Below are 323,557 nucleotides of genomic sequence, written 5' to 3' on the forward strand. Positions count from 1 at the left end.
CCAAATTCTTTCCATTTTACACGCACAACCATTTGATATTAGTAATAAAAACCAGGTTAATAATATTAAAGCACAATTAAAACAAAAATATCCCCAGCTCTATCAGCAGGGAATACTTTTGTTGAAACCGTATGAACATTATTTAGAGTAAGATAATACTTCCCTACAAATGCTTTTAAAGAGTGTTGGACAGGTAGGAAGAAAAACATGTTCAACACTTTTTTTATTTCAGCTGTTTCATATATTAGCGTTGATCGAAGAAACGAAGGCTGTGACTACAGTAGCAAAAAAAATAGCGAAAAACCCCTTAGGAAGACTTTTTCGCAGAGGCTGAAATCGTTTCCCGCAGAAAATAGCCAACAGGCTTTTTAATCCAGGTCATTAGTTCACGAATTAGTTATTACTAACAATTCCTCTTTTAGTGAAGGATTAAAAGTTTGAGCTTTTAACATTTCTATTTCTTTTTGATAAGGAGCTTTTTTATTTTTTTTATCTGTTCCTACATAAGGTGTTTCTAATATCTTAGGAACTTTCTTTAGCGCATCATGGAAGATAACTCGTTCTAGCGTTTCAAATCCAATATGGCCAAAACCAATATTTTCATGACGGTCTTTACTGGCTCCTTTAATATTTTTACTATCATTCACGTGGAGTACCTTTAGTCGATCTAACCCGATGATCCGATCGAATTCTGCTAGTACAGCATCTAGATCATTCACTATATCATAGCCCGCATCATGTACGTGACACGTATCAAAACAAACGGAGAGTTGTTGATTGTGAGTCACTCCGTCTATAATTTTAGCTAATTCTTCAAAAGACCGACCACATTCAGTTCCTTTTCCTGCCATTGTTTCCAAAGCTATTTGCACGTCTTGATCCGGATCTAAAACCTCATTTAATCCTTCAATAATTTTTTTAATCCCCTCATCAGGACCTGCACCAACATGAGCGCCTGGATGAAGTACGATCTGTTTTGCACCTAGTGCTTCTGTACGATCAATCTCACTTTTAAGGAAATCGACTCCTAATCGGAAAGTTTCCGGCTTCGTTGTATTTGCAATATTAATAATGTAAGGTGCATGCACAACGATATTAGAGATATTATTGGCTTTCATATGTGCTTGACCTGCTTCTATATTCAAGTCTTCAATTGCTTTTCTACGTGTATTCTGTGGCGCTCCTGTATACACCATAAATGTCGTTGCACCATATGAAGCAGCCTCTTCACTGGCTCCTAACAGCATTTTTTTACCACTCATTGAAACATGAGATCCTAATAACATCTTATTTTCCCCTTTCAAATCTAACGAAGTAATACTAAAAACGTATTTTTTTATATGTAGTGAAGCTTAAAGTCCCAGTAATAAGAACTTACCACTCTTCCAAAACCGAATTAACAAGTCTGGAATGAGTGGTAAGAAAATCATTATTATTTTTTTCGGTTCAGTCTTCGTTGTCGTGTTGCATCTCTTTCCATTTGTTGTTTTGCTTTCTTCTTATAGCCTGGTTTTACTTTTTTAGGAAGTTTAATTTTTGCGTTGGCACCCTTATCATCAGACTTTACTGATCTGTTTTGTACCTGAAATGATCTCTTTTCGATCGTAGTCCATTCATCTTTTTTCAGTTCTGTATACTTAAAATTAATTTTCTGTTTTTCTAGTCTTTCAATACTATTCTGATCATCTCTTCCATAAAGGGTAATGGCAATACCATCCCACCCGGCACGAGCTGTTCTTCCTACTCGGTGAACGTAATATTCTAATTCTTTAGGAATTTCATAATTTATAATATGACTAATTCCTTTGATGTCAATTCCTCTGGCCACTAAATCAGTTGCGACCAAATATTGAATTTCAGCATCTTGCAATTTTTTCAATACTTTTTTACGATTCCGAGCAGGAACACCGCCGTGAATACAATCAACATTCAAGCCTTCTTTTTGCAAGCGGCTGAATACTTTGTTCGCTGAGTCTTTTGTGTTAGTAAAAATAATCGCCAGAAAAGGATTAACCTTTTTTGCTATTCTCACAAGTAAATCTTCACGGTCCCGATCTCGATCCGGCACGAGCCAATGTTCCATGCGAGTTGGAGAAGCACCTTTTGCTTCCACTTCAATTTGCTTTGGATTCTTCATATATTTTTGCAGGAAAGGCTTTAACTTTTCAGGAATTGTTGCTGAAAAAACTAGAAGCTGAAGATCCTCACCTAATCGAGATGCAATGAGATCCACATCTTCAATGAAGCCCATATCAAGCATTTGATCCGCTTCATCAACGACAAAGGTTTTTATGGCGGATGGTTTTAACGCCTGCTGGTTTAACATATCTAAAATTCTTCCTGGTGTACCTATGATGACATGCGGTTGATTTTTAACTTTTTCAATCATACGTAGACGATCTGTCCCACCAACTACTAATGATGTCGTAATTGGATCTTCACTCGTTTGACTATATGAAGTAAAAACTTCGTATAGCTGTGTGGCTAATTCTCTAGTTGGAGCTGCAATAATATGTTGGGTGGTTTTTGATGCAGGATCTACATTGTGAAGTATTGGCAATAGAAAAGCTAATGTTTTTCCTGTGCCCGTATGTGATCTTCCAATGACATCTTGTCCATTCTTTATTGCTGGTATGAGGCGTTCTTGAATTTCAGTAGGTAAATTTATCCCATTATCCTTCAAGGCTTCAATAAGAAAGCTCTTTAATTCAAATCGTTCAAAATTATGTTTCATCTTACTCCTTCTTTCTCTTTTCGTCTTTATACAAAACGAATCGGCTAAGCTAATTACCTATTTTATCATGAAAACAATCGTGAAGGCTAGTTCTAAAGAAGACTTTACTTGTTATCTCCTCAAGATTAATTCGTTTCTTCTTCCCCTCTATGTCTAAATCCAAAATACATTACATATTTTGCGTACCTTATTCTATTTTATGAGAATAACGCCCAAACAACTTTTGATGGTTTGCATATGACTAATAAGAGAAGAATTTGCACGAAAGGATGATATTCATGTTTGGCCCTCCACCATATCAACAATTTCAACCACCTTCTAATCCGGGCTTTAATCTTTTTCAACCTGGTCCTTTCACCGGTGGCGCGCCTCAAGCCCCACCCGCTGCTGCTGCATCAGGTGGAAAGGGATTTTTATCTAAATTACTCGGTGGGAAAGCTGCTGCTGCTGCTGCTGCTGCACCTGCCGTTACCGGCGCTCCTTCTGCTGCAAGCGGGATGAATATTGGTCAAATGCTAGGTTATGCCCAACATGCTCAACACGTTATTAAAACTGTTCAAACAGTAGGACCAATCGTTCAACAATATGGTCCCCTTCTAAAGTCTTTACCCGCTTTACTTGCGGTATTAAAATCAAATACGGATGATGCCGAAGACTCTTCCACTTCAGTAGAACCTGCTGATCCTTCAGAGGAAGATAAAAAATCAACTTCATCGATACCTAAAGCCTCACCCGCTATTGAAAAAAAGGTGAAGAAACAAGTTCCTGTGCCGAAAAAAATCACTCCTAAGAAAAAAGTATCTACATTCCAATCCGAACCGTCAAAACCAAAACTTTATGTATAGTGTTTTACTGGAAATTTACCTACATCGTCTGACACGATGTAGCATACATAGTAAGGAATATTTTATCACATTTCCTCGAATCTTTTTATTGACTAATCGGAATTAACATAGTAAAATTTTTATTTTAAATTATTTTGTGCTATAATAGAAATATTATTGTATTGGAGGAATGTCTATGTTTAAAGTGGGAGACAGTGTCGTTTACCCTTACCATGGGGCAGGGCAAATTAAAGACATGGAAGAAAAAGATATTCTTGGTGAAAAACTAACGTACTATGTTGTTTATTTCCCTTTGAATCACGTAACATTAATGCTTCCAGAAAAGCGTATTCAAGAATCCGGTTTAAGGAAAATCATTGAAACTACCCAGCTTGAAGAACTGGCAGTAGCTTTAAAAACCTGCGAAGTCCCCGTTAAAAAAGAGGCAGCTCGTCCATATTCAAAGGAAAATGAAACACTTCTGAAAACCGGTAGTATTTTAGATGCTGCAAGCGTCATTGCAAACTTAACTTCAAAAGAGGGCGAACGAAACAACGGCCTTCATATGGAAGATCGTAAAAATTTAGATCGCGCTAAACAATTTATCGCCAGTGAATTAATGCTTGTTAATGATATTAGTGAAGAAGAAGCATTAAGCTTTATAAATGAAAATTCCCAGTCACAAGGTGCTTAATAGTTGTTCTGTCAATTGAATAGCATTTTAAGGGGGCACTGAAAAAGTCGTTTTTAACTTTTTCAGTGCCCTCTTTTTGCAATTAAAGAAACCTTCACGTGTTATTTATTACCTCCCTTCTCCTTTCTAACCCCTATCTCTTTGATTGTTTTCCAAAGACACAAGCTTTATAATGAGATAGTGAAGTTAGTATAATGGTTACTAGCTGAGAAATGAATTTAAAGAGAAAAATGATATTTGTATTATAGAGGAGGATTTCTCATGGAAGTCATTAAAATATCTCCACGAGGTTATTGCTATGGAGTGGTAGATGCTATGGCTCTGGCCAGACAAGCCGCAGATAATCTGGATTTACCTAGACCTATCTACATTCTGGGTATGATCGTTCATAATAAACATGTTACAGATGCTTTTGAGGTTGATGGTGTTATTACACTTGATGGTTCTAACCGTTTAGAAATACTAAAACAGGTAGATAAAGGGACAGTTATTTTTACAGCTCACGGTGTTTCTCCTGAGGTAAGAGAGTTAGCAAAGAAAAAGGGACTTACTACTATTGACGCTACCTGTCCGGATGTAACGGTGACTCACGACCTTATTCGCAGTAAAAAAGATGAAGGATACGAATTCATCTATATAGGAAAGAACGGCCATCCAGAACCAGAAGGGGCTATTGGCGTTGCTCCTGATGTTGTGCATCTTGTAGAATCCGTCAAAGATGTAGAAAATTTAGAACTTAACAATGATAAGATTCTTGTTACAAATCAGACAACAATGAGTCAATGGGACGTCTCCCATGTGATAAATGCGGCAATTAAAAAGTATCCTCATGCAGAAGTTCACAATGAAATATGTTTAGCCACTCAGGTACGTCAAGAGGCTGTTGCCAAGCAAGCTGGTGAAGCTGATCTACTTATCGTGGTCGGTGATCCGAAAAGTAACAACTCGAATCGCCTTGCTCAAGTTTCCAAAGATATTGCAGACACACCATCTCACCGCATTAGCCATGTAAATGAAATTCACTTGGAATGGCTAAAAGGCATTGATAAAGTTGCTGTCACTTCTGGAGCAAGTACACCCACACCTATTACAAAAGAGGTTATTACTTTTCTACAAAACTTTGACGAGGATGACCCACACACTTGGGATACTACTAGTATGGTGAAATTAACTAAAATTCTTCCAAAGATTAAAAAGAAGAAAAAAATTCAAAATGTATAGTATTTTAAGAAGAAGGCCGCCAAAATATTTTTGGTGGCCTTCGCTCTAGTATAGAACCTGCCTAGAGCGGATTCAAGTTTCTAAATTATATCAACTCTTTATAAGTAACACTCTTTCTACAAAAATCGGAAAGGATCGGTATGAACATTAGAACTAATAACCTCTGTATCATATTTCTTATCTCTAAGAAAAAGTTCTACTTTTTTACGTACCCCTTCTTTCATAATTTTTTCTACATTATGTCCAGGGTCTACCATCGCTAACCCTTCTACCATCGCATCGTGAGCCACATGATAGTATAGATCCCCGGTAACATAAACATCCGCACCTTGCCTTATTGCCTGGAAAGTGTATTTGTTTCCATCACCACCAAGAACAGCTACTTTTTTAACTTTCCGATTTCCTTCACCAACCACACGAAGACCCTTTACGTCAAAAGCAAGCTTCACTTTCTCCGCGAATTCATCTAACGTTAACTCATTTTCCAAATAACCAATTCTTCCTAAACCCAAGGGTTTTCCAGGAGAAGCTATTTGATATAGATCATAGGCAACTTCCTCATAGGGATGTGCTTTGGTCATCGCTTGGATTACTTTTTTTTGCTGCGATGCATGGTACACCGTTTCTATTTTTACTTCATCCACAAACTCCATTTTACCTTTTTCACCGATGAATGGATCCGTTCCTTCCTCAGGTTTAAAAGCACCCGTGCCTAGTGAGTTAAAGGTGCAGTGACTATAGTTACCTATATATCCCGCTCCCGCTCCTCCAAGCGCTTGTCTTACGTTATCAGCCTGCTCTTCAGGAACAAACACAACAAGCTTCATTAATGGATCCGTATCTGTCTCGACGAGTACACGAAGGTCAGTTAGTTCTAATGCATCTGCCATCATGTCATTTACACCACCTGGTGCTACATCCAGGTTTGTGTGAGCAGCGTAGACAGTGATATTATGTTTAATAAGTTTTTCAATTGTTCTTCCATACCCAGTATCAGTGCGCAGAGCTTTAATAGGTTTGAATATAACAGGGTGATGAGCAATGATTAAGTCAACATCATTATCAATAGCTTCATCAACCACTGTCTCCAAGACATCTAATGCTATCATTACTTTTTTTATCGGTTTATTTAACGTGCCTACCTGTAAACCGACCTTATCACCTTCAACAGCATAAGATTTTGGTGAAAATTGTTCAAATGACTGAATAATCGTTTGGCCATTCGCTAACTTCACGATAATTCCTCCTTGATCCATTGTAATCTTTTTGAAATTTCATTCATTTTTTCTTCTTTATTTGTTTCTTTTTTTGCTTGTTGAATTTGCGATCTCACGTGTTCTAATTTTAACTCTTCCCTTATCCATTTCTTTTGAAAAGTAGAATTTTTATTTTTCAATAAACAAGGTCCCATCCAGAGTTCCTTTTCTAAGTTGTCGCTATACATTGCAGAAGGTTTACCTGGCTCTGCAACAATTATTTCATAAATATGCTCATCTTCTTCTACCATTTCTTCTGCTATCAAACTCCACTGATGTTGAAAGAGCCACTTTCTAATATGATTAGCAGCTACATTTGGTTGTAAAACCAGTCGTTTTACATTCACTAATTGTTGTTTTCCTTCATCTAAAATGGAAGTTATTAATGGTCCGCCCATGCCCGCTATCACAATAGTATCGACATTTTCACCTTCAAGAACTTCCAGTCCACTACCTAACTTCGCTGTAATTTTCGACGATAATTCATGTTTGTTAATTAGAGATCTTGCTGAGCTCAACGGTCCTTCATTTACTTCTCCGGCAATGGCCGTTTTACACTTTTTGTTTTGCACCAAAAATACAGGTAAATAAGCATGATCTGTGCCTATATCTGCTACAGTGTCTCCAATCACGTATCCACCAACAGTATGTAATCGTATCGAAAGATTTTGTTCATTCATAAAAATCACCTTAGCTCCTATGTTAATACTGGTTCAAAGCATTTAAAAAAATAATAATGTTTTTGAACTTCCTTTTATATGACAAAAAGAAGGATACATGATCCTTCTTTTACTAATTAATTATTCAGATTCAGCCATAATAAATTCAGCTACAGCATCAGCTTCTTCTCCTGCTACTAGTCCATCAGGCATATTACCTGGACCTTCTGCAATTGCAGCCAGAACATCATCGTGCGAAAGATTTCCGCCATTTAATGGTGGACCTGACGCACCACTCAAGTCTCCGCCGTGACAACCTGCACAGGTACCTTCAAAAATATTTTCTCCTAATTCCACAGGACTTGCAAATTCTTCTTCCGCAGCGTTTTCATTGCCTTCACCATTTTCGGATGCAATATCCTCCTGATTAATACCAACAAACGATAAAACAATGATTAAACCGATCCCTAGAAATGCAGTTAATGCGAAAGGGAATAGTGGTTTTCCTCTCATCTGTATGTACCTCCCTTATTATATACTAAGATAATTAATTTTAAACGCTTCACATCGCAAAGCTCTATTATATTGTATATGAAAAACTAACAATAGAAAAGTAAAATATCTATTTCCATCACAATTGATATTTTTATCGATCGGATAACCCAAAATCCTCCGTCATAGCCCGAGGATCGTCTGTAATAATAGCATCAACCCCACATAGTTTACATATTTTAGCTTCTCGTATCGTTTTGATGTTATAAACCCTCACCGGAACATTTTTTTTACTCCATCTCCGATAATATCTTATCGACTGAAAGCTATGTCGTATGTGTATGCCATCCGCTTTTATTTTCTGTGCATAATTTGGTCCTCTGAAAATTGGAGTTTTCGTCAACAAAGCCGTTTCAATTTCAGGAGCTTGTTTTTTTATTTCGGCTATATACGGATGATAGAATGTTGAAATAATGACGGAATGAGTAACGCCATGTTGTAGAATTTCATTTACACAACTTTTCACAAATAAATGGTGATTATCAGATTGCTGCTTCAATTCAACATGTAGCTTTAAGGAATGATCTTTTGACCAATTTAGTACTTCAGCAAAAGAAGGAATCTTCTCTCCTCTAAATGATTCTTTAAAACTACTTCCTGCATCAAATTGTTTTAACTCTTGTAATGTAAAAGAACGAACAGCACCACTTCCATTTGTAGTCCTGTTAATTGTTGAATCATGAATAACGACCGGGATATTATCTTTAGACCATTGAATATCGAACTCTATTCCTTTTATAGGGTATTTTACAGCTGACATAAAGGCAGCCATCGTATTCTCAGGGGTGTAACGATTGTTTCCTCTATGCGCAATAATGTCCATCGCTAAAACTCCTTTCTATATTCCTTGACCAACTACTAGTGCGATAAATAATAGTATCCCAGTTCCTCCTGCGATATATAAATAATGATAACGAAATCTCCACCCAACAATAATCCATACAATACATAACAGGACTATTCCCGTCCCCAAAGCAAATAAATTATCATAGAAAAATTCCTCTACAGTTACAATGAGTAATATAAAAGAAATAAATGTCGAAAGAACAACGAAAAGATGTGAAATTGGTTTACTTTTGTTATTATAGTTCCTTGCCCCTATTATCCCGAGAATTAGAAAACCTCCTAATCCACTTAATTGCACCACTGATGAAAATTGCACGAAAAAAATGATGGCAAGAAGAATAGTAATGATAACTATCATAATTAAAAAACTGACGATAACTTTACGACTATTTTTAAGGATTGCCTTGATTGCAGTTGACCTGTTCTCATTTTCTTCCTGGAGTTCTCCTTCTGTATATAAACTAAGCAAAAAACGGCAATATGTTTCTGGTAACAATTTATTTTCTTGCCACTTTTTTATTTCGTTTATAATAATATCATTTTTACTCTCCTCCATATAAAGCACCTTTCTCCCTAATTAGGCATATTTTAAATCATTACAATAATCATTCTATTATGTATCTTTGACAGATAACCATGTGATGCACCTAACGTAAAGCTTAGTTTATACTCTCTTATAGGTGCTACTGCTACACTATTTTATTATATCGTCTATATTTATTTTATGTATAATGAAGTTCATAATAAAAACGCACAGCGCCTTTTATTAAAAACAACGTGACCTTTCGCTGCCATTTATTTAACAAAGATAGCTGTTTTCTGTACTTTCTTACTATAAAATAAAAGCTTGAAAGAGGAAAACCTCTCCCAAGCTATATGGTCGTTTAAATATTGATGTTTATTCGAGAAAATCCTTCAGACGTTTACTTCTGCTTGGATGGCGCAATTTACGTAATGCTTTTGCCTCAATTTGTCGAATTCGTTCCCGAGTAACCCCAAATACTTTTCCTACTTCTTCTAAAGTACGGGTTCTGCCATCATCTAGGCCAAATCGTAGGCGTAATACATTCTCTTCACGGTCTGTGAGTGTATCAAGAACGTCTTCAAGCTGTTCTTTTAACAATTCATAGGCTGCAGCATCAGCTGGTGCTAGAGCTTCCTGGTCCTCAATAAAGTCGCCTAAATGTGAATCATCCTCTTCCCCGATAGGAGTCTCTAGAGATACCGGTTCTTGAGCTATTTTCAATATTTCTCTAACTTTATCTGGTGTTAACTCCATCTCTTTAGATACTTCCTCAGGTGTTGGCTCTCGACCTAGATCCTGTAGAAGTTGTCGTTGCACACGAATAAGCTTATTTATTGTTTCTACCATGTGTACTGGAATTCTAATGGTTCTTGCCTGGTCAGCAATCGCCCGGGTAATCGCTTGTCTAATCCACCAAGTAGCATACGTACTGAATTTAAAACCTTTGTCATAGTCAAACTTCTCCACAGCTTTAATCAAGCCCATGTTTCCTTCTTGAATTAAATCAAGGAAAAGCATACCTCGACCAACATAACGCTTAGCTATACTTACAACTAGACGAAGGTTTGCTTCGGCTAATCGCCGCTTCGCTTCCTCGTCACCGTCTTCAATCTTTTTAGCTAACTCAATTTCTTCTGCTGCAGATAATAATGGAACACGTCCAATTTCTTTTAAATACATGCGGACGGGATCATTAATTTTAATACCTGGTGGTACACTTAAATCATTTAAATCAAAAGAATCCTCCTTCTCCACTTGCTGGAGACTTGGTACATTCTCGTTATCATTTATAATTTCTACTCCTTGTTCTCCAAGGTATTCGAAAAATTCATCCATTTGATCAGAGTCTTGATCAAATGCACCTAATCTCTCTGTAATTTCGGCGTAGGTTAATGTTCCTCGCTTTTTTCCTTGTTCTACTAATTGTTCCTTAACCTGATCGATGGTAAGATCACCTTCCGCCAATGGACGAATTGGTTTATCAGCCATACGACCCCTCCTTCCTGAAGTTCACAACAAATACTAAAATTATTGGATTCAATGGTTTTTTAATTCTTGTTTCATTTTGATGATTTGCATCGCTATTAACGCTGCTTCTCCAAAATTATTCATTTCTTCTGCTTTTTTTTGCTGTATTTTTAATTGATCAATTTCTCTATATTTAGGAAATTGATGAATCTGTTTCAGATAATCGTTCAATTCCTGCTCAGACAGGTCATGGTTAACCCTCTTCATCGCAAGACTAGTGGCTTTGCTTCTCAAATCACTATCTGATATTCTTTCTATAAAGTGAGATGGATTTGGGTCGTATCCTTCTCCGTAATAGCTATAAATGAGTGCGGCAATTGCTTGGTAGTCATCAATGTAAAAATTACCACCAATTTCTTTTTGCACATGGTCAGCTATTGACCTAGAATGAAGCATAAGGGCAATAAGTTCTCTTTCCGCATTTTCATGGGCGGGAAGCAATTTCTTGGGTTCCTTTGCTACCCTAGTTTGAACAGCTTTATGAATTTGCCGCTTTTGTTTTTTTTCAGCAACCTTCATTAGACCCATTTGTTCTTGCTTTAATGCTTCTAATGATAAAGAGAACTCATCCGCTAATTTTCTTAAATAGTGATCTCGCTCAACAGCACCGGATAATTGACTAATCTCCTGTAAAATGTTTTCTATATACGTTAAGCGATCTCCTTCTTGTTGAAGATTCTTGCCTTTGCGATAAAATTCAAAAATGAACGACATGAATGTCACACTCTGCAGGATGACATCCTGGTTAAATCGTTTTGAACCATGTTTTCTTATATAATCATCGGGATCGTCTCCATCAGGCAGTAATGCTACCTCTACTTCGAGACCAACATTCCGCAGTAATTGCCCGTTTTTATAGGTTGCTTGCATACCAGCATGGTCAGAATCGTAACAAATAATAATCCGATCAATATTTCTGCGCAACATTTTTGCTTGATTTTCAGTTAATGCCGTACCCAATCCGCCTATCCCGTTGTCTATACCCGCCCTCCATGCAGAAATAACATCAACATACCCTTCAAACAAAACAGCTTCACTTTTCTTTTTCATTAAAGGGCGAGCCTGATGAAAATAATAGAGAATATCACTCTTATTAAAAAGCTGGGATTCGGGACTATTTAGGTATTTAGGCTTACCATCATTTAAGACACGACCACCAAAAGCAACCATTTTCCCTTGTCGGTCCCAAATGGGAAACATGATTCGATCTCGAAATTTGTCATACGCTTTGGAGTCAGAGTCTCTTAAACCGACGAGGCCCGCTTGTTCCATCTCTTCCATGGAAAAATCCCTTTTCAGTAAAAAACGGGAAAGAAACTCCCAGGAATTTGGTGCGTATCCAATTTGAAAGTGGTCAATAACCTCTTTCGTGAATCCTCTACCCCTTAAATACTCTCTTGCTTGTTTCCCTTCATCAGAAACGGTCAATACATGATGATAGAGCTTTGCTGCAAGCTGGTGCGCTTCGTGCCAACTCTTTGATTTGTTATCTGAACTCTCTTCCGTTTTGGACAGAGCATCTAATTCTGGAATGGTTACATCTGTTTTATTGGCCAGTTTTTCAACTGCTTCAATAAAACTAACATCTTCTATTTCCATGACAAATGAAAATGCATTCCCACCAGCGCCACAACCAAAACAATGGTACAACTGTTTATCGGGTGAAACAGAAAAAGAGGGCGTTTTTTCTCCATGAAAAGGACATAACCCTTGGAAGTTTCTTCCCTGTTTTTTTAGCTGAACATACTCACTAACTATATCAACGATATCCAGTGATTGACGGACTTGTTCAATTTTTTCATCAGGAATTCGTTGACTCACCAGACTCACCAACCTTTTATTTCAAAACATTCCTTAACCGCAGAAGCACCTAAGCTTCGATTGAGGTATTATCTTGTTTGTTTCGGATTACACCCGATCCTCCTTATAGCGTTTTTAGGTCATAGCAGTACAGCTCTTCATTAGCTTCACTTGGAGGGTGACAAGGCACCGAACAAAATAATCTATTCCTGATCAGATAATTTCACTCTCCTCTTCACTCAATGAAAAACTTACTATGGTTTAATCAACAACTGGATTCATCACCATCGACAAAAATCCTCATATTTTTCTTTTGCATATGTTGGTTATTCTACATCCATTTTCAGAATCCTTCTTTTTTGGCCACTTATTCCATATTCCCTAAAAAAATAAGAGAGAAGAAATAAATTAACATAATGTCTCTTACTATCTTTACCAAAAAAAAAATAAAAAGTCTTGACATTTACAATTTATTTGTTCTCACTGTAATTATTCCTATTTTTATTTATTATTATCAAGTCACAATATTTCATTATATAGGATAAATTGACTTTTGACTAGAATTTTCTCTTATTTCTCATTTTTCTAGAAAATACAGTTCAAATACTAGTAAATCCACGTTCCAAACAACACTTGAAGTACCCATACAAACGATGACACTAGTTAATAATTAGAAAATCATAAGAATTTGAATGACTATTTTAGAAAAGAAATTATATTATAAATTTATTTTAATAATTTTTTATGCAGGCTGCTATTTAAACTTTGTCGCGCTGAAAAAAATCTTGAAAAGCTTAATAATCATCTAATAAACAAAAACAAGAATAAAAAGTAAAATATCGGATAAACATCTTAATACCGTGTTTCTTCACTTAAATATGTTTTTCACAAGCAAAATATGCCCACATAAACGAAGACCCAAAGGAGGAAATCCCAGTGAGCCTTTAACCATTTATTCTTTTTCTTTACGCTGGACAATTTGAAATATTAGATTTGCTGTTTCTTCTACTGCTTTAGTCGACACGTCAATTACTTCACACCCAATGCGCTTCATTACTCCGGCCGAGTAAACAAGTTCATCTTCAATGCGTTGAATTTTAGCATAGTTTGCTTCTTCTTTTAGTCCCAGAGCTTTTAAACGCTCTGTTCGAATACCATTCAACTTAACGGGACTGATCGTTAAGCCAATTACCTTGTCACTATTTATAGAGAATAGTTCCTCCGGTGGTTCTACTTCAGGAACTAAAGGAACATTGGCAACTTTGAGACGCTTATGGGCAAGATATTGTGATAATGGTGTTTTTGACGTTCGAGACACACCTACAAGCACAACATCGGCCCGCAGAATGCCTCTAGGATCTCTTCCATCATCATATTTCACCGCAAATTCAATGGCTTCTACTTTTTTAAAATAATCCTCATCCAGCATATGGATAAGACCAGATTCATTTTTAGGAGGACATTGTAACTTCTTTTCCATCATGGCAACCATTGGTGAAAGAATATCATGCGAAGGTATATTATGGAGCTTTGCCTGCTCAACCAGATGTGTCTTAACTTCCGGAAGAACAACAGTAAATGCAATCATTCCATGATTTTCTTTCGCAAGAGCAATAACCTCATCTACCGTCCCGATATCTCCCACATAAGGAATACGTTGTATCATTGTTTTATCTTCATCAAATTGACTAATCGCTGCTTTTACTACTAGTTCAGCAGTTTCACCAACAGAGTCCGATATAACATAAACGATCGACCGATTAACGGGAATTTGTGAATTAATCATATATACTCCTCTCATTTTGACAGAGAAACCTTAAGAATGAATATCATCATCAGCAATAAATACGAATGCTTTCGTTATATTCGTCTTCGTCAATCGCCCAATTACTTCATGGTGGATTTCGCCATCAGTTTCAACTTCTTTTACGACAGGAAGTCCGTCGATTTGCTTGCCTATTAGTTTGTTTGCTACTTCCAACATACTGTCAGAAGGATGACATGTTGTAACATTTGGCATCCTCGTCATGATTATACTTACTGGAACTGATTCTAAGTCTTGCTTCCCCATACTTGCTCGAAGCAAATCCTTTCTAGAAACAATCCCGATCAGGTGTTTCCTTTTATTAACAACAAAGAGAGTTCCGACATCCTCTAGAAACATCGTGCATATCGCATCGTACACGGATGCCGATTCCTCCACAACTACCGGAATTGATTGAAACTCTTTTACCGTTAGCTTTTTCATTCGTTCATTAAAGAGCTGTGAACCGGTCTTACCGGTATAATAATAGCCCACTCGCGGTCTAGCATCTAAAAATCCAGACATGGTCAAAATAGCGAGATCAGGTCTTAAAGTTGCTCGCGACAATGAAAGTTTTTGAGCAATTTGCTCACCAGTAATAGGACCGCTTTCTTTTACGATAACAATAATCTTTTCTTGTCTTTCATTAAGTTCCATTGCCTTCACCGCCCTCTGTACTCAGGCAAGAGTAATTCTAACTAACCTTATTATATCTTAGTCTTCCCTGCAGGTCTAAAATCTTTCTATTCCTCTGCATGAAACACAATCACTTGGAATTCAGCAAAAGACGTAATGATTGCGGCAACTTTTTTCATTTGTGCTAATCTATTTTGCTTGATATCATTATCTTCGGCCATGACCATAATATTCGCAAAATAATCATGAATAACTGGTTCCAACTCTTTTAATTGCGCATACGCGTCAGAAATATTCCCCTCTTCCAAAAGCTGAGCAATTTTTGATTGTTTTTCTTCCGCTTTGTTTTGCAATGTTATTTCTGCTTGCTCTTTTAGAAGAACAGTGTTTACCTCTGCTTGATCATTCGCTTTTTTAGCAATATTCAGGACGCGACTGAATGCTTCCACATCTTTTTTAAATTCATTCGTATTTAGTAATGTCATTAAAAATTCTGCTCGATAAACTGTTTTAGAAACGAATCCTATATCGGTACTCAGAACAGCATCCGCGACATCATAGCGGACGCCCCGCTCCTGGAGCATATTTTTATAACGGAGCCATATAAAATCCTCCATGTCTTTCATGACATCTACTTTATCACGGTTTAGAAGGCCTTTTTCAGCAATAATTTCAAGCGTTTCCTTGATTACCGAAAATAAATTAACATCCCATTCTTGTGATAAAAAGATTGTTAATACTGCCGCAGTTTGACGGCGCAAGCCATGTGGATCTTGAGAACCGGTTGGTATGTTACCAATTCCGAAACTAGTAACAATTGTATCTAATTTATCAGCTACGCTAACATATGCACCAATAGACGTGCTTGGTGGCTGATCCCCAGATTGCTTTGGTAAATAATGCTCACGGATTGCTTTCGCTACTTCAGCTTCTTCACCAAACTTTAGAGCATACTCTTCCCCCATTCTTCCCTCCAGTTCCGGAAATTCATTGACCATGTGGGTTACTAAATCAGCCTTTGCTAGTTGCGCAGCACGCTTTGTTTGATTAAGTTGAGTGGGACTAGCTCCTGTTTTTACAGCGATCTTTTCTGAAATTTCTTCTATCCTCCGAACTTTGTCACCAACAGAACCAAGTTTTTCGTGATAAACAATTGCTTCTAAACGAGGTAACCTTGAATCTAGTGACTTTTTCAAATCCTCCTGATAGAAAAACTCAGAGTCAGCAAGGCGTGCCCGTAATACTTTTTCATTTCCTTTTTGAACGTTCTCTAAATGACGATGATCACCATTACGAACAGTCACGAAATGAGGCAACAGCTCTCCTGCTTTATTTTTCACCGGGAAATATCGCTGATGTTCACGCATCGATGTAATTAATACCTCATCAGGAACTTTTAAAAATCGTTCGTCAAAGTTTCCAAAAAGAGCTGTAGGATATTCTACCAGATTATTTACTTCTTCCAATAATCCGTCATCAATAGGAATGACCCAGTCTTCACTCTCTGCTATTCGCTCGATTTGAGTGCGTATAGCCTCTTTTCTCTCCACTGGGTTTACCATAACATGCTCACTTAAAAGCGTTTCAACGTAACTATCAGCATCAGCCAGCTGTCTCGTTGTCCCTAAAAAACGATGTCCTATCGTTTCATTGCCGGTATGGACGTTCGTTATTTCAAACGGAATAACCTCGGATCCATATAATGCTACAAGCCACTTCACAGGTCTGACATAACGGAGGTCATTGGCACCCCACTTCATGTTTTTAGGAAAAGGAACACGCAGAATAACATCTTTTAATTGCGGTAGAAGTTCAACTGTCTTTTGACCCGTCACATGCTTTTTAACAAAAACGTATTCCTCGCCTTTTAATTCTTTGAAAAATAAATCATCGACAGAAACCTTTTGTCCCCTTGCAAATCCTTGAGCCGCTTTCGACCAGTTTCCTGACTCATCCATCGCAATTTTCTTAGAAGGTCCTTTTGCTTCTTCTTCAATATCACGTTGTGTTCCTTCCAACCCTTTAATGACTATTGCTAGGCGTCTTGGAGTTGAGTAAGCCTCTATGTTTTTATATCGAAGGCGATTATCCTTCAACCACTTTTCTACTAATCCCGATAGATTGTTCATTGCATCCGTGACAAATCTCGCAGGCATTTCTTCTAATCCAACTTCTAGCAATAACGATTGATTATTCATGAGATGTTTCCTCCTTATCCTTCAACATTGGAAATCCTAAATCTTCCCGTACATTGTAATACTGCTGAGCACAATTCCTTGCTAAGTTTCTGACCCGTCCAATATACCCCGTTCGCTCGGTTACCGATATGGCACCTTGCGCATCTAATAGATTAAATACGTGCGAGCATTTTAAAACATAGTCATAAGCAGGTATAACAAGTTTTTCTTCTAAAATTCTCTGCGCTTCTTTCTCATATTTAGAGAACAGATCAAACAACATCGCTGCGTCAGCAACCTCAAACGCATATTTTGACTGTTCATATTCATTTTGTAAAAAGACATCTCCATACGTGAATCCATTCACCCATTCAAGATCAAATACATTTTCTTTATCTTGAATGTATGAAGCAAGTCTTTCAATACCATAAGTGATTTCAACAGATACAGGCTTAGCGTCTAAACCGCCTACTTGCTGGAAATAAGTAAATTGGGTGATTTCCATTCCATCGAGCCATACTTCCCAACCTAGTCCCCAAGCAGCTAACGTCGGAGCTTCCCAGTTATCCTCCACAAAGCGTATATCATGTTCTGCTGGATTTATTCCTAATTGTTTAAGGCTTTCTAAATACAATTCCTGAATATTGTCTGGAGAAGGTTTCATGACTACCTGGAACTGATGGTGCTGGTATAAACGGTTCGGGTTTTCGCCGTATCTTCCGTCTGCCGGACGTCTAGAAGGTTCTACATACGCAACATTCCACGGCTCTGGTCCTATACTTCTTAAAAATGTCATAGGGTTCATCGTACCAGCACCTTTTTCCACGTCATAAGGTTGCAAAATCAAGCAGTTTTGGTTGCCCCAAAATTTTTGTAACGTTAAAATCATTTCTTGAACGTTCATTTTCATACCCCTCCAATAATAGTGTTTACAAAACTAAAACATTAGACTATTCTTATAAAACCAAAAAACTCTCATCCCTATGCCCAGACTTTGGACATAGGGACGAGAGTTACCCGCGGTTCCACCCTAATTGCATATAAGAATATGCCTCTTTCTAAAGTATGCTCCGGAACGCCTTCTTTACTGTCATTGACGCTTAGCTTTCACCGGCCTAAGCTCGCTTTTGTCAAGATTAAGTAAGTACTATTTTCCTTCTTCGCATTTATAAGTATAATAAAAAAATTTCTTTTGCTTCTAACGTGTGATCGATGCTTATACAGCAAAATCGTTTTGCTTTCACTTTTCTAACATATTACATAAAGAACACTTACGTGTCAATGTGTTGATCTGTAAACTTCTCCATTTGATCTAAAAAGCGCTTTGATTTCAAATACACACCAACATGTTCCTGGTAGTACATTTCCAAGACTTTTTTCAATTGCTGTTTTGTTTCCGTTTTGACCGAGATATGCCCGATCCTAGTTGGATTCAACTGCTGAAATAATTGCAGTAATTTAATCGTTGCTGAGGAAACCTTTAAATGGTAGTCATCTATATGCATACATTGAGAGCATAAAACACCACCTTGGCGTAAAGAAAACACAAATGGCAGATCAAATCTGCCACAATTTGTGCATTCATGAAGTACTGGCATTGAACCCGTGTAAGCCAACATTTTTGTTTCAAATATCCGTAACAGTATCTCGCCATCCTCTCCTTCATTCAAGTGATGAAGGAGCTGATAAATTAGCTCAAACAAATACGGATTCTTTTCGCGATCGTCAATAAGTTTATCTAACAATTCAACCATATAAGCCCCGTATGCCGTTAACATTAAATCACTTCTAATCTCACGGAATGAATCCAAAATATCCGCTTGGTTTAAAGTGCCAATCCCTTTAGATTGATGATATACAAACGAGCCATAAATAAATAATTGTGAACTTGAAGCAAACCGACTTTTAGGTTTTTTCGCTCCTCTGGCCATTAAGGCAACCTTGCCAAATTCCCGGGAATAAACCGTTAGTATTTTATTTGATTCTCCATAGTTAGTTGTTCTAATAACGATTCCCTCTATTTTTTGTAACAAAGCCACCACCTCTAATTCATAAGCATTAACTTAGTGAAGAAGCGACTCTTGATCCTCCGAGGAAAGCCCCTCTTCTTGTAGAGGGTTTTCTTCCATTCCATCCCTTTCTACCTCTTTATAAAGTAAATAGGATTCCGGGTGTCCTGTAACTGCAAAAAGATTCCAAGTTAAATGTTTCATTAAACCTCGCCCCTTTCATGCAAAGAACGTTTTTTCGTTCTCCTCATTTATTAGGATGACCCTCTCCGTAAGGAATAAATCATGAAATAATTACCCACTTAGTAATCTTCTTCCCCGTAACCAAAATCTCTCAAATATTTTGGCTTATTACGCCAATCTTTTTCTACTTTTACCCAAAGTTCCAAGAAAATTTTTGATCCAAGAATCTTTTGAATATCTTCCCTGGCTAATCTTCCTATCTCTTTAAGTAATTTTCCCTGCTTACCAATCACAATGCCTTTTTGAGAGCTTCTTTCTACAACAATCGTTGCTCCAACATACACCGTGTCCGTATTGTCCCGGTGCTTTACTTGTTCAATCTCCACAGCGATAGAGTGTGGAATTTCTTCATGTGTCAGATGTAAAACTTTTTCCCTTATCATTTCTGACATAAGAAATCTTTCAGGGTGGTCTGTAACTTGATCCTCAGGATAGTATTGGGGTCCTTCGCCCATGTAGGAAAAAACCTGATCCACTAAAGTATTGACATTATTTCCATTTAAAGCGGATATTGGAATCACTTCTGTAAACGAAAAAGAGTTTTGATATTGTTGAATAAGCGGTAACAGCTCATCAGGGTGTACTTCATCAATTTTATTAAGAATTAAAAAGACAGGTGTCTGCAAATTTTTAAGACGTTCAATAATAAATCTGTCTCCTGCACCTTTTCCTTCTTTAGCGTCAACTAAAAAGAGGACAACGTCTACCTCTCTTAGCGTGTTTTGGGCAATTTTTGTCATAAAATCACCTAAACGGTGTTTCGGCTTGTGAATCCCTGGTGTATCAATAAACACTAGTTGACCGCGATCTTCTGTGTAGACCCCTTGGATACGATTTCTCGTTGTCTGAGGTTTATCACTCATGATGGCGATTTTTTGACCGAGCAAATTATTCAAAAGTGTCGATTTTCCGACGTTTGGTCGACCAATTAAGGCTGCAAATCCAGATTTCTTAGTTCCTTTATTCTCCATGTAGATCCTCCGGTGTAAAAGCTCCTGGTAATAGTTCAGTAACTTTCCATTCTGATGTAATACCTTTTAAATTTGTTAAATATACCATTGTATCTGGTTGTAGTAGTTCAGACATCACTTGTCTGCACGCTCCACACGGTGATACAGGCCCCTCCGTGTCCGCAATGACCGAGATTGCCTTAAAGTCTCGAGCCCCCTCAGAGACTGCTTTAAAGATCGCTGTGCGCTCGGCACAATTAGTCATGCTGTAAGCAGCGTTTTCAATATTACACCCATGATACACGACACCATCGTTCGTTAACAAAGCTGCACCTACCTGGAATTTAGAATACGGTACATAAGCTTTCTCTCTTGCGAACTTTGCTTCTTTTAATAATGATTCTTTATCCATTTCATCACCTTCACATTGAAAATATTTAATATAGCAGTTTCCGGACAATTCTAATAACTGTGAATTTGACCAATTTTAGCTAGTAGTTTTACGAAAACAGTTCGTTAATTTATTTACTTCTTTTAGAAAAAAAGATTGTATATTCTTGGAAGGAATATCATACATCCCACAACAGCTGCTGTCAAAGCAAACATAAATACAGCACCAGCTGCTACATCCTTAATAATTTTTGCTCTCTCGTCATATGTTTGTACAACAAGATCAACCATGTGCTCTAAAGCAGTATTAATCAATTCCATTCCAAGGACTGCACCAATGACAACAACTAAGATAATTTGCTCGGTGAAAGGAATAGTCAATAATTGCGCCACCACCATAATTACGACCGATATAACACTGTGAATACGAAAGTTCTGTTCGTATTTCCATGTATGCCGAACTCCTTGAGATGCATAAAAGAAACTCTTCTTCAGGCGATTCCACGAGACAAATGTCTGGTTATTTTTTGAGTCCATGTTCCTGCAATATTTCCTCTTGACGTGAAAACATCTTTTGTTCATCCTCTTCAGAATCATGAATATATCCCACTAAGTGAAGGAAGCCATGGACAGCTAAAAAACAAAGCTCCCGATGAAAATCATGACCATACTCTTCTGCCTGTGCATGTGCCTGAGGAAGAGAAATAATAATATCTCCCAATAAATTCGGAACTTCGCCTGTCTCACCAACGTTGTCTCCTTCATCTAATGCAAAAGATAACACATCTGTTGGGTGGTCGATACCACGATATTCTTTGTTTAATTCATGTATTTTTTCTTCATCTACGAATATAATTGAAATTTCAGATTCCTCTGCAATAGATTCATATGTCAATGCAGTTCTTATAACATTACTGACCAATTCTTGGTCAAAACTAGAGAGTGTTTCTGTTTCATCTAGCAAATCAATTGTATAATTACTCATTGTTTTACCCCTCCTTTTTTTCGGCAATTTCATCATCCGGATACTCTATCCTTGAATGAAAAGTTCCTTGCATCGTTTCTAATAAAGATGTTGCTACCGTATTTAATTCCTTTAATGTTAAATCACACATATCAAACTGACCATCTTCCAACCGGTCAGAAATAACTTTTCTGACAAGCGACTCAATTTTTTCGGGTGTCGGGTTTTGCATAGATCTCACTGCTGCTTCCACCGCATCCGCAATGCCTACAATGGCTGATTCTTTTGTCATTGCCTTCGGACCGGGATATCGATAATCACTTTCAGACACATCCTCACCAAGCTCTTGCTTCGCTTTGTAGTAAAAGAATTTTAACAATGTCGTTCCATGGTGTTGTTCCGCAATATCAATTAATTCTTTCGGCAATTTATTGGTACGTAGCATCTCAGCACCATCGTATGGATGAGCTATTATGATCGTTTTGCTTAGTTGAGGGCTCAATTTATCATGAGGGTTACCCATTTTCATCTGGTTTTCTATAAAAAAATGAGGCCTTCTTGTTTTTCCAATATCATGATAATATGCCCCAACTCTAGCCAATAATCCATTTGCACCTACCGCCTCACACGCTGCTTCTGCTAAATTGGCTACCATCACACTATGATGATAAGTTCCTGGTGCTTCTAACAGAATCTTTCTCAATAAAGGATCATTGGGATTTGATAATTCAATGAGCTTGGTATTTGACAGTACCCCAAATCCTGCCTCAATAAAAGGAAGCAGGCCAATTGTTAAAACTGCTGCGATAAAGCCGCTTAAGACAGCAAAACCAAAGTTAGATCCTATATCCATCCACCCATATTGGGCGTTTTTCAGCATAAGAAGCGCCATAACGACAAGAATATTGATAATTGCAACAAACATACCAGCCTGGAGTACCCTCATCACCCGATGAGATTTATTCAAGAAAAATACTCCTGCTATGCCACTAAAGAATATATACACACCATGCGAATAATCTAATATCCCTGTCGCTTGGTTGTTAAACATAATACTTGCGATAATTGCAAATACCATACTCGTAAACAAAGCAATTCTCGCGTTTAATAATATCGTTAAAAGCATAGTTCCCATTGCTACTGGAGCAATGTAAGTAATTCCATCTAATTCAATGCCGTGCATGATACTGACTAACTTCATTATTCCTAGTGAAAGGATATAAATTAATGAGTACATGAGTAAATGCGTATTATTGGTTTTTAAAGAGGTTTTTGCATCACTTAAGTAATATCCAAGCATGGAAATTAATAAAATAACTATAATTGCAAGCCCTATATATGGGTAAAACATCGTAACTTCTTCTGTTAGCCCTACCAGCGATAACTTTTGATAAAGTTCAGAAGTAATAACTTGTCCTTCTTCAACGAGCAGTTGTCCTTCTCTGACCATAACCGGCTCAACTTGTTCTTGTGCCATTTCTCTAGCTTCTAAAGTTGCTTCTTCATCTAACATATAATTAGGAGTTATTCCAAATCGTGCAATTTCAATCATCGCTCTCGATAATTGAAAGTTAGCAGTAGCCGTTAATACTTTTTCTTCTGCTTGATCTTTCGCCTCTGAAACTTGGTCCATCGGAATTTCAATATTCATGACATCATCCACAACACTTGTTGTCGTTTCTTGAGCCATTTGCAAATTTTCAGAAGATGATTCCAGCAAAGTTATCAGCGTCTCATCAGATAAAACATCACTTGTTTGCTGTGTTAACGTAGTCCTGACCTTTTCCAGCATACCATCAGTACTTATAGGTCCAGTCATGTCGAGCGTCTCATCATTCTCAGGTGCTTCTTCTCTAACATCTAGTTGTAAATCAATTTCAAATTCAGACTCAGCAAGATCGGCTTCCGCCCTCACTTGTTTAACGGTATGAAACACATCCTGAATACGTTCTATTTGATTTTGAGCGTACCTTGGTTTTAGAGAATAAACGGGTTCAACAGATTCATAAGCGTCCAGCCTTAGTCTATCGGTTTCTTCTCTATTCTCAATCGTCAAAGGGGAGCGAATATCCTGCTCGGATATTGTCCCAAGTTCTACCTCAAAAGTATCAGGAATGACATTCGAAACCAATAATCCGTATGTAACCATTCCTAAAATAAAAAATAGAGATATTCTGATATATCTGTGTGCTTTTACTTTATTCCACCACGTATGCTGGTCAATTGATGAACGTAAAGACATGCCCACCCTCCCTTTTTAAAGACCCTACTCATAAACTTATCCATTTTTAGTTATTTTATTTTCGCGATCATCCTCTGCTTCATAGGCACGAATAATTTTTTGCACAAGCGTATGCCGAACTACATCAGACGGTTCTAAGTGGATAAATGACATACCTTCCACATTGCTCAAAATATTAGTTGCGACTTTTAATCCAGACACTTTGCCACGGGGAAGGTCTATTTGTGTCAAGTCACCTGTAATAACCATTCTGGAACCGAACCCCAGACGTGTAAGAAACATCTTGATTTGCTCTGATGTTGTGTTCTGTGCTTCGTCTAATATAATAAATGAGTCATCCAATGTGCGCCCTCTCATATATGCAAGAGGTGCAATCTCTATTGTCCCTCGCTCAATCAAACGTTCTGTATGTTCAGCTCCTAATAGATCATGTAGAGCATCATACAAAGGACGCAGGTAAGGGTCTACTTTTTCTTTTAAATCCCCTGGCAGGAACCCTAAACTTTCCCCGGCTTCAACCGCAGGGCGAGTCAATACAATTTTTTTTACATGTCCTTCTTTTAATGCATGAACTGCTAATACCACAGCTAAATAGGTTTTACCTGTTCCAGCGGGCCCAATCCCAAAAACAATATCATTTTTTCGGATTGCTGATACATAGTGACGCTGACCTAAAGTCTTCGCCAAAATTGGTTTCCCTTTAGATGTCGTTGTTATTTTATCTTCGTACAAGTCAGTCATCTCATCCAATAAGCCACGATTAGATAGCTGAGATGCATAAACAACATCTCTTTCTTGAATGGCGACACCATTTCTAATCAATTTTAATAGCATCTCTAAAATATCGACAATATGCTTAATCGTTTCTTCATCACCAGAAATAGTTACTTCTTGACCTCTTGTTAATATCGTTGTTGAAAACGTTTCTTCCAGTCGTTGTAAATGTTTATCATTTGGTCCAAACAAAGCTTGTACTTCATTTGCCCCTTGAATGTTTAATTCTATTGTCTTTTTATTCTCCGTCAAATTTACTCAGTCTCCTTGAATGATAGGCTGTCTCACCGCGATATCATCGATGATTTTAAAGTGTATGGATACCTTTACTTTACCACCCTCAATTGATTGGTGCAAAACTTTTTCATCCATAATTTGCGCGTGATTGGAAAAATTATCAAGTAAACTTTTTTTCCCTTCCTCCATAGCAATTTCCAATGCCTCTTTTTTTAGCAATTCTTTTTCAATATCTTCTATTCCGTATTCATAAGAATACCCATATGAAATGGGAAGAGTTACACCTAGTATCTCCCAATTCTCTCTAAAAATTTCTTTCACTGTTTCCTCTGAATCAGGTTTACCTATCCCCCATATCGGAAATTGGAATCGATCATTACCGATAAAATGTTTTTTTTGAACTTCTCCAGTTAACTCTTCCACAGCGGATAAAAGAGGGACCTCAATGTCAGCTTTGTACCAAAACTCTCCTAGAACTGTTCCTGTAGCTGACACTTGCTTTTCTTCTCCTTCTTTACCTATATTACCCGAGACTAATATATCACCCTTTTCGACAAGTTCATTCTCACGCACGATCAATTTTCCTTTTTCTACAAAAAAGTCATGAACCATCGCTTTTCTAGTTGCTACTAAGTGACCGTTTATCGTAGCTGGTGTTTTTTCAACAATCTCTTTTTCCACTATTTGGAAGTGATAAGATGAGCCTTGTCTTGTAACCCCTACCCAAGTAATATCTTCTCTTTCATTCATGATATGCGTTTGAATTTGTTCAGGAGGCGGCAAAAATAATGCGATACTTCCCTTTTTAACTCCCAGTTCGTCTATCGTTGTCATTACTTCGTGTTCTAACTCCGGAGTAGCTCCATCTATTTCAATTTTCCAAACCATATTAGAAAGCACAATTATACAGAGAAAACAACTTAATATACCCATAACCATTCCCTTGCGATTCCATATGCTTGCCCATAAAAAAGGTGCACCTTTCTTTCTCGTAAATGTAACCTTGCAGGACAAAAGCTTGGCCACTTTTTTGACAGCCCCCAAATCATCTAAATTAACATGGGCTGTGAAAATCTCTTCTGACTCGTATTCAATCCCCCATATCTCTAAACCAATTTCTTTGCTCAGTCTAATAAATTTCTCAGGAGTGGTCTCTTTGATCCGAATTTTCATGAAACCTTTGTAATTCTTCAGCCAATCATTACGCATATTTACTTCTCCTCTCAGTCACGATTTCTATCGAGATAATGGACATCTTTTATTTTTCCTTCAAGTAATATTTCTTCAGCATGGATTTTCTTGATGATGAACTGTTCACCTCTAATTAAAAGTTCCCCATCCGTTAAAGCTAGCTTTAATTCCTTGTCTGTAAATAACAAGACACCTTGATGGTTCTCAATATAAATATGAAGGTTCCCAACCAAAGTGATCCTAGGTAAATCCATCACAACATCGGCAGGTAAATCTAAATAATTTACCATCCACTTTTTTACCCATTTTTGAAATTGCTTCATGTTGAACCACCTCTCCACTAATATGTATGAATTTAATCACTCTACTATCACAAAAAAGAAAAGAGACTAGCTGATTTATCACTAAAAGTGATAAATCAAACTAGTCTCTCAAGTTTAACTATATAATTATGGACGTCTTCGTCCTTTAGGCTTCCCTAAAATTTCTGCCCAAATGACTCCTTTTACTGCATCGTTTCCAGAAACTCTGCTAAAGTCGAGTCTGACTTTAGGTGACCTTACATTTCCTGGACGACCTATTGCAGAATCATCCACTTCTCCAGCTCTTTTCATTGCTTGTTTTTTACGCTCTTGAAGCCTATTATAACGTTCTTGCAGCTCATGACTTGCAGTGCCTATTTCAGCATCTACCTCTGATAGCGATGCACTCCTTGAATCTGAGTCATTTGAGTGATCCTCTGCTTGACGTTCTTGGGGATAATTATCCGCTGACCGTTCTTCCTGGCGAAAAATATCTTTCCAATCAACCTCTTGCTTTCGATTATCAGTTTCTGATTTATGCTGCGACTGTCCTTGTTCCGGAGCATTCTTTTTGGCACTGCCACGAAAAAAGCTAATCAATGCTGCAATGATGAAAAAGAGAATAAGAGGTGATTCTTGTAATAATTGGAATATGCCTTCCATTAATCTACGCTCCCTTCATAATAGGAACAAAAGGAAGTCCCTCTTTCAATCATTACCGATTGGATCCTGGGTTATTTGTATCATCTTCACTTGAGTCAGTAGCTTTACCGATAGATCCTCTCATATCCGTATCTGCCTTGACATTGTTGAAGTTCATGTAATCCATTACCCCTAAATTTCCTGAACGGAAAGCTTCCGCCATAGCCCTAGGTACTTCTGCTTCTGCTTCAACAACCTTCGCTCGCATTTCTTCTACTCTTGCTGTCATTTCTTGCTCAGCTGCAACAGCCATAGCACGACGTTCTTCTGCTTTAGCTTGAGCAATTTTCTTGTCAGCTTCTGCTTGATCCGTTTGCAATCCTGCTCCAATGTTTTTACCGATATCAATATCAGCAATATCAATTGATAGAATTTCAAACGCTGTACCAGCATCTAAGCCTTTTTTCAATACCGTCTGAGAAATCATGTCTGGACTTTCCAGCACTGCCGCATGATTTTTAGCGGAACCAATTGTAGATACAATCCCTTCACCAACTCGGGCGATGATTGTTTCTTCTCCAGCACCCCCGACAAGGCGATCAATGTTAGCACGAACAGTAATTCTAGCTTTGGCTTTCACTTCGATACCATCCATTGCCACACCAGCAATAAAAGGCGTTTCAATTACTTTCGGATTAACACTCATTTGAACAGCTTCTAGTACATCACGTCCTGCCAGATCAATAGCGGCGGCACGTTCAAATGTCAAATCAATATTTGCCCGTTGTGCAGCGATGAGAGCGTTTACGACTCTATCTACGTTACCACCTGCCAAATAATGACCTTCAAGCTTGTTAGTATTGAGTTCTAAACCAGCTTTTACAGCTTTAATCAATGGATTAACAACACGATGTGGTATAACCCGACGAAGCCTCATTCCAACTAGTTCGAAAATACCTACCTTAACACCAGCAGCCCATGCAGAAATCCACAATGCCACTGGAACAAATGTTACAAGTACACCTATTGCAATTATAATAAGACCAATGACAATAAATATACCAATCTCTTCTAAGTTCATTTGTTTTCCTCCTTTTCCTTTTTCAACCGATTAATCATCAGACCCGAGTCTTTCTTCCCGAACAACTATTCGAGAGCCAACTGCAGATATGACCTTGACTTTACTTCCTTGTTCAATATATCCTCCTTCAGAAACCACGTCAAGTCGTTCGTTCTTTATTAACGCAGTTCCTGAAGGTCTAAGGCTTGTTAATACTTCGCCTACCTCTCCTACAATCTCACTGCGAGACGTATTAGAAACGTAACCCTGGTCGGTTTTCGTTTGAGCAGTTAAGATGACCTTTTTAAATGGCCCACGGTATCCAACATATTTAATAAACATAATAGAGGCGATTACTGTAATTATTCCTGCAATTACAACGGATAAAAGGATATACGATGTGGAGTATGAACTTAACACCAGACTCCCCACTATTGCACCAATTCCCATAATCCCGAAAATCCCAAAGCTGGGTAAGAAAATTTCAATCAGGAGTAATATTACCCCTATTCCAAACAAAATTAAAGTTTCCCAACCAGCGAATCCCGCAACTAAATGTCCAAAGAAATACAAAAACAATGAAGTTGCTCCCATAATACCGGGGATTCCAAAGCCGGGAGAAAATAATTCTAATACTAGTCCTAAGCTTCCTACCGATAAAAGTATCGGGATAACAATAGGATTTGTAACAAATCGGGCAATTTTTTCGGCTAAACTAACTTCAGCTACCCGTTCTTCAGCATTTTCCATACCTAGGAAAGCAAGAAGTTCTTCTCTATTCTCTAGAACTGCTTCGGCATAGCCAACTTCCAAAGCCTCTTCGCTAGTTAATGAAAGAAGTTTGCCTTCCGGGGCACCGTAATCAGGTAAATCCACCTGCGGATCGGCCATTGCCAGCGCGTATTTTTCATCTCTATCGTTTAAACCCGCAGCACTTCGCATTCTTGAGAGCCACGCTGAGTGGGCTTTGCTGCTTGCAGCATTCCCGGAGCCATCAATTACTTGAGCAGCTCCCATCTCCGTTCCTGGCATCATAACGATCTGATCAGCATTTAGAGAGATATAAGCACCTGCAGACATTGCTTCACCAACAACAAAAGCCGTGGTTGGTGTCGTTGTATCTCTCACCAGCTTAGCAATATCGCCTGCTGCATCTACCAAACCACCAGGTGTATCTACTTCCAGAACAATATGATCTGCTCCCTCTTCTTCTGCCTTTTTTATAGAACGGTTTAGAAAAGCTTCCAAGCCTCTTTCTACAGCTTGCTCAACTGGAATATAGTATACTAAATCACCTTCACCTTCACTTTCTGCCTGGGGTGGGGAGAATATTAATAAGACAAAAGCCAGGACAATCATAGATGAAAAAATCATTAGCCTTATTTTTTTATTCATTTTTCTGAACCCCCTTTCTATTTCTTACTGTTTTCTCCCATAAATTCATTTACGGATAAGTCAGTATGAAGTTTCACTAATCATACTATTAACAATTACTTCTTTTATTTTACCTTTTATTTCAGAAAACATAAAGAAAGAGGCTGTCTCCAAAGATACAAAATACCTTTTTGAGACAGCCTTTAAAACAGTGAGCGTTCCCTCGCTTCCTCATGTAGCACTTAGAGCAGTAGGTGGAGATGGAGATGCTACAATGTGCAAACGCTTATTTCCTCACCTTACACGTTCATTTGACGTCCCTCACTTTAAATAATCACCTAGGTCATCAACCAAACAAACTCAGACAAAGTAAAAACGCCTTGTAGAATTCTACAAGGCGTTCGTTAATTAATTAAGTTAATGATTGTTCCACTTGTTGTCTAATTTTCGATCCATCTGAACGGCCTTTTACTTTAGGCATAATCGCGCCCATCACTTTACCCATATCTGCTTTAGACTTTGCACCAACTTCTTGAATCGTATCATTCACTACTAGCTGGAGCTCCTCATCAGAGAGCTGTGACGGCATATATTCAGTCAAAATATCAATATCGACTTTTGTCTTTTGAACGAGATCTTCTCTATTTGCTTGCTCAAATTCCTGGAGGGATTCATTGCGTTGTTTCATCTCACGATTTAAAATCGTTAAGATTTCATCTTCAGTAAGCTCCTCACCTTTGTTGATAGATTCGTTCTGAATTGATGCTTTTACAGACCGAATAACCGAAAGGCGTTGCTTATCTTTACTCCGCATGGCATCCTTCATATCTTGATTTAATCGATCAAGAAACTTCAAGGAAATACACCCTCTCCTTAGAACTTACGATTACGAGCCGCTTCGGACTTCTTCTTTTTCTTAATACTAGGTTTTTCATAGTGTTTACGCTTTTTAACCTCTGCCATCGTACCTTCTTTAGAAATAGTTTTCTTGAAGCGACGAAGAGCAGTATCTAAAGTTTCATTCTTACGTACACGAGTTTCTGCCATTCTGTATCCCTCCCTCCGAGCAACCAATCAAAACATGCCAAATTGCATGTCTTTTTTTATTATATATGAATGGGAAGTTATGGTCAACTTTATTTTTAAAATATCCTACTATTTATACTAATAAAAAGCGAATCTATTACTATAGTGCTTGTTCAAAATCGTTTATAAAAACAATCTGAAATACTTGTCATCCTTGTCCCACTATAGCCATATAGTTGGAGGAGGAGGTATGTTTATGAGTGAATGGATTACATTATTTGCAATATTCATTTCTTTATTTTTGTTTGGAATGTTCGTCATGAGGCACGGATTATTGCTTCGTTTCAAAACCAAAATCCCTTACCTGACATATCAATTCATCGATCATCCCATAAAAGGACTATTAACAGGAATAATTGCTTCCGCAGCGCTTCAGAGTAGTTCAGCTGTAATGGTTATCACAATAGGTCTTGTCTCCACTAAGATAATCCGTTTCAAGCAATGCATTGGCTTAATTCTTGGTGCGAACATAGGTACAGTATTCACCCTGGAACTTCTTGCCTTTGAATTATCATATCTTATTATCCCATGCCTTATTATTGGAGCTTTATTACTTTTTTCATCGCAAGAAGCAACATTCTCGATGGGGTGTTTCTTTTTTGGGCTAGGTATCATTTTTGTTTCTATGCACGGTTTTGAAACATTGGCCGCACCTTTGTCGGCTATCCCAACCGTATATGATTGGTTTATGTGGTCTCAGGAATATACAAGTTTAGGTTTGTTTATCGGTATTATTCTTAGTAGTGTCATTCAATCCAGCTCTGCTGTTTCCGCTATGGCAATGAGTTTTTTAGACGAAAATATTCTCTCACTCCCTGCTTCAATTGCAATTGTGTTTGGTGCAAACATCGGCACCTGTGCTACAGCTTGGTTAGCTTGTCTAGGAGGTTCAAAGGACGCAAAACTCGCAGCTTATGCTCATATATGGATAAATATAATTGGTGTTTGCTTATTTTTTCCGTTTATAGAAACCTTTTCAGAGTTGATAATATTAACAAGCGATAGTAAGAGTCAACACCTTGTTAACGCTGCGTTCCTATTCAATATAATTAGTGCATTACTAATTTTACCTGTGATTAGTCCTTTCTCAAGATTTATAGAATGGATTCACTATAGGAAAATCTAGATTAGAATACACTTTTTATCTATTAAAACTAGAGTCATTTCAAATAAAAATCCAATTTCCAGTCCGCGCCTCGTTTCGAATACCCTCTGAGCTTGAGCTACTCAATCAACAATTAGATTAAACAGAACCAAAATCAAAAAAGATGACCCTGGCAGAAAACCAAAGTCATCTTTTTCATTTTTAGAACATCACAATAGAAAACTAAACTAATTCTGGTTGTTCATCTTTTACTACTTTTACGAAAGATCCAATATTGAAAGGATACCCGGGCCGCTCAATTTTCACTTTCACGATCTTGCCAATCATATCTTTTCCTAATGGAACTTTCACTTTCATGTAGTTATCCGTATAACCAATTAAGTACTCCGGGTTTTCTTTATCCTCTTCTTCAGGAATCATTTCAAGCACTTCACCTTCATGAAGGCTGGCATACTCTTTTGCTTGCTGATTGGAAAGCTCTATTAGCTGTTGGACACGCTTATGTTTAATGCTGTCCTCAACCTGATTTTCCATTCTGGCAGCAGGCGTACCTGTTCTCATTGAATAAGGAAAAACATGAAGTTCAGAGTAACCAATTTCACGGATAAAGTCATACGTTTCCTGAAACTCTTCCTCTGTCTCACCTGGGAAACCTACGATAACATCGGAAGTGACAGCAAGACCAGGAAGTGCTTTTTTCAAGAGATCTACCCTCTCCCTGTAAAAGGAGATTTCATATTTACGTCTCATTCTTTTTAATACCGTATCTGAGCCTGACTGCAAAGGCACATGAAGATGTCGTACAATTTTCTTGGACTTATCGATCACGTCAATGACAGCATCAGTAATCTGACTCGCTTCAATAGAGGAAATGCGAATTCTTTTCAATCCGGTAATTTTCTCTAAATCCGCCAACAGGTTCGATAAGCTGTAATTCTTCATGTCCTCTCCATACCCACCTGTATGGATTCCTGTCAAAACAATTTCTTTATAGCCTGCTTCTACTAATTGTTCTGCTTGCTGAAGAACATCCTCTGGTTTTCTAGAGCGCATTAGTCCTCTTGCCCATGGAATAATACAGAACGTACAAAAGTTATTGCAGCCCTCTTGAATTTTCAGCGAGGCACGAGTTCTGTCAGTAAAAGAAGGAACATCCAGTTCTTCATAGACTCGTGCTTTCATGATGTTACCTACACCATTAATTGGCTCGCGTTCATTTTTATACTGTTCGATATAGTCTATTAGCTTATGACGATCCTGTGTCCCTACTACAATATCAACACCAGGAATAGCCATTACCTCTGCGGGAGATGTTTGAGCGTAACATCCTGTTACGCAGACAACTGCATTAGGATTTTTTCTAATCGCACGACGAATAACTTGGCGACTTTTCTTGTCACCAGTATTTGTTACTGTACAAGTATTAATAACATAAACGTCGGAAATATGTGTGTATTCTTCTTTTTCATAACCTGCATTTTGAAACAATTGCCAAATTGACTCTGTTTCATAATGATTTACTTTACACCCTAACGTATGAAATGCGACCGTTGGCATTATTTTCACCCCAGTAATTCAAAATGGTATGATATGGCTGCTAAACCATATAAAGGAGCTGTTTCACTCCGTAAAATTCTTGGACCTAACGCACAGCTAATAGCCCCTGCTTCTTTCATTTTTTCTATTTCTCGATCAGAAAAACCACCTTCTGGACCAACTACAAGTAAAAGTGAATCTCCAGCTTTAGTACGTTGCAGGATTTGACGGAATCGGCTTTTCTCATCGTCCTTAGCATCTTCTTCATAGGCAACAATGACTGATGAAAAGTGATGAAAGGTTTTTAGTAAGTCGTTTAATAAATGGACTTGATGAACTTTTGGGACATAGTTCCGATGCGACTGTTCGGCAGCTTCTTTTGCAATTTTTTCCCAACGTTCAAGTTTTTTTGCTTGTTTTTTTGAATCAACTTTAACAATTGAACGGTCGGCTTGAAAAGGAATAAAAGAATGCGCTCCAAGTTCTGTTCCCTTTTGAATCACCAGCTCTAACTTATCGCTTTTTGGTAACCCATGAGCAATCGATACTTTCACTGGCATTTCTGCGTCTTTATCCAATTCCTTCACGATTTTTGCTTTCACTAAATCTGCTGCTGTCTCTGTTAGCTCACACAGGTAACACGAACCTTCCTCATTACAGCAAATTACCGTGTCCTCAGGATTCATCCTCATTACACGGGAAATATGCTTTGCATCTTCATTCTCTATCATAACATAGTCGTTTTCAAATTGAGATTTGCTCAAAAAATATCGTTGCATGCACTCACCTATTCTGGCTTTTTTGCGACAATTGCAATCCAGTCTTCCATCTCTACGATTTCATCTATTTGAAATCCAGCAGACAGCATAGCCTCTTTTACCATTGCTCTTTTGGTTTGAATAATTCCAGAGGTAATTAACTTTCCGTTTGGTTCAAGCAGTCTAAAAGCATCTTTCGTCATTTTAACAACTACTTCTGCAAGAATATTTGCTACGATAATATCCGATGAATCTTTCACTTGATCTAACAAGTTACTTTGCTGAACGGATACGATATCTTGCGTGTTATTAAGTGTGATATTCAATAATGCTGACTCAACAGCAACCTCATCTAAATCTAAAGCCTCTACTCTCGCAGCTCCTAATTTTGCGGCAGCTATACTTAAAACCCCTGATCCTGTTCCTACATCAACTACCGTTGAACCCTTTTTCATATGTTTTTCGAGAGCTTGAATACAAAGAACTGTCGTGGGGTGTGTCCCTGTTCCAAATGCCATTCCCGGATCTAGCTCAATGATCATCTCGTCGTCTTGAACTGCTTTATAATCTTCCCAAGTCGGTGTTATCGTAATGTGATCGGAAATTTTCACAGGCTTATAATATTTCTTCCAAGCCGTTGCCCAATCTTCTTCATTTACTTCACTTACAGTAACTTTATTGTGTCCAATATCAATATTATAAGCAAGAAGTTGGTTAATGGCCTCTTTTATTTCATCGACGGCATCTCCAAGAAAACTGTTTACGGGAAGATATGCTTTTAGTAAAACTCCTTCTTCAGGATAGTCATCAGGGGAAAGTTCATAAATTTCCCCAAACTTTGTTTCCCAATCACGTTTTAAGTCCTCTGGATCCTCTATTACAACTCCACTGGCTCCAGCTTCGTGCAGAATATTACTAACCGGATCAACTGCTTCTTGAGAGGTTTGTATGCTTATCTCAGACCATTTCATCTAACCAACTCCTCGTTTTAATCTTTATTCTCCGAAGCTCTTAAAAGTTCTTTTTACTTTTGAAAAGAAGTTATCATTTTGTTCATCTGGTGCTTCATTTCCGCTAATTTCAGAGAATTCTCTTAATAACTCTTTTTGACGGTCGGTAAGGGTTTTAGGAGTAATGACTTTCATTTGAATGTGCTGATCACCTTGACCCATACCTCTAACATTCGGCACACCTTTACCACGTAAGCGGAAGTTGGTACCAGTTTGCGTTCCTGCTGGTACTTTTAACTTTATTTTTCCTTCAAGCGTTGGCACTTCAATTTCATCACCTAACGCGGACTGAACAAAGGTAATTGGCATTTCACAGAAAATATCATCTCCGTCACGTTTAAAGAATTCATGTCCTTTTACGTTAAAGACAACGTATAAATCGCCGGCTGGACCTCTGTTCATCCCAGGTTCACCTTGGCCGGATACACGAATTTGTTGTCCTGTATCTACCCCTGCTGGTATTTTAATATGAATTTTTTTACGCTTTTTAACTTTACCTTTACCGCCACAAGTACGACACTTATTTTTAATGAATTGACCCGTTCCGTCACAATGATGACATACTCGACGGTTAACTACTCGACCAAAAGGTGTGTTTTGTTCGACATTTAATTGACCGGCACCACCACAGTGAGAACATGTTTCCGGAGAGCTTCCTGGTTTAGCACCTGAACCATCACATGTGTCACACTCTTCTTCGCGAGGAATTTCAATGTCCATTTCTTTCCCGAACACTGCTTCTTTAAAATCAAGGTTCATCGTATACTGCATATCAGCACCTTGTCTAGGAGCATTTGGATCTCTACGGCCTCCGCCTCCGAAGAACATATCAAAAATGTCACTAAAACCGCCGCCACCGAAATCACCTTGTCCACCGAAACCTTGATTCGGATCTGTGTGACCAAATTGATCATAATGGGCTCGTTTCTGTGGATCACTTAATGTATCATATGCATCTTTTACTTCTTTAAACTTCTCTTCCGCGTCAGCCTCTTTGTTGACATCCGGATGAAATTTTCTTGCTTGCTTGCGATACGCTTTTTTTACTTCCGCTTCCGATGCTCCTTGTTCAACTCCAAGGACATCGTAAAAGTCTTTTTTACTCATCAATCTCACTCCCCACTGCTTTTAATACATAACGAATATCTTAACATTCCCAATGTAATCAGGCAAGATTATCTATTATTTACTAACTTGATCATTCGTGAAAAAAGTCAAAGCCAAGGAAAACCTGACTTTGACTTTTCACTTACTCGGTACTATTGATCCTTTTTGTCGTCATCTTTCACTTCTTCATAATCTGCATCAACGACATCTTCATCGTTTCCGCCTGATTCTCCGCCACCTTCTGCTTCTTGAGCAGCCTGTGCTTGTTGTGCTGCTTGCTCATACATCTTTGTGGAGAGTTCCTGTACAATCTCTTGAAGCTCATCTTTAGCTGTTGTGATAGCTTCAATGTCTTCTCCTTCAAGAGCAGTTTTTACTTTTTCTTTTGCAGCTTCCGCTTTTTCTTTATCGGCAGCATCTACGTTATCTTCTCCAAGATCTTTCAACGTTTTCTCCGTTGTGAATACGAGTTGATCTGCTTCATTACGAAGGTCAATCTCTTCACGACGTTTCTTGTCTTCTTCAGCATTCTCTTCTGCATCCTTGACCATTTTCTCTACTTCTTCATCAGACAAACCTGAAGAGGAAGTAATGGTGATTGATTGTTCTTTATTAGTTCCGATGTCTTTGGCACGAACGTTCACAATTCCATTCGCATCAAGATCAAACGTCACTTCAATTTGCGGAGTGCCACGTGGTGCAGGTGGAATATCCGTTAATTGGAATCGACCAAGCGTTTTGTTATCAGGAGCCATTTCTCGCTCACCTTGTAAAACATGAATATCTACGGATGGCTGATTATCAGCAGCTGTAGAGAATGTTTGTGATTTACTTGTAGGGATAGTCGTATTTCTTTCAATCAACTTTGTCATTACGCCGCCCATTGTTTCAATACCTAGAGAAAGTGGAGTAACATCAAGTAATACAACATCTTTCACGTCTCCTGTTAATACACCCGCTTGAACTGCAGCACCTAATGCTACTACTTCATCCGGATTTACACCTTTATGAGGATCTTTTCCAGCTACTTTTTTAATTGCTTCTTGAACCGCAGGGATACGAGTAGATCCACCAACAAGAACTACTTTATCCACTTCGCCTGCTGAGATACCAGCATCTTTTAGAGCCTGGCGAGTAGGTCCCATTGTTCTTTCAACAAGATTAGAAGTAAGATCATCAAACTTAGCACGAGAAAGGCTTAATTCTAAGTGCTTCGGTCCTGATTGATCAGCTGTGATAAACGGAAGACTGATTTGTGTTTGAGAAACACCTGACAAATCTTTTTTCGCTTTTTCAGCAGCATCTTTCAGACGTTGAAGTGCCATTTTATCTTGAGATAAATCAACACCGTTTTCTTTCTTAAACTCAGCAACTAAATAGTCGATAATTACTTGGTCAAAGTCATCCCCACCAAGTTTGTTATCACCGGATGTTGCTTTAACTTCGAAAAATCCTTCTCCAAGCTCAAGGATAGACACGTCAAATGTTCCACCACCAAGGTCATATACAAGGATCGTTTGATCTTCTTGTTTTTCCAAACCGTAAGCTAAAGCTGCAGCAGTTGGCTCGTTAACGATTCTTTCAACTTCAAGACCAGCGATTTTACCAGCATCTTTAGTAGCTTGACGTTGTGAATCATTAAAATAAGCAGGAACAGTGATAACTGCTTTCGTTACCTTTTCCCCAAGATAAGCTTCTGCGTCAGATTTTAATTTTTGTAATACAATAGCGGAAATTTCTTGTGGCGTGTAATCTTTGCCTTCTGCCTCAATTTTATAATCTGTACCCATGTGACGTTTAATAGATGTAATTGTGTTAGGGTTTGTGATCATTTGTCGTTTTGCTACTTCCCCAACTTGACGCTCCCCATCCTTAAACGCTACAACAGATGGTGTCGTTCTTGAACCTTCAGCATTTGCAATAACTACTGGCTCGCCACCCTCCATTACTGCTACACAAGAGTTAGTCGTACCTAAATCAATTCCAATAACTTTACTCATGAAATATTCCTCCCATTCTTTGCATATGTATTATGCATTAACTTTTACCATTGCTGGTCTAATAATTCTATCTTTCAGTTTGTATCCTGGTTGTAACTCTTCCACGACAATATTTGACTCAAATTCTTCTGATTCTACTTGCATCACTGCCTGATGAAAATGAGGATCAAACGGCTGCCCTACTGTCTCAATAGGTACAATCCCCTCTTTTTCAAGAGCTTCTTTTAACTGTCGGTATACCATTTCCATCCCTTGTAACAAGCCCTTTGTATCCTCTGATTGAGCATCAACCTGTAATGCTCTTTCAAAGTTATCCATGGCCGGTAAGAGACTTTCTGCTAAGCTTTGAGATTTATATTTAGCCGCCGATTCTTTTTCCTTATTCATTCGACGTCGGAAATTATCAAAGTCTGCTTGAGTTCTCAATAGACGATTATTAGTTTCTTCAAGTTTTTCATTCAACTGGTTAAGCTCATCTGAAGTTTCTTCTTCGTCAGTATCCTCTTGACCCTCTTCGTCGTCTACTAGCTCCGCGTGAACAGGCTCAATGACTTCGTCTTCAGTGGAACCTTTTGTATCTTGATCGTCGTAAACTTCTTTTCTTTCTTCATTTTCCATGTTTCTCACCTCCTTAAATCAATAAAATATTTTTATTCAGTATAAAAAAGGAACCCCTCTTTTATACATGAATATTATTCCGATTTTCGATGATTCCATGCCGTCAATAGCTTTGTCATATCTTTAGACAAATAATCCATAATGCTGATGACACGGGGGTACTCCATTCGCGTAGGACCCAAAATACCAACCGTGCCCATATGTTTCCCATCCAGAGAATAAGTGGCAGTAATAATTGTACAATCGCTGAATGGTTCAAAATGATTTTCTTCACCTATTTTAATGGTTAACCCATTTTCTGCTGAACGAAACAACTTCGATACTAATTTATCTTCTTCAAAAATATCAAGTATGTTACGAACCCGCTCCACATCATGAAACTCAGGTTGACTCAAAATATTAGTTTTACCACCGTAAAATACTTTTTCATGTTGGTGCCTTTGGAAAACATCCTGAAGCATGTCGATCATTGACTCGTATTGAGTAATATATTTTTTCAAAACATTCGAGATTTCCAATGATAATTTTTCCTGTAGTTGTACCATTGGAATACCTCGAAGTTTCTCATTTAAAATATTAACCACTTTTTCTAGTTCAGAACCGTCTAATTTCCCAGGAAAATGAACAGTCTGATTTTCTACGTGGCCAGTATCCGTTACGATAATGACAACAGCCTGGGTTTCGGAGATAGGTATAAGCTGCAATTGCCGTAATCTCGATTCGAATACTTCTGGACCAATGACAATGGAAGTATAACTGGTTAAGCTTGATAGCACTTTTGCTGACTCTTGAATAACTTGCTCTATTTCATCAAAGCGATTCGCTAAAATGGACTGAATATCAGATACTTCATTTTTTGTTAATTTGCTGGGTGATATTAAATGATCGACATAATACCGATATCCCTTTTGTGAAGGAATTCTGCCAGCGGAACTATGAGGTTTCTCTAAAAAACCTAATTCCTCTAAATCTGACATCTCATTCCTAATCGTTGCTGGACTAAAAGTTACATCATCTCTTTTTGATATACTTCTTGATCCCACAGGTTCAGCATTCGTAACATAGTTATCTACGATAGCTTTGAGAATTAGTAACTGACGATCTGTCAACATATACATCCCCCCTGTTAGCACTCTGTGTCTGCGAGTGCTAAATCTATAATATAAGTTACCAAAGATGGATTGAAGTTGTCAACGGGAGAGCGTTATTTCTGTAAACTTTTTTCTTTAATCAGCTAGAAGGAACTTTTCAAATACCTCATTACCAAGCAGTAAACCCTTATCTGTCAAGCGTATGAACTGATTTTTTTCTTCTAAAAGAGAGTTTGCTTTTAAACTGTCAATAACATCCGGAAAAACATCGTGAATGCCTAAAGAAAATCTTTCGTAAAAGGTTTCACTCGAAATCCCTTCTAATTTGCGGAGTCCCATAAACATTTGTTCCTCCATCTTTTCTTTTACAGGTACTTCATGTTCTTCTAAATACGGTAACGCATTCTGACGAAGTGCCTTCATATATTTTGGCAACGGACCATTATTTGCTCGTCTTACACCGTTTACATAGCTATGCGCTCCCGCACCTATACCATAATATTCATCATTGTTCCAATAAGTTAAATTGTGCTCACTTTTTAATCCATTTTTAGCAAAATTACTAATTTCATATTGCTGGAAATCATTTATTTCTAAAACTTCACGAAGTTTCTCATACATATCTGCTTCGAGCTCCTGAGGCAGCAATGAAAGTTGACCTTTCCGATGCATTTGATAAAACACCGTTTTCGCTTCAACCTTCAATGAATAAGCACTAATGTGCTCAATCGGCAAGTCACATGCTTCTTTCAGAGTTGATTCCCACTGTGCCATTGTTTGATTCGGCAATCCGAACATTAAATCAAGAGAAAGATTGGTAATCCCTGCCTCACGACTCATGTGGACAGTGCGCTCGATGTCACTTGTTTTATGGTCACGGTTAATCGCCTGCAGTAATTTTGGGTCAAAGGTTTGAGCACCAATACTTAATCGATTAACCCCTACCTCTTTTAGCATTGCAAGTTTCTCTTTGTCTGCACTGCCGGGGTTTACTTCCACGGTCCATTCAACTGGATCAGCCAACGGAAAATGCGATTTAATACTAAGTAACAGCCTCTTTAATTGCTCAGTTGATAGAGATGTTGGTGTCCCTCCACCAACATATATCGTTTCAATTTTATCTTGCGAAGGGAACTTTTCCTGCGTTAACTTCATTTCTTTCTCACAAAGAGCTAAATATTCATCGATTGGTTGATTTTCCAGGAAAAACTTATTGAAATCACAATAATGACAAATCTGCTCACAAAATGGTACATGTACATAAATAGAACGTGGCACAAGGATCCTCCTATAAGAAAAACGCAAAGCGTCTTTTATTAAATACAGCGTGATCTTTAAAGCCACCATCATTTAAGCATCAAGGGCGAACTTCCCTTGATGCTTGTGGCGTAAAGATAGCTGTCAACTTATAAATTCTTATCTTGTAAAAAACGGCATAGCCGTCTTTTATTAAATACAGCGTCAGCTTCCGCCGCCCCGAGTAGAACCTATGTATTGCGTGTAGGTGCTACTCGAAAGGTAGGATGGGTTTCCCTTGATACGTGCGGCGTGAAGGTAGCTGCAATCTCTATACAAACTGTAAACTATTGCTTAAGCTCTTTAAAGGCGAAGAGGGCGTGCCAAAAGGTCAATAATGTCCTCCTGATACTCCCCTCATCACTTGAGTTATTTTTTTTCATCCATACTCAAGACAGACATAAACGCCTCTTGAGGTATTTCAACGTTTCCTACACTTTTCATTCGTTTCTTACCTTCTTTTTGTTTCTCCAGTAATTTTCTTTTCCGCGAAATATCGCCGCCATAACATTTTGCCAAGACATTTTTACGCATTGCTTTGATCGTGGATCTAGCTACTATTTTTTGACCTATACTAGCTTGAATAGGCACTTCAAAATGTTGTCTCGGGATTAAATCCTTTAACTTTTCAACAATTGTTTTACCACGATCGTAAGAGCTGTCTCTATGAACGATAATCGATAAAGCATCTACTGTTTCCCCGTTAAGTAAAATATCCATTTTAACCAAGTTACCTTCTTTGTAGTCGATTAACTCATAGTCAAAAGAGGCGTATCCTTTTGTACTTGATTTTAACGTATCAAAGAAATCATATACAATTTCCGATAACGGTAGTTCATAAATAATATTGACGCGGTTCTCATCAAAATATTTCATATCAATATAATCACCGCGTTTTCGTTGGCAAAGCTCCATGACTGCTCCAACATACTCATTTGGAACCATGACTTCTGCTTTGACATAAGGTTCCTTCACAACCTCAATTTTTGCAGATTCAGGCATGTTAGACGGATTATCAATTCGAATTTCTTCTCCGTCTGTTTGCGTTACTTTATAAATAACACTAGGAGCTGTAGTTATAAGATCCATATTGAACTCTCGCTCAATTCTTTCTTGAATAATCTCCATATGAAGAAGACCTAAAAACCCACAACGAAATCCAAAACCTAACGCTTGGGAGGTTTCCGCTTCAAATTGAAGAGCAGCATCGTTCAATTCTAATTTTTCAAGTGCATCCCTTAACTCATTATAATTGTTCGTATCAACCGGGTACAATCCACAGAACACCATTGGATTTAATTTACGGTATCCCGGCAATGCTTCGGCGGTAGGGTTACTTGCCGAGGTTACTGTATCACCAACTCTACTATCGCTGACATTTTTAATACCGGCAATCATAAAGCCTACGTCCCCAACAGTCAATTCTTCCCGAACAACCGGTTTAGGATTAAATACGCCAATTTCCTGAACTTCAAACTCTTTCTCTGTTTGCATCATTCGGATTCTTTCACCTGGCTTTACTGTTCCTTCCATGATTCTTATATAGACGATAACGCCTCTATAGGGATCATAAAGCGAATCAAATATCATAGCCTTTAACGGTGCCTCAGGATCGCCATCAGGTGCAGGTACGTTTTTGACAACCGATTCCAATATCTCTTCAATACCAATTCCACTTTTAGCCGATGCTAACACACAGTCCTCTTTCTGCAACCCTATAACATCTTCCACTTCCTGCATCACACGCTCTGGTTCAGCACTAGGAAGATCAATTTTATTTATCACAGGAATTATTTCTAATTCATTATCAAGTGCTAAATAAACGTTAGCTAATGTCTGTGCTTCAATTCCTTGTGCTGCATCTACAATAAGCAAAGCTCCTTCACAGGCAGCTAAACTCCGGGAGACCTCATAAGCAAAGTCGACATGTCCCGGTGTATCAATTAAATGGAATATGTATTCTTCCCCGTCATTTGCAGTATAAGTTAACTGAACTGCGTTTAACTTTATGGTAATTCCCCGTTCTCTTTCTAAATCCATCGCATCCAGCATTTGATCCTTCATCTCACGTTGAGTGAGCGCACTAGTTTTTTCTAATATGCGGTCAGCAAGTGTTGATTTCCCATGATCAATGTGGGCAATAATTGAAAAATTCCGGATCTTATCTCTTCTTTTTATACGATCTACAGGTTTCATTGCATCATCACTCCTACAAAACTCCATTCCAAAAGAGGGTTATGTCTCCTCTTTAAATCATACTACTAAGTATTATAGCAATAATAGAAGCAATCCTACAAATACATTTATTCTACTGTTCGAAACAGACCTTGAAATACACTCTCGAACATACCCGATGTTCTCTCCCCCATTTCCGAAAAAAGGAGGCTACTTTCTTCCCCTCCATACGTTGAGGATTCGTGCGTTATTTTTTGATGGAATTCTTCGTCCCCACCTTCACCATCATACACAACTATCCCATTATCATCTTCCATGTCAATAATATTTGACTCTTTTTCTTTTAGAGTAAATAAAGGTTCATCTTCCTTTTCAGCATTCGGATTTTGAACATTCTCCACTTCTTCTTCCTCAATTACCTCAAAGTTTGATTGATAAAGAGCCAGTCCTTCATTCTGATATATAATCCCCAAAATAAAACCAAACATAAGGATAGAAAGCAACATACACATCCTTACGAATAAATGACCCATCACGGATCCCTCCTCTCATTCCTCGGATTCTTGATTCTCCCAATAATATTCGCTGAATACTTTCGCAAATAATTCAATCGAACGGTATACTTCTTCTAATGAGTTTTCTACCCCTCCAAATTCAACAAGCATAGCTTGATTGGACAGGTCCTGATTATAGACACCATTTTTTCCGCCTCCGGTTGTATTTGGTGCAAAAATCCCTCGACTTAATCCATAATGCTGGTCTTGGAGTCGTTTGTGTAATTCATTTGCTAATGCTTCATTCTCCTGATAATTGGGGTTATTTTCTCCAATTACAAACAAAGTTTTAGCATAAGATTCGCCATTCATTTCCACTGTTGTCACTTCTTTTGGCTGGGAATCACGGTGCAAGTCAAAATAAAATTGTAGATCGTCATTTTTTTCCGACGCTTCTTGTACTATTTCCCGGGACATATCGTAGGATTGACTATAATCCCATTGGCGTGCATTTAATTCCTCACCTATATCCGTAGTATCAACTTCTGCTCCGATTCCGTATTTTGCAAGCTCCAGTCCTAACCGCTCACCTACCAGTGTAATATTGACACTTTCGTGCAGTGCTTCCTTCGAGTTTTGTAGCTCGGGAAGGTAAGATTCTCTGTTATGTGTGTGAACAATATGTACAGTGACTGGTAATTCTTCCTTGTTCTCTTCGGAAAATGTTTGTTTCAATTCATCAAGCTCTTCAATTCGCTCGGTCGATGCTTCTCGTTCTGCTAATAAAACTTCCATCGGTGGTGCAGATTCAATCGGCATATTTGTATAATCAGAACCTTCTCCAGCGGTAAGTATTTTGCCGTCAAATAGTGAAAATCCCGGTAACTCTCTTCCAAGCAGACTTCGAGGATCATCTGGATCTAAATTTGTTGCTATCTCAAACAAAACAGGTGCCACAGAAGGTTCTTCATATCCATCCGGCAAGCTTTGCTGTAAATACCTATTTTCTTTTCCCATTACAGACACAAGATCTTCAGCAGAAAAAAGGTGACTCACTTCATGAATTGATGCAGAGGTAAGGCTGTAACCCGGACCCAAAGTCGTTAGTGTTGCTGTTAAGAAAAAGATAGTGATAACTCCGAAAATAAAGGATAGCAACTTTTTATGAGGGCTTGTCCTTTTCGACCCTATAAGCCTTCTGTTATTTTTATTTAAATGTTTAGCTGCCAACATTCTCACCCTCTCCATCCCCGTATAACAAATCTATATGAAGGAAGAGAGGATATAGAACGTTGAATTTATCGTGTGTATGCTCCTACATTTTTTTGGTCTACATCTCCATGTAAAGCAGCATTTAAACTTTGAGCAATTAGGTGGGCCATATCTTTTATGAAATCATCTACTTCTTTAGGAGTTACCATAAGATTTTGCCCTAACGGTGACAGAACCTCTGCTATGAGTTGTCGCTTTTCTTGCTCTTCCAATCCCCCAACTACCCCTAAATAGAGCTCTTTTTCCTTGTCACCTGGTAAGTCCTCATCGGTTAGTTTTCTCTTTTCTCCGAATGTCATTCCAGCAGGAGCTAACCTTCCTTTTGGTCCTTGAGGATCCCGAATTTCTTTTCCAAAATGCTTTAAAATATAATCAATCGTATCACTAGTGATTGAAACAGCATCTACAACAGTAGGTACTCCAATCGCGATAACCGGAATCCCAAGAACTTCTTCGGATAATTCTTTCCGTTTATTACCAACCCCTGAGCCTGGATGTATCCCTGTATTTGAAACTTGTATGGTTGTATTCACTCTTTCAATAGAACGCGATGCCAGGGCGTCAACAGCAATGATAAAATCGGGTTTCACTTTTTCAACAACACCCATAATAATATCACTCGTCTCAATTCCAGTAAGTCCCATGACACCTGGGGTCAGTGCACTTACTTCACGAAAACCTTCCTGGACATTTTCTGGCTGCAACTGGAATAAATGTTTGGTAATTAACAAATTATCAGTAACCATCGGCCCTAAAGCATCTGGTGTTACATTCCAATTTCCTAATCCTACTATTAAACAAGAATCTTCCTTTCCTACCCCTACAGAATCTAAAAAGTGACTAAATTCTCTTGCAAAAACATTTTCCGCTTTGGCTTGAAGTTCAGTATCTTTTTCCCGTATTCCTTCAATGTAAAGTGTTAAATACTGTCCTGCTTTTTTGCCGATAGCGTCCACTGCACTATCCTCAATGGTTACGTAAGTAATATCAATTCCTTCCTCATTTTTCTCAGAAACACTTACTCCCTGTAATGATGATGGAGAGTCTGTGTCCTTTTCTTTTACAATGCCCTCTCTTTGTTTTGCAAGATCATGTGCTTCTACAGCCAGGTCGGTTCTGACCTGAAATTTCGTTAAATCCAATTCTTCCATCTTTCACACTTCCTCTCTTTTCTCCATCTTCACAAACCATTGATGGAAAATGTTATTGCATTTTAAAAAAGCTTTTGGTACAATCCATAGTGTTGCACACAAAACAAAACGTTATTACTGTCTAGGGGGTGAATAAGATGGCAAACATTAAATCTGCTGTCAAACGTGTCCAAACAAATGAGAAGCGTCGCGCTCAAAATGCTGCATTTAAATCAGACCTTCGTACGGCAATTAAAATTTTCAATACAAAAGCTGATCAAAAAGATGTAGATGGTTCTAAACAAGCATTCCTATCTGCTACTAAGAAAATTGATAAAGCTGCAAATAAAGGAATCTTCCATAAAAACGTAGCGAACCGTCAAAAGTCTCGCTTACAACAGCGTTTAAACGAAATTTCTGCTTAATAAAAAAAACCAAGTTACAGGGATTTCCCGAACTTGGTTTTTTTTATGGGTTATTTTCCGATTCTGATTTTAGTTCCCCTTTGTATCAAGAATAACTCTACCCCTAAAGCATCATTCATTTTTCCTGTTTTAATCCGAAAATCAAGTTCAGCAAGCTGGTCTAAGTAAGACAGTAATTCTTCATCCTTAAATCTTTGCACTTGCTTTAATGCTAATTTAACAACATACGGATGAAGTTTAAGCTGGGAGGCGATCATTTTCTCCCCGTAACCCTGCTGTGACAACTGCTTCACCTGATATAATATCCGAAATTGACGAACCATCATTGCAAGTATTCGTAAAGGTGGTTCTTTTTGTTTAATTAAATCCTTGAATATTTTCAGCGATTGATGAGCTTGACCTTTCACTACGCCATCAACTAAAACAAAAATATCTTGCTCTAGTGACCGGACTACTAGCGAAGATACATGTTCCTTAAGTACTTCGTTGTTTTCTCCGACATGTAAAGCCAATTTTTTTATTTCAGAAGCCATTTGCATTAAATTGGCAGCTGTTAATGTTATCAGTTCTTGCTCAGCACCTTCGTTAAACACTACTTTTTCTTCTTTCGCTTTCGATTGAATCCATTGTCGCAATTCTTTTTCAACCAGAGGACGGGCCTCCATAACCGTTGCTTGTTTTTTCATTAATTTTACTATTTTTTTTCTGTCATCTAATTTTTCGTAAGGAGCTAGCACAATTAATACAGTTTCTGGTGCCGGTTTTTCTATGTAGCTTACTAATTTGGTTAAATCATGTTCGACTTTTTTAGGATCTTTTTGGCCAGAAAAAAAGATGGCATCTTTAATTAGTACGACTCTTCTTTCCCCCATAAAAGGGAATGTATATGCTTCTTCCACTGCAATTTCCACAGGATTTTCAGCCATATCGAACTTTGATAAATTAAAATCCTGCTCTTCTGCAGAGAGCCCTTTTGAAATAATACGATGCAACATGTCTTCAAGTAAGTAAGTTTCCGTTCCGTATAATAAATATAAAGGAGCTAACTCCCCTTTATTTAATTCTTGCAATACTTTTACATAGGACAAGACTTCCTCCTCCTCCTTCACCATCTCAAGTTTACCATAGCTTTAGGAGAATAGAAAAAGGGAAACGCCTGTCTCAGGCGTTTCCCATTTATGATAAACGCCACCCTAAAAAAGACCTAGGTTCCTTCCGGGGACGATAATCAATCTTGTAGTCATATGTTATCCTATGTCTCGTTAATATATAGGTGACAGCACTTAGGAAATAGAGCCAATTTATATTAAATGTACCAGTCTGCATGTTCTTTTTAATAAATAATTTAGAGGAAATCAATTCACAAAAATTTTTTCTTCTACATGCTTAAGTATGGATTTTTCCAGCGAAATGACTTATACTAAAATAAGCATATGCACCTTGATTTTGGATCACACATTTCGCTGGTGAAAAGGCGCTCGAGCTAGTCGGTGTAAGAAACAGATTTGTACTTTCTTACCTTTCTAAAAAGCAACAGGAGGGATGCAAAATGAACGAATTTGAAAAGGATGTTCAATCAAATCGCAATGATGCTATTGATAGCGGTATTGGATTTGTTGTAGTATTTGGTTTTTTTATGACCATTTTCGCTATTGCACAAGTAATCGATCTCCTATTTTAAATGATGGTACTACATAAATAACACGCTTCCTTTAGACTTGGAAGCGTGTTTATTTCTTTAATGAAAACGCGTAGCGTCTTTTATTAAATACAGCGTGATCTTTCGCCACCATCACTTAAGTGTCAAGGGTGGGTTTCCCTTTACACTTGTGGCGTAAAGATAGCTGCTAATTTTATAAATTCTTATTTCTTTTTAAAAAACATTAATTTACAGTTAATCACGGTAGAAATGGCGTTACATTTATAATCCCGTTATTTATTTTTATCACAATAGCCCCTTGCTTATCTGTTCGAAATACCTTCGTTTTATGGCTCGCAAATCTTTCCAATACTTCCGCACTAGGGTGACCATGACGATTATTTTCACCAGCAGAAATAAAGCCATATGCTGGTTTTAATTGGCTTAGTAAAGCTTCCCCCGAAGAAGTATTGCTTCCATGATGTGAAACTTTCAAGAGATCTACCGTTATGTCAGGGTAATTCTCAAGTAGCTCTGTTTCTCCATCTTCTTCCAAGTCTCCTTCAAACAACATCGTTCTTCCAGCTAAAACTGCGTATACAACGATAGACCTTTCGTTTTCATTTTCCGTATTCTCTGTTCCTGATGGATGAAAAATATAAAATGAGTTTTTCCCAACACTCCAATTCATCCCTTTTTCGGCCAAAGTAATCTCGACTTTATCATTAAATAAACATTCCAGACTTCCTCTACCTTCTTCTGATATCGGAGTACCTTTAGGATATAACGCCTCCTTAATCAAAAATTTTTCAGATACATAACACGTTTCACCGATGTGGTCTAAATGGCCATGAGACATAATAAGTAAATCAATTTCTTTAATTCCTTTAGCCTTTAAAAAAGGTTCAATAACATAGGCACCAGGTCCTTTAGGGCTTACCGACTCATCTTGTTCTCCCCAGTGTACAACTCCGCCTGTATCGATGAGATAGACCGCTTCTCGATGGGGTAATTCCACGACAATGGCATCACCTTGTCCTACATCTAACATCGTTACGGTTATATCCTCATTCATATAAGGCATGAGAAACTGAATGATAAATGGCAGCAACATGATTGTCCCCCCCAATACCCGTATAAATGTTTGTTTTTTTTCAATAAGAACCATGCCAATAAAAATACTAATATACATACTCCATAGCATCCATTCTGGTGGTTTTCCTAAAGCAATAACACTCCATGAGAGAGTTGATACAAAGTCCAATACAAGTTGAATGAGATGGGTACTGATGGAGAGAAGGTTATAAGTAACTAGAGCTAAAGGAGGAATCACAGCATCTAAGATTACCGTAATAAACGATAGCGGTAAAATCCACATAGAAATAAACGGAATAAACACTAAATTAGCAGGAATAGTTAATACCGAAAAGTCAAAAGAGTGATAAAGAAATAGGGGCATGGAAATAATTTGAGCGGTAACCGTCACTTTAAATAATAACGTTATCGGAGAAGTCTCGTTGAATACTTTGCTAGACAGCAATAAACCAAAACTCGTCAAAAAGGACAACTGGAAACCTAAATGATACAAGTAAAATGGATCGATAATAAGAAGAACGAGACAGACAAACGAAATCACATCGATTCCCTTGAGATTTATTCGATATCTAGTGATGACTAAAAATAGCATACACATGAATGAAGCACGCACGACGGAGGGAGCACCACCAGCAACAAATATGTAAAAAGGAAGAAAAAAGAACACGATTAAGGAAGCTTTTTCTTTCGTTAAACCTATTCGCAAAAGTATATTGAAAATAAAAGCTGTTACAATCCCCACATGTAAACCAGATACAGCTAGCAAATGCAATACTCCTAATTGTCGAAACTGTTCCAATCTTTCTTCATTCATGTACGATCTTTCACCAAAAACAAGGGCTGATATCAATGCAGAAGTTTCCAAATCATCTTTTTGGACTATCTTATGCACTGCTTTGCTCCGACCAGAATCCAACCATTTTAATAAACCTTCCCCTGCGTCACATACAAGGGTATTCTCATTTACTGTCATTCTCCAGTGGATATGTTGTTCGTATAAATATTTTTTATAATTAAAGGTATAGGGGTTTTTAGAGGGAGGAGGAATCTCTAGCTCACCGGTGAAATTGCAGTAGTCATACTTATTGGGGATTGTTTCTAAATCATTTTCTTGCCTGTAAGAAAGTAAGATTTTCTCTCCGTTATCTAACAATACTTGGAATGAGTATCCTCCTGATGTTGATTGTTTTACATTGGAGACTATCTTGCCTTTGAAATTTGCTTCTTCACCTGTCAGTCTCGTTGACATGGTTTCTAGATGGTAAAGTCCATATAAATAAAATATACTCAAAACCAGTACAGATACTACTGCACTTAGAAAGTTTTTTCTTTTCACACCATACACTACAAATGGAAAACAGCCCAACACCAAAAAACCTGCTGACCAAAGATTCCACCCATCAAACGCTAACAGTAATCCTGAGATCGCAAAAAACATAAAACAATAACTACGAGAAAACATGGCTCCCCCCTTGTGCTGAACGCAATAAGAAAAACGCAAAGCGTCTTTTATTAAATACAGCGTCAGCTTCCGCCGCCATCTCTTAAGTATCAAGGGTGGTTTCTCCTTGATACTTGCGGCGAGAAGGTAGCTCCTAATTTTATAAATTCTTATCTCTTAAAGTTAAAACTGCATAGCAGTATCATGCAAAAACTTAGAGTCTTTAATAGCTATTTTGTTGCGTCTGCCTAGAAGAGCGAGTTTGAGCACCTCTGTCTAAAGTAAAAGGACAATCTCTAAAAATAATAGAACTATAAGTAGCTTCGAGTTTTATAATATAGATAAGTAAAAATAGGGATTTTTAAAAACAATGCTGGGGGGATTAGTAAAAGTTGGAAACTGTTGCAGAGGACTTGCGTCATTAGATCATTATAAAGAAGATTGCCTCATGCACAAACTTGGTATAAATTATGAGACAACCTCATTTAAATAAATTAACTTAAGGAGTTGCTGTAAAAAGTTTATTTGCCTGATCTTTCAATTTTTCAACTTCTGTTGATTCTACACCATTTTCTTCTAGTTTATTTAATAGATTTGCCGCGAACGTTAATTTCTCCTTTGAATTAACATCCAGAATCATTTCCTCCAGCTCGACCTGTTCCACTTCCACACCACTCTGTTCAAACATTTCAAGAGCAAATGGATGATTCTTATACTCTTTTGCGTAAATAACTTTTTTAATTCCAGCTTGAATCAAAGACTTACAGCAATTCAAACAAGGGAAATGCGTGACATATATTTCCGCACCCTCGGTGGGAACTCCAAACTTCGCACATTGCAAAATTGCATTAATTTCAGCATGAACTGTGCGGGCACAATGATCATCGATTAGATAGCAACCATCATCAATACAGTGTTTTCCACCCGATATAGACCCATTATATCCGCCAGCGATCATACGCTTATCTCTAACAATTGTAGCTCCTACCATCAATCTCGTACACGTACTTCTAAGGGCTAACAAATGACTTTGCGCCATAAAATACTGATCCCATGAAATTCGATCCATTTTATGTATTCCTCCTAATTACTCTTCATTCTCTATCCAGTTTAGACAAAGCCTGTCCCTCACGTCAATCAAAATAAAAAGGTGCACATTTCCATTAAAGAAAATAATTACCTAACTATGAGAAATTCTTTTATTGACTCCAGTGTTTTCTCGCCTATGCCAGGTACCTCAACTAAATCTTCAACATTTTGAAAGGGTCCATTCTCGTCACGATAGGCAACTATAGCTTCTGCTTTTGAGGGACCAATGCCCGGAAGCTCCGTCAACTCTGTATCTGTTGCCTGATTCAAAAGTATCCCTTCATTCGAAGGACTTTCACTCACGCCAGATATGTCGCTTATTTCCGCTTCTTCCCCTTCTTTTGGAACCACGATCACCATTTCATCATAGCACCTCTCTGCCAGATTTATCGCTTCTTTAAGAGCTTCTCCTGTGAATCCTCCAGCCTGTTCAATAACATCATGAACTCTTTCACCATCTTTAACTGTATACACACCTGGATTTGTGACTTCTCCTTTAACATCAACTACATAAAAGGAAGGTTCGACTTCTGCTTCCTCTTCACTATTATCCTCGGGACTCTCTTCTTCCCATGGAAGTGATGAAACTTCTGTCTCTTCGTCCTCCGTTGAAAAAGAAGAAACACCGAAACCAATCAAACCGCCAACAGCCACTAATATCGTTACACCCAACACAATGAACTTTTGCTGAACGTTATTTTTAGTGAAATTCATTATTTTATGCTCCTTTTCTACTTGCTTTAGTTTTGACACGAACCCCTTTCCTTTATCAACAACTCGTCTAATCATTCACTAACATTAAAAAATCATAGGAAGCTTATTCGTTTCATAAGTATAAGAATTAGTTTATTAGGAGTGAAGTATATGAAAAATATCGGCTTCATCGGTACAGGAAGTATGGGGAGTTTGATCATAGAAGCATTTATTAAGGCAAAGTATATTCCTCAAAAAAATGTACACATGTTAAATCGTACTATGGAGAAGCCATTAAAATTGCAGGAAAAGTATAAGAAAACCACGATACATCAAAATGTTAATGAGTTGCTTAGGGACTGTGAGTGGATTTTTTTATGTGTGAAGCCTCATGAGATGGTTGCTGTCCTAGAATCTATGAAAGAAAATATTACCACCAATCATATTATTATAACGATCACAAGTCCTCTTCAAGTGGAAGAATCAGAAAGGATTTTACAGCCTTCTTCTATCCCTGTTGTGCGTTTCATCCCAAGCATTGTTAATCTTTCCTTAGATGGGCCTTCCTTAGTGACATTTGGCTCTCAGTGCACCAAGAAGCATCGGAAAGAACTTTGGGAAATGTTTTCTTCTATCTCCAGACCTCAGCTGATCACTCCACCTATCACAAGAGTAGCGTCTGACATTGCCAGTTGTGGACCAGCATTTCTAAGCTTTCTCTTAATGAAAATGATAAAAGGAGCTACAGACGAAACTGAAATTGATGAAGAAACGGCTCTAAAAATAATGGAACGGATGATTATCGGTTATGGTGAAACTCTTCGACAACAACATTTTGATTTAGAAACCTTAAAGAAAAGAGTTACAGTGCCGGGTGGTGTGACTGGAGTTGGATTAAAAGTACTTGAGGATGAAGTAGGAATGATGTTTCACCATTTATTTCGAGAAACAGAAAAAAAATATCGCGAAGACCGCCGAAAAATTGTTGAGCAGATAAAAGATAGGGAGGAACCATGAGTTAATCGTTAAAAAGAAGTTTTGACTATGTTATTGAATGAAATGAGGAAGTTTTGAGTAGTTAAAGGCAGTGCCCCTGATTCGGGGCAGCCTATGCTTATCTATTCTTTAGTATATAAGAATAAACAATTTTTGAAAACTATTTTTTTACAGCTTTGAAAAAGATACGGTCTTTCTCTTCTAAATCCGTACTTTCACCAAAATCACTTGAAATTTCAATCTCTTGAAACCCAGCTTCTTCCAACCATTGCTTATATTCTTGCAGTTGAAAAGTTCTTTGATACTGAGTTTCATCAATACGTTCGTATGAACCATCTTGTTTTTTCAGAAAAAAAGTAAGCTCGTGTTCGATACTCAACGTTTCTTCTCCTTGTTCACAAAACCACATATAGGAAATATCTTCCCCATTTTCTCCGTAAAGCTGATTTGAAAAAATGTATTCCATTTTATATTCTGAATGAACATCAAACAAAAATACCCCATCAGACTTCAAAGCTGAATAAGCTTGTTGGAAGGTTTGTTTGACGTCCTTTGAATCAAGAAGGTAATTCAAACCATCGCAAAAAAGCGTAATGCCATCGAGCTGTTCAAATCCGCTAAAAGATCTCATATCTTGAAGTATAAAAGGAATATTTAATCGTTGCTCTCTTTTTTTATCGTCAGCAATTGTCAACATGTCTTGAGACAAATCTACCCCAAACATGGTAAATCCTTGCTTTGCAAGCATACATGTAAACGTTCCAGTTCCGCATGCCAGATCTAAAATACTCCCTTTATCAGGGAAATTAGTTGTTGCAAATGACAGCCATGACTTGTAGGGCGCGTCTTCCATTAAACTATCATACAAGGAAGCGAAGTGATCGTGTTTCATGTAATCGTCCTCCTTGTACTATCTATTCAGAATTTCTTCTACGTCGATTATACGTGCGTCTCCCCATAACTTTTCGAGGTTATAGTAAGAACGCTCTTCCTTATGAAAGACATGAACGATCACATCATTTAAATCAATTAGGATCCATCTAGCCTTATCTGCTCCTTCTAACCTTTTAAGTTCAAAGCCCGCTGCCACTGCAGATTTTTTTATTTCGTTAGCAATCGCGGCTACTTGTGTTTCTGAATTACCATGGCAAATCACAAAATAATCCGCTATTAGGGAAACTCCTTGCATATCTAATGTAGTTATTTCATGCGCTAGTTTATCATCCGCTGCTCTAACAGCTATATCCAGTTTCTCATTCGAATTCATATATTATTGACAACCTCCATTTTTAATAAAAAAAACATATTTTAACATTTTCCTCTTACCAGCTTTAAAATTAATTAAACGAGTTACCTTTACTATAACCTATCTTAAAACAAAATCATTATATGCTGCAAAAGTATCCGGATATATCGGCAACTGTTTATTGCTTAAATATTGAATCGTATTTCCCAGTGCAGTCAGACAAGCCAGATCAAGATTTTCATCGGAAATTTTTCTTACTTCTTCCGCTTGTCGAAATGTTCTGCCTGGTTCTATATAATCCGCCAAAAACACAATTTTTTCTTCCAGTGACATACTTACTTTTCCCGTCGTATGAGATCGAATACATGATAGGATTGTCTCATCCGTGATGAAAAGTTCTTCTTCAATAAATACAGCTCCTACAAATGAGTGAAGTATCTCATCGCCATAGTCTAACATGGCATTGGGGAGTTTATCGCACGTTTGCACTTTACGCCTCATCTCAATAATTGGACGGTGCTTTGCATAATCGTGAAGAATTGCAGCTAATCTAATTTTTTCTAGATTGCCACCATAAATGCCAACTAATCTTGTTGCTTCCTCCGTAACTCGCACAGTATGCTCATAACGTATAGGTTTCAAGGCCTTTTGAACCGTTTCAAATGCAGTAACCTCATTCATATAAACGATTCTCCTTTATAAATTGGTATACCTCATTTAGAAGCAAAAACTTGTTCTCCTTGTTCGATCTTATACTTTTCCGAATATAACTAGACGATAATTCAACTGTCACTTCCTCTAGTAAAAGCACTTCTTTTGGGACACTAACACGAGGAACTTGAAAACCTGGTCTAACTATAACTATAAATGGCAACATCGCTTGTAATTCTTCGCTTTTATGCCAAGAATGGAAATTTTTCAAGCTGTCTCCACCCATTATGAACGAAAATTGCATATTCGGATAGTCCTCTAGAAGATCTTGAACCGTATCGGCTGTATATGAAAGACCTTTTCGTTGCATTTCGATGAGGCAAAGTTTATAAGAATCATGAGTGTTAACCATCAGTGTCACTAAATCAATACGTTGCTTCTCCGTGGTTTTGGAAGAGACTTTTTTATGGGGAGGAACATAATTCGGCATCCACCATATCTCATCCAACTCTCCTTTTATTCTTGCTTCCTCGGCCATAATTAGATGCCCGAGATGCGGAGGATCAAATGTTCCACCAAAAATACCTACTTTTTTCATGTTGCTCCTCCCTATTAATTCGGAAGTTCAATCGATTTTTGTTCTTTAGATTCCTTGTAGAAAATCAATGTATTCCCGATAATTTGAACGACTTCCGCTTTCGCTCCACGCCTGATTTCTTCTGCGACAACTTCTTTATCTTCTTCGCAGTTTTGTAAAATACTTACTTTAATGAGTTCCCTTGCTTCTAATGCATCATCTGCCTGTTTAATAAGGTTTTCATTCACTCCGCCTTTTCCAACTTGTAATATTGGCTTTAAGTGATGAGCCTCTCCTCGTAAAAAGCGTTTTTGTTTTCCAGTTAGCATAATTATCCTCCTAATTCTTTCATAACTACATCTTTCATTATTTCCCGTGGAGCTTCCTGTCCTGTCCAATACTTAAATGATAGTGCACCTTGATTAACAAACATGTCTAAACCGTTAAGAATCTTTGCACCTTTTTTTTCCGCCTCCAGTAAAAATCTTGTCTGGAAAGGAGTATATATAAGATCGCTGACAATTACATTTTTACCTAGCATCTCTAGTGATAAAGGCATGGTATCTATGTCAGGCGTCATTCCAATCGAAGTTGTATTAATTATAATATCAAATTCTGTTAATTTGGCCTGTGCCATTCCAATTGGCATAGCTGCTGAACTTGTGTACTTTCCACAGTCCTGTGCCAGACTTTCCGCTTTAGATAACGTCCGGTTTGTTATAACCAATTCCTTTACACCATAAGAAGCCATCGTTATAGCTACACCTTTTGCTGCACCACCTGCACCTATTATTAATACACGAGAGGAGGCAATCGTTTTTTCTGAAATTGGCTGCAAAGACTGCATATAGCCTTCTCCATCTGTATTATAACCTACAAGCTTACCATCCTCCTGAACAATCGTATTAACAGCTCCTATTTTCTCTGCTAAAGGATCAATCTCATCAAGAAAATTCATAATTTCCACCTTGTGTGGGAGCGTGACATTTAAGCCCTTCACTCCCAAGCCTCTCATTCCCTGAACTGCTTGTTCTAGATACTGTTTAGGAACATGAAACGCATGATATGCTGCATCTAAATGACAATATTTAAAAGCTGCTTCTTGCATGACCGGAGATAAACTATGCGAAATTGGATCGCCTATCACACCATATACTTGTTTCATTCTCCATCACTTCCCCTATTAGCTAATTAAAATTAAAATATTGAAGGTCTTACACTTACCGTGACTCCTTTAGGTGCATAAGATTTTACAATACTACCTGAACCACTAACAGTCACCCAGCCCAATCCAGAAAAAACAAGGTCGTATTTCCCCTCTTTTATTTTCCATTCTTTCTCTGTCATTTCAGGAAAAGCAGCTATATTCTCTTTTTTAGGCGGTGTTAATAGCTCCCCTAAATGATTAGAATACAATTCATCAGCTTTTCCCGTTTTAGTACGATGAATATGAAGATCATTGGATACATAAACAATAAACGATTGAGGTTCTCCATTATTAAAGTCCACTCTTGCCAATCCACCTAAGAATAATGTTTGACCCGAAGTAAGTTGAAATATTTTTGGTTTCACTTCTTTTTTCGGTGTAATTATCTTAAGCTCTTCTTTATCTACAAGGTGAGCCATCTGATGATGATTAATAATTCCAGGTGTATCAAAAAGATTAGAACCGTCGTCTAGAGGAACATCGATCATGTCCAATGTCGTTCCGGGAATGTTTGACGTTGTGATTAACATCTCATCTTCTGCTCCAAACTCCTTTAACAACTTATTAATAAATGTTGATTTTCCAACATTGGTGGAACCAACGATATATACATCTTTTTTACCACGATGTTCATCGATTAAATTTGCAACATCCATCAATGCTTCACCTGTGTGCGCACTCATTAAGTGCACATCTGTAGCCGTCAAACCATATTCTTTTGCTGTCCGTTTCATCCATTGAATGACCTTCTGCCTTTTTACGGATTTAGGAAGCAAGTCCACCTTATTACCAACAAGGAGAACTTTATTTTTTCCTACAAATCGATGTAAACCTGGCAACCAACTTCCATCAAAATCAAATATATCAACAATTTTAACGATAAGGGCTTCTTTTGTTCCAATTTCATTTAGAATTTTTAAGAAGTCGTCATCTTTTAAAGAGACATCTTGAACCTCATTGTAATGTTTTAACCGATAACATCGCTGACATATAATAACATCTCGTTCCATTGCTGAAGATGGTGTGTACCCTAGTCCATCTTTACTCTCCGTTTGAATTTTCACTCCACAACCCGAACAAATTACTTCTTCTCTTCCGATTTCTCCCATTCTATTAACCCCTTCTTTTTCATTGATTGGAAAACTATTCGCTCAATCCGACGATTGAATTTAGTAAAAAAACCATCGTTTTTAGCTACTGGCACGACGAGTATCGTTTGAAACCCACTTCTGTTGCCACCTAAAATATCTGTTAACAGCTGATCACCGATCACAACTGTTTCTTCTCTTTTTACATTCATGAGTTTGCATGCAGTTTTAAACGCACGGCTCAACGGCTTCTTTGCACTGTGTATAAATGAAATTTTATGAGGGTCCGCAAAATACTTTACTCTCTTTTCATTATTATTAGATACAATCACAACTTGAAACCCTAGTTCTCTTAAATTTTCAAACCAAGCAATTAATTCTTCTGTAGCATCTGGACGATCCCATTCAACTAGGGTATTATCAAGGTCTGTTATTATTGCCTTGATACCTTTTTCTTTGAGTTCGGTAATCGATATATCAAACACAGATTGAACATATTGGTCTGGAATAAATTGTTTTAGCACAAACTTCCCCCATTTCGCGTTCAGAAATTGCATTTTCCTCTATTAGAAAATATTTCATCTCTTTATATTACCTGTAATCGATCATTGATTTCAAATATAACTAGAAATTTTAAAAATAAATTGCAACTATTACAAAAATCTTTCGACAAAATTTTACATTTATGCTTATCTGTGGATAAGTTTTTGCACAGGAACAAAAGAGATGTACCTTTTATTTAGAGTCTTTATAAACAACATATCCACAAAGATATCCACCGATTTTGTGGATAATGTCTCGTTTGAGTACCACTGACATTCGTGGTAATATCAACTAAACTCACTAAGAAAGACACTTTCTAAAGAGTGAACGTTTTGAATAAAAGGAGGATAATTTTCATGAGAAGATATGGAGCGATGCAAAATTTGTCCGATGAACTTCTTGTTGAAACATACTATAAAGCTCGAGAATTAAACCTATCTGACGATTTCCTGTACTTAGTACTTAAAGAAATGGAACTGCGTGCTATTTATGATAAGAAAATTGATCTATAGAAAAAAATAGGACAAGTACCAATAACTTAAGCAGCTATTTCTCTTGTCCTATTCCTGACGCCTTGTAATAACCCGGATATATTCCCTGGGTTCAAACTTTATTGGTATTAATCGTTCTTCATCTAATTGAAACCCCTCATACTGATCCTCATTTTCACGATATTTCATCATGTCATTCATTGTATTTATATGGAGAACACCTCCAACAGAAAATATAAAACTAAATATTATCAAAGATATCAATACTTTTCTTTTTAATCTCAACAAGGTCACCTCCTTTTATTATAAGGGTGAGCCTGTTTTTTTTATTTATACAATGAAACAGAAAATTTTTGAGAAGAATACTCTTTAACTAAATTAAAGATGCTATGTAAGAGGATTGGCTTGTTTTCAGGGGAACTTGTTTGGAATAAGTACCGTTTTCTATCCTCCTCAATCTAATCGCTCCGCGGGGGGGCGGGTCAGCCTTCGGATCTTTTTTCACAGGAGTCTTGCCGGATTAGCAATGATTGGGGCCCCCGCAAGGACGAGCGTTACTTCACGAGTATGCATCGAGTTTTATAAACTTTTATAAAAACAAACTGCTTAAAAACAACATTTAGTCATAACAAATCGTAATTTTAAAAAAGATTTTAAAAAAAGATTTCATTTGTTTTAACTGTGTTTCTACATATTTAACATTATTTATAAAGTCCACGCATGTTAAAGTAATAAAGGATGCAAGGACATTCGATTTATATTATACTTTTATTTGCGCGAAAAAGAGTAATTCCCTGCGACCCATTTAATAAAAGTGGTAAAATAACTGGTAAAATGAAAACCCATGAATCAATTGTTCAATAAGGAGGTAAATAACTTGTCAATGCTTCATTTTGTTGCTTTAGCACCTTTTATAGTAGCGATAATCATTCCGTTTCTATACAAAAAATTCCGTCATATACATACAGGCTGGTTTGTTTTGCCAGTCCCTTTACTACTATTTATCTACTTAATTCAATATCTCCCTTTGGGTGGAGAGGCCATGGAAATAGTAGAAAACACTGTTGCTTGGGTGCCCTCTTTAGGCATAAACTATACTGTCTATTTAGATGGTTTAAGCCTTTTATTTGCCTTGCTGATCACTGGAATAGGGGCTTTAGTTGTTCTCTACTCCATTTATTACATCGCAAATAAAAGAGACGAACCACTTAACAACTTTTACGTATTTTTGTTAATGTTTATGGGAGCTATGCTAGGAGTAGTCTTATCCGATAACTTAATGGTTCTTTATGTATTTTGGGAGATCACAAGCCTTTCTTCCTCTTTGTTAATTGCCTATTGGTATCATAAAGAGAAATCACGTTATGGGGCCTTAAAGTCTATGTTAATAACTGTTGCAGGTGGATTCGCTATGCTTGCCGGTTTTGCATTGCTTTATGTAATGACTGGAGCTCTCGGCTCTGCAACTTTTAGTATTCGTGAAATCATTTCATACGCGGATGTTTTAAAAGACAGTCCTTTATTTTTACCCGCAATGCTATTAATTTTACTTGGAGCTTTTACAAAATCAGCTCAATTCCCTTTCCATATATGGTTGCCTGACGCTATGGAAGCACCTACGCCTGTTAGTGCTTATTTACACTCTGCAACCATGGTTAAAGCAGGAATTTATTTGGTAGCTCGCTTTACCCCTTTATTTGGCGGGGAGGCTGAGTGGTTCTGGATCGTAACCGGGGTCGGATTATTTACCATGCTATGGGGATCCGTATCCGCAATTAGACAAAAGGATTTAAAAAGTATTCTTGCCTTTTCAACCATTAGTCAGCTAGGTTTAATCATGAGTTTGCTTGGCCTAGGGTCTGCAGCTTTGTATTTTGATATTCCTAATGCCGGATCGGTCTACTCGGTCGCCATTCTTGCGGCAATATTCCACCTTGTTAACCATGCAACTTTTAAGGGCAGCCTATTTATGGTAGTAGGGATTGTGGACCATGAAACAGGTACACGTGACATTCGTAAACTTGGTGGACTTATGGCTCTAATGCCTATTACATTTACCATTTCACTCATAGGGATCGCTTCAATGGCTGGATTACCTCCTTTTAACGGTTTCTTGAGCAAGGAAATGTTTTTTACCGGCACGCTGCAAAGTATGACGCTTGATATTTTTAACGTTCAAACACTTGGTTTTATTTTCCCGGTTGTTGCTTGGATTGCAAGTGTATTTACGTTTATCTACAGCATGATTTTGTTCTTTAAAACATTTACTGGAAAATACCAGCCTGAAAAACTGGATAAAGAGGCTCACGAGGCTCCAATGGGCTTATTAATCCCGCCAATTATCCTAGCTTCTTTAGTTGTAATCTTTGGTTTCTTTCCGAATTTATTGGCCTACACGATCATTGATCCTGCGATGCAATCCATTCTGCCAGGACTCCTCACAGAAGGAGAACAATTTGACGTAAAAATATACCATTGGCATGGACTTAATCCCGAATTGTTTATGACGATAGCTGTTGTTGCTTTCGGTACACTTATTTATTTGAATTTAGACCGCTGGAAAGAAACTACTTTCTTCATGAGAGAAAGAGATCCACTTAACGCATTTTACGATAACGGATTAGACGGGTTGGTCACGGGATCTCAAAAAGTTACAAAGTTACAAATGACCGGCTTACTAAGAGATTACATTCTTTACATGTTAGTTTTTATTATTGGTATGATCACCTGGACCTTTATAAAATTCAATGCTTTTCAATACGACTTTGCAAATCTGACTTTGGTGCCTCCATATTTATGGATTGTAATACTAGTAATTATTGCAGCATCCATTTCTTTACCATTCATCTCCCATCGGATATCTTCCATCTTAGTCCTTGGTGTGATTGGTTTTCTTGTAGCACTGCTATTTGTGATTTTTAGAGCTCCCGATTTAGCATTGACACAATTACTGATTGAAACAGTGATGGTTGTACTCTTTTTATTGGCTTATATTTATTTACCTGAGCTGAAAAAAATAGATGTGAAACCGAGATTTAATATATTTAATTTAGTCGTTTCTATCGGTATGGGACTGGTTGTTATTGTCACGGGAATAAGCGTCCATGCAATGAGAAATGATCTCGACATCACGTCCATTTCTGAATATTTCATTGAAAACTCAAAAGCTTTAGGTGGCGGCTATAATATGGTCAATGTCATCCTTGTCGATTTCCGTGGTATGGATACATTACTTGAAGTGTTGGTATTATCTATTGCAGCATTAGGTGTTGTAACGATGATTAAATTGAAAATGAAAGGAGGAGAGGATATATGAAGACAAATTACCTCATGCTCCATACCATTACTCGTATCGTTACTTTTATCATCCTTTCCTTCTCGATTTATTTATTTTTTGCAGGACATAATAGTCCAGGTGGAGGATTTATCGGTGGATTAATGATGGCTTCAGGGCTTATTCTTCTCTACTTAAGTTTCGATTTAAAGACTATTAAACGAGTTTTACCATTTGATTATTCAACGCTTATTGCAACGGGATTGTTAATCGCTTTGTTAACTGGCTTCAATGGTCTATTGTTTGGAGATCCTTTTCTTACTCAATATTTCGATTACTTTGAATTACCTATACTAGGTGAGGTTGAATTAACAACCGCTCTTCCTTTTGACCTTGGAGTTTTTATCGTTGTCGTTGCAATCACTCTATTAATAATTTTAACCATTGCAGAGGATGATTCATAATGGAAATATTAATGATCGTCACAGCTGGCATCATCATTTCTGTGAGCACGTATTTATTGCTAACGAGAAGTATATTAAGGGTAGTATTTGGGATTGTCCTTTTGTCACATGGGGTCCATCTATTAATATTAACAATGGCTGGTTTAATGGGAGGGTCTCCGCCGCTTTTAACAGAAGATGCTTCTTCCTATACTGATCCACTTCCTCAAGCATTAATTTTAACTGCTATCGTTATTAGCTTTGGAGTTACTGCATTTGTATTAGTACTTGGATATCGAACGTATAAAGAACACAAAACCGATGATTTAGATCAATTAAGGGGTAATGGCGATGAATAATATTGTTGTATTACTTCCAGTCCTAATACCTTTTGTGGCAGGCGTAATTCTTATATTCTTCAAGAATTTCTCGACGATTCAACGTACAATCAGTGGTCTTGCTGCATTTATACTATTATTCAGTTCTGTTTTCCTCACGTATCACGTTTATCAGGACGGAATATTAACATTGGAGGCTGGAAATTGGTCCGCACCATTCGGTATCATTTTTGTTGCCGATTTGTTTGCTGGATTGATGACTATCCTAAGCGGAATTGTTGGAGTAGCTTGTCTCTTTTTTGCTTATAAAACCATTCATAAGGATAGAGAAAAGTTTTATTTCTATCCGTTTTATTTTTTCTTATTAACCGGGGTTAATGGTGCCTTTTTGACGGGCGATATATTTAACCTGTTTGTCTTTTTTGAAGTTATGCTGATTTCGTCTTACATATTAATTGTAATGGGCGGAACAAAGTACCAGCTTAGAGAATCTTTCAAGTATGTAGTAATTAATATTTTCGCTTCTGCTTTATTTCTAATTGCTCTTGCATTTCTGTATTCGTTAACAGGTACTTTGAATTTTGCACATCTCGCACAACGAATTGCTGAGGCTGAACAAACCGGTGTCTTCAATGTTGTAGCGATTCTATTACTAATCGTATTTGCGATGAAAGCAGCTTTGTTTCCATTGTATTTTTGGTTGCCTAATTCCTATTATGGACCTCCTACAGCAATTGCAGCTATCTTCGGCGGACTTTTAACAAAAGTAGGTGTATATGCGATTTTCCGAGTGTTTACACTCGTATTTATACACAATATTGATTTTACACATTCGGTAATTTTATTTTTGGCTGGAGCTACTATGTTTGTAGGAATATTAGGTGCTGTCGCCAAGTTCGATTTCAGACATATCCTGTCTTACCAAATTATCAGTCATGTTGGGTATATGATTATGGGACTAGCGTTGTTTACGCCATATGCGATAGCGGGTGCCATATTTTATATAGCACATGATATGATTGTCAAAACATCGTTATTTCTTTATGCAGGCGTCACACAGAAAATAACAGGAACAACGGATCTAACAAAAATGGGTGGTTTATTAAGAACATATCCCCTGTTAGGCTGGCTATTTTTCATTTCAGCTATAGCACTTGCAGGTATTCCCCCACTAAGTGGATTTTTCGGAAAGTTTGCGATGATCGTAGCCGGTTTAGATCAAGGTCAGTATATTATCGTTTTTATTAGTTTACTTGTAGGATTATTAACGCTGTACTCTATGATCAGAATATTTATCTATGTTTTCTGGGGAGAACCTAAAATAGAGAATGACAAAGATAATCCTGTGAAAATAATGCCTTTACTACTCCCTATTATTCCTTTAGCAGCTTTGACGATTGCAATGGGAGTATTTGCAGAACCGATCTTCTCATTCTCTATGGAAATAGCAGAACAGTTACTGGACCCATCACAATACATTGAATCTGTGTTTAAGGAGTAGGTATTATGGCGTTTCAAATTTTACTTAATATGTTGATAGCAGTAATTTGGATGCTATTGAAAAACAATTTCAGCCCCGTTGAATTTATGTTGGGTTATATTGTCGGGTTGGTCCTATTGTTTTTCTTGAGAAGGTTTTTAAAGTTTGATTTTTACTTCCGGCGGATTTATGCCCTTTTCAAACTGATTATTCTCTTTTCGTATAAATTGATAATGTCTAATTACGATGTTATTAAAATCATTCTCAGTCCCAAACTGAACATCGAACCAGGAATTATTGCGGTGCCAACAAAACTTAAAACAGATTGGGAAGTAACCTTGTTGGCAAATCTTATATCGTTAACACCTGGAACGCTTTCGATGTATTTTTCAGAGGATGGAAGAACGATTTTTATACACTCCATTCATGTGCCTGATAAAGAGGCGGCAATCAAAGAAATACACGATTCGTTTGAAAAGGCTATTCTGGAGGTGACCAACTAATGCTTTATACCGTCAGCCATATTACATTAGTATTAATGTCGCTTTCAATTGCTATTTGTCTTTACAGAGTTTTTATTGGACCTACAATCGCCGACAGGATAGTAGCCCTAGATACTACAGGTATTAACTTAATAGGGTTTATTGGAATCATCATGATTCTGCAGGATACAGTTGCTTATTCAGAAGCAATCCTAGTTATTGCAATATTAGCCTTTATTGGTACGATTGCATTTTCCAAATTTTTGGAAGGAGGAGTTGTCATTGATCGAAATCATCATTAGCATCCTTCTTCTCATTGGTGGAGGGCTTACCTTCATCGGGTCCATTGGCATTCTTCGTTTTCCAGATGTTTATGGCAGGTTACACGCTGCAACTAAAAGTGCTACTTTAGGTGTTATCAGTATTATGTTCGCAACGTTTTTTTACTTTTGGTTCATACATGATATTTTTGTCGGCAAGCTTCTCTTAACCATTTTATTCGTGTTTCTTACTGCTCCCGTTGCAGCATTTATGGTTTCTAAGGCAGCATATAATACCGGAATTAAAATGTCGGACAAAAATAGTCAAGACGATTTAGCGATAGCAATGAGGGAACATGAGAAGAAAAATAAGCAAGAAAAATCAAATAGTGATGTTTAAAAATACAGAGGGTGCCTCAAAAAGTCATAATTGACCTTGAGACACCCTCTTTTAATATTTTTTCATTGTTTTTACTCTTTCCATCTGCCAATTGATTGCCCGTGTTCGATAACAACATCCACTTGCTTGACTTCCTCGTTTATCACGATCGTATCTGGCTCGAATAACAGAACAATACTTGATCCAAATGAAAAATAAGCTACCTCTTCTCCCCTATCAAGTGTTTTTCCTACATGGGTAGGATGAATACTGTTCACATTCAATGCTCCTACCTTTACCATCGCCATCCGTTTATCCTGATGAGTTAGCTCGGTGATTAATCGATAATTGGAAGCAAGGGGTTCTTTGCCATAAAATTTCCCCATCTCATTCACGGGCTCTGAGTATTTCCCTAGTGCCCATCTTTTGACGACTTTTCCCGAAAAAGGACTATGTATTCGATGATAATCTTTCGGGGATAAATAAAATACAAAGTAATCCCCATGTTCATATCTGTTAATCGCCGACTGAATACCTAACATGGTTTTAAGTGAATATGCCTTTCCTTTAACATGAAAAGACAAATCCTCCCCTATTTTCCCTGACTCCGTTAAAACTCCATCAACCGGGCTAACAATCTCGTTTTCATTTTCAGGTAATGCACGAACCCCAGCTTTCAGTTCACGGGTGAAAAATTCGCCAAGTGTAGGGTAATCAGTGACTTCCCTTGCGAGTTCTCCAAGATTTACACCGTATACTTTTGCAAATGATGAGACAAATGGTTTACTTAATTTTGTACTTACAAAACCCTTTAATAGCCTTGAATAGACTGGGTTGTTTGTTAATTCCAGCATTAATTTATACATTTCTTTTTTCATAATTAAGACTCCTCTATTTGTGTTCAGCATTTTAATGCTATACTTACCTTTCCTTTATGTTAACAATTTTAACATTTTCCATCCTTGTGATAGGTATTTTCCCGTATAAAAATATAATTTAATATAGTTGTCTTCCATCGGGGAGACTTTTTTAAGAAAAACACAAAGCGTATTTTATTAAATACAGTGTGTCTTTTACTAATACAAGATTTGGTAGTAAAATTAAGGTAAGAATTTCTTCCTTAGCTTCTCATATTAATATTTACTCTTTTTTGGAGGACAAAAATATGCAAATTATTCTTTCCCATTCTAATTTAGATTTTGACGGTTTAGCTTCGATGATAGCTGCCCAAAAACTATACCCGCAGGCTGAGATAATTTTGCCCTCGAAAATAGGGCCGGAAGTATCTCACTTCCTAGCTATATATAAAGATACATTCCCGTACAAACAAACTCAACAAATTGAATGGAAGCATGTTAAAACGGTTATTCTCGTAGACACTAATGATCTTGACCGGACGGGGCAATCTGAGTTATTGCCAACACAAACAGAATTGATTATTTATGATCATCATCCTCGTACGAGTGAGACACCTGAACATAAAGAAACGATTATAGAACATGTTGGTGCTACAGTTACACTATTAATAGAACTACTCATTCAAACTGATGTTCTAATTACACCCTTTGAAGCTACTGTTTTTTCAATGGGTCTGTATACGGATACCGGTTCCTTTTCATATGGGCATACAAATGCAAGAGATTTCAAAGCTGCTGCATGGCTGTTGGAAAATGGCGCGAACCTTCAAGTAGTGGAACAGTTTTCCGATGCTCCATTGAAAGAACCACAACAGATACTTTTTAAAAGCTTATTAAAAAATAGTGAATTAATTTCGATAGATGGCTTGGATATTGTACTTGCTTCATTTCAGCAAAAAAATTACACTGGTCATCTTTCGAAAATTACGCGTAAATTAATCGAGGTAACTGGAGCAGATGCAGTATTTTCTGTCGTGCAGATGGGAGAAAAAACGTTTGTTACGTACCGGGCTGCTTCAGAGAGGATAAATGCGCTGCCTCTCATGCAATCTCTTAACGGAGGTGGGCATAAGAAAGCTGCTTCTGCACTAATCAAAAATCAACCGGTTACATTGATAGTAGAGAGGATTCGAAAAAAACTTCCCTCTCTCGTTTCTCCAGCCTTAATGGCAAAACATATGATGTCGTCCCCAGTGAGAGTCGTTGCTCCTGATACAACCATTGAAACGACTTCTAAAATGTTATATAGATATGGTCATACTGGCTTTCCCGTTGTGGATAACGAAAAGATCCAGGGTATTATTTCGCGAAGAGATGTAGATAAAGCTTTACACCATAAATTGGGACACGCTCCTGTGAAAGGATTTATGAGCCATGAGCCTATCACCATAACAATTCATGACACCATTGACCGTATTCAGGAAATCATGATTGATAAACATGTCGGCCGACTACCGGTAATACATGAGAATACTTTAGTAGGTATTGTTTCGAGGTCAAATATCATTCAAGCTATGCACGGTGAAAAAACAGGTAGTACCATGTTGCCATCTAGCTTTCCCCACCCAACAAAACGGCAAGTGACACAAACAATGAGAAAAAAATTCCCGAGTTCGATTTATCAGTTATTAGTAAGTATAGGCGACCAAGCCGCAAAACTTTCCATGGCACCGTATCTAATAGGTGGAATGGTTCGTGATCTTTTGCTTGATAAAGATAATAAAGACATGGATATTGTTGTGGAAGGTAATGGGATCCAACTTGCCCTTCACTTGCAAGCAACTTATGGAGGTTCAGTAAGGCAGCATGAAGAATTTAAAACAGCAACTTGGAAACATCCTTCTGGTTTCCTTATAGATTTAACAAGTGCCAGGACTGAATATTATGATTTTCCGGCGGCACTTCCAAAAGTAGAAATGTCAACCATTAAAGAGGATCTATTTCGACGGGATTTTTCTATTAATGCCATGGCTATATCCCTCAATTACGAAAGTTTTGGTGAGCTGCTGGATTATTTTCACGGATATGAAGATCTTATATCAGGGAAAATTCGTGTGCTTTATAATTTAAGTTTCGTAGAAGATCCTACCAGAATTTTAAGATCGCTTCGTTTTGAAAGCCGTTTTGATTTTCGCATGGACACTCAAACAGAAAAACTAGCTCACCAATCTGCTAATAATATTCTCTCTGTATCAAAACAAAGATTAGCGAATGAACTATGTCGACTTTTTTACGAAGGAAACGCCTCTCACGGCGTGAATCGACTTTATGAACTAGAACTTCACACCTATTTAGTCACGAATCCAATCAAACATGAGATTGCTGCAAATCGAATACGCGAGCTAGAGGATTACCACAGGGATCTACATCAAAAAGGACTTGCCATTTCTAGGTCTGTCTGGATAGGCTACATGGCGGCATTGACATATGGAGACTCTAAAGACATACGGGAATTAGAAGACTATTGTTTATCGAAAGAAGATCAAACTGTGTTAAATAAAATCGAGGAGTTAATACACCATCTAAACCAAGACCTTGTGAACGCCCCTATAGCAACATTTCACGAACACTTTTCTACTTATTCATTGGAATCACTTTTAGGCTTTCTAGCATTCATTCACCAAGACGCTAAAAAATCATTTATTGATTATTTAATCAAAAGAGAGAGATTACAACGAAAAATAACTGGAAATGATCTCAAAGAATTGGGATTAACTCCAAGTCCTTTATTTAAAGAATTACTTTATAAGGCCGAAGTATTTCAGTTACAATCATCCACTATTACGAAAAGAGAAATTCTCGAGAAACTCACTGGACAGTATTAGTAATGACATTTGAAATCGAGTTTTTAAGACACATTTTTACAGTGGTATTCCAAATATTTGTCTTTTTAAAGGGATTATCCTTGCTATCACTTTTAAGCTCTTTTATAATAGCAATTGAGTCCGAAAAGTTAGTGAATCATTTCACTTAAATGACACTATTTCATTTTAAGGAATACAATTGGACTTAAATGACAATCATTATTTATAAAAGGAGAGATTTATAACATGGCTGAAAAACGTATGGTAGGAAAACAAGCACCAAGATTTGAAATGGATGCGGTTATGCCTAATAAAGAATTTGCGAAGGTTTCTTTAGAAGAAAATATGAAAAATGATCAATGGACAGTTTTATTTTTCTATCCAATGGACTTCACATTTGTTTGTCCAACAGAAATCACTTCTCTTAGTGACCGATTTGATGAATTTGAAGATTTAGATGCAGAAGTTATAGGAGTTTCAACCGACACTGTCCACACACATAAGGCTTGGATTAATACTCATCGTGATGATAATGGTCTTGGTGATCTGAAATATCCACTTGCGGCAGATACTAATCACCAAATTTCTCGTGAGTATGGTGTACTTATTGAAGACGAAGGTGTTGCTTTGCGAGGTCTTTTCATCATTAGTCCTGAAGGCGAATTAATGTATGCAGTTGTAAATCACAACAATATCGGTCGTGATGTTGATGAAACATTACGTGTATTACAAGCACTTCAAACAGGTGGATTATGCCCTGCCAACTGGAAGCCAGGACAAGCTACGCTGTAAGTTATCAAACGATTGATGCGTCAGATAATATTATTGATGTACCATCTAAGAAAATGTGTTTTAAGGAGTGTTTTTGATGAAGTTGCGAGCACAAATGCCTGATCTTAATGGGGCAACTGCGTGGCTAAACGGAGAAGTTTCTAAAGAGGATCTTGTGGGTGACAAGCCTACATTAATTCATTTTTGGTCTGTAAGCTGCGGATTATGTAAAGAAGCAATGCCAGATGTAAATGAATTTCGTGATGAATACAGCGATAAACTAAACGTTATTGCGGTTCACATGCCACGATCTGAAAAGGATCTTGATATGGCAGTCATTGAAGAAACTGCTAAAGAACACGATATCAGTCAGTCGGTTTTTGTTGACAATGAACACAAACTTACGGATGCTTTTGAAAATCAATATGTACCTGCCTACTATGTGTTTGATGAAGAAGGTCAACTTCGTCATTTCCAAGCAGGTGGTGGAGGCATGAAAATGCTTCGTAAAAGAGTGAATAGAGTTTTAGGTATTGAAATAAAAAAGTAAAAATACCCGTGATACGGTGTAAGTAAAGGCACTTCAGTTGAAGTGCCTTTTTTTCTGACGCTGAAAGGAATTTTTACACTAAAGAAGGTGCAATAAAAATTTCCTGAATATGAAGGTCCCTCTTTTTGCGTAAATCAATAAATTCTTCCCCTACTTTCAATAGCGGACGCCGTATTTCTTCTTTAAATAATTGAACAATACGTCCTTTAGTACCATTATCCAATAATACATCGTTGCCTATATAGCCATATAAAATGTGTTCGACAAAAGGAATCACAATTTCACTGTTAAAGCGCCCTTTGAAAACTTCAAGAAGCAACTCATCAAGAGCTTCAAGAGGACCGTGTTTTTCTTTATAAATGCGGTCTGATGAGATTGCATCATATACATCAGCAACCGCAATAATTTGCGATAAAAAAGGGATTTGATCACCTTTCAATCCATATGGATAACCACTTCCATCGAGCCTTTCATGATGACACAATGCCCCATATTCAATCTCTTCATTCTCTCCTGGCATCATAGCTATCATTTCTTTCCCATAAATGGTGTGTTGCTTTACCTCATCAAATTCATTTTTAGACAGTTTCGATTCTTTATTTAGAATTTGCGGGGAGACTTTCATTTTTCCAAGATCGTGCAGAAAACCTATTCTGCCAAGTTGAAGAATGTCATCAATAGGAAGCAACAATATTTTTCCGATGGTTGCTGAAAGTAGACCTACATTTAAAGAATGTCTATATGTATATTCATCATGCCCTTTAATATGGCGAAGTTCTAAAAATATATTAGGTCCCTTTAAAACACTTTCTAGCAAAGGAGTAAAAGGTTTCATAAAGTCTTGTAAACTAGGTACCTCTCGAGATATTGCAAGTTGAAATAATCGTTTAACTTCTACGACACTTTCTTTATATATGATCGATATATTCTCTCTATGTTTAAATATGTCCTCTACTTGGTTTGATAGAGGTTCTTGGGGCATATCCATTAAAAAAATATCCTCTATGAGATGATTTTGTAAAATAGAAAGGTGCCAGTTCGTTAACACCATCCCTTGTTTTAACAGGAAATGTCCAGAATCTGATATAACATCATTAGCTAAAGTACGGCCAATAACCGATTGATCCCAATGCTCACTTTTAACTTTTATCATTAAATTACACCTCTATCCTTTTTTTCTTTGGAATTTATTTCTAGAATATCATATACTAGAACAAAAGTCTCACTTTTTAGTGTTTGTTAATATTTTTTGTGAAAAAGGCCTATCGCTAATTAGCTAAAATCTAAAGGACATTTTTTTGCTTTTGCAGTCCTCATTGTGATACGTTTATTTCACATAAATTAGTTAGATGAAAGGATGAATGAAATGAGTGTACATATTGATGCAAAACAAGGAGAAATAGCTGAATCCATTCTTTTACCTGGAGATCCTCTTCGCGCAAAATTCATCGCTGAAAACTTCCTCGAGGACGTAACTTGTTATAACGAGGTTCGCGGCATGTTAGGTTACACTGGAACATATAAAGGTAAACGAGTTTCTGTACAAGGGACTGGAATGGGCGTACCTTCTATTTCTATTTATGTTCACGAGTTAATTAATAGTTATGGTGTAAAAAATCTTATTCGAGTTGGTACTTGTGGTGCCCTTCAGAAGGATGTAAAAGTTCGTGATGTTATTTTAGCGATGAGCGCTACGACAAATTCTGGCGTAAATCGTCATCACTTCAATGGCATAGATTTTGCTCCTACCGCTAATTTTGAGTTGTTGAAGAAAGCTTATGATGGAGCAAAAGAACACAATTTGAACGTAAATGTCGGCAGTGTTTTCACAAGTGATGTATTTTATAATGATGATAAAGACCTAGTCAAAACTCTTGCTGATCACCAAGTACTAGCTGTGGAAATGGAAACTTCCGCCCTATATACAATTGCTGCAAGATTTGGAGTACAAGCTTTATCCGTATTAACAGTTAGTGATCACCTAATAACCGGGGAAGAAACCAGTTCCCAAGAACGCCAGGAAACATTTAATGAGATGGTCGAAGTTGCTCTTGCGGCAGCTGTTAGTGAATAAACCATCATAAAAGAAAAACGGCAGAGCCGACTTTTATTATATACAGCGTTATCTTTCGCCACCCCGAGTAGCACCTACGAAGTGCGTGTAGGTGCTACTTGAAAGGAGGGTGATTTTCCCTTGACACGCGTGGCGTAAAGATAGCTGCTAATTTTATTAATTCTTATCTCTTAAAAAAGCCGCATTCCTTCAATAAAAGGAATGCGGCTTTCTTAGTTTCTGGACCTGTGATTGTAGGTGGAGTCTGTCAAAAACATTTCGTACGCTGAAACGAGTTCCATTCAACACGTCTCGGATTCATTTGAGCACGTGCCACACTCATTTCCAAGCATCTCTCGTACATTTGAGCACACAACACGTTCATTTCCACTCTTCATCTTTATTTGAGAACGTTTCACACTCATTTCCACGCCTCTCGCGCTCATTTGAGCACACAACACGTTCATTTCCACTCCTAATCCAGTCATCTCTATTAATAAATCAACTCGACAAATCCTTCTCGGGAGATTTTACCGAAATAATAGGTCATATCTAAATCAGATAAAGCCTTTTGAATCGCATTTTTTTCGTACTTCACACTTGTTAGTTTTTCTTGTACATCTGTAACATCACCGATTCCAAAAAAATCTCCATATATTTTACAATCTGTAATTTGACCTTTAGAGACATTAATACGAATATCGATTGTACCAGCATCGAATCTTTGGGAACGTTGGAGATCAAACTTCGGAGATTTACCATAGTTCCAATCCCAGTTTTTATACCGACGTTGAGAGATTTCTTCGATGCCTTTCCAATCTTCTTCTGTTAAACGGTAAGTTTCTACATCGCCACTTTCAAAGATATAATCTAATAAGATTTTTTTCAGTTGGTCCACTGTTAATTTATCCTCTAAAAATTCATTGATGTTTGCGACTCTGCTTCGGACTGATTTAATTCCTTTAGATCTCATTTTTTCTTCGTTTACATTTAATGAATCCACGATATTTTCAACATTGACATCCAACATGAGCGTACCGTGACTGAACATCTTTCCTTTTGTCGTATATTGTGCATTCCCGGAAATTTTTCGCTCGCCGACATGGATATCATTACGTCCACTGAGCTTTGCATCGATTCCTAGTTCTTGCAATGCATCTATAACTGGCTGGGTGAATTTTTGATAATTTGAAAAACTGTCCCCATCATCCTTCGTTAAAAAACTAAAGCTTAGGTTTCCCAGGTCCTGATAAACCGCCCCTCCGCCTGAAAGTCTTCGAACGACGTGGATATTATGTTCGTCAATATATTTTTTGTTGATCTCTTCTAATGTATTTTGATTTTTACCAATGATAATACAAGGTTCATTCACGTAAAAAAGTAAATAGGAATCATCAATTGGTAAATTTCGAAGAGCATACTCTTCGATCGCTAAGTTAACTGTAGGATCGTTTACTTGCTCATTATCAATAAATTTCATTCGAATTGCCTCCTAATTCTCGTTTATACGTCATTATCATATCATATATACCCTTGAAATCTTAAGAAAAACGCAAAGCGTGTTTTATTAAATACAGCTTGATCTTTAAAGCCACCCCGAGTAGCACCTACGTAGTGCGTGTAGGTGCTACTCGAAAAGAGGCGAACTTCCCTTGATGCGTGTGGCATAAAGATAGCTGTCAACTTATAATTTCTTCTCTAAAAAAAAGACACGCGGATTATCCTCCTCGTGTCTTCCTATTTGGCATCGTTATTCCTTGACGAACTCTTTGGTACTTCTAATCGTATCAATTGGCCGAACCGATTTTTCAATTTGCTCACGTTTCGGCTCTAACATTGGTGGTAAGGATAATTTTTCACCAAGCGTTTCATAGGATTCATCTCCCATAAATCCTGGTCCGTCTGTTGCAAGTTCAAATAATATTTGCGGTGCTACTCTCGTGTACATTGACTCAAAAAAGTGACGATTGACATAACCGGATGTCTGCAATCCTATGCTGTGAAGTCGCTCAATCCACTCGTCTAAAACGGATCTGTCTTCTACCCGGAATGCTGCATGGTGAACGGTACCAAACCCTTGTCTGGCTTGTGGAAGAATCTTGTTATGTTCTACCACAACCTGTGCACCATTTCCCCCTTCTCCCACTTCAAACAATGAGTAAGAACCTTCTTTACTAACTTCTCTAAATAAGAAAGCTTTTTCTAATATTTCTTTAAAAGAATCAACATCTGCAAGACGAATATGAATAGGCCCTAGCCCAGTAATCGCATATTCTAATGGGATTGGTCCTTTTTGCCATGGAGTTCCCGCAGCTACTCCAGTGTCTTTTTCATCAGAAACCAATTCGTATTGCTGATCATCAAAGTCAATAAAAGCAAGCCTCTTAGTTCCAAACAGTTCTTTAATTCCAGCATGCTTTATTTTTAAGCGGTCAAAACGTTTGACCCAATATTCCAACGCTGCATCATTCGGAACTCGAAAAGCTGATTTTGAAATTTCATTAGTACCATGGACTCCTTTGGGGATGCCCGGGAAATCAAAAAATGTCATATCTGTTCCTGCGTTTCCCTTGTCATCTGCAAAAAATAAATGATACGTCTGAATGTCATCTTGGTTAACTGTTTTTTTGACTAAACGCATCCCTAAAACATACGTAAAAAACTCATAGTTCTTTTCCGCACTACTAGTAATAGCTGTTACATGGTGCATCCCTTTTAATTCATTCATTAATAATTCCTCCATTTATACATTACTAAGAGTTTTACACAAATCTAAATTTCTATGTGTTCCTTCTATGATAACATGCCACGCACTTTTATAAAGCAAGTTACTTAAAGTAATGAGTTATTCTTTTTACCACAAATTAATATATTATTAATTCAAGGTAAATGTCATGAAAATTCACAAGTAAAAAAGTTTTACTTGACATGTTTACTATAATATTTTAATCAAATAGCAAGAGTTTTTTATCTTTAATTCGAGATAATTATATAATAACTGTTTTTCTATGTCAACAATATTGAAATTTGAAATAATTTCATACACTTCTATTCTACTTTTGCTAAAATAAACGTTAGGAAATGAAAAAAGGTCTCTGCCACTAAGCAAAAACCTTGTTTTCTATCTGATTAATCCTCTGCAACGCTCTTTCGTTCCCCTAACAGCTTTTTAAGTTCTTTTTTACTCTTTCTTGAAACAAGGATATATAAAATGTCATTTTCATAGATGACAGTTTCTCCATAAGGGGTTACCAGTTCTCCCTTACGAATAATTGCATTTATCAACACATCATTCGGAAACTCTATTTCAGTTAAGTTTTGACCAACGATTTTTGTTTCTTCGTTCACCACGTACTCGACAATTTCAGCATTGGCCTGACCTATCGAAACTAGTTCTAGAGAATGAAGAGGTGTTACTTTCTTTGGTCCTGTTAATCCTAATTTATTTGCAAACACTGAAATGGTTGAACCTTGAATTAAAGCAGATGTTAATACAACGAAAAAGACAACGTTGAAAAATAGTTGGGCATTCTCTACTCCGGCAATCATAGGAAATGTCGCTAAAACAATCGGGACTGCCCCTCGAAGACCCGCCCAAGACAATAGCGTTTTTTCTTTCCAAGTGTAGCCAAAACCAATAGTTGATAAGAGAACGGCCAAAGGTCTTGCAATTAGAATTAAAATAAAAGATAAAAGTAATCCATTTAGGATGATCGCTCCTGTGAAAAGCTGACCTGGAAACACCAATAACCCTAAGATGATAAACATTAAAATTTGCATCATCCAAGCAAATCCTTCATTAAATCGGAAAATAGTGTGTCGATACGTTAAATCTGAATTTCCAATAAGCATCGCTGCTACATAAACAGCTAATAACCCGCTGCCACCCACGCTTGCAGTAAGGCTATACGTTAATAGGGCAAATCCCATCGCTATTATAGGGTATAAACCGCCAGAATCAAGGTTGATCCGATTAATAATCCACGACGCAATCCACCCCATACCTAATCCTAGTAATAAACCAAATCCCATTTGTAAAAAAAAGGCACCAACTATATGCCATATTCCTTTTTGGTCCATTATTATCAATTCTATGAAGGCCAGTGTTAGAAACATCGCCATCGGATCGTTAGTTCCTGATTCAGCCTCGAGAGTAGCCCCGATGCGAGACTTTATATTTTGTTCCTTTAATGCCGCAAAAACTGCAGCAGCATCTGTTGATCCTACTATAGCTCCAAATAAAAGCCCTTCAAGCCACGTGACATCCAACACAAATGTTGCAGCTATAGCCACTATGAAAGTGGTAATTAAAACCCCCACAGTTGCTAACACTAACGAAGGCGCAGCAATCGGTTTAATTGTGGTCCATTTTGTCGAAAGACCACCTTCAAAAAGAATAATGACAAGTGCAATAATACCAATTAATTGCGCATGTGATGCATTATCAAAATAAATGAGACCTAATCCATCACTTCCAGCAATCATCCCAAGCAAAATAAATAATATTAGCGCTGGGACACCGAAGCGTGATGAAAGCTTGGTTGTGATCACACCCATTATTAGAAAAGAAGCAAGGATTAGGATAAAGTAATCCGCACTTAACATGTTTTGAACCATCCTGTCTCCCTCCGCCTTTTAATAATTTCTGTCTTTACGATACTATCTTCTCTTTTTTATCATATCACGTAACTACCCCATATAATAAATGATACACCCTCTCTGAAATTGCATTTATAGCACCCGAATGCAACTTTGTATATGAGTAGGAGTGCTTTGGACAATCCGTAAATCAGAAAAAAGATGCGCCAAAAGTCTAATGACTTTGACACACCTAGAATCAATATAGATAGGAAATAACGATCACTCTTACTCTTCTCTTTTTAAAGCTGCTCGTTGGTGACGATAAAACTCATGGAATAACTTCATTAACGATCGTTTCTCAATTCGAGATACATAGCTTCTTGAGATTCCTAATTCTTTAGCTATTTCTTTCTGCGTTCTTTCTTTTTGTTTATCTAAACCAAATCTTCCTACGATGACCTCTTTTTCTCTGCCATCAAGAATATGAATATACTCATATATTTGTTTTTTCTCCATTTTTAACTGGATTTGCTCCGCCAAATCATCCGTGTCGGCCTGCAAAACATCAATTAAACTAATCTCATTTCCCTCTTTGTCCTGTCCGATCGGGTCATGAAGAGAAACATCCTTACGTACTTTCTTTAATGCTCTCAGATGCATTAGAATTTCTATTCTAATGTCAGAAGGGGGCCATCAAAAAGCTTGTCTATTTAATCATAATAACTTAGAGATAAATTATCAAATGCTTTTTGTTACCATATCAAAGTGTGGGAAATGAAGAATAACTTACCTGTTATTCTTCTAACTCAAATTAAAGCATCAGTTTGCTAGACCATTCGTTGCTTTTGAGAAGTTATTATTTACGAAGTAATTTCTATTATGTAAGTTAATCCTCAGCCATAAACAAAGAGAAGTAAACTTTTATTAAATTAATACCATGATCATAAGTTAGACAGTTTAAACTTCTTCATCGTCATTTCCTTCGTCGGAACCCTCATCAGATTCTTCTTCAGTTGCTTCTTCTGGCAATACTTTAATTGTGTTGAGCAGTCCTGAACTTCTATTATATTAATAAGTGTCTCGTCAATTGTACTCTCCGTAGCGACTACTTCTTCTGCTCTACCATCTACTTTTTTTGAGAATAGCGTTTAGTTGGTTGGTGGAAGCGTTCATACGGTTATTCAAAGAATTAAGCATTCCTTCATAGTCATCGTGTTTATTCCGAAATTTAGAAGGAAGCTAATACACGGAAAATTGAGAGAGATATAGGAGCAATTTTAAGAAGGTTGTGTGAGATCAAAAATGTAGAAATTATAGAAGCTCATACAATGCCAGATCATATTCACATGTTTAGTAAGAATCCCCCCCAAAAAATGTCGGTTTAAATGGGAAAAGTTCGTTAATAATCCATGATAGACATGTAAATATAAAATACAGTCATGGAAACAGGACTTTTTGGGCAAAAGGATATTACGTGAGTACAGTATGATTGAATCAAAAAACGGTACCGAAATACATTCGAGGGCATTATTTCTCATCATCATTATTAACCTTCCCGTTAGCACCATAGGAACTCCGACAGCTTGTTGTGCTAAGTCTCCCCGTTAGTAAAAAGTTATAAAAAATTGTAACCTATCCCCTTTCTCTTTATACTTCCTTGCCGTTAAGACCCAAGAAAAGAACCTTGATAGATGTCAAAATCATGTAAAGTTCACCAACTTGTCACATCTGCTCAAAGTAAGCACTATATTGCCATTCAAATTAATGATATATTTGAATAGATATGATTCTTATTACCTATAAACTCAGCAGAACAAGTGTTAATAGTGACAAATATCACCGACTTAACCAGTCCTAAAGTATTATAATATGGGTGACAAAATTTAAATTTACGAAGGCGAGGCTTAATTTACAATGACAATATTAAGTAATCAAACATTAATTGACTCCTATGAAAAAGCTCTACAACTGCAATTATCAAAAGAATTTATTGAATTATTACTTGAAGAACTCTACAAAAGAGAAATATTACATACATAAAATTAAATACATTACAGAATCTCTCTCTAACACTTAAAGTTTTCAGTGAAATCCCTTAATTTATTTCCTTAAAGTTCATACAATTAAAGGATTCTCCCCGTTTGTTTAAGTGAGTCATTTCACAATATCACTATATCTCTACTTTCATTTAAATATATATCCAAACCCCTTTAATTATATTTGACACTTCACATACTAAATCGCAGTGGACTCACATAGCTTCTAATAATTATTGAATACCTTGTGAAAAGAGGTTTGAGTTTCTATGTGATTTCTCTTAGAAAAGCTCAAATCATTTGATATAACAATTCAAAACGCATGAGATTTCAATGTGAAATCCCATGCGTTTTGAATTGTGAATGGCTTGTTTGTACCTCTGAAGTAAACCCGTTAATCTATTATGCGTTTTTTTTCTGATTTGTTCCAATCTCCTTCGTTTATTTAAACCTCTCTTCATAATGTCTGTTTAAACATAATTCTGACATTTCCTTCGTACTATGGACGTCAAAAGTTTCTCTTGAAACTTTTGACATAATGATAGAAGTTTCGTCGAATTACTTAACAATTCTTTAGATCTACTATAAGATAATCTTTGTCGGTTTTTTAGATCGTTAATTTCATACCTTTAGGAGGAAGTCATGGCAACTCAAGAGAAACCTATGGATAAGTTAGAATATAAAATCAGTTACTACGTAGCCGCATGATAAATACTGGTCATTTAAGGGGCCTCACTCACCCACATACTTTTAAATGGAGCCAAGAACTTGATATTTACTTGAATAAATACGATTAAATAAAATCACTAAGCTAGCTAATTCTACTTTTTTCAACTCCACATTATGAACCAAATACAACACAAAATTTTAATGGATCTCCATCTCTCTTTTTTTAAATGTAAGAGCAGCAACAGTTTACTTCTTTAAACCTATCCCTTATTGCAAGAGGAAGATAGAAAGGCTATTTGGAGAAACGGATATTAAATGTCGTTCCTTCAGGACTCGATGTATAATCGATTTTGGCATTATTTCTCTTGGCAATGGAAAAACAAATGGGTATTCCTAAACCTGTTCCTTTGTCTTTAGTTGTAACAAAAGGAATTGTAATATCCTCTATAATGTCAGAGGGTATTCCTTTCCCTTCATCCATAATGGATAAAACTATCTTATTCTTCTCTTCATACGTCATAATTTGAACTTTTTTTCCTGCATTCATGGCATCTAAGGAGTTATTAATTAAGTTCAAAAGAAGCTGTCGAATTTCATTTTTGTCAATAAGTAAGTCTGCGATATTACTCAAATGTAAGTCAACTGATTTACCTTCTTTTAGAGCTCTTGTTTCTAGCAAGGGGAGGATGGATTTTATTAATTCATTTAAATTATACTCCTCCAATTTTTCAGGTTTATCCTTCGCTATATCAAGAAATTCAGTAAGGATATCGTTCACACGGTTGACCTCATAAATCATCAAATCAAATATAGGTTTGTGTTTTTTAAGTTCTTCGTTTTCAGCCATCAACTGCAAAAACCCTTTAACAGTCGTCATTGGATTCCTTACTTCATGGGCAACACCTGCTGCCATTACTCCGATAAGATTTAATTTTTCATAGCGTTGCTTTTGCTTTTCGCGTTCTTTCCGATCTGTGATGTCACTAAAAGTGACAAATATCCCGTTTATATTAGGAAACAGTTTTACTTCGAACCAAAATTTTGAATATTCAGATATCATCTCAAATACTTGGGGTTTTTGTTCTTCATATGCTTTATGGTAAATAGTGTCTATTTCTGTATCTATGTATTTAGGGTTAACATCACAAACTTTTGTCCCAATAAGTTCTTCTTTTGTCCTTTCAAAAAATAGTTCTTTTAAATACGGTTCTGCTGCCTTATTAATAAATACAAATTCATAATCGGAATTTAAAAAATAACAAGCTTCAGACATATTTTTTAATACTTCGATCATATCTAATTTATTTTCAAGCGACTTTAACGGCATTTACTTTACTCTCCTTTTAAAATAAATTCTCTTATCTATACATTATCACAAAAAATACGATATCCCTTCATAATCAATCAATTACCTTCACAATCAATCAATTCTTGAAGAATAGCTTCATTTAGATGGTAACATGAAAAAAAAGCGCTCCTTCTTAATGAAGAAACACGCCCTTTTGTTTATGTGTAATTATTTACTTAACTCTTCCTAAGGTACTGATACAAACCCTACCAGTAATAGTAACATATATAAATTCAATACTAGCTGAGTACGGGAATCGATATCGTGACCTGGGTTCCCACCCCGACTTTACTTTGGATGGTTACTTCCCCTTGATGTTGTTCGATAATTTTATATCAGCATTAAACCTAGTCCAAATCCCTTTTCTTTATTTGAGTAGTATGGCTCTCCTAACTTCGGAAGACGATCTTCTTGAATGCCCATTCCTTGATCATTGACATTCACTTCGATCCTATCGTCTTTCGATGTAATGTCAATATACAGATTCCTTCCCATCTTTGTCGCTTCAATCCCATTCTCGATAACATTAAAAAATGCTTGTTTAAGCAAACCCTCTTCACACCAAATGAAAGGCACCTCATCATAATCTAATTCAATATAGACATTATTTGTGATTGTTTGTGTCTTTAGTGATTGAATAACTTCTTGAAGTAAACGAGTTATGTCCGTCATTTTATAAGACTGTAGCTTAGTCCTGCCAAGTAAAGAGAATGCATCTACAAACGTTTCGATATTATTTACCTCATCTGTCATAATATCAAGGAAACGACCGTAATCCCCCAGTCCATCAGAAGTTCTTATTAATTGCGTTAGTCCTTTCAATGATTGCAATGGATTCCTAATTTCATGTGCTACACCAGCTGCAATCTGCCCCACAGCAAGTAGTTTTTCACTTCTTAAAAGCGATTTTTCAGCTTCTTTTTGCACTGTAATATCCCTTAGATGAACGGCCCAATTGCAGATTTCACCATATACATCCTTTATTGGTGTGATGGAGAGCATCATATGATATGCCTTTTCATCATTTGTAACTCGAATCGTTTCTAAAGTGGATAAATTAGAGTCAGAATTTGCATCAGAGTTATATTGAGCAGTAACAACACGACGGTAGTAATCACTCATTTGATTTATCAAATGGGGTGGCATGGAAGGGCAACGAAGAATATGAAACCCCTCAAGATTTTCTTTCCTCCACCCTATCAATCGAGAAAAGGCGGGATTTGCTATTACGATAGTAGCATTCATATCTAATAAAAGAATGGGATCTCGATTCGTTTCAATGAAAGATTCGGACAATTCTTTGTTGATTTGTTCCAACTCCACTTTTCTTTGTTTCGTTATATCCTTTACATACACAGAGATATTAATAATTTGACCTTCTATTTCGTTGGGTACCATCATCACTTGAAGCTCAACTTTGTGCCCTTTTTTATAGTTAACCCCTAATTCAAACTCATGAGTTTCACCTTCAAACAGTACAACGATACTGCGCATTCAAACAACATCTATTTGTACTAACTTTGTGAAAAAATGTACTTAAAGTAACGGGATAGTGTTAGTTCAATTACCTTTAATTTCAAAGAAGCCCAAATATGCATTATTTTATGCATATTTGGGCTTCTTATTTTATTCAGGAGTGCTTTTTATTTCATTGGTAAATGTACTGGCGATGTGTGGTAAATCTCTTGGCGTTCATTGGTAAAAAAGATGGCAAGGGTGGTAAAATCTTGTGTCCGTATTCAATATATGGAAGTTTCATAATCGAGTTATTTGAAATACGTACAATTATGGTTTGTAGAACTAAAATTGTTAGGGGCTAAGTATAATAGTATTGATCATTATCACCGTGAAATTTCAATCGAAAAGGATGGTAAGATATCGATAACCGATATCTTACCATCCTTTTTATTTTCTAATCTGCTTCCCTCTTTAAACCCGCTCGTTGGTGGCGATAAAATTCGTGGAATAGCTTCATTAATGATCTTTTCTCAATCCGTGATACATAGCTTCTAGAAATCCCTAAATCTTTAGCAATTTCCTTTTGGGTTTTTTCTTTTTGTTTGTCTAAGCCAAACCTGCCTACAATAACTTCTTTTTCTCTTCCATCCAGAATATGAATATAATCATAGATTTGCTTTTTTTCCATTTTTAACTGTATTTGATCGACTAAATCAGCAGTATCTGCTTGGAGAACATCGATTAAGCTAATTTCATTGCCCTCTTTATCCTGGCCAATTGGGTCGTGCAAAGAAACGTCTTTACGAACTTTCTTTAACGCACGGAGATGCATAAGAATTTCATTCTCAATACATCTCGCTGCATATGTTGCCAACTTTGTTCCTTTTCCAGAGGAATAACTTTCTATTGCTTTGATGAGACCTATGGTTCCGATTGAAATAAGATCTTCTGTATCTTCTTTCGTGTTCTCAAACTTTTTGACGATGTGCGCCACTAACCGGAGATTATGTTCAATGAGTAAATTTCTTGCTTCTGCGTCGCCTTCCTTCATTAGTTCAATGTATTTCTTTTCATCTTGTTCCTTTAAAGGCTGAGGAAACGCATTGTTCTTAACAAAGGAAACAAAGACAAGCAATTCTTTCACAAACTGAGTAACTGCCATTATAATACTGGACATGCCCCCACATCCCTCCTAAGCGGTCATATCCTATGTATATGCCCAGGAAGGTTTGGCTGTGTCTGTCTTATAAGAAAAACGGCATAGCCGTCTTTTATTAAATACAGCGTCAGCTTCCACCGCACCGAGTAGCACCTACGTAGTGCGTGTAGGTGCTACTCGAAAGGAGGGTGGGTTTTCCTTGATACTTGCGGTGTGAAGGTAGCTGCCAATTTTATAAATGCTAATAAAAATGCTTAAATAACATTTCATTCCTACTATGAAATGAAACTGTTAGCAGCTCTATTACTCTTTAGACGAATTAAAACCGTCTACTATGAGCTCTAACTTACCTGTTCCTGGATCAATAACCAACCCGTGAACTGGAATATCTGAAGAAATTAATGGATGATTTTTAATTCTATCAACACTGTTTTTTACGCTCTCTTCGACACTGTCAAAGCCAGTAAGCCATGATTTTAAATCAATACCTGCATGAGTCAGCATTTCTACCGTTTCATCGGTAATCCCGTGCTTCTTAGACTTTTCCAGAAGCGAAGATGCATGAAGATTGGCCATTCCACAGTCATGGTGGCCAACTACATATACCTCTTCAGCCTCTAATTCATAAACTGCTATAATAATACTTCTCATAATACTTCCAAACGGGTGTGATACCATTGCTCCGGCATTTTTGATAATTTTTACATCACCATTTTTAACATTCATAGCCTTCGGTAATAACTCTTGTAACCGCGTATCCATACAAGACAATATAACCATTTTCTTATCAGGAAATTTTGTAGTTTCATATTGTTCATATTCTTTGTTTTCAACAAACTGTTGGTTATGTTCCAGAATTTTCGATAAATATGTCATAATAGCTAAATTCCTCCTCGAATTTGTAACAATATAGATTTTTCTTACTATTATAGTCTATGCGTACATAAAGGTCACTTTATATGTACTTATTATTTCACTCATTTTACTAAAAAAACCACGCTTAGACAACAGGAACAAGATAGATTCCTTAAATAGAGAGTCTCCCTCCATTAAATGAACTCTGATCGCTCGCTGCCGACTTTTATTGAACACCCCTCCTTTTTTAGAAGCGAACTCTAAAGAAAGTTCAATTGCTACGACGTGAGTTTACCTGTACTAATATGGTATAATCTTTCATGAAACTAAATGAACACAGAGGAGCGATTCCATGAATTTTATAACGCTAAATAATCAATTAAAAATGCCACAACTAGGGTTTGGTGTTTGGCAAGTAGACGATGAAGCTGCAACCCCTGCTGTTGAGAAAGCGATCGAAGTTGGCTATCGTTCCATTGATACTGCGATGATCTATAAAAATGAGCGTGGCGTAGGCGAAGCAATTCGTTTAGCAAATGTACCACGGGAAGAATTGTTTATTACCTCTAAAGTCTGGAATGGAGACCAGGGTTATGAAAATACGCTGAAAGCTTTTGATGAAAGCTTGGAGCGTCTTGGATTAGAATACTTAGACTTGTATCTCATTCACTGGCCTACACCAGAGTATGACGACTATGTAGATACTTACAAAGCAATGGAGAAACTTTATAAAGACGGAAAAGTGAAAGCTATAGGCGTTTGTAATTTTGATATCGAGCATTTACAGAGACTTCTAGATGAGTGTGACGTGACACCAGCAGTAAACCAGGTAGAATGCCACCCATACCTAGCTCAAAATGAATTAAAAACATTCTGTAAAAAACATGATATCTATTTAGAAGCTTGGAGTCCCTTGATGCAAGGCGGCGAAGTGTTAAATCACCCGATTGTTCAAGGAATAGCAAGAGATCACGATAAAACAGGGGCACAGGTAATTATTCGTTGGCATTTGCAAAACGATTCGATCGTCATTCCAAAGTCTGTGACACCATCGCGTATTAAAGAAAACTTTGACGTGTTTGGTTTTGAGCTTTCCGATGACGAGATGGAGATAATCAATAACTTAGATCGTGGTGTACGAAATGGTCCAAATCCTAGTGAGATGAACGTAAGATAACGAGCAGAAGGTGGTGCCCCATAAAATTAACGTTAATATTATGGGGCAACCTTTTCTTTTTCATGAAAACAATTTCACACTTTTTCTATTAGAAAAATAGTTTATTTTTTCTAGTTTTCTATTGACGGTTCCCAGTATTTAATTTACACTCTAAATATTCAAAAAAATATATTTTTTATCAAAAATGAAAAGAACTCTGCATAGTTAATACCTTGGTAAACCAATGATTTGACTGCAATGTCACGGTACCATTAGCTCTCGTTCTGAAGTATAAGAGATCGATGGAACTTAGAAGTCTCTGGAATAGTCGTCCTCTTTTCAGGAAGAGGTATTTTTATTATCATTAAAACCAAGTAAATCGATATGTTTTATAATATTGATGGTGATTGTCATACTTCATTAGGGTATTAGGGGGGTGTTGGACATGATATTATCCTATCTTGCTATCATTGTTGCACTATTTTTCGCAATGAATATCGGTGCAAGTGGAGCAGCAGCCACAATGGGACCAGCATATGGCAGTGGTGCAATTTCAAGAAAAAAAAGCGCATTATTGCTTGCTGGTTTCGGAGCATTTCTTGGTGCTGTTGTTGGTGGTGGCGAAGTTGTAAAAACCGTTGGAGAAGGTATCATTCCGTCTGACATTTTTTCTATCGAAGTAGCTGTTGTCATACTGATTGCTTCGTGTTTAACACTGTTTTTGGCGAATGTTATCGGTATCCCACTCTCTACTAGTGAAGTGACAATTGGCGCGATTATTGGCGTCGGTGTCGCCTTCCAAGCACTCTATGTTTCCAATATTCTATTCATTTTATCGTTTTGGCTCATCATTCCTGTCATCGCTTTTGCTTTATGTTTCATTTTCGGAAAAGTGATAATCAGTGTTGAAAAAAGATGGCCCCAATTGAAAGGAACAGGAAAGTGGAAAAAAATTCTTACCATTGTTTTAATACTAACAGCATTTATAGAAGCATTTTCCGCTGGAATGAACAATGTCGCTAATGCAATTGGACCTTTAGTTGGTGCAGGATTAATGCAGAGCTCTTCCGGAATTTGGCTTGGCGGTCTTTTTATTGCTATTGGAGCCATTCTATTGGGTGGAAAAGTTTTAGAGACCAACGGGAAAAAAATTACTTCCTTCTCTCTTCTTCAGGGTACTGCGGTATCTGGAACTGGTGGAGTATTAGTCATTATTGCATCATTATTTGGAATTCCCGTTCCATTAACACAAGTTACTACTTCAGGAATTATTGGTATTGGCTGTTCGGAGAATGGCTTTCAAATTTGGCAAAAGGATGTCATTAAAAAAATAATTAAAGTTTGGGTTGTTTCTCCTGTTTTATCCCTTGTTGTTTCATTCAGCTTGATACATGTTTTTTTACAACCAAATCCATACATTGTTGTCATCGTATCAGCGATCATTATTGCAACGATTGGAACATTGAGTTTATATCGATCTGTGAAACTGGAAAGACGAACACTTGAAAATGAGCGAAGTATTTCTTAAGAAAAACGCGTAGCGTCTTTTATTAAGAAAAACGGCAGAGCCGTCATTTTTTAAACACAGCATGGGCTTCCCCGCCATATTGTATCAAGGGGTGAATCACCTTACTCTTGATACAATATGGCGTGAAGGTAGCTCTTAAACGTTAACTTTCTTAAAGAAAAAGGAGGCTTTCACATAATGGACAACAAAGTAAATGAAGCCGATTATTTTACATTTACCGAGAAAAATTATGATTTTTTCAATCAAAAATTGCAGGATTTAGGGTCACAGGATGTCATTAAATGGGCGTTTGATTTTTTCGGAGACAAATTAGTTTATGCCTGTAGTTTCGGGGCTGAGGGTATTGTACTTATTGATATGATAAGTAAGGTTAAAAAGGATGCCAGAATCGTCTTCTTAGATACTCATGTGCATTTTCAAGAAACCTACGATGTCATCAATCAAATAAAAGAAAAATATCCTGAACTCCAAATTGACATGGTCCAACCGGAATTGACGCTCGATCAACAAGCGGAAAAATACGGCGAAAAACTATGGGAAACGCAACCTGATTTATGCTGTTACTTGCGTAAAAATAAGCCTTTGGAAAGAGCCTTAGCTGGAAATTCAGCTTGGTTATCTGGTTTGAGGCGCGATCAGTCTCCTACTAGGGCCAATACCGAATTTGTAAATAAAGATGATAAGTTTAAACTTATCAAAGTCTGCCCTCTTATTCACTGGAGCTGGGAGGATATCTGGGATTACATTAAGGAGAATGACTTACCTTATAACGCCCTCCATGATCAAAATTATCCTAGTATCGGCTGTCAACCGTGTACCTTCCCTGTTAAACCGGGAGAAGATCATCGAGCTGGACGGTGGAAAGATATCCAAAAAACAGAATGCGGTCTTCACACAAGACCCACTAAATCCTAAGGAGTGATTCAAAATGACAGAAAGTATTGCACACGGGGGAAAACTCGTAAACCGTATTGATGAAAGCTTTGATTACACATCTATCCAAACTGAAGTTACATTAGACAAAACTGGATTATCCGATTTAGAGCTATTAGCAAATGGTGCCTATAGTCCTTTAACAGGATTTCTCGGAAAAGCAGATTACGAGAGTGTTGTTCACAATTTACGTTTAGCAAACGGAGCTATTTGGAGTATTCCAATCACCCTTCCGGTAACAAAAGAAATTGCAAATTCTTTAAAGGTTGGGGAATCAATCCGTTTAACGTATGAAGGCGTAACGTACGGAGTTTTGGAATTAGAAGAAATATATTCTCCCGATCAAGAAGTGGAAACATTTCAAGTTTATAAAACTAGTGATGACCAACATCCCGGTGTCAAAAACGTCCTTAAAAGAGGTGACACTTATTTAGCTGGTCCAATTACATTAGTGAAAAAACATGAGAAGGAACAGTTTTCTACTTATTATTTAGAACCTAAAGAAACTCGCAAGACATTTCAAGATAAAGGTTGGAAAACAGTTGTCGGTTTTCAAACAAGAAATCCAGTCCATCGTGCTCATGAGTACATTCAAAAAACAGCGTTAGAAACAGTAGATGGTTTGTTTTTAAATCCTCTTGTAGGAGAAACTAAATCAGATGACATTCCAGCTGATGTGAGAATGAAAAGTTATCATGTTCTATTAGATAATTATTATCCGGAAGAGCGTGTTTTCCTAGCTGTGTTCCCTGCGGCAATGAGATATGCAGGACCGAGAGAAGCGATATTTCACGCCTTAGTTCGTAAAAATTATGGTTGTACACATTTCATTGTTGGAAGAGACCACGCTGGTGTAGGCGACTATTATGGCACGTATGAAGCACAAGAAATTTTTCAACAGTTTACAGAAGACGAGTTAGGGATTAGTCCTCTCTTTTTTGAACATAGTTTCTTTTGTAAGAAATGTGAAAATATGGCCTCAACAAAAACATGCCCTCACGGTAAAGAGGACAGAGTCATCCTTTCAGGTACAAAAGTACGCGAGCTTTTACGTGATGGTAAGACACCTCCGCCCGAGTTTAGTCGACCAGAAGTAGTAAAAGTACTCATCGAAGGGATGAAAGTAAGCGTATGAGCCAAAAACCTTTTGCTGACAATATCCACTGGCATGATTCTGTTGTAACAAAACAGGACCGTTCACAGCTTAATGGGCATAAAAGTTGTGTATTGTGGTTTACTGGACTTTCTGGATCTGGAAAGTCCACGCTCGCCAATGCGGTAAATCAACGATTATTCGAGAAAAAACTAAGTAGTTATGTGTTAGATGGGGACAATGTTCGCCACGGATTGAATGGAGACCTCGGTTTCAGCCCTGAAGATCGTCAAGAAAACATTCGCCGCATAGGAGAAGTTTCCAAGTTATTTGTCGATAATGGTACCATCGTATTAACTGCGTTCGTATCGCCGTACCGAGATGATCGAATGATCGCAAGAAAATTAGTTGCCAAGGAAGAATTTATCGAAGTGTATGTGAAATGTAACTTAGAGGAATGTGAAAACCGTGACCCTAAGGGATTGTACAAAAAAGCCAGAAATGGAGAAATTCCAGAATTCACTGGTATCAGCGCTCCCTATGAAGAACCGGAAAGTCCTGAACTTGTCATTTCTTCCGATGAAACTTCTATCGATACCTCAGTAGAACAAATAATAACGTTTCTAGAGAAAAAGCAAATTATTTAATCATGAAATCGAGGAGGAAACAGTGTGTACACAAGCAAAGGTGAAGTTTACTTGGTTGGCGCAGGTCCTGGTGACCCAAAGCTGTTGACTCTTCGAGGTGCAGAACTGTTGCAAGAAGCTGATGTTATTGTCTATGACCGTTTAGTGAATAAAGAAATTTTAAAGCACGGTAAAACCGGTGTCGAATTAATTTTGTGTGGGAAGTCTCCTACAGGTCCTTCTACTAAGCAAGAGGAGATTAATGAGATCCTTGTTTTCCATGGCTTGCAAGGCAAAAAAGTGGTGCGATTAAAAGGTGGAGATCCGGCAATTTTCGGCAGAGTTAGTGAAGAAGCCATTGCGTGCCGAGAAAACGGCATCCACTTTGAAATTGTCCCTGGAATTACTTCCGGGATTGCAGCACCAGCCTATGCGGGTATCCCTCTGACTCATCGTGAATTGAGCACCTCGTTTGCCATTGTCACTGGTCATCAACGGAAAAATGGGAAAACGGACGAAATTAATTGGAAAAGCTTAGCGACAAGCGTAGACACGCTTGTTTTCTATATGGGAGTCAGTCAAATTAAAGTCATTCAAGACAATTTACTGTTCCATGGGCTCTCTCCAACCACACCTGTTGCACTCGTGCGCTGGGGAACTTATCCAACTCAAGAGACTTTAACAGGGGAACTTCTGACGATTGCAGAAAAAGTAAACAAACGGAAATTTAAATCCCCTGCCATCATTATCGTAGGAGAAGTTGTAAGGCTTCGTGAGAAATTAGCGTGGTTTGAAGAAAAATTAGATCACTCTTCTCATTTTAATGAATCCTGAAATATTTGAAGGAGGTGTTTACTAGATGAATTCGAACAATGCTGGCGTTTTAGTTATCGTTCACGGTTCAAGTAATCCTAGCTGGGTTAAAGTGGTCGACGAAGCCATTCAACTAGTGGATACAGCACTGCCAATTACTGTAGGATACTTGGAATTTTCTGAGGAAAGATCGATTGAACAAGGGATACGAACCTTTGAAAAGCAGGGCGTAGATACCATTCTATCTATCCCTTTGTTTGTTTCCTCAGCAAGCACTCATATCGAAGAAATTAAGTATGCGCTTGGTCAAATTAACACACCCGTTATTGAGACGGATTTGAAGCCTATCTCGACTTCAGCTAATATTATTTGGGTTGATCCAATGGACACTCATCCACTCGTTCTAGACATTATTATGGAACGAGTAAACTCGTTGTCTGAGTATCCTGAAAAGGAAGTTTTACTTTTTGTCGCTCATGGTAGTGATGTGCCATCATTCCATCAGCGGTGGGAAAAGATGCTTGAAGACATTAAGCAGACTGTTGCTCATCAGGTACCTTTTCATCAAGTCACCCACGGAACATTGCACCCGGACAATTTAGAAGAACGGGCAAAAGAGGCTGCTTCAAATGGTCACACGTTGATAGTCGTGCCTTTGTTTTTAAGTGAAGGATACTTCACAAAGAAAGTTATACCGACAAGACTTGATGGGTTATCCTATAAATGGGATGCTAAAACGTATCTCCCTCATCCATTAATTTCTAAATGGATAGAGGACAAAGTTACTACAGCATTGTAATCATGTGAGCACAGTACATTCAGCAAAAGGAGAGGTTTTCAATGAGTAGTCCGTTTATCCTTCAGCTCTATCGTAAACCTGTCCTGGTAGTCGGCGGAGGAATTATCGCCGAAAGAAAAGTTGCCTATTTACTAAAAGAAAAGGCGCTTGTAACAGTTATCAGTCCTCTTATTACGGAGGGTTTAGAATCTCTACGAAGTCAAATAAAGATTATTAAAACATCGTTATCCGTAGAGGATATTTCAGAGGAGTATTGCCGCCGTTTGAATATTAATTGGCGGTCGTTTCTGTTAATTGTAATGGCTACCAATTCCCATCCTCTGAATGAGCAACTATCAAATCGGTTGTTCCCCTATGTTTCTTTAATTAATATCGTTGATAACCCCCAATTAAGCAGCTTCTACTTTCCAGCTGTAGTCGATAGGGGAGCACTTAAAATTAGTGTAACAACGTCTGGTAAAAGCCCTATCTTAGCAAGAAAAATTCGTGAATACTTGTCCGATACATTTGGTCTAGAATACAATGCTTATCTAGAAGAATTGCATCACATCAGGACGGAATTGCAGAAAATTGAGCCTGATCCTCAGAAGAGAAAAGAAATGCTTGAGGAAAGAACAGAGTTCCCCTTACCACCCGCCACAAAAAATAGCGGAAAGTGAATTTATCGGGGTCAGACCCCCCATTTATTTCCAATACATAAGAAAGAAGGCGCAAGCCCCTGAACTTACTCTACAGGGACTTGCGTCTTTTTAAGTTTTTCTTTTTCGGTGCTGTTCCTACATAACTTTCCTCTGGTACCCTATAAATTACTTCCTCTTATTTTTGTTTCCTCAAGTTTTAATCCATAGCTTTCAAGTGCTTGAGGTACATTTGGTGCAATATGGACATGTTGAAAATTAATACCTTGCTGTACGACTGTCATGGCAATGTTTGAGCGAACCCCGGTCAGGGTAATATGAACACCAATAAGACTGAGTGATTGAATCACAGAGTTAATGTAAGAAGCCACAATATCATCTATATCGGGTACACCTGACATGTCAAAAATAAGCTTGGATAGTTTACGCTCTTTACAAACGTTTAGCGTTTGTACCATGAGCAACTGCCCTCGTTTCTCATCGATTGTTCCTATAAGAGGACAGACAGCAATTTTGCTAGTCAAGTTAATAATCGGAACGGATAATTCGTTTAATTTTTCGTTAAATTGCGCTTCTCTTTCTTTGGTTGAATCAACATGTTTGTTTAAAATTTCTTTTATTGCTATTTTTATTTCCTTATTAAGTAAATCATGCACATGTAATAACTCATCAGAAGACAATCCAAATTGTTCCCGGGCTTCCGCTTGGAACATTGTCCATATTGATTTTGAAATTTCATAAAGCCCTTCAATTAATGCAATAACAGAAACTCTGTTTTCAAGTGAACTAAATGTTGTGTTATTCGTTAGAAATGTTTGTGGGGAATTATCATCTAGTTGGGCTGTCTTGAGCCTGTCGTGAAACCTATGGAGAAAATGTGTAAAAATGTCTCTTAGTTCTTTTACATCATGATGACCCTGTATTTCTCCTTTACCCATGACCTTATTAATAAGTTCCTGTTCATTTTCCAATACGTGATCAATAATTTTTTGTGTCAGCAGCTCTCTATCCCGTTTCATTTTATTCAAGATCTCCTTCATACATAGCGTTGATAGTTTTTAAGTCTCTATATACTAGTTTTACATAGTAAAACAATAAATGTAAGAAGTATATTTCATTATACTAAGGAGGATTCATCTAATGGAAATCAAACAAATAAAAGCAATAACAACAACCCTTGAAATTGTCTGTGGTAAATGGAAAGCTATTATTCTATTAGTACTGGTCGGGAAAACTTTGCGCTTTAGTGAGATTAAAGCGAGTTTACCCAATGTCAATCACCAAACATTAATAAAACAATTGAAAGAATTGGAGCGCGATGGATTGATTGAGAGAACATCTTATCCTGAAGTTCCACCACGAGTGGAATATACATTAACAGAATACGGTGCAGAATTAGAGTCACTTTTAAATGACATGATGATTTGGGGAGGAAAACATATGGAAGTAAAAGAGGAAGCTGAAAATAAAGAATTATCTACATTGTAAGCAGTGTATCTGATTTTATCCAATCACGTAAAAAAACTAGCCGAGGCATACTCAGGCTAGTTTTTCGAATTTTGACACTGTATCAAGCCATGTTTTTGGCTTGTTGTGCTAACTTATCATACAAAGCTATTTCATCTTCGAAAACATGCTGTTCTACTAATTCCGCTTTTTCAGGCTCTGAAAAATCAAAATCAACCGTTCCTTCAAATTCAAATGTTGCATTTCCTCTGAGCCGAACAGTATAGCCTTTTTCATCATCTTTATTAACGACACATTGTACCATTCCGCCGGGATTTAATACTGTAATAACTTCATGGAATTTATTAATTCCCAGAAGGCACGAGACTAAACTTGAAGCAGACATGGCAGTACCGCAAGCATTCGTTAAACCTACGCCACGTTCAAATGTTTGTACAAAAACTTTGGCGTCTCCCAGATCTTTCAGAAAACTCACATTTACACCATTAGGAAAGATATCTTTTTTCTCATTAGCACGTTGGCCAATTTCACGCACTTGCTTCTGATAAACCTCGTCCACTACTGCAACAATATGAGGGTTAGGTACACTTAAAGCAGTAAATGATAAAGAATCATCTAACCCCTTGATGACAGTATCAACATGTTGAGGTTGATCGACGTTTAGTGGAAGCGTCTTAGGATGAAGGAATACTGGTTCAATAGCAACCTCATATGTAAGCACATCCTCAAAAATGTCATCTACCTTCTCTACTTCCAAGTCAGCCTTCATCGTCTCAATAACGATATGCTCATTATTTAGTAGATCTATGACATATCTTGCAACACAGCGAAGACCATTGCCACACATTTCAGCTTCAGAGCCATCTGTGTTGAACATCCGCATTTTTGCATCGGCACGATCACTATCCTGAATGAATAATATCCCGTCTGATCCTATGCTTCTCCCACGTTTTGTTAAGTATTTAGATAATATTATTCGATCATCTTCTGAAAAATTATAGTTACCATTCATTTCATCGATAATAATAAAGTCATTTCCTGAACCGTGACATTTCAACACATTTATATTCATCATTTACGCTCCTTTGTAATACAAAGTTTATATATCTCTATGATAATCTGTTTGCTTTCCTATGACAAACATTACTTCTTTTCCACTCAGTTTACTTCTGTAATATTGTTATTTTAATCTCTAAAACCAAGAATTTTATAGATTCATTTTAAAAAGTCCAAGGGGAAAAACCCCTTGATCTCGGAAAACTTTTTTCTACTTAGAACATTTTAACCGAATAAACTAGTGAATGTCTGTACTCCCGCAATTCCATCAACAATTATACCTGCATCTCTTTGAAAGCTTCTTACAGCAGCCTCGGTTAAAGGACCGAATATGCCATCAATATACTCTGGGGAGTGTCCCCTGATGTGAAGAATTGCCTGAAGAATCCATGTAATATTCCCTTCAGCCCCTCTCTGCACGTTTACAATGCCACCTCGAGTCTGCGGACCCCAAATACCATCTACAGCTAAACCTGCGTTAAATTGCGTATTTAGTTCTGTTTGCAATCCTAAAATAAGCGCTTGTTTAGTCTCAGGTCCAAAAATATTATCAACGGCAATATTTAACCCATACCGACTATTCAAAGTAGATTGTATAGTTGATATCGTCCCAGTCGGCGTTTGTGGTGTTGGGTCAGAGATCGGTTCTGGTTCTGGTTCTGGTTGTGCGGGGGCTCCCGAATTACCTTGTTCCCATCCAAACACCTCAGCTAGCCCATTCGTATGACCTTGAGCAACACGCTCTAAAAATTGGTTACTTTTTAATTTTGCTGCATCTTCTGCCCGATCAATAAAAAGGTTCTCTGTCAAAATTGCAGGCATCTGTGAGGTCCTTAATACTGCGAAATTTGCTCGTTTTTTCCCACGATCAATTCCACCAATTTGAGTCATAATTGCCGCGTGAATAATATCTTGATAGGATTGAGTCACTGACGATACATTTCCATTCCAAATAAATGATTCAAAACCAGTTTGCCCACTGGCATTTACATGTATCGAAACAAATATATCAGCTCCCCAGGTGTTCGCGATTGTTGTCCGCTCGCTTAGAGAGAGAAAAATATCTGATTCTCTACTTAATTGAACCTCCGCATCACTATAGACCGTCAACTGTCTCTGTATCCGTTTGGCAATATCTAAAACAAGATTTTTTTCTAATAAGCCGTTTCCTGTTGCACCAGTATCATTACCTCCGTGTCCTGGATCAAGAAATATTTTAGCCATTTTTTAGCCTCCTTTATCTAGCAGGTTATTCAAGTTTATTGAGAGGAAGATAAAATTAAGTTAACTGCCTCCTATCTGTATCTCATGCTATTATTCGATATCCGGCACGGCATGTACCTGTATGAATTCAAAAAAGACTTTTCTCTAATTATATTAGGGAAAAGTCTCATTTGTGCTAAATTCCTTATCTTATTTAACAACAGTCACTTTCATTACCTGTAATTGTTAATCCTGCACCTTCATCGGTTTCTTGATACTCTAGCGTCATATTTTCAGTTTGGCTATGAATCGACTTATCAATCGCCACTTTAATGCCATTTATTTCTTCTACTACATCATTTTCTGTTGCCTCATCCAGAGCCAATCCCAATTGGGGACCACCTCAACCTATTCCGGCAACAAATACTTTAATGCTCGATACGTCATGTTCTTTTAAAGTTTTTTCAATAAATACCTTTGCTTCATTTGTAATTTTCATATTTCCACCTCACAATTGATTGTACATTAATCACATAATATCAATCTTCCAGGTAAAAAACAAGAAAACAATCCTGTCTAGTCTCCCAAACCGTTTACGAAAATATTTGCGTTATGGCGCATCATATCTAGGTATGTTTCCGCATTGGAACCTTCTCCGCCCACTGCATCCGTATATACCTCCCCTGCAATTTCTACTCCAGCGTTCTCTGCTACTGTTTCCATATATTTGGTCCACCGTTGTCTCAACAAAAACAGCTGGAACATTTTCGTCTTGAATGATATCTATGACTCGATTGATTTGTCCTGTAGTACCCTCTTCATGAGAATTGATTTCCCAAATGCCTTCCGTTTGTAAACCATAAGCTTCACCAAAATATTTGAAAGCATTCTCACTCATAATAATTGTACGTTTATCTTCTGGAAGATTCTCTACTTCTGCTTCGATCCACCCTATAATTAATACAGTTATATCCACAAAAAAATTCCAGCTACATCTTCTGTAGCTGGAATACATTAAAATTAAAACTTAACTTCAAATAGTAAACTACGTACTTTTTTGATAGTGCATCCATAATTCTTGCTCTTTATTATCTGACAACTCCATATCTTTTAAATACTCCGGAGCTTCTTCAATTTGCTCACGTGTAACACTAATCGACATTTGTGATACCGACCATTCTACATCATCTATCCATTTAGTAGATATTAATACTTTTTTTCCGCCAGGAAGCCACTTTTTCGTATCAACGATAAAATATTTGATTTCAAATGTTTTTTCATCGATAAGAAAATTATCGACCTTTCCAAACACATCATTTTTCACTGATAAATTATACCCCATGACATTCTTGGCCTTATGGACAGAGTAATTCTCATTCTGAGCCAGATCCGCTTCGGCCGAAACGTCTGGACTGCCTAAATCCGTATCCGTCACGGTAGAAAGGCCCCACACTCCATTACCAACCCAGTAAGGACTTAATCGATAATAGTTATTAAATTCTTCTTCATATCTTCTCGAAACAGGCTCATCTCCCGGATCAGGTCATTTCTCGGTTTCTTCTTTAGATATATTCACCCTAATGACTTCCTCTTTATGATCAATTTTAGCGATTGATAGCGGCGATACAAACCTTTTTTCCGATAAAAATGTTACTCCCGTTTTTACAACCAAATAGCGAATTGTCCAATCATCCTCGTCAAAATAACAGTCTGATACCTCACCAATTTCACCATCCGAACCAAAAACGGTGTAAGATGTTAGCCAGTCGTAATGTAAATACATGAAGATACCCCTTTCTAAAAAGTATTTATTAGTAAAATTCCCGTATGTTATTTTTTCAAAACATGGTTGTTTAAAGTGAACTTATTTAGAGTCCAATAATTTTAAGACCATCAATTGCTGTTGGTTTACTTGAATGCGCATCATCATTGATACTTTCTTACTATATAAAAAAAGCTGAACCGGTAATTACCGGTTCAGCTTTTACTACTGTTTATCTCTCAAATAATCCTGCTCCCACTATTTCTGAAACAAAGATTTCGTCAATCTCACCCTCAAAGTCAAGTTCAATTTCCTGACCTGGTTGTAAGGAAAGTGCCAAAATTCCAAGTAAACTTTTAGCATCAATTACCCAATGGTCCTTTTTTATCAAAACTTTTCCTTCGTATTGACTAGCTTTGTTCACAAAAAAGCTTGCTGATTCAGCAAAAATCGGTTTTTTCACTTTTAATAACATGCACAACACCTCCGCCTATTTGGTTGCATTCATTATACCAAATAAAACGCTTTCGCAAAGCTTATTTTATAAATTTTCTGAAACATATTTCAACTTTATGTATTTAAACTGGTAATCTGTTACTATTAGTTTAAGTATCTTTAGCGGGAGGAAATTACGTCATGGAGCAACTGTCATCTTTAATGAAGAACTATTTTCAACACAAAAAAGCAGAGATTATGGGGATAAATAATTTTGCTCGGTTTGCAATTTTCGTTCCAATTATTGAGCAAAATGGAGAATATCATTTTGTTTTTCAAGTACGCTCAAAATTTATTAAACAACCTGGTGAAATATCCTTTCCCGGGGGAAAAGTAGATGAAACAGACCTTTCTACAAAGGATGCTGCCATCCGTGAGTTACAAGAGGAATTAGGCGTTGATATGGATCAGATTGAATTACTTGGTGAACTTGATTATATGATTACACCTTTTCATTTTGCACTATATCCTTTTATTGGAACTCTTGCTTCCCAAACAAAATTTCACCTCAATCCAGACGAAGTTGAGGACATTTTTTTCGCACCAGTTTCTCAAATGATGAAAATGACTCCTAAAGAACACCCCATTCATTTACAGGTTTCACCTTCGGAAGATTTCCCTTATCATCTAATTCCTAACGGGGAAAATTATAACTGGCGGACCACCGTTATGAACGAAAAATTTTATGAATACGAAGGCCACGTCATTTGGGGACTTACAGCTACGATCTTAAGCCATGCATTAGAGGAATTAAGAAAGGCTTCTAAAGGATAAGTCTTATTTATTGTTAACGCGGATATAAAAAAATACTTGGCGTCTATTGTATTTATTTTGCTGCTTGGTTATCATAGAAGGCATTTGAAAAAATTACAGCTCCCTTTCCGTGGATGATCCGCGAGCCTCTTAGAGCGGATTCGATCTCCTCTGTTCAATAGGTACCAACAAAAAAAGAACGCAGTCCACTTTAAAAGTGAATGCGATCTCTTTTTTATATTTATTGGCTCTTTTATTCTTCTTCAGCTAGCAATCTCTGAGCTCTTATAGACGTTCTATGAAAGAAAATCGCCATTACTAGCATGACACCGATCGTAATGAGTAATCCACTTTGATGACTAGTGTGAACTGTCTCATTCGGCAGTACTGTACCAAGCACCAAAAATGCTGTAAGAGCAATTGTAATAAACGCAAATCTTCGATAATCATCTATCTTATCTTTTAACATTTGTAATTTAGTATCACTCACTATAATCACCTCAATGATATATTCATAGATTCTCGCTAAAAATAGTATAACATGAGGGATTACAGCGTGAGCATAGCAATGTTTTCCTTTCTATCCATCTTGTATTGAAACGTGAAAACATCGTTCAAGGCACTAATAAATAATCTTATCAGTGTCCATTAATTAATGATTATGCTTTTTTCTTCTTAATTCTCCGAGCATTAAAAGCACGAGCTTTGCAGAATGAACAGAAGCTTTTTCTAGAAACTCGTCGTATGAATGTTTTGCATCCTTTCCAGCAATATCTGATAAAGATCGAATGATCACAAATGGGCATTGGAATTGATGACATACTTGAGCGATAGCTGCAGCTTCCATTTCAGAACAGTATGGGTCATTAAACTTACTTCGAACTTCTTCTACACGCTTTGGATCACTCATAAACGAATCTCCTGAAATAATCAGCCCTTTCACAGAGTGTATGCCTACTTCTTTCGCACAATCTTCTGCTATGTCTATTAAGCCGTCATCTGGTCGATATAAAGCAGGCATTAAAGGTACTTGGCCAAATTCATACCCAAACACCGTAGCATCAACATCATTATAGCGTACCTCTGTAGAAATAACGATATCCCCTACGGCAAGATCGTGATGGAAGCCACCAGCAGATCCTGTGTTAATAATATAATCTGGATAGTAAAGCTGGTTCATCAATGTAGCGCTTACCGCTGCATTGACCTTACCGATTCCAGACTTGGATAAAATAACTTCCATCCCTTCTAACTTTCCTAAATAAAATTCACAGCCTGCAATCACATTCTCTTCTAACAGACTCATCTTAGACTTTAATAATTCTACCTCTTCTTCCATTGCTCCGATAATTCCTATACGCATGTTCTATCCTATCCTCTCATCTAATGTCACCTTTTCTATCATAGCTAATCTCTTCTTTTGCAACAAGGTTTTTTTATAACGTTAGTCATTCCCTTTTTAATTGTGATTACTCTATGACCACATGGTACAATAAAATACGACAGGGAGGGAAGATTAAATTGATCATACAATCCAACGCATTGCGAGATAAAGTCGAAATATTTGAAACATCCAGTTTGATGGATTTAGAAAGAAAAATCGAAAATAAAATTAATGAAAACCAAGCAATTTTATTGGAAGTCCATCATGTTTCTCATCAATTAGCATTTAATCCTATTAACGGTAAAAAGATTTATACGGCAACCGTTCATTTTAAGCAACTGAAAGAAAACACTGGCAACAAATAGCCAGTGTTTTTGTTTAACCACTTATATATGGATTTGATTGTTGCTCTTCAACAGACACAGGTTTCCAGCCTTCTCCTTCTACCCATGAAAGAGTTACTTTATAAGGTGTGTGCCGACCATCATAAGTGCTTACAAAACCCACAGCTGTCTTTGAGTCTCCACCATTTTCGATTCGCCAAACTTCCATGTTATTATCTTTTAAACCAGTAGCATATTGCAAAGCTTTGTCCATCTCTTCCCTATTTACATGACCTGAATCGAAAACTAATGAGAGTTCATCCTGTTCTGTTCCAATAGGGCTCCACTCTTCATCATCTTCTTCTGAGTTGTTATTACTATCAACATTTATACCATCTAAGTCGTTAGAATTGTCATTACTTTCTTTTTCATTGTTTGATTCGTTTGATTCGTTTGATTCGTTTGCCTCGTTTTCTGAATTGCTATTACTATCATTCTCACTATTACTGTCGTTAACACTGTCATTATTAACAGCAACATTTCCATCGTTAGCCAAGTTATTGCTATCATTTTCGTCTTCATTACCATCCTCTGCCGGAATATTTATATCTGATTGATTAGTCTCCTCGATCGATTCATTAGAAACTACAGCCTCGTCCGAATTTCCACCAAAAAATATAGTAGCGACAATAAATACGATTAACAAAGCAACAACACCTATAGACCCGTTTAATATAAAATTCATACGTTTCTTTTTTCTCATATCTGAACGTTGGGGAGTATTTTTATTTTCTGTCATTAGCTTGAATCCCTCCTTCTTACAATATATATATTATAGATTAAATTCAAAGTAATTTCGAGTAAAGTACAGTAATTTGAATATTTTTTAACAATCTGTAACCATTTACCAATCTAAATGTAAAAGTAACTATTAGATTAGGCCTTAGGGCTCACGTAATTTTGTTACTTCTTTATATAAATAAAATCATTATTCAAAATCATTGTCTCTTAAAAGTTATTTATTGTAAAACTCAAAGCAGACTAAAGCGGATATATCAGAAGGTATATTCTTCTTTTAAAAGCGGCCATCTTTAAGAAAAACTACATTGCAGTCTTTACCATCGAAGGTTGTTTGGAAGAATTACCGCTCGCTTCCGTGGATGTTCCTCAAACCGCCTCGAGCAAACGAACGTTAGGACAACACATAAATTCTGATACTATATAAATAAGAGCACGGAAGAAGCTTAAAACTTCTTCCGTGCTCTTCCAAAAGGCAATGCTTTCTTTAATGAACTTTTGTAATCTCGACTTTTATATCTCCACCCGGAGTAGCCACGGAAACTTGATCACCGATACCCTTACCAAATAAACTTTTAGCCATTGGTGAATCATTAGAAATTTTACCCTCAATTGGATCTGCCTCAGCACGTCCGACAATCGTGTAAATTTCTTCATCACCATCAGGTAGTTCTTTGAAAGTAACAGTTTTACCTAATGAAACAACAGAACTGTTTGTATCTTCCTCAATAATCTCCGCATTTCTAATCATCGTTTCGATTTGTTTTATTCTACCTTCTACAAAGGCTTGTTCTTCTTTCGCAGAATCATATTCAGAGTTTTCCGAAAGGTCGCCAAAGCTTCGGGCAACCTTTATTCGTTCAACGACTTCTTTACGTCGTTCCGATATTAATGATTCTAATTCTTTTTCTAATTTAGCTTTTCCTTCTAAGGTCATATAATGTTTATCATCTGTCATGTCCCATTCACTCCTTAAACTATTTAAAAATCTTTATTACTTCTAGGTCACGCATACAAGAGCTATCTTATTGAAAAGAATCGATATCCAAGAGATTTAGCTTCTCATTTAAATATACATGTAGAACGTTTACATATGCTCTTTTCTTAATAGTTATTAAGGATTACCAACTTAACTAACGAGATTAAATACAATTAACATTTTTCTAATCCAATTACTTTTAATCAGAACCTACCTTGTTTAAAAAATAACTCCCTTTACTATGTACCTTAATAATTACGTCAGCGCCCAACTTACTTACAATGATTTTCCATTGTAACAGTCAGAGCGCTGTCTAGTATACATATTTAATTAAAACTGGTAGTTCATCATCCCTAATATTTAGCTCTTCTGAATAGTATAAACAAAAGTTTGGCTTTCGCCAAGCAAAAAAATTATATCATAGCCTTTTCCGCTAAAATTGTTTTGATTTTAGCGACCATTAAATCAATTGCGACTTTATTATGTCCGCCTTCAGGAACGATAATGTCAGCATATCTTTTCGTAGGTTCAATAAATTGCAAATGCATCGGACGAACCACCGAAGTATATTGGTCTATAACTGAATCGATCGTCCTTCCTCTTTCTTGAATATCCCTCAATAACCGACGAATGATACGCATATCAGAATCTGTATCTACGAAGAGTTTTATGTCCATCATATCCCTCAACCGTTCATCTTCTAATATTAATATTCCTTCTAAGATAATGACATCTCTAGAATACACTGGAATAATATCATTTGACCTTGTATGATTTGCGTAATCGTATACTGGCTTTTCCACCGACTCTCGATTTAATAACTGCTGCAGTTGCTTTAACATTAAATCATTGTCAAACGCAAGCGGATGATCGTAATTGGTTTTCAGCCGTTCTTCCATAGGAAGGTGACTCTGATCCTTGTAGTACGCATCCTGTTCAAGCATCAGGATGGATTGTTCCGGAAATTGACAATAAACTTCATTGGCAACGGTTGTTTTTCCAGAACCCGATCCTCCTGCCACTCCAATTATCACAGGTTTTTTACTCATGATAGGCTTCCTTTCTCATCATGTTCTGAGGATATACTTTGTTGTCTAATTTAAACTTCACAATTTGAAGCGGGTGTCTCGCAACTTTTATTTCGTTACCTTTTTCATCCCAAATTGTATCAATTTTTTGTGTGAAGTTATTTATTTCAGGGCCGAAAAATTCAATAACATCCCCTTGTTTAAAATAATTTCTTTGTTGCAATGTTACCACACTTGTATCCTCATCAAAATCAATCACTAATCCTACAAAGTTGGCATTCGGCTTTTGACTGTGATTACCAAACATTTGCTCCACGTGCCCTGGCGTGTTCTCAAAAAATGCAGGGGCTGTTGGTCGATTCGCGCATTTAGCCAATTCTTTTATCCATTCGGGGTCAATGACAAAATGGTCAGGATCAGCACAATAAGCATCAATCACTTTTCGGTAAACACTCACTACTGTTGCTACATAATGGATTGATTTCATTCTGCCTTCAATTTTAAGACTATTTATCCCAGCATCAACAAGCTTTGGAATTGCTTCAATCAAGTTTAAGTCTTTCGGTGACATTGCAAAAGGTGCATCGTCCTCATTAAACAGTTTAGTTTCCAATGGTTCTTGCCCTTTATCATGCTTCTCCGCGTACAAGAAGTAGTCCCAGCGACAGGATTGACAGCAACCCCCACGATTAGAATCTCGTGCTGTCATGTGGTTACTAAGCACGCATCTGCCTGAGTACGAGACACACATTGCGCCATGGATAAACGTTTCTATTTCAATATCAACATTTTTCTTCATTTCTAACATTTCTTGAAGTCCAACTTCTCTTGCCAGAACTACTCTGTCTAGCCCTTCTTGTTTCCAAAACTTCACCGCTTGCCAGTTCGAAAGAGATTGCTGAGTAGACAAATGCACTTCTAAAGTAGGAGCAACTTTTTTACAAGTCTCAATAATAAGAGGGTCCGCAACTATAATACCATGTATCCCCACTCTTTCTAAGTCAATCAAATATTCTTCCAGACCATCCATATTTTCATTATGGGCAAAAATATTAGTAGTTACATAAATATGTGCTCCATATTTTTTAGCGAACTGAACACCTTCTGCCATCTCTTCCGAAGAAAAATTGTCTGCATTCGAGCGGAGTCCAAAATCTCTTCCACCGATAAACACTGCATCCGCTCCATAATGAACAGCTATTTTAAGTTTTTCCAAACTTCCAGCCGGTGCTAATAGTTCAGGTTTCTTCGTAATCACTCGCTTCACGTCTGTCGAGACCTGGGTTGAGGCTTGCATCATTTGCGTTCTCCCCTTTGTTAACATCTCAGGTTAATATACCGTTTCTTTGAAAAAGAAGCCTGTATCTAAAACTCTATTGGAAGGTTGAATTCTCTTCAATTCGGTAAAGAGGTTCTCTTTTTGACCATTATATTTATCTGGGTGTAAAAAATAAAGATCAATCGCTTCTCGGTAGAGAGACGTTACCTGTCTCATATACGAGTAGTCTTTTTGAATTCCTTCTATTTTAAAGGAATCTACACCCACTTCGAACAATTCTTCTAATTCATCTATCATACACATATCCTTTGGACTCATGATATGAGTACCATTTTTATCTTCCCAAATGGGATACTTTGCTTTTCTTTCAGGGTCATGAAGAATCAAATTCTGATTTTTTCCTCTTCCGGAAATCTGCAAATCTTTTCCTTGAAAAGTCATATAATTACCTAAAAGTAACCGTTTCGATTGAAACATACATGACATACCATGAACTTGAACTTCAATATCAACTTCTGCCTTTTCCTTGATTTCCACAATAGAATCCATATTCAATTCACGTGCAAGTACTGCTCTTGTCGACCCTTTTCTCCCCCAATAATTCGCACTGTACCAATTCGTAGCCGTTGTTTCCGTATTCCAATGCAGTTTTAATTCAGGCGCATGTTCACGCACACTCATGAGAACTGCTGGATCTCCAAACACAATTGCATCCACACCTATTTTTGAAAGAAATTGAATATAATCAGGCAATTTAGGAAGCGATTCATTATGAAATAAGGCATTCATCGCTACATATACCTTGGCACCCTTTTGATGGGCAATCTTTAATGCATTTTCGATATCGTCACGATTAAATTCCCCGGCCAATCTTATGCCATATTCTTCTTCCCCTACCATAACAGCAGTTGCCCCTGCATCCACTAATCCTTCTACTTCTGTCACGTTTGCTGGTGTAACTAACAACTCTGGTTTCTTCAATCTTTCTTCACCTGCCTTGTTTCTGAAGAACTATGTAATTTTTTACTTACCATTAATCCATCGCCAACAGGCAGGATCGTAGACACAAATCTGTCATGATTCATTAAATTTTCATTGTAAGCTTGGATCTTGCCCACAAGCGACCGAACCCTTCTCGTTTCGGCCTGCTTCTCATTTGACACCATGCCTTTAAAAAGGACATTATCTGAAAAAATAACGCCATTCACTTTTACCATCGGTTCATATAATGAGAAAAATCGTTCATATTGTCCTTTTGCAGCATCGATAAATAGAACGTCAAAAGGGGCTAGGTCTTGGACAGCTTCTGTCACCTCCAAGGCATCTCCTTGAATAAGTTCAAACCTCGTCTCCATAGTTGCCCGGTGTATGTTTTCTATTGCTGTCTTTGCTCTCTCTTCGTCTCTCTCAATCGAAACAACATGACAATTCGGAACTGCTTCCATCATTCTGATAGCTGAATATCCTATTGCAGTACCTATTTCCAGTATTCGTTTTGGTTGCTGAATCCTCAAAAATTGTAAAAGTGTATCCATTCCATCCGTTTCCATGATTGGAACGTTATGAAGCGAAGCATATGCCTCGATATCTTTAATAAACGTTGATTTATCCGGAACAATGCTTTTAATGTATGTCTTTGTCTTAGCGCCTATTTCCATAAAAAAAGCGCCTCCTTTAGGTGCTTTTTACAAACATTATCTTTATATTCTTTTTGACCGATATATTTTACCATAAAAAGAAAGAGAATGCGACTAAACATCCTCTTCCATTAACTCACAATACTGGGATCATTCATTCACTAATTTTAATATAAAAAATCCCTTACTGGTATTCATTTACAATCTCTGTATGATCACTATAGTTTTCTGTGAAATATACTTCCCCATCAGGAGAATGATAGAAATAAAGATACTGGTGAATTTCAGGCTCCATTGCTGCAATAATCGAATTCGTGCCTGGATTATTTATAGGACCAATCGGAAGACCATTTCGGTTATACGTATTATAAGGTGATTCAATTTCCAAGTCTTCATTTAAAGTTCGTTCCAAATGCTCTCCATGAGCGTAGGCTACAGTTGGGTCCATCTGTAAAGGCATGTCAACATTCAGACGGTTAGCAATAACCCCGGAAATAGTATAACGTTCCTCATCTGTACTAGCTTCACCTTCGATAATAGATGCTTTTGTAAGAAGTTCATGGAAAGAAACGTTTTCTAAAGCAATAATACCTTGCTCCTCCATAACTCCAGTCATTCGATCTAACATTGATTCTATCACTTGAGTCGCTGTCACCTCTTCATCTACAAAGTCGTACCGAGCTGGAAACAAGTATCCTTCAAGTGGTTCTCGAATATCTTCCGAAAGAATATCTTCTGTAAGAATATCATATCGTTCGATAAGTTCACCTAAGTACTGTTCATCTTGCGCAAGTTCCTCCAACTCTTCTACCTTAACATTTGTTTCTTCGGCAACTTTTGCAAAGATATCTTCTATCCACCATCCTTCTGGAATTGTAAATGAAGTTGCATAATCTTCATAGACTTTACCATCTTTTAGATCTTCAATGATTTCATCCATACCCATTGATCTACTCAAGAGATAGTCCCCGGCTTGAAAGCCAGACTCATTTTGAAATCGAATGTAATACTTAAATACAGTAGAACTTGATATGAGGTCTTTTTCTTCGAGAATTTCACCAATTGAATCCGGTGTCGATCCAATCGGAATCGTTACGCCAATTTCTTCTTCATCATTTTCATCAGTTGGACCTATTGCGCCTATTACATAACGATAAGATCCAAAACCTACAGCACCCACTGCAATAATAGTTATAAGAAAAAGAATAAGTACTATTTTCCTCACCATACTTGCTTCTTTTTTCTTCTCTTCAATTTTCTTTCTATGCTTTTCTTTCAATTCTTGTTTAGCTAGTTTTTTTGAATGATCATCTGCCATCTTTCATCCCCCTTTCACCTTTCTCATTATACTACATCTTAAAATAATTTCGACAATCTGTAAAAAGAAAGTCGTTTTTTTATGAAATAAACTTTGAATATTTTTCCAAACGAGAACTTTTAGAAAGGCTATTTTCGTAATAGTATAGTCCCTAACTCATATTAAATACGAAAAAAAACTACCGGTTTGAGGCCGGCAGTTTTATTAAAACAATTCTTAGTTTTCTTCTTCCTCTCCATCTTCTTCTTCAGAAAAAGTGTTCAAGAGTTCTTCAACCATTTCCCACTCTTCGTCTGTTTCAATTGGAAATAGAGCAAGTTCTTCTCCTTCTGGTTCTTCATACCGGAAAGCATGAACTTCAACTTCATCATCATCATTTTCGTTTTCATCTGAACCTTCTGGCGCTAGAACCATATAAGAATTACCTGAAGCATCCACATCAAATGTAAAAAGGACTTGAAACAAGTGCTCATCACCATTTTCGTCAGGTATGATAATTCGATCCTCATCACTACCATGGTTTATGTTTAAATCTGTCATTGTATGACCTCCTCTTTAAGACTGGCGATCTAAGTATCCTTGAAGGATCATGACTGCAGCCATTTTATCAATTACTTTTTTTCGTTTCTTTCTACTTACATCAGCGCTAACAAGCATTCTTTCTGCTGCTACGGTTGTTAAACGCTCATCCCAAAAATCAACTGGTAAACCAGTACGGGCCTCTATGTCTTTTGCAAAAACCTGACACATTTCGCCGCTGGGACCAATTGTCCCATTCATGTTTTTAGGTAAACCCACAACAATTTTTGTAACCTCATTTTCTTTTATTAACTCTTCTATTCTTTCCATATCCGGCTCAGGATATCCTTCCTTTCGCCTGATTGTTTCAACTCCTTGGGCGGTCCATCCGAATGCATCACTAATAGCGACACCAATCGTTCTAGTTCCCACATCTAATCCTATTACTTTCATTATTTCTCCTTTTGATGCTGAGCTAAATAAGAGCGAACAAGCTCTTCAATTAATTCATCACGTTCTATTTTCCGAATGAGCGTTCTTGCATCATTATGACGAGGGATATAGGCAGGATCCCCTGACAACAGATACCCGACGATTTGATTAATAGGGTTGTAGCCTTTGTCTTCCAGAGAGGAATAGACTTTTAACAAAACTTCTTTTGCGTCTTCATCTATAGAATCGTCGTTGAAATTAAATTTCATTGTATTATCCATTGAACTCATGTGACACACACCTCTCTTCTATATTTGAAAGAAAAGGTTAAACACCGTTTTTGTCGTAAAACGGGATAACATTCTTTTTTAACACTTTCCATATTCAATATATAGCATCAAAATTTCTTTCATACTTGTCTCCTATTGTACACGAAAATAATTCAATTAGACATTCCTATTTACTAAACCAGGAACTAATTTTAGAGCTTCTTCTACTTTGGCAGGGTTTTTACCGCCCGCTTGAGCCATATCCGGTCTTCCACCGCCGCCTCCGCCACATTTCGCTGCAACTTCTTTAACAATATTTCCAGCATGATGTCCCTTTTGTATTAAATCTTTCGAGACACTTGCAACAATATTTACTTTATCATCATTAACTGAAGCAAGTACAATAATACCTGATTCTAATTTATCCTTCAATGAATCAACAAGTTTTCTCAAATTATTCATATCCGATGCATTTACTTGCTTCACTAATACTTTTACATCTTCTACATCAATAACATCATCAAGTAAACTTCCTGCTTGCAGTTGACCTAATTTAGCAGACAAGGATTCATTTTCTTTTTCTTTCTCTTTCAATTGTTTTTGCAGCTGACTGATACGATAAGGTACATCATTGATCGTGGTCTTTAATAATCCAGCCGTTTCTCGCAACGTATCAACTTGACTATCCATGAATTCATAAGCCTTTTTACCGGTCACTGCTTCAATTCGACGCACACCAGCGCCTATTCCTGCCTCGGTAGTTATTTTAAATAACCCAATTTCTGCTGTGTTATTTACGTGACAGCCTCCACATAGTTCCAAGCTGTAATCACCTACCTGAACGACACGTACTTCGTTACCATACTTCTCGCCGAAAAGTGCCATTGCACCCATTTCTTTAGCTTCTGCCAATGATTTGTTCATCGTTTCCACAGAAATGGCATCCCATACCTTTTTATTAACTTCCTCTTCCACTTTCTCTATCTCTTCATCAGATAATGGACCAAAATGAGAAAAATCAAACCGAAGTCGATCGTCATTTACAAGTGATCCCGCTTGATTCACATGCTCCCCCAAAGTATCCTTCAATGCTTGATGAAGTAAATGAGTAGCTGTATGATTTTTTACAATCCCTTTTCTTGTTATGTCATCAACTTGAGATTGCAAACTCATTCCCGTTTTGAGTGTTCCTGAAGAAACAAATACTGTATGAAGATTTTGGCCGTTAGGTGCTTTTTGTACATCCTTCACAAGTAACTGAACATCTTCGTTTTGCAGGGTACCCTGGTCCGAAATTTGCCCACCGCTCTCCGCATAAAAAGGAGTTTGATCAAGGACAATTTGCACCGTTTCCCCTTTGTCAACGATATCAACCATTTGTTTGTCTTTTACAATTGCTAATATCTTCGAGTCTGTTTCAAGTTTATCGTATCCCTTGAACTCACTGGCTTCCGTAATCTTTCCAAGTACTTCATCTTGAAGTTGCATCGAGCCCGAGTCTTGTCTAGCTGCTCTCGCTCTATCACGTTGTTTTGTCATTTCCTCTTCAAAACCAGCGCGATCCAATTCAAGTCCTGCTTCTTCTACATATTCTTCTGTTAAGTCTACAGGAAAACCATACGTGTCATATAACTTAAAACCATCTGTCCCTGAAATTGTTTTCTTGCCTTCATCCTTTGCTTTATCAATAAGTTTGTTCAACATGGAGAGCCCATCATTTAGTGTTTCATGAAATCTTTCCTCTTCCGTTCGAATAACTTTTTGAATAAACGCTTCTTTATCTTTGACTTCCGGATAAAATGCCTCCATAATTTCACCAACTGTAGGAACTAACTTGTACATAAAAGGTTCATGAATGGACAGTTGCTTTGCATAACGAACCGCTCTTCTTAAAAGACGGCGTAAAACGTATCCTCTGCCTTCATTCGAAGGTAGTGCTCCGTCGGAAACAGCGAATGAAACGGTTCTAATATGGTCCGCAATCACTTTAAATGCTGTATCAAACTCCGTTGACTCACCGTAAGGCAGCCCTGCAATTTCCTCTGTTTGACCGATGATTGGTAAAAATAGATCCGTATCAAAGTTTGTTTTTGCATCTTGAATCACAGACACCATACGTTCTAATCCCATACCCGTATCAATGTTTTTCTTAGGAAGAGGTGTATAGCTACCATCTGGATTGTGGTTAAATTGAGAAAATACAAGATTCCATATTTCTAAATGACGCTCATTTTCTCCACCAGGAAACATTTCAGGATCATTAGGGTCATTCCCATACGCTTCTCCACGATCATAGAAAATTTCTGTATTCGGTCCACAAGGTCCCTCTCCTATATCCCAGAAGTTTTCTTCTAAACGAATGATTCTTTCCTCAGGCAAGCCTATTTCCTCGTGCCAAATTTTAAAGGCTTCATCATCATCAGGATAGATCGTTACAGCTAACTTCTCCGGATCAAATCCAATCCATTTATCGCTCGTTAAAAACTCCCAGCCCCAATGAATTGCTTCTTTTTTAAAATACTCGCCAATAGAAAAATTCCCTAACATTTCAAAAAACGTGTGATGACGTGCTGTTTTCCCTACGTTTTCAATATCATTCGTACGAATAGACTTTTGCGCATTTGCAATCCTAGGGTTTTCCGGGATTACTCGACCGTCAAAATATTTTTTCAACGTTGCTACCCCACTGTTAATCCACAATAATGACGGATCTTCATGAGGAACCAAAGGTGCACTTGGCTCGATTGCATGTCCTTTCTCTTTAAAAAAATCTAGAAACATTTGTCTCACTTCAGCTGAACTTAATTTATTCACAGTAATAACCTCCTCTTAAATTATCGACCTCATAATTAGAAGTGCTTAGATAGCACTTTAAATAACACAGAAATTAAAACACAAAAAAATCCCCTCCCAAAAAAGGGACGAGAATATGTTCACGCGGTACCACCCTAGTTACAAAGAAAGTAATTTTCATCACTCACTTGTCACCTCAACGAATAACGATCGTGTACCGGCGAGGTTTCACTCGCTCTCAGGAGTAGCATCCATCAATCTTCATCCAGAATTTCTTTCAGCCAAGGAAATTCCTCTCTTAGTGGTATGATTCCACAATTGGATGGGCTTCGATTTCAATCTCCGTCATCAATTTTTAAAATAAGTATATGTATAAGCATATTATAGGAATCGAATGGTCATTTGTCAATCATAGCTCCCTTTTCTGTTTCTAATAATCCGACGGAAATGTAAGATAAATACTTTAATTACTGCTAACACAGGTACCGCTAAGATAAGACCGATGATTCCAGCAATTTCATTACCTGCAACTAATGCAAAGATAATAAGTAATGGATGCATGTGTAAACTTTTCCCAACAATTACTGGAGAAAAAATATTACTTTCTATATTTTGAATCACTAAAATAAGGATTATCCCATAAAAAACAAGCTGTACCGACTCAGTCAAACCTACTAATACTACCGGAACCATTCCTAAAATTGGTCCGAAGTATGGAATAATATTCGTCAATCCAATAAATATCGCTAGCAACAATCCATACGGCATATCAATGATCCAAAAACCTATCCAAGCTAATAAGCCAACTAATATACCTACAATAATCTGCCCACGTATGTAACCACCAAGAGCTTCATCCAGCGAATTTACTAATTCTATACTTTCAGAACGAGCACGCATCGGCGTAATGTACCAGCTTACTCTCTTTAATAGTGGCAAATCCTTTAATCCGTAAAAAACCACAAATGGAATCACTATAAATAGTAAAATCCAATCAAAGAGACCCATGAGTAACGTTCCTATTTTAATAATAGAATCCGCTATCCACTCTTCTCCACTTTTTATCCATTGATCTAAATGTACAGAAAATGATTCCGGAAGAAAATCGATTTGGTGATGTACGTCAGAAAGTAACTCTCGATAGCCATTTGCCATAGAAGGGATTTGTTCTAGTAATTCTTTTCCTTCTTGAATGACGTATGGGATGGCCTTCATAATAATACCGCTCATTACTACGATAAATAAACAAAATAAAATTAAAATAGATAACGGCCTGGGAACATGGAGAGATTCCAATTTTTCCACAAGAGGATGAAGTAAGTAGATAATAAAACCGGCTATAAGAAATGGAAGAAAAACAACCATTAGCTTTTGAAGAAAAGGCCATATAATACTTAGTAGCAGTATGAATCCACATAGTAAAAATGATGTAATAGTTATTAATATAAGGATCATGAGCCAACGTTTAATTTCTTCATTCGATCTTTTTTTAAACATATTCTCCTCCGTGACGCCGTTTGTGAAAACACTGAAAAGGTAGACGTAGTGAACCGTCTACCTTTAATTACTTGTTACTGATTAACAGGACTCTTCCCCTCGTGCTTACCAAATTGATTTACTACTTGAAACCTAGGGTAAAAAACATGAAACACCCGATCATCTTGGTTATTTCATGCCAATTTACTCTTTAAAGATTCGTTTTATAAATCAATATTTCTTTCTTCCTCTGCGAATAAATCATCAAGGGAGCTCAACGATCCATCAACTTCCACCTGGTGGAGGTGTAACTGACCATCCGTAATCGTGAGTTCAATAAAGCAACCCCAACAGTAGTATTGACTCGTACCTATTTTTCCTATATCTTTGCTTTTACAATTTGGGCATCGCAATTTCCGACCCTCCTAGGGTACTTCTTACTGAACAATGATGGAAAGGCAATCTTTCTCATTATGAACAGTAGAATGATTAGTTCGTATGACCTTTATTCCTTTAAAATCCTCAAAAAGGCCTTCCGTCACTTGATACCCTATAATTTTACCCGTACTTGGTAAAAAATATACGTCTTCGATAATTCCTACCATGTCCCCATCCTCTTTTTTGATCACCTGTCCCATTAAGCGATCATTTCCATGGAAGAACCGTTTATTTTTTTCCGTAACAGGCAAAAGAGAGTCGGTTGTATTAACATAAAACCCTTTTTTTGTTTCTCCATTTACCAGTGATAGTGCTAGTGCATGCTTTTTTGTCCACCATTGACCATTGTCCAGCCAATAACCCGTTATAAGGTTAGCTGTCAGGTCATACATTAGGTCAGTTATATTGCCAAGTTTCCGGTTCGTTTCTCCGCAAAAAACGGATGCTCCCTTGACTTTATTAAATGTTCTCAAGGACATCACTCCTTTGAACATTCTTAGTCTTTGGCAGCACCCGATTATTCATTCCTGTATTCTGTTTCCAATCTTATTTGGGCTAATTTTTCCTTCAAGGTAGTGTTACGTTCCAGATCCCGATTTGTTTCTACTGCCAGCTTCAATGCCTCCCAATCTCCACATAACAACAAAAATTCCTTTGCCCTTGTCACACCTGTATAAATCAGTTTTTTTCGTAACATTCGATAATATCCTTTAACTACAGGCATAATAACGATAGGAAATTCGCTTCCTTGAGATTTATGAATGGAACAACAATAAGCATGAGTAATTTGGGTTAAGTCAGGCTTGGTATAAACCACTTCTTGTCCGTCAAATGTAATGATGATTTGTAATTGTTTCTCCGTATTTTCTTTTTCAGTGAAAATCGAAACAATTTCACCTCTGTCTCCGTTGTAAACATTGTCTTCTGGATTGTTAACAAGCTGTAATACCATGTCGCCTACCCTGTAAACGATATCTCCAAATGGCACTTCTCTGCGTTGATCCGTTTTAGGATTGAATAAGGTTTGCAGCATGTTATTTAAATTTTCTACTCCAGCAACTCCCCGGTACATTGGAGCTAGCACTTGGATATCTCTTGCGGCATACCCTTTTTTCATAGCACTTTTACATATTTGCATCACTGCTTCCGGGACTTTTTGTTGATCACAAGGAAAAAAACGTAAGTCTTTACTTTTTTGATCAATAGCAGCTGGAAGTTCGCCATCTTTTATTTGGTGCGAAAACTCGATTATTTGTGAATCTTCAGATTGACGATAAATATCCGTCAAACGAACAGCCGGAATCACGTTAGATTCTAATAAATCAGCGAGCACTTGTCCTGGACCAACGGAAGGAAGTTGATCTTCATCCCCCATAAAAATGACCTGCATAGAATTTGGAATGGCTTTTAACAGTTGATTTGCTAGCCACGTATCCACCATAGAGACCTCATCTAAAATAAGAATTTCTCCTTCTAGTTGATCGTCTTCTCCTTTTTCGAAATAATCATCATCCGCTCCTTTATAACCAAGCATGCGATGAATCGTCGAGGCAGGGAGGCCGGTTGATTCGGTCATCCTTTTTGCAGCTCTTCCCGTTGGAGCTGCCATTAAAATTGGATATTTTTTGGATCCACTGTATTCTCCAGGATCGATGGATATCCCCTTCAAGCGTCCAAAAACTTCTATCAACCCTTTAATAACCGTTGTTTTTCCGGTCCCCGGTCCGCCGGTAAGTATCATCATTGGTGAGTGAAGCGCCTGTTGTATGCCTTCTTTTTGTGATGGTGCATAACTTAAACCAAGCTCTTCTTCCACTGCTCCCAAGGCTTTTAAAAATTCCGACTCTGGATATTCGTCCATTTCTTTTTTGTTTAAAAGCAATCGTCCCAGATTTTTTGCAATGCCTTGTTCAGCAAAAAATAAAGATGGTAGATACATATTTTCTTGTTCGATAATTATTTTACCTTCTTCACCAAGAGCAATAACTTGATCGGCAACATCCAATGCTTTGATGTCTTCATATGTATCTTTTTCGAGTAATTTTTTTGCTTCTTCCACAATCATTTTCTGTAAAGCAAATACGTGTCCGTCACTTAAGGAGTAATCCTGTAAGACAAATAATATTGCTGCTTTTAATCGATCCGGATGATTTCCAGTGAGACCCTGCTTTCTGCCAATAAGATCGGCTTTAGCAAATCCAATTCCATCAACGTCTTCCACCATTCGATAAGGATTGGATTGAATCACGGTTAAAGCCTCTATTTGATATTCACGGTAAACCTTCATCGCAAGCTGTAATCCAAACCCGTAATCATAGAGTTTTAAGAGAACTTGTTCAATTCCCTGGTCCTCTAACAGAGTTTTATAGACATAATCAGCTTTTTCTTTTTTAAGCTTTGTCACCTTCTCTAAAACAGTACGATCCTCTAGAATACGAGATATCGCATGGACGCCTAACGAGCCGATAATCGATTCGGCTGTTTTTTTACCGATTCCGGGAAATCGGTCACTGGATAAATACAAAATAATCCCTTGTTCCGTTTCCGGAATCACTTTTTGAAATTGCTCGAATTTATATTGTTTTCCGAATTTGGGGTGATCAGAAAAGTGCCCTTTAAATAAATAAGTAAGCTCTTTTTCAGGCTCTGTCATCATCCCTACAACAGTCACTTCTTTATCATTCAACTTTTGTGAAGACTCATTCACTCTTATTTTAGCAACTGTATATAGAGAATCTACGCTATGAAAAACCAAATGAAGAAGCTCCCCTTTTATATAATCTTCTTTTTCTTCATTTGACTGTTCCATGCTTTCCACCACCTTGTTTATTCTCCCTGACGGAGTAGTTCTTCCATTTGGATCTTTGCATTGGCACTTAATTCATGGTCCGGTTGTATTTCAAGCGTCTTATCAAACAGCTCTAATGCTTTTTCAGCATCGTTTTTCATTGCATAGGCGACTCCTAAATTAAAATAGGCATCTGAATACTGATCATCTATCTCAATCGCCCGATTAAACTGAATCATTGCTTGATCGACCTCTTCCGCCTGTGCCAAGCACATACCATAATGGAAACGTGCATCCACGTCTTCTTCGTTAAGTTCCACTGCTCTGCTGAGACTAGGTAACGCTCTCCGGTAGTCTTCCAGTAAATAAAAACTCATTCCGAGCATATAGTAAACGTCTCCTTGTTGAAGACCTTTAACAATTGCCTCTTGATAAACATCAATCGCTTCTGTGAATTTTTTTTGTGTATAAAATACATTCCCTTTTCCATAGTATGCTGTCGCTAAATCTTCATCCATTTCCACTGCCTTATCATAAAAAACAATTGCTTTATCATCTTCACCAACGGCCGATAATAGATTACCGAAATTCGCGTAGGCGATAGCGTCTTTAGGATTTTCCTCAATTGCTTCATTTAATAGTTTCGCTGCTTCTTCAATATTTCCTTCTTGCATTTCTTTTACCGCTAATTCATTTTTATCCATATTAATCGCTCCTTCTCAGAAAAACGCGTAGCGTCTTTTTTCTAAAATAGTTCTTATCCTCGGACAAAGAAAAGGACTGATTTTATAAAATCATCAGTCCTTCAATATTTCGTCAATTGTTCCACCACCGAGACATACTTCCCCCTGATAAAACACAACAGATTGACCAGGTGTGACCGCTCGTTCCGGCTCATCAAATAACACCTTTACACGACCATTATTCAATGGTATTAATTCCACACCATGATCTTCTTGGCGATATCGAAATTTAGCAGTGCATCTAATGTTTTCTTCAGGAACTTCTCCACTGACCCAATTTAAACCATCCGCAATTAATCCGTTTGAATACAGAGCATCATGGTGATAGCCTTGTCCCACCAATAAAGTATTAGTTTCCAAATCTTTACCGACAACAAACCAAGGCTCTCCAGCACCACCAATACCTAGCCCTTGACGTTGCCCAAGTGTATAGTACATCAGTCCATCATGTTGCCCTTTCACATCGCCGTCCACTGTCTTCATATCACCAGGTTGAGCAGGTAAATACTGACTTAAAAACTCCTTGAAATTTCGTTCACCGATGAAGCAAATTCCGGTACTGTCTTTCTTTGAAGCTGTTGCCAATTCTGCTTCATGAGCGATTTCGCGGACTCTTGGTTTCTCGATCTCCCCAATCGGGAACATCACATGTTGGAGTTGATCCTGACTTAACGCGTTAAGAAAATAAGTTTGATCTTTGTTGCGGTCTTGCCCGCGCAAAAGTTCCACTTTTCCTTCATCTGTCCGTTTCACTTGAGCATAATGACCAGTAGCCACATAGTCAGCACCTAACGACATAGCATGATCTAAGAAAGCTTTAAATTTAATTTCTTTATTACACATGACATCCGGATTCGGAGTACGTCCGGCTTTGTATTCTTCTAAAAAGTACGTAAATACTTTGTCCCAATATTCTTTTTCAAAATTAACCGCGTAATACGGAATGTCTAGCTGATTACACACCCGAATGACATCATCATAATCTTCTGTTGCCGTACAAATACCATTTTCATCCGTATCATCCCAGTTTTTCATGAAAATACCGATGACCTGATATCCTTCTTCCTTTAACAAATGCGCGGTAACAGAGGAATCTACCCCACCAGACATTCCTACTACTATACGTGTATCTTTTTTAGCTTTTTCTGATACGTGAGTATTCATAAACACTCACCTCCTTGACTACTTTATCTGACTTTCTAATCGTTTCATAACGTTGACTACTTTTTGAGCTGCTTCCTCAATTTGTGCAAGATCGTTCCCTAGTCCGAAACTAAATCTAACAGCAGAGTGACTTCTATTTTTATCATTAAACATGGAGGTAAGTACATGAGAAGGATCAATCGAGCCGGCTGTGCAAGCCGAACCACTTGATACTGCTACACCATCCAAATCCAAGTTCATTAATATAGATTCGACATTGAGTCCAGGAAAACTGACATTTAATATATGAGAAAGAGCCTGTTCCTGATTTCCATTGACTTTGAAGTTTATCATTTCCTGTTCAAAGCTAGTTAACAAGATTTCTTTGAATTGAGTATAGAGTAATTTTCTCCTCTCACTTTCCTTCAAAGCTAGTTCGAGTGCTTTCTGCATACCTACAATTGCTGGTACATTTTCTGTTCCCGACCGTCTTTTTCTTTCTTGCTCTCCACCATATTGCAATGATGCTAAATGGATGCCTTGCCTAATATATAAAAAACCTGTTCCATTCGGTCCGTTGATCTTATGACCCGAAGCTGCCAATAAATCCACACCTAGCTGGTTCACGTCTATTTGCTCTGATCCAAAAACTTGGACAGCATCTGTATGAAAAACCGTTTGGTGTGCTGCCAATACTCGTCCTATCTCTTCAATTGGCTGTATCGAGCCTACTTCATTATTTCCGAACATAATCGACACAAGAATTGTTTCATCGGTTAAAGCATTTTCCAAGTCTTCCATTGAAATTTCACCATGCTCATTTACATCTAAATACGTCACAGAATACCCTGATTTTTCAAGATGTTGAAACGCATGTAACACAGCATGATGTTCTATTTTAGTGGTTATAAGATGGTTTCCTTTATCATTGTTCGCAAAAGCATAACCAAGTATTGCTAAATTATCGGCCTCAGTACCACCACTGGTAAAAACAATTTCATCAAAGCGGGCATTTATTTTCTGAGCGATGAACTCTCTCGCTTCGTCAAGGCCTCTTCTAGCTTCTCTTCCGAAATGATGAATACTTGAAGGATTACCAAAATAAGTTTCAAAAAATGGCTTCATCGCTTGAAAAACCTCGGGATGCATCGGAGACGTAGCCGCATGATCCAAGTATATTCGTTCCATCGTCTTTCACACCTTCTCTAAGAAAAACGGCAGTGCCGTCTTTTATTAAATACAGCGTCAGCTTCCGCCGCCATCTTTTAAGTAGCAAGGATGGGTTTCCCTTGATACTTGCGGCGTGAAGGTAGCTGTCAACTTATACATTCTTATCTACCTAAGAAAAACGCGTAGCGTCTTTTATTAAATGCAACGTCAGCTTCTGCCGCCATCTTTTAAGTAGCAAGATGGTCTTCCTTGCTACGTGCGGTTTGAAGGTAGTTGCCCTCTTTATACAGAACGCATAGCGTCTTTTATATTATAATGCTTCGCAGGTAACTTGATCAAACGAAGAACCTCTAAATGTAGAACATAAAATTTTCCTGTTCCCCTGTATCTTCGTATGTTGCTAAATCATCAAGTGTGGTGGAATCAAGAACATCTTTCACCGCATCGCGAATTTTTATCCATAAATCACGTTTTGCCGGCTCTTCATCATCAATAATTTCTACTGGCGTAATCGGTCCCTCCAGCACACGAATGATATCTCCAGCTGTAATTTCTTCCGCTAGTTTTCCTAACATATATCCACCGTAAGCACCTCTGACACTTTTAACGAGCATCGCATTTCTTAACGGTGCTATCAATTGCTCTAAATAATGTTCCGAAAGATTATGCTCTTTGGCAATAGATTTTAGTGATATTGGGCCTTCTCCATCTTTTTTTGCTAATGCTATCATAATTGTTAGTCCGTATCTTCCTTTAGTTGATATTTTCAACATGAATCCTCCTTTCCATTTTTCTTTCTATTCGTGTATCCATCCATTTTTGACAATAGTTTAATGAGAAACCAGTTACATGCCCAATTAAAATACTAAATAAGATTGTACCGACGAACACTGGTCCACCAAGTCCCCATCCTGCGATTAAGACTAGTACTTCCATAAATATCCTCACACGGGCAACCGATGCTCCCGTTTTTTGTGAGAACGCCAGCATAACGCTGTCTCTAGGACCTGCCCCACATTTTGGAGATATATAAATTCCAATACCAAAGCCCATAATAAATATTCCAAAGACAAGCATGCAAATTTTTACAACCAGTAATTCAGGAGTTGCTAGTAAAATCAGAAAAATATCCACAAAAACTCCAACAAAAATCATATTTAAATAGGCACCTAATCTCGGCCATTCTTTTGTCATTATTGTAGCTAAAACAAGTAATATGAATCCCATGATTATTGTCCAAGAACCGATCGTAAGCCCAAACTGATTGGTCAGACCAATGTGGAGCACATCCCATGGTGCACTTCCTAAATCAGCGGAAATCATCAAAGCAATGCCAAAACTCATTACGATAATTCCAAAGAGAAAAACGCCCCATCGAAACCAAGGCGTTTCCTGATGTTTGTTCCTGGTGTATGCAAGAGTCATAAAACGTCAACCCTCTCTATTTTTAACGAGCAAATCATACTTTATTGATGTTTAATTGTTGTTCGTTTAGTAAATTCATTATAGCATAGATACAGGAGATCTGTTCCACAGGAAGCAGTGGTATATCTATTAAAGGTACTTCATTTAACCTCTTGCATTCTATCGGTAAATGCTAAATAGTGCAATGAAATCCAGCTTTAATAATAAAAATAGAATTTTAGCTCAAGATTCATCACCTGAACGAGACATCTTACTGATTAATTTTATACATCATAATCCTTAAAAAGGTGGTATACAAATGGATTTATTTCATTATCCTAACAACGATCAACCAAAGGGTCCTTTAGCTTCCCGAATGAGGCCGAGGTCACTTCAAGAAGTCATTGGGCAAGAAGACATCATTGGGCAGGGGACTTTATTGAGAAGAGCGATTGAAGCTGATCGTCTCACACCCATGATTTTTCACGGTCCTCCCGGCACTGGGAAAACAACACTGGCAAGAGTTATTGCTAACACTACTTCGGCCCGATTTGAACAGTTGAATGCTGTACAGTCTGGCATTAAAGATGTCAGGGAAATTGTCCAACAGGCAAAAGACCGACTCAAATTTGAACAAACAAAAACTGTCTTATTTATTGATGAAATCCATCGTTTTAATAAAGGACAACAAGACTCTTTATTGCCCTTTGTTGAGGATGGAACAGTCATTTTAATCGGAGCCACAACAGAAAACCCGATGTTCGAAGTCAATCCTGCTCTTATTTCACGTTCCCGTCTATTTCGACTCCATTCTCTGACAAATGAAGAAGTAGGTCGCGTCATCGATCAAGCTCTGGAAGATAAAGAAAGAGGATTTGGAAATTATACGATCCACATTGATGAAGAGGCTTCTACTCACATTATTGATATCGCAAATGGTGACGCAAGAACTGCTTTAAATGCGATTGAATTAGCTGTTTTGACAACGGACCCAAATGATGAAAATATCATTAAAATTGACCTCAACACTGCAGAAGCATCTATTCAAAAAAGGATGATTCGTTATGATAAAGCTGGAGACAACCATTACGACACTATTTCAGCTTTTATAAAAAGCATCCGCGGTTCAGATCCCGACGCAACTTTGTATTGGTTAGCAAAAATGATCTATGCAGGAGAAGATGCGCGTTTTATTGCTAGAAGATTATATGTACATGCAGCAGAGGATGTTGGACTTGCAGATCCTAACGCACTATTAATTGCTGAAGCTGCCTTTCATGCAGTGGAGTTTATCGGAATGCCTGAAGCGAGGATTCCGTTAGCTGAAGCAGCACTTTACTTAGCAACAGCACCTAAGAGTAATGCCGTAATTAAGGGGATTGACGATGCACTAAATGCTGTAGAAAAAGAAAAAGCTAGCGATATTCCTGTCCATTTACGTGATGCCCATTACAAAGGAGCATCTAAACTTGGGCATGGCGAAGGCTACTTATATCCTCATAATTATGAGAATCATTATGTCGTCCAACAATATCTTCCCGAACACCTTAAAAACCGAACATTTTACTCTCCATCCACGAACGGATATGAAAAAACAGTTCAGAAACGGTTGGATTACTTTTTACAAAGAAAAGAAAAATAGTTTTATAAGAAAAGAGAAATAATTGTAATCAAGATCGCTATTTCTAGGTACTAATCGATTGTCTCTTTATCTTAATAATTTTCCATATTATGTATTACGCAAACTTATTTTATCTCGTTAGTATACTTTCATCCTTCATTGACCATGTTAATAGAAAAGAAAGAAGATTAGTAAGAAAGGAATGAAAATGATGAAAGTTAGACAAGATGCATGGTCACATGAGGACGATTTATTATTAGCAGAAACAGTTTTACGGCACATAAGAGAAGGTAGTACGCAACTAAATGCGTTTGAGGAAGTTGGAGATGCGTTAAATCGAACGTCCGCTGCATGCGGTTTCCGGTGGAATGCAGTTGTTAGAGATAAATATGATGATGCAATTAAACTAGCAAAGAAACACCGCAAACAAAAGAAACGCCAGATGGCGCAGGATTCCAAGCCACAAGTCCAAAAAGGATTCGATCAGGATATGGAGCCCTCCTATTCGTTTGTGGAAGAGTTCAACAAACATCAATCTCAAGAGTTCGAATTGCCTCAGCGTGCGGAACTTCCACTCCCACGAACTAAAAGTGTACAAAGTAAACCAGAACGTGAACTTAGCTTAGACGAAGTTATCGTGTTTTTGCGGTCTATGAAAGGATCTGGATCTAAAGCAACGCTTTTAGAGCAAGAAAATACAGATCTTAAGAATAAAGTGAATACGCTGGAACAAGCATATTCACAATTGAAGCAGCAACATCTAGCGATACAGGAAGATTACCAATCCATTATTCAAATTATGGACCGCGCAAGAAGGATGGCGGTACTTGAGGAAGAATCTGTTGACAGATCGGCGGCTGCTTTCAGAATGGATAAAAACGGAAACCTGGAAAAAGTAGCGAAATAACATATTTTATTAGATAGAAAGTGAGAATCACTGAAGATAATCAGCGATTCTCACAAATAATCTATCGACTAACCAAGGCTAGAAAACGTAAGCGCTAGATTTTAGCGCTTTTTTTGTTTTGATTTTCTGAATATTTTTCTTTCAGATATATTGACTAGTATCTTTGATAGTAATCAATTGCGATTATCATTATTACATATCATCGATAACAATATATGTTACCTCAACGGGTCCGTGTACTCCGACAACGAGCCTTAACTCGATATCTGCCGAGTTACTTGGTCCAGAAATGAAATTAATACAGGAAGGTGTTCTACCTTCATTTTTGGAGATTTCATGAATTTTTTCTGAAGCTTGTGTCATTCTTGGTACTATTGTACTTTTAGGGATAATTGCCAGATGCTTTTGTGGTAATAAGCTAACGGATCTGGCTTTTCCACTATCACTCAGTAAAACAACCGTTCCGGATTCCGCTAATGTAATATCGGAAAATGTAATGCCTATATTTGCTCTTTCAGCAATTTCGATATTTTTTTTACCAAGATCACTTTTCCATTCATGAACAGATATACCCTCCTCTTTTTCCTGAGTGAGTGCAGCCGTCAATCCATATGTTTCAAACCGAGAGTCATTCCAATAAACAATTGATTCTCCTCCCAACTTTTGGATCACTTCATGAAAGATTTCTTCTAGTTCATTCATTTTTGTCACAACTACATTCGCATGAATTTTCTCACATTGGATGACAAATTGGGCTAACAGCTCATCCATACTTAAACCTTTGAACACATCATACTGTGGCGCTTTTTTCCAGGCAGGAAGTTCCACTTCTTTTGTCTGCCTTTTTCTTCCAAGTTGATTTGCAATTTTATCTAGAAACTTGTCCTGATTTTGAATGGTTCCTGTTGCCATTAGTCATTACCACCTTTCTCGCGATTGTTATACCATTTTCTAAATGACTGACCTGTGGACTTTGGTAAATTACGAATATCCGTCCATAATTTAATCGGTCCAGCCCCTTTACCATCGCCATCTTTACCAGCAATAGTATTAATAAATGTGGGTGCGCCTTTTATACCCATTTGATAAAGACTAGGTGTACTTGCACCAAAAGCATATCCTTTCATCGCCAATTTTTCTCCGAATGACGATTTGCCTTCTTGTTCCACAATAATACGACGGTGCTCCACTAATTGCTCGTGCAATGGAATTTTTACTGGACAAGCATCGGTACAAGCAGCACATAGAGACGAAGCAAAAGGAAGCTCTTTATAATCTTCATATCCCTCTAATAATGGAGTTAATACTGCTCCTATTGGACCTGGATAGATCGAGCCGTAAGAGTGGCCACCTACGTGTCTGTAAACAGGACAAACGTTAATACAGGCTGCGCATCGAATACACTGCAACGCTGACTGGAATTTAGTACCTAATATTTTTGATCTGCCATTATCAACAATTACCACGTGAAATTCTTCCGGACCATCTACATCTCCTTGCTCTTTTGTTGCCGTTAATCCCGTAATGTAACTCGTCAATTTTTGTCCGACTGCACTGCGGCAAAGCATCGTAACAAGAATATCAAGCTCCTTCCAAGTAGGAACGATTCTCTCCATACCCATCACCGTAATCTGTGTTTCCGGTAACGTAGTCGCTAATCTTGCATTGCCCTCATTTGTTACAAGGGAGACACTTCCGGATTCGGCTACAGCAAAATTACAGCCAGTAATTCCTACTTCGGCTGCTAAGAAATCTTTTCTAAGTTCCTGACGTGCAAACTTTGCCAATTCATCTGGATCGGAAGTTTTATCATATTGTCTTTTCTTATTAAATGTTTCTCTAATTTGTTCTTTGTTTTTATGAAGAGCAGGTACAACGATATGTGAGGGTGGATCATGATCATCCAATTGTAAAATCCACTCTCCAAGATCAGATTCCACCACATTACAACCGATTTCTTCCAATGCTTCGTTCATACCAATCTCTTCCGTGACCATTGATTTTGATTTGACGATGTTTTTTGCATTCTTTTTTTTGACGACAGATGTAATGTAATCATTCGCTTCTTCAGCATTTCCCGCAAAAAATACATGTCCTCCTTGCTTAGCAACATTCCGAGCAAACTGTTCCAAATAATAATCCAAATTTTCAAGCGTGTGCTGTCTAATCTCTTCCGACAGGTCTCGCCAGTCTTCCCAATTCCCTAATTCTTCCGTCACTTCTATTTTCCGCCCCTCAAGACGGCTTTGTGCCTCCGAAACGGCTTTTCGCATAAATGTATCTTTAATACCTTTATCAACCCTATCAAAAAACTTTTCATTACTAATCTTCACACCCATATAATCACCTCTTATTTTTGACTATTTAAAATTTCCGCAATGTGCATAACTTTCACTGACTTACCTTGTCGGTCAATTCTCCCGCCAATATTCATTAAACAACCTAAATCAGCACCAATTAATATATCTGCATTTGTTTCTTCGATGTGCTGCACCTTCTCATCTACCATTTGTTCTGAAATAGGCAACATTTTTACGCTGAATGTTCCACCAAATCCGCAACATTGCTGTTTATTAGGTAATTCCGTGAAGTTTAACCCCTTTACATTTTTCAACAGTTTCATTGGAGCTTCCCTCTCTCCAAGCAAACGAGTCATATGACAGGAGGTATGGTAAGTCACTTTCCCTTCAAATTCTGCTCCTACGTCTTCTACTTCCAGGACATTCACAATAAATTGGGTAAGTTCATACGATTTATCAGCCAATTTTTTTGCTCTGCCAATCCATTCAGGATCATCTTCAAACAGATGCGGGTATTCTTTGAGCATCGCTACACAGGAACCAGACGGAGAGACAATATAATCTGCATGCTCAAATGTTCGGATCATGTGCTTTGCGACATCTCTCGTCTCTCTGTGAAAGCCACTATTATACGCTGGCTGACCACAGCAAGTTTGATTTTTCGGAAAATCTATTTCACAACCTAAACGTTCTAATACTTCAACAGTACTTCTCCCGACATCGGCCGGATAAGCAGCATCCGCTAGACAGGTTAAAAACAATGAAACTTTCATAATAGTTTTCCCTCCTCGACACCAGTCATAAGGTCATCTGATGACTGGCTATAAATAAGTACTTCTAATTATATATTTTAACGTATCTTCGGGGTAAAATGACAGCGTTTTATAAAAATACTTGAATAATCGTAAATTAATTTAGTTTATTTGAGGTATGATATGTAAATTGAAATTTAGATCTTTTGAGGCAATAAGTCATTAATATCAGCGTCTTATCCACGTTCATTTGAGGCGCTTTTTACTTCATTTCAGCGCATTACCAATTCATTTGATGCACTCTCCCGTTCATTTCAGTGCCTTACACGTTCAATTCACGCTCTCAACTTCATTTCAGCATCTTATCCATTCATTTGACGCGCTCTCCCGCTCATTTCAACGCCTTATACGTTCAATTCATCGTCTTTTCCACTCATTTCAGTCCGCTTATTACAATCTCTGCCGACAACTCTATTCCAAGAGACAACACCTGATTCAACAAAGACGAAAAAAAAACACCTATAAAGGTGTTTTAATTATATTAGAATATTAAGAGTCCCGTGTTTGCCGTAAAAATACCTTATTTTGAACCTGCAATAGCAGGTGGGTGTCGTGTTCGTTAATTCTAACTTCCTCTAAGTTATTACATAAGTATGAGGCATGCTATTATTAGCGAAACAGAAAACTCCCAAGGTCGAAGTGTTGGCTCAAAATGAAAAGTTGTTACACGTACAACATAGGACCCTTAAACTTGTTATCAGCTGTTAATCTAATTATACAAAATCTAAGGTTAACAATCAACTGGTAATAAATGATAACTTTATCTCTTCATTCACTTATTAACCACTTAGTTATTGCAATTCCCTATTCTTAAAAAACATAAACTTATACTTTCAAGTAGCGAGATATTTAATTTGTTAACGCAAGTATAGCACAGGTTTTTATTTCATGTAAAGAGCTATATTTGTAGTTTGTATTCAACATATATTTTAACTATTTACTTATTTCAGAGTGATCTTTCGCAACCATCACTTAAGCATAAGGCCCTGGTTTTCCTAGGTGTCTGAATCCCTGCCAGCGTCAATAGCGTCTGTCTAGAGCATTCGAGTACCTCTGACATCACTTTCTATATTACATAGCAGACTCTAAGAAAAACGGCGTAGCCGTCTTTTATTAAATACAGCGTGATCTTTAAAGCCACCCCGAGTAGCACCTACGAAGTGTGTGTAGGTGCTACTCGATAGGATGTGGGTTTCCCTTGATACTTGTGGCGTATAGATAGCTGCTAATTTTATAAATTCTTATCTTTTAAAAAAAGATGACTCAATGAAGGCTATAAACCTTTTGAGTCATCCTTTTTCAAGCTATTCTTTCTTCTTTTGAATCGACAAGTTTAAATCATTTAATTGTGCTTCTGAAACTCCGCTCGGTGCATTCGTTAAAAGACAACTTGCACTAGCTGTTTTAGGGAAGGCAATTGTTTCCCGCAAGTTCGTTCTTTCAGCTAAAATCATTACTAATCGGTCGAGGCCTAATGCAATTCCTCCGTGTGGCGGTGTACCATATTCAAAAGCATCTAACAGAAAGCCGAATTGACTAATGGCTTCTTCTTCGGAAAAACCAAGTGCTTTAAACATTTTTTCCTGGAGCTCCCTTTCAAAAATACGCTGAGAACCTCCACCTAATTCATACCCGTTTAACACAAGGTCATATGCTTCTGCTCTGACTTCCTCAGGAGCTGTATCAAGCTTTGACTCATCTTCTGCAAGCGGACGAGTAAACGGATGGTGTTCAGCAGTATAACGGCCTGCATCTTCATCATAAGATAATAACGGGAATTCCGTTACCCAAAGGAAATTAAATTCTTTTGAATCCACCAGGTTTAAATCTTTTGCAAACTTGATTCTTAAAGCCCCTAATGCATCCCAAGCTACGCGTTTTTTGTCAGCTACGAAAAACAGGACATCTCCTGCTTCGGCTTCAAATGACTTGATTAGACCAGCAGCACTTTCTTCACCGAAGAACTTAGCGATAGGACCTTTTAGTGTTTGACCTTCTTCGATTTTCAGCCACGCTAAGCCTTTTGCGCCATAAATTTCAGCAACCGCGCTTAGTCCGTCTAAGTCTTTACGTGAATAATCATCAGCGATACCCTTGACACATATTCCTTTGACAACTCCACCATTATTTACAGTACTCGCAAATACTTTGAAGTCACTTTCCAGCATTTGTTCTGATACATCAACAAGTTCCATACCATAACGAGTGTCCGGCTTATCCGATCCGAAACGGTTCATTGCTTCTTGATAGGTTAGTCTAGGGAATGTTTTAACAACATCTACACCCTTAAGTTCCTTTAAGAGGCGAACCATCATCTCTTCCATCATCGTAATTAATTCTTCTTTACTCATAAATGATGCTTCAATGTCGACTTGTGTAAATTCAGGCTGACGATCTGCACGCAAATCTTCGTCGCGGAAACATCTGGCAATTTGATAATAGCGTTCAAAACCTGAGACCATCAATAATTGCTTAAATAATTGTGGAGACTGCGGTAAAGCATAAAACTCTCCATGATGAACGCGTGAAGGAACTAAGTAATCACGAGCACCCTCTGGTGTACTTTTAGTAAGCATCGGTGTTTCGATTTCCATAAATTGTTTTTCATCTAAAATGTCACGAATCAATTTGCTTGTTTTATATCTTAATTGCATCGTATTAAACATTTTCGGGCGTCGTAAATCCAAATAGCGGTATTTTAATCTAACATCTTCCGAAACTTCAACATCGTCATCAATAGTAAAAGGCAATCCCTTTGAAGCATTTAATATTTTAATATCATCTACCATAACTTCAATCGTACCAGTAGGGATTTTAACATTCACAGTGGACTCTTCTCGAGCGACAACCGTACCTTCGACGTGAATAACATACTCACTTCTAATTTTCTCGGCAACTTCCAAAGCTTCCGGGAAATTCTCTCCATTAAACACGATCTGAACAATACCGGAACGATCTCGTAAATCCACGAATATAACCTGTCCTAAATCACGGCGAGTCTTTACCCATCCCTGAAGTTTTACCTTTTCTCCAATTAATCCTTCTAACAATTCTCCACATACGTGTGTACGTTCAGTCACTGTCATACCCCTCTCTAATATCCTATCTTTGACTAATTATCCATTCAGCTATTTCTTTTAAAGGCACTTGTTTTTGTTCACCAGTTGCCATCTCTTTTACCATAATATTATCTTCTGCTAATTCATCGTCACCTAATAAAAGGACAAACTCAGCCTTTTGTCTGTCGGCAGCTTTCATTTGAGCCTTCATTTTTTTCCCTATATAGTCGCCATCAACAGCTAAGCCTTTACTTCTAAGTCCGTGTAATAACTTTGGGCTAACAGCCTTAGCTTGCTCCCCCATCGTAACAAGGTAAGCATCTAATCCTTCCTCAATGGGTAATGAAATCTCTTGTACTTCAAGGGCCATTAATAAACGCTCTATACTTAAAGCAAAGCCTATTCCAGGAGTAGTTGGTCCACCGATATCCTCCACTAAACCGTTGTAACGACCTCCACCACAAAGTGTGGTAATCGCACCAAATCCTTCACCATCTATCATAATTTCAAATGCAGTATTGTTGTAGTAATCCAATCCTCTTACTAACGTAGGATCCACTTCGAATCTAATATCCATATCCGCCAAGTACTGTTGGACTAATTTAAAGTAATCGGTTGAATCTTCATTTAAGTAGTCCAGAATAGATGGCGCTGTTGCCATTAATTCATGATCATTGTCTTGTTTACAGTCAAGAATCCGTAATGGATTTTTTTCTAAACGCTGCTGACAATCCGCGCAGAACTCCGAAATTCTCGGTTCAAAGTGTTCGATAAGTGCATTCCGGTGATTATTACGACTTTCCTTGTCACCAAGACTATTCACAACAAGCTTTAGATTACTCAAGCCTAATTCACGGTAAAAATCCATCGATAAACCAATTACTTCTGCATCAACGGCAGGATCTGCACTTCCCATTGCCTCAACACCAAATTGAACAAATTGACGCATTCTGCCTGATTGTGGACGTTCATAGCGGAACATTGGTCCGACATAATAAAGCTTCACTGGTTGGTCTGCCCAGCCGTGCATTTTATTCTCCACAAATGATCGAACTGTGGATGCTGTCCCTTCTGGCCGTAATGTTAAGCTTCTCCCACCTCGGTCATCAAAAGTATACATCTCTTTTTGAACAATATCGGTTGTATCACCGACACCACGTGCAAACAGTTCTGTCTGTTCAAAAACAGGTGTACGAATTTCTTTGTAATTGTACCTGTTACACAAATCGTGGATTTTCTGTTCAATAAATTGCCATTTACGTGATTGCTCTGGCAAAATATCCTGAGTTCCCCTGGGAATTCTATAATTCATACTCGTTTCTCCTCCTGCCGAATTTAAATTGTATTATGTAAAAACCTGGAAATCTTTTTCACCAAAACAAAAAACCCCCATCCCTGAACTTTGTCAGGGACGAGAGTTTTTCCCGTGGTACCACCCTAGTTGAAGCAACTTTTTGCTCCCGCTTAATCAGATAACGTCCGATAACGATTTTTCCTAATAAGAAGTCAACTTTTCAGAAAAATACCTAAGGAGTGTTCCTTCGTAAAGTTTCAAAGAAATGCTTCCAGCCTTAGGCATTTCATCTCTGTAATTGAAATCTCTTTACTACTTTGCTCCCTCAATGGTGTATATATAATTTCGTCAATTTTAATCTATCATACGAATACTTTCAAAGCATGTCAACCTTTATCGAAAGTTTTCAATATTAATTTCTTTCAAGTCGTTTTTTTAAAGAACGAACACCTCGGTTTGATGGTCCGAATTCAGTTGCCATTTCATACGCCGAATGAATATCATCCGCTTCAACAAAACGATGTAAATCGGTATGTATTAATCGATTTGCAGTTAGCGCCTTGTTTTGGTGAGAGTAACCAGACCTCATCGTGTATACCTCCTCTTTTATCTCAGTTTGTCCAAAAAAAAGAGGATAATACACCACGCAACGATTAAATTGTATAGATTGTTTTCTATGAAATAGTTGCTATTAAAAGGAATGATGCTCTTCGAATTCGCTCTTGGCGTTCTCACTTCTTCCAGTTCCACTTACTAAAAAAGTCCGGTTTTATCCGTAAGTAATCACTCTTACTATTTACTTTCTACAATTAACGTAATAGGCCCGTGATTTAGGAGGCTAACGTTCATCATTTCGCCAAAGATTCCCGTCTCAACTTGCAAATCGTGTTCACTTTGCAGGCGTTCATTAAAGAGATCATACAATTCTTTTGCTTGTACAGGTTTTGCTGCGGCCTTGAAGTTAGGTCTTCTTCCTTTTCGACTGTCACCGTAGAGCGTAAATTGAGAAATAGAAAGAATTTGTCCTTCGACTTCTTGAATGGATAAATTGAGTTTTCCATGCTCATCCTCAAAAAGTCTAAGTTTAGCAATTTTGTCTGCAACATAATAAGCATCTTCTTTTGTGTCCTCATGAGTCACAGCAACGAGTAGAACATATCCATGATTAATCGCCCCTGTAACCTCATCATTAACGGTAACATTTGCTTTTAACGATCGCTGAACGACAACACGCATTTGACAAATCTCCTTCTATCCATGGCTATCCCTAAAATTTAAAACAACCGAACTAGTGCATTATTCGGCGCACCGAGTAAATATCTGAAATACTCTTGATGCGGTCTACAACACGTTGCAAATGAGCGATGTTTTGAATGGAAATTGTCATGTTTATAGTAGCCATTTTATTTTTATCTGATTTTCCAGCCACGGCATTGATATTTGTTTTCGTTTCTGCCACAGCCTGTAAAACATCGTTCAAAAGCGCCCGTCTGTCATAACCGGAAATCTCAATATCGACATTGTAATTTTTTTGCTTGTCTTGCCCTTGTTCCCACTCTACTTCTAGTAGTCGTGTATCACTTTTTTCCATGGTTATATTTGGACAGTCCCTGCGGTGAATGGAGACTCCTCTGCCTTTTGTAATGTACCCAACGATGTCATCACCGGGTACGGGATTACAGCATCGGGACAATCTAATGAGCAGATTGTCGACTCCTTTTACTGAAACACCGGTACTTGTTTTAGCACGCTTTTTTTCAACAGGTTTGATGTCCTCTACAGCTTCGGATATTGATTGAGCATCAAGGCTTTCATCCAGCTTTTTACGAATGTTATCTGTCAATCTCGTTACAATTTGAGCAGCTGTAATACCGTTATAACCAACAGCAGCATACATGTCTTCTTCCGTAGTGAAACTAAATTTATCTGCAACCCGGTCTATATTTTCATTCGTTAGGACTTCTTTTATCTTAAAGCCTTTGCGTTCAATTTCTTTTTCTACTTGATCCTTACCTTTTTCGACGTTTTCTTCTCTACGCTCTTTTTTAAACCATTGTCGAATTTTATTTTTTGCATGTGAGCTTTGTGTGATTTTTATCCAATCCTGACTAGGACCATACGAATGCTTTGATGTCAAAATATCTATGATGTCACCCGTCTTAAGTTGATGATCAAGCGGAACCATTTTCCCGTTTACTTTTGCTCCGATACAACGATTACCTACTTCTGTATGTATACGGAACGCAAAATCCAAGGGAACAGAACCTTTTGGTAATTCAATAACATCACCTTTTGGCGAGAACACAAACACCATATCAGAGAAAAGATCTATTTTTAAGGATTCCATAAATTCTTGAGCGTCATTTGCATCATTTTGCCATTCTAAAATTTGGCGGAACCATGACATTTTTGTCTCTAGAGCATTTGAGTCACTGACTGTTTTGCCTTCTTTATAAGCCCAATGTGCAGCCACACCAAATTCGGCCACTTTATGCATATCCTCTGAACGAATTTGTACTTCAAGTGGGTCACCCTTTGGCCCAATAACCGTTGTATGAAGCGATTGATACATATTCGCTTTTGGCATAGCGATATAATCTTTAAATCTTCCTGGCATTGGTTTCCATAAAGTATGAATGGTTCCGAGTACAGCATAACAGTCTTTAATGCTGCTAACTACGATACGGACTGCTAGCAAGTCATAGATTTCATTGAACTGTTTGTTCTGCAGGACCATCTTACGGTAAATACTATAAATGTGTTTTGCTCGGCCATGTATTTCAGCCTCCACGTTCATATTACCCAACTTTTCAAGAATATCGTCTGTGACCTCTCCTATATAATCTTCACGCTCGGCACGTTTCTTTTTCATGAGGTTAACGATTCGATAGTATTGCTGGGGATTCAGGTAACGTAAAGCAGTATCCTCCAGCTCCCATTTAACCGTTGATATCCCCAATCTATGAGCTAACGGCGCAAAGATTTCCAGCGTTTCATTTGCAATTCTTCGTTGTTTTTCAGGTGGCAAATGCTTAAGTGTTCTCATATTATGCAGTCGATCAGCTAGTTTAATTAAAATCACACGTATATCCCTTGCCATTGCCACGAACATTTTTCGGTGATTTTCCGCTTGCTGTTCTTCCTTGGATTTGTACTTTATCTTACCTAGTTTCGTTACGCCATCGACTAACATAGCAATTTCTTCACCAAATTGTTTTTTCAGGTCATCGAGTGTTACATCAGTATCCTCAACTACATCATGAAGAAAAGCAGCGGCTACTGTGTTAGGATCCATACCAAGTTCTACAAGAATGCCCGCCACCTGAACAGGATGCCAGATATACGGCTCTCCAGATCTACGGTATTGTTCACGGTGGGCATGCTCAGCCACTTCATAGGCCTCTCTTAACAGCGCTACTTCCTTCTCAGGTAAATATTCACTTGCTTTTTCTAATACTTGTTCGCTAGTCATGGAATCACCTTAAATTTCCTCTTAATTTCGGTTTATAAACCTATTTATATTATGTAACAAGTGGATGTATTTCTCTTTATTATTACCATTTATCTAACGCTTGTAAAGAAACAAGAAATTTGTCGAATCCGTTTATAAAAAAAGTCCCTTCCGTGGAAAAGACTTTCAATCAGCATAACATATTATGAAACAAAAAAGCAGTGAATTTGCAAACCAAATTAAGAAAAACAGCCTAACGGTCATTCTTTCTTCTTTATTTTGCAATGAAATGAGGAGTGTCAGCATAGACACTCCCTTTTAATATTAATAACTCATAAGTGTAAATACGTCATATTTCCCTAGCTTATTTCGACCGTCTAAATAGGTCAATTCAATCATAAATGCTATTCCAACGACAATTCCGCCGAGTTCCTCAACAATTTTTATTGTTGCTTCAATTGTTCCACCGGTTGCTAAAAGATCATCAGTAATAAGCACCTTCTGTCCTTTTTTAATGGAATCAACATGTATATTAAGGGAGTCTTTCCCATACTCCAAACCATAATCAACTCTCAGTACTTCGCGTGGAAGTTTGCCGGCTTTTCTCACTGGTACGAAACCGACTTCTAAAGCATAAGAAATTGGACAGCCTACTACAAACCCTCTTGCTTCAGGTCCTACAATCACATCTACCTCTTTATTTTTTGCGAAATCGGCCATTTCATCAATTGCCGCTTTATAGGCTTTTCCATCTTCCATAAGAGTAGTAATATCTTTGAAGCTAATTCCTTCTTTCGGATAATCTTTAACCTCAGTAATATATTTCTTATAATCCATTTGTGTTTCCTCCTAGTTATCCTTAAGTTCCATTCACATGTGTTTATAGCGATCATTCGATATATTAAACAGAGGCTAAGTGTTTATCCGCCAATGTACGATCGATCCATTGTTTCAAAGCTCTGTATGAGGAGTAGTATAGTTCATTTTCTATATCACTTTGTTCTAAATACTTTTGATAAGTAAATGATTCCGTTAAATCCTTTTTCTTAGGCTCCGCTTCGACCTCTACTATACCATTGCTTATTTTAACAAATTCTAACTCAAAAAACACCTGACACATAAACTTCACAGCTTTTTCGTTCCAACCTTTATATTTGGCGAGTTCTTGTCCGTTCTTTTTCAGGTCAAACTGTTTACGTTTCATTAAGAACGCATAAAGCCATTTAAATTGCTCTCTTGAAGGGATGGTCTCAAAAAAGTGATTTCCTTCATGAATAAATAATGTATACAGGTTTTCAAGAGATTCCAACCCGTTTAGACATTGTTTCATTTGGTTTAAAGTAGAAGGAAGGTCTAATAATAGAATATTTTTAGCTCTTGATAATTCCGTTGTTTCCGGATCAGCTGCCGTCAATTGGACCACTTTCCAGTTATCAGGGATATTTTTTTCATATTTCAACGTTTCCTCTTGAAACATCACCACCGTGCATTCTTCCAAACCAAAAAGATTTTTATTTTGCCAAACTCGTTTATCCCCTCGAAAATCAAACATTTGCCATTCAGTAATTTTAACATCCTCAATCATAAATTGAGGCTTAATCGAACCATTCCATTCGTTGATTGATAGTTTACCCACAGTGGAGATTTTGGATAAAGGGGATATTGAATCGTGTAATGCTCCCATCCTGAATCCTATTCCATCTAATAGAGTTTTCTGATCTTCATCTTGAAAAGTCACTTTCAAATGGTCCTCGCTTGCCCCGATTTTCTTAATCATACTCATATGAACATCGCTTAACATTACTTTAGGTGCAGGATTTCCAATCCCAAAAGGTGCCATCTGCTGGAGATCATAAATTGCATTAACAGATACTTCTTTTAGTGAAATCGGAAGATCTACCGAAATACTTTTCTGCCAATCTGAATCAGCTACTGTATCTAAAGCAATTTGGCTTAATTTAGTTTTTAACCTATCGATATCTTCCATTTGCATTGTAAGACCAGCAGCCATAGGATGGCCACCGAAGTGAGGTAACCAATCGCGACATTGAGAAAGAGATTGGAACATATCAAAACCTTCGATACTTCTAGCTGATCCTTTGGCCAATCCTTTTTCTTCATCGTAGCTCAGTACAATAGTCGGCCGATAATACTTTTCTACTAATCTGCTAGCAACAATACCAATAACACCAGCGTTCCAGCCTGCTTGTCCAACAATAATTACCGGTGGAACACCATCTTCATATGCTTCTACTTGCTGTTCCGCTTCCAACGCGATTTCTTTCACTATTTGCTGACGTTCTTTATTTAAGTCATCAATCATTTCTGCTAATTCTTCGGCTTCCATAGGATCCTCGGAAATTAGTAATTGTATAGCGGGATCTGCAGAATCCAATCTTCCAGCTGCATTTAATCGAGGTCCAATTATAAATCCTACTTGTTCTTCACTCATCTCCTGAGGGTTAGCACCAGCTCTTTCTAATAAAGCCTTCAATCCGGGTCTAAGCGAGGATGATAAAGAGTGAATGCCTTTCATAGCTAAATATCTATTTTCTCCCTTTAAAGCGACTAAATCTGCAATAGTGCCTATAGCTACTAAGTCGAAATACTCCTCGGGAATTCTTTCTAAAAGAGCATGAGCCACTTTAAACGCGACACCAACTCCCGCCAAATTTTCATTCGGATAACTACAGTCAGATCGCTTCGGATTCACAACTGCAAACCCATCAGGAATAACAGGTGGCGGTTCATGGTGATCGGTAATAATCAGATCAATATTTAACTCTTTTGCCACTTCCGCTTCATGTACGGCAGAAATCCCAGTATCAACGGTAATGATTAAGGTCACTTCTTCTTCGGCAGCATGTCTAAAAGCCTGTTCGTTTGGTCCGTATCCTTCTGTAAAACGATTAGGTACATAAAAACCAACATTTGCTCCTAGTTGTATTAGTGTCATATACATAAGAGATGTACTCGTCACACCATCCGCATCATAATCACCAAAAACAAGAATTCTTTCTTGAGAATCTATAGCCTGACGAATTCTATCAATCGCTTTTTTCATATCTTTCAGTAAATATGGATCGTGAATTGCCTCGTTATTCATATGTAAAAAAGCATCAACTTCATCTTTTGTAGTCATTCCTCGTTGCACCAAAAATCTTGTTGCAATCATAGATAACCCTATTTGTTCAGAAAACTGAGCTACCTGCTGTTCATCAATATCTTTAATTTTCCAATTAGCCTTTGAATGAAGCATAAAAAAAACCTCCCCTGACCCACTCATTATACATAAGGTCAGAAGAGGGGGCAATATAAGAAAAACTACATTGCGGTCTTTAATAAACTTTTTTTCTTTTTTCTATTTTGTCGCTTTATTAACACTAAAGGTTGTTTGGAAGAATTACCGCTCGCTTTCCGTGGATGATCCGCGAGCCTCCTCGAGCAAACGAACGCTCTGCGGGGTCTCGCTTGGATCATTCTTCCACAGGAGTCTCGCGGATTCTTCCAAACAACAATTTTTCATAAAGGCAGTTTATGTAATAGTTATTGTTTCTGGGCTTGAAAAAGCAGATAAACACCAACTATGTAGAAAGTCTTTCTACGTTGACTTTTCTTTTTCGAAAAAATAACTGAAGTAGCGAAGGCGGCGACTCCTGCGGGAAAAGCAATCGCTGAAGACCCCGCAGGGACGAACTTTCCCGAGGAGACTGAAGAATTGCCCGCGGAAAGCGTCCGCCTAGAGCGGATTCGAGCTCCTTTGTTCAAAAAAACAATCTCTAAAAAACCGATAATTTTATAAATACTTGTAAGAAAAATAGAATCCTGTGAAATAAAATAGCACCTTACTCCAGAAAAATACTCAAGAAATTATCCCGCTACTATTGGAAAAAGGTACTACTTTTGCTCTTATTTTTTTGACTTGCTGCGTGATGGGATTGTTTGGTCATCAGATTCTTCAGAAACCTCGTTATTTTTCGCCTCAAGTGAATCAGATGAAGTCTTTGCTTGATTTTTAAGACGCTTTATTTCTGATTGGAGTCTATACATCTTGAAAATTCCTACAGAACCAACGATTAATCCGCCCATTAAGACAGAGGCAATAATGACAATGACAAGTGGCCACTCAGCCTGACCAAGAAAACCAAAGTTAACTTGAACTGGATCCACATTTAAAACGGCAAAAATTGATATAATTAAAATAAAAATAATACTTGTAATCAATCCCCATTGACCTTTCATGTTTACTCACTCCCCTCTTTAGAATATGGGTTTACATGGACTCTTACGTCTTGAACATATCCATCTTCCATAAGCTCTCCCTTTACTTCTTTACCAATTGAATGGCCTTCTTCTACAGTAATCTCAGGGTCAACAGCTATTTTAATATCGACAATGACGTAATGTCCATGCTCCCTTGCCAGTAATTCATGTACTAAAAAAACACCTTTCACGGCACTAGCTTTTTCGAACATTTCTTGTGTGTCTTCATCATGAAGAACGTGGTCTAATGTATTATGAATGGCCTCGCTGCCAAGTTTCCATCCCATTTTAATAATGAGTAAAGAAACAAATATACCGGCTACAGGATCTGCGTAAACTAGCCATTCAATATCCAAACTTCCCCCCAAAATAGCAGCACCTATTCCAATTAAAGCCGCCACAGAGGAAATAGCGTCAGATCGGTGATGCCAAGCATCTGTAATTAAAGCATCACTCTTATATTTTCTACCCAATTTTATCTTATAACGAAACATTGCCTCTTTAACGACTATGGAAAATACCACAGTATAAACAGCAATTATGCTTGGAACAAGTATTGGTTCAAAAAAAGAACGAATTGCACCAATGGCAATTTCAAGCCCAACTATGAAAAGCAAAACTGCTACAATGATGGCCGTGACCGTTTCTGCTTTTCCATGTCCATAAGGGTGGTCGCGATCAGGAGGGAGTTTTGCCGCACGAATGCCTATTAGGACTGCGACAGATCCAGCTACATCCGAAGCCGAATGCACAGCATCCGCAATTAAAGCCCGACTATCCGCAAAAACACCAATAATTCCCTTTAGTAATGCTAACACGATATTAGCAAAAATTCCTACCAATGCACCAAATCGGACTTTTTTATATCTTTCTTCCTGATAATCTTCATTCATGGCTAACACATCCTATATACTCTGTCATATATATTACATGATTGGTTTTATCATACTTGTTTTATACTTCATTGCCAAATAAGAGGTAAAATATTTCCCGATTTTACTTTAAGAGGATATTCACAAAGGTAAAAACCTACCTTTTTGAACAAACTCTTTAATAGACTTATATTTAGCATGGCTTTTACGAAAACGAATAAATATTTTATTAAGTATAATGGTTTTTTCAGCTATAAAACTGAACGAAAAGGATGTGCCTGAGATCCATTGGACCTCTAAACACATCCTTTTTCTGGCTAAACTCACCCCTCAGGTTCCAACTCCATTTTTTTCTGTTTCTGCTTTTTCAATTGTTTAGATTTCAACACTAACCAAACCTGGGCAGCAATAAAGAGTGATGAGTACGTTCCCGCAACCAAACCTACTACCAGTGCAAAAGAAAAGGTTCTCAATCCTTCTCCACCAAGTACAAATAATGCTGCGGCTGCAAAAACCACTGTAAGTACGGTGTTAATCGAACGAGCTAATGTTTGGATAAGACTCTTATTTACAATCCTCGCCAGATCATCAAAGTCCTTCACTCGTTTTTCAAGACTCATATTTTCACGAATCCGGTCAAATGTAACAATGGTATCGTTAATCGAATACCCCACTATCGTGAGGACAGCAGCAATAAAAGGAATATTGACCTCCATCTGAGTCATACTGAATACCACCAAAATAAATAACGCATCATGGAACAAAGCAATGATGGCAGAAAGACCATACAAAAACTGAAAACGAACGGTGATATATAAAATAATCCCTACCGAAGCTATTAGCACAGAAATAATCGCATTTCTAGCTAATTCCTCTCCAACCATCGGTGTCACAGTACTAACTGACGGCGTATTGCCGTAAATGTCTTCAAAGAAACCTTGCAGCTCCAATGTTTCTTTTTGGGTTAAGCCACCTACAAATTTTGCTCGTGCAGTAGTACTATCTTCACCAGCCAATCGAATGTCCTCTGGTTCGTATCCAGCATCTTCAAAGTGTGATTGAATTTCTTCTGTAGTAATTGTCTCATTCGCTAAAACATCCATGGTTGTCCCAGCTCTAAAATCGATCCCTAAATTCAAACCTAATGTTGCAAGAAGGATGATGCCTCCTAAAAGAAATATACCGGAAATCAGGAAAAACTTTTTACGATGCTTAACAAAATCAAGTTTAGATTCTTCGTGTTCAAAGTTCATTGATATCACGCTCCTTCACACCGAACAGGCGCGGCTTCTTGTTTAATATCCGACTGTTCACCCAAAGGCCTAATAGCAGTCTGGATCCAAAAACTGCTGTTAAGAAGCTCGTAAGAATACTTACGATAAGCATAACCGCAAATCCTTGAACAGCACTTGTCCCATAAACATACATCACACTAGCAGCTATAATTGTTGTAATATTAGCATCTAAAATAGTGGATAACGATCTTCGGCTACCTGCTTTGAATGCGCTGATCGCCGACTTTCCTGAGCGCAGTTCTTCCTTAATACGTTCATACGTAATAATGTTGGCATCAACAGCCATTCCGACTCCTAAAATTAAGGCTGCAATTCCAGGCAGTGTCAGAACTGCATTTAACCAATTAAATATAACTAAAACAACATAAATATATGCGGTTAACGTTAATACTGCGATACCACCCATAAAGCGATAGTAAAACAGCATGTAAGCGAAAATCAAGGCAATACCAACTATTCCTGCATTTATTGCTTGCTCCATCGCGCGTTCACCAAGTGATGCACCAACAGAAGTCGAGTCAATTTCCTCCAATTCAACTGGTAATGCCCCCGCATTTAAAATTCCTGCCAGTTCATTCGCCGATTGAACAGTGAAATTCCCTGAAATTTCTACATCGCGGGATGGAATTGTCTTCCTAACTCTTGGTGCAGATATAATTTTAGATTCTTCTTCAGGTTTCATACTCTCCGTTGCATAGGAATCGCCTTCTTCGTAATCAAGCCAAATGACTAAAAGATTTTCTCCCAAAGGACGATTGCTTATATCTTGAGTAATTTCCCTGAACTTATTTGCATCTTCAACGGTTACTTGCACAACAGGCTCATTCGTATCAGCAGTGAAATTCTGACGGGCTCCACCTTCCACTAAATCCGATCCGTCCATCATTAATTCGTCATTTATATCACGAAATGATAGCCTTGCTTGTGTAGATAAAAGCTCTCTGGCAGATGCTTGATCCTCAATACCTGCTAGTTGTACGCGAACTCTGTCGTCTCCTTCAATCGTTATGCTAGGTTCAGAAACACCTAATACATCAATACGAGCATTTAAGGCACTTACCGTATCGCTTAAGAGCTCTCGGTTAATTTCCGTATCTTCTCCATTTACCGGGGTCACTTCATATAAAACTTCAAATCCACCTTGAAGATCCAGACCTAGGCTAATATCTTCTGCTTGATCCAAGGCATTCCATGCAATAAGAGCGCCAAATCCAATAACAATCGCAAAAAAAACAGCGATCAAACTTTTTTTGACACCTTTTCTTCTTTTCACCATAAAAATGATCCTCCTTCTTAAGCGAACATGACGATGCGACCCTAAAATTCATCAGGGTCGATATATCTATGTAAAAAAATACAACGATCTTAAACTAATATTACTATTATAGCGAGATTAAAAAACACATGTCAATTACGGAGATATTGTTCTCAACATCTCCGTAATCTGAATCCAGCTGAAATCACTTAAATATCTTCAGCATGAAATGACTTCAGGCTGAAATCAATTGGTTCTTCATTTTCAAACCACTCTGGACCTTTATAAGCTTCTATTGTTAACCAAGTCATATAATCATTTGCCTTTAAATGAAACAGTTCAGCTACCATCCAGTGCGAACGAACAGGCTCTGGGCGTTCTTTATTTTTTTCTAACTTTGTTAAAAAACATTCCCAGACCTCTTTTTCTGTGACTCGGTCATAACCTAGTATATGCCATTCCTCGGCCTTACTCTCTATCACCGGCTCAAGTTTAAGTTTCCAATATCCCCATTGCTCTTTTGTCATAATTGTTATCCTCCCAGTATATATCGTCTTTACCTTAGCGTTGTTTGTTTAGAACCTAAGAAAAGTGCAATTGATGACCCTATTAAAAAAGTGATGATACATGGGATGATAACACCTACATCATTTTCCAAACCTGGATAAACTACAGTAACTGAACCCAATACAAGTCCAATAATTGCAGCATACGTCATATATGGATAGTGAAGTAATATGTGTTTTATAAATTTACTGCAAATAATAAATCCAACAACAACACCAGAACCAATGATGATAATAACTGGAATATTAGGCGACGATATAGACAACGCTGACGTAGCTGTGAAATAAACACCAAACAGCAATAATACAAGAGATCCACTAATCCCCGGCATGAGCATGGCCATACTTGCCAACCAACCAGCAAGAAAAAATCTGATGCCATTTTCAAATGTGAGATCTAGAATGACTGCCCCTTCTTCGGGCACGATGAAACCGAACAGTGTTACTAAAACAGTGGCAAATATTAAAACCAAATAGTGCCATATCGTAAAACTCGTTTTTATTTCTGCCATTCTCACTAACATCGGAACAATCCCCAAGACAAGTCCTAAGAAAAAGAATTGCGTAGGCTGAAAATGATTCTCCATCAACCAATTTATAATCTGACTAAAACCTAGTAGTGCAACAACGATACCTATCCCTAATGGAATGAGAAACGGAAGTTGCTTTCGCCAATCTTTACTGAAGAATCCGTTTATCGCAGCAATAAACTCACTATAAATCCCTAATAAAACTGCAATTGTCCCTCCACTAACACCAGGAATCAAATCACTGATCCCCATCATAATACCACGATAGATATTTTTCCAGTCCAACCTTTAACACCCGCCCTTTATATACTTCATCTCATACAAATTATAAATTTATTTAAAATATATACCCAAAGCTTGTCATGCTTGGCCACCTTTTCAGCATATACATCTTTAGCGGAAAAATCTAGGATTTTTCGAAGAAAGTAGGGGTGAATATGAGTAAACAAACTTTCTTAAAAGGTGCTGTGATATTAATCATCGCCGGGTTAATCACTCGTTTCCTTGGTTTCATTAACAAAATAGTTGTTGCCAGAATTATGGGACCAGAAGGTGTAGGTCTTTATATGATGGCTGTTCCCACCTTATTACTAGTCATTACACTAACACAATTAGGGCTTCCCGTAGCAATTTCAAAGTTAGTTGCTGAGGCAGATGCTGAAGGTGATCGTCCACGTATCAAAAGAATCTTGGTAATTTCCCTTACCGTAACAGGGATTCTCAGTTTGATTTTCACTGCATGTATGATCATTTTTGCGCCAATGATATCTACCTATCTTCTTACAGACGAAAGAGCATATTACCCATTAATCGCAATTTCTCCTGTCGTGCCTATCGTTGCACTATCATCTGTTATTAGAGGGTATTTTCAAGGTCTGCAAAATATGAAACCTACTGCTTATTCCCAAGTCATAGAACAGGTTGTCCGTATTGCTTTCGTTGCAACATTTACGTCCATGTTGTTACCTTTTGGAATAGAATTCGCTGCTGCTGGAGCAATGATATCGAGTGTGATAGGTGAACTTGCTTCGATTGTTTTCATGATAACTGTGTTCAAAAAAAGAAAAACGTTTCGCTTTCGTAAACAATTTTTTTCTCATGTAAAAGATGGAAAAGATACCTTTGGTGATTTAATGGCTATTGCGTTACCTACAACCGGCAGCAAACTTGTTGGTTCCATCTCTTTCTTCTTTGAACCAATTGTCGTTGCGCAAAGTCTTGCAATAGCCGGTGTAACTACCATTCTTGCAACTACACAATACGGTGAGCTTGCCGGGTACGCAATTCCGATGCTTCTATTACCTACGTTTATCACTTATTCGCTTTCTGTGTCTCTCGTTCCTGCTATAAGCGAGGCCGCTATTGTAAAAAATTATGCACTTATTCATTACCGCCTTAGTCAAGCTCTCCGTTTCGCAGTGATTTCAGGTGGAGCAGCAGTCGTTGTCCTCTATGTTTATGCGGATCCGCTTATGGAACTGATCTATGAAGCTCCAACGGTTGCAAGCTATTTAAAGATCATGGCTCCATTTAGCCTCTTTTTATATTTTCAAGGTCCTCTTCAAGCGACACTGCAAGCTTTGAACCTTGCAAAAGCAGCAATGATGAACAGTATAATTGGTGCAGGAGTAAAAATAGCAGCTGTTTTCGTCCTCGCTTCCAGACCAGAGCTTGGGATTATGGGTGCTGCGTTAGCTATTGTTATTGGATTTATTTTGGTCACTCTTTTACACTTCGCCACTTTAGTGAAAGAGATTGGATTTACTTTAAACATAAGAGAACTCGCGAAAGTTATTCTAGCGATGATTATTAGTGGAATCATTGGTTATCTTTTATATACATCGATTTTAACTGGATCTGATTTACTTCTTAAAACGGCTATAAGTATTGTGGTAACAGGGTTAAGCTACGCGATTCTTGTATTAGGGATGAACCTTATTTATCGAGAGGAATTAAAAAGGATTCCTTTTTTAAACAGGTGGATTTAATCATAAAAATCGGCTGTTTTCTAAAAATTTCTTTACTCGGAATAAGATGCTCGAATTTGCTGATTTTACCTTTTAATTAATTAGGATTTCGAAAACAAAAAAAGAGCTATCGAAAAGTTAGAATCAACTTTTCGATAGCTCTTTATAAGAGACTTCAGTTCTTTACTTTCAAGTCAACAAAAAACGAACGATCTCTGTTAATTGAACAAAAGGATATTTGCCCAATCTGGTCATGGCCGAGTTTTTTCATCTCTTCCACCAACCACTCCTCTTTTTTACCAATTTCTTTTAGATGTTCCTTCTGAATTTTACCATCCTGGATCAACGGTAGTGGAAGAAACGGAGGCTCAGACCCCTCAGGTCTATTAAGGTCTTTCCGTATCACACTGAGGTCTCCTGATGGCTCTAATAACGCAAATTCTACATCCGATATATATTCAATATCTTTTTGTCTTAACTGAAGCATTAAATCGTCGAAGTTGTATCGTTGACTCCTCATTACTTTTTCATCAATTTTCCCCTGCCGTATAATCACAGATGGTTTCCCATCTATGAGCTTCCTGAGTCCCTGGCTTTTCAATGAAATGTAGGCAAGAGATATTTGGATTGTCATCAGAAGAAACATTGGTACAAGTTGATGACTGATAGGTACACGTGTATTTTCTATTGTCATTACAGCTAGTTCAGCTATCATTAAAGATATGACGAAGTCTACAATTGATAATTGACCGATTTCTCTTTTCCCCATCAGCCGGAAAACAATCAGTATAACTACGTAAATAACTACCGTGCGTAATATTATAATAAGGAGCTCCATTTCCATTCATGATATCCTCCCGCAAGATATAAATAGACTCTTTTTAGTGTGACCAAAAAGAGTCTAAACATGCTTTTCCGAGGATAACATTTTGGTTACGTATATACTTATATCACATGAAGTCTACCAAATACCGATAATACAAATAGATTGTAGAAATTACAAAAGATATAAGAGCCGTTGGAAGTCCTACTTTCAAAAAGTCCATATAAGTGAATGGCTGTTTTGCTTTTATTGCTAATCCTGCAACAATAACATTGGAACTTGCTCCTATGAGCGTTCCATTCCCACCAAGACACGCTCCTAAAGCCAGTGCCCACCATAAAGGATCTAAATTAGTCATGCCATATTCCTCAAATTCTAAAATAACCGGTATCATTGCTGCTACAAACGGAATATTGTCAACAAATCCTGAAAGAATTCCGGAAGTCCATAAAATTAATAAAGAGGTTTGAGGCACATCCCCTTCTGTATAATAGATGATTCCTCGTGCAATCTCATCAATAATGCCTACTTCCTTCAAACCTCCTACAAGCATAAATAAACCGATGAAAAAGAAAATAGTAACCCACTCAATTTTTTGAAAAATTTCTTCTGTTCCTTCATCATCATTCGTTAACAACATTAAAAGAATAGCACCAGCCATGGAAATACTCGTTAGTTCAACATATAAAAACGGCTGTACAATAAACCCAAGTGTGGTTAAGAGTAATACCGTAACCGATTTAAATAATAATGATTTTCTCGTTAAATATTTTTTTGGATTGATGCTCATGAGATTCTTTCTCTCCAACTCTCCTACCACAAGTTGGTTTTTATACAGAAATGACACCCCGGTAATGACAACAATATAAATTACAAGCACAACGGGTCCCAAATGAACCAAGAATGCATTAAAATTTAAATGTGCCACTGCTTGACCAATCATTAAATTTGGCGGATCTCCTATTAATGTGGCAGTCCCTCCTATGTTCGACGCAAGTATCGTTGATAATAAATAAGGAATTGCTGTCACCTTTAACAAACTAGTCAAAGTGAGAACAATTGGGACGATTAGCAAAACAGTAGTCACATTATTTAATAGTGCAGATCCAACAGCCGTCAGAGTTGAGATGACAATTAAAAGCGGGATTGGTCTACCCCCCACCATTTTTGCCAGTGTGATGGCTGTAAATTCAAACAAACCACTTTTACTAGTTATAGAAACAAGTATCATCATAGATAAAAGTAACACGATTGTATGCCAATCAATATGCTGCAAGAAAACACTGTTCAAATCCAGTACTCCCGAAAATAGCATTAATATACCACCAAAACATGCAACGAGAGCACGATTAAGTTTTTCAGAAATGATGAAAACATAGCTTACAACAAAAATAGCAAGTGCTAGAAGCCATTCCATTTTTTACCCAGCCCTCCCCACGCTCCACTCATACATTGCATTCTATGAATAAAGATGGACAAACATGTCACTATAATAACCAAAAACAATGATCTCTCGGATTCTTTAAAAAGCTCGTCTATTTTTAATATTTATGAATAGACTTTTATAAAAGCGGGAGAAGGAGGGAAATACATGTTTTCACATCGTTTTATTAGCAGTATCCTTTATGGGGTATTAACTATTTTCATTCTCGTGATTGTTGCAAGCTTCATGAGCTCTTTAGTTCTCAAATACACAAATGTTACGGAAGAGACATTCTTATGGATACTCATTGGTTTTTCGTTTCTGGCCCTTTTTATCGGTGGGTTTATATCCGGAGGGAAATCTGGTCAAAAAGGATGGTTTGCCGGAGCATTAACTGCTCTATTTTACACTACTTTAGTTTTTCTGACTCAGTACTTAAGTATGAATCAAGGATTTGATAGTCAACAACTACTCATGCATTTAGGATACTTCATCGTCGCTATTTTAGGAGGCATAATGGGTGTAAATGTCAGAGGAAATTCTTTTGCTGATTAGAAAAGCTTAAGTGCTAATTACTAAGAAAAACGCATAGCGTCTATTATTAAATGTAACGATGTCTTCTGCCACCACCTTTTATAAGTGGCAAGGTGATCTCCTTGCTACTTGTGGCTGAAGTCGTTGTCCGCCTAGAGGGGATTCGAGCTCTTCTGTTCGAAGGATAGAACAGGCTCTTAAAATACGTATTAAAAAATCGTCTCCCTTTTTTAGGAAGACGATTTTTTTGTATTAATCTTGATTAATAACTTCTCTGATAGACTGACGATCAAAAGTTAATTTATGCGTTCCATCAACATTAAGGACGATTCTAGCATCATCAATTGCATCAATTGTTCCATGTAAGCCGCCAATTGTAATGATTTTATCCCCTTTTTGAAGAGAACTGTGCATCTCTTTTACTTTCTTTTGTCGCTTTTGTTGCGGACGAATTAATAAGAAGTAAAAAATCGCAAACATTAGAATTAGTGGAATTAAAGCACCAAACATATCCATTCATTTCACCCCTTTCGATAATTAACACGATTACTATTTTACCATTTCAAGAAAAAAGCATGTTATATATGTTCTTTTCATCAAATGTCCTAAATATCGCTCCCGTACTATTGTAGACAAAGATACCACTGAAAATCAATTAAAAGAGTATAATTACCCTAATTTTTTTTATTTAACTATTTAATCTTCCTTTTTAATGGTTTCTTTAAAACAACACTTTTTTAAAAATTCTTTGCGTTCGGTTTATTGAAACCGTAAGCTTCGAAAAATTCTTCTCTGAAATCAAGTAAGCGATCTTCTCTAATTGCTTGTCTAACATTTTCCATCAATTGAGACAGGAAATATAAATTATGATAAGAGGTAAGTCTGAATCCAAAAGACTCCTTGCACTTAACAAGGTGACGAATATAAGCTCTTGTATAATTTTGACATACGTGACAATCACAATTTTCATCTAGTGGTCTGAAATCTCTAGCATATTGAGCGTTACGCACGACTAGTCGACCTTTACTAGTCATTAAAGTTCCGTTTCTCGCTATTCTTGTTGGTAACACGCAATCAAACATATCAATACCTCTTATTGCACCATCAATAAGTGAATCGGCGGACCCCACTCCCATCAAGTACCGCGGCTTATCTTCAGGTAAGAACGGTGTAGTAAACTCTAGAACTTGCTTCATCACATCTTTCGGTTCTCCCACTGATAATCCACCAATCGCATATCCAGGAAAATCAAGTGATACAAGATCCTCGGCACTTTTACGTCTTAAATCCTCGTACTCTCCCCCTTGAACAATCCCGAATAATCCTTGCTCATTCGGTCGGGCATGTGCTTCAAGACAACGCTCTGCCCATCGACTTGTTCGTTCAACAGAGTCGTTCATATACTTATATTCTGCCGGATAAGGTGGACACTCGTCAAAGGCCATCATAATATCCGGGCCTAGAGCATTTTGTATTTCCATTGATTTTTCAGGAGTTAAGAATAACTTTTCTCCACTTAAATGGTTGCGGAATTCCACCCCCTCTTCCTTTATATTTCGGAGCTCACTTAAACTAAATACCTGGAATCCACCTGAGTCTGTTAGAATCGGTCTGTCCCAATTCATAAATTTATGCAAGCCTCCAGCTTCTTTCACAATATCTTCCCCAGGACGCAGCCATAAATGATAGGTGTTACTAAGAATAATATTCGTATTCATGCTTTTTAAATCCTCAGGACTCATTGTTTTTACGGTACCCAAAGTACCTACAGGCATAAATACCGGTGTCTCAAAAGATCCATGAGGAGTGTGTACGATCCCAAGTCTTGCGCCTGATTGTTTACATGTCTTTATATGTTCATATGTTATAGCTGGCATGTCTATCTTCCTTCTTTCAATCTTTTTAATCTCACTATTATCACTAACAGATTAACATCGCATCTCCAAAACTAAAAAAGCGATAGTTATTTTTTATTGCTTCTTCATAAGCATGAAGAATTCGTTCCCGTCCGGCCAATGCACTTACAAGCATCACTAACGTTGATTTAGGTAAATGAAAATTCGTCAACAACCCATCGATTGCTTGAAAATTAAACCCTGGATAAATAAAAATATCCGTCCAACCTGAAGAAGCTTTAAATTCCCCATGATGATCTCGAGTAATTGTTTCTAAAGTACGTGCAGAAGTGGTTCCTATTGCAAAAATTCTTTCTTTGTTCTTTTTAGATTCATTTAAAATATTGGCTGATTCTTCGTTCATTTGATAGAACTCTGAGTGCATTTGATGGTCATCAATATTATCGACAGAAACTGGTCTAAATGTACCTAATCCAACGTGAAGAGTTATATAAGCAATTTTTATCCCAGCCTCTTGCAAATTCTCCAGCATATTTTTAGTGAAATGAAGACCAGCTGTTGGAGCCGCAGCTGAACCTTTATGCTCTGCATAAACTGTTTGGTACCGGTCTTTTTCCTCAAGTTGTTCCTGAATATACGGAGGAAGAGGCATTTCTCCTAACTGGTCCAGTATTTCGTGAAAAATTCCTTTAAACTCAAATTGAATCATTCTTCTGCCTTCAGGAAGTTCTTCCATACATCGACCTGTTAGTAATCCTTCCCCAAAATCAATGACAGTTCCCACTTTAACTCTTTTAGCTGGTTTAACTAACGCTTCCCAAATATGATCCTCTTTTTCTTTTAATAACAAAAGCTCTATTTTTGCACCTGTTTCATCTTTAATTCCAAATAACCGCGCAGGAATAACCTTCGTATTATTTAAAACAAGCGTGTCCCCTTGCTTTAAAAAAGATAGAAGGTCATAAAAATGATGATGTTCACAAATTCCAGTATTTTTATCCAACACTAGAAGTTTAGATGCCTCTCTGTTTTTTAGAGGTGTTTGAGCAATTAATTCTTCCGGTAAGTTATAATCAAATTGTGATAAATCCATTTGTATAGTTCGTTCCTTTCTCTGTTAACGAAGCCTTCCAATAACATATAGAATCAAAGAGGCAACTATGCTGATAACAATAGATGTTACAATAGGAAAATAAAACGTGGAGTTTTTTCCTCGAATAATAATATCTCCAGGTAGTTTTCCCAGAGATAAATATTTTCCTCCCAGCTGCCAAATGATTCCTACGATAATAAGAATGATCCCTAATGAAATAAGCATTTTTGGTAGTTGACTCATGTTTTCGGCACCTCTATATTAAGATGTTCATAAACAAGCGGGGTAACCATTCTCCCCCTTGGAGTTCTTTGTAAAAAACCAATTTGCATTAAATAAGGTTCATAGACATCTTCAATGGTATGAGACTCTTCCCCTATTGTAGCCGCAATCGTATCAATCCCAACCGGACCGCCTCGAAATTTTTCAATAATATTCAGCAATAATTTATGATCAATGTGATCCAATCCTAAATCGTCTACTTGAAGTAATTGTAAGGCAGTAGATGTAATTTCTTGATTTATTGTACCATCACCTCGTACTTGGGCAAAATCACGAATTCTTCTTAATATTCTGTTTGCTATCCTTGGTGTACCTCTTGAACGTCTGGAAACTTCCTCAGCCGCAGATGTTTCCAACGTGACATCCATCACGACCGCTGTTCGCTCAACAATTTCTTGTAACTCATCATGCGTGTAATACTCTAGACGGCTTACTACTCCAAATCTATCTCTTAATGGGGCTGAAAGCATCCCGGCTCTAGTCGTAGCACCAACTAGTGTAAACGGCGGCAGATCAACTCTCACCGATCTTGCAGATGGTCCTTTCCCGATAACAATATCGAGAAAGTAGTCTTCCATAGCTGGATAAAGCACTTCTTCCACGGAACGATTTAATCTGTGAATTTCATCTATAAATAATACATCCCCTGGCTCCAGTGACGTTAAGACCGCCGCGAGATCCCCTGGCCTTTCAATTGCTGGTCCGGAAGTTGTTCGGAGATTCACGCCCATTTCATTCGCAATAATCATGGATAAAGTAGTTTTACCTAAGCCTGGAGGTCCATATAACAGTACGTGGTCCAGACATTCCTGTCTCATTTTAGCCGCTTCAATAAACACGGTCAAATTTTCTTTTACTGTCTTTTGACCAATATATTGAGAAAGAGTCTGAGGTCTTAAACTATGCTCTTCAGAATCCTCATGACCTTGTGACTCTCCACTGACAATACGTTCTTCCATTTTATCTTCCCCCGATATATTATCTTATTTAAAAGATTATTATCGCTTCAACATTTCTTTTAAAGCTAACTTGATATACTGATCAGTGGACATCGTCTCACTGGCTAACTGTGGGTAAACTTTTTTAATTTCCCGGTCTACATAACCAAGTGCTTTCAATGCTTCCATCGCTTCTTCCAGCTCTTGATTACCTGATCGCTGCTTCGGTACCGAATGCTCTGAATGCGGTTGTGTCAAATCAAGCGTCAAGGTTGGCATCAGTTCTTCTAGCTTCCCTTTTAAGTCCAAAATGATTTGACGCGCTGTTTTTTTACCTACGCCGGGGAATTTAATCAGAAACGCTTCCTCTTCATTTTCAATCGCTTCCACAACTAATTGTGGCTGTTCCGCCGCAACTATTGCCAATGCCCCTTTTGGACCTATCCCTGAAACCGAGAGAAGCTTTTCGAATAACCTTCTTTCTTCCCGGTGAAAAAAACCGTAAAGTCGAATCGCGTCTTCACGCACGTGTTGATATGTATACACCGTTACGGTTTCATTTATCGATTCTTCATAACGGTAAGGATTTCCACAATAAACTAAGTATCCAACATCTCTCACATCAATCACAATTGCTTCCCGTTCTATATTTATAATTTTCCCTTTTAAGCATTCTATCAAAGTTCTTCCTCCACTCGCTTACTGTAATTAATCTATACGAACACATATTTCTATTTTAGCACAGAAAAACGATCTATACGTTGGTAAGATGATGGAGTTGAAAGAAAAACTAAACTGCATAACAGTCTCTTGAAAAAACTTAGAGATGAAACATAGAAAAGCCGCCACAATCGTGGCAGCTTTCCATTTTACCGCATTAAAGTTCCATAGAGTACTCTTCATATTTCTTAAGTACTTGAATATAGTCCTCTTTGGAGGATACTGGAATACCTTCCAATAAAGACTCATAAAGCTGACTCTTTAATTTCTCTGTGTTTATTTGAAAGAATGATTGGATCACATCACTTCCATCTGGCTTTCCATGATAAATACTTAATGTTCCGTCTTCAGCAAGGCCAAAATAGCCATGCATCTTTAATAAAGGAGAAATATCATCTACATCTTGTCTGAAAATGATTTCTGACTGATTTTGATCTACAAGTTGCCATTCACTGTATCTGGACCAAAAATCCTCCATTGACCAAATGGTTTCCTCCAATTTTTCTTCGCTCATTTCCCCGTCTAAGTAAACTCTTTGTAACGTAACATCGACGTTATGAGGTTCCCCGGAAGTCAGAGATTCCTTTGCTATAACAGAGAGATTCGCTCCAAAACTAAAGAATAAAGGAAGACTTAACATAAGAAATACCATGATTATTCTTGAAACTTTTAAAGCTCGCATTTAGCCGCCCCCTACTTTAAATCATGTTTTAGAATTACGACATATATGCATAGCATTAACTACTCATATTCAAATAATACATCTAAACTTATAATCAACTAAGAAAAACGCGTAGCCTCTTTTGTTTAAAATGCTTTCTTAACCTTTGATTTTTTGAAAAGATCGAAGAAGCGAAGGACTACCTTTTAAATTTCTTCCAGTACTTATATAAAAACGATCAAAAATACTAGAAAATTAGACAATTCACGACTAGAAAACACCATATATTACCCAATTAAAAAAGCGTAAATTAGTCCTAAGGCTCCAGAGAAAAAGACATAATACAGCATTGGGTAGAAAGTGAGGCGAATAATTTCTCCTTCTTTGCCAAGAAGACCAACTACGGATGCTGCGGCTACTACATTTAAAACACAAATCATATTCCCTGCATTAGAACCTAATATTTGAAGAGCAATAATCAACGTAGGATCGATTGCTATTTGATCTGCGACACTGAATTGAAACAATGTAAACATCATATTGCTAAATGTAGCACTACCAGAAATAAAACTGCCTAGCGAACCGATAAGTGGCGAAAAAAATGGCCAGCTATTTCCCAGTGTTGCTGATGCTGCGTTGGCAAGTTCCATTGGCATACTCAGTAAACCTGCTCCATTCACTCCCGAATTTATGAAGATTCTAACCATAGGAACAGCTGTAAATAATGTTACTGCAGTTCCTACGATCGCTCGACTAGAGACACCCATTGCGTGTCCTAGTTGAGAAGCTTTCATTCCATGAACGAAGAAAGTTATCAATACAACAACAATAAAAACAGCTCCAGGTAAGTATAATGGCTCTAAAGATGCACTTATCTCTGTTCCTAGTATATTACTCCAGCCTAGCGTGAAACTCTGCAGCAAGCTTTTAAAAGGAAGAACCTCCAAACGAGTAAGTACAAGTATTACACCTACAGTAATATACGGTACCCAAGCTAAAATAAGAGGTAACTTTTTTCGGGGGATTACATCTTCCTCCAATAAACTTCCAATCCAATTAGATTCCCAGTTCTTTTTAGCAGGAAAATCCCATTTCTTCTCTGGAAGAAGAGATCCCTTTTTTGCTGCTGGAACTACAATTAAAAGACCGAACAAACCACCAAAAATGGCTGGAAATTCTGGACCTAAGAAAGCAGGAACGGTGAATGCAAGCCCTGAAAATATTGCGAATTTCCATATTTCCAGTCCTTCTTTGAACGAACGATTTTCTCCAAAGACTTTCGTTAAAATCATTACTAACAAAAGAGGCATAAAAGTACCCACAAAGATATCAATTTGCATCACCTGTAGTGATACGTCTTGAAGAAATTGATCCATACCAATTTCGTTAATATAAGGTGCTGTTACCGAAGTATTCCTGTCCCTTGTTGTAACCCTTGATCCACACCAACTATAATAGGTGTCCCTACTGCTCCAAAAGAAACTGGACTACTGTCTGCAATTAAAGCTAGAACTACTGCAGCAAGAGGAGGGAAACCTAGCGCTACCAGTAGCGGTGCTCCAATTGCTGCGGGTGTTCCAAACCCAGCCGCGCCTTCAATAAAAGCTCCAAAAAGCCAAGCAATGATAATTAATTGAACACGTCTGTCAGGACTAATTCTCATAAAACTGGTACGAATCGTATCAATTGCGCCACTCAGCTTTAAGGTATTCAGCAATAATATTGCCCCGAATACGATATATAAAATCGAAATACCAATAATAACACCTTCAAATACCGAAGCTGTTAATTGAACAATTGGAACCTTCCAATAAATGTAGGCTACCAACGCCGTTGCGACAAGACTTATTGACATTGCTTTAACTGCCGGCAAACGCATGATAATCAAAAATACGATGACTGTTAATACAGGAGTAAGCGATATAAGTATATCCATTAAGAAATCCCCTTCGGTAACAAGTTACAAAACATTCATACATTCTTTTCGTTTCGTACACTCTCAAATCAATGACATTATTGATCCCTTTTTTGAAACTCGTCGGAGCAACTTTTTGGTATTACGCAGGCTAATTCCATTTCAAGATGGAATCAAAACTAATATCTATAATATCCATTATTAATGGTTAAAATATTTATCACTGTGATATTATTTCAAGATTATGGTATACCTCTTGAACGTCATCACTGTCTTCAAGTGCTTCTATCATATTTATAACTTCTTCACTATTCTCTTCCTCTAAAGGTATATAAGTATCTGGAAGCATGGTAATTTCCGCAACCTCAACTTTCAAAGAAAGGGCTTGTGTCAACTTGCTTTTTACTGCATCTAACAGCTCGGCGCTAGTAGTTATTTCGACTATTTCATCTTTTACAACGACATCTTCCGCTCCCGCTTCTATAGCCTCAAGCATAATTGACTCCCCATCTATTCCTTCGATATTTTCAAGAATGAGTACGCCTTTTCGCTGAAACATAAATGCGACGCAACCTGTCTCTCCCAGGTTTCCATTATTTTTATTAAATGCCAGCCTGACTTCAGCTGCTGACCTGTTTTTGTTATCAGTCAGTACCTTAACATAAACCGCTACACCATGCGGGGCATAACCTTCATAAATGATTTCCTCATAGGTCACTCCTTCAAGATTACCCGTAGCTTTTTTAATTGTTCTGTCTATATTTTCATTTGGCATATTTGCTTGTCTTGCTTTATCTAATGCCAAACTAAGATTTGCATTTGTTTGAACGTCCTCTCCACCGTCTCGTACAGCTTGAAAAATCTCCTTTGAAATTTTAGTGAAGATTTTCCCTTTTTTGGCGTCTTGACGTCCCTTACGATGCTTAATATTACTCCATTTAGAATGTCCTGCCACATTAATTCCCTCCATTAACTTGATGCTTTTACTATAGCATAATACAATTGCCTTTTTAAGAAAAATGGAATAAATTTGGTCTATGAATCCGTTTAAAAATAACATCTTTTAAAAAAACTTCCTTCATAAGCTACGTTGCTATTTCAGAGCGTTCTGACAGAGGAAATGACACGTTCTGTTGCGGGAGAATAAAGGCGTTACTGCGGCAAAGATTTGTACATAGTGATTTCAAGCCTAATGTTTCTATAAACCCTAATTTAAATCAAAAAGGGTACTGAAAATTAATCTTTTTCAGTACCCTTTACATATATAATTTAACTTTTATCTAGTCTGTTCAAAGGGGCGTTGAATAGCATTGCCTAAATCATCCAACATTGCATTAAAAGTTTCTCCAACTTCTTCAAATGCTTCTCCACCTCTTAACCGACCCTCCATTTGATGAATTTCTTGTGCGCCCGCTTCGTCCGTTACTACGTGAATTTGTTTATCTTCAACCATATCACTTACAGCCGAGCGAACCTGTGATTCCGTATTACCTTTGTTTCCTTTGTTTCCTTTGTTTCCTTTGTTTCCTTTGTTTCCTTTGTTTCCATTATTACCATTGGTATTTGTCCCTCTAATACCAACAACCACTTCGTCGTCACTGATAATAACGTCTGCATCTTGAACTCCATCTATTTGATCTACTCGTTCTTCAATCTGTCTAGCTGTTCTGCCTTCTTCGGTAGCATAATAATTCTGGTTATTAGGTGTACGGTTGGCAATGGCACCTCCGGCTCCAGTACCATTTCGTCCAGCTCGACCAGCATCCATTCCATCTGCTCCAGCCCCGCCAGCTCCATCGACACCACCGGCTCCTACTCCGCCGGTTGATCCCCCAGCAGCTCCTCCGGTCATTCCTCCGGCTCCACCACTGGTTGCAGGTCCGTCCGCTCCATACGGGCTAGCCCCTCCAGCACCTGTTCTGCCAGTTACACCACCGGTTCCACCATAGTTACGTCGGCCTATTCCTTGATTTAAACCACGATAATCATTTGATTGGTCATTTGCTCTCATACGCCCATTCAGTAAACCATTGTCATCTACCATGCCTGGACGGTCATCTCCGACAATTCCTCTGGAAAATCCACCATTACGAGCTGTTTGACCTTCAGTTATATTGTACTGTTCCCCTTGCCTACCTTGACCTTGATGACCTCTTTCACCTAACTGACCTTGCTCCTGCTGACCAGCAGCACCATATCTTTCTCTAGTCCCAGCTAAACCTCTTTGGTCCTGTCCATGACCGGCACCCCCGGAACCTGTTCCAACTCTGTTTCCTTGCAGTCCATAGGCTTCACCACCTTGGGCTCCATCTTCGGTATCTCCACACCCTGTTCCTGCCATTAATATTGAAGCAGCTGTAATACACGTTATTAACTTTTTCATTCATCCTCCTCCTTTCACCAATTAGGGTGAGCCGATTTGGATAAGATCATCCTGTAAGTTCTAGGAAATTAAATTAATAAGTACGACAACTGCTTAGTATATAAAAATGGTACCTTCTGTTAATTACTTCCTTTTGCTAAAGAGGTCCCAGGTCCATAAAAGGGTCCCGGATTATTTAGTTTACGCTCATTATTTTTCCGTGGTGTTTTCCCCTCTTTAAAAGCCGAAAGGTCACCATAACTAATATCTTTAGCTTTATTCTCCGATTCTTTCGTGTCTTTTTCTCTGGTATAGTGTTGATTAGCAAGATCAGGCTCCACTCCATAATCATATGGATGCTGTGGTGCATTCTGCATACTCAATAACCCATTATTTACTTGATTATTCGTTGTTTGGCCACTTGCATGATTGTACTGCTCAGAAAGATTATGGTGTTGTTTCGATTGCTGCGGGAGATACTCCATCCCCATTATTTGATTATTTGACCGCTGGGGTGGCATTTGCTCCATTCCCATTAATTGATTATTCGGTTGCTCGGATGGCAGATGCTGCATCCCCATCATCTGATTATTCTGCTGCTCGGGTGGCATTTGCTGCATCCCCATCATCTGATTATTCGGTTGCTGTGGAAGATGTTGCATCCCCATCACTTGATTATTCGGTTGCTGGGGCAAATATTGCATTCCCATTACTTGGTTATTTGCTTGTTGCGGTACATGCTGCATTCCCATTAATTGATTATTCGGCTGCTGATACATTGCTTCCATTTGATGAGGCGGATGTGCCATATAAGAATTATATTGTTGTTGTGGCATGCTGCTACCGCAATCTTGGCAAAGATATGCAGGTGGTATACATCCTTCCATCACTGGTCCCATTTGGTAACCTTTATGCATAGGTTGCTGCATCATTGGCTTTGCTTGCTTCTTCATTGTCGGTTGAAGTGTTGCCTTTACCGGTTTAACCTGAGGTATCTTTATTTTAGCCTCTAGTGGTTTTGTTTTAGTAATTTCATTAGACGGTACAAATTTATTTTCTTTGGCGATTGGTTTAGGTTTCACCGGCATAGTAGGTGATACTTTAGCCTTTGCTTTTGCTTTTTCTTTTGGCTTCGGTGTTGGCGGAGGTGCAGAAATTGGTTTATAAGCGTGTTTATTATAAACGTTCACATTCATGTTCGTTTTGTTTATTTCATAAGATGGTTGCTTTTGTACTGGTGCTGGCTTCGGTTTTGCTGGTGCAGGTTTAGGTGGCATTGGTTTTTTAACTTCTTTTTTAACTTCTTTTTTAATTTCTTCTTTCTTCGGTTTTGGTTGTTCTTTCACAGGCGGCTTATTTGCAACTGGTGCCTCTTTAGCAATTATTTTATTGTTTGCTGTCGGAGCTTTGTTATTCGGGATGTTTATTTTCATCCCTGGCATAATTAGATCAGGATTTGCTAATTGTTTATTTGCTGACTTAACACTCTCAAAGGGTACACCGTACTTTTTGGATATATTCCAAAGCGTATCCCCTTTTTGAGTAATATGAATTTTCATTTATTATCCCTCCAATACGATATCACTCTATCCTATGCACAATTGGGCGATTGGTCACTGCTTAATCTAAAAAGACAAACTCACTTTCAATATATATGCACTACTTACTTAAAAATGCCACAGCCTACTTTAAAGGAAACCTAATATATATATAATATAAATAAAAAAACTGTGAGGAGGGCTTTAACCCTTCTCACAGTTTTTTTAGAATCTTTTACGTTGATTTAGTTTCAACAACTTTTTCTCCAATATTTTGAAGCTCTTCCCAAGAAAAACAAGGATAACTACCTAACACTTGTACTCCACAGCCTAGTGCTTCTAATTCTTCACAAACTGATGGTATTAGAACGTTATCTCTTTTCATAGCAACATCAATGATAAAAAAATAATTTCCCAATCCCGTTTTGGTAGGGCGGGATTCTATTTTTGTCAAATTCATTTTCCTCCAAGAGAACGCAGAAAGAACTTGATGTAAAGCACCAGAAAAATCAGAAGGAAGTGAGATCATCATAGAGGTTTTATATGTTGTTTCTTCAGAAATCAACTTATTGCTAAATGGCTTATCTCCCTTTGTTAATAGCAAGAAACGTGTGCGATTATTTTCATAATCATTTATTTTTCGTTGGGCAATTTTCAGACCATAGGCATCTGCAGCTATGTTATTAGCAATTGCAGCTGCACTTTCATCTGGATTTTCTTGAATATATTTAGCTGCTGCTGCGGTTGAATTCACATAGGAAATTTCCGCCTCAGGTAAATATTTGCGCAAAAATTGGTGACACTGCGCAATTGCTTGGGGATGGGAATATACTTTTTTAACTTCATCCCAAGAAGTTAAATTTTGATTACTTACCAACAAATGTTGTTCTATTGGTGCAACAATTTCAGCAGCCATATTCATTCGTTGATGATGAATGAAGTAGTCTAGCGTAATATTAACTGATCCCTCAATAGCATTCTCCATTGGAACCATCGCGTGGTCTACTTTCCCCTCACTAACTGCATCCATCGTATCTGGAATAGAACGAAATGGCACTCGCTCGTTGCTAGGTACTAAAGCTTTGGCGGCTGCCTCTGTAAAAGAACCCTTAGGTCCTAAAAATCCGACTTTCTCCATCATACTTTCACTCCCTTATGCACCTGAACCTATGAGTTCTACCCTTACTACTGATTCAAGAGTTTCAATTTTTTTTAAAAGAACCGTGACATCTGCGTGCATTGCAGCAGTTTCAATTGTCATAGTAATCGTTGCTCTCCCTTGTAAAGGAATTGTTTGGTTAATTGTAAGTACGTTTGCACCTGTTGCAGCCACTAAAGACAGAAGCTTACTTAGTGCCCCGGATTGATCTTCTAAATGGATGGAGAGGGTAATAATTTTTTCCTTTATCATTGTATGGAAAGGGAAAATACCATCCTTGTATTTATAAAAGGCACTTCTGCTCAAATCCACTTGTTGTACGACTTCATTAATTTTATATGATTTACCACTTTCTAGCAGCTTTTTAGCTTCTACTGTTTTCAGCATTGCTTCTGGCAGCATGTCTTCCCTCACCAAGTAAAATTGGTCTGTACGCTTGCGCAAATCCCTCACCACCTAAAATATGAAACCTATTTCATCATTATAATGGTCGTCTCCGTAGTTGACAATACTATTTCTATTGATGAAATTAATTAAACGTAATTAATAATTATATGTATAAATACCATTCACTTAAATTTCATCATAAGAAAAACGCGTAGCAATTTTAATTAACGACAGCTTGATCTCTAGACAACATCCATTAAGGGGTTCCCTTGATACTGGCGTTAAGAGAACTGTCAACATACCCTTTCCTATCTATTAAAAAAAGTCGAAGGAGAAAAAGCAAACTCACGCTTGCTTCATAAATCTCTTCGACTCCTCATCGTACATTTATTTACTCAATAAACTCGAATTCATGATCCAAGATTCGAACGATATCTCCGTCCTTGGCTCCTAAATCACGTAATCCTTGGTCAATACCCATATGGCGCATTTTTCTAGCAAATCTCTGGACAGAATCATGACGATTAAAATCAGTCATTTTAAATATGACTTCGATTTCGTGCCCTTCGATCGTAAATCCGCCATCATGATCTTTTGTAAGATTAAATGGAGCATCTTGTTGGGTATATTTATAAACAACACGTTGTTCCAATTCTTCTTCTTCATAAAGAGGAAATTCTGGTGTTGATTCCACTTTGTCTACAATACTCATTAGCAAACCGGACAGCCCTTGTTTGGTAGCTGCAGAAATCGAATGAATCTCAACGTCCTCACCAACCTGCTCTCTAAACAACTCCAAATTGTCCTCAGCACCAGGTAAATCCATCTTATTTGCCACGACAATTTGGGGTCTTTCTGTAAGCCTTAGATTGTACTCACTAAGTTCTAAATTTATCGTTTTATAGTCTTCAAAAGGATCTCGTCCTTCTATTCCACTCATATCAATAACGTGAACAATTACTCTTGTTCTTTCTATATGCCGTAAAAATTGGTGACCAAGACCTACTCCAGAATGAGCACCTTCAATTAGGCCAGGCAAATCCGCCATAACAAAACTACGGTGGTCTTCTGTCTCTACTACGCCTAGATTAGGAACTAAAGTAGTAAAATGGTAATCCCCGATTTTAGGTCGGGCTGCTGAAACGATAGAAAGAAGCGTTGATTTCCCTACACTTGGAAAACCCACTAAACCAGCATCCGCTAATACTTTTAATTCCAGCACCAAATCCTTCTCTTGCCCAGGTGCACCATTTTCAGCAATCTCTGGTGCAGGGTTAGATGGTGTTGCGAACCGAGAATTACCTCTGCCTCCGCGTCCAGCCCGTACAATAATTGCTCGTTGCTCATGTTCCGTTAAATCTGCCACTATCTTACCTGTTTTTTCATCTGTGACTGTTGTACCAGGTGGAACTCGAACTACCATAGGATCCATACTTTTCCCATGCTGGTTTTTAGGTCTGCCGTTTTCTCCACGATTAGCCTTGAAATGACGCTGATAGCGAAAGTCCATTAATGTACGTAATCCCTCATCCACTTCAAAAACAACATCAGCACCTTTACCACCGTCGCCACCGGCTGGACCACCATCAGGTATAAATTTTTCTCGACGATATGCAACTGTACCGTTACCACCGTCACCCGCTTTTACAAATATCTTTACTTTATCTACAAACATATCCTTCACCTCTTATCTGATACTAGAACCATTCTCACTCGTATGGTGAGACCGTTTCCTTACTATGCCTTCTGGAAAAAAATTAACATAGCACTCAGATTCATTCCATTCTATTTGTTCAATATTGTGTTCAAATTCCTTCTCAATCCGTCTAACTCTTTTTTCCATATCCTTAGTAAATGTTAAAGTCCCTTGAAAGTCAACTTCAATTGTTTTAGATTCAATATCACTGATCATAATCATCGCATGATGATCTTCACCATATACTCCCTCAGTTAGATTCTATTTACTCACAAATGCTCGCTTATTCGCAGGATTTCAGACCACTTCTAAGAACAATGACGGATGAATGGAATGAGTTTTGATAATAAAGGCTACATGAAGGCATGCGGGAATAGAGGAGTCAATAGTAGCTCCATTTATTTCCATAATATACTGCACGCATCTCCACGCCGCCCCTGGAGGCTATCCCTCCCATGTCTCAACGGGTCATTTGCCCTTTCATTCCTTCGTCATGCCTATCCAAGGGGTGGAGGCCGGTTTTGCTGCGCAAACGGGTCAGTGCCCTTAGGTACAACGGTATCCAGTACTCCGCGCTTTCTCTGTAATCCTACGAATAAGCCAACATTCAAGAATTATTAAACTACTTTTAATTACTTTAAAGCCTTACTTAGTTTACGATTAGAATTAAGCTGCTATAGGTGCTAATGGTTGTACTTTCTGAGAACAATATGATTCATGATTTTTAGATATTGCCACCAATATTCTTGCTAATTTCCCCACGAGTTTCATGATAGATTTCATTTTTTTCATCTTTTTGACTTTAACATTATTAAAATGAATCTGCTTGAAATCAGAGTTATTGCTCACAAGGCTTAATGTCGTTAAAAATAAAAATCGCCTTAGTCGAGATCTCCCACGTTTTGAAACGACAATTTGTCCTTTCCATTTACCCGAGCTTGCTTCTGCCAGATGTAGTCCCGCATGTCGTAATAGAGAATTACCATGCGCGAAGCCACTTAAATCACCAGCTTCTCCTAAAATACCCGCCAATGAAATTTCACTAATTCCTTCAATGGCAATTATTTTTTTAGCGAAAGTAATTTGATCAAGTACGGAAGTGACTTCTTTTTCTACTCTTTCGAGTTGGACTTTTGCTAAATCGAATTCTTCAAGTAAATGTTCTAAATGAAGCTTATAGGCTTCGTGTGCTTGTTTACTGCCTACAGAATTTTTTGCTAAGTCAATTAACGATTGTGCTTTTTTAAGTCCTGCGTGACGTTTCATCACTGTTTTCCAACCTTTCACTATATCCTGTGCTTTCATGGAACATAGTTCTGAAGGTGTAGGAAATAACCGAAGTGTTGCGATTGCCCCTTTTCCTTTTACATCTTTAAATACTTCTCGAAGTTCAGGGAAGACAATATCTACCCAACGATTTATTTGGTTAATAGAACTGGTGAGGCGTTTAACGATTACATCTCGGTTAGCCATTAGCACTCGAAGCTTTTCAAAAGCTTCAGAAGTGGGCCGGATAAAGGAGTAATACCCATTCTTGATCATATCTGCAATCACAAGGGCATCTTTTTTATCGCTTTTAGATTGGGTATTATCACGATTTTCTTTATTTCTTTTCACATGGTGAGGATTAACGGTTACTACATCAATATCTTGATCATATAACCATTTAGATAGGTTCAACCAGTAATGTCCGGTAGGTTCCATCCCAACTATTTCAGTATTTAATCCTTTTGAAAGTTTTAAATGACAAATCCATTCCATTAATCTAGCGAAACCTTTCTCGTTATTTTCAAAAGTGAGAGGATCACCGACGACAATACCACGGAAATTTACAGCTCGTGCAACATGTACATGCTGTGCTATATCCACACCAACAACAAGATGTTTATCAGAAATTCTTTCAATTAGTTGATTTTGTTTGTCTTGCATTTTAAACTTCATATAAGAGCTCCTCCTTAGATTTGAGTTTTAGTTTGGTATCTATACTCTTATCTTACTGAGGGGCTCTATTTTTTTCAAAGTCGAAATTAACGCACTACAGGAATGCTGCATAGGTATCTAATAATTGAAATAACATCTCCAAAAAGGGATACACGGTATCTTCTACTTGAGACCAATCACTTTCATTGGTTATGACTTCAAAACTAATCCGGAACGAGTGATCTCCCCAATTAAATGTCAGTAGTTTTTCCGCAACTTTATCCATCTTCAAGTGGGATATATGACTTTCATTCTTTGCTTTATTGACTATGTCTTCCACCAGTTTTTCTACTTTATCAACTCGTCCCATTGATAAATATCCATTTATTAGTTGCAGGTGATTTAACCAATCGTGACGTGAATGACGTAAAAGATTTAAGACATTCCATTCTGTCGCCATATAAACACTCCTCAGAACATTTAACCATAACTTTTATCATATCACATTTGAGCCTATAAACGAACATAATTAACACTATTTATAAAATAGTTATTGCTTTGGGAATCTTAATTTAAATGCTGTCCATTTCCCTTCTGAATGGTATTCAATCGTTCCTTGATGCTTCTTCATAAGTTGCTTAGAAACAGTTAGCCCAAGTCCTTTTCCCATTTCCTTTGTCCCTACAAATGGCTCAAATATAGAATGTCTTATCACACTGGGGATCGGGGGACCATTGTTTGAAATCGTAATAATTAACGTATTAGATTTTTCCATAAGGCTTATGGCTAGTTTACGATCTTTTTCTTTTAATATTAGTGCATCATTAGCATTTTGTAATAACTTAAGTAATATCAGTTTTATTTGCTCTTCTATTCCTAAAACCATTAGATTAGAAGTGAAATTAATTTCCATCTTAATTTTGTTTTGCATTAAAATTGGTCGAAAAGAATGAATTGCTTCGTTAAGTAAGTCACTTAATGAAATGTGAGTATTTATAACATCTTGATGATTTTTTTCATTTGACAATAATAATATTTGATTTACTTCCCGTTCTAATTCTTGCATCTCACGATAAATATATTCGAAGTATCTCTTTTCCAGTTCCGGAGTATCCACTCGTTTCTCAAGAAGTTGAATAAACCCTTTAATAGACGTAAGCGGATTACGTATTTCATGAGCAAAACTAGTGGAAATTTGCGAAAGAATCTTCATTCTATCTTTCCTTAATTCCATTAATTCTATATTTTTAGAGTTTAATTCAATATTTTTTTCTTTAATTGTGTGTAAATATGTCTCCTTTTGTATTTCTAAAAAAAATTCATTTAATTTTGCTAATGCAAATGATTTCCCCTCAACATTACTTGGAGCATCTGAAATCCTATGCTCCACGATTAACCGGCAGTCTTCAAAAACATCCAAAATATTCGCAACGCTTAAATTTATTTCGATTCGGAATTCCTCTACTTTTCTGCCGAATCCTGAGTAGTTCAGCATTTTATCTGTTGTAATCTTAAAGATGAATGTTTTTAATAAACTAGAAATTTCATTATGTAAATCTAACTCTTGGGTGCTCGTCATCGGGATGTTATGAAACAACAGCATCATTTCATTAACTATGTCATTTTTATTTTTTCGTAAATGATTCACAATTTCCAGTTCAACTATTGTATTCATTTAATTTGCTCCTTTTTATTTCTGCCCCCATTAATTAGTATAAATCAGTATACTTAGAAAAGTTAAATAACTTTTTGACAAAGTTTTTAAAAATATGTTCATTATCGACGTTTATTATCAAATTTATCTTTTTTCCGCTATATAATTCATACCTGAGGAAGGTTTCGACAAATCAAACTAAATATAATTTTTGAATTTTTTGTCTAGTTCGTTTATCATTTGGGGATTAAGGGAACTTATAAATAGATATTTTACAAAAGGAGGAATTTTTCATGTCTTCATTCATTTATGGAAATACACCTTGTTTTTTAGGAGGGGAGAACTTAGTAGCCTTTCCGGAAAAAGAAAGTGAAGTAGATGTAACTGTATATGGTGTGCCTTGGGAAGGTGCTGTAACTTGGGGGGATTATACTGGCTGTGAACTGGGACCTAAAGTAATTCGGTTATGCTCAGGAAGATACAGTGGTTATTTACCTGAATTGAATCATCTTGATGTATTTGAACATCTCTCTATCGGCGACAAAGGAGACGTCCCTGTTACACCTGCTGAACCAGAGGATACGATGAAAAAAATTCAAGCTTTCTCTAAGGATATTTGGAGTACTGGAAAATTTCCCATTGCATTTGGGGGTGATCACGGAATTACATATCCAATTGTTAAAGGCCTTATAGAAGAATCCAATAAAAAAGTCGGGATTATTCATCTGGATGCACATTATGATAATAATGAACATTCGAATGGAGATCCATATGGCCGCGGTGCCCCTTTTGCAAGATTGTACGAGACAGAAGGTGTTGTGAATGAATCACTCGTACACTTAGGTATTCACGGTCCACGAAATAAGCCTGAAAATGGAAGGCTTGCTCAAAAAATGGGGGCTACTACTCTTACGATCGAAGATATTAGACAATCAGATCATATTAGAGATATCGCTAGAAAAGCCTATGACATAGCATCTAATAATACGGATGTCGTTTACTTGAGTATTTGTAGTGATGTATTGGATCATGCTTTTAATCCAGGCGGCCCAGTCGACGGTAATGGTCTAAATTCTCATGAGTTGTTAAGTATTGTCCACGAAGTTTGCAAATTAGGTGTTGTTGGCATGGATTTTGTAGAAGTATATCCTCAACAAGATGGAAACGACTTTAGTTCTCATTTCGCTTCCTTCATCGCCCTTTATGCATTAGCTGGAGAAATCGAACGTAAAAAAGCATAGCTAAACTAAGAATAATAGTAGAAAGCAGTCTCTTCAAGTATATTTGAAGAGACTGCTTTCTTATGTCTTATGAAGTTACAAGACGTTTAACAGCGGCTTTACCCTGATCCACACAATCAGGCAGGCCAATACCGTTATAACTGGCACCCACCAGGTCAATGCCTGGATAGGCTTCACTTAAACCTTGTCTGACTTTTTGAAGTTGTTCTAAATGACCTACCTCATACTGCGGCATTGCCTCTTTCCATCGTTTAATACGATAGAATAAGGGATCTCCTTCAATTTTCATAATATGGTCTAAGTCCTCTTTGACTTTTCCTAAAATTTCCTCATCTGTCATATTAACAATACTGTCATCTCCAGCCCTACCAACATACGCTCTTAACAATGCGTAACCTTCAGGTGCAGAATGTACCCACTTCTTGTGAGTCCAAGTGCAGGCAGTAATCGTATAACCTGACTTTTTTGAAACTACAAAACCAGTTCCATCAATATCTTTTTTTATTGCTTCTTTAGGGTAGGCCAAAGCTACGGTTGCCACGGAAGTTGAAGGGATGTCTCCAAGGTACTTCATGAACTTTTCCTGCTCAAAAAGCTTAAAAGCTTGTTGATGAGGAGTAGTGAGGATAATTCGATCTACTGTATCCTTCGTACCATCTTGAAACAGCAGTTCGTATTTATCTTCTAATTTATTCACTTCAAGTAATGCTTTATTTTTATGAACACTGCCACTGTCCAATCTTTCCTCAATCCGATCTACAAACGATTGCAAACCTCCTAGAAAGGTTAAAAACATTCCTTTTGGTTTACTACCTTTTTCATTTTTAGGGCGAGCTGTTTTAGTTTGATTTTGCGCTCGCTGTGTTTTCATTCCAATAATTAAACTACGATACTTGTTTTCCATTTGCTGAAATTGAGGAAAAGTTGCTTGCAAACTTAATTGATCAATATTGCCTGCATAGATTCCGGATAATAGAGGTTCAATTAAATGATCCACTACTTCATTACCTAATCTTTTACGAAAAAAATGCCCTAGTGACTCATCACCTTGGCCATTATTTGTTTTAGGCAATACCAAATCACATGCTGCCCTAGCCTTTCCCATAGGAGAAAATAATTTCGTTTTAGCAAATGGCATGATTTTTGTTGGAATTCCCATCACTGCACCTTCTGGCATAGGGTGTAATGTATGATGATGTAAAATAAATGAACCAGAATGGTTATCCACTAAATCCTCATTCATGTTTACATCTTTTGCAAATTCGGACATACTTGTTTTTCTAGCCAAAAAGGAATCCGGACCTTTCTCGATAACAAAACCATCTTGATAATCAGTCTGAATTCTGCCTCCTAGCCTCCCGCTTCCTTCGTAGAGAGCATATTCAGCATCAATGTTACCTTGCTTGATTTCTTTTTCTAAGTAAAATGCAGCGGCAAGACCTGTTATCCCACCGCCAATAATTGCAATTCGTTGCTTAGACATTATTCTTAACCTTGAACGTTTTCTGGATAACGGAAGCTAAAGCATCGATAAATTCAGGTTTTGAATTTGGCATTTCCGGCCGGTAGTATCCTGCACCAACCTCGTCAGTAACAACCTTACATTCATAATCGTTATCAAATAATACTTCCAGGTGGTCAGCAACAAATCCAACAGGGCAATACATATACGCCTCATAATTATGTTTTTCGTGTAATTCTCTCGTTAAGTCCTGCACATCTGGTCCAATCCAAGGATCAGGAGTGTTCCCTTCACTTTGCCAGCCAATTTCATATTCCTTCACTCCTGCTTTTTCAGCAATCAAAGCAGCTGTTTCTTTCAGTTGGTCTGGGTACGGATCTCCGTTCTGCAGTATTTTTTCAGGTAAACTATGCGCTGAAAAGATAACTACATGATTGCTGCGCTCTTTTTCCGTCATTGTTTCTCTTGTCTGTAGAATTTGATCCGCCCAATAATTAATAAAAGCCGACTCATCATACCAGCTTTCAACACTAGTAATAGAAGGACCTCCGATTAATTCAGATTCTTCCTTTGCACGACCGTTATAAGACTTCACACTAAACGTTGAATAGTGAGGTGCCAGCACAATACTAACCGCTTCCTCAATCCCATCTTTCTTCATTTGGTGAACCGCATCTTCAATAAAGGGATCGATGTGCTTTAAACCTTGATAAGCCTTGAATTCAAGGTCATCGTATCTTTTATTGAGCTCTGCTTCCAACTTGTTCATTTGTTCGTCTGTAATTCTAGCTAACGGTGAAATTCCCCCAATTGCTTCATATCTTTCTGTCAAATCATCTAATTGTTCTTGTGATGGTTTTCTCCCTCTGCGAATATGGGTGTAATACGATTCAATTTCGCCCATATTTCTTGGTGTACCATAAGCCATTACTAATAAACCAATTGTTTTTTTCAATTTTTATCATCCTCAACGATTAATTTGTAGTAACTTTTCTGTTGAATATTCGTGAACAAAAGCAGTCAGCCTTTTCAAAGTTGCAGGGTCTACTTCAGGGAATACACCGTGTCCAAGATTAAAAATATACCCTGGCTGCTTCATGCCTTGGTCCAAAATTTCTTTTGTTTTCTCTTCAATAACATTCCAGGGAGCCAATAACACAGAAGGATCCAAATTACCTTGCACTGTTTTTGTAATACCATCAGCTCTTGCTTCGTTAATTGGATATCGCCAGTCAAGGCCCACAACATCTAACGGAAGATCGTGCCAATCTAGAGAAAGATGTCTGGCACCTACACCAAACATAATTAGGGGAACACCTTCTCCTCTTAATTCAGTAAATATTTTCGTCATTATCGGCTTCACATAAGTTCGATAATCTTGCTGGTTTAAGGCTCCAACCCATGAATCAAATATTTGAATCGCTTGTGCACCAGCATTAATTTGCGCTTTTACATACCTAATTACCGCATCTCCAAGTTTGTCCATTAATAGATTCCATGTTTCAGACTGTGAGTACATCATTGCTTTCGTTTTATTGTAATTTTTAGATGGTCCGCCTTCAATCATGTAGCTCGCCAATGTAAAAGGAGCGCCACTAAAGCTAATTAGGGGTACATTCAATTGTGTTCTAAGCAATTTAATTGTTTCAAGTACAAAATCAACATCTTTTTCCGGTTCAAGCTGTCCTAATCTTTGTACATCTTTCAGCGAACTGAAAGGGTTTGAAATGACTGGACCAATGCCTTTTTCTATTTTTACATCTACGCCAATAGCCGGTAAAGGAGTCATAATATCCTTATATAAAATCGCAGCATCGTTATTATATTGGTCAACTGGTAATTTCGTTACGTACGCGCACGTTTCAGGACGATGAGTAATCTCTTCTAAACTATACTTTTTCTTTATTTCTCTATATTCCGGCTGGGATCTTCCCGCCTGTCTCATATACCATACTGGCACATGGCTCGTTTGCTCTTGCCTGCATGCTTTTAAAAACTGATCATTAAATTCCATCGTCAACCTTTACACCCCATGTCTAAAATTATGTTTGATTTTCTATCTTGCCATTACTTTCTCACTATGTAACATTATACTTAAATTATAATGGACAATACAATAATTGAGGATCCATGTCACTATTTTGAAAAAATTACGTTCACAATCTGATCACATTTTATAAGAAAAACGCGTAGCGTTTTTTATTAAAAGCAACGTTAGCTTCTGCCGCCATCTTTTAAGTAGCAAGGTGATCTTCCTTGTTACGTGCGGCTGAAGGTAGTTGCCTTCTGTCTACAAATCGAGTAGCCGTCTTTTATTAAATACAGCGTGATCTTTAAAGCCACCCCGAGTAGCACCTATGTAGTGCGTGTAGGTGCTACTCGAAAGGAGGGCGAACTTCCCTTGATGCGTGTGGCGTAAAGATAGCTGTCAACTTATACTTTTTGGCAAGAAAAACGCGTAGCGTTTTTTATTAAAAGCAACGTTAGCTTCTGCCGCCCCCAATAGCACCTATCAAATTCCTTCCTAGGTGCTATTCGAATTATCTAGTGATAAATGGCTTTCCGCGGGCAACGCTATACGCCCTTTTATTAAGAAGCGCTGTCTCGTGAAAATAATTGGAATTCTGCGTCTGCTTGATTAGATGCTTCACCTTCTCTGTCGATCTGTGGATTAAAAGGTACCACTACATAGGAGGAAGAAGAAAAAACGCCTGCTCCTTTTACGGTATAATCACTTTCTCCAACAACTTCATCTATAAGTTTACGATCATTCCCAACTACTTCATAAATCCGGTAATGCAAGCGATCATCCTGACTGGAAGACCACGACAGCTCTACCCGGCCACCCGTAAATCCAATTTTTAAATTTGCAGATAAATCATCAATATCAACAAATTGGATCGGACCTTCTAAATCCTCTACCCCATCCGGTACCTCAAAAGCTAGATTTGTTTCAGAGGAATCAGGGTACATTTCCTGCAGTACAGTTTTAAATGCGATTGTAGTAACATCGCTGGATGCGGTCATATAGTTTTCTTCATCATCAGTATCGAGCCCCATCCAAATAGCACCTGAGACGTCTGGTGTATACCCTGCAAACCATATATCTCGTGATGCACCTTCTACAGATTCAAGAGAAGTCGTTCCAGTCTTCCCCGCTAGAGCCCCATTAAATTGACCCGAAGTTCCTGTGCCTTCTTGGATTACTGCTTCCAACATACGTGTCATATCCCAGGCTGTTTTAGGAGAGTAAACTTCTGCTTCTTCGATAACCACTTCGGCCACCATTTCATCATTTCTATCATAAATTTTATCAATTAAATAAGGTTCAGAGTATACGCCATTATTTGCTAAAGTCCTATACAAGGAGGCTATTGTCAATGGTGAAACTCCTTGGTCCAAACCTCCCAATGCCATTCCTAATCCATCGTCATCCAACAAAAGATGTTGTTTTTCTAAATATGATTTTGAGATACCAATCCCCAATTGGTCCAACGCCCAAACAGCGGGTAGATTAACTGAATCTTTTATAGCATCGTACAATGTTATTTCTCCTGTGTATTGTCCACTAATATTTTGAGGCTCATACCCATCAAAATTTATTTGCTCATCCTTTAGAAGTGAGTACGGATTAAAAAGTCCTTCTTCCATTGCTGGTGCATAAACCGCTATTGGTTTGAAAACCGATCCAGGAGCACGAAGAGCTTGATCGGCCCGATTAAACCCTTTTCGAACATAATCCCGACCCCCTTGCACAGCAATAACTGCTCCTGTGTCATTATCTAGTAAAACCATACTTCCCTGGACATTCGAACCAGGAAACGTTTCATCCTTTTGGAATTGTTCGTAAAGCACTTCTTGCGCCACTTTATCCATTTCAACGACTATTGTGTACCCACCTTTCAGTATTTCTGCTTCACTAATTTGGTGGTCTTCCTCAGCTTCCTGCAAAACCATATCTATATAAGATAAATAAGCCTGATTTTCCGTGATCTTCGTTTGATCTGTAGGAATCGTTTTTCCTTGCAACCTAACAGTTTCTTCCGCTGATAACTTCCCTCTCAGTTCCATCGTTCGCAACACTAAATCCCTACGCTCCTTGCTTCTTTCAGGATCCAAAAAAGGAGAATAGTGACTTGGTGCTTTGATTAACGATGCTAAAAGGGCACCTTCTTCAATAGAAATGTCTTTTACATCCTTATCAAAATATAGCTTGGAAGCCGCTTGAACTCCATGGGCTCCATGACCAAAATATATTCGGTTTAAATACATTTCCAAAATGTCGTCCTTTGAATATCTTTGTTCCAAATTAACCGCAATCAGAACTTCCTTTGTTTTTCTTAACCAGGATTTCTCATTTGTTAAAAACGCATTTTTTGCCAATTGTTGAGTAATTGTGCTCGCGCCCTCTGCTTTTGATTGCGTAATAACGTCCCGGTATAATGCGCGGGCAATCGCACGAATATCTATACCAGTATGCTCATAAAAGCGGTGATCTTCAATCGAAATAAAAGCATCTTTTACATGATTCGGGATGTCCTCAAGATCTACAATTTCACGGTTCTCAACAAACAGTCTAGTAATCTCATTTCCATCTCGATCAACTATTTTTGTTGACTCATTTAACACTAAATCTTTTTCATCTATGGCATAATTACCGAATAGTATTATTACAAAATATACAGCTAATCCTACTGTGAATAACGAAACTATAAAGAATAAAATAGACATGATTTTCTTTTTCAACGATCTTTCACCTCCACTTCAAAGTATTATACTCCACGAAATAAGAAAAACGCAAAGCGACTTTTGTTAAATACATCGTTATCTTTCGCCACCCCCGAGTAGCACCTACGTAGTGCGTGTAGGTGCTACTCGATAGGAAGATGGGTTTCCTTGACACGCGTGGCGTAAAGATAGTTGTCTACTTATACATTCTTTTTAAACATGACGAATCTTCTTAGTTAAAAAAGATAAGTGTCAAAAAAGGTTTCAAACAGAAAAAAATGACATTTAAGTGAAAAAGATTCTAATCTCGTCCCATTTCATGTATATTGTAATGGGTATTTTTTTTCTTGACACTGTTATCATTCAGTGTTGATTATTCTATATAATTCATAAATAGTGCCTTTTTCTAAAGGAGGTTAAGGTATGGTATTTTCAAGTATTTTCATTATAAACGAAGTGTCATTTTTATCGCTTGTGATTTCTCTTTTTGCTGGCGTCGTGTCATTTCTATCGCCTTGTGTATTTCCACTCGTCCCGGCGTATATTGCTCAGTTAACTGGAAGTGGCATTTCAGAAAACCAAATAGCCGCCGATAAGCGTCTTATTTTCACGAGAAGCATTGGATTTATCGCAGGTTTCACTTCTATATTTTTAGTTTTAGGCGCTTCTTCCTCTTTTATTGGATCATTTTTCCTTAAAAATTCTGCATTATTAGAACAATTAGGTGGAATTATTATTGTTCTATTTGGTCTTCAATTGAACGGAATTTTTAGTTTGAATTTCTTAATGCGTGAAAAAAGATTCAGAGGACCGGCCAAATCGGCCAGCTTTGGAAGATCTGTTCTATTCGGTCTTGTTTTTGCTGCTGGATGGTCGCCTTGCATTGGCCTTGTGCTCGGTTCTATTTTAACACTCGCTGCCGATACTGGAACTTATGGAGCAATGTTGCTACTGTTTGCATATTCTATTGGTATAGGCATCCCGTTTTTACTTGTTGCCATGCTCTATTCAAAATCAATAAATAAAATTAAAAACCTTAATAAGTTCCTGCCTATTATTCAAAAATCGAGTGGAGTAATTATGATTGTGTTAGGAATCATGCTATTTACGGGACTTTTCGCTAGAGTAGCTGCTTATCTCTCGCAATATATTCCGTTTAGTATTTAACTCCTCAGGCAAAAAAATTAATACATGAATTAAAGCGAAGGCATTGGAAAAGTACTCATCTACTTTTTTCAATGCCTTCCTTTGCCAATGGCTTTTCGAAAAACTCGTGAAACATAGGGCGCGAAAGTTCACGCTGTATTTAATAAAAGACGGCTATGCCGTTTTTCTTATCGAAAAATGTTATGATTAACCTCTAGAGAGTTGAATAGGGAGTGAGTACATTGAATAATAAATTGCATGAAAAATTAGCAAGTTATTTTGATGAAATGGTCCAGATTAGACGCTATTTGCATCAGCACCCTGAATTATCATTTGAGGAAGTCGAGACACCTAAATATATTGCAACATATCATAAAGAGCTGGGTCATGAAGTAAGAGAAAATGTAGGAGGTCGCGGAGTAGTTGCGAAGCTTCACGGAGCAAAACCTGGTCCAACTGTTGCATTACGGGCAGATTTTGATGCACTGCCAATTCAAGATGAAAAAGATGTTCCTTACAAATCTCTTGTTCCTGGCGTAATGCACGCATGTGGGCACGATGGTCACACATCATTACTGTTAGTTTTAGCGAAAGTTCTTAATGAAATAAAAGAGGAACTAAGTGGTACCGTGGTTTTTATTCATCAATTTGCGGAAGAACATGCTCCTGGTGGGGCAAAACCAATGATCGAAGACGGTTGCCTAGATGGAGTAGACGTTATCTATGGCACTCATTTATGGGCTACGATTCCTTTAGGACAAATTGAATACACAGAAGGCCCAATAATGGCTGCGGCAGATCATTTTACGGTAACTGTTCAAGGTAAAGGTGGTCACGGTGCACAGCCGCATCACACGAAAGATTCCATTCTAATTGGCTCGCAAATTGTCCAGTCGTTGCAACATATTGTGAGTAGAAGAGTAGATCCAATGGATTCCGCGGTCATTAGCATTGGTGCATTTGATGCAGTGAACGCCTATAATGTTATTGCCGATACTGCAAGGTTAGAGGGGACTGTAAGGACCTTCAGCCAAGACATTCAACAACAGATCCAAAAAGATATGAACGAAGTAATTCAAGGTGTAGTTGCTAGCTATGGTGCCACTGTCAAATTTGATTATTCTTATGGTTATCCAGCCGTTATCAATCATAAAGAACAAGCACAAATTGTTCAGCAAGTGGCGAGCCAAACACCGGAAATTACAGAAGTGGTGCATTCCAGACCTCAAATGGGAGGAGAAGATTTTAGTTATTACCTCCAAAATGTAAAAGGTGCTTTCTTTTTTACCGGAGCTGAAAATCCAAGTTGGGAAACCACGTATCCTCATCACCATCCGCACTTCGATATTGATGAACGTTCAATGCTTCATGGGGCTAACTTATTGGGAAACCTAGTATTAAAAACTTTTGAAAATGCATAGAACATTCGTTAAGGCGAAAGATCCCTCTTGAAAGTTATTCAAGAGGGATCTTTTCTGTTTTGCTTATACTTACTGTAAGACTTTTGTTTGATAAATTTCTCGATGCCTGTAGCTGTTTTTAGCGTGGTAAGCCAGCATGTCTAAATAATGATAGTTAGCTGTCGCCCCAACGATCGCCCCAAATCCCGGAATAAGCTGCAACGTTTTCGGCAAATCAATAAAGTCTCTGTATTCTAATTGAAAGGATTTCCAGTCAATTTCTTCAAGGCTCGGATTTGGATTCACCCATGACTCTTTCGTCTCTTGCCAATGGGTTACTTTCTCGAAAGCCTCGACTCTTCGTTGTTCTTTCGAGAAAGCTAACTGGAATACATGAAGTAAAAATAAACGCTCACTTATATTTTCTACATCATGTCCATAAATCTTTGCCGTATCGAAAAGGAATTTCATTTTTATATTTAAAAGTAACGGAAAGTCGGCTATTCCCAGAAAAATCCCACCAAAACCAGTACCCGCACCTTCTAATGCTGCCGTTCTTTTGTACGTTTTAATTTTTTCATCAAGTACTTTCTCGCGTTCTGTTAAAGATATGTCGGTTAATATAGGCTGACCAGATAAATAATCACTGCTTGCTATCGTCGCTCTAATCATTTGTTTGACACCTTCTGTAACAACACGATGCAGTTTATCCGGCAGTTTGTTATTGATTTTATTTTGCCATCGCTTGCTTACTTTTTCGGGCATCGATAACGTGCGTAAACTCCTGTATTCCCACCGTTCCAGTTCCCGTTCGAGTTTTTTTAACTCTTCCGTCATTAGTACAGCTCCTTCCTCTTACTTATACTTACGATATTACATAGAAGAAGTTTCATACTTTTTAGGAAGTCTTACATGAATATGATATTGATAAGCAACTAATGCAAGTACTAGAACGATCACTGCATCAAGAAATCCATAAGGGAAGAAAACGATCACAGCAAAGACGATTACCTGAAAAACTCCTAATGCGTTCATCCAGTATGAATGAGCTTTAATTTTCATGGATGGGTCAATAGGATAAAGCTCAACCATTTGGCTAGTATCATAATGATTTTTCAGTGTTTCCAGCTGCAAGGTGGTCATATAAGCGAATAGAATCGCTATCAGCCACCTCCCCCAGTCTAACTCAACGATGGAGAGAAATAACGCTCCGAGAAGTGTAAGGCGGATGTAAATCCCAAAGTAATCATTTGACCGGAAAAATGACCGAGCAAAAAGATAATGATACACATGCTTCTTATCGAATGAAATAAGCGAATAGACCGCATTTAACCAGGTTCTGAATCTCACTTTAGATTTTAAACTCGGAACATCCGTAAAGCTATTCGCTATACGATAGAATGTCATCACTGTTTGATTTTCAATCTCTACAAGTCTTTCCCATTTCAAGCTAAACTGTTGAGCTAATCTTCGGTAATAGCCTAAGTAGAATAGAAGGAGTGCTCCTGTAACAACAGCGATGACCCACAAAGGTTGGACAGAAAAAATAGCGTATACTGCCACTAGGTTCAGGCCTGCCCGTAGGAGTGTGTGTATCAAATAATGATACTTATCTAATACGCGTTGCTCTTCAAATCCCGTAAGAAGGTTATATGCTTTCAATGCACTTAGCAGAAATAAACTAAACCAGAGTACACTGCCTGTCCCCTGAATTCGGTCGAAAAAGAGAGGTGCTAATACTAAAAATGACAGTGCGAGCCAGAATGTTTCCATGATCCAGCTGTAGAAAATAGAAGAACGAATATAAGGTGCTAATCTTCCTTCCACCGGGGTAAGAAAAAACAAGTCGCCTTGCTTCATGAACGTTCGAACTCTTCCCCTTGTCTCTAACCAAGTAAAAACAACTGTGAAAAATAATACCGCTGGAAATGCTTCTGGAAGCCATTGCAAAAACTGGCCGTAATAATAACTTCCGAACACAAAAAGTAAGTAAATCGTAAATAAAAAGCCACTATTAGCAATAAGACGGAGGTAGCGTATTGCCATTGTCCAATAGTCACTGCGACGTTTGCCCCAAAGGTCCTGTACATTAATCATATAAATCTTCCTTCGTTACTTCTACATAAATGTCATCCAGATCAGCTCCTGGCATGTTTGCCTGCTCCTGAAGTTGAGTAAGTGTACCCTCTAGAATAATTTTTCCTTGATGAAGCAAAATAAAACGGTCACAGTATTTTTCCGCTGTTGCTAATATATGAGTGGACATGAGAATACCACAACCTTCTTCTCGAAGTTCCACCATACGATCAAGAAAAGACTTTATTCCAATAGGGTCTAGACCAACAAACGGTTCATCCGCAATATAAACGGAAGGCCGTATCAAAAAAGCACTCATGATCATTACTTTTTGGCGCATCCCCTTTGAGAAATGACTTGGAAACCACTTAGCCATTTTCACCATTCTAAATTCTTTTAATAACTTATGGGATCTGGATTCAAATTGGTCCTTTGTTAGTCCATACGCCATCGCGGTCAGTTCTAAATGCTCCCACAGTGTCATTTCTTCATATAATAGAGGGGTCTCCGGGATATAAGCAAAATTTTGACGGTAGTTCAGTTTATCTTCCGCCATTGTTTTTCCTAATAAACGGACTTCTCCTTTATGAGGCTCCATCAATCCTAATATATGTTTGATTGTTGTACTTTTCCCAGCTCCATTTAAACCAATTAGACCTACCATTTCATGAGGTTTAACAGTAAAAGAAACATCGTGGAGAACCGGCTTACTGTTTTGATAACCACCGGTGATATGACTTACTTTCAAAAGATCATTCACATTTCATACCTCCTTGATTAACATCCATAGTATCCAATCTTTACTATATCTAAAAAGGGTAATAAAGTCCAAGTTACTAACGATTGACAAAATATTAAATTAAATGACTCATTTATGGTAAGATATGAAAAAGGAAATTTTCACAATAGTCCAGAAGCAAGATCGGAACGGAATTACTTTTAATAATTACATTCTAAAAAATGTTAAAGAGGTGACATGTCATGCACAAAAGTGACGATTGTATTTTTTGTAAAATTGTTGCTGGAGAAATTCCTTCAGCTAAAGTGTACGAAGACGACGAAGTATATGCCTTTTTAGATTTAAGTCAAGTAACAAAAGGACATACTCTTGTGATTCCAAAGAGCCATGAAAAAAACGTCTACGAATTGAAGGAAGAAACTGCCTCAAATTTATTTAGGGCTGTACCTAAAGTTGCCAATGCCATAAAAGCATCTTTTGATCCAATCGGATTAAACATGCTAAACAATAATGGTGAAGCAGCAGGTCAATCCGTTTTTCATTTCCACATTCACCTTCTTCCCCGCTACGGTAAAGGTGATGGTTTTGGAGCAGTTTGGCATGATCACAGCAGTGAATATTCAGAGCAAGCACTAAAGGACATCTCTCAAGAAATCCAATCCAATTTAATGTAACTCAGACCTCGTGTCAAAGTATTGGCATGTCGTTTTTTGTTAATATATAAAACATATCCAAGCTATGTTTTAACAATGTGATATTTATTACTCTAGGAGGTTTTACAATGACAGAAGTTTATAATTTTAATCCTGGTCCAAGCCCTATTCCAGCACCTGTTCTAAAGAAAGCTAAGGAAGAAATGTTCAACTATGAAAACTCTGGAATGGCAGTCATGGAAATGAGTCACAGAAGCCCTCTTTACGAAAAAATTCATTATCAAGCAATCAATCAATTAAAAGAGCTGCTCTCTGTACCTGATGACTACGAAGTTTTATTTCTACAAGGGGGAGCAAGTCTTCAGTTTGCTATGGTTGCTCTTAATTTCTTGCCTGAAAACAAAGAAGCGGCGTATGTCTTAACCGGCTCTTGGTCTGAAAAAGCTGCCAAAGAGGCGCAAACCTTGGGAAATGTTACAACGCTCGCGACTTCTGAAAGTAATCAATTTAAACATATTCCAGAAGTGGATTTATCCAAAGTAACTGAAAAAACAGCGTATATTCACCTTACTTCTAACAACACAATTTACGGAACGCAATGGTCTTCTTTCCCTAAAGAACCAGCCGTGCCAGTTATTATTGACATGTCAAGTGATATTTTAAGCCGGTCTATTCCCTGGAATGATGTCGATATGATTTACGCTGGTGCCCAAAAAAATGCGGGAATGTCTGGAGTTACGATTGTAATAATGAAAAAGAGTTTATTAGAATCAGCAAATGATAAACTTCCACCATCACTGTCTTATAAGCAACACGCTAGTAAAGATTCGTTATATAATACGCCTCCAACTGCTGCTATCTACATAACCAGCCTTGTGACAGACTGGATCAAAGGTCTTGGTGGAGTTGAGGAAATGCAACGATTGGCGAAACAAAAAGCAGATCTTATTTATAGTGTCATTGATGGGTCCAGTGGGTTCTACACAGGACATGCAGAACCTGAAGCGAGATCCAAGATGAATATTACCTTTAAGTTAACCAATGAGAATTTAGAGAAAGAATTCCTTACACAAGCAAAGAATACTGGATTCATAGGTTTAAATGGCCACCGCTCTGTTGGAGGTTGCCGAGTATCAACTTATAACGCTGTACCGTTAAATCATGTCGAAAAACTAAAATCTTTTATGGAAACTTTCATGAAGAAAAACGCATAGCGTCTTTTATTCAATACAGCGTGATCTTTCGCCACCATAATTTAAGTATCAAGGGTGTTTTTCCCTTGATACGTGTGGCGTAAAGATAGCTGTCAACTTATTCTTTCTAATCTGCTAAAGAAAATAAGTGAATTTCTGCTTTTTACTTTATCAAATTTCTAGTTTTCTATAATATTGATATTCTAAATTAATTGTAATAAATGGAAATTTTATTTTACATTATTGCCATTAATGGTCATTTTCATTTTTCCTCGTGAGATGGTCTTCCATTCAAGCACCCCATTATTCCAGTCATTATAATTTTATGACTGGGGTGTGGCGTGTCTTTTCTATCATAAATGCATTTTTCTGAAAATACAGAAATGATATTGAGAAAGAATCAAATATTATGTTATGATGATAATATCATTTTCCTAAAAAAATAATGAATCTTTTGAAAATAACAAAAATAAAGTATTTATTTGAATGGAGGGAGAACATGGACGAAGAACAATTGTCTATGAAGCAATCAATCATGTTTAGCCATAAGATTGCTCAACTAAGCAAAGCTTTATGGAAATCTATTGAAAAAGATTGGCAAACATGGATTAAACCTTTTGATTTAAATATCAACGAACACCACATTTTATGGCTCGTATTTAATCTAGAGGGCGCCTCTATATCGGATATTGCCAAATTTGGTGTCATGCATGTATCTACGGCCTTTAACTTCTCAAAAAAACTGGAAGAACGAGGATTACTATCTTTTTCCAAGCGCCAAACTGACAAACGAAATACTTATGTTTATTTAACTCCTAAAGGTGAAGAGTTACTACTGGAAACTTTTGAATCATATAACCCGCATACTTACGGTGTATATAGTGGCTCATTGCCTATAAAAGATTTATATGGCAAGTTCCCGGAATTTTCTGAGTTAATGAGTATCGTTAAACATATTTACGGACCTGAATTTATTACTATATTTGAAAAGTCTCTTACTAAATTTGACGAGGATTTCAACGAAGAAAATGGTAAGTTAACGCCCAATTCAAAAAAGGCTACATCACAGTAATTGAATTGACTAGATGATTTTTCTAACTGTTTGGTCCGTCCTTTTATTTACTTTTATAGTTATGTAAAAGAGTGCTCCATCATCGAATGGACGTACTCTTTTTTTGTTTTTTTCAAATTGTTTGGGTATTTAAATCGCTTCTCTCAATTTATGTCGAAAGTAATTTTGAATTTATTTTATAAAAACCCTTGATTTATTTAGCAATTCATCGTAAGTTACTATAGTGCTTGATTGCAAATAGTAATCTAAATTTTTAAGTGAAGATAGTTTTGTTGAATGTTGCAGGAGGTGGACAAATGAACTGCTTAAAAACAGTCTCAGTAGAAAGTGAATTTGGAATAGCACGATTATGGTTCTTGTCTTCCATTGTTATGCTCGGTTATTTTTTAATTTTCTTTATGATTTTTAGAACATTTATAACGACAGCACCCCTAGTAGATCTTGGTGCTATTTCCTTTATTGTTTTATTAATAATTGTACTTCCCATACATTTATTCTTGCATTGTCTGCCTATTTGGTTGATTGGTAGAAAGGCAACATTCGGATTCAGAAAAAATCAATGGCCTTATTTTTTTTATTCAGCGAAAGCACCATTATCTAAGCAGATGAGTCTTCTTTCGATAGGATCTCCAGCTTTTATTCTGACTTTGCTATCAACAGTAAGTGCCATTCTTTTTCCTCAATTCGTGCATTACATTGCAATGATGTCTGCATTAAATATTGGTATTTGTGTATATGACTTCTTAAACTTTAAACATATCAGTACTGCACCAAAACAATCATTAATAGAAGAGCATCGCGATGGTTTCTATATACTCTGTCCTCCTTTAAAGGATAAGGCCTAACTTTAAAGGGATGGCTTACAAAGCCATCTCCTTTTCAAAAATAGTATACTTGCTCTTTTGCTCTAGATGTCAATGGATTGCAATACTTGTGTTATCCCTCTTCTTCTAGAAGTGTTATTTCCAGCTTGATATCATCGCTATCCAAATCAAAAGAGATTACTTTGATATCTACTTCTTCTGATACTCCATTTCGAAGATTTACGTGAAACCTCTGCTCCCCAGGAACCACCTGAATCCAAGAAGGAAGATCAACGTTAGAATCAATTAATTGAAAAACTTGTTCAGACGGTAAATGAAATCCTCCTACTTGGAACGAATCCTCTATAAGCTCTAGATTCCCTTCTTCTGTAACTCTAGGTGCAAGTTCCATCTGAATCGGAACGTACACGCCAAAGGCTTTGAAATTCGTCTCCATCCGAATTTTGTCTTCAATGACTATTTCGTAATCTCCTTCTTCTTCCATCAATTCTTGTTGCAACCAATAATTCGCATCCTCTTTCGTTGTAGAAATGGTAAATTGAGGACCTGAAGAGCTTTTAACCACTGGGGGAATAAATGATTCATTTGTTGCCGAATTAAAAGTTTGATTTATCCAAATAATACCTAGTGTTAAAGCTGAAACTAATATTATTATCAGGCTAATAAATGCTATTTTCCAAGGGTTTGATCTTTGATTCGTTGTCATTAGTTCCTCCTTTATTTTTATTTTGTACACTTATTATTCCAAGCTTTCTACCTGTTCATTTCCCGTCTACCGAAAAGTTTGATACAATATAGACATGAATTCAGGATGAGTTCTTATCTACATTATGTTCCCCTTTTCATCAGACAAATAACTAGGATTTTAGGGAACGGTTTGATAAAGTAGAATAGGAGTCTATCTTTACTGGGGGTTACTAGATGATGTATTTACCTTTCTTTCTTTTTGCAACGCTTTATTTGTTTATGATTAATTCAATGACAAACTCGTTATGTATACAAAAAGAAATACCCGAGGAAAAACAAGGAAAAGTATTTCGAACGATTAATGTACTCATTACCATATTAATTACTTCTTCTTTCTTTAGGATCTTTTTAACTTAACTTTACCAGAGAAAAACCAAGCAAAGCATCTTTGCTTGGTTTTTTTTCGGTTATCTTAAGTGTTAATTCTACAATCGCATCCAGTAGTAAGGAAATAGTTATTTTATACGAACTGTTCCTGTAGAATAAATAGCATAAATAGAGAAGCGTAATCACTATGATTATACAGGTGCATCATACCTTCACCAAATTAATTATACTCTTACGATATCTTAATACGCCCACGATGCTCCAATAATCACTAATAAGATAAACAATACAACTAACAGAGCAAATCCAGATTGATATGAATGTGACATGTTCATTCCTCCTTGTTTTAACTTTCCATACATCTTATTAAAGCGAATCATTTGTGTATGGACGTTTGTCACGGTTTTTCGAAAAATCTTAATTAGTAAATATTTATCCGAGGGAAAATGAGATACCATATCAATACTCGATATGCTATATTTATACTTGATATAACTCAGAATTTTTACATTTTAAATTAGAAATATTCAGGAGTTGAAAAAGTGAAAAAATATATCCTTACATCAATAATTTCTAGCATAACTATGCTCTCTGCTTGTTCCAATGAGTCTAATTCCTTGGAATCTGAAGAAAATACTGAAGAATTAATCGTCGCAACTTCATCTGGTGATATATCGGAAAAAGAATTTAATCGTGCTTTAAGAGATCAACACGGTGAAAATGTCCTTCAATCCATGGTTTTAGATAAAATTATAGAATCTGAAGCAAAACGTCTGGAAATTGGAGACACTGAAATAGAGGAAGAAATTAACTTCTTAAAAGATAACATAGGTGCAACAAACGATGAACAATTTTTCGAGATGATGAAAATGCAAGGAATTTCTGGTGAAGATGATTTAAACAAACGGGTTATTAACCATCTAGTCATGCAACATCACATTGGAGATATCGGTGAGGTAAATGATGTTGAACTTCTGAAGGAGTATGAGCGGGGCGAAGAAGTAGAGGCACGTCATATTTTAGTCGAAGACCTTGAGAAAGCTGAGGAGGTACACCTCAAATTGGCTGATGGGGTGGATTTTGGTGAACTTGCTCAAGAATATTCTATAGACCCTGCATCCCGTGAAGATGGTGGACATATAGGTAGTTTCAGAAGAGGTACAATGTCACCTCCTTTTGAGGGTACAGCTTTTTATTTAGATGTCAACGAAGTTAGTGAACCTGTGCAAAGTCAGTTCGGCTTTCATATAATTGAAGTACTTAACAGGACACCATTTGAGGATGACTTTGAAGAAGTCAAAGAACAACTGCGTTCCGCTTATAATGATCGCAAGCTTCACAGAATGAATGAGAAGCAACAAGAGTTGTTAGAGACTGTGGACATAGAAGTATTTGATGAGCAATTTGAAGATCTTTTTGAGCAATAATTTTATCGTAGCTGTGATCTCATAAAAATTAGGTGTATGTCTTATTTTTTCAGATATACATCTTTTTATATTCACGCTTGTTTTAATGTGAACAAGACTGTACTTGAATTTGCTCTTGGGGAATGCTTTTCGCAGTTAACGCGCTTAAAAGCCTCATAGCTACAGACATATCTTTTAAGTCCTTACAAGAGCACGTAACTAGCTTGATAACGGTCATATACATTTCTTACACCCAAAAAATTCAGATCCGCCTAGAGCATTTTTAGGTTACTGTACATATAGAGTAAGTAAGGGACTCACTCCTTCCCAATTAATAATGAGAAAGGATGAAGTAATCATGAGTAGCGTTGCACCTGTTCCTTCCACAAGCGGGTTTACATTAATTGTTGTATTATTTATTTTATTGATCATCGTAGGTTCTGCTTACGTATGCTAAATTAGTAAGCGCTAGGCTATGTATTCAAAAAGAGAATAATAACTGCTGGCCATTCAAGGAGTAATAACTTTGATAAGGGCACTGGAAAAAGGTCACTTTTTACTTTTCCAGTGCCCTTTTTCAATATTTTCCAGATGGCTCCTAGTTTTCTTCATACATATTATCTAAATGTTTGGGAGTTATCTAGGATGGGAATATGTTAGTTAAATATTAAACACGTAATGGGGGATTTAGCATGCACCAGAAAAAACTTTCTAATATGGAATAGGGTGAATTTCAAGAATATCTTGTTCGAACAGTAATGAATAAAATCGAAGAAATAGAGACAAAATCATCTCTTGTATATTTTCCTATTGTCCATGATCGTGTAGAATCTTTTTTATTAGCTCATTGGGAACAAGTTTGGCAGGATTGCCGTACATTGACGTGGAAAGAATGGTTACACTCAAGCTGTTATGACCTTTTTAGATCAGAAGTGATAGATGATATTCTTGCCAGTAATCACGTACTTGAGTTAAGTCCTGTTAAAGAGATAACTAAGTCATAATTATTAAAAGGTGTCCAATAAATAATTGGACACCTTACTTTTTTATAAATCTATAGGAGGTTCATGAAAGGTTGGTTTGTAGAAGGAGCGGTTTTCCAAGGCAAAAGCACGTTCTGAGAATTCCCCAGGGATGACACGGTCCAATACGCGATCCATCATGTTCATCTTTGCATCTATATTATCAATCATATGCAACATCTCCGCCTCACGGATAAGTGGCGGCTTAGGACTTCCCCATTCCCCTTTAGAGTGATGAGATAAAACCATATGTTGTAAAACTAATACTTCTTCCCCTTCAATCGCTAGTTCCTTTGCGGCTTCATCAATTTCAGTGACCATCATAGAAATATGACCAATAAGTTTTCCCGGAGTCGTATACTGGGTTCCCATAGGACCAGATAGCTCTCTCACCTTCGCCATATCATGAAGGATCACGCCTGCATAAAGTAAATCTGTATCTAAGGTTGGGTAAAGCGATGCAATGTTTTTCGATAGCTGCAACATCGATACTACGTGATACAAGAGACCAGAAACAAATTCATGATGGTTTTTCGTAGCCGCTGGGGACACAGCAAATTCTTTCTGATGTTTTTTAAATAAATGTCTTGTTAAGCGTTGTATTTTTGCATTTTTCATATCAAATATATACTGTGTGACTTCTTCTAGCATTTCGTCTTTGTTTCGTGGTGCCGATGGAAGGAAATCATCAGGTTTTACTTGATCCATGCCCGTTGTTGGTCGGATTGTTTTTATTTTAAGTTGTCTCATTCCTCGAAAATCCTGAACTTCTCCTTGTATATGTACGATTGAACCACTTACAAAAGTAGCTTCATCTTCACTGGAGATTCCCCATAATTTTGCTTCTAACTCGCCTGTTTTATCTGTCAACTGAAGATTTAAAAAAGGTTTTCCGTTACTGGCTATTCCTTTCTTTCCAGTCTTTATTAACAAGTAAGCATCTACCGATTCTCCGACTTTATGGTGGTGTATTCCTTTTCTCATTTCTGCTCCTCGCCTCCAAATAATCTTTATTTCTTCAATTATATCACATCAAAAGGTACTGACATACGTTCGATATTCAGGTATTGTGTCATTGTATATCCAAGGGTAAATTCTAGCCACTGTTAGTGCTATTACGAAAGCATCCGCCTAGAGCGGATTCGAGCCTCTTTGTTCGACGAAAACTAAAAAACCTATCCCTTCAGTCACGAAGGAATAGATTTATGTGGGTTTAGAAGATTGTTCGTGTCGAGGAAACACCGTTGTAAATAATACGCCATCTTCCTTATTTTCAACCTTCGGATATCCATTATGCAGTTCGCATATTCTTTTAACAATTGCTAAACCAAGACCAAATTGACCTTTGTTTCCTTTCCGAAATGGAGTGAAAATATGTTCAAGTTCAGTAACGGGTATATTTTCACCATTATTCCATACTTGAATATGAATGTCCCCGTTTTTCACTTCCTTCGCGGAAATCTTAATAGCATCAACCGCATAGCGAAGAGCATTTTCAACTAAGTTTTCCAATAGTACAGTTAAAAGCTCTTTATCACCTTTTAGCTTTACAGCCCCACCTTCTACGGAAATAGCTACTTCCTCTCTTGCTAAACGAAATCTTTCTTCTACCAGATAAGCGATAGAACCAAATGGAAAGTAATCATTTTCCACTGGAGCTCCATTTAATGAATCTAACTTAGTATAATAGAGCATATCTTTAACCCTTTTTTCCATGCGATTCGACTCTTCGATGATCACATCCATCGTATGTTCAATATCGTCGCGTGGAAGAATTCCATCTTTGACAGACTTTGCATAGCTTTTAATTACCATAATAGGTGTTTTTAGTTCATGAGATGCATGCTGAATAAATGTTTTTTGAACAGCATCATATTTGATAAGATTTTGTCTCATTTTTTCAAATTGATTAGATAATTTTTCGAAATCTTCATCACCTTCCCAATGAAAAGGCTCCTTCCAATTCCGTTCAGCAATTTGTTCGAAATGAGCACCTAAACTTGTTAGCGGTTGTTTCAAATAGTATTTAAGCCAAAATGCAGGTACGAGGCTCATTAAACTAGCAAAAAGCATAATGTAACTTAATCTTCCCCATAGTCGGCTAACCATCTGGTCACGGTATGTATCCCACATGTGAGAAATATAATATGCTTCCCCCTCAGTTGTGTAAACTTTAAATACTACATAGAAAAGAGTTGCGCCATTATAAGTAAGTTCATACCGTCCCCGACGAGTCATTTGATTTTGAGCCCGTTCTCCCATTTCTCTTAAAACTTCACTAGGAACTGGGTCTCCCACATACGTTCCAAATTCATTCATCAGAGACAAATGCCCTACAGACCTTTCCGCATCTCTTCTTTCAATAAAATCAATCTCTGATTGCGGAGGAACTAAATGCTCACCCTGTGGGTTCGCAGAACGAGTTTGTTCTTGCTCAATAATTCTATATGTCTCTTCTGTCAGTGCGCTCTTCAAAGAGATTGGATATATGATTCCTATTAACAGAGCTACTAACAAAAGAATAGAAATGAACGAGAACCAAATTCGTTGAGTTAAATTTAACCGAATCATGAGGATAGAACCCTATACCCATAGCCATATAAAGTTTCTACATGAATTCTTGAAAGTTTTTTTCGTACTCTTCTAACTACATCATCTACTGCACGTTCAGAACCGAAGTAATCTGATCCCCATACGTACTCGATGATAGATTCACGGGACAATGCATTCCCTAAATTGGACGTTAGGAGTATTACAAGGTCCATTTCCTTTGTAGTAAGTTCTATCGGATCTTGTCCATCATGAACTGTTCGAGATTTAGGATCAATCGTATATCCGTTTATTTCAAGAGCATCCTCTTCCCTAACTTCAGGTGGATACACGCGATGAAGTAATTTTTTGGCACGGATAATTAGTTCCTCCGGTAAAAATGGTTTTGCCAAATAGTCATCACTTCCCAATTCTAACCCTAGAACTCTATCTAAATCTTTATCTCGGGCGGATATAAAGATAACCGGAGTATCTGCCTCGCTTTTTATAGCTTTCAATAATTGATAACCATCCATACCAGGCAACATAATATCTAAAACCCATATATGTGGCGGCTCATGTTCTTGTACATAAGTGTGAGCTTCCTTACCATCGGTGAAGTGCTTTACAGACCAACCTTCTTTTTCCATATATGCTTTGATGACTTCCCCTAAATTTTGCTCATCCTCTACTAAATAAACTGAAAACTCATTCATAGCCATCATCCTTCATTTTTTACGTTAGTCTTTCTTCTTATTTTAATACAAAATAGACTAAAAATGAAATACTTCGACATTTTTACATAGAATTAAGAGAAAAATGTAAATGAAAGTTCTTTGTAAGGAGCTATGTGCACATAGGTCTGCATGCAGGAGCATCAATAGTTCCTAGTAAAAAAAGAATGTCTTGTAAGAATGATCCAAACCTTTGGGTCACCCTATTTCTACTTCTTTTTTTTCGGTACTAAATTATAAATTTCACCTGATTCCATGACATCCACAAATCGAAGTAACCAATCGTAATATTCTTCCGCAGCTTCTATTTTAAAAACCGCTTGTTGAATTTCAGTCCTAAGATCATGATTTGTCGTATTGGATAATAATTGTTGTAGTTTTTCGATCGTATCCTCGGCTTCTTCAACATTTGTTTCCGTCGCCTTTTTCCACTTTTGTGTAAAAAGTGTCATAAATGATTTATGCCAATCAGGCTCCGTACTGTATAAATCTTTCCTTACGCCTCTTCTGAAAACAGGTTGTACCATTTGCATATCAGCTAGGGAGCGAACTCCAGTACTCATACTTGTTTTACTCATGCCTACAGCTTCCCTTAAATCGTCCAGCGTCATCGGTTCTTCAGCGAAATATAAACTGCCGTAAACTCTGCCTACTGACGGTGTAATTCCATACAGTGACATGTTTTTTGCAATACTTTGAACAAATTCATCTTTAATATTCTCAAATAATTTGCATTGTTCCGTTTTATCCTTCAATAGGATAACCTCCAACTTCGTCCTATCCGCTTTATAGGGTATTCAGCTAACTTTACCAAAAGATTCCTTTTATTAAAAGGGCTTACATTCAAGTACTGCGCAAACAAGACTCAATATAAACTTAATTGAATGCCTGTAAAAAACCAGGAGCTTTATAATCATTTATTTCGTTTAATATATGTTCATGACAAGAAAAATAAAAAATTTGACGTTCTATTGAAATTTCTTCTAATAAACTCCAGACGTTTATCCTTCGTTGTTTATCCATATTAACAAATGTTTCATCTAAAAACAGCGGGAATTGCTCTCTTGAACTATCTTCAAGAGCAAGTCCTAATCGAATAGATAAATAAAGCATTTCACAGGTCCCTCTGCTAAGTTGTGTCGGTTCAAATCGCTGACCGTCATTTCTTTCAACTACAAATCGTTTTTCACCTATAGGAGCAAATAAATAAGTATATTCTTCTGACGTTAGTCTGCTAAAAAAGTCTTGTGCCTTTTTTAACACTTTAGGTTGTCGCTCTTTTTCATAAATATCTTTTACTTTTTCAATCATCATTGCGCCGGTCTCTAATACGACCCATTCCTTCGCATAGTCATTTAACTTTTGTTTGATCATCGTGTATTTTTGTTTTTGTTCCTCATATGTTCCATCTTCTTCAAGATATTTTAACTCGTTTATCTGGTAAGACAAATCAGCATGCAATTGATTCGTTTCCTGATCAATACGTGTTACGTCTTCACTCAAAACTTTTTGTTCTTCATTATCATCTCTGTCACGGTGAATAATATCCTCTATTAAAAGTACTCTTTTAGACTCATCAGGTACTATGGTAACTATTTGAACCCAGAGTTCTTTCTCTTTTGATTTGTTTATATTGTATAGCTCAGCTTTCATACCTTTTTCCCGAAAAGCTTCTTCAGTATCAACATGAGCTTGATATAGTAAGCTATCTACTTTTGCAACATATAGATGTTTTTCTTTTTCTAATTCACTTATTACATCGTTTAGTGACACTAGTTTTTCTTCTTCACGTAAACTAGTTTCTTTCCATTGTTGTTGATTCTCAAGTATCACTAAAATCTCTCTGTACAAGGACGGCATCGAAGCTTTTTCCGACAAGGAAAATGTCTTTGCTATTTCCATTACTCTCTCTTCGAACTTGCTAATCTGATTTAAAATTCCCTGTTCTTTTTTCCTTATATCTGCAATCTCTCTCGCTTTTTGATTCCATATCTTCAGTGAATTGAGAAACTTACCGTAAAATAAAATGTCATTTCCTTCCGGGAGTTTTGCCGCCTCACTCCATTCCTTTATATCTCTTTCAAGATTCCTCCACTCGTCTTGCAAATCCATCCAATTTTGTGTCCAATCTTCTAATTGCTTCTTAATAAATAACATTTTTGTACCCAAATCATTAACTTTACGAAGATTTTCATGATGTTCATTTAATTGTCGTGAAACATCTATGGTTAAACTATTATTTATTGAGGTCGTTCTTTCTTGCTCTTGTATTATTTCGATCTCATTTTCAAGATGTGCAACTTGTTCCAATAAAGAACGATCTATCAGGGGCTTTCGTAACCCAAAAACAAGCGGTATTGTTGCAACAAAAAAGAAAACAGACAATATGTACTCCCCATTTATGGTTGTAGCTATCGCTGCTAACATTGTTAAAATAGCGCCGGTTGTAAACAGTTTTTTATTTCTTTTCCCTATGGCTTCCTTTCTTTTACATTCTTCCTTTATCCATTTTAATTGTTCACTTTTAAGTTCCTTCTCTTTTTCCTGAAAATTTTGATCTTCGTTATTTTCGAGCTTCTTATATCTTTCAAGCATTTCATCTGATAAAAGACTATCACTTTCCATTTGCCATTGTTGTTCGGTAATATTTAATTCTTGTTTTTTCTTTTTCTCTTCATCAATCAGTCTATCTTCTGTTGTCCTTAAGCGACTCCATTTTTCTTTCATGTCATCGTATTGTTCTAACATATATGGATCGTATTGAGCCTTTTCAAAAGTCTGTTTATCTATGGTCGGCCATTCTTCTTCAATTGCTCTCTGATAACAATACAGCTCCTCTTTTAGCACTGAAAGTGATTTTGCATCCTCAAGCAAATTGGAATAAAACATATGATGTTTTTCCAGGTCTTTCATTTCACGAATACTCTTATCGTTACATAATTCCTTCGATGAGATTTCCTTTTTATCTGTTAATTCAGCTAATCGGTCTTTCTCTACTGACAGCCTCACGTCAGCTTCTTGTATTTTCTCATTTAGTCCTTCAAGACGCCTTACCCCATCTACAGGGAAACCTAGATTTTCCTCGTCTTTCCCTTCCTGTCTGTATGCATGCCATTCACTTATAATCGGGTTTAGTGTTATACGTTTGTCCAACCAACGTAACTGCTCCTGAATTCTCTTTTTTTCTTCTTTTTGTTCAAGTAATGCTGCTTCTTTTACTTGAATGGATTGTTGTAAACATTCATATTGATCCAATCGTTCTTCCCATTTGATTATTTTCTTTTCTAATTCGCTTAACTCTTGTGTGAGAGCATTAATTTCAGGTTTAACCCCTCTTTTTTTAAATAAACGATTTTTTTCAAGCTCAAGTTGTTTTTCCAATTTAGCTAATTCTGAAGCCCCCGTCATACTAGCATCATATAAGTATTGATTTAAATGCTGCGGGTCTAGTTCATTTATCCCTTGAAGACCATCTAACCCAAAATGAAAAATTCCTTTAAATGTATTGGAGTCCAAACCTTTTAACAGTTGATTCAGTTCATGTTCACTTCCCGTGCTGCCATCTGGAAACTGTATATGAACGATTCCTTTTTGATACTTTCCTGAAGTTCTTTCGATGAATATTTCCCTTTGGTCGAGATCTCTTATAAGAATAGATCCCCCATAATTATTTGAATTTCTGGGGATATACTGATTCTCCTTTTTAGAAGGAAACCCAAAGAAAACAGCAAATAGTAAGGCCATCAGTGTTGATTTTCCTGATTCATTTTCACCATAAAACAACGAAAACATTTCATCTTCCAAGTTCCACTCTTGGTCTACCAATTTCCCGTATCCATAAATATATATCTTTAATATTTTCACAGAGCTTCTTCCTCCCCTATTAATGTCGTTAACAGGATATTCTCTGCTTCCTCTGCTAATTTCTGCTGCTCTTTATCGGATAGATGTTCTAAATAATTGCGTATATGCCGATGATCATAAAGAGTTGCTAACCGCTCCTTGACTTCGCTGTTATCTGCTGTTAAAGCCTCATTCGTTCGAATAATATCTCCAATAAGATGTTCCTGATTGCGCCATCTTTCTTTGTCGATAATTGATTTTGTTTGAATGAGTAACTTTTCAATTGACATATCATTAGTAGAATACTCTTCTATCAAAAGCTCGAATAACTCTTTCCTTTTTTCTGAGTTCCCTAATAGCTTATGGAGTTTTCCTTTTCCATCAATTACGAGAGAAAGTATATACGCTCTAGTATCCTCAAGAGCCTGAATTCTCTCACCAACCTCATCAATCAGTTCATCAACCGTAAGCAGTCCATTAATAGACACACGGATTTCCATCCAGGCAATTGGGGCAGTTTCAATAAATGAAAGAGAAGTCTCTTTTTTAGTTATTTCTACGAGATAGGCACCCTTTGGACCTGATTCCTTTCGATGGCAACCTTGGACATTCCCAGGATAAACGACAGGTGGATTATCAGTCAGTACCTCTCGTTTGTGAACATGGCCTAATGCCCAATAATCAAATTCTTTCTCCAGTAAACTACTGACGGTAAATGGGGCATATGGATCGTGTCCAAGCTGTCCACTTTCCTGACCATGAAGCATACCGATGTGATACGCCTCGTTATTACGTTCTTTTTGATATAGGGGAACAGGGTTTTCCATGTAAGCGACCTGAGGATAACTGAAGCCATAAATATACACTTCTTCCTTTGCTTCCGTTTTCAAAAACATACTTGATACCTTTGATGAAAAAATATGAACATTCTCCGGCATGCTTATAAGGTTATCCTTATATACTAGTGGATCATGATTACCATGAATTATATACAATGGAATACTTTCTTTTTGAAGTCGAAGTGCTTGTTTTCGGAAAAACCACTGACCTTTTATTGATCGCTGTTCCTCATCGTAAATATCTCCGCTTACTAGAAAAAAATCCACCTTTTTACTGATAGCAACTGTTACAAGCTTCTCAAATGAATGGTATGTGGCTTGTGAAGCCATATATATAAATGGATCCGTCATATTAGATGAAGCTTTCAACGACCGTCCTAAATGCAAATCCGCACTATGTATAAATCGAACCATGTATATTCCTCCTTTCTATCTAAAATTATATCATAATAAGAATAAATGTTCGTATTAAAATCATTAAGAGGGATCAAAAAAGTAATATACACTTTCTTGATCCCTCTAAAAGGGGTGGTATATAAGCGAAAGAAACTTCGTCCCATACACAGTGTAGAAAAACGCCATCTGAAAAAGCCCCATATAAAGCCTCTGTCCGGGGTGGCTGAAGTGTTGCCTGTGGAAAGCAGCCACCTAGATCAGATTCGAGGCCCTTGTTAATAAAAGCAAAATCTCTAGAAAAAACATTCTAACGATTACCAGTAGTACGGTAATACAGAAAGTGCTGTTAAAGCAGCTAAAGGCAGTATTAGTCGTTGAAACCTTCGTGGTCTGTAGTAAGGATAATATGGTTGTGGATACGGTGTATAATATGGATATCCATAACCTCCATACCCAGGGAAATACTGTCTCTCATCTCCCTGGCCAAAATAACCATAACCGAAGCCTTGACCAGCTGAATCATGAGGTCCTCCCGCTATTTCTCCTCCACCATTTGGAACTGCCAAATATAAATTTTCTTCATCTACGGATTCAACGATACCATCAAATGATCGGTTGTCATTCGTCGTTACCTGCACATAACGATGCATATGTTCTTCACAATGCTGTCTCATATCTTTATGGGTACTCATTCAATCTCCTCCTTCTTTGCCCAGTTTATTCACCCGGAGCCCAAATTGTGACTAAGAAAAACGCGTAGCGTATTTTATTAAATACAACGTGTTCTTTCGCTCCCCCCCGAGTAGCACCTACGTACTGCGTGTAGGTGCTACTCGAAAGGAGGTGGGTCCCTTGACACGCGTGGCGTAAAGATAACTGTCAACTTATACTTTCTTATCTGTTAAAAAAGGGATAAGTATTATATGATTTTATTGAAGGGTGGGAGTTTGATGTCTAAATACTATTTAACTGCATTTGGTAAGGCTGGAGAACACCTAGTAAACGAAACTTTAGAGGCAACAAGCGATAATGAAGCAAAAGAAATAGGAATGAAAAAACTTGAAGAAAAAGAACTTCTGAATCATTCTAGTAGAATCGTAAAATCATCAGGAGGACTAGTTCATTTTCATCCATAAGAAAAACGCGCAGCGTCTTTTATTGAATACAGTTTGAGCTTTCGCCACCCCGAGTAGTTCCTCTGTAATGCGTGTATTTGCTGCTCGGGCTGGGTTTCCCTTGATACGTGTGGCATAAAGAGAGTTGTCAATTTATATATTTTCTTATCTCTCAAGAAAAAAAGACCACCTTGGTGGTTCCCCCCCCCCCAAAAGTTAGAGTTTTTTTATGCAGCTAATTGGCTGGATTGAGTTCGGTATTCGACTGGACTCAATCCGGCCAATTTTATTTTTGCTCGTTCATTGTTATACCAGTCGATATATTCTTCTATCCATCTTTTTAATTCTTCATAGCTTACTAATTCTTCACTATATTTGGCCATAAAAAACACCCCCGAAAGTTAGAGTTTCTACTCTAACTTTCGGGGGTCGGTACTTTTTTGCTTATACTTCTATTGAGTAAAACGTACCAGTTACTTTGCTTAATAGGCGATCTTTATCATCATGAATCGTACATTCTACAAATTGGACATTACTCCCTTTTTTTAGGAAATAGGCTAATGCTGTCAATGAGCCAGATGTTGCAGTTCGAAAAAACTGTGTTTTCAACTCCAAAGAAACACTTGGTCTATCAGTAAACGCAGCACATAGATGTCCCATTGCCGTATCAGCTATATAACTAATGATACCTCCGTGAATAAACTTAACCGGATTATACATCAATTCAGAAATAGGAGTGTGAAGACTAAGCTGTTCTTTTTTTTCATCGTAATCAAACGAGAAATCGAATAAAGAATAGAGAAAAAGATTGCCACTTGCATCATTGTGGTCTTTAATTGCCTGATTAGCTTTTTCCTGTGTTTTCAGTTCATCCATTGTAAGAAGCTCTCCTCCATAAATATGCTTCTATAAGTTTAGCGATCCTCGTTACAATGGTCAACCATTTGGGGCTTTTTATTTTGATCTTGCTAACTATCTCCAACTCCTTGAGTTAGTAAGTTAGTTATATTCCAATTTATGTTGTTTTCGAAATACTTCTTTTACCATGTAAGAAACACCATCTTGATCGTTGGAACGCGTGACCCATTCCGCTGTTTCTTTCAAGTTACTATCAGCATGACCCATCGCTACTCCTAAACCGGCTTGAGATATCATCCCAATATCTCGATGATCTGAGCTCACTGCAACCATTTCATTCGGTCTAATTCCAAGTCGTTTCCCTAAATTCAACAAAGCATTCTCTTTTGATGCTAATTCATTTGTAATGTTAAGTTCACCATCTCCGGTATAAGTAATCTTTACTCCTGTAACCGTATCCTGTAACTCTTCAAATGCGTCAAATTGCTCTTTTTCATTCCAAAATCTCGCCTGAATATTAAGTGCACTAATAGGGTGGTCGATAAGTCTGTTACTCGGAGACTCCATATAATGAATCGGGTAGAATAGAGAGTCTGTCATTTGCATTCCTACTTTAGCCATGAGTGGTTGCTTTACTCTTGTTTTATTCGAGATCGCATACTTTTCATGAAATACCTTTAATTGACAATGATAATTCTCTAAGATGTCCACCATCTGATACACTTGTTCTGCTGAAATTCTTCGTTCAAAAATTGGTTCTGTAACATCGTTAGCCATAAAAGCCCCATGGTGAGTAATTAAAAATGGGTCTTCTAACTTTAATGATTTTGCTACTTTTTTTGCCGAGAAAAAAGACCTACCTGTTGCTAGTGTAATGTAAACACCTTTACTTTTTACATAATCCATCGCTTCTTTTGTATCCTTCGTTAATCGATGATTCGATTTTAAAAGGGTTCCATCGATGTCTAACGCTAATAAGCGAAATGCCATAGTTGTTCCTCCCCTTTGTACCCGTGATTGATACTATATATGAGCGAGGACAAGGATATAGAACAAAAGGATCTTCTATATAATAGTGTCTGTCTAATTTTTTCAAATAACACAAATTAGGTAAACTGCATTGCAATCTTTAAAAAACTTGGTGTCTTTTTCTCTTTTGTTGCTTTTGTTATCATTGAAGGTTGTTTGGAGGAATAATCCGCGAGCCTCCTTGAGCAAGGGAACCAATATCAAATAAGATTTTTCCCTGGAAATCGGATTCCTTGAATTCAATGATCTTAGAGAAAGTATTTGTGAACTGGGCATAGTAGACCGACCTCGAATGTCACTAAAAATCGAGAAAGCTCCACTTGCCGGGTCTATGCGGGTTTGAGTGTAACTAAAGACATTACATAATTACACTCATAGGAGAGGTGGGCTCCTAGTGTCATTAAATCAACCTGACACTAAAAGTACCTGAGTGTCATCATGAACGAACCAAGCCTTGAAGCGTCCCCCCACCTAAAGCGGATTCGGACACACCTATCCGAAACCATACAACAAAGAAATAAGAATTTAAAAAACACCTGTTAAAATAGGACAAAATATTCTAACACTAAAAAAAAGACCTAAAGCATCACCTGCTTTAGGTCTTCCTCATGACTATTACTGTTGTCCTTCTTGCGGATCAACACCATACAGTTCCTCTAAAGGTTCTGTAATAATTTTGTTTAATTCACTGACGAGCTGGCTCATTTTTTGCTCTTCTTGCATCAACTTCGAGATAATCTCATGTTGTTGCACTACCTCAAATTGTTTCTGAGCATTTTGAATTTCATCTTCCGTAATTTGCTCACCTTGCATTTGTTTTTGTTGAAGTTCCATTTGAACTTGACGGAAGTTATCCAACATACGCTTAGCCACTTCGTCTTTGTTAACTTCGTTATGAAGCTCTCGTAGTTGCGTAAACTCACTGCTTTCTTTTAATTCTTTCGCTAGTTCGTTTGCTTTGTCATATGGATTTGCCATGTGTATTTCCTCCTTAGGTTTTTATATGCACGAGCTAATCAAAATCTCATTTTCCTAAGCGCACATATGTAGAATCATATTAGACTATAACATGAATAAATAACGAATTCATCCGTTGGCATCAAATTAAACGAAAAAAACGATAACTATTCCTTGAACCAACCCAACTAAAGCTCCAATTAATGCACCTAAAACTGCAATTAATTTCAATTCCCTCTTTGCTATATCGAGAAGCATTTCCTCTAACTTTTGTAATGGGAAGCCATTTACTTCCGTCGTTACAATTTCCCTGATTCCAATTCTTTTTATAATGGATTTGATATATCTTGATAGTATAGTGGCAGCAGAAGTCATCATATAAGGAACTACCGTCTTTTGAAGTATTTTTTCATATTGATGGCTCCAAACTTCCAATGGCTTATCCCACTCACCAACTAAAGGCAACTGATCAACTACAGCTTTCGAGAGAGACTGCACTCTAGTAGATACATTCTCATCACTTATATAGTTGGAAGGAGAATTAGAAATAACTTGCTCCCACTCCTTTTGCAGCAAGTTGGTAAGAAGCTGTTCCGTATGCTTTTCGTTTAAGAAACGAACCAATTCATTAGTTAAGGCACTCGATAGCGAAAATCGATTTGCCATTTTTCCAAGCATATTTGAAATGCCACCTCGGGAATTAAAAAAACGGGAAACCATTTCTTCCATTTGAACTCTTCCTTCATCGGTGTGTAAATATTCTTCTGTCTTCTTAAGAATACTGGCTGAGATTGAGGGAATCGTTGCATTAATTTTTTCATGCCATAGTTTAGGAACTGATTCTTTTAGTGGGATATTTTTATATTCCTCTATCCATCCCAGTAGCTTAGTTTCAAGTCCTAATTCAATCGATTGACGAATGTTTTTCAGTTGATCCTTTTTATCTAAATGCAACTCCAACCATTCATCAAGAGTTAATTCTTCTTTTAGTAATTCTTTTACAGCCAAAGAGAGTCGGTCCTCTGCTTCCTTTAATAAAAGACCGTCCTTTAATTTTTCCTGGATGCCTTCAGGGGTAACTAAATGGTCCTCGACTGTTTTCCCAAGGCTAATTGCTATTTCTGATCTTCTTTTGGGTATTAACCCAGGTGTGAATGGAAGTTTAAATGATCCAATGTATTTGGCCTCATAAGGACGAAATAACATACGAATCGCAATAATGTTCGTTCCACCACCAATGATTGCTCCTATGATAATAAGAACCCCAATAAGTAATAAATCATTAGTCATGTCTATCCCTCTCTTTACCTATCCTTATATTTCCCATTCCCTAACTCAGTAATTCAAAACTCCACGTTCCATTCATCTTCCAACGAGCCATTCTTCATGGTACTATTATTATCATGATGCAACTCCCTAAGCTTACATAATTAATTGGAGGAATGTCGAGTGATCACCCATTTCCAACTAAAAGAAATTAAAAATAACATGATTAATCAAGAATGGGAATTTACATTCTTCTATAAAAAAAATAAATATAAGGGCAAATACTTTAAAAATGGTGAGATAACATGGATACACCCTTCCAGTATCACTACAGAAGATAAGACATTTTTAGAATCGTGTGTTCATGACTTAATGTTGTATCATGTTTACGAAGATCATTCATAGAAAGGAACATACTATCATGTTTGACCAACTTAAACACCATTATTCCCATGCAATCTCTTCTTTTAACCTTCCTGTCGAAAGGCAATTCATTGTCAGTTTTCCTGAGAAGGAAAATGGCCAGCTTATTTTAGACAAGTCATTATTAAGCGATCAAGAAATATCTTTATTAAGAGCATTGTTCCAGGTTATCGAAGGACATATTCCTTTACATAACTCGCAAGATCAAAAATTTTATGAACTCTTAATTGAAAAAAAAGAAATGAATACAGAAGGTTATCTTTATTTTCCGATTCGATGCATTCATTTTTCTGTACTAGGTGATGTTGGCGATAGAAGTGATTTCTCAGAGGCGATGAAGGGCTTGTTCCCTGCCAGCCTTTCACTAGTTTGGAAAACGGCGACAGATGGTTTCCTGCTTCAACAAGTGGACTCTGAAATGGATGAGTCCATCGCCTTAGAATCAATTGTCGACACAATAGCAAGTGACTTCTATGTCAAAGTATCATTGTATGTTGGTTCTTCTGTGCCAGATACCTCCAGTTTAATCCAGCAATATGATTGGGAAAATAAAGCATATTCTCTTGTAAAAAGAACACACCCCTCAAGATCCTATTTTATCGAGCAGGATGTAACCACTTACCTCTTGTTAGATGATGCGTCTCCTGACACCATTCAATTTATCTTGTCTATGCTAGATCCTGTTAGAGATGACCGCAGTCTATTACAATCCGTAAAAACCTATTTGGAATGTAATATGAATACCAGTCTTGCAGCCAAGAAAATGTTCATGCACCGTAATACTTTGCAATATCGAGTAGATAAATTTATTGAAAAAACATCCATTGACATTAAACAATTCCCAAATGCGGTAGCTGTTTATTTTATGCTTTTGTCTTTTAATTCTCTCAAAAACGAATAGATTTAATTAGCTGAATAACTCTTTGGAAAAAGTTTGCTGCTTTTTTATGAGATCAGGATGCCTCTCCCACGACATAGCTTGAGCGGAGATGCATTCCTTAATTAGTACTAATTTGAAATCGCTTGCAATGTGCACAAAAACTTTGTCCAATTTTTGTGCACGGTTACAATAGCCTTGAAAACCTTTTCACGGTAAACTAAAAACAGTTATAAAGGTGATATTAAATTTTTTGGAGGGTTTTTTCATGGCAGATATTAAATTTGACAGTATTTATAAAATTTATGATGGTGATGTACAGGCGGTTACAGATTTTAAACTTGATGTAGAAGACAAGGAATTTATCGTTTTCGTAGGTCCATCTGGTTGCGGTAAATCAACTACACTCAGAATGGTAGCTGGATTGGAAGATATTTCACGTGGTTCTCTTTACATCGGGGAAGACAAAGTAAACGATGTAGCTCCTAAAGACAGAAATATTGCGATGGTTTTCCAAAACTATGCACTTTATCCTCATATGAACGTTTATGAGAACATGGCTTTCGGCCTTAAACTTCGTAAGTTCAAAAAAGAAGACATTGATAAGCGTGTTCGTGACGCGGCTCAAATTCTTGGATTAACAGAAATGCTTGATCGTAAACCAAAAGCAATGTCTGGTGGTCAACGTCAACGTGTTGCTCTTGGACGTGCAATCGTTCGAAATCCAAAAGTATTCTTGATGGATGAGCCTTTATCCAACTTGGATGCAAAACTTCGAGTGCAAATGCGTGCGGAAATTACCAAGTTGCACAAACGTCTTCAAACAACAACAATCTATGTAACACACGACCAAACAGAAGCCATGACAATGGCAACGAGAATGGTTGTTATGAAAGACGGTTTTATTCAACAAGTTGGTGTGCCTAAACAAATTTATGATTATCCGGACAATGTTTTCGTAGGTGGATTTATTGGTTCTCCTTCCATGAACTTCTTAACTGGTAAATTAAAAGATGGAAATTTCTATCTAGGAGAATTCCCAGTAAAAGTACCAGTTGGAAAGCTGAAATCTCTTGAGAAATATAATAATAAAGAACTAATCCTTGGAATCCGTCCTGAAGATATCCATGATGAGCCGGTATTCCTAGATGCAACTGAGAATTCTCAATTTACGGCTACGATTGATGTTGCCGAATTAATGGGGGCAGAATCATTCCTATACTCTAAAGTAGAGGATCAAGATTTTATTGCTCGAGTTGATTCTCGTACCGATGTTACAAGTGGTAACGAAATGAAGCTTGCTTTTGATATGAATAAGTGTCATTTCTTTGACCCTGAAACAGAACAACGTATTAAACCATAATAATTATAGAGGGTGCCTCAAAAGATAAATAGATCTTTTGAGGCACCCTCTTTGTATGTAAAAGTCGGGGAATAGACGCATCTATTCCCCGTTAGTCATTTTATTAAGTTAATTACTGTTGTTGACCTCCGAATTGCTGTTCAGCCATTTGCACTAAACGTTTCGTGATCTCTCCACCAACTGAACCATTTGATCTAGAAGTTGCATCTGCACCTAAGTTAACCCCAAACTCCTGTGCAATTTCATACTTCATTTGATCCAATGCTTGTTGTACGCCTGGTACTACAAGTTGATTTGAGCTGTTATTGTTACTTGCCATGTTTCTCACCTCCTATCGTAAACATAGTGTGTTTCAATACGAGGATGCTATGTATAAAAAAACCTAACAATATTTAGAAAAAAATTATTGCATAAAAGAAAACCACACTCCTTGTCAGAGCATGGCCAACATAAATTGCATCCTGCTCACTTAGTTTGATTCAATAAAACTGGTTCCGTCACAGATTGAATATCCTCAAATGAGCTTTTATCAAGTATTTCAATTAATTTAAGTCCATTTGCCGTTATATCTATTACTGCTCGTTCAGTGATAATACGGTTAACAACAGCTTTTCCTGTTAAAGGAAGTTTACACGATTTTAAAATTTTAAATCCTCCATCACGATTAACGTGCTCCATAATAATAACAACTCTTTGTGCCCCATGTACTAAATCCATCGCGCCACCCATACCTTTAATCATTTTTCCGGGAATCATCCAATTAGCTAGATCTCCGTTTTCGGCTACTTCCATTGCTCCGAGTATCGCAATATCGATATTACCGCCACGAATCATCGCAAACGATTCTGCGCTGTTAAAATACGCTGATCCATTTATTGCAGTCACCGTTTCTTTTCCTGCATTAATTAAGTCAGCATCTAATTCTTCCTCTGTAGGGTACGGTCCAATACCTAACAGACCATTCTCAGATTGTAACATCACTTGTTTATTTTCTGAGATATAATTAGCCACCATTGTGGGCATGCCAATGCCAAGGTTTACATAATTCCCGTCCTGAATTTCTTTTTCTGCCCGCCTCGCAATCATCTCTCTCATTGCTTTTCGGTCTTTACTCATCAAACGACCTCCATTCTTATACTTCCTTCAAGGTTTTTCTTTCAATTCTTTTTTCTTGTGTGCCTTGAATAATTTTATTTACATAAATACTAGGAGTATGAATGAATGCGGGATTTAGTTGTCCAGGATTTACTAAATGTTCTACCTCGGCAATTGTTACCCTGCCAGCAGCAGCAATAATTGGATTAAAGTTTTGCGCGGTTTTACGGTAAACTAAATTACCGAATGAATCTCCTTGATAAGCTCGAACCAAGCTAAAATCACCATTTATTGCTTTTTCTAATAAATATTCCTTTCCTTCGAAGATTCGAGTCTCTTTACCTTCTGCAATTTTTGTTCCAACTCCAGCTGGTGTATAAAAAGCCGGAATACCTGCTCCTCCAGCACGAAGCCTTTCAGCCAACGTTCCTTGTGGAACTAGTTCAACTTCTAACTCTCCGGCAATCACTTGTCTTTCAAATTCTTTATTTTCGCCAACATATGAAGCTAATATTTTATCAATTTGCTTGTTTTCTAATAAAAGTCCCAGACCCCAATCATCTATTCCACAGTTATTTGACACAACTGTGAGATTTTTAACTCCTTTTTCTCTCAAAGCTTTAATCAAGTTTTCCGGAATTCCACACAAACCGAATCCTCCAACCAAAAGAGTTGCACCATTGTTTATACTTTCTACAGCGTCTGAAAAAGAATGATAAATTTCTTTCATTATTCAATTCCTCCTCTTTCTATTACACCGGGTACACAGGATGTTTTCTCACAGAAAATGAGCTTTCTTTTGATTGGTATAACTCAAAACGGGAAATTAAATTAGTCCTCAATTCATTTGCTAAAACCACATCATCAACAATCAATTCAGATGCTAGCCTATAAATATCAATGTCTTCTTCGTATTCTTTTCTTTTCTTTTGAATAAAAGAGGACCTATCCGCTTCCGGCAAAGATTGAATTGTATTTGCATAGACAGCATTAACAGCTGCTTCAGGACCCATCACCGCTATTTGTGCTGACGGAAGAGCTATGCAACAATCGGGTTCAAATGCCGCTCCTGCCATGGCATATAAACCTGCGCCATAAGCTTTCCGTACAATGACAGAAATTTTCGGAACAGATGCTTCCGCCATTGCTGCAATCATTTTCGCTCCATGCCGAATAATCCCAGCTTTCTCTACCTTCGTCCCTATCATAAAACCAGGTACATCTGCTAAGAATAATAATGGGATTTGAAAAGCATCACACAACTGAATAAAACGAGCGGCTTTATCAGCAGAGTCTTGAAATAATACACCACCTTTTTGTTTTGGCTGATTGGCAATGATTCCTAAAGCTTTACCATCCATTCTTGCAAATCCAGTAATTATTTCCTTTGCAAACAGTTCCTTCATTTCAAAGAAACTTTCTTCGTCAATCAAGCCACTTATAAATTCCTTCATGTCGAATGGAGCATTTTGATTGATTGGTATTAGCTTCTCTAAACTTTTATCCATCTTTCGCGCTGCATGCGAAAGAATCGCTTCTGGAAATTGTCTGAAATTCTGTGGAAAATAAGAAATATACGTTTTAGCTCTCTGGATTGCCTCTTCTTCTGTTTTAACTAAAACATCCCCACAGCCTGAAATGGAACAATGCATCTTTGCTCCACCCATTTCTTCCAGAGAAACCTTTTCTCCAATAACCATTTCTGCCATCCGTGGAGAACCTAAATACATAGAGGCATTGCCTTCTACCATCATGACAACATCACAAAATGCAGGGATATAAGCTCCACCCGCTGCTGAAGGACCAAACAATAAACAAACCTGGGGAATCACTCCAGAGAGTTTTACTTGATTATAAAAAATCCGCCCTGCCCCTCTTCTATTCGGAAACATCTCGATTTGGTCAGTAATTCTCGCTCCTGCCGAATCTACAAGGTAAAAAAGTGGTACCATTAATTTTTCAGCTGTCTCTTGGATACGAATGATTTTTTCTACTGTTTTCTCTCCCCATGAACCAGCTTTCACTGTGGAATCGTTTGCCATCACGCAAACAGTTCTTCCTAGTACCTTTCCGGTCGCTGTTACTACCCCATCCGCCGGTAATGTACCGACAACTTCATTCGCAAATTTTCCGTCTTCTATCCAGTCGCCGTTATCAAATAAAAGGGCTAATCTTTTCCTGACGAATAACTTCCCTTTCGCTTCATTAGCTTCATGATATTTATCCGCTCCACCCGCTTCAATTCTTTTTACTCGTTTAAACCAGTCATGATTGAGTTCCATACAGTCACTCCTATCATTCATTCCCTTCATTTATTCACCGGTAAATTTCGCAGGACGTTTTTCTTGAAATGCTGCTAGCCCTTCTAACCGGTCTTTTGTAGAAATAATTTCTTCATATGCTTCCCTTTCTAAATCCATACCTCTCTCTAAAGATGTCTCTAAAGCTTTACTCATTGCTATTTTTGCTTGGTAGTTTGCTAACGGTGCCCTCTGAGCAATGTCATAGGCTAAATCCATCGCTGCATCGACTAATTCTTTACGGTACGTTACCTTTAGCACTAAACCTTCTTGCAAAGCTTCTTGAGCAGACAAGCGTTTCCCCGTAAATACCATTTCCTTTGCCTTATGAATACCGATAATTTTAGGCAGAAGCTGCGTTCCACCTGCCCCAGGAATGATGCCTAAACTTGTTTCAGTGAGAGCAAAGCTTGCATTTTCCGAGGCAACTCTTAAATCACATGCCAGAGCTAGTTCAAATCCTCCTCCGATTGCGATCCCATTAATTGCGCCTATTACTGGTTTAGGGAATTCGTGAAGGATAAACATCGTATTGCTAATCATTGATACAGCGTCGCGCACTTGTTCCTCATTCATTACTACCCTTTCTTTTAAATCTGCCCCTGCAGAGAAGACCTTTTCTCCAGACCCAGTAATAATTAAAACACGTATTTTCGTTTCTTCACTCCAAATGTTTAGTTGCTGCCTTAATTCAAGTAGTAACTGGTGGGACAAAGCATTGGCCGCCTCTTGCCGATTCAATGTAATTATTCCAATATGGTCCACTACTTCTGTGCGAATAAGTTCCATGAATCCACCCCCTTCTTATATAAATTTAACTGATGACTTGGGAGATTGTGATTTAAAACTTTTTCTATAAAGATTGCAGCATTCATTAATGCTTCCGGTTGAATAAATGTAGCGATACCCATTTGTTCTAACATGAAAGCTAAATCTTCTGTAGCGATATTACCACTTGCCCCCTTGGCATAAGGACACCCACCTAAACCTCCTAATGAACCGTCAAAGGTTTGTATGCCAGCTTGAAGACCAACAAGTGAGTTTGCTATCCCAAGACCTCTCGTGTCATGAAAATGTAATGCAAAGTTGTCAAGGCTGCCAAAATAATTCTTTAATTCCGTTAATAATCTCTCTACTTGTTTTGGATGAGCAATCCCGATCGTATCTCCTAATGATATTTCGTACACTCCCAAATGAAAAAGTTTCTCACAAATTTTTTTCACTTCATCAATCGCAATTTCCCCTTCATATGGGCAGCCAAATACCATTGATATATATCCTCGAACTCGTTTCTTTTCAGCCAATGACCCTTTAATTACTTTATCCAATACAGGATACGTTTCCTGTTTTGATTTATTTATATTTTTTCGATTATGAGTGCCACTTGCAGATATAAATACAGAGAGTTCGTCAACATTGCTGGCTAAAGCACGTTCCATGCCCTTAACATTTGGTACGAGGGCACAATAGATGGCATCAGGGTGTCGCTTAATTTGTTTGAAAACTTCTTCTGCATCGGACAGTGCCGGTATCCAGGATGACGAGACAAAAGAGCTACACTCAATGTAACGTAAACCACTATCGCTCAACATGTTGATCCACGTCACTTTATTAGCAATTGATACACTTCTCTTTTCATGTTGCAAACCATCTCGTGGACCTACTTCTTTAAGAATCACTCTCGATGGAAGATTCATCCCCCCCTCCTAACCTTTCAACCTTACTAGAACGACATCCTCATCTACGAAAGCGCCTTCATTTACAACGATGTCATCTACAACTCCTTTTTCTTCCGAAACAATCGGAATCTCCATTTTCATGGACTCTAATATAATCACTTCTTGTCCTATATTCACTTCATCACCAACCGATACTAAGATTTTCCAAACACTCCCTGCCATATTTGATTTAATTGCTTTCATTAGTACCCCTTCTTCCATGTATAACTATTCGTTCACAAAATGTGTTGTTACTTCGCCAAGCTTGAATCGTTGATCCTCCAGTACGTCTAAAATCATTGGTACATTCGTTTTAATCCCTGAAACAGCAGATTCCTTTAAGCATCTAGTCAGTAATTCTATACACTTATTTCTTGAAGCAGCATAAGCGATTACTTTGCCGATCATAGGATCGTAATAAGGAGTAACGCTCGTACCAGCCTCTACACCAAAGTCATAGCGTATGCCCTCCATTTCTGGAAACGACCACGTTTTAATCGTTCCAGGCGACGGAAAAAACGTTTTAGGGTCTTCCGCACATATTCGAACTTCCATTGCGTGAGTTGCTTTCTTTTTATTATATTTCAAATTCTCTATTCGATTACTTTCTGCTAATCGAATTTGCCATTCAACAAGATCTATTCCTAATGTTTCTTCCGTAACTGGGTGCTCTACTTGTAATCGTGTATTCATTTCTAAGAAATAACTATTTTCATGCTCGTCAACTAAAAATTCAATTGTTCCCACATTTGAGTAGTTTAATGTTGATCCTACTTTGGTTGCTTCCGCTAAGAGTCGTCTATTAGCTTGTTCTGAAAAATTTGGAGGCGGTGCTTCTTCCATGATTTTTTGGTGCCGTCGTTGAATCGAGCAATCACGACTTCCTACCGCAACTATTTCCCCAAATATGTCCCCGGCAATTTGTGCCTCGATATGGCGGGGATTTTCAATATATTTTTCGATATAAATGGTAGAATCTGCAAAGAATCTCTCCGCTCGTTTCACAACCGAAGAAACTGCTTTCATGATGTCATCCTCACGCTCCACTTTTTGCATCCCGATTCCGCCGCCACCTGCTGCTGCTTTTACCATCAAGGGATAGCCGACTTTGTCTGCTGCTACTTTGATTGTTTTTTCTTCTAGATTAATCAAATTCATTCCCGGGATAACAGGTAATCCCGCATTTCCCATCATTTCCCTCGCTTGAATTTTATCACCCATTTTTTCAATTACTTCTTCCGAAGGTCCAATAAAAATGATCCCTGTATCTCGAACCAATTTTGCAAAAGTGGCATTTTCCGCTAGAAGTCCATACCCGGGATGGATCGCGCCAGCTTTGCATTGTTTCGCAATCTCAATAATTTTCAATTGATTTAAATAACTTTCACTTACTCGGGATCCTCCGACTAAAAAGCTTTCATCTGCTTGTGACGCATGAAGACTAGTTCGATCTGCTTCTGAAAATAAAGCTACTGTTTGGATATCCAGCCTCTTACACGTTTTAATAATCCTACATGCAATTTCGCCTCGATTAGCAATCAATATTTTTGTGATCATTTCTAACCTCCCTTATGACCTTGGACATCCTATTTCCCGGGCAATGACTAACCGTTGGATTTCAGAAGTTCCCTCCCCTATTTCCATTAACTTTGCATCTCGTAAATACCGCTCAATCCGATATTCTCTCATGTAGCCATAGCCTCCGTGAATTTGCAAAGATTGGTTGCATGTTCTGGTAGCGGCTTCCGACGCGAAAAGTTTTGCCATCGCTGCTTCTTTTTTAAATGGTTTATTGTTGTCTTTTAACCACGCTGCTTTATAAATTATATTGCTCGCAACTTCTAGTTCCATCGCCATATCCGCTAATTTAAATTGAATCGCTTGAAAGCTGCCTATTGGTTTATTAAACTGTTTTCGTTCCTGACTGTATTTCAAAGCTGCTTCATATGCTGCTCTTCCTATTCCTAATGCCAATGCTGCAATCGAAATTCTGCCACCATCTAATGTAGACAAAAATTGGTGAAACCCTTTTTCGGGGTCACCGAGAATATTTTCTGTCGGAACCTCGACATCCTTAAGCACCAACTCAGTCGTATTTGATCCCTTAACGCCCATTTTTTGATAATTACTTTTTATTGTTAAACCTTTCGTTTCGGTAGGTACAATAAAGGCAGATATTTTCTTTTTACCTTGTTCATCGATCCCATTCACTGCTGTAACAATGACAGTCCTTGCAAAACTCGCATTAGTAATCCAACATTTTTCGCCATTTAATACATACCTATCTCTCATAAATACAGCTTTTGTTTTCGTTCCTCCCGCGTCTGACCCTGCATTTGGTTCCGTTAATCCAAATGCACCCAAACTTTCCCCCTTAGCCAAGGGAATTAAATGCTGTTGTTTCTGTTCCTCTGTACCAAAAGCATAAATAGGCGAAGCACCCAGTGATACCGCAGCTGCAAAACTTAGTCCGGTAGAACCGCAAATTTTCCCTATTTCTTCAACAGCTAAAATATAGGAAGTTGTATCGCCTCCCGCTCCTCCATATTTTTCAGGAAAAGGAATTCCTAAAAGGCCTAGCTTACCGATTTTCTCGAAAACCTCAATTGGAAACCTTCCCGTCCGATCAATTTCATCTGCAATCGGAGCTATTTCCTTTTGCGCAAAATCACGCACCATTTCTCGAACCATTTCCTGCTCTTTAGTAAATGAAAAATCCAATCCATCACTCCTTTAATAAATATAAGGGCTTTCATTACTATACAGAAAAAACCTAATCTGACTTTGTAATCGTTCAGATTAGATCTATACCTACTATAATTATAATCATTAAATTCAGAATTGTAAAACTAATTTAGTAGCACCTATGACTGATAGTCAGGTGCTACCTAAATATTCTTTAATCATTAACTAGCATTCGATCTATCGCCAGTTTAGCCTCTTGTGCGACTTGATGGTCAACACGTATTTGATTTGGTATTCTTCCCTCATATAACTCATCAAGGGCCCACACTAAATGCGGTAAATCAATTCGATTCATCGTTAAACAAGGACACATTTCTGGATTTAAAGAGACAATTGACTGGTCTGGAAATTGTTTTATTAACCGTTTTACAAGGTTCATTTCTGTTCCGATAGCCCATTTTGCCCCTTTAGGTGCTTGCCTTACTTGTTCGATAATGAAACGGGTAGATCCAGCTAGATCAGCCGCTTGCGTGACTTCCCATGAACACTCTGGATGCACAAGAATTTTTCTCTCAGGGTCTTTTTCCCGTAAGGACCACACATGATCGATTCTAAAATTTTCATGAACGGAACAATGGCCTTTCCAAAGAATCATTTTAGGATCTAATACATCTTCTTCCATCTCTTCCTTGTGCGGATTCCATACGACCATTTCATTCAATGAAATACCCATATCATAAGCGGTATTTCTGCCTAAATGTTGATCAGGTAAAAATAAAATTCTTTTTTTCTGTGAAAAAGCCCAATGCAGCATTTTCTCCGCATTTGATGAAGTAACCGTAGCACCACCGTGTCGACCAACAAATGCTTTTATTTCTGCAGAAGAGTTAACGTAGGTTATAGGTATGATAGTGTCCCCATAAATACTTGTCAGCTTTTCCCACGCTTTTTCAGTCTGTGCTCTATTCGCCATATCTGCCATGGAACAGCCAGCACGTAAATCTGGTAATATCACACGTTGATTTTCATTTGCTAGTATATCTGCCGTTTCCGCCATGAAGTGAACACCGCAAAAAATAATGTAAGATGCTTCCGTATTAGCCGCTGAAACTTGGGCTAATTGCAAGGAATCACCTGTGGCATCAGCAAATTGAATAACGTCATCCCGCTGATAATGATGACCCGGTATGAACAAGTCTTTACCGAAGTATTTCTTTAGTTTCCAAACTTTTTCAATCAACTCTTTATCGGTCGCTTCCTTATACTTAACAGGTAGTTGTGGCTGAACTTCTTGAAATATATCATTAAGAAGCATTTGTAACTCCCTCCTTTACGGATACATTAAAGCTAATATCTAATGCTGTTGCAGAATGAGTTAACGCACCCATAGAAATGTAATCTACCCCTGCTTTTGCATAAGCTTCTAATTGATCTTCCGTCATTCCCCCGGAAACTTCTGTTGTGATGTAAGAAGGAATCATTTTGCACCAAGTCGTAGCTTCTTCAATAGAGCAATTATCCAACATAATCACATCAACGCCTGCTTTAATTGCTTCCTCTAGTTGAAGCAAATTTTCTATCTCAACTTCAATCTTTCTCATATGACCAATAGACTGCTTCACTTTTGTCACAGCTCTTGTAACCGATCCTGCTTGGGTAATATGATTATCTTTAATCAAAATAGCATCATCCAGACCGAATCTGTGGTTCCAACCTCCTCCACACCTTACAGCATACTTTTCCAACATTCGCAGACCGGGGGTTGTCTTTCTTGTGTCACATATTTTTGTTTCTGTCCCCTTCACTTTGGAAACCGATACCGCGGTTTTTGTAGCTATACCAGATAATCGTTGTATCAGATTTAAAGCCACCCTTTCTGTACTTAAGAGGTCAACGATCGGACCGGATACCTTCGCAAAAATTTCTCCGGATTCAAGTAGATCACCGTCACTTTTCAAAAGTGTAAGTTCAATCTTTGCCGAAACTAATTCATAGATCGATTGAAGAACTTTCTCTCCACAAAAAATTCCTGGCTCTTTCGCTAAAAATTCCGCCTCTCCCCACTCATCTTCAAATATTGCTTGAGATGTTTGATCGCCATAACCAATATCTTCTTGCAAAAAATTAGATAACTGTTGCTTTAATAAAAGCTGATTCATGTTCTACTCTCTCCTCTTCGCTCTGCATAAAGTGAGCACCTATACTTTTTTTTCTATTAAAAGCAGCTTTGGCAATCAAAAAAGCCGTAAGCATCATATTACTTCGCTCCAACTCTTTTTTACTCCAGCCATTTCTAGTAATAGATTGATACTTTTCTATTTGATAAGATTCAAGCCAACTAAGGAATTCCAGTAATTTTTTCTCCGTTCTCACCACACCTAATGCACTTGTCACCTGTTTTCTTATGTCACTTTTGGGAGGAAGAAGGCACTTCAAAGAGTTTTCAGAGGTTTGAACAGATTTAGAAGGCAATCGATCATAGGTTTGCGGTAACCCGCTAATCCATTCTCCCACCCTTTCCCCGAATACAATTGCTTCTAGCAAAGAGTTGCTAGCCAATCGATTCGCTCCATGAACACCACTTCCAGCTACTTCGCCTACCGCAAAAAGATTTTGTACACTCGTTCTCCCGTACTCATCTGTTTGCACACCTCCCATATGAAAATGTGCCCCTGGACGGACAGGAATCCTTTTCCCTTCCCAATCGACATCGTTGCGCACACACATGTCTTTAATCTGTGGAAAATGTTCATCGACTTTTTGGACATCCGTAATATCGAGATAAACATCATTTCCTTTTTCAATGTGTGAATAAAGAACTCTTGCCACAACATCTCTCGGAGCTAAATCTCCTAAAGGATGCTTGTCATTCATGATTAGTTCCCCTTCGGAGTTTACGAGCTTTGCTCCCTCACCTCGCAGTGCCTCTGAGGCTAAACCGATCACTTTATGATTTGACACAATGAGCGTAGGGTGGAACTGAATATATTCTAAGTCTAGTAATCTTGCACCAGCCCGGTAAGCTAAAGCAATACCGTCTCCTGTAATCGTTTCATCGTTACTGGATTCCTGAAACAATCCTCCTAAGCCTCCAGTTGCCAAAATAGTTTGGTCTGCATAGAGTTCTTGTGTATCTCCCTGTTCATCTTGTATGAGTGCTCCGATACACGCGTCTTCCTCAATAATAAGATCGATGACAATACAGTTTTCTATCATGTGAAGTTTATCACGTAATTGTCCAGAAAAATAATTCATCGTACGATCTCCTGTTCGGTCTCCGCCCGCATGAACGATTCTCCGTTGACTATGGGCCCCTTCTTTTCCAAGAGAAAAACTGCCATCTAATGTTTTGTCAAATAATAATCCGTTGTTTATCCAACATTTCAGTCGCTTAGGTCCTTCATTAACTAATATATCTACTAGTACGCGGTTATTTTGAAAACAGCCCGCATGTAATGTATCCTCCATGTGTAGAGTTGGTGAATCCTCTTCACTAAGGGCAACAGCGATACCTCCTTGTGCTCTCCAGGAGTTCCCCTCTGTTTTTCGCCCTTTTAAAACCATCGTTACTTGTTTATCTGCGACAAGTTTCGAAGCAGCCATCATCGCAGCTAATCCACCACCTATAATTAAAACATCTGTTTTCATCAAATAAATCACCTTAATCTTTACATGTGTCTTGACACCTATATTTACATAAAATTAAACTAATGACAAGACATTTTAAGAAAAGGTGATTTTTATGATATATTTAGACCATGCAGCAACGACTCCTATTTCAGAAAACGCAGTAAATACTTGGATAAAAGCGAATGATTCCTTTTTTGCCAATACGAGCAGTCTTCATGAACCGGGAGAGGTTGCCAACCAGCTACTAACTACTTGTCAACGTCAGTTAGCGACCCTTCTTGACTGTCAATCTGACGAAATTTATTTTACAAGCGGAGGAACAGAGTCGAACCATTTAGCTTTAGAGAGTCTATATCTAGCAAACAAACATAAAGGAAATCACGTGATTACTTCATCCATTGAACACCCTTCTGTTCATTCTTTTTTTCACCAGCTTGAGGAAAAAGGGGTGGAGGTTACCTATTTGCCGGTTGATCACCACGGACTCATAGACATCGAAGAAGTAAAAAAAGCGACTAGAAATGATACTTTTCTGGCATCGATTCAACATGTAAATGCGGAAATTGGTACCATTCAACCGTTAGCACAATTGGGAGATTGGTTTAAAGAACGTGCGATCATCTTTCATAGTGATTGTGTGCAATCGTTTGGAAAAATCCCTATCAATACACCCGCTTTTTCTGTTGACGCCATTTCTATATCAAGTCATAAAATTTATGGACCAAAAGGTGTTGGAGCCGTTTTTCTCTCTAATAAAGTGAATTGGTCTAAAATACGTCCTTTAACCTCTCACCAACAGGGTTTTCGGCCTGGCACACTAAATATCCCGGGAATTGCGAGCTTTACACAAGCTTCCGTTGATATTCATGAACAATTGGAGGACAGACGAATACAAGCCTGGAGTCTTCGTGAGGGGTTCATAAGCGCGATAGCTCCGTTAGGTGACAAGCTTCGGATTGAGGGACATCCTTTAAAGTCTAATCAACTTCCATGGATTATTGGAATTTCTATCAAAGGGATTCAGGGACAATATATGATGTTATCGCTAGACAGACATAATATCTGTATTTCTACTGGAAGTGCTTGTCAATCAGAGGAATTTGACGCATCATCAGCCATGAATAGCATTTATCTTAGTGAACAAGACCGATTGCGTTTTTTCCGTATCTCATTCGGGAAACATACAACAAAACAGGATCTCAGCCTTACAGCAACAAAAATACTGGAAATATCGAAGGAATAATTTATTGGGAGGCATACAATCTATGAAATCAAAGAAAAAGTGGCTTGGGGACGAACGCCGCGAAGAAATTATTTCTTTATTGAGGCAAGACAATATTCCGTTGACCGGAGGACAGTTGGCAGAATACTTAAATGTCAGTCGTCAGGTGATTGTTCAGGATATTTCGCTATTAAAAGCGAAAAATATATCCATTTTAGCAACGAGCCAAGGGTACGTATTAACCGAGGATAACGCCAACGAACATGCAATCACTCGGATCGTCCCTAGTTATCATCGACCGGAAGATACAGAGCAGGAACTTCTTATCCTTGTAGATCAAGGGGTGCTCGTAAGAGATGTGAAAGTGGAACATCCGATTTATGGAGATTTAACGGCCAGTGTCATGGTCAGTAATAGAAAGGAAGTTTATCAATTCATAAAAAATATTCAGAAAACTAATGCCAGTTACTTGTCCGAATTAACCGATGGAATCCACCTTCACACACTTGAGGCTAAATCAGAACAAGATTTGGATGATGCTGAAAGAGCCATGGATCAAGCAGGGTTTTTATTGACAGACAACACAAAACACTGATTATTACCAAAAAGTAAGAATATCAATAATGCCAATAAAGATCATAAATGACCCTGCTAAACGTTGAACGAAAAAACCAATTTCACGCCCTTTTTTCAATATCGCTCCCCCTAAACCGAGGTACCAAATAACAAAGATAACAAATAGAAATGGTATAGAGGTGCCGATTGCAAAAACACTCGGCATGATTACACCATAGCTAGTTGACAAAGTTAATGGCATAAGCAATACAAAAAAGAGAATAAACATGGTTGGACAAAAACCTAGAGAAAAACTAAAACCAAGCATGAAAGCTCCCCACTTCCCACGTTGTCGGGTTGTTCCATGTTTTTGTTTCCATAACTGTAAATTCCATTTCATCGCAAAAAAACCTATCATATATAAACCTATGAGGATAAGAACGGGTCCAAGCACCTTTCTCATTGGTTCAAAAAACAAAGGAAGTTGCCGTTGAAATTCCTGGCCTAAAAGTACTACAACTAACCCCAATGCCGAGAAAGCAACTATCTTTCCCAAGACATAATAAAGCGTATCAGACCAGGAGATTCCCTTTTTCAAAGAGTTCGTTCCATATAATGTAATAGCACTCACATTCCCGGAAAACTGACAAGGGGCTAGAGCTCCTACTAATCCTAATAATAACGCAAACAGCAATGGGAAAGACTCCACACTATTTGCCGCGTTCATAAATGGTTCTCTTAACAATTGACTTATACTATCAATATAATCATACATAGTCCCATCTCCTAGCCTAACCAAATAATATCTTTCAAGAAGCCAGTCTTCGTGAACTTTGTTAAGAAAAATGCAAAGCGTCTTTTGTTAAATACAGCGTTATCCTCGCCACCCCGAGTAGCACCTACGAAGTGTAGGTGCTACTCGGGATAAACACTGAAGCGTTGCCCACGGAAAATGTTCGCCTAAAGCGAATTTAGGTCTACCTCTTCTCTTGCAAAACATTTATTGTAGAATTCTCTTGGCATCATTTTAGCATAAAAAAGAAGAGTGAAGGGATTGTTCAACACAACCCTTCACTCATCTTATGAAAAATCAGGACGAACTATGACTATGCATTTAACTTGCAGAATCTTTCCTCGTCCCTTTCTGCAGTTGATACATATGGTAGTATTTTCCTTCTCGCTGCATCAACGCATCATGATCTCCTTGTTCAACGATTTCCCCTCTGTTTAATACGAATATTTTATCAGCCTTGCGGATAGTGGAAAGTCGGTGAGCAATAACAAAGGTTGTTCTTCCTTCTTTTACGACATCTAAAGCCTGTTGAATTAACTCTTCCGTATCCGTATCTATGTTCGCAGTTGCTTCATCGAGTATTAATATAGGTGGATCGTAAACTAGTGCTCTTGCAAATGAAATCAGCTGTCGTTGCCCTGCCGATAGCGTACTTCCTTTTTCTTTCACCTCTTCATCCAATCCATTCGGTAACCCATCTAACATCTCATGGGCACCAACCTTTTCAAGCGCATCCAGAATTCGCTCGCGGGAAATAGAGGCATCATTCATACTAACGTTCGTTGCTATCGTGCCGGTAAATAAAAATGGGTCTTGGAGAACGATAGCCATATGCTCTCTTAATTCTTGTTTAGTCATGGAATGAATATCAATGCCATCAACTTTTATGGTACCTTTTTGATGATCATAAAAGCGAAATAAAATATTCATAATTGAACTTTTTCCTGAGCCTGTATGTCCTACAAAGGCAAAGGTTTCCCCTCTTTTAGCCGAGAATGAGATATTTTTCAATACATACTCATCTTTTTTGTAAGCAAATGAAACATCTTCAAATTGTACATCTCCATGAAACCTTGGTCGATGACTTTCTAATAATTCTGTGCCTGGTTCATCCATCAGTTTAAATACTCGTTCGCCGGCAATTCTCGCTTCCTCTAGCTGTGCCAATTGGTTGACAATACCATTAACCGGTTCAAACAGACGATTAATGTAATCAACAAAAGCATAAACGACTCCAAGACTGATGACCATACCAACTCCTAATGATCCCCCTCCGAAATACCAAATAAGTGCAACAAAAGCGATATTTCGAACAAGATTCAGCAAATTAAACGAAGTCATTGCGTTCAAAGAAAGCAGTTTATTATTGTACTTGAAATGTTCTTCATTAAGCTTTTCAAATTCAACGGCTACTTCTTTCTCTCTTCCGAAGGCTTGCACAATTGGCATTCCTTGAATGTTTTCATTAATTGACCCATTAATTTCACTAATCTTTTCACGAATGACGCGATTGTATTTTCCAGCAAACTTCCGATAAAATATCATCCAAAGTATCAAAATCGGGACTATTAAAAGCGTTGCCCAAGCTAAACGAGTGTCTAATAAAAATAACGCAATAAAAATTCCTGTCATATAAATGATACTAGTAAAGAAAGTAGCTAAAACACGGACGTAAAGCTCACGAATTGCTTCTGTATCATTTGTCACTCTTGCAACAATTTTACCAGTAGGTTGCTTATCAAAGTATTCGATAGGAAGTTCATGGATTTTTGCAAACACATCTTCCCGCATTCTTTTAATAATACGATTTGCTGATATTTGTAACCATAGACTCTGATAATAATGAAATATAGCGGAGATAATGATTAAAACTAAATATCCCCCCAGAAGCATCATAATGAAAGCTACTTCCTGTTGAAAAAAAAGATATATTTCTTGCTGAGTCATTGGCGTAGCCTCATAACTGTTTTGATCCTCGCCCCTCTCAATGGTAAGTACACCATTTTCATATGTTCTTTCCCCATCAAAGGCAATCGCCTCATCAACAAAATAATACGTTAAACCAATTTGGAGTAGGTTTACTTCCTCGTCCTCTGACCACTTCGTTTCCATTCGGTCACTACGAGTAAATTCTCGGTTGTTATATACTACGTCGCCATCTTCTTGTTCCACCCAAGGTTGTTCAATTCCCATGATATGTTTGTCAATCATCGTTTTTGCAATAAAAGGTCCTGTTAATTCCGCAGCCGCTGCAATAGATAAAAACAGAAGGGCAACTAAAATTGTTCGCTTCGCTTGGAGAGCATAGTTAAAAAGCCTTTTCCCTACGTTCATCTTGCATGCACCTCCGTTGAACTATTTTCCATTTGTTGTTTTGTAAACTGATTTTCATACCAACCTTTTTGAAGCATTAGTTCATCGTGAGTTCCAGCTTCTTTTACTTGGCCGTCTTCCATTACTAAAATCAAATCAGCATGCCGAACCGCTGACATACGATGAGCTGTAATAAACGTTGTTTTGCCAGCACGTTCCTTGCGAATATTTTGAACGATGGTTGCCTCTGTTTTTGCATCTACTGCTGATAAAGCGTCGTCGAGTAAAAGTATTTGCGGATCTTTGATTAGTGCTCTGGCAATGGCTATTCGTTGTTTCTGTCCACCAGATAAAGACACTCCTTTTTCCCCTACCAACGTTTCGATACCATCAGAAAATGTCTCTATATCAGCTGTAATTGAGGCATGTTCCATTACTCGTTCTAAATCGATCTCATTAGCATCGGGAAAACCAAATAATATGTTTTCTCGTATCGTCTTTGAAAACAAAAATTGATCTTGCGGTACATAACCGATCCAGTTTTTCAATGTGCCTAGAGCAATCTGCTCAATTGAGAGTTGTGAAATAAACAATTTATTACTATCGATTGGGTATTCTCTTAGTAATTGCTTGAAAAATGTTGTCTTCCCACTCCCGGTTTTTCCAACTATCCCCACATTATAGCCACGCGGAATATAAATATGAATATTCTTCAAGACATCTGTTTTCGCTAGTGGATAAGAAAAGGACAGATCCTTTAACTCAATAGATGTTGGCATAATACTTGATTGGGCAGCCTCACCATTTTGAACATCCGGTTCATACGTAAATGTCTCGTTTAAACGATCCATCGAGGCATTCCCGCGTTGCATTACATTCATTAACTCTCCAAAAGCGAACATCGGCCATATGAGCATACCTAAGTAAATGTTAAAAGATATCAACTGTCCTAAAGTAATTTCGCTTCGAAACACGAACAATGCACCATAGCCAAGTCCGATCACGTAACTGAAAGCAACTAGTATTTTGATCGTTGGTTCAAAAAGTGCATCAATTTTTGCTACTTGAATGTTTTTCTCAAGGACCTCATTCGTGATCTGTCCAAATTGCTGCCGATCATCCTTTTCTTTAACAAACGCTCGCACTACTCTTACGCCAGAAATGGATTCTAATACTTGATCATTTAAATCCCCGAAAGCATCTTGCGCTTTAATAAAGCGTTCATGGATAACTTTTCCGTACCGCTTCATTAACCATCCCATAATCGGTAGCGGGAGAAACGCGGCTATTGTAAGTTTCCAACTCACGAGAAAACCCATCGTAAACAAGATAATGACTAAAAACACGGTCGCATCAATCAACGTTAAGACTCCAAACCCTGTTGTTAAGGAAATCGCTTTTAAATCGTTCGTGGCCTTGGCCATTAAGTCACCAGTCTTATTTTTCTCGTAGAATGTTGGTGTCATCTTCATTAAATGATTCATATAATTCGTTCGAAGTGTCCTTTCAATAATAATTGCTCCACCAAAAAGTTGACGCATCCATGTGTAGGTGATCAGGTAAATAACTAGCATTAATCCAATAAATAAAATGATGTAATTACGTAACATCCATTCTGTCATTTGTCCTTGATGCACGTCATCAATAACCATCCCGATAAGCCTTGGCGGTATAACCTCTAGTAAACTAGCAAAAATTAATAAACTGATTGCAAGAATATACCTCTTTTTGTGCTGCTTGAAAAACCATGTTAATTTCTTTAATACTGAAAACATATCCGATCACTTCCCGTTTCTATTTTTCTACACTCACTAGCCGCTCCCTGTCGCTTCCTCTGGTGTCACCTTGATACGTTTAAATACTTTCCTATTAACCATCCTTTTCCCTCCAATTTCATTAGTCTGCTGCCCTAGATAACATATAAAAAAACGTATAGAGCAAGGCTCATACGTTTTTTAAAATCCATTATTTTACAGTAATGTCCATTAAAAAACGCACGATACACATATCCATGTATACCGTGCGTATAATCGTTAGATTGAGTATGCGCGTTATAGAGTTAAATTAGGAGTCTCAAACTTAACAGCATGGATGGGATCGATGTATGAAATTGGATGAGATAATGTCTTATTATTAATCATGCTGATAACTCCCCTTTCTGAACTGTTTATTATTTCCAAATTAATCTTAGCACTAGCGCAACCTCATCGTCAACCATTTTTAAATCATTTCCAATTTTTTCCCCCATTGAACCCACTCACTGTTTTTTTTGATATTTAATTTTTTTCGAATATTTCTACGATGATTTTCCACCGTTTTTTCTGATATTTTCAAAACTTCTGCTGCTTCTTTTACGGTAAAACCCCGAATCTTCATGTAAAATACTTCTTCTTCCCGTTTCGTTAACTCATTCGATGGCTTCCAATCCTCCGAAAAAACACGTACTTTTTGATTCCAATTCAGGGATATTCTTTCTCCTTCTAGTACTTGTTGAAAAAATTTCATCAGTTCCCCTAAATCCGCTTTCTCATAACCGATACCATCTATCACCTTACTAAAAAAAAGGTCATTCACAAGTTGTAAAGGTTCCTTTAACAGGAAGACACACTTAGCATCCGGCTGCTTTTCTAATTGCAAAACAATTGCTTGTATCCCTGTTTCTTCATATAATGATGAATCAATCACGATAAAATCAAACGTATATTTTTGTAAAGAATCAATAAAGTCTTCCGTATTAGCAGCACTAACCATGTACTCGATGGAAGTCACATCTTTTAACAATTGAATACATCCATACCGCTTTAATTCATGAGACATACCGACAAGAATTCTCATGCATATACCTCCTAATTAAATTACTTTTTGCCTAAGAAGCAAAGACTAAGACTCTCTCGAGAAAAGCCCAACTTCAACGTAGCCTATTACTAGATAAACACAGCTATGATAAGTCTTGTTTGTCTCTTTATCGTTCACTGAATTGTAACATTAATCTTTGTTCAACAAACGCTCACAATTTCACAGAATATGAGTGAAAACCCCTATAACCGAAGTCTACAATATTTATTACTATAGATACAGTGTTAAGTTTTTATCAAAAAGGGAAAATACGTTATAGTTTCATCGAAAACCGCTATATGTCATGATAATAGATAGTAAAGATTATGAAGAAAGGTTGGAATTGCCTATGTTTATAGATTATGATCCCGTCATATATAGTCGACTTTTAACATCTCTTACTCTTGGATTCCATGTTATATTTGCTACAATCGGTGTTGGTGTACCACTAATGATCGCCATCGCTGAGTGGATGGGCATCAAGAGAAATGATCCTCATTATACCCTTATGGCAAGAAGATGGGCACGAGGATTTGTGATAACCGTTGCAGTTGGTGTTGTTACTGGTACTGCAATTGGTCTGCAACTCAGTCTGCTATGGCCAAACTTCATGCAGGCAGCTGGTCATACCATTGGATTACCTATGTTTATGGAAGTATTTGCTTTCTTTTTTGAAGCTATTTTTCTAGGAATCTATTTATATACGTGGGACCGATTCAAAACTAAAATGAGACACTTTCTTTTAGTCATCCCTATTGTAATTGGTGCAACTGCCAGTGCATTTTTTATCACAACAGTTAACTCTTTTATGAATGCACCACAAGGGTTTAATATCGTTGATGGTATTCTAACGGATGTTAGTCCTTTAGCTGCAATGTTTAATGCCGCTACACCTACAAAAATATCTCATGTTATTATTACTTGTTATTTAACAGCAGCATTTATATTAGGTGCTATTGCAGCGTTCCATATCTTAAAAGGGAACAAGCACGTTTATCATAAAAAGGCTCTTCATTTGACGATGGTGTCAGGTATTATTTTTGCAATAGGTACAGCCCTCATCGGTGACCTTTCCGGAAAGTATCTTCATGAATATCAACCTGAGAAATTAGCCTCGGCGGAATGGCATTTGGAAACTGAAAGTGGCGCACCGCTAATACTTGGTGGTTTTATAAATGATGAAAATGAAATAAGTTATGCCTTGGAAATCCCTTATGCTTTAAGTATATTAGCAGGCGGAACTCCAGATACAGAAGTGATAGGTTTAAATGAATTTCCTGAAGAAGATCTCCCGCCTCTCTGGATTCATTATATGTTTGATTCTATGGTGTTTATTGGGATGTTCTTAGCAGCTGTTTCTGCTTTATTTGTCGCTATGAATTGGAAGAAAAACTGGAATGCTTTTAATCGGCCATTATTATGGGCCGTTGTAGCGGGTGGACCTTTGTCCATGTTAGCTATTGAATCAGGCTGGTTTTTTGCAGAGGTAGGTCGGCAACCATGGATTATTAATGGTGTCATGAGAACTGCAGAAGGTGCAACAACTTCCCAGCATGTTGATCTGATGCTTTACTTGTTTATTATTCTTTATGCCGTCCTTGGTATTACTGTCGTCGTCGTACTTCGCAGAATGTTTAAATCGAATCCAATAGAGCATGAACTCGAAGAACGAGGTTTTGCTCACAAGAAAGAGGATGAGAAGGAGGTTGCGAGACGATGATGAGTTATGAAGTAGTTGGTATTACAGTATTATGGTCCTTCCTTTATGGATATTTAATTGTCGCCTCCGTCGATTTCGGAGCAGGTTTTTTTAGTTACTATTCTAAAGCTACGAAAAAAAATCATGTTATTCATAACATTATACAACGTTATTTATCACCGGTATGGGAGATTACGAATGTATTTCTAGTATTCTTCTTTATCGGTATCGTCGGTTTTTTCCCATCAACTGCTTATTATTACGGGACAGCCTTACTCGTTCCGGGAAGCATAGCTATTATCTTATTAGCACTCAGGGGGTCCTATTACGCTTTCGCAACGTATGGTGCAAAAGAAAGCAAATTCTACTCCTTTCTCTACGGTGCAACGGGATTATTGATTCCCGCTTCTCTAACTACCGTTTTAACTATTTCAGAAGGTGGCTACATTTCCAATGAGAATGGTACTGTTGAATTGCTTTACAGAGATCTTTTTACAAGTCCCTATTCATGGAGTGTGGTAATTTTAGCAATTGTAAGTGTTCTATTTATATCTGCTACGTTTCTAACATTCTATGCTTCCCGTGCACAGGATACAAACGCTTTAAAATTGCTTAGAAAATACGCTCTTACATGGTCACTGCCTTCCATTGTTATGGGCGTTATCGTACTAATGTTATTAAGAGCCCAAAATATCGAGCATTATCAAAACATCCTTGATATATGGTGGGTTTTCGCTATATCCTTTGTACTATTCGCAGTAGCTACGTTTTTAATTTGGAAAGGTAAAAAGTATGGTACGGCGTTTATATTAATCATGGTTCAGTATTTAACTGCTTTCTTTGGCTACGGCGTTTCACATTTTCCATATTTATTGTACCCATACCTGACTATTTATGATGGCTTCACAAGCGAACCGATGGCCATTGCACTAATAATCGCTTTCATAGGCGGATTGTTTTTGCTAATTCCATCCTTACTTTTAATCATGAAACTTTTCTTGTTCGATGCCGATTATGTGCAAGGAAAAAGAAAGTAACTTTCAGCTGAATACAGATGCTGCTCTTACAACACTCTTTTAAGAAAAACGGCATAGCCGTCTTTTATTAAATACAGAGCCAGCTTCCACCGCCATCTTATAAATTCTTAACTTTTAAAAGGAGGAATAAACAGTGGATATACACACATTTTTAATTATGATTGCTCCCCCCCTTGTTTTAATCGCAGCAATCTTCGTCGTATTTTTTTGGGCTTCAAAAGGAAAAACACCTGCTTTTATCAAAGAGGCCGAATATCAAGAAAGCAATCAAAGTAAAATTAATTAATCACATTCAGGGCTGTCCTAAAGGTTTAAAAAACCTTTGGGACAGCCTTTTTAATGTAAGTTTTTTCTTGACCGATAATATATTAAATTATATAATTCAAGTGTACTAAATCAAACAACACACCTAGTACAGACTATCTTTTCATGGAAAGAAGGCAGTCTCGTAAACGTTGTTTATAAAAATGCTTCGATTACCTCCTCGTTCTAAAAAAACAATTGAATTTAAGAGAGCCTTTTGTTTTGTGTCCAATAAATAGTTGAAACTTCGATACAGGTGGTGAAGCGATGTATTTCGAAATAGACCCCAAAAAGAGTATCCCATTATATGAACAAGTCATTCAGCAAGTAAAAGAGTTATGTGCAAGAGGGTTATTAAAACCTAACGAAAAACTTCCCTCTGTGAGAGATTTATCATCTCAAATGCTGATAAATCCTAACACTGTTAGTAAGGCCTATCAGGAATTAGAACGACAGGGTATTATTATCACTATACGAGGACGCGGCACGTTTATATCAGAGGAATTAACCGGATATATAGATCCAAAAAAAACAGAGAGACTTCAGCAAGCGTTAAAGAATGTTATTATTGATAGTCACTTTGCCGGGATTTCTGAAATAGAATTGAAACGTTGGACAGAAGAGATCTATAAAAAGTTAGGAGGAAACGGAGATGAGGGTTAAACATGTTTCCAAGGAAATTCATCATCATAAAATTCTTACTGATATAGATTTTGATATAAAAACAGGAAGTATCGTTGGAATAGTTGGCAGGAACGGAGCCGGGAAAACAACTCTTCTAAGAACCATGGTTGGGATATTAGATCCTTCTTTCGGTGACGTCTTAATAGAAAATGAGAGTATCTTTCGAAATCCTCAATTAAAACAACAAATTATTTTTGTTCCCGATTCATCTGAAGCACTTAAAAGCTATAGTACCAAAGAAATGATCCACTTGTATAAGCAAATATATCCTAGTTTAGATGAAGACTATTATCTTCAGTTAATGGAAAGATTCGCTCTGCCAGAAATAAAGAAAATTGGCAATTACTCCAAAGGGATGAAGGCTTTATTTTTCTTAGTAGTTGCTTTTTCAACCAAGGCTAAATATATACTGCTTGACGAACCAACTGATGGCTTAGATGTCATTGTCAAAAAACAAGTATTAAAAATCCTTGTTGAAGAAGTAGCCACCAATGATGTTTCTGTGATCATTTCATCGCACCGTTTAGATGAACTAGAATTTATTGCAAATGATATTATTATGATTAAAGATGGTATGGTAAACAGTCGATATGGGTTGGATGAAATGAAAGCCAATTATATAAAAGCACAAGTCGCATTCGAAAGTGACCTGCCAGTTGCCTTAAAGGACCAAGTCACTATTTTAAAACAAACAGGGCGCGTCTATATCATTTTAATAGATAAAAATCACGATGAAATAATAAAAAAGATCAAGCTTGCTTCTCCACTATTATTCGAAGATCTACCTTTATCTTTAGAAGACTTATTCGTAGCAAGGTTAGGTGGTGATGATGATGTTTCATAAGGCATTATGGTATCAAAACTATAAACAAACTCGAATGATCATTTGGATGACTCTAGCGTTATTTGTTGTTTTTCTTCCCTTTCAATCAACGTTAGCACTTGAAACCTGGAAAGAACTTCAAGAGCAAGCTCAATTAGTAGATGATTCTATCTATGAAGTGCAGCAATGGGATGTTTTACAAATATTTTCTGAGGGAGGATTAGCAATATTAGTAACATTATCCATTATCGTTTTGGCAGGAATGCTCGTTGGCCTTGAAAGAAATACGCGACGCAATGATTTTACATTTTCTTTACCATTTTATCGCAATGATCTTTTCTTGGCGAAGTGGTTTTACGGGGCAATCCTTATTTCTCTTTTCCATTCAGTAAATTTTTGGATTGCATATTTTATTATCTATCAATCAGAGTTTGCTTCCGCTTTATACCTAGTCTCGTGGACAGAGATATTCTGGGGACCTCTTCTAGGCTTTTTATTTTTCTTTACTTTTTCGTTATTCATCGGAACAATTGCCGGGGAATTAATATCTCAGATAGCCCTAACTATTGTTTTTGCTATTTTCCCGCTCGGCCTCTTTACATTAATTCAAGGGCTGATAGACGTTCATTTTAAATATTATCTAAACCAGCCCGTCTGGTTAGAATACGTAACACCATTTATGTATGTCTTTTCGAACACATCAACTATTGCTACAATTATCACTGCTATCGCTTTTACTGTCTTTTTTCTTTTGCTTGGTACTTTTTTATATAAAAAGAATAAAATTGAACACAATGGAGAATTTCTTATTTTCAAGAGACTAAATCTCCCATTTTTAATCCTGTTTAGCCTTTGCTTTTCATTATTAGGTGGAATGATTATTTCTTCTTTGGCACCGTGGAATGCAGATGCGCTAAGAATTGTCTCTTATTGGATTGGCTTTACGTTATTCTTATTATTCTCATTGTTAATTGCAAGGAGACTGCTAGCGATGAATCTAATGATTAGTAATAAAGCATAAGAAAAACGCGTAGCGTCTTTTCTTAAATACATCGTTATCTTTCGCCACCATCATTTAAGTGGCAAGGGTGGGTTTCCCTTGACACGCGTGGCAAGGGTGGGTTTCCCTTGACACGCGTGGCGTAAAGATAGCTGTAACCTTATAAATTCTTATCTTGTAAAAAAAACGGCATAGCCGTCTTTTATTAAATACAGCGTGATCTTTAAAGCCACCCCCGAGTAGCACCTACTTAGTGCGTGTAGGTGCTACTCGAAAGGAAGCGAACTTCCCTTGATGCGTGTGGCGTAATGATAGCTGTCAACTTATAAATTACCTTGTAAGAAAACTCTAAAAAGTTCGAAGGGGCACTGGAAAAGTAGATAACTTTTTCTGTGCCCCTCACTTCTTTTATTTATTTTTCAATATCATGAAGGGCAACGGCAATTTCCGCCCCTACATGAGCGTTATTCTCTACTAAAGCAATATTCGTCGTTAACGTTGCGCCCTCACTTAATTCTTTTAAACGATCCAGTAAAAAGGGTGTTGTTTCTTTCCCGCTTATTCCTTTATCCTTCGCTTCTTTAAGAGCTTTATCAATAATTTGATCTATCAAAGATTTATCCATTTCTTTATCTTTCGGGACTGGATTTCCAATAACAACTCCGCCATGGAGGTTTAATTCCCATTTTACGTTTAACATAGCTGCAATATCCTGAGGAGTCTCACCCTTAACATCAACACCAAAGCCACTTTTTTGCGTGTAAAAAGCCGGGAACTCGTCTGTTTCAAATCCAACAACGGGAACGCCATGTGTTTCTAAATATTCAAGAGTTAAACCAATATCTAATATTGATTTCGCACCTGCACAAACAACGGCCACATTTGTTTTGGCTAACTCCTGTAAGTCAGCAGATACATCCATTGTTTCTTCAGCGCCTCTATGTACGCCACCGATTCCTCCGGTTACAAAGACTTTTATTCCAGCCAATTCTGCACAAATCATCGTTGCCGCTACCGTCGTAGCACCTGCTTTTTTAGAAGCCAAAACAGAGGCAAGATCTCTTCGGCTGACTTTTTCTACATCGGTCGCTTTTGCAAAATAAATAAGTTCTTCCTCTGAAAGTCCTATTTTAATTTTCCCATCTAAAATAGCAATCGTAGCTGGCACTGCTCCTTTATTGCGAATAATTTTTTCAACTTTCTTAGCTGTGTCTACATTCTGAGGGTATGGCATACCGTGAGAGATAATTGTTGATTCAAGAGCAACGATTGGTAAGTTTGCTTCTTTAGCTTTTAATACCTCTGCTGAATAGTCAATATATTGTGTGTAGCTCATGTTATGTTCCTCCTTGGTTTGATGGTTCTTAGTTTCATTTCGTTTCAATTTATTCTTGGTCGATCGACGTTTTAACGAAAATTTTTTTTTATTGCCTTTGTACCTGTTAGAGTACCTCGTTAAAAATGGATTCATTTAATCCTTCGGCAACGGTTTCTGTAGTGCTTAACGTTCGCTGTGCCAGCTTCGTACCATTTTCACAAGCAACCTTTAACGTCAGTCCTTTATGAATGCTGTAAAAGACGCCAGCAGCAAAAGCATCCCCTGCACCCGTAACATCCTCTACATGTGTTTTTAACGCAACAGTCTGTCCTATTGATCCTTCCACCGATTGAAAATGTGCACCTTTTTCCCCTGCAGTAACAATTATATTCTTCACTCCAAGCTTCACTATCTCATCCATTTTCATTGGAATATCCTTTGATTTCACATGAGGAACATACCTTTCAATGACTGCGTTTAACTCCTCAATATTTAAAATAAAATAATCGATTTTCGATAAATCGTCCGGTAATCGATTAATTTTTTTGGCGGATACTGGCACAACTCCGAGAATTTGCTTGCCTGCATCCTTTTGATGAAATATAGACGATAAAACATCTTTCGGGAAATTCGTGTCAAGAATGATCATATCAGCTGAACGGAAATGACTAAGAGATTTTTTTACATCAGCTACCGAAACTGCGTCATATATATCCATCTCTGCTAGTGCAAACATCATATTATTTTTTTCATTAAGCACCGCAGTATAGTTTCCAGTCCTTTGATCCTGTTTTTGAATCGATGTCGACATATCATAATGTAACGAGTGAGACCATATTTTGTCTCCTTCAGAATCCGATCCTACTGCAGTATAAAGCAATGTTGGAACTTGAAGTCTGGCAAGATTGTCTGCTATATTTCTGGCTACTCCTCCAATTGTTTCACTGACCACTACTGGATTTGAGTCTTCCCATTGGAATTCTGATTGAATTTTTGCCTTACGGTCAATATTCGCTCCACCGACACATAAAACTTGCCGTTCATTATTTAATACATAGGCTCTTCCTTTAATATGGCCATTTTTTGTCAATGACGAAATATAACCAGCTACAGCAGATCGGGATAACTGTAATCTGCTTGCTAAATCTTGTTGTGAAATATAAGGATTATTTTTAATGAGACCTATAATGTACTCTTCTTTTTCGTTCATTACCTTCCTCCTTATCCTCTCACTTAATTAAAACAAACATTTGTTTATAAATCAAATGTTTGTTTATTCTTGTTTTCGCTTACTTTTTATTACTTAAGGGTATAGAATTAATTAACATACATCATCCACTATTATTTTGTATGTTTATCGGGAGGCACAATGTGAAAAATTTCTCTTTATATCGAATCACGGTCATTGTTATTATGTTTCTTAAATTTGTTCTGCAACTTTATATCTTTAATAAAACACATAATAATTGGGATTCAACCTCTCATCAAAAATGGGAGCAGCTATTAAAAAAACAAGCAATAGAGTATCGCGAAAAAGCGCTTAAACTTGAAGGTTTAATGATTAAAGTTGGTCAATTCCTTAGTACTCGGGCCGATATTATGCCTGAAGTTTTCCTGAAAGAATTAGCAGACTTAATTGACCAGGTCCCTCCTGTTCCAGCCGAAGTTTCCAAGAAAATACTGGAAGATGAATGGGGTCAACCTATTTCCAATCGATTATCACAAATTAGTGATAAACCGATTGCCTCCGCTTCGATTGGAGAAGTCTACAAAGGCACATTAAAAAATGGACAAGAAGTCGCCATTAAAATTAAACGGAATCATATCGATAAAATTATTCGCACAGATTTTAAAGCATTACGAATCGTACTATGGATTACCAGGACCTGCACTAAATTCGGTAAAGAAGTCGATACGAAAGCTTTATTCAAAGAAGTCGTTTCAATTATCGGTGATGAGCTTAATTATTATAAAGAACTAAAAAATGCTCAAAATTTTCAAAAGAGATTTAGTCATAGTCAGGATTATTATATCCCTCAGTTTTTTGAAGAATTCTGTACAAAAAAAGTTCTTGTGATGGAGTGGATTGAAGGAAGAAAGGTAACTGAATTATCTTTTTTGAAGAAACATCAAATTGATCACAAAGACACAGCAAGAAGACTTTTTCAATTTTTTATTGATCAATTGCTCGACTATGGAATGTTTCATGCTGATCCACATCAAGGAAACATTCTTATAACAAAGGAAGGTCAAATCGTTATTCTTGATTTTGGAATGGTTGGTGATATCTCACGCGATGACGCCAAAAGAATTCGCAAGATGATTCAAGGATTTGTCTTGGATGATTATCAGCTTGTTATTAGCCAACTTGAAGATTTAGGTTTCCTTCTTCCCAAAGCAAATAAACAAAAGCTCCAAACCTTACTTAAAACTTATGTAGATATGTATTTGGAAGAAGACATTACCCAATTAGATCAGCACAAGGTAGAAGAAATATTTAATGATCTTCAAGAAATAGTACGGGAACAGCCTATCCAATTACCCGCAGAATTCGCGTTTTTAGGTCGCGCCGCATCTATCGGTATTGGCGTTCTAACCATTATTGATCCCAAAATCGATTTTATAGAATTAGGTAAACCTGTAGTAGCGAAATGGTTAGAAGATACCGATGACGACCGCGGAAATATAAAGATGCAAGTATTGAAAGAATCGGTGAAACCTTTATTGTCGCTCCCTCGTAACTTAAATAGTTACCTTGAAGCACCTCATGAACAAAGAAAATCTGAAGAACGAAGACAGTGGAGGCAATTTGACCACCAAAGATATATACTATTAATAATCAGTTCTGTATGTGGTTTTTTCTTCAGTAGTCTATTGTTATTTGTCTCGCTTATTTTCTCTTTTCCATTGTTGCAGAGCTTTATGGCTCTTGTGACACTTGTATTTTTAATCGCTACTGTTTTTAGTTTTATCATTCATAAGCGGTGGGTGAAAAAATTAGACAATAAATTTTAGGAGGAGTTACTTATGAGTAATTTATTAAAAACAGGGTTTTTGTTAGGCTTAGGAGCTGCAGTATCTAGTAAAGAAAAAGTAGAAAAGTATATTGATGATTTAGTATCCAAAGGCCGGGTTACTCCCCAGGAAGCTGACGACATGTATCACTCCCTACTAAAAAAGGGTGAGGAAACAGAAGAAAAATGGAATACACGTTCAAAAGAAAAAGTAGGCAACTTTATAGAAGATCTAAATCTTGTGTCTAAAGATGATTATAAGCTTTTACAAGCGAGAGTTGAATTATTAGAGGAAAAGTTATCCAGACTTGAAAAACAAGACAAAGATTCTGATATAGACGAAGACCACCAGTAAATATTTTATTCGAGTCATCTATATGAAGGCACTGAAAAAGTCGTTTTTTACTTTTTCAGTGCCTTTTTGATGCTATGAACGAAGCCATTGCCATGTATATTTTCAAATTTTATCAATGGTCCTCTTTATCTGCTGTTTTTTTCTAGGTATATCTCTCCCGTATTCTCACATGATAGGAAAGAAAAAAGGAGGCAATACTTTTATGGATAGTAATCAATTACAGTCAGGTGACACCGTATTTGTCATTCAACGAAATCCTCATACACAATCAGTTGCACATATTCAAGAAGCATCCATTGTTACCAATCCTTTTCACCCTGGTCATTTAGCTTTGTTTTTCATGGAAGAGTATTATCCTCTAACGGATGATTTAGCCATATACTCCAGCTACTCAGAAGCCAAAGGGGATTACACGTCTACATTTGGTCCAATGGAATCGGATCTAGACCAATCTCCTATCCAAGAGACTTACGACTGATGATCGCTCCTTTTGTACCTCAACTCGTTTATATGGAGCCACGAGCATTGGAATATCCATTGGGAAAGCAGCTTAACAAAAAATTCACTGATATGGGAATTGAAATACGTCAGACTACTTCACACAATCAAGTTCGGAATATACCAGGGAAAAATCATTTTCAGCAATATCGCGTAGCAAAGTCTACCCTTGTAGTAGGCGTAAGAAAGACATTGAAATTCGATACATCAAAACCTTCTGCAGAATATGCGATTCCACTAGCTACTGGTTGCATGGGCCATTGCCAATATTGCTATTTGCAAACCACAATGGGAAGTAAACCTTACATTCGTACCTATGTAAATACCGATGAAATATTTAACGCAGCTGATGAATACATGCAGGAACGTGCCCCTAAGGAAACTAGGTTCGAGGCAGCGTGTACATCTGATATTGTTGGCATAGATCACTTAACCCACTCTCTAAAAAAAGCTATTGAACATTTTGGAAAGTCGGAACATGGTAAACTTCGTTTTGTCACTAAATACCATCATGTAGATCACCTATTAGATGCTGACCACCGAGGCAAAACCCGGTTTAGATTCAGCATTAATGCCGATTATGTTATTAAGCATTTTGAACATGGTACTTCCCCTCTGAATGAGCGCATAAATGCGGCTGTAAAAGTGGCTAAGGCCGGCTATCCGTTAGGTTTCATCATCGCTCCAATATATTTACACGAAGGTTGGGAAAAGGGTTACTATACGATGTTCGAGAAGCTCAACAAAAAACTTCCTCAATCATTAAGACATAATGTCACGTTCGAATTAATTCAGCACAGGTTTACAAAACCTGCAAAACGAGTGATTCAAAAAAATTATCCGATGACGAAATTAGAGTTAGATGAAGAAAAAAGAAAATACAAATGGGGAAAGTACGGGATAGGTAAATACGTCTATCAAACACAAGAACAAGAGATGATCCAAGAAACATTTCATCGGTATAAAGATGAATTTTTTCCTGAATCAAAAATTGAATACTTCACGTAAGAAAAACGCGTAGCGCTTTTCTTAAATACAGCGTGATCTTTCGCCACCCCGAGTAGCACCTCTTTAGTACGTGTAGGTGCTACTCTTTAGTAGTAGGGCGGGGTTCGCTTGATGCGTGTGTCTTAAAGATAGCTAAAAAATACCATACTCCCCTAAAGGAAACATGGTCCGAATCTCTACTTTCTTATCTCATAAAACGGCATTAGCCGTTTCTTTACTTTGACTCAGTTTTCTTCAAACATAATCAAAACGATACTCTATAGCATCTCCTACAAATTCATATCCAATTTTCATGTAAATAGAATTAGAGGTTGGATTTTCAGCATCTGTGTTTAAGCTGCAGAATTGAAATCCTTCTTGAAGAAGTCGTTCACTCAACGCAGCTACACAAGATGTGGCATACCCTTGTCCTTGATATTCGTCTGGAGTATATACAAAGTTTACTACTACTCCATTTTCCAACTCCCGAGCACGTTTTGCCATTGATACCGGCGTACAATTCTCATTTTTCCAGAGAAACACCCGGTTATGCTCTATTTCATCAAGTACATTTTTTTCTAAGTCTTTATGCTCTGTCATTCCTAAAGTATCTCTTTCAAAATCCTCTGTCCATGACATGATGAGTGCAATATCATCTTCATTTGCATAGCACAGTTTTCCTTTTGTTCGCTTAAAGTCACGGAGCGAGGCTAGCTGATAGATTTTTTGTTGCATGACTTTTACAACATTACAAGAGGTTAGTTCTTTCCATTTTTCAGAGAAATCAGTTACTAGATCAGAACATCCAATCACTCCAGGGATTGCTAATCCTTCTTCCTTATAAGTCCATATTGCGGCATCATGCACCGCAGATTTATGTCCACAGATAATAAGGTTTCGTTGCGGTGTTCGAACAAGGACAATGTTTGGCTTACTATCATCCTCTTTCCCAATAACCATTAAGAAATCCTTTAGTTGGGAAGTTTGACCTGATTTTCTTTCGCTCTTAGCTAACTGTTTTAGGATTCCAAGGGGAAGATTATGCTCTGCCTCATTGTCCACTAAAAAGTTTTCTACTTCCTTTAACATGGTTACAGCTGAGTACTGGCGAAAAAACTTCATAAAGCATCCACCTTCCTAGTAGTTTAAGAAAAACGCAAAGCGTCTTTTATTCTCGAATTAAATCCTCTATCATCATTATACACAACCTTTGCAGAAAAACTTCCCCTGTTGGCCTATTTTATTAATGAATGAATCAGTTTAAATGTTACCTACCGGTTATAATTAATACAAAAATTTATAAGAAAACAGTCATTATGTAAGATCACCCGCTTGCCTATTCGCCAATTGCCAATTCTTAGAGCATAAACTAGCTATCTTTCTACATTAAAAAAATGTCTCAACAGGTAATATATATAACCTGCTGAGACATTTCCTAATAGAAATTATTTTGTAGTAAACATTTGTGTCCAGTAGTGACCGTAAGATCCGCCTTCAACATGTCCTACTCCTATATGTGTAAAACTGCTCTTTAAAATATTTTCACGATGACCTTGAGAGTTCATCCAACCTTGGACAACTTGTTGAGGTGTACTTTGACCTGCAGCAATATTCTCTCCTGCTCCCCGATAAGAAACACCATAGTTTTTCAGCATATCAAATGGACTGCCGTGCGTTGGACTTTGGTGTGAGAAATAATTTTGGTCTCTCATATCCTCTGATTTAATTCTAGCAACTTTTGAAACTTGATTATCTATCTGTAACGGAGATAATCCCTGATTTTCACGCTCAATATTTGTAAGGCGAACGACTTCTTGTTCGAATTGTGAAAGTTGACTTGATTGTTCAACGGTAGTTCCATTTTGACTGGCTGGAATCGTCAACTGTTGCCCTACAGAGATAATATTTGGGTTAGAAATATTTTTATTCGAAGCTAAAAGATCAGAATATTTTACTCCTTGTTCTACAGAGATAAACCATAATGTATCCCCATTTTTCACCTGATACGTCGAGCTGGCCTCCACTTCAGAATTTACTAGTGGAAATACAACACATAATGCAATAACTGATGATAATACTTTTTTAATCATCTTTGAACACCTCCATGAGCAACATTATGTCATAAAAAATTCCCCTTATGTGTATGGGGAAAAGATTACCAGACTTCAAATGTTGGTTATGTTGGAAAATATTTCACACAGTTACTGTGAAACTAAAAAGGATTTGTAATCTGTTTAGTAAAAGAGGATACGTCAGAAGGACTGCATAGAGACCTTCTAACATACGAAAATCAATTATTATCGACATTGAAATGAACGGATCTGATTTGTATCTATCCCCATATAAACCCATCGATACTGTCTAGGTCTCCATCTGTAACCTGCAACAGATCTCCTGCCAATAAACGTTGGCCAAAACCAAAACCTTCGACCATTTTCCAAGCGAACGTACGTATATCGGTACAGACAACCATAAAATGCCCCTGGATCTACGGCAAAAACTCCAATATCTTCCTGTTGTCCAAAAGACTGTAACGGAGGTGTACTAGGAGGTGGCCCGGGTGGTGGTCCTTGTTGTGCGCCTGCCCCGGAGCCCGGTGATCCTCCTGGTGGTGGCCCCGGTGGTCCTTGACCTTGCCCTGGTCCAAATCCAAAGTACTGACCAATACCACCTAATCCTTGGGAAGGTTGACCTGGTTGGTTCGGAAATAGCCAGTTAAAAACTCTTGTGTCATCCACATTATTCTCTCCCTTCTCACATACTCCTTACAGCCTATGATTAGTTAGAAACCAAGGTGCTTGCCTATGTGAGAAAACAGAGTTCCATTTGCTCATTGCTGTATAAGAAAAACGCAAAGCGTCTTTTATTAAATACAGCGTGATCTTTAGCCACCCCGAGTAGCACCTACGTACTGAGTGTAGGTGCTACTCGAAAGGAGGTGGGTTTCCCTTGATACTTGTGGCGTAAAGATAGCTGCCAATTTTATAAATTTTATGAAAAAAGTTAAAGGTCCATTAACCCTTCTTGTTCCTGATCCGTTGTGATAATCGGTTTACCATTTGTTATTACTAGCGTATGTTCATACTGAGTGGACAGCGTTCCGTCTTGTGTTCTTGCAGTCCAGCCGTTATCATCCATTTTTGACTGCCACCCGCCGATATTAATCATCGGTTCTATTGTTATTACCATTCCTTCTTTCAACCGGAGTCCTTTCCCTTTCTGACCATAATGAGGTATATTTGGTTGCTCATGAATCGTTGGTCCGATACCATGTCCTGCAAAATCCCGCACAATTCCATAGCCATAAGGCTCTACATATGCTTGGATTGCAGCACCAATATCACCTACCCTATTCCCAGCTACAGCAGCCTCAATTCCCTTATAAAGTGAATTTCTGGTTACATTATTTAGCTGTTTTATATCATCACTGATATTTCCAACAGGATATGTCCAAGCTGAATCCGCTAATCCACCGTTAAGATCGACTACGAAATCAACTGTAACGATATCTCCTTCTATCAATTTTTCTGATCGGGGAAAACCATGACAAATTTCATCATTTATAGATGCACACGTTGCAAACTCATACCCGCGAAATCCTTTTTGTGCTGGGGTAGCACCATATTTATTCATCGTCTGCTCTACGAAATCATTTATTTCTAATGTTGTAATACCCGGCTTAATCATTGTTGCAAGCTTTCGGTGAATAGATGCTAATAGCTTTCCTGCTTCTATCATAAGTGCAATTTCCCGTTCAGATTTACGTTGAATCATATTCTTCATTTCTCCTTTATTATCAGTCCTGTAATTTATTCTTTTGTGTCTTGACTCTTCGTTCAATAGTTCTTACGACAAAACAACTAATAACAGAACCTCAATATTCATGTCTTATCTTTAATTATTTCTATTGCTAAGGTATTATCATATCAATTAATAAGTTGTCCTTTCAACATATTAAAACATATGCAAAATGAATTGTGGAAAAATCTCTTATATATGACATTAACATTTCAATAGGTGACAATCTCTTTTCAAAACATTAAATAGATAGTAAAAGGGTTGTTAGCCCAAATCCAGGCTGATATGATTGGCATCGTTGTACAAGAAACAACAACAATTTGAAGGAGGGTTTCGATTGAAAAGAAATCTAAAAAACCGTTCTTTCCAACGGGTAGGCGTATCAGCAGTAGTATTAGGGGCTTTGGTGTTCACTACAGACCAAGCTAGTGCTGCAGGTGACACAGAATTCGGCGAAAAGCTACTATATAATGGAAAAACTCATGATCATGTCATCGAACTTAAGGAGCTTTTAGAAGAGACCGAGTTTTATGATGGTGAAGTGAATAACAATTTCGATACAGCAACTGAAGAGGCAGTTATTGATTTCCAAGAAAATTACGATCTTCTAGTAGATGGATTAACTGGTATTCAAACATACAGTGCACTTATTGGTCTAGAACAAGGAGATAACGGAGATCTGGTTCTCGCTCTTCAAGAAGATCTAGCTGAATTAGACTATTTTACTGCTGAACTTGACGGTAAATTTGGTCCCTTAACAGAAGAAGCTCTCATTAACTTCCAAGAAGAAGAGGGGGTGCAAGGCGAAAAGGGTATTGCAGGTCCATATACGTATCAAGCACTTTACCCTTTAACAAGTAGATATAATCCAGAGCTTGCCGCTCCAGCAGAAGAGGCACCAAGCTCTTCTGAAGAGGAATCTTCTGAGGTTTCAACTAAAGAACCTGCGGAAAGTGTTTCCAGTGAACCTTCTGAGGAATCAACAGAAGAATCTACGGAAGAAGTTCCTGAGGAATCAACTCAAGAGTCAGCGGAAGCTTCTAACAGCAATAACGCTTCTTCATCCGAAGAAAGCTCAGATTCTAGTAATGATGCTGAAGGATCAATCACTATGGAAGCAACTGCCTATACGGCTGGTTGTGAAGGATGCAGCGGCATTACAGCAACTGGAATCGACCTAAGAGATCAACCAAACAAAAAAGTTGTAGCAGTTGATCCTAGTGTAATTCCACTCGGTTCTATTGTGGAAGTAGAAGGATATGGAAGAGCAGTAGCTGGTGACACTGGCGGTGCTATTAAAGGTAATAAAATTGACCTTCATGTTGCTTCAAAAGATGATGCATTTGCGTTTGGTCGCAAAGATGTTAATGTAACTATCATTGAAACTCCATAACTATCGATCTAAAGAGTGCTCAAATATTGAGCACTCTTTTTATATATTTATAAAATTTTTATTTTTAGAGAGCATATTCCCCTTTCCTACGATGGTGCTCGAATTCGCTTTAGGCAGACGCTTGTCGGCGACTATCTTTAGCCTAGGATCGCACCCACAGATAAAGCAAGCGGTAATTCTTCCAAACAACCTTCCATGATAACCCCACACGCATAAAGAGAAGCTTGCCTTTGATACATAATAGATAGTGGCAAAAGATTAAGCACTATTTAAGAAAAGAAGCTACGCGATTTTCTGATTTTATTATGATTAATATTTCATAAAGATATCCAATGATTCGATAGCTCTCTTCAAAATCCTCGCTTTATTATTTCACCGCATTAACTTCTATTTTTTGGTAGACGTATTTTCTAAAGTATACTATTCTTATTAGAATGAACAAACTTTGAATGAAGTTTCTCCATGTCAAATTTCCACCAAGAAAAATTAAGTTTCAAGATCCTATTTCTGTTGAGCAATCGTTTAAAGATTTACTTAAAGAAGAGATTGAAACAATCAAAGAAATGGAAACCTGGTTGGAACAGCATTCATAGATCAAAAACTATATTGAAGAGGGTCTCACTGATCACTACATAGACTTTCAGTGTCAAAGTGATTCAGAAACAGCAAAAAAATCTTTTGAATATGACCAGAAAATAATTGAACCCTTAGTTAAAAAATACGAAGCTTTATTGGATGAGAAATTTCTCACTTCTCACTTTATTACCGCGAGTTTTTTTAAAGTGAAATAAATGCAAAAGAGTTATTCCGAGTAAATAATATTGCATTAGAAATTGAGGAAGATCGTCTTATTACTCATTATTTCGAACACACAGGAAGCCTTACAGTTGATTGGAATGGAAAGGAAAAAACTCTTATTCTCAAATTTAGAGAAAGCCGGAAGGTATACGTCCGAAAACTTACAAAAGAGCTATTTGAGCAAATCTCGGAGTCCTACGAGGTGTCAGGGATTGACTCCATCAAGTTTTGTTGCCACAGGAACACTCGGTATTAATGAGTTTAATCAGCGACATTCGTTGAAGATAATTATCAAGGATTTAGAAGAGACGGCAGTACTTCTTAGTTAAACATGAGACAGGAGAAAGGAGGTGAAAGGACCTATGCTTGATAACGATGACGGATCACAGATACCCGCCCCTAAATTAAAAGAAGAACGAAAGATCGGTGAACCAACATCCGCCTTTAAAGGCGCGTCTTGGGGTGCTTTGGTTGTTGGAATGTCCGCGTACTTCATAGGATTGTTTAACGCGACAATGGAACTCAATGAAAAAGGCTATTATCTTGCGGTGTTATTATTAGGGCTTTACTCTGCGGTGTCATTGCAAAAAGCGGTACGAGATAAAGATGAAGGTTTACCTGTGACGGGTATTTATTATGGGATTAGTTGGTTTGCGTTAGTTTCGTCGATTGCCCTTATGGGGATTGGGTTGTTTAATGCCGGAAGTATTATTTTGAGTGAAAAAGGTTTTTACGGGATGGCGTTTGTCCTTAGTTTGTTCGCTGTGGTAACGGTTCAGAAGAACATACGTGATGAGCAAGAGGCGAAAGATGCCTAAGCAGGATGTCTAAAACAAGAAAACAGACCGTTGATTAGGTGGCTACCCCCAAAAGTTAGAGTTTTTTTATGCAGCTGATTGGCTGGATTGAGTTCGGTATTCTACTGGACTCAATCCGGCCAATTTTATTTTTGATCGTTCATTGTTATACCACGATATATTCTTCTATCCGTCTTTTTAATTCTTCATAGCTTACTAATTTTTCCCCATAATACATTTCTTGTTTTAAGATGCCAAAGAAATTTTCCATTGAAGCGTTGTCTGCGCAGGTTGCTTTACGTGACATGCTTTAGAATACTTTATTTTCTTTTAATGTCCTCACCCATTGATTGTGCTGGTAATGCCAACCTTGATCAGAATGAATGGTAGCGCGATAAGTTGCATGATTCTTTATTATCTGTAGCGCCCTTGTTAAAGGTTCTATGACATGATCTAGTGTTGGACGTTTCCTGATTTCAAACGCAATTACTTCTCCGTTATAAAGGTCAAGAATTGGATTTAAATATAACTTCTCTTCGCCTAGACATTTGAATTCTGTAATGTCGGTTACTAACTTTTGAAGAGGGATAGGTGTGCTAAAGCGGCGGGACAATCGGTTTATCGCTACTTTTCCTACGTTTCCCTTATATGAATTGTATTTACGGGATTTCCGCATAAATTTCACACATTTTAACCCTAGTTCCAGCATAATGCGATACACTTTTTTATGGTTGATAGAATGTCCTAATTTGTTTAATTCTCTTGTGACACGTTTATAACCATAGCGTTCATGAAACTGCTTAAATAGGCTTGTAATCAGTTTTTTTAGTTCTGTATCTGAGTCTTCTTGTCCAAAGTTTTTCACATGATAGTGATAGGTTGCTTCAAGAATACCTACAACAATGAATATATTTTTTAATCGGAATCCTCTTTCTTTGAGTTCGAATGCCACTTTTGCCTGTGCTTTTCGTGGAAGGCATTTGGATTCTCCCGAAAAGCTTTCAACTTTTTTAGGTAAGCATTTTCTAGTCTTAGTAGTTCATTCTCACGTTCTAATTCTTCTTCACGTGTTAACTTTGTCTCTTCCTTATTCTTGGATTTAGTTGGTTTCTTAGACATAGAAGGTCGCCCCTTTGATATTGGTTTCAGGCCTTCTATCCCTCGTTCATTAAATGTTTTCATCCAACGATAAATTAAGGAAGGATTGTTCAATCTAAATTGATCAGCAGTTTCCTGATAAGAAGCACCTGTCTCTAGTATAAATTGTATCGTATCTAATTTAAATTGAACAGAGTACCCTTCCTGCATCTTTCTTCGTTTTAATCCATCCATGCCCTGTGTTTTATAGGATCTCACCCAATTTTTTAATGGGGTGGAACTGGGTATATTATATTTTTTTGACAACGATTTGTATCCAAGATTCCCATACAAATACTCGGTGACGAGCTTCATTTTAAATTCTTCACTATATTTGGCCATAAAAACACCCCCGAAAGTTAGATTTTCTACTCTAACTTTCGGGGGTCGGTATCTAGTCTAATTTTGCTTGCTTTTCTGCTTCAGAACGGACACTACTCCCCAAGAAATCACTAATGAGATTACAGGGAAAATAATATTCCAAGATGTGTAACTAATTTCGAGTTCGTCATAATAGTGTTTCATATACCAAGTTTCATATAAAAGATTCAATAACAATGTTATCAAAGGTGCAACAAATACCTTTTTAGCAAGAATAGATACTAATAGCCCTAATCCAATTACTATAAGCGGAACAATGAACAACTGCATGAGAAAAGGATCTATTGACTCAATAAATTCCATAACATTCCTCCTCACTATTTATCAGAATTATATCATTGTAAATATTATCCTTGTTTATTCAAAAATCAACAATCTTTTAGAAAACATCCTTTAAGAAAAGAAGCTACGTGATTTTCTGATTTTATTATGATAAATAATTCTTAAAGGTATCCAATGATTCGATAGCTCTATTCAAAATCTTTGCTTTATTATTTCGCTGCAATAATTTCTATTTTTTGGTAGACGTATTTTCTAAAATCTACTATGCTTATTAGGATGAACATACTTTGAAGGAGGTTTCTCCATGTCAACTTTTTACCAAGAAAAATTAAATTTTCAAGATCCAACTTCTGTTGAGCAATCTTATAAAAATTTACTTAATGAAGATATTGAAACAGTGAAAGAAATGGAGGCCTGGTTGAAACAGCATTCACAGATCCAAAACTATATTGAAGAAGGTCTCACTGGACACTACATAGACTTTCAATGTCAAAGTGATTCAGAAACAGCAAAAAAAGCTTTTGAATATGACCAGCAAGTAATTGAACCCTTAGTCAAAAAATACGAAGCATTATTGGATGAGAAATTTCTATCTTCTCCAATTAAAAACCAACTTGATCCACTGTATTACCGAGAGTTTTTGAAAAGTAAAATGAATGCAAAAGAATTATTTCGAGAAAGTAACATCGCATTAGAAATTGAAGAAGATCGTCTTACTACTCATTATTTCGAACATACAGGAAGTCTCACAGTTGATTGGAATGGAGAGGAGAAAACTCTTAGTGAAATCTCAACTTATTTAGAGGATTCTAACCGGAAAATACGAAAAAAAGCAATGACGTTGACTGTAGAGGCATTTATTTCTAAAGAAACAGAATTGCAAAACATAATGAGCGATCTAATCGAACTTCGACACAGAAAAGCAGAAAATGCCGACCTTCCTAATTATCGCGATTATATGTTCAAAAAGTATGAACGTTTTGATTATACTCCTGAGGATTGCACAAATCTCGCAGTTGCTATCCAAAAGCATGTAACCCCCTTAAATAAAAGACTTCAACGAGAGCATCAAAAAGAATTGGGAGTTGACGTATATAGACCATGGGATCGAAAAGGCGTTTCTAATGAACAGAAACCTCTTCAGCCATTTCATAATCGTAATGAACTTGTAGAGAAAACTACACAGATATTTTCAAATTTAGAACCCCGCTTTGCGGAGTTAATTACTACAATGGATAAACACGGGATGCTTGATTTAACAACTCGGAAGGGAAAATCACCAGGAGGATTCTGTGCACCTCTTCCTGTATCTGAGCTTTCTTTTATTTTTATGAACGCTTCAAAAACACACGATGATATGACTACGTTGTTGCATGAAATGGGCCACTGTATTCATAATGATTTAACAAAAGATCTTCCTCTTAGTAAATACCGTGATACTCCAATGGAATCTGCTGAACTTGCTAGTATGACCATGGAGTTACTAACGATGGATCAATGGCATTTATTTTACGATGATCAGGAAGATCTTAGACGAGCAAAAAAAGACCATTTAACTGGGATCGTTGGATTTTTACCATTTGGAATGGTCGTTGATCAATTTCAACATTGGTTGTATGAGAATCCAAATCATACTCCTGCAGAAAGAAAAATGAAGTTTAAAGAACTTCAGTTCCAAATAGATTCAAGCATTGTTGATTGGACAGGATACGAGGAATGGTCTGAAATAACGTGGCTTCGAATTCTTCATATTTTTGAAGTCCCATTTTATTTTGTAGAATACGTCATTGCGCAATTAGGTGCTTTGCAAATGTATAAACAATATCGAACTAATCCGGAAAAAACGTTAGAAAACTACAAGCAGGCATTATCATTGGGAGCTTCTAAATCTCTGTCGGAAGTTTATAAAGCTGCCGGTATTCGTTTTGACTTTTCAGAAGAAATGATTAAAAACTTAATGGAGTTTGTAGAAGAAGAATTGGAAGCGTTGAATGACTAAGAAAAACGCATAGCATCTTTTGTTAAATAGCGATGTCTCAAAAGGTCAAAATACACCTTTTGAGACATCCTTTTTACTAGTAAGCACCTCGAATATGCGCATGAACATTTTTTTCATAAAATGACTGGATTTCCGTTAATTCTTTCGGCGAATACTTTTTCGTAGAGATTGCTTTCAAGTTATTCTCAACTTGTTTGACGTTCTTGAAGCCTGGTATTACAGAGGATACAGCATGATGCTCCAATACCCATTTCAGCGCAGCCTGAGACATACTTTCTCTTCCTTTTGCAATCCATGATAGCTGTTCACTTAATTCCACACCTTTTTCAAATGGAAGTCCAGCAAAAGTCTCTCCCACATTGAACTGCTGACCATCACGGTTAAAATCTCGATGATCATCCTTTTCAAATTGATGATCACTCGAAAACTTTCCTGTCAAAAGGCCGCTTGCTAGTGGAACCCGCGCTAAAATCCCGACACCCTTTTCGATAGCTTGAGGAAAAAGCTCGGTAACAGGTTTTTGTCGAAACATATTAAAGATGACTTGAAGTGCACGGACATTTTTATATTCCATACTGAGAAGTCCTTCTTCAACCGTCTCTACACTTACACCATAATGACGAATTTTACCTTCAGCCTGTAATTTATCAAGTACTTCAAATACTTTACCATCCTTAAGAATTTCAATTGGCGGGCAGTGAATTTGGTATAAATCTAGCCGCTCCCTTTTTAATCTTCTCAATGTATTTTCTAAATAATTGCGCACAGATTCTTCCGAGTAGGTTTTAGGATCATGGATATCACCAGCACGGCAAAACTTACTCGCTATATGGATACTGTCTTCTTTTCCTTTTGTTGCCTTAGCCAATAACTGCTCACTGTGACCGTCACCGTAGACATCTGCTGTATCTAGGAAATTAACTCCTTGATCGATGGCATACTCCAAGCCCTTTAGTGCTTCTTTATCATCGGTTCCCCCCCATGAACCACCGATAGCCCATGTTCCAAAGCTTAATTCACTAATCTTTAAATCTGTATTTCCAAGTCTGCGATAATTCATTCTTATCCCCCTTTAAAATTTCCTTGTAGATCATTATAACGTGAATGAAGGCGTTAACACTACTTTAATTTATCTTGTCTCTCTTGTTCTTTTTCTTTAAAGATTCGTATAAACTCTGTTGGATCCTCTTTGACACTATAAGAAAATACACCCTGGGAAGTATGAATATACAACATCGCATCTCCCCCGCTCATTTCTCTAAATGATATATCAAATACCCTCTCTATCGGGAATTGATGGTGTTTTGTTGCCAATTTATCTTCGTATAGATACATTCTCCGCTCATACTCCACATTCTTCTGTTGAATACTGTTAATCTCCCTTATTACTTTTATATAAGGGTGGCTTGCTACAAAATTATTTTCCACATTTCCATTCCTTTCTTTTGATACCTATTATTCCAATACGTAAATCAATTATTATATGTTTCAAGCATAACAAAAAGAACCTTAAAGCTATATATAAAGGACTTATAGAGGATGTTCAAAAAGGAAGTTTGTTTTTCCTTTTTGAACATCCTCAAAGCAATGGGCGAAGCTGCTGCATTGCTTAAGCCTGGTCTGAGTGATTTTTCAGAACAGGCGAGTAGCATGTGTAACCATTGCATGGAAAGAAATTTGAAGATGCGATGTCCGCGAAAGCGTCCACCTGTAATGAATTCGATTTTCCCCGTTTGATTTTAACAACAATCTCTATATACCCTTTCCATATATAAGAAACTCTTTAGATTTCCTAAATATTTGATAGAATAGATATCAGACAATGAATAATCTCATCATGAGGAAGGATTCGCCTATGAAAAAATCTGTATCAAAACCTATTAAGCCCGATTTTTATTATGGTTGGTATATAGTCATCATTGGTGCCATGAGTTTATTTTTTCTGGACCAGGCCAAACATATTCTAATGCAGTATTTATAGATTATTATATTCTTGACTTTGGCTGGGAACGTTCGTTAGTATCCGGCATCTACTCCTCGGCAACACTAGCAGCTGGATTTTTATTATTCCTTGTCGGTTCCAGTATTGACAGATTCGGTCAACGAACGGTCTCGTTAACTGTTAGTATCTTGCTTGCAGCAGCTTGCTTTTGGAATAGTATCGTAGTTAATCCGTGGATGTTATTCATCGGTTTTTTCCTAATTCGGTTACTCGGTCAAGGTTCTATGACACTTGTTCCAAACACTCTCATCCCACAATGGTTTATTGAAAAAAGAGGCCGTGCATTCAGTATTATGATGCTCGGTGGATTTTTAAGCTCTACTCTCTTTCCTCCGTTTAATGCTTGGCTGATTACTAGTTTCGGTTGGGAAACTGCTTGGAGAATTTTAGGTGTGCTTATTCTTTTTCTTTTTGTTCCTGTAGCTTATTTTTTCATGAAAAATAAACCTGAAGAAATCGGGTTATTACCTGATAATAAAAAACCATCTACTGATGAAGAAGAAGAAAAATTAAAACGTGATTTAGATGTTTCATGGACACTGAAAGAAGCAATGAGAACAAAACAATTTTGGCTGATTTTGCTCTGTGTAGGTATTCCTTCGATGGTTAACACCGGTCTTACTTTCCATCTCATATCTATATTAGGTGGAAGTGGTCTTAGTACAACTGCCGCTGCATTTATTTTAAGTCTCATGGCAATGGTCGGTTTTCCAGTCACTATGATGGCTGGATTCGTATTAGAAAAAGTAAAAGTTCATTATATGTTTGCTTTTGTTTTCTTTGGCCAATTTATATTTATTATTACCCTGTACTTTACAGAGTCATTCATGATGGCAGTAATTTTTGGATTAATATGGGGGTTTGTTGGCGGAATGGAGAGAATAGTCATTTCGGTTATTTTTCCAGATTATTTCGGCAGAAGATACATAGGCAGCATCAAAGGAGTAGCAACAACAGTTACAGTATGTGCTTCTGCTTTTGGTCCTTTACCATTCGGAATAGCTTATGATTTATTTGGCGGATATCAAGAAATTCTACTTTTAACCTTGATTTTTCCTGCTCTCGGCCTCACGGCAAGCCTGCTTTCACCCAAACCTCATAAAAATATTACTGCCTAACCCTTGGCTAATCATATTTTAGTGAGGTAATAACTTACTTTTTTGAAACACCGTTAAAAGAGGTTTTTTTTCCTATTCACTGCTATAATGTCTTTATAGAGTTTGTTCAAAAGGTATGTGCAATGGCTACACACGCTGCATGCCTGTTCTGAGAAAACCGCTCAGAACAGGCTTAAGACAATGCAGCAGCTTCGCTCATTGCTTAGAGGATGTTCAAAAAGGTAAAAAAACTACCTTTTTGAACATCCTCTATAGTAAATTATAGAGAAAGGCAGGGGTAAACATGGACCTATTTACTGTTCCCGACCCTTCAGATAGTGGAATGGGATACGCGTATATCTTTATGATATTTGTATTAATTGCAGCTTCTTTCACTGTGTATAAACTAAAGAAGTTTAATAAAACAAAGCAAGAAGCCGAATCTCCTAAAGCTTATGATATGTATGAATCTAATAAAAAAGATAAGAACAGCTAGTTCTCTGCGACCATAGTATAGAAGGAATATACATTGAAAGTATCGAGGTGTTCTTCATGACTGAAGTTTTTAAAACGACAGCTGGTCCAATTATGCCATTATCCAATTGGCAGGACAAAAACCCAGCTTTGGTTGCTGGATTCACAACAAAATCCGGCGGCACAAGTAAAGGTTGTTTTGATTCAAATAATTTAGGGCTACATGTAGATGACAAAGCGGACACAGTTGCTCTAAATCGAAAAATCCTAGCTGATAAGCTAGGATTTCCTTTGACTTCTTGGGCTTGCGCTGAGCAAACACACCAGGATCATATTGTTAAAATCACTCCTGAATTAACTGGCTACGGTGCCTTGGAATACAAAGAGAGCATAAAAGGGACAGATGCTTTTTATACAAAAGAAACGAACGTCTTACTTACGCTATGCTACGCTGACTGTGTCCCGCTATATTTCTATTCTGCTGAACAGGCCATGGTTGGCATTGCACATGCTGGATGGAAGGGAACTGTCAAGAACATAGGTGGTAAAATGATCGAACTTTGGCAGATCACTGAAGATGTCATACCTGCTGAGGTGAAAGTTACCATTGGTCCCTCAATAGGTGAATGTTGTTACAGAGTGGACCAACCAGTTATTGAACAAGTGAAAGAGGCTTTACAACCTTGTTCATTTAAAGATAAATTTTATGAAGAAATTAGCGCAGGACAATTCTCATTAGATTTAAAAGGGATTAATAGACAACTCCTCCTTCAAGCTGGAGTATTAGAAGAAAACATTCAAACATCAACATACTGCACAAGTTGTGAAAAGGACTTATTCTACTCACACCGACGTGACCAGGGAAAGACTGGAAGAATGTTAAGTTATATTGGTTTTAAATAAAGCCAGTTTCCTTAAACGTTAATGTTTATATTTGAAAAATAGAAGTCTCAAAAGGTCAATAAGAAAAACGGCATAGCCGTCTTTTATTAAATACAGCGTGATCTTTTTAGCCACCCTCACTTAAGTATCAAGGGAAACCCACCCTTGATACTTAAGTGAGGGTGGCTGTCATTTTACATTTTCTTATCTAATTTTGAGACTTCCTTTTATCACTCTTTTATTTATACATACCTTTTTTGAACCTTATTCCCATCAAAACTAAAAGCAATATTCCGATCGGAAATCACTGTTTCTATATGAACGTTTCTTCCCCAAAGCTGATATAAATACGGAAGAGTTTTCTCTAAATACTTCGTATCCAGTTCCACCCCTTCGTATTCATGAGTTAAATAAAGCTCTCCACCTTTTAAATAATCTCCATCCTTAACACTAATAAATGGAAATCCTCCATTAACACGACTTTCAATGAGAGAATCCCTTACTTCAGTCCAGGATTTATCAGTAATTTTATATTCTCTTCCTTGTTTCTGAAACAGATACATATCTTCTCGCCCAACTAAATCTTTCGTTAAATAATTTCTTACAAAAGAAATATCAGATTCAATCTCCCTTACTTCAAACATTTTCTCTCTTCCACTATTTGGAAGAATCCCTTGAAGTTCTCGCATCTCTTGACTGGGGTTATTATATCTCTCTTCAATATCCTCAAACATTTTAAGACCAAGATAGTAAGGATTTATTTGGGTTTTTGAAGGCTGTACAACACCAGCATTCAGCTTAGCAAATTCTATCGCCTCACCTGATGTTAAATCAAGTTCTCGGATAATTCGTTGATGCCAATAAGAAGCCCAACCTTCATTCATGATTTTCGTTTCAAGTTGTGGCCAAAAATAAAGCATTTCTTCTCTCATCATTGTTAAGATATCTCGCTGCCATTCTTCCAACTCTTTACTATAATGCTCAATAAATAACAAAATATCTTTTTCAGGCTCTGGTGGAAATTGTTTCTTTTTCTTAAAATCAATTTTCTTATCCTGTTCCTCTTCTGTTATTTTCCATAAATCATCGTAGGGACCAGTTGCTTTCTTTACTTCCTCCTGTTCTTCCAACCAAATATCGTCTTTTGACCATCTGAGTTTAGGACGTTGCAAGCTCGGATCAATATGTTCTTGAATAGCCATGACAGCATCTAAAAACTTTTCTACTTCCTCACGGCCATGTAACATTTCATATGCGGAAATTCTTTCCGCAGTAGCAGTCATACTTTCCACCATATCTTTTCTGGTATTCGAGAATCTCACATTATTTTTAAAGAAATCACAGTGTGCTAATACATGGGCAATAATAAGTTTATTTTGAATGAGAGAATTCGTATCAAGTAAAAATGCGTAACATGGATTAGAGTTAATTACTAACTCGTATATTTTACTTAACCCTAAATCATATTGCAGTTTCATCTTATGGAATTGCTTTCCGAAACTCCAATGCCCGAACCTTGTTGGCATTCCATATGCTCCAAACGTGTAGATAATATCAGCAGGGCAAATTTCATACCTCATTGGATAAAAGTCCAAGCCAAAACCTTCCGCAATTTCAGTGATTTCATCAATTGCTTTTAATAATTCCTTATCCTGTTTCATACTGATTCCCCCTCCTCTCTTTCTAATAACATATGAAACAGCCTAAGCTTTGATGAAAAGAAACTCTAAGCTATTGATAATGTAAGCGCTATATAAAAATTTACAATCCAACACTTTTTTAATCCAGTTGTCCCAATAATGAGACTGCTATCGCTTTCTTCGCAATTGATTAATTTGAAATGTTAGAATTTTTAACAAATAGCTGTTGACCTTCTTTCTAAATGGTTGTATGATTGGCTCCAATATCATATTTATTAGCGATAAGTGCATCCTAATTTATATGAACTGAATTTAGAAACATTTTTCAAGGAAAGGAGTGAATCGGTATGAGCAGCCAATGGATTTTTCTTGCAGGCGAATTCGTGAAAAAAGAAGATGCCGTCGTTTCTGTGTATGATCACGGTTTTTTATACGGCGATGGAGTATTCGAAGGTATTCGTGTTTACAGTGGTAATGTTTTTAAATTAGATGAACACTTACAACGACTCTATGAATCCGCACAATCTATCATGTTAAACATCCCATATGATAAGGAGGAGTTAGAGCAAATTATTGTAAATACCATCAGGAAAAATGAATTAGAAACTGCTTATATCCGAGTTGTTGTCTCACGCGGACCGGGAAATTTAGGTTTGGATCCTGCATCCTGTTCGCAACCTAAAGTAATAGTAATAGCTGAGGCACTCACTCTTTTCCCGAAGGAATTATATCAAAGAGGTTTAAGGCTTGGTTCTGTGTCAACTCGACGTAATCGACCAGACGTCTTAAGTCCGCAAGTGAAGTCATTGAATTATTTAAACAATATTCTCGTAAAACTAGAAGCGAATCAAGCTGGCGTTGATGAAGCGTTAATGTTAAATGATCAAGGCTATGTTACAGAAGGTTCAGCTGATAATATATTTATCATCAAAAACAACACGATCTTCACTCCCCCGGTTTACTTAGGGGCTTTAGAGGGAATTACAAGAAATGCCATCATAGACCTCGCAAAAACAAATGGGTATGTGATGAAAGAGTCTCCCTTCACTCGCCATGATGTCTATGTTGCTGATGAAGTCTTTCTAACAGGTACAGCAGTAGAAGTAATCGCGGTAGTCGAAGTTGATGGCCGGAAAATTAATAACGGTGAGCCGGGCAATATTACGAATCACTTATTGTCTGAATTCAGAAAAATTGTTACTATAGATGGTGTAGCTTGCTATAACGCTACTCAAAATAAAGCAATTGTAAGTTAAAACTTCATTATTAAAAAGCGATGAAGGGAAAAAAGGTTTAAGGGTCTGTATTTACAGAGAGCCGGGGTTGCTGGAAGCCCGGAATTACAGCTTAATCCGACATCATCCTTGAGTGTTATGCTGAACGAGAATTCTCCATTAGGCGTAATCAGGTGTCTTAAATACACCTGTTATCAAAAAAAGCACCTCTTTCTCAAGAAGTGCTTTATGAGACAATATCTGTAAAGGTATTGTAAATTCGGGTGGTACCGTGAAAAGTAAAGGTCTTTTCTCCCCGCAACTGTAGTAGTCTACTGATGTAGCTACGACCATTGTGGGAAGAATAGGCTTTTTTCTAATGATATAGACTAAATTGCAACATTTAAATTAGGAGGGATGACAAGGTGAAAGTAGACGCAAAGACAGAAGCTAAGCCAGTTACAACACAACAGACAGGTGCAGATGTTTTAGTACAGTCATTACTTGACCAAGGAGTTGACACAATATTTGGTTATCCAGGCGGAGCAGTTCTTCCAATATACGATGCATTGTATCGTTCAGACGGTGATTTTCAACACATTCTAACTCGCCATGAACAAGGAGCTATCCACGCAGCAGAAGGGTATGCTCGAGTATCCGGTAAACCAGGAGTAGTACTCGTTACTTCTGGACCTGGGGCTACAAACGTTGTAACAGGAATTGCAGATGCTATGATGGATTCTTTGCCGCTAGTTGTCATTACAGGACAGGTTACAACAGCAGTAACAGGAACAGATGCCTTTCAAGAAGCAGATATTATGGGAATTACAACACCTATTACGAAGCATAACTATCAAGTGTTATCTAGTTATGATCTTCCAAGAATAATGAAAGAAGCTTTTCATATTGCTTCTACCGGAAGACCAGGACCTGTTGTTGTAGATATCCCTAAAGACATTTCAGCAAATCCATGTTTTGAAACGGACCAATCTGAATTTTATCTTCCAGGCTATCAACCAACGATAAAACCAAATCCTTTGCAAATCAAAAAGCTTACAGAAGCATTGAAGAAAGCAAAGAAACCTTTAATTTTATCAGGAGCAGGCGTACTTCACGGAAAAGCAACAGAAACACTTGTTGACATCGTCAATGAATTTTCAATACCGGTAACATCAACTCTATTAGGACTAGGCGCATTTCCTGGTGATCATGAATTGTTTCTAGGAATGGCAGGAATGCACGGAACCTATACGTCTAATATTGCAATCTCTGACTGTGATCTGCTTATCAATGTAGGAGCCAGATTTGATGATCGTCTTACAGGGAACTTACAACACTTTGCTCCCAAGGCGACCATTGCTCACATTGATATAGATCCTGCGGAAATCGGTAAAAACGTACCCACTCATATTCCAATCGTTGCAGACTCAAATGCTGCCCTTCTAGAGTTGAAACGTCAACTTAAAGAGGGACCGGATCATAAAGATTGGTTGGATGAATTAGCAAATAATAAAAAAGACTTTCCTCTTTGGTTCAACAATCCGGATAGCAAGATGATCCCACAATGGCTCATCAGAACTATTCATGATACAACGGACGGTAATGCGATTGTTACGACTGACGTAGGCCAGCATCAAATGTGGGCAGCTCAGTACTATCCATTTTCAAAACCAAACCGATGGGTAACTTCAGGTGGACTTGGAACAATGGGCTTCGGTTTCCCTGCTGCTATTGGGGCACAATTAGCTTTTCCTGATGAACCGGTTATCGCAATTGTTGGTGATGGTGGTTTCCAAATGACTCTTCAAGAGCTATCCGTTTTGCAGGAAAGAAACTTACCTGTAAAAATCATTATTGTTAACAATGGTGCTCTCGGAATGGTTAGACAATGGCAAGAATCTTTCTATGATAAGCGATATTCTGAATCGCTAATGAGTGTTCAACCAGATTTCGTGATGCTCGCAAATAGTTACAGCGTTCGTGGAATGAAAATTGAAACACAAGCAGAATTCATGAAGGTATTTCCGGAAGTCATGGCTTATGATGGTCCAGTTCTCATGGACTGTCGTGTTCTTCAGGAAGAAAATGTTTTCCCAATGATTGCTCCAGGAAAAGGGATCCATGAAATGATAGGGGTGAAACCAAGGTGAAAAGAATTATAACTGCAGTCGTTCAAAACAGAAGTGGAGTTTTAAATCGGGTAACTGGCTTGATGCACAAACGTCAGTTCAATATTGAAAGCATTTCTGTCGGCAGAACTGAAACGGAAGGAATGTCAAAAATGACGTTTGTCGTTGACGTACCCGACTATCAAAAACTCGAGCAATTAACAAAGCAATTAAACAAACAAATTGATGTAATTAAAGTAACAGACCTTTCAGATAAGGCGATCGTCGCCAGAGAGCTTGCTCTCGTTAAAGTGGTAAGTAATCCTCAGGTCAGAAGTGAAATTCAAGGTATAATAGAGCCATTCCGGGCTTCTGTTATTGATGTAAGTAAAGATAGTCTTTCTCTTCAAGTTACCGGGAAAACGGAAAAGATCGAAGCATTTATTGATCTTCTTCGCCCCTATGGTATAAAAGAGATCGCCCGGACCGGGATTACAGCATTCCCTCGAGGGCATCAACCACAAGTGACGGACCTGACGTCATTTTCAGTATTAAATTAAACAATGTGCTAAGCAATACTTTTTCAACCAAATATAAAACTCGAAATCGGAAGGATGTATTCAAATGACAAAAGTACTTTACAACAACAATATTCAAGATGAGGTATTAAAAAATAAGAAGATCGGTATCATCGGTTATGGTTCACAAGGCCACGCTCACGCACTAAATTTAAAAGAAAGTGGCTTTGATGTAGTAGTTGGTCTTCGAAAAGGTAAGTCTTGGGATAAGGCTGTGGAAGATGGTGTTCAAGTAGAGACAGTTGCTGAAGCAACAAAGCAGGCGGATCTTGTTATGGTTCTTCTACCTGATGAGCTTCAACCTAAAATTTATGAGGAGAGCATTAAGCCAAATCTTGAAGCTGGAAACATTCTAGCTTTTGCTCATGGATTTAACATTCACTTCAGTCAAATTGTTCCTCCTGCTAATGTAGATGTATTTCTAGTTGCTCCAAAAGGACCAGGACATCTCGTTCGCAGAACATTTGAAGAAGGTGCTGGCGTACCTGCTCTTTACGGTATTTACCAAGATTATTCAGGTCAAGCAACTGAGCTTGCTCTTGCATACGCTAAAGGTGTCGGCGCTGGTCGTGCTGGAATTCTTGAAACTACATTCCAAGAAGAAACAGAAACAGATCTTTTTGGAGAGCAAGCTGTATTGTGTGGAGGGATCACTAGTCTTATCAAAGCTGGATTTGAGACATTAACGGAAGCTGGCTACCAACCTGAAGTTGCCTATTTTGAGTGTTTACACGAGACGAAGTTAATTGTAGACCTTCTTTATGAAGGAGGATTAGAGACAATGAGAGACTCTATCTCTGACACGGCTAAATGGGGAGATTTCGTTTCAGGTCCACGTGTAGTAAATGCTGATACGAAAGCAAGAATGAAAGATGTATTAACTGATATTCAAGATGGTACTTTTGCTAAAGGCTGGATTTTAGAAAACCAAGCAAATCGTCCACAATTTAATGCAATCAATGCACGAGAAAATAATCATCAAATTGAAACAGTTGGTCGTGAGCTTCGTGAGTTAATGCCATTTGTTAAAAAGGCTGCAAATAAGAAAAAAGACGGAGTACCAAATAGCTAATTTGTCATTTTTAAAAGTACTAAACAAAATTTAGAATCGTGGAGGCAGGGAGATCCTGCCTCCATGATTCTAAATACTATTAATTATCTTAGAGAAATTGCAAGAAAAAGTGAGAGGTTTATCCGTTTTGGGATTGGCTCGAGCCAATCCCCTATTTGATATCGCTTGGAAACACTTGCAACGAAGCCATTCCAAGACTCCACATTTTTCTTGCCACTTCTCAAAAAAATTCATCCCAATACAGTACAACAACTTCAAACCTCCTCTCTGCTACGATTGTTCTAGTTGATGTAGAATCCACCAACATTGAAACAGCCTACACAGAGCAAGGAAGTCTAAAAGCTATTTAATAATACACTAGATGATATAATTCTATTATAGAAACATAGCTTAACTACTAATTAAGGAGGGATCTATTGTGAACAAAAAAATTGTTCTTCTTCCTGGAGACGGAATTGGTCCAGAAGTCATTCAGTCAGCCCAAGCAGTTTTAGAAGCCATCTCAGAAGAATTTAAACATACATTTACATTCGAAACACATTCTATTGGTGGTAATGCCATAGATGAGTATGATACTCCCCTCCCGGATGAAACAACAAAAGCCTGTCATCAAGCAGATGCTGTTCTTTTGGGAGCTGTCGGAGGCCCAAAATGGGATCAAAATCCTTCCCACCTGCGTCCGGAAAAAGGATTGCTTGGTATTCGTAAAGCCTTAGACCTTTTTGCAAACCTTAGACCTATTCAAGGATTTGACAACTTGCTTCATGCTTCTCCTTTGAAGGAAGAAGTTGTGAAGGGCAGTGACCTGCTGATCGTTCGTGAACTGACTGGAGGTCTCTATTTTGGAACTCCTAGTGAACGTCGAAATAATGGACAGTCTGTTGTAGATACACTGGCTTATGACCGTTCTGAAATTGAAAGAATCGTCGAAAAAGCTTTTGAATCAGCACAAATTCGCCGAAAACATCTTACATCGGTTGATAAAGCAAACGTCTTGGAATCTAGCAAATTATGGCGTGAAGTAGTGGAAGAGAAAAAAGCAAACTATCCTGAAGTCACGGTTGAACACATGCTAGTCGATAATGCAGCCATGAAATTAATTACAGATCCTAAGCATTTTGATGTCATTGTCACTGAAAATATGTTCGGAGATATTTTAAGTGATGAAGCATCTGTTTTAACTGGCTCTCTAGGGATGTTACCTTCTGCCAGTATGCGAAGTGATGATTTTGGCCTGTATGAACCTGTACATGGCTCTGCACCGGATATAGCGGGTCTTGGAATCGCTAATCCGTTAGCAATGATATTATCCACTGCCCTAATGCTAAGACACTCCTTCCATTTGGAAAATGAAGCTGTTTTAGTAGAAAAAGCTGTCGAAGATGTCCTTGACAGAAAGTTCCACACAGCTGACTTGTCTGTCATAAACGGACAAAAAGTTGGAACCGAAAAAATGACGAACCTTGTTGTTGACTATATTAAGAAAAATGCATAGCGATAAGTGCAGCGAATAGTATCAAGAATTAATACTAGTAATTTACTTGCGAGGAGTGAAAAAAGTGGAGAATCCAAAAACAATTATCGATAAAATTTGGGATAAACATCTCGTTCATCAAGAAGATAATAAACCAGACCTAATTTATATTGATTTGCAGCTTGTACATGAGGTAACTTCGCCTCAGGCTTTCGAAGGTCTCCGTATGAAGGGGAGAAAAGTACGCCGCCCCGATCGTACTTTTGCTACAATGGACCATAATGTACCAACAATCGCGAGGCACATAATCAACGATCCTGTATCAAAAATTCAAATGGAAACTCTGGAAAAAAACTGTAAGGAATTTAGTGTTCCGTTAGCAGATATTAATCATCCTGATCAAGGAATAGTCCATGTTATTGGACCTGAATTAGGTCTTACACAGCCTGGAAAAACAATTGTTTGTGGAGACAGTCATACCTCTACTCATGGAGCGTTTGGAGCACTTGCCTTCGGTATAGGTACCAGTGAAGTTGAACATGTTCTAGCTACACAAACTTTATGGCAAGCCCCACCAAAGTCCATGAAAGTAAAAGTAAATGGTAGATTAAGTCCTGCAGTTACAGCAAAAGACTTAATTCTAGCAATCATAGCTAAATTTGGTGTTCGCTTCGGTACTGGGTACGTTTTAGAATACACTGGCGAAGCGATTCGAAATCTTTCTATGGAAGAACGAATGACGATTTGTAATATGTCTATTGAAGCCGGTGCAAGAGCAGGTCTGATTAGTCCAGATGAAACAACCTTTAATTATTTAAAGGGCCGTCGACATGTTCCTAAGAATGAGGAATTCGATGCTGCTGTGCAGTCTTGGAAGGCACTAGCTACCGATGAGGGTGCTAGCTATGATGCACAAGTAGAAATTGATGCAGACGAAGTGGAACCTCAAGTTACATGGGGCACAAATCCTGCTATGTGTATTCCCGTTAGTGGACTAATTCCTAATCCTAATTCAGCAAAAACAGATGCGTCTAAAGAGGAAATTGAACGTGCTTTAGACTATATGGGTCTTGAGGCAGATCAGCCAATTGCTTCTGTCCATATTGATCATGTTTTTATTGGCTCCTGTACAAATTCCAGAATCAGCGATCTTCGTAAAGCTGCCAAAATAATCGAGGGAAAGAAAGTACATCCTAAGGTTCACGCGATGGTTGTTCCTGGTTCTCAAACAGTAAAAATTAAAGCGGAAGAAGAAGGCTTAGATAAAATCTTTTTGGAAGCAGGATTCGAATGGAGAGAAGCAGGTTGCAGTATGTGTTTAGCTATGAATGATGACATCGTACCTCCAGGTGAACGTTGTGCTTCTACTTCTAATCGTAATTTTGAAGGGCGTCAAGGAAATGGTGCGAGAACACATTTAGTAGGCCCTGAAATGGCTGCTGCTGCTGCAATAGAAGGTCATTTTGTAGATGTTCGAAATTTATTAGCTACATCTGTTTAAAATAAGTACTAACCTTAGAATATAATAGAGCCAACCTAAGGAAAAGGAGTTAGTGAGTATGGAACCCTTTAAAGAACATAAAGGATTAGTTTATCCTTTGAATCGATCAAATATTGACACGGATCAAATTATCCCAAAACAATTTTTAAAACGTATTGAGCGCCAAGGATTCGGTCAATTTCTATTTTATAATTGGAGATTTGACGATGATGGAAACCCTCGCGAGGATTTCTCACTAAACGATCCCAAGTATGATGGAGCTTCCATCCTTGTCTCAGGTGAGAATTTTGGCTGTGGATCTTCTCGTGAGCATGCTCCCTGGGCTATCCAAGATTATGGATTCAAGGTGGTCATTGCTTCTAGTTTTGCAGACATTTTTTACAGTAACTGTTCTAAAAATGGCATTCTTCCTATCCAATTATCCGAACAAGAAATCTCTAACATAGTCTCTAATGCGGAGTCTACAAATTATTATCTTACCGTAGATTTGGAAAATCAAGTCGTCAGTGATAGTGAAGGATTTAAAGCCACTTTTGAACTTGTAAATTATTTACGGGAAATGTTATTAAAAGGTTGGGATGAGATTGCTGTAACTCTTAGTCATTCCGATAAAATTACGTCCTTTGAAGAACAATCACATTCTTAATTTTATAGTGGCGTGTTGAAAAGTCTTTTGGACTTTCAACACGCTATTTATATGTGGAAATATAATGGCTATAGAAGTATACACTTCTCCCCCACCTTCAGTATGTCAAAAATGCTGTTTTCGCATAACATTAATTAAGCTGTTCTGCTTCTCCTCTTGGCTTTAGACACAATTTTAGTTATAATTAAATATTGGAGAGTTAATAAATTATACATTTTTGCTAGAAACATTCGCATTCAAACTCAATAGTGGTGTTTCGTATAAGACTACTTGAGCAGCGACATAATCGCTAAAAGTTTCTACGGTGAATATTCATAGCAGTTTAATTATTGTTTTCGCGTGAACCATACACTTATATCACCTATTTGCTAATACAAAATGAGTTTTAAATAGAGAGGATTATGTATATATGTCTACTGAAACACCAAGACGAACATTTGCCATTATCTCCCACCCGGATGCTGGGAAAACAACTCTAACTGAAAAGGTACTTCTACTAGGTGGCGGAATTAGAAGCGCCGGTACTGTAAAAGGAAAAAAATCAGGAAAGTTTGCGACATCCGACTGGATGGATATTGAAAAACAACGAGGTATTTCCGTTACCTCCAGCGTTATGCAGCTTTTGTATGACAATAAGCAAATTAACATTCTGGATACACCTGGTCACCAAGACTTCAGTGAGGATACTTATCGAACGCTAACAGCTGTAGATACTGCAGTGATGGTTATCGACAGCGTTAAAGGGATAGAAGCCCAGACACTCAAATTATTCAAGGTGTGCCGTATGAGAGGCATTCCAATCCTTACATTTATTAATAAGTTAGACCGAGAAGGAAAAGAGCCATTAGACTTACTAGCGGAGATTGAGGAAGTATTAGAGATGGAGACTTTCCCTATGAACTGGCCAATTGGCACTGGGAAACGATTGAAAGGAATATACAGTATTCCGGATGAAACAGTGGAAATGTACAATGAAGACCATGACCGTATTATTAAACCTTATAAGGACGTAACTACATTAGAAGATTATGAGAGAGAAAACCTTGAAGGTGAGATTTCATTACTTGAGGAAGCTGGAAATGAATTTACGATAGAAAAAGTCCGAAATGGTTCATTAACACCCGTTTTTTTCGGAAGTGCATTATCTAATTTTGGTGTTCAATCTTTTCTAGATCAATTTGTAAAGCTAGCGGCAGAACCTCAGGCTAGAAAAGCATCTGGTGATTTTATACCACCATCCAGCCCTCATTTCTCGGGTTTTGTTTTTAAAATCCAAGCAAATATGAACCCTAATCACAGGGATCGCATTGCATTTTTAAGAGTGTGTTCTGGCTCCTTTGAACGAGGGATGGAAGTAACCCTATCACGTTCAGGCAAAAAAATGAAATTAAATCAATCTCATTCTTTTTTCGCTTCAGATCGTGAAACGGTAGAAAAGGCCTTACCTGGAGATATTGTTGGTTTATATGATTCAGGTAATTTTGAAGTGGGAGATACAATCGTTGGTGGAGGTCCGAAAATCCAATACGAAGAAATGCCTCAATTCCCTCCAGAAAAATTCGCAAAAGTTACTGCGAAAAATGCTATGAAGCATAAGCAATACCATAAAGGAATGGAACAACTGGTTCAAGAAGGAACGATTCAGCTTTATAAAACACCTTATTTCGAAGATTACATTATCGGGGCTGTTGGTGAACTTCAATTCCAAGTTTTTGAGTACCGTATGAAACACGAGTACAAAGTAGACATTGATTTCATTCATATGACTCACGAACTGGCCAGATGGGTCACCAAAGGGAAGATCACAGATCAAATGACCGATAGCAGAAAAATGCTTGTGCATGATCAACAAGGAAGATCCGTCTTACTATTCGAAAATGAATTTGCTCTTCGCTGGTTCCAGGATAAAAATCCTGATATCTCCCTCTCAACTGGTTGGGAAATCCTCGAATAATTATGAGCCATTAACCCGATTTACGTTTGTTTTTAGCGCAACAAGGAGACTCCTCTCCTTGTTGTTACGGTTAAATGGCTTTATTTTTTTTTACATACTTTCTTTTACCCAGTCCATTACAATCACGGCATGAAATAACTTTCATTCTAAACAAAAGCTTTTTCTCAACACGTCCAGTACCTCTACATTTTTTACAAATATAAACTATGGCCATGCGAATTCACCGCTTTCTCTTGTTTATTTTATTATATACCCCCTGCCACAGTATTGATACATTAATAATCTATATTAACAGAATTTTCAGTATATGTTACAGTACTGGTAATTAAATTAGTTATAGCAAATAAAAAAACACCTATTAAGGTGTTTTCTCTCTCTTGAAAGTAAAGTCTTTTTAGAGGGAGGATTTATAGTCATTAATTTCATTTATTTCTATCGCTCATAGACTACAAAAGAAAGCCCGCTAGCAAATCTTAGTTTACAGAAGAAACCTTTGGACAGGAACACTTTTTACCAGACTGAATGACTCTTCGATATACATTCATTAAGTGGTCTAATTCCTGACTATAACGAATCGTTTCAGACGATGTAAAACCATGCTTATTTGCTGAAAGCATCATTAACTCACGTTTTAATTCCATTTGTGTTTTTAAAGAAGTTTTAAAGCACATCATTTTAATCGCCTCACCTTAAAATCGCAATCTACAACTTAATACTTGGAAGTTACTTACTAATTATACCATACCCAGTTTTAGGATTTCCAACCTTAATCTTTAATAATTTGAACAATTATTTACAATTATTCAAATAACAGATGAAAATTAGACAAAATACCACCATATTGCCCTTTAGAAAACGTGGTCCTAATCTATACGTTTTTTCCGTAAAAAAACTAGACATTCTATTAAGAATCCCTAGTTTTTTACATATTTTAAATAGCTTCTATTTTCACCAGTACTTCTTCTTTTAAACTTTCCAATTTGTTCATAGCATCTTTTTGAGAGGAACCTGTAACCCCAAAGTAACATTTAATTTTTGGTTCTGTACCAGATGGTCTTAAACAATACCATGATCCATCTGTCAATCTCATTTTCAGGACGTTCGACGAGGGAAGATGGATATCTTCTATTCTATCATTTTTCAAATAATACTTCTTGTTCGTCTGATAATCCTCTACGTTTTCCACATTGTCTGATAGGTTTCCTTGCTTACTATCATTCCGAAACTCTTCCATAATACGCTGAATCTTTTCAGCGCCTTCTTTTCCTTTGAAAACAAAAGAAGATAAGTCTTCAAAATAATAGCCGTATTTTTCATACATATTTAGCAAACCATCATAAACAGTCAAGTTCTGTTTTTTATAATATGCAGCTAACTCTGCAGAAACCAATGCTGCTTGAATGGCATCTTTATCTCTGACAAATGGCTTTATGAGATAACCAAAACTCTCTTCGTAACCAAATAAGAAGGTGAATTCTCCCGATGTTTCAAATTGGCGAATTTTTTCACCAATAAATTTAAATCCTGTCAAGACATCCAGAGTTTCTACTCCGTAAGAAGAGGCAATCGTTCTCCCTAATTCAGAGGTTACAATTGTTTTTATAACAGCCCCATTCTCAGGCAATTCATTTTTTTCTTGTTTTTTCATTAATAAGTAATCAAGCATCAACGCTCCCGTTTGGTTACCAGACAAGACTTGATAGTTTCCATCATGATCTTTGCAAGCGAGTCCTACCCTGTCTCCATCAGGATCTGTTGCAATAAGTATATCCGCGTTAACCTTTTCGCCTAAATTAATGGCTAGTTCAAATGCATCTTTTTCTTCAGGATTTGGAGAACGTACCGTTGAAAATTCTGTATCCGGCTTCGCTTGTTCCTCTACTACATGAATATTTTTAAAACCATTACTATCGAATGCTCTCATCATTGGTATTTGAGCGGCTCCATGCAATGGGGTAAAAACAATAGAAATATCTTTACCGATTTCGCGAACAATATTTCTATCTACTATGACAGAAGCCAACTCTTCGTCATAGGCATCATCTAGATCTTCTAACACCCATGTGAGTAAACCTTGCTCTTCTAATGTAGCAGAATCTGCTGTTTTCACTTCTAACTCGTCTTCTACTGCGTCTACCATAAATATAAGTCGATCTGCATCTTCTGGAACAAGCTGTCCACCATCATCACCGTATACTTTAAACCCATTGTATTCCGGCGGATTATGACTTGCAGTAATCATGACACCTGAATGAGTCTGAAGTTTTCTGACTGCAAACGATAATTCAGGTGTAGGTCGCAGCTCTTGAAATAAATAAGCATGAATGCCATTAGCCCCGAATGTGCAAGCCGTTTCTAAGGCGAATTCCTTAGACATCCGTCGGTTATCATGAGCGATAACAACTCCATTTTCACAAGCTGATTCTCCTGCTTGCTTAATAAAATCGGCCATGCCTTGTGCAGCTTTTCGTATCGTATAGATGTTCATCCGATTCGTTCCGGGACCAATTTCTCCACGCATCCCGCCTGTTCCAAATTCAAGGTTTTTATAGAAACTATCTTCTAAATACTTCTCATTATTTTGATAGCTTTCAAGTTCCCTTTTTGTGTTCTCGTCCAACCCTAGCTTTGATTTCCATTTTTCATACTTCATTTTCCAATCCATATATCATTTCCTCCTTATGGGCTTACGTACCTATCTTATTTATACGCATTTTTCCACTCGGAGTAAAGGGTAGATTTAAAGTGTTTTTAGCTTATTTTTACCGGATTTGTCGAATAGAAGATTTCATCGTCCAAAATCTTCTCATGTTTCTTTTTCTCTTCTTCCGTCCAATGAAAACGATCAGCCATATAGTCCAGAACACCAAGCTTTTTTTCACGGACAAAGGCAATATTGAAAAACAATGCACTCGTTCTGCGATTAAAGAAATCTATCGGTGATACCACCATTTCTTCCTCGATTCCATATACTAAAGAAGCAAAGACTCCTGCCGATAATTGATAGTGTTCCCCTTCATTGCCATGAGTTTCAATAATTTCAAAAACCCGCTTTACATTTGATCCATATAAAGAAGTTAATCTTTCTGCTTCTTCTGCAGATAATCCGATTTTTTTACCATTACTAATCCATTCCTTTTTAAATGCTTCGAAGTTCTGAGATCCGCCTGTTTCTCCTCCTGACAATACGATGGACGCCGTTTGACATGAATTTTTTCGTTTTAAGTCTTTCGAAACGATATCAACAATCCGCTCGGCCATTTTTCGATATCCGGTTAATTTTCCACCTGCTATCGATAAAAGACCTGAATTTGATTGGAAGATTTCATCTTTTCTAGAAATCTCAGAAGCACTTTTTCCTTCTTCATGTATGAGTGGTCGAAGTCCCGCCCAGTTCGATTCTACATCTTCTCGTATTAGTTTGATTGAGGGGAACATATCATTAGCAGCATCGATGATATAGTTTAAATCCTCTTCTGTCATCCGAGGAGAGGCAATGTCTTTCGCATAATGTGTATCTGTTGTTCCAACATAGGTTTTACCGCCCCTAGGAATTGCGAAAAGCATTCGACCATCATCTTTTGTATCAAAATAGACGGCTTGCTTTAACGGAAAGCGAGACTGATCAATGACTAGGTGAACACCTTTTGTTAAATATAAGTATTTACCCTGCTTAGAATTGTCTTTTTCTCTCAGTTCATCTACCCATGGCCCAGATGCGTTAACTACTTTTTTTGCATGAATCTCATAGGTTTTTCCGGAAATTAGATCTTCCACTTTTGCACCTATTACTTTTCCATTTTTATAAAGTAACGACTGAGCCTTTGTATAGTTAACAGCCTTGGTCCCTCTGTGAACCGCTTCTTTCATAATTTCGAGCGTCAGTCTCGCATCATCTGTTTTATATTCCACATAAACGCCTGCACCTTTAAGCTTATCCGTTCTAAGCAAAGGTTCACGTTTCATTGCTTCTTTTTTGCTTAGCATGTTTCTTCGTTCTTTTCGTTTCACACCAGCTAAATAATCATAGACTTTCAAACCGAGGGAACTTGCCAATTTACCAAAAGTTCCTCCTTGTATGATCGGAAGCATCATCCACTCTGGATTCGTCACATGCGGAGCATTCTCATAGACAATCGCTCGTTCTTTTCCTACCTCAGAAACGATTTTAAATTCAAATTGTTTTAAATATCTTAATCCCCCGTGCACCAATTTCGTTGACCGACTAGACGTTCCAGCCGCAAAATCTTGCATTTCAACTAATCCAGTTGTTAATCCTCTATCTATCGCATCAAGTGCAATTCCTGCACCTGTAATTCCCCCTCCTATAACAAGCAAATCTACTTCTTTTGCTTGCAATTCATCTAAATACACTTTTCGCTGTAATGCAGAAAATGGTTTAACCATATTAGAACACCCTTCCTATTTGTAAAAAAATGTAATAAAAAAAGAGACTACAACAACTTATGCATTAAGAGTTTTCTCTCATGCGCAAGTGATGTAGTCTCTCCATAATCTCCAGACCATTTCATACGTTTATTAAATTAATTTCATTGTAACACAGTTTTATTAACTTTTACAATATTGGATATGCTCATTAATTTATCTTTTAAATTTCATCGTTGCTTCCACTGCAGTTTTCCAACCATCATATAGCTCTGTCCGCTTTTCTTCATCCATGTCTGGTTCAAATGTTTTTTCAATATGCCATTGCTTAGCAATCTCTTCTTTATCCTTCCAAAAACCTACAGCTAATCCTGCTAAATAGGCTGCACCAAGTGCCGTCGTTTCTTGAATTTCTGGACGTTCCACAGAAACTCCCAACATATCACTTTGAAACTGCATTAAGAAATTGTTTGCAACAGCCCCTCCATCTACTCGAAGAGTTTTCAAATCAATTCCTGAATCAGCGTTCATCGCATCTAGGACATCTTTCGTTTGATAAGCTAATGATTCTAGTGTTGCACGGATAAAATGTTCCTTTTCCGTTCCACGTGTAATTCCAAAGATAGCTCCCCGTACATCACTATCCCAATACGGTGTCCCAAGACCTACAAAGGCCGGGACAACATACACGCCATCAGTAGATCCAATTTTGGTGGCATAGCCTTCTGTCTCTGAAGCTGATTTCACCATTCTCAATCCGTCTCGTAACCATTGAATAGCTGAACCAGCCACGAAAATACTTCCTTCTAAAGCATATTCCACTTTTCCATCAATGCCCCACGCAATGGTTGTGAGCAATCCGTGATCCGATTTAACCGCTTCTTCGCCTGTATTCATCAGCATAAAGCAACCTGTACCATACGTATTTTTAGCCATTCCTTTTTCAAAACAAGCCTGGCCGAACAGTGCTGCCTGCTGATCTCCAGCTGCTCCTGCAATCGGAACCTCTTCCCCGAAGAAATGGTAGTCTACGGTTTTAGCATACTCTTCTGAAGACGGTCTTACTTCAGGAAGCAATGACTTTGGTACACCTAGAATATCTAACAGTTCCTCATCCCACTTGAGTTCATGGATATTGTACATCAATGTTCTAGAAGCATTCGTATAATCTGTTACATGTGCTTTTCCACCTGATAATTTCCATATTAACCAAGTGTCCATCGTTCCAAATAAAAGTTCTCCTTGTTCCGCTTTTTCACGTGCTCCCTCTACATTATCCAAAAGCCATTTCACTTTCGTTCCGGAAAAATAAGCATCAATCAGCAAACCGGTTTTATCCCGAAACAAATCATTATATCCTTTGTCTTTCAACTCATGGCAGATCGGATCTGTTAATCGCGACTGCCATACTAACGCATTATGGATTGGTTTGCCTGTTTCTTTATCCCAAATTAATGTTGTTTCTCTTTGGTTCGTAATGCCAATCGAGGCAATTTCTTTAGCAGAAACATTTTGATTACTTAAAACATCCGCAATTACCCCTAAAATAGATGACCATATTTCATTTGCATTATGTTCAACCTGACCTGGCTTGGGAAAAATTTGTCTAAACTCTTTTTGTGCGACATCGACAATTTTTCCCGCCTTATTAAACAGTATCGCTCGTGAACTCGTTGTCCCTTGGTCTAATGCTAATACATACTTTTTTTCCATCATAATAATCTCCTCCTATTGTGCTTTTGTTGTTGTTGGATTATGAAATACTTCCTTATTAGGCAGTGACTCTAGATCTTTCTTATGAAGCTGCATAGATAGAAATAGTACTGCGAAAAATGCAGCTATAAATATCCATAATGCATTATAGACCATGCCTTCAAATAATGCCGCATATGTTAGAGAACCTAATCCTCCTCCAATAATTGGTCCAGCAATGGGCACCCATGAGTATGCCCAATTTGAATTCCCTTTTCCTACAATCGGTAAAACAGCATGGGCAATTCTCGGTCCCAAATCACGCGCAGGATTAATTGCATATCCAGTCGTACCTCCTAAAGAAAGGCCAATTGCTACGATTAAACAGCCAACAATTAATGGATTTAAACCTTCAGTAAATTCGTTAGCACCAATGAACAATAAACCAATTACTAATACAAACGTACCGAGTACTTCACTGAAATAATTTGACGGCGTGTGTTTAATTGCTGGATCTGTTGCAAATACAGCTAGTTTCGCGCCTGGATCATCTGTATCTCTAAAATGGGCATAATATTGGAACCATACTAGTGTAGCACCTATAAATGCTCCTATTAATTGAGCAAGAATATAACTTGGTACTTGTGACCAAGGGAATTCGCCTATCAAAGCAAAACCAACAGTAACAGCTGGATTTAAGTGCGCACCGCTAACTTCCCCGACTGCATATACTCCTAAAGCAACTCCCAGTCCCCAAGCAACCGTAATGACTATCCAGCCACTCGCTTCAGCTTTTGATCCTTTTAGTACCACACCTGCAACAACACCGGCTCCAAAAATGATTAAGATCATTGTACCAAAAATTTCCCCTACAAATGGTGACATATCCTTTCCCCCTTTAAAAGTAGTTAGAGACACAAAAAACCAACGAAAATACACCCAGGGCTTTTATGGCCTTCGTGTATTTTCGTTGGTCTCCATGTCTCCACCGAAAAAATTTATTAACTTAGGTTCTATTGAAACACAGGTTTGTAAACGTTGTCAACTTGAAAATAGTAAAAATTGGATAGATTTTTAGAATATGAGATTTAATTCTCATATTTTTCCTGATTCCAAAGAGCGCGGTTCGAAGTTGTAACAGTTGTCGCTCCGGCGTTTATTGCTGATTCGACCTCTTCATCCGTTCGAATAAGTCCGCCTGCTATAATCGGAATATTAGTTTTCTGATAAATTTCCTGAATAATATGAGGAATTACCCCCGGCAGTACTTCAATACAATCCGGTTCAATATGTTCAAGCATATTATAACTAGATTCAAGTGCAATAGAATCTAGTAAAAATAACCGTTGTATCGTAATTAATTTGGCTTTCTTAGCAGTACTTAAGACCCCTTTTCTTGTCGAAATAAGTCCATCAGGCCGGATATCACGACATAAAAATTGAGCCGCATACTCATCACTTTTAAGACCTTGCACCAGGTCCGCATGCAGTAGTACCTTTTTATCATTGTCATGCAGCATTTTGACAATACTTTTTAACTGGCCTATGTGCGTGTTAAGTAAAACAACATACTCATAATCTGTTTTTACTACTTTATCTAAATCTTTTAAATCACGGATTGCAGGTAATATCTTTGAGTTAAACATGACACTCCCCTATCCTTTAATATCTGAGATGGAATACAGTTCTTTTTTCATAAATCTCATCTTTATTTAATAAATATGATTCATTTTGATTTGGCACCTCTTGAGTTTCCAAACAAATACCTGCATACTTTGCTGCTTTACCGCCATTTAACAGTGGAGTCGCTTGAATTTGATTCGCTGAATAAATGACTACAGCTGGGTCATCTGTTTTGACTCTGATCGAACGTCCTGACTGGTCATCGGTCAACACAATTTTTTCTTCCGCCTGTTTATCGAGTAAAAACGGATGATCTATTCCTCCACCAACAAGAGCAACTTGCTCTTCAGAACTTTCCATTGCAAGCTTAATTTTTTTCTTCGTTTTAAAATTAAACGCATCTATTTCTTCTACATTTAGTTTCTCTTTTGGTATTGATCCTTGATCCAATACATAAACCTCATTACTTGCCAATTGTAAGTCATGGTCCAGTATATCTTGTTTCATATCACCTGATAGATTAAAATATGCGTGGTTTGTTAAATTAATAGGTGTCGTTTTATCCGTTTCCGCATGATAATCAATAATAAACTGATTATCCTCCGTCAATTGATACGTCACCTGGAACTTTACATTTCCGGGATAATCATCTTCTCCATCTGGACTCGTGTACTCGAAATGTAAAGCTGAGTTTTCTTCTGTCACATTCCAAAAGCTCTTAGATAATCCATTTACTCCTCCGTGTAAATGGTTGTCACCATCATTTAAAGCCAATGACACAGTCTCGCCATCTATGTATAGCTTTCCATCTGCTGTTCTTCCTGCTGTTCTGCCAACTATTACACCTAGGTAATAGGGATTCTTTTCATACAAAGCATAATCATCATACGAAATAATTACATTTTCTTTAACTCCATTTTTATCAGGTACATTCAGTTCCGTGATAGCACCCCCGTAATTTAAAGCCGTTAGTTCTACTCCATTACTATTTGATATCGTATAAGCATAAACCGATTTATCCTGAAAAGTTCCTACGTGTTTTTTTGCCATGTTATAATCTTCCTCTCTGATAATGATCTCACTATTAGAAAACGCTCTCTATTTATTGTAGCCGAATAATGAGAGCAAATAAAGAAAACTTACCTTAAGATTAAAAAAAGTTCCTATAATTTACATAAACTAATCTATAAACATCAAAAGGTGTGACAAAAGTCTCGCTAGATCTTTTGTCACACCTATTAATATCAGATCTCATTTACATCTAGAATCTTTAACAGTCATAATTCACTTTGTACAAATCTTTCCTACGATCACGCCATTGCGTAACATTTCCTGATTTTCTTTGTCTTCTTAATAACTCTAAGTCCACATCACCTACAACAACTGTTTCAATATTAGGATGACATTCTCCCACGATACCGTCACGAGGGAAAGCAAAATCCGATGGAGTAAATATTCCTGATTGAGCATACTGAATATCCATATTTTCTACGTGAGTAAGGTTTCCAACTGTGCCCGCAATCATCGTATAAATTTGATTTTCCACGGCACGAGCCTGAGCACAATACCGTACACGTAGATACCCTTGTCTCTCATCCGTACAAAATGGAGTAAAAATTATATTAGCGCCTTTTTCTGTTGCGATTCTGCCAAGCTCAGGGAATTCTATGTCATAACAAATTTGAATGGCAATTTTGCCACAATCTGTATCAAACACTTCTACTTTGTCTCCACCATGAATGCCCCAAAACTTTCGTTCATTTGGCGTTATATGAATCTTATACTGTTTCTCAATCGTGCCGTCTCTTCTGAATAAATAGGCAATATTATAAATCTTACCTTCTTCTTCCACAAAATGAGAACCGCCTATGATATTTACATTATATTTAATCGCTAAATCAGTAAATAGATTAATATATTCCTCCGTGTATTCCGTCAAACGTCGAATCGCCCGGCTTGGACTTTTCTCATCCATAAACGACAACAACTGTGTTGTGAATATCTCTGGAAAAACGACAAAGTCTGATGTATAACTTGCACCTACATCGGCATAGTACTCGCACTGCTGGGCAAATTCTTCAAAGGAATTTATTTTCTTCATCATATATTGAATGGCACAAATTCTTACAGGAAGTGCTGTTTTAAAGTGACGTTTTGTTGTTGGGCGATAATCAACATTATTCCACTCCATTAAAGTTGCATATTTCATGGAAGCATGGTCATCTGTAAGATAATTTCTGTTTACCCGTTTTAATGTAAATGCGTTCATTACCTGAAATGTTAAAACAGGATCATATATATTATGACTCATAACTTCATCTACATATTGTCTCGGTGTAAGTTCCGCTGCGTATTTACGATAATTCGGTATTCTGCCACCAATAATCATACTTTTTAAATTCATTTCCCTTGCTAATTCTTTTCTTGCCTCATAGAGTCTTCGTCCAATTTTCATTCTTCTGAAATCTGGATGTACAGCTACTTCAATGCCATATAAGTTGTAACCTTCATCATCGTGATTTGTAATATAACCTTCATCCGTAATTTCATCCCAAGTGTGCTGGTCATCGTATTCATCAAAATTTATAATCAAGCTGGAACAGGATCCAATGATTTCTCCATCGAACTCCACGCAAAATTGTCCTTCCGGAAACACTTCTAAATGACTCATTATGTGGGACCTTTTCCAAGGATCCATATTTGGAAAACATGCTGTAGAAAGTTTTATTATATCTTCAATATCGCTGTGACGAATGTTACGTACGATAATTTTCTTTTCAAATTTCGATATATCTAGTTCTTCACTCATCAAATCACCCTTTTCCATTTACTATCATATAGTAAAAACGGTCTAAATCTCGTATTTAAAGATATCAATAATCCTCCATATAATCTAAAGGAATCCCTAGAAAAAAGCAAGGTTTATGAAATGGTATTGATTGGGTATTTGTGATTTACATATTAAACAGGTATTATTAAGGGATGTTAGTCGAATTCAAGCCTCTCTGTTCGGCAAAAAACAATCTCTAAAAAACCAATAGTTTTATAAATCCTTGTGATAACAATAACACGTTTCTACGCAAAAAATTGAGGATGGAATAATTCCAAACTCAAATTTCTTCTATGTAAATCTAAAGTTACATTTCAGTCACTATTTTCCGATAAAGATATGTGCACTTCGATCTTTCCCATTATTGAATCCATCGGGATCGTAATAAATCTTTTGGTAGAGCGGAAATTAGACCTTCCATCATTAACAACTGGCGGCGTAACATCAACAATAATATTTTCCGCGGAAAGCTCTGTTGCAGTCGCTCCCGCTACCCAATTACCAAACTCTTGGATTGCACTCCAACCCATGTCATCCAACGTTTCAATTGCCATTCCTCCCATCATGCTCCCAACGATCTTTTTAGCTGTTTCTGCGTCAAAAGAACAAATAATTTGACCGTTTAGCTCACCATGTACCCCTAAGACAGCAGATACCTCATTCGAAGCTAGAAATTCTTTAACAACTTGTGGAGATCGGTGTGATATTTCAACCCCAAAATGATTATTCATCATTGTTTTTGTTGCTTTACATACAGCATTAATATGTTTAGCATTCATATTTTCTCAACACCTTTACATCACATTTTAATTAAAGCTAAATAAATCACATTGCTCTAGCCTCTTGCCATTGTTCCCTTGCTTTTTCAACGATAGCTGCTTCTTTTTGCTTATCTTTGTGTTGAATGACTTTTGAGAAATAGTTAATTGATTGTTCTTTCTTTCCTACTTTACGATAGTATTCTCCGAGCAAAAATAACAACATTAACTCGCTTACACTCTTTTGTATAAAATCGCCATGCTTATAGGAATCTTCGAATTGTTCTAACGCCATTTCAATAAACCTGATTTCCTCTTGTTTTTCGTTCATAGTTCGAAATAACCAACTTAGCTTCATACACAAGCTTCCTCGAACGATATATGGTTGATTCGTTATTTCAGCTGAAAGTATAGCTAATTTATATGTTTTTACGGAATTTTCATAACTTCTAGTACCAGAGAAATCTTGGCTTGTCCAATATTTAGATACCTTCTGATTGAATTGCTCCTTTATACTAGGTTTAAGTATAGGATCAAATTGTTCATTAAAGCCATAACCACAAGCTGAACATACACTTATCTCATATAAAACCGGATTTAATTGCTCATCCTTATAATCTTTAGAGTAATCATTAAATACCTCATTCACTCTTATAAATCTAGAACGGATCTTTTTTGAATAAAAGGCAAGGTTGCAATTTGGACACGTAACTTCTTTATCATACAACGGTTCTAGATCCATATGCTCATTAAACCTCCCTCAATAGTACTTACTGTCTTTATATAGTATAAAAGACCTTAGTCTAAGAAGGAAGGAATTTTTTCTAATTCACTATAATGAATTAGATATACCTAGTAAACCATATGAAAAGCGCATAGCGTCTATTATTAAATTTTCAGAGCCCTTCATAATTTGTCCGATGAGTCTAACAGAAATCGTCCGCTTAGAGCTGATTCGAGCATCTTTGTTAGACAGCATAAAACAATCTTTAAATAACCAATTATTTAATAAATTTATGCAAAAAAGGGTGAGAAAAAAAGATCGCATTGGATCTTCTTTCTCACCCTTCATTTATAAATAATCTTATCTACTACCTTTTTCATAAGGCTGATTTAAAGCTTTAGGTGATTCAGCTTTACCTACAAAACCTGCTAATGCTAGAATTGTTAATACGTATGGCAGAATTAACATGTAAACTTGAGGAACATTATCTAATCCTGGAATTTGCTGAGCTGAAATACTTAAAGCCTGAGCAAATCCAAAGAAGATTGCTGCCCCCATTGCACCAACTGGATGCCATTTCCCAAAAATTAAGGCTGCTAACGCCATAAAACCTTGACCGACAATTGTATTTCCAGCAAAGTTTCCTGCAGTAGTGATAGCAAAAATTGCTCCACCTGCCCCACCAAATGCACCACTTAGCATAACAGCAATATAGCGCATTCGATTAACATTGATACCCATCGTGTCCGCAGCGATCGGATGTTCACCTACAGATCGAAGACGCAATCCGAAAGGCGTTTTAAATACTACATACCAAACAATTGCCACTAAAACAAATGCAATGTAGGTTGTTGCATAAACACGTGGAAATATCAACTGTCCAATAACCGGTATATCGCTTAGTAAAGGGATTTCAACTCTTGGAATTCTAGATGCAACAACATCCGTTTGTCCACGATCAAAAACTTCCTTTACAATAAACACCGACAAACCAACTGCCAGAAAGTTTAATGCCACTCCACTGACTATTTGATCTGCTTTTAACGTTATCGATGCCACAGCATGGAAAAGGGAAAAGATAGCACCTATAACGATTGCAAATAAAATACCCATCCACGGTGCAGCATCCCCAAATCCTAGAGACTCAAAAATTAGCGTACCAACAATCCCTCCAAAAGCGCCCATGACCATAAGCCCTTCAAGACCTATGTTAACAATACCGGATCGTTCACTGAATAAACCACCTAGTGCAGTAAGAAGTAAGGGAGTAGCAGCAATTAGAGCAGCTGGGATAATGGTATAAAGAATTGATAATATATCCATTTATTTACCCTCCTTCTTAAATTGCAACTTCGTGTAAATCCATCGAACTAAATAACTAGAAGCCACAAAGAAAATAATTAGTGCAATGATTATCTCTACAAGTTCTGGTGCAACTCCCGCAGCTGCCTGCATATTATTGGCACCTTCTTTTAAGCCACCAAAAAGAAATGCAGCTAAGAATATGCCGATAGACGTACTTCCACCGAGAAGTGCTACCGCAATTCCATCAAAGCCATAGCTTGTAAATGCCGGAAGAATATTAGCATACTGATAAGTTCCTAGTCCAAGCATCGCACCACCGACACCAGCGAATGCTCCCGAAACCGACATAGAGAGAATAATATTAAAATTAACATTCATCCCAGCATACGATGAGGCATTTTTATTGAAACCAACTGCTCGAAGTTCAAAACCTTTTGTTGTTTTCCATAAAATAAACCACATAATAACACAACTTATAATCGCAATAAGAAATCCCCAATGTAATCGGGAGAAATCAGTTAAAGCAGCTAAATACTCTGAAGATAGAGATGCACTGCTATTAATAAAATCGGTTCTTTGCCCAGAAGCAAGTAAGTTGTTGCGAATGAAGTGGTTGACGATATGTAAAGCAATATAATTCATCATTATAGTAACGATAACTTCATGAACCTCAAACTTCGCTTTTAGTAAGCCGGGAACAAATCCCCAAAGTGCTCCTGCAATTGCCCCTGCAGCCATTGCTAAAGGAAGATGAATAATCATTGGGGCTTCAACAACTATCCCAACAAAAACTGAGGCAAACCAACCTACGATCAACTGACCTTCCACCCCGATATTTAATAATCCAGTTCTAAGGGCAAATGCAACAGCTAACCCGGAAAAAATCAATGGCGTCATCCGTTGTAAGGTTTCACCAAAGTAGTATATTTCTCCAAAGACTCCTTGAAATAAAGCAACGTATCCCGTGATTGGATTGTGACCACTTAACAGCATAATCACAGCACCAGCCAGAAAACCAAAACCGATCGCAATTAGCGGTATAGTAATTCCGAATAGTTTGCTCTTCAGCACATTTCCTATCACTGTACATCACCTACATCCCTTTTACCGCCAGCCATAAGAAGACCCAGTTCTTTTTCATCTGTATCTTTTGTATCTAAAATATCGACAATTTCACCGTTATATATAACAGCTATTCGGTCACTAAGGTTAAGTACTTCATCTAATTCTAAAGAAACTAAAAGAACAGCCCTACCTTTCTCTCTCTCTTCTACCAACTTACGGTGAATAAATTCTATTGCCCCTACATCCAGACCACGAGTTGGCTGAGCTGCTATGAGTAGTTCGGGGGAACGATCAATTTCCCGAGCAATAATAGCCTTCTGCTGGTTCCCGCCTGACAAGGCACGAGCAAATGTTTTTTCATTTGGTGTTCTAACATCGTACTCTTCAATAAGCCCCCGGGATTTATCATACATTTTTGTATAGTTCAAGATTCCCTTCGAAGTATAAGGTTTCTGATAATACGTTTGCAATAATATATTTTCCCCAACTGTAAAATCGAGTACTAATCCATGTTTATGACGATCTTGAGGGATATGCCCTACACCTGATTCTGTTACTCTACGAGGTTTATATCCACTAATATCCTGCCCAGAAACTGAAATTGTACCACTCTTTAAAGAACGTAAACCTGTTATTGCTTCAATAAGCTCTGTTTGACCATTGCCATCAACTCCAGCTACGCCCAAGATTTCCCCAGCCTTCACTTCCAGATTAAGTTTGTTGACGACATTGACTCTACGTATATCTTCTACGATAAGGTCTTTTATTGTTAAAACCGGATTTGTTGGCTTGGCTTCCTTTTTTTCAACTTCAAAGCTAATCTCACGCCCTACCATCATTTCCGCAAGTGTGCTTTCAGTCATTTCACTAACATTAACAGTTCCGATTCCTTCACCTCGACGGATTACGGTACACCGATCGCAGACTTGCATGATTTCCTTCAATTTATGTGTAATTAAAATAATGGATTTACCTTCTTTTATTAAGTTCTTCATTATTTGTATTAACTCTTTAATTTCTTGAGGTGTCAGAGCAGCTGTTGGTTCATCGAATATCAAGATATTCGCACCGCGATACAGCGTTTTTAAAATTTCGACACGTTGTTGCATTCCAACTGAAATGTCTTCAATCTTTGAACGCGGATCAACTTTTAGACCGTATCTTTCTGAAATTTCAGCTACATCTTTTTCTGCTTTACGGAGGTTTATCGTTGTTCCCTTCTTTGGCTCTTTGCCAAGAATGATGTTTTCGGTTACAGTAAATTTTTCAATGAGCATGAAATGTTGGTGAACCATCCCTATCCCGCATTCAGTCGCTACATTAGGATCTGTGATGGCTACTTTTTCACCGCGGACCCTTATTTCGCCTTTTTCAGGTTGATACAGGCCGAACAAGACGTTCATTAGTGTTGATTTCCCTGCTCCGTTTTCACCAAGCAACGCATGAATTTCGCCTTGCTTGACCTGTAGCGTAATATTGTCATTGGCAACGATACCGGGAAATTCTTTCCTTATATTGTTCATCTCGATTACGTATTCCAATGTGAACACCCCTTCGGACTCATTAACAAAGGCTAGTACAAGACTAGCCTTTGGTTAATGTCTTTATTATAGTGACCCTTCGAACTCTTCGTACTCTTCATCTGTTTTAGGTACTACAATTTCTCCATTGATAATCATATCCGTATATTCTTCCACAGCAGTCAATGCTTCTTCAGAAACATTCTCTCTCGATTCAGCAATACCAACACCAGCATCCTCTAATGTAAACTCAAGGACTTCACCGCCTGGATATTCACCGTTCATTGTTGATTCAGCTACTTGGTAAACTGCCTCATCCACACGTTTCACCATAGAAGTTAAAATGACGTTACCATCATCCCAATCACCTTGAGTTAACGCTTGGTCTTGGTCGACACCAATTACCCAAACATTCTCTCCATCTTGTGCGCGTTCAATTGCATCAGTGATCAATCCATTACCAGTTGCCCCGGCTGCATGAAAAATAATATCCGCACCGTTGCCATACATAGCGTTACCGATTTGTTGTCCTTTGGATGCATCGTTAAAGTTTTGTGCATATTGTGTAGCAATTTCAATATCTGGATTTACAAATTTAGCTCCAGCTTTAAAGCCACTTTCAAACTTTTTAATTAATTCTCCTTCGACTCCACCAATAAACCCAATATGATCTGTTTCAGACTGCATAGCAGCAACAGCACCTACTAAAAATGAACCTTCATGTTCTGCAAAAGTGATATTTGCAATGTTAGGAATAAGATCTCCATTATCATCTGTTACAACAGTATCTACAATTGCGAAGTTTTGATCTTCGTTTTGAGCAGCAACAGTTTTAATATCGTCTTCCATTAGGAATCCAATAGCAAATGAGATATCTGTGCCTTCTCTAGCAATACGGTTTAAGTTAGGTGCATAATCAGAAGCATCACTAGATTGAACATATCCTACCTCTGCATTTGGATAATCTTCGCCAAACAGTGTAAGTCCCGCCCATGCTGATTCATTAAATGACCGATCATCAACACCACCAATATCAGTTACCATTTGAGCTGTAAAAGCTTCTCCTTCACCAGCCGCTTCATTGTTTCCAGTATTCTCATCCGCGCTATTATCAGCAGCTTCGTTAGCGTTATTTCCTCCATCATTAATTGGAGTACTTTCATTGTTTTCTTCCCCGCAAGCAGCAAGCAATGTACCTGCAGCTAAAACTGAAGACATTAACATCATGACACGTTTTTTCATCTTGTAAATCCCCCTAGTTTTTTGTTTTTTCTGTTAAGTGCTTATGAAACACTCTGACAGCTATGCCATTATTATGACATAAATAGCTGAAAATTATAATCTATAAAAACGGTATCAAAAAACAAATCTACTTGTACGATGTCTGACGACTTTTTAAAGCGGAATTTGCCTTCGATAGTTTTCTAGATTTGCATATAATATACCATTATTTGAAAAGAGAATAAATACTTTTTTATAAATATATTAAATATATATTATTTATTTTATTATCCATACTCATTAACCATAAATTCATCAATTATGATGTAACATTACTTCCTAAAGACGCTAAAAATGATAGGTTTTATACCATAATCCATTTATGAGCTTATTACAATATTATGTAATTCTTTAAAGTTTTTAAATGATTTAAAAGGGGAATGCATACATTATATAGAAGTATTAGTTGTAAGAAAGGGGTTGGATAATAGTGGAAAAAAGCACTCATTCATTTAAATATAAATGGCATAGTTTTTGGCTTGATTGGCATGAGACAAAAGAACATTATTATGGAAGCTCTAGACACCAAAAAAAGAAAATAAAACATGCTTTTAAAGCAGCAACTGTAAAGAATGACTTATTAAATTTAAGCTCAACATCTTCTTCTAATTTAGAGGAAATAAATTCTGCCCCGGTGAAACAACACAGCGCCAAGCTTAATCCTAAAGTAACGGAGTCCTGATTTTTCCGTTACTTTTTTTTGTAATTATGTAAGCTATTATGACCGCCATTACTCCAGCTGAGATTTTCCCAATCATCATAGGAAGAACCATTTCGGCTTCTACAGCGGCAGAAAACCCTAGATGTCCGCCTAATACAAATGCACCACTAACAGAAAAAGCAATGTTAATCAGTTTCCCTTGTTCTTCCATTTCATGGATTTTTTTAAACATTGGAATGCTGTGTGCTAATGAAGATATTAATCCCACGACTGTTAATTCCGTCAACCCGATTTTTTTTATATACTCGCTGCAAAGCGGAATAACCTTTGTTCTCAAAAAATGTACAAGTGGAAATGCACCAGCAAGGGTTAATACAATGAGTCCGACTATTTCCATCGAGTCCTGAAACGGTGTCAGACCCGCGATGATAGTTATATCACTTAATTCCTGTACAGCAACAACAGCTATTATAGAAGAAACTAGCACCATTATTACTCTTCCTGCAATAACAAATAGTTGAATCATAAAGTTTTTAAGCCAGAATAATCCTGCAATAATCACCACTATAAATATTAGAACCGGAAGCAGTTGTAAAATTAAAAAAGTTGGTGCGTAACCCGCAACTAATCCAGCTATAAATGCCCCTGCTGGAATAGGAATGAGCCCAATCATTATGCCTTTCGCCAAAATTGGATAGTCATTCTTTGAAATAAGTCCTAATGCCACCGGTACCGTAAATACAAATGTTGGTCCAAGCATGGTCGACATAATAATTCCGGAGAACAAACCTGCCCTTTCATCCTCTGCCAATTCTATCGCTAAAGAATAGCCACCCATATCTATTGCCAAAAGCATACCTGGAAACATCGCCGGATCTGCACCTAAAAATGAAAAAATCGGCGTCACAATAGGTTTCAGTGACTCTGCCAGGACCGGTGCTATAGAAATCATCCCTACCATTACTAAGGCTAGTGGCCCCATAGCCTGAAAACCCTCATCAAATGCTTTTCCATAGCCTCTTCGATTCCCTAAAGCTTTATCTATAACTCCAATTATTAAAAATAATAATAGAATATAAATCACAACAGTATGTATTATCACCATTTCACCTTCTTTATAAGAAAAACGCAAAGCGTTTTTTATTAAAAAAGGTCACTTGCCTCAAAGGACCAGTGACAGCTTTTTCATTTCGTGAATTCTCCACTAAACTCAGAGATACCTATCATCCATAAAGCTTCCACTTCTTCAGGTGTTAACCTGTTCAAAACCATGGATTCCAACTCTGCCTGTTCTTCAGATGTAAGCCCCCTCGACGCTTTTGCAGTAATATCTTTAATTTCACTAACTGTAAAATTACTGACAAGAACCTTTGTCGCCTCTTCTTTAGTAGAGAAAGCCATGTTCTCCGGTATTTTTCCACTACTAGCCTCGCTATTATATTTATCTAGAAGTTCACCAACTTGAGGATCTTCGAGAAGTTTTTCAATTCCATCATCAGCCAATATTTCATTAGCAACTTGATCCACCAAATAGTCCGATGCATAAGATAGTAAGATGCGATACCCACCATAAGTTAACCCAATAATAATTACAGCAAAAATAAATATCTTTTTCATATATTGCCTATCCCTCTCCTACAAACAGTTAACTCTATTATAAAATCCATAAGTAGAAAAGCAAGGTATTTTTAGTCCGCCTTAGTAATTACAATTTTTTCGGAAATCTCCGAAAATTCTGTGGAAAACGATTTAAGAAAAACTGCTTTGTAGTATTTAACGCTTGGATCATTCTTCCACCGGAGGATCGCGGATTCTTCCAAACAACAATTTTTTATAAAGGCAGTTTTCATAATTGAGCGTTCATTGATAACAAAAACTATTGTTTAATATAGACTTTTTCATATGCAGGCAATCGTATTGTAAAGGTAGTTCCCTCTCCTTCTTCACTTTTCACATTTATATCTCCACCATGATCTTCAATTATTTGATAAGAAACCATTAAACCTAAACCAGTACCTTTTTCCTTCGTCGTAAAAAAAGGTTCACCAACTTTAGAGAGCAAGGATTTAGGGATTCCACATCCTTCGTCGATTACTTCTATTACCACAAAATTATCTTCTTTTCTCGCTTTAACAGTAATTTCGCCTTGATCCATTGCTTCAATTGCATTTTTGATAAAATTTATAAATACCTGCTTGATTTGATTACTTACCCCTTCAATTTCAAGTGGGGTATTCATTATGTCTTTCGTAATATAAATATTTTTAATAATAGCTTGAGTATTTAAAAGAGTGACAATATGTCCTAATAACCCATCTAAATCACATATTTCATTTTTTGTTGTTTGAGGTTTAGACAGAATTAACAGTTCATTTAAAATTTGTTCAATCCGTCCGAATTCGGATTTCATAATGTCAAAGTATTCTTTTTTTCCTTCTCCAGTTTTTTCTATTAACTGAAGAAAGCCCTTTAACGAAGTTAGTGGATTTCTAATCTCGTGCGCAATCCCAGCTGCAAGTTGTCCCACTGCTGATAATTTTTCCGATTGGTAAAGTATTTCTTCTGACTTCTTTTTTTCTGTAATATCTCTAAAGGTGTAAACTCTTCCTACTGTTCGATTTGAATAAATCATTGGCGTCATCACGTAATCCATAATGATTGGTTTATCATCTTTTCTAAAGAAGGTTACTTCAGATTCTCTAATGACGCTTTCACCGGAGGGAAATTCTCCTTCAGATGGATAGATGCTTTTGTCATCTCTATTTTGATGAAACATTTCATTCAGATGCTTGATGTTAAGCTCTTCCTTGGAATAGCCAGTCATATTTTTAGCCGAGTCATTCCACATTACAACGTTGTTTTGTTCATCGATTCCTAAAATCCCCTCATCAACTGAATCAAGAATCAGCTTATTCATATGAGAAACTTCATTATATTTCTCCATATTGTACCGCTGATTAGTGATGTCCTTGACGATTCCGTAAACTCCTATAATATTTGATTGTACAATGATAGGAATGGCAGTTAATAAAATATAAAAAGGAGTACCAGCTTCCAATGTTAAATTTAACTCTATGGCATTTGGTTTTCCAGTCTTTGCTTTATCAAATAAGTCTTCCATCACATTCTTCTTACCTCGTGGCAAAAATTTACGAAAATCACTTCCTAATAAAAGTTTTTCATCGATTGGAAATAATTTTTTAAAGGCAGAATTAATTGCCAGGAGGTTCCCATCTAAATCAGCAGAACATACTGCATCAGGGTGTTTATGAAATAATGTCCGATAACTTTCTTCTACTACTTCCATTGCCACATGTTTTTCTGTTATATCTTGGAATATGATTATTAGGCTTCCATTTTTGGGATAAGCCTGTATATGCCACCATGAATCATATTCTGCTAGATATTCATCGAATTCTACCGGTCTATTTTTCATAAGTGCATCATGGTATCCCTCATAGAGTAGTGTTCGAACAAAACTTGGGAACTCCATCCAAATATCTTTATAAATTAAGGATTCTCGATTCTTTTGGAGAATAGATTCAGCAGCAGAGTTTATGTAAGTGAAATCCCATTTATTATTCAAACAAATAACTGCATCTGAAAGATTATCAAATATCACCGTAAATGAGGTCATCACATCAGATAAATCATCGCTAAAATCGACAAGAGAGAATATATTATTTTTCTCTCCACTTATTTTATCGATATTTTTCATATTTACACCCCTCATCTTGTCCCATTTTTATACTATCCCTATTTTACCAAATAACTCATACAATCACATATTTTTTTATCCCTTAAAAACTATGTTTCTCAATGTTATTCTTCATTTTTCGTCAAAAAAAATAACCTTCTTAGAATGTTGTGTCTATTCCTGTAAATTTTTTATTTAAACGGTAAAGAGTTTTAAACATTTCATTGAAGACTTCTTTTATGGATTTCATTATTTATCCCTCGATTATTTATATAATAAATAGCAAATCAGAAAGATTAATATTAATTCTATAATTCGGTTTTAAACAATTTAATTCAATTCTTTTACATCTAACAGTATAGATGTTGTGTAGGAATGATCTTCTTTCGTTTGACCAGTATTAATCATGAACTCAGATCTTACTTCGACCTCGTATTCTCCTGGTGGGAAGCCTTCTTCTTTTATATATGAACTCATAAATACGGCAGTCTTATCATTATTATCATTGGGTAATGCCTGTTTATCATATTCCTCTTCATACCATTGATCATATTCAAGAATAGTATTTCTGAAAGTGCTTCTTACAGCAAAGGGGATCTCTACCCCTCTGGTTGATTCTATAATATCAAATGTAAATGGACTGTTGGCGTAAGTAATCACTAATTCTTCCTTATTTCCTCTATATTTTAACTTCCCGACAATTGTTATCGGTTCCCCAGCTTCATACACTGCATTCTTGGAAACTAACCTAAGTATAAAGTCACCAGCAGCTGTTTCGGAAACAACCAAGTCTTCCTCTGTCAAAGCTTCAACATTTTCTTCCTTTTGCGTGCACCCTATAAGAAAAAAATTAAAAATAAATATTAGCAATATAAGCAAAACTTTCATCAAATCCTCCTTTCATACATGATTCTTTTATCTTACCGCTTTTATCAAATTATACTCCTGACTAAAAATGAACCTTGATATGATCAAAAGAAGGTTTAATGGAATTTTGGAAGGGAATTACTATTAATGGAAGGAGAGATACAAATGAAAGTTTTAATAATTGGAGCTAATGGACAAATAGGAAAACATATGGTGAAAATGTTAGGTTTAAGCTCTGAACATACAGTTAAAGCAATGGTTCGAAAGGAAGAACAGCAAGCTACGATGAATGAGCTTGGAGCAAATGAAGTAGTAATAGGTGATTTAGAAAAGGATTTCTCCCATGCCTATGATGGGGTAGATGCGGTTATTTTTGCTGCAGGCTCAGGTGGAAACACGGGAAAAGACAAAACGGAAGCAGTTGATCTTAGAGGAGCCGTCACTTCAATTGAGGAAGCAGGAAAAATTGGGGTTCAACGTTTTGTGTTGATTAGTTCAATTTTAGCTGATCGACCAGAGGATGGTCCCAAAGAATTACAACATTATTTAAAATCTAAAGGTGCTGCAGATGAAGCTTTACAATATAGTTCCTTAAATTATACAATTCTGCGTCCAGGCGGTTTATCAAATGATCCTGCAACAGGCACAATTACTGCTAAATTAAAGTTAGATGATCTAAATTCGACAATATCTCGTGAGGACGTAGCAAGCGCTGCTGTAAATGCACTCACAATTTCAGAAACATTTTATAGTACGATCGAGATTCTATCTGGCAATACCTCTATAGGTGAAGCCCTTAAAACATTCAAATAATTTCAAACATAAAACAAATTCTTCTCTTCTTTGTATAATTTATTGCACGGTTAGATCATAACTATTATAATTAATTTACAAGGAAGATGGGGAGGAGAGTTCTGATGATTGCTTTAAAGCAATTTTCAAAAGAGCAAAAATTTGATTTTGGAATGAACCTGGCTATTATAGGGCTAGCAATCCTGATCGGTGTTATTGTTGGTATGAATGAAGAATGGTTTTTAGCAAGGAATTTTACTGCAGGCTATATGGCTGGTTCTCTTTTAGCAGCTTTATTATTATTTGCTCTTTATAGGACAATAGTTTTCTTCGTGAATTTAACAAAAAAATGAGAGTTTTGTTTTTAAAATTGATATTAACTCCCGGATCAATGTAAATTTTCCTTTAGAGCTTAGATAATATGAGGTCACTGAAAATTTGCCTATCAGTGGCCTTTTTTTAATTACCGACAATCTTATGTTTCATTTACACTTCTTTCTTGAAGAAATTCTCTGATTTCTCTTTGTGTCAAACCTTGTAAAAGTGCTTCCTCCATTAAAACTATCCACTCAGCATCAACTTCCTTACTATTACTTTTATCTTTTATTTCAATCATAATTTCCCTCCACAATTTACAATCTACTCTACAGCCTCATTTTGTTCATTATATAGAACTAATTAACGAGAAAAATATCCCTTTTAGGAATGGTTGGCATAGGTGAAAATGATATTCTTTTTTAGGTAAGTTACAATATATTTACTATAATATTACTAAGAAATACTACTGTAAATAGTTATTTATACCTATTTTACCAGAGGGTGGGATAGCGTTTTGTTCTCTATATTGAACCACAAGGGTGAATATTCGAGAATAAGCCCGAAAGTGCAAAAGCGACTTCCACAGAAAAAAAGGAGGTCACGGATAAAGTATAAAATTACCTGGCAATGCCTTTGTTCATTGAATCAAAAGGTCACTGAAAAAAGTGGAGTAGACTTTCTAAAAAAGCTCTGTGCCCTTTTGTTACTTTGTTAGCATGGAATCTTATAAGCATTGCCCGCGGATAGCGTCCGCCTAGAGCTAGTTGGATCCTCTCTGTTCAACAAACACAATAATCTCTAACAAACCGATAATTTTATAAATTATCATGTTAAAAAGGACCCTGAAAAGTTTCATCAGGATCCTTTTAATTTTCTTTTTTATTAATGCATGTTAGCTGTTTCTTTTTGAAAGAACCACTTCAATGAACGATATACATCCTCTTTATCTTTTAAAATATAATGTCTAAATCGTTTATCCTGGATTTTATTATAGGCATTCATAAGAGTAGAGTTACGATTGTACTGATTAACTTCTCCATAACCAAACATACTCGATATTTCCATTAACTCGTTCACGTATTTCATACACCTTTGATTATCTGAAGTTAAATTATCGCCATCTGAAAAATGGAAAGGATATATATTATATCTTGAAGGTGAATACTCTTGATCAATAAGTTCTAATGCTTTGATATAAGCAGATGAGCAAATCGTTCCACCACTTTCACCTTTCATAAAAAAGTCATCCTCTGAAACCTGTTTTGCCTCTGTATGGTGCGCAATAAAGGCTATGTCTACTGTTTCATATTTGGTTCTTAAAAATCTGGTCATCCAAAAAAAGAAACTTCTAGCCATATACTTTTCAAAACGTCCCATGCTTCCAGATGTATCCATCATCGCAATAACAACTGCCTTCGATTCAGGCTTAACTTTTTCTTCCCAAGTTTTATAACGAAGATCATCATTGTATATAGGTGCTACCCCTGCCTTACCGTCCATCGCATTTCGCTTAATCGCCTCTAATATTGTTCTTCTCTTATCCACATTTCCCATTAAACCTTTTTTTCTTATATCATTAAACTCAATGTTCTCAACAATGACATTATCTTCTTCTTTTTGCTGTAAATTCGGTAGTTCTAATTCCTCAAATAACATTGCTTCTAATTCAGTTATAGATACTTCCGCTTCATAATAATCTTTCCCTGCCTGATCTCCCGCACCGTCTCCTTGCCCTTGACCTTGCTTTTGAGGCTCTCTTGCTACAACATCACCCACGCCACTCTTACCATCACCTTGCCCTACATGTTTGCTTTTGTCATGATTATATCTAATTTTGTATTCATCCAATGAGCGAATTGGAACTTTAATCAGATCCCGTCCATTTGACATTACTATGCTTTCTTCACTTACTAAATCTGGTAGATTTTTTTTAATGGCTTCTTGAACTTTTTCATGGTGTCTTTGCTGGTCTTGCTGTCCTTTGCGGTGGAGGGACCAATTCTCATTTGAAACGATAAAGTTCTTTCCCCGTACGTTTGCCATCGGTAAACCCTCCTTTAATACAAGTGGTGGATTTGAAACCTTTGTACCCTCTTCTTATTTTATACTATGCACCTAGGACAGTTAGTTGCCAAAAAACTATACAGAAACCTCTTATTTTCTTAACATTAACTTTAAAAATTAGGAATATAACTCCTAATGTAAAAGCTTTGATATAGAAATACCAAAATAATCTAAAATCCTATACGCTTACTGTATTTATGATCAGTGAGTTTCGTCGAACAAAGGCTATCCGAGATCAAACCAAGATTAGAAAACAACTAGGGTTAGACTCAAATTAAAAAATGTCTGATCCACAATATTATGGTCCAGACATTTTTCAAGGAATCATGCTGAAAATAACATATGATAACAAACAGTTATTCTCTTTATTTCATACTAATTTTCATTTAAAAAAACGCATATTTTCCGGTGGCCAAAAGGTCATATTCGCTTCCCCTACAATCATTTCTGTTGACACAAACCCAATATGACGACTATCTACACTATTTTGCCTGTTATCTCCTAAAACAAACACATGCCCATCAGGCACAGTCGTTTTTTCAGTCTGCCCTTCCAAATCAAAATCTTCCGTAAACAGACCATTTTCATGAGCTTCTCGATGAACCTCTAAAAATTCCTCTTCATGAGCAACACCATTAATATAAAGCATGTCATCTTCATAATATATTTCATCACCCGGCAAGCCAATCACTCTTTTAATATAATCAGATTCCTCTGTAGCATGAAAAATAATTAAATCAAATCTACTTGGCTCCTTCATCTCGTATCCTACTTTATTCACAATGATTCTTTCCCCATCGTGAATCGTAGGCATCATCGATTTACCGTAAACGATATAATTAGTAAATAAAAACCCTCGCACAAAAAAAGTAAGAATTAACACTACAGCTATTAATTTTGAAAATGACCATATCATACGTTTCCAAGTTTGTTTCCTAGGACGATTGTCTGGTTCAGGTGCTTGGTCCGTATTCATTTTTTTGACTCCTTTTTATCTAAATTTCCCCTTATATATACTTATAGGGCTTATTAAGATAATTGCCTCGAAGCAGTGTTTATAAACCAAATATTAAGAAAGTAATATAACTGTTAACATACTGTAACAATTGGATGTAAACGCATTCAATATAACTGAAATAAAACTAAGTTACGACATTATTATAAATACGGTTTTTTTCTCATCTAGGTTACCTTCCTGTTTCTTCTACCTCGACCTGTCTTCCACAGAAGAAATCGTAAAAAAGGGGATCTCTCCCCCCTTTTACTTTTTATCTATTCAAAAGGCTTCCTACATAAATTAGCAAATCATTTGCTGAATTAGTATTATAACCATGTTCGTCTACAAGTCTTGCGATTACTTCGTTTATCTTTTTTAATTGGTTTTCATCAGGCGTTTTAGTTGAAGTGGTTATTTTAACAACATCTTTCAAATCAGAAAATAACTTTTTCTCAATTGCTTCCCGCAGTCTTTCATGGGAATGGTAATTGAACTTTTTACCTTTTCTCGCGTAGGCAGAAATTCGAATTAATATTTCTTCCCGGAAAGCTTTTTTCGCATTTTCAGAAATTCCTATCTGTTCTTCAATAGATCTCATCAGTTTATCATCAGGATTCATTTCCTCACCAGTTAACTGATCGCGAAGTTTATTTTTGTTACAGTATGCTTCAACGTTATCTAGATAATTATTCATTAACGTTTTCGCCGACTCCTCATAGGAATAAACAAATGCTTTTTGAACTTCTTTCTTGGCCATTTCGTCGTACTCTTTCCTTGCAACTGAAATTAAATTCAAGTATCTTTCGCGATCTTCTTTTTTAATGGATGCGTGCTGATTTAAACCTTCTTTTATAGAGCGTAAAACATCAAGAGCATTGATAGAAGTTAATTCTTTCCGAATAATCGCAGATGAAATACGATTGATGACATACCTGGGGTCAATACCTTCCATTCCTTCATCCCCAAATTCTTTTTTCAATTCTTCCACATCCTGATTATTAAAACCTTCTACATTTTGTCCGTCGTAAAGTTTCATTTTCTTCAATGAATCTACGTCTTTTTTCTGTGATTCCTTTAATCTGGTCAATACTGTAAAAGTTGCTGCCACTTTTAACGCGTGTGGGGCAATATGGACATGGGAAATATCGGATTCCTGGATCATCTTTTGATAAATTCGTTCTTCTTCACTTACTCTTAAATTATATGGAATCGGCATAACTATCATTCGAGAATGTAATGCTTCATTTTTCTTGTTCGAAATAAACGATTTATACTCAGCTTCGTTGGTATGTGCAATGATCATTTCATCAGCTGATATTAGCGCAAATCTTCCTGCTTTAAAATTACCTTCTTGTGTCAAAGATAAAAGGTGCCACAAAAACTTTTCATCACACTTCAACATTTCTTGAAATTCCATCACACCTCGATTGGCTTTGTTTAATTCTCCATCGAAACGGTAGGCTCGCGGATCAGACTCAGAGCCATACTCTGCGATCGTTGAAAAGTCGATACTTCCAGTTAAATCGGCGATATCTTGTGACTTTGGATCAGAAGGACTAAATGTACCTACACCTACTCTTCGATCCTCTGAAAGAAAAATCCGTTCAACTTGAACATCTTCAATCCTATTATCGTATTCATTTTCTAGCCTCATCATATTTAATGGAGAAAGATTTCCTTCTACACGAATTCCATATTCCTCGAAAAAACTTTTGCGCATATGTTGTGGAATCAGATGAAGAGGGTCCTCATGCATCGGGCAACCCTTGATTGCATAAACTGCTCCCTTATCTGTTCTAGTGTATTGCTCCAAACCTCGCTTTATCATTGTAACGAGTGTTGACTTCCCTCCACTAACCGGGCCCATCAAAAGTAAAATTCGTTTTTTAACATCTAATCTTCTGGCTGCAGAGTGGAAATATTCTTCTACTAATCTTTCAATAGCTTCTTCTAAGCCAAATATTTGATCTTTGAAAAATAAGTAGCTTTTTTTACCATCTTCCTCAACTACTCCCGCATCTTTAATCATGTTATAAATTCTGGAATGAGCTGTCTGGGCTACTTCCGGATGTTCATGTAAAATATCCAGATAATCAGCGAAGGTACCTTCCCACTTTAACTTCTCCTCTTCTTCTCTGTGCTCTTGGATTCTATTTATGATGTTCATTATACCCTCCTTAATAGCTGGTCTTTCATTTTTAAAGTTATGATTCATCTTATGCAAACACCTAAAAGAAGATTCACTATCCTATGAAAAATGAAAATAAGTTGACCATTCATTCATCACTTATTTTTATGCTTTGGAATAGTCATTAAAGGTTCTTTGCTCGAATTAAATGCAGGAATTCAATAGAAATTTAAACATTCAAAAAGATATATATATAAAGATATAGGATAATCACTTTCGCTTCTTTCCAATTCAAAGTAAAATAAATATAATAAATTCTTTTTTAAAAAGACCGTACCGCTTTTTTATTAATAGTGAGAGTGTGTGAGATTATGCGTATAATGATTGGAAACTTTTTCATCCTTTTATTTGTTAGTGTTTTTTCTTTGTTTTTTATGTGGACTGCCAGAGAATTATCTTCCGTAAAATCATTAGATAATTTCCTCGATGAGACTATTCAATTAGAAGATATTATTCTAACCTATAACAGCAAAATTTTAGACCACGATGGTAATATTATTTCTGATATATATTCAGAAGAAAATAGAATCGCAGTATCTTACTCAAATATTCCATCTAAATTCATAGAAGCCTTTGTTGCTGCTGAAGACCAAAAGTTTTACGTACATAAAGGATTTGATACTGGGGGCATAGCAAGAGCTTTCTTAGTAAACCTTCAAAACAAATCAATTGAACAAGGAGGAAGCACGTTAACACAACAGTTGGCACGGAATTTATATTTAACTCATTCTCAGACATATGAACGGAAACTAACTGAGCTACTCTATGCTTATCACCTAGAAAAGAAATTTTCCAAAAATGATATTATGGAAATGTATTTGAATACTGTGTATTTTTCAAATGGTGTATATGGAATAGAAGCTGCAAGTAACTATTATTTTAGTAAAAAGACAGATGAACTAAGTATTGCAGAAATTGCATTTCTCAGCTCAATCCCTAATAGCCCTGCTCATTATAATCCTTTAACAAATAGCGAAAATACTCATCAACGGAAAGAGTGGATATTAGAAAAAATGCATGAGAATCAGTTTATTACGGATAAGGAATTAGAAGAATCTTTAGAGGATATGATTACCCTTGAGATATATGAGAAAAAAGATAGCTTTCCTGATTATGTAACATATGTTCATTATGAGTTAAAGCAAATTGTTTCAGCTGAAGAGGGATTTGTGCAAAAAATACATTCCGCTTCTTCACAGGAAGAACGAACTTCTTTCGAAGAAAAATTAGCAAAACGGGTAGATGAGTTGATATCATCCGGAATTACCATTGAAACTGCTTTAAACCCAAGTATTCAAACGCATGCTCTTTCAACAATAAATCGTTTATTAGAAAATAGCCCCATTCAAGCAGCGACTTCTATTATCGATCATGAGCAAGCAGAAATTGTCGCAATTACTGGAGGAGTTTCCTATGATAAATTTAATTTTCACCGGGGTTTCCAAGCTTACCGTCAACCCGGATCAGTAATCAAACCATTGCTTGTATATGCCCCTCTTCTTGAAGAAACAAGTCTAAATATGGCCTCTGTTATTGATGCTGGCCCTATTAATCGAAATGGCTACTCTCCAAATAATTTTGGCGGTGCTATTTATGGGAAAGCGACAATAGAAACAGCCTTAAAAAACTCATATAATACCGCTGCAGTTAGAATGCTTGACACAGTAGGAATTGAAACTGCTTTTTCTTATGTAGATCAATTTAATTTTGCAAAAGTCAGCTCATCTGATTATAAACTTCCCTCAGCATTAGGGGGGTTCGAACATGGGATGACTGTTAATGAATTAACTCAGGCCTACTCTACATTTTCAACGGACGGGGTATACCATTCCCCTAAAGCCATACGTAACATCATGGACGCCGATGGAGAAGTCCTGTACTCCATGGAAAAAGAAAATTTAGAAATATGGAGTGAGGATACAATTGCAGATTTACGAAAAATGCTCGCTAAAGTTGTATCAGAAGGAACTGGAAAAGCAGCTCGTTTGAATAGGGCTGGCTATACAGGAGGGAAAACAGGAACTACAAATGAATTTCATGACTTGTGGTTTATCGGAATGAATGATCGTTATACGACAGGATTATGGATGGGCAAAGATGAGCCAAGCTCTTTAATAAACGAAAGCAGCCAAAATCTTCATACCAAATTGTGGCGTGATATTATGAATGGTATTAATTAATCAACTATAAGGACTGGTAAAGCTAATTTTTATTTTGTAGAAACTGGGCAGCTACAATGGAAAACAATAAGGACACTGAAAAAATCGTTCATCACTTTTCCAGTGTCCTTATGTTGTGCTATAAGTTAAACAATTGTTATGGTGTGAGGCCCCTTTGGATTTGCCGATTAGTCTTATCCAAAAGGCTGAAGCGTTTTGCCTTTGGGAAGCGTCCACTGTAGTCGGACTCAAAAGGGATAATAAATAACATTTCATGATAAATAGATCAATTTTAAACAGGTAAACCAGCAATAATACTATTATATAACTTGACGACCGCATAAAAAATAACTGTTACAAAAGCAAACCAAAAAAAGAGATGGAAGAAAATTAGTCCAATTAGGGCAAAGGCTGATAATGAATCACTGACGCGATAAATGAAGTAAATAAAGTAAATAAAACAAGTTAGAACAAACACACCCAATAGTGCAAAAATTTCAAATGTAGCGGGAACCGATGCGATACCACCTATTAGAAAAATCCATGAGCCTTTCCTAACATTTTTCAATTCACTTCCATCTTGATCCCGGGAAAAAAAAAGTAAAGAAAGCTCATTCACCGTAACTGCTATTAATTTCATAGCCGCAAACAGCATGAAGAAAAACAGCCATAAAACAAATAAAAGAATAAGGTCAATCCCTCTTGCCGAAAGGAATTCAATCATACCAGAGTATAAACCGATTTCCTGTAAATACTGAATAGCCAGTCTCTCTATATAAATCGCAAATGAAAGACCGAACAGTAGAATTGCAATAAGAGGAAAATGACTAGTTAAATAAGTGTTTTTCATAATTGACCCCTATTATAAACATAAATTTTTATGTAATCTGATAAAATTTGTTGTATTTGAAAAGAATTCAAAGAAGCGAAAAGCGGCTACTCCGGCAGGATCATAACTGTCGAAGACACCACGGGCTGGTTTCGCGGGGAGACTGTTAGCAGTGCCCGTGGAAATTAACCGCCTTGAGCGGATTCCAGACCCTCGTTCCAAGTACTCAACAGTCTTTATGAAAACACCCTTAAGCATAAACTACCTTATTGATAAAAATTAAATATTAGTAGAAAGCGTCAAATACTCTCGCTATTTATTTAAGTTTTATAAATGATGTTTCACTTCATAAGCATAAATTTTATTTCCGGAAGTAGCACTCTTATCAAGGTTCTCACGTCTTTTTTTATGAGCCTGTTTGAAAGAATCACTGTGGATCCATGACTCATAGTCATCTTTTGTCTCCCACTTCGTTAACACTATTTGATAATTATCATCTTCTTCTGGGTCTAAAAATAAGAAATCCAAGCAGCCAGGAACCTGCTTCATTTTCTCGGAGCTTTCGGCAAAACGATTTGCTACGTTTTCTCGTCCTTCTTTAGGTACATGCAATTCATTCATTACAACATACATGAATACGACCTCCTTTTACTATCATTATTATACGTTATTTATACTAGGATTCAAAGATTTCCCACACTCAAAATTTAGGTCCGCAATGTTTCTTTCTCTCTTAAAACATGGTATATTGAGGTGTAGATAACGTCTAAGGAGGCATTCCCATGGGACTAGCTTTAATTACAGGTGTTTGTATAGTCTTTCTTATCGCCATTTTTACAGGTGGATATAACTCAAACCCTCACAAAAAATAAAATAAAAAAACCGTCCCCTGTTTGTTGGTGACGGTTTTTTTATTTTATTTTAGCCTATCCAATGGAAGGGAAACTTTGTTGACGTAACGCTTCATATACAACGATGGCTGCAGTGTTCGAGAGATTTAATGAGCGTATCTTATCCGTTTGTGGAATACGAAAACATCTCTCTTGATACTTCTCTGTTAGTTCTTTCGGAAGTCCTTTTGTTTCTTTGCCAAACACAAAAAAGTAATCCTTTTTCAAGTCACTGTAATCAATCTCATGATAATGTTTCGTCCCGATTGTTTCAATAAAGTAAAACTCGCCTTCAGGATACTTCAAAAAAAGTTCCTCTATATTATCATAATGATCAACTTTAACATTCGGCCAATAGTCGCAGCCTGCTCGTTTTAACATTCTATCATCCGTTGAAAACCCTAGTGGATGTATGAGATGTAATCCCGTGTTTGTCCCGGCACAAGTTCTAGCTATATTACCTGTATTTGCAGGTATTTCTGGTTCATGTAAAACGACGTGTAATCCCACTGCTTTCACCTCTAGTATACTCATTCTTTATCCAAAAGCTATCTTACCATGACAACCAAACAAAAGAAAGAAGCCTCTCTAATAGATTAGGAAGAGGCTTCCAAGCTTTCGACAAAAAGAATTAATTCTTCTGTGGATACTTCTTTACCAATTACCTGATAAGAAGGTACCTTTTCATTGGTTTCTTCAAACAACCCTTTTTTATCAACAAACGTATACTGAATAGAAGGGAGAGGATCGGCAAAATAGCTAAGCTCCCCAATATAATCAGAAACTTCTACAACCTCAGTATCAGGCTTACGTACTCCGGAAAAATTCATATTCAAATCAAGATGCTCTCTTAAAGAGGGAATATCTAGTCCTTGAATATTTTGATCTTGTATAAGGTCGATTTGCCGATTATTTTCTCCAATAAAACTTGATACCAAAAGTTCATCTTCATAAATTGTTTCTTCCATATCCCACCCATCCAAATCGGATTCAGGAATGAGTACTGGAAATGGAAGCTCTTTCTTCGCTTGAGAGAAAGTAGCCTCTGCATGTGAGCATGCTACAACGATAACCATTAAACAACTCATTACTATAAAATTTTTTCCGAAACATCTCATTCGCATTCGCATAGAAACACCGTATCTTTCTTTGGACAAATTTAGACATACTCAAAAGCGTTATGGAAAAGCCTAAAAAATATATTTTCACTATATCATAATCTCTTATTAAAGAGGGCCATAATTAGAAACTCTTCACTTCAGATTTGATTGCTCTACAATTTGAAAAAATTTGTAGTTTATTTTAGGTGTCCAAGCTGTAGAGTCTTCATATGCCCAATATCTCATACGACTATTCGTTGTATGGGCATTAACAAGGGGCATTCGATTCGCATCTTTGTCAACTACAATTGTAGTGTGTTGCCAGCGTCCGTCACCGTTAAAATCATAACAAATAACGTCTCCTCTCATTAATTCTTCCGCTGAAGATACTTCTCTTGCTTGTAATCCGCTATTAGATCCACTTAAATACCATCGAAAAGAATGGGCGACTGCCCAACTGAAGCTCCAATTCTCATTCGTATTCCACCAGCCTTCGCCTCGGTTTGGTATCCCTTTCATCGGTGCTCCACCTGCACGAAGACACTGCGATATATAATTTGTACAATCAACATCAAAGGAATTGTACTCAGGATTATAATCATCCCACCATCTCTCCGCATATCTTGTAGCAGCAAGTCTTTCATATTCAAATCTTTCATTATTTCGCTGATCAGTGATTAAATCTAGTTTTTTATATGAGTCAATCTCTTCATTGTCCGAATAGCCATCTGGATACACCAGGTAATCATCGACCATTTCCTCTCCATCAATAACACCTCTGCGATACTGATTTATTTCTTCCAAGTATGCTTTTTTCTTATGAAAATGAAAATATGTTATTTTCATTAAATAATCAAATACAACTCGTTCGCCCAAATGTTCATGGTTAAGTACTTCGACATCAACACTATTTTTCATTGTTGTACACTGACGTGTCTTTTGTTCTTTTAATTTCCTTTTACATGCATCTGCATCCTCTTCACGAATGAATGAATTCCCATTTAAATGATCTTCCTCCCCAACAAAACAAACGAGACAATTTTTCCAATACTGTTCCAACACTTCTATTGTCTTTTTCAAAATTGTTCCCCTCCTTGTCACTCGTTCTATACATATTCAAGAGACAGTGGGGATCACCCTAAAAAAAAGAAAAATCCTCCAAAAGTTTTGGAGGAGGGCTAGTATTCTATTTATAAGATGGGTGTGTTAAGAAGAAATTCGCTCAAATGATCCTTCAAGCCTTAACAGAATTTCCTTTTTATCCAAACCACCACCGTAACCAACCATAGAACCATTTGTACCGATTACACGATGACAAGGAATGATAATAGGAACTGGATTTCTATTATTAGCTCCTCCTATGGCTCTTACAGCTTTTGGGGAACCTATTTCTGTAGCAATTTGCTTATAGGATTTAGTGACACCATAAGGAATACTAGCCACTTTTTCCCACACTAACTTTTGAAATCTCGTACCGATTAAATCAAGGGGTAAACGAAAATCTTTAAGTTCGCCATTAAAATAAGCGCAAAGTTGTTCCTCAACCATTTTCAAGGGGGGGCTCTCGTTTAGTAGTGTTGCATTGATCTGTAATTTTCTTAATTTCATATTGATAGAAGTACTTGTGTCACTTGCTGAACCGAATTCAATGAAGCAAACCCCTTTGCTCGATTGAACCACAGTTAAAATGCCAATTGGACTATCCATTTCAGCGTAATAATACGGAAGTTTCGCCATCAATTGCTCCTCCTTAAGTTCAGTCTACTAAAGTTTATCTTACTGAACTTCATCGTTCTGTTCGAAGAGGACCCCGCTCCTTATCCTGTGATTTAAGCGCTTTATCTATCTCAGCCTCTGCTTCTAAGTCATTTTCTTTCTTTTTCGCTTCTTTAAGCTTTGTCTCAGCTTCATTACTAGAAGTAATTTGACTGATAGCCCACGCAGATGTTCCTCGAATTACTGGTCTTGGATCCTCAAGTAATAATGTATACAGTGTTTCTAACGCTTCTTTTTCTTTAAAGAATCCGAGGGCGATAATTGCATTACGTTGAATAGGTTTCTTCCCTCGCCATGATCCTGACATTTTGCCGTATTTCTCCTTAAATTCTCTGTTACTAATCGTAAGTAAAGGAATTAATGTAGGTTTTACAGTCTCAGGATCTGGCTCCATCTCGGGATGATTGTGCGCATCCTTGCCTTTATTCTTTGGACAAACTACTTGACATGTATCACATCCATACAAACGATTGCCAATCTTTTTTCTGTATCTTTCCGGGAGCATCCCTTTCGTTTGCGTTAAAAAGGCAATACATTTATTCGAATCTAATTGTCCTCCCTGAATGAGTGCATCAGTTGGGCAAGCATCTACGCATTTATTACAAGAACCACATTGGTCAAGCAAAGGTTGATCTTCTGGTATATCAACTGTAGTAATCATCTCACCCAAGTATACATAGGATCCAAACTCTGGTGTAATGATCGCACAGTTTTTAGCGCTCCAGCCAATACCCGCTCTTTCAGCGACAGCTCTATCGGAAAGTTCTCCGGTATCAACCATTGCGGTTGACTTAGAGCCAGGCACTTTTTTTTCAATAAACTCGACAAGAAGATTTAATTTTCTCCTTAATACATGATGATAATCTTCTCCCCACGAGGCCCTGCAAAATATTCCCCTTCTGTCCCCCCGTTTTGATTTAGGTGCATTTTTCATTTTTGAAGGGTAAGCTAACGCAATAGAAATAATTGTTGATGCCTCAGGTAGAAGCATTTGAGGTTCTGTTCGCTCTTTAAGCGAGCCTTTTTCAAATCCTGATTGATACCCTAATTCTTGCTGTTGTTTTAAGCGGGACTTGAGTGTTACAAAAGGGTCCGCGGAAGTAAACCCAATTTTGTCAATCCCTACATGCTTACTATATGCAATTAGTTCATTCTTTAACTGGGCATTCATCACGGTATTCCCCCCTTTTTTTCTATTTAGTATCTATAATATCTTTACAAAGCGAAAAAGCAGCGTTTCTATAGTAGAAACACTACTTCTCATGATTAACATATATTTTAATTTTTATAAATAAAATTGGAGCGGGTGATGAGAATCGAACTCACATCATCAGCTTGGAAGGCTGAGGTTTTACCACTAAACTACACCCGCAGTATTAACTTCTTTCAACTGATTCTTCTAATAACCTGATATCTATTTTACTACTCTGCTTAGAAAATGTCAATAATAATTAAAGATGTTATCAATTCCGCGAAAATGGTTATATATAAATTGTGGAATTAATTTTATGAAAATCTAGAAAATAACTGGAAGAGGTGTTTTACGTGAAATACTCACGCATTAAGGACTTACAAAAAGAAGGACAGCCAGCACAAATACAACAGCGACAGCCTGGAATAGAAAATGAAATGAATCCAGAGCCCGTGTATGATGATCCTGACTACAAAGGTTCAGGAAAGTTAAAAGATAAAGTTGTGTTATTAACAGGAGGAGATAGTGGGGTTGGACGAGCTGTAGCAATAGCTTTTGCAAAAGAAGGTGCCAAATTAGCGATCGTGTATTTAGATGAAAATGATGACGCAGAAAAAACAAAAGCTATTGTGGAAAGCTACGGATCTCCTTGCAAGCTCATTCCTGGTGATGTCGGTGAAGAGAAGTTTTGCTTTGAAGCAGTAAGTAAAACTATCGACGAGTATGGTCAATTGGATTCTTTAATAAATAACGCTGCCGAGCAGCATTACCAAGAGAAGATTGAAGATATATCATTTGAGCAATTGGAGCGTACCTTTAAAACAAACATTTTCTCTGCATTTCATTTAATTAAAGCAGCAAGACCCCACCTTAAGCCGGGAAGCAATATCGTGAACACTGTTTCTATCGTGGCTTATCAAGGTATGCCTGTATTAATGGATTATGCCGCTACAAAAGGCGCTTTAGTTGCATTAACAAGATCTTTATCTGAAAATCTTGTCTCAAAAGGAATTAGAGTAAACGGGGTTGCTCCCGGGCCAATTTGGACACCGCTCATCCCTGCATCATTTCCTGCAAGCAGCGTTGCTAAGTTCGGGACAGATACTCCAATGGGACGACCAGGACAGCCCGCTGAACTCGCCCCATCCTATGTGTATTTAGCATCTGATGATTCATCTTACGTTTCAGGACAAGTGCTGCATGTAAATGGCGGAAAAATTGTAAATGGTTAAGAATCAATGAAGTCTAGTTTTAGAAAAGAAACTTGAAGAAACGAAATACGGCGACTTCAGCTGTAAAAGCAACTACTGAAGGCCTACGAAGTGGTTTGTCAAAAAAAAGTGGTCGCATAGGCAATTCTAAGTAAAAACAGACTAAAGTTTTAATGTTTTTTCTCGTTATTTTCCATCTATATTTTCTTTTAAATAAGAAAAGCTATAGAGGAGATAAAACGAGGAGGATCATAAAATGAAGAAAAAAATATTACTATTATTATCACTGTGTTTCATTTTAATCACGGTTGCTTGCAATGACAATAACATGAACAACGCTTTTGAAGGTCAAAGACAAAGCTTACAAGGTCAACACATGAAAAATGGTCTTCAAACCAAAGAGGATGACAACCTTTCAAGTATTAAAACAGAAATGTCAAGTTCTGAATTTCCGCACACGAAATCGTTTCAAGTGCAAGAAGCACAATTTGATTTTGAAGTTGATGAGAATCAGTCCCATCCAGAAGCGTTGTATCACAGTAATTTCCCTCTAGAAGGAATACCTAATCTTAACGAGTTTTTGCCTGAAGAAGGATTACCAGATCTAAATATTCAACAACCTTCTCCAGGTCAAGAGCAACCAGCTCCCGAGCAAGCCCGGCCTGAACCTGAACAACCTCAACAACCAGATCAAGGTCAACCTGAACAGGAACAACCTCAACAACCAGATCAAGGGCAGCCTAGTCAACAGCCTCAGCAACCTGAACAAGTACAACAGCCTGATACTACACAAGGTGGTACTGAAGGCACTCAACAAGAAGAGCAACAAGTTATCGATTTAACCAATCAGCAACGAAGAGAAAATGGACTTTCCGATCTACAAGCTGATGACGCTTTAAGCAATGTTGCCAGAGCAAAGTCAACGGATATGCAGCAAAATAATTACTTTTCCCATACTAGTCCTACCTACGGATCTCCTTTTGATATGATGAGGGATTTTGATATTAATTATAGTTCCGCGGGAGAAAATATCGCTCAAGGACAACGGTCACCTCAAGAAGTCGTGCAAGCATGGATGGATAGTCCGGGGCATAGAGAAAATATATTAAATGGAACATACACACACATCGGTGTCGGTTATGATCCAAACGGCAATCACTGGACACAAATGTTTATCAGTAAATAAATTACAGCGAGAGGGATGTGGCGAGTAAATGCCACATCCCCTTTTTAATTTTTGAAATCCTACTTTTTTAGTACATCGTTTCTTTACATATGTTTCTTTTCATATTTCCATTTAGTATCTTCTATTTCCTGTTCTCCATTCCCCACACTCTTAATCAAACCAATTCCTTCAATTTCTTTTAAAAGCTTATAAACCGCTGCTACGTCCATTTTATTTGCAAAAACCTTTTCTGCCAGTTCAGTTGTTGTTGGATACGTCTTTGTATTATTTTCACGAATATGTATTAAAAGCTTAACCCGTTTCTTTTGACGTGCATCTTCCTTGTATTTACCAGTAACTATATTTTTGAGAGGATCACTAATAAATACACCGAGTACAATACCCATCATAACTAAAAATAAATCATATAAAATTACACTCACAATAATCACCTTCCTTAAAGGATTAGTTTAACAAATTGACACAGTAACTGAAAGTTACATATTCACTTGATAAAACACCTAATCGAAAAAATGGGTGGTAATTCTCTGATAAAAATAACTTAATATATTGCATTATATCTTCGTTGGTTGTATAGTTAGTTACATAGGTAATTAACCGATTAAGGAGGTTGCATGAATGAAAAGTTCATTAGATGAAAATAAGCCAATATTTCTTCAAATTAAAGAACAAATTGAAGATTCTATTATAAATGAAACAATTAAAACAGCAGAAAGAATCCCCTCTACAAATGAGTTTGCAGCCTATTACAAAATAAATCCAGCTACTGCTGCAAAAGGAATAAATGAATTAGTCATGGAAAATATCCTAATTAAACAAAGGGGTGTTGGAATGTTTGTAACCGACAATGCAAAAGAAATTCTGATTAATAAGCGAAAAAAAATATTTTACAAGAACTACATGGATCCATTAAAAAAAGAAGCAACCAAACTAGGAATCAGTAACATGGATTTAATTGAAATGGTAAAAATGGAGGGGATTGAAGATGAGAATTGAAGTTAAAAACTTATCCAAGAAATACAAGAAGCAACATGCCTTAAATAATGTTTCCTTTACGCTAGAAGAACCAAAAATTTACGGTCTTCTAGGTAGAAATGGTGCAGGAAAAACTACTTTCATGGATATATTGTCCGGAAATATTTTAGCCAGTGAAGGGAAGATTTTAATTAATGGTAAGAATCCATTTGATAATCAGGAGCTAACAGAATCAATTTGTTTAATGAAAGAAGGAGACAATTTTAAGAAGGATTTGAAAGTGAAAAATGTGCTCAAAATCTTTTCTTATTTTTATCCTACCTGGGATCATAAACTAGCTGATGACCTTATTAATGAATACAACCTTAATCTAAACGCAAAAATTAAAAGTCTCTCAAAAGGAATGGAATCATCTCTTGGAATTATTGTCGGTTTAGCAAGCAAAGCACCAATTACTATCTTTGATGAACCATATATTGGTCTGGACGCCCCTTCACGTCAGAAATTTTATGAAATACTTCTAGAAGAATATCAAACTGAAAAAAGAACTATTATATTCTCTACCCACCTTATTGATGAAGTAAGTTTACTATTTGAAGAGGTACTTATTTTACAAGAAGGTTCCCTTGTTTTACAAGAAAACGCGGATACCCTTAGAGACAGTACTTGCGCTGTTTCCGGTAATACCGAAGAGGTAGAACTATATATCAAAGACAAAGAGGTAATTGGAAAAAAACGTCTTGCCGGAACGATGACTGCCTATATTTACGGGAGTATAGAAGAGGCTAAAAAACAAGGTTTTACTGCTGAAGGTGTACCAATTCAAGAACTAATGATTTATTTAACTGATGGAAAGAGAGGTGCCTAATATGGGAAGACAAATTAAAGGATTGTTATATTTTTTCATCACTGATTTACGATACTCACTGATAACTTTTTGGACTATTTTATTAAGCATCTTAGTGATCTCTCTTACATTCGCTTACTTTTTGCTAAGCGTAGAAGATGGAGGGTTTTACTTTGGATTCCCTTTTGCCATCTATATTTATATGGGGATCTTGGGGTTCCTAACCGTAAAGCAAAGTATTCCTTTTTCTTTGAAACTGGGAGCTACTAGAAAAAATATTTTTATTAGTCTCGGCTTGTTCTTTTTAGGATTATCGATTGCAAAAGCTATTTTTGCAAGTATTATTCAATCACTTACGTTAAAATTCACTGAAATCACCAGTATCCACACCTTTGAATTCATCCATCCTGCATCTCTTCTCGAAGATACATGGTTAAATCGAGTGATCATCGACTCAAGCATTTTGTTTTTTCTCTCTGTATTCATGTTTATTATCAGTTTACTATTTTATAAATATGGATTAGCCGGCGGAGGAAGTGTAACAGGAATTATTGTTATTGCCTTACTTGTTGGGATTGCGAAAGGATGGATTTTTGACTTCTTTATTAACTTGTTCTCAGACATAAATCTTTTATTCTTCTTCCAACTGTTTGCTATTTCTCTAATATTATTTTGTCTATCCTTTTTATTATTAAGGAAAATCACGACAGTGAATGTTAAATAGTTAGGTTAGCAAAACTGCATTGCAGTAGCATTGTCCCGCGGAAAGCAGCAGCCTAGAGATCAATCTCTAAATACTAATAATTTTATAACCGCTGAATAAAAAGACCTGGTCAGCCCTCCGCAAATATCGAAAAATGCCTATTAGGAAACATTTTTCCTAATAGGCGAACTTGCTTTTGTTTTTCTTCCTTTTGCGTTGTCACGTTAAAAAGTCTACGACTGCTTCTAATGCTTCCTCACAATCTTCCCCTACTGCGCGAACAGAAATACTGTCCCCATTTTCTAGGTGTAATGTTACAAGACCAAGAAAGCTTTTCACATTTGCTTCTAATACATTTCCCCGCATAACTTTTTGTAAATAAATATCCGAATTGAACTGTTGCAGCTTTCCAGTTAACTCGATGATTGTTTGTGTTTCATCAATATGAACAGTAATTCTTTTTTTACTTTCTTCCAATAGTAACCCCACCTTTCCGCTATTTACCGTTCTTACAATCCCAAAAAATACACGGAACTCCCGCTGAAAAAAAGTCAACTGAGACCAATCAGTGTGATTTTCCCGATGTGCTTGCCGTATATTAAAATTGGACGATAACAGAGCCTTTTAATTAAAAGTAAACGTTGAGCAATTACTTGAACTAACCTAAAAGCATCAATGATAATTGAGGTATAAAAATAATCACAATCAACGTAACGAGCATCGCAATAAAAAATGGAATGATGGCTTTTGATATTGCCTCAATCGATAATCCTGAAATTCCGGATGAAACAAACAAATTTACTCCGAGCGGAGGAGTAATGAAGCCAATTGCTAAATTTACAATCATAATTATCCCGAAATGTACAGGATCATATCCAATATTCACTGCAATTGGCAATAAAATTGGCGTTAAGATAATAATTGCTGCTAACGTATCCATAAAGCAACCAACCACTAAGAGTAACAGTGTGATAAGTAAAATGATTACGATCGAATTATCGGAAATAGAGAGCATTGCTTCAGCTACCTGATTTGGAATTTGTTCTACCGTTAGCAGTCTACCGAATGCAGTAGCAGTTCCAACAATAATTAATATTGTTGCAGTCGTTAAAGCTGCATCACTAATTATCTTTGGTAATTCTTTGATTTTTAATTCGCCATATAAAACAGTACCTGCAATTAGCCCGTAAACAACAGCTATAACTGATGCCTCGGTTGGAGTGAAAATCCCCCCATATATACCACCAAGAATAATTAACGGCACCAATAAAGCCCATTTCGCATCCCAAGCTGCCGCAAGTAATCCCTTAAAAGAAAACTTTTCTTCCGTGCCTTTATATCCCATCTTTTTAGAGTAAAAGTAAGCATATACCATTAATCCTAAGGCAACACAAATACCAGGAATGATACCTGCAATAAACATATCACCGATCGTCGCTCCAGTACCAACAACCCCGTAAATAACCATGGGGATACTTGGAGGGATGATTACACCTAGTGACCCTGCTGCTGCAACTGTTGCCGTGGCAAACCGTTTATCATATCCCATCTTTACCATTGCTGGAATCATAATACCACCAACTGCGGCTACCGTTGCTGGAGCAGAACCTGACACTGCGGCGAAAAACATACAAGTAACAATTGTTGCTATCGCAAATCCACCTGTTCTATTTCCAACAATTTTATTCGCCACCTTAAATAAGCGATCGGAAATTCCTCCTTTTGCCATAATCTCCCCCGCAAGAATAAAAAATGGCACCGCCATCAGGGGAAAAGAATCAACTGATGTTACAAGGCCTTGTGCTAAAAACTCAAGTGGTAACGACCCTGAATAAATAATCGTGACTAATGTAGCTATACCTAGCGAAATTCCAATTGGGACACTCAGTAACAAAAATAGCGCAAAACTTCCAAACAACACTGCTGCAGTCATTATATGTACCTCCTAACTAGTCTTTTTTATTTTCAGTAGCCTCTATTTGATCCTGAATCTCTTTATTTTCAAGAATAACCTCTTGTTCCGTTTTCACCTGGAACTCTTCATTTCCCAGTAACGCCTTGAATTGTTTTATCAGTTGTTGAATAATTCGAATAGCAGTCAAACCCATTCCAACAGGAGTTGCCAGATAGACTATGCCCATAGGAATATGAAGTGCCGGTGACGTTTGACCAAAGCCAAGCAACTGTTTCGAAATATCGTAACCATAAATAACAACAAAGATAGCAAAACCTAGAAAGATAATATTTGAAACAATATTCAATACAATTTTAGCTTTATCTTTTAATAAAACTAACATCACATCCACTTTAATATGACGTTGTTTTTTCACTCCGTAACTGATACCAATATAAACTAGCCAGATAAAACAATATCTTGCAAGCTCTTCAGACCACGACAGAGAAGAATTCATAACATGACGCATAAATACTTGCAAAGCAATAGCTACTACCATTGTTACTGAAAAAATAATTAACAACACTTCTTCTAAATGATCGTCTATCCAACGTAAAACCTTCATAATATCCCCTCTTCCAATTTCATTTTCTAATGCTTCATTTCCTCTCCTTGAAAAAAAGCATAAAATCAGTTTTGCTTTTTTTCAAGGAGAGGCTTGATTTAACAAGCCTCCCTACAACAATTATTTCTGTGCATCCTCGATTGCTTGATATACTTCATTGACTAAATCCTGATCAAGTTCTGCTGCATATTCTTCAACAACCGGCTCAATAGCCAAACGCATTTCTTCACGAGCTTCATCTGAAATTTCAGTAAAAGTCATACCTTCCTCAACTAAACTATCTAAATACTCATCATTTGCTTCACGGTTCAACTCTCGTTGATATTTCCCGGCTTCAAGAGCAGCATTATCAACAACTTCTTGGTAATCTTCAGGAAGAGTATCATAGAAAGATTTACTCATTAAGAATACAAATGGACTGTAAATATGGTGTGTATCAGATACATAATCTTGTACTTCATAAAAACCTTCTAAATAAATTGTAGCAAATGGATTTTCTTGACCATCAACTGTTCCCTGCTGAAGTGCAGTGAACAACTCTGTAAATGCCATAGGTGTTGGATTTGCCCCCATTGCACGGAAAGCATCTAAATGAAGATCATTTTCCATTGTACGAATTGTTAATCCTTCAAAATCATCCACGGAAGCTACTTCCTTTTCACTGTTCGTTAAATCTCTGAAACCATTTTCCCAGTAAGCCAAACCTTTTAGGTTTTGATCATCAAGCTTATCTAAGAACTTTTGACCAACTTCCCCGTCTAATACTTCATCTGCAACTTCACTATTTGGGAATAAGAACGGAAAGTCGAAGATTGAGAAATCCGAAACAAAGTTAGCAATTGGAGCTGTAGAAGGAACCGTTACTTCTTGTGAACCAAGTTGAAGCGCTTCCATCATCGTCCGGTCATCACCAAGTTGCCCACTGTGATATGTTTCTACATGAATTGCACCATCAGTTTCTTCTTCCACGATTTCTTTAAACTTTTCTAATCCTTTGTATTGTGGGTGTTCGTTGTTTAAGCCAATACCAGCACGGATCGTGAATTCTGCATCCGCTGCCGCTTCTTCATTTGCACCATTAGCTTCTGCATTCTCCTCTTTTACTTCCGTATCATTATTATTCGCTTCAGGAGATTCCTCATTATTACCGCCACATGCCGCTAATAAAAACATCATTACCATTGAAACAAAAAACATTTCAAACTTTTTACTCATGCTTATTCCTCCTAAGTATAGATAAAAGAAAGTAGTTATACTTTCTTCCCCTTCTTATTTACTCTTACCATTTTTACAAGCTAATAACTTTGAATCATTGCCTAATTACTTCTTAACTACCTCATGACCACCGAATTCATTTCGAAGTGCGGCTACAACTTTGCCTGTGAACGTATCGTCTTCTAATGAACGGTTGCGCATCATCAACGATAAAGCAATAACAGGCGCTGGCACTTGAAAGTCTAACGCTGTTTCTACAGTCCATTTACCTTCACCTGATGAATTCATAATGCCTTTAATTTCATCAAGCTTCGGGTCCTTTGAAAATGCACTTTCAGTCAGTTCCATTAACCAAGAACGAACCACAGATCCATTGTTCCATACTTTCGCAACTTTCTCGTAGTCGTAAGCAAATGGACTTTTATCTAAAATATCGAACCCTTCAGCAATCGCCTGCATCATGCCATATTCAATACCATTATGAATCATCTTTAAAAAGTGACCGCTACCCACTTCTCCACTATGTAGGTAACCATTCTCAATTGTTGTATCAACAAATATACTTTCCACTCTTTGAATCACTTCATTTGGTCCGCCAACCATCATACAAGCACCTTCCCTAGCTCCATCGACACCTCCACTTGTGCCAACATCTACTAAATGGACGCCCTTTTCACTTAACAACTCTGCTCTTCGCAATGAATCTTTGTAATTGGAATTTCCTCCATCTATAATGACATCATCTTCATCTAATAAATGGGACAGTTGTTCTACTAAACTTTCTGTAATCTCCCCCGCAGGAACCATTAGCCAAATTGTTCTCGGCTTCTCTAACTGGTTTACAACTTCTTCTACCGAATATGCAGGGATTGCACCATATTTACTCAATCCTTTTACTGACTCTCGGTTTACATCATTGGCAACTACCTCATGTTTATGATCAAGTAAATTTTGTGCCAAGTTGTAGCCCATTTTTCCAAGACCAATCATACCTATCTTCATCGTATTACCCCTTTCTCTGATAATTTTCAATAACGAAATATTATTTCTTCGTATCTCTATTATAAGATAAAAAATTTCTTTTACAACCTTTTTAAATAAAAAAATATTTTTTATTTACGCGTTTTCATTTATACTGGTTTAGAGGAGATTTCTAAGAAGACTTATTCATATGGTCCTATTAATTAGTCTATTTACTTTAATAAGGAGTGCATTTATGACTGAAAATGGTTTTTGCAAACATCGTATTAAAGCTTCCTACTCTGATTTTCGAGTCAAAGAAAAGAAAATTGCTGATTATATTTTAGAAAACCCTGAAAAAATAATTCATTCTACTATTAGTCAGATAGCTGAAATCAACGGTGTTGCTGAAGCAACTGTATTTCGTTTTTGCAAGCGAATTGGCTTTAAAGGGTATCAGGCAATGAAAATTGCATTAGCTTCAGAGGTTGTCACAGGAATGACAGATATTCATGAAACCATTCAAAAAGGTGATGATGAAAGTCTCGTTGCAGAAAAAGTTTTTAAATCTAATATCCGTACATTAGAAGAAACATGGTCTGTCCTTGATAGCATAGAATTCAAAAAAGCAGTCGATATTGTTTTAATGGCTAATCGTATAGAGTTTTACGGAAGTGGTGGATCCGGAGTCATTGCCATTGATGCCCATCATAAGTTTATGCGTACAGGAATTCCTACTGTTGCTTATAGTGACTCTCATTTTCAAGTAATGTCAGCTTCTCAGCTAGATGAGAACGATGTAGTTGTCCTAATTTCTCACTCCGGGAAAAATCGAGACATATTGCAAGCACTTGAAGTGGCAAAGGAACAAAATGCTACTACAATCGGCATCACTACACTTGCCAAATCCCCTTTAAGTGATGGAGTAGATGTTCCTCTATATACTGTCTCCCAGGAAACAGAGTATCGGTCTGAAGCTTTGTCTTCCCGCCTTGCTCAATTAAGTATTATCGATGCTTTGTATGTCAATGTTAGTATAGGTAGAAAAGAACTCATGCAACAGTCTATTAAGAAAATGAGAAATGCCATCTCATATAAAAGAATATAAACGATCGTCTCTTAAAAGGAGGTAAAGGATAGTGAATAAACAATACGTAATAGGTTTAGATATTGGTACTACAAGCGCCAAGTCCGTTATTTTTCAAAAAAACGGGATTGTTGTTTCGGAAGCAGAGGAAAGCTATCCTGTTTTTCATACAAACCCTTCATGGGCAGAACAAGATCCATTAGTCATTGAGAAAGCTGCGATTCACGCAATTAAATATTCATTACAGATAAAGGGAATTAAAGGTGAAGAAATTCTTTCAGTCGGTATATCGTCTGCTATGCACTCTTTAATCTGTGTAGATGAAAAGAACCAACCACTCTCTCCTTCTATTACTTGGGCGGACGGGAGAAGTGTGGACCAAGCAAGGATACTGAAAGAAACTTCATCTGGAAATAACATTTATCTTCATACCGGTACTCCCATTCATCCAATGTCCCCTCTCGTAAAACTTATTTGGATGCAAGAAACAAACTATGAACCCTATATTCATGCATCTAAGTTTTTATCTATAAAAGAATTTATAACTTCAAGATGGTTTGGTACAGACGCTGTTGATTATTCCATAGCATCAGCTACTGGTTTGTTTAATATACAAACAAAGGATTGGAATGAAGAATCTTTGAAATTAGCCGGTGTCCATAGGGACCAACTCTCAAAACCTGTGCCGCCTACCTTTATTTTTCAAGGAATATCAAAAGAAATTGCAGAACAAATAGGTATTCCAGAAGGACTGCCATTCGCAATAGGTGGTAGTGATGGTCCTTTAGCAAATCTTGGGATAGGCGCGATCGATTCAGGTGATACAGCCCTTACTATTGGAACTAGCGGAGCTATTAGAAAGATGGCAAGTTCTCCTAAAACAGATAGCCTTCAACAAGTATTTTGTTATGCCGTTACAGATGAGTTATGGATTTCAGGAGGTCCTACAAATAATGGTGGAAATGTTCTACAATGGCTAAAAGAAGTTCTAGGTCACAAAGAACTGGAGGAAGCGTTAAATACGGGTGGAGATGCTTTTACATTAATGCTTCAGTCCGCAGAAGGCGTTGAACCAGGTGCTAATGGTCTGCTATTTCTACCTTATTTAAATGGAGAGCGAGCTCCGCATTGGGATGCCAATGCCCGAGGTGCATATATAGGATTGTCCACTGATCATCGCAAAGAGCATATGATTCGGGCAAGTTTAGAGGGAGTTTTATTTAGTCTTTTGAATGTTAGTGAAGCATTGAATAGGCTATCTGGAGAGACTTCTACATTATTTGCTAGTGGTGGTTTCGCCAGATCACATTTTTGGGTACAGATGCTTGCAGACATATTCGAACGAGAAGTCCATATTCCCGAATCACATCAAAGTTCTGCTTGGGGCGCTGCTTGGTTTAGCTTATTGGCTATTGGAGAAGTTAATGATTTAGCCTCAATCAAGAATTACATTCCTATGAAAGAAGTTATTCATCCTACCCAGTATGAAAGAGAGAGATACCGCAAACTTTATCCTATTTATAAAAGCCTATATAAAACTTTGAAACCTACATTTGAGCAACTCGTTGAATTTAGAAAATAATTTAGATCTGACTTCATAAATAAAATGAGATAGTAATCTTAGTAACACCTTCTACCATATAGAAGGTGCTATCGTTAGATAAATCTAGAATATAAAATAAGCTAACTTCGTTTATCAACGAAGTTAGCTTATTTTTCACAAATAGTAAAACACCTTAAAATAGAGCATTGTCTATAGACATTAAAATGGTACCGATGGACCACTCCCGACATCATACACACAAATACTAAAAGCAGCTTCGTATGGATCTTCATACTCGCACTAAATCATCCTCATGTAACTTTTTTAATATTTGGTAGTAAACCTATATAATAGCACCTTTATAAAATATCGTTCTTTTCAATCGTTTTACATAGAATAATCTTATCATTTGTTAGTTACCAGTAAGTTTTCCAACTCATTACTGTTCGTATTAAAGCTTCAAAATAATAATAATCACCCCAGATACAGCACTCATCTATACCATTACCTCCTGGATTAGAATAAACAGCATGCAACAGAATACCATTGGAAAGAACATTTTTAGTCGTGTAGTTTTCGGCGAGTGACTTAATCATTTTAATAGCCGCATTTTCATAGAGTTCTCTATATTCATTTGAAACAGGCAAGTGCTTGCTTAATTCTAGTAATCCACAAGCCATGATGGAAGCCGCTGAGCTGTCGCGTTCTTCATTTCCTTCTGTAAAATCTAAGTCCCAATAACAAATATCATCCTCAGGAAGACGATTTAAGAAATAGTTTGCTAGTCTTTCGGCAATATCAAGGTATTTCTTATCTCCGGTATGTACATAGCTTAGTGCAAAACCATATACACCCCATGCCTGGCCTCGTGCCCAGCATGATTGATCCGAATAACCTTGTGCCGTTTTTCCATATAATGGGCTACCTGTCTCCGTATCCATATAAAAGGTATGGAACGTTGACGAATCCTCTCTGACAATATATTTAGCCGCTTGTTCAGCATGATTTACGGCAATATTATGATACTTTTTATCACCCGTTTCTTTCGAAGCAAAATACAATAACGGTAGGTTCATGTTGCAATCAATAATCATTCTTCCACGCTGTTCTGGGTCAGATAAATCCCCCCATGCTTGAAGAATTTTTGCCTTTTCATGAAAACGAGTGATTAACTTATCCGCTGCTTTAATCGCGGTATCTCTTGCAGTCCTATCACCCAATACTTCGTATCGCGCTACACTGGATAACGAGTATAAAAATCCAATATCGTGAGTTTCTAATTGAATATTCTCTTTTAATCGATTTTTAAAGCTTTCAAACTGGACTTTTATGACCTCAAGATACTTTTCATCACTTGTATATTCGTATGCCAAATAAAGCATTCCAATCCAAAAACTAGCAGTCCAATCAGTATTACCCTCTGGAATGTACATTAAGTTTTTCGAGGCAGCAGGCGGTACTTTTTCTTTAAATGTTTCCAGATTTTCATCAATTTTCTTCAAAACAAACTGAATTTCATTATCAAGCCAGTTATTATCTAAAGCGGTTTTCACTTTAAATTTATCATGTTTGATTCCTTCGTTAATCGTTTTCAACTCTGCTTTCCCCTTTCAATATAATTATTTTTAAAACTTATAATAATTCATTTGAAATATGCGATGTGTGAAATGTAATTATAAGACAGTATGGTTTAACCATATTAGATTTTAGGGCGAGTCCTTTCCCATAAAAAGTGAGTAATTGGCTGAAAATCATTAGAAAGATTCATATAATCGAGGGAATCTGGATCTGTACCTGAATCAATAGCCGTCCGGGCTAGCACACAATATTGTGTACGATGTTTTTCCTCTTCATCATTTTCACATTTCTTTTCTAACCAAGGAACGATACTTACCAGCAAACGCGACAATGCTTCTAGATAGGAAAATTGCTCGCGTTTTGTGCCTTCCTTCATCTCGACTCATTTCTTTTTTAATGTTCTCTCCTTCAAATGCAGGAGAAGTGAAAACCAATATTTTCTTGCTTCATTGTTTACCATGGTCATTATTCAACCCTCTTAGAATCTCTTATATATGCATCCAAAATTGAAGAGAAGGAGGATATAACATCTTCCTTCTCTTGTATACTAATATAATTTATCTACTTTCTAACCATTCTGTACTTTCTTTTTGAGCCTTATCTAAAGCTTCTTTAGCACTTCGTTTACCAGTTAATGCAGACTCAATCTCTGAAGTTAAGATAAATCGTGGTTGTGCTGCTGCCCAATGATATCTAGGTGTATACGGTGTTTCCATTGCTTTAAAGACGGGCCCTAATAAGTCTTCGTATTTTTTCACACTTTCCCACTCAAGTGCTGATTTAACAGATGGAAAAGCTGCACCAGTTTCGTAGAAATATTGCTGAGCAAAATCACTTGTTGCAAACTTAAGCCATTCCCATGCCAATTCTTTATTTTCACTGGATTTTCCAATTGTAATAGGGCTTCCAGCAAACAACCCACCTTTACCTTCTTCATTCTTAAATTCCTGTGCAATGGCAATACGGTCCTCTAACCCTTGAGCATATGTTTGTTGCACTAACTCTCCAGGACCTGTGTTTAACATAATGGCAATATTGTTTTCTTTTGTCATCCATTTCTCATTACCTTGGTTACTCACAATACCTTCTGGTGCTAGTTTTTGCATTTCAAGCATCCAATTTAGACTTTCAAGCATTTCGGGTGAATTAAATTCAAAACTAACGTCCTCCCATGCAAAACCTGATCCCCACTTTCCACCTAATCCTTCCGCTGCATTAAGTAGTGTAAATGCAGAAGACCAATCTCCACGGAACCAAGTTCCATAGTTTTGTTCACCAGTTACTGGGTTAATACCAGTCATCTTTGCAGCTTTCTCCCTAACTTCTTCCATTGTTGGGTATTCTGAGAGATATTCTACTCCCCAGTCATCAAATAACTTCTTATCATAAGTAATAAAGCGAGCATCTCCGAAGAATGGTAAACCAAAAATCTCCAATTCATTGCTATCAGGTCCTAACGCTTTCCAACCTTCAACTTGTTGATCAATAAAAATATCTGTACTAAACTCACTATCAGTTTCAATATATGGTTGCAACGGTTCTAATAATCCTTGTGGTGCAAAGTCAGCGATACCAGGCATTTGGTAAACATCTGCTTCACCAGAGGTTAACATCGCCTGTGTTTTTTCTGTATAACCTTCCCAAGGCATTAGGATAAATTCGACAGTTGCTCCCTGGTATTGCTTTTCAAATTCTTCTTTTAAGATACTTAATCCAGCAGTTTTTTCCCCTGTAATCGGATCAGTTGAATCCTCAATAGAAAAGTCACCTATTAACTGAACTTTAACTATTTGACCATCCCATTCCCCACCTGCAGTTTCTACATCGGTACTGGAACCTGAATCTGAGCTACAACCAACCAGAACTGATACTATAAAAATCAAAAGTGCTAGTATTAAAGATGAGCTTTTTGTAAATAACATTTTAAACATTATATAACCTCCTAATTATATTTGAAATAATAGAAACGTTTTTAAAAAATACCTTTAATTACTAACCCTTCACCCCACTTAGGGCAATACTTTGTATAATGTATCTTTGTAAAAACAGATACAGGACTACAATTGGTAGAACACTTACTGTTGCTAACGCCATTGTAAGTCCACCTAAACTAGTACCATTCTCTAAAGAAAAACTAGCTAAATATAGTGGCACTGTGTGTAAATCTTGATTAGTTAAAACAACTAGTGGCCATAAAAAGTCATTCCAACTCCAGATAAACGCTAAGATTACCATCGTTGCGGCAATTGGGCCAGCAAGAGGAAAATAAACTCTAAAGAAAATCTTAAATTCCCCTGCTCCATCAATTTGCGCTGCTTCTCTTAGCGTGTCTGGTAACTGGTCAAAAAACTGTTTACAAAGAAAAATCAACATTCCATTAGTAACGGATGGTAATATTAGTGGCCAAAAAGTATTTAGTAAGTCTACACTATTAAAAAGTTTATATAAGGGAATTAATCGAGGTTCCATTGGTATCATTAATGTACCAAGCACAATAATAAACAAAAGTTTTTTCCCTTTGAATCTTCCCTTTGAAAATGCATATCCTGCTAAAAGTGAAGAAGATACAGTTATGACAACCGAGCTGATGGTTACAATAGCTGAATTAATATAGGCTTGTATTAACTTTCCATTTTCAAGAACAATACCATAGTTAAAAAGCGTTGGTACTTCAGGAATTAAACGTGGTGGAAATGGCATCGTTATATTCGCAGTCCGATCAAAACCAACACTAACCATCCAAGCAAAAGGTGCCATTAGTAGCACCCCAAAAACTAGCAGAATGGTAAATATACAATAAATCTTTATTTTTTCGGCCTTTTTATTGGACTTAGTGCTTTTCATGTATTCTCCTCCCATCTGTTATAGCTTCATCTTAGATATTTTTAAATTAAGAAACGTAAATACAAGAATTATCATAAACATAATGTACGTAGCAGCAGAAGCGACCCCGAATTCAAAACCTGTAAAACCACGTTCATAAATAAAAGCTCCCATTGTTTGAATCGATCTCGCAGGACTTCCATTGGGTCCACCTAGAACATAAACCTCATTAAAGCGTTGCAATGCTCCAATCCACCCGGTGATTAACAAGAAAGCAAATGTTCCAGCCATATTAGGAATGGTAATAAACAGCCATTGCTGAATACCACTAGCACCATCTATTTTTGCTGCTTCGTACATATCCGGAGATATTGCTTGCAAATTCGCTAGACAAATAATAATAACAAAACCTATCCAATGCCAGACTGCTAATAAAATGACTGCCCATTTAGAAGTTGATGGATCTGCCAACCACTTCGGAGTTGGTAATCCTACGGCTTCCAATGCATAATTGACAATCCCCATTTCAGGATGCAATACAAAAGCAAAAATTATGGCTGCGGCAACAATCGACGTTACGTTTGGTAAAAAGTAAATAACTTTAAAAAAGCTCTGCCCTCTCGGCGTTGAGTTTATCAAGGTTGCAAAAATAAAACCTAATGGAATTGTGATTAATATTTGAAATATTCCAATATAGAACGTGTTCCAAACAGAATTCCAAAACGGACCTGATGTCAAAACCGTCTTAAAGTTATTGAGACCATTGAAGTTTTCTATTGTCCCATTTGATTGATAGAAACTTAACCTTAAAGATTCGAAGATCGGATAGACCATAAAAAGTAATATTCCTAGAAAACTTGGAATCAGAAAAATATACCAAACCAATTGTGACCTTTTATTCTTTAGCCTAGTCAACTTCACCCCTGTGATAGTATCTGAATTTGCATTAATCTCCATGTGGTTTTTAGCCATATTTTTCTCCTTTCTCGAAATGAAACATTCATCCCGATGTGATAGCGCTTTCATAATTGTCACAATAATGATTTTAGTTCGTTCATAGGGTGAAATTGTAGTAAGGACTGAATTAGCTATCTAGAGGTTGTTAAAAATACTCTCCATCACGTGCAATTAACATACACTCACCTCTTCACTAAGTTTCGTGTATTTAGTGTTCACTTAATTTGAATATAGTCTACTAAGGAATCAATACTTGCTCCAATCTGATTAGCTTAATTACTATTGGATCCACTCTTCAACTCCCTTCTTGATTACTATTTGTTTCTAAATTATAACTTAGGTATTTTCCTGAAAGTTGTTGTATAATAACCAATAATATCAATCTATTGTTCTAGAGTCCTCTGATAACTAGATAATTTATATCGAATTGATTAATAATTAAAATATCCCAGTGTAGCCTAAAAATTGATATACTCAAGCAGTAGGTTATACATTGAGGACCTGTCTAATCACTTCCTATCTGGAATTGATGTGAGTATGGTAACCTTATCAAGGCTTTATATTTCAGATGAGCTAATTTTTGTACTTAAAAACTATTACATTAAGGTTTAGTACAAGTTTTCACTATAAAAGTTTTGAAAATTTAAATAATATAAGGAGGGAGATAATGAAGCATTTATTCGAACAAATTGATCTAAAGCCGTTCACTTGGATTTATCGTAGAGTTTCAGAAAAGAATTTTCAAGGTTTTTATCACTGGCATCAAGGGTGTGAATTACTATTTGTCTATCGAGGACAAGGACGTGTCATTGTGAACCAGCAAACTTACGAAATTAAAAAAGGTATGCTTTTCTTTTTTCAACCTTTTCAATTGCATAAGGTACATGTTGAAGTATCCTCCAATACACCTTATGAGCGCAGTATTATACACTTTGATCCACTAACTCTCGCAAAGAACAATTCGCACTTATTCACTGGTCTTAGCGCCCTTTTGAAACAATTACAAAATGGTATAAATGAACCTCAAGCATTTGATTTAGAAAATGTCTATCAATACATATATGAGGTCTGTGAGATATTTAATAAATCGTTGCAAACAAGCAACTGGGAGGATGATAGTCAGCTTTTTCTTTTACAATTACTCTCTTGCATCCGTTCAAACATTCACGATGCTAAGCTAGATTCATCCACTAATAAAAAGTTTCGTTCACTGTACTATTCAGAAAGGATAATGCAATGGATAGAAGAGCATTATATGGAGCCTTTTGACTTGGAACTATTATCGGATGAGCTTCATTTATCAAAGTCATATGTCTCTAGAATATTCAAACGCGAAACTGGGAGTAGTTTAACGGAGTATCTTACTATTCGGAGAATAAAACAGGCTTGTCAATTACTACATACGACGAATAAACCTATAGAATTAATTGGTGAGAGCGTAGGCCTTGGGAGTGTATCATATTTCATTCAAATATTTAAGAAAAACATAGGCACTACTCCTCACCAATATAGACTTTCTCATCATACGATTCACAAATAAAACCAGATTAGTTTTTAATAGTTGCGGTGCGGTATTTAAAATTAAACATAGTCCCCTAAAGAAACGCATAATATCCTTGGACAGCATTGAGGGGGCTTAAAAATTAAGCTTTTTCTCCACTTATAAGTGTGAAACAATAGTGAAATTGCTTCTTCTGTTCTTCTTTTGGACTATAGTTCTTACCTTTTACAAAATCCTCTAGTAGCTTTGCCTCATGAGATTTCCCGTCACGTGTATATCAATGGTGTTAATAGCTTCATAATAAAACTACATTAGAATGTTTTAATTAATCTCCTCTATTTAAACCATTAAGTTTAACATTTATGCAAACCCAAATATCCCTAAAAGAGGAAATTGTACTTCTAAACTGCTACTTTAGCAAAAATAAGAGTCTAAAGTTAGACCATAGGGGAAATTATGTACCATAATACAATGGTGTAGAGTAAAAAATTTGCCATTTGAAACACGATAAAGTCTGATAAAGGCTCTAACACCCGCGGTACAGATATAAACCATTAAAGATATTCAAAAGCTATCAGCTGATGAACTTATAGAAAAAATACGAAACAAGTTAAAATATTATCAGTCGAAGAAAGTAAGACGGAACCTTATTGAAAAAGATAATGAGAAATTATAAAGATAAAGAGAATGGAAAAAGTGTAATTAGTGTAAGACGAATTTCAAATCATACCTTTTACTCCCGTTTTGCCAAAAAACAAAAAACTCACAAGTGTTGATGTATCAACACTTGTGAGTTTTTAATCATTATAAAAAATTACCTTAAATTATGTAAATGGTACCGGTGGTCGGAGTCGAACCGACACGGGACGAACCCACAGCATTTTGAGTGCTGCGTGTCTACCAATTCCACCACACCGGCAAAATTTATTATAGTATTAATGTTAAAATGGTGCCGAGGGCCGGACTTGAACCGGCACGATAATCACTTACCGCAGGATTTTAAGTCCTGTGTGTCTGCCAATTCCACCACCCCGGCATTACGTTAGACTGTCATTTTAAATTGAAAAATATGGAGGCGGCAACCGGATTTGAACCGGTGATAGAGGTTTTGCAGACCTCTGCCTTACCACTTGGCTATGCCGCCATTGGAGCGGAAAACGGGATTCGAACCCGCGACCCCCACCTTGGCAAGGTGGTGCTCTACCACTGAGCTATTTCCGCATTTTAAAATGGCAGGGCTAGCAGGATTCGAACCTGCGGGTCACGGAATCAAAATCCGATGCCTTACCGCTTGGCTATAGCCCTATATTTTTATTTGTTTTAATTTTAATGGGGCGGCTGATGGGAATTGAACCCACGAGTGCCGGAATCACAATCCGGTGCGTTAACCACTTCGCCACAACCGCCACAAGTTTCATTTACAATGATTAATTATACCATAGAAAAACATGATAAATTAAATCAATCTACCAAGTTAAAAAATTAATGGTGGAGGGGGGCAGATTCGAACTGCCGAACCCGAAGGAGCGGATTTACAGTCCGCCGCGTTTAGCCACTTCGCTACCCCTCCATTTATGACAATTAATATATTACAAAAAGTAATTATAATAGTCAAGTGAAAATTATGGTGCTGGCCAGAGGACTTGAACCCCCAACCTACTGATTACAAGTCAGTTGCTCTACCAATTGAGCTAGGCCAGCACTCAAAAATAATGGTGGCTCAGGACAGAATCGAACTGCCGACACATGGATTTTCAGTCCATTGCTCTACCGACTGAGCTACTGAGCCATATATTAGTTAAAACATAAAATTTTATCTTTAACCTTTAATTCTAAAATTAATGGCGGTCCCGACGGGATTCGAACCCGCGATCTCCTGCGTGACAGGCAGGCATGTTAACCACTACACCACGGGACCTCATATAATTAAAACAAAAACTAATTGGTTGCGGGGGGCGGATTTGAACCACCGACCTTTGGGTTATGAGCCCAACGAGCTACCAGACTGCTCCACCCCGCGATAATAATAAAAAAAATTTAAAATGGTAGAAGATGACGGACTCCAACCGTAATTCTCCTGCGTGACAGGCAGGCATGTTTAACTGCTACACCATGAGACTTCATATAATTAAAACAAAAAATAATTGGTTGCGGGGGGCGGATTTGAACCACCGACCTTTGGGTTATGAGCCCAACGAGCTACCAGACTGCTCCACCCCGCGATAATAATAGGTGTTTTAAAAAATAATGGTGGAGGATGACGGGCTCGAACCGCCGACCCCCTGCTTGTAAGGCAGATGCTCTCCCAACTGAGCTAATCCTCCACATATATAACTTACGTTACTATAATAATCTTGGTGACCCGTACGGGATTCGAACCCGTGATACCGCCGTGAAAGGGCGGTGTCTTAACCGCTTGACCAACGGGCCATAATATTTCTGGCGGAGAGCGAGGGATTCGAACCCTCGAGACGGCTCTAAACCGCCTACACGATTTCCAATCGTGCTCCTTCGGCCACTCGGACAGCTCTCCTAAATGGCTCCACAGGTAGGATTCGAACCTACGACCGATCGGTTAACAGCCGATAGCTCTACCACTGAGCTACTGTGGAATAATGTTTAATTGCTAATAAGCAGTTAATTTCTTAGTCTCTTTTATTTATATCAGGATCTACTTAAAGCTAAAAAGTAAATGCCCAGCGGCGTCCTACTTTCACAGGGGGAAACCCCCAACTATCATCGGCGCTGGAGAGCTTAACTTCCGTGTTCGGCATGGGAACGGGTGTGACCTCTCCGCGATCGTCACTGGACATAGTGAGTGGTCGTTGACCTCTCAAAACTGGATAACGTGATGGACTGAAAAGAATCGTTGCTTAGAGTAAAACATTTGGTTAAGTCCTCGATCGATTAGTATCTCTCAGCTCCGCATGTCGCCATGCTTCCACACGAGACCTATCTACCTCATCTTCTCTGAGGGATCTTACTCACTTACGTGATGGGAAATCTCATCTCGAGGGGGGCTTCATGCTTAGATGCTTTCAGCACTTATCCCTTCCACACGTAGCTACCCAGCGATGCTCCTGGCGGAACAACTGGTACACCAGCGGTGTGTCCATCCCGGTCCTCTCGTACTAAGGACAGCTCCTCTCAAATTTCCTGCGCCCGCGACGGATAGGGACCGAACTGTCTCACGACGTTCTGAACCCAGCTCGCGTGCCGCTTTAATGGGCGAACAGCCCAACCCTTGGGACCTACTTCAGCCCCAGGATGCGACGAGCCGACATCGAGGTGCCAAACCTCCCCGTCGATGTGGACTCTTGGGGGAGATTAGCCTGTTATCCCCAGGGTAGCTTTTATCCGTTGAGCGACGGCCCTTCCATACGGTGCCGCCGGATCACTAAGCCCGACTTTCGTCCCTGCTCGACCTGTATGTCTCGCAGTCAAGCTCCCTTATGCCTTTGCACTCTACGAATGATTTCCAACCATTCTGAGGGAACCTTTGGGCGCCTCCGTTACTCTTTAGGAGGCGACCGCCCCAGTCAAACTGCCCACCTGACACTGTTCCTGAACCGGATCACGGTCCGAGGTTAGAATGTCAAAACAGCCAGGGTAGTATCCCACCAATGCCTCCACCGAAGCTAGCGCTCCGGTTTCCAAGGCTCCTACCTATCCTGTACAAGCTGTTCCAACATCCAATATCAAGCTACAGTAAAGCTCCATGGGGTCTTTCCGTCCTGTCGCGGGTAACCAGCATCTTCACTGGTAATATAATTTCACCGGGTCTCTCGTTGAGACAGTGCCCAAATCGTTGCACCTTTCGTGCGGGTCGGAACTTACCCGACAAGGAATTTCGCTACCTTAGGACCGTTATAGTTACGGCCGCCGTTTACTGGGGCTTCAATTCAGAGCTTCTCCCTTACGGGATAACCCCTCCTCTTAACCTTCCAGCACCGGGCAGGTGTCAGCCCCTATACATCGCCTTGCGGCTTGGCAGAGACCTGTGTTTTTGATAAACAGTCGTTTGGGCCTATTCACTGCGGCTCTCTCGGGCTTGCACCCTAATAGAGCACTCCTTCTCCCGAAGTTACGGAGTCATTTTGCCGAGTTCCTTAACGAGAGTTCTCCCGCGCGTCTTAGAATTCTCATCCCGCCTACCTGTGTCGGTTTGCGGTACGGGCACCAGCTTCCTCGCTAGAGGCTTTTCTTGGCAGTGTAGGATTGGGAACTTCGGTACTAAATTTCCCTCGCGATCACAACTCAGCCTTCACGACAAGCGGATTTACCTACTTGTCAGCCTAATTGCTTCGACGCACACAACCAACGGTGCGCTTACCCTACCTTACTGCGTCCCCCCATTACTCAAACGGAAACGTGGTGGTACAGGAATTTCAACCTGTTTTCCATCGCCTACGCCTTTCGGCCTCGGCTTAGGTCCCGACTTACCCTGAGCGGACGAGCCTTCCTCAGGAAACCTTAGGCTTTCGACGGAGGGGATTCTCACCCCTCTTTTCGCTACTCATACCGGCATTCTCACTTCCAAGCGCTCCACATGTCCTTCCGGTCATGCTTCGACGCCCTTGGAACGCTCCCCTACCACAGGACACCCGAAGGTGTCTGTCCATAGCTTCGGTGATACGTTTAGCCCCGGTACATTTTCGGCGCAGAGTCACTCGACCAGTGAGCTATTACGCACTCTTTCAATGATGGCTGCTTCTAAGCCAACATCCTGGTTGTCTAAGCAACTCCACATCCTTTTCCACTTAACGTATACTTTGGGACCTTAGCTGATGGTCTGGGCTGTTTCCCTCTTGACTACGGATCTTAGCACTCGCAGTCTGACTCCCGAGGATAAGTTTTTGGCATTCGGAGTTTGACTGAATTCGGTAATCCTGTGGGGACCCCTCGTCCAATCAGTGCTCTACCTCCAAAACTCTTCCCTCGAGGCTAGCCCTAAAGCTATTTCGGGGAGAACCAGCTATTTCCGAGTTCGATTGGCATTTCACCCCTACCCACACCTCATCCCCGCACTTTTCAACGTGCGTGGGTTCGGGCCTCCATCCAGTGTTACCTGGACTTCACCCTGGACATGGGTAGATCACCCGGTTTCGGGTCTACAACCACATACTCATTCGCCCTATTCAGACTCGCTTTCGCTGCGGCTCCGCCTTTTCAGCTTAACCTTGCATGGGATCGTAACTCGCCGGTTCATTCTACAAAAGGCACGCTGTCACCCATTAACGGGCTCCAACTACTTGTAGGCACACGGTTTCAAGATCTATTTCACTCCCCTTCCGGGGTGCTTTTCACCTTTCCCTCACGGTACTGGTTCACTATCGGTCACTAGGTAGTATTTAGCCTTGGGAGATGGTCCTCCCAGTTTCCAACGGGGTTTCACGTGTCCCGCCGTACTCAGGATACACTCCGGAGGAGTCTGCATTTCGACTACAGGGCTTTTACCTTGTCTCGCGGACCTTTCCAGGTCGCTTCATCTACACAGACTCTTTGTAACTCCATATGGAATGTCCTACAACCCCAAGAGGCAAGCCTCTTGGTTTGGGCTGTTTCCGTTTCGCTCGCCGCTACTCAGGAAATCGCATTTGCTTTCTCTTCCTCTGGGTACTAAGATGTTTCAGTTCCCCAGGTCTGCCTTCTCACACTCTATGTATTCAAGTGTGGATCTTATCCCATTACGGATAAGGGGTTCCCCCATTCGGAAATCTCCGGATCAAAGCTTACTTACAGCTCCCCGAAGCATATCGGTGTTCGTCCCGTCCTTCTTCGGCTCCTAGTGCCAAGGCATTCACCGTGCGCCCTTTCTAACTTAACCATTTTTTGCTGCGGATTACCGGCAGATCTCATCGTCAGCTGCACTCCTCACGTACGGTTGTACGCTCCGGGGATTCGTCATTTGCTTCCTCGATCTCCTTGGTTCTCCTTGCAAAAATTATCTATCAAATATAAAATTCTACGGATAATTCCCACTCACAATTGGTGGCGTCTTTCTTAGCCTACATCTAAGACACTCGGTTCACTTTCTTTGAACGTATTCAAAGGGTATAACCGGTGATTCTTTTCAGTCATTTCGTTATCCAGTTTTCAAAGGACAAAGGCTTCTTTCAAAGAAAAGAAGCTTTGAGAGACTAACCTCTCAAAACTAAACAAAAAGTCCAAGACAAAGTTCGATTCAATAAGTTGAGCTTAAATGCTCCTTAGAAAGGAGGTGATCCATCCCCACCTTCCGGTAGGGATACCTTGTTACGACTTCACCCCAATCATCTGTCCCACCTTCGGCGGCTGGCTCCAAAAAGGTTACCTCACCGACTTCGGGTGTTACAAACTCTCGTGGTGTGACGGGCGGTGTGTACAAGGCCCGGGAACGTATTCACCGCGGCATGCTGATCCGCGATTACTAGCAATTCCGGCTTCATGCAGGCGAGTTGCAGCCTGCAATCCGAACTGAGAATGGCTTTATGGGATTCGCTTGACCTCGCGGTCTTGCAGCCCTTTGTACCATCCATTGTAGCACGTGTGTAGCCCAGGTCATAAGGGGCATGATGATTTGACGTCATCCCCACCTTCCTCCGGTTTATCACCGGCAGTCACCTTAGAGTGCCCAACTGAATGCTGGCAACTAAG

General features: G+C 37.5%; 306 protein-coding genes, 17 tRNA genes, 2 rRNA genes, 1 other RNA gene, 4 pseudogenes and 2 other annotated features (1 of these 332 running past the window's edge). Of the genes and pseudogenes, 90 read left to right on the forward strand and 240 right to left on the reverse strand.

From position 1 onward, the window contains the following. Positions 1–151, forward strand: partial view of a DUF2624 family protein gene (locus tag CEF18_RS11840; protein ID WP_183040880.1) — the 3' portion only. It extends 113 nt beyond the left edge of the window; the window shows 151 of its 264 coding nt (coding positions 114–264); its start codon lies beyond the left edge, outside the window; the stop codon is at positions 149–151. Between the two features lie 235 nt (positions 152–386). Here CEF18_RS11840 and CEF18_RS11845 read toward each other — a convergent pair whose 3' ends face one another. Together CEF18_RS11845 and CEF18_RS11850 are read right to left on the reverse strand one after the other, a co-directional pair. Further along, the gene (locus CEF18_RS11845; protein ID WP_110936663.1) at positions 387–1,286 is read right to left on the reverse strand and encodes a deoxyribonuclease IV; all 900 of its coding nucleotides are present in this window, start codon (positions 1,284–1,286) and stop codon (positions 387–389) included. Between the two features lie 146 nt (positions 1,287–1,432). Continuing rightward, a complete protein-coding gene (locus tag CEF18_RS11850; protein ID WP_110936664.1) occupies positions 1,433–2,734 on the reverse strand; it encodes a DEAD/DEAH box helicase in 1,302 nt (433 codons plus the stop codon). A gap of 278 nt (positions 2,735–3,012) precedes the next feature. Between CEF18_RS11850 and vrrA the strand changes: the two genes are divergently transcribed. From vrrA to CEF18_RS11865, 3 genes are all read left to right on the forward strand, one after another. After that, a complete protein-coding gene (gene vrrA / locus CEF18_RS11855; protein ID WP_183040879.1) occupies positions 3,013–3,579 on the forward strand; it encodes a VrrA/YqfQ family protein in 567 nt (188 codons plus the stop codon). Between the two features lie 175 nt (positions 3,580–3,754). After that, positions 3,755–4,252, forward strand: a complete 498-nt coding sequence (locus CEF18_RS11860; protein ID WP_110936666.1) for a CarD family transcriptional regulator — start codon at positions 3,755–3,757, stop codon at positions 4,250–4,252. A gap of 261 nt (positions 4,253–4,513) precedes the next feature. Then, positions 4,514–5,473: a 4-hydroxy-3-methylbut-2-enyl diphosphate reductase gene (locus CEF18_RS11865; RefSeq protein ID WP_110936667.1), complete on the forward strand. Its 960-nt coding sequence runs from the start codon at positions 4,514–4,516 to the stop codon at positions 5,471–5,473. Between the two features lie 116 nt (positions 5,474–5,589). Here the strand turns inward: CEF18_RS11865 and CEF18_RS11870 are convergent, their stop codons facing one another. From CEF18_RS11870 to rpsU, 26 genes are all read right to left on the reverse strand, one after another. After that, complete coding sequence (locus tag CEF18_RS11870; protein ID WP_110937678.1) at positions 5,590–6,711, reverse strand: Nif3-like dinuclear metal center hexameric protein; 1,122 nt, start codon at positions 6,709–6,711, stop codon at positions 5,590–5,592. After that, positions 6,705–7,409 carry a tRNA (adenine(22)-N(1))-methyltransferase gene (locus tag CEF18_RS11875; protein ID WP_110936668.1) on the reverse strand — a complete coding sequence of 235 codons (705 nt, stop codon included), beginning with the start codon at positions 7,407–7,409 and terminating at the stop codon, positions 6,705–6,707. The genes CEF18_RS11870 and CEF18_RS11875 overlap by 7 nt, the downstream gene beginning before the upstream one ends. A gap of 120 nt (positions 7,410–7,529) precedes the next feature. Next, on the reverse strand, positions 7,530–7,901 hold the full coding sequence (locus CEF18_RS11880) for a c-type cytochrome (RefSeq protein ID WP_110936669.1): 372 nt from the start codon (positions 7,899–7,901) through the stop codon (positions 7,530–7,532). A 133-nt stretch (positions 7,902–8,034) separates the two neighbouring features. Beyond that, a complete protein-coding gene (locus tag CEF18_RS11885; RefSeq protein WP_110936670.1) occupies positions 8,035–8,763 on the reverse strand; it encodes a glycerophosphodiester phosphodiesterase in 729 nt (242 codons plus the stop codon). 15 nt (positions 8,764–8,778) lie between these two features. Next, the gene (locus CEF18_RS11890) at positions 8,779–9,342 is read right to left on the reverse strand and encodes a hypothetical protein (protein WP_110936671.1); all 564 of its coding nucleotides are present in this window, start codon (positions 9,340–9,342) and stop codon (positions 8,779–8,781) included. 342 nt (positions 9,343–9,684) lie between these two features. After that, positions 9,685–10,800, reverse strand: coding sequence for an RNA polymerase sigma factor RpoD (gene rpoD / locus CEF18_RS11895; RefSeq protein ID WP_110936672.1), 1,116 nt, complete (start codon positions 10,798–10,800; stop codon positions 9,685–9,687). A 48-nt stretch (positions 10,801–10,848) separates the two neighbouring features. Then, positions 10,849–12,660, reverse strand: a complete 1,812-nt coding sequence (gene dnaG, locus CEF18_RS11900; protein ID WP_110936673.1) for a DNA primase — start codon at positions 12,658–12,660, stop codon at positions 10,849–10,851. 931 nt (positions 12,661–13,591) lie between these two features. Beyond that, positions 13,592–14,425: a pyruvate, water dikinase regulatory protein gene (locus tag CEF18_RS11905; RefSeq protein WP_110936674.1), complete on the reverse strand. Its 834-nt coding sequence runs from the start codon at positions 14,423–14,425 to the stop codon at positions 13,592–13,594. A 30-nt stretch (positions 14,426–14,455) separates the two neighbouring features. Continuing rightward, complete coding sequence (locus tag CEF18_RS11910) at positions 14,456–15,100, reverse strand: helix-turn-helix transcriptional regulator (RefSeq protein ID WP_110936675.1); 645 nt, start codon at positions 15,098–15,100, stop codon at positions 14,456–14,458. Positions 15,101–15,186: 86 nt separating this feature from the next. Then, a complete protein-coding gene (gene glyS, locus CEF18_RS11915; protein ID WP_110936676.1) occupies positions 15,187–17,277 on the reverse strand; it encodes a glycine--tRNA ligase subunit beta in 2,091 nt (696 codons plus the stop codon). Next, positions 17,270–18,160, reverse strand: coding sequence for a glycine--tRNA ligase subunit alpha (gene glyQ / locus CEF18_RS11920; RefSeq protein WP_183040877.1), 891 nt, complete (start codon positions 18,158–18,160; stop codon positions 17,270–17,272). Before glyQ ends, glyS begins: the two co-directional genes overlap by 8 nt. 95 nt (positions 18,161–18,255) lie before the next feature. Next, positions 18,256–18,426: a binding site (T-box leader), on the reverse strand. A 101-nt stretch (positions 18,427–18,527) separates the two neighbouring features. After that, a complete protein-coding gene (gene recO / locus CEF18_RS11925) occupies positions 18,528–19,289 on the reverse strand; it encodes a DNA repair protein RecO (protein ID WP_110936678.1) in 762 nt (253 codons plus the stop codon). 30 nt (positions 19,290–19,319) lie between these two features. Further along, positions 19,320–19,469 carry a YqzL family protein gene (locus CEF18_RS11930; protein ID WP_110936679.1) on the reverse strand — a complete coding sequence of 50 codons (150 nt, stop codon included), beginning with the start codon at positions 19,467–19,469 and terminating at the stop codon, positions 19,320–19,322. 98 nt (positions 19,470–19,567) lie between these two features. Further along, positions 19,568–20,479, reverse strand: coding sequence for a GTPase Era (era, locus tag CEF18_RS11935; RefSeq protein ID WP_110936680.1), 912 nt, complete (start codon positions 20,477–20,479; stop codon positions 19,568–19,570). Next, positions 20,469–20,870: a cytidine deaminase gene (locus CEF18_RS11940; protein ID WP_110936681.1), complete on the reverse strand. Its 402-nt coding sequence runs from the start codon at positions 20,868–20,870 to the stop codon at positions 20,469–20,471. The genes era and CEF18_RS11940 overlap by 11 nt, the downstream gene beginning before the upstream one ends. Before the next feature lie 122 nt (positions 20,871–20,992). Continuing rightward, positions 20,993–21,385 carry a diacylglycerol kinase family protein gene (locus CEF18_RS11945; protein WP_110936682.1) on the reverse strand — a complete coding sequence of 131 codons (393 nt, stop codon included), beginning with the start codon at positions 21,383–21,385 and terminating at the stop codon, positions 20,993–20,995. Next, positions 21,369–21,833, reverse strand: a complete 465-nt coding sequence (gene ybeY, locus CEF18_RS11950) for an rRNA maturation RNase YbeY (RefSeq protein WP_110936683.1) — start codon at positions 21,831–21,833, stop codon at positions 21,369–21,371. Before ybeY ends, CEF18_RS11945 begins: the two co-directional genes overlap by 17 nt. 4 nt (positions 21,834–21,837) lie before the next feature. Continuing rightward, positions 21,838–24,054 (reverse strand): HD family phosphohydrolase, encoded by a 2,217-nt coding sequence (locus tag CEF18_RS11955; protein WP_110936684.1) that lies wholly within the window; start codon positions 24,052–24,054, stop codon positions 21,838–21,840. Between the two features lie 36 nt (positions 24,055–24,090). Then, entirely contained in the window at positions 24,091–25,080 is a 990-nt protein-coding gene (locus CEF18_RS11960) for a PhoH family protein (protein WP_110936685.1), read from the reverse strand. A 6-nt stretch (positions 25,081–25,086) separates the two neighbouring features. Then, complete coding sequence (yqfD, locus tag CEF18_RS11965) at positions 25,087–26,274, reverse strand: sporulation protein YqfD (RefSeq protein WP_110936686.1); 1,188 nt, start codon at positions 26,272–26,274, stop codon at positions 25,087–25,089. A gap of 14 nt (positions 26,275–26,288) precedes the next feature. Beyond that, the gene (gene yqfC, locus CEF18_RS11970; RefSeq protein ID WP_110936687.1) at positions 26,289–26,579 is read right to left on the reverse strand and encodes a sporulation protein YqfC; all 291 of its coding nucleotides are present in this window, start codon (positions 26,577–26,579) and stop codon (positions 26,289–26,291) included. A gap of 126 nt (positions 26,580–26,705) precedes the next feature. After that, a complete protein-coding gene (locus tag CEF18_RS11975) occupies positions 26,706–27,221 on the reverse strand; it encodes a hypothetical protein (protein ID WP_110936688.1) in 516 nt (171 codons plus the stop codon). 52 nt (positions 27,222–27,273) lie between these two features. Beyond that, positions 27,274–28,281, reverse strand: coding sequence for a flotillin-like protein FloA (floA, locus tag CEF18_RS11980; RefSeq protein ID WP_110936689.1), 1,008 nt, complete (start codon positions 28,279–28,281; stop codon positions 27,274–27,276). 30 nt (positions 28,282–28,311) lie between these two features. Beyond that, entirely contained in the window at positions 28,312–29,655 is a 1,344-nt protein-coding gene (locus CEF18_RS11985; protein ID WP_110936690.1) for an NfeD family protein, read from the reverse strand. A gap of 391 nt (positions 29,656–30,046) precedes the next feature. After that, entirely contained in the window at positions 30,047–30,490 is a 444-nt protein-coding gene (locus tag CEF18_RS11990; RefSeq protein WP_110936691.1) for a GatB/YqeY domain-containing protein, read from the reverse strand. Positions 30,491–30,507: 17 nt separating this feature from the next. Next, positions 30,508–30,681, reverse strand: coding sequence for a 30S ribosomal protein S21 (rpsU, locus tag CEF18_RS11995; protein WP_110936692.1), 174 nt, complete (start codon positions 30,679–30,681; stop codon positions 30,508–30,510). A gap of 235 nt (positions 30,682–30,916) precedes the next feature. Here rpsU and CEF18_RS12000 point away from each other — a divergent pair, with 235 nt between their 5' ends. Continuing rightward, positions 30,917–31,846 carry a Na/Pi symporter gene (locus tag CEF18_RS12000; protein WP_110936693.1) on the forward strand — a complete coding sequence of 310 codons (930 nt, stop codon included), beginning with the start codon at positions 30,917–30,919 and terminating at the stop codon, positions 31,844–31,846. A gap of 201 nt (positions 31,847–32,047) precedes the next feature. On the opposite strand, the gene mtaB is transcribed toward CEF18_RS12000, so the two are convergent. The 12 genes from mtaB to gpr all read right to left on the reverse strand — a co-directional run bounded on the left by mtaB (position 32,048) and on the right by gpr (position 46,333). Next, on the reverse strand, positions 32,048–33,382 hold the full coding sequence (gene mtaB / locus CEF18_RS12005) for a tRNA (N(6)-L-threonylcarbamoyladenosine(37)-C(2))-methylthiotransferase MtaB (protein ID WP_110936694.1): 1,335 nt from the start codon (positions 33,380–33,382) through the stop codon (positions 32,048–32,050). Positions 33,383–33,387: 5 nt separating this feature from the next. Continuing rightward, positions 33,388–34,140, reverse strand: a complete 753-nt coding sequence (locus tag CEF18_RS12010) for a 16S rRNA (uracil(1498)-N(3))-methyltransferase (protein WP_110936695.1) — start codon at positions 34,138–34,140, stop codon at positions 33,388–33,390. A gap of 8 nt (positions 34,141–34,148) precedes the next feature. Next, positions 34,149–35,090: a 50S ribosomal protein L11 methyltransferase gene (gene prmA / locus CEF18_RS12015; protein WP_110936696.1), complete on the reverse strand. Its 942-nt coding sequence runs from the start codon at positions 35,088–35,090 to the stop codon at positions 34,149–34,151. Between the two features lie 24 nt (positions 35,091–35,114). Then, the gene (gene dnaJ / locus CEF18_RS12020) at positions 35,115–36,236 is read right to left on the reverse strand and encodes a molecular chaperone DnaJ (RefSeq protein ID WP_110936697.1); all 1,122 of its coding nucleotides are present in this window, start codon (positions 36,234–36,236) and stop codon (positions 35,115–35,117) included. Positions 36,237–36,388: 152 nt separating this feature from the next. Further along, complete coding sequence (dnaK, locus tag CEF18_RS12025) at positions 36,389–38,236, reverse strand: molecular chaperone DnaK (RefSeq protein ID WP_110936698.1); 1,848 nt, start codon at positions 38,234–38,236, stop codon at positions 36,389–36,391. Between the two features lie 30 nt (positions 38,237–38,266). Further along, positions 38,267–38,854, reverse strand: a complete 588-nt coding sequence (gene grpE, locus CEF18_RS12030) for a nucleotide exchange factor GrpE (RefSeq protein WP_110936699.1) — start codon at positions 38,852–38,854, stop codon at positions 38,267–38,269. Between the two features lie 74 nt (positions 38,855–38,928). Then, on the reverse strand, positions 38,929–39,966 hold the full coding sequence (hrcA, locus tag CEF18_RS12035; RefSeq protein WP_110936700.1) for a heat-inducible transcriptional repressor HrcA: 1,038 nt from the start codon (positions 39,964–39,966) through the stop codon (positions 38,929–38,931). 114 nt (positions 39,967–40,080) lie between these two features. Further along, positions 40,081–41,223 (reverse strand): radical SAM family heme chaperone HemW, encoded by a 1,143-nt coding sequence (hemW, locus tag CEF18_RS12040; protein WP_110936701.1) that lies wholly within the window; start codon positions 41,221–41,223, stop codon positions 40,081–40,083. A 387-nt stretch (positions 41,224–41,610) separates the two neighbouring features. Further along, positions 41,611–43,437, reverse strand: coding sequence for a translation elongation factor 4 (gene lepA, locus CEF18_RS12045; RefSeq protein ID WP_110936702.1), 1,827 nt, complete (start codon positions 43,435–43,437; stop codon positions 41,611–41,613). A gap of 107 nt (positions 43,438–43,544) precedes the next feature. Continuing rightward, the gene (locus CEF18_RS12050) at positions 43,545–43,949 is read right to left on the reverse strand and encodes a hypothetical protein (RefSeq protein ID WP_110936703.1); all 405 of its coding nucleotides are present in this window, start codon (positions 43,947–43,949) and stop codon (positions 43,545–43,547) included. A gap of 15 nt (positions 43,950–43,964) precedes the next feature. Then, on the reverse strand, positions 43,965–45,143 hold the full coding sequence (gene spoIIP / locus CEF18_RS12055; protein ID WP_110936704.1) for a stage II sporulation protein P: 1,179 nt from the start codon (positions 45,141–45,143) through the stop codon (positions 43,965–43,967). A gap of 65 nt (positions 45,144–45,208) precedes the next feature. Next, a complete protein-coding gene (gpr, locus tag CEF18_RS12060; protein ID WP_110936705.1) occupies positions 45,209–46,333 on the reverse strand; it encodes a GPR endopeptidase in 1,125 nt (374 codons plus the stop codon). A gap of 137 nt (positions 46,334–46,470) precedes the next feature. Between gpr and rpsT the strand changes: the two genes are divergently transcribed. Further along, positions 46,471–46,737: a 30S ribosomal protein S20 gene (gene rpsT, locus CEF18_RS12065; RefSeq protein ID WP_110936706.1), complete on the forward strand. Its 267-nt coding sequence runs from the start codon at positions 46,471–46,473 to the stop codon at positions 46,735–46,737. 50 nt (positions 46,738–46,787) lie between these two features. Here the strand turns inward: rpsT and holA are convergent, their stop codons facing one another. Further along, on the reverse strand, positions 46,788–47,825 hold the full coding sequence (gene holA, locus CEF18_RS12070) for a DNA polymerase III subunit delta (RefSeq protein ID WP_110936707.1): 1,038 nt from the start codon (positions 47,823–47,825) through the stop codon (positions 46,788–46,790). Positions 47,826–48,286: 461 nt separating this feature from the next. Between holA and CEF18_RS12075 the strand changes: the two genes are divergently transcribed. After that, entirely contained in the window at positions 48,287–48,418 is a 132-nt protein-coding gene (locus CEF18_RS12075; RefSeq protein ID WP_110936708.1) for a YqzM family protein, read from the forward strand. 217 nt (positions 48,419–48,635) lie between these two features. On the opposite strand, the gene CEF18_RS12080 is transcribed toward CEF18_RS12075, so the two are convergent. From CEF18_RS12080 to CEF18_RS12090, 3 genes are all read right to left on the reverse strand, one after another. After that, the gene (locus CEF18_RS12080) at positions 48,636–50,933 is read right to left on the reverse strand and encodes a DNA internalization-related competence protein ComEC/Rec2 (protein WP_110936709.1); all 2,298 of its coding nucleotides are present in this window, start codon (positions 50,931–50,933) and stop codon (positions 48,636–48,638) included. 478 nt (positions 50,934–51,411) lie between these two features. Next, positions 51,412–51,981 (reverse strand): ComE operon protein 2, encoded by a 570-nt coding sequence (locus CEF18_RS12085; RefSeq protein ID WP_110936710.1) that lies wholly within the window; start codon positions 51,979–51,981, stop codon positions 51,412–51,414. A gap of 107 nt (positions 51,982–52,088) precedes the next feature. Continuing rightward, on the reverse strand, positions 52,089–52,715 hold the full coding sequence (locus CEF18_RS12090) for a helix-hairpin-helix domain-containing protein (RefSeq protein ID WP_183040876.1): 627 nt from the start codon (positions 52,713–52,715) through the stop codon (positions 52,089–52,091). 150 nt (positions 52,716–52,865) lie between these two features. On the opposite strand from CEF18_RS12090, the gene comER reads away from it, so the two are divergent. Then, the gene (gene comER / locus CEF18_RS12095) at positions 52,866–53,711 is read left to right on the forward strand and encodes a late competence protein ComER (RefSeq protein WP_110936712.1); all 846 of its coding nucleotides are present in this window, start codon (positions 52,866–52,868) and stop codon (positions 53,709–53,711) included. 139 nt (positions 53,712–53,850) lie between these two features. Here comER and CEF18_RS12100 read toward each other — a convergent pair whose 3' ends face one another. The 8 genes from CEF18_RS12100 to CEF18_RS12135 form a co-directional block, all read right to left on the reverse strand. Then, complete coding sequence (locus CEF18_RS12100; protein WP_110936713.1) at positions 53,851–54,582, reverse strand: class I SAM-dependent DNA methyltransferase; 732 nt, start codon at positions 54,580–54,582, stop codon at positions 53,851–53,853. A gap of 18 nt (positions 54,583–54,600) precedes the next feature. After that, the gene (rsfS, locus tag CEF18_RS12105; protein ID WP_110936714.1) at positions 54,601–54,957 is read right to left on the reverse strand and encodes a ribosome silencing factor; all 357 of its coding nucleotides are present in this window, start codon (positions 54,955–54,957) and stop codon (positions 54,601–54,603) included. Between the two features lie 99 nt (positions 54,958–55,056). Further along, complete coding sequence (gene yqeK / locus CEF18_RS12110; RefSeq protein ID WP_110936715.1) at positions 55,057–55,617, reverse strand: bis(5'-nucleosyl)-tetraphosphatase (symmetrical) YqeK; 561 nt, start codon at positions 55,615–55,617, stop codon at positions 55,057–55,059. After that, positions 55,610–56,185: a nicotinate-nucleotide adenylyltransferase gene (nadD, locus tag CEF18_RS12115; RefSeq protein WP_110936716.1), complete on the reverse strand. Its 576-nt coding sequence runs from the start codon at positions 56,183–56,185 to the stop codon at positions 55,610–55,612. The genes yqeK and nadD overlap by 8 nt, the downstream gene beginning before the upstream one ends. Before the next feature lie 14 nt (positions 56,186–56,199). Continuing rightward, positions 56,200–56,493 (reverse strand): ribosome assembly RNA-binding protein YhbY, encoded by a 294-nt coding sequence (yhbY, locus tag CEF18_RS12120; protein ID WP_110936717.1) that lies wholly within the window; start codon positions 56,491–56,493, stop codon positions 56,200–56,202. Between the two features lie 2 nt (positions 56,494–56,495). Next, positions 56,496–57,329, reverse strand: coding sequence for a shikimate dehydrogenase (gene aroE, locus CEF18_RS12125; RefSeq protein WP_110936718.1), 834 nt, complete (start codon positions 57,327–57,329; stop codon positions 56,496–56,498). Between the two features lie 32 nt (positions 57,330–57,361). Then, the gene (yqeH, locus tag CEF18_RS12130; RefSeq protein ID WP_110937680.1) at positions 57,362–58,471 is read right to left on the reverse strand and encodes a ribosome biogenesis GTPase YqeH; all 1,110 of its coding nucleotides are present in this window, start codon (positions 58,469–58,471) and stop codon (positions 57,362–57,364) included. Beyond that, positions 58,453–58,983, reverse strand: coding sequence for a YqeG family HAD IIIA-type phosphatase (locus tag CEF18_RS12135; RefSeq protein ID WP_110937679.1), 531 nt, complete (start codon positions 58,981–58,983; stop codon positions 58,453–58,455). The genes yqeH and CEF18_RS12135 overlap by 19 nt, the downstream gene beginning before the upstream one ends. A 393-nt stretch (positions 58,984–59,376) precedes the next feature. Between CEF18_RS12135 and CEF18_RS12140 the strand changes: the two genes are divergently transcribed. Further along, a complete protein-coding gene (locus CEF18_RS12140; RefSeq protein ID WP_110937681.1) occupies positions 59,377–59,514 on the forward strand; it encodes a sporulation histidine kinase inhibitor Sda in 138 nt (45 codons plus the stop codon). Between the two features lie 48 nt (positions 59,515–59,562). Here CEF18_RS12140 and CEF18_RS12145 read toward each other — a convergent pair whose 3' ends face one another. Then, positions 59,563–59,778 (reverse strand): hypothetical protein, encoded by a 216-nt coding sequence (locus tag CEF18_RS12145; protein ID WP_110936719.1) that lies wholly within the window; start codon positions 59,776–59,778, stop codon positions 59,563–59,565. A 592-nt stretch (positions 59,779–60,370) separates the two neighbouring features. On the opposite strand from CEF18_RS12145, the gene CEF18_RS12150 reads away from it, so the two are divergent. From CEF18_RS12150 to mnhG, 7 genes are read left to right on the forward strand one after another with little or no spacing between them, the layout of a single operon-like run. Beyond that, on the forward strand, positions 60,371–62,809 hold the full coding sequence (locus CEF18_RS12150; RefSeq protein WP_110936720.1) for a Na+/H+ antiporter subunit A: 2,439 nt from the start codon (positions 60,371–60,373) through the stop codon (positions 62,807–62,809). After that, complete coding sequence (locus tag CEF18_RS12155) at positions 62,806–63,231, forward strand: Na(+)/H(+) antiporter subunit B (RefSeq protein ID WP_110936721.1); 426 nt, start codon at positions 62,806–62,808, stop codon at positions 63,229–63,231. The genes CEF18_RS12150 and CEF18_RS12155 overlap by 4 nt, the downstream gene beginning before the upstream one ends. After that, positions 63,231–63,569 (forward strand): Na(+)/H(+) antiporter subunit C, encoded by a 339-nt coding sequence (locus CEF18_RS12160; protein ID WP_110936722.1) that lies wholly within the window; start codon positions 63,231–63,233, stop codon positions 63,567–63,569. The genes CEF18_RS12155 and CEF18_RS12160 overlap by 1 nt, the downstream gene beginning before the upstream one ends. Beyond that, complete coding sequence (locus CEF18_RS12165) at positions 63,562–65,049, forward strand: Na+/H+ antiporter subunit D (RefSeq protein WP_110936723.1); 1,488 nt, start codon at positions 63,562–63,564, stop codon at positions 65,047–65,049. The genes CEF18_RS12160 and CEF18_RS12165 overlap by 8 nt, the downstream gene beginning before the upstream one ends. Before the next feature lie 5 nt (positions 65,050–65,054). Next, the gene (locus tag CEF18_RS12170) at positions 65,055–65,531 is read left to right on the forward strand and encodes a Na+/H+ antiporter subunit E (RefSeq protein WP_110936724.1); all 477 of its coding nucleotides are present in this window, start codon (positions 65,055–65,057) and stop codon (positions 65,529–65,531) included. Continuing rightward, complete coding sequence (locus tag CEF18_RS12175) at positions 65,531–65,812, forward strand: Na(+)/H(+) antiporter subunit F1 (protein ID WP_110936725.1); 282 nt, start codon at positions 65,531–65,533, stop codon at positions 65,810–65,812. The genes CEF18_RS12170 and CEF18_RS12175 overlap by 1 nt, the downstream gene beginning before the upstream one ends. Then, positions 65,787–66,170: a monovalent cation/H(+) antiporter subunit G gene (mnhG, locus tag CEF18_RS12180; RefSeq protein WP_110936726.1), complete on the forward strand. Its 384-nt coding sequence runs from the start codon at positions 65,787–65,789 to the stop codon at positions 66,168–66,170. Before CEF18_RS12175 ends, mnhG begins: the two co-directional genes overlap by 26 nt. A 71-nt stretch (positions 66,171–66,241) precedes the next feature. On the opposite strand, the gene CEF18_RS12185 is transcribed toward mnhG, so the two are convergent. Then, the gene (locus tag CEF18_RS12185) at positions 66,242–67,027 is read right to left on the reverse strand and encodes a phosphatidylserine decarboxylase (protein ID WP_183040875.1); all 786 of its coding nucleotides are present in this window, start codon (positions 67,025–67,027) and stop codon (positions 66,242–66,244) included. A gap of 287 nt (positions 67,028–67,314) precedes the next feature. Between CEF18_RS12185 and CEF18_RS12190 the strand changes: the two genes are divergently transcribed. The 3 genes from CEF18_RS12190 (at position 67,315) to CEF18_RS12200 (ending at position 71,191) form a co-directional block, all read left to right on the forward strand. After that, positions 67,315–69,891: a CBS domain-containing protein gene (locus CEF18_RS12190; RefSeq protein WP_110936728.1), complete on the forward strand. Its 2,577-nt coding sequence runs from the start codon at positions 67,315–67,317 to the stop codon at positions 69,889–69,891. Between the two features lie 225 nt (positions 69,892–70,116). After that, positions 70,117–70,662, forward strand: coding sequence for a peroxiredoxin (locus CEF18_RS12195; protein ID WP_110936729.1), 546 nt, complete (start codon positions 70,117–70,119; stop codon positions 70,660–70,662). A 76-nt stretch (positions 70,663–70,738) separates the two neighbouring features. Beyond that, entirely contained in the window at positions 70,739–71,191 is a 453-nt protein-coding gene (locus tag CEF18_RS12200) for a TlpA disulfide reductase family protein (RefSeq protein ID WP_110936730.1), read from the forward strand. Positions 71,192–71,264: 73 nt separating this feature from the next. On the opposite strand, the gene CEF18_RS12205 is transcribed toward CEF18_RS12200, so the two are convergent. Next, complete coding sequence (locus CEF18_RS12205; RefSeq protein ID WP_110936731.1) at positions 71,265–72,344, reverse strand: HD-GYP domain-containing protein; 1,080 nt, start codon at positions 72,342–72,344, stop codon at positions 71,265–71,267. A gap of 213 nt (positions 72,345–72,557) precedes the next feature. Here CEF18_RS12205 and deoD point away from each other — a divergent pair, with 213 nt between their 5' ends. Beyond that, entirely contained in the window at positions 72,558–73,265 is a 708-nt protein-coding gene (deoD, locus tag CEF18_RS12210) for a purine-nucleoside phosphorylase (RefSeq protein ID WP_110936732.1), read from the forward strand. Positions 73,266–73,737: 472 nt separating this feature from the next. On the opposite strand, the gene CEF18_RS12215 is transcribed toward deoD, so the two are convergent. The 4 genes and pseudogenes from CEF18_RS12215 to CEF18_RS12230 form a co-directional block, all read right to left on the reverse strand. Beyond that, positions 73,738–74,724, reverse strand: a complete 987-nt coding sequence (locus tag CEF18_RS12215) for a lipoate--protein ligase (protein WP_110936733.1) — start codon at positions 74,722–74,724, stop codon at positions 73,738–73,740. Positions 74,725–74,994: 270 nt separating this feature from the next. Continuing rightward, complete coding sequence (locus CEF18_RS12220) at positions 74,995–75,972, reverse strand: ring-cleaving dioxygenase (RefSeq protein WP_110936734.1); 978 nt, start codon at positions 75,970–75,972, stop codon at positions 74,995–74,997. A gap of 401 nt (positions 75,973–76,373) precedes the next feature. Next, complete coding sequence (locus tag CEF18_RS12225; protein WP_110936735.1) at positions 76,374–77,861, reverse strand: potassium/proton antiporter; 1,488 nt, start codon at positions 77,859–77,861, stop codon at positions 76,374–76,376. Positions 77,862–78,110: 249 nt separating this feature from the next. Continuing rightward, positions 78,111–78,503 (reverse strand): annotated as a pseudogene (locus CEF18_RS12230) (sigma-70 family RNA polymerase sigma factor); the annotation flags it as partial. A gap of 501 nt (positions 78,504–79,004) precedes the next feature. Here CEF18_RS12230 and tnpA point away from each other — a divergent pair. The 3 genes and pseudogenes from tnpA to CEF18_RS27180 all read left to right on the forward strand — a co-directional run. Then, positions 79,005–79,311, forward strand: a pseudogene (tnpA, locus tag CEF18_RS12235) (IS200/IS605 family transposase); the annotation flags it as partial. 428 nt (positions 79,312–79,739) lie between these two features. Further along, positions 79,740–79,865 (forward strand): sporulation histidine kinase inhibitor Sda, encoded by a 126-nt coding sequence (sda, locus tag CEF18_RS12240; RefSeq protein ID WP_110936737.1) that lies wholly within the window; start codon positions 79,740–79,742, stop codon positions 79,863–79,865. A 700-nt stretch (positions 79,866–80,565) separates the two neighbouring features. Then, positions 80,566–80,658 carry an aspartyl-phosphate phosphatase Spo0E family protein gene (locus CEF18_RS27180; protein WP_110936738.1) on the forward strand — a complete coding sequence of 31 codons (93 nt, stop codon included), beginning with the start codon at positions 80,566–80,568 and terminating at the stop codon, positions 80,656–80,658. A gap of 164 nt (positions 80,659–80,822) precedes the next feature. On the opposite strand, the gene CEF18_RS12250 is transcribed toward CEF18_RS27180, so the two are convergent. The 4 genes from CEF18_RS12250 to CEF18_RS12270 form a co-directional block, all read right to left on the reverse strand. After that, the gene (locus tag CEF18_RS12250; RefSeq protein WP_110936739.1) at positions 80,823–81,857 is read right to left on the reverse strand and encodes an ATP-binding protein; all 1,035 of its coding nucleotides are present in this window, start codon (positions 81,855–81,857) and stop codon (positions 80,823–80,825) included. A gap of 351 nt (positions 81,858–82,208) precedes the next feature. Next, positions 82,209–83,372 (reverse strand): PAS domain S-box protein, encoded by a 1,164-nt coding sequence (locus tag CEF18_RS12260; protein ID WP_110936740.1) that lies wholly within the window; start codon positions 83,370–83,372, stop codon positions 82,209–82,211. Between the two features lie 418 nt (positions 83,373–83,790). Beyond that, on the reverse strand, positions 83,791–84,513 hold the full coding sequence (sigK, locus tag CEF18_RS12265; RefSeq protein ID WP_110936741.1) for an RNA polymerase sporulation sigma factor SigK: 723 nt from the start codon (positions 84,511–84,513) through the stop codon (positions 83,791–83,793). A gap of 285 nt (positions 84,514–84,798) precedes the next feature. Continuing rightward, a complete protein-coding gene (locus CEF18_RS12270; RefSeq protein ID WP_110936742.1) occupies positions 84,799–85,371 on the reverse strand; it encodes a beta-class carbonic anhydrase in 573 nt (190 codons plus the stop codon). 331 nt (positions 85,372–85,702) lie between these two features. On the opposite strand from CEF18_RS12270, the gene CEF18_RS12275 reads away from it, so the two are divergent. The 8 genes from CEF18_RS12275 to CEF18_RS12310 all read left to right on the forward strand — a co-directional run bounded on the left by CEF18_RS12275 (position 85,703) and on the right by CEF18_RS12310 (position 92,957). Further along, entirely contained in the window at positions 85,703–86,527 is an 825-nt protein-coding gene (locus CEF18_RS12275) for an aldo/keto reductase (protein ID WP_110936743.1), read from the forward strand. A 424-nt stretch (positions 86,528–86,951) separates the two neighbouring features. Next, a complete protein-coding gene (locus tag CEF18_RS12280; protein ID WP_110936744.1) occupies positions 86,952–88,034 on the forward strand; it encodes an inorganic phosphate transporter in 1,083 nt (360 codons plus the stop codon). A 177-nt stretch (positions 88,035–88,211) separates the two neighbouring features. Further along, a complete protein-coding gene (locus tag CEF18_RS12285; protein ID WP_110936745.1) occupies positions 88,212–88,949 on the forward strand; it encodes a phosphoadenylyl-sulfate reductase in 738 nt (245 codons plus the stop codon). A 25-nt stretch (positions 88,950–88,974) separates the two neighbouring features. Further along, positions 88,975–90,102, forward strand: coding sequence for a sulfate adenylyltransferase (gene sat / locus CEF18_RS12290; protein WP_120689022.1), 1,128 nt, complete (start codon positions 88,975–88,977; stop codon positions 90,100–90,102). Further along, positions 90,099–90,707: an adenylyl-sulfate kinase gene (gene cysC / locus CEF18_RS12295; protein ID WP_110936747.1), complete on the forward strand. Its 609-nt coding sequence runs from the start codon at positions 90,099–90,101 to the stop codon at positions 90,705–90,707. The genes sat and cysC overlap by 4 nt, the downstream gene beginning before the upstream one ends. Before the next feature lie 24 nt (positions 90,708–90,731). Then, the gene (gene cobA, locus CEF18_RS12300) at positions 90,732–91,520 is read left to right on the forward strand and encodes a uroporphyrinogen-III C-methyltransferase (RefSeq protein ID WP_223292296.1); all 789 of its coding nucleotides are present in this window, start codon (positions 90,732–90,734) and stop codon (positions 91,518–91,520) included. Positions 91,521–91,545: 25 nt separating this feature from the next. Beyond that, positions 91,546–92,298, forward strand: coding sequence for a sirohydrochlorin chelatase (locus CEF18_RS12305; protein ID WP_110936748.1), 753 nt, complete (start codon positions 91,546–91,548; stop codon positions 92,296–92,298). Positions 92,299–92,339: 41 nt separating this feature from the next. Next, positions 92,340–92,957: a precorrin-2 dehydrogenase/sirohydrochlorin ferrochelatase family protein gene (locus CEF18_RS12310; RefSeq protein ID WP_110936749.1), complete on the forward strand. Its 618-nt coding sequence runs from the start codon at positions 92,340–92,342 to the stop codon at positions 92,955–92,957. A gap of 140 nt (positions 92,958–93,097) precedes the next feature. Here CEF18_RS12310 and CEF18_RS12315 read toward each other — a convergent pair whose 3' ends face one another. Then, entirely contained in the window at positions 93,098–93,955 is an 858-nt protein-coding gene (locus tag CEF18_RS12315; protein WP_183040874.1) for an STAS domain-containing protein, read from the reverse strand. A gap of 121 nt (positions 93,956–94,076) precedes the next feature. Here CEF18_RS12315 and CEF18_RS12320 point away from each other — a divergent pair, with 121 nt between their 5' ends. Then, positions 94,077–94,424 (forward strand): winged helix-turn-helix transcriptional regulator, encoded by a 348-nt coding sequence (locus CEF18_RS12320; RefSeq protein ID WP_110936751.1) that lies wholly within the window; start codon positions 94,077–94,079, stop codon positions 94,422–94,424. Positions 94,425–94,506: 82 nt separating this feature from the next. Here CEF18_RS12320 and dapF read toward each other — a convergent pair whose 3' ends face one another. From dapF to CEF18_RS12350, 7 genes and pseudogenes are all read right to left on the reverse strand, one after another. After that, the gene (dapF, locus tag CEF18_RS12325) at positions 94,507–95,478 is read right to left on the reverse strand and encodes a diaminopimelate epimerase (protein WP_223292297.1); all 972 of its coding nucleotides are present in this window, start codon (positions 95,476–95,478) and stop codon (positions 94,507–94,509) included. A 206-nt stretch (positions 95,479–95,684) separates the two neighbouring features. Beyond that, positions 95,685–96,683, reverse strand: a complete 999-nt coding sequence (locus tag CEF18_RS12330) for an N-acetylmuramoyl-L-alanine amidase (protein ID WP_110936753.1) — start codon at positions 96,681–96,683, stop codon at positions 95,685–95,687. A gap of 193 nt (positions 96,684–96,876) precedes the next feature. Next, complete coding sequence (locus tag CEF18_RS25925) at positions 96,877–97,053, reverse strand: hypothetical protein (protein ID WP_183040873.1); 177 nt, start codon at positions 97,051–97,053, stop codon at positions 96,877–96,879. A gap of 185 nt (positions 97,054–97,238) precedes the next feature. Beyond that, positions 97,239–97,677: pseudogene (locus CEF18_RS27185) on the reverse strand (metal ABC transporter solute-binding protein, Zn/Mn family). Between the two features lie 30 nt (positions 97,678–97,707). Continuing rightward, positions 97,708–98,097 carry a PRC-barrel domain-containing protein gene (locus CEF18_RS12340; RefSeq protein WP_110936754.1) on the reverse strand — a complete coding sequence of 130 codons (390 nt, stop codon included), beginning with the start codon at positions 98,095–98,097 and terminating at the stop codon, positions 97,708–97,710. A gap of 108 nt (positions 98,098–98,205) precedes the next feature. After that, positions 98,206–98,445 carry a PRC-barrel domain-containing protein gene (locus tag CEF18_RS12345; protein ID WP_110936755.1) on the reverse strand — a complete coding sequence of 80 codons (240 nt, stop codon included), beginning with the start codon at positions 98,443–98,445 and terminating at the stop codon, positions 98,206–98,208. Between the two features lie 211 nt (positions 98,446–98,656). Continuing rightward, a complete protein-coding gene (locus CEF18_RS12350) occupies positions 98,657–98,899 on the reverse strand; it encodes an HPr family phosphocarrier protein (RefSeq protein ID WP_110936756.1) in 243 nt (80 codons plus the stop codon). Positions 98,900–99,060: 161 nt separating this feature from the next. Here CEF18_RS12350 and CEF18_RS12355 point away from each other — a divergent pair, with 161 nt between their 5' ends. Continuing rightward, positions 99,061–99,693 (forward strand): NUDIX hydrolase, encoded by a 633-nt coding sequence (locus CEF18_RS12355; RefSeq protein ID WP_110936757.1) that lies wholly within the window; start codon positions 99,061–99,063, stop codon positions 99,691–99,693. Between the two features lie 232 nt (positions 99,694–99,925). On the opposite strand, the gene CEF18_RS12360 is transcribed toward CEF18_RS12355, so the two are convergent. Both CEF18_RS12360 and mtnN read right to left on the reverse strand, forming a co-directional pair. Next, positions 99,926–100,162 carry a YrhC family protein gene (locus tag CEF18_RS12360; RefSeq protein ID WP_110936758.1) on the reverse strand — a complete coding sequence of 79 codons (237 nt, stop codon included), beginning with the start codon at positions 100,160–100,162 and terminating at the stop codon, positions 99,926–99,928. A 162-nt stretch (positions 100,163–100,324) separates the two neighbouring features. Continuing rightward, positions 100,325–101,035 (reverse strand): 5'-methylthioadenosine/S-adenosylhomocysteine nucleosidase, encoded by a 711-nt coding sequence (gene mtnN, locus CEF18_RS12365; RefSeq protein ID WP_110936759.1) that lies wholly within the window; start codon positions 101,033–101,035, stop codon positions 100,325–100,327. A 158-nt stretch (positions 101,036–101,193) separates the two neighbouring features. Here mtnN and CEF18_RS12370 point away from each other — a divergent pair, with 158 nt between their 5' ends. Beyond that, on the forward strand, positions 101,194–101,421 hold the full coding sequence (locus CEF18_RS12370; RefSeq protein ID WP_223292298.1) for a DUF2536 family protein: 228 nt from the start codon (positions 101,194–101,196) through the stop codon (positions 101,419–101,421). A gap of 13 nt (positions 101,422–101,434) precedes the next feature. On the opposite strand, the gene CEF18_RS12375 is transcribed toward CEF18_RS12370, so the two are convergent. The 20 genes from CEF18_RS12375 to CEF18_RS12470 form a co-directional block, all read right to left on the reverse strand. Next, the gene (locus CEF18_RS12375; RefSeq protein WP_110936761.1) at positions 101,435–102,178 is read right to left on the reverse strand and encodes a YrrS family protein; all 744 of its coding nucleotides are present in this window, start codon (positions 102,176–102,178) and stop codon (positions 101,435–101,437) included. A gap of 486 nt (positions 102,179–102,664) precedes the next feature. Next, a complete protein-coding gene (gene greA, locus CEF18_RS12380) occupies positions 102,665–103,135 on the reverse strand; it encodes a transcription elongation factor GreA (protein ID WP_110936762.1) in 471 nt (156 codons plus the stop codon). Between the two features lie 434 nt (positions 103,136–103,569). Next, positions 103,570–104,205: a uridine kinase gene (udk, locus tag CEF18_RS12385; protein WP_110936763.1), complete on the reverse strand. Its 636-nt coding sequence runs from the start codon at positions 104,203–104,205 to the stop codon at positions 103,570–103,572. Then, positions 104,198–105,484 carry a peptidase U32 family protein gene (locus tag CEF18_RS12390; RefSeq protein WP_110936764.1) on the reverse strand — a complete coding sequence of 429 codons (1,287 nt, stop codon included), beginning with the start codon at positions 105,482–105,484 and terminating at the stop codon, positions 104,198–104,200. The genes udk and CEF18_RS12390 overlap by 8 nt, the downstream gene beginning before the upstream one ends. Positions 105,485–105,514: 30 nt before the next feature. Further along, positions 105,515–106,444, reverse strand: coding sequence for a peptidase U32 family protein (locus tag CEF18_RS12395; RefSeq protein WP_110936765.1), 930 nt, complete (start codon positions 106,442–106,444; stop codon positions 105,515–105,517). Beyond that, positions 106,441–107,121: an O-methyltransferase gene (locus CEF18_RS12400; protein WP_110936766.1), complete on the reverse strand. Its 681-nt coding sequence runs from the start codon at positions 107,119–107,121 to the stop codon at positions 106,441–106,443. The genes CEF18_RS12395 and CEF18_RS12400 overlap by 4 nt, the downstream gene beginning before the upstream one ends. 163 nt (positions 107,122–107,284) lie before the next feature. Continuing rightward, positions 107,285–108,418 carry an endolytic transglycosylase MltG gene (mltG, locus tag CEF18_RS12405; RefSeq protein ID WP_110936767.1) on the reverse strand — a complete coding sequence of 378 codons (1,134 nt, stop codon included), beginning with the start codon at positions 108,416–108,418 and terminating at the stop codon, positions 107,285–107,287. Positions 108,419–108,634: 216 nt separating this feature from the next. Next, positions 108,635–108,958 (reverse strand): DUF1292 domain-containing protein, encoded by a 324-nt coding sequence (locus CEF18_RS12410; RefSeq protein WP_110936768.1) that lies wholly within the window; start codon positions 108,956–108,958, stop codon positions 108,635–108,637. A gap of 15 nt (positions 108,959–108,973) precedes the next feature. Further along, entirely contained in the window at positions 108,974–109,390 is a 417-nt protein-coding gene (gene ruvX / locus CEF18_RS12415) for a Holliday junction resolvase RuvX (protein ID WP_110936769.1), read from the reverse strand. Further along, complete coding sequence (locus CEF18_RS12420) at positions 109,390–109,659, reverse strand: IreB family regulatory phosphoprotein (protein ID WP_110936770.1); 270 nt, start codon at positions 109,657–109,659, stop codon at positions 109,390–109,392. Before CEF18_RS12420 ends, ruvX begins: the two co-directional genes overlap by 1 nt. Positions 109,660–109,815: 156 nt before the next feature. Beyond that, complete coding sequence (gene alaS, locus CEF18_RS12425; protein WP_110936771.1) at positions 109,816–112,452, reverse strand: alanine--tRNA ligase; 2,637 nt, start codon at positions 112,450–112,452, stop codon at positions 109,816–109,818. 384 nt (positions 112,453–112,836) lie between these two features. Then, positions 112,837–113,928: an AI-2E family transporter gene (locus CEF18_RS12430; RefSeq protein ID WP_110936772.1), complete on the reverse strand. Its 1,092-nt coding sequence runs from the start codon at positions 113,926–113,928 to the stop codon at positions 112,837–112,839. Between the two features lie 203 nt (positions 113,929–114,131). Continuing rightward, positions 114,132–114,320: a hypothetical protein gene (locus tag CEF18_RS12435; RefSeq protein ID WP_110936773.1), complete on the reverse strand. Its 189-nt coding sequence runs from the start codon at positions 114,318–114,320 to the stop codon at positions 114,132–114,134. Positions 114,321–114,344: 24 nt separating this feature from the next. Then, complete coding sequence (locus CEF18_RS12440; protein WP_110936774.1) at positions 114,345–114,818, reverse strand: PRC-barrel domain-containing protein; 474 nt, start codon at positions 114,816–114,818, stop codon at positions 114,345–114,347. Between the two features lie 44 nt (positions 114,819–114,862). Continuing rightward, positions 114,863–117,154 (reverse strand): SF1B family DNA helicase RecD2, encoded by a 2,292-nt coding sequence (gene recD2 / locus CEF18_RS12445; protein WP_110936775.1) that lies wholly within the window; start codon positions 117,152–117,154, stop codon positions 114,863–114,865. A 17-nt stretch (positions 117,155–117,171) separates the two neighbouring features. Continuing rightward, on the reverse strand, positions 117,172–117,837 hold the full coding sequence (locus CEF18_RS12450; RefSeq protein WP_110936776.1) for a tetratricopeptide repeat protein: 666 nt from the start codon (positions 117,835–117,837) through the stop codon (positions 117,172–117,174). Between the two features lie 93 nt (positions 117,838–117,930). After that, entirely contained in the window at positions 117,931–119,040 is a 1,110-nt protein-coding gene (gene mnmA, locus CEF18_RS12455; RefSeq protein ID WP_110936777.1) for a tRNA 2-thiouridine(34) synthase MnmA, read from the reverse strand. A gap of 18 nt (positions 119,041–119,058) precedes the next feature. Next, positions 119,059–120,207, reverse strand: coding sequence for a cysteine desulfurase family protein (locus CEF18_RS12460; RefSeq protein WP_110936778.1), 1,149 nt, complete (start codon positions 120,205–120,207; stop codon positions 119,059–119,061). 332 nt (positions 120,208–120,539) lie between these two features. Beyond that, a complete protein-coding gene (gene cymR / locus CEF18_RS12465; protein ID WP_110936779.1) occupies positions 120,540–120,959 on the reverse strand; it encodes a cysteine metabolism transcriptional regulator CymR in 420 nt (139 codons plus the stop codon). Beyond that, the gene (locus tag CEF18_RS12470) at positions 120,943–121,614 is read right to left on the reverse strand and encodes a YczE/YyaS/YitT family protein (protein WP_110936780.1); all 672 of its coding nucleotides are present in this window, start codon (positions 121,612–121,614) and stop codon (positions 120,943–120,945) included. Before CEF18_RS12470 ends, cymR begins: the two co-directional genes overlap by 17 nt. Before the next feature lie 298 nt (positions 121,615–121,912). Here CEF18_RS12470 and CEF18_RS12475 point away from each other — a divergent pair, with 298 nt between their 5' ends. Then, positions 121,913–123,235 (forward strand): AAA family ATPase, encoded by a 1,323-nt coding sequence (locus tag CEF18_RS12475; RefSeq protein ID WP_110936781.1) that lies wholly within the window; start codon positions 121,913–121,915, stop codon positions 123,233–123,235. Between the two features lie 190 nt (positions 123,236–123,425). Further along, positions 123,426–124,121 (forward strand): RsfA family transcriptional regulator, encoded by a 696-nt coding sequence (locus CEF18_RS12480; protein ID WP_183040872.1) that lies wholly within the window; start codon positions 123,426–123,428, stop codon positions 124,119–124,121. A gap of 192 nt (positions 124,122–124,313) precedes the next feature. Here CEF18_RS12480 and CEF18_RS12485 read toward each other — a convergent pair whose 3' ends face one another. The 17 genes from CEF18_RS12485 to CEF18_RS12560 form a co-directional block, all read right to left on the reverse strand. After that, positions 124,314–125,033, reverse strand: coding sequence for a LutC/YkgG family protein (locus CEF18_RS12485; RefSeq protein WP_110936783.1), 720 nt, complete (start codon positions 125,031–125,033; stop codon positions 124,314–124,316). After that, a complete protein-coding gene (locus tag CEF18_RS12490; RefSeq protein ID WP_110936784.1) occupies positions 125,033–126,460 on the reverse strand; it encodes a LutB/LldF family L-lactate oxidation iron-sulfur protein in 1,428 nt (475 codons plus the stop codon). The genes CEF18_RS12485 and CEF18_RS12490 overlap by 1 nt, the downstream gene beginning before the upstream one ends. A gap of 11 nt (positions 126,461–126,471) precedes the next feature. Then, positions 126,472–127,194 (reverse strand): (Fe-S)-binding protein, encoded by a 723-nt coding sequence (locus CEF18_RS12495; RefSeq protein WP_110936785.1) that lies wholly within the window; start codon positions 127,192–127,194, stop codon positions 126,472–126,474. Between the two features lie 530 nt (positions 127,195–127,724). Further along, positions 127,725–127,919, reverse strand: a non-coding RNA gene (gene ssrS, locus CEF18_RS12500) — 6S RNA. Between the two features lie 618 nt (positions 127,920–128,537). Further along, on the reverse strand, positions 128,538–130,313 hold the full coding sequence (gene aspS / locus CEF18_RS12505; RefSeq protein WP_110936786.1) for an aspartate--tRNA ligase: 1,776 nt from the start codon (positions 130,311–130,313) through the stop codon (positions 128,538–128,540). Positions 130,314–130,335: 22 nt separating this feature from the next. Beyond that, on the reverse strand, positions 130,336–131,604 hold the full coding sequence (gene hisS, locus CEF18_RS12510; RefSeq protein ID WP_110936787.1) for a histidine--tRNA ligase: 1,269 nt from the start codon (positions 131,602–131,604) through the stop codon (positions 130,336–130,338). Positions 131,605–131,696: 92 nt separating this feature from the next. Next, positions 131,697–131,924: a binding site (T-box leader), on the reverse strand. Between the two features lie 74 nt (positions 131,925–131,998). After that, positions 131,999–132,175: a hypothetical protein gene (locus CEF18_RS25930; protein ID WP_183040871.1), complete on the reverse strand. Its 177-nt coding sequence runs from the start codon at positions 132,173–132,175 to the stop codon at positions 131,999–132,001. A gap of 203 nt (positions 132,176–132,378) precedes the next feature. Beyond that, entirely contained in the window at positions 132,379–132,822 is a 444-nt protein-coding gene (gene dtd, locus CEF18_RS12515; RefSeq protein ID WP_110936788.1) for a D-aminoacyl-tRNA deacylase, read from the reverse strand. Positions 132,823–132,874: 52 nt separating this feature from the next. Next, positions 132,875–135,058 (reverse strand): RelA/SpoT family protein, encoded by a 2,184-nt coding sequence (locus CEF18_RS12520; protein WP_110936789.1) that lies wholly within the window; start codon positions 135,056–135,058, stop codon positions 132,875–132,877. A gap of 303 nt (positions 135,059–135,361) precedes the next feature. Beyond that, complete coding sequence (locus tag CEF18_RS12525; protein ID WP_110936790.1) at positions 135,362–135,874, reverse strand: adenine phosphoribosyltransferase; 513 nt, start codon at positions 135,872–135,874, stop codon at positions 135,362–135,364. 64 nt (positions 135,875–135,938) lie between these two features. After that, the gene (gene recJ / locus CEF18_RS12530; protein WP_110936791.1) at positions 135,939–138,296 is read right to left on the reverse strand and encodes a single-stranded-DNA-specific exonuclease RecJ; all 2,358 of its coding nucleotides are present in this window, start codon (positions 138,294–138,296) and stop codon (positions 135,939–135,941) included. A gap of 650 nt (positions 138,297–138,946) precedes the next feature. Continuing rightward, positions 138,947–139,279 (reverse strand): LapA family protein, encoded by a 333-nt coding sequence (locus CEF18_RS12535; RefSeq protein WP_110936792.1) that lies wholly within the window; start codon positions 139,277–139,279, stop codon positions 138,947–138,949. Positions 139,280–139,281: 2 nt separating this feature from the next. Further along, the gene (locus CEF18_RS12540; protein ID WP_110936793.1) at positions 139,282–140,193 is read right to left on the reverse strand and encodes a cation diffusion facilitator family transporter; all 912 of its coding nucleotides are present in this window, start codon (positions 140,191–140,193) and stop codon (positions 139,282–139,284) included. A 302-nt stretch (positions 140,194–140,495) separates the two neighbouring features. After that, positions 140,496–141,425, reverse strand: coding sequence for a protein translocase subunit SecF (secF, locus tag CEF18_RS12545; RefSeq protein ID WP_110936794.1), 930 nt, complete (start codon positions 141,423–141,425; stop codon positions 140,496–140,498). Beyond that, positions 141,415–142,743, reverse strand: a complete 1,329-nt coding sequence (gene secD, locus CEF18_RS12550; RefSeq protein ID WP_110936795.1) for a protein translocase subunit SecD — start codon at positions 142,741–142,743, stop codon at positions 141,415–141,417. The genes secF and secD overlap by 11 nt, the downstream gene beginning before the upstream one ends. 188 nt (positions 142,744–142,931) lie before the next feature. Continuing rightward, positions 142,932–143,249 (reverse strand): post-transcriptional regulator, encoded by a 318-nt coding sequence (locus CEF18_RS12555; protein ID WP_110936796.1) that lies wholly within the window; start codon positions 143,247–143,249, stop codon positions 142,932–142,934. A 29-nt stretch (positions 143,250–143,278) separates the two neighbouring features. Next, on the reverse strand, positions 143,279–144,103 hold the full coding sequence (locus CEF18_RS12560) for a DUF368 domain-containing protein (RefSeq protein WP_110936797.1): 825 nt from the start codon (positions 144,101–144,103) through the stop codon (positions 143,279–143,281). A gap of 152 nt (positions 144,104–144,255) precedes the next feature. On the opposite strand from CEF18_RS12560, the gene spoVB reads away from it, so the two are divergent. Continuing rightward, a complete protein-coding gene (gene spoVB, locus CEF18_RS12565; protein ID WP_110936798.1) occupies positions 144,256–145,806 on the forward strand; it encodes a stage V sporulation protein B in 1,551 nt (516 codons plus the stop codon). 154 nt (positions 145,807–145,960) lie between these two features. On the opposite strand, the gene CEF18_RS12570 is transcribed toward spoVB, so the two are convergent. Beyond that, positions 145,961–146,623, reverse strand: a complete 663-nt coding sequence (locus tag CEF18_RS12570; RefSeq protein ID WP_407690417.1) for a DUF421 domain-containing protein — start codon at positions 146,621–146,623, stop codon at positions 145,961–145,963. 112 nt (positions 146,624–146,735) lie between these two features. Beyond that, on the reverse strand, positions 146,736–148,025 hold the full coding sequence (locus CEF18_RS12575; RefSeq protein ID WP_110936800.1) for an ArsB/NhaD family transporter: 1,290 nt from the start codon (positions 148,023–148,025) through the stop codon (positions 146,736–146,738). A gap of 174 nt (positions 148,026–148,199) precedes the next feature. Here CEF18_RS12575 and CEF18_RS12580 point away from each other — a divergent pair, with 174 nt between their 5' ends. After that, positions 148,200–148,586, forward strand: coding sequence for a TIGR04086 family membrane protein (locus CEF18_RS12580; RefSeq protein ID WP_110936801.1), 387 nt, complete (start codon positions 148,200–148,202; stop codon positions 148,584–148,586). 231 nt (positions 148,587–148,817) lie between these two features. Here the strand turns inward: CEF18_RS12580 and yajC are convergent, their stop codons facing one another. The 19 genes from yajC to CEF18_RS12670 form a co-directional block, all read right to left on the reverse strand. Further along, positions 148,818–149,081 carry a preprotein translocase subunit YajC gene (gene yajC, locus CEF18_RS12585; protein WP_110936802.1) on the reverse strand — a complete coding sequence of 88 codons (264 nt, stop codon included), beginning with the start codon at positions 149,079–149,081 and terminating at the stop codon, positions 148,818–148,820. 221 nt (positions 149,082–149,302) lie between these two features. Further along, entirely contained in the window at positions 149,303–150,442 is a 1,140-nt protein-coding gene (gene tgt / locus CEF18_RS12590; RefSeq protein WP_110936803.1) for a tRNA guanosine(34) transglycosylase Tgt, read from the reverse strand. Positions 150,443–150,485: 43 nt separating this feature from the next. Further along, positions 150,486–151,514, reverse strand: coding sequence for a tRNA preQ1(34) S-adenosylmethionine ribosyltransferase-isomerase QueA (gene queA, locus CEF18_RS12595; RefSeq protein ID WP_110936804.1), 1,029 nt, complete (start codon positions 151,512–151,514; stop codon positions 150,486–150,488). 24 nt (positions 151,515–151,538) lie between these two features. Beyond that, positions 151,539–151,757, reverse strand: a complete 219-nt coding sequence (locus CEF18_RS12600) for a DUF2905 domain-containing protein (protein ID WP_110936805.1) — start codon at positions 151,755–151,757, stop codon at positions 151,539–151,541. Further along, on the reverse strand, positions 151,754–152,755 hold the full coding sequence (gene ruvB / locus CEF18_RS12605) for a Holliday junction branch migration DNA helicase RuvB (RefSeq protein WP_110936806.1): 1,002 nt from the start codon (positions 152,753–152,755) through the stop codon (positions 151,754–151,756). Before ruvB ends, CEF18_RS12600 begins: the two co-directional genes overlap by 4 nt. 39 nt (positions 152,756–152,794) lie before the next feature. Continuing rightward, positions 152,795–153,415, reverse strand: a complete 621-nt coding sequence (gene ruvA, locus CEF18_RS12610) for a Holliday junction branch migration protein RuvA (protein ID WP_110936807.1) — start codon at positions 153,413–153,415, stop codon at positions 152,795–152,797. 196 nt (positions 153,416–153,611) lie between these two features. Continuing rightward, entirely contained in the window at positions 153,612–154,136 is a 525-nt protein-coding gene (locus CEF18_RS12615) for an intercompartmental signaling factor BofC (RefSeq protein ID WP_110936808.1), read from the reverse strand. A 266-nt stretch (positions 154,137–154,402) separates the two neighbouring features. Beyond that, positions 154,403–155,491, reverse strand: coding sequence for an L-lactate permease (locus CEF18_RS12620; protein WP_259457879.1), 1,089 nt, complete (start codon positions 155,489–155,491; stop codon positions 154,403–154,405). Between the two features lie 26 nt (positions 155,492–155,517). Beyond that, the gene (locus tag CEF18_RS26855; RefSeq protein WP_259457878.1) at positions 155,518–156,051 is read right to left on the reverse strand and encodes an L-lactate permease; all 534 of its coding nucleotides are present in this window, start codon (positions 156,049–156,051) and stop codon (positions 155,518–155,520) included. Positions 156,052–156,250: 199 nt separating this feature from the next. Then, positions 156,251–156,985, reverse strand: coding sequence for a YebC/PmpR family DNA-binding transcriptional regulator (locus CEF18_RS12625; RefSeq protein WP_110937684.1), 735 nt, complete (start codon positions 156,983–156,985; stop codon positions 156,251–156,253). A gap of 321 nt (positions 156,986–157,306) precedes the next feature. Beyond that, on the reverse strand, positions 157,307–158,413 hold the full coding sequence (locus CEF18_RS12630; protein ID WP_110936809.1) for a YhcN/YlaJ family sporulation lipoprotein: 1,107 nt from the start codon (positions 158,411–158,413) through the stop codon (positions 157,307–157,309). A gap of 119 nt (positions 158,414–158,532) precedes the next feature. After that, complete coding sequence (gene safA, locus CEF18_RS12635; protein ID WP_110936810.1) at positions 158,533–159,951, reverse strand: SafA/ExsA family spore coat assembly protein; 1,419 nt, start codon at positions 159,949–159,951, stop codon at positions 158,533–158,535. A 214-nt stretch (positions 159,952–160,165) separates the two neighbouring features. Continuing rightward, a complete protein-coding gene (gene pheA, locus CEF18_RS12640) occupies positions 160,166–161,068 on the reverse strand; it encodes a prephenate dehydratase (RefSeq protein WP_110937685.1) in 903 nt (300 codons plus the stop codon). Between the two features lie 15 nt (positions 161,069–161,083). After that, positions 161,084–161,533: an ACT domain-containing protein gene (locus CEF18_RS12645; RefSeq protein ID WP_110936811.1), complete on the reverse strand. Its 450-nt coding sequence runs from the start codon at positions 161,531–161,533 to the stop codon at positions 161,084–161,086. A 334-nt stretch (positions 161,534–161,867) separates the two neighbouring features. Beyond that, positions 161,868–163,151 (reverse strand): GTPase ObgE, encoded by a 1,284-nt coding sequence (gene obgE, locus CEF18_RS12650; protein WP_110936812.1) that lies wholly within the window; start codon positions 163,149–163,151, stop codon positions 161,868–161,870. A gap of 12 nt (positions 163,152–163,163) precedes the next feature. After that, positions 163,164–163,394 (reverse strand): hypothetical protein, encoded by a 231-nt coding sequence (locus CEF18_RS12655; RefSeq protein ID WP_110936813.1) that lies wholly within the window; start codon positions 163,392–163,394, stop codon positions 163,164–163,166. Between the two features lie 444 nt (positions 163,395–163,838). Beyond that, positions 163,839–165,113: an IS110 family RNA-guided transposase gene (locus CEF18_RS12660; RefSeq protein ID WP_110934896.1), complete on the reverse strand. Its 1,275-nt coding sequence runs from the start codon at positions 165,111–165,113 to the stop codon at positions 163,839–163,841. Between the two features lie 94 nt (positions 165,114–165,207). Beyond that, positions 165,208–165,552, reverse strand: coding sequence for a Spo0B domain-containing protein (locus CEF18_RS12665; RefSeq protein WP_110936814.1), 345 nt, complete (start codon positions 165,550–165,552; stop codon positions 165,208–165,210). Positions 165,553–165,642: 90 nt separating this feature from the next. Then, positions 165,643–166,767: a sensor histidine kinase gene (locus CEF18_RS12670; protein ID WP_110936815.1), complete on the reverse strand. Its 1,125-nt coding sequence runs from the start codon at positions 166,765–166,767 to the stop codon at positions 165,643–165,645. 272 nt (positions 166,768–167,039) lie between these two features. Between CEF18_RS12670 and CEF18_RS12675 the strand changes: the two genes are divergently transcribed. Further along, on the forward strand, positions 167,040–167,987 hold the full coding sequence (locus CEF18_RS12675) for an agmatinase family protein (RefSeq protein ID WP_110936816.1): 948 nt from the start codon (positions 167,040–167,042) through the stop codon (positions 167,985–167,987). Between the two features lie 67 nt (positions 167,988–168,054). On the opposite strand, the gene hemY is transcribed toward CEF18_RS12675, so the two are convergent. From hemY to CEF18_RS12695, 4 genes are all read right to left on the reverse strand, one after another. Further along, positions 168,055–169,470: a protoporphyrinogen oxidase gene (gene hemY / locus CEF18_RS12680; protein WP_110936817.1), complete on the reverse strand. Its 1,416-nt coding sequence runs from the start codon at positions 169,468–169,470 to the stop codon at positions 168,055–168,057. Then, the gene (gene hemH / locus CEF18_RS12685; RefSeq protein WP_110936818.1) at positions 169,463–170,404 is read right to left on the reverse strand and encodes a ferrochelatase; all 942 of its coding nucleotides are present in this window, start codon (positions 170,402–170,404) and stop codon (positions 169,463–169,465) included. The genes hemY and hemH overlap by 8 nt, the downstream gene beginning before the upstream one ends. Before the next feature lie 12 nt (positions 170,405–170,416). Next, a complete protein-coding gene (gene hemE, locus CEF18_RS12690) occupies positions 170,417–171,463 on the reverse strand; it encodes a uroporphyrinogen decarboxylase (RefSeq protein ID WP_110937686.1) in 1,047 nt (348 codons plus the stop codon). 575 nt (positions 171,464–172,038) lie between these two features. Continuing rightward, positions 172,039–174,195, reverse strand: a complete 2,157-nt coding sequence (locus CEF18_RS12695) for a transglycosylase domain-containing protein (protein ID WP_310793552.1) — start codon at positions 174,193–174,195, stop codon at positions 172,039–172,041. Between the two features lie 405 nt (positions 174,196–174,600). On the opposite strand from CEF18_RS12695, the gene CEF18_RS12700 reads away from it, so the two are divergent. After that, positions 174,601–175,344 carry a cytochrome c biogenesis CcdA family protein gene (locus tag CEF18_RS12700; protein WP_110936819.1) on the forward strand — a complete coding sequence of 248 codons (744 nt, stop codon included), beginning with the start codon at positions 174,601–174,603 and terminating at the stop codon, positions 175,342–175,344. A gap of 221 nt (positions 175,345–175,565) precedes the next feature. After that, on the forward strand, positions 175,566–176,744 hold the full coding sequence (locus CEF18_RS12705; RefSeq protein WP_310793551.1) for a M20 family metallopeptidase: 1,179 nt from the start codon (positions 175,566–175,568) through the stop codon (positions 176,742–176,744). Positions 176,745–176,813: 69 nt separating this feature from the next. On the opposite strand, the gene CEF18_RS12710 is transcribed toward CEF18_RS12705, so the two are convergent. Genes CEF18_RS12710 through CEF18_RS12720 form a run of 3 tightly spaced genes read right to left on the reverse strand, consistent with a single transcriptional unit; the run spans position 176,814 to position 179,559 of the window. Then, positions 176,814–177,560: an EcsC family protein gene (locus CEF18_RS12710; RefSeq protein ID WP_110936820.1), complete on the reverse strand. Its 747-nt coding sequence runs from the start codon at positions 177,558–177,560 to the stop codon at positions 176,814–176,816. A gap of 36 nt (positions 177,561–177,596) precedes the next feature. Further along, on the reverse strand, positions 177,597–178,820 hold the full coding sequence (locus CEF18_RS12715) for an ABC transporter permease (protein WP_110936821.1): 1,224 nt from the start codon (positions 178,818–178,820) through the stop codon (positions 177,597–177,599). Beyond that, positions 178,813–179,559, reverse strand: coding sequence for an ABC transporter ATP-binding protein (locus CEF18_RS12720; protein WP_110936822.1), 747 nt, complete (start codon positions 179,557–179,559; stop codon positions 178,813–178,815). The genes CEF18_RS12715 and CEF18_RS12720 overlap by 8 nt, the downstream gene beginning before the upstream one ends. A 221-nt stretch (positions 179,560–179,780) precedes the next feature. Here CEF18_RS12720 and CEF18_RS12725 point away from each other — a divergent pair, with 221 nt between their 5' ends. The 4 genes from CEF18_RS12725 (at position 179,781) to CEF18_RS12740 (ending at position 183,301) form a co-directional block, all read left to right on the forward strand. Next, on the forward strand, positions 179,781–180,212 hold the full coding sequence (locus CEF18_RS12725; protein WP_110936823.1) for an HIT family protein: 432 nt from the start codon (positions 179,781–179,783) through the stop codon (positions 180,210–180,212). A gap of 107 nt (positions 180,213–180,319) precedes the next feature. Continuing rightward, a complete protein-coding gene (gene serC, locus CEF18_RS12730) occupies positions 180,320–181,405 on the forward strand; it encodes a 3-phosphoserine/phosphohydroxythreonine transaminase (protein WP_110936824.1) in 1,086 nt (361 codons plus the stop codon). A 478-nt stretch (positions 181,406–181,883) separates the two neighbouring features. Then, the gene (locus tag CEF18_RS12735) at positions 181,884–182,456 is read left to right on the forward strand and encodes an HTH-type transcriptional regulator Hpr (RefSeq protein ID WP_110936825.1); all 573 of its coding nucleotides are present in this window, start codon (positions 181,884–181,886) and stop codon (positions 182,454–182,456) included. Between the two features lie 296 nt (positions 182,457–182,752). Continuing rightward, on the forward strand, positions 182,753–183,301 hold the full coding sequence (locus tag CEF18_RS12740; RefSeq protein WP_110936826.1) for a DUF3267 domain-containing protein: 549 nt from the start codon (positions 182,753–182,755) through the stop codon (positions 183,299–183,301). 91 nt (positions 183,302–183,392) lie between these two features. Here CEF18_RS12740 and CEF18_RS12745 read toward each other — a convergent pair whose 3' ends face one another. Beyond that, complete coding sequence (locus CEF18_RS12745; protein WP_110936827.1) at positions 183,393–183,986, reverse strand: YpmS family protein; 594 nt, start codon at positions 183,984–183,986, stop codon at positions 183,393–183,395. Between the two features lie 218 nt (positions 183,987–184,204). Between CEF18_RS12745 and CEF18_RS12750 the strand changes: the two genes are divergently transcribed. Continuing rightward, positions 184,205–184,384 (forward strand): hypothetical protein, encoded by a 180-nt coding sequence (locus CEF18_RS12750; RefSeq protein ID WP_110937689.1) that lies wholly within the window; start codon positions 184,205–184,207, stop codon positions 184,382–184,384. A gap of 212 nt (positions 184,385–184,596) precedes the next feature. Here the strand turns inward: CEF18_RS12750 and CEF18_RS12755 are convergent, their stop codons facing one another. Then, positions 184,597–184,689, reverse strand: coding sequence for a YjcZ family sporulation protein (locus CEF18_RS12755; RefSeq protein ID WP_110937690.1), 93 nt, complete (start codon positions 184,687–184,689; stop codon positions 184,597–184,599). A gap of 207 nt (positions 184,690–184,896) precedes the next feature. On the opposite strand from CEF18_RS12755, the gene CEF18_RS12760 reads away from it, so the two are divergent. Together CEF18_RS12760 and CEF18_RS12765 are read left to right on the forward strand one after the other, a co-directional pair. Then, positions 184,897–185,781 (forward strand): peptidylprolyl isomerase, encoded by an 885-nt coding sequence (locus tag CEF18_RS12760; protein WP_110936828.1) that lies wholly within the window; start codon positions 184,897–184,899, stop codon positions 185,779–185,781. A gap of 337 nt (positions 185,782–186,118) precedes the next feature. Beyond that, entirely contained in the window at positions 186,119–186,217 is a 99-nt protein-coding gene (locus CEF18_RS12765; protein WP_110936829.1) for a YjcZ family sporulation protein, read from the forward strand. Positions 186,218–186,806: 589 nt separating this feature from the next. On the opposite strand, the gene yhaM is transcribed toward CEF18_RS12765, so the two are convergent. The 7 genes from yhaM to CEF18_RS27035 form a co-directional block, all read right to left on the reverse strand. After that, positions 186,807–187,766 carry a 3'-5' exoribonuclease YhaM gene (yhaM, locus tag CEF18_RS12775; RefSeq protein ID WP_110936831.1) on the reverse strand — a complete coding sequence of 320 codons (960 nt, stop codon included), beginning with the start codon at positions 187,764–187,766 and terminating at the stop codon, positions 186,807–186,809. 219 nt (positions 187,767–187,985) lie between these two features. Beyond that, the gene (locus CEF18_RS12780) at positions 187,986–189,353 is read right to left on the reverse strand and encodes a sensor histidine kinase (protein WP_110936832.1); all 1,368 of its coding nucleotides are present in this window, start codon (positions 189,351–189,353) and stop codon (positions 187,986–187,988) included. After that, entirely contained in the window at positions 189,350–190,027 is a 678-nt protein-coding gene (locus CEF18_RS12785) for a response regulator transcription factor (RefSeq protein WP_110936833.1), read from the reverse strand. Before CEF18_RS12785 ends, CEF18_RS12780 begins: the two co-directional genes overlap by 4 nt. Before the next feature lie 227 nt (positions 190,028–190,254). Further along, the gene (locus CEF18_RS12790) at positions 190,255–190,800 is read right to left on the reverse strand and encodes a GbsR/MarR family transcriptional regulator (RefSeq protein ID WP_110936834.1); all 546 of its coding nucleotides are present in this window, start codon (positions 190,798–190,800) and stop codon (positions 190,255–190,257) included. Between the two features lie 121 nt (positions 190,801–190,921). Further along, positions 190,922–193,909, reverse strand: a complete 2,988-nt coding sequence (locus CEF18_RS12795) for an ATP-binding protein (protein ID WP_183040870.1) — start codon at positions 193,907–193,909, stop codon at positions 190,922–190,924. Then, positions 193,906–195,141: a metallophosphoesterase family protein gene (locus CEF18_RS12800; RefSeq protein WP_110936836.1), complete on the reverse strand. Its 1,236-nt coding sequence runs from the start codon at positions 195,139–195,141 to the stop codon at positions 193,906–193,908. Before CEF18_RS12800 ends, CEF18_RS12795 begins: the two co-directional genes overlap by 4 nt. A 296-nt stretch (positions 195,142–195,437) precedes the next feature. Then, a complete protein-coding gene (locus CEF18_RS27035; RefSeq protein ID WP_110936837.1) occupies positions 195,438–195,815 on the reverse strand; it encodes a hypothetical protein in 378 nt (125 codons plus the stop codon). 258 nt (positions 195,816–196,073) lie between these two features. Here CEF18_RS27035 and CEF18_RS12810 point away from each other — a divergent pair, with 258 nt between their 5' ends. Then, entirely contained in the window at positions 196,074–196,259 is a 186-nt protein-coding gene (locus CEF18_RS12810) for a YhzD family protein (protein ID WP_110936838.1), read from the forward strand. Between the two features lie 206 nt (positions 196,260–196,465). Here the strand turns inward: CEF18_RS12810 and CEF18_RS12815 are convergent, their stop codons facing one another. The 5 genes from CEF18_RS12815 to CEF18_RS12835 form a co-directional block, all read right to left on the reverse strand. Continuing rightward, a complete protein-coding gene (locus CEF18_RS12815; RefSeq protein ID WP_407690396.1) occupies positions 196,466–196,630 on the reverse strand; it encodes an IS3 family transposase in 165 nt (54 codons plus the stop codon). Positions 196,631–196,682: 52 nt separating this feature from the next. Beyond that, complete coding sequence (locus CEF18_RS12820; RefSeq protein WP_110936840.1) at positions 196,683–197,114, reverse strand: PaaI family thioesterase; 432 nt, start codon at positions 197,112–197,114, stop codon at positions 196,683–196,685. A gap of 123 nt (positions 197,115–197,237) precedes the next feature. Beyond that, positions 197,238–198,086: an HAD family hydrolase gene (locus CEF18_RS12825; RefSeq protein ID WP_110936841.1), complete on the reverse strand. Its 849-nt coding sequence runs from the start codon at positions 198,084–198,086 to the stop codon at positions 197,238–197,240. A 654-nt stretch (positions 198,087–198,740) separates the two neighbouring features. Continuing rightward, positions 198,741–199,103, reverse strand: a complete 363-nt coding sequence (locus CEF18_RS12830) for a YlbF/YmcA family competence regulator (protein ID WP_110936842.1) — start codon at positions 199,101–199,103, stop codon at positions 198,741–198,743. A 126-nt stretch (positions 199,104–199,229) separates the two neighbouring features. Beyond that, positions 199,230–200,372 carry a DUF445 domain-containing protein gene (locus CEF18_RS12835; RefSeq protein ID WP_110936843.1) on the reverse strand — a complete coding sequence of 381 codons (1,143 nt, stop codon included), beginning with the start codon at positions 200,370–200,372 and terminating at the stop codon, positions 199,230–199,232. Between the two features lie 159 nt (positions 200,373–200,531). On the opposite strand from CEF18_RS12835, the gene CEF18_RS12840 reads away from it, so the two are divergent. The 3 genes from CEF18_RS12840 (at position 200,532) to CEF18_RS12850 (ending at position 203,011) form a co-directional block, all read left to right on the forward strand. Beyond that, complete coding sequence (locus CEF18_RS12840; protein WP_110936844.1) at positions 200,532–200,753, forward strand: DUF5342 family protein; 222 nt, start codon at positions 200,532–200,534, stop codon at positions 200,751–200,753. Between the two features lie 16 nt (positions 200,754–200,769). Continuing rightward, the gene (locus tag CEF18_RS12845; RefSeq protein ID WP_183040869.1) at positions 200,770–201,672 is read left to right on the forward strand and encodes a PucR family transcriptional regulator; all 903 of its coding nucleotides are present in this window, start codon (positions 200,770–200,772) and stop codon (positions 201,670–201,672) included. A 244-nt stretch (positions 201,673–201,916) separates the two neighbouring features. Continuing rightward, entirely contained in the window at positions 201,917–203,011 is a 1,095-nt protein-coding gene (locus tag CEF18_RS12850; RefSeq protein WP_110936846.1) for an ABC transporter ATP-binding protein, read from the forward strand. A gap of 112 nt (positions 203,012–203,123) precedes the next feature. Here CEF18_RS12850 and CEF18_RS12855 read toward each other — a convergent pair whose 3' ends face one another. The 12 genes from CEF18_RS12855 to nadB form a co-directional block, all read right to left on the reverse strand. After that, positions 203,124–203,330: an alpha/beta-type small acid-soluble spore protein gene (locus tag CEF18_RS12855; RefSeq protein WP_110936847.1), complete on the reverse strand. Its 207-nt coding sequence runs from the start codon at positions 203,328–203,330 to the stop codon at positions 203,124–203,126. A gap of 146 nt (positions 203,331–203,476) precedes the next feature. Next, on the reverse strand, positions 203,477–204,127 hold the full coding sequence (locus CEF18_RS12860; RefSeq protein WP_110936848.1) for a 3-oxoacid CoA-transferase subunit B: 651 nt from the start codon (positions 204,125–204,127) through the stop codon (positions 203,477–203,479). A 16-nt stretch (positions 204,128–204,143) separates the two neighbouring features. Beyond that, positions 204,144–204,836, reverse strand: coding sequence for a CoA transferase subunit A (locus tag CEF18_RS12865; protein ID WP_110936849.1), 693 nt, complete (start codon positions 204,834–204,836; stop codon positions 204,144–204,146). A 22-nt stretch (positions 204,837–204,858) separates the two neighbouring features. Then, entirely contained in the window at positions 204,859–206,388 is a 1,530-nt protein-coding gene (locus tag CEF18_RS12870) for an acyl-CoA carboxylase subunit beta (RefSeq protein WP_110936850.1), read from the reverse strand. A 30-nt stretch (positions 206,389–206,418) separates the two neighbouring features. Continuing rightward, positions 206,419–207,195, reverse strand: coding sequence for an enoyl-CoA hydratase-related protein (locus CEF18_RS12875; RefSeq protein ID WP_110936851.1), 777 nt, complete (start codon positions 207,193–207,195; stop codon positions 206,419–206,421). Beyond that, on the reverse strand, positions 207,171–208,103 hold the full coding sequence (locus CEF18_RS12880; protein ID WP_110936852.1) for a hydroxymethylglutaryl-CoA lyase: 933 nt from the start codon (positions 208,101–208,103) through the stop codon (positions 207,171–207,173). The genes CEF18_RS12875 and CEF18_RS12880 overlap by 25 nt, the downstream gene beginning before the upstream one ends. Before the next feature lie 9 nt (positions 208,104–208,112). Continuing rightward, entirely contained in the window at positions 208,113–208,328 is a 216-nt protein-coding gene (locus CEF18_RS12885) for an acetyl-CoA carboxylase biotin carboxyl carrier protein subunit (protein ID WP_110936853.1), read from the reverse strand. Positions 208,329–208,352: 24 nt separating this feature from the next. After that, the gene (locus tag CEF18_RS12890) at positions 208,353–209,681 is read right to left on the reverse strand and encodes an acetyl-CoA carboxylase biotin carboxylase subunit (protein WP_110936854.1); all 1,329 of its coding nucleotides are present in this window, start codon (positions 209,679–209,681) and stop codon (positions 208,353–208,355) included. Positions 209,682–209,693: 12 nt separating this feature from the next. Then, entirely contained in the window at positions 209,694–210,845 is a 1,152-nt protein-coding gene (locus CEF18_RS12895; protein WP_110936855.1) for an acyl-CoA dehydrogenase family protein, read from the reverse strand. 178 nt (positions 210,846–211,023) lie between these two features. Continuing rightward, on the reverse strand, positions 211,024–212,124 hold the full coding sequence (gene nadA / locus CEF18_RS12900; RefSeq protein ID WP_110936856.1) for a quinolinate synthase NadA: 1,101 nt from the start codon (positions 212,122–212,124) through the stop codon (positions 211,024–211,026). Next, entirely contained in the window at positions 212,114–212,968 is an 855-nt protein-coding gene (gene nadC / locus CEF18_RS12905) for a carboxylating nicotinate-nucleotide diphosphorylase (RefSeq protein WP_110936857.1), read from the reverse strand. Before nadC ends, nadA begins: the two co-directional genes overlap by 11 nt. After that, on the reverse strand, positions 212,934–214,457 hold the full coding sequence (gene nadB, locus CEF18_RS12910; protein ID WP_110936858.1) for an L-aspartate oxidase: 1,524 nt from the start codon (positions 214,455–214,457) through the stop codon (positions 212,934–212,936). The genes nadC and nadB overlap by 35 nt, the downstream gene beginning before the upstream one ends. Positions 214,458–214,551: 94 nt before the next feature. Between nadB and CEF18_RS12915 the strand changes: the two genes are divergently transcribed. Continuing rightward, positions 214,552–215,682 carry an IscS subfamily cysteine desulfurase gene (locus CEF18_RS12915; protein ID WP_110936859.1) on the forward strand — a complete coding sequence of 377 codons (1,131 nt, stop codon included), beginning with the start codon at positions 214,552–214,554 and terminating at the stop codon, positions 215,680–215,682. Positions 215,683–215,704: 22 nt separating this feature from the next. Next, positions 215,705–216,256, forward strand: coding sequence for a transcription repressor NadR (locus CEF18_RS12920; RefSeq protein WP_110936860.1), 552 nt, complete (start codon positions 215,705–215,707; stop codon positions 216,254–216,256). A 3-nt stretch (positions 216,257–216,259) separates the two neighbouring features. Here CEF18_RS12920 and CEF18_RS12925 read toward each other — a convergent pair whose 3' ends face one another. The 4 genes from CEF18_RS12925 to CEF18_RS26470 form a co-directional block, all read right to left on the reverse strand. Next, on the reverse strand, positions 216,260–216,991 hold the full coding sequence (locus CEF18_RS12925; RefSeq protein WP_110936861.1) for an urease accessory protein UreH domain-containing protein: 732 nt from the start codon (positions 216,989–216,991) through the stop codon (positions 216,260–216,262). Between the two features lie 339 nt (positions 216,992–217,330). Continuing rightward, positions 217,331–219,343 (reverse strand): ABC transporter ATP-binding protein, encoded by a 2,013-nt coding sequence (locus CEF18_RS12930; RefSeq protein WP_110936862.1) that lies wholly within the window; start codon positions 219,341–219,343, stop codon positions 217,331–217,333. Beyond that, on the reverse strand, positions 219,340–221,097 hold the full coding sequence (locus CEF18_RS12935) for an ABC transporter ATP-binding protein (protein ID WP_110936863.1): 1,758 nt from the start codon (positions 221,095–221,097) through the stop codon (positions 219,340–219,342). The genes CEF18_RS12930 and CEF18_RS12935 overlap by 4 nt, the downstream gene beginning before the upstream one ends. A 445-nt stretch (positions 221,098–221,542) precedes the next feature. Further along, positions 221,543–222,157 carry a response regulator transcription factor gene (locus tag CEF18_RS26470; protein ID WP_110936864.1) on the reverse strand — a complete coding sequence of 205 codons (615 nt, stop codon included), beginning with the start codon at positions 222,155–222,157 and terminating at the stop codon, positions 221,543–221,545. A gap of 349 nt (positions 222,158–222,506) precedes the next feature. Between CEF18_RS26470 and CEF18_RS12945 the strand changes: the two genes are divergently transcribed. The 6 genes from CEF18_RS12945 (at position 222,507) to CEF18_RS12965 (ending at position 227,724) form a co-directional block, all read left to right on the forward strand. After that, complete coding sequence (locus tag CEF18_RS12945) at positions 222,507–223,877, forward strand: cytochrome ubiquinol oxidase subunit I (protein ID WP_110936865.1); 1,371 nt, start codon at positions 222,507–222,509, stop codon at positions 223,875–223,877. Then, entirely contained in the window at positions 223,877–224,893 is a 1,017-nt protein-coding gene (locus CEF18_RS12950; protein WP_110937691.1) for a cytochrome d ubiquinol oxidase subunit II, read from the forward strand. The genes CEF18_RS12945 and CEF18_RS12950 overlap by 1 nt, the downstream gene beginning before the upstream one ends. Before the next feature lie 133 nt (positions 224,894–225,026). Continuing rightward, positions 225,027–225,179 (forward strand): cytochrome bd oxidase small subunit CydS family protein, encoded by a 153-nt coding sequence (gene cydS / locus CEF18_RS25940; RefSeq protein WP_183040941.1) that lies wholly within the window; start codon positions 225,027–225,029, stop codon positions 225,177–225,179. A 284-nt stretch (positions 225,180–225,463) separates the two neighbouring features. Beyond that, the gene (locus CEF18_RS12955) at positions 225,464–225,859 is read left to right on the forward strand and encodes a GntR family transcriptional regulator (RefSeq protein ID WP_110936866.1); all 396 of its coding nucleotides are present in this window, start codon (positions 225,464–225,466) and stop codon (positions 225,857–225,859) included. Continuing rightward, entirely contained in the window at positions 225,849–226,724 is an 876-nt protein-coding gene (locus CEF18_RS12960) for an ATP-binding cassette domain-containing protein (protein ID WP_110936867.1), read from the forward strand. Before CEF18_RS12955 ends, CEF18_RS12960 begins: the two co-directional genes overlap by 11 nt. Next, a complete protein-coding gene (locus CEF18_RS12965) occupies positions 226,711–227,724 on the forward strand; it encodes a hypothetical protein (RefSeq protein WP_190238686.1) in 1,014 nt (337 codons plus the stop codon). The genes CEF18_RS12960 and CEF18_RS12965 overlap by 14 nt, the downstream gene beginning before the upstream one ends. Positions 227,725–228,115: 391 nt before the next feature. Here CEF18_RS12965 and CEF18_RS12970 read toward each other — a convergent pair whose 3' ends face one another. Both CEF18_RS12970 and CEF18_RS12975 read right to left on the reverse strand, forming a co-directional pair. Continuing rightward, complete coding sequence (locus CEF18_RS12970) at positions 228,116–229,039, reverse strand: pseudouridine-5'-phosphate glycosidase (protein ID WP_110936869.1); 924 nt, start codon at positions 229,037–229,039, stop codon at positions 228,116–228,118. 106 nt (positions 229,040–229,145) lie between these two features. Further along, positions 229,146–230,231 (reverse strand): carbohydrate kinase, encoded by a 1,086-nt coding sequence (locus CEF18_RS12975; RefSeq protein ID WP_110936870.1) that lies wholly within the window; start codon positions 230,229–230,231, stop codon positions 229,146–229,148. Positions 230,232–230,392: 161 nt separating this feature from the next. Here CEF18_RS12975 and CEF18_RS12980 point away from each other — a divergent pair, with 161 nt between their 5' ends. From CEF18_RS12980 to splB, 4 genes are all read left to right on the forward strand, one after another. Then, complete coding sequence (locus CEF18_RS12980; RefSeq protein ID WP_183040868.1) at positions 230,393–232,036, forward strand: ABC1 kinase family protein; 1,644 nt, start codon at positions 230,393–230,395, stop codon at positions 232,034–232,036. Between the two features lie 12 nt (positions 232,037–232,048). Next, on the forward strand, positions 232,049–232,390 hold the full coding sequence (locus CEF18_RS12985; RefSeq protein WP_110936872.1) for a phasin family protein: 342 nt from the start codon (positions 232,049–232,051) through the stop codon (positions 232,388–232,390). A gap of 202 nt (positions 232,391–232,592) precedes the next feature. Beyond that, a complete protein-coding gene (locus CEF18_RS12990) occupies positions 232,593–232,868 on the forward strand; it encodes a transcriptional regulator SplA domain-containing protein (RefSeq protein ID WP_110936873.1) in 276 nt (91 codons plus the stop codon). Then, a complete protein-coding gene (splB, locus tag CEF18_RS12995; protein WP_110936874.1) occupies positions 232,868–233,896 on the forward strand; it encodes a spore photoproduct lyase in 1,029 nt (342 codons plus the stop codon). The genes CEF18_RS12990 and splB overlap by 1 nt, the downstream gene beginning before the upstream one ends. Before the next feature lie 234 nt (positions 233,897–234,130). On the opposite strand, the gene CEF18_RS13000 is transcribed toward splB, so the two are convergent. From CEF18_RS13000 to map, 4 genes are all read right to left on the reverse strand, one after another. After that, positions 234,131–234,997 (reverse strand): GNAT family N-acetyltransferase, encoded by an 867-nt coding sequence (locus CEF18_RS13000; RefSeq protein ID WP_110936875.1) that lies wholly within the window; start codon positions 234,995–234,997, stop codon positions 234,131–234,133. A 323-nt stretch (positions 234,998–235,320) separates the two neighbouring features. Beyond that, on the reverse strand, positions 235,321–235,965 hold the full coding sequence (locus CEF18_RS13005; RefSeq protein ID WP_110936876.1) for a CAP domain-containing protein: 645 nt from the start codon (positions 235,963–235,965) through the stop codon (positions 235,321–235,323). A 207-nt stretch (positions 235,966–236,172) separates the two neighbouring features. Further along, entirely contained in the window at positions 236,173–236,541 is a 369-nt protein-coding gene (locus tag CEF18_RS13010; protein ID WP_110937692.1) for a transporter, read from the reverse strand. Positions 236,542–236,878: 337 nt separating this feature from the next. Then, positions 236,879–237,649, reverse strand: a complete 771-nt coding sequence (gene map, locus CEF18_RS13015; protein ID WP_110936877.1) for a type I methionyl aminopeptidase — start codon at positions 237,647–237,649, stop codon at positions 236,879–236,881. Between the two features lie 361 nt (positions 237,650–238,010). On the opposite strand from map, the gene CEF18_RS13020 reads away from it, so the two are divergent. Both CEF18_RS13020 and yiaA read left to right on the forward strand, forming a co-directional pair. Continuing rightward, the gene (locus CEF18_RS13020; RefSeq protein WP_183040867.1) at positions 238,011–239,066 is read left to right on the forward strand and encodes a peptidoglycan-binding protein; all 1,056 of its coding nucleotides are present in this window, start codon (positions 238,011–238,013) and stop codon (positions 239,064–239,066) included. A gap of 1,160 nt (positions 239,067–240,226) precedes the next feature. Next, the gene (yiaA, locus tag CEF18_RS13030; RefSeq protein WP_110936880.1) at positions 240,227–240,682 is read left to right on the forward strand and encodes an inner membrane protein YiaA; all 456 of its coding nucleotides are present in this window, start codon (positions 240,227–240,229) and stop codon (positions 240,680–240,682) included. A 66-nt stretch (positions 240,683–240,748) separates the two neighbouring features. On the opposite strand, the pseudogene CEF18_RS27190 reads toward yiaA, so the two are convergent. The 4 genes and pseudogenes from CEF18_RS27190 to CEF18_RS13055 form a co-directional block, all read right to left on the reverse strand. Beyond that, positions 240,749–240,968, reverse strand: a pseudogene (locus tag CEF18_RS27190) (IS3 family transposase). A gap of 3 nt (positions 240,969–240,971) precedes the next feature. Beyond that, the gene (locus CEF18_RS13045; protein WP_110936882.1) at positions 240,972–241,613 is read right to left on the reverse strand and encodes an IS3 family transposase; all 642 of its coding nucleotides are present in this window, start codon (positions 241,611–241,613) and stop codon (positions 240,972–240,974) included. Further along, entirely contained in the window at positions 241,577–242,140 is a 564-nt protein-coding gene (locus CEF18_RS13050; protein ID WP_110936883.1) for a helix-turn-helix domain-containing protein, read from the reverse strand. Before CEF18_RS13050 ends, CEF18_RS13045 begins: the two co-directional genes overlap by 37 nt. Positions 242,141–242,197: 57 nt before the next feature. Next, a complete protein-coding gene (locus CEF18_RS13055; protein WP_110936884.1) occupies positions 242,198–242,482 on the reverse strand; it encodes a DUF2651 family protein in 285 nt (94 codons plus the stop codon). 283 nt (positions 242,483–242,765) lie between these two features. On the opposite strand from CEF18_RS13055, the gene CEF18_RS13060 reads away from it, so the two are divergent. Then, positions 242,766–244,460 carry a M3 family oligoendopeptidase gene (locus tag CEF18_RS13060; protein WP_110936885.1) on the forward strand — a complete coding sequence of 565 codons (1,695 nt, stop codon included), beginning with the start codon at positions 242,766–242,768 and terminating at the stop codon, positions 244,458–244,460. A 76-nt stretch (positions 244,461–244,536) separates the two neighbouring features. Here CEF18_RS13060 and CEF18_RS13065 read toward each other — a convergent pair whose 3' ends face one another. Continuing rightward, positions 244,537–245,520, reverse strand: a complete 984-nt coding sequence (locus CEF18_RS13065; protein WP_110936886.1) for an aldo/keto reductase — start codon at positions 245,518–245,520, stop codon at positions 244,537–244,539. Positions 245,521–245,579: 59 nt separating this feature from the next. Next, positions 245,580–245,888 carry a hypothetical protein gene (locus tag CEF18_RS13070; protein WP_110936887.1) on the reverse strand — a complete coding sequence of 103 codons (309 nt, stop codon included), beginning with the start codon at positions 245,886–245,888 and terminating at the stop codon, positions 245,580–245,582. Positions 245,889–246,362: 474 nt separating this feature from the next. On the opposite strand from CEF18_RS13070, the gene CEF18_RS13075 reads away from it, so the two are divergent. From CEF18_RS13075 to pgeF, 3 genes are all read left to right on the forward strand, one after another. After that, complete coding sequence (locus CEF18_RS13075) at positions 246,363–247,580, forward strand: MFS transporter (protein ID WP_310793591.1); 1,218 nt, start codon at positions 246,363–246,365, stop codon at positions 247,578–247,580. 283 nt (positions 247,581–247,863) lie between these two features. Continuing rightward, positions 247,864–248,055 (forward strand): hypothetical protein, encoded by a 192-nt coding sequence (locus CEF18_RS13080; RefSeq protein ID WP_110936888.1) that lies wholly within the window; start codon positions 247,864–247,866, stop codon positions 248,053–248,055. 56 nt (positions 248,056–248,111) lie between these two features. Continuing rightward, on the forward strand, positions 248,112–248,936 hold the full coding sequence (gene pgeF / locus CEF18_RS13085; protein WP_110936889.1) for a peptidoglycan editing factor PgeF: 825 nt from the start codon (positions 248,112–248,114) through the stop codon (positions 248,934–248,936). A gap of 221 nt (positions 248,937–249,157) precedes the next feature. Here pgeF and CEF18_RS13090 read toward each other — a convergent pair whose 3' ends face one another. Continuing rightward, positions 249,158–250,576: a SpoVR family protein gene (locus CEF18_RS13090; protein ID WP_407690397.1), complete on the reverse strand. Its 1,419-nt coding sequence runs from the start codon at positions 250,574–250,576 to the stop codon at positions 249,158–249,160. 326 nt (positions 250,577–250,902) lie between these two features. Here CEF18_RS13090 and ilvE point away from each other — a divergent pair, with 326 nt between their 5' ends. From ilvE to CEF18_RS13135, 8 genes are all read left to right on the forward strand, one after another. After that, entirely contained in the window at positions 250,903–251,811 is a 909-nt protein-coding gene (gene ilvE / locus CEF18_RS13095) for a branched-chain-amino-acid transaminase (protein ID WP_110936891.1), read from the forward strand. A gap of 383 nt (positions 251,812–252,194) precedes the next feature. Next, a complete protein-coding gene (gene ilvB, locus CEF18_RS13100) occupies positions 252,195–253,919 on the forward strand; it encodes a biosynthetic-type acetolactate synthase large subunit (RefSeq protein WP_110936892.1) in 1,725 nt (574 codons plus the stop codon). After that, positions 253,916–254,437, forward strand: coding sequence for an acetolactate synthase small subunit (gene ilvN / locus CEF18_RS13105; protein ID WP_110936893.1), 522 nt, complete (start codon positions 253,916–253,918; stop codon positions 254,435–254,437). Before ilvB ends, ilvN begins: the two co-directional genes overlap by 4 nt. Before the next feature lie 64 nt (positions 254,438–254,501). Continuing rightward, complete coding sequence (gene ilvC, locus CEF18_RS13110; protein WP_110936894.1) at positions 254,502–255,527, forward strand: ketol-acid reductoisomerase; 1,026 nt, start codon at positions 254,502–254,504, stop codon at positions 255,525–255,527. A gap of 418 nt (positions 255,528–255,945) precedes the next feature. Continuing rightward, positions 255,946–257,022, forward strand: a complete 1,077-nt coding sequence (gene leuB / locus CEF18_RS13120) for a 3-isopropylmalate dehydrogenase (RefSeq protein WP_110936896.1) — start codon at positions 255,946–255,948, stop codon at positions 257,020–257,022. Positions 257,023–257,086: 64 nt separating this feature from the next. Further along, positions 257,087–258,502 (forward strand): 3-isopropylmalate dehydratase large subunit, encoded by a 1,416-nt coding sequence (gene leuC / locus CEF18_RS13125; protein ID WP_110936897.1) that lies wholly within the window; start codon positions 257,087–257,089, stop codon positions 258,500–258,502. A 58-nt stretch (positions 258,503–258,560) separates the two neighbouring features. Further along, a complete protein-coding gene (leuD, locus tag CEF18_RS13130) occupies positions 258,561–259,148 on the forward strand; it encodes a 3-isopropylmalate dehydratase small subunit (RefSeq protein ID WP_110936898.1) in 588 nt (195 codons plus the stop codon). Between the two features lie 409 nt (positions 259,149–259,557). After that, the gene (locus CEF18_RS13135; RefSeq protein ID WP_110936899.1) at positions 259,558–261,102 is read left to right on the forward strand and encodes a peptide chain release factor 3; all 1,545 of its coding nucleotides are present in this window, start codon (positions 259,558–259,560) and stop codon (positions 261,100–261,102) included. A 473-nt stretch (positions 261,103–261,575) separates the two neighbouring features. Here CEF18_RS13135 and CEF18_RS13140 read toward each other — a convergent pair whose 3' ends face one another. From CEF18_RS13140 to CEF18_RS13205, 14 genes are all read right to left on the reverse strand, one after another. Then, entirely contained in the window at positions 261,576–261,776 is a 201-nt protein-coding gene (locus CEF18_RS13140) for an aspartyl-phosphate phosphatase Spo0E family protein (protein ID WP_223292299.1), read from the reverse strand. A gap of 257 nt (positions 261,777–262,033) precedes the next feature. Beyond that, positions 262,034–263,767 (reverse strand): phospho-sugar mutase, encoded by a 1,734-nt coding sequence (locus CEF18_RS13145; RefSeq protein ID WP_110936900.1) that lies wholly within the window; start codon positions 263,765–263,767, stop codon positions 262,034–262,036. Positions 263,768–263,853: 86 nt separating this feature from the next. Next, positions 263,854–265,509: a glycerol-3-phosphate dehydrogenase/oxidase gene (locus CEF18_RS13150; protein WP_110936901.1), complete on the reverse strand. Its 1,656-nt coding sequence runs from the start codon at positions 265,507–265,509 to the stop codon at positions 263,854–263,856. 195 nt (positions 265,510–265,704) lie between these two features. Continuing rightward, positions 265,705–267,201: a glycerol kinase GlpK gene (glpK, locus tag CEF18_RS13155; protein ID WP_110937695.1), complete on the reverse strand. Its 1,497-nt coding sequence runs from the start codon at positions 267,199–267,201 to the stop codon at positions 265,705–265,707. 15 nt (positions 267,202–267,216) lie between these two features. Further along, positions 267,217–268,065, reverse strand: a complete 849-nt coding sequence (locus tag CEF18_RS13160; protein ID WP_110936902.1) for an MIP/aquaporin family protein — start codon at positions 268,063–268,065, stop codon at positions 267,217–267,219. 203 nt (positions 268,066–268,268) lie between these two features. Beyond that, on the reverse strand, positions 268,269–268,826 hold the full coding sequence (locus CEF18_RS13165) for a glycerol-3-phosphate responsive antiterminator (RefSeq protein ID WP_110936903.1): 558 nt from the start codon (positions 268,824–268,826) through the stop codon (positions 268,269–268,271). 16 nt (positions 268,827–268,842) lie between these two features. After that, positions 268,843–269,853 (reverse strand): aldose epimerase family protein, encoded by a 1,011-nt coding sequence (locus CEF18_RS13170; protein WP_110936904.1) that lies wholly within the window; start codon positions 269,851–269,853, stop codon positions 268,843–268,845. Positions 269,854–270,073: 220 nt separating this feature from the next. Beyond that, positions 270,074–271,612, reverse strand: coding sequence for a GNAT family N-acetyltransferase (locus CEF18_RS13175; RefSeq protein WP_110936905.1), 1,539 nt, complete (start codon positions 271,610–271,612; stop codon positions 270,074–270,076). 335 nt (positions 271,613–271,947) lie between these two features. Next, positions 271,948–272,412, reverse strand: coding sequence for a chemotaxis protein CheX (locus tag CEF18_RS13180; RefSeq protein WP_110936906.1), 465 nt, complete (start codon positions 272,410–272,412; stop codon positions 271,948–271,950). Positions 272,413–272,458: 46 nt separating this feature from the next. Then, positions 272,459–273,133, reverse strand: a complete 675-nt coding sequence (locus CEF18_RS13185; RefSeq protein WP_110936907.1) for a DUF2225 domain-containing protein — start codon at positions 273,131–273,133, stop codon at positions 272,459–272,461. 342 nt (positions 273,134–273,475) lie between these two features. Beyond that, entirely contained in the window at positions 273,476–274,438 is a 963-nt protein-coding gene (locus CEF18_RS13190; protein ID WP_110936908.1) for an ABC transporter permease, read from the reverse strand. Continuing rightward, positions 274,439–275,503, reverse strand: a complete 1,065-nt coding sequence (locus tag CEF18_RS13195; RefSeq protein WP_407690398.1) for an ABC transporter permease — start codon at positions 275,501–275,503, stop codon at positions 274,439–274,441. After that, positions 275,500–277,026, reverse strand: a complete 1,527-nt coding sequence (locus CEF18_RS13200; RefSeq protein ID WP_110936909.1) for an ABC transporter ATP-binding protein — start codon at positions 277,024–277,026, stop codon at positions 275,500–275,502. Before CEF18_RS13200 ends, CEF18_RS13195 begins: the two co-directional genes overlap by 4 nt. 66 nt (positions 277,027–277,092) lie before the next feature. Then, complete coding sequence (locus tag CEF18_RS13205; protein WP_110936910.1) at positions 277,093–278,247, reverse strand: BMP family lipoprotein; 1,155 nt, start codon at positions 278,245–278,247, stop codon at positions 277,093–277,095. Positions 278,248–278,716: 469 nt separating this feature from the next. Between CEF18_RS13205 and CEF18_RS13210 the strand changes: the two genes are divergently transcribed. After that, entirely contained in the window at positions 278,717–278,968 is a 252-nt protein-coding gene (locus tag CEF18_RS13210) for a hypothetical protein (RefSeq protein ID WP_110936911.1), read from the forward strand. Here CEF18_RS13210 and eutH read toward each other — a convergent pair. The 4 genes from eutH to CEF18_RS13230 form a co-directional block, all read right to left on the reverse strand. Then, positions 278,949–280,052, reverse strand: coding sequence for an ethanolamine utilization protein EutH (gene eutH, locus CEF18_RS13215; RefSeq protein WP_110936912.1), 1,104 nt, complete (start codon positions 280,050–280,052; stop codon positions 278,949–278,951). The genes CEF18_RS13210 and eutH overlap by 20 nt on opposite strands. Positions 280,053–280,132: 80 nt before the next feature. Beyond that, entirely contained in the window at positions 280,133–280,564 is a 432-nt protein-coding gene (locus CEF18_RS13220; protein ID WP_110936913.1) for a hypothetical protein, read from the reverse strand. Between the two features lie 259 nt (positions 280,565–280,823). Continuing rightward, the gene (locus tag CEF18_RS13225) at positions 280,824–282,665 is read right to left on the reverse strand and encodes a PAS domain S-box protein (protein ID WP_183041191.1); all 1,842 of its coding nucleotides are present in this window, start codon (positions 282,663–282,665) and stop codon (positions 280,824–280,826) included. A 309-nt stretch (positions 282,666–282,974) separates the two neighbouring features. Continuing rightward, on the reverse strand, positions 282,975–283,532 hold the full coding sequence (locus tag CEF18_RS13230) for a hypothetical protein (protein WP_110936915.1): 558 nt from the start codon (positions 283,530–283,532) through the stop codon (positions 282,975–282,977). A gap of 144 nt (positions 283,533–283,676) precedes the next feature. Between CEF18_RS13230 and CEF18_RS13235 the strand changes: the two genes are divergently transcribed. Together CEF18_RS13235 and CEF18_RS13240 are read left to right on the forward strand one after the other, a co-directional pair. Then, the gene (locus CEF18_RS13235; RefSeq protein ID WP_110936916.1) at positions 283,677–284,324 is read left to right on the forward strand and encodes an SDR family oxidoreductase; all 648 of its coding nucleotides are present in this window, start codon (positions 283,677–283,679) and stop codon (positions 284,322–284,324) included. A 104-nt stretch (positions 284,325–284,428) separates the two neighbouring features. Next, positions 284,429–284,656, forward strand: a complete 228-nt coding sequence (locus tag CEF18_RS13240; RefSeq protein ID WP_110936917.1) for a hypothetical protein — start codon at positions 284,429–284,431, stop codon at positions 284,654–284,656. Positions 284,657–284,778: 122 nt separating this feature from the next. Here CEF18_RS13240 and CEF18_RS13245 read toward each other — a convergent pair whose 3' ends face one another. From CEF18_RS13245 to CEF18_RS13260, 4 genes are all read right to left on the reverse strand, one after another. After that, positions 284,779–284,919 carry a DNA-binding anti-repressor SinI gene (locus tag CEF18_RS13245; RefSeq protein ID WP_110936918.1) on the reverse strand — a complete coding sequence of 47 codons (141 nt, stop codon included), beginning with the start codon at positions 284,917–284,919 and terminating at the stop codon, positions 284,779–284,781. Between the two features lie 584 nt (positions 284,920–285,503). Beyond that, the gene (gene yhbH / locus CEF18_RS13250) at positions 285,504–286,664 is read right to left on the reverse strand and encodes a sporulation protein YhbH (RefSeq protein ID WP_110936919.1); all 1,161 of its coding nucleotides are present in this window, start codon (positions 286,662–286,664) and stop codon (positions 285,504–285,506) included. A 403-nt stretch (positions 286,665–287,067) separates the two neighbouring features. Then, positions 287,068–287,661, reverse strand: a complete 594-nt coding sequence (gene lepB, locus CEF18_RS13255) for a signal peptidase I (RefSeq protein ID WP_110936920.1) — start codon at positions 287,659–287,661, stop codon at positions 287,068–287,070. Between the two features lie 292 nt (positions 287,662–287,953). Continuing rightward, positions 287,954–289,849: a PrkA family serine protein kinase gene (locus CEF18_RS13260; protein ID WP_110936921.1), complete on the reverse strand. Its 1,896-nt coding sequence runs from the start codon at positions 289,847–289,849 to the stop codon at positions 287,954–287,956. 332 nt (positions 289,850–290,181) lie between these two features. Between CEF18_RS13260 and CEF18_RS13265 the strand changes: the two genes are divergently transcribed. Then, positions 290,182–292,050 (forward strand): transglycosylase domain-containing protein, encoded by a 1,869-nt coding sequence (locus CEF18_RS13265; protein ID WP_110936922.1) that lies wholly within the window; start codon positions 290,182–290,184, stop codon positions 292,048–292,050. A gap of 271 nt (positions 292,051–292,321) precedes the next feature. On the opposite strand, the gene CEF18_RS13270 is transcribed toward CEF18_RS13265, so the two are convergent. The 8 genes from CEF18_RS13270 to CEF18_RS13305 form a co-directional block, all read right to left on the reverse strand. Next, positions 292,322–292,879, reverse strand: coding sequence for a DUF5366 family protein (locus CEF18_RS13270; RefSeq protein ID WP_110936923.1), 558 nt, complete (start codon positions 292,877–292,879; stop codon positions 292,322–292,324). Positions 292,880–293,185: 306 nt separating this feature from the next. Beyond that, on the reverse strand, positions 293,186–293,491 hold the full coding sequence (locus CEF18_RS13275; protein ID WP_110936924.1) for an antibiotic biosynthesis monooxygenase family protein: 306 nt from the start codon (positions 293,489–293,491) through the stop codon (positions 293,186–293,188). 293 nt (positions 293,492–293,784) lie between these two features. Then, positions 293,785–294,258, reverse strand: a complete 474-nt coding sequence (gene trmL / locus CEF18_RS13280) for a tRNA (uridine(34)/cytosine(34)/5-carboxymethylaminomethyluridine(34)-2'-O)-methyltransferase TrmL (RefSeq protein ID WP_110936925.1) — start codon at positions 294,256–294,258, stop codon at positions 293,785–293,787. Positions 294,259–294,344: 86 nt separating this feature from the next. Continuing rightward, on the reverse strand, positions 294,345–294,824 hold the full coding sequence (locus CEF18_RS13285; RefSeq protein WP_110936926.1) for a hypothetical protein: 480 nt from the start codon (positions 294,822–294,824) through the stop codon (positions 294,345–294,347). Between the two features lie 177 nt (positions 294,825–295,001). Continuing rightward, positions 295,002–295,928 carry an amidase domain-containing protein gene (locus tag CEF18_RS13290; protein ID WP_223292300.1) on the reverse strand — a complete coding sequence of 309 codons (927 nt, stop codon included), beginning with the start codon at positions 295,926–295,928 and terminating at the stop codon, positions 295,002–295,004. A gap of 126 nt (positions 295,929–296,054) precedes the next feature. Next, complete coding sequence (locus CEF18_RS13295) at positions 296,055–296,585, reverse strand: methylated-DNA--[protein]-cysteine S-methyltransferase (protein WP_110936927.1); 531 nt, start codon at positions 296,583–296,585, stop codon at positions 296,055–296,057. A 49-nt stretch (positions 296,586–296,634) separates the two neighbouring features. Continuing rightward, positions 296,635–297,795 (reverse strand): tRNA epoxyqueuosine(34) reductase QueG, encoded by a 1,161-nt coding sequence (queG, locus tag CEF18_RS13300; protein ID WP_407690399.1) that lies wholly within the window; start codon positions 297,793–297,795, stop codon positions 296,635–296,637. A gap of 127 nt (positions 297,796–297,922) precedes the next feature. Then, positions 297,923–297,996 (reverse strand) — tRNA-Gly (locus CEF18_RS13305). A 173-nt stretch (positions 297,997–298,169) separates the two neighbouring features. On the opposite strand from CEF18_RS13305, the gene CEF18_RS13310 reads away from it, so the two are divergent. Both CEF18_RS13310 and CEF18_RS13315 read left to right on the forward strand, forming a co-directional pair. Next, positions 298,170–299,048: an SDR family oxidoreductase gene (locus tag CEF18_RS13310; protein WP_110936929.1), complete on the forward strand. Its 879-nt coding sequence runs from the start codon at positions 298,170–298,172 to the stop codon at positions 299,046–299,048. A 235-nt stretch (positions 299,049–299,283) separates the two neighbouring features. Next, complete coding sequence (locus CEF18_RS13315) at positions 299,284–300,213, forward strand: CAP domain-containing protein (protein WP_223292301.1); 930 nt, start codon at positions 299,284–299,286, stop codon at positions 300,211–300,213. 83 nt (positions 300,214–300,296) lie between these two features. Here CEF18_RS13315 and CEF18_RS13320 read toward each other — a convergent pair whose 3' ends face one another. Further along, positions 300,297–300,635 carry a hypothetical protein gene (locus CEF18_RS13320; protein ID WP_110936930.1) on the reverse strand — a complete coding sequence of 113 codons (339 nt, stop codon included), beginning with the start codon at positions 300,633–300,635 and terminating at the stop codon, positions 300,297–300,299. Between the two features lie 196 nt (positions 300,636–300,831). On the opposite strand from CEF18_RS13320, the gene CEF18_RS13325 reads away from it, so the two are divergent. The 3 genes from CEF18_RS13325 to CEF18_RS13335 are packed head-to-tail and all read left to right on the forward strand — an operon-like array spanning position 300,832 to position 302,759. Then, entirely contained in the window at positions 300,832–301,209 is a 378-nt protein-coding gene (locus CEF18_RS13325; RefSeq protein ID WP_110936931.1) for a GntR family transcriptional regulator, read from the forward strand. Beyond that, a complete protein-coding gene (locus CEF18_RS13330) occupies positions 301,199–302,056 on the forward strand; it encodes an ABC transporter ATP-binding protein (protein WP_110936932.1) in 858 nt (285 codons plus the stop codon). The genes CEF18_RS13325 and CEF18_RS13330 overlap by 11 nt, the downstream gene beginning before the upstream one ends. Before the next feature lies 1 nt (position 302,057). Then, positions 302,058–302,759, forward strand: coding sequence for a hypothetical protein (locus CEF18_RS13335; RefSeq protein ID WP_110936933.1), 702 nt, complete (start codon positions 302,058–302,060; stop codon positions 302,757–302,759). Between the two features lie 198 nt (positions 302,760–302,957). Here the strand turns inward: CEF18_RS13335 and CEF18_RS13340 are convergent, their stop codons facing one another. The 5 genes from CEF18_RS13340 to gnd form a co-directional block, all read right to left on the reverse strand. After that, the gene (locus tag CEF18_RS13340) at positions 302,958–303,215 is read right to left on the reverse strand and encodes an HPr family phosphocarrier protein (protein ID WP_110936934.1); all 258 of its coding nucleotides are present in this window, start codon (positions 303,213–303,215) and stop codon (positions 302,958–302,960) included. Between the two features lie 181 nt (positions 303,216–303,396). Further along, positions 303,397–304,671, reverse strand: a complete 1,275-nt coding sequence (locus tag CEF18_RS13345) for a TRAP transporter large permease (RefSeq protein ID WP_110936935.1) — start codon at positions 304,669–304,671, stop codon at positions 303,397–303,399. 16 nt (positions 304,672–304,687) lie between these two features. Beyond that, entirely contained in the window at positions 304,688–305,257 is a 570-nt protein-coding gene (locus tag CEF18_RS13350) for a TRAP transporter small permease (RefSeq protein ID WP_110936936.1), read from the reverse strand. Between the two features lie 120 nt (positions 305,258–305,377). Continuing rightward, entirely contained in the window at positions 305,378–306,472 is a 1,095-nt protein-coding gene (locus CEF18_RS13355) for a TRAP transporter substrate-binding protein (protein WP_110936937.1), read from the reverse strand. Between the two features lie 105 nt (positions 306,473–306,577). Continuing rightward, a complete protein-coding gene (gnd, locus tag CEF18_RS13360; RefSeq protein ID WP_110936938.1) occupies positions 306,578–307,474 on the reverse strand; it encodes a phosphogluconate dehydrogenase (NAD(+)-dependent, decarboxylating) in 897 nt (298 codons plus the stop codon). 214 nt (positions 307,475–307,688) lie between these two features. On the opposite strand from gnd, the gene CEF18_RS13365 reads away from it, so the two are divergent. Together CEF18_RS13365 and CEF18_RS13370 are read left to right on the forward strand one after the other, a co-directional pair. Next, complete coding sequence (locus CEF18_RS13365) at positions 307,689–308,540, forward strand: MurR/RpiR family transcriptional regulator (RefSeq protein WP_110936939.1); 852 nt, start codon at positions 307,689–307,691, stop codon at positions 308,538–308,540. A gap of 31 nt (positions 308,541–308,571) precedes the next feature. Next, a complete protein-coding gene (locus CEF18_RS13370) occupies positions 308,572–310,101 on the forward strand; it encodes a gluconokinase (RefSeq protein ID WP_110936940.1) in 1,530 nt (509 codons plus the stop codon). Between the two features lie 377 nt (positions 310,102–310,478). Here the strand turns inward: CEF18_RS13370 and CEF18_RS13375 are convergent, their stop codons facing one another. The 5 genes from CEF18_RS13375 to CEF18_RS13395 all read right to left on the reverse strand — a co-directional run bounded on the left by CEF18_RS13375 (position 310,479) and on the right by CEF18_RS13395 (position 315,435). Continuing rightward, positions 310,479–311,657 carry a glycoside hydrolase family 88 protein gene (locus CEF18_RS13375; RefSeq protein WP_110936941.1) on the reverse strand — a complete coding sequence of 393 codons (1,179 nt, stop codon included), beginning with the start codon at positions 311,655–311,657 and terminating at the stop codon, positions 310,479–310,481. A 104-nt stretch (positions 311,658–311,761) separates the two neighbouring features. Continuing rightward, on the reverse strand, positions 311,762–312,016 hold the full coding sequence (locus CEF18_RS13380; RefSeq protein WP_110936942.1) for a DUF2264 domain-containing protein: 255 nt from the start codon (positions 312,014–312,016) through the stop codon (positions 311,762–311,764). Positions 312,017–312,197: 181 nt separating this feature from the next. Beyond that, positions 312,198–313,571 (reverse strand): extracellular solute-binding protein, encoded by a 1,374-nt coding sequence (locus CEF18_RS13385; RefSeq protein ID WP_110936943.1) that lies wholly within the window; start codon positions 313,569–313,571, stop codon positions 312,198–312,200. Between the two features lie 61 nt (positions 313,572–313,632). After that, the gene (locus CEF18_RS13390; RefSeq protein ID WP_110936944.1) at positions 313,633–314,484 is read right to left on the reverse strand and encodes a carbohydrate ABC transporter permease; all 852 of its coding nucleotides are present in this window, start codon (positions 314,482–314,484) and stop codon (positions 313,633–313,635) included. 18 nt (positions 314,485–314,502) lie between these two features. Then, complete coding sequence (locus CEF18_RS13395; protein WP_110936945.1) at positions 314,503–315,435, reverse strand: carbohydrate ABC transporter permease; 933 nt, start codon at positions 315,433–315,435, stop codon at positions 314,503–314,505. A 652-nt stretch (positions 315,436–316,087) separates the two neighbouring features. Between CEF18_RS13395 and CEF18_RS13400 the strand changes: the two genes are divergently transcribed. Next, complete coding sequence (locus CEF18_RS13400; protein ID WP_110936946.1) at positions 316,088–316,960, forward strand: AraC family transcriptional regulator; 873 nt, start codon at positions 316,088–316,090, stop codon at positions 316,958–316,960. Positions 316,961–317,754: 794 nt separating this feature from the next. On the opposite strand, the gene CEF18_RS13405 is transcribed toward CEF18_RS13400, so the two are convergent. From CEF18_RS13405 to CEF18_RS13490, 18 genes are all read right to left on the reverse strand, one after another. Further along, positions 317,755–317,840 (reverse strand) — tRNA-Leu (locus tag CEF18_RS13405). 28 nt (positions 317,841–317,868) lie between these two features. Continuing rightward, positions 317,869–317,957: transfer RNA gene (locus CEF18_RS13410), tRNA-Leu, on the reverse strand. A 34-nt stretch (positions 317,958–317,991) separates the two neighbouring features. Beyond that, positions 317,992–318,065 (reverse strand) — tRNA-Cys (locus CEF18_RS13415). Positions 318,066–318,067: 2 nt separating this feature from the next. Beyond that, a tRNA-Gly gene (locus CEF18_RS13420) sits at positions 318,068–318,142 on the reverse strand. Positions 318,143–318,151: 9 nt separating this feature from the next. Further along, positions 318,152–318,226, reverse strand: a tRNA-Gln gene (locus tag CEF18_RS13425). 25 nt (positions 318,227–318,251) lie between these two features. Next, positions 318,252–318,327, reverse strand: a tRNA-His gene (locus tag CEF18_RS13430). 80 nt (positions 318,328–318,407) lie between these two features. After that, a tRNA-Tyr gene (locus CEF18_RS13435) sits at positions 318,408–318,491 on the reverse strand. 55 nt (positions 318,492–318,546) lie between these two features. Then, a tRNA-Thr gene (locus CEF18_RS13440) sits at positions 318,547–318,622 on the reverse strand. Between the two features lie 12 nt (positions 318,623–318,634). Continuing rightward, a tRNA-Phe gene (locus CEF18_RS13445) sits at positions 318,635–318,710 on the reverse strand. A gap of 53 nt (positions 318,711–318,763) precedes the next feature. After that, positions 318,764–318,839: transfer RNA gene (locus CEF18_RS13450), tRNA-Asp, on the reverse strand. A 25-nt stretch (positions 318,840–318,864) separates the two neighbouring features. After that, positions 318,865–318,941, reverse strand: a tRNA-Met gene (locus tag CEF18_RS13455). Between the two features lie 125 nt (positions 318,942–319,066). Next, a tRNA-Met gene (locus CEF18_RS13460) sits at positions 319,067–319,143 on the reverse strand. A 26-nt stretch (positions 319,144–319,169) separates the two neighbouring features. Next, a tRNA-Val gene (locus tag CEF18_RS13465) sits at positions 319,170–319,245 on the reverse strand. A gap of 31 nt (positions 319,246–319,276) precedes the next feature. Beyond that, positions 319,277–319,351, reverse strand: a tRNA-Glu gene (locus CEF18_RS13470). 10 nt (positions 319,352–319,361) lie between these two features. Then, positions 319,362–319,454 (reverse strand) — tRNA-Ser (locus CEF18_RS13475). A gap of 4 nt (positions 319,455–319,458) precedes the next feature. Beyond that, a tRNA-Asn gene (locus CEF18_RS13480) sits at positions 319,459–319,533 on the reverse strand. Between the two features lie 82 nt (positions 319,534–319,615). Further along, positions 319,616–319,731 (reverse strand): 5S ribosomal RNA (gene rrf, locus CEF18_RS13485). A 77-nt stretch (positions 319,732–319,808) separates the two neighbouring features. After that, a 23S ribosomal RNA gene (locus tag CEF18_RS13490) occupies positions 319,809–322,748 on the reverse strand. Positions 322,749–323,557: the final 809 nt, after the last annotated feature.

This window comes from Salipaludibacillus neizhouensis (genome assembly GCF_002886185.1).
GTDB lineage: Bacteria > Bacillota > Bacilli > Bacillales > Salisediminibacteriaceae > Salipaludibacillus > Salipaludibacillus neizhouensis.

Excerpts from the sequence above, each read along its gene's own strand:
- CEF18_RS13170 (WP_110936904.1), bottom strand. The coding sequence starts at position 269,853 with ATGGCAAAAAAACACGTAGGAACTTTTCAGGATAAATCGGTTTATGCT.
- CEF18_RS12430 (WP_110936772.1), bottom strand. The coding sequence starts at position 113,928 with ATGTTTAAAAAAAGATCGAATGAAGAAATTAAACGTTGGCTCATGATC.
- CEF18_RS11975 (WP_110936688.1), bottom strand. The coding sequence starts at position 27,221 with ATGGAAGGCATATTCCAATTATTACAAGAATCACCTCTTATTCTCTTT.
- CEF18_RS12950 (WP_110937691.1), top strand. The coding sequence starts at position 223,877 with ATGAGTTATGAAGTAGTTGGTATTACAGTATTATGGTCCTTCCTTTAT.
- CEF18_RS13285 (WP_110936926.1), bottom strand. The coding sequence starts at position 294,824 with ATGGTTATCGTTGTAGCATGCTCACATGCAGAGGCTACTTTCTCTCAA.
- CEF18_RS13065 (WP_110936886.1), bottom strand. The coding sequence starts at position 245,520 with ATGAATTATCGCAGACTTGGAAATACAGATTTAAAGATTAGTGAATTA.
- aroE (WP_110936718.1), bottom strand. The coding sequence starts at position 57,329 with ATGAAACAAGTATATGGTGTGATAGGCGATCCAATTTCGCATAGTTTA.
- CEF18_RS26470 (WP_110936864.1), bottom strand. The coding sequence starts at position 222,157 with ATGAGAATTCTTGTCGGTATGTCTCATGAATTAAAGCGGTATGGATGT.
- CEF18_RS12165 (WP_110936723.1), top strand. The coding sequence starts at position 63,562 with ATGAATAATATTGTTGTATTACTTCCAGTCCTAATACCTTTTGTGGCA.
- CEF18_RS12215 (WP_110936733.1), bottom strand. The coding sequence starts at position 74,724 with ATGAAATTTATTGATAATGAGCAAGTAAACGATCCTACAGTTAACTTA.
- CEF18_RS12085 (WP_110936710.1), bottom strand. The coding sequence starts at position 51,981 with ATGGATCGAATTTCATGGGATCAGTATTTTATGGCGCAAAGTCATTTG.
- cysC (WP_110936747.1), top strand. The coding sequence starts at position 90,099 with ATGAGCCAAAAACCTTTTGCTGACAATATCCACTGGCATGATTCTGTT.
- CEF18_RS12660 (WP_110934896.1), bottom strand. The coding sequence starts at position 165,113 with ATGAAGTTTAAAATGCAAGACAAACAAAATCAACTAATTGAAAGAATT.
- CEF18_RS13335 (WP_110936933.1), top strand. The coding sequence starts at position 302,058 with ATGGGAAGACAAATTAAAGGATTGTTATATTTTTTCATCACTGATTTA.
- dnaK (WP_110936698.1), bottom strand. The coding sequence starts at position 38,236 with ATGAGTAAAGTTATTGGAATTGATTTAGGTACGACTAACTCTTGTGTA.
- rpsU (WP_110936692.1), bottom strand. The coding sequence starts at position 30,681 with ATGGCAGAAACTCGTGTACGTAAGAATGAAACTTTAGATACTGCTCTT.
- CEF18_RS13160 (WP_110936902.1), bottom strand. The coding sequence starts at position 268,065 with ATGTCACCATTTGTAGGGGAAATTTTTGGTACAATGATCTTAATCATT.
- CEF18_RS25930 (WP_183040871.1), bottom strand. The coding sequence starts at position 132,175 with ATGAGGTCTGGTTACTCTCACCAAAACAAGGCGCTAACTGCAAATCGA.
- yajC (WP_110936802.1), bottom strand. The coding sequence starts at position 149,081 with ATGGATATGTTTGGTGCTTTAATTCCACTAATTCTAATGTTTGCGATT.
- CEF18_RS13050 (WP_110936883.1), bottom strand. The coding sequence starts at position 242,140 with ATGGCCAAATATAGTGAAGAATTTAAAATGAAGCTCGTCACCGAGTAT.
- CEF18_RS13395 (WP_110936945.1), bottom strand. The coding sequence starts at position 315,435 with ATGGCTAAAAACCACATGGAGATTAATGCAAATTCAGATACTATCACA.
- CEF18_RS12475 (WP_110936781.1), top strand. The coding sequence starts at position 121,913 with ATGGATTTATTTCATTATCCTAACAACGATCAACCAAAGGGTCCTTTA.
- glyS (WP_110936676.1), bottom strand. The coding sequence starts at position 17,277 with ATGAATAATCAATCGTTATTGCTAGAAGTTGGATTAGAAGAAATGCCT.
- yqeK (WP_110936715.1), bottom strand. The coding sequence starts at position 55,617 with ATGAATGAGGTTACTGCATTTGAAACGGTTCAAAAGGCCTTGAAACCT.
- CEF18_RS12275 (WP_110936743.1), top strand. The coding sequence starts at position 85,703 with ATGAATTTTATAACGCTAAATAATCAATTAAAAATGCCACAACTAGGG.
- CEF18_RS13150 (WP_110936901.1), bottom strand. The coding sequence starts at position 265,509 with ATGGTTAAACCATTTTCTGCATTACAGCGAAAAGTGTATTTAGATGAA.
- CEF18_RS11910 (WP_110936675.1), bottom strand. The coding sequence starts at position 15,100 with ATGGAACTTAATGAAAGACAAGAAAAGATTATTGTTATCGTAAAAGAA.
- CEF18_RS12925 (WP_110936861.1), bottom strand. The coding sequence starts at position 216,991 with ATGTATGATTATATTGATAGTATAAGTCAATTGTTAAGAGAACCATTT.
- grpE (WP_110936699.1), bottom strand. The coding sequence starts at position 38,854 with ATGGAAAATGAAGAAAGAAAAGAAGTTTACGACGATCAAGATACAAAA.
- sda (WP_110936737.1), top strand. The coding sequence starts at position 79,740 with ATGACAATATTAAGTAATCAAACATTAATTGACTCCTATGAAAAAGCT.
- CEF18_RS13090 (WP_407690397.1), bottom strand. The coding sequence starts at position 250,576 with ATGAAACAGGATAAGGAATTATTAAAAGCAATTGATGAAATCACTGAA.
- CEF18_RS11985 (WP_110936690.1), bottom strand. The coding sequence starts at position 29,655 with ATGAATAAAAAAATAAGGCTAATGATTTTTTCATCTATGATTGTCCTG.
- CEF18_RS13165 (WP_110936903.1), bottom strand. The coding sequence starts at position 268,826 with ATGTTTAACTCAAAGATATTACCTGCAATCCGTGATTTAAAAGATTTA.
- CEF18_RS12375 (WP_110936761.1), bottom strand. The coding sequence starts at position 102,178 with ATGACAGAAAATAAAAATACTCCCCAACGTTCAGATATGAGAAAAAAG.
- CEF18_RS12185 (WP_183040875.1), bottom strand. The coding sequence starts at position 67,027 with ATGAAAAAAGAAATGTATAAATTAATGCTGGAATTAACAAACAACCCA.
- queA (WP_110936804.1), bottom strand. The coding sequence starts at position 151,514 with ATGGATTTATCACAATTTGATTATAACTTACCGGAAGAATTAATTGCT.
- eutH (WP_110936912.1), bottom strand. The coding sequence starts at position 280,052 with ATGGTGATAATACATACTGTTGTGATTTATATTCTATTATTATTTTTA.
- CEF18_RS13060 (WP_110936885.1), top strand. The coding sequence starts at position 242,766 with ATGTCAACTTTTTACCAAGAAAAATTAAATTTTCAAGATCCAACTTCT.
- CEF18_RS12820 (WP_110936840.1), bottom strand. The coding sequence starts at position 197,114 with ATGGATGAACTGAAAACACAGGAAAAAGCTAATCAGGCAATTAAAGAC.
- ilvC (WP_110936894.1), top strand. The coding sequence starts at position 254,502 with ATGACAAAAGTACTTTACAACAACAATATTCAAGATGAGGTATTAAAA.
- map (WP_110936877.1), bottom strand. The coding sequence starts at position 237,649 with ATGATTCAACGTAAATCTGAACGGGAAATTGCACTTATGATAGAAGCA.
- hrcA (WP_110936700.1), bottom strand. The coding sequence starts at position 39,966 with ATGTTGACAGATCGTCAGTTACTAATTCTCAAAGCTATCGTAGATAAC.
- CEF18_RS11850 (WP_110936664.1), bottom strand. The coding sequence starts at position 2,734 with ATGAAACATAATTTTGAACGATTTGAATTAAAGAGCTTTCTTATTGAA.
- CEF18_RS13205 (WP_110936910.1), bottom strand. The coding sequence starts at position 278,247 with ATGAAAAAACGTGTCATGATGTTAATGTCTTCAGTTTTAGCTGCAGGT.
- nadA (WP_110936856.1), bottom strand. The coding sequence starts at position 212,124 with ATGCTTCTTAATGATATATTTCAAGAAGTTCAGCCACAACTACCTGTT.
- yqfC (WP_110936687.1), bottom strand. The coding sequence starts at position 26,579 with ATGAAGCAATTTCAAAAATGGGTAAAAAAGTGGATGGTAAATTATTTA.
- nadB (WP_110936858.1), bottom strand. The coding sequence starts at position 214,457 with ATGAAAACAGATGTTTTAATTATAGGTGGTGGATTAGCTGCGATGATG.
- pgeF (WP_110936889.1), top strand. The coding sequence starts at position 248,112 with ATGACTGAAGTTTTTAAAACGACAGCTGGTCCAATTATGCCATTATCC.
- rpoD (WP_110936672.1), bottom strand. The coding sequence starts at position 10,800 with ATGGCTGATAAACCAATTCGTCCATTGGCGGAAGGTGATCTTACCATC.
- comER (WP_110936712.1), top strand. The coding sequence starts at position 52,866 with ATGAAAAATATCGGCTTCATCGGTACAGGAAGTATGGGGAGTTTGATC.
- CEF18_RS13350 (WP_110936936.1), bottom strand. The coding sequence starts at position 305,257 with ATGAAGGTTTTACGTTGGATAGACGATCATTTAGAAGAAGTGTTGTTA.
- CEF18_RS12450 (WP_110936776.1), bottom strand. The coding sequence starts at position 117,837 with ATGGATAAAAATGAATTAGCGGTAAAAGAAATGCAAGAAGGAAATATT.
- CEF18_RS12800 (WP_110936836.1), bottom strand. The coding sequence starts at position 195,141 with ATGGTTCGATTTATACATAGTGCGGATTTGCATTTAGGACGGTCGTTG.
- recJ (WP_110936791.1), bottom strand. The coding sequence starts at position 138,296 with ATGCTTCATTCAAAGGCTAATTGGAAAATTAAAGATATTGATGAACAG.
- CEF18_RS13295 (WP_110936927.1), bottom strand. The coding sequence starts at position 296,585 with ATGGCGAAACTTCCGTATTATTACGCTGAAATGGATAGTCCAATTGGC.
- hemE (WP_110937686.1), bottom strand. The coding sequence starts at position 171,463 with ATGGAATTTAATGATCAGTTTTTAAAAGCATGCAGGCAAGAGCAAACG.
- CEF18_RS12935 (WP_110936863.1), bottom strand. The coding sequence starts at position 221,097 with ATGTTTTCAGTATTAAAGAAATTAACATGGTTTTTCAAGCAGCACAAA.
- CEF18_RS12155 (WP_110936721.1), top strand. The coding sequence starts at position 62,806 with ATGAAGACAAATTACCTCATGCTCCATACCATTACTCGTATCGTTACT.
- serC (WP_110936824.1), top strand. The coding sequence starts at position 180,320 with ATGACAGAAGTTTATAATTTTAATCCTGGTCCAAGCCCTATTCCAGCA.
- CEF18_RS13145 (WP_110936900.1), bottom strand. The coding sequence starts at position 263,767 with ATGGATTGGAAAATGAAGTATGAAAAATGGAAATCAAAGCTAGGGTTG.
- CEF18_RS12390 (WP_110936764.1), bottom strand. The coding sequence starts at position 105,484 with ATGATGCAAGCCTCAACCCAGGTCTCGACAGACGTGAAGCGAGTGATT.
- CEF18_RS12305 (WP_110936748.1), top strand. The coding sequence starts at position 91,546 with ATGAATTCGAACAATGCTGGCGTTTTAGTTATCGTTCACGGTTCAAGT.
- CEF18_RS11865 (WP_110936667.1), top strand. The coding sequence starts at position 4,514 with ATGGAAGTCATTAAAATATCTCCACGAGGTTATTGCTATGGAGTGGTA.
- CEF18_RS12835 (WP_110936843.1), bottom strand. The coding sequence starts at position 200,372 with ATGACTAATGATTTATTACTTATTGGGGTTCTTATTATCATAGGAGCA.
- CEF18_RS12555 (WP_110936796.1), bottom strand. The coding sequence starts at position 143,249 with ATGACAAAAGAGCAATGGGGATATTGGAAACTTAAACTTGAGCCGGTG.
- CEF18_RS13315 (WP_223292301.1), top strand. The coding sequence starts at position 299,284 with ATGAAGAAAAAAATATTACTATTATTATCACTGTGTTTCATTTTAATC.
- yqfD (WP_110936686.1), bottom strand. The coding sequence starts at position 26,274 with ATGCGTAATGATTGGCTGAAGAATTACAAAGGTTTCATGAAAATTCGG.
- CEF18_RS12890 (WP_110936854.1), bottom strand. The coding sequence starts at position 209,681 with ATGATCACAAAAATATTGATTGCTAATCGAGGCGAAATTGCATGTAGG.
- CEF18_RS11860 (WP_110936666.1), top strand. The coding sequence starts at position 3,755 with ATGTTTAAAGTGGGAGACAGTGTCGTTTACCCTTACCATGGGGCAGGG.
- CEF18_RS13380 (WP_110936942.1), bottom strand. The coding sequence starts at position 312,016 with ATGAAGGAAGGCACAAAACGCGAGCAATTTTCCTATCTAGAAGCATTG.
- CEF18_RS12535 (WP_110936792.1), bottom strand. The coding sequence starts at position 139,279 with ATGAAAGGTCAATGGGGATTGATTACAAGTATTATTTTTATTTTAATT.
- obgE (WP_110936812.1), bottom strand. The coding sequence starts at position 163,151 with ATGTTTGTAGATAAAGTAAAGATATTTGTAAAAGCGGGTGACGGTGGT.
- ybeY (WP_110936683.1), bottom strand. The coding sequence starts at position 21,833 with ATGAGTAATTATACAATTGATTTGCTAGATGAAACAGAAACACTCTCT.
- CEF18_RS12620 (WP_259457879.1), bottom strand. The coding sequence starts at position 155,491 with ATGGATCAATTTCTTCAAGACGTATCACTACAGGTGATGCAAATTGAT.
- CEF18_RS13080 (WP_110936888.1), top strand. The coding sequence starts at position 247,864 with ATGGACCTATTTACTGTTCCCGACCCTTCAGATAGTGGAATGGGATAC.
- yhbY (WP_110936717.1), bottom strand. The coding sequence starts at position 56,493 with ATGCTAACTGGAAAACAAAAACGCTTTTTACGAGGAGAGGCTCATCAC.
- CEF18_RS11890 (WP_110936671.1), bottom strand. The coding sequence starts at position 9,342 with ATGGAGGAGAGTAAAAATGATATTATTATAAACGAAATAAAAAAGTGG.
- CEF18_RS12975 (WP_110936870.1), bottom strand. The coding sequence starts at position 230,231 with ATGAACGAAAAAGAAGAGTACATTATAGGTCTCATTAAAAATAATCCT.
- hemY (WP_110936817.1), bottom strand. The coding sequence starts at position 169,470 with ATGTCTAAGCAACGAATTGCAATTATTGGCGGTGGGATAACAGGTCTT.
- CEF18_RS12755 (WP_110937690.1), bottom strand. The coding sequence starts at position 184,689 with ATGAACATGTCACATTCATATCAATCTGGATTTGCTCTGTTAGTTGTA.
- CEF18_RS12280 (WP_110936744.1), top strand. The coding sequence starts at position 86,952 with ATGATATTATCCTATCTTGCTATCATTGTTGCACTATTTTTCGCAATG.
- CEF18_RS12075 (WP_110936708.1), top strand. The coding sequence starts at position 48,287 with ATGAACGAATTTGAAAAGGATGTTCAATCAAATCGCAATGATGCTATT.
- CEF18_RS13175 (WP_110936905.1), bottom strand. The coding sequence starts at position 271,612 with ATGAGTGAAGAACTAGATATATCGAAATTTGAAAAGAAAATTATCGTA.
- prmA (WP_110936696.1), bottom strand. The coding sequence starts at position 35,090 with ATGAAATGGTCTGAGATAAGCATACAAACCTCTCAAGAAGCAGTTGAT.
- CEF18_RS12100 (WP_110936713.1), bottom strand. The coding sequence starts at position 54,582 with ATGAAACACGATCACTTCGCTTCCTTGTATGATAGTTTAATGGAAGAC.
- CEF18_RS13235 (WP_110936916.1), top strand. The coding sequence starts at position 283,677 with ATGAAAGTTTTAATAATTGGAGCTAATGGACAAATAGGAAAACATATG.
- floA (WP_110936689.1), bottom strand. The coding sequence starts at position 28,281 with ATGAACTTAGAAGAGATTGGTATATTTATTGTCATTGGTCTTATTATA.
- CEF18_RS12400 (WP_110936766.1), bottom strand. The coding sequence starts at position 107,121 with ATGGAAATAGGCGCTAAGACAAAGACATACATTAAAAGCATTGTTCCG.
- CEF18_RS12745 (WP_110936827.1), bottom strand. The coding sequence starts at position 183,986 with ATGACAACGAATCAAAGATCAAACCCTTGGAAAATAGCATTTATTAGC.
- CEF18_RS13265 (WP_110936922.1), top strand. The coding sequence starts at position 290,182 with ATGCGTATAATGATTGGAAACTTTTTCATCCTTTTATTTGTTAGTGTT.
- CEF18_RS12520 (WP_110936789.1), bottom strand. The coding sequence starts at position 135,058 with ATGACTAGCGAACAAGTATTAGAAAAAGCAAGTGAATATTTACCTGAG.
- secD (WP_110936795.1), bottom strand. The coding sequence starts at position 142,743 with ATGGTGAAAAGAAGAAAAGGTGTCAAAAAAAGTTTGATCGCTGTTTTT.
- CEF18_RS12700 (WP_110936819.1), top strand. The coding sequence starts at position 174,601 with ATGGTATTTTCAAGTATTTTCATTATAAACGAAGTGTCATTTTTATCG.
- CEF18_RS11880 (WP_110936669.1), bottom strand. The coding sequence starts at position 7,901 with ATGAGAGGAAAACCACTATTCCCTTTCGCATTAACTGCATTTCTAGGG.
- lepB (WP_110936920.1), bottom strand. The coding sequence starts at position 287,661 with ATGAATACGGACCAAGCACCTGAACCAGACAATCGTCCTAGGAAACAA.
- CEF18_RS27180 (WP_110936738.1), top strand. The coding sequence starts at position 80,566 with ATGATAAATACTGGTCATTTAAGGGGCCTCACTCACCCACATACTTTT.
- sigK (WP_110936741.1), bottom strand. The coding sequence starts at position 84,513 with ATGTCCAGTATTATAATGGCAGTTACTCAGTTTGTGAAAGAATTGCTT.
- CEF18_RS12855 (WP_110936847.1), bottom strand. The coding sequence starts at position 203,330 with ATGGCAAGTAACAATAACAGCTCAAATCAACTTGTAGTACCAGGCGTA.
- recD2 (WP_110936775.1), bottom strand. The coding sequence starts at position 117,154 with ATGGAACAGTCAAATGAAGAAAAAGAAGATTATATAAAAGGGGAGCTT.
- CEF18_RS13190 (WP_110936908.1), bottom strand. The coding sequence starts at position 274,438 with ATGGATATATTATCAATTCTTTATACCATTATCCCAGCTGCTCTAATT.
- CEF18_RS12250 (WP_110936739.1), bottom strand. The coding sequence starts at position 81,857 with ATGCCGTTAAAGTCGCTTGAAAATAAATTAGATATGATCGAAGTATTA.
- CEF18_RS12580 (WP_110936801.1), top strand. The coding sequence starts at position 148,200 with ATGTTTTCACATCGTTTTATTAGCAGTATCCTTTATGGGGTATTAACT.
- CEF18_RS13225 (WP_183041191.1), bottom strand. The coding sequence starts at position 282,665 with ATGAAAAATATCGATAAAATAAGTGGAGAGAAAAATAATATATTCTCT.
- udk (WP_110936763.1), bottom strand. The coding sequence starts at position 104,205 with ATGAGTAAAAAACCTGTGATAATTGGAGTGGCAGGAGGATCGGGTTCT.
- CEF18_RS12735 (WP_110936825.1), top strand. The coding sequence starts at position 181,884 with ATGGACGAAGAACAATTGTCTATGAAGCAATCAATCATGTTTAGCCAT.
- CEF18_RS12990 (WP_110936873.1), top strand. The coding sequence starts at position 232,593 with ATGGATAGTAATCAATTACAGTCAGGTGACACCGTATTTGTCATTCAA.
- CEF18_RS12490 (WP_110936784.1), bottom strand. The coding sequence starts at position 126,460 with ATGGGTGTGAAGATTAGTAATGAAAAGTTTTTTGATAGGGTTGATAAA.
- ruvB (WP_110936806.1), bottom strand. The coding sequence starts at position 152,755 with ATGGAAGAACGTATTGTCAGTGGAGAGTCACAAGGTCATGAGGATTCT.
- CEF18_RS12600 (WP_110936805.1), bottom strand. The coding sequence starts at position 151,757 with ATGAGTCAACTACCAAAAATGCTTATTTCATTAGGGATCATTCTTATT.
- CEF18_RS12850 (WP_110936846.1), top strand. The coding sequence starts at position 201,917 with ATGGCAGATATTAAATTTGACAGTATTTATAAAATTTATGATGGTGAT.
- CEF18_RS12675 (WP_110936816.1), top strand. The coding sequence starts at position 167,040 with ATGTCTTCATTCATTTATGGAAATACACCTTGTTTTTTAGGAGGGGAG.
- CEF18_RS11945 (WP_110936682.1), bottom strand. The coding sequence starts at position 21,385 with ATGGACTCAAAAAATAACCAGACATTTGTCTCGTGGAATCGCCTGAAG.
- CEF18_RS11955 (WP_110936684.1), bottom strand. The coding sequence starts at position 24,054 with ATGTCTTTACGTTCATCAATTGACCAGCATACGTGGTGGAATAAAGTA.
- hisS (WP_110936787.1), bottom strand. The coding sequence starts at position 131,604 with ATGAATTATAGAATTCCCAGGGGAACTCAGGATATTTTGCCAGAGCAA.
- CEF18_RS12570 (WP_407690417.1), bottom strand. The coding sequence starts at position 146,623 with ATGGAGCTCCTTATTATAATATTACGCACGGTAGTTATTTACGTAGTT.
- CEF18_RS13400 (WP_110936946.1), top strand. The coding sequence starts at position 316,088 with ATGAAGCATTTATTCGAACAAATTGATCTAAAGCCGTTCACTTGGATT.
- CEF18_RS12885 (WP_110936853.1), bottom strand. The coding sequence starts at position 208,328 with ATGAAAGCAATTAAATCAAATATGGCAGGGAGTGTTTGGAAAATCTTA.
- CEF18_RS12970 (WP_110936869.1), bottom strand. The coding sequence starts at position 229,039 with ATGAGCTACACACAATATATTGACTATTCAGCAGAGGTATTAAAAGCT.
- CEF18_RS12420 (WP_110936770.1), bottom strand. The coding sequence starts at position 109,659 with ATGAGTTCAATGGATAATACAATGAAATTTAATTTCAACGACGATTCT.
- CEF18_RS12740 (WP_110936826.1), top strand. The coding sequence starts at position 182,753 with ATGAACTGCTTAAAAACAGTCTCAGTAGAAAGTGAATTTGGAATAGCA.
- CEF18_RS12965 (WP_190238686.1), top strand. The coding sequence starts at position 226,711 with ATGATGTTTCATAAGGCATTATGGTATCAAAACTATAAACAAACTCGA.
- CEF18_RS13055 (WP_110936884.1), bottom strand. The coding sequence starts at position 242,482 with ATGGAATTTATTGAGTCAATAGATCCTTTTCTCATGCAGTTGTTCATT.
- safA (WP_110936810.1), bottom strand. The coding sequence starts at position 159,951 with ATGAAAATTCATATTACTCAAAAAGGGGATACGCTTTGGAATATATCC.
- CEF18_RS13230 (WP_110936915.1), bottom strand. The coding sequence starts at position 283,532 with ATGAAAGTTTTGCTTATATTGCTAATATTTATTTTTAATTTTTTTCTT.
- CEF18_RS12765 (WP_110936829.1), top strand. The coding sequence starts at position 186,119 with ATGAGTAGCGTTGCACCTGTTCCTTCCACAAGCGGGTTTACATTAATT.
- CEF18_RS12785 (WP_110936833.1), bottom strand. The coding sequence starts at position 190,027 with ATGAATGAGTTTTCAGTTTATTTAGTAGAGGATGAGCAAAATTTAGGG.
- CEF18_RS12175 (WP_110936725.1), top strand. The coding sequence starts at position 65,531 with ATGCTTTATACCGTCAGCCATATTACATTAGTATTAATGTCGCTTTCA.
- queG (WP_407690399.1), bottom strand. The coding sequence starts at position 297,795 with ATGAATGCCCAGTTAAAGAATGAACTAATTGCATATAGTAAGCATGTA.
- CEF18_RS12920 (WP_110936860.1), top strand. The coding sequence starts at position 215,705 with ATGAAATCAAAGAAAAAGTGGCTTGGGGACGAACGCCGCGAAGAAATT.
- yiaA (WP_110936880.1), top strand. The coding sequence starts at position 240,227 with ATGCTTGATAACGATGACGGATCACAGATACCCGCCCCTAAATTAAAA.
- CEF18_RS13260 (WP_110936921.1), bottom strand. The coding sequence starts at position 289,849 with ATGAACATCATAAATAGAATCCAAGAGCACAGAGAAGAAGAGGAGAAG.
- dtd (WP_110936788.1), bottom strand. The coding sequence starts at position 132,822 with ATGCGTGTTGTCGTTCAGCGATCGTTAAAAGCAAATGTTACCGTTAAT.
- CEF18_RS12310 (WP_110936749.1), top strand. The coding sequence starts at position 92,340 with ATGAGTAGTCCGTTTATCCTTCAGCTCTATCGTAAACCTGTCCTGGTA.
- CEF18_RS12315 (WP_183040874.1), bottom strand. The coding sequence starts at position 93,955 with ATGAAACGGGATAGAGAGCTGCTGACACAAAAAATTATTGATCACGTA.
- splB (WP_110936874.1), top strand. The coding sequence starts at position 232,868 with ATGATCGCTCCTTTTGTACCTCAACTCGTTTATATGGAGCCACGAGCA.
- CEF18_RS11875 (WP_110936668.1), bottom strand. The coding sequence starts at position 7,409 with ATGAATGAACAAAATCTTTCGATACGATTACATACTGTTGGTGGATAC.
- pheA (WP_110937685.1), bottom strand. The coding sequence starts at position 161,068 with ATGGAGAAAGTCGGATTTTTAGGACCTAAGGGTTCTTTTACAGAGGCA.
- CEF18_RS13270 (WP_110936923.1), bottom strand. The coding sequence starts at position 292,879 with ATGAAAAACACTTATTTAACTAGTCATTTTCCTCTTATTGCAATTCTA.
- nadD (WP_110936716.1), bottom strand. The coding sequence starts at position 56,185 with ATGAAAAAAGTAGGTATTTTTGGTGGAACATTTGATCCTCCGCATCTC.
- CEF18_RS12915 (WP_110936859.1), top strand. The coding sequence starts at position 214,552 with ATGATATATTTAGACCATGCAGCAACGACTCCTATTTCAGAAAACGCA.
- CEF18_RS12495 (WP_110936785.1), bottom strand. The coding sequence starts at position 127,194 with ATGAAAGTTTCATTGTTTTTAACCTGTCTAGCGGATGCTGCTTATCCG.
- deoD (WP_110936732.1), top strand. The coding sequence starts at position 72,558 with ATGAGTGTACATATTGATGCAAAACAAGGAGAAATAGCTGAATCCATT.
- CEF18_RS12190 (WP_110936728.1), top strand. The coding sequence starts at position 67,315 with ATGCAAATTATTCTTTCCCATTCTAATTTAGATTTTGACGGTTTAGCT.
- CEF18_RS12460 (WP_110936778.1), bottom strand. The coding sequence starts at position 120,207 with ATGGAACGAATATACTTGGATCATGCGGCTACGTCTCCGATGCATCCC.
- CEF18_RS13275 (WP_110936924.1), bottom strand. The coding sequence starts at position 293,491 with ATGTATGTTGTAATGAATGAATTGCATGTACCTAAAGAAGGACGAGAA.
- CEF18_RS13330 (WP_110936932.1), top strand. The coding sequence starts at position 301,199 with ATGAGAATTGAAGTTAAAAACTTATCCAAGAAATACAAGAAGCAACAT.
- CEF18_RS12090 (WP_183040876.1), bottom strand. The coding sequence starts at position 52,715 with ATGAATTTCACTAAAAATAACGTTCAGCAAAAGTTCATTGTGTTGGGT.
- CEF18_RS13245 (WP_110936918.1), bottom strand. The coding sequence starts at position 284,919 with ATGATTGAAATAAAAGATAAAAGTAATAGTAAGGAAGTTGATGCTGAG.
- CEF18_RS12470 (WP_110936780.1), bottom strand. The coding sequence starts at position 121,614 with ATGACTCTTGCATACACCAGGAACAAACATCAGGAAACGCCTTGGTTT.
- CEF18_RS12845 (WP_183040869.1), top strand. The coding sequence starts at position 200,770 with ATGTTTGACCAACTTAAACACCATTATTCCCATGCAATCTCTTCTTTT.
- CEF18_RS12080 (WP_110936709.1), bottom strand. The coding sequence starts at position 50,933 with ATGTTTTCTCGTAGTTATTGTTTTATGTTTTTTGCGATCTCAGGATTA.
- CEF18_RS12615 (WP_110936808.1), bottom strand. The coding sequence starts at position 154,136 with ATGCGAGCTTTAAAAGTTTCAAGAATAATCATGGTATTTCTTATGTTA.
- CEF18_RS12875 (WP_110936851.1), bottom strand. The coding sequence starts at position 207,195 with ATGGAACTTATTCGCACAGAAGTAGTGGACCATATTGGAATAATTACA.
- CEF18_RS12750 (WP_110937689.1), top strand. The coding sequence starts at position 184,205 with ATGTATTTACCTTTCTTTCTTTTTGCAACGCTTTATTTGTTTATGATT.
- CEF18_RS12715 (WP_110936821.1), bottom strand. The coding sequence starts at position 178,820 with ATGATTAATGTACAGGACCTTTGGGGCAAACGTCGCAGTGACTATTGG.
- CEF18_RS11940 (WP_110936681.1), bottom strand. The coding sequence starts at position 20,870 with ATGGATAAAGAATCATTATTAAAAGAAGCAAAGTTCGCAAGAGAGAAA.
- CEF18_RS12630 (WP_110936809.1), bottom strand. The coding sequence starts at position 158,413 with ATGAAAAAGTTAATAACGTGTATTACAGCTGCTTCAATATTAATGGCA.
- CEF18_RS13355 (WP_110936937.1), bottom strand. The coding sequence starts at position 306,472 with ATGAGTAAAAAGTTTGAAATGTTTTTTGTTTCAATGGTAATGATGTTT.
- CEF18_RS12260 (WP_110936740.1), bottom strand. The coding sequence starts at position 83,372 with ATGCGCAGTATCGTTGTACTGTTTGAAGGTGAAACTCATGAGTTTGAA.
- CEF18_RS13180 (WP_110936906.1), bottom strand. The coding sequence starts at position 272,412 with ATGAATGCTAAACATATTAATGCTGTATGTAAAGCAACAAAAACAATG.
- dnaJ (WP_110936697.1), bottom strand. The coding sequence starts at position 36,236 with ATGAGTAAAAAAGACTTTTACGATGTCCTTGGAGTTGAACAAGGAGCA.
- CEF18_RS12575 (WP_110936800.1), bottom strand. The coding sequence starts at position 148,025 with ATGGAATGGCTTCTAGCACTTGCTATTTTTGTTGTAAGCTATGTTTTC.
- leuD (WP_110936898.1), top strand. The coding sequence starts at position 258,561 with ATGGAACCCTTTAAAGAACATAAAGGATTAGTTTATCCTTTGAATCGA.
- CEF18_RS12710 (WP_110936820.1), bottom strand. The coding sequence starts at position 177,560 with ATGACGGAAGAGTTAAAAAAACTCGAACGGGAACTGGAACGGTGGGAA.
- CEF18_RS13390 (WP_110936944.1), bottom strand. The coding sequence starts at position 314,484 with ATGAAAAGCACTAAGTCCAATAAAAAGGCCGAAAAAATAAAGATTTAT.
- CEF18_RS11845 (WP_110936663.1), bottom strand. The coding sequence starts at position 1,286 with ATGTTATTAGGATCTCATGTTTCAATGAGTGGTAAAAAAATGCTGTTA.
- CEF18_RS13000 (WP_110936875.1), bottom strand. The coding sequence starts at position 234,997 with ATGAAGTTTTTTCGCCAGTACTCAGCTGTAACCATGTTAAAGGAAGTA.
- CEF18_RS12830 (WP_110936842.1), bottom strand. The coding sequence starts at position 199,103 with ATGGCAAATCCATATGACAAAGCAAACGAACTAGCGAAAGAATTAAAA.
- CEF18_RS13185 (WP_110936907.1), bottom strand. The coding sequence starts at position 273,133 with ATGGATCTAGAACCGTTGTATGATAAAGAAGTTACGTGTCCAAATTGC.
- CEF18_RS12955 (WP_110936866.1), top strand. The coding sequence starts at position 225,464 with ATGTATTTCGAAATAGACCCCAAAAAGAGTATCCCATTATATGAACAA.
- CEF18_RS12350 (WP_110936756.1), bottom strand. The coding sequence starts at position 98,899 with ATGTTATTAAAAGTGAAAAAACCGATTTTTGCTGAATCAGCAAGCTTT.
- CEF18_RS12780 (WP_110936832.1), bottom strand. The coding sequence starts at position 189,353 with ATGATTCGGTTAAATTTAACTCAACGAATTTGGTTCTCGTTCATTTCT.
- glyQ (WP_183040877.1), bottom strand. The coding sequence starts at position 18,160 with ATGAACGTTCAAGAAATGATTTTAACGTTACAAAAATTTTGGGGCAAC.
- CEF18_RS12355 (WP_110936757.1), top strand. The coding sequence starts at position 99,061 with ATGGAGCAACTGTCATCTTTAATGAAGAACTATTTTCAACACAAAAAA.
- CEF18_RS12170 (WP_110936724.1), top strand. The coding sequence starts at position 65,055 with ATGGCGTTTCAAATTTTACTTAATATGTTGATAGCAGTAATTTGGATG.
- nadC (WP_110936857.1), bottom strand. The coding sequence starts at position 212,968 with ATGAATCAGCTTTTATTAAAGCAACAGTTATCTAATTTTTTGCAAGAA.
- spoIIP (WP_110936704.1), bottom strand. The coding sequence starts at position 45,143 with ATGTTGGCAGCTAAACATTTAAATAAAAATAACAGAAGGCTTATAGGG.
- CEF18_RS12930 (WP_110936862.1), bottom strand. The coding sequence starts at position 219,343 with ATGAACGTAGGGAAAAGGCTTTTTAACTATGCTCTCCAAGCGAAGCGA.
- CEF18_RS11905 (WP_110936674.1), bottom strand. The coding sequence starts at position 14,425 with ATGATTAATTCACAAATTCCCGTTAATCGGTCGATCGTTTATGTTATA.
- CEF18_RS12220 (WP_110936734.1), bottom strand. The coding sequence starts at position 75,972 with ATGAATGAATTAAAAGGGATGCACCATGTAACAGCTATTACTAGTAGT.
- mltG (WP_110936767.1), bottom strand. The coding sequence starts at position 108,418 with ATGGCAGATGATCATTCAAAAAAACTAGCTAAACAAGAATTGAAAGAA.
- CEF18_RS12320 (WP_110936751.1), top strand. The coding sequence starts at position 94,077 with ATGGAAATCAAACAAATAAAAGCAATAACAACAACCCTTGAAATTGTC.
- CEF18_RS12945 (WP_110936865.1), top strand. The coding sequence starts at position 222,507 with ATGTTTATAGATTATGATCCCGTCATATATAGTCGACTTTTAACATCT.
- CEF18_RS13365 (WP_110936939.1), top strand. The coding sequence starts at position 307,689 with ATGACTGAAAATGGTTTTTGCAAACATCGTATTAAAGCTTCCTACTCT.
- CEF18_RS12810 (WP_110936838.1), top strand. The coding sequence starts at position 196,074 with ATGTCTAAATACTATTTAACTGCATTTGGTAAGGCTGGAGAACACCTA.
- spoVB (WP_110936798.1), top strand. The coding sequence starts at position 144,256 with ATGAGTAAACAAACTTTCTTAAAAGGTGCTGTGATATTAATCATCGCC.
- CEF18_RS13220 (WP_110936913.1), bottom strand. The coding sequence starts at position 280,564 with ATGAAAAAGATATTTATTTTTGCTGTAATTATTATTGGGTTAACTTAT.
- CEF18_RS12330 (WP_110936753.1), bottom strand. The coding sequence starts at position 96,683 with ATGGCTAAAATATTTCTTGATCCAGGACACGGAGGTAATGATACTGGT.
- gnd (WP_110936938.1), bottom strand. The coding sequence starts at position 307,474 with ATGAAGATAGGTATGATTGGTCTTGGAAAAATGGGCTACAACTTGGCA.
- CEF18_RS12880 (WP_110936852.1), bottom strand. The coding sequence starts at position 208,103 with ATGAATCTTCCATCGAGAGTGATTCTTAAAGAAGTAGGTCCACGAGAT.
- ilvE (WP_110936891.1), top strand. The coding sequence starts at position 250,903 with ATGAGCAGCCAATGGATTTTTCTTGCAGGCGAATTCGTGAAAAAAGAA.
- CEF18_RS12225 (WP_110936735.1), bottom strand. The coding sequence starts at position 77,861 with ATGGTTCAAAACATGTTAAGTGCGGATTACTTTATCCTAATCCTTGCT.
- CEF18_RS11930 (WP_110936679.1), bottom strand. The coding sequence starts at position 19,469 with ATGAAACATTTAACTTGGAATCTTTTTGCAGTTACAGGACACCCGGAA.
- era (WP_110936680.1), bottom strand. The coding sequence starts at position 20,479 with ATGGAGAATAAAGGAACTAAGAAATCTGGATTTGCAGCCTTAATTGGT.
- mtnN (WP_110936759.1), bottom strand. The coding sequence starts at position 101,035 with ATGCGTATAGGAATTATCGGAGCAATGGAAGAAGAGGTAGAATTATTA.
- CEF18_RS12000 (WP_110936693.1), top strand. The coding sequence starts at position 30,917 with ATGAGTGAATGGATTACATTATTTGCAATATTCATTTCTTTATTTTTG.
- CEF18_RS12480 (WP_183040872.1), top strand. The coding sequence starts at position 123,426 with ATGAAAGTTAGACAAGATGCATGGTCACATGAGGACGATTTATTATTA.
- CEF18_RS12010 (WP_110936695.1), bottom strand. The coding sequence starts at position 34,140 with ATGCAACGATATTTTTTGAGCAAATCTCAATTTGAAAACGACTATGTT.
- rsfS (WP_110936714.1), bottom strand. The coding sequence starts at position 54,957 with ATGAATTCGAATGAGAAACTGGATATAGCTGTTAGAGCAGCGGATGAT.
- glpK (WP_110937695.1), bottom strand. The coding sequence starts at position 267,201 with ATGGAAAAAAAGTATGTATTAGCATTAGACCAAGGGACAACGAGTTCA.
- CEF18_RS12050 (WP_110936703.1), bottom strand. The coding sequence starts at position 43,949 with ATGGGTCATTTATTCGTAAGGATGTGTATGTTGCTTTCTATCCTTATG.
- CEF18_RS13005 (WP_110936876.1), bottom strand. The coding sequence starts at position 235,965 with ATGATTAAAAAAGTATTATCATCAGTTATTGCATTATGTGTTGTATTT.
- CEF18_RS12655 (WP_110936813.1), bottom strand. The coding sequence starts at position 163,394 with ATGATTATGATCAGTGATATTGAATCTAAAACAATTGAAGTTGACTTT.
- CEF18_RS12205 (WP_110936731.1), bottom strand. The coding sequence starts at position 72,344 with ATGATAAAAGTTAAAAGTGAGCATTGGGATCAATCGGTTATTGGCCGT.
- CEF18_RS12825 (WP_110936841.1), bottom strand. The coding sequence starts at position 198,086 with ATGGCATTTCGCTTATTAGCGTTAGACATCGATGGAACCCTTTTAAAA.
- CEF18_RS12525 (WP_110936790.1), bottom strand. The coding sequence starts at position 135,874 with ATGGATTATAAGAAATATATTACTGAGGTTAAAGATTATCCGAAAGAA.
- greA (WP_110936762.1), bottom strand. The coding sequence starts at position 103,135 with ATGACAGATGATAAACATTATATGACCTTAGAAGGAAAAGCTAAATTA.
- CEF18_RS13325 (WP_110936931.1), top strand. The coding sequence starts at position 300,832 with ATGAAAAGTTCATTAGATGAAAATAAGCCAATATTTCTTCAAATTAAA.
- CEF18_RS12725 (WP_110936823.1), top strand. The coding sequence starts at position 179,781 with ATGCACAAAAGTGACGATTGTATTTTTTGTAAAATTGTTGCTGGAGAA.
- dapF (WP_223292297.1), bottom strand. The coding sequence starts at position 95,478 with ATGATGAATATAAATGTGTTGAAATGTCACGGTTCAGGAAATGACTTT.
- lepA (WP_110936702.1), bottom strand. The coding sequence starts at position 43,437 with ATGAAACCTGTAGATCGTATAAAAAGAAGAGATAAGATCCGGAATTTT.
- CEF18_RS12410 (WP_110936768.1), bottom strand. The coding sequence starts at position 108,958 with ATGACAGATTTAAACATAAACCATGGTAGTGATGAGGATCGAATTATC.
- vrrA (WP_183040879.1), top strand. The coding sequence starts at position 3,013 with ATGTTTGGCCCTCCACCATATCAACAATTTCAACCACCTTCTAATCCG.
- mtaB (WP_110936694.1), bottom strand. The coding sequence starts at position 33,382 with ATGCCAACGGTCGCATTTCATACGTTAGGGTGTAAAGTAAATCATTAT.
- secF (WP_110936794.1), bottom strand. The coding sequence starts at position 141,425 with ATGAACTTTGAACACGAAGAATCTAAACTTGATTTTGTTAAGCATCGT.
- rpsT (WP_110936706.1), top strand. The coding sequence starts at position 46,471 with ATGGCAAACATTAAATCTGCTGTCAAACGTGTCCAAACAAATGAGAAG.
- CEF18_RS12860 (WP_110936848.1), bottom strand. The coding sequence starts at position 204,127 with ATGAGTAAAGACCGAAAAGCAATGAGAGAGATGATTGCGAGGCGGGCA.
- CEF18_RS12140 (WP_110937681.1), top strand. The coding sequence starts at position 59,377 with ATGCAAAATTTGTCCGATGAACTTCTTGTTGAAACATACTATAAAGCT.
- CEF18_RS12200 (WP_110936730.1), top strand. The coding sequence starts at position 70,739 with ATGAAGTTGCGAGCACAAATGCCTGATCTTAATGGGGCAACTGCGTGG.
- yhbH (WP_110936919.1), bottom strand. The coding sequence starts at position 286,664 with ATGGCAAACGTACGGGGAAAGAACTTTATCGTTTCAAATGAGAATTGG.
- CEF18_RS27035 (WP_110936837.1), bottom strand. The coding sequence starts at position 195,815 with ATGAGTACCCATAAAGATATGAGACAGCATTGTGAAGAACATATGCAT.
- gpr (WP_110936705.1), bottom strand. The coding sequence starts at position 46,333 with ATGGAAGAATTGGATTTAACGAAATTTCAGGTCAGAACCGACCTGGCT.
- CEF18_RS12270 (WP_110936742.1), bottom strand. The coding sequence starts at position 85,371 with ATGACATATTTATCGAAAATTCTGGAACATAACCAACAGTTTGTTGAA.
- CEF18_RS12985 (WP_110936872.1), top strand. The coding sequence starts at position 232,049 with ATGAGTAATTTATTAAAAACAGGGTTTTTGTTAGGCTTAGGAGCTGCA.
- CEF18_RS26855 (WP_259457878.1), bottom strand. The coding sequence starts at position 156,051 with ATGGATATACTTATATCGCTTACTCCTGTATTAACAGTCATCGTATTT.
- CEF18_RS11885 (WP_110936670.1), bottom strand. The coding sequence starts at position 8,763 with ATGGACATTATTGCGCATAGAGGAAACAATCGTTACACCCCTGAGAAT.
- CEF18_RS12160 (WP_110936722.1), top strand. The coding sequence starts at position 63,231 with ATGGAAATATTAATGATCGTCACAGCTGGCATCATCATTTCTGTGAGC.
- CEF18_RS12865 (WP_110936849.1), bottom strand. The coding sequence starts at position 204,836 with ATGAAAGAAATTTATCATTCTTTTTCAGACGCTGTAGAAAGTATAAAC.
- CEF18_RS12870 (WP_110936850.1), bottom strand. The coding sequence starts at position 206,388 with ATGGAACTCAATCATGACTGGTTTAAACGAGTAAAAAGAATTGAAGCG.
- CEF18_RS13385 (WP_110936943.1), bottom strand. The coding sequence starts at position 313,571 with ATGTTTAAAATGTTATTTACAAAAAGCTCATCTTTAATACTAGCACTT.
- CEF18_RS13240 (WP_110936917.1), top strand. The coding sequence starts at position 284,429 with ATGATTGCTTTAAAGCAATTTTCAAAAGAGCAAAAATTTGATTTTGGA.
- CEF18_RS12670 (WP_110936815.1), bottom strand. The coding sequence starts at position 166,767 with ATGAATACAATAGTTGAACTGGAAATTGTGAATCATTTACGAAAAAAT.
- CEF18_RS13140 (WP_223292299.1), bottom strand. The coding sequence starts at position 261,776 with ATGATGTGCTTTAAAACTTCTTTAAAAACACAAATGGAATTAAAACGT.
- tgt (WP_110936803.1), bottom strand. The coding sequence starts at position 150,442 with ATGCCAGCTATAACATATGAACATATAAAGACATGTAAACAATCAGGC.
- yhaM (WP_110936831.1), bottom strand. The coding sequence starts at position 187,766 with ATGAGAAAAGGAATACACCACCATAAAGTCGGAGAATCGGTAGATGCT.
- ruvX (WP_110936769.1), bottom strand. The coding sequence starts at position 109,390 with ATGAAAGTAATAGGATTAGATGTGGGAACTAGAACGATTGGTGTCGCT.
- CEF18_RS12485 (WP_110936783.1), bottom strand. The coding sequence starts at position 125,033 with ATGGCAACAGGAACCATTCAAAATCAGGACAAGTTTCTAGATAAAATT.
- CEF18_RS12285 (WP_110936745.1), top strand. The coding sequence starts at position 88,212 with ATGGACAACAAAGTAAATGAAGCCGATTATTTTACATTTACCGAGAAA.
- CEF18_RS12195 (WP_110936729.1), top strand. The coding sequence starts at position 70,117 with ATGGCTGAAAAACGTATGGTAGGAAAACAAGCACCAAGATTTGAAATG.
- CEF18_RS12540 (WP_110936793.1), bottom strand. The coding sequence starts at position 140,193 with ATGAATGAAGATTATCAGGAAGAAAGATATAAAAAAGTCCGATTTGGT.
- CEF18_RS13135 (WP_110936899.1), top strand. The coding sequence starts at position 259,558 with ATGTCTACTGAAACACCAAGACGAACATTTGCCATTATCTCCCACCCG.
- CEF18_RS12665 (WP_110936814.1), bottom strand. The coding sequence starts at position 165,552 with ATGGCGACAGAATGGAATGTCTTAAATCTTTTACGTCATTCACGTCAC.
- mnmA (WP_110936777.1), bottom strand. The coding sequence starts at position 119,040 with ATGAATACTCACGTATCAGAAAAAGCTAAAAAAGATACACGTATAGTA.
- CEF18_RS12960 (WP_110936867.1), top strand. The coding sequence starts at position 225,849 with ATGAGGGTTAAACATGTTTCCAAGGAAATTCATCATCATAAAATTCTT.
- CEF18_RS13345 (WP_110936935.1), bottom strand. The coding sequence starts at position 304,671 with ATGACTGCAGCAGTGTTGTTTGGAAGTTTTGCGCTATTTTTGTTACTG.
- CEF18_RS12345 (WP_110936755.1), bottom strand. The coding sequence starts at position 98,445 with ATGTATTTACATTACGACTGGCTAACATCTTACACCGTTTTTGGTTCG.